Source organism: Halorientalis brevis, from assembly GCF_023077655.1.
The window spans coordinates 554,372-879,272 of the sequence record NZ_JALLGV010000001.1 but is presented as its reverse complement, the minus strand read 5'-3'; the positions used below and the strand labels follow the sequence as shown (position 1 = coordinate 879,272).

The 324,901-nt window shown below is 65.5% G+C and carries 324 protein-coding genes and 1 tRNA gene (1 of these 325 only partly in view); 170 read left to right on the top strand and 155 right to left on the bottom strand.

Going from position 1 to position 324,901, the window contains the following annotated elements:
* Nucleotides 1-687 precede the first annotated feature (687 nt).
* The 10 genes from MU553_RS04510 to MU553_RS04465 all read left to right on the top strand — a co-directional run bounded on the left by MU553_RS04510 (nucleotide 688) and on the right by MU553_RS04465 (nucleotide 11,439).
* Nucleotides 688-1,560 carry a hypothetical protein gene (locus MU553_RS04510; RefSeq protein ID WP_247376103.1) on the top strand — a complete coding sequence of 291 codons (873 nt, stop codon included), beginning with the start codon at nucleotides 688-690 and terminating at the stop codon, nucleotides 1,558-1,560.
* 34 nt (nucleotides 1,561-1,594) lie between these two features.
* Nucleotides 1,595-2,368, top strand: a complete 774-nt coding sequence (locus tag MU553_RS04505) for a DUF8168 family protein (RefSeq protein WP_345893350.1) — start codon at nucleotides 1,595-1,597, stop codon at nucleotides 2,366-2,368.
* Nucleotides 2,365-3,297: a hypothetical protein gene (locus tag MU553_RS04500; protein ID WP_247376098.1), complete on the top strand. Its 933-nt coding sequence runs from the start codon at nucleotides 2,365-2,367 to the stop codon at nucleotides 3,295-3,297. Before MU553_RS04505 ends, MU553_RS04500 begins: the two co-directional genes overlap by 4 nt.
* 177 nt (nucleotides 3,298-3,474) lie before the next feature.
* A complete protein-coding gene (locus MU553_RS04495) occupies nucleotides 3,475-4,131 on the top strand; it encodes a DUF6735 family protein (protein WP_247376097.1) in 657 nt (218 codons plus the stop codon).
* A 376-nt stretch (nucleotides 4,132-4,507) separates the two neighbouring features.
* Nucleotides 4,508-4,726, top strand: coding sequence for a hypothetical protein (locus tag MU553_RS04490; RefSeq protein ID WP_247376095.1), 219 nt, complete (start codon nucleotides 4,508-4,510; stop codon nucleotides 4,724-4,726).
* Nucleotides 4,723-5,481: a PD-(D/E)XK nuclease family protein gene (locus MU553_RS04485; protein ID WP_247376093.1), complete on the top strand. Its 759-nt coding sequence runs from the start codon at nucleotides 4,723-4,725 to the stop codon at nucleotides 5,479-5,481. The genes MU553_RS04490 and MU553_RS04485 overlap by 4 nt, the downstream gene beginning before the upstream one ends.
* A gap of 161 nt (nucleotides 5,482-5,642) precedes the next feature.
* Nucleotides 5,643-7,781 carry an NERD domain-containing protein gene (locus MU553_RS04480; protein ID WP_247376090.1) on the top strand — a complete coding sequence of 713 codons (2,139 nt, stop codon included), beginning with the start codon at nucleotides 5,643-5,645 and terminating at the stop codon, nucleotides 7,779-7,781.
* Nucleotides 7,782-7,964: 183 nt separating this feature from the next.
* The gene (locus MU553_RS04475; RefSeq protein WP_247376087.1) at nucleotides 7,965-8,849 is read left to right on the top strand and encodes a hypothetical protein; all 885 of its coding nucleotides are present in this window, start codon (nucleotides 7,965-7,967) and stop codon (nucleotides 8,847-8,849) included.
* Nucleotides 8,850-8,953: 104 nt separating this feature from the next.
* Nucleotides 8,954-10,321, top strand: coding sequence for a GIY-YIG nuclease family protein (locus MU553_RS04470; protein WP_247376084.1), 1,368 nt, complete (start codon nucleotides 8,954-8,956; stop codon nucleotides 10,319-10,321).
* Between the two features lie 182 nt (nucleotides 10,322-10,503).
* A complete protein-coding gene (locus MU553_RS04465) occupies nucleotides 10,504-11,439 on the top strand; it encodes an ArdC-like ssDNA-binding domain-containing protein (RefSeq protein ID WP_247376082.1) in 936 nt (311 codons plus the stop codon).
* 101 nt (nucleotides 11,440-11,540) lie between these two features.
* On the opposite strand, the gene MU553_RS04460 is transcribed toward MU553_RS04465, so the two are convergent.
* A complete protein-coding gene (locus MU553_RS04460) occupies nucleotides 11,541-11,963 on the bottom strand; it encodes an HVO_A0114 family putative DNA-binding protein (protein ID WP_247376079.1) in 423 nt (140 codons plus the stop codon).
* Nucleotides 11,947-12,258, bottom strand: coding sequence for a toxin-antitoxin system TumE family protein (locus MU553_RS04455; protein WP_247376076.1), 312 nt, complete (start codon nucleotides 12,256-12,258; stop codon nucleotides 11,947-11,949). The genes MU553_RS04460 and MU553_RS04455 overlap by 17 nt, the downstream gene beginning before the upstream one ends.
* A gap of 171 nt (nucleotides 12,259-12,429) precedes the next feature.
* Between MU553_RS04455 and MU553_RS04450 the strand changes: the two genes are divergently transcribed.
* The 10 genes from MU553_RS04450 (at nucleotide 12,430) to MU553_RS04405 (ending at nucleotide 22,740) form a co-directional block, all read left to right on the top strand.
* Complete coding sequence (locus MU553_RS04450; RefSeq protein WP_247376074.1) at nucleotides 12,430-13,371, top strand: transcription initiation factor IIB; 942 nt, start codon at nucleotides 12,430-12,432, stop codon at nucleotides 13,369-13,371.
* A complete protein-coding gene (locus MU553_RS04445) occupies nucleotides 13,368-13,532 on the top strand; it encodes a hypothetical protein (protein ID WP_247376071.1) in 165 nt (54 codons plus the stop codon). The genes MU553_RS04450 and MU553_RS04445 overlap by 4 nt, the downstream gene beginning before the upstream one ends.
* 92 nt (nucleotides 13,533-13,624) lie before the next feature.
* Entirely contained in the window at nucleotides 13,625-14,032 is a 408-nt protein-coding gene (locus tag MU553_RS04440) for an SWIM zinc finger family protein (RefSeq protein ID WP_247376070.1), read from the top strand.
* Between the two features lie 427 nt (nucleotides 14,033-14,459).
* Nucleotides 14,460-15,800: an RNA-guided endonuclease InsQ/TnpB family protein gene (locus MU553_RS04435; RefSeq protein ID WP_247376067.1), complete on the top strand. Its 1,341-nt coding sequence runs from the start codon at nucleotides 14,460-14,462 to the stop codon at nucleotides 15,798-15,800.
* Between the two features lie 253 nt (nucleotides 15,801-16,053).
* The gene (locus tag MU553_RS04430; RefSeq protein ID WP_247376064.1) at nucleotides 16,054-16,641 is read left to right on the top strand and encodes a DUF7978 family protein; all 588 of its coding nucleotides are present in this window, start codon (nucleotides 16,054-16,056) and stop codon (nucleotides 16,639-16,641) included.
* 129 nt (nucleotides 16,642-16,770) lie between these two features.
* Nucleotides 16,771-17,148, top strand: coding sequence for a response regulator (locus MU553_RS04425; RefSeq protein WP_247376062.1), 378 nt, complete (start codon nucleotides 16,771-16,773; stop codon nucleotides 17,146-17,148).
* A gap of 706 nt (nucleotides 17,149-17,854) precedes the next feature.
* Entirely contained in the window at nucleotides 17,855-20,023 is a 2,169-nt protein-coding gene (locus MU553_RS04420; RefSeq protein ID WP_247376060.1) for a hybrid sensor histidine kinase/response regulator, read from the top strand.
* A 10-nt stretch (nucleotides 20,024-20,033) separates the two neighbouring features.
* Nucleotides 20,034-21,146 carry a PAS domain-containing sensor histidine kinase gene (locus tag MU553_RS04415; protein WP_247376059.1) on the top strand — a complete coding sequence of 371 codons (1,113 nt, stop codon included), beginning with the start codon at nucleotides 20,034-20,036 and terminating at the stop codon, nucleotides 21,144-21,146.
* A 111-nt stretch (nucleotides 21,147-21,257) separates the two neighbouring features.
* Nucleotides 21,258-22,355, top strand: coding sequence for a nitrous oxide reductase accessory protein NosL (locus MU553_RS04410; protein WP_247376056.1), 1,098 nt, complete (start codon nucleotides 21,258-21,260; stop codon nucleotides 22,353-22,355).
* A gap of 19 nt (nucleotides 22,356-22,374) precedes the next feature.
* On the top strand, nucleotides 22,375-22,740 hold the full coding sequence (locus MU553_RS04405; protein ID WP_247376053.1) for a rhodanese-like domain-containing protein: 366 nt from the start codon (nucleotides 22,375-22,377) through the stop codon (nucleotides 22,738-22,740).
* 3 nt (nucleotides 22,741-22,743) lie between these two features.
* Here MU553_RS04405 and MU553_RS04400 read toward each other — a convergent pair whose 3' ends face one another.
* On the bottom strand, nucleotides 22,744-23,493 hold the full coding sequence (locus tag MU553_RS04400; RefSeq protein WP_247376051.1) for a helix-turn-helix domain-containing protein: 750 nt from the start codon (nucleotides 23,491-23,493) through the stop codon (nucleotides 22,744-22,746).
* Between the two features lie 161 nt (nucleotides 23,494-23,654).
* On the opposite strand from MU553_RS04400, the gene MU553_RS04395 reads away from it, so the two are divergent.
* The 4 genes from MU553_RS04395 to tsaA all read left to right on the top strand — a co-directional run bounded on the left by MU553_RS04395 (nucleotide 23,655) and on the right by tsaA (nucleotide 26,116).
* Nucleotides 23,655-24,032 carry a RidA family protein gene (locus tag MU553_RS04395; RefSeq protein ID WP_247376048.1) on the top strand — a complete coding sequence of 126 codons (378 nt, stop codon included), beginning with the start codon at nucleotides 23,655-23,657 and terminating at the stop codon, nucleotides 24,030-24,032.
* 137 nt (nucleotides 24,033-24,169) lie between these two features.
* Nucleotides 24,170-24,319 carry a DUF7563 family protein gene (locus tag MU553_RS04390; RefSeq protein ID WP_247376046.1) on the top strand — a complete coding sequence of 50 codons (150 nt, stop codon included), beginning with the start codon at nucleotides 24,170-24,172 and terminating at the stop codon, nucleotides 24,317-24,319.
* 127 nt (nucleotides 24,320-24,446) lie between these two features.
* Complete coding sequence (locus tag MU553_RS04385) at nucleotides 24,447-25,682, top strand: MFS transporter (RefSeq protein WP_247376044.1); 1,236 nt, start codon at nucleotides 24,447-24,449, stop codon at nucleotides 25,680-25,682.
* A complete protein-coding gene (gene tsaA, locus MU553_RS04380) occupies nucleotides 25,679-26,116 on the top strand; it encodes a tRNA (N6-threonylcarbamoyladenosine(37)-N6)-methyltransferase TrmO (RefSeq protein ID WP_247376042.1) in 438 nt (145 codons plus the stop codon). The genes MU553_RS04385 and tsaA overlap by 4 nt, the downstream gene beginning before the upstream one ends.
* Before the next feature lie 84 nt (nucleotides 26,117-26,200).
* Here tsaA and MU553_RS04375 read toward each other — a convergent pair whose 3' ends face one another.
* Together MU553_RS04375 and MU553_RS04370 are read right to left on the bottom strand one after the other, a co-directional pair.
* Nucleotides 26,201-26,614 carry a DUF7475 family protein gene (locus MU553_RS04375; protein ID WP_345893348.1) on the bottom strand — a complete coding sequence of 138 codons (414 nt, stop codon included), beginning with the start codon at nucleotides 26,612-26,614 and terminating at the stop codon, nucleotides 26,201-26,203.
* Nucleotides 26,615-26,717: 103 nt separating this feature from the next.
* Nucleotides 26,718-27,389 (bottom strand): DsbA family protein, encoded by a 672-nt coding sequence (locus MU553_RS04370; protein ID WP_247376036.1) that lies wholly within the window; start codon nucleotides 27,387-27,389, stop codon nucleotides 26,718-26,720.
* A 330-nt stretch (nucleotides 27,390-27,719) separates the two neighbouring features.
* Here MU553_RS04370 and MU553_RS04365 point away from each other — a divergent pair, with 330 nt between their 5' ends.
* Nucleotides 27,720-28,295 (top strand): hypothetical protein, encoded by a 576-nt coding sequence (locus MU553_RS04365; protein ID WP_247376034.1) that lies wholly within the window; start codon nucleotides 27,720-27,722, stop codon nucleotides 28,293-28,295.
* 36 nt (nucleotides 28,296-28,331) lie between these two features.
* On the opposite strand, the gene MU553_RS04360 is transcribed toward MU553_RS04365, so the two are convergent.
* Complete coding sequence (locus MU553_RS04360; protein WP_247376032.1) at nucleotides 28,332-28,727, bottom strand: hypothetical protein; 396 nt, start codon at nucleotides 28,725-28,727, stop codon at nucleotides 28,332-28,334.
* Nucleotides 28,728-28,923: 196 nt separating this feature from the next.
* Here MU553_RS04360 and MU553_RS04355 point away from each other — a divergent pair, with 196 nt between their 5' ends.
* The 5 genes from MU553_RS04355 (at nucleotide 28,924) to MU553_RS04335 (ending at nucleotide 33,383) form a co-directional block, all read left to right on the top strand.
* The gene (locus MU553_RS04355) at nucleotides 28,924-30,351 is read left to right on the top strand and encodes a helix-turn-helix transcriptional regulator (protein ID WP_247376029.1); all 1,428 of its coding nucleotides are present in this window, start codon (nucleotides 28,924-28,926) and stop codon (nucleotides 30,349-30,351) included.
* A gap of 267 nt (nucleotides 30,352-30,618) precedes the next feature.
* Entirely contained in the window at nucleotides 30,619-31,659 is a 1,041-nt protein-coding gene (locus MU553_RS04350) for a zinc-binding dehydrogenase (protein WP_247376026.1), read from the top strand.
* 136 nt (nucleotides 31,660-31,795) lie between these two features.
* On the top strand, nucleotides 31,796-32,488 hold the full coding sequence (locus MU553_RS04345; RefSeq protein ID WP_247376024.1) for a YkgJ family cysteine cluster protein: 693 nt from the start codon (nucleotides 31,796-31,798) through the stop codon (nucleotides 32,486-32,488).
* 95 nt (nucleotides 32,489-32,583) lie between these two features.
* A complete protein-coding gene (locus tag MU553_RS04340; RefSeq protein ID WP_247376023.1) occupies nucleotides 32,584-32,982 on the top strand; it encodes a TRAM domain-containing protein in 399 nt (132 codons plus the stop codon).
* A 146-nt stretch (nucleotides 32,983-33,128) separates the two neighbouring features.
* Complete coding sequence (locus tag MU553_RS04335; RefSeq protein ID WP_247376021.1) at nucleotides 33,129-33,383, top strand: DUF7123 family protein; 255 nt, start codon at nucleotides 33,129-33,131, stop codon at nucleotides 33,381-33,383.
* A gap of 72 nt (nucleotides 33,384-33,455) precedes the next feature.
* Here MU553_RS04335 and MU553_RS04330 read toward each other — a convergent pair whose 3' ends face one another.
* The 5 genes from MU553_RS04330 to metG all read right to left on the bottom strand — a co-directional run bounded on the left by MU553_RS04330 (nucleotide 33,456) and on the right by metG (nucleotide 38,909).
* Entirely contained in the window at nucleotides 33,456-34,067 is a 612-nt protein-coding gene (locus MU553_RS04330; protein ID WP_247376018.1) for a winged helix-turn-helix transcriptional regulator, read from the bottom strand.
* A gap of 55 nt (nucleotides 34,068-34,122) precedes the next feature.
* Nucleotides 34,123-35,295, bottom strand: coding sequence for an SPFH domain-containing protein (locus MU553_RS04325; protein WP_247376016.1), 1,173 nt, complete (start codon nucleotides 35,293-35,295; stop codon nucleotides 34,123-34,125).
* Nucleotides 35,296-35,847: 552 nt separating this feature from the next.
* The gene (locus MU553_RS04320) at nucleotides 35,848-36,423 is read right to left on the bottom strand and encodes an NfeD family protein (protein ID WP_247376014.1); all 576 of its coding nucleotides are present in this window, start codon (nucleotides 36,421-36,423) and stop codon (nucleotides 35,848-35,850) included.
* A gap of 70 nt (nucleotides 36,424-36,493) precedes the next feature.
* Nucleotides 36,494-36,766, bottom strand: coding sequence for a DUF7312 domain-containing protein (locus tag MU553_RS04315; protein WP_247376011.1), 273 nt, complete (start codon nucleotides 36,764-36,766; stop codon nucleotides 36,494-36,496).
* 46 nt (nucleotides 36,767-36,812) lie between these two features.
* Nucleotides 36,813-38,909 carry a methionine--tRNA ligase gene (gene metG, locus MU553_RS04310; RefSeq protein WP_247376009.1) on the bottom strand — a complete coding sequence of 699 codons (2,097 nt, stop codon included), beginning with the start codon at nucleotides 38,907-38,909 and terminating at the stop codon, nucleotides 36,813-36,815.
* Nucleotides 38,910-39,008: 99 nt separating this feature from the next.
* Here metG and MU553_RS04305 point away from each other — a divergent pair, with 99 nt between their 5' ends.
* Complete coding sequence (locus tag MU553_RS04305) at nucleotides 39,009-39,608, top strand: TetR/AcrR family transcriptional regulator (protein WP_247376008.1); 600 nt, start codon at nucleotides 39,009-39,011, stop codon at nucleotides 39,606-39,608.
* A 16-nt stretch (nucleotides 39,609-39,624) separates the two neighbouring features.
* Here the strand turns inward: MU553_RS04305 and MU553_RS04300 are convergent, their stop codons facing one another.
* The 10 genes from MU553_RS04300 to MU553_RS04255 all read right to left on the bottom strand — a co-directional run bounded on the left by MU553_RS04300 (nucleotide 39,625) and on the right by MU553_RS04255 (nucleotide 51,895).
* The gene (locus MU553_RS04300; protein WP_247376005.1) at nucleotides 39,625-40,212 is read right to left on the bottom strand and encodes a DUF835 domain-containing protein; all 588 of its coding nucleotides are present in this window, start codon (nucleotides 40,210-40,212) and stop codon (nucleotides 39,625-39,627) included.
* Between the two features lie 74 nt (nucleotides 40,213-40,286).
* Complete coding sequence (locus tag MU553_RS04295) at nucleotides 40,287-40,805, bottom strand: YqaA family protein (protein ID WP_247376140.1); 519 nt, start codon at nucleotides 40,803-40,805, stop codon at nucleotides 40,287-40,289.
* Between the two features lie 116 nt (nucleotides 40,806-40,921).
* A complete protein-coding gene (gene mfnA / locus MU553_RS04290) occupies nucleotides 40,922-41,974 on the bottom strand; it encodes a tyrosine decarboxylase MfnA (RefSeq protein ID WP_247376003.1) in 1,053 nt (350 codons plus the stop codon).
* Between the two features lie 96 nt (nucleotides 41,975-42,070).
* Nucleotides 42,071-42,643: a response regulator gene (locus tag MU553_RS04285; protein WP_247376001.1), complete on the bottom strand. Its 573-nt coding sequence runs from the start codon at nucleotides 42,641-42,643 to the stop codon at nucleotides 42,071-42,073.
* A gap of 68 nt (nucleotides 42,644-42,711) precedes the next feature.
* Nucleotides 42,712-44,988 carry a phosphoenolpyruvate synthase gene (gene ppsA, locus MU553_RS04280; RefSeq protein WP_247375998.1) on the bottom strand — a complete coding sequence of 759 codons (2,277 nt, stop codon included), beginning with the start codon at nucleotides 44,986-44,988 and terminating at the stop codon, nucleotides 42,712-42,714.
* 241 nt (nucleotides 44,989-45,229) lie between these two features.
* On the bottom strand, nucleotides 45,230-46,132 hold the full coding sequence (locus tag MU553_RS04275) for a PhzF family phenazine biosynthesis protein (RefSeq protein ID WP_247375996.1): 903 nt from the start codon (nucleotides 46,130-46,132) through the stop codon (nucleotides 45,230-45,232).
* Between the two features lie 346 nt (nucleotides 46,133-46,478).
* Nucleotides 46,479-46,700: a hypothetical protein gene (locus MU553_RS04270; RefSeq protein ID WP_247375993.1), complete on the bottom strand. Its 222-nt coding sequence runs from the start codon at nucleotides 46,698-46,700 to the stop codon at nucleotides 46,479-46,481.
* Nucleotides 46,701-46,788: 88 nt separating this feature from the next.
* Nucleotides 46,789-47,973 (bottom strand): segregation and condensation protein A, encoded by a 1,185-nt coding sequence (locus MU553_RS04265; protein WP_247375990.1) that lies wholly within the window; start codon nucleotides 47,971-47,973, stop codon nucleotides 46,789-46,791.
* Nucleotides 47,966-51,550, bottom strand: coding sequence for a chromosome segregation protein SMC (gene smc, locus MU553_RS04260; protein ID WP_247375988.1), 3,585 nt, complete (start codon nucleotides 51,548-51,550; stop codon nucleotides 47,966-47,968). Before smc ends, MU553_RS04265 begins: the two co-directional genes overlap by 8 nt.
* A gap of 24 nt (nucleotides 51,551-51,574) precedes the next feature.
* Nucleotides 51,575-51,895 (bottom strand): DUF7518 family protein, encoded by a 321-nt coding sequence (locus tag MU553_RS04255; protein WP_247375985.1) that lies wholly within the window; start codon nucleotides 51,893-51,895, stop codon nucleotides 51,575-51,577.
* 311 nt (nucleotides 51,896-52,206) lie between these two features.
* Here MU553_RS04255 and MU553_RS04250 point away from each other — a divergent pair, with 311 nt between their 5' ends.
* The gene (locus tag MU553_RS04250) at nucleotides 52,207-52,812 is read left to right on the top strand and encodes an OsmC family protein (protein WP_247375983.1); all 606 of its coding nucleotides are present in this window, start codon (nucleotides 52,207-52,209) and stop codon (nucleotides 52,810-52,812) included.
* A 12-nt stretch (nucleotides 52,813-52,824) separates the two neighbouring features.
* Here the strand turns inward: MU553_RS04250 and MU553_RS04245 are convergent, their stop codons facing one another.
* Nucleotides 52,825-53,487 (bottom strand): RNA ligase partner protein, encoded by a 663-nt coding sequence (locus MU553_RS04245; RefSeq protein ID WP_247375981.1) that lies wholly within the window; start codon nucleotides 53,485-53,487, stop codon nucleotides 52,825-52,827.
* Nucleotides 53,488-53,626: 139 nt separating this feature from the next.
* Here MU553_RS04245 and MU553_RS04240 point away from each other — a divergent pair, with 139 nt between their 5' ends.
* The 5 genes from MU553_RS04240 to MU553_RS04220 all read left to right on the top strand — a co-directional run bounded on the left by MU553_RS04240 (nucleotide 53,627) and on the right by MU553_RS04220 (nucleotide 58,327).
* On the top strand, nucleotides 53,627-55,054 hold the full coding sequence (locus tag MU553_RS04240; RefSeq protein WP_247375978.1) for an APC family permease: 1,428 nt from the start codon (nucleotides 53,627-53,629) through the stop codon (nucleotides 55,052-55,054).
* Nucleotides 55,054-55,776, top strand: a complete 723-nt coding sequence (locus MU553_RS04235; protein ID WP_247375977.1) for a universal stress protein — start codon at nucleotides 55,054-55,056, stop codon at nucleotides 55,774-55,776. The genes MU553_RS04240 and MU553_RS04235 overlap by 1 nt, the downstream gene beginning before the upstream one ends.
* Nucleotides 55,777-55,840: 64 nt before the next feature.
* Nucleotides 55,841-56,962 carry an RNA ligase gene (locus MU553_RS04230; protein WP_247375974.1) on the top strand — a complete coding sequence of 374 codons (1,122 nt, stop codon included), beginning with the start codon at nucleotides 55,841-55,843 and terminating at the stop codon, nucleotides 56,960-56,962.
* Nucleotides 56,963-57,061: 99 nt separating this feature from the next.
* Nucleotides 57,062-57,517: a ferritin-like domain-containing protein gene (locus MU553_RS04225; RefSeq protein ID WP_247375971.1), complete on the top strand. Its 456-nt coding sequence runs from the start codon at nucleotides 57,062-57,064 to the stop codon at nucleotides 57,515-57,517.
* Between the two features lie 84 nt (nucleotides 57,518-57,601).
* Entirely contained in the window at nucleotides 57,602-58,327 is a 726-nt protein-coding gene (locus MU553_RS04220; RefSeq protein ID WP_247375970.1) for a type 1 glutamine amidotransferase, read from the top strand.
* 10 nt (nucleotides 58,328-58,337) lie between these two features.
* On the opposite strand, the gene MU553_RS04215 is transcribed toward MU553_RS04220, so the two are convergent.
* Entirely contained in the window at nucleotides 58,338-58,616 is a 279-nt protein-coding gene (locus tag MU553_RS04215) for a DUF6199 family natural product biosynthesis protein (protein ID WP_247375968.1), read from the bottom strand.
* Nucleotides 58,617-58,944: 328 nt separating this feature from the next.
* On the opposite strand from MU553_RS04215, the gene gatB reads away from it, so the two are divergent.
* The 4 genes from gatB (at nucleotide 58,945) to MU553_RS04195 (ending at nucleotide 64,965) form a co-directional block, all read left to right on the top strand.
* Nucleotides 58,945-60,459 carry an Asp-tRNA(Asn)/Glu-tRNA(Gln) amidotransferase subunit GatB gene (gene gatB, locus MU553_RS04210; protein ID WP_247375966.1) on the top strand — a complete coding sequence of 505 codons (1,515 nt, stop codon included), beginning with the start codon at nucleotides 58,945-58,947 and terminating at the stop codon, nucleotides 60,457-60,459.
* A gap of 279 nt (nucleotides 60,460-60,738) precedes the next feature.
* Entirely contained in the window at nucleotides 60,739-61,587 is an 849-nt protein-coding gene (locus MU553_RS04205) for a hypothetical protein (protein WP_247375963.1), read from the top strand.
* 135 nt (nucleotides 61,588-61,722) lie between these two features.
* The gene (locus tag MU553_RS04200) at nucleotides 61,723-64,212 is read left to right on the top strand and encodes a DNA topoisomerase I (protein WP_247375962.1); all 2,490 of its coding nucleotides are present in this window, start codon (nucleotides 61,723-61,725) and stop codon (nucleotides 64,210-64,212) included.
* Nucleotides 64,213-64,263: 51 nt separating this feature from the next.
* Nucleotides 64,264-64,965 carry a phosphoglycerol geranylgeranyltransferase gene (locus MU553_RS04195; RefSeq protein ID WP_247375960.1) on the top strand — a complete coding sequence of 234 codons (702 nt, stop codon included), beginning with the start codon at nucleotides 64,264-64,266 and terminating at the stop codon, nucleotides 64,963-64,965.
* On the opposite strand, the gene MU553_RS04190 is transcribed toward MU553_RS04195, so the two are convergent.
* From MU553_RS04190 to MU553_RS04180, 3 genes are all read right to left on the bottom strand, one after another.
* On the bottom strand, nucleotides 64,962-67,157 hold the full coding sequence (locus MU553_RS04190; protein ID WP_247375958.1) for a universal stress protein: 2,196 nt from the start codon (nucleotides 67,155-67,157) through the stop codon (nucleotides 64,962-64,964). The genes MU553_RS04195 and MU553_RS04190 overlap by 4 nt on opposite strands.
* Before the next feature lie 27 nt (nucleotides 67,158-67,184).
* Nucleotides 67,185-67,637, bottom strand: a complete 453-nt coding sequence (locus tag MU553_RS04185; protein ID WP_247375955.1) for an NAD-binding protein — start codon at nucleotides 67,635-67,637, stop codon at nucleotides 67,185-67,187.
* A gap of 185 nt (nucleotides 67,638-67,822) precedes the next feature.
* Entirely contained in the window at nucleotides 67,823-68,302 is a 480-nt protein-coding gene (locus MU553_RS04180) for an Lrp/AsnC family transcriptional regulator (protein ID WP_247375954.1), read from the bottom strand.
* A 171-nt stretch (nucleotides 68,303-68,473) separates the two neighbouring features.
* Here MU553_RS04180 and aspS point away from each other — a divergent pair, with 171 nt between their 5' ends.
* Complete coding sequence (gene aspS, locus MU553_RS04175) at nucleotides 68,474-69,778, top strand: aspartate--tRNA(Asn) ligase (protein WP_247375952.1); 1,305 nt, start codon at nucleotides 68,474-68,476, stop codon at nucleotides 69,776-69,778.
* Nucleotides 69,779-69,942: 164 nt separating this feature from the next.
* Here aspS and MU553_RS04170 read toward each other — a convergent pair whose 3' ends face one another.
* Nucleotides 69,943-70,473, bottom strand: coding sequence for a PIN domain-containing protein (locus MU553_RS04170; RefSeq protein ID WP_247375949.1), 531 nt, complete (start codon nucleotides 70,471-70,473; stop codon nucleotides 69,943-69,945).
* Entirely contained in the window at nucleotides 70,470-70,772 is a 303-nt protein-coding gene (locus MU553_RS04165; protein WP_247375948.1) for a UPF0175 family protein, read from the bottom strand. Before MU553_RS04165 ends, MU553_RS04170 begins: the two co-directional genes overlap by 4 nt.
* Before the next feature lie 112 nt (nucleotides 70,773-70,884).
* Between MU553_RS04165 and MU553_RS04160 the strand changes: the two genes are divergently transcribed.
* Entirely contained in the window at nucleotides 70,885-71,403 is a 519-nt protein-coding gene (locus MU553_RS04160) for a PH domain-containing protein (protein ID WP_247375946.1), read from the top strand.
* A 37-nt stretch (nucleotides 71,404-71,440) separates the two neighbouring features.
* Here MU553_RS04160 and MU553_RS04155 read toward each other — a convergent pair whose 3' ends face one another.
* Nucleotides 71,441-72,745 (bottom strand): acyl-CoA thioester hydrolase/BAAT C-terminal domain-containing protein, encoded by a 1,305-nt coding sequence (locus tag MU553_RS04155; protein ID WP_247375942.1) that lies wholly within the window; start codon nucleotides 72,743-72,745, stop codon nucleotides 71,441-71,443.
* A gap of 132 nt (nucleotides 72,746-72,877) precedes the next feature.
* Between MU553_RS04155 and MU553_RS04150 the strand changes: the two genes are divergently transcribed.
* The 3 genes from MU553_RS04150 (at nucleotide 72,878) to MU553_RS04140 (ending at nucleotide 77,484) form a co-directional block, all read left to right on the top strand.
* A complete protein-coding gene (locus tag MU553_RS04150) occupies nucleotides 72,878-73,705 on the top strand; it encodes a pantoate kinase (RefSeq protein ID WP_247375940.1) in 828 nt (275 codons plus the stop codon).
* A gap of 72 nt (nucleotides 73,706-73,777) precedes the next feature.
* On the top strand, nucleotides 73,778-76,660 hold the full coding sequence (locus tag MU553_RS04145; protein WP_247375937.1) for a DUF1508 domain-containing protein: 2,883 nt from the start codon (nucleotides 73,778-73,780) through the stop codon (nucleotides 76,658-76,660).
* A 74-nt stretch (nucleotides 76,661-76,734) separates the two neighbouring features.
* Nucleotides 76,735-77,484, top strand: a complete 750-nt coding sequence (locus MU553_RS04140; RefSeq protein ID WP_247375936.1) for a 4-phosphopantoate--beta-alanine ligase — start codon at nucleotides 76,735-76,737, stop codon at nucleotides 77,482-77,484.
* A 56-nt stretch (nucleotides 77,485-77,540) separates the two neighbouring features.
* Here MU553_RS04140 and MU553_RS04135 read toward each other — a convergent pair whose 3' ends face one another.
* On the bottom strand, nucleotides 77,541-79,283 hold the full coding sequence (locus tag MU553_RS04135; RefSeq protein WP_247375934.1) for an Hvo_1808 family surface protein: 1,743 nt from the start codon (nucleotides 79,281-79,283) through the stop codon (nucleotides 77,541-77,543).
* A gap of 178 nt (nucleotides 79,284-79,461) precedes the next feature.
* Between MU553_RS04135 and MU553_RS04130 the strand changes: the two genes are divergently transcribed.
* Together MU553_RS04130 and MU553_RS04125 are read left to right on the top strand one after the other, a co-directional pair.
* Nucleotides 79,462-80,208, top strand: coding sequence for a DsbA family protein (locus MU553_RS04130; protein WP_247375933.1), 747 nt, complete (start codon nucleotides 79,462-79,464; stop codon nucleotides 80,206-80,208).
* Nucleotides 80,205-80,747, top strand: coding sequence for a hypothetical protein (locus MU553_RS04125; RefSeq protein WP_247375931.1), 543 nt, complete (start codon nucleotides 80,205-80,207; stop codon nucleotides 80,745-80,747). Before MU553_RS04130 ends, MU553_RS04125 begins: the two co-directional genes overlap by 4 nt.
* Nucleotides 80,748-80,765: 18 nt before the next feature.
* Here the strand turns inward: MU553_RS04125 and MU553_RS04120 are convergent, their stop codons facing one another.
* Nucleotides 80,766-82,568, bottom strand: a complete 1,803-nt coding sequence (locus MU553_RS04120) for a sensor histidine kinase (protein WP_247375929.1) — start codon at nucleotides 82,566-82,568, stop codon at nucleotides 80,766-80,768.
* A 152-nt stretch (nucleotides 82,569-82,720) separates the two neighbouring features.
* On the opposite strand from MU553_RS04120, the gene MU553_RS04115 reads away from it, so the two are divergent.
* The 3 genes from MU553_RS04115 (at nucleotide 82,721) to MU553_RS04105 (ending at nucleotide 86,625) form a co-directional block, all read left to right on the top strand.
* On the top strand, nucleotides 82,721-83,647 hold the full coding sequence (locus MU553_RS04115) for a sulfide-dependent adenosine diphosphate thiazole synthase (RefSeq protein ID WP_247375927.1): 927 nt from the start codon (nucleotides 82,721-82,723) through the stop codon (nucleotides 83,645-83,647).
* 125 nt (nucleotides 83,648-83,772) lie between these two features.
* Nucleotides 83,773-85,779 (top strand): M61 metallopeptidase family protein, encoded by a 2,007-nt coding sequence (locus MU553_RS04110; RefSeq protein ID WP_247375925.1) that lies wholly within the window; start codon nucleotides 83,773-83,775, stop codon nucleotides 85,777-85,779.
* A gap of 81 nt (nucleotides 85,780-85,860) precedes the next feature.
* Entirely contained in the window at nucleotides 85,861-86,625 is a 765-nt protein-coding gene (locus tag MU553_RS04105) for a DUF7001 family protein (RefSeq protein WP_247375923.1), read from the top strand.
* An 8-nt stretch (nucleotides 86,626-86,633) separates the two neighbouring features.
* Here the strand turns inward: MU553_RS04105 and MU553_RS04100 are convergent, their stop codons facing one another.
* From MU553_RS04100 to dcd, 4 genes are read right to left on the bottom strand one after another with little or no spacing between them, the layout of a single operon-like run.
* Nucleotides 86,634-87,890, bottom strand: a complete 1,257-nt coding sequence (locus tag MU553_RS04100) for a hypothetical protein (RefSeq protein ID WP_247375921.1) — start codon at nucleotides 87,888-87,890, stop codon at nucleotides 86,634-86,636.
* Nucleotides 87,891-87,933: 43 nt separating this feature from the next.
* Nucleotides 87,934-88,605, bottom strand: a complete 672-nt coding sequence (locus MU553_RS04095; protein WP_247375918.1) for a class I SAM-dependent methyltransferase — start codon at nucleotides 88,603-88,605, stop codon at nucleotides 87,934-87,936.
* A 1-nt stretch (nucleotide 88,606) separates the two neighbouring features.
* Nucleotides 88,607-89,503, bottom strand: coding sequence for a thiamine-phosphate synthase family protein (locus tag MU553_RS04090; protein ID WP_247375915.1), 897 nt, complete (start codon nucleotides 89,501-89,503; stop codon nucleotides 88,607-88,609).
* Nucleotides 89,500-90,090 carry a dCTP deaminase gene (gene dcd / locus MU553_RS04085; protein ID WP_247375913.1) on the bottom strand — a complete coding sequence of 197 codons (591 nt, stop codon included), beginning with the start codon at nucleotides 90,088-90,090 and terminating at the stop codon, nucleotides 89,500-89,502. The genes MU553_RS04090 and dcd overlap by 4 nt, the downstream gene beginning before the upstream one ends.
* Nucleotides 90,091-90,186: 96 nt before the next feature.
* Between dcd and pth2 the strand changes: the two genes are divergently transcribed.
* Nucleotides 90,187-90,525, top strand: a complete 339-nt coding sequence (gene pth2, locus MU553_RS04080) for a peptidyl-tRNA hydrolase Pth2 (RefSeq protein WP_247375910.1) — start codon at nucleotides 90,187-90,189, stop codon at nucleotides 90,523-90,525.
* Here pth2 and MU553_RS04075 read toward each other — a convergent pair.
* Nucleotides 90,514-96,429: a S8 family serine peptidase gene (locus MU553_RS04075; protein WP_247375908.1), complete on the bottom strand. Its 5,916-nt coding sequence runs from the start codon at nucleotides 96,427-96,429 to the stop codon at nucleotides 90,514-90,516. The genes pth2 and MU553_RS04075 overlap by 12 nt on opposite strands.
* 344 nt (nucleotides 96,430-96,773) lie before the next feature.
* On the opposite strand from MU553_RS04075, the gene MU553_RS04070 reads away from it, so the two are divergent.
* Nucleotides 96,774-97,217, top strand: a complete 444-nt coding sequence (locus MU553_RS04070) for a universal stress protein (protein ID WP_282594158.1) — start codon at nucleotides 96,774-96,776, stop codon at nucleotides 97,215-97,217.
* Between the two features lie 4 nt (nucleotides 97,218-97,221).
* On the opposite strand, the gene MU553_RS04065 is transcribed toward MU553_RS04070, so the two are convergent.
* The 3 genes from MU553_RS04065 to MU553_RS04055 all read right to left on the bottom strand — a co-directional run bounded on the left by MU553_RS04065 (nucleotide 97,222) and on the right by MU553_RS04055 (nucleotide 100,655).
* The gene (locus tag MU553_RS04065) at nucleotides 97,222-98,523 is read right to left on the bottom strand and encodes an acyl-CoA dehydrogenase family protein (RefSeq protein ID WP_247375903.1); all 1,302 of its coding nucleotides are present in this window, start codon (nucleotides 98,521-98,523) and stop codon (nucleotides 97,222-97,224) included.
* Complete coding sequence (locus MU553_RS04060) at nucleotides 98,520-99,314, bottom strand: acetoacetate decarboxylase family protein (protein WP_247375901.1); 795 nt, start codon at nucleotides 99,312-99,314, stop codon at nucleotides 98,520-98,522. Before MU553_RS04060 ends, MU553_RS04065 begins: the two co-directional genes overlap by 4 nt.
* An 87-nt stretch (nucleotides 99,315-99,401) precedes the next feature.
* Nucleotides 99,402-100,655 (bottom strand): CBS domain-containing protein, encoded by a 1,254-nt coding sequence (locus MU553_RS04055; protein ID WP_247375899.1) that lies wholly within the window; start codon nucleotides 100,653-100,655, stop codon nucleotides 99,402-99,404.
* A 247-nt stretch (nucleotides 100,656-100,902) separates the two neighbouring features.
* On the opposite strand from MU553_RS04055, the gene truD reads away from it, so the two are divergent.
* The 8 genes from truD (at nucleotide 100,903) to MU553_RS04015 (ending at nucleotide 108,065) form a co-directional block, all read left to right on the top strand.
* On the top strand, nucleotides 100,903-102,252 hold the full coding sequence (gene truD, locus MU553_RS04050) for a tRNA pseudouridine(13) synthase TruD (RefSeq protein ID WP_247376138.1): 1,350 nt from the start codon (nucleotides 100,903-100,905) through the stop codon (nucleotides 102,250-102,252).
* A 41-nt stretch (nucleotides 102,253-102,293) separates the two neighbouring features.
* A complete protein-coding gene (locus MU553_RS04045; protein WP_247375896.1) occupies nucleotides 102,294-103,019 on the top strand; it encodes a DUF2103 domain-containing protein in 726 nt (241 codons plus the stop codon).
* A gap of 99 nt (nucleotides 103,020-103,118) precedes the next feature.
* Entirely contained in the window at nucleotides 103,119-103,454 is a 336-nt protein-coding gene (locus MU553_RS04040; RefSeq protein WP_247375893.1) for a DsrE family protein, read from the top strand.
* 123 nt (nucleotides 103,455-103,577) lie between these two features.
* Nucleotides 103,578-103,853 carry a 50S ribosomal protein L37ae gene (locus tag MU553_RS04035; protein WP_247375891.1) on the top strand — a complete coding sequence of 92 codons (276 nt, stop codon included), beginning with the start codon at nucleotides 103,578-103,580 and terminating at the stop codon, nucleotides 103,851-103,853.
* Between the two features lie 26 nt (nucleotides 103,854-103,879).
* On the top strand, nucleotides 103,880-104,014 hold the full coding sequence (locus MU553_RS04030) for a DNA-directed RNA polymerase subunit P (protein WP_247375889.1): 135 nt from the start codon (nucleotides 103,880-103,882) through the stop codon (nucleotides 104,012-104,014).
* A gap of 4 nt (nucleotides 104,015-104,018) precedes the next feature.
* Complete coding sequence (locus tag MU553_RS04025; RefSeq protein ID WP_247375887.1) at nucleotides 104,019-104,273, top strand: KEOPS complex subunit Pcc1; 255 nt, start codon at nucleotides 104,019-104,021, stop codon at nucleotides 104,271-104,273.
* A 76-nt stretch (nucleotides 104,274-104,349) separates the two neighbouring features.
* Nucleotides 104,350-107,598, top strand: coding sequence for a PAS domain S-box protein (locus MU553_RS04020; RefSeq protein ID WP_247375885.1), 3,249 nt, complete (start codon nucleotides 104,350-104,352; stop codon nucleotides 107,596-107,598).
* A gap of 173 nt (nucleotides 107,599-107,771) precedes the next feature.
* Nucleotides 107,772-108,065, top strand: coding sequence for a DUF7344 domain-containing protein (locus tag MU553_RS04015; protein ID WP_428222012.1), 294 nt, complete (start codon nucleotides 107,772-107,774; stop codon nucleotides 108,063-108,065).
* A gap of 84 nt (nucleotides 108,066-108,149) precedes the next feature.
* On the opposite strand, the gene MU553_RS04010 is transcribed toward MU553_RS04015, so the two are convergent.
* Nucleotides 108,150-108,389 carry a hypothetical protein gene (locus tag MU553_RS04010; protein WP_247375881.1) on the bottom strand — a complete coding sequence of 80 codons (240 nt, stop codon included), beginning with the start codon at nucleotides 108,387-108,389 and terminating at the stop codon, nucleotides 108,150-108,152.
* 159 nt (nucleotides 108,390-108,548) lie between these two features.
* Here MU553_RS04010 and MU553_RS04005 point away from each other — a divergent pair, with 159 nt between their 5' ends.
* Nucleotides 108,549-108,944 (top strand): prefoldin subunit beta, encoded by a 396-nt coding sequence (locus MU553_RS04005; protein ID WP_247375880.1) that lies wholly within the window; start codon nucleotides 108,549-108,551, stop codon nucleotides 108,942-108,944.
* Between the two features lie 6 nt (nucleotides 108,945-108,950).
* The gene (locus MU553_RS04000) at nucleotides 108,951-109,193 is read left to right on the top strand and encodes a DUF3194 domain-containing protein (RefSeq protein ID WP_247375878.1); all 243 of its coding nucleotides are present in this window, start codon (nucleotides 108,951-108,953) and stop codon (nucleotides 109,191-109,193) included.
* A gap of 12 nt (nucleotides 109,194-109,205) precedes the next feature.
* Here MU553_RS04000 and MU553_RS03995 read toward each other — a convergent pair whose 3' ends face one another.
* Nucleotides 109,206-111,227 carry a BGTF surface domain-containing protein gene (locus MU553_RS03995; protein ID WP_247375877.1) on the bottom strand — a complete coding sequence of 674 codons (2,022 nt, stop codon included), beginning with the start codon at nucleotides 111,225-111,227 and terminating at the stop codon, nucleotides 109,206-109,208.
* 304 nt (nucleotides 111,228-111,531) lie between these two features.
* Here MU553_RS03995 and MU553_RS03990 point away from each other — a divergent pair, with 304 nt between their 5' ends.
* Complete coding sequence (locus MU553_RS03990) at nucleotides 111,532-111,939, top strand: zinc-ribbon domain-containing protein (protein WP_247375875.1); 408 nt, start codon at nucleotides 111,532-111,534, stop codon at nucleotides 111,937-111,939.
* Here the strand turns inward: MU553_RS03990 and MU553_RS03985 are convergent.
* The 5 genes from MU553_RS03985 to MU553_RS03965 form a co-directional block, all read right to left on the bottom strand.
* Nucleotides 111,936-113,705: a hypothetical protein gene (locus MU553_RS03985; RefSeq protein WP_247375873.1), complete on the bottom strand. Its 1,770-nt coding sequence runs from the start codon at nucleotides 113,703-113,705 to the stop codon at nucleotides 111,936-111,938. The two genes, MU553_RS03990 and MU553_RS03985, sit on opposite strands and share 4 nt — an antisense overlap.
* A gap of 114 nt (nucleotides 113,706-113,819) precedes the next feature.
* A complete protein-coding gene (locus tag MU553_RS03980) occupies nucleotides 113,820-115,685 on the bottom strand; it encodes a DUF2070 family protein (protein WP_247375871.1) in 1,866 nt (621 codons plus the stop codon).
* 162 nt (nucleotides 115,686-115,847) lie between these two features.
* Complete coding sequence (locus MU553_RS03975; protein WP_247375869.1) at nucleotides 115,848-116,396, bottom strand: GMP synthase subunit A; 549 nt, start codon at nucleotides 116,394-116,396, stop codon at nucleotides 115,848-115,850.
* Between the two features lie 63 nt (nucleotides 116,397-116,459).
* Nucleotides 116,460-117,521: a sensor histidine kinase gene (locus tag MU553_RS03970; RefSeq protein WP_247375866.1), complete on the bottom strand. Its 1,062-nt coding sequence runs from the start codon at nucleotides 117,519-117,521 to the stop codon at nucleotides 116,460-116,462.
* A 114-nt stretch (nucleotides 117,522-117,635) separates the two neighbouring features.
* Nucleotides 117,636-118,196 carry a DUF7097 family protein gene (locus MU553_RS03965; RefSeq protein ID WP_247375864.1) on the bottom strand — a complete coding sequence of 187 codons (561 nt, stop codon included), beginning with the start codon at nucleotides 118,194-118,196 and terminating at the stop codon, nucleotides 117,636-117,638.
* A gap of 192 nt (nucleotides 118,197-118,388) precedes the next feature.
* Here MU553_RS03965 and MU553_RS03960 point away from each other — a divergent pair, with 192 nt between their 5' ends.
* The 4 genes from MU553_RS03960 to MU553_RS03945 all read left to right on the top strand — a co-directional run bounded on the left by MU553_RS03960 (nucleotide 118,389) and on the right by MU553_RS03945 (nucleotide 123,143).
* Nucleotides 118,389-120,089, top strand: coding sequence for a methyl-accepting chemotaxis protein (locus MU553_RS03960; protein WP_247375861.1), 1,701 nt, complete (start codon nucleotides 118,389-118,391; stop codon nucleotides 120,087-120,089).
* 41 nt (nucleotides 120,090-120,130) lie between these two features.
* Nucleotides 120,131-120,565: a DUF192 domain-containing protein gene (locus MU553_RS03955; RefSeq protein ID WP_247375858.1), complete on the top strand. Its 435-nt coding sequence runs from the start codon at nucleotides 120,131-120,133 to the stop codon at nucleotides 120,563-120,565.
* Nucleotides 120,566-120,746: 181 nt separating this feature from the next.
* Nucleotides 120,747-122,291: a (R)-citramalate synthase gene (locus MU553_RS03950; RefSeq protein ID WP_247375856.1), complete on the top strand. Its 1,545-nt coding sequence runs from the start codon at nucleotides 120,747-120,749 to the stop codon at nucleotides 122,289-122,291.
* A 345-nt stretch (nucleotides 122,292-122,636) separates the two neighbouring features.
* Entirely contained in the window at nucleotides 122,637-123,143 is a 507-nt protein-coding gene (locus tag MU553_RS03945) for a hypothetical protein (RefSeq protein ID WP_247375854.1), read from the top strand.
* Between the two features lie 35 nt (nucleotides 123,144-123,178).
* Here the strand turns inward: MU553_RS03945 and MU553_RS03940 are convergent, their stop codons facing one another.
* A complete protein-coding gene (locus MU553_RS03940) occupies nucleotides 123,179-124,195 on the bottom strand; it encodes a DUF7972 family membrane protein (RefSeq protein ID WP_247375851.1) in 1,017 nt (338 codons plus the stop codon).
* Between the two features lie 255 nt (nucleotides 124,196-124,450).
* Here MU553_RS03940 and MU553_RS03935 point away from each other — a divergent pair, with 255 nt between their 5' ends.
* Nucleotides 124,451-124,720, top strand: coding sequence for a YbjQ family protein (locus MU553_RS03935; protein ID WP_247375849.1), 270 nt, complete (start codon nucleotides 124,451-124,453; stop codon nucleotides 124,718-124,720).
* Here MU553_RS03935 and MU553_RS03930 read toward each other — a convergent pair.
* Both MU553_RS03930 and MU553_RS03925 read right to left on the bottom strand, forming a co-directional pair.
* Complete coding sequence (locus MU553_RS03930) at nucleotides 124,651-127,104, bottom strand: efflux RND transporter permease subunit (protein WP_247375847.1); 2,454 nt, start codon at nucleotides 127,102-127,104, stop codon at nucleotides 124,651-124,653. The two genes, MU553_RS03935 and MU553_RS03930, sit on opposite strands and share 70 nt — an antisense overlap.
* Before the next feature lie 4 nt (nucleotides 127,105-127,108).
* A complete protein-coding gene (locus MU553_RS03925) occupies nucleotides 127,109-130,168 on the bottom strand; it encodes a hypothetical protein (protein ID WP_247375844.1) in 3,060 nt (1,019 codons plus the stop codon).
* Between the two features lie 366 nt (nucleotides 130,169-130,534).
* Between MU553_RS03925 and MU553_RS03920 the strand changes: the two genes are divergently transcribed.
* On the top strand, nucleotides 130,535-131,005 hold the full coding sequence (locus MU553_RS03920) for a phosphopantetheine adenylyltransferase (RefSeq protein WP_247375842.1): 471 nt from the start codon (nucleotides 130,535-130,537) through the stop codon (nucleotides 131,003-131,005).
* A gap of 1 nt (nucleotide 131,006) precedes the next feature.
* Here the strand turns inward: MU553_RS03920 and MU553_RS03915 are convergent, their stop codons facing one another.
* A complete protein-coding gene (locus MU553_RS03915) occupies nucleotides 131,007-131,447 on the bottom strand; it encodes a bifunctional nuclease family protein (RefSeq protein WP_247375841.1) in 441 nt (146 codons plus the stop codon).
* A gap of 75 nt (nucleotides 131,448-131,522) precedes the next feature.
* Between MU553_RS03915 and MU553_RS03910 the strand changes: the two genes are divergently transcribed.
* The gene (locus tag MU553_RS03910; protein WP_247375839.1) at nucleotides 131,523-131,831 is read left to right on the top strand and encodes a DUF8081 domain-containing protein; all 309 of its coding nucleotides are present in this window, start codon (nucleotides 131,523-131,525) and stop codon (nucleotides 131,829-131,831) included.
* 74 nt (nucleotides 131,832-131,905) lie between these two features.
* Complete coding sequence (locus MU553_RS03905) at nucleotides 131,906-132,052, top strand: rubrerythrin-like domain-containing protein (protein WP_247375838.1); 147 nt, start codon at nucleotides 131,906-131,908, stop codon at nucleotides 132,050-132,052.
* Nucleotides 132,053-132,064: 12 nt separating this feature from the next.
* Here the strand turns inward: MU553_RS03905 and MU553_RS03900 are convergent, their stop codons facing one another.
* Nucleotides 132,065-134,398, bottom strand: coding sequence for a heavy metal translocating P-type ATPase (locus MU553_RS03900; RefSeq protein WP_247375836.1), 2,334 nt, complete (start codon nucleotides 134,396-134,398; stop codon nucleotides 132,065-132,067).
* A gap of 202 nt (nucleotides 134,399-134,600) precedes the next feature.
* Between MU553_RS03900 and MU553_RS03895 the strand changes: the two genes are divergently transcribed.
* A complete protein-coding gene (locus MU553_RS03895; RefSeq protein WP_247375834.1) occupies nucleotides 134,601-134,846 on the top strand; it encodes a DUF8142 family protein in 246 nt (81 codons plus the stop codon).
* A gap of 571 nt (nucleotides 134,847-135,417) precedes the next feature.
* Here MU553_RS03895 and MU553_RS03890 read toward each other — a convergent pair.
* Nucleotides 135,418-135,502: transfer RNA gene (locus MU553_RS03890), tRNA-Ser, on the bottom strand.
* A 109-nt stretch (nucleotides 135,503-135,611) separates the two neighbouring features.
* Between MU553_RS03890 and MU553_RS03885 the strand changes: the two genes are divergently transcribed.
* Nucleotides 135,612-136,559 carry an AAA family ATPase gene (locus MU553_RS03885; RefSeq protein WP_247375832.1) on the top strand — a complete coding sequence of 316 codons (948 nt, stop codon included), beginning with the start codon at nucleotides 135,612-135,614 and terminating at the stop codon, nucleotides 136,557-136,559.
* A 16-nt stretch (nucleotides 136,560-136,575) separates the two neighbouring features.
* On the opposite strand, the gene MU553_RS03880 is transcribed toward MU553_RS03885, so the two are convergent.
* Together MU553_RS03880 and MU553_RS03875 are read right to left on the bottom strand one after the other, a co-directional pair.
* The gene (locus MU553_RS03880) at nucleotides 136,576-137,352 is read right to left on the bottom strand and encodes an MBL fold metallo-hydrolase (protein ID WP_247375829.1); all 777 of its coding nucleotides are present in this window, start codon (nucleotides 137,350-137,352) and stop codon (nucleotides 136,576-136,578) included.
* 67 nt (nucleotides 137,353-137,419) lie between these two features.
* Nucleotides 137,420-137,707, bottom strand: coding sequence for a MarR family transcriptional regulator (locus MU553_RS03875; RefSeq protein ID WP_247375827.1), 288 nt, complete (start codon nucleotides 137,705-137,707; stop codon nucleotides 137,420-137,422).
* Nucleotides 137,708-137,858: 151 nt separating this feature from the next.
* Between MU553_RS03875 and MU553_RS03870 the strand changes: the two genes are divergently transcribed.
* From MU553_RS03870 to MU553_RS03860, 3 genes are all read left to right on the top strand, one after another.
* The gene (locus MU553_RS03870) at nucleotides 137,859-138,257 is read left to right on the top strand and encodes a PPOX class F420-dependent oxidoreductase (protein ID WP_247375825.1); all 399 of its coding nucleotides are present in this window, start codon (nucleotides 137,859-137,861) and stop codon (nucleotides 138,255-138,257) included.
* Between the two features lie 272 nt (nucleotides 138,258-138,529).
* Entirely contained in the window at nucleotides 138,530-139,237 is a 708-nt protein-coding gene (locus tag MU553_RS03865) for a class I SAM-dependent methyltransferase (protein WP_247375823.1), read from the top strand.
* Between the two features lie 76 nt (nucleotides 139,238-139,313).
* A complete protein-coding gene (locus MU553_RS03860) occupies nucleotides 139,314-140,216 on the top strand; it encodes a glycosyltransferase family 2 protein (RefSeq protein ID WP_247375820.1) in 903 nt (300 codons plus the stop codon).
* Here MU553_RS03860 and MU553_RS03855 read toward each other — a convergent pair.
* On the bottom strand, nucleotides 140,213-141,676 hold the full coding sequence (locus MU553_RS03855) for a glycosyltransferase family 39 protein (RefSeq protein ID WP_247375818.1): 1,464 nt from the start codon (nucleotides 141,674-141,676) through the stop codon (nucleotides 140,213-140,215). The genes MU553_RS03860 and MU553_RS03855 overlap by 4 nt on opposite strands.
* 51 nt (nucleotides 141,677-141,727) lie before the next feature.
* Nucleotides 141,728-142,549 carry an amidohydrolase family protein gene (locus MU553_RS03850; protein ID WP_247375815.1) on the bottom strand — a complete coding sequence of 274 codons (822 nt, stop codon included), beginning with the start codon at nucleotides 142,547-142,549 and terminating at the stop codon, nucleotides 141,728-141,730.
* Nucleotides 142,550-142,744: 195 nt separating this feature from the next.
* On the opposite strand from MU553_RS03850, the gene thsA reads away from it, so the two are divergent.
* From thsA to MU553_RS03835, 3 genes are all read left to right on the top strand, one after another.
* Nucleotides 142,745-144,304, top strand: coding sequence for a thermosome subunit alpha (thsA, locus tag MU553_RS03845; RefSeq protein ID WP_247376136.1), 1,560 nt, complete (start codon nucleotides 142,745-142,747; stop codon nucleotides 144,302-144,304).
* A gap of 111 nt (nucleotides 144,305-144,415) precedes the next feature.
* A complete protein-coding gene (locus MU553_RS03840; RefSeq protein ID WP_247375812.1) occupies nucleotides 144,416-144,751 on the top strand; it encodes a DUF7344 domain-containing protein in 336 nt (111 codons plus the stop codon).
* 86 nt (nucleotides 144,752-144,837) lie between these two features.
* Entirely contained in the window at nucleotides 144,838-145,188 is a 351-nt protein-coding gene (locus tag MU553_RS03835) for a DUF7344 domain-containing protein (protein ID WP_247375810.1), read from the top strand.
* A 36-nt stretch (nucleotides 145,189-145,224) separates the two neighbouring features.
* Here the strand turns inward: MU553_RS03835 and MU553_RS03830 are convergent, their stop codons facing one another.
* A complete protein-coding gene (locus tag MU553_RS03830) occupies nucleotides 145,225-147,699 on the bottom strand; it encodes a DUF5059 domain-containing protein (protein ID WP_247375809.1) in 2,475 nt (824 codons plus the stop codon).
* Nucleotides 147,700-147,849: 150 nt separating this feature from the next.
* Here MU553_RS03830 and MU553_RS03825 point away from each other — a divergent pair, with 150 nt between their 5' ends.
* A complete protein-coding gene (locus MU553_RS03825) occupies nucleotides 147,850-148,368 on the top strand; it encodes a CinA family protein (protein WP_247375807.1) in 519 nt (172 codons plus the stop codon).
* A 5-nt stretch (nucleotides 148,369-148,373) separates the two neighbouring features.
* Here MU553_RS03825 and MU553_RS03820 read toward each other — a convergent pair whose 3' ends face one another.
* Both MU553_RS03820 and MU553_RS03815 read right to left on the bottom strand, forming a co-directional pair.
* Nucleotides 148,374-149,141 carry an SAM hydrolase/SAM-dependent halogenase family protein gene (locus MU553_RS03820; RefSeq protein ID WP_247375805.1) on the bottom strand — a complete coding sequence of 256 codons (768 nt, stop codon included), beginning with the start codon at nucleotides 149,139-149,141 and terminating at the stop codon, nucleotides 148,374-148,376.
* On the bottom strand, nucleotides 149,138-149,659 hold the full coding sequence (locus MU553_RS03815; protein WP_247375803.1) for a nicotinamide-nucleotide adenylyltransferase: 522 nt from the start codon (nucleotides 149,657-149,659) through the stop codon (nucleotides 149,138-149,140). Before MU553_RS03815 ends, MU553_RS03820 begins: the two co-directional genes overlap by 4 nt.
* 163 nt (nucleotides 149,660-149,822) lie before the next feature.
* On the opposite strand from MU553_RS03815, the gene lonB reads away from it, so the two are divergent.
* The 4 genes from lonB to MU553_RS03795 all read left to right on the top strand — a co-directional run bounded on the left by lonB (nucleotide 149,823) and on the right by MU553_RS03795 (nucleotide 154,331).
* A complete protein-coding gene (gene lonB, locus MU553_RS03810) occupies nucleotides 149,823-151,931 on the top strand; it encodes an ATP-dependent protease LonB (protein ID WP_247375801.1) in 2,109 nt (702 codons plus the stop codon).
* A 3-nt stretch (nucleotides 151,932-151,934) separates the two neighbouring features.
* The gene (locus MU553_RS03805) at nucleotides 151,935-152,867 is read left to right on the top strand and encodes a CPBP family intramembrane glutamic endopeptidase (protein ID WP_247375799.1); all 933 of its coding nucleotides are present in this window, start codon (nucleotides 151,935-151,937) and stop codon (nucleotides 152,865-152,867) included.
* 186 nt (nucleotides 152,868-153,053) lie between these two features.
* On the top strand, nucleotides 153,054-153,713 hold the full coding sequence (locus tag MU553_RS03800; RefSeq protein WP_247375797.1) for an HAD family hydrolase: 660 nt from the start codon (nucleotides 153,054-153,056) through the stop codon (nucleotides 153,711-153,713).
* A gap of 213 nt (nucleotides 153,714-153,926) precedes the next feature.
* Complete coding sequence (locus tag MU553_RS03795) at nucleotides 153,927-154,331, top strand: hypothetical protein (RefSeq protein ID WP_247375795.1); 405 nt, start codon at nucleotides 153,927-153,929, stop codon at nucleotides 154,329-154,331.
* Between the two features lie 9 nt (nucleotides 154,332-154,340).
* Here the strand turns inward: MU553_RS03795 and MU553_RS03790 are convergent, their stop codons facing one another.
* Genes MU553_RS03790 through MU553_RS03780 form a run of 3 tightly spaced genes read right to left on the bottom strand, consistent with a single transcriptional unit; the run spans nucleotide 154,341 to nucleotide 155,820 of the window.
* Nucleotides 154,341-154,565, bottom strand: a complete 225-nt coding sequence (locus MU553_RS03790; RefSeq protein WP_247375793.1) for a hypothetical protein — start codon at nucleotides 154,563-154,565, stop codon at nucleotides 154,341-154,343.
* A 41-nt stretch (nucleotides 154,566-154,606) separates the two neighbouring features.
* Nucleotides 154,607-155,068 carry an MGMT family protein gene (locus MU553_RS03785; protein WP_247375791.1) on the bottom strand — a complete coding sequence of 154 codons (462 nt, stop codon included), beginning with the start codon at nucleotides 155,066-155,068 and terminating at the stop codon, nucleotides 154,607-154,609.
* A gap of 41 nt (nucleotides 155,069-155,109) precedes the next feature.
* Nucleotides 155,110-155,820, bottom strand: coding sequence for a hypothetical protein (locus tag MU553_RS03780; RefSeq protein ID WP_247375789.1), 711 nt, complete (start codon nucleotides 155,818-155,820; stop codon nucleotides 155,110-155,112).
* A gap of 217 nt (nucleotides 155,821-156,037) precedes the next feature.
* Between MU553_RS03780 and trpC the strand changes: the two genes are divergently transcribed.
* Genes trpC through trpA form a run of 3 tightly spaced genes read left to right on the top strand, consistent with a single transcriptional unit; the run spans nucleotide 156,038 to nucleotide 158,955 of the window.
* Nucleotides 156,038-156,814 carry an indole-3-glycerol phosphate synthase gene (gene trpC / locus MU553_RS03775; protein WP_247375787.1) on the top strand — a complete coding sequence of 259 codons (777 nt, stop codon included), beginning with the start codon at nucleotides 156,038-156,040 and terminating at the stop codon, nucleotides 156,812-156,814.
* Nucleotides 156,811-158,109 (top strand): tryptophan synthase subunit beta, encoded by a 1,299-nt coding sequence (gene trpB, locus MU553_RS03770; protein WP_247375785.1) that lies wholly within the window; start codon nucleotides 156,811-156,813, stop codon nucleotides 158,107-158,109. The genes trpC and trpB overlap by 4 nt, the downstream gene beginning before the upstream one ends.
* Nucleotides 158,110-158,955 (top strand): tryptophan synthase subunit alpha, encoded by an 846-nt coding sequence (gene trpA / locus MU553_RS03765; RefSeq protein ID WP_247375783.1) that lies wholly within the window; start codon nucleotides 158,110-158,112, stop codon nucleotides 158,953-158,955. It begins immediately after the preceding gene.
* A gap of 6 nt (nucleotides 158,956-158,961) precedes the next feature.
* On the opposite strand, the gene MU553_RS03760 is transcribed toward trpA, so the two are convergent.
* The gene (locus tag MU553_RS03760) at nucleotides 158,962-160,026 is read right to left on the bottom strand and encodes a glycosyltransferase family 2 protein (RefSeq protein WP_247375781.1); all 1,065 of its coding nucleotides are present in this window, start codon (nucleotides 160,024-160,026) and stop codon (nucleotides 158,962-158,964) included.
* A 123-nt stretch (nucleotides 160,027-160,149) separates the two neighbouring features.
* On the opposite strand from MU553_RS03760, the gene MU553_RS03755 reads away from it, so the two are divergent.
* Entirely contained in the window at nucleotides 160,150-161,001 is an 852-nt protein-coding gene (locus MU553_RS03755) for a polysaccharide deacetylase family protein (RefSeq protein ID WP_247375780.1), read from the top strand.
* 23 nt (nucleotides 161,002-161,024) lie between these two features.
* A complete protein-coding gene (locus tag MU553_RS03750; protein WP_247375778.1) occupies nucleotides 161,025-162,569 on the top strand; it encodes an alkaline phosphatase family protein in 1,545 nt (514 codons plus the stop codon).
* Nucleotides 162,570-162,573: 4 nt separating this feature from the next.
* On the opposite strand, the gene MU553_RS03745 is transcribed toward MU553_RS03750, so the two are convergent.
* Entirely contained in the window at nucleotides 162,574-163,599 is a 1,026-nt protein-coding gene (locus MU553_RS03745; RefSeq protein ID WP_247375776.1) for a lysylphosphatidylglycerol synthase transmembrane domain-containing protein, read from the bottom strand.
* A gap of 128 nt (nucleotides 163,600-163,727) precedes the next feature.
* On the opposite strand from MU553_RS03745, the gene MU553_RS03740 reads away from it, so the two are divergent.
* Entirely contained in the window at nucleotides 163,728-164,879 is a 1,152-nt protein-coding gene (locus tag MU553_RS03740; RefSeq protein WP_247375774.1) for a sulfatase-like hydrolase/transferase, read from the top strand.
* Entirely contained in the window at nucleotides 164,879-166,108 is a 1,230-nt protein-coding gene (locus MU553_RS03735; RefSeq protein ID WP_247375772.1) for a sulfatase family protein, read from the top strand. The genes MU553_RS03740 and MU553_RS03735 overlap by 1 nt, the downstream gene beginning before the upstream one ends.
* On the opposite strand, the gene MU553_RS03730 is transcribed toward MU553_RS03735, so the two are convergent.
* Nucleotides 166,109-167,917 carry an ArnT family glycosyltransferase gene (locus tag MU553_RS03730; RefSeq protein ID WP_247375771.1) on the bottom strand — a complete coding sequence of 603 codons (1,809 nt, stop codon included), beginning with the start codon at nucleotides 167,915-167,917 and terminating at the stop codon, nucleotides 166,109-166,111.
* 127 nt (nucleotides 167,918-168,044) lie between these two features.
* Between MU553_RS03730 and MU553_RS03725 the strand changes: the two genes are divergently transcribed.
* From MU553_RS03725 to MU553_RS03710, 4 genes are all read left to right on the top strand, one after another.
* Complete coding sequence (locus tag MU553_RS03725) at nucleotides 168,045-168,848, top strand: 2-amino-3,7-dideoxy-D-threo-hept-6-ulosonate synthase (RefSeq protein WP_247375769.1); 804 nt, start codon at nucleotides 168,045-168,047, stop codon at nucleotides 168,846-168,848.
* A 207-nt stretch (nucleotides 168,849-169,055) separates the two neighbouring features.
* Nucleotides 169,056-170,063, top strand: a complete 1,008-nt coding sequence (locus tag MU553_RS03720) for a DHH family phosphoesterase (protein WP_247375767.1) — start codon at nucleotides 169,056-169,058, stop codon at nucleotides 170,061-170,063.
* A 1,049-nt stretch (nucleotides 170,064-171,112) separates the two neighbouring features.
* Nucleotides 171,113-172,279, top strand: a complete 1,167-nt coding sequence (locus MU553_RS03715; RefSeq protein WP_247375765.1) for a 3-dehydroquinate synthase II — start codon at nucleotides 171,113-171,115, stop codon at nucleotides 172,277-172,279.
* Between the two features lie 99 nt (nucleotides 172,280-172,378).
* Nucleotides 172,379-173,878, top strand: a complete 1,500-nt coding sequence (locus MU553_RS03710; RefSeq protein WP_247375763.1) for an aldehyde dehydrogenase family protein — start codon at nucleotides 172,379-172,381, stop codon at nucleotides 173,876-173,878.
* Nucleotides 173,879-174,485: 607 nt separating this feature from the next.
* Here MU553_RS03710 and MU553_RS03705 read toward each other — a convergent pair.
* From MU553_RS03705 to MU553_RS03685, 5 genes are all read right to left on the bottom strand, one after another.
* Nucleotides 174,486-174,917: a DUF6677 family protein gene (locus tag MU553_RS03705; protein WP_247375762.1), complete on the bottom strand. Its 432-nt coding sequence runs from the start codon at nucleotides 174,915-174,917 to the stop codon at nucleotides 174,486-174,488.
* Nucleotides 174,918-175,010: 93 nt separating this feature from the next.
* Nucleotides 175,011-175,706 (bottom strand): type I 3-dehydroquinate dehydratase, encoded by a 696-nt coding sequence (locus MU553_RS03700; protein ID WP_247375760.1) that lies wholly within the window; start codon nucleotides 175,704-175,706, stop codon nucleotides 175,011-175,013.
* A gap of 66 nt (nucleotides 175,707-175,772) precedes the next feature.
* Complete coding sequence (locus MU553_RS03695; protein WP_247375758.1) at nucleotides 175,773-176,837, bottom strand: DNA-methyltransferase; 1,065 nt, start codon at nucleotides 176,835-176,837, stop codon at nucleotides 175,773-175,775.
* A 73-nt stretch (nucleotides 176,838-176,910) separates the two neighbouring features.
* On the bottom strand, nucleotides 176,911-177,813 hold the full coding sequence (locus MU553_RS03690; RefSeq protein ID WP_247375756.1) for a methyl-accepting chemotaxis protein: 903 nt from the start codon (nucleotides 177,811-177,813) through the stop codon (nucleotides 176,911-176,913).
* A gap of 172 nt (nucleotides 177,814-177,985) precedes the next feature.
* Nucleotides 177,986-178,960, bottom strand: coding sequence for a transcription initiation factor IIB (locus MU553_RS03685; protein ID WP_247375754.1), 975 nt, complete (start codon nucleotides 178,958-178,960; stop codon nucleotides 177,986-177,988).
* A gap of 221 nt (nucleotides 178,961-179,181) precedes the next feature.
* Between MU553_RS03685 and MU553_RS03680 the strand changes: the two genes are divergently transcribed.
* The gene (locus MU553_RS03680) at nucleotides 179,182-179,748 is read left to right on the top strand and encodes a DUF84 family protein (protein ID WP_247375752.1); all 567 of its coding nucleotides are present in this window, start codon (nucleotides 179,182-179,184) and stop codon (nucleotides 179,746-179,748) included.
* Here MU553_RS03680 and MU553_RS03675 read toward each other — a convergent pair.
* Both MU553_RS03675 and MU553_RS03670 read right to left on the bottom strand, forming a co-directional pair.
* Nucleotides 179,745-181,571, bottom strand: coding sequence for a flippase-like domain-containing protein (locus MU553_RS03675; RefSeq protein ID WP_247375750.1), 1,827 nt, complete (start codon nucleotides 181,569-181,571; stop codon nucleotides 179,745-179,747). The genes MU553_RS03680 and MU553_RS03675 overlap by 4 nt on opposite strands.
* Nucleotides 181,572-181,678: 107 nt before the next feature.
* The gene (locus MU553_RS03670) at nucleotides 181,679-182,116 is read right to left on the bottom strand and encodes a universal stress protein (protein WP_247375748.1); all 438 of its coding nucleotides are present in this window, start codon (nucleotides 182,114-182,116) and stop codon (nucleotides 181,679-181,681) included.
* Between the two features lie 109 nt (nucleotides 182,117-182,225).
* Between MU553_RS03670 and MU553_RS03665 the strand changes: the two genes are divergently transcribed.
* Nucleotides 182,226-182,408 carry a DUF7836 family putative zinc-binding protein gene (locus MU553_RS03665; protein WP_247375746.1) on the top strand — a complete coding sequence of 61 codons (183 nt, stop codon included), beginning with the start codon at nucleotides 182,226-182,228 and terminating at the stop codon, nucleotides 182,406-182,408.
* Here MU553_RS03665 and MU553_RS03660 read toward each other — a convergent pair.
* Nucleotides 182,405-184,123: a radical SAM protein gene (locus MU553_RS03660; RefSeq protein WP_247375744.1), complete on the bottom strand. Its 1,719-nt coding sequence runs from the start codon at nucleotides 184,121-184,123 to the stop codon at nucleotides 182,405-182,407. The two genes, MU553_RS03665 and MU553_RS03660, sit on opposite strands and share 4 nt — an antisense overlap.
* 120 nt (nucleotides 184,124-184,243) lie before the next feature.
* Between MU553_RS03660 and MU553_RS03655 the strand changes: the two genes are divergently transcribed.
* The gene (locus MU553_RS03655) at nucleotides 184,244-184,888 is read left to right on the top strand and encodes a MaoC/PaaZ C-terminal domain-containing protein (RefSeq protein WP_247375742.1); all 645 of its coding nucleotides are present in this window, start codon (nucleotides 184,244-184,246) and stop codon (nucleotides 184,886-184,888) included.
* Here MU553_RS03655 and MU553_RS03650 read toward each other — a convergent pair whose 3' ends face one another.
* Entirely contained in the window at nucleotides 184,889-185,701 is an 813-nt protein-coding gene (locus MU553_RS03650) for a DUF429 domain-containing protein (RefSeq protein ID WP_247375740.1), read from the bottom strand.
* A gap of 69 nt (nucleotides 185,702-185,770) precedes the next feature.
* Here MU553_RS03650 and MU553_RS03645 point away from each other — a divergent pair, with 69 nt between their 5' ends.
* Both MU553_RS03645 and MU553_RS03640 read left to right on the top strand, forming a co-directional pair.
* Nucleotides 185,771-185,929: a DUF7559 family protein gene (locus MU553_RS03645; protein WP_247375738.1), complete on the top strand. Its 159-nt coding sequence runs from the start codon at nucleotides 185,771-185,773 to the stop codon at nucleotides 185,927-185,929.
* A complete protein-coding gene (locus MU553_RS03640) occupies nucleotides 185,926-186,372 on the top strand; it encodes an Hsp20/alpha crystallin family protein (protein WP_247375736.1) in 447 nt (148 codons plus the stop codon). Before MU553_RS03645 ends, MU553_RS03640 begins: the two co-directional genes overlap by 4 nt.
* Here the strand turns inward: MU553_RS03640 and MU553_RS03635 are convergent, their stop codons facing one another.
* From MU553_RS03635 to MU553_RS03610, 6 genes are all read right to left on the bottom strand, one after another.
* Nucleotides 186,373-187,533, bottom strand: a complete 1,161-nt coding sequence (locus MU553_RS03635; protein ID WP_247375734.1) for an NAD(P)/FAD-dependent oxidoreductase — start codon at nucleotides 187,531-187,533, stop codon at nucleotides 186,373-186,375.
* Between the two features lie 10 nt (nucleotides 187,534-187,543).
* Nucleotides 187,544-188,323 (bottom strand): DUF7388 family protein, encoded by a 780-nt coding sequence (locus MU553_RS03630; RefSeq protein ID WP_247375732.1) that lies wholly within the window; start codon nucleotides 188,321-188,323, stop codon nucleotides 187,544-187,546.
* 181 nt (nucleotides 188,324-188,504) lie between these two features.
* A complete protein-coding gene (locus tag MU553_RS03625) occupies nucleotides 188,505-189,104 on the bottom strand; it encodes an NUDIX hydrolase (RefSeq protein ID WP_247375730.1) in 600 nt (199 codons plus the stop codon).
* 49 nt (nucleotides 189,105-189,153) lie between these two features.
* Nucleotides 189,154-189,624, bottom strand: a complete 471-nt coding sequence (locus MU553_RS03620) for a DUF7109 family protein (RefSeq protein WP_247375728.1) — start codon at nucleotides 189,622-189,624, stop codon at nucleotides 189,154-189,156.
* 56 nt (nucleotides 189,625-189,680) lie between these two features.
* Nucleotides 189,681-190,778, bottom strand: coding sequence for a glycosyltransferase family protein (locus MU553_RS03615; protein WP_247375727.1), 1,098 nt, complete (start codon nucleotides 190,776-190,778; stop codon nucleotides 189,681-189,683).
* Nucleotides 190,779-190,823: 45 nt separating this feature from the next.
* Nucleotides 190,824-191,999 carry an MFS transporter gene (locus MU553_RS03610; RefSeq protein ID WP_247375725.1) on the bottom strand — a complete coding sequence of 392 codons (1,176 nt, stop codon included), beginning with the start codon at nucleotides 191,997-191,999 and terminating at the stop codon, nucleotides 190,824-190,826.
* Nucleotides 192,000-192,116: 117 nt separating this feature from the next.
* Here MU553_RS03610 and MU553_RS03605 point away from each other — a divergent pair, with 117 nt between their 5' ends.
* Nucleotides 192,117-192,287 carry an HVO_0758 family zinc finger protein gene (locus tag MU553_RS03605; RefSeq protein ID WP_247375723.1) on the top strand — a complete coding sequence of 57 codons (171 nt, stop codon included), beginning with the start codon at nucleotides 192,117-192,119 and terminating at the stop codon, nucleotides 192,285-192,287.
* Between the two features lie 2 nt (nucleotides 192,288-192,289).
* Here MU553_RS03605 and MU553_RS03600 read toward each other — a convergent pair whose 3' ends face one another.
* Nucleotides 192,290-193,378 carry an aldo/keto reductase gene (locus MU553_RS03600; protein WP_247375721.1) on the bottom strand — a complete coding sequence of 363 codons (1,089 nt, stop codon included), beginning with the start codon at nucleotides 193,376-193,378 and terminating at the stop codon, nucleotides 192,290-192,292.
* Nucleotides 193,379-193,524: 146 nt separating this feature from the next.
* Between MU553_RS03600 and MU553_RS03595 the strand changes: the two genes are divergently transcribed.
* Nucleotides 193,525-194,322: a DUF8127 domain-containing protein gene (locus MU553_RS03595; protein WP_247375719.1), complete on the top strand. Its 798-nt coding sequence runs from the start codon at nucleotides 193,525-193,527 to the stop codon at nucleotides 194,320-194,322.
* A gap of 252 nt (nucleotides 194,323-194,574) precedes the next feature.
* Complete coding sequence (locus MU553_RS03590) at nucleotides 194,575-195,018, top strand: GlcG/HbpS family heme-binding protein (RefSeq protein WP_247375717.1); 444 nt, start codon at nucleotides 194,575-194,577, stop codon at nucleotides 195,016-195,018.
* Between the two features lie 109 nt (nucleotides 195,019-195,127).
* Here MU553_RS03590 and MU553_RS03585 read toward each other — a convergent pair whose 3' ends face one another.
* The 11 genes from MU553_RS03585 to MU553_RS03535 form a co-directional block, all read right to left on the bottom strand.
* Nucleotides 195,128-196,303, bottom strand: coding sequence for a DHH family phosphoesterase (locus tag MU553_RS03585; protein ID WP_247375715.1), 1,176 nt, complete (start codon nucleotides 196,301-196,303; stop codon nucleotides 195,128-195,130).
* Between the two features lie 101 nt (nucleotides 196,304-196,404).
* Nucleotides 196,405-197,301 carry an SDR family oxidoreductase gene (locus MU553_RS03580; protein ID WP_247375713.1) on the bottom strand — a complete coding sequence of 299 codons (897 nt, stop codon included), beginning with the start codon at nucleotides 197,299-197,301 and terminating at the stop codon, nucleotides 196,405-196,407.
* Nucleotides 197,302-197,303: 2 nt separating this feature from the next.
* A complete protein-coding gene (locus MU553_RS03575) occupies nucleotides 197,304-197,732 on the bottom strand; it encodes a DUF5791 family protein (protein ID WP_247375712.1) in 429 nt (142 codons plus the stop codon).
* Nucleotides 197,733-197,766: 34 nt separating this feature from the next.
* Nucleotides 197,767-200,877 (bottom strand): DUF7286 family protein, encoded by a 3,111-nt coding sequence (locus MU553_RS03570; RefSeq protein WP_247375710.1) that lies wholly within the window; start codon nucleotides 200,875-200,877, stop codon nucleotides 197,767-197,769.
* Entirely contained in the window at nucleotides 200,874-201,773 is a 900-nt protein-coding gene (locus tag MU553_RS03565; protein WP_247375708.1) for a DUF7284 family protein, read from the bottom strand. Before MU553_RS03565 ends, MU553_RS03570 begins: the two co-directional genes overlap by 4 nt.
* On the bottom strand, nucleotides 201,770-202,162 hold the full coding sequence (locus MU553_RS03560; protein WP_247375706.1) for a DUF7285 family protein: 393 nt from the start codon (nucleotides 202,160-202,162) through the stop codon (nucleotides 201,770-201,772). The genes MU553_RS03565 and MU553_RS03560 overlap by 4 nt, the downstream gene beginning before the upstream one ends.
* Nucleotides 202,140-202,610 (bottom strand): DUF7283 family protein, encoded by a 471-nt coding sequence (locus tag MU553_RS03555; RefSeq protein ID WP_247375705.1) that lies wholly within the window; start codon nucleotides 202,608-202,610, stop codon nucleotides 202,140-202,142. The genes MU553_RS03560 and MU553_RS03555 overlap by 23 nt, the downstream gene beginning before the upstream one ends.
* Before the next feature lie 32 nt (nucleotides 202,611-202,642).
* A complete protein-coding gene (locus tag MU553_RS03550) occupies nucleotides 202,643-204,355 on the bottom strand; it encodes a type II secretion system protein (RefSeq protein WP_247375703.1) in 1,713 nt (570 codons plus the stop codon).
* A complete protein-coding gene (locus tag MU553_RS03545; protein WP_247375701.1) occupies nucleotides 204,355-206,253 on the bottom strand; it encodes an ATPase, T2SS/T4P/T4SS family in 1,899 nt (632 codons plus the stop codon). Before MU553_RS03545 ends, MU553_RS03550 begins: the two co-directional genes overlap by 1 nt.
* A gap of 33 nt (nucleotides 206,254-206,286) precedes the next feature.
* Nucleotides 206,287-206,775 (bottom strand): DUF7311 family protein, encoded by a 489-nt coding sequence (locus tag MU553_RS03540; protein WP_247375700.1) that lies wholly within the window; start codon nucleotides 206,773-206,775, stop codon nucleotides 206,287-206,289.
* Nucleotides 206,776-207,360, bottom strand: coding sequence for a DUF7310 family coiled-coil domain-containing protein (locus MU553_RS03535; RefSeq protein WP_247375698.1), 585 nt, complete (start codon nucleotides 207,358-207,360; stop codon nucleotides 206,776-206,778).
* A gap of 79 nt (nucleotides 207,361-207,439) precedes the next feature.
* On the opposite strand from MU553_RS03535, the gene MU553_RS03530 reads away from it, so the two are divergent.
* The 4 genes from MU553_RS03530 (at nucleotide 207,440) to MU553_RS03515 (ending at nucleotide 209,945) form a co-directional block, all read left to right on the top strand.
* Complete coding sequence (locus tag MU553_RS03530) at nucleotides 207,440-208,519, top strand: tubulin/FtsZ family protein (protein WP_247375697.1); 1,080 nt, start codon at nucleotides 207,440-207,442, stop codon at nucleotides 208,517-208,519.
* A 192-nt stretch (nucleotides 208,520-208,711) separates the two neighbouring features.
* Entirely contained in the window at nucleotides 208,712-209,065 is a 354-nt protein-coding gene (locus MU553_RS03525; RefSeq protein WP_247375695.1) for a cupin domain-containing protein, read from the top strand.
* A gap of 51 nt (nucleotides 209,066-209,116) precedes the next feature.
* The gene (locus tag MU553_RS03520) at nucleotides 209,117-209,410 is read left to right on the top strand and encodes a DUF5789 family protein (RefSeq protein WP_247375694.1); all 294 of its coding nucleotides are present in this window, start codon (nucleotides 209,117-209,119) and stop codon (nucleotides 209,408-209,410) included.
* A 67-nt stretch (nucleotides 209,411-209,477) separates the two neighbouring features.
* The gene (locus MU553_RS03515; protein ID WP_247375692.1) at nucleotides 209,478-209,945 is read left to right on the top strand and encodes a DUF302 domain-containing protein; all 468 of its coding nucleotides are present in this window, start codon (nucleotides 209,478-209,480) and stop codon (nucleotides 209,943-209,945) included.
* Here MU553_RS03515 and MU553_RS03510 read toward each other — a convergent pair.
* The 3 genes from MU553_RS03510 to MU553_RS03500 all read right to left on the bottom strand — a co-directional run bounded on the left by MU553_RS03510 (nucleotide 209,921) and on the right by MU553_RS03500 (nucleotide 212,558).
* Entirely contained in the window at nucleotides 209,921-210,157 is a 237-nt protein-coding gene (locus MU553_RS03510; RefSeq protein WP_247375690.1) for a hypothetical protein, read from the bottom strand. The two genes, MU553_RS03515 and MU553_RS03510, sit on opposite strands and share 25 nt — an antisense overlap.
* Before the next feature lie 86 nt (nucleotides 210,158-210,243).
* The gene (nreA, locus tag MU553_RS03505) at nucleotides 210,244-211,503 is read right to left on the bottom strand and encodes a DNA repair protein NreA (protein ID WP_247375689.1); all 1,260 of its coding nucleotides are present in this window, start codon (nucleotides 211,501-211,503) and stop codon (nucleotides 210,244-210,246) included.
* Nucleotides 211,504-211,589: 86 nt separating this feature from the next.
* Complete coding sequence (locus MU553_RS03500) at nucleotides 211,590-212,558, bottom strand: transcription initiation factor IIB (protein WP_247375687.1); 969 nt, start codon at nucleotides 212,556-212,558, stop codon at nucleotides 211,590-211,592.
* 194 nt (nucleotides 212,559-212,752) lie between these two features.
* On the opposite strand from MU553_RS03500, the gene rnhA reads away from it, so the two are divergent.
* A complete protein-coding gene (gene rnhA, locus MU553_RS03495; protein ID WP_247375685.1) occupies nucleotides 212,753-213,346 on the top strand; it encodes a ribonuclease HI in 594 nt (197 codons plus the stop codon).
* Complete coding sequence (locus MU553_RS03490; RefSeq protein ID WP_247375683.1) at nucleotides 213,339-213,974, top strand: DUF7108 family protein; 636 nt, start codon at nucleotides 213,339-213,341, stop codon at nucleotides 213,972-213,974. The genes rnhA and MU553_RS03490 overlap by 8 nt, the downstream gene beginning before the upstream one ends.
* On the opposite strand, the gene MU553_RS03485 is transcribed toward MU553_RS03490, so the two are convergent.
* Entirely contained in the window at nucleotides 213,955-214,314 is a 360-nt protein-coding gene (locus MU553_RS03485) for a PadR family transcriptional regulator (protein ID WP_247375681.1), read from the bottom strand. The two genes, MU553_RS03490 and MU553_RS03485, sit on opposite strands and share 20 nt — an antisense overlap.
* A gap of 321 nt (nucleotides 214,315-214,635) precedes the next feature.
* Here MU553_RS03485 and MU553_RS03480 point away from each other — a divergent pair, with 321 nt between their 5' ends.
* The gene (locus MU553_RS03480; RefSeq protein WP_247376134.1) at nucleotides 214,636-215,166 is read left to right on the top strand and encodes an inorganic diphosphatase; all 531 of its coding nucleotides are present in this window, start codon (nucleotides 214,636-214,638) and stop codon (nucleotides 215,164-215,166) included.
* A gap of 60 nt (nucleotides 215,167-215,226) precedes the next feature.
* Here the strand turns inward: MU553_RS03480 and MU553_RS03475 are convergent, their stop codons facing one another.
* Complete coding sequence (locus MU553_RS03475; protein WP_247375673.1) at nucleotides 215,227-216,435, bottom strand: carboxylate--amine ligase; 1,209 nt, start codon at nucleotides 216,433-216,435, stop codon at nucleotides 215,227-215,229.
* Nucleotides 216,436-217,059: 624 nt separating this feature from the next.
* Here MU553_RS03475 and MU553_RS03470 point away from each other — a divergent pair.
* Nucleotides 217,060-218,409 (top strand): alkaline phosphatase family protein, encoded by a 1,350-nt coding sequence (locus MU553_RS03470; protein ID WP_247375662.1) that lies wholly within the window; start codon nucleotides 217,060-217,062, stop codon nucleotides 218,407-218,409.
* A 25-nt stretch (nucleotides 218,410-218,434) separates the two neighbouring features.
* Here MU553_RS03470 and MU553_RS03465 read toward each other — a convergent pair whose 3' ends face one another.
* On the bottom strand, nucleotides 218,435-218,854 hold the full coding sequence (locus tag MU553_RS03465) for a universal stress protein (RefSeq protein WP_247375656.1): 420 nt from the start codon (nucleotides 218,852-218,854) through the stop codon (nucleotides 218,435-218,437).
* Nucleotides 218,855-218,897: 43 nt separating this feature from the next.
* A complete protein-coding gene (locus MU553_RS03460) occupies nucleotides 218,898-220,151 on the bottom strand; it encodes an inorganic phosphate transporter (RefSeq protein WP_247375654.1) in 1,254 nt (417 codons plus the stop codon).
* A gap of 429 nt (nucleotides 220,152-220,580) precedes the next feature.
* Here MU553_RS03460 and MU553_RS03455 point away from each other — a divergent pair, with 429 nt between their 5' ends.
* The 3 genes from MU553_RS03455 (at nucleotide 220,581) to MU553_RS03445 (ending at nucleotide 222,747) form a co-directional block, all read left to right on the top strand.
* Nucleotides 220,581-220,820, top strand: a complete 240-nt coding sequence (locus MU553_RS03455; protein WP_247375653.1) for a hypothetical protein — start codon at nucleotides 220,581-220,583, stop codon at nucleotides 220,818-220,820.
* A complete protein-coding gene (locus MU553_RS03450; RefSeq protein WP_247375651.1) occupies nucleotides 220,817-221,752 on the top strand; it encodes a hypothetical protein in 936 nt (311 codons plus the stop codon). Before MU553_RS03455 ends, MU553_RS03450 begins: the two co-directional genes overlap by 4 nt.
* 116 nt (nucleotides 221,753-221,868) lie before the next feature.
* Nucleotides 221,869-222,747: a cell division protein CdpA domain-containing protein gene (locus tag MU553_RS03445; RefSeq protein ID WP_247375649.1), complete on the top strand. Its 879-nt coding sequence runs from the start codon at nucleotides 221,869-221,871 to the stop codon at nucleotides 222,745-222,747.
* Nucleotides 222,748-222,775: 28 nt separating this feature from the next.
* On the opposite strand, the gene MU553_RS03440 is transcribed toward MU553_RS03445, so the two are convergent.
* Complete coding sequence (locus MU553_RS03440) at nucleotides 222,776-224,077, bottom strand: MFS transporter (protein ID WP_247375647.1); 1,302 nt, start codon at nucleotides 224,075-224,077, stop codon at nucleotides 222,776-222,778.
* 120 nt (nucleotides 224,078-224,197) lie between these two features.
* Here MU553_RS03440 and MU553_RS03435 point away from each other — a divergent pair, with 120 nt between their 5' ends.
* Entirely contained in the window at nucleotides 224,198-224,521 is a 324-nt protein-coding gene (locus MU553_RS03435; RefSeq protein ID WP_247375645.1) for a transcription factor S, read from the top strand.
* Between the two features lie 6 nt (nucleotides 224,522-224,527).
* A complete protein-coding gene (locus MU553_RS03430; RefSeq protein WP_247375643.1) occupies nucleotides 224,528-225,151 on the top strand; it encodes a DUF6517 family protein in 624 nt (207 codons plus the stop codon).
* 1 nt (nucleotide 225,152) lies between these two features.
* Here MU553_RS03430 and MU553_RS03425 read toward each other — a convergent pair whose 3' ends face one another.
* The 5 genes from MU553_RS03425 to MU553_RS03405 form a co-directional block, all read right to left on the bottom strand.
* Entirely contained in the window at nucleotides 225,153-225,611 is a 459-nt protein-coding gene (locus MU553_RS03425; RefSeq protein WP_247375642.1) for a hypothetical protein, read from the bottom strand.
* Between the two features lie 30 nt (nucleotides 225,612-225,641).
* The gene (locus MU553_RS03420) at nucleotides 225,642-226,370 is read right to left on the bottom strand and encodes a methyltransferase domain-containing protein (RefSeq protein WP_247375641.1); all 729 of its coding nucleotides are present in this window, start codon (nucleotides 226,368-226,370) and stop codon (nucleotides 225,642-225,644) included.
* A 1-nt stretch (nucleotide 226,371) separates the two neighbouring features.
* Entirely contained in the window at nucleotides 226,372-226,755 is a 384-nt protein-coding gene (locus MU553_RS03415; RefSeq protein WP_247375640.1) for a nascent polypeptide-associated complex protein, read from the bottom strand.
* Nucleotides 226,756-226,818: 63 nt separating this feature from the next.
* Complete coding sequence (locus tag MU553_RS03410) at nucleotides 226,819-228,078, bottom strand: aryl-sulfate sulfotransferase (protein WP_247375637.1); 1,260 nt, start codon at nucleotides 228,076-228,078, stop codon at nucleotides 226,819-226,821.
* A gap of 60 nt (nucleotides 228,079-228,138) precedes the next feature.
* Complete coding sequence (locus MU553_RS03405; RefSeq protein ID WP_247375628.1) at nucleotides 228,139-228,642, bottom strand: PUA domain-containing protein; 504 nt, start codon at nucleotides 228,640-228,642, stop codon at nucleotides 228,139-228,141.
* A 160-nt stretch (nucleotides 228,643-228,802) separates the two neighbouring features.
* Here MU553_RS03405 and MU553_RS03400 point away from each other — a divergent pair, with 160 nt between their 5' ends.
* Nucleotides 228,803-228,985, top strand: coding sequence for a DUF8178 family membrane protein (locus MU553_RS03400; protein WP_247375626.1), 183 nt, complete (start codon nucleotides 228,803-228,805; stop codon nucleotides 228,983-228,985).
* A 149-nt stretch (nucleotides 228,986-229,134) separates the two neighbouring features.
* Here the strand turns inward: MU553_RS03400 and MU553_RS03395 are convergent, their stop codons facing one another.
* Nucleotides 229,135-229,632, bottom strand: coding sequence for a LabA-like NYN domain-containing protein (locus MU553_RS03395; RefSeq protein WP_247375624.1), 498 nt, complete (start codon nucleotides 229,630-229,632; stop codon nucleotides 229,135-229,137).
* Between the two features lie 311 nt (nucleotides 229,633-229,943).
* Here MU553_RS03395 and dapA point away from each other — a divergent pair, with 311 nt between their 5' ends.
* From dapA to MU553_RS03365, 6 genes are read left to right on the top strand one after another with little or no spacing between them, the layout of a single operon-like run.
* A complete protein-coding gene (dapA, locus tag MU553_RS03390) occupies nucleotides 229,944-230,864 on the top strand; it encodes a 4-hydroxy-tetrahydrodipicolinate synthase (protein WP_247375622.1) in 921 nt (306 codons plus the stop codon).
* Entirely contained in the window at nucleotides 230,861-231,622 is a 762-nt protein-coding gene (gene dapB / locus MU553_RS03385; protein WP_247375620.1) for a 4-hydroxy-tetrahydrodipicolinate reductase, read from the top strand. The genes dapA and dapB overlap by 4 nt, the downstream gene beginning before the upstream one ends.
* A gap of 15 nt (nucleotides 231,623-231,637) precedes the next feature.
* Nucleotides 231,638-232,468: a 2,3,4,5-tetrahydropyridine-2,6-dicarboxylate N-succinyltransferase gene (locus tag MU553_RS03380; RefSeq protein ID WP_247375608.1), complete on the top strand. Its 831-nt coding sequence runs from the start codon at nucleotides 231,638-231,640 to the stop codon at nucleotides 232,466-232,468.
* Nucleotides 232,465-233,715, top strand: a complete 1,251-nt coding sequence (gene lysA / locus MU553_RS03375; RefSeq protein WP_247375607.1) for a diaminopimelate decarboxylase — start codon at nucleotides 232,465-232,467, stop codon at nucleotides 233,713-233,715. Before MU553_RS03380 ends, lysA begins: the two co-directional genes overlap by 4 nt.
* The gene (gene dapF, locus MU553_RS03370; RefSeq protein ID WP_247375605.1) at nucleotides 233,703-234,596 is read left to right on the top strand and encodes a diaminopimelate epimerase; all 894 of its coding nucleotides are present in this window, start codon (nucleotides 233,703-233,705) and stop codon (nucleotides 234,594-234,596) included. The genes lysA and dapF overlap by 13 nt, the downstream gene beginning before the upstream one ends.
* Nucleotides 234,596-235,669, top strand: a complete 1,074-nt coding sequence (locus MU553_RS03365; RefSeq protein ID WP_247375596.1) for a M20 family metallopeptidase — start codon at nucleotides 234,596-234,598, stop codon at nucleotides 235,667-235,669. Before dapF ends, MU553_RS03365 begins: the two co-directional genes overlap by 1 nt.
* Before the next feature lie 53 nt (nucleotides 235,670-235,722).
* Here the strand turns inward: MU553_RS03365 and MU553_RS03360 are convergent, their stop codons facing one another.
* From MU553_RS03360 to MU553_RS03340, 5 genes are all read right to left on the bottom strand, one after another.
* A complete protein-coding gene (locus MU553_RS03360) occupies nucleotides 235,723-236,373 on the bottom strand; it encodes a helix-turn-helix domain-containing protein (RefSeq protein WP_247375595.1) in 651 nt (216 codons plus the stop codon).
* Nucleotides 236,374-236,599: 226 nt separating this feature from the next.
* Nucleotides 236,600-237,775 carry a carboxylate--amine ligase gene (locus tag MU553_RS03355; RefSeq protein ID WP_247375592.1) on the bottom strand — a complete coding sequence of 392 codons (1,176 nt, stop codon included), beginning with the start codon at nucleotides 237,773-237,775 and terminating at the stop codon, nucleotides 236,600-236,602.
* Nucleotides 237,776-238,150: 375 nt separating this feature from the next.
* Nucleotides 238,151-239,542 (bottom strand): adenylosuccinate lyase, encoded by a 1,392-nt coding sequence (gene purB, locus MU553_RS03350; RefSeq protein ID WP_247375584.1) that lies wholly within the window; start codon nucleotides 239,540-239,542, stop codon nucleotides 238,151-238,153.
* A 73-nt stretch (nucleotides 239,543-239,615) separates the two neighbouring features.
* Complete coding sequence (locus MU553_RS03345; RefSeq protein ID WP_247375576.1) at nucleotides 239,616-239,990, bottom strand: helix-turn-helix domain-containing protein; 375 nt, start codon at nucleotides 239,988-239,990, stop codon at nucleotides 239,616-239,618.
* Nucleotides 239,991-240,098: 108 nt separating this feature from the next.
* Nucleotides 240,099-240,293: a hypothetical protein gene (locus MU553_RS03340; RefSeq protein WP_247375575.1), complete on the bottom strand. Its 195-nt coding sequence runs from the start codon at nucleotides 240,291-240,293 to the stop codon at nucleotides 240,099-240,101.
* Nucleotides 240,294-240,669: 376 nt separating this feature from the next.
* On the opposite strand from MU553_RS03340, the gene purH reads away from it, so the two are divergent.
* From purH to MU553_RS03320, 4 genes are all read left to right on the top strand, one after another.
* On the top strand, nucleotides 240,670-242,283 hold the full coding sequence (gene purH / locus MU553_RS03335; protein WP_247375573.1) for a bifunctional phosphoribosylaminoimidazolecarboxamide formyltransferase/IMP cyclohydrolase: 1,614 nt from the start codon (nucleotides 240,670-240,672) through the stop codon (nucleotides 242,281-242,283).
* A gap of 67 nt (nucleotides 242,284-242,350) precedes the next feature.
* Nucleotides 242,351-242,575 (top strand): hypothetical protein, encoded by a 225-nt coding sequence (locus MU553_RS03330; protein ID WP_247375563.1) that lies wholly within the window; start codon nucleotides 242,351-242,353, stop codon nucleotides 242,573-242,575.
* A gap of 64 nt (nucleotides 242,576-242,639) precedes the next feature.
* Nucleotides 242,640-243,170 (top strand): hypothetical protein, encoded by a 531-nt coding sequence (locus MU553_RS03325; protein ID WP_247375561.1) that lies wholly within the window; start codon nucleotides 242,640-242,642, stop codon nucleotides 243,168-243,170.
* Nucleotides 243,171-243,235: 65 nt separating this feature from the next.
* Nucleotides 243,236-243,832 (top strand): hypothetical protein, encoded by a 597-nt coding sequence (locus MU553_RS03320; protein ID WP_247375559.1) that lies wholly within the window; start codon nucleotides 243,236-243,238, stop codon nucleotides 243,830-243,832.
* Here MU553_RS03320 and MU553_RS03315 read toward each other — a convergent pair whose 3' ends face one another.
* The 3 genes from MU553_RS03315 to MU553_RS03305 all read right to left on the bottom strand — a co-directional run bounded on the left by MU553_RS03315 (nucleotide 243,833) and on the right by MU553_RS03305 (nucleotide 245,889).
* Nucleotides 243,833-243,988: a DUF7557 family protein gene (locus tag MU553_RS03315; protein WP_247375557.1), complete on the bottom strand. Its 156-nt coding sequence runs from the start codon at nucleotides 243,986-243,988 to the stop codon at nucleotides 243,833-243,835.
* A 130-nt stretch (nucleotides 243,989-244,118) separates the two neighbouring features.
* Nucleotides 244,119-245,324 (bottom strand): acyl-CoA dehydrogenase family protein, encoded by a 1,206-nt coding sequence (locus MU553_RS03310; RefSeq protein WP_247375555.1) that lies wholly within the window; start codon nucleotides 245,322-245,324, stop codon nucleotides 244,119-244,121.
* Nucleotides 245,311-245,889, bottom strand: a complete 579-nt coding sequence (locus MU553_RS03305) for an SCP2 sterol-binding domain-containing protein (RefSeq protein ID WP_247375553.1) — start codon at nucleotides 245,887-245,889, stop codon at nucleotides 245,311-245,313. The genes MU553_RS03310 and MU553_RS03305 overlap by 14 nt, the downstream gene beginning before the upstream one ends.
* Before the next feature lie 304 nt (nucleotides 245,890-246,193).
* Here MU553_RS03305 and MU553_RS03300 point away from each other — a divergent pair, with 304 nt between their 5' ends.
* Nucleotides 246,194-246,451 carry a hypothetical protein gene (locus tag MU553_RS03300; RefSeq protein ID WP_247375551.1) on the top strand — a complete coding sequence of 86 codons (258 nt, stop codon included), beginning with the start codon at nucleotides 246,194-246,196 and terminating at the stop codon, nucleotides 246,449-246,451.
* A 26-nt stretch (nucleotides 246,452-246,477) separates the two neighbouring features.
* Here the strand turns inward: MU553_RS03300 and MU553_RS03295 are convergent, their stop codons facing one another.
* From MU553_RS03295 to MU553_RS03270, 6 genes are all read right to left on the bottom strand, one after another.
* On the bottom strand, nucleotides 246,478-246,921 hold the full coding sequence (locus MU553_RS03295; RefSeq protein WP_247375549.1) for an SPW repeat protein: 444 nt from the start codon (nucleotides 246,919-246,921) through the stop codon (nucleotides 246,478-246,480).
* A 179-nt stretch (nucleotides 246,922-247,100) separates the two neighbouring features.
* Entirely contained in the window at nucleotides 247,101-247,268 is a 168-nt protein-coding gene (locus MU553_RS03290) for a zinc ribbon domain-containing protein (RefSeq protein WP_247375547.1), read from the bottom strand.
* A gap of 114 nt (nucleotides 247,269-247,382) precedes the next feature.
* The gene (locus MU553_RS03285; protein WP_247375545.1) at nucleotides 247,383-248,120 is read right to left on the bottom strand and encodes an SCP2 sterol-binding domain-containing protein; all 738 of its coding nucleotides are present in this window, start codon (nucleotides 248,118-248,120) and stop codon (nucleotides 247,383-247,385) included.
* A gap of 271 nt (nucleotides 248,121-248,391) precedes the next feature.
* Complete coding sequence (locus MU553_RS03280) at nucleotides 248,392-248,742, bottom strand: 2Fe-2S iron-sulfur cluster-binding protein (protein ID WP_247375536.1); 351 nt, start codon at nucleotides 248,740-248,742, stop codon at nucleotides 248,392-248,394.
* Entirely contained in the window at nucleotides 248,739-248,999 is a 261-nt protein-coding gene (locus MU553_RS03275) for a hypothetical protein (protein WP_247375534.1), read from the bottom strand. The genes MU553_RS03280 and MU553_RS03275 overlap by 4 nt, the downstream gene beginning before the upstream one ends.
* Nucleotides 249,000-249,001: 2 nt before the next feature.
* A complete protein-coding gene (locus MU553_RS03270; RefSeq protein WP_247375532.1) occupies nucleotides 249,002-250,042 on the bottom strand; it encodes a ribonucleotide-diphosphate reductase subunit beta in 1,041 nt (346 codons plus the stop codon).
* A gap of 151 nt (nucleotides 250,043-250,193) precedes the next feature.
* Between MU553_RS03270 and MU553_RS03265 the strand changes: the two genes are divergently transcribed.
* From MU553_RS03265 to folP, 3 genes are all read left to right on the top strand, one after another.
* Nucleotides 250,194-250,850 carry a helix-turn-helix domain-containing protein gene (locus tag MU553_RS03265; protein ID WP_247375530.1) on the top strand — a complete coding sequence of 219 codons (657 nt, stop codon included), beginning with the start codon at nucleotides 250,194-250,196 and terminating at the stop codon, nucleotides 250,848-250,850.
* A gap of 91 nt (nucleotides 250,851-250,941) precedes the next feature.
* On the top strand, nucleotides 250,942-251,598 hold the full coding sequence (locus MU553_RS03260; RefSeq protein ID WP_247375528.1) for a helix-turn-helix domain-containing protein: 657 nt from the start codon (nucleotides 250,942-250,944) through the stop codon (nucleotides 251,596-251,598).
* Between the two features lie 60 nt (nucleotides 251,599-251,658).
* Complete coding sequence (folP, locus tag MU553_RS03255) at nucleotides 251,659-254,106, top strand: dihydropteroate synthase (RefSeq protein WP_247375526.1); 2,448 nt, start codon at nucleotides 251,659-251,661, stop codon at nucleotides 254,104-254,106.
* 24 nt (nucleotides 254,107-254,130) lie between these two features.
* On the opposite strand, the gene MU553_RS03250 is transcribed toward folP, so the two are convergent.
* Together MU553_RS03250 and MU553_RS03245 are read right to left on the bottom strand one after the other, a co-directional pair.
* Nucleotides 254,131-255,192 carry a glycosyltransferase gene (locus MU553_RS03250; RefSeq protein ID WP_247375525.1) on the bottom strand — a complete coding sequence of 354 codons (1,062 nt, stop codon included), beginning with the start codon at nucleotides 255,190-255,192 and terminating at the stop codon, nucleotides 254,131-254,133.
* 102 nt (nucleotides 255,193-255,294) lie between these two features.
* Nucleotides 255,295-255,630 carry a DUF5789 family protein gene (locus MU553_RS03245; RefSeq protein WP_247375523.1) on the bottom strand — a complete coding sequence of 112 codons (336 nt, stop codon included), beginning with the start codon at nucleotides 255,628-255,630 and terminating at the stop codon, nucleotides 255,295-255,297.
* A gap of 126 nt (nucleotides 255,631-255,756) precedes the next feature.
* Here MU553_RS03245 and MU553_RS03240 point away from each other — a divergent pair, with 126 nt between their 5' ends.
* Together MU553_RS03240 and MU553_RS03235 are read left to right on the top strand one after the other, a co-directional pair.
* Complete coding sequence (locus tag MU553_RS03240) at nucleotides 255,757-257,553, top strand: S9 family peptidase (RefSeq protein ID WP_247375522.1); 1,797 nt, start codon at nucleotides 255,757-255,759, stop codon at nucleotides 257,551-257,553.
* 162 nt (nucleotides 257,554-257,715) lie between these two features.
* Complete coding sequence (locus MU553_RS03235) at nucleotides 257,716-258,195, top strand: hypothetical protein (protein WP_247375520.1); 480 nt, start codon at nucleotides 257,716-257,718, stop codon at nucleotides 258,193-258,195.
* Here MU553_RS03235 and MU553_RS03230 read toward each other — a convergent pair.
* Nucleotides 258,188-259,246, bottom strand: a complete 1,059-nt coding sequence (locus tag MU553_RS03230) for an NAD(P)-dependent glycerol-1-phosphate dehydrogenase (protein ID WP_247375518.1) — start codon at nucleotides 259,244-259,246, stop codon at nucleotides 258,188-258,190. The genes MU553_RS03235 and MU553_RS03230 overlap by 8 nt on opposite strands.
* A gap of 69 nt (nucleotides 259,247-259,315) precedes the next feature.
* Nucleotides 259,316-260,302: an NAD-dependent epimerase/dehydratase family protein gene (locus MU553_RS03225; protein ID WP_247375509.1), complete on the bottom strand. Its 987-nt coding sequence runs from the start codon at nucleotides 260,300-260,302 to the stop codon at nucleotides 259,316-259,318.
* 89 nt (nucleotides 260,303-260,391) lie between these two features.
* Here MU553_RS03225 and MU553_RS03220 point away from each other — a divergent pair, with 89 nt between their 5' ends.
* From MU553_RS03220 to fer, 3 genes are all read left to right on the top strand, one after another.
* On the top strand, nucleotides 260,392-260,607 hold the full coding sequence (locus MU553_RS03220; RefSeq protein WP_247375508.1) for a zinc ribbon domain-containing protein: 216 nt from the start codon (nucleotides 260,392-260,394) through the stop codon (nucleotides 260,605-260,607).
* Nucleotides 260,608-260,610: 3 nt separating this feature from the next.
* The gene (locus MU553_RS03215; protein WP_247375506.1) at nucleotides 260,611-260,811 is read left to right on the top strand and encodes a DUF8143 family protein; all 201 of its coding nucleotides are present in this window, start codon (nucleotides 260,611-260,613) and stop codon (nucleotides 260,809-260,811) included.
* A gap of 72 nt (nucleotides 260,812-260,883) precedes the next feature.
* Nucleotides 260,884-261,537, top strand: a complete 654-nt coding sequence (fer, locus tag MU553_RS03210) for a ferredoxin Fer (RefSeq protein WP_247375504.1) — start codon at nucleotides 260,884-260,886, stop codon at nucleotides 261,535-261,537.
* A 200-nt stretch (nucleotides 261,538-261,737) separates the two neighbouring features.
* On the opposite strand, the gene gltB is transcribed toward fer, so the two are convergent.
* On the bottom strand, nucleotides 261,738-266,288 hold the full coding sequence (gltB, locus tag MU553_RS03205; protein ID WP_247375496.1) for a glutamate synthase large subunit: 4,551 nt from the start codon (nucleotides 266,286-266,288) through the stop codon (nucleotides 261,738-261,740).
* A 234-nt stretch (nucleotides 266,289-266,522) separates the two neighbouring features.
* On the opposite strand from gltB, the gene MU553_RS03200 reads away from it, so the two are divergent.
* Entirely contained in the window at nucleotides 266,523-267,038 is a 516-nt protein-coding gene (locus tag MU553_RS03200; RefSeq protein ID WP_247375494.1) for a DUF4330 domain-containing protein, read from the top strand.
* A 24-nt stretch (nucleotides 267,039-267,062) separates the two neighbouring features.
* On the opposite strand, the gene proS is transcribed toward MU553_RS03200, so the two are convergent.
* Nucleotides 267,063-268,514: a proline--tRNA ligase gene (gene proS / locus MU553_RS03195; protein WP_247375492.1), complete on the bottom strand. Its 1,452-nt coding sequence runs from the start codon at nucleotides 268,512-268,514 to the stop codon at nucleotides 267,063-267,065.
* 156 nt (nucleotides 268,515-268,670) lie between these two features.
* Here proS and MU553_RS03190 point away from each other — a divergent pair, with 156 nt between their 5' ends.
* The gene (locus tag MU553_RS03190) at nucleotides 268,671-269,072 is read left to right on the top strand and encodes a DUF7344 domain-containing protein (protein WP_247375490.1); all 402 of its coding nucleotides are present in this window, start codon (nucleotides 268,671-268,673) and stop codon (nucleotides 269,070-269,072) included.
* A 2-nt stretch (nucleotides 269,073-269,074) separates the two neighbouring features.
* Nucleotides 269,075-269,791 carry a DICT sensory domain-containing protein gene (locus tag MU553_RS03185; RefSeq protein ID WP_247375488.1) on the top strand — a complete coding sequence of 239 codons (717 nt, stop codon included), beginning with the start codon at nucleotides 269,075-269,077 and terminating at the stop codon, nucleotides 269,789-269,791.
* A 297-nt stretch (nucleotides 269,792-270,088) separates the two neighbouring features.
* Here MU553_RS03185 and MU553_RS03180 read toward each other — a convergent pair whose 3' ends face one another.
* Nucleotides 270,089-270,574: a DUF7984 family protein gene (locus MU553_RS03180; protein WP_247375486.1), complete on the bottom strand. Its 486-nt coding sequence runs from the start codon at nucleotides 270,572-270,574 to the stop codon at nucleotides 270,089-270,091.
* 231 nt (nucleotides 270,575-270,805) lie between these two features.
* Between MU553_RS03180 and MU553_RS03175 the strand changes: the two genes are divergently transcribed.
* The gene (locus tag MU553_RS03175; protein WP_247375484.1) at nucleotides 270,806-272,731 is read left to right on the top strand and encodes a beta-CASP ribonuclease aCPSF1; all 1,926 of its coding nucleotides are present in this window, start codon (nucleotides 270,806-270,808) and stop codon (nucleotides 272,729-272,731) included.
* Nucleotides 272,732-272,972: 241 nt separating this feature from the next.
* Here the strand turns inward: MU553_RS03175 and MU553_RS03170 are convergent, their stop codons facing one another.
* Nucleotides 272,973-273,467: a GNAT family N-acetyltransferase gene (locus MU553_RS03170; RefSeq protein ID WP_247375476.1), complete on the bottom strand. Its 495-nt coding sequence runs from the start codon at nucleotides 273,465-273,467 to the stop codon at nucleotides 272,973-272,975.
* Between the two features lie 127 nt (nucleotides 273,468-273,594).
* On the opposite strand from MU553_RS03170, the gene MU553_RS03165 reads away from it, so the two are divergent.
* Nucleotides 273,595-274,623 (top strand): aldo/keto reductase, encoded by a 1,029-nt coding sequence (locus MU553_RS03165; protein WP_247375474.1) that lies wholly within the window; start codon nucleotides 273,595-273,597, stop codon nucleotides 274,621-274,623.
* Nucleotides 274,624-274,625: 2 nt separating this feature from the next.
* Here the strand turns inward: MU553_RS03165 and MU553_RS03160 are convergent, their stop codons facing one another.
* The 6 genes from MU553_RS03160 to MU553_RS03135 form a co-directional block, all read right to left on the bottom strand.
* Nucleotides 274,626-275,429, bottom strand: a complete 804-nt coding sequence (locus MU553_RS03160) for an endonuclease III domain-containing protein (RefSeq protein WP_247375473.1) — start codon at nucleotides 275,427-275,429, stop codon at nucleotides 274,626-274,628.
* 48 nt (nucleotides 275,430-275,477) lie between these two features.
* Nucleotides 275,478-276,161, bottom strand: coding sequence for a metallophosphoesterase family protein (locus tag MU553_RS03155; RefSeq protein WP_345893353.1), 684 nt, complete (start codon nucleotides 276,159-276,161; stop codon nucleotides 275,478-275,480).
* 162 nt (nucleotides 276,162-276,323) lie between these two features.
* On the bottom strand, nucleotides 276,324-278,432 hold the full coding sequence (ppk1, locus tag MU553_RS03150; protein WP_247375469.1) for a polyphosphate kinase 1: 2,109 nt from the start codon (nucleotides 278,430-278,432) through the stop codon (nucleotides 276,324-276,326).
* A 236-nt stretch (nucleotides 278,433-278,668) separates the two neighbouring features.
* Nucleotides 278,669-279,985, bottom strand: coding sequence for a hydroxylamine reductase (hcp, locus tag MU553_RS03145; RefSeq protein WP_247375460.1), 1,317 nt, complete (start codon nucleotides 279,983-279,985; stop codon nucleotides 278,669-278,671).
* Nucleotides 279,986-280,182: 197 nt separating this feature from the next.
* Complete coding sequence (locus MU553_RS03140; protein WP_247375448.1) at nucleotides 280,183-280,596, bottom strand: DUF371 domain-containing protein; 414 nt, start codon at nucleotides 280,594-280,596, stop codon at nucleotides 280,183-280,185.
* Nucleotides 280,597-280,645: 49 nt separating this feature from the next.
* Nucleotides 280,646-280,792: a hypothetical protein gene (locus MU553_RS03135; protein WP_247375446.1), complete on the bottom strand. Its 147-nt coding sequence runs from the start codon at nucleotides 280,790-280,792 to the stop codon at nucleotides 280,646-280,648.
* A 290-nt stretch (nucleotides 280,793-281,082) separates the two neighbouring features.
* Here MU553_RS03135 and MU553_RS03130 point away from each other — a divergent pair, with 290 nt between their 5' ends.
* The 4 genes from MU553_RS03130 (at nucleotide 281,083) to MU553_RS03115 (ending at nucleotide 286,468) form a co-directional block, all read left to right on the top strand.
* Nucleotides 281,083-282,966, top strand: a complete 1,884-nt coding sequence (locus MU553_RS03130) for a glycoside hydrolase family 2 protein (RefSeq protein ID WP_247375444.1) — start codon at nucleotides 281,083-281,085, stop codon at nucleotides 282,964-282,966.
* Nucleotides 282,967-283,228: 262 nt separating this feature from the next.
* The gene (locus MU553_RS03125; RefSeq protein WP_247375443.1) at nucleotides 283,229-284,119 is read left to right on the top strand and encodes a coiled-coil protein; all 891 of its coding nucleotides are present in this window, start codon (nucleotides 283,229-283,231) and stop codon (nucleotides 284,117-284,119) included.
* Between the two features lie 117 nt (nucleotides 284,120-284,236).
* Nucleotides 284,237-285,244, top strand: a complete 1,008-nt coding sequence (sppA, locus tag MU553_RS03120) for a signal peptide peptidase SppA (RefSeq protein ID WP_379814143.1) — start codon at nucleotides 284,237-284,239, stop codon at nucleotides 285,242-285,244.
* An 81-nt stretch (nucleotides 285,245-285,325) separates the two neighbouring features.
* Nucleotides 285,326-286,468, top strand: coding sequence for a DUF373 family protein (locus tag MU553_RS03115; RefSeq protein WP_247375441.1), 1,143 nt, complete (start codon nucleotides 285,326-285,328; stop codon nucleotides 286,466-286,468).
* Between the two features lie 6 nt (nucleotides 286,469-286,474).
* Here MU553_RS03115 and MU553_RS03110 read toward each other — a convergent pair whose 3' ends face one another.
* Nucleotides 286,475-287,320 carry a hypothetical protein gene (locus tag MU553_RS03110; RefSeq protein ID WP_247375439.1) on the bottom strand — a complete coding sequence of 282 codons (846 nt, stop codon included), beginning with the start codon at nucleotides 287,318-287,320 and terminating at the stop codon, nucleotides 286,475-286,477.
* A gap of 99 nt (nucleotides 287,321-287,419) precedes the next feature.
* On the opposite strand from MU553_RS03110, the gene MU553_RS03105 reads away from it, so the two are divergent.
* Nucleotides 287,420-288,139: a diphthine--ammonia ligase gene (locus MU553_RS03105; protein WP_247375437.1), complete on the top strand. Its 720-nt coding sequence runs from the start codon at nucleotides 287,420-287,422 to the stop codon at nucleotides 288,137-288,139.
* Between the two features lie 142 nt (nucleotides 288,140-288,281).
* Here the strand turns inward: MU553_RS03105 and MU553_RS03100 are convergent, their stop codons facing one another.
* The gene (locus tag MU553_RS03100; protein WP_247375435.1) at nucleotides 288,282-289,247 is read right to left on the bottom strand and encodes a nucleotidyltransferase family protein; all 966 of its coding nucleotides are present in this window, start codon (nucleotides 289,245-289,247) and stop codon (nucleotides 288,282-288,284) included.
* 193 nt (nucleotides 289,248-289,440) lie between these two features.
* On the opposite strand from MU553_RS03100, the gene MU553_RS03095 reads away from it, so the two are divergent.
* The 3 genes from MU553_RS03095 (at nucleotide 289,441) to MU553_RS03085 (ending at nucleotide 291,150) form a co-directional block, all read left to right on the top strand.
* Complete coding sequence (locus tag MU553_RS03095) at nucleotides 289,441-290,139, top strand: hypothetical protein (RefSeq protein WP_247375434.1); 699 nt, start codon at nucleotides 289,441-289,443, stop codon at nucleotides 290,137-290,139.
* Between the two features lie 103 nt (nucleotides 290,140-290,242).
* Nucleotides 290,243-290,539 carry a transcriptional regulator gene (locus MU553_RS03090; RefSeq protein WP_247375432.1) on the top strand — a complete coding sequence of 99 codons (297 nt, stop codon included), beginning with the start codon at nucleotides 290,243-290,245 and terminating at the stop codon, nucleotides 290,537-290,539.
* A 116-nt stretch (nucleotides 290,540-290,655) separates the two neighbouring features.
* On the top strand, nucleotides 290,656-291,150 hold the full coding sequence (locus MU553_RS03085) for a hypothetical protein (protein WP_247375430.1): 495 nt from the start codon (nucleotides 290,656-290,658) through the stop codon (nucleotides 291,148-291,150).
* Here MU553_RS03085 and MU553_RS03080 read toward each other — a convergent pair.
* A complete protein-coding gene (locus tag MU553_RS03080; RefSeq protein ID WP_247375428.1) occupies nucleotides 291,138-291,590 on the bottom strand; it encodes a Rieske (2Fe-2S) protein in 453 nt (150 codons plus the stop codon). The genes MU553_RS03085 and MU553_RS03080 overlap by 13 nt on opposite strands.
* A 132-nt stretch (nucleotides 291,591-291,722) precedes the next feature.
* Here MU553_RS03080 and MU553_RS03075 point away from each other — a divergent pair, with 132 nt between their 5' ends.
* On the top strand, nucleotides 291,723-292,772 hold the full coding sequence (locus tag MU553_RS03075; protein ID WP_247375427.1) for a saccharopine dehydrogenase family protein: 1,050 nt from the start codon (nucleotides 291,723-291,725) through the stop codon (nucleotides 292,770-292,772).
* Nucleotides 292,772-292,966, top strand: coding sequence for a hypothetical protein (locus MU553_RS03070; RefSeq protein WP_247375418.1), 195 nt, complete (start codon nucleotides 292,772-292,774; stop codon nucleotides 292,964-292,966). Before MU553_RS03075 ends, MU553_RS03070 begins: the two co-directional genes overlap by 1 nt.
* Before the next feature lies 1 nt (nucleotide 292,967).
* Here the strand turns inward: MU553_RS03070 and MU553_RS03065 are convergent, their stop codons facing one another.
* Genes MU553_RS03065 through aroE form a run of 5 tightly spaced genes read right to left on the bottom strand, consistent with a single transcriptional unit; the run spans nucleotide 292,968 to nucleotide 297,438 of the window.
* Nucleotides 292,968-293,864: an aminotransferase class IV gene (locus MU553_RS03065; protein WP_247375417.1), complete on the bottom strand. Its 897-nt coding sequence runs from the start codon at nucleotides 293,862-293,864 to the stop codon at nucleotides 292,968-292,970.
* A complete protein-coding gene (locus MU553_RS03060) occupies nucleotides 293,834-294,490 on the bottom strand; it encodes an anthranilate synthase component II (protein WP_247375415.1) in 657 nt (218 codons plus the stop codon). Before MU553_RS03060 ends, MU553_RS03065 begins: the two co-directional genes overlap by 31 nt.
* Complete coding sequence (gene pabB, locus MU553_RS03055; protein WP_247375414.1) at nucleotides 294,487-295,986, bottom strand: aminodeoxychorismate synthase, component I; 1,500 nt, start codon at nucleotides 295,984-295,986, stop codon at nucleotides 294,487-294,489. Before pabB ends, MU553_RS03060 begins: the two co-directional genes overlap by 4 nt.
* Before the next feature lie 41 nt (nucleotides 295,987-296,027).
* On the bottom strand, nucleotides 296,028-296,615 hold the full coding sequence (locus MU553_RS03050; protein WP_247375413.1) for a helix-hairpin-helix domain-containing protein: 588 nt from the start codon (nucleotides 296,613-296,615) through the stop codon (nucleotides 296,028-296,030).
* 25 nt (nucleotides 296,616-296,640) lie between these two features.
* On the bottom strand, nucleotides 296,641-297,438 hold the full coding sequence (aroE, locus tag MU553_RS03045) for a shikimate dehydrogenase (protein WP_247375412.1): 798 nt from the start codon (nucleotides 297,436-297,438) through the stop codon (nucleotides 296,641-296,643).
* 130 nt (nucleotides 297,439-297,568) lie between these two features.
* Between aroE and MU553_RS03040 the strand changes: the two genes are divergently transcribed.
* The 6 genes from MU553_RS03040 (at nucleotide 297,569) to MU553_RS03015 (ending at nucleotide 303,286) form a co-directional block, all read left to right on the top strand.
* Nucleotides 297,569-298,906 (top strand): sodium:calcium antiporter, encoded by a 1,338-nt coding sequence (locus MU553_RS03040; RefSeq protein ID WP_247375410.1) that lies wholly within the window; start codon nucleotides 297,569-297,571, stop codon nucleotides 298,904-298,906.
* Complete coding sequence (locus tag MU553_RS03035; RefSeq protein WP_247375408.1) at nucleotides 298,906-300,264, top strand: D-aminoacyl-tRNA deacylase; 1,359 nt, start codon at nucleotides 298,906-298,908, stop codon at nucleotides 300,262-300,264. The genes MU553_RS03040 and MU553_RS03035 overlap by 1 nt, the downstream gene beginning before the upstream one ends.
* A 96-nt stretch (nucleotides 300,265-300,360) precedes the next feature.
* The gene (gene ftsZ / locus MU553_RS03030) at nucleotides 300,361-301,530 is read left to right on the top strand and encodes a cell division protein FtsZ (RefSeq protein ID WP_247375401.1); all 1,170 of its coding nucleotides are present in this window, start codon (nucleotides 300,361-300,363) and stop codon (nucleotides 301,528-301,530) included.
* A 128-nt stretch (nucleotides 301,531-301,658) separates the two neighbouring features.
* Nucleotides 301,659-301,826 (top strand): protein translocase SEC61 complex subunit gamma, encoded by a 168-nt coding sequence (locus MU553_RS03025; protein ID WP_247375398.1) that lies wholly within the window; start codon nucleotides 301,659-301,661, stop codon nucleotides 301,824-301,826.
* Between the two features lie 2 nt (nucleotides 301,827-301,828).
* Entirely contained in the window at nucleotides 301,829-302,266 is a 438-nt protein-coding gene (locus MU553_RS03020) for a transcription elongation factor Spt5 (protein ID WP_247375395.1), read from the top strand.
* Between the two features lie 282 nt (nucleotides 302,267-302,548).
* Entirely contained in the window at nucleotides 302,549-303,286 is a 738-nt protein-coding gene (locus MU553_RS03015) for a potassium channel family protein (RefSeq protein WP_247375377.1), read from the top strand.
* 6 nt (nucleotides 303,287-303,292) lie between these two features.
* Here the strand turns inward: MU553_RS03015 and MU553_RS03010 are convergent, their stop codons facing one another.
* On the bottom strand, nucleotides 303,293-304,054 hold the full coding sequence (locus MU553_RS03010) for a CPBP family intramembrane glutamic endopeptidase (RefSeq protein WP_247375358.1): 762 nt from the start codon (nucleotides 304,052-304,054) through the stop codon (nucleotides 303,293-303,295).
* A complete protein-coding gene (locus MU553_RS03005) occupies nucleotides 304,054-304,356 on the bottom strand; it encodes a DUF7565 family protein (protein ID WP_247375355.1) in 303 nt (100 codons plus the stop codon). Before MU553_RS03005 ends, MU553_RS03010 begins: the two co-directional genes overlap by 1 nt.
* Nucleotides 304,357-304,552: 196 nt before the next feature.
* Here MU553_RS03005 and MU553_RS03000 point away from each other — a divergent pair, with 196 nt between their 5' ends.
* Nucleotides 304,553-305,287 (top strand): PHP domain-containing protein, encoded by a 735-nt coding sequence (locus tag MU553_RS03000; protein ID WP_345893352.1) that lies wholly within the window; start codon nucleotides 304,553-304,555, stop codon nucleotides 305,285-305,287.
* On the opposite strand, the gene MU553_RS02995 is transcribed toward MU553_RS03000, so the two are convergent.
* Together MU553_RS02995 and MU553_RS02990 are read right to left on the bottom strand one after the other, a co-directional pair.
* A complete protein-coding gene (locus tag MU553_RS02995) occupies nucleotides 305,284-305,775 on the bottom strand; it encodes a metal-dependent hydrolase (protein WP_247375350.1) in 492 nt (163 codons plus the stop codon). The two genes, MU553_RS03000 and MU553_RS02995, sit on opposite strands and share 4 nt — an antisense overlap.
* 96 nt (nucleotides 305,776-305,871) lie before the next feature.
* On the bottom strand, nucleotides 305,872-306,312 hold the full coding sequence (locus MU553_RS02990) for a hypothetical protein (RefSeq protein WP_247375347.1): 441 nt from the start codon (nucleotides 306,310-306,312) through the stop codon (nucleotides 305,872-305,874).
* A gap of 117 nt (nucleotides 306,313-306,429) precedes the next feature.
* Between MU553_RS02990 and MU553_RS02985 the strand changes: the two genes are divergently transcribed.
* Nucleotides 306,430-307,530: a pyridoxal phosphate-dependent aminotransferase gene (locus MU553_RS02985; RefSeq protein WP_247375344.1), complete on the top strand. Its 1,101-nt coding sequence runs from the start codon at nucleotides 306,430-306,432 to the stop codon at nucleotides 307,528-307,530.
* 72 nt (nucleotides 307,531-307,602) lie between these two features.
* Here MU553_RS02985 and MU553_RS02980 read toward each other — a convergent pair whose 3' ends face one another.
* Complete coding sequence (locus MU553_RS02980; protein ID WP_247375340.1) at nucleotides 307,603-308,982, bottom strand: aryl-sulfate sulfotransferase; 1,380 nt, start codon at nucleotides 308,980-308,982, stop codon at nucleotides 307,603-307,605.
* A gap of 100 nt (nucleotides 308,983-309,082) precedes the next feature.
* Here MU553_RS02980 and MU553_RS02975 point away from each other — a divergent pair, with 100 nt between their 5' ends.
* From MU553_RS02975 to MU553_RS02970, 3 genes are all read left to right on the top strand, one after another.
* On the top strand, nucleotides 309,083-311,581 hold the full coding sequence (locus MU553_RS02975) for an ATP-dependent DNA helicase (protein ID WP_247375337.1): 2,499 nt from the start codon (nucleotides 309,083-309,085) through the stop codon (nucleotides 311,579-311,581).
* 48 nt (nucleotides 311,582-311,629) lie between these two features.
* Nucleotides 311,630-311,785 (top strand): DUF7563 family protein, encoded by a 156-nt coding sequence (locus MU553_RS23850; RefSeq protein WP_428222011.1) that lies wholly within the window; start codon nucleotides 311,630-311,632, stop codon nucleotides 311,783-311,785.
* Nucleotides 311,786-311,848: 63 nt separating this feature from the next.
* The gene (locus tag MU553_RS02970) at nucleotides 311,849-312,934 is read left to right on the top strand and encodes an ArsA family ATPase (RefSeq protein ID WP_247375334.1); all 1,086 of its coding nucleotides are present in this window, start codon (nucleotides 311,849-311,851) and stop codon (nucleotides 312,932-312,934) included.
* Between the two features lie 3 nt (nucleotides 312,935-312,937).
* On the opposite strand, the gene MU553_RS02965 is transcribed toward MU553_RS02970, so the two are convergent.
* The 4 genes from MU553_RS02965 to MU553_RS02950 form a co-directional block, all read right to left on the bottom strand.
* Nucleotides 312,938-313,129: a hypothetical protein gene (locus tag MU553_RS02965; protein ID WP_247375332.1), complete on the bottom strand. Its 192-nt coding sequence runs from the start codon at nucleotides 313,127-313,129 to the stop codon at nucleotides 312,938-312,940.
* Between the two features lie 86 nt (nucleotides 313,130-313,215).
* Nucleotides 313,216-313,662 carry a carboxymuconolactone decarboxylase family protein gene (locus MU553_RS02960; protein ID WP_247375329.1) on the bottom strand — a complete coding sequence of 149 codons (447 nt, stop codon included), beginning with the start codon at nucleotides 313,660-313,662 and terminating at the stop codon, nucleotides 313,216-313,218.
* 356 nt (nucleotides 313,663-314,018) lie between these two features.
* Nucleotides 314,019-315,344, bottom strand: coding sequence for a glycerate kinase type-2 family protein (locus MU553_RS02955; RefSeq protein ID WP_247375326.1), 1,326 nt, complete (start codon nucleotides 315,342-315,344; stop codon nucleotides 314,019-314,021).
* Nucleotides 315,345-316,172 carry an SDR family oxidoreductase gene (locus MU553_RS02950; protein WP_247375323.1) on the bottom strand — a complete coding sequence of 276 codons (828 nt, stop codon included), beginning with the start codon at nucleotides 316,170-316,172 and terminating at the stop codon, nucleotides 315,345-315,347. It lies immediately after the preceding gene.
* Between the two features lie 282 nt (nucleotides 316,173-316,454).
* Between MU553_RS02950 and MU553_RS02945 the strand changes: the two genes are divergently transcribed.
* Nucleotides 316,455-316,763: a DUF7344 domain-containing protein gene (locus MU553_RS02945; protein ID WP_247375320.1), complete on the top strand. Its 309-nt coding sequence runs from the start codon at nucleotides 316,455-316,457 to the stop codon at nucleotides 316,761-316,763.
* A 77-nt stretch (nucleotides 316,764-316,840) separates the two neighbouring features.
* Entirely contained in the window at nucleotides 316,841-317,074 is a 234-nt protein-coding gene (locus tag MU553_RS02940) for a HalOD1 output domain-containing protein (protein ID WP_247375317.1), read from the top strand.
* A gap of 80 nt (nucleotides 317,075-317,154) precedes the next feature.
* Here the strand turns inward: MU553_RS02940 and MU553_RS02935 are convergent, their stop codons facing one another.
* From MU553_RS02935 to MU553_RS02925, 3 genes are all read right to left on the bottom strand, one after another.
* Nucleotides 317,155-317,391: a hypothetical protein gene (locus tag MU553_RS02935; RefSeq protein ID WP_247375313.1), complete on the bottom strand. Its 237-nt coding sequence runs from the start codon at nucleotides 317,389-317,391 to the stop codon at nucleotides 317,155-317,157.
* 100 nt (nucleotides 317,392-317,491) lie between these two features.
* Nucleotides 317,492-318,292, bottom strand: a complete 801-nt coding sequence (locus MU553_RS02930; protein ID WP_247375309.1) for an endonuclease V — start codon at nucleotides 318,290-318,292, stop codon at nucleotides 317,492-317,494.
* Nucleotides 318,292-319,239 (bottom strand): rhomboid family intramembrane serine protease, encoded by a 948-nt coding sequence (locus MU553_RS02925; RefSeq protein ID WP_247375304.1) that lies wholly within the window; start codon nucleotides 319,237-319,239, stop codon nucleotides 318,292-318,294. The genes MU553_RS02930 and MU553_RS02925 overlap by 1 nt, the downstream gene beginning before the upstream one ends.
* A gap of 835 nt (nucleotides 319,240-320,074) precedes the next feature.
* On the opposite strand from MU553_RS02925, the gene MU553_RS02920 reads away from it, so the two are divergent.
* The 4 genes from MU553_RS02920 to MU553_RS02905 all read left to right on the top strand — a co-directional run bounded on the left by MU553_RS02920 (nucleotide 320,075) and on the right by MU553_RS02905 (nucleotide 323,603).
* Entirely contained in the window at nucleotides 320,075-320,482 is a 408-nt protein-coding gene (locus tag MU553_RS02920) for a hypothetical protein (RefSeq protein WP_247375285.1), read from the top strand.
* 376 nt (nucleotides 320,483-320,858) lie between these two features.
* On the top strand, nucleotides 320,859-321,308 hold the full coding sequence (locus MU553_RS02915; RefSeq protein ID WP_247375281.1) for a DUF5788 family protein: 450 nt from the start codon (nucleotides 320,859-320,861) through the stop codon (nucleotides 321,306-321,308).
* A 64-nt stretch (nucleotides 321,309-321,372) separates the two neighbouring features.
* Nucleotides 321,373-323,112 (top strand): DNA polymerase/3'-5' exonuclease PolX, encoded by a 1,740-nt coding sequence (polX, locus tag MU553_RS02910; protein WP_247375279.1) that lies wholly within the window; start codon nucleotides 321,373-321,375, stop codon nucleotides 323,110-323,112.
* Nucleotides 323,112-323,603: a Mut7-C RNAse domain-containing protein gene (locus MU553_RS02905; protein WP_247375276.1), complete on the top strand. Its 492-nt coding sequence runs from the start codon at nucleotides 323,112-323,114 to the stop codon at nucleotides 323,601-323,603. Before polX ends, MU553_RS02905 begins: the two co-directional genes overlap by 1 nt.
* Before the next feature lie 65 nt (nucleotides 323,604-323,668).
* Here the strand turns inward: MU553_RS02905 and MU553_RS02900 are convergent, their stop codons facing one another.
* Complete coding sequence (locus MU553_RS02900; RefSeq protein WP_247375272.1) at nucleotides 323,669-324,442, bottom strand: enoyl-CoA hydratase/isomerase family protein; 774 nt, start codon at nucleotides 324,440-324,442, stop codon at nucleotides 323,669-323,671.
* 168 nt (nucleotides 324,443-324,610) lie between these two features.
* On the opposite strand from MU553_RS02900, the gene MU553_RS02895 reads away from it, so the two are divergent.
* Nucleotides 324,611-324,901: the 5' portion of a DUF5797 family protein gene (locus MU553_RS02895; RefSeq protein ID WP_247375257.1), read on the top strand. It continues 192 nt past the right edge of the window; 291 of the gene's 483 nt are visible here — the first part of the coding sequence; its start codon is at nucleotides 324,611-324,613; its stop codon lies beyond the right edge, outside the window.

The following is a 324,901-nucleotide window of genomic DNA, read 5'->3' as shown; positions in this document are numbered from 1 at the left end:
TTTTTAGCTAACTGAACGACTTTGCTCGTGAAGCGGGAGATCTTCGACATGGACATCGGCGGTTTCCCGCTTCTTACTCCTAGTTCTGACGGTCGAAGCCGACGCTGTCCAGCGATTCACCAGAGCCCAATTTCCCAATTACACGACCCGTAGATCCACTCATTATCTGAGAATGGTAAGAGTATTTGATAAAAGTATCTGACGCTATCTAAGACGCTCAAACCGACGGCACCTGAGTGGGCGGTAAAATCCTCTTTTATACACTGGACTCGGAATATAGATTTGAACCTTTTTCGCCAAACCGGTGGGAAAGAATCCTTCGAGATACGCGCCCTGTATTCAGCAGTCGAATTATGACAATTATCTGATAACCAAAGCTGGAACTGCCGACTTCGCCACTACGCACTCGGTTGTAGGGTAAGACACCGGACTGCACAGCACGGTTTTTCTGTCGCCCCTGAAGGGTGCGGGGCGACGTACAGAGTCCCGCAGACTCGATGGAATCTATCAGCACTTCCAGTCGGTGGATCGTGAGGATTGACCAATAAAGAAATAAAATGTTGATAATGGAACAACTCTTCGAAGGATATCCACTCGCCACCAGCGACCGCACCTTCTGTGCAGGCTGTCGCCACGAGGTTGAGCCGGTCGCGTACAGTCCCATGGTCGAAGGGGGTGAACCGTAGCATGGCCGATGCGGCCCTGCTGGACTCTGTCGGCCCGGACGTGTACGTACGCATCCAGACCGACCTGCTGGTCATCGGCGACTCGATCATCACGGACCGCCACCACGCGAGCAGTGGCAACTACGACCCCGACGACCCCCAGAATCAGATCGGCGGCATCATCCCGTCGTTCTCCCTGTCGGGCTGGCTCCGCCACGGCATGGAACGTGTCGTTCAGCAACACGGCGGGACGGCCTGCCACCCCGGCGAGTCGAACGCCAACTTCCGAAAGGACGACGTCTACGAACGCGACCTGGACGCCGGGTACCACCCGAAGGGTGACTGCGTGGAGGACCCGACAGCCGACGACGGCTGTCTAGTGTTCGACCTCTTCGGCGGCTTCGGCGGCGTTCCAGGGAAGGTGATGCGGCGGCCGATCCAGTTCTCGCCCGTCCGGTCGAGCGTCGACTACACCCGCGGCCAGGCGGAGGGCCATTACCGGCGGCTGAATCGCAACGTCGTGTCGCGGAACGAAGCGGACAATCGGGAACCGCTCCGGAACGTTGAGGTCGATGCCGTGGCCAACCTGGACGGGGCCTGGCACCTCTCCTTCCGCGAGCTGAAACCCGAGTTCCTCGGACTCCTCGATGCAGCAATCAGGTACCTCAACGAGAACTGCACGGACTTCATGCACCAGTTAGGTGGGGCCAGGAACTTCGGTGCCGGGATCGTCGAGTGTGCCCTCGTGAATCCCCTCTACGAGGAGCGGGAACTCGCCCGAGTGTTCGACCGGGGACGGGGGAAGACGCAGACGATGGAGGAGAAAGACCAGACGTGGGAGGACAAACACCTCTCCGAGTTCGAATCAGCCCTCGAAGACCGTGTTGAGGGGTAAGATCGAGAATCGAGTAGTCAAATGACAATAAATAATGGTTGATGATATGCTGGCGGCATTCCGTCACGACGCGCACAAGTTCACCGGCGAGAGCCATGATAACGCTCGCGAGGAGTTCGCTGGCGTAGCCGTGAACCAGCCGGTTCCCAAGGGGGCAGACGGCGATGCAGCGGCGCTCTCGCGGGCTCAACAGACGCAAGAGCGGACCGTTCCGACACACGACAATCACTACCGACTGTCACTGCTCACTGGCGAGACTGCCTACGACCCCGGGGAGTTCTCACGGGCGACCATCCAGAGCGAGGTCCACGACCTGATCGCTGTTGCGAATGCCGAGATCGCCCACGAGCGATGGCTGGGGTCCGACGTGGCAGCGGCGTTCAACGAGTCGGTGTATCACCCGTACACGAGCCTGAAGTACCACACGTTGCTCGTTGCGGCCTTGCTCGACAACTACCAGGCTGGACATGAGTTCACTGACCTTCGGCTCATCGTCGACTCGGCGGGTACGGTCGTCCCGTTCCGCACTATCTTCGACGGTGAACGCTTTGCGTTCCGTATCGATGGCAAGGCCGATGGAATGCCCAGCGCCCGGCTTGGCAGTCGTCCGTGGCGGTCGTGGGCATCGGTGTGGACGCGACTGACAGCCCACCCACTCGACACGGACAGCGAGAAGTGGGACATGGCGCTCGATGCGAACCTCCGACGGATCCAGTCGTGGAGTACAGCACTCCAGTACATCGAGGACTTCGAGCACTGGGACTACGGGCCAACTGATCTAGCTGACGAAACTGCAGTATCACTATGAAGATTCAGCAAGTTTTGTGGAAGCTCCGGATGGACTACATTGGCCATCCGTACTACGTCTCGGGTAACGCTATCCTCCACGCCCTTGGACAACAACTTCCGCCGGAGACACACAGAGAACTGTCAGCAAGTCATGGCGTGTTCGTTCCTGGCCAGTTTGGCACGTTTCCTGACGAACACACACAGAGTGGTGTTCGTCCGTACCTCGGGAGCGGGCTGCCGGACGTGGAGGCCTATGACGATCTGTTTCTCCAGCGGGAGGCCGTCCACCCGTGGCTCCTCGATAGTCGGGCTCGGGCTGCGCTGAACACGCACGATCTGCGGGTTCAGGCTGGCCATCCAACGCTGGCCCACGAGACGATTATGGGTCGCCGGCCAGACCAGCGAAAGCAATATCAGACGACGGAGTGGCACATTCACAGCTACCTGTACGCCGATGACCCCGATACGCTACCACTGGGTGAGGAGGTGCTTGATGGTCTCCAGTTCGGCGGGAAGCGCAACTACGGCTACGGTGAAGTCGCGCTGCAGGACACACAGATGGTTTCCCTCGATGCGCTGGATTACTCCCGATTGGAGGGCAGTGAAGCATGGCTTATCGAGTTAGTGACGCCGTTCGTGTTGGGGTCGGACTACCCGAACGCCGACGACGTGCCGGTGCCGTGGTGGTGGGCCGAAGATCGTGAGGATCTCCGGGAACGAGAAGAGAAGGTGCTGGAACAGTGCGAGGTGTACCGCCTCCAGACGGTTGACCACGGGCAGGTCGTGAAGTACACCGGTGACCGTCCAGTGGAGACGGCGAAAAACGGCCTCCAGCGAATCGGTTCCCATTCCCGATACGGCTTCGGAGAGATTCGCGTTAAGCCGATCGCTGCACTATCTCAAGAACGAAAGAGGACTAGGGACACTCGTATGTCACCCCACGAATGACAGTGGATCGTCCGAGATAAACTCACTGGACCTTGAATAAAGAAATCGTATTGTGTCAAGATTTAACTTCGAAGCAGGTGTGTCCGTGGCAGGCGGATCTCACACTATCTCGACCATGGTGTTGGTTTGTTGCCCCCGACGGGGTGCGGGGCGACACACCGTCCCCGCGTGACTCCAATGGGACATCGAGCACTCATTGCGTACGAACGACCGGATAGTCTCTACAACCTCCACTACAGCCACTGGGGAGCAGCGGACCTCAGACTGAAACACGCCATCACCCCGGTGACACCCTTCGGTGGTGACGAGCCAGGCGATGATACTCCACGCATTCTGTTCGATGCCCTCGTCGAAGCCTATGACGAGGAGACGGCGTCGACACACGTCACTGCGGCGGACATGCTCGCCGGACAGGTCGATCACGACCCGTTGGCGATCGCTATCACCAAAGAGGAGATCCTCACCGAGTACCTAGATTTCCTGCACCACGAGGCGTTCTACGTCGTCGATCCCGACTTTCAGGTGACAGCGTACAGAACCCACTGGTTCGGGTTGCAGTACGACTGCGAGACGATCACTGAGTCGCCAACGGTCGGCAATGGGGCGCTCCGGACTGTGCGGTGGTCCGACGGCGAACCCGTCGGTGACGGCTACGCACGCGGGGAGTTTCAGGCACTGAAAGACATCTGTGGTGACCTGATCGATCGCGATGTGTTCTCACCTGAGCACGCGCTCGAGTACATGCAGGCAAAGCTGGTGGAGACGGTTGCTTCCCGTAACGAGCTCATCATTCGGACACCGTGTGGCAGCAGGAATTCCTCTTGGCAATTGTAATTTCTCACTCACGGACCTGCCGTCTCGTACACTTTCTTCGAGATCTGCAACGTGCAAGCGTGGCCGCACGTTTTCTTATTGAGCTATCTTTGTCACCTGTTCCTAGCTGTCTCCTTCGCACTCGCTGAGTCAGGCCGCAGAAAGCATTAGCAACTGGTGCTAGCCAGGTTCACCAAGAGGTAACGCAGTCCTCGTCTGGCGGACAACTCCAAGCTCACACCAAGACGTGAGACTGCCACTCACGTGAGTGGTGAATGCGACCAGTACTGGAATTGGTTGAAAGATGTGCTTGATGGTGAACAATGTGGGTGAATCACTGAGTAAAGTATACAAACGTACAGAATATTTTTATTACATCCCTTCTTTGGTATGTATGATGCCACGAACACAACCCTGTCCGGAGTGTGGCACAGGAATGGAGTACCAAGGCAACGAGCGTCGCATCTTCGAGCCGGATCCTGAGACGATGACTGACGGCCAACTCGCCGAACAACTCGCTGCCAAGATGGGTGCTCATTACGAAGAAGGAATGCATGGCGTGACGATCGAGTACTATCACTGTCCGAAGTGCAACGAACAGGTGGAAGTACGATGATCGAGGACGTCCGTGCCAGGTACGAGAAGTTATTCACTGCCCTGCAGGAGTCCGAGCGGCTTCCCCTTGCCCCGAGCACAATTGCGCGCCAGTTCTTCTGTGAGAAGAAGGTCGCCCTCGAACGGGAAGTCGGTGATATCGAGACGCTAGCCACAGCCCGTGGATCAGAGATACACGAGACGGTAGCCGACGATGCTGAACCGAGCGACGAGGACGAGTTCTGGGCGGCCCTGGAACGTGGCGAACGACAGGTCGTCCTCGAAAGTCCGTTCCTCGGTGAAGTGGACGAGTTCCTCCTCGGTGGGTCCCCCGATGCCGTGCTGTTTGAGGACCAACGCCCGCAGCTCGTGGTCGAGCACAAAACGACCTCCCGTCTTGATTACCTGTTTAAAGACCAGCGCGTTCAGGCATGGCTCTACGGGTATATTCTGGACAGTTTAGGGTTAGAGACGGATTCCCTGACCATTGCGATTCTTCGCCATGAGCAGTCGCTTGATCCGATAGCTGCGAAGAATCTGCAACGGGAGGTGATTCGCGAATACGACGCGTGGGATCTGGGGTACACCGAATTGCACGCTGAGCCCGAAGCCGGTCTGCATCTCTCGGAGTACGCGACGGCTGATTTCATCGACGATCTGGAGTGGGCACTTGGCTACTGGCGAAACGAGCGTGACCCGAAACCAACGATGAAACCAGCGAAATGCCGATCCTGCGAATATTCGGAAGTCTGCTCTGCTTCGCAAACAGAGCCCTGATTCACTATTCACGCATCCGATCTGCGGCTTGCAGTACCATTTGCGTGATTGGAATTTGTATCAGTCTGAGAGGAATATCCAGACTGCCAGATAACAACCGCGTATCGAAACTGATTGTCGATCGATAAGACATATCATGTAGCCTTGTTTACGGCTCCGGTATGGAGTTTATCGCGTCGGAGTTTGACGACTCTAACTCGGGAACCGACGCAGAGCGGGACGTCTGGGACCGTCTCAAACGCTGTTTTGGGCCGGCTGACGTCGGCGTCGCCTACTATCGGTTTCCAATCATCGACGAACACAACGAGGATCTCGATCGCGAAGCGGATTTTCTCCTCCTCCACAAAGACTACGGCCTGATCGTCATCGAGTGCAAGGGCTATCGGATCGAGCATCTCGATCGGATCGAAGGCGCGACGTGGATCCTCCAGAACATGGGACAGGACCGAGCAGCTCCGTACTCCCAGGCACGTGATCAGGGCTTTCGCGTGCGCTCGCAGATGATGCGCGAAACCGAGCTGATGGACGACCAGGGCCAGTGTTCGGTCGTCCTGACCCCGATCGTCGCCCTACCAAATATTACGCGTGACGAGTGGGAAGCCCACGGGTTTGCTGACCTGCCCTCCAGTCCACGGGTGCTCTGCCAGGACGATCTGACGCCCCAATCACTGCGTGAGCGCCTGGCGGATGTCCTGGGGGAGACGGAGCTGAGCGTCGACGAGTATCTCAGTGCACGGGCGGTTCTCAGCGGTGGCCAGGCCATCAGCGGGGAGCGCGGCCCCATCCTCGCGGATGCAGCGACGAAAGCCGCTCACTACGAGCAGATCGAAAAGGGTCTCCAGACGCTCGATGAGAAACAGGAGCGGATCGGCCTCGAAATCCCCGATGGTCCACAGCAGATCCGTGGCATCGCCGGGTCGGGCAAGACGGTGCTGATCGCACGGAAAGCCGCGGCGATGCACGCAAAGCACCCGGACTGGACGATCGCCGTGACCTTCTACACGCGGAGTCTCTACGAGACGATCCGGTCACACGTGCGGCGGTTCTATGCCGATTTCGGCGGTGACGATCCCGACTGGGGGCGGCTTGAAGTGCTCCACGGCTGGGGCGGCAAACGCGAACACGGCATTTATTATAAAATCGCCCAACAGGCGGGACTCACGCCCAAAACCTACGACGAGGCCAAGGCGGCGTTTGGCGATCGTGACGACGTGTTCGCGGCCTGCTGTGAGGAAGTCCTCGAAGACGGGAATATCCAGCAGGAGTTCGATGCGATCCTGATCGACGAGGCCCAGGACATGCAGCCGGCGTTCTACCAGATGTGTTACGCCGCCCTCACAGAGCCAAAGCGGCTCATCTGGGCCTACGACGAGGCACAAAATCTGACGAGCCTGCAGGCACCCAGCCCGAAGAACGTCTTCGGGACTGATGAGAACGGTGACCCCCGCGTCGACCTGCGCGGCACGTACCAGGGTGGGATCCAGAAAAGCCGCATCATGCGCAAGTCCTACCGCACGCCTCGGGAGGTGCTGATGGTTGCCCACGTGCTGGGAATGGGGCTGAAGAGTGCGGATGGCCCCGTTCAGGCGATTACCACCCAGAAGGGCTGGGAAGACATCGGCTACGAGGTGCTCGACGGTGATTTCAGGACGCCTGGCGATCCCGTTCGGATCACGCGCCCGCCGGAGTACTCACCACACCCACTGCAGGATGAACCGGAGGCCGCCCCCTTCCTGGGGTTCATGTCCTTCGAGGGGAAAGAGGCCGAGCTCGAGTACGTCGCCGAACGCATCAAAGGTGACATCGAGCGGCAGGGCCTGGCGCCGGAGGAAGTCATGGTCATTCCGTTCGGTGGCTACGACACCGGGCGGTCAGCAGGCGAGTTCATCGCAGACCAGCTCGCCGCGGACGGGATCGATGCCAACCTCGTCTGGAACGGTGACCGAAGCGTGTTCAAAGAGGACGGGAAAGTGACGATCTCCCGAATCAGACGGGCCAAGGGGAACGAAGCGGCCTCCGTCTATCTGGTGAACGCCGAACGGATCGCACGTGCAGACTGGCGTGACTCACGCGTCCAGGCACGCAACGCCGCGTTCGTCGGCGTCACCCGATCACGTGCCTGGTGTGAGATCACCGGCACCGGGGCCGATCTGCCGCTGTTCGATGAACTCTCCTCGCTCATCGAGAGCGTCAATCAACCCGACCCGGTCGTCGAGTTCCCGGCGCCGAACCCACACGATCTGGAAAAGGAGATCGCGTCGGACGACTCGATGGCCACCACGTTAGAGCAGTTCGAGTGAGATGGCCTTGTTGCAATCTTTTAGTAGTGGTATAGATGGCGACCATGCTGCATAGCTGGTATGTCTGGGTCACTCGAACCGCCTGTGAATTCAACCGACATCATCTAACTCTGAATTTGTATTAACCGCATACAGAATGCACTTTTGCAAAATGATTAATTGCTGATTTGGTAATAATATAATATGTCGAGTCCCTGGATCACAGAGCAGGGGAAGGTTGGGACAGTTACCGTCAGCTACACGGATGATAACTGGCAGCTCAAAGAGCCAGCTGTGGATGACAATGTCGTCTGTCTATTTTTAGGAGATAATGAGATTCCAGCGTCAAATAGTCCGATTCAAATTAAGGGAGAAGTCTCGAGATACACGATCAGTGGGGGAGATGATCCAAATTATCTGATGTTCACTCCGATCGATTACGAACCGGCGAGTGAGGACTCGTCATCCCATGAATCCAAAGAAACCCACCATTCTACGTCAAGCCAGTCTAGTTCTGAAGATACACTCCCCCGACGCACCCTCTCCGAACTGAGCGGAACTGGTGAGTATGTTTCGGTTGAGGCCGTTGTCAATAACGTTTCTTGGGTTATGAAGTCATCTACGGGTCCGGATGTCAAAGGATCACTCACGACCGAAGATGGATCCGAGAAAGTCGTGTTTATTGTGGAGAACGGGGTGTCTCATCCATATCTTGAGGTCGGGAAAATGTTCGAGTTTCGCCGGGTGAGGGACCATTATTATCGGAAGGATGATCAAATACAAGTACAGATCACGAAACAAACGGACTTCATTGAGAAAGGAACTGCGTGGCCTTCAGCAAGGGACGGTCGTTCCTCCTCTGATACTCGCCTGTCTAGTAGTCAGCGGTCGTACCGAAATTGGGCTTCCTCATCGTCTGAGAACCTTCACGAAATTGCTGCAGAAATGATCGGAGATAAGGAATTCACGGTACAGGAAGAGGAGCAAGACTCTGCGGTCGGAAATGCGAAAAAGATGGCTCGATCTCAGAACCGTGACCCAGCAATTGACCCTCGGTTTCAGGCGTCTGAGGAGGATGATGAGAATTGAGTAATCCGCTTGCTTTTCGGAGCTACATCCTCTCATTTCTCCTCTGTTGACCGTAATTTAACCGAAATTTGTTCCCAGTGGGAATTTATACTCAGTAATAACTGATGGCTAGGAAAGCCGAGCTGTGGGACGACTGGATCGCGCAGACGCTCCTCGCCGATGTCCAGGCGTCTGGAACGCCGGATCCAGTTCCGATGATCGATGCGGGCGGGACGGAGCGCGACACGACCGACGCGTTCGACAGCTATCGCTACGGCCGTGGCGACGGGGCGTATCTGTACCTCCTCTATCTGCTGGACGAGCCAGCGACCGACGCCGGCGATATCACGCCCGTCTACATCGGGGAGACGAACAGCATCACGTCCCGCCTCCACCAGCATTTCAAGAAAATCCGGGACGCGCTGCCGGTCGACGAGTGGGCAGACGACGGCTCGTGGGGCAGCTGGTCGAAATACGATCACATGGCCAGCGTCTCCGAGCAGGCTGCGGGGCCGCTGTACGCCTGGATCTGTGACGTCGACACGCTCGATCAGGGGCCGTACGGCTATCCGACCTACCGGCAGGAACTGGAGGCGAAACTCGTCGGCCTGGTTCACTCGATGCCACGGTTCGAGCGGGTGTTCGCCAACCGCGAGTTCGTACCGAATCGCGTGATCCACGAGATCGGGAAAGTTGGTCCGGACTGGCTCACCGGGGCCGACGAGTACGACCCGACGACGCTCCCACACACTGGCGAGCCACCGGCTGACGATCGGACGAAGGCCGAACTCTGGCACGCGTGGGTCGAGCAGACGATCCTGCAGGATATCCAGGACACACCGACTGATCCGATCCCACTGTTCGCGACGACCGACGATGGGCAGGTCCAGCTCACAGAAAATGATCGGCTCAAACGCAGTGCGGCGATCGACGAACGCATTCGCCAGGAGGGACGGACGTGCGTCCACGAGACCGGCGTCCGATCAGAGAGCCCGGACGGGCTGTTGTACGTCATGTATCAGATCGCCGAAGACGGCACGCCATCAAAGTCGACCGACATTATCCCACGGTACATCGGGAAGGCGGAAGCGTACGGGAAGAAAAACGAGTTGAGTGCGAACTTCACCGAGATCGCCAAGGACCGGAACGCGACCCGGAGCTTTGCCCGCTGGGGCGATGGCGATTACTGGCACGTGGGCGAACTCACGAACACGGTGTTCGGTGAGAGCCAGAAGAAACGCGCCTGGGCGAACGCCCTCTTCGAGCAGGGGACGCGGACCCTATCAGACGACGTCTATCTCTGGATTCGGGCCTGGGATCCTGCGGCGTACCCCGGTCCTTACGGGTACGACGCCTACTTGGCGGAGGCGGAACCGCTGCTCATCGGCCTGGCCAACGCTGCCTATCCGGAGGACCTCCTCAACCACGAGGGCGTCCCCGACGACGCCCCGGTCAAGCGCGACGCTCGCGAGTTCACGCCACTCTCAGAGTAACCCCACCAGTCGGTTCGTACCCAGCACTCACTGCTTCTCGTGCGTCACCGAATCCCTTCGCAGTGACCGTCCGGTGAGTAACCACCACTGCTCGCAGAGACTGCGTTGGCTACTGGGCCGAACGGCGTTTTTTCTGCCCCGACAGGGGTGCGGGGCACACTGCAGTGGCCCGTGTGAACCCAATGTCACAGAGCGATAGCACGCACGTCTCCTTCGGCGACCGGGAGACGCGCGACGACGAGATGCGCAGTACGATCACCGACTGGATCGAGGATCTCACGCAACTCACCGACGAGGCAGTGGCCAGCGCGGAGTTCCAGGAATGGCTCGACGTTCAGAGTCGGTTCCACGACTACTCCCACCGGAATACGCTACTGATCAAAGAGCAGTGTCCGGAAGCGACGAAGGTTGCTGGCTACCGAACGTGGCAAGAAGAGTTCGACAGGCACGTCACAGAGGGCGAGTCGGCCATCTGGATCTGGGCACCGATCATCACGACGCGCTGCCCGGAGTGCGAGAACTCGCTGTCGTACCATGAGGAGAGCGACTGCGAGTACGACGAGACGCCGCCAGAGGAGTGGTCGGAAGGCCTGGTCGGCTTCAAACCCGCGCCGGTGTTCGACATCTCCCAGACTGAGGGTGAGCCGCTGCCGGACCTCGACACGGCGGCACAGGGTGAGGGTGAGGACCTCGTCCCGGCACTCCGGTCGACGGCCGACACCTTCGATATCGAAGCCCGGATCATCCCACCGAGTCGATGGACCCACGGTGACGCCCGGGGCATCTGCAAACAGTCACCGAGTGCTGATCGGCCACGCGTCGAAGCCGTCGACCGGTCGAACCGGGCCGACCTTGCACGAACGCTCGTCCACGAGTACGCCCATGCACTGTTGCACGTCGGCGTCGACGACGACACCGAACGGGCCAAGCGAGAGGTTGAGGCGGAGGCCGTCGCGTACGTCGTCGGGCGATACTTCGGGCTGGACACGAGCAACTCGGCGTTCTACCTTGCGACGTGGGCAGGTGACGACACGGACACGATCGCGGAGCGACTCGGGCGGATCAGCACGACGGCTGCATCAATTATCGACACGGTCGAAAACACGGTGGCTTGGTGAGGGTTCTCCTGCCACCTGCGCTTCTGCGGTGATTTCCCTCACCGATGCTACGACATCCCTAGCCTTTCTCCTCGAATGTCAGTGAACAGCGAGGCGGGACGTCATGCCGTTGCTTCGTCGGAATCGACCACCGGAGTGACGAGTGGCAGATCGATATCGATGGCCGTGTACCAGACATCTGGTCGTTTCGCGTGCCCGTCGTCGACGAGGTTGATCAGATGTAACTCCTCGAGTTCGGTCAGGTTACGATGGACCTGACTGACATCCCTGTCGACGAGCCGTGCCGTCTCCCGGATGCTCGCCGGTTTATGTTGGACGATCGCTCGCAGTAACTCCAGTGACTTCGGTCGTGTGACGCGATGGACATCGGCTGGATCGTGGTAGACCACCTCGAGATGTGGCTCCGGCGTCTCCCCGCGATCCAGCGCAGCGAGCGTTTCTTCCAGTTTCTCGTCGTCTCCCTCACGGAAGCGAACGTGCAGCGTGCGATCAGCCGTGTCGTCAGTATCACCAGTCGTGTCCATGCTCGATCACCTCGGATTTGAACCGCTGGAAGAGGGCCTGCAATCCGTCGAAGTCGACGTCCTCGACGCTGCCATCAGCCCGGTGTTTGTGATGGTGGGCTGCATCTGGATGGTCGGGAAAGTTATCGTAGCGGATGATGGTCTCTCCTGCTGCGTTCCCGTACTGCATCGAGTACTTGATGCCCTCGGGATAGCGGTCAGATGTGGGGACGCGAAAGGCACTGATCTCGGCGTAGTGATCGCCAAAGTCCTTCGTGACGTTGATGACCTGCTGTGCCTCATCATCCCCGCCCATGGGTGTTGGTATCGGCCACAACGTCATAAGCGTTGTTGCGAACTCCAACACCAACGCGGAGTTTGTGATGCAGCGATCCCACGCTCTCCCGCAGAGACCCTCTCTCGATATTCATCATTATATGCCCCCCGAAGGGGTGCGGGGCCATCCTCGGCCTCGCGCTGATTCGACATGGCATCGAGCGACGTCTACGCCCATGGCTTCGACGAACAGACCGACAAACGGCCGCCGACGGACGACTGCCCCGAGTGCGATGGCACCCTCCGAACGGAGGCCGGGGAGACGACCTGCACTGAGTGTGGCTTGATCCTCGACGAGTATCGCTTCGACCACAGGGGACCACGCACGTTCCCGGAGGACGAGGCCCAGCGAGAACGCACTGGCGCGCCTCTCACAGCAACGCGGCACGACCGCGGGCTGTCGACGGAGATCGGCGCGGGGACGGACGCGAACGGCAACACACTCTCGCAGTCGAAGCGCCGCCAGCTAGCGCGACTCCGGCGGGAACACAGCCGCGGGAAATGGGGTTCGAAGGCCGAACGCAACCTCGGCCACGGCTGTACGGAGATCAGACGCATCACTGCAGCACTCGGCCTTGCGCGCGACGCACGCGAACAAGCATGTACCCTCTTCCGGACGGCCCAGACCGAGGGGCTCCTGCCGGGGCGCGCGATCGAGTCGGTGGCGGCGGCCTGCGTGTACGCGACCTGCCGGGTCACGGAGCGACCGATGACGCTCGACGACGTCGCCCCGGTGGCACGGTGTTCACGCAGTCGCGTGGCGAACGCCTACACCGTCTGCAACCGAGAATTGGACCTGCCTGTGCCGCCGCGCCGTCCCCGAGCGTTCATTCCGGCTCTGGCGTCGGCGGTCGACCTTCCCGTGGAAACGGAGCGATTCGCCCGGACACTCGCGGAACGAGCACACCAGGCCACGCTCAGTATCGGTGCACACCCGGCGGGGTTCGCGGCGGCGTGTCTGGAAGTCGCGGCAGCAGAGCAGGAGGTGGACGTGCGACAGGCCGATCTCGCGGACGCCGCTGCCGTCACGCCCGTGACGGTGCGGGCACACCGCGACGCGTTGCGGAGGTCCGAGGTGGCGTGCTCGCGATGATCCGCTCGCGGCTGCTCCCGTTCCTCCCACGCCGGTCGCTCACGGTCGTCCACGAGTGTCGGGTCTGTGGCGTGACCGTCGAGCCGGCCGTCGACGTCTGTCCGTGCTGTGACCGTCGGAGTATCGCCCGGTACGAGATTCCTCGTGGGGACTCGCGGTAGGGGCGGGCCGTCCTTCCTTTCGAGTCGCTCTCGCAGGTCGTTTTGTTGCGCGCTGATGGGCGAGCGCTCACGCGCGGGCGCTCGATCTACGTATGCATCCACTGGACCGACTCGACTTCCCGACCCGCGTCGCAAAGCGTGCCCAGTACGAAGCCTTCGAGTTCGCAGTGATCGACGACGGTGTCCGCGTGCGCAACTGCAGTCACGCGGACCCTGCAGACCACGAGTACACGGTGACTGTCCAGGACGGCCTGCCGACGGCCTGCACCTGTCCGGCTGACGAGCGATTCGACGGCGCCTGCAAGCATCGGGTGGCGGTGGCGATCCGTAGCCCAGTGCTGGACGCAGCCCGGACGACCCCGGTGGCGGCTGACGGTGGCCAGGCGAGCGATGGATCCGAAAATGCCGGCCCGGAGATCGACTGTGACTGTGGGGAGCTGCCGGGCGAGTTCCCCTGCTGGGAGTGCGTCCGCACCGGCCGAAAGGCGATGCCGGAGTAGACGGCGGCTGGCCGGCGAAGCGCTGCTCCACCCCTTTTTCGCTTCACCGAGCCACCAACCCACCCCACGTCCCCACCCTCCGCTCCCGGCCGCAAGCGGCCGGCAGCCACGACCTATCTCTGACTTATACTGCACAGTCGTTACACTCGCTGATGGCCGGCAGCGCACCGGCACAACAGAGGACCTCCTTATTCGTCTCCCGTTGGAGGTTCACCTGCGTGCTCGGGGTATTAGCGTTGAGTTCGGAGCCAACCGCCAGTTAGCCCCCACTGGATTCAGATGGGGATTTATATCAGCCGTCAATGGGCGCCGGCTGTCAGTAGAACTCCAGTAAATGGATGAAATCGAATGTGTCGGGAGTTAGCGGCTGATCCTTATCAGTGAAGACGGCACCATCCAGTCCTGCGACGGTCGGCACCTCCAAGAGATGATTCGCACGAATACCTTCGAGGTCGTCCCACGGACTGATCGCGACGCGGAGATACTCCGCCGGATGCTCGACGCGTCGGCGAGTCTTTGGAACGAAGTGAATTACGCCCGTCGCCAACGGTTCTTCGACGACGAGAACATCTGGGAGACCGAGAAGTTCTACGACAGGTACGTCGGCGTCCTCGGTGGTGCATCCGCCCAGACGGTCATCCGACGGAATAGCGAAGCCTGGAAGTCGTTCTTCGCGCTCTGTGAGAATCCCGACGAGAGTCCGTCCCCGCCGGGATACTGGGGGAACGAGGACGACGGCCGTGAGCTGCGCACGTACGTGCGAAACGATGCCTACGACATCCAGTGGGGAGACCGCTCCCGGCTGGAGATCAGAATCGGTCAAGACCTCAAAGACGAGTACGGACTGGGGTACTACGAGCGGCTGTCACTCGAAGTCCGTGGCGAGCCACACTGGGAAGGCGACCCCGGCCGATTGGTGATCGAATACGACGAACTCTCCGAGACGTTCAGGGCATCACAGCCTGTGACGGTCCCCGACGACCGACAGGATTCACCACTAGCCCACCAGACGGCTGCCCTGGACCTCGGTGTCAACACGCTCGTCGCCTGTACGACCAGCGGCGGACAGCAGTACCGATACAACGGCAAACCGTTGTTCGAGCGGTTTCGCGAGACGACCGAACACATCGCCGACCTGCGAGCCAAACTACCGGACGACCAGCCGACGAGCCGGCGTATTCGACGACTGTATCGGAAGCGAACCCGACGGCGGGATCACGCTGTCAAGGCACTCGTTCGTGATCTCGTTTCCAGATTACATCAGCAGGGGGTTGCTACGGTGATCGTTGGCGACCTCTCCGGTGGCTTCGAGGCTAAATGGACTGCCGAGGTGAACGAGATGGTTCACAACTTCTGGACGTACCGGAAGTTCACCAACCAGTTGCAAGCTGTCTGTGAAGAGTACGGCATGGAGGTGGTCGTCCACTCCGAAGCGGGGACGTCACAGTCGTGTCCCGACTGTGGCCGGATTGAAACGACGACGCGTCATCAGCGGACGCTCACGTGTGCCTGCGGCTTCGATGGCCACGCTGACCTCGCTGCATCACGGAACCTCCTGACTCAAGCGACCGAGAACTCGATAGCAGGGCCGACGGCACGGCCCATGCGGTTCAAGTGGGACAATCACGAGTGGCGTCCACACGAACCCGCGAGCGCGGGTTCGACGGACTCCGCTCAACGGCGTTCGGCCAGAGACGCCCCGGAAAATCCCAACGAACAGCGCATGAACCCGCAAGATGCCGCTACAGCCAGCGGTGACGGCTGGTAGCGGATGCCCATCTCGGGTGGATGTCGATTCGTCGTGAACGGATCTCCCTTTTCAAAAGACGAACCGACCGGTATGTGTGCGCGCCGAACTCAGTACCGACTTAGTGACTCCCTAGAACGCCAATTTCCCCGCTGATACCCTCGTCTCGGGGGCTCGAAATCCGTTCGACGGCCAAAATCTGGCGTAATCTGGTGAAAATCGGCTTCACCGACGGGGGCTTTCAATAGACGCCCGGATGAGGAGTCACTCGACTATGTCTATACAACGTGACACGCTGCCGGTCGTTCGCGGTGCAGCAACGGGGGCCGCCGCCTGGGTGCTCGGCTATCTCCTCACGTACGTGCTCGTGGCGCCGGATCTCCGCAACTCTTCACTCAACCGCATCATCGAGGCGTTCGACGGGGCGCCGGCGACCTACGAGATGGTCGGCTGGGTGTTCTATAACGCCCACTTCGTGAGCACCGTGTTCCAGGACATCCCCTTCGTCGGTGGCGGGTCGGTATCCTACGTCGGCGGCGAGGGCGGGTTCACGGCGCTCCTCTACGGACTCCCGATCGCGCTGCTGTTCGCTGCGGGGCTGGCCCTCGCACGCGCCGACGGAACGGCGGACACGACCCGCGGCGCGCTCGTGGGCGCGACGGCCCTGCCGGGGTATCTGGCGCTCTCGATCGCCGGGGTGTTCCTCTTCGCGGTGAGCGTCGGCAGCGCGACCGGCGCGCCCGATCGGCTGGCCGGCGTCTTCCTCGCTGGCATCGTCTATCCAGCGCTGTGTGCCGCCGCCGGGGGCGTCTCCGGTGCCGTCCTCGAAGGCCGCGGACAGGCGTCGTCAGCAGGTCGATGACTCCCCTTCGCGACGCGGCGTCCGGCGATCAGTATTTTCGAGAGCCGAACTGACGGCTCCAAATCTCTACATATTAGTATAGTAAAACATTAGTAAGTTTTACTTGGGAATGGTTCACACTCCAAAATGATGGCTGAGCGAACGGTTATCCTCTGTGAGGACAATCCCAAACTGGGCGAGATCTACACGACGTGGTTGGGCGACACCTACGCGGTCGAGCACGTCGACACCGGTGACGGACTCCTGGCGTCGCTGGATCAGGCGACGGATGCGATCGTGACTGACTGGCGGACCCCGGGAACACAGCGACACGACCTGCTGTCGCAGATCGCCGAGTCGCAGTTCGATCCCGCGCTCGTGGTCATCTCCGGCATCGAACCGCGGATCGACCTCTCGGACCACGGCGTCGACGCGTTCCTGGAGAAACCGTTCCGGCGAGACGCGCTCCTCGGAACGCTGGACTCGCTGCTGCAGCCCTCAGCCCAGGGTGACCGAACCGCCGTCTAAAGCGGTAGTGGGTTTGCTCACGGATACTAGCTGTCTCTGTCAGCTCCTGCACTGACCGGTACGCGAACCAGCAGACCGCAGACTGGGCGTGTCTTTGTGGTGAAAAAGGATCCACGTGGGGGGAAGGGAGCTTCGTGATGGACCCTGGATCACGGGACAGCGGCAATCCCGAACAGACACAAGCCCTGCACGCGCCCCGTGACAAATCCGTGTTCGATAAGGTGGGGTGAATGCGTGGTGGACGTTCTCAACATGTGAAAACAGCCGCTGCTGTTTCGACAGGACAGTTCGACATCGGCCGGCTCTCACACTGCAGTCGGATTTAATCCTCTTTGGTATGGTTGGACGTTTTACACCAACCATTCTCAAACTCTGGGAATCCCGTTCGTAGTTTATTATCCTTATGGCCACTCTTCTGATAAGATGGTCGAACATGCTAGTGAGCTTGTAAATGAAGGTGATACTTATGCTATCAATAGTGACAGCCTCGTAAGAAGACGCTCGCTCACCCGTCCCGAGTCGTCGCGGCAGCGATCGCTCGGCGGCCGCCTGTCGAGTGCGTTCGGTCGTCTGCAGCGAACTGTGCGACTGCGCCGGGACCAACCCGCGACTCGCCGCGGTCGTCTGTGTGGTGGCTCCAAATGATTGCTCACATGTCATGTTCGCCGTTCTCAGAAATCACGGATTCTAAACAGGAGGTGTGCCGATGACGTCGTCGTTCTCACAGCTGTCACAGTCGTGGCAACCGTCGGGAGACGGGCTGGAGAACGCGGCGCCGTCCGTCCTCCTCGTCGACGACGACGACCGGTTCGGCTCGGTCGTCGGGGAGTATCTCGAGGCGGAACACGGCTACGACGTCGCCACCGAGTCGAGCGCCGAGGACGCGCTCGATCGCCTCGAAACGGCGCCCCAGATCAGCTGCGTCGTCAGTGACTACGCGATGCCCGGCATGGACGGGCTGGAGCTCCTCCAGGAGGTCGACGAGCGGTTCCCGAACCTGCCGTTCATCATGTTCGCCGGCCAGGGGTCCGAACGCGTCGCGAGCAGGGCGATCCAGCTCGGCGCCGACGACTACCTCGAAAAGGACACCGGGGAGACGCGCTACGAGCTGCTCGCGACCCGGATCGACAGCTGCGTGACGATCTCGCGCCAACAGCAGAAACTCCGGGACCTGTACGCAGCCATCGAGGACGCGGGCCACGCGATGCTCGTCACGGACACCGACGGGACGATCACGTACGTCAACCCGTCGATGGAAGCCATCTCCGGCTACACGAGCGAGGAGTTGGTGGGCGAGACGCCGGCGCTGCTCAAGTCCGGCGAACACGACCGGGCGTTCTACCAGGAGCTCTGGGGCACGATCCTCGACGGCGAGGTCTGGGAGGGCGAGGTCGTCAACGAACGCAAGACCGGCGAGCGCTACGTCATCGACCAGACGATCTCGCCGATCACCAGCGAGGGGGCGATCACGGGCTTCGTCGCCATCAACCGGGACATCACTGAACAGAAGGCCCACGAGCGGGAACTCGAGTTCTTCGCGCAGGCGTTCGACCAGGTCGGCACGGGGATCGCCGCCTACGACGAGGACGGAACAGTTCAGTACGCCAACGAGGCCTACGCCGACATGCTTGGCACGACCATCGAGGAGCTGATGGGCCGCCCCATCGTGGACGTGAATCCGGATCTCGACGCCGACCGCTTCGCGGCGTACTGGGACTCGTTCGACGTCGGCGAGACGCGCCGCGCTGAATCCATCCATCAACGACTCGACACGGACGAGACGTTCCCCGTCGACACGGTTACGACGAACATCACCGTCGACGGCGAGGAGTTACACGTCGGCACGATCCAGGACATCACCGAGCGCAAGGAGCGCGAACAGGCGCTCCAGATGTTCCGCGAGGCCGTCGAGCAGGCAGGACACGCTGTCGTCGTCACGGACACGGACGGGACCATCGAATACGTCAATCCCGCTTTCGAGGAGATCACCGGCTACGATCGCGAGGAAGCCCTCGGCGAGACGCCGGAGCTGCTCAAGTCCGGCGAACACGATCAGGAGTTCTACCAGGACCTCTGGGCGACGATCCTCGACGGCGAGGTCTGGAAGGGCGAGATCGTCGACGAGCGCAAGAACGGGGACGAACTCGTCATCGAGCAGACGATCTCGCCCATCACGGAAGACGGTGAGATCGCCCACTTCGTCGCGATCAATCACGACGTCACCGAGCGCAAACGACAGAAACGCGAGCTCAAACGGCAGAACGACCGCCTCGAAACGTTCGGGCGGACGGTCGCCCACGACCTCCGGAACCCGCTGAGCGTCATGGAGGGGTATCTGGACGTCGCCCGACAGGCGGACGATCCGTGTGCGGCGCTCGACGAGATCCAGACCGCCGTCGATCGCATGGAGGAACTGATCGAGGAACTCCTCGCGCTGGCCGAACAGGGCAAGACCGTGCTCGATCCCGCGCCCGCGTCGCTGGAAGACGTCGCCGTGACCGCGTGGGCACACGTCGACACGGCCCGAATGCAACTGGACGTCGTCGACGACGACCAACTCATGATGGACGACGGCCGCGTCGTCCAGCTGTTCGAGAATCTCTTCCGGAACGCCAGGGAACACGGCGGTGCGGACGCGACCGTTCGCGTCGGCACCCTCCCCGACGGGTTCTACGTCGAGGACACCGGTCCGGGGATCCCGCCGGACAAGCGCGACGCCGTCCTCAAATCCGGGTTCACGACCTCGAAAGACGGCACCGGATTCGGGCTGGCGATCGTCACCCAGATCGCCGACGCCCACGACTGGACGGTCTCGATCACTGACGGGAGCGACGGCGGCGCGCGCTTCGAGTTCCGGGACGTCGATCGCCCGTGAGCACCGAACCATGACGGGCCACTCCAACGAACGACGCCATCCGGACCGCTCCGAGCAGCGCGACCCCGACCGCGGAAGCGACGACCGCGGCCCGCCGCGTGAGCCGGACGCAGCGGTGTTCGAGCACGCACCGATCCCGATCGTCGTGCAGTCGGCCGGTCCCGAGCCGACCGTCGACGCGGTCAATCCAGCCTTCGAGGAGCTGTTCGGCTACACTGCCGACGAACTGCCCGCCCAGCCGATCGAGGACGTGCTCGCGCCGGCCGACGAGGACGCCGACGCCGGGCCCAGCGTGGTCGACCAGGCGAGCACGCTAGACGGTGACCCGACCTCAGTCACGCTGGACACCCGGTTCGGGCAGCGGGAGTTCTACCGCTTCGATCGGGGAGCCGGTGCCGACCACACCGTCGTGTACCTCGTCGACAGGACCACGGAGCACCACCAGCGGGAGCGACTGGCGGTCGTCTCGCGCGTCCTCCGACACGACAGTCGCAATCAGTTGAACGTCGTCACGGGGATGGCGTCGATGCTGGCCGACTCGGTCGACGAGGAGACGCGGGCACAGGCCGAGCAGGCCGTGACGGCGGCCGCGGAGTTCCGTGACACCTGTGAGCAGATCCGTCGCGTCGAAGAGGTGATCGCGACCGACACTGCACGTCGACCCATCGACGTGACGCGACTGGTCGCGGACGTGGTCTCGGACCTCCAGGACGCCTATCCGGACTGTTCGTTCACCACCGAGCCGTCCGAGCCGGTCTGGGTGACGGGGTCGGCAGCGCTCGGAATCGCCCTGGAGAACGTCGTCGAGAACGCCGTCGCCCACAACGACAGGCCGGAGCCGTCCGTGGAGATCACGGCGGTCGAGAGCCTCGACGGCCGGTACGTCGACGTGCGGGTCGCCGACGACGGGCCGGGGATTCCGCCCGCCGAATATGAGATTCTCACCGGCGAGCGCGACCGCTCGCAGGTCGAACACCTGAGCGGCCTCGGCCTCTACGTGAGTCACTGGATCGTCACGGCCCTCGGCGGGACGCTGGGGTTCGACGCCAACGCGCCGCGGGGGTCGATCGTCACGCTTCGCGTCCCGAGCGCCGTCTCCCCGTCCGAATCGAACCCACGCTGAGTCCGGCCGATCTCCCCCTGTGCCTGCGCCGATCCAGTCGGTCGCACTGGCTTCCTGCTTTCGAGAATCGTGCCAGGCGTTATTTGTCTCGGCGGTGCGTCAGGTTCTGGTATGACCCGACACGCGGACGACGACACCGGACGGCCGCTGACGCGACGGGCGCTCCTGGCGAGCGGTGCCAGCGTGACTGCCCTGGCGCTCGCTGGCTGTTCCGAGAGCGGTGACGGCACCGCGACCAGTCCCGCCGAGACGGACGCTGGAACGGCGACAGACGCACCGACGACGGCGGGGCAACAGGACCTCGCGTCGCCCGTCGAGCCGGTCCCCGAGGAGGCGCGCTGTGCGGTGTGCAACATGTACGCCGCGAAGTTCCCGGAGTGGAACGCCCAGTTGACCCACGAGAACGGCGACCGCAAGCACTTCTGCTCGCCGGGGTGTCTAACGGCGTACCACGCGGTGCCGTCCCACTTCGACGAGGCCCACTCGCAGGACGACGTGGCCCACGCCTGGGTCCGCGACTACACCTCGAAAGAGTACACCGACGCGACGACGGCCCAGTACGTCCTGGAGGAAACTGAAGCCCACATCGAGGCGCCGATGGGGAAGAACCCGGTGCCGTTCGCGGACGCCGCGGACGTCCAGAGCTACGTCGACCAGTACGACTCGCTCACGAGCAACGACGCCGTCCCGCTGTCGGCGTTCGACGTGGCGCTGGCGCGACGCTTCCGACCGTCTTTCCTCCCCGACACCGACGAGACGGCGATCGTCGAACCGGTCTCCGTGCCGGACGACGAGGAGTGCGCCGTCTGTAACATGATGCCCGCGAAGTTCCCGGACTGGAACGCCCAGCTCTCCCACGAGGACGGCGAGCGGGCCCATTTCTGCTCGCCGGGCTGTCTGGCGGCCTACAGCGCCGACCCCGGCCACTTCTCGTCGGGACAGACGCAGGACAGCATCGTGGGCGTCTGGGCACACTGCGTGAAATCGAAAGCACAGATCGACGGGACGACCGCCTACTACGTGTTGGAGACGAACGCCGACCGGAGCAAAGGGCCGATGGCGATGATGGGCAACCCGCTCCCCTACGCGAGCGAGGCCGACGCCCAGGCGTACGTCGACCAGTACGACGACCTCTCGAGCGACGACGTGATCCGCTACCAGGCGTTCACGCGCGACGTCGCGACGCAGTATCGCAAGAAGTTCCTGTAGGGTCTCGAAGAGGGACCTGATGAGTACGATCCGTCCCGACGAACTGGCGGCGCGGCTCGGCGACGACGGGCCGTTTCTGCTCGACATTCGACCCCGGAAGAGCTACGACGACCGTCGTATCGAGGGCAGTACCAACGTCCCCGTGTACGGTGACCTCCGGTCAGGCGACGAGGCCGCCCTCCGGGACCGACTCGACGAGATTCCCGACGATCGGGAGGTCGTGACTGTCTGCAAGCAGGGCGTCGTCGCCAAGCGGGCGACGAAGATCCTCGACGACGAAGGCTACGACGCAACGACGCTCAAAGGCGGTATGGGCGGCTGGCACGGCTACCAGCACGACACGCTCGGCTACAAGCTCCGATCGCTGCTCTGGCGGCTTCTGTAGGGTTCAAAGCGCCGATTCGACGAACTGCGAGACGATGCAGTCCTCGGCCGTGCGGAGCCGATACTGCACCGTCGAGCGCGGCTCGTCGAGAATCGTCGCCAGATCGGACACCGACACCGCTCGCGGCCGCTCGTAGTAGCCGTGCGCAACGGCAGCCTCCAGTGTCGTCCAGTGTGCCGGCGAGAGGTCGGCGTTGATGCTCGCCGTGGCCTGCCAGTTGCCGGCACTGGTGAGGTGCGAGATCGACAGCGAGACGCCGTCGCGGAGGTGCGTTTCGATGGTGTCGAACAGTTCCCCGATCGGCTGCGTCCCGGGATAGAGGACGCGCCAGCGGTACTCGGTGCCGGTCCGCCGCGACTCGAACAGGACGCCTTCGCGCACGTGGTCCAGCACGAAATACGGGATCGAGTGACAGCGGCTGACCTCGTGCCGGAGCGTGTAGATCGTCCGCGCCGTGGCCCGCCGATCCAGAACGTGATACGACCGCGCCGTGTCGCAACTCGGCACGTCCAGACACTCGTTACACCGGGTCTCGTCCAGAAACACGGCGTCGAACGCGTCGAGCGCCTCGCTCGTCCCCTTCGCGTGGTCGAGGCGCCACATCGTCTGCTCGGTCGTGAAGACGGCCGACGACCAGACTGAGAGACTGTCGTACTGCTGGAAGACGTCCATCAGGTCGTCGACGCCGTGCTCGAACTCCACGACGAACTCGAACTCGCGCATCTCGTCCGCGAAACTGGGTGACGCAGTCATTTGGCTACTGCCAATCAGATATGAAGGGATGGAATAAAGCTGTTTCTACAGCCGGATTCGCGTCCGAAAGGCGAGTTAGCTAATGCTAAAGAAACTGTGATGCAGTCGTCGCGTCAACGTCGAGATACGAGCGACCACCCGAGAACTCGCGACTCAAAACCATGAGCCAGAACGTAACACGATACGAAAGCGATCGACTGTCAGCGCTCGCCGGGTACGGCGTCCGGAAACGCTCGCTGCAACTCGTCTTCTTCGACGGGCAAGTCCCGGACGAAAAGACGGCGGTGCAGCGCGGCGTGAAAGAACAGACCCTCGACGCCCTGAGTCACGTCACCGACGTCGCCGCGGAGTCCGGGGTCGAGGCCGACGACCTCATGCGAACGACCGTGTATCTCACGGAGATGGAGCGACAGCCGGAGGTGCAGTCGGCCTACGACGAGTTCTTCGACGACCGCCGGCCGACGATGACCGTCGTCGGCGTCGAGGCGCTGCCGAACGACGCCGCCGTGCAGATCGAAGCGACGGGGGTCGACCGATGAGCGCCCGCGACCGAGCGGGGACGCGTTCGCTCACCGGGGGCGCCCGCGAGACGGCCGGCGCGCTCGCAGTGAATGGACGACAGACCCGGGGAATCGCGCGGTAACACCACCGACGACGCGACCCACTCTCGACACTCATGCCACGATGTAACAATTGCGGGGAACACGTTTCGGAACAGTTCAGCCGCGTGTTCGGCGACAGCGCGGGCGACGTGTACGCCTGCCCCGCCTGTTCGGCGAACGCCGGTATCGGCGAAGTCACGCGCGAGCGGAAGGCGAGCGACTGAGTGCGGCACCGACAGCGGTAGCGGAGAAAACCGCGTCAACCGGGCGCGGCTAGCGACCTTCTCGCCGATAACGAAGCATATATTCGCGGCTCGGACTGGGGTTATATTGTACACGACCACCAATACTATGGCCACTACGCACGCGATACGCGACTTTCTCCAACGGCGCGGTGTCCCGGCGACTGACCAGCGATTGATCGGGTACACGATGGGGGCGCACGCGCTCGACCACCTCGTGGTGCTGTCGATCCCGCTCTTCATCCCCATCTGGCTCGAGGAGTTCGCGGTCACGACCTACGAACTGGGACTGCTCGTGACGCTGATGACCGGTCTCTACGGCGTTATGTCGCTCCCGTCAGGAATTTTGAGCGATCGGTACGGCGCAGACACCGTCATCACTGGCTTCCTGTTGCTGACGGGCGCCGTCTTCCTCGTCGCGCCGTTCGTCCGCTCGTTCTTCGCGTTAGCGCTCGTCGTGGCGCTCGCTGGGATCGGTGCCGGCTTCTACCACGCGCCGGCGCTCGCGTTCATCAGCCGTGAGGCGAGCGCGCCGAGTGCGGGATTCGCCTATCACGGCATCGGCGCGAACCTCGGGATCGGTATCGGCCCGCTGCTCATCACGGCTGGGCTCGCTGTCACCGACTGGCGAACCGTTCTCGGACTGCTCGCGGTCCCGCTACTCGGATTCGGCGTACTCTTCGCCGTTCGCGGCCCGACCGACGCGAACGACCACTCGGCCGCTGACCACTCGCTCGCCGACGTCGTCGGCCAACTCCGGGGACTTGCCGTGCCCGTCTTCGCCGCGATCGTCGGCATGTACGTGTTTGCCGGCATCTACTACCGCGGGACGCTCACCTTCCTCCCGCAGTTCATCGATACGATCGGGGATCTCCCGACGCTGTCGATCGCCGGGTCGTCGGTCGGAGCCGGCCAGTGGCTCTACTCGGTGATCCTCCTTATGGGATCGGTCGGCCAGATCGTCGGCGGCCAGCTCGGCGAACGCTTCGAGGTCGAACGCGTCCTGCTCGGCGTGTTCGTCACGACGAGCGTCGCGCTCGTTGCGCTGGGGATGCTCTCCGGCACGGCCGTGATCGCCGCGGGCCTCGCGTTCGGGGCGCTCCTGTTCACGCTCGCGCCGCTGCAGTCCGCGCTCGTCGCCAAACACACGCCCGACGCCGGTCAGGGGATCGGCTTCGGCATCGTCTTCACCGTCAACTTCGGGATCGGTGCTCTGGGCGCCTCCCTGGCGGGCTGGATCCTCTCCAGCAACACCTACCCGCTGCTCTTCGGCGTCCTCGCGCTCTTTCCCCTGTTCGCAGCGACCGCAGTAATCGCAGTGTCCCGACTCGGAACCCACCAATGACAATCACCTACACACCAATCGGACACGTTCGTTCACCGTTCGAATCGCCCGACGAAGTCGTCCACGACGCGGTCAGCGAGACCGAGGGCCGGATCGTCCTCGACGACGAATACAGCCGGGGACTGACCGACCTCGACGAGTTCTCTCACGTCGTCGTCCTGGCGCACCTCGACGACATCGACGACACCCGCCTTCGAGCGCACCCGCCGCACGCGGACGACCTGGAAGTCGGCCTGTTCGCCACTCGAAGCCCACATCGCCCGAATCCGATCGCACAGACGACCGTGGAGCTGGTCGACCGGGAGGGCACGACGCTCCGCGTCCGCGGCCTCGACCTCGTCGACGGGACGCCCGTGTTGGACGTCAAACCGTACGTCCGATCGGTCCCGGCGTCGGCCGACGCCGCGTTCGGGTGGCTCGACGACGTGCGCTAGCTCCGCTCGATACTGTCACACCGGCGGCTGGCTGTCCTCGGAAGGCTGGAAAAATTGAGTCCGCGCGACGGCGTCGCGTCTCGACTACGCGTCGGCGTTGCCGTAAAGGACCACGGCGACGACTGCCAGGACGAGCTCTGCCACTTTCGTGATGACGGCCATCGGGTTGATGCTCCCTTGCATGTAGAACGCTTCGACGCTGAAGCCCTGGAAGACGAACAGCGCGAGGATCGTCGCGACGGAGTAGACGGCAGCGACGAGATACAGCGGGCGTCGCCAGTACCGGGTCAGGTACACGAGGAGCCCACCGAGGAACCCGAGCCCGTTCAGGACGAAGAGAATTCCCATCGTTTGACTGAATCCCATCACGCGAGGCGCGAGCGCGAGGTGGAGAACACCCGTCACGAGCGCCGCGAGCACTGCGACGTATCCCAGTGCGCTCGATGGCATAGTTACTAGCGACTGCTGACTCTGACCAGGTGTCGTTTGTGCACCCATAGTGGGGTAAACGTACAAAATCGTAATCAACCTACGTTCCGTTCTCACAGTGCGGGAATCGTCGGCCCCCTTTTGAGTGCTGTGCGTTGGCCGGTCGGCTGGCTCAGGCCAGTTCGCCGTCGATCGCCGAGCTGATGTCGGACACGGTCGGGCGGACGACCTGCCGGTTGACGGCGACGGTCGGCGTCCCGGTGACGCCGGCCTGCTGGCCCAGTTGCCGGTCGGCACGGACCGTCGGCTCGTGCGTCCGTTGCAGCGCGGCGGTTCTGATCGCGCTCCCGTCGAACCCGGCGTCGTTCGCGAGTCGCTCGTAGGTGTCCGCACCGAGGTCGGACTGGGCCTCGAAGAGCGCCTTCGAGAACTCGAAGAACGCGTCCTGTCCCTCGGTGGCCTGGACGGCGCGCGCGGCGCAGGCGGCTTCCCACGAGGCCGTCGCGTCGACCGGAATGGGGAAGTCGTGGAACTCGTAGCGGATGTCCCCCGGCTCGGCGTACTTCGAGATGATCTCCGGCGCGACGTTCAGCGAGTAGTCACGGCAGTGCGAGCAGGCGTAGTCCTCGAAGACGATGACCGTCACGTCCGCGTTCGGATCGCCGCGGACCGGCGTCGGCAGCAGGTCACCCGTCGTCGTGTCGGTCCCGGTCGCGGGCGTCTCGAGCGTCTGCTGTTCCTGGCCGCCGCCGCCGAGACAGCCAGCGGTCGCGAGCGAGGCGGCCGCGGCCGAGCCGGCGAGGAACGCGCGTCGTCGAAGGCGAGGCGTGGTCTGGTCACTCATTGGGAAATGTATCCGGGCGCGACGGTTAATTACCTCTCCGTTCCCGGCCCGTGGGAACGAACTTTGGCATCGGCGTGGAACAGCGCCTCTGGAACTCCTGGTGACCGGCGGCACGGATTCATCGGGCGCGAGGGGTGTCGGCTGGTCGGTGCGGACGGACACGACGTGACCGTCCGATCCGTGCCACGTGGTAGTTAAAACACCACTAATGCGATGAGGTAGTTTCAGGTGGGTCGCCAGTTACTCACAGAGTAAGAACGCGCGGATCGCAGCCGGCGACCCGGACGTGCGGCGGAGACTGGCGGTCGCGATCCCGTTCGATTCCCGACCATGACAGACGTGAACTTCGACAGACTCGCGACGGTGCTCGAACAGGACGACGACGACCTCAAAAACGACCTCCCGGACGTGCTCGCTGGCACCGAGCAGGAACTCGATACGCTCCTCCTGGAGCACCCGGACTGCTTCGAGGATCTTTCCCGGCGGCTGAGCACGCTCGACGGGATCGCCGAATACGCCGGGAACGAGCCCGAGACGGTCGATCGCTTCTTGACGGTGCTGTGGGGCGGCCTCGAACTCATCTCGGAGAACGTCCCCGAGGTACAGGAGGAGGTGACCGACGAGTTCTCGGTCGACTGGGAGGCCGTCGACTCGGCCGTGACCTTCCACATGACGTCGCACCCGGACCCGGGCACTGTGTCCGGTGGACCGGGCCTGCTGGAGAACTCGACGCTGTCGTTCAAGGGGGAGACCGACGTCCTGTTCAGCATGCTCAACGACCCCGATTTCAACCCTGTGACGGCGTTCATGGGCGGCAGCTTCGAACTCCAGGGGCCCGTCGACGAGGCGATGACGTTCGCCCAGATGATGGAGACCGTGACGACGAACGTCGAGAACCTGAACTGACGAGCCGAGAAAAAAGCGAGCGAGTGCGACGGAACGTTATTCCAGGAGGCCGCCGCCGTCGGTTTCGTTGCCGGCCGTCGTCTCGTTGCCGGTCATCGTTTCGTTGCCGGTCATGTTTCCGTCCATCGTCTCAGTGCCCGTCATGTTCCCCGTCTCGTTACCCATGGGACTCTCTTCCGGCGATCCCATCGGGCTTTCCTCGGGCGAACCCATCGGACTCTCCTCGGGTGAGTCCATCGGGCTTTCTCCCTCGCCACCCGCGGGTGACTCGGCCGGACTTTCGCCGTCGGCCGGACTTTCGCCGTCGGCCGGGCTTTCTCCCTCGCCGGGGCTCGTTTCGTTCCCGCCTGGGCTTCCACAGCCGGCGATCGCGGCAGCACTGGCAGCGGCGAGACCTGTGATGACACGTCGTCTCGAGAGCCTGTCGTGCATAATGCACCCAGGCGTACCACGAACGCAGGGATAAACCGGCCCGGTCGTTGCTGGCCGCCCCCGGCGGTAACAACTGTTTCGAACTGTTTCAAGGCGAGTTGGCTGCGCTTACTCAACTGGCCTCAACCCCGCAAGGACCACTAAGGGCACACGCGTGGCCTGCCATACACGGACGATGTGCCCTCTCCGCGTCGGTTTGATCCTCGCAACTGTCGCGCTCGTGGGAACTGCTCCGGCGGCCAGCGGAAGTGTCGTCGACGCTGGCCCGAACGTGACGCTCTCCGGGGCCGGCGTCATCGCGGCCGACGGCAACCAGACCCTGATCGCGACGTGGCAGCCGACGACCGTCGAGCTCTCGGTCGACGTGCCATCTACGCCCACCACCGTCTGCCTCCGCGTGAACACGTCTTCTCGGTCGCGGTTCCTCTCCTGCCAACGGCTGGTGAGCCCCGGCGTGAACCAGTCGGTCGCGTTCTCCGTGTCCGAGTGGCCAGCGAACCGCTCCGGGCGTGCGACCCTCGTCGCCACCCGCTCGCGGAACGGAACCGTCCAGTCCCGGACCACCAGCTCCGTGTTCCTGTTTTCCCCTGACGGCGATTGGGACGACGACGGCCTCGACAACCGCCGGGAACGCGAGCTCGGGACGAAACTGTTCGTCGCGGACACCGACCGGGACGGGCTCGCTGACGGGCGAGAACAGCGCACCTACAGAACGGACCCGAACGCGACCGACACGGACGGCGACGGCCTCGCCGACGGGGTGGAAGTGAACCGCTACGGGACGAACCCGAAGCAAGCCGATACCGACGGCGACGGCCTCGCCGACGGCACCGAAGTGACTACTTACGGGACAGATCCGACGGACCCCGACACGGACGACGACGGCGTGGGTGACAGCGTCGAGGTGAACCGCTACGGCACGAACCCGACCAAGGCAGACACGGACGAGGACGGCCTGGCGGACGGACCGGAAGTGAACGTCCACAACACGGATCCGCTCCGACGCGACACCGACGGGGACGGCCTCGACGACGGGCCGGAGGTCAACGAGTACGGCACGGACCCCACCGCGGCGGACACGGACGGCGACGGGTTCGCCGACGGTCCGGAAGTGAACCGCTACGGGACGAATCCGACGCGACCGAACGCGGCCGTCGACGGCCGGCCGGAGCCACGCTCCCAGACGCCGGCCGAGAACGCGCTCCCGACGGAACTGCTCCCGGCCTGGGTACCGGTGTCCGGACTGACGCTGTTCGCCGGCCTCCTCGTCGTGGGCTTCCTCGCGGGCGTCGGCGCCGTCCTCTGGCGAGCACGTCACGCGTCGCCCGCGGTGGCCCCACGATCACGGCAAGCTAACGGCGAGGCCGTCCCGACGGACCCCGCTGGCGAGTCGCTCGGCCATCCCGACGCGTGGCGCGTCATCCGCCTCCTCGAGGCACACGGCGGACGGCTCCCCCAATCCGAGATCGTCGCCCGCACCGACTGGTCGAAATCGAAGGTCAGTCGCGTGCTCTCTGCCATGGCCGAGGCCGATCAGATCCGCAAGATTCGCCTCGGCCGGGAGAACCTGGTCGCCAGACCCGGCGACGAACCCGACAGCGCCCGCGGCCCGTTCGAGGAGTGAGGCGAACCGGACCTGTCACCGCTCGACGGCGGCGTCCCGGAGTCGGCAGGGACGACCGTGCACCTGCCGGTCGTCGGTCGGGGTGTTCGGCAATCGTATACACCGGTGGTATGTCCCGCTCCAGGCAATCTCCGGGTCTGACGTCCCCTACTGTCGGCGGCGAGCCCTCCGTTCGAGACGTGTGGGACCATTGATCGTTTCACCCCTCTCTAGTTCGTCAAGTGTCGAGACCGAGTTTTATTATCGTCGAGGGAGTCGGCATGCACGATGAAAGCCGTTCAATTCAAGTCGCACGGAGACCGCGACGTTCTCGAATACAGTGAGTTTTCCGACCCAGACGTCGATCGAGACGAAGTACTGGTCGACGTGAAGGCCGGCGCGCTGAACCACCTGGATATCTGGACTCGCCGAGGGCTGCCGGGGATCGACCTCGACATGCCCCACATCCCGGGGAGTGACGCCGCCGGGGTCGTCGAGGAAGTCGGCGAGGACGTCACGCGATTCGAACCCGGCGATCGGGTGTGCGTGATTGCCGGGAAGAGCAGCGGGAACGACGAGTTCAGCCGGAAAGGCGACCCGACGCTGGCGCCGGATTTCCACATCATCGGCGAACACGTCCGCGGCGTTCACAGCGAGTACGCTGCACTGCCGGAAGCGAACCTCGCGCCCGTTCCCGAGGGCGTCGACTGGGAGACGGCCGCGGCCGCGCCGCTCGTGTTCCAGACTGCCTGGCGCATGCTCCGAGACCGCGGCGACCTGAAGGCCGGCGAGTCCGTCCTCGTCCTCGGGGCGTCCGGCGGCGTCGGCCACGCTGCCGTCCAGGTCGCCGACCACGCCGGGGCGGAGGTGTTCGCGACCGCGAGCTCCGAGGAGAAGCTCAGCTACGCGGAGGAACTCGGCGCAGACCACACCATCAACTACGAGGAGGAGGACTTCGCGAGCGAGATCCGCGACCTGACTGACGGCCGCGGCGTCGACATGGTCGTCGACCACGTCGGCGCACAGACCTGGCAGTCCTCGCTCAAGAGCCTCGCCAAAGGCGGACGCGTCGTCACGTGCGGCGCGACGACGGGCGGCAACCCCGAAACGGACATCAACCGCATCTTCTGGAACCAGCTCTCGGTCATCGGGTCGACGATGGCGACGCCCGGCCAGGCCGAGGAAGCGCTCGAACTCGTCTGGGACGGCACGTTCGAGCCGCGCATCCGCGAGACGCTTCCGATGAGCGAGGCATCCCGCGCCCACGAACTGCTCGAAAACCGCGAGGGCTTCGGTAAGGTCGTCGTTATTCCGGACAGCGAACAGTAGGTACCTCCTTCTCCTCGTTCGGAGCGGGGTCGGTGCGCGAGGACCGCCTGTCGGGGGTCGCGCTGTCAGCCGCGCCGACGATCCCGCGTGGGTTCCGAGACGTGCCGCTTTTCTCGCTCCCGTTCCTGCGTTCGGTATGAAGAGTCTCGAAGCCGAACTCGCCGACGCGCGCGACCTCGACGTGACGGCGATCGCGGACGCCATCGAGTCGATCGGCTTCGAGTGCACGCGCTGTGGGGCGTGCTGCAAGGCCATCGAGTGCGGCGACGAAGACGCCGGGGACGGAGCGGCGGACGAACACACAGCCACGGTGTTCCCCGACGAAATCCGCCGTCTCCAGGGAGCCGACGACGAGTACGACTTCCGCGACGTCGCCCGGCCGATGCCTTACGGTCTCTCCGAGGGCGCGGACGGGCCGGAGGGCGAGACGTTCGAGTGGTCACTCCAGACCGACGACTGCGGCGACTGCACGTTCTACACCGAAGACGAAGACGGGATGGGCGCCTGCTCGGTCCACGGTGATCGCCCGCTCATCTGCCGGACCTATCCGTTCAGCGTCGCCCTCGGCGGGACGAGCCAGCCGATGGGAGAGGCCGTCGACCGGGAAGGGATGGTCCGCGCCCACGAGTGCGAGGGGCTCGGGCGGGAGATCGACCGCGCCGAAGCGGAGTCGCTCGCCGAAGCGCTCAAAGAGCGAGCCGTCCGCGAACTCGAAGAAGCGATCGCGGTCAGGGACAACTACGACCCCGTCGAACCGGAACCGGGCGAGGTGGTCGTCCACGACTCGGAGGGGCAGAAGCGACCCGACGGGACGCCGCTGGACCGCTGAACCGGGGCGAACCCGCCGAGTTCGACTTCGAACGGCCGAGGGACGGGCAAGTTCTTTAATAGCGGGGTTCTATGACGCCGAATGGAGGTCTAACCTTGGAAATCTCTGAGAAACTGCTGTGTCTGTTCAGTGCTGAGGTCGACGACGCGGACGACACGTACACGATCGAGGTCCCGCAACGGGAGATCGAAACGGGGTCCATCGACCCCGGCGAGACCTATCGGGTCGCGCTCATCGCCAGCGAACGGGAGGAACCCACCGAGACGGCCGAGACGGAGGAGCCGTCCGGTGAGCCACAGCCGCCCGTCGAAGCCGGTGAGATCCGCTACGTCGAGATCGAAGACATCGGCAAACAGGGCGACGGCATCGCTCGGGTCGAACGGGGCTACGTCATCATCGTCCCCGGCGCCGACATCGGCGAACGCGTCAAGGTCGAAATCACCGAGGTCAAGTCGAACTTCGCCGTCGGCGAAATCATCGAAGAGGACATCTGATCTCGTTATCCGCACGTACCAACAGCGGCCCGACACCGTCGTCCGTCCCCGATCTGGACTGACTTTGATCCGCAAAACCGCACGACGGCAGCCGATTAACTCACTCTACCAAACCCGCTAAGGAACAGGTCGTGGTACGGGAATATATGAGCACGACAGTAGCGACGACCGGCGCACAGTCGGACGCGGCCCTCTCGGAGAAACAACAGCGCATCCTCGAGTACCTCAGAGCGAACGCCGACACGCAGACCTACTTCAAATCTCGTCTCATCGGCGACGAACTCGACATGTCGGCCAAAGAGGTCGGCACCAACATGCCTGCCCTCCAGAACGGCGAGTTCGACGTCGACGTCGAGAAGTGGGGCTACTCCTCCTCGACGACCTGGAAAGTCACGACGTGATCGCGGTCCTCCGCCAGCGCTGACCAACCAGCGGCCGGCTCTACTCGTGTTCGAGGGTGTGAACTGGGGACGTTAGGGGTCGTACTGGACTAACTCGGCGGCGTTCGCGGCCAACGCCGTGGCGTCTTCGTCGAACGAGTCCGCGTAGCGAACCAGCAGGAGCAAGACGACTTCGGGGTTCTGGACCGCGTACCCGTCCTCGCGCGAGAGGAGGCCGGAGTTTTCGAGTTCGTTCGCGTATTTGCTGATCGTCGGCGCAGAGACGCCGATCTCGTCGGCCAGTTCGCCGGCCGTCGCGTCCGGATTCGCCAACAGCGTCGTGAGCATCCCGCGCGGCGTCTCGCGCCGGAGATAGCCCAGCGCGACCTGCTCGAACTCGGAGAAGCGGTCGGCCGGGAAAAAGCGGCTGTAGTCCCCGTCCTTCCGGCTCTCGACCGCACCGGCGCGTTTGAGCCGGCGCAAGTGATGCTGCGTTTCGCCGGTTCCCAGCTGGAGATCGTCCCGGATCTTCGAGAAGTGTGCGCCGGGGGTCGCGGCGACGTACCCCGCGAGTGCGTCCCGAGCGTCGCTGCTGCCCTCGCTGTCGCTCTCTGCGCGGAACTTCGCGAGTGGACTCGCTGCACCAAGGGCGGCGAAGCGACGGAGGGTCGCTCGCTTGGACTCGTCCACCCCCTCCTTTACCATATCCAACAATAGAATAGAGACGCGTAAAACCGCTTCGGCTACGGGTAGCTACCCGCTACTTGCCACTCGATTGTCCGTCGGATCCACCGGCGCCGTCCGACCCGGTGTCGTCCGGGGACTCCATCTCCGCGTCCATCTCGTCGATCACGTCGTCGGGATCTTTGATGTCCGCCGGGTCCTCGCCGGCTTTGATCGCCTGGGCCTGTTCCTCCATGGCTTCGACGTCGACTTCGGCTTCCTCGTCGATCTGGCCGAGGATCTCCTCGATGTCGTCGAGGCCGAGCATCTCGCGGGTCGACTCGTCGAAGTCCAGGCTGTCGAGCGATTCGCCGTTGGCCTTCACGTCGCTGCCGGTGAGGTGCTTGCCGTAGCGACCCACCAGCGAGGACAGTTCCTGCGGGAGGACGAACGTCGTGGACTCGCCCTGGCCGATCTCCGAGAGCGTCTCCATCCCTTTCTCGATGACTGCGCGTTCGCCCATCGACTCGGCGGACTTCGCGCGTAGGACCGTGGAGATGGCGTCACCCTGCGCTTCGAGGATCTGGCTCTGCTTTTCACCCTGGGCGCGGATGATGTTGGACTGCTTGTCACCCTCCGCGGTCTCGACGGCGGAGCGGCGTTCACCCTGGGCTTCCAGGATCATCGCGCGGCGGCGACGCTCGGCGGAGGTCTGCTGTTCCATCGCCTGCTGGACGTCCTGGGAGGGGTTGACCTCGCGGACCTCGACGCTCTCGACGCGGACGCCCCACTCGTCGGTGGGCTCGTCCAGTTCCTTGCGGATGCGCGCGTTGATCTCCTGGCGCTTGTTGAGCGTGTCGTCGAGTTCCATGTCGCCCAGCACGGCGCGGAGCGTGGTCTGCGCGAGGTTCGAGACGGCGCGCTTGTAGTCGTCGACTTCGAGGAACGCCTTCCGGGCGTCCATGACCTTGATGTAGACGACGGCGTCCGCGGTGACGGGGGAGTTGTCCCGGGTGATCGCTTCCTGGCGCGGGACGTCGAGCGTCTGTGTGCGCATGTCGAACGCGTAGGTGCGCGAGACGAACGGTGGGACGAAGTTGATCCCGGGTTCGAGCAGTTTGCGGTACTCGCCGAAGACCGTCAGCGCCCGCTTCTCGTAGGCGTTGACGATCTCGACCATCTTGTAGACGGTGACGACGGCGATCAGGAGCAGGATGATGACGACCAGTCCGATCGGGCCGCCAGTCTGCAGTGGTATCACGGGGTGCATTGTTTCGAGATTAGCGCGACCGACAGAAAAGCATTCGGTAGGGAGTGTCCCTCGTCGTGATGGTTGGGACGAGAGTGCAAGGAAAGTCGACGGGCCGGACACACTAACCGGCCCGTCAGGTTGTGGACAACGAACTGGGCTTGACACCAGTGGTGAACAGCCACGTTCACGCCAGCATTCGCTGACCCGGAGCCGATGATTCGTCTGTGGGCTGTCGTCTTACCACCTCTCCCGGGCAGGGCCTTCGCCCGCTCGTTTCAGTTCTGGTTTCCCGCCCGAGACGCCCATTACTGGACGATCATCGCGGAAAGTCCCTCGAACACTGTACGACCATCGCCTGTTGTACATTACATCTACACGTATGGCCAGGGATGGTGATAAGTGTTGGGTATAAGGGAAGTAATATAAGATATTACCATGGGTCTGTGTTCTGAATCGGGCCCGATCTGGTCGATTGTGGTGTGTTTCTCGGATCGCGTGGACGATCGAAAAGAATATCGGTGGCTGTCGGACGGGGACTGTGACGTCTGACGGAAAATCGGCGCAGCGAAATCAGGCGGCGTCGGCGTCCGGGTCGCGTTCGGTCGCGCTCTCGGTGTCTGCGGCTTTCGCGCTCTCGCGGGCGAGTTCGCGGTCGATGTCGTCTTCGATGTCGTCGATGGCTTCGACGGTTACGACGTTGCCGCCGCCGGGGTCGATGACGATGACCTCGACGCCTTCGGCGATCTCGCCGTCGACGCAGCGAGCGCGGTAGTGGGGATTGAAGCCGCCACTGTCGAGTTTCACCTCGCCGCTGGTCTCGGTGACGCGCTCGGTGACGCGACCGGTCTTGCCACGCAGGGAGTCCGAGTCGCTGGTCTGGCCGGTGCCTTTGCCGCCGTAGAAGTCGAACTGGCGGTAGCCGTAGAGGGTGATCCCGCCCACGACGATGACGAGGGCTGCGAGGATCAGCGGGGCGAAAATGCCCAGGCCCGGAGGCAAGAGCAGCCCGGCCAGCCCCGCCACCAGCAACGCCACGCCGAGGACGATGAAGTGCGCGCCCGGTGCGAGGGCCTCGCCGATGACGAGAAGCGCCCCCGCGACCACGAGCAGCAGTGAGAGACTCTCTCCAAGGACGGGCTCTGCCATGCTCTCTGGTAAGTGCGCCCCGGGGTTAAGCTTCGGGGTTGGGGTCTGCTCGCCCCGAAATCGCCGCTCGTCAGATGAGGCCTGCGACCACCATGAAGAAGACGACCGTCGTCGTCGCCCCCAGGACGACGAACACCGCGTTTTCCATCGTGGGCGAGCCCGGTTCCAGTTCGTCGTCGAGGCCACCGATCTGGCCGGCGACGTTGCCACTCGACTCCTGTTCCGGCGCGTCGTCGTCGGTACCGGTCACGTCACCTTCGCCGTTGCCCCTGCGCTCGGCCGTTCCCGGGCCGTCGTCAGGGAACTCGTCGACCGAGTAGCGCCACTGTTCGTCGTCGGACATGCGTCAGTGTAGGAGCCTCACGACCAAAAGCCCACGGCCCGCGGTCCTACTGGATCTTCGAGCCGAGCGGGGCGTCCTCGTGGGTCGTCAGCAGGTCCGCCTCGTCGCCGGCGGCCAGGATCATGCCGTTGGATTCGACACCGAACAGCTCCGCTTTCTCCATGTTCGCCAGCAAGACCACGCGCGTGCCTGGCAGTTCGTCCAGGTCGTGCAGCTGTTTGATGCCGGCGACGACCTGGCGGGTCTCGACGCCGATGTCGACTTCGAGGCGGGCGAGCTTGTCCGAGTCCTCGATCGGTTCTGCCGTCTCGATCTCCCCGACGCGCATGTCGAGGTCGCCGAAGTCGTCGAAGCTGATCCGTTCCTCAGTCAGTGATTCGGGTTCGAAGTCCATGGATTCTGTGTCGTCTTCTTCGTCCTCGTCTTCAGTCGCTTCCGCGACGCGCTCCTGGAGTTTCTCGTTCAGTTCCGCGATACGTTCGTCCTCGATCTTGCCGAACAGCTCCTCGGGCTCGTCGAAGGTCGCGGGCGGCGTCGCGAGCGCCTCGTCCAGTTCCGCTGTGGCGACGGCGCCGTCCTCGCCGAGCTGGTCCCAGAGGGCTTCGGCCTTCTCGGGCATGACCGGCTGCATCAGTACGGCGATGGCCTTCGCGAGCTGGACGCAGTCGCGGATGACCTGGGCTGCCTTTTCGGGCTCGTCGTCGGTGAGCTTCCAGGGCTCGTTGCGCTGGATGTACTCGTTGCCGTAGTCGGCCAGGTCGATCGCGACCGCACCGACGTCACGGATGCGGTACTCGTTGAGCGCGTCCTCGAACTCCGCGATGGACTCCTCGATGCGCTCGCGGACCTCGTCGCTCACCTCCGCGTCCGGTGTGCCCTCGTAGTTGCGCACGGCGAACAGCAGCGAGCGGTAACAGAAGTTCCCGAGGTTGCCCACGAGTTCGCCGTTGACGCGCTCGGCGAAGCGGTCCCAGGAGAAGTCCACGTCCGTCTCCAGGCCGCTGCCGTTGACCATGTAGTACCGGAACAGGTCCGGGTGGAACCCTTCCTCGAGGTACTCGTCTGCCCACACCGCCCGATTTCGGGAGGTCGAGAGGGCCTTCCCGTCGATGCCGACGAAGCCCGTCGCCAGAATCGCGCGCGGTTCGTTGTAGCCTGCCCCGCGGAGCATCGCGGGCCAGAACACGGCGTGGTGCTGGATGATGTCCCGACCGATGACGTGGACGATCTCCCCGCTCTCTGCACTCGCGAGTTCGTCCTCGCTGTCGACCGTCCAGACCTCCTCCCAGTCGTACTCCTCGGGACCCACGCGGTCGGTGTACTTCTTGGTCGAGGAGACGTACTCGATGGGCGCGTCGACCCACACGTACAGGACGAGGTCCTCGGCTTCGTCGTCGTCACCTGGGTAGTCGATCCCCCAGTCCATGTCGCGGGTGATACAGAGGTCCTGCAGCTCTCCTTCGATCCACTCGCGGGGCTGGTTCTTGGCGTTGTCAGTCCCCTCGACGCGGTCGATGAACTCCTGAAGGTAGTCCTGGAAGTCAGCGAGCCGGAGGAACTTGTGCTCGCGCTCGCGGTACTCGGCGTCGTTTCCGGTGAGCGTCGAGACGGGGTCTTCGACCTCGCCGGGTTCGAGGTGGCGCTGACACCCCTCGTCGCACTCGTCGCCGCGGGCGTGCTCGCCGCAGTACGGGCAGGTGCCCTCGACGAGGCGGTCGGGCAGCCACTGGTCGGCCTCGGGGTCGTAGGCGACCTGGATCTCTTTCTCGATGACGTGGTCGCCGTCGATCCACTCCCGGACGAACTCCTGGGTCGTTTCGACGTTGGTCTCGTCGTGGGTGTGGCCGTAGTTGTCGAACTCGACGTTGAACTGCGGGAAGGTTCGCTCGTACTGTTCGTGGTACTCGAGGGCGAACTCCTCGGGGGAGACGCCCTCCTTGGCGGCGTTGACGGCGATGGGCGTCCCGTGCATGTCGGACCCGCAGACGAAGGCAGTCTGCTGGCCGACGCGCCGGAGCGCGCGGGCGATGGTGTCGCCGGTCACGTATCCTCGCAGGTGACCGACGTGGAGATCGCCGTTGGCGTAGGGCAACCCCACCGTCACGACGGCGGGAGTGTCCGTCGGAAATGGCTCGTGGCTCATGTGTGTCTCCGTACCGCCATACAGACCTAAAATCCGCTGGTTCGACACCGGGGCCGGGCCGAGCGAAAGACCGATACGAGTGACCGCTCACTCGCCGGTATGAGCGACGAGACGGTGCCGCCCGACGCCAAGGCGGAGATCGCCGCGGCCGTGCGCCAGGCCCTCGCCGACCACGGCTACGCCCGGCTCACGACGCAGAAGATCGCCGCCCAGAGCGAGAAGAGCGAGGCGGGACTGTACTACTACTACGACTCGAAAGACGAGATGATCGCCGCGTTCCTCGAGACCACGACGGCGTACCTCGCCGAGGCGCTGGCGGCCGATGACGCCGCCGATCCGGAGACGCAACTCCGCGCGGCCTGCGACCGCCTCTTCGTCAGCCGGGAGAACGAGGAAGCCAGCGGCGTCAACATCGCCGTCATGGAACTGCTCTCGCACGCCCCGTACAACGAGACCCTCCGTGAGCCGCTGCTGGAACTCGAGGGGAACACCCTCGACCATCTCGAAGGCATCATCTCCGCAGGCGTCGACCAGGGCGTCTTCCGCGAGGTCGATCCCCGCGGGACGGCCGCGTTCATCCTCGCCGCCGCGAACGGGTCGACCGGATTCTACCTGGCGCTCGGCATGGACGACGCCGGCAATCGGCTCCGCGACCGCGTCGACGCCTACGTCGACTCGCTACTGGCTGCCGACCACTGAGCGGACCGGCCACCAGTCAGCTCTGTCTAACCAGCCACTCGTCCCCGTCCCGCTCGACGACCGCGTCAAACAGGGTCGTCAGCGTCGCGATGGTCTGGTCGTCATGGGCCCTCGGGTCGAGGTGGACGTGCGCGCTCGCCCCGGCGGCCATGAATCGTCCGGTGAGCGTGTGCAGGAAGCGGAACACTCGATCCGTCTCCGTGTACTGTAACAGTACTGTCAGCGAGTCCAGACAGGCCGTGATCGGCGCGTCGTCGTCCGCCCAGCGGTCGAGATAGCGCGAGACGGCGATGCCGACTCCGGTCAGATCACCGGCAGCGACGTGGGTCTCGTGGACGCCCTCGGGGAGCGTCTCGTCCGGCGTCGCCTGACTCTCCGGGCAGATGATCGCCAGTGACGCCGGGAGAGCGTCGTTGTGATCGCGCCACCCCTCGACGATGTCCCTCGGTCGTCGCTTGTACGCGATCGTCAGGGCGTGTTGTTGTGCTGGCGTCGCTGTCGACAGCGTGTCGAAACAGAGTCCACTCCGCTCGATTTCGGTCGGCGATGCGAGAAGCAGCACCCGCGACTGCTCGCGCAACGCTCGTGTTGCGTGTGTTTCCATCCCCCAACCTCTGTGTCGACGTTAGTTGTTGGCTCAGGAATAGGTTTCGGTGTGTCAGGTCCGACTGGTCGGCCTCAGACGATCGCAACCGCACCGAGGCCGAACAGGAACAGCGTGACGATGAGTCGGCCGACGCTGCCGACGAACGTCGCCAGTCCGAACAACACGTGATCCTCTTCCAGGACGGTGAACGCGTAGATCGAGAGCGTGTCCGGGAAGCCAGGGACGCAGAGCGCCAGGGCGAGGCCGACGTAGCCGTACTGCTGTGCCAACTGCACGGTCTTGCGCTCGGACCAGGCCACGACGTCGATGCGCGAGCTGCGGAGGGCGCTGATGATCGGCCCGGACTGTTTGGCCTTCTGGCCGAGATGGAACGCCATGACGCTGCCGGCCGCTTTCGCCGCCCCGCTGATGAGGATCACCAGCACGAGATTCACTTCGTGGGGCAGTCCCAGCTGGAGGTGGGTGACAGGGAGGAGGACGACTTCACTGGGCAGCGGGAGGACGGCAGCGATGAGAAACGAGTAGACGGCGATAATTCCCAGTCCTGCCGGTCCAGTCGCGGTTCGGACTGCTGCTTCCAGGGTGTGCATCGTCCCCTGGAGGACGCCGTCGAGTGCGAGGACCAACGCTGACGCCACGTACCCAGTTTTCTTCACCCGGTGGTGTAAGCGTTAATATTTTCTCTCTATAGGAACAAATTGACAGGTCAGAACCAGTCCAGGTCCGCGACGAACGACCGGAGCATCGACTTCGTCACGTGGGGCATACAGACCACGCGCATCTCGTCGGCGCCGGTCTTGGAGATCCGCCAGCCGCGGCGACGCAGGTCCTCCGTGACCGGCATCGTCATGTCGGCGGCGACGATCGGGAGTTCCGGTTCGACGACGTCGTGCCCGCGCGCGGCCAGTTGCTCGGCCAGCCACTCGGCGTTCTCCATCGACTCGTAGTACTGCCTGCGGTAGCCCATGGGCCACAGTTCCTCCATCGCGGCGACGGCGCTGGCGACGCCCGCGCCGCTCCGGGTGCCCGTCAGCGTCGCCTGTGATTTCGACTCCAGATACGGCGTGTCGACGGCGAGTTCGTCGAGCAACGCCTGCGAGTGGGTGAGCAGCCCGCCAGCCGGGACGGCAGCCTGCCCCATCTTGTGCGGGTCGATGGTGATGGTGTCGACGTCGGCGTGGCCGAAGTGCCACCGCTTCTCGGTGAACGGCAGCACGAACCCGCCCCAGGCGGCGTCGACGTGACAGAGCGCGTCGTTGTCCCGCGCGAGGTCGGCGATCGCCGGGATGGGATCGACGCGGCCGTACTCGGTCGAGCCGGCGACGCCGATGACGACCACGGTGTCGTCGTCGACGAGTTCCGCCATCGCTTCCATGTCGGCGCGGTGGTCGGCGTCGGTCGGCGCCGTCCGCAACTCGACGTTGAGCAGGTCGGCCGCCTTGTTGAAACTGAAGTGGGCGCTCTCGGGCGCGACCATGTTCGGCCGGTCGGTGTCGGCCCGGTTGCGCGCGATCCGAACCGCCTGAATGTTCGCTTCGGTGCCCCCACTGGCGATGTACCCCTCGGGATTCGGGAGGCCGGTGATCGTCCCCAACATCTCGACGGCCTCGGTCTCTAGCTCGGAGACGGCTTCGTACGTGCCAGGGTCACCAGGATTCGTCGCGAGGAACCGCTCTGCGGCCTCGCGTGCCCTGGGGTGTGGCCTGGTACACATCGAAGAAAGAACCCGACTGAAATCCTGCGGTTCGACCCGCTGCATATGTCAGACAGCATGTGCCACAGTGGTTTAGCCGTTGCGTTCGCTCTGTGGACTGCTGGCACAGCACCCGGTCGCCGTACTGCGGGCCTGTCACCGTCAGCCGGCGTGGTGCGCCTCGCGGAACACGGCCGCCATCTCCTCGTCGAGCCCGTCGATGACGTCGTTGATCTGCCCGCGGAGGGCCTCTTTGCGCTGTTCGAGTTCGTCGACTTCCTGCGTCTCCTCGAGTCCGTGCTGGCTGAGCTGAGACTTGAGCGTCGCGTACGTCTTGACGACCGCGTTGTACTCAGACAGCAACTCCTCGTACTCGTCCAGTAACAGCAGTTCCTCAACGGTGTCGGCGAGCGCCTCCTGTGACACTGGTTTGGTGAGGTAATCGTCGAAGGGCATTTCGACGATCTCTCCCGCCGGGTCGACTGCGGTCACCATCACGACCCGGCAGTCGTACTCCATGTCCTGGATGTGCTCGAGCACCTCGTCGCCCGACAGCCCGGGCATGCGACGGTCGAGCAACACGACGTCGATGCTCGAATCGAGCGTGACGAGCGCTTCACCACCGCTCGAAGCGAGCAGGATCTCGTAGTCCGAATCCAGATAGAGTTGATACGACTCGGCGACGTTCTCCTCGTCTTCGACGATGAGAATCGTGGGTCGCTCCCCGGTCGGCATTACTCGCCGTCTTTCCCGTATACGTCAAAAAGGATTGGCGTGAGTTCGACGGACGAAATCGTCCGTAGTCAGCGCACCGAATCGAGGATGAGCTTCTGCTCGATGCGCTTGACCTCGTGCTGGACGTCGCGGACGGCGTCGATGTTCGCCGAGATGGACGTGGCACCCTCGTTGACGAGGTGGTTGACCATCCGCGGCTTCGAGCCGGCCTGGCCGCAGATCGACGTGTCGACGTCGTACTCGCGGCAGGTCTGTATGGTCTGGCTGATGAGTTCGAGCACACCCGGATGGAGTTCGTCGAAGCGGCCGGCGACGTTCTCGTTGTTGCGGTCGACCGCGAGCGTGTACTGCGTGAGGTCGTTCGTCCCGAAGGAGGCGAAGTCGATGCCGGTCTGGGCCATCTTCTCGACTCCGAGCGCGGCGGCGGGGGTCTCGATCATCACGCCCCAGCGGCGCTTCGCGGGGTCGATGCCGACCTCTTTCATCAGCGCTTTCGCGCGCGTGACGTCTTCGACGTCGTTGACCAGCGGCAGCATGAGCTCGACGTTGTCGTAGCCCATCTCCCACAGCTGGCGGAACGCCTCCAGTTCGTGTTTGAACAGTTCCGGCCGGTCGAGGCTGCGACGGATGCCACGGTACCCCAGCATGGGGTTGTGTTCGTGTGGCTCGTCCTCGCCGCCTTCCAGCTGACGGAACTCGTCCGTCGGCGCGTCCAGCGTTCGCACGCGCACCGGGCGCGGGTAGAACTCGTCGGCGACGTTTCGGACGCCGTCGATGATCTCCTGGACGTAGGCTTCCTCGCCGTGATCCTCGATGTAGCGCTCGGGCGTCTTGTTCGTCGAGAGGATCATGTGCTCGATGCGGAGCAGTCCGACCCCGTCGGCACCCGTCGCGGCCGCGCGCTCTGCGGCCTCCGGGATAGAGACGTTGACCTTGACCTCGGTCGCGGTCATGGGCTTGACCGGCGTCTTCGGTCGGGCTTCCTCGATGGGCTCGGTCTCCTCGCTGGTCTCGACGCCCTCGCGGATGGTTCCCTTGTCGCCGTCGAGCGTGACCATCTGGTCGTCGCTGAGCGTCTCGGTCGCACCGCCCGTCCCGACGACGGCGGGGGCGCCGAGTTCGCGTGCGACGATCGCGGCGTGGGACGTCATTCCGCCTTCGCTCGTGACGATGCCGGCGGCGCGTTTCATCGCCGGCACCATGTCCGGCGTCGTCATCTCGGTGACGATGATGTCGCCCTCGCCGACCTTGTCGAGCTGGTCGAGCTTGTCGACGATGCGCACGGCGCCGGAGGCGATGCCCGGGCTCGCGCCCAGGCCCGAGAGGAGGACGTCGCCGTCCTCGTCGGACTTGCTCGCCTGTTTGGCACCGCTGCCGTCGGCGGTCGCGGCCTCGCCGTCGCTGTCGGCGATGGTGGTGATCGGTCGGGACTGGAGCATGTAGACCTCGCCCTCGAAGATCGCCCACTCGACGTCCTGTGGCGTGTCGTAGTGGTCCTCGACCTGCTCGCCGAGTTCACAGAGCCGGTCGATCTCGGCCTCCGAGAGGACGCGCTCGGTGCGCTTGTCCTCGGGAACCTCGATCTCGTCGGTCTCCCCGGTTTCGGGGTCCTTGTCGTACATCGTCTTCTTGTCCGCGACCTCGACGTCTGTGACCTCGCCGCTCGCACGGTCGATGACGTAGTTGTCGGGGGTCACGGAGCCGGAGACGACGCCCTCGCCGAGGCCCCACGCGGCCTCGATGATGATCTTGGGTTCACCGGTCGAGGGGTGACTGGTGAACATGACGCCGGATTTCTCGGCGGCGACCATCTGCTGGACGACCACGGCGATGTCGACGACGTCGTGGTCGAACCCCTGCTGCTCTCGGTAGTAGGTCGCCCGCTGGGTGAACAGGGAGGCCCAGCAGCGTTTCACGCGGTCGAGCAGGTCTTCGCCGGTGACGTTCAGGAACGTCTCCTGCTGTCCCGCGAACGATGCGTCGGGCAGGTCCTCGGCGGTCGCGGAGGAACGCACGGCGACGAACGCCTCGTCGCCGACCTCCTCGTAGGAGGCGAGGATCTCCTCTTTGAGATCCTCGGGTATCTCCGTCTCGAGAATGAGTTCCTTTGCGCGCGCTTCCGCTTCCGCGAGCGCCTTGGAGTCATCGGCGTCGACGTCGACAGCCTCGAACAACTCCTCGTCGATGCCCGTGTCCTCGATGAATCGTCGGTAGGTCCCCGCCGTGACGACGAACCCCGGGGGAACCGGCAGGCCTGCGGCCGTCAGTTCCCCTAACGAGGCCGCCTTCCCGCCAACTGATTCGAGGTCGTCTGCCCCGATTTCGTCCAGCCAGAGTACAGCCATGTCCTCACCTGTAGGGTGCAGAACCCTGATAAAAAGGGTTCCGAACCGCGTCAATCGTGCTGCGTTTGCCGACACGACGCAGACCAAACCGCGTGGCCTCGCCCGAATCGTGGGTGTGTCTTCCCATGCGAAACCCCACTGCCGGGTGGTGGATTGTTATACAGGCGTTACCCCGCCGCTCCCACCGATCTCCGTCTCGCTGCCGGCCGTCCGGCAAACTGCCTCTGGGAGGGAAATCATGTCACGCTTCGATGATGTCGTCTTCGTCGCTCTCGGGGACGACCAGGTTGCCGTCCAGTGCGGTCACCGCGCGCCCGCCGACTTCGATCTCGGCGCCGACCCGGACGCGAACCCTGCCCGGCCGGTCGACGAAATGGCCCTGCTCGAACACCATCTCCTCGGGGACCGAATCGAAGGCGTCGTACTCGCGGACGTACGCGCCCGCGGCACCGCTTGCCGTCCCCGTCACCGGGTCCTCGGGCACGCCCTCTTTCGGGGCGAACATGCGCCCGTGCAGCGTCGAGTCGGCGTCGAGCGCGTCGAAGGTGAACGCGTAGACGCCCGCCGCGTCGACCTCGCGACTCACCTCCTCGATAGCGCCCAGCTGCGGGTTCATGTTCGAGACGTGTTCGAGGAAGTTCACCGGCACCATCAGGAACGGGAGCCCGGTCGAACTCACGGCCAGGGGCAGGTCCGCGCCCACGTCTTCCAGCGCGGCCACGTCCACGCCGAGCGCGTCCGCGACGGTCTCGTACTCCACGTCGACGCGCCGGATCTCGGGCTGGTTCTGGGTCATCCACACCGTCCCGTCGTCCTCGATCGTGACGTCCAGGACGCCCGTGTTCGTCTCGAACGTGTGCTCGCCGGCGTCGATGTGGTCGCGCTCGACCAGCCATGCGTGGCTAGCGACCGTCGCGTGGCCGCAGAGATCGACTTCGTTCGTCGGCGTGAAATACCGGAGTCGACGGTCCGCGTCGTCCGAGGAGCGCAGGAAGACGGTCTCGCTGGCGCCCAGCTCCGAGGCGATGGCCTGCATCTGTGTCTCGTCGAGATCGTCGGCCTCGGGAACCACGCCTGCGGGGTTCCCCGACAGCGGCTCGTCGGTGAACGCGTCCACGAGGTAGACCTGGCGGGTGTCGTGCATACCGTCGGCATCGCCCGACCCGCTGTTAAACGTTCTCACTGCTCGGGGGCGATCCCGTCACGGCAGTCGTGAGTTGGTAGTAATTTCATAGACGTCGCTACTCGGACGCGCTCGTCGCCACGAAAAAGTCGCGTCAGCGACGGCCGTCGTCGCGGACGTACATCAGGGCGTCGACGATCTGCTCGGTGTCGACCCGGCCTTCCATCTCGGTCATTCGCTCCTGGAGTTTGGTGGGGGTCATGTATATTGTTAACATGCGCCTTGGCATACATAGCTCTTTCGCCGCGTTTCGGTCCGCGTACTGGGCGGTCGGGTCAGCGCGCCGCTGAAAAATGGGGTCGCCTCGTCAGTCTGTTCGGGTCGCCCGGTGCGGCTCGGAGCTCGTCGGGTCGTTCCCGGCCCACAACAGCGCGGCACCGATGCCGGCCAGGATCGCGATCGCGCCGGTGACCGTTGCGGACACTGGCCACTCCGCGATTCCCTGCACGTCGACGACGTACAACAGACTCAGGACCACGAAACCTGCGGCCGAGAACCAACCGAACGGACCGATGCTGTTGTCTGTCATCCCGTTTGTCCCATGGCATTGGACGTGGGTAAGCACCCATTCTTGGGCGCGTGAGATGACGAGCCCCTAATTTGACTCCGCTAGAAAATCAGTCCGCGGCGACTTCTTCCGACCCGGTCGCGGCGTTGGGGTCCTGCACCCAGAGGTCGCCGAACAGGTCGTCCTGTTGGAGTCGCACCTGCCCGCGGTGGGCGAGAAACAGCAGCCCGAGGAACGTCTCGACGCGCGAGCCGCCGGCGTCGACGATCTCGGAGAACAGCACCTCCTCGCGGCCGGTGTCCCAGCGTTCGAGACACGCGCCGTACACGTCGTCGATGACGGCGTCGATGTCCTCGCCGTGGGCCGTGTCGGTCACGTCTGCCTCGGTCGGCTCGTCGTCCATCCGGAAGTCGTCGCCGCTCCGGTAGTCGAGTTCCTGCGTCCCGCGCTGATAGCTGCTTGGCGAGCCGCTGGTGTCGTACTCGCGGGACTCTTTCCACCAGGAGTCCCGCTCTGCGTCCCGGAGGTCCCGGACGAGTTCGTCCAGGGTCTGTGGCATTCCGCGGGCGCGTTTGCGCTCGAGCCGTCGGTCCATCTCCTGTTCCAGCGTCGCGAACGGGTCGGCCTCGGGATCGATCGGCGTCTCCTCGCCCATCGCCGCGGCCTCCCACGGCTCGGGCTCGGGCTCTTCGTCCTCGTCCTCCGAGAGCATCGCGTCGCTTTTCATCCGCAGGAGCACCGACGCGTAGAACAGCGCACGCCCGGAGGTCCGGAGGTCAGCCTCGTCCAGGCGGTCGAGGAACTTGTCCGTGACCGTTACGATGTCGATGTCCCACGGCTCGATCTCGCCGTCCTTGGCGAGTTGCACCAGCACCTCGACGGGCTGGACCTCGTCGTCGTCGTCTCCCTCGCCAGGAAGTTCGGGCCCGTAGTGGTTGCGGTACTCAACTTCCTGGACGTCTTCTTCGTCGTCGTCCGGCTCTGCGTCGGCTTCGTCGCTTGCCCCCTCGCTCTCGCCGGACCCGAGCATCGACTTCGCGCCGTTCGGGCGCTCGCGGTCCTCGTGGCCCGAGATATTGAGTGGGATGTCGTCGTCTCGCGGGTCGTCGCTTCGCTCCTCCCCGCTCGACTGTTCCGAGGACTCCCTGCGGTCACGGCTCACTTCGTTCGCCGTTCCCGATTCCGAAGACTCCCTTCGGTCGTCCTCGCCGTCCTCGCCGTCCTCGCTCTGCTCACGGGTCGCTTCGCTCCCCGCTCGCATTTCGGAGTCGCTCCGCGACTCCCCATCAGTCATCGGCCGGCACCTCCTCGTCGGCGTCGTCTGAACTCAGATCGATACCGGTCACGGCGGAGATGTTGTTCTCCTGCATGGTTACACCGATCGCTCGTTCCGAACGGTCCAGCAGCGCCGAGCGGTGGGAGACGACGACGAACTGCGCGTCGCCCGCGAGTTCGTCGACCATCTCGCCGACTAGTTCGGCGTTCTTCGCGTCGAGGAACGCGTCGACCTCGTCCAGCGCGTAGAACGGGGCGGGGTTGTACCGCTGGATGGCGAAGATAAAGGCCAGCGCCGTCAGCGACTTCTCGCCGCCGGACATCGCCGCCAGGCGTTGGATCGGCTTGTCCTTCGGCTGGGCCTTCATCGTCAGGCCGCCCTCGAAGGGGTCGTCTTCGTCTTCGAGGTGAAGAGTACCGGAGCCGTTCGAGAGCCGCTCGAAGATGTCCTCGAACTGCTCGTTGATGGCCGTGTAGGCGTCCATGAACGTGGCCTTCTTCTTGGCCTCGTAGGACTCGATGCGGTCCCGGATGCCGTCGGCCTCCTCGACCAGCGTCGCCTTCTTGTCCTCTAAGTCTTCGAGGTCGTCGGCGACGTCGTCGTACTCCTTGATGGCCAGCATGTTGACCGGTTCGAGCTTCTCCATCTCCGTTTCGAGCCGGTCGATCTCGCGCTCGACCTCGTCGTGGTCGGGCACGTCTTCGGGGTCGTAGTCGCCGACCTCGCTCTCGAGTTCGTCGACCTCCCATTCGAGGCGGTCGCGCTCCTCGCGGAGTTCGTCGAGTTCCTCCTCGACGTCCGTGACCTCCCGCTCTTGTTCGTCGCGCGCCTCCTTGGCCTCCTTGAGTTCGGCCTGGAGGTCGCTCCGTTCGTCTTTGAGGTCCGCGAGTTCGTCTTCCAGGTCCGCGACGGCCTCCTCTTTCGCTTCGAGCAGGTCCTCCTGCTCGGCGACGTTCTCTTCGAGGTCGGCGATCTTCTCTTCCTGTTCGGCCTTGCGGTTCTGTGCCTGCTCGATGTCGTCGTGGAGGTCCTCGATGGCCTCCTCCGCGTACTGCTTTTCGAGCTGGAGTTCGTTCAGGTCCGCGTCGAAGTCGTCGAGCTGGTCTTCCAGTTCGTCGATCTCTGCGCGGATCTCGTCGGCCTCGCTCGTGAGCCGCGGAATCTCCGAGTCTTCGATCTCCGTTTCGAGCTCGTCGATGTCGGCCTCGACGGCCTCGATGCGCTGGGTCTGCTCGGCGATCTCGCCTTCGAGGTCGTCCATCCGGTCGGAGACCTCCTCGCGCTCCGCTTCGATCTCTTCGAGTTCGTCCTCGAGGCGGTCGACGCGGTCGTCGATCTCCTCGCGTTCGGCTTCGAGTTTCTCGATGTCCGACTCGATCTCGCGGACCTGGTCCGTGGCGTCGGACTTCCGGTCGCGGGCGTCGTCGAGTCGGTCCTCGACGTCGCGCAGATCAGATCGGATCGACTGGCGCTCGTCTTCGAGTTCGTTGATGCGCTGAGCGACCCGTTCGAGCTGGCCTTTGCCGCCCGAGAACGAGTAGCGGGTCCCCTTGGAGGACCCGCCGGTCATCGCGCCGGACTTCTCGACGAGGTCGCCGTCGAGCGTGACCATCCGGAAGTCGCCCATCAGGTCACGGGCGGTGTTCATGTCCTCGACGATGAGCGTGTCGCCGAGTACGTACGAAAAGATGCCGCGGTACTGCGAGTCGAAGTCAACGAGGTTGTAGGCGAAGTCGATCACGCCGTCGTGGCTCGGCAGCGAAGGGAGCGACCGTGACTGCATCTTCGTGATCGGCAGGAAGGTCGCTCGCCCGGCTTGCCGAGATTTGAGGTACTCGATACAGTGCTGACCGATGCTGTCGTCGTCGACGACGACGTGGGCCAGGCGGCCGCCGGCGGCGGTCTCACAGGCCGTCGCGTACTCGGCGCTGACGCCGCCGAGCTGGCCGACGGTGCCGTGGACGCCCTCGATACCGCCGTTGAGGATCGTCGTCACCGCGCGCCCGTACGAGGAGTCGCCGTCCTGGCCCGCCTTCGCTTCGAGTTCGGCGTACTCCTGCTGTTTCGCCGAAATCGTGTCCTCGATGTCGTCGAGGTCGGACTGCAACTGCCGCTTCTCGCGTTTGAGGTCCTCGACGACGCCGGAGATGGTCTCGCGGTTCTGTTCGGCCTTCTCCAGTTCGGCTTCGAGGTCGTCGATCTCGGCCTGGATTTCGGGAACGCGCTCTTTGGCCTCCTCGATGGCCTCCTCTTTCTCGCGTTGCTGGTTCGAGCGCCGACGCGCCTCGTCGAGCAGGCGGTCCTGCTCGCGCTGGAGGTCGTTTTTCTCTGATTTGGCTTCCTCCAGGGTGGCGCGTTTCTCGTCGAGTTCGGCCTTGACTTCCTCGAACTCCTCGCCGATCTCGTCGATGCGCGCTTCCAGGTCTTCGAGGTCGCTCTCTTTGCCCTGGATGTCGGCCTTGATGGAGGACTTGGCGACCTTCTTTTCGCGGATGTCGTCCTCCAGGTCGTCGATCTGCTCCTGCTTGCGGTCGATCTGGACGAACGCCTGCCGGCGCTCGTTCTCCGCGTCTTCGATCTTCGCTTCCGCGCTCTCGACGGCGTCTTCGAGCCGAGAGATCTCGCCTTTGACCTCCTCGATCTCGCGTTTGATGCGGAGCTGCTCGTCCTCGCCTTTGCGCTCGATCTCGGCGTTTAAGTCTTCGAGGTCCTCTTCGAGCCTGACGACTTTCCCCTGGCGCTCGTCGAGTTCGCGCTGGAGGTCCTGCAGTTCGTCGTCCAGCTCCTCGATCTCCTCGTCGAGGCCGTCGAGCGCGGCGCGTTTGTCCTCCAACTCCGCGGCTTTCCGGAAGGACTCGTACTCCTCTTTCTCGTCGCGGAGGTCCTGATACTGCAGGGCCGTCTCCCGCTCGTCTTCGAGCTGGTCGAGTCGGTCCTGTTTCTCCTCGATGCGGAGTTGCGCTTCCTCGATGCGTTCCTCGACGACCTCTAACTCCTCGAAGGCGTCCTCTTTCTTGGCGTCGAACTGCGCGACGCCGGCGATCTCGTCGATGATCTGCCGGCGCGCGTGCGGGGTCATGTTGATGATCTCGGTCACGTCGCCCTGCATGACGACGTTGTACCCCTCGGGGGTGATCCCGGCCTGCGCGAGCAGGTCCTGGATGTCGCCGAGGTTGACCGAGCGACCGTTGATGTAGTAGTAGGAGTAGTAGTTGTCCTCGGTCTCTTTGACCCGGCGTCGAATGCTGATCTCCTCGACGTCGCCGACGTCCTCGGTGCCGGCGGCGTTGATGACCGCCGACCGCTCTAACGTGTGGTCGGAGTTGTCGAGGATGACCTCGACGCTGGCTTCGCGTTCCTCGTCGCTCTCGCCGTCGCCGTCCTGGTGACCGGGGTTGTAGATGAGGTCGGTCAGTTTCTCGGCGCGGATGCCGGAGGTCCGGGCGAGACCGAGCGCGAAGAGGACGCTGTCGATGATGTTCGATTTGCCGGAGCCGTTCGGGCCGGTGACGACGGTGAAGTCCTCGAAAAACGGAATCCGCGTCTTGCGGCCGAAGCTCTTGAAGTTGTCAAGGACGAGCTCTTTTATATGCATGGGGGTGCTCGTGACCGGAGCCCGTTACGCGATGATGATGTCGCTCGATTCGGACTCCGTCTCGTCCGCATCGTCGGGTGCCTCCGATTTAGTCGTGTCGGCTGGTTCCTCCGTCTCGGCGTCTGCCGTGGTGGTTTCTGCCGTCTGCTCGGGTTCGGGCTGGGTCGCCGAGTCGCCCTCGGCCATGCCTTCGATGGCGTCCAGTCCGCCGGCAGCGTCGACGACGTTCTCCAGTTCGCGGATGCGAACCTTGCACTCGACGAGTTCGTCCGTCAACCCGTCGACCGTCGCCTCCAGTTCTTTGACCCTCGATTCGAGTTCTTCGACTCGATTGCCGCTCGCCATATCAATACAGGTCTTCTCTGCCATCATAAACTTACGTCAGACATTCACATTGTTTCTGATAGGTATCCCGACGGGATTATCACGGCCGACCCGGCGGTCTCGGCGTGGTCGTGTTGTGTCGCCGAACATTCTCCTCACGCGCTGACCCTACCGCCAGCGCGGTCGGGCTTACCGGACCACCAGTGCGCACTCCTGCGATCCCCGGTCGTCTCGGTTGCCACTCAGAACCACCTTCTGCGGGGGTATCCTACCAGATTGGGATATCTGGTGGCCAGTTCATAACTAACCGGTCCGGTGGCCTCCTCTCTTGCATGGGAGCAGAAGTAACCACACCTGAAACCAAACACGGCGTCAACGTCCAAGACCACCTGGAATTCATCGACTGGGTCGCCGAGAACCCCGAAGACGCCATAGTAGAGTTCAGGGCTGCTGGGGTCGCCGAGGACGTCGCGAACCGCACGACAGCCACCATACGCGGTTTCGGACTCGGCGGCGAGGAGATGGCCGAGGACCGCGAGCACACGCTGGAATTCGGTCTCGCGCCGGAACTCGAAGAGGCGATGGGCTACGAGGACACGATGGACCGCTACGAGGCTATCGAGGGCGCGCTCGCGGCGCTGACGGCGTGTGTCAACGGGACAATCGTCTGCAACGCCATCCGCGAGGGCATCGACGTCGAGGACGTCACCACCCACGCCAGTATCCCGACGGACCTGCGAGTGTTCCTCGGCATCCACGACGTAGACAGGGCCGACGAGATGTACGAGGCACCGCGCATCGAGGTCGAGGTGACGGGCGAGAGCCTGAGCGACGAGGACAAAGCGAAGATCGCCGAGTACCCGCAGCGCTCGCCGGTGTACCGCCTCATCACCGACGCACAGCCCAACGATCCCGACGTGACCGTTCACTCGGCCTGAGCACTCGTTTTTTCACCACCCTTCGTGATCCGAGGCGGCCAGATACTCCTCCAGGAGCGTCGGGAAGTCCCGTCCCTTCAGATAGCGCAGGCCGAAGTCTTCGGCCCAGTTGATGATGCCCTGGTCTTCGGTGACGACGCCGGCGTCGAGTTCCCGCGCGAGCACGAGTAGGTCGAAGTCCTCCCGGGAGTCGAGGACGCCCTGGCGGAGCGTCTTCCGGTACTCGTCGCGCAGGTCGGAGATGACGGCGTCGACTTCGGTCATGTACTCGTGTTCCTCGACGTCCTTGGCGCGGGACTCCTCGGCTTTGCGGACGGCCTTTTCGGAGACGCGGAGGCCCCGATCCACGCGATCGGACATCTCGTCGATGAAGCCGTACACGATCTCGGCGGGGATCATCACCTCGAAGCGGGCGGGGTTTTTCTTGATGACCCAGGTGTTCAGTTTCGAGTACACTTCGTCGTCGACGTCGCGGTTTTCGAGCATCAGCCGCAACTCCTCGTAGATCGAGGGCGGCATGTAACAGGAGATGTTGAGCCCGAGTTTCGCCTCCGCGATCAGGTCGAACAGCCGGTTGGCGGCCTCGTTGAGTTCTTCGTCTCCCCGTCGGATCTCTTCGGTGAGGACCGCGGAGGTGTCGATGACGAACCGCTGCTTGAGCGGATGATCGGGCATACTGGGTGCTACGGCCGCCCAGGATGAAATAGGTACCAGCCGTTCGCGCCCGGTGCGTCGCGGAACGGACGGGACGCGGCGTGCCGATCTCGACCTGTCTCCCACACTACTATGAGCACGCCGGGTGCACCCTTTGGCAATGCCCACGAGCCCACCGGACGCGTCGGGGGTCAATCGTGACGGTGAACGGCCGGAAGGGACCGACGGGGTCGTCGAGGCGGAGGCGACCGTCGACGAGGTCTCCGGCGTCGAACTGGAGCGGACGCTCTCGCTCTCCGGTGGGCTCTCGATCGGGATCGGGACGATGATCGGCGCCGGCATCTTCGTGTTTCCGGGGATCGCTGCCGGTCGCGCCGGCCCGGCCGCGGCCCTCTCGTTCGCGATCGGCGCGGTCGTGGCGTTACTGGTCGCGCTCCCCGCCTCCGAACTCGCGACGGCGATGCCCCGGAGCGGCGGGGGCTACTACTTCATCTCCCGCGGGCTCGGGACGCTCGCGGGGACCGTCGTCGGGATCAGCCTCTGGCTCGGCCTGGTGTTCGCGTCCGCGTTCTACCTCGTCGGTTTCGGCAGTTACGCCGCGGCGGTGCTGTCGGAACTCGGGCTCTCGCTCGGGTTCGACCCCGTGCTCGCGTTCGGCCTCGCGTTCGGCGTCTTTCTCACGGCCCTCTCGATGACCGGGACCGAGAACGCCGCGAAGCTCCAGAACGGCGTCGTCGGCCTCCTTCTGGTGATCCTGACGGTGTTCCTCTCCTACGGCGGCCTCGACGCGCTCGGCGTCTTCGGCGGTCGCCAGACGCCCGAGACGTTCATGCCGTTCGGGACGATGCCGGTGTTCACGACGGCCGCGCTCGTCTTTACGTCGTATCTGGGCTTCGCACAGGTCGCGACCGTCGCCGGCGAGATCAAAGACCCCGGCCGAAACCTGCCGCTGGCGATGGTCGGGTCGGTGCTCGTCGTCGGCGTCTTCTACGTCCTGACGATCTTCGTCGCGACGAGCGCGTTCCCCAGCGAGCAGTTGGCCGGCTTCGGCGAGACGGCGATGGTCGAAGTGGCCCGGTCGTTCGTCGGGCCGCTCGGCGCAGTTGCGATCCTCGTCGCCGGCCTGCTGGCGACGGTGTCGTCCGCGAACGCGTCGATTCTCAGTTCTTCCCGGGCGCTGTTCGCGCTCTCGCGTGACGCGCTCTTTCCCAAGCGCGCCGGCGTCGTCAACCTCCGATACGGAACGCCGCACGTCGCGCTCCTGCTAGCGGGCGTGCCGGTGATCCTGCTGGTCGCGAGCGGTGCCGTCGAGGTGCTGGCCGAGGTCGCGTCGTTCCTCCATCTGGTCATGTACGGACTGCTCTGCGTCGCGCTGCTGGCGCTGCGCCGCGACGAACCCGACTGGTACGACCCGACCTTTCGCGTCCCGGGGTACCCGGTCGTGCCCGTCCTGGGTGCGCTCGCGAGTTTCGCGCTCATCGGCTTCATGCAGGTCCTCTCGCAGGTCGTCGGTCTGGCGCTGATGGTCGCGGCGGCCGGGTGGTATTATTACTATGCCCGCGACGTCTCTCTCAAAGGTGAGATCTGATGGTCCGCGCACTCGTCCCCGTCGAAGTCCTCGAAGGTGAGACGGTCCCGCCGGGCGTTCTGGACCTGCTCGGGGCCGCCGAGGTGGTCGTCCTCGGCTATCACGTCATCCCAGAGCAGACGACGCCCAACCAGGCGCGACTGTCCTTCGAGGAGCAGGGGGCCGCCAAACTCGACGCCATCGCGGAGGCGTTCGCGGACGCCGGTGCGACGGTCGAGACGAGGCTCGTGTTCACGCACGACGAGGCCCAGACGTTCGATCGCGTCGCCGGCGAGACCGAGGCGGACCTCATCGTCCACCTCAACCCGGCGATGGCGGCCGACGATCTGCTCGTCGCGCTCCACGGCGCCGTCGCCGCCGAACGGATCGGTACCGTCGTCGCGGACCTCCTCAGCACCACGGACACGACGATCCACCTGCTGGAGGTGGCCGGGCCGGACGCCGACACGCTGAACCTGCTGGACCGCGCCGAGCGAGCGTTGGACGACGCGGAGATCGATCCAGCCCGGATCAGGACCGATCGCGTCCAGTCTGACAGCCCGGTGCAGGCGATCGCCGAGGCGGCGCGTGACGTGGACGCCATCGCGCTCGGCGAACGCGCGCCCGACTGGCGGGAACTCGTCTTCGGCGACTTCGAGGAACGCGTCGCCGAGGCGGCGCTGGGTGCCGTCCTGGTCGTCCGTCCCGATCCTGCGGGGACTGCCGACGGCGACGAGGCGTGACGTCGGTCCCGGGCGCTGGGAACGGGGTCGTGCTTTCTTGTCCCGTCGCGCCGTTGCCCCTGTCATGGAGTACCACGAGCGCCTCGGACTTTCGGCGTCGCGGTTCGCGGAGTTACGCGAGCACTTCGAGACTCGCACCTTTCGCGGCCGGGAGTACGAGTACCTCCCCGACTACCGGAGCGACCTCAATCGTGGCGTCGTCCTCATGGAAGACACCGTCGTCGACGGGTTCCCGAAAGTCCCGCGCACGCTCGTCGTCGAGGAGGGCGTGCCCCGCCACTTCGAGGACGAGATCGCGATCGAGGAGAAACTCGACGGGTTCAACGTTCGGGTCGCTCGCGTCGCCGGCGACCCCGCAGCGGAACCGCTGGCGTTCACGCGCAGCGGCATCGTCTGTCCGTTCACGACCTACAAAGCCAGAGAGTTACTGCCCGTCGAGTCGTTCTTCGCCGACCATCCGGATCTGATGCTCTGTGGTGAGATGGTCGGGCCGGAGAACCCCTATACGACCCACGACTACTCCGGCGTCGAGTCGCTCGCCTTCCGCGTGTTCGACGTCCGCGAGCGCGAGACCGGCGAGTCGGTCCCCGTCCCGGAGCGCCGCGACCTCTGTGAGCAGTACGACATCCCGCAGGTTCCGTTCCACGGCGTCTACGTGCCCGAGGAGGCGGTCGAGACCCTGCCAGCGCTCGTCGATGACCTCGACGACGCCGGCGGCGAGGGCGTCGTGATGAAGTCACTCGACGTGACCCAGCAGCTCAAGTACACCACGTCGGCGGCGAACCAGGACGACCTCGCGTACGCTTTCTCGCTGCCGTTCGACTACGGCCAACCGTTCATGTTCCGGCGGATCATCCGCGAGGCGTTCCAGTCGGTCGAGTTCGCCGAGGACGAGCAGGAGCGTCGCGATCGCGCACACGACCTCGGGGAGTCCGTTCTGTCGCCGATGATCGAGACGATCGAACGGATCGACGACGGAGAGACCGTCGGGGAGGAACACACAGTACGGGCGCCGCCACGGGTCGTCGAGCAGTTGTTCGACCACTTCGACGACATGGGACTGAAACTCGACGTCGTCGAGGACCGACGCGAAGACGGCGACCGCGTCGTGACCTTTCGGAAGATCACCCAGTCGACGAACGACAAAATCAGGGCGTATCTCGACGGCCAGATCGTCACGGAGTGAGCGGTCGACCCTAGCTGGGACTCATCGACCGGCCAATCGTGACACGACGTCTCACGTTCGGCAGAAAACCCATTGTCTCGGAACGCGTACACTCAGGCGATGTCTTCTGACCGCGTCATCGAAATCCTCGAAAAGGCGTACATCGACGAGATGGAGACCGTGATGAACTACCAGACGAACGCGATCGTGCTCGACGGCGTGCGCGCCGAAGAGATCAAGGAGAGTCTGCAGCAGGACATTCAGGAAGAGTTGAATCACGCCAATCAGCTCGGACAGCGACTCAAGCAACTCGACGCTCGGCCGCCCGGTTCCGCGGAGTTCTCGTCCCGGCAGGACTCGCTCCAGCCGCCCGAGGACTCGACGGACGTCATCTCGGTGATTCGGGGCGTCCTCGACGCCGAAGAGGACGCCATCGAGACGTACCGCAACCTCGTCGACGCCGCGGAGGACGCGAACGATCCCGTGACCGAGGACCTCGCCGTCACCATCCTCGCGGACGAAGAGGCACACCGAACCGAGTTCCGCGGGTTCGAGAAGGAATACCAGAACGAGTAACTGGCCCCACACGACAGTCGTCGTCACACGACTCGATCCGGGCCGACCACATAGTATTTCATAGTTGTGTGCCTAGCATACAATATGGTCGGCAAACTCGCGTTGCTCGACGCATCTCTCGGTGACACGCCGGCGGAGCGGAACTTCCGGCGGGAGTTCGACGTAGAACTAGACGTGTTCAAGGTGAGCGAGGGGGCGTTTCCGGACGTTTCGGCCGCCGGTGGCTACAGGGATTTTCCGTACGACGGCGCTGTCATCTCGGGCTCGCAGACCTCCGTCTACTGGGACGAGCCGTGGATCGACGACGTCGAAGGCTGGGTGCAGGACGCCGTCGACTGTGGCGTGCCAGTCCTGGGCGTCTGCTGGGGGCACCAGCTTCTGGCTGCCGCACTCGGCGGAACAGTGTCGGCCATGGACGACTACGAACTCGGCTACCGGACGGTTCGCCAGTGTGCCGACTCCGACCTGTTCGCGGGAATCAGTGAGGAGTTCGTCGCGTTCGAGACCCACTCGGACGTGGTGTCCGAGCTCCCGCCCGGGGCGACCAGACTCGCCGAGAACGACTGTTGCGTCCAGGCGTTCCGCGTTAGGAACGCCGTCGGCGTCCAGTTCCACCCCGAGTACGACAGAGACACCGCCCGCTGGGTGACTGAGAACAAACGCGGGGAGGTCGACGACGAGCGCGTCGACGCCGTGCTCTCGGCCGCGACTGCGTCCCGCCACGCCGAGACGGCACAGGTCACCCGCCTCTTCGAGAACTTCCAGCGGTTCGCCCGTGACCGCGCGTCCCTGTCGCCAGAGCACCAGTAGTCCGACCTGTTCAGTCCTGCTCGCGGCCTGCGTCGTCCTCCTCGACGCCTGCGTTGCGCTCGAACAGCAGGCCCGTGATTCCGGCGGCGATCATGCCGACGCCGGCCGCCCGGACGCTTCTGACGTACCAGTCCTTCGGTTCGAGGGCACCGACGTTCTCGACGCCCGCTCCCCACAGTTTGAATTTCACGTCGATGCTCCGTTCGGGCGCAATCGCGGCCAGCAGACCCTGCACGACGAGCCACCCGTAGCCGACGCGGCGAAGTCGATCAGTGAGCACGGCTGCCATACGACGTGGACGAGTATCAAACACGGGGCGTGGCTGTTCGACGACGCCCATTCTTTTCGATGGGGGTGAGAACGGTTGAATCCGTGGGGAGACGGGGGGATTCGGGGAACGCTCCTGGCCGTCGAAGAGAGTGGGACTGCCGCGGGAGCGCCTCCAGTACGAACCAGACGAGTCACGGGGGAATGATTTTCTCTGCTATGTATGGGCTTTTAAGTAACCGATGCGGCAGATCCGCTCACTGTTGCGAGGCGGTCGCCGTCGGCGGGTCTGACCGTACCGTCCGTGTCGGGTCGTTAGTCTTTAGCCGGCGGGTCGCAAACTCCGGGTAATGACTGCACAGGCTGCCGAAACGGGGGATCTCGTCGCCGTCATCGGACTGGAGGTACACGTCCAGCTCGAGACGGCGACGAAGATCTTCTGTGGCTGTTCGACCGAGCAGGCAGCGGAGCCGAACACCCACACCTGCCCGGTCTGTCTCGGGCTGCCCGGCGCGCTCCCGGTGCTCAACGAGGGCGCCGTCGAGGCCGCCGTCAAGGTCGGGAAAGCCATCGACGCCGAGATCCCCGAAGAGACGACGTTCCACCGGAAGAACTACTACTACCCGGACCTGCCGAAGAACTTCCAGATCACCCAGTACGACGCGCCCATCTGCCAGGACGGGACCCTGGAGTTCGCCGTCGCGGGCGATCGTCGACAGGTGACGATCCGTCGCGCGCACCTCGAAGAGGACCCGGGGAGCATCCGCCACGTCCGCGAGGGGACCGAGGACATCGAGACGCGGACCTGCTCCATCGAGCGCGCCGACTACACGCTCGTCGACTACAACCGCGCCGGCACGCCGCTGATGGAGATCGTCACGGAACCGGACTTCCGCGACCCCAGCGAGGTGCGCGCGTTCCTCGAAAAGCTCGAAGAGGTGCTGGAGTACCTGGGCATCTTCGACCCGACGCGCGACGGGTCGCTCCGGATCGACGCCAACCTCTCGATGGTGCCCGCCGAGGAGGTCGCCGACGACGGCTCCATCGACGATGCGGTCCTCGAAGACGCTAACCGCACGGAGGTCAAGAACATCTCCAGCCACAAGGGCGCCGAGAAGGCGCTGGCCTTCGAGAAGTCCCGCCAGAAGAAGCTCATCGAGTCCGGTCGCGCCGTCGAGCAGGAGACCCGCCACTTCAACGAGACGCACGGCAACACGGTCTCGATGCGCTCGAAAGAGGAGGAGAAGGACTACCGCTACTTCCGCGAGGCGGACCTGCCGGCGCTGCAGGTGTCGGACTGGAAGGAGACGATCCCCATCCCGGAACTCCCGGACGCCCGCCGCGAGCGCTTCCGCGAGGAGTACGGCCTGAGCGAGGAGGCGGCCTCGAAGCTCACCTCCACGAAGCAGGTCGCGGACTTCTTCGAGGACGTCGCGGGCGAGTACGACCCGGACCTGGCGGCCACGTGGGTCGCGGACAACCTCCTCGGCGAGCTGAACTACCGCGACATGGAGATCACGGCGATCGCGGACCGCCTCGACGAGGTCATGCGCCTGGTCGAACTCGTCGCCACCGACGAGATCACCGCGAAGAACGCCCGCGAGACGGTCCTGCGCTCGATGCTCGACGACGGCGCTGACCCCGATACCATCGTCGACCAGGAGGGACTGGGTAAGACCGACGAGGACGAGGTGGCGGCGGCCGTCACCGAAGCGATCGAGGAGAACCCCGACGCCGTCGAGGACTACTACGACGGCGAGGGCGGGGCGATCAACTTCCTCGTCGGCCAGGTGATGCAGAAGACCGGCGGGAGTGCAGATCCCGGCGACGTCAATCAATTGCTGCGAGCGGAACTGGACGACTAACTCGCGCGCGGGATGCGAGACACGACCGGGACGTGTCTCGGCAAACGAGGACGGCGTCAGCCGTGAGCGACGACAGGAACGAGCGGCTTTTTCGCCCACGTTTTTGCACGAGCGGTTCGCGAGGAACGTGAGCGAACCCGAGTGGAAAAAGGTGGTCGTGGACCAGCTGTTGCGAGCGGAACTGGACGAGTAGCCACTGTCGCGGGTCGCTTCTGAGAATCGGTTTCGGTCTGTTCGATGAGCGAATTTTATACTCTCAACTGTTGATAGCTCCTGGCAATGGGGGCAGACGGTCGCGTCTCTCGGGGGGCGATAGTCAGGACGCTGGTGAGCCTGCTCGCGGTCGCGGCCTACGTCGGGACCGGCTACGTCACCTATCGCGCGTACTCGATCCTCCAGGACGCGCCGCCGTTGACGACGGACCCCCTGGAGCTACTCAATTTGCCGACGGAAGCGATCGTCGGACCGGCCTTTCTCGTGGCTGCTGTCCTGGCCGGTCATTTCGCGAGCGGCCTCCTCTGTCTCGCGGTGAGCGTCGGCGGGCGGACCTCGTTGCCGCTCGTCCCGCGTCCGTCCTTCTCGGCTGCGGAGCGCAGTAATCTTCGCTTCGCCGGCGGCGTGTTCGCGGGGATTTCCCTCCTCGCCGGCGGGTTCGCGGCCGCGCCGCTCGTCGTCAGTCTCGAACTCGCCGGGTTACTCGGAGTGGTCGGCGTGGTCGTCCTCCTCGTGTTGTACGTGCTCGGGGCCGGTTACGTCGTGTCGGTGCTCGTCCCGCCGCTGTCCTCGATGGGGGTCTTCGCTGCAGCGCTGAGTGCCCTGCCGGGGGTACTCGTCGTGGACTTCGCCGTCCGCTGGCTCCTCACTGCGCCGGTCCTGCAGACGACGGCGGTGGCACTGGTCGTCGATCTGGTCGTCCTCGTGGTCGCACTCGTGGCGCTCTCGGCGACGCAGCCCGCGATCAGGGAGGCCACGCGCGAGTGGATCGTGTTTCTGGTGGCAGTGTACCTGGTCGTCGCGAGTTGGTCGCTGGCGGGCGTCTTCGCCCCCGCGCTCCCGACGCTCTTTGCGATACTGGCGGTCGTCGCGCTCGTGCCGCTGCTGGTGGCCGTTCGGGGGTACGCTGGGTAGTCGAGCGCGCCCGCGGGGGCGCCCTGCGCGGGCGCGCATCCGCGCAGTACGGCGGTTTTCGCCGGCGAAACCTTTAGAAACTGGGTCCGCCTACGAACTGGCAATGACCACCCGCGTACCGGGAGGTGGGCCGCCGTGGAGTTGATCATCACCGAGAAGGACAACGCCGCGCGGCGCATCGCCGAGATTCTGAGCGAAGGGAGCGCCGAGGCCGAGCGACGCAACGGCGTCAACGTCTATCGCTGGGGCGACAAGCGCGTCGTCGGGCTCTCCGGCCACGTCGTCGGCGTCGACTTTCCCCCCGAGTACAACGACTGGCGCGACGTCCAGCCCGTCGAACTCATCGACGCGGACATCACGAAATCGCCCACGAAGGAAAACATCGTCCAGACGCTGCGTGAACTCTCGCGCCGGGCCGACGAGGCGGTCATCGCGACCGACTACGACCGCGAGGGCGAACTCATCGGGAAGGAGGCCTACGAGATCATCGACGACGAGACGGACGTCCCGATCAAGCGCGTCCGTTTCTCCTCGATCACCGAACGCGAGGTTCGCGACGCGTTCGCCAATCCCGACGATCTGGACTTCGACCTCGCCGCCGCGGGGGAGGCCCGGCAAGTCATCGACCTCATCTGGGGCGCGGCGCTGACGCGCTTCCTCTCGCTGTCTGCGCGTCAGCTCGGTGACGACTTCATCTCCGTCGGGCGCGTCCAGTCGCCGACGCTGAAGCTCATCGTCGACCGCGAGCGCGAGATCGAAGCGTTCGATCCCGAGGACTACTGGGAGCTGTTCGCCGACCTCCTGAAGGACGGGGACGGCTTCGAAGCCCAGTACTTCTACGACGACGACGGTAGCGAGGCCGAGCGCGTCTGGGACGAGGAGGCTGCCAACGAGGCGTTCGAGCGGCTGCAGGAAGCGTCCGCCGCGACGGTCACGCAGGTCCGTCGCCGGACGCGCACTGACAACCCGCCGGACCCGTTCAACACGACGGCCTTCATCAGCGCCGCCGGCTCGCTGGGGTATTCGGCCCAGCGCGCGATGTCCATCGCCGAGGAGCTGTACACCGCCGGCTACATGACCTATCCGCGGACGGACAACACGGTGTACCCCGACGATCTCGATCCCGAGGAACTCCTGGACGCGTTCACCGGGACGACGTTCGACGAGGAGGCGGCGTCCCTGCTCGAACAGGACGATATCGAACCCACGGAGGGCGACGACGAGACGACCGACCACCCGCCGATCCATCCGACGGGCGAACTCCCGAACCGGAGCGAACTCGACGAGGACGAGTGGGAGATCTTCGAACTCGTCGTTCGGCGCTTCTTCGCGACCGTCGCGGAGCCAGCGACCTGGGAACACCTGCGCGTCGTCGCAGAGGCCAACGACTGCCAGCTGAAGGCAAACGGCAAGCGTCTGGTCGAACCCGGGTACCACGACGTGTATCCCTACTCCAGCGCCAGCGAGAACCACGTCCCCGACGTCGAGGAGGGCGAGGACCTAGTCATCGACGACGTCGAACTCGAAGCCAAGCAGACCCAGCCGCCGCGGCGCTACGGCCAGTCGCGACTCATCGAGAAGATGGAGTCGCTGGGCCTGGGGACGAAGGCGACGCGTCACAACACTATCGAGAAACTGTACGACCGAGGCTACATCGAGCAGGATCCGCCGCGGCCGACGACGCTCGCGAAAGCCGTCGTCGAGGCCGCCGAAGAGTTCGCGGACCTCATCGTCAGCGAGGAGATGACGGCCGAACTGGAGGAAGACATGGCCGCGATCGCCAGCGGCGAGGCGACGCTTGACGACGTGACCGACGAGTCCCGTGAGATGTTAGAGAAGGTGTTCGACGCGCTCCACGAGTCGCGCGAGGAAGTGGGCGACCACCTCCAGGAGTCACTGAAGGCCGACCGGACGCTCGGTCCGTGTCCGGAGTGCGGCGAAGACCTGCTCATCAGGAAGAGCCGGCACGGCTCGCACTTCGTGGGCTGTGACGGCTTCCCCGATTGCCGGTACACGCTGCCGCTGCCGAGCAAGGGCGAACCGACGGTCATCGACGAGAAATGCGAGGAGCACGACCTCAAACACGTCAAACTGCTCGCCGGGCGGGACACGTTCACCCACGGCTGCCCGCAGTGCCGGGCCGACGAGGCAGACGAGAGCGAGGACGAGGTCATCGGTGACTGCCCGGAGTGCGGCGAGGAGGATGGCGGCGAACTCGCCATCAAGCAACTCCGCAGCGGGTCGCGCCTCGTCGGCTGCACGCGCTATCCGGACTGCGAGTACTCGCTGCCGCTGCCGCGCCGGGGCGACATCGAGATCGAAGACGAGCGGTGTGCGGAACACGACCTGCCGGAACTGACGGTGCACAACGGCGACGAGCCGTGGGAACTGGGCTGTCCGATCTGCAACTACGAGGAGTACCAGGCGCGCCAGTCGGTGGACGACCTCGTGGACCTCGACGGACTGGGCGAACGGACCGCAGAGAAACTGGCCGACGTGGAAGTCGAGACGCTGCAGGACCTCCAGCGGGTCGACGCCGACGAGGTAGCGACTGACGTCCAGGGCGTCAGCGCAGACCAGATCCGCGAGTGGCAGGCCCAACTCGGCGCGGAAGCGGCGGACTGAGGGGCAGTGTCGTTTCCGAAGTGTTTTCACTGTCGGTAGGAATCACCGCGTATGAGCGGCCCCTGGACGGAGTGGGACCACCTGTTGAAGGTGGACCCGGACAAGACCCTGGTCGACGGCGAGACCTTCGAGGACGTCTGTCAGACCGGGACCGACGCGATCGCCGTCGGTGGGACGACCGGTATGACCGAGGAGAAAATGGCCACCGTCGTCGAGGCCTGCGGCAAGTACGACGTCGATCTCTACATCGAGCCGAGCCACTCGAACGCCGTGGTGCACGACGACTCGCTCGACGGCTATCTCATTCCGATCGTGTTCAACGCCGGCGACATCTCCTGGGTGACCGGCGCACACAAGGAGTGGGCGCGACTCGACGACGACATCGACTGGGCGCGGACCTTCACCGAAGGCTACATCGTCCTCAACCCGGACTCGTCGGTGGCGGAGTACACGCAGGCCGACTGCGACCTGGACGCCGAAGAGGTCGCGGCCTACGCCGAGGTCGCCGAGCAGATGTTCGGGCAGGACATCGTCTACATCGAGTACTCCGGGATGCTCGGCGACCCCGAGAAGGTCGCTGCGGCACAGAACGAACTCGACGACGCGACGCTGTTCTACGGCGGCGGCATCCACGACTACGATTCGGCCCACCAGATGGCCCAGGACGCCGACGTGGTGGTCGTCGGCGACCTCGTCCACGACGAGGGCGTCGACGCCGTTCGCAGGACGGTCGAGGGCGCGAAAGACGCCTAGAACGCGACGCGCTCGAACAGCCGACCGATCAGACCGGACTGGTTCTCACGTTTGGGGCGGACGATCACGGTTGGTGACTCGACGGCGTCGAGCAGTCGCTCTCGGCGGCGGGCGGTCGTCGGCGAGCCGCTCGTTTGAACGACGACCAGGTCGGCACTGTCGGCGCACGACGCCAGGTCGGCCGGACTCTGGCTCTCGACGACGCGCGAATCCACGGGTCCGTCACACAGCTCACACAACTTCTCGTGATACGTCCGAACCGCGGTTCGTTGTTCGTCCGTCGCATCTGCAGGGATCCCCTGAATCAGTGCGAGGCTGGCACCCGTCGCGCTCGCGAGCGCGTCGGCGAGTTCGACCTTGACCGGTTCGAAAGGCCCCTCGTCGGTGACGAGTGCGACCTCGCCGTCGGCGGTCACGTCGTCGGCGTCTACGAGCAGGACGTCACAGGGCGTGTGCTGGAGCATCCAGTCGGTGTCGCTGCCAAACAGCCGGGACCAGAGACCGCGCGAGGCCTCGCCGACCACGAGCAGGTCCGCGTCGTGGTGGTCGGCGAAGTTGACGACCGCGTGTCGGGGGTCGTGGCTGACGATCTCGCCGTATTCGACGGGGACCGATGTCGCCGCGGCGACGGATTCCATGCGGTTCTCGAACGCCTCGTCGCTGGGCGATTGCATGTCCGTCACGGAAGCCAGCGGTAACTGCTGGGGAACCTCATCGAACCGGACGACCGTGACGCTCCCGTCTCGTTGCGCAGCGACGTCAGTCGCGAGTCCCGTGAGTGCTGCTTCCTGTTTCCGGCAGGTCTCCTCGGTGACGGCGACGAGGACGTCGTACTCCGGACTCGCCTCGAACGTCGAGCGGGTCCGTTCGACGGCGCGCTTGCCGATCCGCCGGCGCAGTGCGTCGCGAGCGACGCCTTCCCGGCGCACGCGCGGTCGCACGTACCCGAGGTACCAGAGCGTGCTGCCGCCGATGATGAAGACTGCGCCAACCACGGGCAGCCAGCCCATCTGCGTGAGCAAGACGACTCCGCCGACGATGCCGAACGCCTGCGTCCAGGGGTACAGCGGGTCGGTGAAGTCTGGGTCGTATCCGTCGACACCGCTTTCCCGGAATGCGACCAGCGCGACGTTGACCAGGATGAACACCAGAATCTGGAATGCACTGCCGAGCTTGGCGATCTCCATGATCGGGACGCCGACGATGAGCAGGATCGTGACGATACCGGTCAGCGTGATCGCGACTGTCGGCGTGTCGAACCGGTCGCTGACGTGCGCGAGCCGCGGCGGGGCGAGCTCGTCGCGGCTCATCGCGAAGGGATACCGCGACGAGGACAGGATGCCCGCGTTCGCCGTGCTGACGAGCGCCAGCACCGCCGCGACGACGACCGCGATGACGCCCGGTTCGGCGAGCGTGAGTTGTGCTACGTCGGCGATCGGCGTCGCAGACCCCGCGAGGTCCAGCGACGGCGTGACGCCGACCAGGACGAACACGACCAGCACGTAGAGCAGCGTGGTGAACGCCAGCGACCCGAGCATTCCCAGCGGGATGTTCCGGCTGGGGTTTTCGATCTCCTCGGCGACGCTGGCGACCTTGGTCACGCCGGCGTAGGAGACGAACACGAACCCCGCAGCAGCCAGGAGGCCGCCGGTTCCATTGGCGTAGAACCCGTCGAAGCCCGCGCTCTCGACGGTCCCCACCGACCCGGCGAGGAACCACCCCATCGCAGCGAGCATGATCGCCACGATGGCGACCTGCATCCGCCCGGTCTGTTTCGCACCGAACAGATTGATGGCGACGAGGGCGCTGGCGAGGCCGACGGCGACGGGCAACACGGGTAGATCGAGCAGCAAGACGATGTACGGCGCGCCACCGACCAGGGCGAGCGCCCCTTTGAACGTCAGCGAGAACCAGGTTCCGACGCCCGCGATCGTCCCGAGGAGCGGCCCCATACTGCGTTCGATGTAGACGTACGTGCCGCCCGCTTCCGGCATGGCTGTCGCCATCTCGGCTTTGCTCAGTGCGGCAGGCAGCACGATCAGTGCGGCCAGGAAGTACGCGAGGACGACGGCTGGGCCCGCTAATTTCAGCGCCAGAGCCGGGAGGATGAAGATGCCGCTGCCGACCATGGCGCCGACGCTGATCGCGAACACCGATGCAAGTCCGAGGTCGCGTTCGAGTTCTTTTGGCATATGTGAGAGAAAGCGGGAGCCGCCTCGTCAGGCATCGACCGCCGAGAGCGCGAGTTCTTCGCGCACGATCCCGGCGAGCCACGACTGCGTATCGAGAAGTCGAATTCCGGTACCTTCGAAGGCATCTACGTGTGCCGGTTCGGTGACGGTGGCGAACACGTCCTCGACGTTACAACAGACGCGGAGCAACTGTGCAGTCAGCAGTGTCGATCGGTTGGAATCGAAGACCACGACTGCTGCGTCGGCGTGTTCGGTCACGGGACAGAGGCTACCGGCATCGGTCTCGTCGACGCAACCGGCGTCGAGGCCGGCGTTCGTCGCTTGCCGAACTAACTGCTGGTCACTGCTGGCGTATCGGACCGTTGTGGTTTCGTCGAGGTGGACCGCGAGTGCTTTGGCTGCCCTCCTACCGACGACCACGACGGTCGGGCTGTCTCCCGAACAACCGAGGGACGGACGGCCTTTTTTTACGAGCGTCATTGGTTGGTCCTGTACGATACACCCGCCGCTATCGGACGGGCCTCACGTCCGGTGGCAGGGGTTTTCGTCCGCTACGTGATCGCTAGTCGATGCTGATTCCGCATAAAACAACCGGTTATTTTGTTGGAACCGCAGAATTTCTACATTTCTCGCGTGATCCGACGTTCGTTTTCGACAGCGTCTCGTCACTCGTTCGGGGCGAATCCCTCGTAGGGATGGACGTACTCGTTCCGGATGAGGTCCTCGTCGAGGACGTCGAGGCCGAGCGCGTCGAGTTCGCGACCGATGCGACTGAGATCGTCGCCGTCGCGGCCGACCACTTCGACGTGAACGTTCTCACTCCCAGTCATCACCTCCCGGACCGCGACGACGCCCTCGATGTCGAGCGCCGCTCTGGACAACTCCTCTCTGTCGGGAATCTCGGCGTTGCAGATGATGAGCGTGTGTAACTGGAACCCGGTCCGTTCGTAATCGACGTCGAGATAGTAGCCGTTGATGACGCCCGCGTCCTCCAACCGATTGATGCGGTTGCGAACGGTGCTGGCGGCGACGTCCATCTCTTCGGCGATGGTGCTCGCCGAGGTGTTGCGGGCGTCGTGCTGCAGTCGGTAGATGATGTGCCGGTCGAGCTCGTCCAGTTCGATGGTGTCGTCGCGGTCGCTCATAGCGGGCCAACTGCGTACCCATTAAAAAGTGTACCGTCGCGACCGGCCGGTCCCCGTTGCTGTGCCCGGGGTCGGCACTGATCGCCCGGGCGCAGACGCCGGTTCGTCCAGGGCTGCTGACACCGATGGCAAACGACTGTGCTTAAGTCCCGGGCATCAATACCTGGCTCCATGGACGACCGCACCTACACAGCGGATGCCGAGCCAGGTGACCACGTCACGGTCGCCGGCTGGGTCCACGAGATTCGCGACCTCGGGGGGATCGCTTTCATCATCATTCGAGACACGACCGGCAAGATCCAGGTCAAGTTCGAGAAAGACGAGATGGACGACGACCTCGTCGACACAGGATTAAGCGTCCACCGCGAGAGCGTGGTCGCCGTCACCGGCGAAGTCGACGAAGAAGAGCGCGCTCCGACGGGCGTCGAGATCGTCCCCGAGTCGATCGACGTCGTCGCCGAGGCCGACCCGGAACTGCCGCTCGACCCCTCCGGAAAGGTCGACGCAGAACTCCCGACGCGCCTGGACAACCGGACGCTCGACCTCCGCAAGGACGAGGTCAAGGCCATCTTCGAGATCCGCGCCGAGGCGCTGCGCGCAGTCCGCGAGAAGTTCCGCGAACTCGGCAGCACCGAGATCAACACGCCGAAGATCGTCGCCACGGGGACCGAGGGCGGAACGGAGCTGTTCCCGATCACGTACTTCGGTCAGGAAGCGTTCATGAACCAGAGCCCGCAGCTGTTCAAGCAGCTGATGGTCGGCTCCGGCCTGGAGCGCGTCTTCGAGATCGGCCCGATCTTCCGCGCCGAGGAACACAACACGCCGCGCCACCTCAACGAGGCGACCTCCATCGACTTCGAGTCGGCCTTCTACGACCACACCGAGGCGATGGACGCCTGCGAGGCCGTCGTGAAAGCCGCCTACGAGGGCGTCGCCGAGAACTGCCAGGAGCAGCTCGAAGCCCTGGACCTGCAGGACGAGTTCGAGCCGCCGGAGGGCGACTTCCCGCGCATCAGCTACGAGGACGCCATCGAGCGCATCAACGCGACGGGCGAACTCGACGAGCCGCTCGTGTTCGGCGACGACCTCTCGACGGAGGCCGAACACGCGCTCGGCCAGGACGTCGGCGAGCACTACTTCATCACCGACTGGCCCAGCGAGATCAAGCCGTTCTACATCAAGGACCACGACGACGACGAGGAGATCTCGACGGGCTTCGACATGATGCACCCGTCGATGGAACTGGTCTCGGGCGGCCAGCGTGAACACCGCTACGACCGCCTGGTCGAAGGCTTCGAACAGCAGGGCCTCGACCCCGAGGCGTTCGAGTACTACACGAAGATGTTCAAGTACGGCATGCCGCCCCACGCCGGCTGGGGCCTCGGTGGCGAGCGCCTCATCATGACGATGCTCGGGCTGGGCAACATCCGTGAAGCCGTTCTGTTCCCGCGGGATCGCCAACGTCTGAGTCCCTGACGAAGACGTTGGGAGCTAACGAGACGAGCGAAGCGAGTCTCGTCAGACCGGCAGCGTCTGAGCCCATAGGGCGACCGTCGGACAGGAAGGCCGATCGCACGATTACGAAGAGGATTTTCTTTCGCCGGACCGAGACTGAGAGTATGGCGTCCAGCGGTGAGAACTTAGTCGGTCGCGCCGACGGCCTGTTCGCGCAACTCGCCGGTGAGGTGGAGGCCGTGGCTGTCGATGCGACGGACGATGCGCTTTGCCTGACTGGTCGTGAGGTACTTATCGTCCGTGGCGGCCCGGACGACGACGCCGAAGGTCCCGGTCACGGTCGCGCCGAACCCCTCCGCGACGGTCCGGAGCCGGCGATCGTCCGACACCAGTCCAGCCGCTGGCTCCGCGTCAGGCTCGTCGCGTCCCTCGTCGGTCGCTTCGAGGATGCCCTCGACGACGCGCACGTCGCTCGTGGGCGCTTCGGCGCCGAGCACGCTCATCGCCTGGTCGGTCCACTCCGTCTCGACCGTCTCGGTGACGGCCGGCTTCTCGTCGAGGAACCGGTCTAAGTTCGTGCGCGAGGGGTCCGTCGTCACCTCCGCGCGGACGGCGTCCGGGACGACGACTGTGCCTTCGAAGGCATCCAGGAGTTCGAGCTCACCGACCTGCCCCAGGCCTACGAGTGCCGTCGCGTCGACGTAGATGCGCGTCATAGCTCCTGGGCGTTGTCGGCGTCGCGCCGGAGGTCGGCGGCGCTCAGTTGCGTGGTGAGGTTGCGTTCTCGGGCCACGTCCAGCCACTCGGCCACCGAGAGGCCGGCGAGTCGGGCGGCCTCGTTGACGGCGACGTCGCCCTGCTGGTAGCGGCCGACGGCTTCCCGAATCCGTAACTCCTGCAGTCCCTCCTCCAGCGCCTTCCTGATCGTCGTGCTCCGGTCGTCTTCGAGCAGGTCGGCGACCGTCTCCAGTTCCTCGAGTTCCGCCTCGGAGAGGCGCGCGCTGATGGTCGGCATGTTTGCAGGATATTAAGCCGCATACATTGAACGTGTCGGCTGTTTCGAGACGCGTCGCGGATCGCCGAACCGGGAGCGAGGCGTTTTTTGCACTCGCTGTTCCAGCGTACCTATGGTCGAGCGACCGGGCTGGGCGTCACTGGAGGCGGAGGAGACGATCCAGTGGACCGGCCGACCAGTCGTCTACCCCGCGCTCTCGACGGTCGCGAAAGCGCTCGCCGTGGCTGCGATCGGACTCGGCGTCTGGCTCGCCGGCGAAGGGTACGTCGCGGTCGGGCCGTCGATGCCGGCGAGTGCTCCTGCGACGCTCATTGGATCCCTCCTCGCGGGGATCGGCGTGATGGGTGCCGTCACACCGCTGCTCGGCTGGGCCGGCGTCGGGTACCTGGTGACTGACGAGGCGGTGTACCGGAAACGCGGCCTCCTCTTCGGCTCTGTCGAGTCCTGTAACACCGACCGCGTCCGAAGCGTGACGGTAGCTCAGCCGATGCCCGGTGATCTGTTCTCGTACGGACGCGTGCACCTGGCGTCGCCGGACGGCGAGTTCGTCTTGCGGCACGTCTCCGACCCGGCGGACGTCGCGGCGACGATCTCGGCGCAGTGCGACGGCGCGTCACCACCGACGAACTGACCCATCCTGTGGTCGCGGAACGTTCCACAACTGCTCGTCACTGTGCTGCGTCGAGCCCAGTTCGGAGCGTCTCGAGCATGGCGTTCCAGGCCTGCTCGTCGGCGCTAGCGTAGCCGGCCGGCGTTCCGCCCATGTCGAGTCCGAGCGAGCGGCCCGGGAACCGCATCGGTCGGGTGGCTCGCTCGCTCGTGGGATGGAAGGGCACCTTGACGTCGTGGCCGGCGCCCGGTAACTGGAGGTGGGTGTAGTCGTGGGGATACTCGTGGGCGTCCAGCCTGGCCATCGCCCGCGTGGCGAGTCGGTCGGCCGGCCAGACCCGGTCGTCGTCGCCGGTGACCAGCAGGATCGGCCCGCCGGTCTCCTCGATCGGGATCGTCGCGGCCGCGAGTCGGGCCGCCGGTGCCGCGTCGAGTCCGCGCTCGAACAGCGGCCGCACGGAGAGCGGCCGACCGCGGAGCCAGCGGAGTGCCGCCCGCGTTCTGAACCCCGGCGGCTGCTCCAGCGGAACGTATGGGTGCCCCTCACCGTTCACGGTCCAGGCACTGCCGGGATCACCGGTCAGCGCGTTCCCCTGGAACACGACGGTACTGGGGACGTAGGCGACGACCGTCTGGACGGGGTCACGTCGCGCGCCCGTCAGCAGCGCGAGTTCGCCGCCGCGTGACCAGCCGACGACGCCCAGCGGCAGGTCCCGCACGCGCTCGTCGGCGACCAGCCAGTCGACGGCGCGGTCGACGTACTCCAGCGGGAGACCCAATAGGTTTCGCGGGCGACTCGACACGCCGAAGTACGCCAGCGCGAGGACGGCGAACCCACGCGAGGCCAGCAGCGACGCCGCCCGCCGCGAGGGGAAGCCGCCGCTCGATCCGCCGAGCAGGAGAACGCCCGGATGCGGGCCGTCGCCCGGCGGCTGGTACAATTCGGCGACGAGTTCCGGATCGGCGACGGACTCGCTGGTGACGCCGTCAGCGGCGAACCGACGCTCGACCGTGGCCGTTGCGACGACGGTGCCTTCGAGGGCAGCGGTGATGGAGACGTTCCCGTCGGTCTTCGTCCGGTTCGCGGCGGTCGGCCGGTCGCCGGTGCGGCGTGCGGCCCAGACCAGCCCCATCGCGTCGGCCCGGTCGTAGGTCCCGTCGAGCGGCGTCTGTTCGTCCAGGTCGGTGCGCCCCTCGTCGTCGGTCCTGACGACGGCGCGGGACTCCCAGACGGCGCCGTCGAGCGGCATCCGCGCCCGAACGGTCACGCGACGGTTCGGGGGGAATCCCGCCAGTCGAACGGTGAATCGCTCGTCGACGAGCGGCGTGGTAGGGTCGACGACGAGACGGGACGGCCGAGCCATTACCCGAGGTGTCACGCGCGACGTAGAAAAGTGCTGGCGGACGTGGCTCGCAGCGTTCGGCTGCGACGTTGATCGCCCGCGCCTGTCGGCGGGACAACAACCATTTATCCGACAGGCGATAGAGTGCACGATATGACTGAAGTGGCGGCGTTCGTTCCGGGTCACGTAACTGGCTTTTTCACGATCCACCGGGACGACGATCCGACGAAGACCGGGTCGCGCGGCGGTGGACTGGCGCTCTCCGACGGTGTGACGGTCACCGTCCGCCCCGCCGAGGAGACGTCCGTTCGCCTCAACGACGTGCCGATCGAGATGGACGCCGTCGAGACCGTCCTCTCGACGCTCCAGGCGACCGCCCGCGTCGACGCCGAGACGCCGCTGCCCGTCGGCTCCGGGTTCGGCGTCTCGGGCGGCATGGCGCTCGGGACTGCGCTGGCAGCCAACCAGGCGTTCGACCGCCGCCTCTCGGAGAACGAACTGCTTACCATCGCTCACGGCGCGGAGGTCCAGGCCGACACCGGACTCGGCGACGTGGTCGCACAGGCCCGCGGCGGCGTCCCGATCAGGCTCGAACCCGGCGGCCCACAGGACAACCTGCTCGACGGCATCCCCGCCCGCCCGCGCATCGAGTATCACACGCTCGGTGAACTCTCGACCGAGGACGTCATCTCCGGTGACACGGACCTCCTCACGCAGGCCGGCAAGCGGAGCCTCTCGCGAGTCGTCAAGGAGCCGACGATGGACTCGTTCATGCGCGCCTCCCGGCAGTTCGCTCGCGAGGCCGAGCTGTTGACCCCCGAAATCAGGGACGTCATCCTCGACGTAACCGAAGCCGACGGCCAGGCCTCGATGGCGATGCTGGGCAAGACCGTGTTCGCGCTCGGCACGGGTCTGTCCGACGCCGGCTACGACCCCGTGGTCTGTGAAATCGACGCGGCCGGTGCGCGCCTCGACAGGTAAGCAACCTCTCATATCGCTTAACGTTCACCACGTTTAACATGCGAAGGTAGCCTATCGACGGACAGTGATACTATGGCAACCGGGTCTCAACCGGACAGCATCTTCTACGGGGTTTACGACAAGTACGTGGGGGAAGCGCGCACGAAACCCGAGGTCTACGGCTACTGGATACTCGTTCTCGGACTGCTCGCGGTGGTCGGCGGGGTCGGCCTCTTCCTGACCGGACGCGCGGTCGACGTCGGCGTCTCGGCGGCCGCGCTCCGCAAATGGGCAATCGGGCTCGGTGCGAGCGGTGGCGTGGGGCTGTTGCTGGGTTCGGTCCTGCAGTTACCGCTCAGGCGACAGGCAATCACCGTTGCCGTGGCGGGGGCTGTCTGTTCGCTCGTCGCGACGCTCGTGTTCGTCCAGATCTATCCGGAAGCGTGGGCGTTCGGGACGACGACCGAGAGCGTCGCCGTGGTCGTCGCCTACGTCGGTGGCCTGGGCGTCGTCGCGCTCGTCGCAGCCCTCGTTCCGGTCGTCACCGGGCGCCGAAGCCTGCTGCTGGCCGAGGAGCCGATCGAGACCCTGGCCTGGACCGCCGAGGACGACACCGACCCGAACGTCTCGGCAGTCCTGCACGGGGAGGAGACGCGTGACGGCGTGTTCGCCGTGTTTCGGGGTGAGACCGGCTGGCGCTGGTGGTTCGTCGAACAGACCGCTGTCGCGGACGGGCAGTGTCAGTTCGAGACGCCGCGGGCCGCCGAGACGGCCCTCGAAGACGTCAGGGCCACCGTCCAGACGGCGGGATTGCTCGAAGTCACACACGCTGCTATTCGCCTCTACACGGACGGCGACGCCGTCCGGTGGTCCCTGGTCGACGACGACGGCGTCGTCCTGGCCGAGAGCGCCGACGCCACCGACGGCGAACGCGCCGAGGAGGCGGTCAACCTGCTGAAAGAGCACGGCCCGGGTGCGGCGTTACTCGACGCCGACGACGGAGCCTTCGAGGTGTACGGGAACGGCTCGGCCTGGCAGTGGCGGTTAGTCGACGAGACCCGCGGCGTGCTCGGCACCGGCGCCACCGAGTACGAGGACCGGGCGACGGCCGAGTCGGCGGTCGTCGCCGTTCGCGAGGCGATCCAGTCGGCCCCGGTGATGGACGTCGAGCAGGTCGGGTTCGAACGCGTCGAGCGCGAGGACGGCTGGACGTGGCGGCTGCTCGACGCGGCCGACACGACCGTCGCGGAGGCGACCGGCAGCTATCAGAGCCGGGCGTCGGTGACGGACGCGATCAGTCGGGTCGTCGAAGGCGCCATCGACGTGCCGTTCGTCACCGCCACGGCCCCGGGCTACGAGATCGTCCAGACCGAGAACGGGGGCTGGACCTGGCGGCTGGTCGACGACACAGACGAGGTCGTCGCTCGCAGCGAGCAGGCCGTTCCCTCCGAGGAGAGCGGCCGCTCCGTGGTGAGCCGGGTGAAAGACATCGTCGCGGACCCGACGGTGGCGGTCCTCGACGACGCCGAGTACGAACTGTTCCAGGAGGGAGACGGCTGGGCCTGGCGGCTGGTCACCGAGGACCGACGGGCGCTGGCTCGCAGCCCGCCGAGCGACCACTTCGAGACGCCGGAGGCCGCGAGCGCGGCCGTCGACCGCGTCAGCGAGGAGATCGAACGGGCCGAACGCGTGACGTTCGACAGTTCCGCCTTCCACCTCTACGAGGCCGACGGGGGCGCCTGGAACTGGCGATTAGTCGACGCCGACGGGCGGGTCGTCTCCGACAGCGGCCAGCAACACGCCTCCCGGGAGGACGCCGCGTCTGCGATGAACACGATGAAAGAGCACGCGCCGGAGGCGGACATGGTAGAGATCGACAGTCCGGTCCTGGAGTGTTACGAGGCCGCGTCGGAGTGGCACTGGCGACTCGTCGACGCGACGGGCGACACGCTGGCGACGAGTCCGGGTCGTCACGACAGCAACGAGGCGGTCCACGAGGTCGTGGACGCGCTGGCACTGCTCGCGCCGGACGCGCCGGTCCGGACGATGGACGCCGGCCTGTTCCACGTGTACGTCAGCGACACGGAGCCACGCCGGTGGCGCTGGCAACTCGTCCACCCGGACGGCACCGTCGTCGCGCGGAGCGTCGAGGGGTACCCGAGCCAGGAGGCGGCCACCGACGCCGCCGACGCCGTCGCCGAGTACGCGGCCGACGCGACCGTCCACACGATCGCCGACCTGGCGATCCGGTTCGACACGACGGCGAGCGAGTCCGAGGGCGCTGCCGCTCCCCCGGACGAGCGCTGGTACTGGGACCTCATCGACAGCGACCGCGAGCGACTGGCGGTCGGCACCGAGCAGTTTCCGTCGCGAGACGCCGTCGCTGCGACCGCGCGCCTGGTCCGCGACCACGCCAGCGCCGCGAGCGTGTTCGAGATCGACCCCGCGGCGTTCCGGCTGGACGGCGTCGACGACGAGGACGGCAACTGGCGCTGGCGACTGATCGACGCCGACCGGACGACGCTGGCCGTCGGTGACCGGACGCACGACACCCGCGAGAGCGCCAGGGCGGAACTCGACCGCGTCCGCGACCTCGCCAGCGGGGCGGGCTTGCTCGGGTTCGACCTGGCCGGGTTCGAGTTCGTCCAGCGCGAGGGCGGCTGGGAGTGGCAGTTCGTCGATACTGCCGGGACCGTCCTCGGCGTCAGCGGCCCGTCGTTCGATACCCGACCAGCGGCAGAGCGAGCCCTGGCCGAGGTCCGTGACCGCCTGACCGACGCGAGCGTCATCGAAATCGAGTCGCCCGCGTTCGAACTCCACGCCGAGGACGGGGACTGGCGCTGGCGCCTCGTCGACACGGACGGGTCGACCATCGCCGAGAGCATGCGCCAGTATCCGACGCGTCGAGAGGTCCGTGACGCGCTCGACAGCCTCCGTGAGTACGGACCCGACGCCGCGACCGAACTCGCGCCGTAAGGCGTGCCGGCGGCTGGCCCCGTTGTCCGCCCGGCGACAGCGGGATTTTTCAGGGCGCACCGTTCTGTCCCTATATGGACGACATCGAGATTCCGGAGAGTCACCCGCGCTACGAGTCGCTCCTGACTCGTCACCGGATCGAGGCGGGCGTCGAGAAGGGCATCACGTCCCAGCAGGGGCTCATCGCCCAGGGCCGGGGCGAGGCGTACGACTACCTTCTCGGCGAGGAGACGATCGACACCGCCGACGAAGCCGCTCGGGCCGCGGCCGCACACCTTCTGCTGGCCGACCACGCGGTGCTGTCGGTCAACGGCAACGCCGCCGCGCTCGTGCCGGGCGAACTCGTCGAGTTGGCGGAAGCCACTGGGGCAGACGTCGAGGTCAACCTGTTCAACCGCACGGAAGAGCGGATGGAAGCCATCGCCGAGCACCTCCGCGAGCACGGCGCCGAGGACGTCCTGGGGCTGGAAGCCGACGGCCGCATTCCGGGCCTGGACCACGAGCGCGCGAAAGTCGACGCCGACGGCATCGGCGACGCCGACGTGGTCCTCGTCCCGCTGGAGGACGGCGACCGGGCGGAGGCGCTCGCGGCGATGGGCAAAACCGAGCTGGTGATCGACCTGAACCCGCTGTCGCGGTCGGCGCAAACGGCGACGGTCCCGATCGTCGACAACATCATCCGCGCGGTGCCGACGATCACGGCCCACGCACGCGAGTTGCAGGACGCCTCGCGCGACGAACTGGAGGGGATCACCGACTCGTTCGACAGGGAGGCAGCGCTCGCCGCGGCCGAAGACGCAATCAGGGGCGGTCGACTCGACTGAGACGAATTTCTGTCGTCTACACCGAGGTGAATTTTCCCTCGAAAGAAACTACTGCATTACCGGCGCGACCGGCCGAACCGGCCGCCGATCAACACGGCAAGCGCGACGAGCGCGCTCCCGAGGCCGAATCCGGGGCCGGACTCGCTCGTCGTTGTGTCGGGGTCCTCCGTTCCGTTTGCCGTCGCGTTCGATTCGTTCTCGGTTGCGGTCGGCCTCGACGAGTCGACCGACGACCCGGTCGTGGCGTCGTCGCTCGGCTTTCGCACGTCAGAGAGCGCGTCGACGGTCGGCGCGTTCACGATGGTCACCTCCGTTCCGTGCTGGACGACGCGGAAGGCGTCGGCGAACTCCGACCCTTCGGGAATCCGGTAGGTGTTGGCGCGGCCCTCGACCGCGTTCGCGTCGTGGTACTCGAGGAGTTGGACGTAGCCGTCGCGGAACTCGCGTGCGTCGGCTGCCGAGTCCCACGCCGTCTCGTAGACGTAGCCCGTCTCGTTCGATCCGGGCGAGACGTACGGGACGAGTTTGTCGTCGTCCCAGCCCGCGGTGACCGGATGGTCGTAGTTGTACGTGACCGGCCGCTTGGGTTCGCCGGTGACCGGGTTGACCCTGAGGTGCGTCCGGAAGGGGATGATGGTCTCCTGGTCTGTCCTCGCTTGCATTCGGCTCTCGAAACTGGGCAGCCACAGCGAGACGAACAGGCCGGCCTCGCCGACGGAGCCGGTGATGCGCTCACCGTTCTCGCGCAGCGGCTCCCAGCTATCGCTGCTGCGGTCCGGCACGGTCAGGTTCGTCGGTTCGTCCGTGGGGTACTTGTCAGGGTGGATGGTCTGTTCGGTGCTGTTCGGAGGCTGGTCGTAGACGTCGGTCACGCTCTCCCAGCCGCCGGTCTGCTGGCGTTCGCGCACGAAGGCCACGCCCGAGTGGTACGGCTGAAGGTACAGTTGCACCATCCCGATGCTGAGGTTCGCCGGCGGTTCCTGAGCCTGCTGTTGGTCACTCCCGTTGTACCCCAGGCAGGTTCCGTTCCACTCGTTTTGACACCGCTGTTCGTACAGGTACTGGACGTAGTTGGCGTCGCCTTCGACGATACCGTTCCGTGCGTTCCGCTCCTCGATCGTCGAAATGTTCGTCGAGAGGTTGAAATACTGGTCTTGCTGGGCGTGGAACAGCTCCTGGGCGAGCACCGGTTCCTGGAGTTGCAGTGTCCCGTTGGCCGGCGAGACCAAGGTGATGTTCCGTCCGCTCGTGTTGTAGTAGCCGCTGACGCCGCCGCCGAACAGCGCCTGTTGCGATTCGACGGCGTTCGTCGATTCGTTGATCAACAGCAGCGCTTCGTACTGGGTGTTCAGTGCGATCCGGCTCGTTCTGTTGACGTCCGTGAACTGTTCTTGCGTCTCGGTGCGCTGCTGGCCCTGCGAGATCAGTCTGACTGGTGGCGTTCGCTCGAATTCGAGCCCGCGGACCTGCTCGATACGAGCCATCGTCCGGGCGACGACGGCGTCCAGTTCGCTGTCGTTGTACCCGTCGGACCGCGTGATATCGAGACTCTCGTTGTACCAGACGCCGTTCTCCCAGCCGAGTCGGTCGCTCGGCGGGTCCGGGGGAACCGTCGCCGTCACGTCGTGCCGGCCCGTTTCGACTGCGGACTGGTTCGAGACTGTCCCTGCTGCAGCCGGGACGACGCTCGCGGTGATCCCGAGGAGACAGAGGAAGACGACGGCGACCGCCCGCCCGACCTCGCGCGGTGACGGCGTTCCGGCCTGTTTCCCTGATCGCTCGCTGCGGTTCGGTTTCACGTTGGGCGCACTGACGGCCGGCAGGTTATAGAAACCACGTGGCGAGTTGGCTGGTCTCTAACTGTGGAATAGATGTATCCGTGATCGCTCCCGTACCAGTGCCCGCACTTCAGCCTGTCCGTCGGTGGCGATCCAGTGACCAACGTTTAACTTCCGTGTCTCTCGTATACAAGACCGAATGGAGACCCCTGATTCAGTAACCCGACGCCGTGCCCTCGTTGGTGGGCTCGCTGCCCTCGGTGCCGGCGGCGGTGTCGTGTACGGCGCTTCCACACTCAGCGGTTCCGAGCCGGCTGCAGGTAACGAGACGCAGGCGCCCCCGTTCCATCAGAGCACGGAGACGCAACTCGACGTCGACCTGTCCGGGACCCCCATCATGGGCAAGCCCGATGCGACGTTCACCATGTTCTACTGGAGCGAGTACCAGTGTCCCTTCTGCAGGCAGTTCGAGGCGGAGACGCTGCCGAAACTCATCGAGAACGACGTGCGTCCCGGGCGACTCCGCGTCGCCTTCCTAGAGTTCCCGTACATGGGCGAGGCGTCGACGACGGCAGCGGTGATGGATCGCTGCGTCTGGCGACAGGTTCGCGACGCCGAGCCGGGCCGCTACTGGCAGTGGCGGAAGACGATCTTCGAGAACCAGGGAGACAAGAACTCGGGCTGGGCCTCGAAGGAGAACCTCCTCTCGCTGACCGACACGGTCGACGGGGTCGACAGCAGCGCCGTCGAGTCGTGCATGAGCGACCATCGGTCGGAGATCGAGTCGAAGATCGACGCCGAAGCGCGCCGGGCACAGCGATTCCGCTTCCAGGGGACGCCGTCGTTCGTCATCGCAGACCTCGAAGCGGGCCGGGCGGGGAAACTCGTCGGCGCACAGCCGTACGAGAACTTCCAGAAGGGAATGGAACAGCTCGCGAACCAATGACCGACGAGTTGCTGACGCGCCACGCCGAGCGGTTCCTGGCAGCGCTCGTGTATCCGCTCACGACGGGTCGGCGGGCAGCGGTCGCGACCGTCGGCGCCGTCCTGACCTACGTGGTGCTCGTGTTGAGCGCGTTTCCGGGATACACGGTGCAGATGCTCGAAACGAGCCTCGCCTACGCGGACGACGCGGTGCTGGCGTTGACGGCGAACACCTACGCGTCGACGGGCTGGGTGGGCGTCGGGCTGATGGTCGCGTACTCGATGCTGACCGGCGTCGCGCTCGTCGTCGCCGGGACCCAGCTCCGAACGCAGCGGCGGGCCGGCGCGGGCGGACTGACGAGCCTCGTTCCGGCGCTCGTCGCGTCCGGCTGTGCCAGTTGCGGCACCGGGGTGCTCGGTCTCCTCGGATTCGCGGGCGCAGTCGCGATTCTTCCCTTCGAAGGAAACTTACTTCGACTCGGCGGGATACTGCTGCTCGTGGGCTATCTCGCGCGGACTGGTGACCCCCGGACCTGTGCCGTCCCGTCCGCGGACGGCTGAGCGCCGGGTCGCGTCGACTCAGCCGAACTCGAACCCCTGGTCGCCGAGTTCGAACTCGCTCTCACCGGACCCGAACGGGCTGTCGTCCGTGCCGAAGGAGAAACTGCGGGCGGTCGTGACGCCGGTGATCTCGAAGCGGGCGCCGCCGTACTCGATTCCCTCGCCGTCCCGGGAACTGCGCGCCATGTCGCCGTTCATGACGCGAACGTCCCAGCCGTGGGCTTCGACGATCTCCTTGACGATCGCCAGTCCGAACCCGGTCCCGTCGTCCTCGGTGGTGTGGCCGTACTCGAACACCTGGTCCTGCTCTTCGACGGGGATGCCGGGGCCGTCGTCCTCGACGGCGAAGCCGTCTTCGAGCGGCTCGACCAGGAGCGAAACGTCCTCGCCGACGTGGTCGGTCGCGTTCCGGAAGAGGTTCTCCAGCGCCTGTTGGAGCCGGTCGCGGTCGGCCTCGACGGCCATCTCCCCTTCGACCGTGAGGCTGGCCTCGGGGGCTTCGACGAGGCTCCAGGCTTCCTCGGCGACGATCCGGAGGTCTACCTGGGTGGTCTCGCTGACTGTCTGGCCCTGTCGGGCGAGCTGGAGGAGGTCGTCGATGAGCTGGTCCATCCTGTCGCTGGCGCGGTCCAGCGCGTCGAAGTGTTCGTCGTCGCCGGTCTCGCGGGCGAGCTGCGACCGGGCGCTGATGACGTTCAGCGGATTGCGCAGGTCGTGGGAGACGACGCTGGCGAACTCCTCTAACTGTTCGTTCTGCTGGCGGAGGCGCTTCTCGCGGCGGTAGCGCTCGGTGATGTCCTGGAGGACGACGAGCTGGCCCATCAGGACGCCGTCGTCGTCGGTCAGCGGCGTGCCGATGCGCTGGTAGTACCGGCCGGTGTCCGGATCCGTGACGACCTCGCGGTCGCTCTCGGTCCGGTTCTCGTTCGGTCCCGGTGGGACCGCGAACGGTCGCAGGACGTCCTCGACGGACTGCCCGACGGCGTGCTCGACGTTCGTCGTGAGGAAGGGCGTACTCTGTGGGTTGACGTTGACCACGAGACCGCGGACGTCGATGACGATGACCGCGTCGTCCATCTGCTCGACGGCGGCCTGACTCGCGATGGGAACGAGCGTGAACAGCCCGTGCCGGGCGACGCCCCAGGAGAAGGCGAGCCCCGTCACGGCGAGCGAGACGATCGTCACGTCCAGTTTCGGGTACGGGTTGAGGTCGGTGAGGTAGAGGCTGCCGGCCAGAATCGGAACCACCGACCCCGCGATGAGCAAGAGCGCCTGTCGGCGATAGATCCCTGCCGAATCGAGGGCGCGACCGACGAGGAGGACGACGCTAATGCCCACGACCAGGTACGCGTAGCCCGCGAAAACGTACATGGCGGGGCCGGGCTCGGTGACGAGCGCCGCGAAGCCCCCGCTCGCATCTATCGTTACGTCCGTCCAGAGCAGCGAATGGGTGCTGTGGGTGAACACGAGAGCGATCATCGCGATGGGCGCGAGAAACGCTAGCGAGACGCTCCACCAGGAGAGGTATCGCTCGTTCCCGGTGTACCTGAGCGTGAATATCAAAAGTAATGCTGGAACCGGCATCGCCCAGACGAGCTGGAGCTGGTTCCAGTTGAGCTTCGCCGCCCGCTCGACGTGCGCGAGCTGCGTCGCGTAGCCGAACAGCGTCAGCGAAATCGCGATCGAGAGAACCACAGCGACGTATCCCCCGGGCACTGGCGCGTACGCCCGCTGCTGACGCACCACGTAGAAGGCGGCGAGCGCGACTGCCCCGGCGGCGACGACTACCGGGGTGGTTAACGGCGTGTACTGCCAGGGCATGTAGTCTGTCTGGCATCTCTTCTCACTGGGGTGCCTTATCACTTTTTGATATTTGCACATTCGATTTTGATATTCGGCATTTCGAGCGCGTTTTCCCCGCGGCACGAACGACCGGAAGTTCTTTCAATAACTGGGTAATATTACCGACTACTATGTCCGGATTCGAGCAGTTCAGCGAGGTCGGCGAGGCGGAAGTCACCCGCGCCATCGGCCAGGAGTGGACCGAGGAGTTCATGGATTTCTCCGACAGCGACGTCATCGTCGTCGGTGGCGGTCCCTCCGGGCTGATGGCGGCGAAGGAACTGTCCGAGCGCGGCGTCCAGACGATGGTCGTCGAGAAGAACAACTACCTCGGCGGCGGGTTCTGGCTCGGCGGCTTCCTGATGAACAAAGTCACCGTGCGCGGCCCGGCCCACCACGTGCTGGACGACCTCGACGTCGATTACAAGCAATCCCAGGACAGCGAGGGGCTCTTCGTGGCGAACGGCCCCGAGGCATGTTCCGGGCTCATCAAGGCCGCCTGCGACGCGGGCGCGAAGATGCAGAACATGACGGAGTTCACCGACATCGTCATTCGCGAGGACCACCGCGTCGGCGGCATCGTGATGAACTGGACGCCGGTCCACGCGCTGCCCCGCGAGATTACCTGCGTCGACCCGATCGCCGTCGAAGCCGACCTGGTGATCGACGCGACCGGCCACGACGCGATGGCCGTCAAGAAACTCGACGAGCGGGGCGTGCTCGACGCGCCCGGCATCGAGGACGCGAAGGAGAACGCCGGGATGGACCAGACCGGCGACGACTCCTACGGTGCGCCCGGCCACGACTCGCCCGGCCACGACTCGATGTGGGTCGGCAAGAGCGAGGACGCGGTCGTCGAGCACACCGGACTCGCCCACGACGGGCTCGTCGTCACCGGGATGGCGACGGCGACGACCTACGGCCTGCCGCGGATGGGACCGACCTTCGGCGCGATGTTGCTCTCCGGGAAGCGCGCAGCGCAGGCCGCTATCGATGAACTCGGCGTCGACGCCGAGGACGTGGAGATGACGAGCCGCGCGAGCCCGGCTGACGACTAGCGCTCGACAGGTTTCGGCGGACCCTGCTCTGCCGGCCGTTCCGTGCCGCTGTGCCACTGGAACTAAGAGCGACGCATCCGTGACATATCGCGATGAGAAGACGACGCTGTTCCGTCGGAGTCGCGGTGCTCCTCGTTTGGCTGCTCCCGCTGACTGCGACCGGCGGGGCCGTCGGCGCGGCCGTGACGGCTGGCAGTCCGGGTGCGACCGTCGAAACGGCGCACGCGGTCAGTGGGCCGACCGAGACGACTCCGACGCGCGAGCTGGTGCTGACGAAGGAAGTGCGGCTGACGCCGGACCGACCGGGCGAGATCACGGTCACGCTTCGCTACGAGACGCCCACCGATCTGACTGGACTTCGGGTCGAACTCCCCGAATCGGGGACGGCGATGGCCGGCCGGGGATTCTCCGAGGGTGACGGGCGATACGTCTGGGACGGACGGACGAGGACGCCGACGCTGACCTACCGCCTGTCGGTCAACGAGACGAGCGAGTCGGCCGGCCCGATCGCGAGAGACGGCGACTATCTCTTCGCCGACGCCGGGCCGTGGGCGCTCGTCAGGACGCCGCAGGTGGGAATGAGCTGGACCGGCCGCAGCGAGATCTCCCTGTCGCGGTCGACCACTGTCGCGGGGCCGGGCGCAGTCGGCGACGGGATCATGTACCTCGGCGAGGCCAGGGAGTACCAGCGGACGGCCCACGGCCAGACGTTCCGGCTCGTCGTCCCGGCGTCGGCCTCGTTGGCGGAGCGACCGGCCGACGTGTTCGACGCTCTGGCGGCGTCGGCGGACGCGCTCCGCGTGGGCGATCGCGATCCAGAGGTGTTCATGGTCGCAGCACCGACCGGGAGCGTCGAGTGGGCGGTCGACGGGCTCCAGAGCGGCGAGTCGGCCTTCTGGGTGCGCGACCGGTCGCGGCTCGACGCGGCGAACAACGTCTGGATCCACGAGTACGTCCACACCCGACAGGATCACGAACTGACGCCCGAAACCCGCTGGTTCACGGAAGCCAGCGCCACCTACTACGCGGCGCTGTTCGCGCTCGAACAGGGCTCGATCGACTACGAGACGTTCCGCTCACGGCTGGCGCTCGGCGAACGCGCCACCGACGCCGAGGCGATCCTGACGACCCCGTCGACCTGGAACGGCGTCGCTCCCTACACGAAAGGCGCCCTGGTGGCCGGCGAACTCGACCGCGCGACGCGGCTCGCGACGACGGACGCCTCCCTGCAAACCGTGTTCAGGCGAATGAACGCCCACGACGGGCCGGTCACGCGCGCCGACCTGCGCGCGATGATCCGGGCCACCGCTGGCTCCCGGGTGGCGGCCCTGTCGGACGAGTACACGGCGTCCGCAGCGACCCCGTCGATGTGGGGCCGGGCCGAACACCAGCGGACGTTCGACACTCCCCTCCCGAACGTCGGGTACGCGTTCGCGGATCCTGGCACCGATTCGGCGTTCAGCGTGAGCGGCCCCTATCGAACGGGGGCGATCGGTGCGACCGGGCCGATACGGCTCGCGACGGGAGAGACGCTCACGGCGACCATCCTCGTCTCGAACACCGGGGCTGGGACCGGGGAGTACGAGGCCCGCGCGCGAGTCAACGGAGCGACGGTCGCTCGTGACGAGGGGACCCTCGCTGCCAACGAGACGAAGCGCTGGCAGGTGCAGCACGCGTTCACCAGCCCCGGTGAGTACGCGCTCCAGGTCGGCGAATCGATGGTCGACGTGGTCGTCAGTCCCCCCGCGACGCCGACCGTCTCGCGGTTCTCGTCCGACACGGCAGACCCGATCGTCGGGGACCGACTCGTGCTGACTGCGACGGTCCGGAACGCCGACGCGGTGCCGGCCGCGTCGAACCTCACGCTCTTCGAGGACGGGTCACCGGTCGAGACGCGTCGAGTCGTGCTCGGGCCGGGCGAGAACCGAACCCTGGCGTTCGAGCGGACCCCTGACACCGCGGGCACCTCCCGTTACCGGCTCGGCGACCGGAATCTGACGGTGACGGTCCGGCAGCCACCGACGGCGAGCGACGCCACCCAGGGGTCGACGGCCGGTAGTGGCCCCGGCTTCGGCGCGGGCGTGGCGGCCCTGGTCGTACTGGCGTCCCTGGCCGCCCGTGTGAGGGGGTAAGCACTACCGGCCGTCGTCCGCGACCGGCCCCGCTCGGTCGACGACCGCAAGCAGTTTCACTGGGCGGTACCACTGGAGAATATGGTCGAACGGGTCACGCTCTATCGCGCGCCGACCGCGGCGGCCGACGCCTCCGCCATCGCCGACTGGCTCCGCGACCGCGTCGACGCCGACGTCGAGGTTCGCGACCGGTTTCTCCAGCGCGTCGCCGACGAGGAACTCCCGACGGCGTTCGCGGAGGCGCGCGTGCTCAGTCCGTACGAGCGTGAGACCGGCAACGCGATGCTCGGGATCGTCCGCTACGAGGAGCGAGCGATGGAGCACCCCGAGCGCGCCGGCGGCGTCATCTACGACGGACTGCAGGTCCAGGAGGCGCTTCGAGACCGGCTCCCCGACGACGAGCGCACGCTCGACCACCTGCACGTGCCGATTCTGGATCGCGTTCTCGGAACCTGGGGCGACCACGATGGGCGGTGGCACAAACGCGTGACGGTCCTCGGCCAGCCGGCGCTCGTGTCGGTGCCGGGCCTCTACGAGGCGCCGGCCAAACCCGAGCAGTACTACGAGGAACAGCAGAAACACGCGCTGCTCTCGGGCGACGCGCCGCCACGCGAGGTCCTCGAATCTGCGGTCGAGGGGGAGTTCCTCGTCGAGGGCGATCCGCGGACGACCGAGGCGCTGTGTGGCTACGTGTTGCAGGCCTACCACTATCTCGACACCGGCGAGGCGTTCTGCGACGACGCGTCCTGTCGGCTGGCGAATCCACACCGCCAGCCGGGCGTCGTCGAGGCACAGCTCAGGGAGCCCGAGTTCTGCGAGGTGCACGAAGAACTGTACGGCACGTAGCCGGGACGTCAGGCGCCGACGGCGACAGAAACGTTGCTGGTCGTTCCGGTCACGGTCGCGTTGGCCACGAAGGCATCGTCGCCGAACACGAGCGCGGTCGTGCCGTCGCTGACGCGAGTGACCGCGAACTCGTACGTCGAGGCGTCGTTGCGTCGCTCGGCGAAGGTTCGGAGCGCGCTCGCGGCCTCGTCGGCTTCGCTCGCGTCGTCCCACCGGTGGACCCAGGCCCAGCCGTAGCGCTCGTCACCGCCGGTGTGCCGGAAGATCGCGATCTCGTCTCTCCCCCAGCCGGCGGCTGCCTCTGCGGCTCTGGACTGGGTCAACTCGGTGCCGAGCGCGCCCCGCGTCGTCATCTCGCCGAGCGTGTTGTTCCCGAGGTACTGCCACTGGGAGGCCGAGACGGTCGATTCGACGGCGAGGTCCGCCGGCGGTTCCTCGCGTCGCGTCTCGTTGTGCAGGATCTGCTCGGTGGTGTTGGGTCGGTTGTCGTAGACGTTCGAGAGTTGCTGCGGCGAGTCGATTCGGGAGGCGACGTACTGGCTGCCGAAGTAGTAGGGGGCCAGCGCGCTCCAGTGCGTGGGGCTTTTCGACATGTACTCCCGGGCGAACGCCGAGTTGCGCTGCACGTCGAGATACTGCTGTGTGTACGCGTCAGTCACGTAGACGGCGCCGCCTTCCTGGAGTGCCCGGAGCGTCTTGGCCTCGTCCGTGGTCACGCGCCCGGTTCGCAGTTCGTCGAGCCAGGGGAACATGTTCGCCTGGAACTGGATGCTGTGCGTGAACTCGTGGGCGAGCACGCGTTCGACCTCCTGGGGCGAACCCTCGCCCGGATGGACGTACACGTACCCAGTGAACTTCGTGACGCCGGTGGGTTCGCTCCAGTTCGCGGAGACGTTCTCGAACCCGAGCGCGTCGTTGATCGGCGCGGCCGCGACCCTGGGGAGTGAACTGCGCCACTCGCTGAGATTTCTGAGTTCGACTGGTCGCGGGTCCACGTCAGTCCCCATGAGCGACTGAACTCGTGCAAAGGTCCTGGTTGCGTTGACCCGGAGCGTCCCGTTCTCGACCGCGACAGCGCCGTCCTGTGACGCTCGCTCCGGCGTGACAGTCCCGGACGCGTCGCCAGTCGTCGTCGCTGTTCCGTTCGCGGTCGGCGTTCCCGCCGCGTCGTTCGTCGCCGTTCCATTCCCAGGAGCGCCCCCACAGCCTGCAAGGACGATCAGGAGGGCGAGCGCCACTGGCGCCAAGCGGTTAGCGGCCAACATAGGTTGTGGTGCCGTCATGACTGCAAAAAACGTTCCTGTTCGGTCAGTGGCCGCGCTCGACCTGCCCGGCGATCAAACCGAGATAGCCACCCGAGAACTCCTCGTAGCGCCGGTCGACGGTTCGCTCGGTCAGCGCGTCACGGGCGGCGGCGACGCGGCGCTGGAACGCGGCGGCCGGGGGTTCGTCCGGCAGTCGCCAGCCGGGGGCCGACGCCCAGACGAACGCCTCGAAGGCGAGGTTCAGCGGCTGGGCCAGCAGCCGGTCGCTGCGCTGGAAGTTGAGCAGGGCGACGCGGCCGCCCGGACAGAGCGCACACCAGTCCGCGACGGCCGACGCTGGGTCCGGAAACATCCCGACGACGAACGTCCCCAGAACGGCGTCGACCGGCCCGTCGATGGGCGGTTGTGTCGCGTCCGCCTGGACGAGGTGGACGTTCTGCCACCCCTCGCGGTCGACGCGCTCGCGGGCGCGATCCAGTAGTTCGGGCGTCACGTCGAGGCCCACGACGGCGCCGTCTGGGCCGACGCGCTCGCGGAGGTGCGGGAGGTTGGCGCCCGTGCCACAGCCCATATCGACGACGGTGTCGCCGGAGGTAAGTTCGAGTGCGTCTGCGGCCCGCCGGCGCCACGAGGTCACGCCGGGCGCCCTCGCGAGCGCGTCGTAGAGGCTGGCCCAGCGACCGTAGAACGACTGTGTCGCGGTGACCGAATCCATCTCAGAGCGCGTCCCGGACTGCTCCGGCGACGGTCGGCGCGTCGGGACCGAGGACGTAGATGATGGGTTCGAGGCCGAACCCACCGGTCTGATAGATCACGCCGGCGTTCGGTTCTGCGTCCAGTGCGGCGGCGACCCCGTCCTCGACACCCTGGTCGGCGTCGAACTCCACGGTGTCGTACCCGCTGGCTTCGAGCGCCTCCAGCAGGCTCGAATCGTAACTCACGTTCAGCGCGGCGCGGGCGTCGCTGCCGTTGGCGCGCGCGGTCAACAGGACGTTCGCGACGTACTCGCTGACGCCGAACTCGGGTTCCGCCGGGACCTCGGGGCGTCCCTTCAGGTCGATGATGCGGCCCGGCACCGCGACGACGTCCTCGATGCTGTCGGCGTCGGGCAGCGCCTCGACGAGGTTAGTGCCGACGGCCGGGATGTGCCTGGCGAACTCGGTCGTGTTCTCGACGATCGCGAGGCCGCGGCGGACCGACGCGAGCGCCTGCTCTGCGATGCGGACGTCGCTGTCGGGATCGTGAACCGCGAACGCGCCGCCGTATTCGGCGAGTTCCGGGACGGCCTCCTGGTGGAGCTGTGCCAGCACGTCACCCTGTTCGAGTTGGCGGATGACGACCTCGGCTTCGACGAGGGCCTGGACTGGACTCATCTCCCCGCCCGTGAGGCCGTCGGCGAGGCGCTCGACGAGTTCGACCACGCGCTCGTCGTCTTCGAGCCGTTCGTTGACCGTCACCTCGCTGTGGACGTACTTCGAGACGGCGCTCTGGCTGATTCCCAGGAGGTCCGCCACCTCGCTCTGAGTCAGTTCGCGTTCGCGGAGCGCTTCTGCGAGCATCGACCGGAACGTCGGCAGGAACTCGTCGACGACGACCTCCTCGATGAACCTCATTTCTGGGTCCCGTGGAACTCGTGGTCGCCCTGGATCTTCGAGGCCTGCGGGCCGGTCTGGCCCTGGTATTTCGAGCCGCGTTCCTCACCGTAGGGCCGTTCGGCGGGCGTCTTGAGTTCGGTGAAGGTGAGCTGTGAGATGCGCATGCCAGGGGTCAGCGCCACCGGGGCGGTCCCGAGGTTCGACAGTTCGAGCGTGATCTGGCCCTCGTAGCCCGGATCACAGAGGCCCGCCGTGGCGTGGACGACGATGGCCAGTCGACCCAGCGACGAGCGACCCTCGACGTGCGCGATGAGGTCGGCGGGAATCTCGACGCGCTCGACGGTCGTGCCGAGCACGAAGTCGCCGGGGTGGAGGATGTACTCGTCGCCCTCCTCGACGTACGTTTCGTCGACGTACTCTTCGACTTCCTGTTCGCTGTTGGGGTGGATACAGGGGATGTTGGCGTGCTGGAACTCCAGGAACTCACGCCCCAGTCTGAGGTCGACGCTGGCCGGCTGGACCTGGATCTCGGGGTCCTCCAGGGGATCGATGACGAGGTCCCCTTCTTCCAGCCGCGCGAGAATGTCCGCGTCCGAGAGTATCATACCAGAATCACCGGGGCCACCGGATTAAAAGGAACCGGGTCGGCTCGAGCGACGGTAACGGGCAGACCTATAATCGCCGGTTCGTTCCGTTTGGATATGAAACAGGCAATCGTCGCGCGCACCGACATCGGGATGGGGAAGGGAAAACTCGCCGCCCAGGTCGCCCACGCGTCGCTGTCGGCCTACGAAGACACCTCGACGAAGACCAAACGCGCCTGGAAGGGCGAGGGCCAGAAGAAAGTCGTCCTGAAAGGCGAGAGCGAACAGCAGCTCTTCGAACTCGCCGACAAGGCCGAACGCGAGGGGCTGCCCAACGCGATCATCCGCGACGCGGGCCACACGCAACTGGACCCAGGGACCGTCACGGCCCTGGCCGTCGGCCCCGGCGACGAGGGCGCGATCGATCGCGTGACCGGCGAACTTTCACTGTTCTAACTCTCTCTGCCGCCGCCGGGCGAACAGCGCGCTCGCGAGGAGTGCTGCGACGGGCGCGGAGACGGTGAATCCGGGGCCGCTCCCGTCGGTCGTCGTGGCCGTGCCGGACGCGGTCGCGTTCCGCGGCCTCGCGGCTCTGGTTCCGCTGCCGTCCGGTGACGCTCCGCCGACGGTCGCTGGCACCTGAACGCTGAGCGTACCGGCGATCGTGCCGTTCATCGAGACCTCGTGCTGGCCGCGCGGGAATCTGTGCGAGAGCGCAACGGTGGCCGACTCTCCGCCGGCGAACGTCACCGACGCGGTTTCGACGACCTCACCGTCGGCTCGCAGCCCGAGCGTCCGGGTCGCCGTCGTCTCACCGCGGTTCTCCACGGTCACGGTGACCGTCGAAGTCGCACCGAGGTCGACCGTCTTCGCGTCGAGTCGGGCGTCCGTGACCACGATTCCCGAATCGCTGCTGCCGATCGCGAACGTGGACAGGCCGGGCGAGGTCGCTGCGAAGATCGTCTCCGAACCGTCTCGTCCGACGACGTTGGTCGGCAACGTCTGCCAGTCGCCGTCGTGATACCGGCGGAGCACCACCTCGTCTGGCGCCACGTCACGCGCTTTGAGCCTCTCGGTGTCGACCCGGAAGCGAAACGTCACGTTTCGGACGTTCTGGTCGGGCGTGTCGTGGTCGACCGTGATGTACCCGAACGAGTCCTTGCGTGCCTGCTCTCCGGCAGGCGGTGCCGTCGAACTCTGTGTCTTGAGCGAGTAGTCGCCGCTGCGCTCGAAGGCGACGCTGAGTCGGTCCACGTCGACGGGGCCGGTGTCTCGGTCGAGGTCGATCTTGACCGGTTCGCCGGCTGCCGCGTTGTTGACGGTGACGCTCGTCGCCTTCCCCTCCGGCGTGGTCCGCGTGTAGGGCGCCGGATCGCTGGGCGTGCCCGGCCCCTCGCTTACGGTGAACGGCTCGGACAACCTGTCGCCGAACTCGATCAGGTACTCCCCGGGCGTGTCGAACGTCTGATTGTACGTCAGCGTCCGGGACGCTTTCGCCGGGACGGTGACTGACTCTCGACCCATGATGTTGCCGCCGATCTTCATGGCGCCCCTGTAGCTCCCGCTCGCGTCGCCGTAGTTGGTGACCGTGATCCTGAACGTGGCTGGCTCGCCGACGGCGACCGGCTGGTCCGACACCGACGCCGTGAACACCAGGGCAGCGGAGGCACCACCACCGCCGGCACTGCCGCCGCCACCGCCACCACCGCCGCCACCACCGCCAGAGTTCTGTTCAGTGTCGATCGTCACGCGATCCGTGTCACCGCTCTGGACGTTCTCGTATGCGTCTGTGGCGGCGTCGAGAGTGGCCGTGTAGGTGCCGTCGCTTCCGGCGTCGTAGCTCGCCGTGTAGGTCGTCCCGGTGCGGCTGAAATCGGACAGGACGAGCGTCCTGCCGTCCGGACCGTCGACGGGGACGGTCAGCGCGGCGAGCCGCTCGCTGAACTCGGCGGTGAGTTGGAGGGTCTGTCCGCTGGGGTTCGTGAGGTCGAACCGGGTGACGGCCGGCTCCGTCGCGTCCTTGGTGACCCCGGTCGCAGCGGGGACGAACCCGCTGGGATTGCGATGCCCTGCCTCGTCGACGAGCGACGCTGCGGCTGTCACCTCACCGTCGGCGAGCGAACTGGCGTCGACCGAGACGGTCTGGCTCGTCGCGTCGGCTGCGGCGGCCGTCGCAGTCGCCGTCGCCCCGTTCGAATCGGTGAGCCGGACCTCGACGGTCGCGGCCTCGGGCACCGCAGAATAGGTGACCGTCACGTCGACGCTGGTTTCGTTCGCCCCGCCGATCGCCGGCACTGCGAACACCGTCCCAGACGGGTCGGCAGGCGGCGTGGTGTCGAGTTCGAGCGTCGAGGTGGTCCCGCTCGCCGAGTGAGACGCCGCGTCGGTGGCCGTAACCGTCGCGGCGTAGCTTCCGTCGGTCGTGCCGGACGCGCTGACCGCCGTGGTTTGCTCGTAGGTCCCGTCGCCGTCGGCGTCACTGAGCTCGACGGTGCCAGCCCCGAACTGTGAGAGGTCCGCCGTTACGGCGTCGACGCTGCTGGCCTGATCAGTCACGTCCGCGCTGACCGTGACTTCGTCGCCGTCAGCGACAACGCCGTCGCCGTCGTCGTCGGTGAGCGAGAGCGACGAAACGGTGGGCGCCGTCGTGTCGAGCGTGAGCGGTCCCGTCGTCTCGCTCGCCGCGTTGTCGCCCTCGTCGGTCGCCGTGACTGATACGGCATACGCACCGTCGGTCGTCCCGGACGCACTGACACCGGGGGTCGCCTCGTATGTCTCGTCGCCGTCGGCGTCACTGAGCGTCACAGTGCCGGCGCCGAAGTTCGAGAGGTCGGCCGTGACGGTGACGCTCGTCGTCTGGTCGCTCGCGTCGGCAGTGACGGTGACGTCGTCCCCGCCGACGACGATGCCGTCCGAGTCGTCGTCGGTGAACGAGACCGCCGAGACAGCGGGCGCCGTCGTATCGACCGTGACTGTCCCCGTGTTGACAGTCCGTGACGCCGACGTGTCGTCGGTGGCCGTCACGGTCGCGTCGTGCGGTCCGTCCGTCGTCTCGCTGGCCTGGACGGTGACGGTCGCCTGATACGTGTCGTCGCCGTCCGCATCTTCCAGCGTCACCGTCCCGTTCCCGAACGCCGAAAGGTCCGCCTCCACGGCGGTGATCGTATCGGCGTCCGTCACGTCAGCGCTGACGGTCAGATCCGTGGACCCAGCGACTACGCCGTCGTCGTCGGCGTCAGTGAGTGCGACGTTCGACACCGTTGGCGCACTGGTGTCGACCGTCGCGTCGTCGGACGGCGACGACGTGATGTCGTTGCCAGCGGCGTCCGTGGCCGTCGTGGCCGTCGCGGTGTACGTTCCTTCGGTGTTCAGGTCGGTCGTCGCTTCGTACCCCGTCGCGGTCGACGAGAAGTCCCCCGTCGAGAGCGTCGCGTCCACCGGACCCGTGACGTCCACCGAAATCTCCGACAGCGACTCCGAACTGTCGAACGCGACGCGGAGCGTGGTTCCCGAGGGATTCGTCAACGCGAAGTTCGAGATCGTCGGTGTGCTCGTATCGAGCGTGAGCGTGCCAGTCGTTTCGCTCGCGGTGTTGCCCCCGTCGTCCGTGGCCGTAACCGTCGCGGCGTAGCTCCCGTCGGTCGTCTCGGAGTCGCTGGCAGTCCCGGTGCCGTCGTAGCTCCCGTCGCCGTCGTCGTCTGTCAGCGTGATCGTGCCGGCACCGAACTGTGAGAGGTCAGCCGTCACGGTGACGCCGCTCGTCTGGTCGGACGCGTCGGCGGAGACGGTGAGGCTCTCACCGTCGCTCACGACGCCGTTCCCGTCGTTGTCAGTCACGGTGGCCGACGAGACGGTCGGCGCCGTCGTATCGAGCGTCACCGTCCCCGTGGTGTCGGTCGCCGCGTTGCCCCCTCGATCAGTGGCAGTGACTGTCACGTCGTGTCCACCGTCGGACGCGGCCGCCGACCCGTCGACGGTGGCCGTTTTCTCGTATGTCCCGTCGCCGTCGGTGTCGGTGAGCGTCACGGTGTCGGCGCCGAACGCCGAGAGGTCCGCCGTGACGGTGACGGCGCTGCCTGCGTCGGACGCGTCAGCGGAAACAGTAAGGCTCTCGCCGTCGCCGACCGCGCCGTCGCCGTCGGCCGAGAGCGTGGCCGCCGAGACGGTCGGTGCGGTCGTATCGAGCGTGAGCGATCCCGTCGTCGCACTCGCGGTGTTGCCGCTCTCGTCGGTGGCCGTGACCGAAACGGCGTACCCGCCGTCTGTCGCTGCCGTCGAAGCGTCGACGGTAGCCGTTTTCTCGTAGGTCCCGTCGCCGTCGGTGTCGGTGAGCGTCACGGTGCCGGCGCCGAAGTTCGAGAGGTCCGCTGTCACGGAGGTGATTTCCGCGCTGTCCGTCACGTCCGCGCTCACGGTGACCGCGTCGCCGTCGCCGACGACGCGGTTGCCGTCCCCGTCGGTGACCGTCGGCGTCTCTATCGTCGGTGCATCGGTGTCGACGGTGATGGAGTTGCTCGTGGCCGTGTCGGTGTTGCCGGCGACGTCCTCGCCGGTGACAGTTACTGACTGATCGCCCGCCGGTGCGCTCGCGGCGACGGTCACTTCGGCGTCGTAGGTGCCGTCGTCGTTCCCGTCGGTCAGCGTCACGATGCTGGCGTCGAACGCCGACGCGTCCGCCGTGACGGTCGAGACGGCCACGTTGTCCGAGACCGACGCCGAAATCGCGACGGCGTCTCCGTCCGTGACGGTCCCGTCGCCGTCGGTGAGGTCCGTGACCGTCGCGCTCGTGGTGGACGGGGGATCGCTCTCGACCTGTGCGATCATCCCCGTCGCGTTGATGAGGCCCCAGCCGGTCTGGTTGTTGGGTTCCGTCCCGCGCAGCGAGGTCGCCTCCGAGTGGGCGAGACCCTTGAGTTCGCCGTTGGTGAGCGCGTCGTCGGCTTCAAACGTGAGTGCGGCCACACCGGCGGCGTGTGGCGCCGCGGCCGACGTGCCGTAGAAGTACGTGTACGAGAGCTGATCGCTCTCGACGGTGACGCCGTCGGGTGCTGTCACGTCCGGCTTGCGTCGCCCGTCGATGGTCGGCCCCTGTGACGAGAACGGTTCGAGACTGTTGTCTCTGTGGTAGGTCGCGCCGACGGTCGTGACCGACTTGCCGACGGCGGGGATCAAGAGACTCTGGGTTTTCGTCGACGGACTGAGTTTCGGGTTGTCGAACGAGAAGACGTTGAATTTCGTCGGCGCCTCGCCACTGACGTTTTTGATACGGATCGAGTGGCCCGCGTCGACGGTGATAATCTCGTACGGGTCGTACGTGTTGCCGTCTTGGGTGTACGAGGACGTGTCGACGACGTTCCCGTTCTCGTCGAGTTCCTGGACGTCGTAGTCCTCGTCGGAGCCGCCGGCGTCCCAGTCGTTCCACGTGACGTACAGCTCTGATCGCTCGTTCGTGACGTCGATCCGCTCGCTACTGTCGGTCACGTCGAGGAACCCGTCGTCGTCACTGTCCTCCCAGGTCCCGTTCCAGTGCTGGCCGTCGCCGGAGTTCCCCGCGGAGTTGACCCACACCCGACCTTTCGAAGTAAATGTGTCGATACGCTGGTTGATGCCAGCCGTGCCGTCGAGCGGGCCGGCGATGTTCGCCCAGCCGACGGACATCGAGACGACATCCGTTTGTGTCGAACTGTCGAGATAATCGATCGCGTTGTGAAGGTCAGTTAGGGTACTGACGCGGACGAGGACGAGGTTCGCGTCGGGGGCCGTCTCGGCGACCAGTTCCGCGGTCTTGCTCCCGTGCTCGTCTGACGATCCTTCGATCTCCTTGCCGGAGAAGTCTTTCGTCTGGACGACCTGATCGGAGATCGACGGGTTCGACGTGTCGAACCCCTGCAGATCGATGACGGCGACCGTGACGCCGTCACCGGTGTAGCCCGCGTCGTGCATGGCCGTCGCGTTCACGTTCGATAGTCCCTCGCTCGTCGTCTCGGTCACCGCAGCCGCGACTGGCGGGCGGACGACCCGAACCGCCGGCGACGACGCGACACTCGACAACGCAGGTTGTGGCAGCGTCGTTTCGATCATCGTCCCGGCCTGCCCGGTGATCCGGCCGCCAGCGTTCGTCACTGCCGCCGCACCCTCGTCACGTCGCCCCTCGCGGACGACGACGATCGCCTGAACCAGCTCGACGCCGCTCGTCGTCACTCCCCGACTGCTCTCCGGCTCGTCTTCCAACAGTCGTGGATCGACGGCCGGATGTGGGCGCTCTGCGCTCGATCCGGTGCTTTCGTTCGTGTCGACTGCGTCTCCCCGGACTGCAGGCGTGGCCGTCGATCCCACGGGATGCGCGATTCCCACTGTCACCAGTGAAGATAGAACCAGGAGAACCGCCAGCGTTACAGTTCCGAATGTCTGGAATAGATTTTTTGGTGACATGTATGGGGAAGCGCTGGTTCCTCATGCAGACCTAGTCCCAGGTTTCTAGGCTTATGATAGCTCTAGCATTCGATTAAATACGGATATATCTTCTTACTATACGTGTTTGTATTCGTGATAGAAGCGTTGACGCCTGCTAGTTGCGGGAGCCGACGCACACCAGTCGATTCTGTCGGCACGACGGGGCAGCGGCGTCCCGACTATCGCCCGTCGAGTGTGACGTGAAACATAAATCATCGACCGCCATTCGAGAGACCGAGGAGCTCGCTGGAATGTACGATGCCGTGTTCGCCCCCACTGACGGGTCCGACGACTCTGCTATCGCTCTCGACCACGCGATCGAACTCGCGGAACGGTACGACGCGACCTTGCACACGCAGTACGTGATCGAGTCGGTCCAGGTGGCCGACGCGATCGAGGATTTCACCGAGTCGGACGTCTACGCTCGACTCGAGGACGCTGGGCGCCAGGCGGTCGACGACGTCGTCGAAAGAGCACAGCGTGCTGACATCGACCGCATCGAGTCGTCGATCGTCAGGGGCGTCCCACACGAGGCCATCCTCGACTATCTCGACGAGAACGACGTCGACATCGTGGTCATGGCCACGGCTGGCCGAGAAGGGGCCGAACGGGAGATCATCGGCAGCGTCACGGAGAAAGTGATTCGGTCGTCGCCGGTCCCGGTGGTGGCGGTCAACGTCGGCGACGTTGCGTAGCTACCTACTCGATCTCGTAGTTCTCGACGACGTCCTCGGCGGCTTCGAGACTCAGCACCTCGGTCGTGCCGTCCTCGATGAGCTTGACGCGGGCGTCGCGGAACAGTTTCTCGACGAGGTAGTCGTGCGTGATGCCGTTGCCGCCGTGGATCTGGACGGCCGTGTTGGCGACTTCGAACGCCGCTCGCTTGCAGTAAACCTGTGCGGCCAGCGCGTGCTGGCTGGAAGCGTCGAACTCGAAGGTCTCCAGGTTGCGCTCCCAGACGTGTTCGACGACGGCCCGCGAGTAGGTGCGCATCGTCTCGACGGTCTCGAACAGTTCGTACAGCTGGAGTTTCACCGACTGGTGTTCACAGATCGGTTTCCCACCCTGCGCTCGCTCGCGGGCGTACGCGAGCGCTTCCTCGAAGGCGGCCCGGGCCAGCCCGGTACAGGCCGCGGCCATGCCCGCGCTGGTGATACAGAGGATCTGATCCATCGAGACGTACCCCGTGTCGGGGTGGAGCATCTCCGGCGTGAGGATCACGTTCTCGGGGGGGATCTCCACGTCGTCGAAGACCAGGTTCCCCTGGGGGCAGCCGCGCTGGCCGAGTTTGCCGATGGGGTCGCCCTGCTCGACGCCCGGCTGGTCGAGCTCGACCAGACAGAGCAGGCCCGGACTCCCGCCGTCGGGGTCCATGTTGACGTGGAGGGCGCAGTGGGTCGCCATCGGGCCGGCCGAGAGCCAGCGGGCCTTCTCCCCGTTGAGAATCCAGGTGTCGCCGTCCTGCTCGGCGCGGGCCTGGGTCCGGGCGATCGACCCGCCGTCGGTGACGCCCTCGCTGAGCAGGCTGTTGGGCATGACCAGTTCCGAGCCGTGGTCGGGTTCGGTGACGCCCCAACAGCCCTGGACGGCGGCGTCCTCGTCCTCGAGATACGGCTGGAGATACGTCTCGTCGAGCCCGTTCTGGAAGGGGAGCGAGGCGAAGATCGCGGGGATCAGATCGACGCCGAAGGCCATCGCCAGGCCGGGGTCGCCCCAGGCCAGTTCCTCCAGGAGGACGTGGAACTCCCGACCGGAGAACTGCCCGCCGCCGCCGACCGCCTCGGGGATGATCGCGCGGTGATAACCGTGTGACTTCAGCGTCCGCATGACGTCCCAGTACGGGGAGTCGTCGGCTGCGATCCGCTGATACTCGTCGTCGCTCATCCGGTCGATCTCCCGTCCCACCGGCCGGAGTTCCTCGCGGGCGATCTCGTGGACTTCTTTCCGCAACCGCTCGACGTCGCCGCTCTCGTACTCCGTATCGAGGTTCAGGTAGCTCATCGCTCGACGGTGAGGTCGCGTTCGACGCCGGTGACGCCCAGTTTCATGTCGAAGTTCGCGGAGAAGCCGGTCAGTACCTCGTCGACCGACAGCGAGTGGACGGGATCGATCACCGACTCGGCGTCGTAGGTCACGTCCGTCGGGCCGACCCACATCTCCCGGCCGTCGTCGTCCTCGTGGAACTCCATCTCGGCGTACCACTTGACCAGTTGCGTGAGCCCGTCACCGCCCTCGATGGGCGGGACGTGCCGGACCGAGAGCAGCGGCGTCGGCGTCGGGAGGATCGCGTCGACGATCCCGCCCTGCGCGCGCTTCTCGGGCTTGTGGGACACCGAGAGCAGCCGGGTGTCTTCCGGGCGGCTGAGCGTCCCCTGGATCGTGTCGGCCCGGGACTGGAGGTCGACGTCGGCGATCTTCTTCGGCGCGCCGATGAGTTCGCGGCCGGCGGCCATCGCCGCGTCGTTGGTGACGTAGATGTAGGGGATGTAGTAGGCCATGTTCCCCGCGTCGTCGGCCACCTGGACGATCGAAATCTCCTCGTGATACGCCCCCAGGTTACTGAACGGATACCTGGCGACGAGGACGCCGCCCTTCGCCGGCTCCGAGAACGGCTCGATCCCCTCGGGCAACAGGTGGTCGACCGACCCGTCGATGGTGAAGAAGGCAGCGACCGCCTCGCAGTCCTTGTACTCGATCTCGTACTCCACTCCCCGTGTGCGCGGTGACTCTGACACCCCGTACAGCGACGCGTCGAAGGGCGGTGCGAACCCCTCCTTTCCTTGCAAGACCATGTCACGCATACTGACCGTGGCGGTCAGCTTAGGTCTTGCCCACGCAAAACAACGAAAGAAGAGTTGTCGCCCGCCGGTTCGCCCCGATCACTCTTCGAGCATCCAGCCGAAGCGTTTCTGCCAGAAGGCTTCGTCCGGGTGCTTTTTCGACTGACCGTAGGTCTTGTTGTCGCGGATGCGACGATCGAGCGCTTCGCGGGCCTCGCTGATCGCGGCTTTCGCACCGTAGCCTTCGCCGGTGGCCATGAACAGGCCGTCGTCGGTGTACAGCCGGATGCGAGCCTGCAGCAGGGGCGTTCCCCGCAACTTCTCGTCGTGCTGGTGGAGCGCGACCTTCGCGTCGAGGACGGAGAGGTCGCTGTCGCGGCCTTCGAGACCGTCGATCACGTCCTTGACGTCCTCGAAGGTCATGTCGTCGAGGTAGTCCGCACCGTAGATCTCGACGGCGCGGGACCCTTCGGCACCCCAGGTTAGCGACTCCAGTACGTCCGTCTTCGTGAGGATGCCCGTGGGCGTGTCGTCCCCGTCGGTCACGACCAGCGCGGAGCCGTTGACGTTGTCCATCTCCTCGACGGCCGCCTGGAGCGTCTCGTCGGACGTGATGGTGCGCACGGGCGAGACCATCACGTCACGGACCGGGAGGTCGAGCATCCGCTGGCTCTCGCCCTCGCGGGCGCCGAAGCCGCCGTGGGTCGTCCCCATGCCCTGTTCCGGACCGTTGGCGTTGCCTCCCTGGCTCTTCGTCATCGCTCGGGCGGCGAGGCCGATGACGTCGTACAGGCTGAGGATGCCCACGACCTCGCTGTCTCGCGGGTCGCTTCGCTCCCCGCTCGAACGTTCCGAGTCACTTCGTGACTCGCTCTCCACCACTGGGAGGTGCGTGATGCGCTGTTCGCGCATGTCGTGGATGGCCTCGCCGAAGGTCGCCTCCGGGCCGACCGTGACGAGGTCGTCGCTGGACGCCTGGCCGACGGTCGCTTCCGAGAGGTTGGGCTGGACCTTCCCGATGATGCTGTCGGCCGTGACGACGCCGCGCAGGTTGTCCCCCTCGAACACCGGGAGCACCTTCGCGTTGCTGTCGATCATCAGGCGCGCGGCCTCGCGGATGTCCTCGCCCGGTGCCAATCGGGGCACCGACCACACCAGCGACCGGACTTTCTCTTCGGGATTGTGGTGAGAGGCGGCGAGTTGGCGGCGCGTGACGACGCCCTCGAACTCTCCGTCGTCGGCGACGACGACGCCTTTGACGTCCGGGTCCTCGAAGGCGCCGACGAGTTTCGAGACGCGCTGGTCGGCCTGAAATTCTACGTAGTCAGTTGAGACGATATCTGTGATGTCCATCGTTGGAAGGGTGGAAACTGCTGTTCGAACGCCGATACGTCGAATCGGTCTGTGTGGCCCCTACATCTGAACAGTCGACGGGCACACCCAAAAAGGACGTTCGTTGTTCTCACTCTTCAAGATTGAGTGTCGATAGCGGCAGCGCCTTCCGCTGGTCTGTCGACGGCGGACCACCTGCCGATGTCCAGCCTTTTACGTGCCCGCCCCGAACGCCGGAGCGATGACCGACGAGGGGCCGGACGGCGAGATGCGCGAGGCACACCCCATCGAGCGGGCCGTGGGGATGGAGTACTACGTCAGCGACACCGACGGGATCGGCGGACAGCTCCGGACCGATCCCGCCGATTTCCGCGTCGAGGAACTCGAAGCCTTCGACCCGGAGCCGGTCGACGCCGACCCGGGCGCGTACCCCCACGTGCTCTTTCGCGCGACGCTCCACGGCTGGGACACCAACGACTTCGCCAGCGCCCTCTCGGACGACCTGGGAATCAGCCGCGAGCGCGTCTCCTGGGCCGGCACGAAAGACAAACACGCCGTCACGACCCAACTGTTCTCCGTCAAGAGCGCCGACCCCGACGCGGTCGCCGACGTCGACCTCTCGGACGCGGACGTCGACGTCCTCGGCCGGACCGGCCGGCCGATCCTCTTCGGCGACCTCGCCGGCAACGCCTTCGAGGTGGTCGTCCGCGATCCGGCTCACCCCGACAACGTCGACGCGATCACCGCCGACCTGTGCGCGTTCGGCGGCCACGACCCCGACGCCGACGAGGTGACCGTCGCGGTCCCGAACTTCTTCGGCCAGCAGCGCTTCGGCAGCAAACGCCCGGTCACCCACGAGGTCGGCCTGGAAATCCTCCGCGGGAACTGGAAGGGCGCGGTCCTCGCCTACGTGGGCAGTCCGTCGGAGCGCGAGCCCGAGGAGACCCGCGAGGCACGCGCGTACGCCGACGAGACCGAGGACTGGGAAGGCACGCTCGACCGGTTGCCCGGCTGGCTGCGCTACGAGCGGTCGATGTGTCACCGCCTGGCCGAGGACGGGGCCGACGAGCCCGCGGACTTCCGCGCGGCGCTGGAGCGACTGCCGACGAACCTCCAGCAGTTGTTCGTCAACGCCGCCCAGTCGTACGTGTTCAACCGGATTCTCTCCGAGCGGCTGGCCCGCGGGCTGCCCTTCGACCGCCCCGTGGCGGGCGACGTGGTCTGTTTCGCCGACCGGGACGCGCCGAAGGAACTGCCGTTGCCTGACACCGATCGCACGCAGCGCGTCGACGCGGACCGGGTAGACACCGTCACGCGTCACTGCGAACGCGGCCGCGCGTTCGTCACCGCGCCGCTCGTCGGGACCGAGACGGAGCTGGGCGACGGCGAACCGGGCGAGATCGAGCGAGCAGTACTGGACGACGTGGGGATCGAGCCGGCGGACTTCGACCTGCCGGGCGAGTTCCACTCGGCGGGGACGCGGCGGGCCGTGGCGGTGCGGACCGCACTGGACGTCGAGCGCGACCCGCTCACCTTCGCGTTCCGGTTGCCCAAGGGGAGCTACGCCACGGTGCTGTTGCGGGAGTATCTGAAGCGAGATCCCGAGGCGCTCAGCTAAAAACCGTCTCGCTTATCCGACAGACGTTCCGAGGGGGAGACATGGACTGTCGGCAGTGCGCGTCCGCGCTCGAACGACCGGGAGACTACTGCCTGGTCTGCCGGTCCGCCAACGCCGACACTGTGGTCTTGGACCTCGCCCGCGACCGCGCGACCATCACGACACTGTACGAGGACGAGGTGGTCGGCGCGCGGACGGAGACGACGACGCCGGAGGAGCCCGACGGCGAGTCGGACGTCGTCGAACTGCGCAACTTCGCCGGCCTCGTCGCCGACGAGGTCCGCCGCAAGCGGCCCGAGGAGGTGTACGCGACAGGCGATCGCGAGGTGCTCCGGGCGGTCAGGGGCCAACTGCACTACGAGTTCTACCGCGTCTCCGCCGACGATCCCGTGACGGCGGTCATCGAGCGGCGCGGTCGCCCGGCGCTGGAGGTCGTCGAGGGGTCGATGGCCGAGAAACTGGGCGGGTCACACACGACGCTCATCGGCGAGCGAGCGGGCAAGCGCGCACTGGAGACCGTGGCGAGCCACCCCCACGTCAAGAAGATCATTCCGGGACCGATCGACGCCGGCGGGTCGGGGTCGCGGACGGGCGTTCGCGCGAAAGCGACCCGGGCCGACGCCAACGGGAACGTCCGGTTGCTCATCCGCGACGGGTCGAGCGTCCAGGAGAATCGCGTGGTGACGACGGCGGGCGATCGCGAACTCGGCGAGCAGGTGCGTGAAGACATCAACCAGGCGCTCGTCGAGGCCGAACTGAAGGACTGACCCAGAGCGTCAGTTCGGACGAGGTCACACACGTCTCCCCGGCGCCTGCTGGAACGTGCAGGCAGCTAGTATTCCTCGTGGGATTCCGTACAGCGTGGCATGGACGTTGTCGTGCACCTGATCTCGGGCATCGGCGGGGAACAGGACACGTCGTTCGCCATCGTCGAGAACCTGCTGGACGCCGACGCTGACATCGACGAGCTGGTGGTCGTCGCCCAGTCGCAGGGAATCGAGGCCGTAACCGCGGGCGGGGAGACGGAACACAAGGTGCGGTCACTGCTCGACGCCGGCGTCTCGTTCGTGGCGTGCCGGAACACGCTCGACACGATGGATCTGGACGAATCGGACCTGGTGGACGGCGTGGACGTCGTTCCGGAGGGCGCCGTCGAGGTGATCCGGCTCCAGACCGAGGGGTACGCGTACCTGCGACCCTGATCTCGTTGCGCTAGGGGAGCAAGACAGTACCCTGGCGAAACGCGGGTGAGCGACCGTGACGGCGTCACAGCGGGGCTGTAGTTCGTAGCGCTTATGTGTGGGGTGTGCCGATGGTACGGTACTATGGCTAAAGATGCACGCACGGGGAGCGCGGGTCGATTCGGCGCTCGCTACGGTCGCGTCGCGCGACGCCGCGTCGCGGAGATCGAGAAGGACATGCGGGACGAGCACGAGTGTCCCGAGTGCGGTGAAGACGGTGTCGAGCGCCAGGGCACTGGCATCTGGCAGTGTGGCAACTGCGGCTACAAGTTCGCCGGCGGGACCTACCGCCCGGAGACGCCCGGTGGCAAGACCGTCACTCGGTCGATCCGCGCCGCACTCGCCGAGGACGAAGACTAAGTGCACACCGTCGCTATTTCACAGCTATGAGCTACAAGTGTTCCCGATGTAAGCGCGACGTCGAACTGGACAGTTACGGCGGCGTCCGCTGTCCGTACTGTGGACATCGCGTGCTCCTGAAAGAGCGGAGTCGCGACGTCAAAGAAGTCGACGTGAACTAGAGCGGTGCCGGAGTCAGCGGTTCACGACGCTGTTCTCGAGTTCGAGTACGAAGACGTCCGACGCGCGCGGATCGTCGAGCGAAGCGTCAGCCGGGAAGTCGGCGAGATCTCCGGCGACAGGACCCGAGCGACGATCGCGCGCGACGGGGCGGTCGTTGCAGTGACCGTGCTGGCCGACGATCTCGTGGCCCTCCGCGCGGGGCTGAACACCTGGGTGACCCTGATTTCGGTGGCAGAACGGTGTAGTGTCGCCGAGTGACGGCAGCAGTACGCTTATTCCGGTCAAGCGCGACCCGTTTACGCAGTAACAGGCCAGATGGTGGTGAACGGTTTTCATGAGTAACACGACAGAGTGGTTCCTCGACGGCGACAGCCGCGATGAGTGGCCGGAGAGCGACGACGTGATGCGAACGAAGACGATCCTCGATTCGATTTCGGACGCCCTCTACGTCGTCGACAGGCGGGGACAGTTCCTGGACTGGAACGAGCGGTTCTGCGAGGTGACCGGATACACTGACGAAGAAGTGTCCGAGTTACACGAGTTCGATATCATCCCCGATTCGTACGAAGCCGAGGCCCGCAGACTGCTCGCGTCGGTCGCAGAGGGCGAGGAAGCCACGCTGCGGGCGCCGCTCGTGACCAAGGGCGGCGAAGAAGTATACCACGAGTTCACCGCGTCACCACTCACCGACGAGGCCGGCGACGTGTGGGGAATGGTCGGTACAGCGCGGGACATCTCCGAGCTGTTGCAGACGCAGGACGAACTGCGAGAGCGCGAACGGCGGTTCTCGACGCTCGTGAGTAACCTCCCCGGGATCGTGTATCGCTCTCGGAACGAACCCAGCTGGCCGATGGAGTTCGTCAGCGACGGCTGCGCCGAGTTGACGGGGTATGACTCCCGCCAGCTCGAAGCCGGGGAGATCTCCTGGGGCGAGGACGTGCTGCATCCGGACGACCGCGAGCGAGTGTTAGACGCCGTCCAGACGGCGGTCGACGACGGGGAGCCGTTCACAGTCAGATATCGCATCACCACCGCCGACGGCACCGAGCGATGGTGCTGGGAGCAGGGGCGCTGCGTCGAAGCCCCCGACGGCGGCCCAGTGGTGTTGGAGGGATTCGTCACGGACATCACCGAGCGCAAGCGTCGTCAGCGGAACCTCGAACGGTACGAAGAGCTCGTCGATGCCGTCGGTGACGGCGTGGTCGTCATCGACGACGATCGGCGGCTGGTCAGGTGTAACGACGCGTTCGCGTCGATGCTCGGCTACGAGCGATCGGAACTCGAAGGAACGCCCGTCTCGGCACTCGTGGCTGGCGATCTCGACGAGATGAGTCGGGAAGTACGCGAATCCCTCCACGAGCGGGAGTCGACGGTCGTCTCGATCGAAGCCGACGTCGTCCGACAGGACGGTGAACCGATTCCGGTCGAGGGGCGGTACTCGCTGCTGTCGCCCGACGACGACGGGAAGACGATCGGCCTGGTGCGCGATCTCAGGACCCGCAAGGAACGCGCAACGCTGTTCGAGAGCCTCCACGAGGGAATGCGCGACCTGATGGACGCCGAGACGGTGACGGAGGTCGCGGTGCGGGCCGCCGACGTCATCGGTGACCACTTCGACTCCGTCTCGACGGCGGTGCGACTGCTTCGGAACGACACGCTGGAGCTCGTCGCCATGGAGACCGACGAGGAGCGACTCGCCGATCGGTTGCCGGGATACGAGGTCGGCGAGGGGTTCGTCGGCGAGGCCTACGAGCGAGGAGAGCCGATCCGCTACGACGACCTGGACGAGATCGAAACGCCGGTCGAGTACGATCCCGTTCGGAGTGCAATGCTGTTGCCGATCGACGGGTACGGGATGATAAACGTCGCGGCCACCGAACCGGACGCGTTCGACGAGACCGACCTCGAACTCGGACGACTGTTCGTCGCTGACTTAGAGGCGGCCTTCGAGCAGGCGGACCGCGAAGAGCAACTGCGAACTCGCAAACGCGACCTCGAAAAGTACGAGACGCTCGTCGAGACCATGAGCGACGGCGTCTACATCACCGACGAGACCCATACCATCACGATGGTCAACGACGCGCTGCAGGAGTTGACCGGCTACGCCCGCGAGGAACTGCTCGGGATGGAGATCAGCGACCCGTGGGACGAGGCGGTCGCCGAGCGCGGCCGTCGCGAGCGCGAGCGACTCCTCGCCGGCGAGGTGTCGGTCGGCAAGTTCGCCGGGGATCTCAGGACCGCCGACGGCGAGCCCGTCCCGGTCGAGACGCGGTTCGCGGCGCTCCCGAGCGATGGAGACTTTCAGGGGACGGTCGGCGTCATCCGGGACATCACCGAGCAGCGGGCGCGCGAAGACCGGTTGAAAAGACAGCGCGACGAACTCGAACGACTCAATCGCATCAACAAGCTCGTCCAGGAGACAATCGGCGCGCTGGCGTCCGCAGCGACCCGCGAGGAGATCGAGCGAACGGTCCGCGAACGGCTGGCGAAGTCCTCGCTGTACCGATTCGTTCTCACTGGGAAACACCACCCGGGGACCGAGTCCTTCGAGTGTGAAGCCGCTCCCGACGAGGGCGCCGCGTACGTCGACGCCGTCCGGATCTCGGCAAACGCGGGAGACGACGACGCCGGTCCCGCGGCCACAGCGCTCGAAACGGGGGAGATTACCGTCGCGGACGACGTGCTGACCGATCCCCTGTTCGAGCCGTATCGCGACGCAGCGCGCGACCACGGCTTCCGGTCGGTCGCTGCCGTTCCGTTCACTTACGGTGGCGTCACCCACGGTATACTCGCAGTGTACGCCGACAGGCCGGGCGCGTTCAGCCAGCGGGAGATCCAGGCGTTCGACGTGCTCGGCGACATGGTCGGGTTCGCGATCAGCGCGACCCAGAACCGTCGGTTCATCGAGTCCGATCGCCACCTGGAGGTGACCTTCAGTCTCACAGGCACCGACACGCTGGCGGCCGATCTCTCGACGAAGGCGGGCTGTACCTGTCGCTTGCTCGGGACCGCGGAGGCCTCCGACGACGGGCTCCTCCACTACGTGTCTGTCACGAACAGTGACCCCGAGGAGTTCGAGGCGGCCGCGAGAGACAGCGCGTTCTCGACGGGGGAGATCCGGACCGTCCGGGCCGACGAGGAGGAGATGGTCATGGAGGTTCGACACGACGAGTCGATCCCGCTGGTCCTCCTCAACTCGGGCGTCAAACCGCTCGACATCGTGGCCGAGGACGGCGAGGTGCGGATCGTCGCGGAAGCGCCACAGGACACCGACCTCCGGACGGTTACCGACCGCCTCGAGACCTACGGTGACGTCACGCTCGTCTCGAAACGGGAGATTCACGGGTGGGACGACTCGTCCGGAACCATTCGTGACGAACTCCGGAACGACCTCACCGACCGCCAGCAGGCCGTCCTCGATGCGGCGTACTTCGGTGGGTACTTCGACTGGCCACGGGAAAGCACCGCCGAAGAGATCGCTGCCTCGCTCGATATCTCCTCGGCCACGCTTCACCAGCACCTCCGGCACGCCGAGCGGAAACTCATCGGAGCGTACGTCGCCGACGAGCCGAGCCGATCCTGACCAACCTATGTATCTAGGCATGACGCTCATGGGGGCGGGCCGTCGACTGTGTGTAGTGAGTTTCAATGAACGACGATCACCAGCCCCATCGCGGCAGCGCTCCGCCAGCGGCTGACAATCCGCTGGGAACGCGGCGCGCGCCAGTGACCCCGGAGATCGATACGGTGTTCTAGCTGCTCGCAGACGTCGACCGCCGGCGCATCTGCCTGTATCTGATGCGCTCGGACCAGACCGTCGTCACCGTCGACGATCTCGTCGAGATTCTGGCCGACGAGGACGACGACCAGGAACGGCTCGCGATCGACCTCCACCACCGCCATCTCCCGAAGCTCGCGGACGCGGGGATCGTCGAATACGACGCCCGGTCGAACACGACTCGGTACTGGGGGCAACCGACGGTCGAGAAGTGGGCGGAACACGTCCAATCGATCGACGAGCAGAACCGGAGTTCCCGGTCCGCCCCCTGACTGCCGAGTCGCCTCTGAGGCTGGTACCTGATCTCTGCGAGCCGTGCCGAGGTGTTCTTTTTCCGTGCTCCCCGCAAACGACGCTCAGCCGGCCATGCGGAGGCGTTCGAGGATGTCGTCCAGCCAGTCCGGGATTTCGAGGTCGGCCAGTTCGCCGTCTCGCCAGCTGGTCACGAGTTCGGTGTCGCCCTCCCGGGTGAGGTCGACGCGCCACTTCCGTCCGTCCTCGCTTTCGATGTCGAAGCGTGCGCCGCCGTTCGCGAGTGGCTTTACGTGCTCGACCTCGACTGTCGTGCCGTCGTAGGCGGTCACCCTCTCTGCCATACAGGCTGAGCCACGGGCGGCGCGTTCTTAAACGGTGCACCCTGGCGTACTCCGCCGACGGCGGGACCGGCTCGGTCGCCCTGGTGCGATCGTGGCCGTCTGGTCCGGTCGGCTCCCCAGATGCGTGGGTTTTTCACTCCGGATGCCGAGGGTCCGGGTATGCAGGGTAATCTGCCGCCGGAAGCACAGGAGAAAATCGAGGAACTGCAGGACCTTCAGGAGACGGCCCAGCAGGTCGCGGCCCAGAAACAGCAGGCCGAGACCCAGCTCACCGAGTCCGAGACGGCCCTCGAAGAGCTCGAGGACGTCGACGAGGACGCGACGATGTACCGCGAAGTCGGCGAACTGCTCGTCAAGACCGAGTACGCGGAAGCCAAAGAGGACCTCGAAGAGAAAGTCGAGAACCTCGGCGTTCGCGTCGACACCCTCGAAAAGCAGGAAGAGCGCGTCCAGGAGCAGTTCGAGGAACTCCAGCAGGAGCTCCAGCAGCTGCTCGGCGGCGGACCTGGCGGCGCAGGCGGCGGGCCGATGGGGCCGGGCGCTGGCGGTGCCTGAGCAGGGATGGCCGAACCGACCGACGAAGAAGTCGTTCAGACCGCGGCGCAGGCAGCTGAAGGCCTCGTCTTCTCGCGGTACAAGCAATCCGAGGTCACCGACCTCGACGTGACGGTCACCTTCGAGGACGGCGTCCTCGACGTCGACGTCTACCTGAACGCACCCGACGACACCCGCGATCCCGAACAGGTCGCTGACGACGCGGCGCTCACCGCGCGCAGTGCGGTCGACGACCTGTTCGACGACTAATTTTTTCGGCAGTCAGGAGAGAGCGCCGAGAACGTAGACGCCACCGACGAGAGCTCCTGCGCCGAGCGCTTCGCGGGTGGTGACGCCGAGTGCGAGGACGTTCCCACCGAGTCCGTTTACCCCGCCGGAATCGTCCGGTGCCGGCGTCCGCTCGGGGGTCGGCGTCGATGACGACTCGGTCGGCGTGGCCGTCGGTGGGGTCGATTGGGTCACCGTCGGCGTCGTCGGTATCGGCGTCAGATCGGGCGGCGTCGCCGTCGTCGGCGTCGTGGCGTTTTCGACCGTGATCGTGCCGGTGACGCTGTCGTCGTCGGACGAAAGCGTGTACGTGTACTCACCCGCCGGGTACTGGACCGTCGTTCCGTCGAACCTGATCGTGTCCTCCTGGCCCGGCTCGAGGTGGATCGATTGCTCGCTCTCGACCGTTCCCGCGATACTGAGTTCCAGCGCCTGGGTGTCGGCCAGGGACCCGCTGTTGACGACGGTGGCTCTGAGATCGCCCAGCGAGTCACCGACCGAGACCGTGACGTTGTTGTGTTTGGTGATCTGGAACCGCTTCGGGTCTTCCGGATTGCCGACGAACACGGAGTCTTTCGTGTGCACGACCCGTTCCCAGACGTAGAGCTCGGCTTCGACGTTCGCACCCTCGTCGAACACGGCGGTGTCCGCGGTCGTACTGAAGGTTCCGTCGTCGTTGATCTCGACGTCCTCGATGGTCACCGTCTCTGGTGGCGACGCCGTCTGTGACACCAGCTGCAACTCGATTGGCGTCCCGGGTGCGAGGTTCGTGGTTCCCGAGATCGTCGTCGTTCCGTCGTTTTTCAGCAGGAGCGCGCCGTTGTTGGTGACTCGGTCGTACTGGATTTTCGGGCGTTTGAGTTTGAACGTCGTCGAGACCGTGTGGTTCGTGTCACCCTTGTCGAAGTACGGGTACTGGTCGTCCGACTTGATCTCGAACGGTCCCGGCATTCCACCACTGTCGCTGAAGTGGAACCACCGGCCGTCGTCCGACTCGTAGGTGTACTCCACCCGGAACTTGTCACCGGGTGCGAAGTCGTCTCGTAAGGACTCGTGTCCGGTGTTGATGACGAGATCGAACTCTCCGTTGTCGTACTGGAAGAACATCGCCTTCTCGGGGTTCTCATCGGCGGCTACGTCGGCGGTTACATCGTCGTACGTGATTCGTTTCGGCTCTTTGTTCGCCTTGGGGTTCGTCTGCTCGATAGTAATGGAGACGCCTTCCGATTCGTCGATCAGTCGTTCGAATAATTCCGGTGACGTCCCTGAACCATCGCCGAACAGTGACGTGTCGCTGGCTTGTCGGTCGTTCAGGTGCCACAGCGCGCCTCTGATGCCGGTCGTATCGAACCCGTCGACGATGACTCGATCGCCGATTCTGTAACTGTCGTCGTTTAGTTTCCCCCACGCGACGGTGTTGCGCTCGGTCCACTCGCCTTGCCCACTGTCCTTGTCTGCGCGGTCTGCAGGGGCGATGTACGTCGTGAGATCTCCGGGTTTGCCCGGTCGACTGAGCCTGAGGTTCTGCCGGTCGCGTGGGTTCTCGAAACTGGGCGCGCCGTCTCGCAACACGACCGTCTCGTTGTGTCCGGCGACCAACTGATACCGCCCGGGCTGTACTGGCCGCGGGAGTTGGGTGACGCCGATTTTGTCGCGGAGGTCCGCGAGCGTGTTCACGCCATCAACGTCGAAATTGACTCTGTTTGATGGACTGTCAAGCCCATTGTCGTACGCGTAACTCCACTGGACACCGCCGCCGTACACTTGCGCTTTCGGAGCGTCAGTCCCGAGGAGCCGCGTGTTGATTCGGAAATTCCCCGTCACGTAGAGGATGTCGAGGTAGTTCTGGTTCGATGACGTCCGCTGCATCTCGTCCCCGCCGATGATGACGTACCCCTCGCATGTCTGCGTCACTTCGACGATGTCACTTGCGTTCCCCTCGAACGGTCCTCCCTCCGGGTAGCAATCGTCCCCTTCGACGGGGGCTGCTGTGGCGCCCGCGCTTGCCAGTGTCACCAGACTCAGAAAAACGAGAACCGCTAGCCCAACGCTGTACAGAGCGCGAGTCAGTTGCTGGCCGTCCGTCGCGTTTTCGACTTCAGTCGAGATGCCAGCCATTGTCATTGTTAGGGGTTGTGAGAGTCACCAGCCGCCTTTGATGTCACTTACGGCGTCACTGGTTCTGATACGTATACGAATTGGTGGCTAGACAATAAACGTATCCCACGTATTATTAATATCTGGAATGAGGCCGACTGTCCGTTCTCGACAGCCCTGACAATGGACTAAATTTTATATCTCCGTACATTTTGGTTGCGGTATGGGCCGCTGTCGACGGTGTGACACTGAGATCGACGATTCATCTCGCTTCTGTCCGTTCTGCGGTGCGCCACAGACCGAAAAAGCGGCCGAGCAGTTGGAACGGTACGTCAAACGGCAACTCGAGTCGGCCGAGTTGCAGGATCGAACTGGCAGCGGACAGTCCAGCGGTCGTCGCGAGCTGTGGGACCGTATCAGCTACGTCGTCGGCTACCTCACCGTCGTCGTCGGGCTGTCGTTGCGTGCGACCCTCGAAGGGAAACTGTTGCTGTTCAGTGGCATTCTCGTCTTGCCCCCGACTCGCCGGCTGTTGGGTCGTCCCCTCGGTCGGCCGTTCGCCCGAGAGTTCATGATCGGCGTGTATCTGTTTTTCACGGCCCTCGCCGTCGTCTCACTGCAGTTCCTTTAAGCAGCGTCTTCGCTGCCCTGGACCTGCTGGAGGGCGAAATACGAGACGGTGACGAAGACGATGCCCCCGATGACGAAGGGGATGATCGCCCCAGCGAATCCGAGTACGCCACCGAGTACGCCACCCAGTAGACCACCTGAACTGTCCGGGGCGACGGTGGTATTGGTGGCTGCCGTCGGTCTCTCGGTCGTCGCTGGCTGCGGGGCTGTCGTTACTGTGGGCGGTGCTGTCGTGGTCTGCGGTGGGGCACTTGTCCTGGGTGGCGTCGACTGAGGCGGGATCGCGTCGGCGTCGTCCCCGTCTAGCCGATACTTGTCAATCGCTCGTCCGCCGTTCTCATCACGCACGCGAACGGTGACGATCACCGGTTTCTCGGACGCCTGCAGCGACGTGTTGAACGACAACGTCTGGAGACTACTCAGGTTAGTGAAACGTTTGTACCCGGTGACGCTGCCAGCCCCGGTCTCGGATTCGATTTCGATAACGTCGATGTCACGGTCCGAATCGGAGGCCGTCGCCACGACTTGGACGTGGCCGTCGTCTCGGAGATGCGTCCGCCGTTCACTGATTCGGACAGCGGGCGGCGAGTTGCGGCGGACGGTGGTTGGGGCAGGGCCAGGGAGGCGAGTGACGTTGATCGTCTGATTTATCACTTGCCCGGAATAGTCCTGGGCGCGAACGTATATGAGATTGATTCCCGTCCTGTTTTTCTTGTCCCTGTCGGCGAGTCGAAGCGGGAGCCGTTCGCTGAACGTGATCGAACGGCCGGACCGCTGGTGCTCGTACGGCGTCCACTCGCGAATCTGGCGAGTGTAACTCGTTCGACCGGTCTTGCTGTTCGCGTTGACGTGTTTGACCAGAATCGACGCGTTGTGGACCCAGACGTTGTCTGTAATCGTGCCCGAGAGCGTGATTTCGCTCGTCGGTGCCGAGTCTTTGATCGGGATGGGCTCGGCGGTCGGCGGTGGCACGTCCCCGTACTTGTTCGGCGTCACTCCGATCTTCGCTCCCGTCGTGTCTTCGAGTGTGAGGTTGAAGTCCCACGTTCGGGTGTTCCCGGCCACGTCTGTGAGCGAGACTCGCATGTCGTTGGTTCCCGGGCCGAGAAGGAACGACTGGTTAAATTGCGTTCCGGGGTCCTCCAGGGAGACCGTTTCCAGGGTTCCGTTGTAGGTGTGCCAGACTTCCCCCGAGACGATCCTGTTGAAATCAGCCGCCAAAAACGAGAGCGTAACATCGGCGTCACTGACGTTGCCGTCCGGGATCGGGCCGTTGAGGTCAGATTCGTACGGTGACGTGAGTCCGACCCACGGTGGTATGGTATCCTTGCTGATCCTGAACGTCCGTGAGTTGATGCTCTCGTCGCTGTCCGTCGCGATGACGGTGATAGTGTTGTTCCCGCGATTGAGCGGCAGGTCCATCGTCACGTTCGCCTGCGCTTTCTCGGGACTGGAACTCCGAATCGTCTGCCCGTCTCTCCTGACGACGACTTCCTGTACTGTCGTGTCGACGCCAGCGTACGGTCCGACTGCAACGTCGATGGCCAACTTCGGGTTGTTCTGGACTACCTCCCAGCCGCCGTCGACGGAGTGGCCGTTCAGGGACAGATCGATCTGTGGCGAGGCAGTCGCGTTCGTCCCATTCGCTGCTGCTCGGTCCGCGGCAGCAACCGACGGCGTGAGAGCCAGAAAAACCACGACGAAACAGAGCGCCAAGACGGGCGTCGACAGACGGAGGACGTGCGACCAGTGGGCGTTGGATGACATGTCGGGAAAGAGATTACGTTCGCAGGAGGTTGCCGGGCCAGCTATCTATATCTATCGGGGATTTTATCTGCCCTAACTGTGCAACTAACTGTGACTGAATTTTATACGAGATCGTCAGGTGAGGAAAAATAGGAGTGCGGAGACAGTGAAGACGGCGAGGATGAACACGACTGCCAGGGCGCCACCCATCGACACCATCGCGTTGGCGTGCGAGGCGAGCGTCTCCGTGCGGTCGTTACCGAAGACGGTGACCTCGGCGCGTTCGCTCGCCATGCCGGCCTCGACGGGTTCGAGGTCGTCGATCGCGCGGTCGACGAGGTCGTCGACGAGGCTCACGAGGTCAGCGTCGGGGATGGCTGCCCCGACCTGGTTGTCCGCCTCGATGGTGTTGACGATGTGGGTGTCGGTCGTCATCACCTCTGTTTCGTCGACGTCGTCGTCCGCGCGGACGGTGCTGACGAGCTGCTCGCGGAGCCCCGGTTCCATGTTGTTGCCGTCGACGAGCACGTAGGCGGTGCGGTGGCCCTCGACGTCGAGGACGGCGACGCGAATTCCCAGCGGACCGATTCCCTCCTGCGGTTCCCAGGGGGTCTCGTCCCAGGCGACGCCGAGCTTCGGCTGGCCTCGTCGGGCTTCGACGACGGACGCGCCGAGTTCGCTCGCACCGTGGATCATGTCGAACGACCGCTTGCTTCCCGGGGTGACGTGGCCCAGGTCCTCGCCCTGGAGTCCGTTGTTGCAGTTGTGCGCGTCGACGAGCATCACGTCGTCCAGGCCGGCCGAGCGAGCCTCTGCGGCGGCCGAGAGGCCGACGGCGTACTCCACGTCGTCGGCGAATCCCGGTGCGTAGGTCGTGACGACGAGTGCGTCGTCACCGAAGGCCTGGCCGACGAGACTGGCTTCCCCCTCGTCTGTGCGGACGCTGACGGTCGCTTCGTCCTGGAAGTCGATCTCGGCGGCGGCGCGTTCGGCGGCGTCGATGATCGTGTCGACCTCGCGCTCGGTGACGAGGTTGAAGTCGTGACCAGCGGTCGCGTGCGGTGGGAACGCCAATCCTTCGGCGCTCTTGGCGACTCGCTCGGGGAGGTTCCCCCCGCCGATCTCGCCCATCGGGCCGGGGTGTATCATCGGCAGGACGAAGCGCGCTTTCTCCGTTCCCCCGGGCGTGCGGAAGATGAGGACGGTCACGGGGACGACAGCCTCCTCGCCGATCTCCTCGAAGAAGTCCTCCAGTTCGCGGGTGCCCTCGGCGATGTGGCCGATGAACCCGCGGATGAAATCCAGCACGGAGACGTCGAGACTGCGGCGCCACGGCTGGTCGATCGCGAGCAGGAACAGCCAGACGGCAGTCGCGTAGAGCGCACAGACGACGACGAGCATGACGAAGTCCTCTGGGGTGACGACGAGCAACTCCGCCGGGGCCTCCTCCGGGCGCGAGAGGTACGATCGGGTGAGCGGGCCGCCGATCTCGAAGTAGCGCAGCGTTCCGCTGTAGATGAACAACAGCAGCGCTGCTGCGGCGGTCTGGAGGCTCGCGGGGATTGCCGCGACAGGCAGCGAGTGCCGAGAGACGGCCATGACGACGAACAGCCTGAGCGCGAAGATCGCGCCCAGCGCGGCGATGAGCACGTCGAAGACGAACTCCTGGCCGAAGCCGGTGACCACCGCGATGACGCCCGCCACGGTCAGGAACCCGATGGTGACGAGTTCACAGGTGAGCGCCAGCAGCGACGCGCGGTTCGGCGTCAACTGGCCGCCCAGTCGGCCGTCGACGTACGGCGTCAGCGCGCTCGCCGCGATCGTCGGGAGTCCGATGAAGAACACGCCCTCCCAGGCGTCACCGAGGACGAACGTGGAGTCGAACGCCGCGACACCGCTGACCGCAGCGATACAGAGCGCAAAGGCGAGACTGGAATACCAACTGGGCGCGCGAAAGATGAACCGAGAGAGGCTAGCCAGGTCACCCTGTGTGGCTGTCATCGTACCGTTCTTTCCCCTGCCCCGGTCTATAACTTTTGACAATTTTGCGACGTGAGGGGAACGTAGCCACACGTTGCGCTCGGGAGACCGCGCGGTCGCTCCGCTCGCGAACTGATGGCTTGGTGAAACCGCACCGCCGCGAGAAACCGCTGGGAGAGATCGCTACTCGCAGATGGCCAGGAAGTTCTCGAACACTTCTTCGCCTTCGGCGGTGTGTGAGACCTCGGGGTGCCACTGGACGCCGTAGAGATCGCGGTCGGTGTCGCTCATCGCTTCGACGCCGCAGACGTCGCTCGTTCCGGTGCGGGTGAACCCCTCGGGGACTTCCTTGACCTCGTCGGCGTGACTGGCCCACACGCGCGTTTCGGGCGCCAGCGACCCGACGAGCGGGTCGTCCTCGTCGGTGATCTCGACGGTCACGTCCGCATAGCCCCCGTAGTCGCCGGAGCCGACGCGGCCGCCGAGTTCCGCCGCGATGAGTTGCATGCCGAGACAGATGCCGAACACCGGAACGTCGAGGTCGAGGTAGTCCGGACAGCGACCGATGTCGTCCATGTCCGGGCCGCCGGAGAGGACGAGGCCGTCGGCCGTGACGTCCTCCGGTGGGGTGGTGTTGTCGATGAGTTCAACGTCGACGCCCATGTCCCGCAGGGCCCGCTGTTCCAGGTGGGTGAACTGGCCGTGGTTGTCAACCACGTCGATACGAGTCATTTGGTCACTTGCAGTTGGCGGGCGTGTATATATCCGCTGAAACGGAGCGGCGTTCGACGCGCGTCAAAATCCGAGACGGCTGTGCGTGCCGGCACGTGGGAGCCTGATGTCGATGACGCTGCGGCTGTCGTCGGCGTCGTCGATGGTGAGTTCGCCGTCGTACTTCTCGACGAGCCAGTCGACGAGCCAGAGCTCGATGCCACAGCCGTGGTCCAGTTTCGTCTCCTCGCCGGCCGAAACCACCGCGAGGTCCGCCGTGGGGAGCGTGTGACTGGCGTCTTCGATCCGCAGCTCGACCCATCGGGTGCTCGTCGTCACCTCGACCTCTAACGTGGGGGCACCGTTGCCGTGGTCGACGGCGCTCATGACGATGTTGTCCAGCAACATCCCGAGCATCCCGTCCGCGACCACCCACGCTTCCGCCGGGCAGTCGGTCTGAATCGTGACGTCGGTGTGTGTGGTCGTCAGCTCGTCGACCTGGCGGTCGATGACGGCGACCACGTTGACCGGACGGTGCGTCTGGCGGCCCCGGTCCAGGGCGGTATCGACGGCGCGAACCTGTTCTGTCAACTCGATCAGGCCGTCGAGTTTCCGCAGCGTGATGTCGATCTGTGCCTGCTGGGGATCGTCGACCTTGGCGCGGACGTTCTCCAGATGACCGAAGACGACGGTCATGTCGTTGCGGAGGTTGTGCCGGAGGACGCGGTTGAGGACGTCAGTCCGAACCCCCATTCGCTCGTTCGCGTTGTGCACCGCCCAGAGCGCGCCGCCCAACACGCCCACGATCGCACCCGCCGCGACGTTGTTCGCGGCGACGCCGACCTGGATCGCTGTCGATCCGAGTACCAGCTTTGAGAACAGAAGGTGTCCGACGACGAACGCCGTCGTGATCTCTAGACCGAGTGCCCCGCACTGGGCGACCCACCAGATCTGTTCGTCGTCGAGGTTGATCCGTGGCAACCAGTACACTGCCGAGCCGAGCGCGACCGCCGGAACGAGGCCAGTGACCGACCAGAGCCAGTCACGAGGCGGACTGAGCGCCAGTTTGCTCAACAGTAGTCCGCTCAGAACGAGCCCAGTTCCGGCTACGTAGTTGACGCCCAGGCTCCGCTTCGTCACGCGCATGCTCACGAACTGGAATCGTTTTCGGATCGACCGCTTGCCCACTTAGTACCGACCATTCTATTATCATGTATGATACTAAAACACGTCGAGCAGCGGTTCCCGTCTTTGCTGCGCTCACTCGCCGTCGCGGTCGAACCGATCGGCGGCCGACTGGAATCCCAGTTCGTCCTGCTCGCGGGATCGGCGTGCTTCCTGCTCGGCGAGCGCTTCCGGGTCGGGCGCGGCGTCGTCGTCGACGCGCGCCCAGGAATCGTGCACCTTGGCGTGACACCACCGACAGAGGTACACCGTGATCTCGTGACTCGGATCTCCGTCCCCGTGCGTCGACTGCGAACGGTACGAGAGGTGATGTTCTTCCAGCAGCGGTCGTTCGTCGGAGTGGGCCATCCGCCGTTCTTCGAGTCCACACCGGACGCACTCCCGGTCGCGGTTCCGACACCGGAAGTGGGGACAGTCGTCCCACTCCCAGGGTCCCGTCGGGTCGGGTTCGTCGGGATCGCCGGCGACTGGACACCGGAACTCGTCGGCGCTCCGGGCGTCGGCGAACGCCGGGTCACGGTCACCGTGCTCGACCGCGAACCGACAGCGCCCCTCGTCTGTGAGGTGGTCACACCGACCGACGAACCCGTAGGGATCGTCGACGCCGACCGACGTGCCCGAGGGGGTCTTCTCCATGCCGCCCCGTTTGGGAGCGTCCCTCTCAAACCTCACGGTCACTCGGAGACGGCGGGGGTGTGCCCGTTCTGTTCTCCCGTGTGAAAATTTAACCCGGCTGCATCGTGTGTAATTTCCGTTTATTTGGCATTTCTTTTCAGTATTTGAGAATCTGACAGTCGATTTATTGGGGGATACTCGATAAGTGGGAGTATGCACCTACTGGTTCGTCGATACGAATCGCTGCTCCGGGGGATGATGTCGGCCCTCGGCGTCGACAAGTCTGTCGAGCGAAAAATCCTGGTCGCCGTCGGGATTCAGTTCGCGGTCTCGCTCGGACAGGCAGTCCTTCCGTTTCTCTTCTCGGGAACGCTCCGATTGGTCCTCCTCGGGGCGCTGCTCCTCGGCGCTGTGGTCGCGTTCGCGAACACGCTGTTGATCACGCGCCAGGACTTCATCGATCCGATCAAGAAGCTCGAACGAAACGCGACGGCCATCGCGGGGGGAAACCTCGACGTCGCCATCCAGCGACTGGACCAGCACGACGAGATCGGCCGGCTGGTCGACGCGTTCGCTGACATGGGCGAGTACCTGAACGTCGTCGACCGACAGGCCGCTGCGCTCTCTCGCCAGGAGTTCGACGACCCGGTGCTCGACGAGGACGTCCCCGGCGAGTTCGGCGAGTCCCTGGACCGGATGGCCGACAACCTGGCCGAGTACACCGAGGAACTGGAGTCGATGACGACCGAGCTGGAACAGCGATCCCAGAACCTGGAGGCGATGGCCGCCTCGTTCGGCGAGGCGACCGAAAAGGCGCGCGACGGCGATCTGACCGCGACGCTCGACATCGACGCCGAGAACGACCGCCACGACGCCGTCGTCGAGAACTACAACGACCTGCTCGCGACGCTGGGATCGACCATCGGCGACGTGGCCGAGTTCGCTCACTCGGTCGCTGACGCGAGCGGGGACCTCCGGATCTCGATGGACGAGATCGACTCTGCCAGTCAGGAAGTCGCCGGCTCGACCAACGAGATCTCCGACGGGGCGGCCCAACAGAGCGAGCAGCTTCAGGCCATCGCCACGGAGATGAACACCCTCTCCGCGACGGTCGAACAGATCGCCGCCTCCGCCGACGAGGTGGCCACGACTGCGGAGGAGGCCGCCGAACGCGGGCGGTCCGGCCGCGACGCCGCCGTTGACGCCATCGACGAACTCGACGACGTGGAGAGCCGGATCGACCAGACCGCAGACGAGGTCGAGGCGCTCGTGGGTCGGATCGACGAGATCGACGGGATCGTCTCCTTTATCGAGGAGATCGCCGAGGAGACGAACCTGCTCGCGCTGAACGCCTCGATCGAGGCCGCCCGGGCGGCCGACGGCAGCGACGGGTTCGCCGTCGTCGCCGACGAGGTGAAGAACCTGGCCGACGAGACCCGCGCGTCGGCCGACGAGGTGTCCGACCTCATCACCGAGATCCAGTCCGAGTCCCGCGAGGCCGTCGACGAGGTCCGGGCGATGAACGAGCAGGTCTCCGGTAGCATCGCGACGATCGAGGACACGCTCCGTGACTTCGAGGACATCGTCGACGTGGTCGGTGATCTCAACACGAGCGTCCAGGAAATCTCGACGGCGACCGACGAACAGGCCGAAACGACCCAGCAGGTCGTCGGAATGGTCGACGAGGTCGCCACCATCAGCGAGGAAACGGCCGCCGAGGCCGACAACGTCGCCGCCGCCGCCGAAGAACAGACCGCGTCGGTCTCGACCGCGACTGACCAGGTCCACGCGCTCGCCGGCGAAGCCGACGAGTTGCAGGCGCTCGTCGAACGGTTCCAGTTGCCGGGCACCGACGTGGCCGAGAAGACCGCCGTCACCGGCCCCGGGCAGGCGAGCCCACCAACTGACGACTAATCGACCAAATGTTTTTGACAGGTCGGGTCGACGACCGAGGTATGCGCGTCGTGCACGACCCGGACGGTGACCGCCGGGCGCTCGCGACGGACGTCGAGATCGCCGACACGTTCGTCACCAAGACGCTCGGATTGATGGGGAAGTCGTCGATTCCCGACGAGTACGCGCTGGTGTTCACCTTCGGCGAACCGGACTTCCTCCACAGGCTGTTCGACACCATTCCCCGGCAGTACATCCACATGTTGTTCGTGCGGACGCCGCTGGACGTGCTCTGGCTCCGCGAGGACGAGGTGGTCAAGACGGAGACGCTCTCACCGTGGGTCGGGCTGGGTGCCGCCAGAGCCGACACCATCGTCGAACTCCCCGCGGGTGCCGCCGAGGGCGTCGAGGTTGGCGATACCGTCGTCATCGAGGACGGACCCAGCGGGGACGACCGGGCCACCGCTGGCGCCGAGTCCGGCGAGACTGAGGCGTGACGACCCCGAACTGACGACTGCTCGAGTAGTCAGCTCGTCACTGCCAAAGAGATAGATTAATCAGGACGCATTGCCCTATTCCCAGCTACCATGTCGGAATACGACACGGAGGATAGAGGAAGTCGCCGCAAGGCGGCTGGCCGTGAAATTCTCGGTTGTAACTGATGGAAGTGGACTAACGGTGACAGAGAACAGTTTCTTCGGTAGGCATCCCGATACGACGGACCTCGCAGAGGTCGACGACGTACAGTTCTTGGACACGACGCTGCGCGACGGCGAGCAAGCCCCGGGCGTCTCGCTGACGCCCGACGAGAAGGCGCGCATCGCCCGCAAGCTCGACGAGGCCGAGATCGACTTCATCGAGGCCGGCAGCGCCTGCACCGGGCCCGGTGAGCGCGACACGATCAAGCGCGTCACCGACCTGGACCTGGACGCGACGATCACGAGTTTCTCTCGTGGCATCCAGAACGACATCGACCTCGCACTCGACTGTGACGTCGACGGCGTGACCATCGTCGTCCCTGGCAGCGACAAACACATCGAGGAGAAGGTCGGGACCACTCACGAAGACAACGTCCAGAACACGCAGGAACTGGTCGAGTACGCCAAGGACCACGACCTGTGGGTCGAAGTCATCGGCGAGGACGGCTCCCGTGCGGACCCGGACTACCTTACGGAGCTGATGGCCGCGTCGATGGATGCCGGCGCGGACCGCATCTGCTACGCCGACACCGTCGGCCACGCGACGCCCGACGACACGCTCGAACGCATCAAACCGATGACCGAACTCGGGCCGACGAGCACCCACACCCACGACGACCTGGGGATGGCGGTCACGAACGCCCTCGTCAGCGTCGCCGCGGGTGCGGACCTCGTCCACGGCACGATCAACGGCATCGGCGAACGCGCGGGCAACGTCGCGCTCGAAGAGGTCGCCATCGCGCTCGACCACGGGTACGACGTCCAGCCGATGGACCTCACCGAAGTGTACCCCCTCGCCGAACTCATCTCGAACACGACCGGCGTGCCGCTGGCCCCGAACAAGGCCGTCATCGGCGAGAACGCCTTCACCCACGAGTCGGGCATCCACACCGACGGCACGCTCAAGGACGACACGATGTACGAGCCGTACCCGCCCGAGAAGGTCGGCCGTGAACGTCGCCTCGCCCTGGGCAAGCACGCTGGCCGCGCCGGCGTGGAGGCCGCACTCGACGAACACGGCTTCGACGCCGACGACGACGAGATTCACGAGATCGTCCAGCGCGTCAAGGCTATCGGCGACCGCGGCAAGCGCGTCACCGACGCCGACCTCCTGACGATCGCCGAGGAGGTCATCGGCCAGGACCGCGACCGCCGCGTCGAACTCGTCGAGATGACCGCTGCCAGCGGCTCTGGCACCCCGACTGCCAGCGTTCGCATCGAGATCGACGGCGAGGAACGCGTCGCCTCCGGCACCGGCTCCGGCCCGGTCGACGCCGCCGTCCAGGCGGTCCAGGAGGCGCTCGGCCACGCTGCCGACGCCTCGCTGGACTCCTACCACGTCGACGCGATCACTGGTGGGACGGACGCAGTCGTCACCGTCGAGGTCGTGATGTCCCGCGGCGACAACTCCGTGACCGTCGCTATCTCCGACGCCGACATCACGCGCGCCTCCGTCGAGGCGATGGTCGACGCCATCGACCGCCTGATCGCCAACGAACCCGATCAGGTCCTCGCCGATGATTGATCGGTGAGGGCGTCGGCTCGAACCGCGATCATCGGCGAGCAGCCGACGACTGAACCCCACTCTTTTACTTCCAGGGGTGTCCTCGGCCGCGAAGCGGCCTGCGGGAATCCCCTGTTGCAAAAACCTGGACTAAAAACTGCTCCAGACTCGCTGGCTCACGGCTACGCCGTTCGCCCTTCCGAGGCGTTCACTTCGTTCACGCCTCGCGACGCTCGTCTGGAGTGAACCGCGCCGCTTCGCGGCGCGGACGCTCGTCTTCTTCCGCATTACACTGCCCCTTCACGCTCACCGAGCGACAGAACGGCCGAAATACATATCTCGCCGTATCTGTAATGTCACCATCACATGGGCCCGGGGCTCCGCTCGCGAGTGCGCGCTCGGCTTCGCGAGAATCCCGTCCTCATCGCGTTTGCAATCGCCGTCGTCGCCCTGGTGCTCGTCGTGCCACTGTTTTTCGCGTACGTCTACTACCCCACTGGCTGTGCGCCGGTGTACGAACGCCCAATGGCGTCCTACGCCGTCAATTCCACGCCGACGCCCGACGGCGTCCGGGTGACCGTGACCCAGACCGGCGGCGACTCGATTCCCGCGGACGACCTCTACGTCGAGGCACCGGGGACGAACACGTCGTTCGCGTCCTACAACACTCAGGACGTCCGGGATTCGTCCGTCGACATCGGTGATTCGGTCGTCCTCTCGGGTCTTCCGAACGGGAGTCGCGTGGAGGTGGTCTGGCGAAATCAGAGCTTCGAGTACGACCACGAGTGTTCGAAGGGGCCGACGCCGTACCGGTACGTCCTCGCGGCGTTCGTCGTCGAGAACGAGAGTGCCCAACTGACGCCGTCCCGGTGACACGCTGCCGGCAGGGGTGGCTGGCCGACCGTCGCTCAGGAACTGACGGTGAACGGCCCGGCAGCGGCGGTTCGGTGGGCGACCGTGGCGACCCGGAGCATGTACGAGGTGAGGACGAGGAACGGGGCGAGCGAGATCGTGAACGTCAGGGAGACGAACGTCAGCAACGGGGGCAGTCCGAACATCCAGACGTCGGGCAGGAGCTGTGCGTTGATTGCGAGGATCGTCGTCGCAGTGATCAGGATGGCCGGGAGGGAGATGAGCAGGAGCGTCCGTGACAACTGGGAAATCTCGCGGCTGTAGTACAGCGTCTTGAAGTACTGCCGTCCGGTCGCAAATAGCTCGAACGCCTGTCTGAGCTCTTCAAACAGCTCTTCGGTGCTCTCTCCAAACCCGTTGCCGTGTGTCGATCTGAGCAGGCGTGAGCGGTCGATGAGTTCGTCGTAATCCAACTCCAGCCCCAGCCAGAGGACGCCGAATTCGGCGCCACCGACGCGTTCGAGTGACTGTTCGAGGTGTTCGGCTGTGTTCGTGGTTGATTCGATGTGTTCCTGGATGTCCTGGGCGAACTCCTCGTCGGCACCTTCGGCGACTTCTTCGAGGTCACGAGCGCGCTGTCTGATGACCTCCGCCATCACCGTCAGGAAGCCGCTCGGATTCGTCGGGGTCTGCTCGACGTCGGACAGGCGGCCCACTTCGCGGCGGAACCGCAGCGCGCTCTCGATGCGATCCTCCTGCTCCCCGACGGACGTGATGTCGTAGGAGAGGATGATCGAGTTGATCGAAACGACGATGGACACGAGCAGGATGATCCCGCTGAGAAGGCTGTTGAGTAACGTCTGGACGGCCTCGGTCTCGGTGAGCAGCACCTGCATCTCGAAGGTCCAGACGGACCCGACCGAGAGAATCGTCCCGAACGTGACGAGGAGGAGCGCGAGTGTGACGGCGTACCTGTTCCCTTCTAACAGGAGCCACCGACCAGGTTTGAACCCTCTCCGCGTCGGGATCGGTGCCCACCCTCGCAACCGACGGAGATACTTGAACAGTGCCATCGGTCACCGGACGTGATGCGTCGATGGCGTTGCGGACTGTTTGGGCGCCGTCGAATCGGCTGCGATCATGGCACCTGTTCCGCTATCCGGACACTTCAGCGTCTCGCCCGTGTCGTCGATTTGCGGCCTTTTAGCGTCTCGCTGTCGGACGTGTGCGCGGTCTTTGCGGCCAGCGAAGCGTCCCGCGTGGCCGACGTTCTGTCGCTGTAACTCTGCCTGCCTTTTTACGCTCACGTCGGCGGAAGGGAAACTCGCATGGACGACGTCACGATCACGACGACAGACGGTCTGAAAGGGGAATCAGTCACGGAGTACCTCGGCATCGTCTCCGGGGAAGCGGTCATCGGCGCGAACGTGGTCAGCGACTTCGCGGCCGGTATCCGCGACATCGTGGGCGGCCGGAGCGGGTCCTACGAGAAGAAGATCGAACGCGGTTGCGAGTCGGCCCGGTCGTTTCAGCCCGTGAGACGGGCCCAGACAACGACGACAGAGGGTGTGACGAGCATGGCGGCCACGTACGAGTAGAACACGCTCAGTGCAGTAATCAGTCCGAACTGGCCGAGCACAGGCGTGAACGCCAGGACCAACACGCCGATGCCGCTGGTCGTCGTGAGCATGCTCCCGGTCACCGCGCCCCCGGTCCCGCGCACTGTCCGTTCCAGGGCCGGGATCACGTCCCCCTGGCCGCTCGGGTCGTACTCGTCAGTGAACCGGTGGACGATGTGCGCCGAGTAGTCGATGCCCAGGCCGATGGTGATCGAGAGGATCGTCGCGGTCAGCGCGTTGAACGGGACGCCGAACAGTCGCATCGACCCGGCGATGAACGTCACGGCCACGAGGATCGGGACGAGGTTGACGAGACCGAGCGTCGCGTCGTCGACGAGGAGCTTGTACACCGCGAGGAGAAAGAGCGCGGTCAACAGCAGCGCCACGGCGAGGCTCTGGATGGCAGAGCGGAAGATGATGTCCGAGATGGACTGAAAGACGACGGTCTCGCCGGTCGCGGTCGCCTCGAACCGGTAGCGGTCGGCCACGCGTCTCGCGTCGGCCGTCACGTCGGACTGCGCCGCGTCGGCCTCCGTGGTGTAGACGACGCGGGCGCTCCGGCGGTCGTCGGTGATGTAGCGGAGCGCCCGGTCGCGAACTGGCGAGGTGAGCAGCGCGTCGTACACCGTCGCCAGGTTGTCTTCGGGAACGCCGTCGGCGTCGGGGTCGTTCCGGGCGACGAGCCGCGCGAACGAGTTCGACTGGTCGGCGTACTGGCGGATGACGGTGACGACGCTCTCGGTCTGGGCCGTGCGGTTCGCGGCGACGATGGCGTCCGGTGGGTCGCGCTGCGCTCGCTGGAACGACTCGAGCGCGAAGTCCTGCTCGAGGGGGCCTTCGACGTAGATCGTCACTCTGTCCTCGGCTGCGAAGTCGAAGTTTTCTTCCAGGAAATCGATGGTTCCCGTCACCGTGTACTCCGACGGCGCGAACGGTTCCGGCAGCGAGTCGTAGACCGCTGGCGTCTCCGCCGGCGGCAGGAAGTCCTCGTCGGAGAAGGAGGTGTCGACGCCGGTGGCGTAGGCGGCCACGCCGGTCGAAACGACCGCCAGCACTAGCAGGAACGCGACCGGCTGGCGTTTCGCGATCGCGACGCCACCGGTGAGCACGCGAGCGAGGCGCGACCCCTCCTGGCCGAGCGGTTCGTCGCTGAACGCCGGGAGCGACCGTCGCTCCCGCGCTCGGTCGGCGAGCGCCTTCAGCGCGGGCAGAAAGAGCCCGAAGATCAGGAACGTGAAGACGATGCTGACGGCTGCGACCAGGCCGAAGTCGCGGATCGGCGCGAGGGCGCTGGTGAGGTTGGCGCTGAACCCGACGACGGTGGTGCCGGTGACGATCGCGAAGGCCATGAGCAACTGCTCGAAGGCAGTCCGCAGCGCGCGTGCGGCGTCCACGCCGGCCACTCGCTCTTCCCGGTAGCGGTTGATCGTGTGGATGCCGAAGTCGATCCCGACCGCGAGGATGAGCGGCGGCACAGCGATGAGCAACTGCGTGAACGGGACGCTGGCCAGACCCATGAAACCGAACGTCCACACCAGCGCCATCGCGAGCGCCAGGACCGACAACAGGAGGTCGATCGGGTCGCGAAACGAGAGGACGAGAAAGAGGAGAATGAGGGCTAGCGCGGCGGGCACGACGAGCAGCAGCGAGTCCCCGACGACGGTCGAGAACTCCTCGGCGACGATTCCCGACCCGAACACCGTGATGGCCGCGTCGACCGGGGCGACGGCGGTCCGCGCACGCACCTGGATCGGCTGCAACGGGTCGGTCTCGCTGGCGCCCGACGACGCGTCGGTGCTCACCGGGAGTTCGTGAGTGACAACCGCGATGGTCGCCGACGCGCTCGCGGATCGGGGATTGAAGTCGTCGCTCAGTCGGCTCCGAAAGGCCGGATCGGTCGCAGCCGCCGTCCGGACTGCGGCCCTGATCTCGGCCGCGGTCGCGTTCTCGATGACGTCGATCTCGTCCTCGGTCGTCCGCGCCGTGGGGTCGATCGTAGTCGCGACCGTCCCGGCAGCACTCCCCGTCGAGGCGACGCGGAGCGACTCCTCTCGCTCCAGGCGGTCGATCGCCCGGAGCATCGCCAGCAGCTCCGCTTTCGTGAGGACGTTCCGGCCGCGCTGGACGAGTTGCGTCGTCTCGTTCCCGGAACTGAACGCGGGCTCGAAGTTCTCGGTCACGGCGTCGAACGCCTCCTGTGCGGGGGTCGCCTGGGTGAACTGGCTGGTGCCCGCTTCGGTCGAGACCGCCCCGAGGCCGAGCGCGAACACGACCGTCACGACGAGGAACGCAGCGACGACGGTGCGAGAGCGCTCGACGACCCAGGTTGCGACCCGGTCCAGGGATTGACTGCCGTCCGCCATGGCGCTACTGCTGGCGGTGCCAGAGGTATCCGCCGGCGATCGGGAGGAGGACGCCCATCACTGCGGCGGTCACCGACAGCACGTCGCCGAGCAGTCCCCCGTCGGACTCGGTCACGTTCACGCCGACCTGGTAGGTGTCGGAGAGCTTCGTCTCGCCGTCCGGTTCCTCGTACTGGAAGTCGATCTTGAGCGGGAAGGTCTTGGGACTCGCGTCGCCGCTGGCGCTGACGTCGAACGACAGCCGAACTGTCTCGTTCGGGCCGAGCCTGGAGACGAACGCCTGGTCGTCGTCGCTGCTCAGCGGCTCCGTGACGAACACCTTCGCGTTGACGTTCCGAAGCGTGTAGTCGCGGTTGTTGCTGATCACGAGCGTCACGGTCCCGGTCGATCCGGCTCGGACAGTCGCGCTGGCCGGTGCGACGTCGAACTCGTCGGTTTCGGGGCCGACCACCACCCGAACCGGGATCGTGTCGCTCTGTCGGCGATCGTCGTCGGCGTCGCGGTAGCTGACCCGAAACGCCAGCTGCCTGGGTCCGGGCTCGGCGTTCTCGCGAACGTCGATGGGGAAGGAAAACCGGGTCGAACTGCCGGCGGCCAGCCCGTCGACGGCGAACTCCGCCTCACGCGGATCGACGTTCTGGGAGCCGTTTTGCAGTCTGAGGACGCCGTTCGTGACGTTCCGGGGGCCGACGTTCGTCAGTCGGCCGCGGACGACGCCCTCTTCGCTGACGCTGAGGGTGCTCGTCACGTTTCCGATGCGGAACTCCTGCTCTTGGGCCGGTGTGACGCCGAACCGTATCGGGTCAGAGCGGTTCGTGTCGCCGTCCTCGTCGGTGTAGCCGACGGTGGCGACCAGCGGGTAGGAGTCGGCGGTCGCGTCGGCGCCGAGTTCGGCGGGGACCGTGACGGTTTCGTCGTCGCCGTCGTCCCAGTCGCCGACGAACCGGGAGGCGTTCTCGCCATCGCCGATCGTCAGGTCCTCGTTCGGCGATCGGATCGAGACGCGCGCGTCCGTGAGGTCCTCGTCGAGTTCGTTGGTCAGAGTGAGGTCGATCGTGCCGTCCATGCCGACCTGCAGGGTCTGCTCGACGTCGTCGAAGTCGAACGCGGCGTCCTCGTCCTCGACGTCGACAGACGCCAGGAGCGTCTCGCTCCCCCGCGGGTCGCCGTTCTCGTCGAGATACTGGACGACGAACTCGAACTGCCGCGCGCCCGGCTCGGCGTTCTCGGCGACGCGCACGGGGAAGGTAAACTCCTCGTCGTCGCCGTCGTCGAGGTCGCCCAGGACGAACTCGTCCCGCTGGGGGACGACGTCGTCGTCCGGCGATTCGATGCGCAGGACGGCGTCGGTCGCGGCCTCGGGTCCCTCGTTCGAGAGTTCGCCGGTGATCGTCCCCGTCTCGCCGACGCTGAGCGGCCCCTCCACGTCGTCGAGTTCGAACTCCTGCTCGTCGTCCGGCGTCACGCCGAACGCGAACCGCTGGGAGCGCCGACGGTTCCCGTCGTCGTCCGTGTAGCGAACGACCGCGGTGATCGCGTAGTCTTGAGGGACTGAGCCGTTCCTCGCCGTCACCTGGAAGGAGACCTCCTCCTCGTCGCCGGCGTCCCAGTCGCCCACGTAGCGGACGGTCCGGTTTGAGCTGTCGACGCGGAGCTTCCTGTTGCGGGAGATGAACCGGACTGCCGCGTCGGTCACGTCCTCGTCGCCGACGTTTTCGATGTCAACCTCGACGGTGTCCGTCTCGCCGGGCTGGACGTCTGCGTCGACCGAGTCCACTTCGAATCTGGCTTCCTCGGTGACCACCAGCTCGACCGTTTCGGAGATCGTCTCGGTCTCCGTGTCGGCGGCGTCATCGCCGGATTCGTCGACGTACTCGTACTCGACCTCGACGTCCAGATCGTACGTGTCCGCGTCTGCGTCGCCCGGCACGACGATCTCGAAACCCGCCTGGGCTGTGTCGCCGCTCTGGAGGGCACCCAGTCCGACCGTTCCCCCGCGAACCTCGATCGGTGACCCGCCGTCTTCGAGCGTCACCTGCACGTTACTGGCGGTTCTGACGCGGTCTTCGTCCGCGGGGTCGGCGTTCGCGTCGGTGACGTCTAACTCGCCCGAATTGACGACCTGCACCGCGAACTGCCGTCGGTCGCCCGGGGCTGCCGTCCGGTTGGGAGCGAACACCGAGATGTCCGGCTCACCCTCGACGACCGTCGGTTCCTCCCCTTCTTCGTCAGTTTCGCCGTTGTCGTCTCCCCCGTCATCTCCCGCGTCGCCGTTGCCATTGTCGTCCTCCCTGCCATCCCCCGCGGCGCCATTGCCGTTGTCGTCCGCAGCGTCGCCGTTGCCGTTGTCATCTCCCGCGTCGCCGTTGCCGTTGTCATCTCCCGCGTCGCCGTTGCCGTTGTCGTCCGCAGCGTAGCCGTTGCCGTTGTCGTCCGCAGCGTAGCCGTTGCCGTTGTCATCTCCCGCGTCGCCGTTCCCATCCGCTGTTTCTTCTTCAGCCGCGTCTCCGGTCCCGTTTCCGTCGGCTGCCCCGTCGTCGCCGGTGTCTCCGTTGCCGTTCTCGGCATCACCAGTCCCGTCGTCACCTCCCCGGTCGCCAGTGGTTCCGCCGTCGTCGGTCCGAGTCGCAGTCGTGGTCTGAGCGCTGTCAGGAGCACCTGTCGACGGCGTTGCCGCGTCCGTTCCTCGTCCTGGCGTTCGCTCGTCTGCCGTCGCTGTCGATGGTGCCCCTTGCGTCGTCGTTCCCTGGCTGTCTTCGGGTGTTCTCTCGTCTCCAACTCCTGTCGTCGGCTTCTCGCCGTTTCCGGTTTCTCGGTCGTCGCCAGCGTGCTCGCTCGTCCCTGTCGTCGCTCCTGTCTCGATGGTGGTCGAGACCGGACCGTCGGTTCCCGGTTTCCCGCTCTCGACGCTGGTGGTGGCGTGTTCCTCGGTGTGTTCGGTGCCGTGTTTCTCGCCGTGACCCTCGTCGCCGCCGAACACGTTAGTCTGGGTCGCTGTGACGGCGAGGCCGACCGCGTTAGCCACGATCACCAGCAGGACGACGAACGTGGGGATGCGGTCCATCCTGGTGGCCGTCACCCACGCCCGCCGTTTGCGGCGGGGTGTGGCGGCACCCGAATGGCAGTGTCTGGTACGCACTGGCGATTCGACACGATCGCTCGGAGCCTCGACCGACGGGGAGGGCACCGGCCGTCACGGTGGACGGAGTCGACTCCGAGGACTGTGCCTGAAACCATTGATTGCGTGGGACCTGTCTCAGGACGCCCGTTAGTATGCGCTCGCTTCGCTCCGGTTAGCGACACGGTACCCGGGTCATGCGCGCCGTTCCGCACAGAAGAGAGACGCTAGTCACCCGTCTCCGTCAGGCTGGGAGGGGGACGCCCCGTTGGAAGACCCCTGTTGAAGTGAGTGGCCGGCCCATCGTCTGCCATGACCGAGACGCGTGTCGCGGTTGCGGGAACCTTCGGCCCGCTTCACGATGGACACCGAACGCTCCTGCGGACGGCACTGAAATACGGTGACGGGGGACTCGTCGTCGGCGTGACCAGCGACGAGTTCGCGCGGTCGTCCCGAACGCGTGCGGTCCCGGCATTCGAGGACCGGACGACCGCCGTCGAGACGGCGCTCCGGGAACAGGACGAGTGGGGCCGGGAGTGGGAGATCCGGGAGCTGACGAGCGAACACGGGATCGTCACGGAGGAACCGGCCGTCGACGCGCTGGTCGTCTCGCCGGAGACGGCCGTAGAGCTCGCAGCGATCAACGAACGGCGGCGAGCCAGAGGATTCGAACCGCTGGAGGGCATCGTGGCACCGTACGTCCTTGCCGCGGACGGCGAACGCATCTCCTCGACGCGAATCGTCAACGGCGAGATCGACGAACACGGGAACCTGCGTCAGTGACTCACTCGGCGCCCTCGACGTCGAACTCCTCGGGGGACCGTCCGGCGTCGTCGAGCACCTCGTCCGAGACGAGGATCGGGCAGTCGACCCGGAGGGCGAGGGCGATGCCGTCGCTCGGGCGGCCGTCGAAGACCAGTTCCTTGCGCTCGCCGCCGTGATACTGCTCGGCGTCGATCTTCGCGTAGAAGGTGCCGTCGGCGAGGTCGTCGATCCGGACGCGGTCGATGGCACCGCCGAACTCTGCGACCATCTGGACGAACAGGTCGTGGGTGAGCGGGCGGTCGAACGGCTCGCCGTCGAGCGCCAGTTGCATCGACTGTGCCTGGTCGCTGCTGACGAAGATCGGAAGCAGTTCGTCGCGAGCGCGCAGGACGACGACCGGCGCACCCGATCCCTCCTCGCCGACGCCAACACCGACACCCTCGACGGTGGCCTCGTTCATGGAACACAGTACGTCGGGAAGGTATGAAAAGATACCCCGCGCCCCTCCGGGCGTGTCACCGAGCGTCCGAAGTATGTGGAGTTCGTAGCGACGCTCGTGACTGGCTCGGGGTACGTCGTCGAGATCAAGCCTTCCGCGCGGCGGAGTTGCCCCGCGGTGGGGACGTGGGTCAACACGCAGGGGTCAGTGCGCCGCTTCGAGACGAAACCCCTCGCACGAGCGTGGGCGCGGACGGTCAGCGGTCCCCACGCGACCGTCTGGATTCAGGACGCCGCCCCGACCGACGACCGCGACGTCGACGGCTATCTCGTGGGCGGTGACCGCCGCGGACGCCCACGCGCAGGAGGCGACACCGCAGCACAGGCGGAACTCGCTCGGTACTGACGGCTCTGTCTGGTCGTGTTGTCAGTCCCGTGACCCACGCGCGATTAAAACGCGTCCACCGTGAAGTGCTAGCGATGCACGTTCCAGACCCCTACCATCCCGAGCCACCCTACGTCTACGAGTGTACGGCCTGTGCGATCCGGCTCCGTGCCGAGCACCAACCGGAGTTCTGCCCGGACTGCGGCGGGCAGATGGCCGACCTCAGCGTCCCGCGCGAGTGATCTCGTCGGGCCTCACTCCAGCACGTCGTCGGGTTCCAGTCGGGCGAGCCGCATCGCGTTGCCCGTGATCGCGGTGGTCATTCCCACGTCGCCGATGAGGACGGCGTGGATGACGCCGACCAGGCCGACCGGAATGCCGAGCGCGAGCAACGCCTTCACGCCGAGCGACCCCCAGATGTTCTGGCGGATGACGCCGTTGCCGGTCTGGGAGAGGTCGGCCAGATACGGGAGTCGCGAGAGGTCGTCGCCCAGCAGTCCGACGTCGGCCGTCTCGATGGCCGTGTCCGAGCCGGCCGCGCCCATCGCGACGCCCACGTCGGCCGTCGCCAGCGCCGGAGCGTCGTTGATCCCGTCGCCGACCATCGCGACCGTGCCGTACGCCGCCTGGAGTTCCTCGATCGCGTCGACTTTCTGCTCGGGGAGCAGCCCGGCCTTGAACTCCGAGACGCCGACCTCCTCGGCGACGGCGCGAGCAGTCCCCTCGTTGTCGCCGGTGAGCATGACGGTGGTCAGCCCGCGCTCTTCGAGCGCCTCGACCGCTCGGGTGGCGTCCGGCCGGACCGTGTCGCCGACGGCGATGAGCCCCTCGACCTCGTCTTCGGTACCCACCACGACGACGGTCTTCCCTTCGGCCTGGAGCCGCGGGATTGTGTCCTCGACGAGGTCCAGACAGCCCTCGCGGTCGCACAGCCGTCGCGCGTCTTCCGGCAACTCGCCCGCACTCGTGGTGAAGTGGACGTGGCTCAGATCGAAGCCCAACTCGTCGAACAGCGCGGGCTTCCCCGCGTAGTGGGTGTGGCCGCCCAGCTCCGCGCGCACGCCCTGACCGGTGAGGCTCTCGAAGCCGTCCACGTCGCGGTCCCCGTCGGAAACGCCCTCGGCGTCGGCGTGGCCGACGATGGCCTCGGCGATGGGATGTTCGCTCCGGGTTTCGAGGCCGCGCGCGCACTGGAGCACGTCGCCTTGGTCGTTGCCGTTCAGCGGGACCACGTCGGTCACGCGAAGCTCCCCCGTGGTCAGAGTCCCCGTCTTGTCCAGCGCGACGGCGTCGACCTCGCCCATCCGTTCGAGGTGGTCGCCGCCCTTGATGAGCACGCCGTTGCGGGCCGCGCTCGTGATGCCAGACACCACCGTGACGGGCGTGCTGATGACGAACGCGCAGGGACAGGCGATGACGAGGAACGTAATGCCCCGCACGAACCACTCGACGGCCGAGAGGCCAAAGAGGAGCGGCGGGACTGCGGCGGTCAGGATCGCCGCGGCGACCACGACCGGCGTGTAGTAGCTCGCGAACCGGTCGACGAACTGCTCGCGTTTGGTCTTGCGCTCCTGGGCGCCCTCGACGAGTTCGATGACGCGCGCGAGCGTGCTGTCGTCCGCGGCCGCAGTCACCTCGATCTCCAGGTAGCCGTTCTCGTTGATGCTGCCGGCGTACACCTCGTCGCCCACCGCCTTGTCCACCGGAACGCTCTCGCCGGTGATCGGGGCCTCGTTGACCGCGCTCTCGCCCTCGATCACGTCGCCGTCGAGCGGCACCTTCTCGCCTGGTTCGACGACGACGGTTTCGCCCACCGCGACGTCGTCGGCCGGGACCTCGGTGAGGTCGCCCTCGCGCCTGACCAGCGCGGTCTCGGGCGAGAGTTCCAGCAGTTCACCCAGTGAGTTGCGCGCCCGGTCGACGGCGTAGCGTTCCAGCAGTTCGGCGACGTTGAACAGCACCGCGAGCGACGCCGCCTCGATGAACAACTGCTCTGCGGTGAACAGCGAGACGCCCGTGGCGCCCAGCACTGCCACGCTCATCAGGAAGTCGATGTCGAGACTCAGGTTCTTCGCGGAGTAGTAGCCGTTCCGGAGGATGACCTGTGCACCGACGGCGATCGCGACCAGCAGGACCCCGTCGGCGACCGTCAGCCCCTGGCCGAACGGACTCGCGACTACCTCGTTGAGGCCCGGGACCAGGAACCGAACGACGAGCGCGACCACGAGCAACACGGCGCTGACGGCCGTCTTGATCGCTCTCGGCGTTCGCCAGACTGGTTCCGCCGGCGCGGGGCCGGCAGCCATCTCCTCGTCGTCTGCCGTCACACCCGTCACGTCGTAGCCAGCGTTCTCGACGGCGTCGACGGCCGCCGTGCGCACCTCGTCGCTCCCGTCGTAGCCGACTGTGACCCGACCGGTCGCGGGACTGAGATCCGTCTCCTGCGCCCCTTCGACCCCGTCGAGGGCGTTCTCCACTTTCCCGGCGCACGAGGGACAGTCCATGCTCGGGACCTGGAGCTGGAGCTCTGCCCCGTCCGGCGGCTCGGGGCTGTCGTCCGACTCCGCACGTCCATCTTCGGCGCTCATTATCCCACTCTACCAACTCCCGAGTTATTAATATCGCTGTTACAATCGCGGGATTTGATGTCTGTCGCTAGCATCGGCTGACTCGTGAGTTAATAACTCGGCGCGGTCTCTGTCGGGACGGTTCGCGATGGTCGGTTCTCGAAGGCGGATGTCGCGAGTGCGACAACGCGGTGTTTTTCTATGCGGACGCCGAATCCGTGGTATGACCGAATCGGTGACAGCGGACGAGGAACTCAACCGGAAGCAGGCCGTGCTCGCGGTGCTGCCGTTCCTGTTCATCGGACTCTCATGTCTCGGGCTCATCCTCGCCTGGGGACTGGACGCGCTCTGGGGATTCCTCATCCTCCCGCCGATCCTCTTCATCTGCGTCCTGGCGTACATCGCCTTCCGGTCCGGGTTCGCCCGGGACCGGACGGGCGACGTGAACCCCGAGGCGAACCAGCGATAGGCGCGCACCGCCTTTCCGGAACCGCCTCAACCGGCTCGGCCGACCGGTGCGGGATTCGAACCACGCGGAGACGGTCACTCGCTACGCTCGTGCTGTGGCTCCGCTCGTTCGTATCTCTCGACGGAGTCTCCACTCGACAGGTGGTTCGCTGAGAAGCGCCGAGGAGGAGATTATGAACTACGCGGAGACGATCGTGCTCGCTCCGTTCGCACGCTGCGACTCCTCTCATTCAAATCTCTTGCTGTCGCACACAGCTCACCGAACGAGCGACACGCAGAGCGGTCGCTCGTAATGTAGTTCGCTGAGAAGCGCCGAGGAGGAGATTGTGAACTACGCCCAGACGTGCTCGTTTCACTGCGCGCGTCTGGTCTCATTCAAATCTCTTGCTGTCGCTCACAGTTCACCGAACGAGCGACACGCAGAGCGGTCGCTCGGACTCTGGTTCGCTGAGAAGCGCCGAGGAGGAGATTTGAACTACGCGAACATGCTCTCTCCCTTCGGTCGAGCGTGCGTGTTCTCTCGTTCAAATCTCTCGACTGCGTTTCCACTTGCCGGGTGGCTTGTGGAAAAACGCCGAGGAGGAGATTTGAACTCCTGAGTCCGTGAGGACAGTTGCTTTCGAGGCAACCGCCTTGGCCAGGCTAGGCTACCTCGGCTCATCAAATCGTACGACGGTGGGTGGTTTGTAGGTTACGGTTCCGACCGACAGGTACGCAAAATGCCCCTAGTCGAATCCCATATACGGCTGGTCGTGGACAAGCGGGTATGGAAGTCGCAGATGCGAGTTCCGCCCTCGAATCGGTCCTCGACGAAGTCGGGTCGGCCGTCGTCGCCGACCGCGAGTTCCTCGAAACCGTCCTCCTCGGAATCACCAGCCGCGGGCACGTCCTCCTCGAGGACGTTCCCGGTACCGGAAAGACTCTCACCGCCCGGAGCGTCGCCGCCGCGCTCGGGCTGTCCTTCTCGCGCATCCAGTTCACGCCGGACCTCCTCCCGGCCGACGTGACCGGGACGAACATCTACAACGAACGCGACGGCACCTTCCAGTTCTCGGAAGGGCCGATCTTCGCCAACGTCGTGCTGGCCGACGAGATCAACCGCGCCCCGCCCAAGACCCAGAGCGCCCTCCTCGAAGCCATGGGCGAAGGCCAGGTCACCGTCGACGGCGAGACCCACGAGCTGCCGCGGCCCTTCTTCGTGATGGCCACGCAGAACCCCGTCGAGATGGAGGGCACCTTCGAGTTGCCCGAGGCACAGGTCGACCGCTTTGCGGTGAAGACGGCGATCGGCTACCCCGACGAGGACGGCGAGGTCGAACTCCTCCGGCGTCGCCGCAGCCGGGAGTCGAAAAGTCCCTCCGTGAACGCCGTGCTCAGCCCCGAGGAGGTGCGCGCGCTCCGGACGACGCCGGAGGACGTCCACGTCGAAGACGACCTGCTGGAGTACATGGCGGCGATCGCCCGCGGTACGCGAGAGGATCGCCGCGTCGACGTGGGCGTCTCCCCGCGCGGGACCCAGCGGCTGTTCGAGGCGTCGCGCGCCCGTGCGGTGATCGTCGGCCGGGACTTCGTGACGCCGGACGACGTCAAGGTGGTCGTCGGGTCGGTGTTGGCGCACCGGCTAGTGCTCACGCCCGACGCACGCGTGGACAACGTCGATCCGACCGCGATCATCGCCGATGTGCTCGACGAGATTCCGGTCCCCACCGTCTGATCGCGGCGACCGCCGGCTACGCGAGAGCGGCCCGATCGCCGTCCCACACCAGGTCGCCCTCGACTGCCAGCTTCTGGAGGTGACACCGGACGGTCGCCCGTGCCAGGTCACGGACGCCGCCGAGGTCCTTGTCGTAGGCCGCGTCCAGGATCTCGTCGATCGTTTCGGCGCCGCTCTCGACGGCGGCCAGGATGCGCGCCTCGCGCTCGATCCGATGAACGACGAGCCGTTCGAGCGTTCCCCGGGCGTCCTCGATGGTCGGCCCGTGGCCGGGATAGAGCGCCTCGGGGTTCTGGGCGTGCACTCGCCGGAGGCTAGTCAGGTAGGCGCGCATGTCGGCGTCCGGCCCACCCACGACGACGCTGCCGGCGGCGACGGCCAGATCGCCGACGACCGCGCCGGCGTCGCACTCGAAGGTGACGTGCTCGGGTGCGTGGCCGGGCGTGCCACGGACGCGCACCGCTCCCTGGTCGGTGTCGATCGTGGTGCCGTGTCGGAAGGTCCGGTCGGGACTGACGCCCGTTGTCGATTCGAACCGGTCGGCGTGGGCCGCGTGTGCCCAGACGGTCGCGTCGCAGCGGTCGGCGTAGGTCGCGACGGCGCCGACGTGGTCCGGGTGGTGGTGCGTGACCGCGACGTGGGTCACAGCGCAGTCGCTGACGGCGTCGTCGAGGGGGTCCGTGCTGTCGGCAGGATCGACCAGCAGCGCGCTGTCGCTGCCGAGGAGATACGCGTTCGTCCGGCCGCCGGGACCGCGCGTCGTGGTCTCGACGGGTACCCGGGTGACGTCCATACCCACCCCCATGGGTGCGCCGGGCAAATGTCCGGCGGTCAGGTCACCGTCCGCGTGAGTGAGCCGGTCAGCTGTTCAGGTAGTAGACCTGCTTGCGCGCGTCGTGGAAGCTGTAGCGCGACCCGACGAGGTCCGACTCTTCGAGCCGGTTCAGCGCGTACCGGACTGTGCGGTCCGGGAGCAGGGACTCCTCGGCGAGCTGCCCCTGCGACAGCGGCGAACTCCCTTCGAGCACCTTCGCGACGAGCTTCGCGCTCGGCGGTAGTTCGCGGAGCTGATTTCTGAAGTCCGGGTCCGCGAGCGGACTGTCTTCACCCTTCCCCTGATTCGAGCCATCCTCTGGCGTCGTGCTCATATTCCCACATTTCACCCCGGTACTGGTAAATCTTGGCTACATGTGTGACAAAACAATACGAATAAATAAGTGCATATTATGCCTCCTTATACAAACATGGGTGACATAATTTGCCGGAACCGATAACCCGCTGGCTTCCGTTGGTTCCGGTATGCAGGTCCCTGACTCGTTCCGTGACCTGTTCGATAAGCAAACATTCGCCCACGTCTCGACGATCCTGCCGGACGGGTCGCCACACGTCACGCCAGTGTGGATCGACTACGACGAGGACGCCGGGCACCTGCTGTTCAACACGACGCGCGGGCGGCGCAAGGAGCGCAACCTCCGGGCGAACCCGGACGTCGCCGTCAGCATGACCGATCCGGACGATCCGTACCGGTTCCTCTCAGTCCTGGGCGAGGCCGTCGAGTTGACCGAGGACGGTGCCGTCGATCACATCAACGACCTCGCCCGGCGGTACATGGACGTCGATGAGTATCCGAACCTGGACACCGAAGAGGGGGCTCGGGTCATCGTCCGCATCGAGCCCGAGCGGGTCGTGACGAGCTAATCGGTCCTCGCAGACGGTTCTCGCTGTCCGTGGCGGCGATAACTTCCCAGCGGGGACTCACACTCCGGACAGTGAACCAGCAGCAGGCGGTCGGTTTCGTGGCGGACGAGCTCCGCGGGACTGAACTCACAGCCGCAGTGCTTGCAGGTCGGCATTCCATTCCTACAGACGGGCCAGGTCCGCAAACCAGTTCTTGGCAGTGACTCCCGAAGTGGTCACCAGTTCGTTTCAGTATCGTTTTATTCCCCCGGGGTCGGAACTACCATAAGAGCGTGAAGGGCCAGGAGTGGTATCAGGAAGACGACATCGCCGAGGAGTACGAGGAGAAGCGGTTCTCCCGGGGCGGCCGGTTGATCGACCGGCGTGAAAAACAGGCCGTGCTCGACGCGATCGGGCCGGTCCAGGACAAGGACGTACTGGAGATTGCCTGCGGGACCGGTCGGTTCACGGTCATGCTGGCCGAGCGCGGTGCCGACGTGGTCGGCCTGGACATCTCCGGACCGATGCTCCAGCAGGGGCGACAGAAGGCACGCCACGCCGGCGTGGCCGACCATCTGGAGTTCATGCGCGGTGACGCCGGGCGACTGCCGTTCCCGGACGACAGCTTCGACACCGTCATGGCGATGCGGTTTTTCCACCTGGCAGACCAGCCGGCGTCGTTCCTCTCTGAGATGCGCCGCGTCTCCCGTGACCAGGTGTTCTTCGACACGTTCAACCGGTTCACGACGCGGTCGCTGTACAACTGGGCGCTCCCGATGGGATCGCGCCTCTACTCGCGGTGGGAAGTGTCCCGGCTGCTCGACAGCGCGGGCCTGTCGCTGAAGGAGGCCGATCACGACTTCGCCTTCCCGTACGGGCTGTACCGTCAGATCCCGAACCAGCTCGCGAGTACGTTCCGCGACATCGACAGGACGCTCATCAAATCGCCGCTCGGCAAGCGGCTCGCATCCGTGTCGTACTGGAACGCGCAGGTTCCGTGACCGACCGGTACGTATGCTATCGTTTCGCGCGAGCACGTCGCGAGTTTTTTAGGGTTCCGGAGGGGTATCGAGGGGTATGAAGCTCTCGGTGGTCGTCCCGACGCTCAACGGCAGGGACCAGTTAGCGGGCTGTCTGGACGCGCTCGCCGAGCACGCGCCGGACGCCGAAGTGGTCGTCGTCAACGGACCGTCGGCCGACGGCACCACGGGCATGGTCCGCGACCGTGACGACGTGGACGTCCTCGTCGAGATCGCCGACCGCGGACTCAACGTGGCTCGCAACGCCGGGATCGACCGCGCCACCGGCGACGTCGTCGCGCTGCTCAATCACGGCCTCTCCGTCGAGGAGGGCTGGACGGACGCCCTCGTCTCCGCCATCGCGGAGGCCGACGTCGTTTCGGGACCGACCCACCGCGAACTCAAAACCGGACTGACTACCGAGAGCGTCGAGACGCGGACGATCAAGGGGCGAACGGTCACGTACTTCAACGGCGACAACGCTGCGTTCTCCCGGGCGGCGCTCGACGCGCTCGACGGGTTCGACGAGTACCTTCAGACCGGCGGCTCCAGAGACGCCGCACATCGGCTGGCAGGGATAGACTACGAGGTGGTCTGGGAGAGCGACATGTGCGTCCGAAGCGAGTACGGGACCGACGGCGGCGTCGCCGAGACCGACTGGAACTGGAAGTACCGAGCGCTGGCGTATCGGCTCGCGAAGAACTACGGACTGCGACCGACTGTCGTCGCCCGGATGATCGGTCACGGCGTGCGTGACGCCGGCAGCACGCTCCGTGACGTAGCCAAGGGGAACGCGACTCCGTCCTCGTGGTTCGGAAACGGTCGCGACGTGCTGACTGGCATGGGGACGGGTCTGAAGGACGGCCTCGTCGCGCGGTTCACGGACCGGTCGTCGCGACGCAACCCGCGCGGGCGCTCACGCCGGTCGGATCGAGCGGTGACCGTCTACGACTGGCGCTAACTTCTGTCGTCCGACTCGTTGGCGAACAGGTACAGTTCGACGCCGAAGTAGTCGCGGTGCCGGACCACGTCTCGACCGTCGTCCACGGCGTCGAGTACGCGCTGTTTCTCGCCGGGATGGAACCAGATGTGGGTGAGGACGAGCCAGACGCGGTCGCTGCCGTGTGTCAGCCGCTGGAACTCCGTCGCGTTCGTAACCGGCCCACCGCCCGGCGCGGGGCCGGCCACCGCGTCCTCGACTGTGACGTCTGACCGCGACCAGTAGTGATCGAACGCCTGACGGCCGACGTCGTCTGTCACGATGACGACGTCGCCGGGCTCGGCGTGTGTCTCGATCTCGGCGGTCACCGCGTCCCACTCCTCTTTCTGCGGGGTCGTGTAGTAGTGGCCGACTGCCGGCACCATCGCGGCGATCAGCAGTCCGGCGAGGGCGTATCGCGCGTGCCGGCGTTCGAGGCTCGTAATTCCGAGCGCGACGGCGAGGAACCACGCGGGCGAGGCCGCGATCGTGTAGCGGTCCCAGAACAGCGGCGTCAGGAGGTACGAGACCGCCACGAGCGCGAGGACGGGCACGAGCATCCAGGCCACGAGGAGGACGCGGTCGCGGTCCAGCGTCCGGAACGCGAGCAGGACGGCGACGACCACGAGGACGCCGACGAGCATCGCGGCGGGCGTGGCGGTCGTCGAGAAGTACTCGTGGACCGTCCAGACGACGTCCGCCGGCGTCGGCGGGGCGATGAAGTCGAAGCCGTCGACGGCGCTCCGGGCTTTCAGGACGCCGAGCGCGAGGACCGGCGTGAGCAGGCCCCAGCACGCGAGATGGGTCCGCTCCAGCGTCGAGAACTCCCCGGGACGCCAGCCACCGCCGGACCGCCAGCGGTCAGCCACGAGAGCGAGCCCCTGGGCGACGACGACCAGAAACCCGAAGGGGTGGAGCGCCACCGTCAGCATCGTTCCCGTGACGTACCCGGCGACGTTGGCACGGGAGGGCGTCTCGCGGAGGCGGAGCAGAAACAGGAACGACAGCAACGTCGTCGCGGTCAGGAAACTGTACATCCGCGTCTCCTGAGCGTAGTAGAGGTGGAACGGCGAGACGGCGAGCACGACCGTCGCCACCAGGCCGGTCTCCCGGTCGAACATGTGCCGTCCCACGAGATAGATGAGCGGCAGCGAGATGATGCCGAAGACGGCCGAGGGTGCGCGGAGGGCCGTCTCGGACGTGCCGGCGACGGCCGTCCAGCCGTGGAGAAGGACGTAGTACAGCGGGAGGTGTGGTTGTTTCGCCGGAATGACCCACAGCAACTCGGGAAACCCGTACGTCGTGGCGAACCGGAGGGTGATGATCTCGTCCACCCACAGGCTCTCGGCACCCAGGGCGTACAACCGTAACAGCGAGCCGACCAGCACGACTGCCGCAACCGCGAGCAGGTGCCGGTCGATCCGAGCCGTGTCGTCGCGCACGAATTGTCGGTCTGCCAGTCACCGTGATGTCAGTTCCGAAATCACTCGGTGCTACTCGCCGCCGGACGGCCCGAGCTCCTCGATGACGCGGGACGGGTTCTTCGAGAAGACCTTGCGCATGGAGTCCTCGGGTACGTCCAGGGTCAGGATCTCCATCACGGCGACGTCGGGGTGCGTGTTGGGCGCGCCGCTGCCGAAGAGGACGCGGTCGGGGTGTTCCATGATAGCTCGTTCCATCGGGTCGCGAAACCTGACGAAACTCGTGTCGAGATAGCAGGCCTCGTGGTCGTCGAGCAGGTCGATGGCGCGTTCGGCCAGGTCGCGATTCAGCGGATAGCTGCCGAAGTGTTCGATGACGACCGGGAAGTCGTAGCCCAGCAGGTGGTCGGCGACGGCACTGGGCGGGAACCGCTCGCCGCCGTGAACCAGCACCGGTAGGCCGACCGCTGCCAGTTCTTCGAGGACCGTCTCGTCCGGGAGGCCGTCGGCGGCCGGGTGCAGTTTGAACCCGGCGAACCGGTCGTCGTACGCGTACTGCTCGATGTCCGCGGGAGAGGTGTGTTCCTCGTCGCGCGAGGACGCGAGGTTTCGGAGGCGTGCGCCGGGGCTCGACCCCGGGTCGCGGACGCCGTTGATGCGTGCGAAGGCGACGAACGGCCGGCCGACGCTCATTCTGGCGACGGCGTTGTTTGCCTTGAGATAACTCCCCTCGCGCGGGCCGGGGAACACCACGGACCGGACGACGCCGGCCTGGTGCATCTCCCGTTCGATGGTTTCGGGGTCGCCGGTCTGGCGGTCCGGCCGCCTGGTCTCGTCCGGTTCCAGGCGGGTGTGGACGTCGACGACGCGAAACCCGTGCTCCAGTTCGAGCATCCACCCGTGGCATGGAGTGGTCCTGTAATAACGGTTGCTTCACCGCTGTCACCTGGCTCTGGCCGACCCCAAGCCTGAAACGGCGCCCTCCCGAACTCTGTCGTATCCCGTCGCCGTCTCTCAGTTTCAGTGGGTTAGTAACTTTTATATAGAACCGCTTACCATCATCTTATGACTATGTCCCAACAGCGACGGATGGGCGGCCAGCCCATGTTCATTCTCAACGAGGATTCCCAGCGGACCGAGGGGAAGGACGCACAGACATCGAACATCGCAGCCGGCAAGGCGGTCTCGGAGTCCGTACGGACGACGCTCGGGCCGCGCGGGATGGACAAGATGCTCGTCTCCGACGCTGGCGACGTCGTCATCACGAACGACGGCGCCACGATTCTCGACGAGATGGAGATCGAGCACCCCGCGGCCCAGATGATCGTCGAGGTCGCCCAGACCCAGGAAGACGAGGTCGGTGACGGGACCACGACGGCCTCGGTCCTGGCGGGCGAACTCCTCAAGCAGGCCGAGGACCTGCTCGACGACGACGTCCACCCGACGACTATCGTCGAGGGGTATCACGAAGCCGCACAGCTGGCCCAGGACTCCATCGACGAGGGAGTCCTCGACGCCGACGTCGACGAGGAGACGCTCCTGAAAGTCGCCGAAACCTCCATGACCGGCAAAGGGACCGGCGACGTCGCCGCCGAGGACCTCGCCAAGACCGTCGTCGGCGCCGTTCAGCACGTCGAAGCCGACTCCGGCGTCGTCCGCGACAACATCACCGTCCGGACCCAGACCGGCGGCTCCTCCTCCGCGACGGAGCTCGTCGAGGGCGTCATCGTCGACGAGGAGCCCGCTCACGAGAACATGCCCCGCTCGGTCGAAGACGCGACCATCGCGGTCGTCGACAACGACATCGACCTGAAGGAGTCCTCGATCGACGCCGAGTACAACATCACCGACGTCGACCAGCTCGACCAGGCCATCTCGGCCGAGGAAGAGGAACTGCGCGGCTACGCGGACGCGCTCGCCGACCTCGACGTCGACGTCGTGTTCGTCACCGGTGACATCGAGGACCGCGCGGCGGCCTACCTCGCGAAAGAGGGCATCCTCGCGTTCGAGAGCGTCGGCGACGACGACGCCAAATCCATCGCCAGCGCGACCGGTGCGTCCCGCGCCGGCTCCGTCGAGGATCTCGACGAGGACGACCTCGGCGAGGCAGACGAAGCGCACGTCGAGAAGTTCGGCGACGACGAACTCGCCTTCATCGAGGGCGGCACGGCCGCTGAGTCCGTCACTGTCTTCGCTCGCGGTGGCACCGAACACGTCACCGACGAACTGGAGCGCGCTCTCAACGACTCGCTGGACGTCGTCACCGCCGCCCTGGACATGGGCGGCGTCGTCCCCGGCGCCGGCGCGACCGAGATCGCCATCGCCGATCAGATCCGCAACAGGGCGGCCAGCATCGAGGGTCGCAAGCAGCTCGCCGTCGAGGCCTTCGCCGACGCCGTCGACGTGCTCCCGCGCACGCTCGCCGCGAACACGGGTATGGACCCCATCGACGCGCTGGTCGACCTCCGCTCCGAGTACGAGAGTGAAGGCATCGCCGGCCTCATCTCCGAGGGTCAGACCGGTGTCGTCGGGAACCCGATCGAGCACGGCATCCTCGACCCCGCCGCCGTCAAGCAGGAAGCCGTCGAGTCCGCGACCGAAGCGGCGACGATGATCGTCCGCATCGACGACGTCATCTCCGCGGAGTAACCGGCCGAAGTCCACTTCGTTTTTTGCAGTTACTGGTTTCTGAGCGTTGTCGCCGCGAGCCTGCATAGGCAGGCACGCTGCCTACACGTGCCGCGAGCGATAGCGACGGGGATGGCGAAGATCGATTCCTTCATCGAAGCTGTCGCAGCGTGGCCGCGACGCACGATCTGTGCGTACCTGCTGAACAGTTCGGAGGACCTGTTTACGTTCGAGGAACTTCTCACGCATCTCGTGACCGAAGCTCGGACAGCGCCCGCCGACGTGCGGCCCCCGTCGACGAGACGCGCCGACCTGGCGCGTCGATTGCGCAGCGAGTACCTCCCGCGACTCGCCAGCGAAGACGTCATCGAGTACGATCGGAACGCGAATCTCGTCAGGCCCGGGCCTGCACTCGCAACCATCGAGACGGTTTTCCCCACCCTGGAGTCCGAGTTCCCTCGACCCTGACGACCGCGATGTCTCGCCGGCCCATCGGCTCGGCCCAAACTAGTCAGGCATGGGGCCTACTTGTACTGACGGCCAACACTCTCTCGATGTCGAACTTCGATGCTGCCCTCGAAGCACTCGCCGACTGGCAGCGCCGAACCCTCTGTGAGTACCTCCTGAACAGGTCGGACGAGCTGTACACTTACGAAGAGGCCCTGACGCATCTGGAGACGGAGGCCCGGGACGCCGTGGACGACGTCGGATCGCCGTCTGTTCGGACCGGCGATATCGAACACCGATTACATCACGTTCACCTGCCGAAACTCGCTGATGCGAACGTCATCAAGTACGATACGGAAGAGCGGCTGATCCGACCTGATCGGATGCTCTCGACCGTCGAGCAGATCATGGACGCCCTCGACGACGACGGCGGCGTTCTGCAGGAACCCTGCCCGTAAAATCGATCCAAACCAGCAGGAAAGGAAACCGAACGGTTACGCTTCGACGACGATGGTGCCTTTCATCCCCATTCCCTCGTGAGGGATGCAGAAGTACTCGTGCGTGCCCGTCGTCTCGAAGGTGTGGACGTAGGACTGTCCGGTCGAAATCGCGCCCTTCACCGTACCGCTGTCCTCGTCCCACCCCTCGCGGGCTGCCGACTCCGAGTCGAAGCCGCCCGAGGCCCAGTACTCGGCGCCCGACGGGATCTCGTCCTCGTAGGCGGTGACCGAGTGCGGTTCGCCGCCGGCAAACTCGAAGGCGACCGTGTCGCCCTTCTCGACGGTGAGTTCCTTCGGCTCGAAGGAGATCGGCTTGGATTTGACGACGTGGTCGGCGTCGCTCGGTACGCCTTTCTGGACGTTCGGACCACCCTCGTAGGTCGTCTCGTGGCCGCTCCTCTCGCCGCTCTCGCTGATCGGCGACTTCCCGAGCGCTCCGACGACGGCGAACTGCCCGCGCTGCGTGGCGTTCGCGAAGGCGCTGGCGGTCCCGCGAACGTCACCGTTCTCGCCGAGAGCGGTCGAGAACGCATCGAGCTTGCTCTCGAAGGTCTCGTATGCGCCCTTGTCGGCTTCTTCGAGCGTCTCGTGGATACCACCGTCGTTGGCTTCGAAGCTCTTGAACACGTCGTCGACGACCGTCGCGGCCGCGCCGCCGAACGAGCCGCCGGCTGCGTTCACGACGGCGTACGCGGCAGCGACCGCGTCGCCGTAGAACGTCGTCGCGGCCCCGTACGCGTCACCGCCGCTCTGGGCGGCAGAGCCGACCGCGCTCAGGTCGGACTCGAAGCTCTCGTAGGTCGCGCGGTCTGCTTCTTCGAGCGCCTCGTGGAAGCCGCCGGCGCCCCCCTCGAAGTACTGGAGTGCCGACTGGGTGATCGCCTTCCCGCGGCTTCCCTCGTCGAGGGCGGCCAGCGCGGCCGCGTCGAACCCGCGAGCGGCCATGTAGCTGGATTCCGCGGCACCGACCTGTGCGGCCGACCCCGCGGTCGTCATGTAGCCGAGGAGTTCGTCCATGACCTTCGTCGCGTTGGTCTCGACGGCGCCGTCGTTGCCGTTCGACATGGCCGTCTGCAGCGAAGAGATCGCCGACTCGAAGGACTCGTAGATCTCCTCGTCGGTCGACTCGACGGCCTCGTGGAGGCCGGCCTCGTCGGCCTCGAACCGCTCGAAGACGTCGCCGACGACGCCGGCGGCGGCATCGGTGGCCCCGAGCCGGTAGAGTTCCCGAGCGTCGCCGATGCGCGACCGGAAGAACGACGCCTGGAGGAGGGTCGCGCCGGTCGCGCCCGCGAGCGCCTCGATCCCGGTCACGAGGTTGTCGTCGACGGTCTCGATCGCCGAGTCGACGCCCGAGGCGTTGCCGTTGCCGACGGCCGTCGACGTGGAGCTCAGACCGCTCTCGAACCCTTCGTAGGCCTCGGCGTTCGCCTCTTCGAGCGCTTCGTGGTAGCCCCGCTCGTCCGTCTCGAAGTGCTCGAAGACGTCGTCGACCATCGTCTGCGCAGTGTCGGCCGCGCCGCGCGCGGCGAGCCAGTGGGCGTCGTAGACTCGCGTCCGGTAGCTGTTGAGGACGGCCGCGTGCGCGTAGTTCGTCGACGGACCGCCGAGCGACGCGAGCGCCGCGGCGTCCCAGCCCTGTGCCTGGTAGGCAGCCAGGTGGCCGGCGCTCGCCAGTTTCTCGTTCGCGATGGCCGCCGCGCCGGACACGGTCGCGTTGACAGCGGCGTCGCTCGCACTCCGGACGCCGGCCAGATCGCCGTTCTGGGCCGCGCTCCGTGCCGCCGCCATCGCCTCTTCGAGGTTCCCGTAGGCCTCGTGATCGGCCGCTTCGATCGCGTCGTGCTCGGGGACGTCGTGCCACCACGCCGTGATTTCGCCTGCAACCGTGGCTGCTGCCTCGGACTCCCCGGCAGCCGCCAGCAGTTCGACGTTGTTCACGGCAGCGCCGAAGCGGAGGACGCCGAGCGCGTTCGCACCGGACTCGCCGACGGCGGCGATCTGCGCTTCCCGGAGGTGCTGGTGAGCGCTGCGCCACCCCTCGGCGGCACCCTCCGCGTCGCCCTCGGAGAGCGACTCCTGCAGGTCGACGATAGCGGTCTCGAAGCCCTCGTAGTTGGCAGTGCTCGTGTGCTCGAGATATTCGTGAGCGCCGTACTCGCCGCTGGCGTTCTCGAAGCGCTCGAACGTGCGGCCGGCGACGCTCGCTCCCTCGCCGCCCAGTCCTGCCAGACCGAGCGCGTACGCGTCGTCCAGGCGACTCCGCATCGCGGTCCACTCGGCCGCGACTGCCGCATCGACGGAGACGGACGCGCTCTCGGACGAATCGTCGTCGGTCGTCGTCCCCGAGGGGGTGTCGGTCCCCGGCGACGTACTCTCGTTCCCAGTCGTGCTGTTACACCCCGCGAGTCCCACCGCGGCGGCCGCGAGACCCGCCGAGCGGAGGAGTTGACGTCGATTTGGTCGCATCAGGTTTTAGGCTCGCCTAAAAATACAAAAACCCGTCGATTTTTGGGTGGCCTAAAACTCGACCTCTATGAAACGGGTGCAGAAACGTGTATATCTCTGCTGGTTCACTGCGACCGTCGCTTTGATTGTCGAGACGCGCGCACGGGAGGTATGCGCGAGTTCGCTTCGAGTCCACCGATCGAAGAGCAGGTCGGGGACCCGCTCCGGAAGACGGACGCGACGGTCGCCGTCGCCGAGTCCTGTACCGGCGGTCTCATCGGGTCGCTGCTGACCGACGTGCCAGGATCGTCCGACTACTTCGACCGCTCGCTGACGACGTACTCGTACGACGCCAAACTGCAACTACTGGCAGTGAACCGTGAAGTCCTCGACGAGGATGGCGCCGTCTCGGCACCGGTCGCCCGGCAGATGGCTCGGGGCGTCAGGGATTCCGCAGGCACGACCTGGGGCGTCTCGACGACCGGCATCGCGGGGCCGGAGGGCGGAACCGAGGCGAAACCGGTCGGGACGGTGTTCATCGGCGTGTCCTTCGCCGGCGAGTGGGGCACCCAGTCCTCGACGACGTCGGTCGAACGCTACGAGTTCGACGGCACTCGGACCGAGATCAAAGAACAGATCGCACGCCAGGCGCTCGAAGACCTGCTCGCTGCGGTCGAAGAGCAGGCCTGACCCCGTTACGTATCCGGCGACAGCACGACTTCGTCTCCGGCGGCGAGGCCGAACGCTTCGTCCCCACGGCCCTGGTTGACGGCAAGTTCGACGTTGCCGTGACTGCCCACGGTGGCCAGACGGTCGCCCGGGTCGACGGCCGCGTACGTCCGACGTGCCGGGACCGACTCGTCGTTTACCGTGACCCGAGTGCCGAAGTGGTCGGTCAGGGCGTTCCCGGGGACGTTCGTGATCGCGTTGCCGAAGCCGTCGACGACCAACACCTCGCCGCTCGCCGCGTCCGCGGTGACGCTGGGGGCCGGGAACGCGAGGTCGACGACCTCGTCGGTCGCTTCGAAGCCGTCCAGGCCGTCGAACGATTCGACGCCCGCCTCGTGGACCGTCGCGGCCGCGGGCGCGAAGACGTCCCGTCCGTGGAACGTCGCACTCGCGGGGTCATCTACCGCGATAGTGAACGCCTCGAACGATTCGTCCGGGCCCAGTTCTCGGGCGACCGGGACCAGGACGCCGTTGTCGGGGCCGACGAGAGCGTGGTCGCCGCTCCGAACCACGAGGGCGTCGCGGTCCGTGCCGACGCCGGGGTCGACGACGACGAGGTGGACGGCGGGCGGAAAGTGCGGGAGGACTTCCCGGAGCCAGAACGCGCTCGCTCGAACGTCCTGTCGGGGGAAATCGTGGGCAACGTCCACGAGGCGGGCGTCGCTCTCCTGGAGGATGACGCCTTTCATCGCGGCGGGATACGGCGTCCCGAAGTCGGAACTGAGCGTGATCATTCCGTGGGGGCGTCGTCGACGCTGTTGACGCGCTGGATGCGTTCGACGCCGTCGACCTCGTGGATGACGTCGACGACGGCGTCCGGAACGTACGGCTCCCAGGCGTCGCCGGCGATCATCCGTTCGCGAATCTCGCTGCCCTTGAGCTCCTCCCGGTTGAACATCTTCGACTGTCTGACCTCGACGCCGGCCTCCTCGAAGAGCTGGATGACGAGCGGGTTGTTCGAGTAGGCGACGTCGAACCGTGGGGACATGCTCTGGACGTGGCTCACCCAGACAGAGTTGCGGTTCAGGTCCTCGATGGGCACGACGTAGGACGTGAGATCGAGCGCCTCCAGCGCTTTCGTAATCATCATCACGCGCTCGCCGGCCGTGAACGGGTCGCGCGCAGTGTGTGAGTCGCCCGCGCTGCCGATCCCGACGACGACTTCGTCTACTTCTTCGGCGATCTGTTCGACGAGCGCGTGGTGGCCGCTGTGATACGGTTGGAAGCGGCCGATGTAGAACCCCCGAGTCATACTGGATAGTAAACGAGCAGTTTCATAAAGGCGACGAGTTGACACCGACCTGCCAGTCGATCGTCGGGCCGCTGTCTTGCGGTTCTCTGGCCACTTCTGGTCCCTGGAGGGGAGAAAGTATATCAGTCGACAGCCCTTCGGTTTTGGCAACAGCAACGGTTCTATGAGCAACGATACGGACACTGACGACGACCCCCAGGACGGGGTGAGTGACTCCACCGAGGACGTCGCCGACGACGTCGACGACCACGCCTCTGAGCTGGTCGACGACACTGGCGACGAGACAGACGAGGAGGCGGGCGTCCCCGCGGACGACCGTGGAACGCTCGACGATCTCGGTAGTGACGTCGAGATCGAGGCCGAGGTCAACGAGGAGGTCGCCGAAGAGGACCTCCTGGGCGGGCTCGAGGTCGAGTCCACCAAGGACATCAAGGTCCCCGACCGTCTGGTCGATCAGGTGATCGGCCAGGATCACGCCCGGGACATCGTCAAGAAGGCGGCAAAGCAGCGCCGCCACGTGATGATGATCGGTTCGCCCGGGACCGGGAAGTCCATGCTGGCCAAAGCGATGAGCCAGCTCCTCCCGAAAGAGGAGCTGCAAGACGTTCTCGTCTATCACAACCCCGACGACGGCAACGAGCCGAAAGTGCGGACGGTCCCCGCCGGCAAAGGTGACCAGATCGTCGACGCCCACAAGGAGGAAGCCCGCAAGCGCAACCAGATGCGCAGTTTCCTGATGTGGATCATCATCGCGATCGTCATCGGGTACGCCCTGTTGATCGTCCAGCAACCGCTGCTGGGCATCCTGGCGGCCGGCGTCATCTACCTCGCGTTCCGCTACGGTTCGCGGGGCAACGACGCGATGATCCCGAACCTGCTCGTCAACAACGCCGAGCAGAAGACCGCTCCGTTCGAGGACGCCACCGGCGCCCACGCCGGTGCGCTGCTGGGCGACGTTCGCCACGACCCGTTCCAGTCCGGTGGGATGGAGACGCCGAGCCACGACCGCGTCGAGCCCGGCGCGATCCACAAGGCCAACAAGGGCGTCCTGTTCGTCGACGAGATCAACACCCTGGACATCCGCTCACAGCAGAAGCTGATGACGGCCATCCAGGAAGGGAAGTTCTCCATCACGGGCCAGTCCGAGCGCTCCTCGGGCGCGATGGTCCAGACCGAACCCGTCCCCTGTGACTTCATCTTCATCGCGGCCGGGAACCTGGACGCGATGGAGAACATGCACCCCGCGCTCCGCTCCCGCATCAAGGGGTACGGGTACGAGGTGTACATGGACGACACCATCGAGGACGAACCCGAGATGCGCCGGAAGTACGCCCGGTTCGTCGCCCAGGAAGTCGAGAAAGACGGCCGCCTCCCGCACTTCACCGAGGAGGCCGTCGAAGAGGTCATCCTCGAAGCCCGGCGCCGCGCCGGCCGGAAGGGTCACCTCACCCTCAAACTGCGTGACCTGGGCGGGCTCGTCCGCGTCGCTGGCGACATCGCCCGCGCCGAGGACAAGCAGTTCACCGACCGCGAGGACGTGCTGCAGGCAAAGCGCCGCTCGCGCTCCATCGAGCAGCAACTCGCGGACAACTACATCGAGCGCCGGAAGGACTACGAACTCACCGTCGCCCAGGGCGACGTCGTGGGTCGAGTCAACGGCCTGGCGGTCATGGGCGAGGACTCCGGTATCGTCCTGCCCGTGATGGCCGAGGTCACGCCCTCTCAGGGGCCGGGCGAGGTCATCGCCACCGGCCAGCTGAAGGAGATGGCCCAGGAAGCAGTCCAGAACGTCTCCGCCATCATCAAGAAGTTCTCCGACGAGGACATCACCGAACGGGACGTGCACATCCAGTTCGTCCAGGCCGGTGAGGGCGGCGTCGACGGCGACTCCGCCTCCATCACCGTCGCGACGGCCGTCATCTCCGCGCTGGAGGACGTGCCCGTCGAACAGAACATCGCCATGACCGGTTCGCTGTCGGTCCGCGGCGACGTGCTGCCCGTCGGCGGTGTGACTCACAAGATCGAGGCGGCCGCGAAGGCCGGCCTCGACAAGGTCATCATCCCGAAGGCCAACGAGCAGGACGTCATGATCGAAGAGGAGTACGAGGAGATGATCGAGATCATCCCCGTCTCCCACATCAGCGAAGTGCTGGAGGTCTCCCTCTCGGGCGAACCGGAGAAGGACTCGCTGGTCGATCGCCTCAAGAACATCACCGGCTCGGCGCTGGAGCGCCAGGTCGGCGCGGGCAGCGGCAGCCCGAGCCCGCAGTAACCCGTGTCGGAGTGGACGACGTCCGCGCTTCGCGTCGCGGACGCGGGCTCGTCCGCCCCCGACTGGGCGACGTTCGTCGGCTTGACGGGCGTCGTTCTCACCCTTTTACTCGCGCTCGCTCGACTCTCCCAGTCTGCCGTCCGCGACGACGTCGACCCGCCGGGTCGACTGGCGTCGGTCGCCGACGAGGACTCGTTCGAGTGTCCCCTCGATACCGACGCCGAGTACACGCTCTCCGAGCCGGTGGTCACGGGCGACGCCGAGGGCCACCACGTCTCGGCCGGCGCTGACGGCGGGACGCAGGCCGCTCCCGTCGGCGCCGACGAGCGCAGTCTCTCGACGGGGGCGCTGCTGGTCAACGTCGCGTTCACCCAGGGACTGTTCGGTGGTCTTCTGCTCGCGGCGGCCTGGTACACGGAGATTCCGGCGTGGGCGTTCGGCATCACCGGCGAACAGATGAGTACTGGCCTGCCCGCGCTACTCGTCGGGACCGCCCTCGGCGTGGGGCTGTACGTCGCCAACGAACTCGGCGCGGCCAGCGCGGACGCCATGGGCGTCGAGTACGACGAGCGGCTCCGGAGCATGCTCGCGCCGGACACGGCGCTGGGCTGGCTGACGCTGTTCGGACTCGTCTTGCCGATCATCGCCGGGGTCGAGGAGTTCATCTTCCGGGCGGCGATCATCGGCGCGACGACGGCTGGCTTTGGCACCTCACCGTGGGTGCTGGCGGTCGTCTCCTCGCTCGCGTTCGCACTCGGGCATGGCGCTCAGGGCCGACTGGGAATCGTCGTCACCGGCGGCCTCGGATTCGTGCTCGCCGGGGCGTTCATCGTCACCGGGAGTTTCCTGGTCGTGTTCGTCGCTCACTACCTCGTGAACGCCCTGGAGTTCGCCGTCCACGAACTGCTGGGGATCGACTGGGCGAGGACGGACTGACCAGTCACGGTTCGGTCCGGTTGTTGCTCAGTAGCGATCGCCAATGTCGCACGATCGGTTTCCTCCCTGTCTGTCATCCGTGTTGAACGACGTGCGAGATCACAGGATGCGTGCAGCGTAGAATCCGTTTTTCGCTGAATATGTCCCGACTGAAAACCTTATTACACTGACCTCACAATCACAAATATGACTTATGATACCGTCGTTTTCGACAACGACGGTGTCCTCGTCGGTCGAACGCGCTTCGACGTCCTTCGGGAGGCTACTGAAGAGACGTTCGCGCAGTTCGGTGTGACCGATCCGGACCCCGACCACGTCGAGGATATGACCATTGGAGCAACGCCCAGCGAGGTCGCCACCGTCAGTGACGTCTACGATTTCGAACCGGAGCAGTTCTGGCGCACTCGTGATCGGACGGTGTCCGTGGCACAGCAGGAAGAAGCTCGCGCCGGCCGGAAAACCCCGTACGGGGATCTCGACTCGCTCGCCGACCTCGACGTCCCGATGGGGATCGTGAGTTCGAACCAGCAGGAGACGGTCGATTTCCTCCTGGATCACTTCGAGATCTCGGGTCTGTTCGACACTGCGTACGGTCGTGAGGCGACCATCGAAAGCCTCACCCTTCGAAAGCCGAATCCCCACTACCTCGAGCGTGCGCTGGCCGACCTCGATGCGGAGTCTGCACTGTACGTCGGCGACAACGAGTCTGACATCAGGGCTGCCGAGAACGCCGGTATCGACTCGGCATTCATTCGTCGTCCACACCGCAGCGACTGGGATCTCAATGTGTGGCCCACCTGGGACATCGACTCCCTCGACGACCTCCACGACATCTGTAGCGCCTGAGGACAGACGCAAAACCTCGTGTTCCTCGTTCTGGTTTTGCGACTAATGCGAACGAGCCTTCCGCCCGTGAGCAGAGAGTGGTTCCCGCAACGAGCGCCGAAGTCGCGAGTGAGGTTCACTCCAGTTTGCGACGCTCGTCTGGCGCAGTTCTCAGTCTCCGTTTTCAACGGTGAGTAACGAACGTCTTTAGCCCGCTGGCCGTCAGGCACGGATATGGACGTTCACGCTGCGGTCACGAGTCGGCGCACGCGAGTCGGGTTTCTGGTGCTCGCGCTGCTCGCGTACGCCGGACTCATGGGGTACGGGGCGATCGCTGGAAGCGCGGCCGCGTTCGCACTTGCGCAGGTCCTCGTCGGCGCGGTACTGCTCGTCGCCGTCGGGTTCGCCGTCGCCGTCACGGGGACGGGTACGGAACTGCTCAGAGTTGCGGCGGCGGGCTACCTGCTCGCCGGACTGGCGATCGGGTACAGCGGGCTCGCGGCGCTGCGCGTCGTGCCGTCGTTCGAACTGCTGGAGCCAGCGGGCGACGTGGCGCTGTTGATCGCGCTCGGGGCGTATCTCTACCAGCGGGAAGTCGCCGGCAGAGACAACTCGTCTCCGGAGCGATCGTCCGAGTGAACCGCGGCGTCAGTCGCCGAGCAGTCTTCTGAGGCCGTCGCAGAGTTCGTCGACCTGCGCTGGCGACAGGCTCGCTTCGATCGCGTCCGGTCGGTCGTCGGACGCGGCTTCGAGTTTCACTATCGGATCGCCCCCACGGTCGGCCCCAACGAGGACGAGCACGTCCGTCTCTGTGGGACCTGACTCGTCGGTCACTGCACCGCTCGCCTGTTCGACGACTTTCAGAGAGGGCATACGCCTAATTGACGAACGAGTAACAAATAGCCACGGGGTGGTCAGAGGCCTTCCACGGACCGGAGCTTCTGGGCGACGTCGGCCGGCGCGGCGCTCGGCCCGTCGCGAACGCGGTGGTCCGGGATGAGGAGCGGGGTCGGGTTCGCCTGGAGCGCCTCCCGGACGAGCCGTCGGTCTCCGTCGTCTTCGGGGTCGAGTCCGGCCGCCATCTGGGCGATCTTCTCGACGCCGATCTGTGACCCGTAGGGGATGCCGCGGACCGTCTCTAACACGTTCCGCTGGTCGGTCGGAACCGTCAGTGCGACCGTGATGTCGGTGAAGTCCTCTTCGACGCCCTCCAGGTAGGCGTCGATGCGGTCGAGGAGTTCGTGTTCCTCGTCGGCGTCTCCGTCGGGCGCGTCCGGAAAGGAGACGGAGATGACGCGACCCTGGGCGATGCCGAGTTGGACGTAGCGGTCGAGAAAGGGGACCTCGCGCGCGTAGATGCCGGCGGTGTCGTCCATACCGATGAGTCCGTCGATGCGGCCTTTATGGTTTCGGCGGGTTACAGTCGAACGGCCGTCGTACCGCTCAGCGATTCCGGAACGACGAGCTGGACCGTCGAAGCCGTCCCGGACGCAGTCGTGATGCGAATCGACGCCGTCTCTCCTTCCGCGAGCCCGCCCTTGCCCTCGCGAATGGTCGCGGGTGCGCGTCCCGACGTGTCGTACGCGCCAGCGATCTGGTTGCCGTCAGCCGGCTCCGCAGCGCCGATGTCGATCACGATCATGACCCGGTCGTCGCTACTGGTTATCGTCGGCGTCGCCTCGCCGGAGAGCGAGTCGTCTTCGTCCGTGAGCGCCTCGTGTGCGAACGCGCCGTCGGCGCGCTCGTCGTAGACTGCTTCGTGAACGACGTCGTAGGCGCCGGTGTCGTCGACCCACTGAAACGTCATGCCGGTCAGGTCGATGTCTTCGGCACCCGGTGCCTTCGTTGCGATCAGCATCACGCCGCCGACTTCCCTTGCGCCGTCCGCGGCCGTCTTCACCCCCCTGGCCTGGAGCACCTGCAGTTGCTTCATCACTCGTTCGCCCCGCTGTTCGCCGACGCTCTCGTGGTCCTCGTTCTCGTCACTCTCCGTTTCGTCGTCGGTGTCCGTTTCCTCCTCTACGACGTCCTCGTCGTCCTCTCGGCCGAGTGTGAGCGCGTTGCATCCTGCGATCCCCAGTGTCGTCGCTGCCAGTGCCGTCCGGAGTACGGTGCGCCGACGTGCCATGTCTGGGAAGTATCAGTTAGAAATATATTACTGTCGGTGTGACCGAACTGCAGAACTCCCGTGGGTGACCGACCCGCACCAGCCGGCGGCTTCGGGAACGGTCAGCGTCGTCTCCTTGTCGGTCGGTGAGACAGATCGGTCCCGGTGGTGGCTCTTCCTGTCGGCTCGGCCGCGTGACGCAAGTCTTATGTGCAAATCAGTCAGTTAATGTACATCAATGGACGCTAGTGAGGAAGTCGCACCAGCGGTACAGTCGATTCTGTCGGCTGCGCGGGAGCGCGGTGGCGGCGACGAGCGCGTCGCAGTCGACGCGGAGTCGCTGCCTGCGGCGTTCGCAGACGCCGAAGCCGACGGTCGCGTGCCGGTCATCGCGGAAGTCAAACCGACGAGTCCGACGACCGAGGGCGAACGGACCGACGACCCGGTCGCGCTCGCCGAACAGATGGTCGAGGGCGGCGCGGCGGCGCTGTCCGTGCTGACCGAACCCGAGCACTTCGGTGGTTCGCCGGAGAACCTGACGAAGATCCGAGAAGCCGTGGACGTGCCCGTGCTCCGGAAGGACTTCGTCCTGCGCGAGGAACAGCTCGACACCGTCGAAGCGGACGTCGTCCTGCTGATCGCGCGCTTCGTCGGCGACGACCTGGCGGACCTGCTCGCCGCTGCACGCGACCGCGGCTTTCAGGTGCTCGTCGAGGTTCACGACCGCGACGAACTGACCCGCGCGCTCGACGCCGGCGCGGCCGTCGTCGGCGTGAACAACCGCGACCTCACGAAACTGGAGGTCGATCTCGCGACGTTCGAGGAGGTCGCGCCCGCGGTGCCCGAGGACGTGACGCTGATCGCCGAGAGCGGCATCTCGACGCCCGACGACGTGGTTCGCATGCGCGAGGCGGGCGCCGACGGCCTGCTCGTCGGGAGCGCGATCATGGACGGGTCAGTGCGAGAGAATACGGAAAGCCTGACACGCGCGGGGTCCCAGGTGGAAGACACATGAGTGACGCGCACGCGGGGAAGTTCGGGCGGTACGGCGGTCAGTACGTGCCCGAGGCGTTGATGCCGGCGATCGAGGAGCTGACAGACGCCTACGAGCGATACGTGCTGGAAAACGAGGACGGCTTCATGAACGAGTTCCAGGACCGTCTTCGGGACTTCGGTGGTCGAACCACGCCGCTGCAGTACGCCGAGCAACTCTCGGATCGGTACGACACCGACGTGTACCTCAAGCGCGAGGACCTGGTTCACGGCGGCGCACACAAGCTGAACAACGCGCTCGGGCAGGTGCTGCTCGCGAAGTACATGGGCAAAGAGCGCATCATCGCTGAGACCGGGGCCGGCCAGCACGGCACCGCGACGGCGATGGCGGCCGCCCACCTCGACATGCCCTGCGAGATCTACATGGGCAAGACCGACATCAACCGGCAGCGGCCCAACGTGTTCCGGATGCGCCTCAACGGCGCGGAGGTCAATCCCGTCACCGTCGGCCGCGGCACGCTCAAAGAGGCCATCAGCGAGACGATGCGCGACTGGGCGACGACCGTCGAGGACACCCACTACGTCATCGGTTCCGTCGTCGGCCCTGACCCGTTCCCCCGGATGGTCCGTGACTTCCAGTCGGTGATTTCCGAGGAGGCCCGTCAGCAGATACAGGACCGGGCTGGCCGACTGCCGGATTCGGTCGTCGCCTGCGCGGGCGGCGGCTCGAACACCATGGGCGCGTTCGCGAACTTCGTGGACGACGAGGAAACGGACCTCATCGCCGTCGAAGCTGGCGGTTCCTCGCTCTCGGTGGACGAGGAGCAAGGCGTCGCGCCAAACTCGGCGACGCTGTCGACCGGGAACGAGGGCGTCCTCCACGGTGCGCGGACGAAACTCCTGCAGGACTCGGACGGCCAGATCATGGAGTCTCACAGCGTCTCGGCGGGACTTGACTACGCCGGCGTCGGGCCGGAACTCGCCCACCTCGTCGACGAGGGCCGCGTCACGCCCGCGAACGTCGACGACGCCGCTGCACTGGAGGCGTTCCACCGCCTCTCCCAGGACGAGGGCATCATCCCGGCGCTGGAGACGGCCCACGCCTTCGGCTACCTCCACGAGCACCCCGACGAGGTCGGCGACGTGACCATCGTGAACGTCTCCGGCCGCGGCGACAAGGACCTCGAAACCGTCATCGAGGAGACCGAACAGCGCGATCTGGACGTGGACGTCGATATGTCGGTATTCGAGGGGGCGGCCCCTCGGGCCGCCGAAAAGTCGAGCGGCGATGAGCCGCGAGACGAGGGGGCGATGTAGATGGCCGAGAACGAGCAGCTTCAGGCGGTCTTCGAGCGGGACGAACCGGCCTTCATCCCCTATCTCGCGGCGGGCGACCCGAACTACGAGGCCTCCAAGGAGTACGTCGAGGCGCTGGCCCGCGGCGGCGCGGACGTCATCGAACTCGGCCTGCCCTTTTCCGAACCCATCGCGGAGGGGCCGACGATCCAGAACGCCATCGTTCGCGCGCTGGAGAGCGGGATGACGCCCGACCGCTTTTTCGAGTTCGTCGAGGACCTCGATGTGGGCGTCCCCCTCGTCTGTATGACCTACTACAACCTCATCTACCAGTACGGATCGGAGGAGGGACCGCGGCCGTTCGTCGAGAAGGCTGCCGAGGTCGGACTGACGGGGTTCGTCGTCCCCGATCTCCCGGCCGAAGAGTCCGGGCCACTGCGAGCGGCCTGTGACGAGTTCGGCCTGGACCTCGTCTTCATCGTCGCGCCGACGACTCGGGGCGACCGCCTCGAACGCATGCAGGAACAGGTGTCCGGGTACGTCTACGTGCAGGCACGCCTCGGCACGACGGGCGCGCGTGACGACGTGAGCGATCAGACCGACGAGAGCCTGGCGCGGATCGACGACTGGGACGTGCCCAAGGCCGTCGGCTTCGGGATCAAAGAAGGCGACCACGCGGCGCGGATCGTCCGGGCGGGGGCGGACGGCATCATCGTCGGCTCGGCACTCGTCGACATCGTCGCCGAGGGGACGGCGAACGACGAGCCCGTCGCGGACGTGGCCGACCGACTCGAAGCGAAGGCGCGGGAACTCAAAGACGGTGCGCTGCGCGGCGCCAGCGAGCCCGCAGAAGCTGACGGGGCCTGAGCCCGGTCACCGGATCCAGGTGACGAAGATCGTTCGCGCGAGGCCGATCGCGTACCCGAGCTGGGGTTTCTTCGTTTCGCCTTCCTGGCGCTGAGTGATCGTGACCGGAATTTCGAGGATCCGGAGCTGGTTCTTCCGGGCTTCGATGAGCATCTCGGGGGCGCTGAAGCGTTCTTCGACGAGGGTCATGTCGTCGAGCCGCGAGCCGCGGATCGCCCGGAACCCGTTGGTGCAGTCGGTGATGTCGGTATCGGCGATGAGGTTAATGAGCGCCGTGAACACGCGAATGCCGGCGCCACGGACGGCGCTGTTGTTCGACTGGTCGGTCCCGAGATACCGCGAGCCGACGACGTAGTCGGCCTCGCCGCCGATGATCGGCGAGACGAGGTCGTCGAGTTGGTCGATCGGGTGTTGACCGTCGGCGTCGATCGTCACGACGACGTCGGCGCCGTTCCGTCGGGCGATCTCGAAGCCGGTTTTCAGTGCGCCGCCCTGCCCCTGGTTGATCGGGTGCTCGACGACCGTTGCGCCGGCAGCCTCGGCTCGCTGCGCGGTCGCGTCGGCGGAGCCGTCGGACACGACGAGCGGCTCGATCGCGTGGTCGCAGACCGTCGCTGGGAGCGATTCGACGACGTCACCGACGTTCTCTGCTTCGTTGTACGCCGGAATGACGACGGTGATCGTCGGTTCGTTCGCGTCGGCTTCGGTCGGCGCCTGTTCGAGCGTGAGATTCCGGGTGAGTCTGGTGAGCGCCATCGCCTGATCGCGCGTTCGCCCGAGCGTATACAGGAACAGCGCGGCCAGGGCGACGTTCGCGATCAGCGCGATCACCAGCGGCCGACGCTCGATGTGGAGCACCGTGCCGAGGGCCGCGAACAGGTCCGGGACCACGGCGACGAGCAAGATCCCGATCGACAGCGCCGTCGCCAGTCCGAACTCGGTCTTCGAGAACCCCGTTCGATAGCGCTTGAAACCCCACAGGAACGTCAGCACCGACAGCGCCACGAGCACGCCCGTGAGCGTCGTGCTGTCGAGTCCCGTCGCCTGCAACGTCCACCCGGTGAGCTGCATTCAGGCCATCGGTTTCAAGACAACAACTATATGCGTTGTGCCTTCTCCCCAGTCACAACTACCGACTGTCTCGCCAGCCCGCGAACCGCACTCGCTGGGCGGTGACACTCCTCTGTAAGACACATGACCTCGCCACAGGCCGTCCTCTCCGTCGATTTCGAGTCGTTCGCCCAGACCCCGGCCTACCGGAACGCAGCGGGGTCCCACCCCGACAGCCAGGACCTCGGAAGTGACGTCGTCGGGCGACTGCTCGACCGGTTCGACGCTCACGACGCCGATACGACGTTTTTCGTCGTCGCAGACCTCGCGGAGCGCCACCCCGACCGGGTTCGGCGCGTCGCCGACGCCGGCCACGAGATCGCTTCCCACACGCAGACTCATCCCCACCTCACGGACCTCTCGGCGGGCGAGCGCCGCGAGGAACTCGAAACCTCGCGCAAAACGCTCGAAGAGGTCACCGGCGCGACGGTCTCGGGATTCCGTGCGCCGTCGTTCGACGTTCCCGACGGGCACTTCGCGGAACTCGCCGCCGCCGGCTACAGCTACGATTCCAGCGTCGTCTCCTGTCGGTCGATCCCTGGCTGGTACGGCGGCGAGTGGTCGGTCCACCGGCCCTGTCGGGCCAGCGACGTCGTCGCGGGTGCCCCGGACGCGATCGGCGAGCTACCGGTGGCCGTCATGCCGGGGCTGGGGCTGCCGCTGACCGGGACGTGGTTGCGGTTCTTCGGCGTCCACTACACGCTTTTGGGCATGCGACTGCTCGCGCGCCGAGGAATCACGCCCGTCCTCTACGTCCACCCCTGGGAGTTCTGTGACCTGCCAGCCATCGAGGGGGTGCCGCGACGGATCTATTTCCGGTCGGGCGAGTGGATGTGGCGGGCGCTCGACCGCCTGCTTTCGGCCGACTTCGCGTTCGTCACCGCGCAGTCGGTCGTCGAGGGGACCGCCGAGTCGCCGAAGTCGAAGGACTATTGAGACCCACGGCGAACCCTGGAGACGTGAGCCGAACGTTCGTCGTCGGGCTGGACGGAGCGAGCTGGCGGTTGCTCGATCCCTGGATCGAGGACGGCACGCTGCCGAACCTGGCCGAGCTCCGCGAGCGCGGGACGTGGGCCGAGAGTCAGAGCTGTCTCCCCCCGGTGACGTTTCCCAACTGGAAGTGTTACTCGTCGGGGAAGGACCCGGGCGGGTTCGGCGTCTTCTGGTTCGAGTCCGTCGACCTCGCCGAGGAACGGATCGACGTCGTCGACAGCAGCGACTTTCACACCGCCGAACTCTGGGACTACCTCGGCGACGAAGGACGGGACGTGGGGGTCGTCAACATGCCGACGATGTACCCGCCCCGGGAGATCGACGGGTTCGTCGTCTCCGGCGGCCCGGGGGCCGTGGAGGGCGAGTACCGCTCGCTCGATTCGGGCTACACCTGGCCGCCCGACCTGGAAGCGGAACTCGAAGACCGCTTCGACTACCGCGTCCACCCGGACCCGCTCCTCTCCTCGAACGACGAGCGCGGCGCGGAAGTCGACGCCATCGTCGACCTGTTCGACACCAGGTTCGAGGCCGCGCTCTCGCTGTTCGAGGAGCGCGACCTGGACTTCGTCCACCTGACGCTGTTCTATCTCAACGTGTTGCACCACTTCTTCTGGGACGAGGAGCCGACCCGTCGCGGCTGGCAGTGCGTCGACAAGTGGCTCGGCCGCATTCAGGACCTAGAGGACACGAATCTCGTGCTCATGTCCGACCACGGGAGCGCCGCGACGACGACGGAATTCTACGTCAACGAGTGGCTGGCCGAGAACGGCTACCAGACCCGGGAGCGAACCGTCGAGGACTACCTCCGGCCGCTCGGCCTCACGCGCGAGAACGCCCTCGGGGTCGCCAAACGTCTCGGCGTCGTCGACCTCCTCGCCGAGACGATCCCCGAGCGCCTCCAGCAACTCGTTCCCCAGCAGGCCGGCCTCAAACGCGGACGGAAACTCGAAGCGCTCGACCTCGACCGGACGAAAGCCGTCGCGAGTTCGCAGGGACCGATCTACCTCAATCCCGACTTCGATACCGACGCAGTCCGGGAGGAACTGATCGCCGACCTCGAGTCGGCGACCGACGAGCACGGGCCGGTCTTCACGGGTGTCCACCGCGGCGAGGACGTGTACGCCGGCCCGTTCGTCGATGAGGGTCCCGAGGTGGTCGTCGACCAGCGCCCGGGCGTCCACGTCAACGACGGCATCGGCGGCGGCGAGGTGACGACTGCGCCCGACCGCTGGGCCGCCGAGAACACCCGGAGCGGGATGTTCCTGGCCACCGGCCCCGACTTCGAGTCCCAGGGCGAGATCGATCGCATCTCGATCACCGACATCGCCCCGACGCTGCTGGCCGCCGCCGGGTGTGACGTGCCGACCGACATGCACGGCGACGTGCTGCCGATCCTCGCGGGCGACCGCGACTGGGAGGAGCGTGACCCGATCACCATCGACGAGGCCGTCGGGCGGGAGACCGCCGACGCGGTGTCGGATCGCCTCCAGCAACTCGGCTACATGGAGTAATCCGTCACTCGTCAGTTAACAGCCCGGCGAGGTCGACTCTGGCGGCGGGGAGCCAGCCCAGCAGCGCGGGGAGATAGACCCCGAGCGACCGGTCGAGCAGAATGACCACCACTGCAGTTTCTTCCGGGACGCCGAGCGCGACGAACACGAGCGTCGCCGACACTTCGGTGATCCCCACGCCGCCAGGTGTGATGGGGAGGATCGTGACGCTGTAGGCCACCACCAGCGCGAACGGGACGACCCACAGCGGCGCGACCGTCCCACCGACGGCAGTGAGCAACAGGATCGTTCGGAGTCCGGGAACGACGACTATCGTTCCGGACCACGCGATTGCGTACGGGACGACGGCGGAGGGGCGACCGGTCACGGCCCGAAAGAGGCTCGCCGACTCCGTCGTGAACGACGGCGCTGCGGAGAGGAGGCCAGCGATGCGGTCACCGACGACCGGCAGTCGGCCTATCACCGACTCCAGCCGGCCGATGGGACCCGTCGTCCGTTCGAGGTTCCGGCCGGTGAGGAGGATCAGGGTGCCCGCGACGAGATAGACCGCGATGGACGGGACCAGGACGACCAGCAGGGCGTGTGGGAGAGCACCCGCGATCAGTGCGAGGCCCGCGGCCGCGACCGTCCCGTAGAGGAATCCATACAGACCGGTATTGAGGCCGGCGATCGTGGCGGCTTCCGTCCACGAGAGCGACGTGTAGTAGCGCAACACTACCGGCGCGACTGAGTGCCCAGCTGCCTTCGAAGGTATGACGTGATTGATGAACTTGATGACGAGGTCGACGCGCGCGACGGTTCCGAACGACGTGTGCCAGCGCTCGCGGAGCAGCGCGTACCACATGCCGAACCGGGACGCGAACTCCGCGGCGGTCAGGCCGCCGATGGCCGCGAGAACGAGCGGGTCGAGCGAGAGCAGGGCTCGCCCGGCGCTCCGGAGATCGAATTCGTGAGCGAGCCACGCCAGCGCGCCCAGGGCGAGGAGGTACTGTCCGATCCGAACGGCGGTCGCTCGTTTTCCGTCGGCCATTCAGGCTGTCCCTCGCATCGGTTCGGTGGCGGCTTTGGTAAGCGAATCGGTAAGACTATCGGAATCCGGGCGGCGTCGGTATCGAAGTTATTGTATGTGAGTACGCGAAACCGCCGTCCAAGACCTGTATGCGGGACATCGTTCTCGTCACTGCCGACTCGGTTCGGCGCGACTTCGTCGACGCGATGCCGTTCGTCAGCGACCACGACGTGTTGACCGGCGTGGCGGCTGGCCACTACACGCGGCCGAGCCTGGCGACCCTCCAGTCCTCGCGACTCCGTGCGTCCGTCGAGTCGAAAGCCCTCCGACCGACGCTCGCGGACGTGCTCGCGGACGCCGGCTATACGACGATCGGGCTCGTGCCGACCGCCCAGGCCGATCCCACGTTCGACTTCGACGCCGGCTTCGACCACTACGACAACTACATGACCGGCGGCGGGGACAACCCGGCCCGGAACCGGCGCAGCCGCTTCCGCGAGTATCTCGGCTCCTTCGACATCGTCAGGCAGGTGTACCGCCGCCTGTATCCGATGGAGGCGAACATGGCGGACCTGCCCGACGACGGCACCGTCGTCGACGAGGCGATCGAGCGGTTCAACGCCGCCGAGTCGCCGCGATTCCTGTGGATCCACCAGATGGGAAGCCACCGTCCGTACGGCACCGGCGACGAGGCCATTCCCAAGCCGCTCGACCGGAAAGCCGAGGCCGCAGGCGGGCGTCACTGGTTCGGTTCTTCGGAGGTCACCGAGCGCGAGCGCGAGCGCATCACGGACGCGTATCGCGACGCGCTCGGCCGCGTCGACGACCGGACGCGACGCTTGCTCGCCGAGATCGACGCCGACGACCCGGTCTTCGCCTTCACCGCCGACCACGGCGAGGAGTTCGGCGAGGACGGCTACTACTACCACCAGGGGTACCGCCGCCGGGTCGCCGACACGCTCGTTCGCGTCCCGGTCGTTCTGCGCGGCGTCGAACCGGTCGGCGACCGCTGTAGCCTGCTGGACCTCGCGCCCACGCTCGCGGGCGCGGTCGACGTCGACGCGCCCGAGGAGTGGCAGGGCAACGACCTCCGGACGACGACGACTGACGAAGCGCTCACCGTCGCACCGTGGCACGACACCGCGACCGTCGCCTGGCAGGACTTCGAGCGCAAGCTCGTTGCCCGCGACGCCGACGTGACCATGACCGAGGGCGATCAGTCCGCGTCCGTCGAGAGCGCGGACGTCTCCGACGACGTGCAGAAACAGCTCCGAGACCTCGGCTACACGGACGCAGGATGATGGGACCGAACCTCCTGTTCGTCTGCGTCGACTGCCTGCGCGAGGATTTCGTGGGGTCCGAGCACGCCGACACGCCGTTTCTCGACGGTCTCGTCGACGACGGGATCGCGTACACGGACATGTACGCGACCGCGACGACGACCACGCCCTGCGTGGCGAGCCTCATGACCGGGCGCTACTCCGAGCACAACGGCGTGTACTCGCTCGAAGAGGCCAAACTCGACGAGTCGGTGCCCACGCTGGCCGAACACCTCTCGGCGGCTGGCTACGAGACGACGGCGCTCGTCACCGGCCCGCTCGTCGCCGACACGGATCTCGACCGCGGGTTCGACACCTACGCGTACCGGGACCGCCGCGAGGAACTCGTCGGCGACTGGTTCGACGACGCCGTGGCGCACCTCGACGGCCTCGACGACCCGTTCTTCTGTTACCTCCACCTCTGGGAGATTCACGACCCGGTGCGCGTTCCCGACGAATACGACGACCCGGAATACGGGCAGTATCCGTACGCCCGCACGCTCTCGGCGCTGGATCGGTCCCTCGAACGCCTCTGTGATCGGCTGCCCGAGGACACGATCGTGGCGCTCCACGGCGACCACGGGGAAGCGATCGCCTACCGCGACAGCTCCCTCCATTGGGTTACGAAACTCTTCCGAACCGGACTGCGGTACGGCCTGGGCGTGGACACGCGACCGCTCGAACGCCGTCTCAAGCGTCGGTTCGACCGCGAGCCGCCGATCCCCGACCACTTCATGGAAGACGGACACGGTGAGAACGTCTTCGACTTCACGTCGAACGTCCCCTTCGTGCTCGCGGGTCCCGGCGTCGACGCCGCGACCGTCGACGCGCAGGTCAGACAGATCGACGTCATGCCGACGCTGCTGGACCTGCTGGACGTGGACCCCGAAGCGTCGGTCGACGGTGAGTCGCTCCTCCCGCCCGGGCGGGTCGAAGACCGGGACGCGTACGTCCGCGCCTGCGGGAAGTCGCTCCTGCGCGAGGCGAACTGGCAGCGAGCGATCCGACGTGGCGGATACAAGTACGTCGAGTATCCCAACCGCGAGTGGGACGACGAACTGTACGACCTGGACGCGGATCCGCTGGAACTCGATCCGATCGAGGACGACCGGATCGCGACCCGGCTCCGGGCACGACTGCCCGAGGAAGGCGAACGAGACGGCGAGAAGCTAGAGATCGACGGCCTGCTCAAAGACCTCGGCTACAAGTGATCACTCCGAGGTGCCGCTTGACGTGGACTTCTCACACGCGCCGCTCCGTTCGAGGACGATCGTGTACTGATCGACGCCCATGTCCTGTGGGTCGCCGTACTGGATGGTTCGAGGCTGCACGCCGACGCGCAGCAGTCGCCACCACGGGTCCCGCGGTGGCTTCCCGTCAAGGAACCGGGGGCGCCGACCGAATTTCCCGGCAGTTTCGTAGGGGTACTCGTCCTCATCGAGGAGGTCGCGCACGTACTCTTTGCCGGTCGGGTCCGAGAGGGACCCGGCGCGCATGCCGTAGCTCTCGGGTGCGAGGAACAGCAGCGAGCGGTGATAGTTGAGCACGACGTAGTCGGGACACCTGGAGGTGAGAGCGGGCAACTCCTCCGGGACGGGCGGCTTGACGACCGTGCGGTCGTGAGGCACTGCTGCGTCCTGCGGGTCCCTGGCGTAGGTTTCGATGGTTGCGTTCGGCGGCGCGTGGTTGTCCAGCCACTGGGTCGCCTGGTCACGGCCCTGCGCCGCGTAGCCTAGGTCGCCGCCGATCGCGTAGGCACCCGTCGAGACGAGCAGTAGACCGACGAGCACCGTCGCAACTCTCGGCCGGCGGTCCTGCAGGCGCCGACTCCCGACGGCGACCAGCAGCGCGAGCAACGGGAAGGTGAGCAGCAGGTGGTGCGTGCGGACGTACGCCCACCGGGAATACACGAGGAGCGTCACTCCCAGCGCGATCAGCGACAATCGGCTGAGATCGCCGACGCGGGAGGACTCGCGGGCCCAGGCGAGGCTCCCCAGTACGCCGCCGACCGACGCGACCGCGAAGGGGAGTCCGAGCCCGTTGAGATAGCCGCGGACGAGCCACCACCAGCTCGGCTGGACGAGCCAGCCGTGCGGGTCGCCTTTCGAGGCGACGCCGCGGCTGAGACGGCCCCCGATGTACTCGGGTGCGAAGACGAGCAGCTGGGGGTAGCTGAGACCGATGGTGACGGCGCCGATGGCGGCCCCCGTCACGAGAAACCGCGGCTGGACGAGCGTTTCGCGCCACGACGCGTCGGTCTGGCGGGCGTGCGATAGGTACGCCACGCCGAGCACCAGCGCGCTGACGCCCGCGTTGAACTTGAGCCCGGTCGCGAATCCCCCGAAGAGACAGCCCCAGAAGAACGTTCGGCGCGAACCGGTCTCGACGTACTCGACCGCGAGGTACACCGCGAGCAGGAAGAAAAACAGCGCTGGGACGTCCTCGCCGGCCTCGTGCGCCAGGACGAGCAGACCCCAGGTCAGGCTCAACAGGAGCGCCGCGAGGCGCCCGGTCGCGCGGTCGCGGACCGTCGTCCCGAGCCGGTAGATCACGTAGACGGAGCCGACGGCGAACAGGACGTTGACGACTCGTGCGGCCAGGACCGTCGCCGTCCAGACCCAGCCCGGAACGGCCTGCCAGTCGCCCCAGAGGTCGCCGATGGCGTAGTTGCCCATCTCGACGAGAACCGACGAGTCGCCGGTGCCGATCAGGAACGCGACGATCGGCACGAACACGAGGCCGTAGAGGTAGAACGTGCCGCCGTAGCTGCGCCAGTAGGTGACGCCGTCCCGTATCGACTCGATTCGGAAGTCTTCGAGCAGGAAGCCGACGGGCTGGATCGGGTCGAGGACCCGCCACCGCTCGTCGCGCGTCGCGAAGTTCGGGAGGCGGTGCCAGAGCCAGAAGCCCGCCAGCACCGCGGCGAACAGGAGGAGGTAACGGAGCTGGGGGTCGGCCCGCAGGTCGTCGAGCACCTGCGACTTCGCTCGATCGACGGGGGCCCAGAGCGATCGGAGCACGTAGGACAGTCCTGTGAGCGGTATGAAAAACGCTACGAGATGGGCGGACGTCTGGTCCGGCGCGGTCGCCGAACCCGGGCCGGGACCGGAACGCACATAACCGTTACTTGCTACAGGATTTCATACCATGAGTACCGGGAAAGCTGCACGCCTGGACCGGATCGGGACAGAGGGACGGTATCTCGTCGTCCCGATGGACCACGGCATCACACTGGGGGCTGTCAAGGGCCTCAAGGACATCGAATCGACGATCGACGCGATCACGCGGGGCGGCGCTGATTCTATTCTGACCCAGAAGGGCATCGCGGGTCGCGTTCACGGCAACAAAAACGACGCGGGGTACATCGTCCACCTCAACGGCTCGACGGCCATCGGCCCGGACGAGAACGACAAGCGCATGACTGGCACCGTCGAGGACGCCATCCGCGTCGGTGCCGACGCCGTCTCTTTCCACATCAACGTCGGCTCCACGTACGAACCCAAGCAGATCGAAGACCTCGCCGAGGTGACGACCGAGGCCGACCGCTACGGGATGCCCGTCCTGGCGATGGCCTACGCGCGCGGGCCGGACATCGACCCGGACGACCCCGACTACAACGAGGCTGCCGGTCACGCCGTCCGCCTGGCCGAGGAACTCGGTGCGGACGTCGTCAAGACCGGCTACACCGGCGACGCAGAGACCTTCCAGCACGTCGTCGAGTCGACGAGCCTGCCGGTCGTCATCGCCGGCGGTAGCAAAGGAACGGACCAGGAGACCCTGGAGATGGTCCGCGGCGCGATGGACGCGGGTGCGGCCGGCGTCTCGATGGGTCGCTCGATCTTCCAGCACGACGATCCCGAAGCGATCACCCAGGGCGTCGCAGCTGTCATCCACGACGACGCCTCCGCTGAGGAGGCTGCTCGTGAGGCCGGTCTCGCCGTCGAGGCCTGAGACTCCCGTCCTCCACGGACGGCCCTGCGGCCGTCTGACGGCCCTGCCTGGGCAGGGAAGGAGAACGTCGTAAGCGAGCGGTAGTTATCCTGCGAAGACGCTTTTACCGCTGAGACTGCCGTGTGATACCATGGCACTCTCGCCACCCGGGACGGCCGGGACGCGTGTCCAGGCGCAGACGAGTCGAGCGACCGGCGGCGTCCAGCGATGACGCGGCTCGAGGAGTTGACGGACATTCTCTCGGAGACGGACTCGCTGGGGATCGTCTGCCACGACAACCCGGACCCGGATTCGATCGCGAGCGCGCTCGCCCTGGAACTGCTCGCGTCGGCCTGGGACGTCTCCGAGGTCGAGATCGTCTACGGCGGCTCGATCACCCACCAACAGAACCGGGCGTTCGTCAACCTGCTCGACCTGGACCTGCAACATCTCGACGACGTCGATCTCGACGCCTTCGAGCGGATCGCCTTCGTCGATCATTCGGTGCCCGGCGTCAACAACAGCGTCCCCGTCGGGACGAGGGTCGACATCGTCATCGACCACCACGACTATCCGGACCCGCTCGATGCGGACTACGAGGACGTTCGCGTGAACTGCGGCGCGACGTCGTCGATCCTCGTCGGCTACCTCGAAGAGAGCAACGTGGAGATCTCGGACTCGGTGGCGTCGGCGCTCCTGTTCGCGCTCCATCGCGAGCGGCTGGACTACGTCCGCCATCCGACCATCGACGAGTACCAGGCGGCGCTGACGGTCTTCCAGCGGGCCGACGTGCCGCTCGTCGAGGAGATGTACGGCTCGTCGTTCACGCCAGCGATGCTCGACGCCATCGGGACGGCGATCCAGAGCCGCAACGTCCGCGGGTCGAGCCTCGTCGCGACGGTCGGGCGGACGGGCGAGAGCGGGGCCATCCCCCAGGCGGCCGATTACCTCCTCAATCTGGAAGGGATCACGACGGTGCTGGTGTTCGGTCTCGTTTCCGACACCGTTCGGTTGAGCGCGCGGTCGATCGACACCCGCGTCGACATCGCAGACTCGCTCAGGGAGGCGTTCCAGGACGTCGGCCAGGTCGGCGGCCACAACGACATGGCCGGCGGCCAGATCCCGCTCGGACTGTTCGGGGACCGCGGCGAGGACGAACCGGAACTCCTGCCGCTGGTCTCTCGGCGCGTCACGAGCCGGTTCTTCGACGCGATGCACCTCGACGACGGGGAGTAGCGCGCCGCCTGGAGTCGTTGATCGCCAGTTGTCGTATCGTCCGCTGCCTGTCGTCAACTCCGTGGAACTGGTGGTCCGCTGGCAGCCATTCTGAACCTACTCGCTTCAGTCTCGTTTTCGATCACCACTGACCAGGCTCGTCCCACTCCCGTACTTCGTTCCCAGGCACTACACAGTCGTTCTCTCAGTGTCTTTATTGGTACAGAACGCGGTAGGCGAGGATATGAAAGCCACTCAACAACTTTGTCCTGCCCTCCTTTTCGCTCTCATTATCTCTGTGAGTTTCGCAGGGTGCCTCCACACTCCCGAAACCAATTTGACAATCTCTGACAGTGACACAACGGCAAGTCCGGTAGCGGATTCGACGCCTCATATACCGAACGCGACGGGACGGGCGCCCGCTGCGGAAAAACAGTACATCGTCGAGCGGCTACAGAACGCCTCGTGTCTCGACAGCTGGGGTGCATGGGGAGGGACGTACTCTAAATCGGCGACGATCACCGGCGGCACCGCCGATGGCGTCTACGTGAACGTTTCCCACCCATATTGGTACGGATTTGAGGAGGATTCGGTCGATGGCGGGACGGACGCACGGTACTTCGTTACGAACGAACGCGTACGACGAGTCCACGGTGATACTGTCTCCGCCCCTTGTTGATCTCTCCCACGGGACAAACAATCTGGGTCAAAAAAGCGCGGTTCACGCGACTGGGTGGAGCGAGGGTAACTCGACGATAAAAATGGTGGCTGTACTGACCACCTGCATCCGCGCGAACGGAGCGGGATCGAGGTCCCGCAGGCAGTCGGACGTAGTCCGACGACGCAGTGAGCGCGGTTCTCCGGACGCGAGGCAAAGCCGAGCGTCCGGCTTTTTTAGCGTAGATTTTTTGGACGGGGGTTGCGGGCCAGCGGCCCGCAACATTATAACGTGGCGGCGAAGCCGCCACGCGGTTCCCGCAGCGCGCCTGCGGCGCGCGAGGAAACCCCCGTCGAAAAAAGGTACTGACGAATCCGCCATGTTCAAGCACGGCGGCCGCGACGCCTGACACATGACACGCTCCGTGTGGTTGAAGGCCGACGACGAGGTCGGCGACTGGGAGGCTCGCAAACGCCGCATCACCGCCGGCCTGGAAGCCGGCGTCGACTGGGTGCTGGTCGACGACGACGACGTCGAGCGGGTCCGAGAGCTCGGTCAGGTCGACGTCGCCGCCTTCTCGAACGGCGACGTCCACGTCATGGAAGCCGAAGAAGACGAGATCGACGCCGACGCCATCATCGTCGGGAAGGACGGCGAGGGCGACGGGACCGTCGATCTCCCCACCGACTTCTCTGGCTCTGCGGATCTCTCGACGCTCCGGACCGACGGCGACGGCCTCCAGGGTGGGTACGTTCACATCCGCGACAAGGACTACGAGTCCTTCGCCGAAGAAGTCGCCGAGGAAGCCGACTTCACCATCGTCATCGGCGAGGACTGGAAGATCATTCCGCTGGAGAACCTGATCGCCCGCATCGGTACCGAGACCGACCTCATCGCTGGCGTCCAGGACGCCACCGAGGCGCGCACGGCCTTCGAGACGCTGGAACTCGGCGCCGACGGCGTCCTGCTCGACACGGACGACCCCGACGAGATCCGCAAAACCGTCGACGTGCGCGACGAGGTCCAGCGCGAGTCGCTTGATCTCCAGTGGGCCGAGGTCACGGACGTCGAACAGACCGGCTCGGCCGACCGCGTCTGCATCGACACGGGCAACCTGATGGAACACGAGGAGGGCATGCTCATCGGCTCGATGGCCCGCGGTCTCTTCTTCGTCCACGCCGAGACCGCCGAGTCGCCGTACGTCGCCTCGCGTCCCTTCCGCGTGAACGCCGGTGCCGTCCACGCGTACGTCCGGACGCCCGGCGGCGAGACGAAGTACCTCTCGGAACTCAAGAGCGGCGACGAGGTCCAGGTCGTCGATCTGGAGGGCAACACCCGCGAAGCCATCGTCGGCCGCGTCAAGATCGAAAAGCGCCCGATGTTCCGCGTGCAGGCCGAAACCGAGAACGGCGACCGCATCGAGACGCTCCTCCAGAACGCAGAAACCATCAAAGTCCCGACCAGCGAGGGTCGCAAAGCCGTCACCGACCTCGAAGCGGGCGATGAAGTGAAGATCTACTACGAGGACACGGCCCGGCACTTCGGCGAAGCCGTCGAAGAGTCGATCATCGAAAAGTAACCCCTCGCGGTTACGAGCGGACGGCCTTCACGACGCGAACAATTCTTTTCGGTTACCGCCACCCCTGAGTTTTTCCGCCTTCTCTTCCATTGGTAAGGTATGTCGGAACAGACTGAACGGTCGAAGCGCTCGGCACCGGACATCGCGGTGGATGCGGACTGGAACGCCCTTCTCCTGGGTGGGAACTGGGAATCGGCGGGGAATCGGGACACGATCTCGGTCAGCGATCCCTCCAAACGAGAACAGTGGGCAGAGGTACCCGCCGGGACCGTCGACGACGTGGACGCCGCCTTCGAGGCAGCGACACGCAGCCAGCCGGGCTGGGCCGAGAAGGACCCGAAACAGAAGGCGCTGGTCATCGACAAGGTGCTCGACGCCATCGACGAGCACGAGGACGCAATCATGGAGCTGCTCAAGACGGAATCGGGCAGCGGCCACATGAAAGCCCAGATGGAGATCAACACGGCCGAGGGCATCGTCTCCGAAGCGCGGAGCTTCCCGAACCGGATGTCCGGGGAGATCAAGGACTCGTTCATCGAGGGCAAGGAGAACCTCGTCAAGCAGGAACCGGCGGGCGTCGTGTCCGTCATCCCGCCGTGGAACTTCCCGTTCCACCTCTCGATCCGCGCCGTCGCGCCGGCCATCGCGACGGGTAACGCCGTCGTGCTCAAACCGGCCTCGGACACGCCGGTCACCAGCGGACTGCTCGTCGCCCGCCTGTTCGAGGAAGCCGGCCTCCCGCCGGGCCTCATCAACGTCGTCCCCGGCCACGGCTCGGAGATCGGCGACCGCGTCGCCGGCCACCCCGACACCGACGTGGTGGCCTTCACGGGCTCGACGGAGGTCGGTCGCCACGTCGCGAAACAAGCGGTCGACTCGCTCGCGTTCCCGGCGCTCGAACTCGGCGGGAACGGCCCGCAGGTCGTCCTCGAAGACGCGGACGTGGACAACGCCGCCTCCGCCGGCGCCTTCGGCACGTTCGCCCACCAGGGTCAGGTGTGTATCTCGATCAACCGCCACCTCGTCCACGAGTCGGTCTACGACGAGTACGTCGAGCAGTTGGTCCAGAAAGCCGAGATGGTCCCCACGGGCAGCGCCCACGACATGAGCACCCTCGTCGGCCCGATCATCAACGAGTCCCAGCGCGACCAGATTCTCGACTACATCGAGGAGACCGTCGAGCAGGGCGCGACGCTGGAAACCGGCGGCGATCACGACGGGCTCGTCGTCGAGCCGACGGTGCTCTCGGACGCGACGAACGACATGACTGCCTCCTGTAACGAGCACTTCGGCCCCGTCGCGCCCGTGATTCCGTTCTCGAACGACGAGGAAGCCATCGAGATGGCCAACGCGACCGAGTTCGGTCTCGCGGCGTCGGTGTTCTCTTCGGACCGGAACCGCGCGGAGGACGTCGCCGACGCCATCGAGGCGGGGATGGTCCACATCAACGACCAGCCGATCAACGACGAGGGCCACGTGCCGTTCGGCGGCATGAAATCGTCGGGAATGGGGCGCTACAACGGGGAGTACATCATGCGAGAGATGACAGAAACGAAGTGGATCTCCGTCCAGCGCGAACCGCGAAGCTTCCCGTTGTAATCCCACTTTTTTACGTCGGGGGTGTCCTCGGCCTTCGGCCTGCGGGCACCCCACGAAGCAAAAACCTGGACTAAAAAGGCGCGAGCGGCAAGCCGCTCGCGTGAACCGCCTCGCGCTTCGCGCTCGGCAGATACTAGATACTACAGCACCGGTACTGAGCAGTTGATTTCAATCCGTGCCGAAGGTCTGCGGACGGAATACAGAGCGATAGAATACAGCCAATCCCGCGACGACGGCTCCGAGCAGATAGACGAGTCCGAGAGCAGCAAAGAACGAGAATGTCCACTCATTGCACCCGTCATACCAAACGAGAACCCAATCCGAAACCCGAATTCCACGAAACGCTGGAGAACCGTACGTCTGGCAGAGTGCCAATTCTCGCGACCCTACCCATGGAGTGGTGATGAAACCGAGGACAAGAAATAATACACCCAGACCAGCGGATGCCTTACCGACACGTCTGATGTTCACAGACGAACACTCATTCCTTGCCGCAATGTCAGTTGCCCTTCTTTTCAGCGACGTCCAATAGTCTATCATCTACCGCTGACAGAAGTCCGGTGCTCACTACAGCCGGATACTAATTGATCACGTTCCAGTAACGCACTCACACCCGACTGGGTTCGTCCGATCCCTCGCTGTCGGCCGCGTCGAGTTCCGTCGTACACCAGTGGCAGAAATCGAGGTCGTCGTCGACGTCGCGACCGCAGTTGGGACAGCGCGCTCCGGCCTCGGTTCGTTCGCGCTGCTGGTTGCGCTGCGTGGCCATCCAGTAGGCGTCGACCATGCTCATGATCGTGATGGACGCGAGCGCCAGCACCGATTCCACCGGCAGCGCCCGAGACATCTGCATGAGCGAGTCCACGGTCACCGTCTCGGGGACGATCCCTTCGGGGACCATGAACGACGCCGTCGTCAGCACGAGCCCGAACCACAGCAGTGCTCGCAGCCACTCCCGCAGGTAGACGTGTCCGAGTCCCGGGTGGATGAACGCGAGCAGCGCAGCCAGCCATGGTCGCTTGCGTGCAGTCCCTTGCACTATGCGCGAAATCAGGAACGAGCCGTTGTTAAGCTTCCGTCTTCGTGACAGTCGCTGTCGAGACGCCGACGGTCTCGGTCCGACTGTGACGGATTACTCGCCGGGGCCGCCCTCGCCGGAGGCGAGGTCGGTGACCAGCCGGCGCAGCGTCGCCAGGTCGTACTGGCCGGGCGCGGTCGCGCTCTCGGGTTTCACCGGCGCGTAGCCGATCTTCGACCCGTACAGCGGTGCCACGGCGCGCGAGTGTCGGCCCGCCTCTCCCATGGCCATCGTCGCGACGCGGTCGCCACCAGCGTCGGAAGCGCGCGTCGCGGCGAGCAGTTCGAGCACGTCGTCGATCGTCTCGGCGGTTACCGCGAGCTTGCCGACGTCGCCGTGTTTGGCGGCCCGGTCGAGCAACTGCCGGAGCTTCGGCGGTTCCGGCGTTTTCTCGAAGTCGTGCGTCGAGACGATGACGTCGGCACCGTTGTCGTGGGCGTAGTTGACGACGTAGGCGGCGTCACCCTCCAGGATCGCCTCGAGTTCGACGTCGATCGCCTCGACGGCGTCGTGTTCGGCGGCGGTACACAGCGCCTCCGTCCGCGCCTCCTCGTCGGGGGCGTTACCGCCCTCCCACTCGACGCGGTTGGTCGCGATGATCGGTAACTCGCCGTCGTACTCCTCCAAGGCCGTCAGCGGCTCCTCGGCCATGTCCATGCGAAATTCGACGGCGTCGGCGTGGTCGCGTGCGGCTGGTTCGTCGCGCAGGTCGGCCGTCGCGGCGGCCAACACGAACGACTCGAAGTCCATATTGCCGCTTCCTTCGTGTATTATAAAAGAATATCTCTCTCGGTGGGACGGTTCGATCGCGCCCGATCAGTCCAGGACGGGTTCGTGCGTGACCTCGTACGTGGCGTCGACCGGCGAGTCGCCGTCGGTGACCGTCCGCTCCTGAACGTCCGCGACGGTGTAGAGGCGGATCTGCCGTTCCTGTTTGGTGACGACGGGCACGTCGTAGTGTGCGGCCTCGTAACTCGGTGGATTCCCTGCCTCCCGTCGCTCGGCGACGAACTCGCGGTGGCGGTCGAGACGGTCCTCGGTCTGTTCGTCGGCGAGCGTCGGCACGGTCTCGACGAGGTCGTCGAACGCGTCGCGGAAGCCGGGGTCGGTCTCGTAGCCGACGGAATCGCGGCCGGCGACCATCGCCGCGAGCGTCGTGGTGCCGGTGCCCCAGAACGGGTCGAGCACGGTCTCGCCGTACGCCGAGAACATGCGGATCAGCCGGAGCGGAATCTCCAGCGGGAAGGCCCCGGAGCGCTCCCGAGCATCGACGCCGTCGAGGTGCTGGTCCTCGCCGGGGACGTCCCAGAGGTCGGAGAACCACTCGTTGCGCTCCTCCCAGAAGTACGCGCTCTCGTAGCGCTGGTCGTCTCCGGGCGGAAAGCCGCGGGTGGACCCGTTGCGGAAGACCAGCACGTGCTCGTGTTCGAGCGTCGGATAGGCGTTCGGGGGGAGCATGCCCGAGCCCAGGAACTTGTTGGGGCTGTTGGTCGGCTTCCGCCAGAGGATGTCGGGGAGCGACCGCAGGCCCCGGTCGGTGAGCCGGTTCGTGATTTCGGCGTGGTTGGGGAACAGGCGGAACTCCCCGTCGACCGTCCGCGTAGCGTCACCGACGTTGAGACAGAGGACGCCACCGGGGGCGAGGACGCGGACGACTTCGGCCCAGACCTCGTCCAGCACGTCGTGCATCAACTCGAAGGCGCGATCGCCGTCGCCGGCGTCCAGCGCGTCACCGATGGCAGGGTCCAGGTCGGCGAAGGTGTCATCCCACATCTCGATGAGGGGGTAGGGCGGCGAGGTGACGACGAGTTCCACCGCGTCGTCGTCGATCGCACCCATCGACCGCGCGTCCCCGACGACGACCCTGTGTTCGGTCTCCATGCCCGTCCCCACGGACGGCCCCCTTTCGACTCTTGTGGTCGGACGCGGGACGAACAGAGAGAAACAGCCCGGCTCAAACGGTGTCGGCGCGGAGTTCCTCGACGATGCGCTTGAGTTCCTCGACGCGCTCGACCTGCTCGTCGTTGGTGTCGGAGATGTTGTCGATCTCGGTGGCGACGCGGTCCGCGCTCTCGGCGACCTCGTCGATCATGCTGGCGACTTCCTCCGTCGAGGCGGCCTGTTCGTCGGTCGCGTCGGCGACTTCCTGTGCGCCCTGGGCGGCCTCCTGGACGGCGTCGTCGATGAGCTTGAGCGTGTTGACTGCGCCTTCGACCTGCTCGATCCCGGTATCGACCTGATCGTTGGCCTCGTCGATGCTCTCGACCGTGTTCTCGGTGTCGGCTTTGATCTCGGCGACCATCTCCTCGATCTCGGCGGCGTTCTCCCTGGACTCTTCGGCCAGCGCTTTGACTTCGTCGGCGACGACGGCGAACCCTTCGCCGGCTTCCCCGGCGCGAGCGGCCTCGATCGAGGCGTTCAGCGCGAGCAGGTTCGTCTGGTCGGCGATCTCGTTAATGACCTCGACGATCTCGTCGATCTCGTCGATCCGGCCTCGTAGCTGGTCGACGTCCCCGGCGACATCCGTGGTGGCCTGGTCGACGTTCTCCATGGCCTGGATGGCGTCGTCTGCCGACTCGCGACCCTCGTCGGCGAGCTCTCGGGCCTGGTCGCTGACGGCCTTGACCTCGCTGGCGCTAGACGCGACTTCCTCGACGGTCGCAGAGAGGTTCGACACTTCGCTAGATACGTCTCGCATCCGCTCGGACTGTTCGTTGGCGAGCGAACTGATCTCGTCAGAACTGCCGGAGACCTCCTCGGTCGCCGCCAGCAACTCGTCGATGGCAGCGCCGAGTTCCTCGGCGGTGTACTCGCCGGCCGACTCGGCGAGCCCCGTGTTACCCGTTCCTGAAGTCATTGGTATCGCCACAGGCGACTGCCCGTAAATTAAGACTACCCCCGCAATTCTCAAAAGCGATTCTCGACCGGGTGTGGCCCCCGTATTCGGGCGATGCGACTCGTTACCAATCGGGGGCGTTCCGCGACGTTGGCGTCGCGTTCGAGCGCCGTTCGCAGAAACAGTCGACCGGTCAGGCCATCGGGAGGTCCTGCTCCGCTTCGAGCAGTTCGTGATAGCGGTTGCGGATGGTGACCTCACTGATGTCTGCGACTTCGCTGACAGCGGCCTGCGTGGTCTTCTCGTTGGTCAGCAGTGCGGCGGCGTAGACGGCGGCGGCCGCGAGGCCGACGGGTGACTTGCCGCTGTGGACGCCCTGCTTTTTCGCGTTCTGGAGGAGCTGGCGAGCGCGGTGTTCCGCCTCGTCGGAGAGTTCGAGCGAGGAGGCGAATCGCGGGACGTAGCTCTCGGGGTCGGCCGGCTTCACTTCGAGGCCGAGTTCGCGGACGACGTAGCGGTACGTGCGGGCGATCTCGCTTTTCTCGACGCGGGAAACGTCGGTGATCTCGTCGAGGCTCCGGGGGACGCCTGCCTGCCGTGCAGCCGCGTACACCGAGGACGTGGCGACGCCCTCGATCGACCGTCCGGGGAGCAGGTCCTCGTCGAGTGCTCGTCGATAGATGACGGAGGCGGTTTCTCGAACGTTCTCGGGGAGACCGAGCGCTGAGGCCATGCGGTCGATCTCGCCGAGGGCCTGCTTGAGGTTGCGTTCTTTGGAGTCGCGGGTGCGGAAGCGCTCGTTCCACTTCCGAAGGCGCTGCATCTTCTGGCGCTGTCGGGAGCCCAGCGAGTTGCCGTAGGCGTCCTTGTCGCGCCAGTCGATGTTGGTCGAGAGCCCCTTGTCGTGCATCATGTTGGTGGTCGGGGCACCGACCCGGGACTTCTCGTCTTTCTCACTGGCGTCGAACGCACGCCACTCCGGCCCGCGGTCGATCTCGTTTTCGTCGACGACGAGCCCGCAGTCTTCACAGACCGTCTCGCCGTGCTCGTTGTCCATGACGAGGCTTCCCCCACACTCCGGACAGTCGAGCTGCTCGCTTTCGTCCTCTTCTTCTCGTTCACTGCTCTCTACCGCCGTACGCGTGCGTGTTCTCTGGTTCTCGCTCATTGTGGCAAGGCGAATGCTATCCGGGCAGGAAACGTCCTGAAAAACCCCGGACGGTTGTCGGTAAAAAACTGATTAGAGCGAAAGTTATTTAAATATTTCGGCTCGCTGCTGCGGGGGACGCGCACACCCGCTATACCGCCCGTTTCTGCGAACGGTGGTTAATGATTAATATAGTGTGAATCGATGGCAAGCCACAAGTCTAGTTCAGACAATGGTCCGGTATGCACGTTGCGGTAGGGAGCGAGAATCCGGTGAAGGTCGCGGCGACCGAACGGGCGCTGGCCGACTACGACGCCGTCGTCGATCCGGTCGCCGTCGACTCGGACGTGCCCGAACAGCCGCGCGGCCACGCTCAGACGATCGCAGGAGCCCAGAACCGCGCCGAGAGCGCGCTGGCGTTCGGCCCCGAAGTCGACCTCGGAATCGGCATCGAGGGTGGCGTGGCGGAACTCCGCCGCGAAGGCACCGGCGACCGCGAGTGGGCGTCCGACATCGCCCCAATCGCTGACTCGTCGGACCTGTATCTCGTCATGTGGGCTGCCGTCTCCGACGGGACGCGGACGACGCGCGGAAGCGGTCCCAGCATTCGACTCCCCGAGACCGTCGCCGCCCGCGTCCGTGACGGGGAGGAACTCGGGCCCGTGTTCGACGACTTGCTCGGCACCGACGACCTCGGTGAGAAGCAGGGCGCGGCCGGCGTACTCTCGGACGGCATCATCGACCGGGAATCGTCCCTGGTCCACGCGGTCGCGGCCGCGCTCGGCCCGTTCGTCACCGACCTCTACTAATTCGAATCGACGGCTGCGTCGGCTTCGCCGTCGACCTCCCGACTCTCTTCTACAGCGGTGGTGAGCGAGACGTTGAGCCAGCCCATCGAGGCGACGCCGCCGGCGATCGTGACGACGTTCTTGACGGCGTGATCGACGATCGCCGCACCGATGGCGACGCTCCACGTGACCGGCGTCAGTGCGACGACCAGCAGGGAAAACGCCCCCTCGTAGAGGCCGATACCGCCCGGGGACAGCGGCAGGACCTTCGCGAGGTTGCCCACGCTCACGGCGAAGAAGCCGACTGCCAGGAGCGTGCCTAGCGAGAGGTTCACCTCGAACGCGGCGAACACCAGGACGGCGGTGATGACGTCCAGCGTCCAGATGAGGAGACTACTCGCCCCGACTCGGGCGAACGCTGCGGGCCGGCTCGCCACGCGCTGGATGTCGCCGGTGAAGGTTTCGAGGACGCTTGCCACGTAATCGGCGTACGAATCGTTCGAGAGTCGCTGGACGGCGCTCCTGACGAAGTTGCGGTCGCTCCGAGCGCTCGCCACGATGACTGCCGTGACGGCGAGCGCCGCTGCCCCGACCGCCATGGCCACGTACACGGCGACACGGCCGCTCTCACGAGCGCCGGTCAACTCGGCCGCAAGCGTCGAGAGACTCGCTGGATCGAAGATCGCGTACCCGACGAGCACGGCCCCTGCCAGGGCAGTGATCGTCAACAGGTCGAACACGCGTTCGACGGCCAGTGACGCGAATCCGGAGGGATACGGGATGCCACGGCGAGCCTTTACGACGTACGCACGGACCGCGTCACCGGCCCGTGCCGGGAACACGAGGTTCCCCGTCTGGCTAATGAACACCGCCCCCGTGAGGAAACCGACGCGCTCTGTATACCCTAACTCCGCCAGGATGTCCCGGTAGCGGGCCCCGCGGAGCGGCCACGAAACGACGTACACCAGTGCGGCGGCGACGACGAGCGCGGGATTCGAGCTCCAGGCTGCGCCCATCTCGTCGATGACCGCCGTCGGGTCGAGATACACCGTCATCAGCGCCAGCGCGACCACCACCAGCAGCGTCCCGGCGGTCAGGGTCACCCGGCGGGTGATGAGCGGGCTGACGATCAGTTGCCACCAGGTCCGGAGGATCTGGCTCCCCATCCCGAACACGTCCCGGACCAGGTCGACCTTCGAGTCGCCCTTGGGCGTCCACTCGACGGGGAACTCCTTGACGCGGTAGCCGTCCTTCTGCGCGCGGACGAGGACTTCCGTGTCCCAGAACCAGTGTTCGTCTTCGACGTCCCCGATGAGGGCGAAGAGCGCCTCGCGGTCGAACGCCTTGAACCCACACTGGTGGTCGAGCAGTTCCGAGCGCAGGAACAGTCGAACGAGGCCGTTGTAGCCACGGCTCGGAATCCCGCGTTTCGCGGGGCGGTCGGCCTGCTGGCCGGGCACCCAGCGGGAGCCGGTGGCGAAGTCGTACCCGTCGGAGCGGATGCTCTCGACGAGTTCTTCGAGGTGTTTCATGTCCGTCGCGAGGTCGGTGTCGAAGTACACCAGCGTCTCGCCGTCGGCGGCGCGGAAGGCGTACTCAAGTGCGCCGCCGCGGCCCAGACGCTCGTCGCTGTGGACGTGCCTGATGCGGTCGTCGTCGTCGGCGAGTCGGCTGGCGATCGCCGGCGTTCGGTCTTCGCAGCCGTCCTCGGCGACGATGACCTCGTAGCTGTGTGCGGGGAGGAACTCGGCGAGCGTCTCGAGGGTGACCGTCACGGTCTCCTCGATGGTGTCGGCCTCGTTGTAGGCCGGGAGGACGACGCTCACCTCGACGCCCTGGGTCATTGCCCGACTGTTTCGGTAGGGTGCAAAAGTACCTTCTGTTCGCTACAGCGTCGACTGTTCCCTTCCCGACGTGTTTCTGATCGGGCGAACAGTGGCTGCGGTGACGACTACTCGCGGTCGCCGATGTTCTTGACCAGCACCGACTGGTCGGACTCGCGCAGCACGTTTTCGGTGACGCTGCCGAGCAACACCTTGTCGATCCCCGTCTGGCCGTGGGTCCCCATGACGACGAGGTCGACGTCGTTGGTCTCGGCGTAGTCGAGGATCTCCTTGTGCGGCGTCCCGGTCTCGACGGCGGTGACGGCGTCGAGGCCGGCGTCGGCTGCCCGGTCGGCGATCGCGTCGACTGCTCGCTTGCCTTCGCCTTCGAGCGCCTCCTCGACGGTGGCCCACTTTCCGTCCGGCAGCGTCGGGTAGTTCGTCGTGTCCACCACGTAGAGCGCGTGAACGGTCGCGTCGGTCAGCGCTGCCAGTTCGATGGCTTCGCTGATGGCTTCCTCGGCTCCGGGGCTGGCGTCTGTCGGGATGAGAATGTCGTCGTACATGGGTCGTTCACCTGCCGTGTTTGCAAGCCACGCACTTGACCTGTCGGGTCGCTCCCACCGGACGAGAACCGCCGAAGGTTTTTCACATGCGGGCAGCGCATTCTGGAGTATGAACGAGGCGTTCGTTCAGTTGCGCTGTCCCGAGTGTACCAAAGACTGGGAGGCAAAACCCATGGACTTGCCGGCGCGGAGCGAGTCGTTCACGTGCCCGGACTGTGGCGAACAGCGCCCCACCGCCGAGTTCATGCGAACCGACCGCGACCTCGAAGTCCTCAAAGAGTTCCAGAGCTAGTCCGCCCGTTCGGACTGGCTGACGGTTGCGAACTCACTCACGTCGATTTCTCCGACCTCGCTGACTGCCTCGTAGGGCCGATTGACGACGATGTTCCCCGCCGTCTGCTTCCCGATCCCCGGAATCGCCTGGAGTTCGTCCATCGACGCCGCGTTGATGTCGAGCGGATAGGGAACCCCCGACACGGAGCGATAGCCGTGGTCGGTGACCGCCACGTCCAGCGTCTGGCCGAGTTCGTGCTCGCCGGGAATGCCCACCAGCAGCGGATACGTCCCGAGTTGCCGACCGAAGGTCGTCCCGTCCTGGTGGTATTCGAGGTGGACGTTCGGGAGGACCGTCCCCGGGGGCGCGACTCGCTGGAGCATCGGGTTGTCGATGGTCTCGCGAATCTCGCGCTTGTAGGCCTTGAACTGGTTTTTGTGCTCCTTGGCGATGTCCGCGCCGGTGTCCGACATGTCCGTCCCGGCGAAGGCCATGACCTGGCGGATGTTCACCCGCCGGAGCATCAGCCCCTCGTCGTACACCCGCTGGAGGAACTGCTTGTTGTGCTCGTAGGTTTCCGGCCGCTCGCCCATCAGCCCGTGGACGAGGTTGATCCCCGGCAGGATCTTCGGCAGCCGCCGGGCTGCGTCCTCGCCGTGATTCGGCGCGGTGTCCTTGTCACCGCCGGGTCGCCAGCCGCCCTCCTCGTTGACGATCTTGACCGCCTGGAAACACTCCTCGGCGGAGACGTTGAGGTTGTTCTCCTCCTGGACGAGGGGATCGGCCGACTCGAGGCCGAACGCGGCCGTGTCGCCGGGCGTGTTGTGCTCGGCGATGACCCGGATGCCCTCCCGGGAGAGCTCCGGCCACTCGACGATGGTGATGGGATTCATGTTGTCGAGGTGGAGCGTCTCCAGGTCGGGCGCCACCTCGCGGATGCCGCCGTAGAGGTCCCGCAACGCGTCGGGGTTCGGTTTCTCGCCGTCGCCGCCGTAGGCGAGGATGTCGGCCTGGCGACCGAGGCGGAAGTGCCGCGCACCGCGCTCGTAGAGGGCTTCGACCTCGCCGACGACGGTGTCGGTGGGGCGGAAGGAGGGGTCGCCGTACAGCGGCTCCGTGCAGAACGAACACCGGTACGGACAGCCCCGCGAGGTCTCCATCTCGCAGATGAGGTAGTCGGGGTGGTTGGGGTGCTGTTCGATGATGAACGCGCCCTCACGAGCCCACCGGGCGATCTCCTCGTTGTCGCGCATCCGGTTGCCGAACCCTTCCATGCCGCCGTGGACCAGGTCGTAGGCGGCGGCTTCCACGTCGCCTTTCGCGACGAAGTCGTAGTCCAGGTCGTCGCGTTCCATGTCCTGCGCGCCGGCGTTCTCCTCGCCGACGCCGAAGCGGACGGGGCCGCCCATCAACGACGTGCCTTCGGCGGTCCAGGCCATCCGGCGGACCTCGTCGGGCTCGGCCGGGGTGCCCCCGACGTAGTTCCCGGGGACGGTCATGCCGCCGACGTAGACGAACAGGTCGGCCTCTTCGACGTCCTGCCAGCGGCTGCTGTCGTCGCGGAGCGCGTCGATGGTGTGGTAGGTGATCTGTTCTGGCGGGACGCCCGCATCGACCAGCGCACCGGCGGTGTAGCGAGGGTAGGTGGAGACGTAGGGAGGAACGCCGAAGTGAGCCGGCTCGTCGACGTAGCCGTCCACGATGGTCACGTCGAGGGTTGCCGGGTCTGTCATGGACGCCGCTTGTCTCTCGACGAGTAAAACGATGTGGATGTGCGGGCTCGGCGGCCGAGATACCATCTCGCACACAGTCCGGAACCACCACTACGGGACTCAGCGCCGTCCCTAGAGACGATGGCAATCGACATCGCGTGCGGGATGGAGGTCGACCCCGAGGATCCCGGCGCCGTCACTGAGATCGACGGCGTGGAGTACTACTTCTGCTCGGAAGGTTGTAAGGAGCAGTTCCAGGCCGACCCGCAGAAGTTCCTGGCCGCGGCGTTCCCGTTTCTCAACGAAATCGAGGACATGCAGACCCCGCGGCTGCCCTACGGCGGGGTCCGGGGCGAGTTCGAACTCTCGGTCGCCGACGAGGAACAGTTGGGCGTCGGCGACGAAGTCTCCCTGACGCGATCGCTCACCGACGACGAGGTCCGTCAGTTCGCCCGCATCACGAGCGACACCAACGCGCTCCACCTCAACGACGAGTTCGCCGAGCGCACGCGGTTCGGCCGGCGCATCGCCCACGGGACGCTCGTTTCCGGTCTCATCAGCGCGGCGCTGGCGGCGTTCCCTGGAATGACGATCTACCTCAGCCAGGAACTGGAGTTCGTCGCGCCCGCGGACGTCGGCGACACGTTCACCGCCCGGTGTCGGATCGTCGATCGACTCGCTAACGACCGGTTCCGCGTCGCGACCCACGTCGAGAACCAGGACGACGACATCGTCATTCAGGGGACGGCGACCATCCTCATCGACGACCTGCCGCACCTCCACTGACTACACGTAGATGTGACCCTCGACGGGATCGTACGCCCGGTCCGGCTCGAAGTCGGCTTCACGGGCGCGATGGGTCGCGAGCGCCGCCACGACCGCATCGAGCGCGTCGCCGCCCGCGTCGTCGATCAGTTGGCCGCGGACGTCGGCGGCGAACTCGATCGCAGTCGCCGCTTCGAGGCCGTCGACGATCTCTTCGCGACGTTCCCGCGCTGGCCCGTCGTCGTCCTTGTACTCGCGGGCGGGGAGCGAACAGGTCGCGAGGGTGGCTGCCGGATACACCTCACAGAGCTGGGTCGCGTCGGGCGTCGCGTCCGCCGGGGACTGCATCGGCCGAACGCAGACGTCGTCGGTCCGGGCCAATGGTGCGAGAACGTCCCGGATGCCGTGGAACGTCTGGCTGGCCACGAGCCAGTGGTACGGCGACTGCGCCCCCACGGGGCCGTCGGTTTCCCGGAGCAGGTACGTCCGGTCGCTCCCCGTCTGCTCGGCACGGGAGACGCACGCCTCCTCGAAGCCGTCGACGTCTGTCGCGGCGGTCGCGACCCACTCCAGGGAGTCCTCCCAGGTGTCGCGGCCGTGGACCGGTGCCGGGACGCCGAACGAGACGTCCAGTCCGACGACCGAGGCGTCGCGGAGGAACGCACACAGGCGGCCGAGACATGGCGCGCGCTCGGCGACGCCGAAGCGGTCGGCGGCCGACGCGCAACTCTCCACGCGAAGGCTGTCGCCGTCGACGGTCGCCTCGGCGAGCCAGATGCCGTGGCCGGCCTGGCGAGCGCCGCTGAAGTCGATGCCGTGGAGGGTCGCTGTCACGGTCGAGGAGAGGGCAGCGAGAGAGAAAAAGCCGGGGCATTCTTGGTGTCCGCGGGCGTACCTGAACGTATGCCGAAGACTGAGGAGATCAAGTGTACCTCCCCGGACTGTGAACTCGACATGTTCGAGAATCACTATACGTACGACGTCCCCGACGATCTCAGCGTCTCGGACCTCAACTGCCCGATGTGCGGTGGCACCGACTGCCTCGAAGCGATCGAACTATGATCCGCGAACTCGGCCGCTCGATCGGTAACGCCGTGATGGAGACCGTCGGCCGTGCGGCAAGCACGGTCCAGGAACGCCGTCCCCTGCCCGTCGATCTCCTGGAGAGCGAGGACGCCTACCTCGCCGTCTTCGACGCGCCGGGCACGACCAGTAGCGACGTTCAGGTCCGGTTCGAGGACAACACCGTCGAGGTTCGCGTCGACCGCTTCCGCGACTTCCACGAGGGCTACGACATGCTCCTGCCCGGCCGCGGCCTCGCACTCGACGGACAGATCACGCTGCCCGCCGACGCCGACGTCGACCCGAAAGAGGCGGACGCGACCCTCCGACAGAACGGCACGCTCGAAGTTCGCGTGCCCAAGGAAGACACCGCCAGCGAGATGCCCGTCACGGAGGAAACCGACACCACCGAGGGCGAAGACGCGACCGACGACGGGGCCTGATCACTCGACGGTCATCCCCTCGACGACCGCGAACTCCTCGTCACCGTCGAACCGGGTCGGATCGAACGCGTCGAGCGCGTCGCCGATCCACCCGTCACTATCCCCCTCCACGTCTTTCTCTAGCAGCATCCGTGCGACCGCGTCGCCCAGCGCGGGCGCTCGCATGAACCCGTGGCCGTGCCAGCCGACTGCGACGAACAGGTCGGGAGCGACTTCCCCCACGAGCGGGTCGCGGTCGGGCGTCGCCGTACAGAGGCCTGCCCAGGACCGGTCGACTGCCGGCACGTCGACTTCCCGAGCGAGCGCGTCTCCGAACCGGTCACACGCCGAGGTCACGAACGCCTCGTCGGCCGTTCGGTCCCAGTCGTCCGGATCGAAGTCCCGTTCTTCAGTCCCGTCGCCCACCAGGAATCCCCCGTCGCGCGGTCGGCAGTAGAACCCTGCCGTCGCGTCGTAGAGGATGGGTGCGTCGCTGCTGGCCGGAGACGGCTCGGTCACGAGCGCCTGCACGCGGTAGGCCTTGACCGGAACGGGAACGTCGACCGCGGCGAGGAGCTTGCGGGTGTGGGCCCCGGCCGCGACGAGGACTGCGTCGAACTCCCGAACGCGGTCGGGCGTCGTGACGGCTGGTCCCTCCGCCAGGGCCACCTCGGTGTCCGTCTCGATGGTCGCGCCGGCAGCCCGCGCCTGCGCTGCCACGACCTCGGTGTAGGTCGCCGGGTCAGTTGTGGCGGCGTCGTGGGCGATGGCGGCCACCGCGACGTCGTCGGTCCGGAGCGCGGGGAACCGATCCGCGAGAGCTGCTGGCTCGACGAACGCCACGTCACGGCCCCGTTTTCGCATCCGCGGGACCTGTTTTTCGATCGCCTCGGCGCGACCCTCGTCGCCGTCGCGCGCCAGCCAGACGTAGGGGCGTTCCGTGAACGAAAAGCGCGTTTCGGCTGCGAGCGAGCGGAAGCGGTCCATCGCCGCCGCGGCCACGGCCGCGTCGATGCGGTCCGCGACGGCGTCGTAGCAGATGCCGGCGGCCCGGCCGGAACTCCCGGCGGCGACCGATCCCCGCTCGAAGAGCGTCACCGCTGCCCCGGCGTCCGCGAGTTCCCGCGCTGCGGTCACGCCCACCGCGCCGCCACCGACGACTGCAACCCGTTTGGATGCCATCGGTCTCGTATCAGTCCGCGACCGCGTCGATCCCGCGAGCAGGGTAGCCGACGACGGTGTCGACGCCAGCGTCTCGGAGCCGGTCCGTCTGCGTTCGGACGCTGTCCTCGTCGCCGACGAGCGCGTAGTCCCGGACGGCCTTCGAGAGGACCGACCGCGCTCGGCCAGTTGCGGTCGCGTCCGTCGCGGCGTCGGCCGGCAGTGCCTCTCGGACGGGTTTCCGGCGTGCGGCGTAGGCACCGACGGCGTCGAGGATGGCGTCCTCGTCGTCGCTCACGACCAGCGGCGCGTAGACGGCGATTTCGCCGTCGAAGCCTGCCGCCCGGAGCGCGCGGAGATCGCGCTCGGTCGACCGCGAGAGCAACTCGAACTGGGTGCCGCCGACCGCGAGCGCGATCCGCTCGACGCTCTCGGTCCCGACCCATGCGTCCGGAGCGCGGTCCCTGGCAGCCCCGAGTCGCGGGGCGACGGCCCGCTGTTTCTCCTCGTCGGTCAGATACGCCGGGTGGCCCGCGACGAGAACCCGTCCGACGGAGTCGGGGAGCCGTTCCCAGCGCTCGTCGTCGCCGAGCGGGTCGAACCCGTCGGCTCGGACTGGCGTCGTTACTCGGACCGTCTTGTCGTCGGCGAGGTCCGTCAGCGTCTCGGCGTCCGGGAGGTGTTCGCGGCCCTCGTAGTCGATCGTCACCGTTTCGACCGCGAGGTCTCCCGCACGCGAGACGTCACACTCCGTCGGTTTCACCGCGATCGCGTCGATACCCGCCGTCGCCAGTACGCCCTCGGTTAACATTCGTGTCTCCTCCAGTAGCGCGTGGCCGCGACCGCCGTCGGCCACGCTCGCGAGTTATCTGAATCCCGATCCCTCGCGGCAAAACGCTGTCGTTTACCGCCCCTCTCCGTTCGCCGATGAACCAGCTATACTGGGAGATCAGCGTCTTCCGGACGCTGCTCTCGGTTCACCGATGAAACGGTTACACTGGGAGATCAGCATCCGGATCGACCTCTCGATCGACTTCCTCGGGCATCTGCCAGTCGGTCGCCAGTTGCAGCAACTGGACGAGGATGCGCGCCGTCGCGCCCCAGACGGTGTAGCCGTCGACGGTGAAAAAGTGGAGGCGGATGTCGCCGTAGTGGGGATGGTCGCGGCGTTCGGACTCGTAGTTGTCGAGGTCGATCAGGTCTTCGACGGCGAGGATGGCGATCTCTGCGACCTCCCGCTCGTCGGGCGTGTACTCCGCGTCGGGAACGCGAGCGACGTACGGCCGCACCGAGTATCTGGTGACGGTCCGGATGTCGTCGAGTCGGCCGACGATGTCGGCAGCCGCCGGGTCGAGACTGATCTCCTCGTTGGCTTCCCGGAGCGCGGTCGCCTGGAGACCGTCGTCGCTGGGCTCGCGGCCGCCGCCGGGGAAACTCATCTGGCCGGGGTGTTCGCCGAGGTGGTCTGCACGCTTGGTGAAGAGGAGATAGTGGTCTCCGTCGCGGGTGATGACCGGCGCGAGCACGGCTGCCTCGCGCTCCTCGTCGGAAATACCGACAGCGTCGTGCGCGACCACCCGCTCCAGGTCCATACACTACATGTCGAACCGGGCGCTCTTAATTTGCCCGGGGTCCCCTGATTTATGAGAGGGCCTCGTCGAGCCGGTCGCGTGCGGCCGCGAGATCGACCGGCGCCCACACTTCGAGTTCGTAACTCACGTCGAGCAGTTGCTCGATGCGCTCGGTGTCGCCGGCCGCGACGGCCGCGTCCGTGTCACGCTGGAACTGCGCTTTGCCGGCCTCGCCCAGCCGCTCCCGGTCGATCGACCGCTGCTCGATGGCCATGATGTGTGGCAGGTCCGTCGCGCCCTCGAGCAACTCCGGGAACGCGACGGGACCCGGGAACAGCCACTCTTCGTCGGTGTCGTCGGCGTCGACGGACACGAGGTGGTACGTCCCGATTGCGTCGTCGACGTCCGGATCGAACGCCGAGGGGTCACAGTCCTCGCCCTGTTTGTACGCCAGTTCGACGAGCGCCTGCCCGAGTTCCTCGCGAGTGAGCGCGCCGAAGAGGTCGACGACGCCCGCCAGCTCGTCGCCGGTCACGTCCATGTCCCGTCGGGCGACTGGCTCCCTCTTTACGCTTCTGCCCGCTCCCCGTGCGGCCGTCAGCGGCTCCCCGTTCGATCAAGCCCTTCGTCGGAGGCGTCCCTGACCGCCGCCGGGTCGAGGTCGGTGTCCCGCCAGGCGGGGAGCCGAGTGTCCTCGGCCGGCGGCTGGACGGCATCGGCGTAGGTCTCGACCTGCTCGCGCTCGCCGGCGGCGTCGAATTCGAGGCCGTTGAACGCCGCGTCGGTCTCGTACTGCCGGACGAGGCGGTCGGCTTCCGCTCGGTATCGCTCGCGGAGCCGGTCGTACGCCGGCTGCAGGCCCGCGTCTTCGACGACCTGGAACAGCGCCGTGGCGACCTCGCTGCACATGTCGCCCAGGCCCTGCGGCCCGCCGACGGCGCGGTGGTCGTGTTCGTGCTGGCCGAGGTCGACCTGTGCGGAGCCGTCGAAGCCGGCGCCCTCGAAGGCGTCCCCCAGGGTCCCGATCTCCAGGCCCCAGCCGCGTTGGGCCCGCAAGCTCCGGACGAGCTCGCTCGTCGCGGCGAACTCGCCGGCCAGGGCGTACCGGAAGCTCGCCAGGTAATCGACGACGTCGTCCTCGTGGCCTTCGTCGAGCGCACGCACCAGCGGCGTGTAGAAGAGCCGAAAGAGGCGGCCGTAGAGGCGGTCGTTCTCGACGCGGGCGTAGTAGCCCTTCGAGAAGTCGTAGCCCTCTGCGAGCGGGAAGAGCAGCCGCGGGACGTGGGCGCGAGAGTACGTCGTCGCGTCGGCGTCGTGGACGACGACGTACTCCTCCTGGGCTGCCAGCCCGAGCGCGAGCCAGACGTCGCGGCCCTTCCCGGCGGGGCCGTTCAGGCCGACCTCGCCGAGTCGCTCTCGGACTTCGGGAGCGTTGCACCACAGCACGTCGGGGGCGAGCTCGAAGGAGTCGAGCCACCGGGTGACGGTGGCGACGTGGTCCTCGCTGGCTCGCAGGGCGACGATGACGCGGGCCGGGTCCACCCGTTCGAGCGTGGTGAGAACGCGCTCGGCGGCGAGGCTGGCGTGTTCGCGCTCGGTGAGCGGCACGACGACGGCGGCGCTCTCCGTGGGCGCGTCGGGAACCCGGTCGGAGAACGCGTGGAGCGTCGCCACGCGCTCCTGGACGTATTCCATCGCCAGCACCTACGGATGCTCCCCGAAAAAGTCCGCCGTTCTCGGTTATGCTCTGGCTCCCGTCGGGAACCGCCCGAGTCGGTGGACGACGACGAGAACGGCCACGAGACAGAAGAGCGCGGCGACGAGCGCGCGGAAGACGAAATCGAAGGCGAGGCCGGCGTCGGTGAGTGCGCCGACCGCGGAGCTCCCGGTCGCCTGGACGATCATCATGCTCCCGCTGTAGGCGGCGTAGGCGCTGGCGCGGTGCCGATCGGGCAGCGACCCGAGCAAGAGCGTGTCGACCGCCGGGAAGAGGCTGTGAACGACGTACCCCAACAGCGCACTCACGAGTGCCAGCGTGACCAGTCCCGACGAGACGGTCACCAGGAGGACCGCGCCACCGAAGCCGACGAGAACGGCGAAGAGATAGGACACCAACGGCAGGCGGTCGGCGAGGTGGCCGGAGACGAAGAAAGCGGGGACGCCGGCGGCGAACACGACCGTCAGCAGGTTTCGGGCCATCGTTCCGGAGACGGCTTTCGTCGTGGTGAGGTAGGTGACGTAGAAGTTGAACAGCCCGTTCCAGACGAAGCCGGCGAACCCGAGGATGGCGACGCCGGCGAGGACGATCGGGTACTGCTGCCGGACCGCGCCCAGCAGGTCGCGGTCGTGGACGCCCGCGTTCGGCAGGTCGGTCTGCCTGCTGGCGAGGACGAAGCCGGCGGTGGCCAGCGCGGCGACGACGGCGATGCCCTGGAAGGTGGTTCGCCAGTCACCGACGAGCAACGCGGCGGTGACCAACAGTGGGGCACCGGCGGCGGCCAGTTGCGAGGCCATTCCGTGAATCCCCAGCGCCCGGCCGACTCGCTCGGGGTAGAGTTCGGTGACGAGCGGGTTGGCCGCGATGAAGTACGCGCCGCTGGCCATCCCCATCAGGAAGGCCCCGAGCATGAGCGCCGGAATCGACGGTGCAGCGGCGGTAAACAACGCCGCGGCCGTCAGGACGCCCCCGGTCGCGAGGACGACGTACTGCCGCGGGACGTGCGTCAGCAGATAGCCCGTCGGAATGCGCGGGAGCGCGCTGCCGAGCCAGGCGAGCGTCGCGAGCAGCCCCAACGTCGTCCCGCTGGCGCCGAACGCGGTCCGGAGCGGCTCCAACAGCGGGGCGAAGACGACGCGACCGAGGTTGACGAGGAAGACGAGCGAACAGAGCGACCCAAACACCTCTCGTCGTGCCACGGCGGCCCTTCCGCCGCCGCCGAGTCAAACCTTCCGGGAGCCGCCGCGACGCGCTCGTCGAACACGTGTCAGACGACCGGCATGGTATTTATACCGTCGCCGTGTTTAGCGTCTGATATGGAATCCGTTCGCAAGGGGCTGCGGTCCGGGGCGATCGAGAAAGACACCTACGAGCGGCTCACCTGCGCGGAGTGCGGTGAGGAACTCGGGACGCGAAACGACCCGGACGCACTGGGAACCGTCCGGTTCTGTCCCGAGTGCGACCGAGAGTGGCAGCGGATCGGGTAGCGCTACTCGAAGACGGCGTCGAAGGCCCCGGCACCGAGCGGCTCGAACGTTCCCGCATCGACGTTTTCCTGAACGTGGGCAGGCGATCCCATCCCGACCAGCGACGTGGTCACCCCGGGCGCGCTCCGCGCGAAGTTGATCGCGCGCTGGGCGCGGGTCTCCCCGTCGAGTTCCGCTTCGACCTCGTCCGGCATCTCGGCGGCGAGTTTCCCTTGCATGATCGACGCGCTCGTGAACACGTCCAGCCCCGCGTCGTTGGCGAACCAGAGCGCGCTCTGCGGACCGTCGGCCCCCTCGTGGGATTCGACGGTGAACGCGTCGGCCATGTAGACGTTGAACGGGAGCTGAATGGCTCTGAGATGCGTCGCGTCGGTCCCGGCCGCGTCCGAGGCTGCCCGCGCCCGCGAGACGACCTCCGGGAGCGAGAGATAGCTCTCGTGGTCAGGCCCGACGCGGAAGGCCTCCCAGGTCGCTACCCCGTAGTGGCGGACGTCGCCGGCCTGGGCGCGCTCCTCCAGCCTCGTGAACGTCGCCTCGAGCTGATCGTAGACGTCTTCGCGGCTCTTGGTCTCCAGCTGGGTTTCGGGATTGTGGATGTAGTAGAGGTCGATGGCGTCGAGACCGAGGTTGTCGAGCGAGCGATCGAGCTGGTCGTCGACGTAATCCGGGGCGATGCAGTGCTGACCCAGCGCGAGGTCGTCGGGGTCGACGATGCCGGAATCGAGGTACTCCTCGCGGATGTACTGGCCGGGATCGGCCGGCCGGTCGCCGTCGAAGCCCACGAAGCCGCCCTTCGTCGCGACGAGGACGGCCTCGCGGTCGACGTCGGCGTCGTCGATGGCGTCGCCGACGACCCGCTCGCTGCGCTGACAGCGGTAGTTGATGGCGGTGTCGACGACGTTCACGCCAGACTCCAGTGCCTGGACGATGGCGTCGTGGTACCCCTCGTCGGCGGCGTCGGTGGGTTCGCCGAGGTAGGTGCCGACGCCGATCGAGGAGACGACGCAGTCGGAGAACGCCCGATAGTACGTGCGAGCGAATCGCTCGTGATGGTCGTCACGGTAGTCCCAGGTCGCCTCTCGTGTGGCCATGTCGCTGGGTTGGAGAGCCGGCGGTAAAACCGGGGCGGTCGCGGTGGTCCGTGGCATCGCCGACTGGTGGCTGTCGATACAACTGGCGTCCGAATAGTTCAACTGTGGAGAAAGTTTGACCACGGCCCCGGTCGAAGCCGAATTACATGCCCTCCGGTCGATCGGTGCTGTATCGCGATGTGTTTCTCGCGCTCCTCTGCGTCGGACTGTTGACGGCGCCGCTGTGGTTCGCTGCACTCCATATCGGTGATTCGACCTACCGGTACGAGCGCGTCCGTGTCACAGCGGATGCCTCCGGGATCGCGTATGCTACCGACGACGTCACGGAATCCAGGCTGCCGATCAGCCACGAGGTCGGGTGTTCGAGCGGCTCGGAGATTCGTATCTGTTCGCTCGAACAATTGGTGCTCGATCGGGGACGGATTCCCAGTTCGTTCTCCCACAGTACCCCCAACAACACGCTCGAACCGGGAGCACTCGGCGCGCGATACCGCTACGTATTGCTGAACGACACCGTCTACGAGGCAGCCTACGTGACGAACACGTCTGCGCCACGAGACGACGGCATGTACCCGGTGGCTCTCACCCTTGAACCCGTTTCGCCGGAGCGAGCGCTGCGGGACGTTTCTGTTCCGGTCGAGTCCGCGTCCCCAGTCGTCGCGAGGGCTGCACGAGAAGGGAGCGCGACCTCACATCGCAACGTACCAGTCCCGGAGACGCCGATCCGACTCGAAGACGGGCGGATACGACCCGAGGACGGGCGGTATTACCGGGTGTATCTCGAAGGATCTGACGACCCCTCGTCGTTCACACGGTTCATGCTGCCGTTTTTCGCTTTCTTGACAGGGACGGTGTTTCTCCACCATCTGAGCCGACGTGTCGAACTGATCTACGTCGGCACGTCTCCTCATACCGAGCGCGACGAGAACGACGGCGAAGAGTAGCGTCCCCTCGTTTCGGCGAAACACAGACGACCGTCGATCTCACGTGCACGCTCGTGCCGTCTCGGACTCGATATGTCGGGCGATGCCACCGACGGGGAAGTTAAGGAACTGGTCGCCGTACCTTATTCCGTCTCGCTGCTCTCTGTTTGTGATTCGCCTGCTGGAGACCGGTCACGTCGTCCGTCTGATGTGGCTGCAGTCTGTGCTCCCCTGCTCTCGGCCAGCGTTCGTCTGCCGAGCACTCGACACACAATGACTCCGAATCCCGAACTCCGCACGACTGAACAGGTACCCCTGGAGATGGCGAAAGAGATCCTGGACGCGATGGAAGAGCAGTCCGAAACCATCGGTTTACAGAGCGTGATGGCCGTGACGGACGCCGAAGGGAATTTCATCGCCCAGCGCCGGATGGACAACGCCTGGTTACCGAGCGTGAACATCTCCCTGAACAAGGCTTACACCGCTGCCGGATTCGAGATGGCCACCGAGGACCTCGCTGAGGTCACGATCCCCGGCGAATCACTGTGGGGCCTCCAGGTGACCGACGAAAGCCGTCTCGTCGTGTTCGGCGGCGGCATTCCGCTGGAGCACGACGGCGCCGTGGTGGGTGCCGTCGGTTCGAGCGGCGGCGAGGTCAGCCAGGACGTCGAAGTCGCTGAGGCCGGCGTCGAGCGATTCGACGAACTCGTCGAGTAACTCGCTCAGCGACCCTTTTTCTCACGCCAGGCTGGTCATCGCGATCAGGCCTGATCTGTGGGATGAACTCACGGTCCGTGGTGGCCTCCCGGAGTCCGAGAACCCTCGACTATATGTCGCCGGACATCGCGTCGAACAGCCGATCGGTCAGCTCGGGCATGGTCATCCCGGTCGAGGGACCGATGCCCTCCATGTGGTCGATGGAGATCTGGCCGCCGCCCATGCGAGCGTGGCCGCCGGCCTCGGCCATCGGGATGTCGTCGACGGCCGAGCGTAGCGTCTTGCCCATGTGGACGCGGTCGTCCCGAGAGCGTCCGGAGAGGTGGATGGTGCCGTCTTTCTCGCCGGCGACGACGACGGCGGTCACGCCCTCGAGCCGGAGGAGTTCGTCGGCGGCCTGCGGGATCGCGTCGGCGTTGTTCACGTCGCCGACGTTGGAGAAAGCGAAGGCGGTGCGGACGTCGCGGTTGGTGATGGCGCGCGCTTTCACCTCCAGTACTTCGGCGTCGACCTCGGGGTTGGCGATGCGGTCGAGCGCGTCCTGGTCGACGCCGCTGTAGAGGTACGCTGCGGCCCGGAATTCGGCGGGCGAACAGCCCTTCGTGAGGCTCTTCGTGTCGGACTGGATGCCGTGGATGAGACCCGTGGCCACGTCGGTCGGGAGTTCGTCGGGACCGGCCTCCTCGTCGGGATCGATGGGCGTCCAGCCCATCGACTGGCAGTACTCGGCGAAGATCGTGGCACAGGCCCCGTTGTCGGTTCGCACGTCGGTGAACTCCGTGCCGGTGCCGCCGCCGGGGTGGTGGTCGATGACGGCGAACGGGTCGATGCTGTCGGCGCCGGAGAAGCCGCGGGGCGTGTTGTGGTCGACCAGGACGACGTCGTCGGCGGCCAGTTCGCTCGCGTCGACGACGCGGTCGAAGTTCAGGTCGAGGACCGTCTCGAACGCACGATTTTCCTGGTGGCGAATCTGGCCCGCGTAGTGCATCGTCGCGTCGGTGTCGACTGCCGACGCGATCGCGTCGACGGCCATCGCACACGACATCGCGTCCGGGTCCGGGTTGGGGTGCATCAGAATGGCGATCTCGTCGCGTTTGGCCAGGGCGCGTCTGAACCGGTGACCCTTCGAACGTCGGAGTCGCTGGACGCCCCAGCTCGCGCTGACGGCGGCCACAGCCAGGGCGACGACGGCCAGGATCGCGAGTTCGGGATTCTCCAGGGCGAATGCCGCGGTGGTGTCGACGGCGTTTTGCACGCCACCACCACCTGCGGCTGCAAGTGGCATACTCGGCTGCTGTCGTCCCGGAGAAATAAGAATGTACCCCATCTCTCCGATATCTGTCAATCTTGGGAGACTGGCCGTTTCAGATCCGCTACGACGTAGTGTTACTCGCCCGACCCCGAACGATAGGCCTCGATCGCCGCCCGATACCCCTGTTTGTAGGTCGGATAGCGCAACTCGTATCCGAGGTCCCGGAGCCGCTCGTTCGAGCAGCGTTTGCTCGTCTGGATGCGCCGACGGGCTGGTTCCGAGAGGTCGTCGTCGGCCAGTCGCTCGGCTTTCGTCCGCTTCGGCGGCTCCGGGGCACCACACTCGTCGGCGAGCCAGTCGGCGAACGCCCACTTCGAGACCGGCTCGTCGTCGACGACGAGGACGGTCTCGTCGCGCGCGAGGTCTGCTTCCAACAGGAAGCGCACGGCCCCTGCGGCGTCGTCGCGGTGGACCATGTTCAGGTATCCCTCCGTGACCGGGCCCTCGACGTAGCGGGTCAGCCGATAGCGATCGGGGCCGTACAGGCCGGCAAAGCGGGCGACAGTTCCGTCGATGCCGTGGTCGGCAGCGACTTCGCGGGCGACGCGTTCGGCTTCAGCCAGCACCTTCGTTTTCTCCGTCGTCGGATCGATAGCCGTCCCCTCGTCGACCCAGTTACCGTCGTGATCCCCGTAGACCCCGGTACTGGAGGTGTAGACAAGTCGTTCCGGCGGGTCGGCCCGACTGCCGAACTGCTCGATGGCAGTGCGCAGTCCCTCGACGTAGACCTCGCGGGCCGCGTCCGCGCCGCGACCGCCTGAGCTGGCCGCGAAGACGACGGCGTCGGCGTCCGGGACCGACTGGAGGTCGTCCGGATCGGTGACGTCCGCCTGTACTGCCTCGAACCCGGCGGCTTCGATGGCCGCGATGCCGTCTGCTGAGCGGCGGACGCCCACGACCTCGTGGTCGTCGTTCAGCTGTCGCCCGAGTTCGAGGCCGACGTATCCACAGCCGAGGATGACGACTCGCATGGCTATCGCTTCTCGCTCTCGATGAACTGGTGGAGCACGGCGTACTCGCCCAGTGTGATCGGATAGCGGCCTTCGACCTTCTGCTGGATCTCCTTGGCTTCCAGCTGGCCGTCGATGCCCGACTGGATGGCTTCGACGTCGAGGACGGCGGTACTCATCCCCATCAACAGGATGTCGCGCGCGTCGGCGAGGATGAAATCTGCGTCCGGCCGGTCGGGGTCCGTCGCGAGGATCCCAGCTGCGTCCTCCAGCGTGAGTTCGGGCGACTCTCCGTCGACGAGAGCTTCGAGCGTCGACTCGTCGACGCCCGTCGCCTCGGCCACGGCGTCGATTCCCTGCGTCTCGACCGTCTCGGCGAGTTCCTGTTCGTACGCCGTCTGCAACTCCTCTGGGTCGCGCTCGCCCGGCGTCTCGAACTCGTCTCTGAGCATGCTCGCCGATATGGTATCCCGGTACTAATCTCTGTTACTCTGACTCTCGGGTCGGCCATCCGTCCGGGACTGGTCGACCAGTGTCGTCTGGTTGCTCTGTGGTGACACTCTCCCAGTCGGCCCACCCCGCTGATCGCTCGTCCATGTTGCCGCCTTTGTCGCCGACGCCCTGTGACCCGGGTGGGACGAGAATGGCGACCGCCGTCCGAGCGGTAAAGGAGAGTCGCTCGGCGCGACCGAACGGCTCGCTGGTCCCGTCCTCGTCGTAATCGAGTCGCACACTCGACCCGTCCCTGACGTAGGTGACCGAGTGTCCGGGGCTGTCGGCACCGCCGGTGCGCGCTCGGACTGCGAACCGGTCGTAGCCGCCCTTGATTTCGACGTACCAGACGTTCGTCGTCGCCCACCACGCCGGCCCGACGGGCGCGATCGCCATGCCGGCCGGGACTCTGTTTACCGAACGGCCGATTCGATTCTCGATGCGGTCGGCTACCTGATTCGCCTTCGCGTCCAGTTGCGCTCTGAGACGTTCGCTCAGATTCGCCGCGATCTCCTGTTGCAACAGCGAAGAAGCTTTGTTCACTTTCTCGCGTGGCACTCGGGTGTCTCTCGCCGCGCCCGCCTGCCGCAACTGCGTCTGCAGGGCTGCACTGACGAACGCGCGCTTGGTCGCGTTGCCGTCGACCGCAGCGTCCGTGATCCTGGCAACTGCCGACCCGTTGGTCACGGCGAGTGCCCGCGCCCCTGTCGCGTCCCACGTCGACAGTCCCTCTTCGATGACGGCCAGCCGGTCTGCCCGGTCAGTGCCGACGTTTGCGCGCTCGAGCGCTTTGCTGAGGTACGTTCGCTCGATGTGCCGCAACTTCCGCCTGACTGTCGGCCGCAGCCTCGATTGCTGCGTCGACAGGTTGTGATCGAGTTTCTCGTCGTCGATCACCGTCCGGGTCGCTTCGAGACCTGCGAGCGTTCGCGCGGCAACTCTGAACCGAACGTCCGTGCCGAGGCCGAGGTTGCTGAGGAAGGCGTCCGTCGCGTCGCCGTGCGGAATCGTGAAGACGTTCCAGTTCCGGGCGGCTGCCGGATGGATCTTTCTCCCCTCGGGCAGGGATTCGACGTACGTCGATCCGACCGACTTCGTCGTCAGGTACGGCGGTGACCCGTCGACGGCAGTGACTCGAAGCCCGTCGGCCGCTCGTGTCCCGTGCTGCACGCCGCGTCGGTGGGCGAGCGCTTTCGTCAGTACGTCGTTTACTCCGCTCACCGTCTGCAGAAGTGATTCGAGGTTGCGTCCGCGCTGGGCTCGCTGCTCCCGTCGGTTTTCGAGCAGCTGTCTCACTTCCCAGAGGTACGCACGTCGGGCGGCGACGCGCGCTTTCCCTCCGACGGTCTGGTACTCGCTCGGCACGTCGAGCAGTGTGCCTCGCTCTCTGCGAAGTTTCCGCCGGAGCTTCCCCGCCGGATTCGCCTGGTAGACGCCGGCGCGACCCCGCTCGACGGTTACCGAGACGTTCCTGAGCTCGTTTCTGAGGGCAACGAGGTCGGCCAGCGCCCGCTGTCGCAGTCCGTCGGGGAGGTCAGCGTCGACGGACCGCGTCACGTCGAGGTCCCCGGTCGCAGCCCGTTTCGCCAGCGTCTCCCAGCCGCCGTTGTTCTCGACGGCCTGTGTTTCGGCCTGGCCGTGGAGCTGTCCGAGATTCAGCCCCTCGAACCGACCGCCTTTCTCGTAGGAGACGGTGGGCCGGTCCGGAGCGTACCAACTGTGTCCGTGGCGACCCACCAGCGAGAGTTCGACGCGGTAGCGGTCGGTCTCCGTGTTCGTCCTGGTCTCGATCGTCCGGCCGTCCCGCCAGGTGCAGGTGCGCGTCACCGTCAGCGTGAACGCTCGGCCGGCCGCCTCGATGGGGTGCCAACTCGATCCCGGCGTCGGGGGATCGACCGGCTCGAACGAATCCGTCTCGTTGATCCTCGCCGTGGTCGAATTACTCACCAGGTAGTAGCCGCCGCTCGGTCTGGCCGAGCGACAGGACGCGAGCCGTCGCTCGCCGCGGTCGATCTCCGCGACGACCTTCGCTTCGGCGTTGTACACGGACTGGAGCACCTGGGTGAGATTCGAGCTGTCGGCGGCGTTGGCGAACGCCCGGTCTGCGGTTCCGTCGACGCTGACGCGCAACGGCTCGTCCGGTCGCGGTGCGCTGCTCGACCGGGAGTACCGCGCGATTCGCTGGGGGACGTTCGCGCCCGGCGGCGTCGGCGGAAACACTGCGTCGACCCACCGCGTTTCCACCGGCGACTCCGCGAGCAGGTCCCTGAAGCTCACTGACGCCATGGCGTCGCGTACGGCTCGGCGGCCCGCGGCGTCGCTCCGATTGAACAGCGCCCGCTGCTCACGGAGGATCGCACCGTTGGTCAGCAGTTCGACGTGGCGGTTCGCCAGGACGTTCGTGATCGCCTGCCCACCGCTGGCGTACTGTGCGTACCCCCGCGCCCAGGTCAGCGCCCAGAGCCGACCGGTCAGTCGCTGGGCGAGTCCCGGTTCGTCGACCTCTCGATCGAGTCGCGCCTCGAACTGTCTAACCTGCTCGCGGAGTGCCAGCACCGGCGTCCGGACCGTGACCGTCGGACTGACGCGCTTTCGCCCGACGGTCCGGTTCCCGCGTCGAGCGGTGATGGTGACGTTCTCGATGCGGACCCGCAGTTTCGTCGCGTTGCCACCGACCGTCTCGACGTGGACGCGTCGTTTGGCCGCCCGGAGCGCACTCGCGTTCGGCGTCGACGGCAGCGAGGCGGTCGCGGTAACGCCGTGTTGTTCGATCCGGTGATTGGTGAGTCGCTCGCGCGCTCGGAGGTACACGCGGATTCGAAGCCAGTCCCGGAACGTGTCGTCCTCGTCGAGAACGCGACCTGCAGCCGCGTTCGAGCGGGTGAGGACTGGCTGTCTGGCGGCTTCCGCACTAGCCGTCACGACGGCCGTCCGTAGTTCCGTGCTCGTGGCCGCCGTCGCCCGGTCCATCACCACGTCGACGGCTGGTTCCGGAGTCGGTTGCTCGGGCTGGAATCCGACAGTCAGCGTCGCGCTGGCGAGCAGGAGGACCACCCCGACGAGTGCGAACGGCACCCGGCCACGCTCGTCGTCGCACAGTCTCACGGTGACCACGTCCTGACGGTGAGGCGAACGGTGTCGACGCTGACGTTCGCGGCTGCGGCGTCGGCTGACTCGAAGCGAGACCGCATGTCGGCCGTCAGTTTGCGGCCGAGACTGTCGGCCAGCCGCTCGTTCGCGCCGGTGGCGTCGTTCGCCCGCGCGCGGGTCGTCACGTTGGTCCCGACGAGTCGACCAACCCGCTCGTACCGATACGTGACGAGTTGTGCGACGGGGTAGTCGCCGAGCAGTGCCGCTCGCGTCGCGTCCGGCGGGAACAGCCCCGTGACGACGTTCTTCGCGACCACGTCTCCCACGGCACTCATGTTACCACTGGTGTTCGCTGCCGCCCGCGCCTCGGACCGGGTGGCGGGCAGCCCGCTCGCCACGGTCAGAGTGGCTGCGTGCACAGCGGCCGACGCTGGCGGTGTAGGCCCGACGCTCACCTCGCCACTGAGTGGCGCGTCGTCGTACGGCTTCCAGACTGCCCGAACGTGGGTCAGGTGAACGCGCCGTCGCGTCGCGTTCCGGGTCGCGTTCGCGACTGCGCGTTCGTAGTCGTCCCTGGTATGAGTTACCTGCACCCCGTCGACGGTGAGATTGCCGAGGGCAGCCGACGCCAGATGGCCAGCGAGGGTCCCGTGAGCGGTCCGCTCGAACTGCGGGCCGCTGGTTCGGGGAAACGCGAGGACTGCCGACGTGGCGCACCGAGCGCCCGGTGCCAGCGAGTAGCGAACGTCGGCCGTACTGGTCGCCAGCACGTCGGCCATCTCGTCGGCTGCGTCCGCGTCTGCACTCGGGAGCGATCCCGTCGGGACCGTCAGCGTCGCGACGGCTGCGCCGACGAGCAGGAGGAACAGTGCCGCGTCCAGAACCGTACTCGTCGCTCTGGATCCGGTCATCGCCACACCCGTACGGTGAGTCGGCCGGGCCGGACCCGCCCCGGTGCAACGCGGACGCTCACCTGTTCGCGCGCAGTCTGTGCCCGTGCCGGCGGCGTCGGGCCGGCGTGCCAGCGGGACGTTGCCGTACTCACCGTCGCGTTCAGCGTGTACCCGTCAGGAGCCGCCGTGGAACGACGTGACAGCCTCCCCGGCTCGACGACGCCGCCGTGCTGGATCGCTGCCGTCAGTCGGTCGGCGGTCGGGCCGGCGACGTGCTGCCGGTCCTGCCCGGGAAGTTCGTCGTCGAGCACGCCCGCATAGATGGTGAGGCCGGCACCAACCGCGAACACCGCGACGATGGCCGCCAGCGGCTCGACCTGGGCCCTACGCTCCGACGAGTGTGACATCGACGTCCCCCCAGGTGACGCGGCGAACGAGCAGGCTCCTCTCGACCCGTTCCCACCGCTGGGACTGGTTGCGAGCGCGTCTCGCCGCTTTCCGGAACCCCGATTGGTTCGTAAACGTACGCTCGGGCGGCGTTCCGGTGAGGACGGACGCCAGCGGCGATCCCTCACGAACCGGAGTGACGGGTCCGTACGCGACGTCTGCGTGTGCGGTCCCGGCGTCGTTGCGGAGGGCAACCCTGTGCGGGCCGAGTTTGAACTGTCGTGCGTCCAGTGCGTGCTCGCCGGTCGCTTCGTGTGGGCTCGTCGCGACGGCGTCGATCGTGTTCGCGGCCGCCGTCGCATCCGGTGGTGGCGTCGACGGAAGGGCGACTGCGACCCCGAGCGCCAGGACGCTCGTCGTCGCGACGCCGAGCCAGAGATACCATGTGTCTGCCGGTGCGTCGAACATGGGCGGGCCTGGCTGCGTTTCCGGATTTAAACTTAGAGGAGCAAACCGGTCGCGGAGAACGACGCGAGATACGTTGCCGTCGCAGCGAGGACCGCCCAGCCGACGCGATACCCGACGAGTGCGCGGTCGAGTCCCCGCGAGAGTCCGGTGGCGAGCGTCGTGAGCAAAGCGGCGAGCACGAGCACGTAGATCCCGACCGACAGCCCGAGACCTGCCGTTCCGGGGCCGCTGGCCGCCATCGTCCCCGCGCCGTCCATCGTCATACCGTCGGCCAGCGCCACGGTCGCGCCGGCGACCAGCGGGGCGAAGATCGCTGCCGTATTCGCGAGCGTGCTCGTCACCTGTCCGATGCGATGGCGCGCGTCGCGCTCGACTGTAGCCAACTCTTCGAGATGGTCGGCCATCGCGACGATCGCACCGCCAGCGGGTTTCCCTTCACGGGCAGCGAGTGCGAGGAGTGTCGCTGTGCTCCGTCCGCGGGTGCTCGGGAGCGTGGCCAGTGCGCCGAACTCGCCGAGGAACGCCTCGCGGACGCTGACCTTCAACTGCCGTTGTCGGTGTGCAGCGTCGGCGAACACCTCCCCGGTCGCGTCGCTCACCTCCTCGGCGGCTGCTGCGATGGCGGTCTCGACGGCCTGTCCCTCCTCGACGCGACGACCGACGTGATACAGCGCGTCGGCCAGACCGTCCTCGACGGCCGTCACCCGGTCGCGGATCGCTTTGACGGGTCGATAGTGGCCGATCAGCGTCACGCTCACGCCACAGCCGACGGCTGCGAGCGGCCCGGTCCAGTCGCCGAGCACAGTCGGTACGAGCGAACCGCTCGCGGCTGCAGCCGCTATGCCAGCGACGACGGGCGGCCACCGGCGGTCCGGGAGGGCCGGATGTGACCGACTGATGCGCGGCGGCGGAAACGTCACGGGTCGTCGGACGAGCAACCAGGCGCTCGCTGCGAGCAGGACGCCCGGCAACAGGAGGTCGTAGACGAGCACGATCGCAGCGACGGGCACCGAGACGCCAGTCATTCCGACAGCGGGGAGGAGCGCGACGAGCGCGAGCGGGAGGAGGACGCCGAACGCGTACAGCGCGGCCGCCGGCCCCTGGAGACTGGCGGCGAACGCGCCCATCTCGTCGCGAGCACCGTCGAGCACCGCGTCGATCCCCCGATCGAGCGTTCGCTCGCGCTCTCCGGCCGGTGCCGTCCCAGCGGCCTCGACCAGCAGGAGCGCCCGCCGGAGTGCGGGAAACCACTCGTTCCACTCCGTCGTGAAATCAGCGAGTCCAGAACTTGGCGTGCCAGCCGCACGGCGGACGTGCTCGCGGAGACTCGCTGCGAGCGGCCCCTGACCGGTCTCGGCAGCGAAGCCCGCCGCTGCCTCCGTGGCCGGCGTGATCCGCATCCGAAGGACGGCCCGACTGACCAGCGCGGGTGCCTCGCCGAGTGCCCGCGTGCGCCGCGCCGTCGCCAGTATTTTCGGGACCGTGTGTACGACGTGGATCAGTCCGACCAGCGTCGCTAGGCCAGCCACTCCCGCGAGCGGGCGGAGCCACGCCGGAGACAGGACGACGCCGACGACGACGAGCGGAATGCAGAGCACGGCTGTTCCGTATCCGGCACGAACCACGGTCGCTGGTGTCACTGTCGTCCCGAGAAATCCCAGCGCACGGTCCAGTTCCTCGCTCGTTTCGACCGGCCACGGGTAGAGCCGTGCCAGGCCTGCGACAGCCCGCTCGACGGGATGCATCAAGGTCCCTCCCGACGCCGCGCGTGGGCGGTACAGACCGCTTCCGGCTCGGTCCGGTCTGCCGTGGCGAGCGTCGACAGCCACGACGCCCGCTCGTCGAGGTGCTCGCGGACCGCCGCGTACTGCTCGCCGGAGTGAGCGAAGCGCTCGACCAGGCGGCTGTTCCCGCGGGCGATCCGTCCGGTCGGAACGAGTTCGCCGTCGTCGAGTTCGAACAGCGAGTGAAAGCGAATCTCCCCGGCCCCGAACGTGACTTCCTCGATGGCTTTCACCCGACGGGCACGACCCTCGGGCGACGGGTACGGCTCACAGGTCACCAGCAGGTCCGTCGCGGCGAACGACGAGGCCGGCACGTCCAGGTCCGAGACCACGCGCTCCCGGACGTCTTGGCCACCGTCGCCGTGGATGGTCCCGAGGACGGCGCTCCCGCTCGCCCCGACGCGCATCGCCTCGTAGAGGACGGCGGCCTCCTCGCCCCGAACCTCGCCGAGGGCGAGCGCACCCTCTCCCAATCGCAGTGCCGTTCTGAGTGCGTCGGTCGGCGAGATGCCGGTGCCATCGTCGGCGCTCGCAGTCTGCAGACGTTGCACGTCTCGGTCGACCGCCTGGAGGTGTTCGACGGGCAGTTCCGGCGTGTCCTCGATGACTACCGTTCGCGTCTGGGCCGGGAGTTCCCAGAGAAGCGCCCCCAGTAACGTCGTCTTTCCGGCTCCGCGGGTTCCAGCCAGCAGCGTCGCCGCGTCGCGCTCGACCGCCAGCGACAGGAACGCTGCGGCTGCGGCCGGGAGCGTGCCGTTGGCGACGAGCGCCGGGAGCGTCCAGGCGTCCCGGTCGTGGGCTCGGAACGCGAAGGCGATCCCCTCGCTGACCGGATCGGTCACGCCGGCGACCCGGACGCGGCGGTCGTCGACCGTCGCCGTCGCGTCCAAGACGGGACTCGCCCGCGAGAACGCGCGGCCGTTCTCGCGCCGGAACCGGGAGGCCAGCGCTTCGACGCCGTCGGTCGTCAGCCGGACGTTCGTCCGCATCATCTCGCTGTCGACCCGTGCCCGCAGCCGATTCGTCGCCGTCGGTGCCGTCGCGAACACGTCCGAGACGCGCTCGTCCGCGAACAGATCCGCCAGAATCCCGTAGCCGCGGGTGTGCTTCCGCAGCACACGCTCTAGCGTCCGGACCTGCTCGCCGTCGCCCGCGACCCGACGGACGGCTCGCGCCGGCGCCCGCGTCCCACCGGTAACTGCCCCGCTGGCGAGTCGGTCGTAGGCCGCCGACAGCGTCCGGGTGTCCGTCGCATCCAGGTCGTGCTCGACCGGTTCGAGGTGGTAGAGTCGCCGCTCTCTGTCTGGCTGCTCGTAGATGCGGACGACGGCGCCGGTATCGAGTTCACGTCGGGACTCGAACCGGGCGTCAGTCGGTGGTCTGACGTCGATCCGCGCCCGGCTGATGACAGGGCCGACGGACGGCGACAGCGCAGTTTCGTACTCCGCTGCACGGGCGGCCAGTTCGGCGAATCCGGTCTCGGCGGCCACGTCTGCGATGGGACCGGCACGCCCCGTGGCTTCCCTCGCGGCTCCGAGTGGGTCACGGCCGGCGCGGGCCGCGAGCGCCTCGTCGCGGAACGCAACTGCGTCCGCGAACCGACCCGCAGCGACCAGCAGTGCGGCTGCGTCGCGTTCGTACGCCCGCTCCATACCTGCCGACCGTGTGGTAACCGTCTCCACGTCCCGCTCTCGCAGCCGTTCGATGACCGTCGCTCGACAGTCTGGAGCCGTTGCCAGGTGACCGTCGCCGGGACAGTCCGTGGCGTCGACCACCAGGCGGTCTCCCTCGAAGGTGGGTTCACACCGGCAGTCGGCGGCGGTTTCACTCCCCCTGACGCGCTCGAAGAGTGCTCGCATGGGCGTGGCTCGTCCCGTACTCCGATTTAAAATTCAGTCCACCCGCCGGACGACGACGGTTCGCTGCCCGTCTCGGACGACCAGCGAGAGCGCCAGCCGGTGGCGTCCGGGCTCCCGGATGACCAGCGGTGAGTCACCGTCGCCCGGTGTCGCGGCTTCCACCGGCACGTCCGCGAGTCGCCGGGTCCGCGACCGGGCGCCGCTGACCTGCCAGCCGAACGTCGTCTCGTTGCGCTCGTCGACCTCCGCGCGCTCCGGATGGGCACCGATGGCGACGTACTCGACCGCCGCGCCGGTCCAGGACCGCGTCGGGATTCGAACTGCGACGATGCGCTGTGCGCCCGTCGCGTCGGGACTGACGGCAGCCTCGCGTGCGTAGACGTCCTGGATCGCAGCTGCGAGTCTGTCGAGTTCCGCAGTGACGCGTCGGTCACTGCGGTCGCGTCTCGCCGTTTCCAGCGCAGGGAGGGTGACTGTCAACAGCGCGACCGAGAGCGTGACGGCCACGACGACCCGGAGCATTCACAGCGACCCGGTCAGTCCCGACAGGAAGCCGCCGTCGTCGCCGTCCGCGTCCGTGTCCGCGTCCGTGTCCGCGTCAGTACCGTCCCGTCGCCCGGTCGGTTGCTGCCGCGATACTCGGGATTCCCGTGGTTCCGTCTCTGCAGCGTCGCAGGTGCGTTCGGTCGTCCACCGTGGCGCGTCGTTCGACCCACGTCGGCCGCCGACAGACTGTTCGGCGCCGTGCTGGCGATTCCGTTGGTCCGGCTTCAAACGATCGGCCTGGGTCTGGTCTGTCGCGGTTCTCGCACCCGTCTCCTCGTCGAGTCGCCGTTCGAGTCGTTCGACTTTCGCGAGCGCGGCGTCGGCGCGCTGTTCGACGTCCTGTTCGACCGCACGGACGTTCCCGACGTACCCGCGGACGGCCTGCATGCTGGCTTCCAGCTCGGTGAGTTGGGACTCGACGTCGTCGAGACGTGCCTCGCAGTTCTCGAGGCGGGTTGCGAGGTCGGCGGCGTCGGCCAGCCCAGCGAGGTCGTGGTCCGAACCCGTCAGTGTTCGTTCAACTGCCTGGAGTCGTTCGTCCAGTGTCTCCGTATCCGGCATACGGGGCGCTGGCCGCGGTTTCGGATAAGAAGGTTCGGTCCACCCAACGTTAAATAGTCGGTACTACCACTATCCCGGTATGAAAGTCGTCCTGATTGGTGTCGGTCAAGCAGGTGGGAAGATTACGCAGGCACTGGCGGAGTTCGACTACGAACGCGGCTTCGAGGCGGTCAAAGGCGCGTTCGCGGTCAACACCGCCCGTACTGACCTGCAGAGTCTCGACATCGACACGATGCTCATCGGACAGGACCGGGTGAAGGGTCACGGCGTCGGCGGCGACAACGAACTCGGCGCGGAGATCATGCAAGACGAGGCCACCGAGGTGATGGACGAACTCGACGGCCGCGTCACCAGCAAGGCCGACGCCATCTTCGTCGTCGCCGGTCTCGGCGGCGGTACGGGCAGCGGAGGTGCGCCCATGCTCACCCGGAAACTCCAGCGCATCTACGAGATCCCCGTCTACGGCATCGGCGTCCTCCCGGGCCGTGACGAGGGAGGTATCTACCAGGCGAACGCCGGCCGCTCGCTCAAGACGTTCTCCCGCGAGTCCGACTCCGTCCTCCTCATCGACAACGACGCCTGGAAGTCCTCCGGCGAGAGCTTAGAGGAGGGATTCGACCAGATCAACGAGCGGATCGCCGAGCGCATCGGCCTCCTGCTCGCGGCCGGCGAGGTCATCGACGGCGTCGGCGAGTCCGTCGTCGACTCCAGCGAGATCATCAACACGCTCAAAGGCGGCGGCGTCGCCTCACTGGGCTACGCCTCCGCGAAGGCTGACGAGGACCCAGAGGAGAACATCAACGTCATCACCTCCGCGACCCGCAAAGCCCTCCTGACCGGCACCAGCCTTCCCCAGGCCGTCGAGGCCGACAAAGCCCTCCTCATCGTCGCCGGCCACCCCGACCGCATCGCGCGCAAAGGCGTCGAGCGCGCCCGCAAGTGGCTCGAAGAGGAGACCGGCAGTCTGGAAGTCCGCGGCGGCGACTTCCCGCTCAACAGCGGCCGCATCGCCACGCTCGTTCTGCTGGGTGGCGTCGAGCGCTCCCAGCGCATCACCGAGTTCATGGATCGCGCCCGGGAAGCAGAGGAGCAGCGCCAGCAGTCCGGCGAGGACGCCGCCACTGCCTTCGAGAACGACGACCTGGACGATCTCTTCTAAACCACTTTTTTACGTCGGGGGGTATCCTCGCTCGCTCCGCTCGCTGCGGGTACCCCCCGACGCAAAAACCTGGGCTAAAAACTGCTCGGCCCTCGTTACACTCGCGCCGAGTGAACCGCGCTCGGCTTCGCCTCGCGCGGATGCTCGTGGTAGAGCGAACATTCAAACGCCTCGTCCGGGAACCCATTCGTGATGAAACAGCCGGACCCCTCGGACTGGAAAGAACGGGACAGTTACCGCAAACAGATCCTCGCGACGGAGGAGGACATCGGATTCGACGGCGGAAACCTCCTGCAAGTGGTCGAGATTCCGCCGGGCGAACACGTCGAACCGCACTTTCACCGTGAGACCGAAGAAGTGTTCTACGTCCTCCAGGCGGGCGGCTCGCTCACGATCGACGAGACAGATGTCACGCCGGCGGAGGGCGACGTCATCATCTGCGAGCCGGGCGACGTCCACGAGGTCCGCAACGACTCGGACCAGGCGTTCCGGATTCTGGTGTTCAAAGTCAACCTGACCGACGACGACACGGTCTGGGAGCAGTAGTGGCTCTCCCGCTTCGAAACAACTAATCAGCGGCCCCGAGAACGCTCGCGTATGGCTGACGACGAGGAATCCGATGAGGAGGAAGGACCTGCCGTCGAACTCGGTGACGGCGAACCCGTCGAGGGCGCACCCCTCGCGCGAGTGTCCGCCCGCCTGATGTGGGGCATCGAGAAAAGCGACGTGCGCCGCCGCGAGGGCGAGACCGTCATCCGGACGCCCGAGGGCCCGCGGAAACTCAAAGACGTCCTCGAGGAGGTCGACCTGACGTACTTCGAGAAGCGCCAGGAGTTCGAGGACGCCGTCGAGGACGTCATCGGCACCGGTCCGATCCCGACGAACGAGTAGGGGTATTGTAGCCAGCAGACACTTCTGTAGCAGGCTTTTTCTCCCCGGGTGGAGTAACGACTCCTGAATGACGCTTCCAATCGACCCCGCGGAACTCGATCCCGACGATTACGGTGAGAATCAGGCAATTCTGGAGATGGACCACGAGGAGGCCATCGAACACACGCGCGAAGTGTTCAAAGACGCCGGCTTCGGCGTGGCCGTCGAGTTCTCGGTTTCGGACATGCTCGCCGAGAAGATCGACGCCGACCGCGACCCTTACTACGTGCTCGGTGCGTGCAATCCCGAGGTCGCCAATCGAGCGCTCGACCAGTGCATCGGAATCGGCGGGCTGATGCCGTGTAACGTCGTCGTCTGGGAAGAAGAACCCGGCCGCCAGCGCGTGTACCACGTCTCGATCATGAAGATCGCCCGTCTGCTCGGGATGGCCGAGGACGACGAGGAGTGGCAGGACATCATCGACACGACTGGCGAGTACGTCGAAGAAGCGTTCGCGAACCTCGACTCGGCTTACTCTCGTTCGTCGTCTTCGTAACGCTGCGCGTTCTTTTCCGCGATCTGGGCTTCCAACTCGGCGACGCGGCGCTGTAGTTCCTCGATTTCTTCCTCGTCAGCGCCGAGCAGCGAGAGCCCGCTCGCAACCCCCAGGAGCACCAGCAGCGGGACGCCGAGGAGGATCACGGCGACGAGTAAGATGACGAGGAGCTCTGGACCACCCAGCACGCCGAGTTGGAGGGGGACTATCATAGCAGTGAATGAGGGAGGTCGGGGATAAATGCCCGCCGACCCGACATCGGGATGCGAGTTCTCCACCTAGTCCGCTTTTGCCGCGTTTAGAAGTCGCCGAGTTGCGCCTGAATCCCGGACACCATATTGGATTTCCGGCGGAGCGTGGCCAGCGACACCGGGAGGTGCGGGGCGAGTTCGCGGACGGCGTCGTGGAACGTTTCGGCCTCGCCCATCTCGTCCTGCTCGAAGGCGGCGCGGATGCCCTCGCGGATCTGCCAGACGCCGACCGGTGCCCAGTACTCGGGGGAGGCATAGCGGACGACCAGACACTTGGCCTGCCGCCCTCGGTCCTGGAGGTGTTCGAGGACGCCCAGGCGCGAGGCGTAGTACGCGCCGGAGGTCTCGTCGACGTACTCGGTGCGACCTTCGTACCCCTCGCTGTCGGCGGCCATGTACATCTCGCCGTCGGGGTCGGGGTTCCAGATGCTCCCCGGCGCTTTCAGTTCGACCAGCTCGAACTCCCAGTTGCCCGGGGCCATGATGACCCAGTAGGTGTTGCCCATGTACTCGTTGACCCGGACTTCGGTCTGGTCGATGCTGGGGGCGTTTCGGATGGTCCCGCGGAGGTACTGGCCGACGGTGTCGTCGACGGCGGTGATCGACCAGCGTGTCGGGACGAGCCGGCGGTTCTCACCCTGTCCCAGTGCACCTGCCGAGAGGATGGTGTTAATCTCGTAGACGTCGAAGCCACGGCGGTAGAGGTACGTCATCGCGCCCTGGGCCTGCCAGTCGTCGTCTTCGAGCGTCTTCTCGACGGCCCGGGGGACAGAGGGGTTCTCCGCGAGCATCGCGTTGTTCGCACGAGCGCGCGGGCCGCGCGGCGCCCCGATGTCGTCGAGGTCGACGTCCAGATCGGGCGTGTCGGTGAGCCCGATCTCCACGTCGACCGGTTCGTCGGCGATGGCCACTTCCCGCTGGACGCCGACGAAGCCGTCCCAGACGTCGTTGACGTCGACGCTCGCCGACCGCGTGGAGTTGAGCAGGCCGGTGCGACGCTGGAACACGTCGTCGATGGAGTACCCCTGCTGGTACCACTCGCCGCTGGTGACGTAGTCCGTCGGATCGGTGTCGGGGCCGCCGACGGGCGAGAGCAGGCCGGTCGACACCTCTGGATAGTTCGACCGGCCGACGAAGATCGAGGGCGCGGTCGACCCGAAGATGGCGTCGCCCTGGACGCGCTCGTCGAGCTGTTGCTCGACGTCGTCCAGGTACTCCGTGATGGCGTAGGACTTCTCCTCGGCCAACCGCCGGAGGTCGGCGGCCTCGTCGCGCTGGAAGTCCTCGATGAAGTCGTCGAGCCGCATCTATCCCGTTCTGGGAGGTCCCGACCTATGAACCTGCCGCTGGCGGCGTCCTGTCGGATGGAGAACCGAGGGGCGAAAACCAGTAGTTAACTGTGGATGCCCATCGCTTCGATCTGTTCCTGATAGCGGTTCCGGATGGTGACTTCCGTCACCTGGGCGACGTCGGCGACTTCCCGCTGGGTCTTTTTCTCGTTACAGAGCAACGACGCGGCGTAAATAGCGGCTGCAGCGTAACCGGTCGGCGATTTTCCGGAAAGGAGGCCTTTCTCGGCGGTGGTATCGATAATCTCGTTGGCTTTGGTCTGTACTTCCTCGCTCAAATCGAGTTCTGAACAGAAGCGGGGGACGTACTTCTTGGGATCGACCGGTTCCATCTCCAGACCCAGTTCCTGGGAGATGTACCGGTAGGTTCGGCCGATTTCCTTGCGCTCGACGCGCGAGACATCTGAAATCTCTTCTAAACTGCGGGGAATGCCTTCCTTTCGGCAGGCGGCGTACAGAGCGCTGGTGGCGACGCCCTCGATGGAGCGACCGCGGATGAGGTCGTCGCTGAGCGCGCGGCGGTAGATGACCGACGCGACCTCACGAACGGCGCGGGGAACGCCGAGGGCCGAGGCCATGCGGTCGATCTCCGAGAGCGCGAACTGGAGGTTGCGCTCGCCGGCGTCTTTGGTGCGGATGCGCTCTTGCCACTTCCGGAGCCGATGCATCTGACTGCGCTTTTTCGAGGAGATCGACCGCCCGTAGGCGTCTTTGTCCTTCCAGTCGATGGTGGTCGTCAGTCCCTTGTCGTGCATCGTCTGGGTCGTCGGCGCCCCGACGCGGGACTTCTCCTGGCGCTCGCTGTGATTGAACGCGCGCCACTCCGGCCCTGGATCGATGTTCTCCTCCTCGACGACGAGCCCACAGTCGTCACAGATCAACTCGCCGCGGTCGGCGTCCTTGACCAGATTGTCCGAGTTACACTCCGGACAGACGCGAACCCCCTCCTGATCCTGGTCTCGTTCGGTCTCAGCCTCGTGCTCACGTTCCCGCTGACGGGTGGACCGTGTCATCGCATTTTTATAGTAGTCCCACGCCTGACCTTAAACTCTTGGACAAATACTTTATGGTTCGGGCAAAACCGTGTGGTGTGTTACCACGGTGGTCCGGGTGGGACTGAGTCCGGTTCGCCGTTCCCTCACGTCGGACAGCGGGCGTCTGCGGCGTGACCGAAAGAATAAGCGGGTTCGTCGGCCAACCCCAGCCAATGCCTGTCATCGAGTGCGACGTTGCAGCAGCCCGCGAGCGGTTAGCGGACGCCGGCGTAGACATCCAGGACGGGAACACGGACCACGAACGCTGGCGGGCGACCCACGGGGGTGCGACCGCCGTGGCCTACGACGACAAAGTCGTCGTCCAGGGCGAGTCCCCCGAAGCCATCGAAGCCATCCTCAGTGACGCCGGTGGCCGGGCCCACGTCTACTTCGACGGTGCGTCTCGCGGGAACCCGGGGCCAGCGGCTATCGGCTGGGTCATCGTCACCAGTGACGGCATCGTCACCGAGGGGAACAAGACGATCGGGCGGACGACCAACAACCAGGCCGAGTACGAAGCGCTCGTCCAGGCGCTCCGGGTCGCCCGTGACTACGGGTTCGACACACTCGAACTGCGCGGCGACTCCGAACTGATCGTCAAGCAGGTCCGCGGCGAGTACGACACGAACGACCCCGACCTTCGCGAGTATCGCGTGACCGTCCACGAACTCCTCAGGGATTTCGACGACTGGTCGCTTACGCACGTACCGCGAGAGATAAACGAACGCGCCGACGAACTTGCAAACGACGCACTTGACGATGCCTGAAGCCAACAGCGACCCCGCAGACGAACGTGCGGACGACCACCGAGCGGACGAGGAAACGGGTGACGAGGAGACCGGCGACCTGCCTCCGGATGTCGTCGAGGAGGCCGAGCGGCTGACCCGACTGGCGCGGGACGCCGTCGACGACAGCGAGGCCGACGCCTACCGCGACCGTCGGGCGTCGTTGCTCGACGACCACGACTACCGCGCTCGCGTCCGCGAAGACGATTCCCGCGACGTGCTCGTGTTACACCCCGACGAGTGGCTCGAAGACGGACTCGTTCGGATGGATCGCGTCGAGGACGTCGATCGGGGGATCGAACGGCCGCTCTCGGGCCCGGGCGAGGCGGACGACTGGCAGACCGTCGACGAACACAACCGCGCGGTCGTCGACCGGGTCGAAGCGACCCACGGTGACGTTCACGGCCAGAACGCGGCGGCCTTCGCCGAGTTCATGAGCAACCACTACGCTCGCGCGATCGAGTCGGCGACAGACGAAGAGAAAGAAGAGTTCCTGACGGAGTACTTTCCGCGGAACGCGTGGCCGTCCGAGGACCAGCGAGCGGTCGTCGAACAGTCAGTGCAACTCGCGATAGAAACTGGCGAGTCGATTACCGGCTCTGCTCGATGAGCGCTTCGAGCTCGTCGGCTCGCTCGTCTTCCGTGACGAACTTGTTGAACACCCACGCGAGCTGATCGAGGACGGCCTCTTTGCCCTTCTCGGTGAGGGCGTACTGGTTGGTCCGCTTGTCGAGTTCGCTCTTCTCGACGAGCCCCATCTCGACGAGGTCGTCGAGGTTGGGGTAGAGCCGGCCGTGGTTGACCTCCGAGTCGTAGTAGGATTCGAGCTCTCGCTTGATCGCGAGCCCGTACCGGGGCTCCTCGCTCAGGATGACGAGGATGTTCTGCTGGAACGCGGTAAGTTCACGTGCAACGTCCAGATTGGCTTCTACAGTTTGTGTCTCTGACATAGTTAGCTAAATGTCATCAGGATATTTAACCCTTGTTAACTCAGATCGAGTTTCCGACGATAGTGCCCGATAAATCAGGGAATACAATCTTTCCCGTGTTCTCGGAACTAATACAATTCGCTGCGTCGTTTCGCAACACCTGGGCTTAAGTATATGATATTTTATGTATGTTTCGGACGGCGGATCGGTGGGCGTCGAAGCGGACGTTCGGTGGGCAGACGACGGTGTTTTCACCCAGCGAACTGAGCGGTTTTCTGATCTTCTCCGTACTCAGGACGGATTACGAAAGTACTTTTTGGCATGCAATCGCAGACGCGGGTGATGGCGAACCTCTGGGAAGACCTCGAGACTGGCCCGAACCCGCCTGAAGAGATCTACGCAGTCGTCGAGTGTCTCAAAGGCGAGCGAAACAAGTACGAATACGACAAGGACATCCCCGGCGTGGTGCTGGACCGGGTGCTTCACTCGAACGTTCACTATCCGTCCGACTACGGGTTCATCCCGCAGTCGTACTACGACGACGAGGACCCCTTCGACGTGCTGGTGCTCGTCGAGGATCAGACGTTCCCGGGCTGTGTCATCGAGGCTCGTCCGGTCGCGCTGATGAAGATGGACGACGACGGCGAGCAGGACGACAAGGTCATCGCCGTTCCCGTCGAAGACCCGCGCTACGACCACATCCAGGACCTCGAAGACATTCCGCAGCAGCAACTCGACGAGATCGACGAGTTCTTCGCCACCTACAAGAACTTAGAAGAGGGCAAGGAAGTCGAGACGCTGGGCTGGGAGGACAAGGCCGCCGCGAAGGACGCCATCGAGCACGCGATGGACCTCTACGAAGAGAACTTCTGATCCCCCACGCCTGATTTTTTCGCGGGCGGTCGCTCCGACTGTCTTACGGCTCTGGTTCCATCACGGCTGCGAGAGCTTTCGGATCGCGCTGAGCGCCTCGGCTGGCATCTGCGACAGCGCCCAGGCGGTCGGCAGCGGGTCCGACAGTGAGACGAACGTGTGATCCACCCGCGGAAAGTCCACAAGGAACTGGCTCGCGGCTCGGAGGTTCCCCGCAGCGAGTTGTTGACGGAACCACTTGATGTCCTGGGCGGATCGTCGTTGGATTACGTCAGTTCGGTAGTTGCCGTCGTGACGTACCGTCTCACCGCGGAGTTGCCGGTAGTGGAGCCACGGGAAATCCACGCCGCAGTTGATCGCGAAGGGGAGCGACCCCCAGTAGCGGCCGTTTACTTCGATGAGGACGTACTCGCCGTCCGGCCGTTCCATGAACTCCACCTGGGCCGGCCCGGTCCAGTCGAACGTCTCGATCACCCGCTCTGCGTACCTCAACATCTCCGGATCGTCGACGACGCTGAGGAGTGCTGAACTCCCGCCCGACGGCGGAACCGTTCGCAACCGGCGCTCCTGGAAGTGGGCGCGAACCGTTCCGTCGTCCGCGAGGACGACCGTCGTCGTCGTCTGCCCGGGGACGTACTCCTGGACGAGCGGCGCCCACTCGTCGCCGTCCGGGGTCTCTTCGAGGACCGTCCGGTACGTGTCGATGAGTTCAGTCGGTGTGTCCGCGTAGTTCTGGTCCTCGACGAGCACTGTCTGGCACTGACCCTGGTCGCTCCAGCAGGTCTTGCTCCGTGGTTTCACGACGGCGGGATACGAAATTTCGGACGCCACCGCCTCGACCTCGTCCAGACTCGACGGTGCGTGGGTCTCTGGACAGGGGACGTCAGTGTCGGCGAGGCGCTCGAACAGGCGGGCCTTGTCGAACACCTCCCGGAACGTGTCCCAGTCTTCGACTGCGACCTGGGTCCCGGTCCGTTCGATCTCGTCGCCGTGTTTCGAGAGGAGATACGTCATCCAGTCGGTCGGACCGAACACGAAGTCGTGGTCCTCGTCGCGGAGATACGAGAGCAGGTGGTCGAGGAAGGCCTCGCGATCCGTTCGCGGGTCGGGATGAACGTACTGTCCGTCGCTGAAGCGCGAGAGCATTCCGAGGGTGGGGTGTGAGGGCCCACCTGCGACGACCGAGAGACCACGCTGTCCGAGCGATCGGACGACGGCGAGCCCGGATTGTTGCTGCGTTGTCAATACGAGGACACTACCGGTGGCCATACCCAGTCCCGCACGGCAACCCGGATTAGTATTAGTCGCCTGTGAGTGAGATGACAACCGCTCGTTCGAACGCTCGCCTGAGAGGACTGGTTTACGACACCTCTTCACGGGCCGAACCCTGTCCGCCCGCGGGGTGTGGGTCGTTGGATCGGATCTGCCAGTATCGGTCCCGAAACGGTAACTTAGTAGCTACCTTCCGTTCGAGTAACTGGTTGCATGGCCACCAAACTAACGATATTCCGCTCGAAGCCGGTACTTTCGCTCGAAGGCAGGAACTCTTCAGCGGGTACGCGTGCGCCGAGAACGACCCTCCTCAACAGCTCCTCTCCGTCGTATGTTCCCCAGTTATTACCGCCCGTCAGTCCCATGTATTATGATTATGGGTAATTATTTGGGTGCCAGGACCGTACGTAGAGACACGATGGCGACCGAACGATCCACCACCGGCCTGTACCACGTGACAGTGGTCCCCGAGAACTTCGAACCGGAGCGAGCACGCAGCGGGGACGACGAGGACGGTGGCTGCGGGTCCGATTAGGGGCGTTTGTTGCTGGTTTCTGGGACGAAGACGCGTTATCCACCGCGAAAAGAAGGTTCTTGTGCCCGGTCCCGGTAACGGGGGATATGGGTCTATTCGATCGGATACGTGGCGACGATGGTCCACGCGTCGCGTTCGTGGGTATCGACGGGGTACCGTACAGCATGCTCGCAGAGCACTTCGACGAGTTCGAGAACCTCGCGGCACTCGCCGAGGAGGGGAGTGCCGGGGCGATCGACAGCATCGTTCCGCCGGAATCGTCCGCCTGTTGGCCGGCCTTGACGACCGGCGTCAACCCCGGCGAAACCGGAGTCTACGGCTTCCAGGATCGAGAAGTCGGTTCCTACGAAACGTACGTGCCGATGGGCCGAGACGTTCAGGCGACGCGTATCTGGAACCGCGTCCACGACGCCGACCGTCGCGCGACCGTCATGAACGTACCCGTGACCTTCCCGCCGCAGCGCGACGTCCAGCGCATGGTGTCCGGGTTCCTCTCCCCGGGCATCGACAAGGCGGCCTATCCCGACGAGTTCGCGGAGTACCTCGACGGCATCGACTACAAGATCGACGTCAACGCGAAGCTCGGCCACGACGACGACAAGTCGGCGTTCATCGAGGACGCGCACGAGACGCTCGACCGCCGTCACGAGGCGTTCAAACAGTACATCGAACAGGACGACTGGGACCTGTTTTTCGGCGTCTTCATGACGACCGACCGAGTTAACCACTTCCTGTTCAAGGACTACGAGCAGGACGGCGAGTACAAAGAGGAGTTCCTCGACTTCTACCGCAAGGTCGACCGGTACCTGGGCGAGATCCGCGAGCTGCTCCCCGACGACGTAACCCTGGTTGTCGCGTCCGATCATGGCTTCACCTCCCTGGACTACGAGGTCCACTTCAACGAGTGGCTCGAACAGAACGGGTGGCTCTCCTACGAGGACGACGACCACGAGGAACTGGGCGACATCGCCGACGACACGAAGGCGTACTCGCTCATCCCCGGTCGCTTCTACGTCAACCTCGAAGGCCGCGAGCCCCGCGGCTCGGTCCCCGAGGACGAGTACGAGGCGGTCCGCGACGAACTCAAAGCCGAACTCGAAGCCCTCGAAGGGCCGAACGGCAACAAGGTCGCAGACCGCGTGGTCACCCACGAAGACGCCTTCCGCGGCGACCACGACGACATCGCGCCCGACCTCGTCGTGATCCCGAACCACGGTTTCGACCTGAAGGCCGGCTTCAAGGGCAGCGACGACGTGTTCGGCGTCGGCCCGCGCAACGGCATGCACAGTTTCGATAACGCCTGCCTGTTCGTCGACGACGCCGACGCCCGCATCGAGGACGCTGACCTGTTCGACATCGCGCCCACGATGCTCGACCTGCTGGAAGTCGACTACGACCGGACGGAGTTCGACGGCTCCAGCCTGCTGACGTCCTGACTCGGTTTCTGGCTCGCTCCAGCCGTCACCGCACGACCGTCACCGGGACGGGCGACCGCCGGAACACCTTCTCTGCGACGTTACCGATGACTAGGGTGTCGCTCAAATTGCCGCCGTGGCTGCCGATGACGACCGTATCGAAGTCTTCGGCCCGATTGATGATCGCTCGGATCGGATTCCCCAGCTGTACGTCCGTATCGATCTCGGTGTCGTAGTCGGCAGCGAGCTCTCGCGCACGCTCGAACACGGTCGCGGCGTGTTCCTCGGCGGCTTCTTCGACGTCGTCTGCCAGGGCGATCGACGTCGCTTGGCCGAACATCGGTGACGGCTCGCCGACGACTGTGAAGGCCGTAACCGACGCGTCCGGGAACGCTTCGAGGGCGTACCTGAGCGCCTGTTCTGCCATCTCGGAGTCGTCCATCGCCACCAGAACGCGGGAAATCATAGCGACCTCTACGGTTGACGGTCGGATAAAACCCGGAGTGACTCTACAGGACCAGCGAGAACAGGAGGTACGATCCGATGACGGCGAGGATGGGTGTGAAGACCCACAGGAAGACGATTCGCGCCGTGGCTGCGGGATCGAACAGGCTCTCGGCCGTGAGTTCCTCGAACTCCTCCTCGCCGATCTGCGGAACGGAGACGTCGCTCTCGGTGCGAGCCTCCTGTTGTTCGGTCTCACCGCTCGCCAACTCGCCGACGGTCGGACCCGGGGGAACCTCTTCTTCGGCTGCCGGCGTCGCGAGCGCGCCGGTCGTGGGGGTCGCCTCGGGTCGCGGTTCGACGCTCGGCGTGGCGAGTTCAGCGAGCGTCGCCGCTCGACTCGCCCGCCCCCAGCCGAGGCCGATGATACAGCAGGTCGTGCTCACTGCGAGACTCGCCGGGATTCCTAACTGCGAGAGAACGGTGATGATCGTCGCCCCGATGGACGAGACGATGAGCGCTGCCAGGATGGGCAGGTCCGTGATGTCGTCCCCGACCGTCGCGAGCGTTCGCCGTGCGATCGTGAATCCGCCGAGGCCGATCGAGACGACCGCGAGCAGGATCCCCTGCTCGATCGTGATCGACCCGTTCCCGACGAGCGGTGCCACCGCGTTCGCGGCGTTCGAAGCCCCGGCACTGAATCCCATGTAACAGGCGATCGCGAGCACCAGCACCGACCCGAAGAGGTCCCGCCTCGACGCGTTCTCGTTGAGCCGCGGGCGCGGGACGGCCCCCGACCGATCGACCTGGACGAGTTGCGTTTGCAGGCGCCCGAACGTGAGACGCGCGTCGAGATGGGGATACAGGTATCGCCCGATGATGGCTCCCGAGAAGAACCCGATCAGTGGTGCGACGATCCACGCCGAGACGATCGTGAACATCAGGGCCGCGTTGAGCGTCCCGGTCGCGAGTCCGAGGCCGACGATGGCACCGACGGCCGTCATGGACGTCGAGGCGGGAACGCCGTAGAGGTTCGACAGCAAGAGCCCGAACCCGGCGAAAAACAACACGCCGACGGCGGCCGTCGGCGTGTACTGGGCTGCCGGGACGATCCCGTCGCTCATCGTGTCGATGACGTTCCGACCGACGGTCCAGGCCCCCCAGAACGCGAACGCGGTGAAAAGCGCCGCTGCAGTCGCTTTCCGCACGATTCGACTACCGACTGCTGGCCCGAACGCGACACCGGTCGAGGACCCGCCGATGTTGTACCCGACGAACGCCGCAACCAGAATGCCGACGACGACTAATGCCGATACCATGTTCGAATGAAACCTGTAACGGGTTGGGACGTAGATTCATCCCCGTGGTCCTTCGGTCTGTCGCCGGTCACTACGTCGCGAGTGAATTCACTTCTCGGGAGTGCAGCCACCGCTGGCTGACCGGTGACGTTCCAGGCGCCCGGGATTCGCCGTCGGCGGCAACCGGGTCGCTACACCGCCACGCTGGTTTCTGCGCCAGCGACCGCCTGGCCGCATCACGACCTGCAGAACGCGAATAGTAAAACATTTTAGTATAACTACCCGTGGGTCAAACGTCCTCTCTTCGTTAACGGGAATGTCGCCTTTTGGGGGAACATGGCGCTTCTATCCTGGATATAAAAACATCTCAGAGTGTAGTTGGTGATATATACTCGGCAACTTATGTCAGACAACAGAGTTAATGCGTTCGGAGGCCTCTAGAGGTCTGTTATGCTCGAGGAGATACGACGCGTGAATCGAGAGACGCGCGTCCAATACGCCCTCATGTTCATCTTCGGGGCGCTGTGTATCGGCGTCGCGTTCGCCCCGCTCGAAGAAACCATCCGCATCACGACCGTCGGAACGCTGTTCGGGTTCACTGCGGGCCTTTGGGTTTCGCACCTCGTCCAGGTACTCCGGCGTGCCGCTGAGCTGAAGAACGCCGACGTCACGGGGGTGACTGGCCAATGAGCCAGCAAGAACCACCCGGAGACCAGGCTGATTCCACCCCAGAAACGAAGGCCGACTCGACGTTCTTCGACGGCATCGAGTTCCTCACGGGGAAGGACCCCAATTTCGGCTCGTTCCTCCTCGTCGTCGGGATCGTGACCTGCGTGTTCATCGCGCTGTTCCAGTTCACGCTCCCGACCCCGATCTCGCACCTGCTCACGGCCGGCGTGATCTTCGTCACCGTCCTCAGCGCCATCTTCGGGTCGCTTCTCGACAGCCTGGGCTACTTCGAGCGGATCAGCGCGACCGCCCCGGAGGAGTCAGTCGACCGTCGGCCGGCCGCCAGGCCGTGGGTTCCCGCCGAGGAACGATCTGCTCCCCTGCCGCCGTTGATAAACTTCGACGCCGAACTCCGGGCCTACGCCGACATGTACGAGGGCGACCTCCCGAGCGAGTTCGACCCGTTCGTCAGCGACTATCTCCGTCTGAAGACCAACACGGACAACCGCGCAACCATCGCCAGCGATCTGCGTGCCGACCTCAATCCGATCGGCACCCTCTTCGAAGACGGCTCGGAAGGTGACAGGATCTACGAGGACATCTCCGACCGACTCTTCCGATATATCAGCGCAAAGAGCGATCCGCTCACGCTGGACCGCGTCACGTTCTACGACGGGGACGGCAACGAGGCCGATGTCACGGCACTCAAAAACCAACTCGCACACGTCGAACTCGAGGTCTCCAACGAGGGTGAAGCAGCCGAAGTCGAGGCCACCGTCACGTTGCGCGACGCCGACGACGCTGCGATCATCAGCCGAACCTGTGACGTGGGCCTCGTCAGACCTGGCGCCACGAAAGCCGTCGACGCCGACGTCTTCGTCCCCTCGGACGCCGAACGCGCCAGCGCGACCGTCCGCATCTCGGGCCCTGGACGGACCGTTGCGGGGGCCTGAGCGTGCTGGGCTGCCGGATGCAGTCCGGTCAGTACTGCCCGCCTGGCGAGGGAGCAAACGTTCGTCTGCCAGGCGTCTGACGGGTTGTTTTGTGGACTGGTAACGTAGGTTCGTACATGACCAGTCTGACGGACGTGTACGAACACGGCGTCGGCGCGGTTGCCAGCCGTCGACGACGGTACTTCGGGCTGGCACTGTTCGGCGTCGGTGCGGTCATGGTCGTCGCGGGCATCGTCCTCGCGACGACGGGTGTGGGTGAACAGTTCGGCCTCGCCGTCTACGAGGCTCGTGAACTCGCTGGCGTGCTCGCCGGGCTCGGCGTCCCGGCTGCGTTCCTGGGGAGTTTCGCACTGCTGCCGTCCAGCCGGCGGACCCAGGCTGCGGCGGTGATCGGCGGAAGCCTCGCGGTCTTCGGCGTCGTCCTCTTCCGGGAAGCCTACCCGTACCAGTGGGTCGGTGCAGCCGGCAGCACGGACTTTACGCTCCCGGTGGTCGTGGTGTACTTCCTCGGCGCCATCACGACGGTCTGGTGTCTGTTCCTGGCCGCCGCCAACGTCAAACGCCGTAACGACCCCGGCGGCACGGTCAAGATGGAAGTCACCGAGGAAGGCACCACGCGCATCCTCGAAGTCTCCGGGTCCGTGCCCGGCTTTGGCGGCGTCGGCCTGTTCGGGACCAATCCCGAGGGCGAGGTCGAGACCCAGACCAACGTCGACGAGGAGAACGTGCTGTACGACCGCGGCGACCAGAACGGAACGGCGGCCAGTGACGGCGGTGCGGCGGCCCAGTCGGTCGACGGGGACGCGACGGTCGAAACCCTCCCCGACGAGGTGGTCGAGGCCGTCAACACGCGCGGGCAGCCGGATCAGTACTGCGGCAACTGTGAGCACTTCAAGTACGTCCGCGTCAACGGCAACATTCGGCCGGGCTGTACCCTCCACAAGGAGGTCATGGACGACATGGAACCGTGCGACGACTGGGCGGCCAACAACTGAGCGGTACGGTCTCTTCTCGCGCTCCGATTCAATCCTGCGGAACTGATCGCTCGGTCGCTGTCTCCGGCTCGGACAGCGTCTCTTCGATCTGCGTGGCGATCAGAACGAGTCCGATCACGGCCAGGATCGCGCCGAACGCGAACGGAACGACAAATCCGAAGCGAACGAGATAGCCCGACGCGAGCGGCCCGAGCGCGGTCCCGAGCCCGAACGCCATCGTCAACAGCGAGAGTTGCGTGCCGGACTGGCCCGTGCCGACGATGTCGCCCGCCAGCGCGAGGCCTGGTGCGAACACCATCGCGACGGCGATCCCCTGGACCGTCCGCGCCACCAGCATCGTGGCCGGGGTCGTCACGAGTCCCTGGGCGAGCACCGACGGACCGAGGATCAGAAAGCCGACGAGAAGGAACGGTCGCCGCCCGTACTGGTCGCTCGCGCGGCCGATGGGGATCTGGAAGACGACGTTCGCGAGGACGACCGCGGCGAACTCCGCGCCGAACAACGCCGGCTGCTGGTTCAGTCTGGCGTTGATGGTCTCCTGCAGCGTGGCGAACAGCGCGATGCCGATGGCCATACACAGCGTCGCGACCGCGAGCGTGAAGACAGGGTCGAGCAGGTGGTCGCCGTCCCGATCGCGAACCGCGATCGAGAGGTCCTCACCGGCGCTGTCCCGGGTTTCGTCGGGGTCACTGATGAGCAGCGCCACGAGCCCGAGGCTGAGCAACGCGCCGACGACGGCCACGAAGAAGGCAGCGTCGAACCCAGAGAGCTCGGTTCCGCCCGCGATCGGGAGCGCGTACGGGCCGGCCGCGACCACGGTGCCGGCGACGATGGGCCCCATTCCGAAGCCGAGCAGGCGGAACGCGTTGAACACCCCGAAGTTTCCACCACGGCTGCCCTTCGTCGCGAGTTCGTTCACCAGCGCGATCGTACAGGGGATGGTGAACGCCGCACCAAGCCCCTGAAGTCCTCTGAAGAAGACGACGGCGAGGTAGCTGTCCGCGACGACGTACGCCGCGCTCGCGACGGCGAGCAGTGCCAGGCCGAACACGATGTACACCTTGCGCCGATCGGTGCGGTCGGAGAGGCGGCCGGTGAACGGCTGGGAGAGGCTGTTCAGGAACCCGAACAGCGAGAGGACGACGCCGATGAGCAGTTCCTCGGTGACGGCGAGTCCGAGGAGTGGCACCCGGGTGCCGACCAGTGCGTCCAGCGAGATCGCGCCGCTCGCGATGTACAGCGGGAGGACGACGATGAGAAAGGAGTTCGCGACTGCGTCGGCCATCCGCGCGAGCGCCAACACGAGGACCCGTCGGTCTGTCCCGAGCATCTATCCAGTCCACCTGCGCGGCGACCATGTCAGTTTCCATCTCGAATCTGGGAGGCGCTGTCACATCCTGGCCGCATCCGACGGGATTTTATTGGGCCTTCCGTAAGGGTACCTAACACAATGCAGTTCTGTGACGAATGCGGCTCGATGATGAAAACCGAAGACGGGATGTGGGTCTGTGGCAGCTGTGGCTACGAGACGCCGCGGGACGAACAGAAGGAGGCTGCGATGACGTCCACACAGTCCCAGGAAGAAAGCGAGGTCATCGACACCTCCGACGTCGACGCCGAGGACATGGGCCCGACGACCGAGGCCCGCTGTCCGGAGTGTGGCAACGACCGCGCCTTCTGGGAGATGAAGCAGATCCGCGCTGCTGACGAGAGCGAGACGCGATTTTTCACCTGCACCGAGTGCGAGCACAAGTGGCGCGAAGACGACCACTGACCACGGATGCCCGACGAGCGCGGGCAGGGGATGCCGGACGTTCCGGCCTCTCTCCTCGAGGGCTGGACGCAGACGGAGGCGACGGCTGAAACAGTCTTCCGCCTCCCGACCGCGAAAGTCGTCGGTCACACGCTCGTCTACGAAGACAGCGATCTCCGAGAAGCCGTGCGAGCCGCGACCGACGGCGACCTCGACCGGATGTGGCGCTTTTTCTTCGCCACTCGCCTGTCCTTTACCCCGCCGCTGCCTCCGGCCATCGGCCCGGCGGCGGTCTTCTCGACGGTCCGTTCCAGGGCCGAGTCGGAGTTCGTCGACATCCTCCGCGAACGCGGGTTCCGTGACGTCTCTCCGGGGAACAGCCAGCGCGTCCGCGTCGACACCGGCGACCGGGCCAGGCTCCGGGCGTTCAGCGCGACGCTCGACGCACTGCTTCCGGGTGGCGGGACGCGAGCACTCCCGATCGACGGCTGGCTCGCGGTCTGGACGACCGACGGTGAGTTCCGACTCGCGGGCGGTGCGTATCCGGCCCGGCCGCTCGACGCGTTCCTCGGGATCGATCTCCCGACCGTGTCGACTGATCCGGGAACCTGCCGACGCGAGCTGATCGCGCTGCTCCGGGGCGTCGAGTGAGCTATCTCCGCAAGCGCGATTCGAGACCGGATTCGGACCAGCGAGCCTGAATCCGACGTTTACACCGCAGCGGTCTGAGCCGCGTAGCGCGTCGCCGCAGGCCTCGAAGGGCCGTTTTGACGACGCCCCAGCCGTCGACTTCGGTCCGCCCGTCGGCGATCCGGCGACTCAGCCAGCCGGGCTCGGCGTGGGCGCCGAGCAAGGCGATCCGCGTCCCCGCAACGTAGACCGGCGCAGTGATTCCGCTCGCGGAGAGTGCCTGGTCGAGTTTCAGAAGCGTTTGCTGCTCCGTCCGGACGATCCGGATCGCCGCGCGGAGCGACTCGACGACGATCCGGACTTTCCCGGTGATCGACGTGAGTTTGAGCTGTGCCCCGTCGAGAGCGACGACGAGATTTGCCACCGTCTCCATGGGACCGGATGCGACGCCCGTGAGCAGCGTGTCGATGGTCTTGAACATCGTCGTGGTCGTGCCCGAGCAGTGCGCGGGTTATTCCAATCGCGCGAACGTCAGATAGCCGGTGTGGCCGACGCCCGCCGTCGACGGGCGGGACCCGCGGTCGTCGAAGTCCATCTCGCGCTGGATGGTCTCCAGCGATTCGACGTCCGAGAGCCCGGCCTCCCGTGCTGCCGCGACGATCTCCCGCGTCTGTTCGACGAACGGAGAGTAGACCGCGACGAAGCCGCCCTTCGCGAGCAGGTCGGGCGCCCTCGCGACGACGGTCGCGGCGTCTTCGGTGTCGAGCGTGAGCACGTCGAACGCTTCCTCGGTGAGGTCGTCGATCTCGTCGGTGATGTCACCGACGCGGACGTCGACGCGGTCGTCGACCCCGGCCAGTGCCATGTTCTCGCGGGCGACCTCGGCGAAGTCGGCGTCGCGCTCGTAGGTCACGACGTTCGCGCCGGCCCGGCCGAGGTACGCCGAGAGGACGCCCGTGCCGGTTCCGGCGTCTAAGACCCGGTCACCGCCGGACGCCCCGGTGTGGCCCATCACCAGCCCGATGTCTCTGGGCATCATCGGCGCGCCGGTGCGTTCGAAGTGTGCGAAACAGTCGGGGCCGCGCAGCTCGCGGACGGTGAACGCCTCGTCGAGATGGGTCGTCACCACCTCGCCCGCCTGGGCGTCCTCGGGGACCTCCAGGATGCCCAGATCGGTCTCTAAGGTTTCACCCCGCTGTAGGAGGTACTCGCGGTCGTCGCGAACCAGGAGAACTGCCACGTTACTCCAGGTCGGCGATGGCCGCTGCGAGGTCGCCGTCGTTCGCTTCGAGTGCCTCGCGGGCGTCGTCCTCCGAGACGCCGGCGCGCTCGGCGACGATCTCGACGTCCGAGTCGGGGATGCCGCTCGAACCGCTGTCGCCGCTCTCGACTGCGCCGGCGGCGTCGCCCTCGCCGCGGTCGCGGCTCTCGGGCGAGCCGATGATCTGGTAGGTCGCCTGGCCCTGTGCGTCCATCTTCTGGACTTCAGCGTCTGTGAAGACGAGTTCCTCGTCGGGCGTCCGAATGACGACCTCTTCGGCGTCGAGTTCGGTCAGGTCGATACCGAACTGGTCCATCATCTGTTGCATCTTCCGTGGGTCGAAACCGCCGCCTCCTCCGAACATACCCGTTCGGTCGCGGTCCGGACAAAAAACCCCACCGGTTCCCCGCGTTTTGGCCGCTCGACGCTAGCCGTTGGCGTCGGCTTCGTCCTCGTCGGCCCGCCGGTCGGACAGGACCAGCCCGCTGCCACCGACGAGCATCCCGAGTCCCACGAGCACCGCGAGCAGATGGAGTTCGCTCACCCAGAAGGGAATCGGATAGCCGGCGCGGACGAGGGACAAAAGCGACGTGAGGACGGGAATGCCACCCGCGGAATCGAGTTGCACGTTCCCGGCTGCCGGGTTGTACACCTGTCCGCCGACTGTCTCGCCCTCCGGGAGCCGTTCGGCCTCGTACGGGATGTACTCGAAGGTCGTGCTCCAGACGACGCTGCCGTTTTCCGTGACCTCGACGACGCGTTTGTTCCGCGAATCGGTGATGAGCGTGTTCCCGTTGTCGAGGCGGTCGGCGTCGCGGGGCCACTCGAACTCGAGGCCGTTTGCTGCTTGGAGTCCCCAGGCGACGAACCACTCGCCGTCGGACCCGTTCCGGTGGAGTTCGACGATGCGGTCGTTCTCGCTGTCGGCGACCAGGATGGCGTTCTCGGCGAGCCACTGCGGGTTGTGCTGTTTGTCGAGGAGGTCGGGGTCGCGGTCCTCGTTGACCACGTCGACGACGCCCTCGCCGCGTTCCACGATGACGAGCTGGTTGGCGTTCCGGACGCTGACCAGGAAGCGATCCGACCCCAGGTAGTCGACGTCGTTGACGTGGAGCCAGTCAGTTTTGGTCGGGTCTTCGGGAGCGTCGTAGTAGGAACTGGCCTTCCACTGCCAGGTGATCGTACCGTTCCGTGTGACGGTGTAGATCCGCTCGTGATCCATGTCGGAGACGAGGAACTCCCCGGAGGACAGCTGCTCGACGTCGTGCGTTTCGCTGTTGGTCATGGTCCGAACCGGGTAGCTGTACTCGAAGACGACCGGATCGGTCGCGTTCGGGTCGAGGATGCGGAACCCGGTGTGCGTACACGGCGACTCGTAGGGGCCGCAGTCGGTGTAGCCGCTGTCCATGAACCCGGCCATGACGGTCCCGTTGTCCAGTCCGGTGACGTCGAAGTAGCTGTCCGCGTTCGCGATTCCCCAGACGCGCTGTCCGCTCTCGTCGACGAGCTGGACGCTGCCGTAGTCGTGATACCCCAGTCCTCCCCCCTGGATCCCCACCAGCGTCGCCGTGGTGTTTTCCTTGGCGACTTCCTGGGAGGGCGCCGTCGCTGCGCTCGCGGCCACGACGAGTGCGAGGCCCGCGATCGCGGCGACGATCAGGGCGTATCCGAGTCTGTCACGCTCCATCTGAGCGTTCCGAGCAGTCGCAGGCAGTAAAAATCTCCTATCCGACTTCTCAGACCGCGATCAGCTGTCAGCGGGTTCTGCGGTCGAGTCTCCTTCGGCGGGGCCGGCTCCGTCTCGCACGAACACTGCCATCCCGCTCTCGAAATCGCGCATGCCGGCGCCCGAGAGTTCGGCGCGACCGACGCCCAGCAGCGGACCGTCCGCGTGAACGACCAGCACCTCGTCGCCCGGTCGGATACCTTCGTCTGCCGCCTGGACGAACTTCGCGAAGGCGTTGCGCCCCTTTCGCACGAACGGTTCGCTCTCGTCGCCCAGCACGACTCGGTGGGTCGGGGCGTCGAGCCCCGCCTGGAGGCGTTTCCCGCCGGTCACGCCGAGTCTGAAGCGGCCGTCGACGCCGTACGTGATGAGCCGGCCGGCGTCGGCGACGACCTGGTTCGGTCGTCCCGACGTGGTTCGATACACCGTCAGCTCCTCGCCGTCGGGAAAGAGTGCTGTGCCAGCCCCTGCGCCGAACTGGTAGTCGGCCACCCGCCGGAGCATCCGGCGCTCGTCGGTCTGCATGGCTACACCGAGCGGAGCCACGGACAAAACACCTTCCAACCGTCGTGCGCTGCTGTGCAATGGTATCGCATCCCGATAGTCATGCATGGTGTGATTCGTCATGCCAAGGTCGGGTGGTTTGGGTGGATTTATACTGGGTTAGGGCAAAGATGGCCCCAATATGGGAACAAACTCAACCAAGATCGGCGTCGGTTTGGTGCTGCTGCTCGTCAGCAGCGCCCTGATTCTGGGGGCGGGCCTGCAGGAGATTCCGCTGCCGGCCGTGGCCGGGAGCATCGCTGCGCTCGGTCTCGCTGCGGGCTCGCTGCTCGTGGGGACGTCTGAAGAAGGTCGGCCGGTCTAAACCCACTTTTTACTCACTCGGGTTTCCTCGGGCCGCTTCGCGGCCCTGCGGGAACCCTCCTCGCAAAAACCTGGACTAAAAAGGCGCGAGCGGCAAAGCCGCTCGCGTGAACCGCCTCGCCCTGCTCGGCGGATGCTCCCTCCTACAATCTACAGCAAGAAGGTCTCTTGTTGCGCGCTCATGTCGACGAACTCGTCAGCTGCTTCGATGAGTTCCTCGGCGGTGGACTCCTTGAACGCCATCACTTCGACGCGGCATCCCTCGTGTTTCAGGTGCCGGCAGAGCCGCGAGAAGTCGCCGTCTCCCGTACAGAGGACGATGGTGTCTACGTGGTTGGCCAGCGAGACCGCGTCGAGGCTCATCCCGACGTCCCAGTCGGCCTTCTTCGAGCCGTCGCCGAAGGTTTTGATCTCCTTGGTTTTCGCCTCGAAGCCGATGTCGACGAGTGCCTCGAAGAAGCTCTCCTCGTCTTCGGCGTTGGCGCGAATCACGTAGGCGATGGCACGGGTCAGTGTGCGACCGCGGACCCCCTCTTCAAGGAGCGAGCTGTAGTCGATGTTGCGGGTGTAGAGACTCCGGGCCGTGTGATAGAGGTTCTGCGCGTCGGCGAGCATCGCCACGCGCTGCCCCGGATGGACGTTCGTCATGCTCGCTCTTTGCGGACGGTCCGCCATATGGTTTTGCGTCTCGCACTCCCGACTGGTTTCGGTGCCGACCTGTTGTCGCAAACCCTAAGTTATCTCGTGTTGGTGTGTTTCGTATGCACCGCACCACAGGTCGGCGTGCGCTACGGTTGGAGCGCCGCCACTGTGGTGCAGGTCGTTTTCTCGAGCGTGCGAAACCGAAACGCAAACGCGAGTAGGGGCTCCCGGCGGGCGTAGCACCCTCGTCGCGGGCCGGTTTCGGTTGGACCGCCAGACCACCACGCTCAAATCAGTGCCACACGCACACCACAGCAATGACACACGACACCTACACCGGCGTGTTCCCCGCGATGACCACGCCGTTCCACGACGACGAAAGCATCGACTTCGAAACCCTCCAGGACCACGCGCAGTATCTCGAAGCGGCCGGCGTCGACGGCGTCGTCCCGATGGGGACGACCGGCGAGAGCGCAACGCTCTCCCACGACGAACACATCGAGGTCATCGAGGCAGTCGTCGAGGCCGTCGACGACGTCCCGGTGATCGCCGGCTCGGGCAGCAACAACACGCGCGAAGCGCTCGAACTCTCCCGCCGCTCGGCCGACGCCGGCGCCGACGGTCTCCTCCTGATCTCCCCGTACTACAACAAGCCCGAACCGGAAGGGATGGAAGCGCACTTCCGGGCGATCGCAGACGAGATCGACCTCCCGCAGATCATCTACAACGTCCCGTCCCGGACGGGCCGCAACATCGCCATCGAAACCGCGGTCAACCTCGCCGACCACGAGAACATCGTCGGTTACAAGGCCGCCAGCGGCGACATGAACCGAATCACCGAGGTCATCGAGCGCACCCGCAACGAGAACTTCTCCGTCCTCTCGGGCGACGACGCGATGACCCTGCCCATCATCGCCACGGGCGGCACCGGGACCATCAGCGTCTCCGCAAACATCGAACCCGAGCGGACCTGTGCACTGGTCGGTGCCGCCGTGTCGGGCGACTTCGAGCGCGCACGCGAGTACCACCACGAACTCGGCCCGCTGTTCCGCGCGCTGTTCATGGTCTCGAACCCGATCCCGATCAAGGAAGCCATGGAGATCCGCGGCCACTACGACTCCGGTCGGATGCGCTCGCCGCTCAACCGGATGAACGAGAAGGACCTCGATCACCTCCGCGAAGTGCTGGCAGACCTCGAGGACGGTGAGATCCCACAGGTCGCGGAGGCCGAGGAATGACCAGAATCGCTGTCAACGGTGCCGCAGGGCGGATGGGCCAGACCGTCATCGAGACGGCGGACGACCGCGACGACGTCGAGGCCGTCGTCGGCTTCGACGTCGACGACGTCGACCAAGTGCAGGACGTCCCCGTCGTCCACGCGGACGACGTGACCGAGGGCCTCGCCGAGTACGAACCCGACGTCGTCGTCGATTTCACGATACCCGAGTCGACGGTCGCGCTGGCAGACGCCTGCGTGGAGACTGGGACCGGGATGGTCATCGGCACCACCGGCTTCGACGACGAGGGGTTCGAGGCGCTTGAGGCAGCCAGCGAGTCCGTTCCGGTCCTCAAGGCGACGAACTTCTCGCGCGGCATCCAGGCGCTCCTGCGAGCGATCGGTGAGGCACTGCAGGCCGTGCCCGACTACGACCTGGAACTGATGGAAACGCATCACAACCAGAAGATCGACGCGCCGTCGGGGACCGCCAAGACCATTCTGGAGACCGTCCAGGAACACCGCGACGTCGAACCGGTGTACGGGCGCGAGGGGCACGCTCCCCGCGACGACGACGAGATCGGCGTGTTCGCGCGCCGCGCCGGCGACGTCCGCGGCGAACACGAACTCATCGCGGCGGGCAACGACGAAGTGCTCTCGCTGTCGCACCACGCCGAGGACCGCAGCGTGTTCGCGGCCGGCGCCCTCGACGCGGCGGCCTGGCTCGCCGGACAGAACGCCGACTGGTACGAATTCGGAGACGTTATCGACGCGCAGTAAGGAGACGGGAACACCATGAGCCTTCAATACGAGATCGAGTCACTGTGGAATCGCTACGACGAGGGACTGACCGCCGACGAGGCCACCGCCGACGACCTGGGCGTCCTCGACGCCTTCCTCGAAGCCCTCGAACAGGGAATCGTCCGCGCCGCCGAACCGGACGGGGACGACTGGCAGGTCAACGCGTGGGTCAAGCAGGGCATCCTGCTCAACTTCGGCCTGCGCGACATCGAGGCCCGTACCCACGGCGGCGTCGACTACCACGACGTGCTGCCGCTCCGCGAGACCGCCGACATCGGCGAGCGCGGCTCCCGGAACACGCCGGACGGCACGGTCATCCGACGCGGTGCCTACGTAGGCAGCGACGCGATCATGATGAGCCCGTCGTTCGTGAACATCGGCGCGTACATCGGCGACGGGACGCTCGTCGACTCCTGTGACACGGTCGGGTCGTGCGCCCAGATCGGCGAGAACGTCAAGATCGGTGCGAACACGCTCATCGGCGGCGTCCTCGAACCCGTCGAGAACGACCCGGTCATCGTCGAGGACGGCGTCTCGCTCGGGGCCGGCACCCGCGTCACCTCCGGGTTCAAAGTCGGCGAGAACAGCGTCGTCGGCGAAAACACGCTGCTGACGCCGCGCATTCCGGTGTACGACCTCGTCGAGGATCAGGTGCTGTACGGCGAACTGCCGCCGGAACGCCGGGCCTTCGCGCGCTACGTCGAATCCTCGGTCAGTGACGACGACCTGATCCCGGGCGCGGCCTACAAGCCGGCGGTCGTCGCGACGGACATCGAGACCGAGACCCTCGAAGGCACCGAGCGCGAGGACGCGCTCCGAGAATGAGCACCGGACCCGCAGTCCGCAGGCTGTCCGACTGGGACGCCGAGCGACTGCGCGGCCTCGCCGCGGCGTACGAGACGCCGCTGTACGTGATCGACGTAGAGCGCGTCCGCGAGAACTCGCGCCGGCTGCAGGACGCCTTTTCGGAAGAGGAGATCAGCTACGCGGTCAAGGCCAACACGACGCGCCCGGTACTCGAAACCGTCCGTGACACGGGCGTCGGCGCCGAGTGTGCCTCCGCTGGCGAGCTGCAGCGCGCTCTCGACGCGGGCTTCGATCCGGAAGCCGTGCGGTACACGGCAGTCAACCCGCCGGACCGCGACCTCGATCACGTCGTGGAGGTCGCCGACGAGCACGACGTCGTGGTCACGATCGATTCAGCGGACACGCTGGAACGCGTCGCCGACCGCGGTTTCGACGGACGGCTTTGCATCCGCGTCCTGCCGGGCGTCGGTGCCGGGCACCACGAGAAGGTTTCGACCGGCGCAGCACCGAAGTTCGGCGTCCCGTACGACCGGGTCGCCGATCTCGCGGCCGACGCCGTCGAGCGCGAGATGGAACTGGTCGGCCTCCACGCCCACGCCGGGAGCGGCATCTCCGGCGACGACCTGGACGCCCATCGTGAACTCGTGTCGCGGATGGGCGACCTCGCGCGGGACGTCATCGCGGACGTGACCGCGTTGGAATTCGTCAACGTCGGGGGCGGTCTCGGCGTGCCGTACCGCGAGGAGGAACCGCCGCTCGATCTGGACGCAGTGGCCGAGGCGACCCGGACGGCGCTCGGTGAGCTCGACGCCACGCTGGGAATCGAACCGGGACGGTACTTCGTGGCCGACGCGGGCGTGTTGCTCGCGACGGTCAACACGGTCAAGGAGACGGCCGAGACGACGGTCGTCGGCGTCGACGCGGGGATGACGACACTTATCCGTCCTGCGATGTACGACTCGTATCACGAACTGCGCTCGCTCGCGCCCGACGCGGCCGACAGGGACGTGGTCTCGGTGATGGTCGCCGGGCCGATCTGTGAGACGGCGGACGTGCTCGGCAGGGATCGATCGCTGCCGGCTCCCGAACGGAACGACGTCCTGGCGGTCGGGAACGCGGGTGCGTACGGCTACGAGATGAGTAGCCAGTACAACTCCCGGCCGCGGCCGGCGGTCGTGGCCATCGACGGACAGGAGGCGACCCTCGCTGTCCGGCGCGAGCGGCTTGCTGACGTAACTACACTGGAGGAACAATGGTCGGAGTAGAGAAGTACCACGGGACAGGAAACGACTTCATCATCGTCGACGCGGACGAGGAGGTACCGGACCGGCGGGCGTTCGCCGCGGACCTCTGTGACCGCGAGACGGGATTGACACATCCGGACGCGCTCAAGACGGGCGCCGACGGCATTCTCTTCCTCGCGCTGGAAGACGAGTACTCGCCGCCGCGAGTCGTCATGACGCTGGTCCAGCCGGACGGCAGCGTCGCGGCCATGTGCGGCAACGGCGCGCGCTGTGCGGCCAAGTGGGTCGCAGAGCGAACCGGCGCAGACGTCGTCATGATCGACACGCAAGCAGGCACCCGTCGCGCCGAGATCGGCGACCAGGGCGTCACCATCGAGATGGGCGAACCGACGTTCGACCCCGACAGAGTGCCCGTCGACAGCGACGAACCGCTCGTCGAGGAGACGGTCGAAGGGCTGTCGGTCACGGTGGTCAACACCGGCGTGCCGCACGCGGTCGCCTTCGTCGACGACGTGACGACGGTCGACGTCGACGGCATCGCGCCGGCCGTTCGCAACGCCGACGTCTTCCCCGAGGGCGCGAACGTCAACTTCGCGGCTCGACGGCCGGACGGTGGATTCGATCAGCGGACCTTCGAGCGCGGCGTCGAGGCCGAAACAGACTCCTGTGGCACCGGCGCGGTCGCCATCACCGCGGCTGCCGAGCGCCTCGGGAAAGTCGAGAAGGGCGAGCGCATTCCCGTCCATCCGCCGGGCGGCCGCCTCGTCGTCCAGTTGACCGAGGACGACGCGCTGCTCCAGGGACCGGTCGAGCGCGAGTTCGCCGGGCAGGCCGCACTCCCGGACTCGCAGCCGATCGACACCGACCAGGACACCGACGCCGACGCGATCGGTGACGACTGATGGACTTCGATCCGCTCTCTTTCCACGAAACCGCCGTTCAGACCGCGTCTCACGAAGACGTGTCCGAGATGCGCGACCTGCTGGTCGAGACGCTCGACGCACAGGGCGCCGATCCCGAGGTCGACGACGCCGGCAACACGCTCGCGACCCGCGAGGGCGACGCCGACGGCCCGCATCTCGTCTTGAACACGCACATCGACACGGTACCGCCACACGTCCCGTTTGAACGTGACGGCGACGTCGTCCGCGGTCGGGGGTCCTGCGACGCGAAGGGGCCGCTGGCCGCGCTGCTGACCGCGTTCTTCGGTGCTGACGTCGAGACGGGGACACTGACGCTGGCGATCACGCCCGACGAGGAAGTCTACTCGACGGGGGCGGCGGCCCTCGATTTAGGGGCCGACGGGTACATCGTCGGCGAGCCGACGGGACTCGACGTCTGTAACGCGGCGAAGGGACGCTTCGAGGGGACCGTGACCGTCGAGGGAATCGCGGCGCACGCTGCGGAACCGGCCAGCGGGGCGAACGCCATTCGGGCCGCATCGCCGGTGTTGCAGGCCATCGAGTCCTACGACGAGACCGTCGGACCGCCGGAACACGACTCGCTCGGGCGCCCGACGCTCGAACCGACGATCATCGAGGGCGGTGAAGCGACCAACCAGATTCCGGCCGAGTGTCGGATCACCGTCGATCGCCGGAGCGTCCCGCCGGAAACGCAGCAGGGCTTCCGCGAGCAACTGGAGGCGCACCTCCAGTCCTGGCTGCCGGAGTCGCTGTCGATCTCGTTCGAGTACACGGACCGCGAGACGCCGTTCCTCGAAGCCTTCGCGACGCCGGCCGACAGCGACGTCGTCGCGGCGATGCAGGACGCCGGGGCCGGCGAGGTTCGCCCGTTCGGGGCGGCGACCGAGGCGTCCTACTTCGCGCAGGACGCGCCGACGGTCGTGTTCGGGCCGGGCGTCCTGGCCGACGACGAGGGTGCCGTCGCCCACGCAGAACGTGAATATGTTCGTCGCTCTGACGTCGAGCGGGCGGGCGAGATCGTCACTGCCGCCGTCGAGCAGTTGCTCGGTTAGCGGGTCGTTCCCCCGGACAGAGCGTCGCGTTTTGTCGTCGACTGCCCGTTTCGTCAGCCCAGCAGCGCGTTCAGGAGCCGCGATTCGACCTTCCGGAGGATTTCGCCGACGGTGCCGGGTGCGACGTTCACTTCGTCGGCGATGTCGTCGTACGTGACCTTCCGCGGCGTGTCGTAGTACCCCATCTCGACGGCGATCTGGGCGACCTCGCGCTGGCGGTCGGTGAGTCGCGTCAGCAGTCGCTCGTTCTCGGGCGCGTAGTCGCCGAGTTTCTCGAGTTCGACCGTGATCCCGTCCGGGACGGCAGCCATCGCCTCGCGAATCTGCGCTTCGTCGCCGACGGTCGTCAGGCGGATGCTCCCGTCGCCGACGAACTCGATTGGGAAGTCCGGGACGACCTCGAACTTCTGGGGAATCTCGAGCAGTCCCTGCAGCATCTCGTTTGCCTCGACGTGGGCGTAGGTGATGATGCGGTCCTGCATCGGCGAGATCTGGTACGTGATGAGCTCCGGCATGTGTTCGGCGGCGAACTCGATGACTTCGCGGTCGCCGCTGAGTTCGTACATCGTCGTCACCGTCCCGTCGTCGAGCAGTTGCATCTGGAGGATGCGCTCGTTCTCGATGCCCGGTGCCTGCTGGATCCGCCGTTCGATCGGATGGAACCACCCCCGGTCCGGCGTCAGTTGCCCCTCCACGTATCGCATGTACTCACAAATGAATTTCAAACTGCTTAGATGTTGGGGCCACCCAGTTTGCCGCGACAGGTTTCCTGACTCGCCAGCGCTGGATGCGGAACCTCCCCAGACAAAACGTGGCTGAAGTGTGCTTCTACGCACTCGCGACAGCCATGGCCGTGCCACGACACTGCTCAGCGCTCGTCTCGGTCGTGCCACGTTCGATAACTCGCGTCAGAAACCGGACAAACTGTTCTCACCCACGCACTTCGTCGGCGACGCGCGAGACGAACGGCAGAGGGTCGTCCAAATCCAGAAGATCGAAGCGGTGATCCCCGATAATTGACCTGGTTATTTCCCATCCCGAAGATGACACCGAGGGAGGGTCACACAACGGGTGGTCCTCCGTCAGCACACTCTGGATATACGACAGTTCGCCCGGTAAATAGTGCGACGCAATCCCGGGCTCTGGCGATGGAATCGACTGTCGTGAGTCGTTCTGTGTCATCCGCCAATAATAGAGGGGAAAATCAAAGCCTGCGTGAATCTCCATTTGGATGGTGGCCCAGAAACGGGGATTGATCTCCAGAAGTTTGTACTCTCCAGAATTGTCGTCCCGGATGATATCGATATCGGCAGGGCCGTGCCAATCGAGCTGTGTGAGTAATCGGCGTCCGAGCTCTTCGAGTTCGCGGATATCTACTGATTCGTGATAGACACTTGGGCCGCAGTAGTATTTCTTTCCGCGGATGATCCGTTTCTGGGTTTCGACGACCGGTTCGCCGTCGTCGTACAACACACCGAGCGAAAACTCGGTTCCATCCACGAACTGCTGAACGTGGGGGTTGTGTTTGAATTCAGATCGGAGCCGCTCCTTATCCGGTCGCTCGTCCGGTTTGAGAAACGTCGCACTTCTCGGTTCGATGATCCCTTCGGCCGCGCTATCCGAGAGGTAATCGCCCGTCAAGAGTGCGTATCGGGACTTGACAACGAGCCGTCGTCCCCAGTCGTCGACATCGTCGAGCGTGTTCGTTTCTGGGACGGGGACGCTGGCCTTTCGAGCTGCATCGAACAACTTCTCTCGGTCGTGGACAGTCCGTAACGTCTCGAACGACGGCCAAGGAGTCGCAATGTGCTCTGCAAACTCTTGCCGGTATTTCGAGAGCACGTAGATGTCCTCTTCCCGGAGTGGCACAATCGTCTCGACGTCGGGACGCATTGCGAGGGCTAACAGCGCCTCTTTGTAGCCGGTGATGTCTTCCTTGGGATCGCTCACCAATACGGTTTCATCACAGTAGCGAGATCGGAACGAGGGGGCAGTCTCGGTCTCCGAGACGGCGATCGTTCGTATGCCGCGGCGACCGAGCGAGCGATGAAACGCAACCGAACTCGCCGCCGACGCCGCCGGAACTACTATCGAAGCTTTCTCCATGTTTATTCGCCCTTCGATAGACTCGCTCTCTCTTTGGTAATTACAGCTTATCCAGGGTTCGTTGAAAAAATACGTCTCGTAGCGTGGTTTGCATACTTGTCCACGTGTTCGGCCGCAGCTGCTCCTGTAGTGCCAAAATCAGTTCTTACACCAGTCGTTTGACCCGACCCGAATCTCGGATAATGGGGAACGTATTCTTCGGTCCCTCTAGATCAGGAGTGGCCCCGCTTCGACGCGCTGATTCTGCGTGACGGCCCCACTATTGCCGTGATGGTATCTGCTGCCTATGTGCCCTCTATGTCGCAGATGAGATGAGAAGTGATTCGTGCACAGGGAAACGCCCTCTTCAGATTATACTTGCGGCACGACTGGTTGTCACTCCTCGGTCGACTCGTCGACGAGGTCGCTCGCCACGCCGACGTATCCGGCTGGCGTCAACGCGTGGAGTTCCTCGCGCACGTCCTCGCGCACGTCGAGGTCGTCGAACAGATCGCGGAAGTCCTCGATGGTGACGCGCTGGCCGCGCGTCAGCGCCTTCACCCGCTCGTAGGCGTCGTCGTGCCCCTCCCGTCGGAGGATGGTCTGGACCGCCTCGCCGATGATCTCGGGCGTGTCCTCCAGTTCGTCGCGCATGACGTGCTCGTTGGGGACGACCTTCCCGAGGCCCTTCTGGCACTTCTGGTAGCCGATGAGACAGTGCGAGAGGGCTGCGCCGATATTGCGCTTGACCGTCGAGTCCGAGAGGTCGCGCTGGAGACGGGACGTCGTCACGTAGTCGCCGAGGAAGACGAGATCGGAGTTGGCCTTCGAGAGGTTCCCTTCGCTGTTCTCGAAGTCGATGGGGTTGACCTTGTGGGGCATCGTCGAGGAGCCGGTCTCGCCCTCGACGGTCTCCTGGCCGAGGTAGCGGTCGGAGACGTACAGCCACATGTCCAGGTCCAGGTCGAGCAGGACGTTGTTCGCCCCGCGGAGCGCGTCGAACAGCTCCGCCAGGTCGTCACAGGGATTGACCTGCGTCGTGACTGAGGCGTGTTCGAGGCCGAGACGGTCGACGAACTCGGCGGCGAACGCTTGCCAGTCCACGTCGGGATAGGCGGCGTGGTGAGCGGCGTAGGTACCGCTCGCACCGGCGAGTTTGCCTTCGATGCCGTCGATGGCGTCCTGCACCCGACCGAGGGCCCGGCCCAGACGCGCAGCGTAGACGGCCAGTTCCTTCCCGAAGGTCGTGGGGGTCGCCGGCTGGCCGTGCGTGCGGGCGAGCATCGGGAGGTCCCGGTGTGCCTGTGCCATCTCGGTGAGCGTGTCGCGCAGGTCCCGGAGTTCGGGGACGACGACTTCCGCGGCCGCGGGCTTGACGAGCAGCCGGTAGGCGAGGTTGTTGACGTCCTCGCTGGTGAGGCCGAAGTGAATCCACTGGCTCGCGTCAAGTCCGTCGGGGAGGTGCTCGCGGACGAAGTACTCGATGGCCTTGACGTCGTGGTTGGTCGCCGAGTAGTCCTTCCAGCCCTGAGTTTCGAGCTGTTTGACGATCTCGGCGTCTTCGACGTCGAACGACTCGTAGAGCCCCCGGAGGTGGTCGCGCTGGGCGTCGTCGATCTGTAGCGGCGTGGCGTCGAGGTCGGCGAGCGCGATGAGGTACTCGACTTCGACCTGCGTGCGTGCGCGCATGAGCGCCCGCTCGCTGGCGTAGGGAACGAGTGGTTCCGTGTACCGGGCGTAGCGCCCGTCCAGTGGCGAGACTGCGTCGAGCGAACTCCGATCAGTCATACGTCTCGATGGGCACAGGAGGCGAAAAAGAGTATCGAAGGGCCGGACGCGTTGGTTCGCTCGCGCGACCCTCTCAGCCGTCGGGTGAGTGCGTCGCCGTCGGGTCGAGGAAGGTGTCGACCGCGGATCTGACGGTCTCGCGCTCGCTCGTCGCGATGACGAGATCGTTCTCCTGATCGTACGAGACGAGGTCTGCCTCCTCTAACTGCGGGATGTGTTGGTGATACAGCGAGAGGTAGGTCCGCGTCACGGTCTCGGGTTCGATGTTCTGAATGGACGTCTCGGTCTGCTGGGCAGTCACCTCCTCGGCGACGTCGGCCAGCGTGAGCTCGGTTCCGTGTTCCCACAGGCACTGGAGGACGCGCCGACGATGCACGTGCGAGAGCGCGAGAAACAACGCTCCGAGATCCGTCTCGTCTGACTGTGGGGGATCGTCGTCACGATGCATTGGTTTAGATCTATCCTCCACAAGGAAGAGACCACTCTTTCGTCGTCGAGACGGGCGACGCCTGCGCGTCGCCCCGAGCGACCCGTTTCATGTTCTGTGGCGGGCGTCCTATCGGAGGCGCCGGTACACGCGCAGCAGTGCCGAGACGGCGACGCCGAGGCCCGGAACGCGGCTCGAGAGTGCTGCAGCACCGAGCAGCATCGCCCCGCTTTTCGGTCGTCCGCGTGCGAACTCCATCGCCGCGTCGACGATTGTCGAGACGATTCCGACGTCCGTGAGCGTGTTCTGATTGAGATGAACCACGCTCGGTGTTGGACGCCACGGGTGAATAACAGACGGCCTGCACCTGCAGGGGACTCTCCCTGGCGAAACGCATCGGTTTCGCCCCACGTATGTCTGCGAGAGTGCATTACAGGGCTTGCGATCTGCCACTCTCGCACAACGCTGTTAAGACTGCCAGCATAAATGGAAACAATGATAAGGAAGCAACCACGAATTCCCGTCGGGGCGACCACACACCCCCAATCGAGCACTTTCCCTCTCACACCCGTCCCTCTCCCCACACCGCTTTTGACGCGACGTTGTTTCGAGAGCTGCTGCGCTGTCGTGGTCGTCGCGTGGGTACTGCATTCCTAGGCGATTCGCAACGCATTTGCGCCCGGCACGCTCCCCTCCGGGTATGAAGGTAGCGGGACTGGCCAGTAACCGCGGTCGCAATCTCATGAACGTTCACGACCTGGCACCCGGCGGGGCCGAACTCGCCGTCGTCCTCACGAACTCGGAGGACGCCCCGGTCGTCGAGAAAGCCGAGAAGCGGGGGATTCCCACCGAAACCGTCGTCCAGGGCGACGACGAGAGTCGCCGCGACCACGAACAGCGCGTCGTCGACGCGCTCGACGCGTACGACTTCGATCTCGTCTGTCTCGACGGGTACATGCGCGTCCTCTCGGAGACGTTCCTCGACCCGATGCCGACGACGCTGAACGTCCACCCGTCGCTGCTCCCGTCGTTCCCCGGGATGGACGCCTGGGGCGACGCCCTGGAGTACGGCGTCGACGTAGTGGGGTGTACCGTCCACGCAGTCACGAACGCCGTCGACGACGACGGCTCGCTCATCGAGGACGAGGTCGACGGCGGCCCCGTCGTCACGCAGGAGCCGATCCCGGTGTACGAGGGCGACACCACGGAGGACCTCCAGGACCGCGTGCTGTACCAGGGCGAAATGAAGGCCTACCCGCGAGCCGTTCGCTGGTTCGCGGAGGGCCGCGTCGACGTCGACTGGGAGAACAACGACGTTTCCGTCGAGGGCGACGAGGGCGGCGACCTCCCGCAGCGTCGCATCACGAGCGAGGACCGCCACGCCGACCTGCGCTACGGGGAGAACCCACACCAGGACGCCGCACTGTACGCGGACGTGACCTGTGACGAAGCCAGCGTCGTCCACGCCGACCAGCTGAACGAGGGCGCGAAGGCGCTGTCGTACAACAACTACAACGACGCGAACGGTGCGCTCAATCTCATCAAGGAGTTCGACGAGCCGGCCGCAGCCGTCATCAAACACACCAACCCGGCGGGCTGTGCGACGGCCGACTCCCTGGCCGAGGCCTACGAGCGCGCGCTCTCGACCGACGCCAAGAGCGCGTTCGGTGGCATCGTCGCGCTGAACCGCGAGTGCGACCAGGCCACCGCCGAGCAGATCGTCGACTCGTTCAAGGAGGTCGTCGTCGCGCCGGGCTACACCGACGACGCCCTCGACACGCTGTTCGAGAAGGAGAATCTCCGCGTGCTGGACGTGGACGGCTCCTTCGAGCCCACCGAACCGATGACCGAGAAGGACCTCGTCGGCGGAACGCTCGTCCAGGAACGCGACGACCAGGCCCCGACCACGGAGGACCTGGAAGTCGTCACCGAGCGCGAGCCGACGGACGAACAGCTCGAGGCGATGCAGTTCGCCTGGCAGACCATCAAGCACGTCAAGTCCAACGCGATCCTGTTCGCGAAAGGAACTGAAACGGTGGGCGTGGGCGCCGGGCAGGTCTCCCGCGTCGACGCCGTCGAGATCGCGAAGATGAAAGCGGAGAAAGACGCCGAGGGCAAGTCCGCCGAGGGCGCGGTCATGGCGTCCGACGCGTTCTTCCCGTTCCCGGACGGCATCGAGGCCGCTGCCGAGGCCGGCATCGAGGCGGTCATCCAGCCCGGCGGCTCGGTCAACGACGAGGACGTCATCGAGGCCGCGAACGAACACGACATGGCCATGATGTTCACGGGCAGTCGCTCGTTCCGCCACGACTGAGCGCCGCACCGCCGCTCCGGCGGCGTCATTACGTTTTTCAGACAGGACGTGCAATTAACTGGTAGCCATGGACGAAGCGCTCGAAGTGCTCGAAGTCGCCGAACAGTTCGGGCTCGACGGCGTCGTCTCCTGGGTGCTTCGCGCCGTCGGCTTCCTGCTCGTGCTGGCCGGTCTCGGTCTCTGGTTGTTCACCGACGCCGGCCTGCTCGTGGTGCCGGCAGCCCTGCTAGTCGTCGGCGTCCTGTTGCTGGTCGCCACGGAAGCGCTGTTCGTGCTGGTGGAACTCGTGTAGGTCGTCGGACGAGTTCGACCGTTGAACCGCAGTCTCAAGTATCGGACAGACGTATCAGTGACCGATGGGACTGCTCGGAGAGCTCAAGGGGCCGATTCTCGGCGTCGTTCTATCGACCCTCGCGTTCGCGATCGTCGCGCTGGTCGGCGTGTTCGACGTGCTCGGCGCCCTCGTGAGTCCGGACGCGACGCTCGTGGGGCTCTTGTCGACCGCGATCCCGTACGTGCTGGCCCTGGTCGTCGCCGGCGTCGCAGGACTGGCGGCGGTCGCCTGGGGGCTGTACCGGATCGCGACCGGCGCGGTCGACACCGACAGCCGTCTCGTGCGCAACGAGACGGTCGCGTCCGTCGCGCGACTGCTCGAACGCCAGAACGAGTGGGCGCGACGTCTGCACCTCGCGGAGAAGGTGACGCCGACCGACCGCGAGCGGGCCGAACGGGACGTGGAGCGCCTCAAAGACGACTACGCCGCCGGCCGAATCAGCGAGCCCGAGTTCGAGCGGGAACTCGAACGACGCATCGAGCAGGGACGACTCGACGAGACGCAGGCCTCCCGCGAACGCGACCGCGGTTCGTACGAGTACGACCGGTCGTGAGTCGGCCGCGGTGATCTGGGTGTGCGTGGCCAAGAGATATGAGTGCGACTGGCATATCGTTGCGCATGGGTCTCTCGACACTCACGAGCCGTTTCCCGGCCGCACTCCGCGATCGCCTGCCCGGCCGTCTCGGGGGGCGACAGGACGCACCACCGGAGACGACGCCCGACGTTCCGCCGGACGAGCAGGTCGGGACGCCGGACACCGGGTCCGAACCGACCGCTGATGGGGACGAGACGGAGTCCTCGACGGGTGAGAAACTCCGCAAGGCGACGACGCTGCTCACCTTCGCGGGGCTCGGAGTGGCCGCGCTGGGCGCTCTCGGACGGGTACTCGTCGACCGCCGGAGCAGTGACGATGCGGACGAAGCGCAGGAAACAGAGACTGAACCGGAGCAAGCGATCGACGTGGACGCGGCGACGATCGAAGCCGACGAGGTGACCGTCGAGACCGAGACGGAACTGGACGCCACCGTCGAACGCGATACCGACACTGACGCGTCCGGAGCCGGCGCGGCCTCGACGGAGGAACCGAGCCGGTTGTCCCGCGCGCGGGCGACGACGGCGGAGTATCCCCGGATCGCACCGCTCGTCGGAATGGTTGCGCTCGTCGGGATGAAGCTGTTCGTCGACCGGCTCGACGGTGACGTCGTCAGGTCGTAGCTACGGCGGGCCGCCGTACCCCTCCCAGAGGCTGGTCCCTTCCGACTCGTAGTGGTGGACGAGCTCTCTGAGGAACGTTTCGCGCGATTCGTCCTCCGAGAGGTGGCGATCGACCTCTTCGAGGAACTCCTCGCTCACCTCGATGGTGGGACTCATGCGCAGGGATTGGATTCCCACAGGCAAAAGCGACTGGGCGAAACAGATCGTGTCTCTTTCTGCTGGGTGCTGTGACGACGACGGTGACGAACGACGAGAGTGAGTTCGCTGTGGTGTTGGGAAGTCGGGGTCACTTGTACGCCGAGTGGCCGGTGAGTTCCTTGCCGACGATGAGCTTCTGGATCTCTGTGGTGCCGTCGGGGATGGGCATTACGCGCGCGTCTCGGAAGTACCGCTCCAGGCGGTTCTCGGTCTTGAGCCCTTCGCCGCCGTGGATCTGGATCGCGTCGGAGGTCGCTTCGACGGCTTTCTCGGCGGTGTACCCCTTCGCCATCGAGGACACGAGGCGAGCGTCTTCGGACCCGCGTTCGAGCGCTTCGAGCGCGCGGCGCGAGAGCTGTCGTGACGTTTCGAGATTCACGCGGATGTCGTACAGTTTCTCCTGGACGAGCTGGTGTTCGGCGATGGGTTTGCCGAACGTCGAGCGCTCGGTGACGTAGTCGACGGTCTCGTCGAAGGCGGCCTGCATGATGCCGACCGACATGTACGCCATCCCGGTGCGCATGAACGAGAACGTCGCGTTGAGCGCCTTCTGCTCGAAGAACAACTCGGCGACGGATTCGGGGAACGGCACCACGTCGGTCAGGTGATTGCCGTCGCGGAGCGCCGACCCGATGATCGCCGAGAGCTTGTTCTCTGCGGGCACGCGCACGCCGTCTAAGTACATCCGGCCGTTGTTGACCGCTTTCCAGCCGAGCTTGTCGAGGGTCTCGGCCTCGTAGTCGGAGTACGCGCGGTCGACCAGGAACATGTCCTGGGCGCCGCTCTCCTCGTCTTCGGCGACGACCAGCGAGACGTCGGCGATGGGTGCGTTGCCGACCCAGGTCTTCTGGCCTTCCAGCACGTACTCGTCGCCCTCTCTCCGGGCGGTCGTCCGCGGGCGGGCGGTGTCGGAGCCGCCCTCGGGTTCGGTGACCGCGAGCGAGCCGATGCACTCGCCGGTCTGGAGTTTCGAGAGCTGGTTCTCCTGAGTCACCTCGGCGGCGTACTCGACGAACACGGCCGGGAAGCTCATCAGGAGGCCGACGTTGAGACTGGGCCAGACGTAGCTGATCTCCTCGGAGACGATGGCGAAGCGGCGCAGGTCGCCGAAGAACTGCTGGGCGGTCTCGGGGTCGAAGCCGACGCCGAGTTCCCGGAGGTCCTTGACGTACGTCACCATCTCCTCGCGCGTGAACGGCTCCTGGTCAGCCTCGTCGACGACCGGCTCGACCTCGCGTTCGAGATAGCTGCGCAGCTCGTCCCGGAACGCCGTCTGGGACTCAGTCAGCTGCATGCTGGTTCGGGACCGAGTCAGTGATTTCTCCCATTACGGACGCCAGTTGCGTGCCCTTCTGGACGGACCCGTCGAGTTCGTACTCCTGGGTCATGAACCCCTGAATGGGGTCGGTGCCGCCGGTGATGAGCGCCGTCAGCGTGTCGGCGGGACCCGTCAGGACCAGGTCCGGGTCGTCTGCCAGCCCGGCGCCTCCGGTGACCGTCTCCTCGCTGGCGTCGACCTGCAGGTGGCCCGCCATCGGGCAGTCGTCGGCCTCGAAGTTCGCCACGATGTCGGTCGTGATCTGTTCCTGGATGCTGGGTTCGTTCTCGACGAGGAGGTTCACACCGGTCCACAGGAGGTCCTGGAACTGGTCGGCCGCCTCGGGTTCGTCGGCGTAGAAGCTCTCGATGTCGATCGCCTCCATCCGGCCGACGACGCGCGAGAACACCTCCGGGTTGTCGGCGATCAAGCTGCGTTCCTGGCCTGCGATCTCGTCGAGCAGTCCGGGAAGGTCCTCCTTCAACTGGGCTTCGTCCTTCTCGAGCGATGCGTCGATCCGGTTTACGAGTTCGTCCGTCATCGTTGTCCCATTCCCCACCGAGCCACCCCGCTGGTGGCCGATGGCTACCAGTTCGTTGTACGGGAACGGCCCTGAGCGTACTCCGTCGGATGTGAGGTGGTTTTATATACAACATCGAGACCCCGTAGAAAAGGAGGGCACCGGTTGATTTCGTGTCTGTCTGGCGGTTTCAGTAGCGACCGCTGACCGACCGGGAAGACTGGCCATGATTTCTGGGTGTGGGACAGACCCCCGTCCAGTCGGTTTCGAAGCGCCTATACGCGCTTCATCGAAGGAGGAAGCGAGCATCCTTCCGAGGACAACCATGGACGACGAGTTACCCGACGACACGACAGCGTTCTTCCAGATGGCCCGGGATTTCCCGGTCAGGACTGGCATCTTTACGTTCGGCCTTCCCGTGTTCGCGCTCTTGCAGTTGGTCAACGGGTACGTGCATCAGGGATCGCTCGCCCTTATCGGCGCGTTCGTCGTGCTGATGGTGCTCTTTTCTGCCCAGCTTACCAGGTACCAACTCGCCACGTACCGGCGACGGCAACTCGGCGAGCGGTGGTTCGGAAAATAAACGTCGGTGGACCGTGGCAGGCGGTGTCAGCCGGCGACTTCGCGGACTTCCTCACGCTGGTCGCGCACCTCGTAGGCGCTGTAGGCGCCGAGGACGAACGCGATCAGGCCGACGACGATGTCGTTCCAGAACCCGAGCGGGTTCGCCGTCTCGGTGAGTCCGAAATCGGCACCGAAGATGAACGGTGCTGCGATGAGCCACAGCCCGACTAACGCCGCGAGCACTGCTGCGGACATGCTGCCCACTCGCTCGCTCGCCCGCCGGGAGTAGTTGTATCCGCCGACGATCAACAGGAGCGCGCCGACGATGATGTCGTTCCAGAACTGTGACGCGACGAGGTCGAACAGGAACGCCTCGACGATCAGCCAGGCCCCGAGCAGGGCGATGACCGCCGACAGCCACTTGCCGCTCTCGGACGGATTCGGGTTGTACTCGGTGTCTACCTCGTGTTCTCTGGTTTCTCCTGCCATGTGCGGCAGTACGTTCGTGGGTCCGAAGTGGTCACTGCCTCCACTTGCAAGGCCGATCCGACTGGCGCGCTGCTCACCGTCACACCACCCTGCGTCTGCGTGCACTAACGCGGCGTCCGGCCGACCAAGCCGCGGAGTCAGTCCGCCATCATCCGACGCAGGCCGAGACACCAGCAGCCCTACCGTTCGACGACGGCGTCCCTGCCGCATTCGTCGCACTCCTCGCGTGCGGCGAAGTACAGGTGGTCACACGCCGTGCACTGGTGTGTGGCTTCGTCCGCCTTCGCGCTGTCCACGTCCCGTTTGAACTCCTCGACCTTCCGCCCGAGATTATTGAAAAACCCCATCGGTGGAAAGAACGTCGCGACCCTGGATAAAGATTGACCGTCTCCGGGCCGCCGCTGCGCGGACGCGACGGTTGGGTCAGACAGCGACCAGTCCGGGAAACGGCCGCTTCCCGGTTAGAAGAGGAATCGCTTGTCCGTCTCGGAGGCGATGTCGGTCATCAGCAGAGCGGCGTCGGAGTACTGTAGGATCTTCTGCATGTCGCCGTCGAGTTCGAGTTCGCCGGACATGATCCCCTCGACGACGTCCAGTTCGCCCGTGACCAGACGGACCCACTGCTCGTACTCGCCGGTGAGGACGAAGCCCTTGTCCCGCTCGTCGAGTTCCATCAGCGTGTCCGTCCCGGTGCAGTCACCGTCTTCGAGGCCGATCCAGGCGTAGACGTGGCCCTCGTCGGTGACGTTCTCTTCGAGTTCCTCGAGCAACCCATCGAGAATCTCGGGCATGACGCGGCGCAGACCCGGCCACACTTTGTCGGGCGCGTTCTCGATGCGCGTCTCGAGGAGTTCGTTGGCTGCACGTTCTGCCAGCGGTCCCTCGCGCTCTTCGATGCCGTTCTGGACCTCTTCAGGGGCGTCCTCGAGCACGGTATCGAGGACTGAATCGGGCAGTTGGCGGATTCCAGTGTCCAGTGCCGACCAGACTTCCTCGGGCAGGTCACCGACCGTGTTCTCTTCGATGGGCAGGTTGTTGATCTCGAAGACGAAGTCGCCGTTGAATCCCTGTCCCCACCCGGACATCTTCTCGGAGAGCTCCTCGCTCGCGGTCAGGTCCTCCTGGTAGACGTCGAGCCAGGCGGTCGTCGGCCAGTACTCTTCGAGTTCGTACGTTTCCTCTTCCTGTTGTGCACTCATGGTAAATCTCCCCCGTTGTGGCACGCGCGACGGTGTCGAGTCCCCCCAGCCACACGTTCGCGTCGCAACGGGTGTACGAACATAATTTCTCCCACTCGGTTAAGAAATTATCCCTGTGATCTGAGGGTGTTTATATGTGTATTTTATAAGTATCCGTGTTATTCCGGTCTCCTTCTTGAGGCGCCGGCGTATTCGGCCACGATCTCGGCGGCCGTTGTCGTTTCCTACGTGAGAAAGTGCTGGATGGCGCGCTGCTCAAGCGGTGGTTCGGTCAGAAGACGTCCAGATCACCGCCGAACATGTCGCCTTGCGCCTCGGTCTCGATTCGGCAGTCAGACGTCGGATAGGAGACACAGAGCAGCGCGTAGCCGTCGTCTTGCTGCATCGGATCGAGTGCGGTGCCTTCGCTCTGGTCGACCGCGCCCTCCAGGACCTTGCCGACGCAGGACGTACACTGCCCCTGGCGGCAGGAGTACGGGAGGTCGAACCCTGCGTCCTCTGCGGCGTCGAGGATGTACTCGTCGCCTGAGACGGACAGCGAGACCGTCTCGCCGTCGTGGACGAGTTCCACCTCGTGTTCGGCGTCTTCGCCGGTTCCGTCGTCGAACGTTGCACCGCTCATAGTTCCTGGCGGAGTTTGAACACGTCCAGTGCTTCGAGTCGCGGATCGTCGGCCGTGTCGGCGTTCGATCCGACGGCCGCGCCCGCGACGCCCTCGTTGTTCACCCTGCCGGACCCCGAATCGAGGATGTAGGCGACCTCCTCTGAGACGGTTTCCGGGTCCATCCCGAGTTCCTGGGCTGTCTCCTCGACGGCCGCTTCGATCTCCTCGTCCGATGCAGTGAAGTCCGCGCCGTCGATCTCTGTGAGTTTCGTCATGGTCAGTCACCTGCCGCCTGTTTTTTCTCGTAGATGTGGTCGTACTTCTCGATCACTGCGCCGTAGTCGCTGTCTCGCGCCTCCTCCATGGCGTCCGCGGCCGCCTGCATGTAATCGCGCGGCTCCGCGTTGTCCAGGTCGAGCGTGTCGAACAGCATGTCGCCGGCCAGTCGCGCACCGCGGTTGACGAGGTCGTCGAAGTCCACGTCGAGCGGATCGCCCACGTCGCCGGTGATGAAATACCCCGTGTCGGTGATGTAGCCGATGTCCTCGACGGACTGCTCCCAGATGGCGTTCTGGACGCCCTGGTACTCCGGAATCCCCTCGCGCTCTTTCTCGATCAGTTCCTGAAGCAACTCCAGTCCGAATGTGATGTGCCGCCCCTCGTCCGTGCTGATGAACTGAAAGCCCTTGTTCAACAGCGGCAGCGGAGTCTCCTGCATCATGCGGTTCTTCGCGAAGTAGCCGCCGCGGGCGAGGATGCCTTCGACGCCGATGTGATAGTTCGTCGCCGCGCGGGCGATGTCGACGGGATCGCCGCCGTGGGCGGCCTGGGCCTGGAGCGTTCCCTGTCGTTCGAACATCTTCCCGGCACCGCAGGCCTCCGTCCGCGGGATCTGGATGCCTCCGCGACGCGTGTCGAGCTCGTACTGCGGGAACTTGTCGACCATCACGTTCGAGAGGTACAGGTCGAAAAACTGCGTGTGCTTGGCTTCCTCCAGCGCGAGCGCCGAGGCGAACATCTCTTTCTCGATGGACCGGTCGAACCACGGCGAGGACACCGTCGCCATGATGCGGCGGGCGTCCTGTGCGACCGCGTGTTCCCCGTCGATGAAATAAGAGATGATCCGCGCCCACTGCTCTTTCTCGTCGTCTTCCAGCGACTCCCAGACTTCGCGGTCCTCCTCGAATCCGACCTTCTGGACGAGTTTCTCGGCGTCCCAGGTCCCCAACTCGACGGACTTCTGGTACAACTCGTAGTACGTACTCTCCCTGTCGATTCGCCCCGCCCCTAGTTCGGCAGTGCTCTCACTGGCGTCCATGCCTGAACATTGTTACAACGTGCTTCCCATTACAAATAGCTCCCTGCATGTGAGGGAATTTTAATACCCCGTGGCCGCGAGCGGGCAGCTGTTGTCCTTTGTTTCCCGATTCATAACGAATATTTAGGTCTGTTCGAATGGAGACAGTAGTATGCGCTATTTCCAGTTGCTCCTGACGCCGAAGGAGCAAGAGGGGTTCCACGAACTCGATACGCTGACGGCCCAGCACGCAGCGATCGAGCGGGAGGCGATCCTCCACCTGAACCTCCTCAACGACGGGACGGGCGTGGCGCTGTTTCTCATGCAGGGGGAGTCGGCAGCACTGGAGGGGATATACGAAGAACACGAGTCGGTGCTCTCGTACGACGTGTTCGACAGCGAGGAGTCGGGCTTTCACGCGCACGTTCATTTCGAACCCGACAACCCGGCGACGGAACTGCTCCAGATCGTCGACCGACACAAACTGTACATCGATCCGCCCCTGGAGTACACCGACGAGGGCGCGCTGCGATTGACGGCTGCCGGGCCACAGGAACTGGTCAGACGGGCCGCCATCGACATTCCGGACACCGTGGACGCGTATCTGGAACTCATCGGTGAGTACGAGCCCCAGCGGGACAGTCTCGTAACCATGCTCACCGACAGGCAACAGGAGGTGCTCCAGACGGCCGTCGAGATGGGGTACTACTCGATTCCGCGACAGGCCACCCACGAGGACCTCGCTGCCCACCTGGACTGCTCGGCGGGGACGGTCGGTGAACACCTCCGGAAGATCGAGGCACGAGTGCTGTCAGAACTGATTCCGTAGAACCGTACCGTGCTGCCCGGTGCTCTCGGGTGTCGTTGTCCCTCAGTATACTGGCGAACGGTTTTTGTTCTTTCATTGAGAATCGAAGGACATGCGGGAGTTCGACATCGTCGTCCGGACGGAGGACGGCACGTATAACCCCATCGACGAAGCCATTATCGAGAGTCCTGCGCTCACTCGGCATGGCGTTCAGTACTTTGATATGATGTCCGATGGGACGACTGTCCTGCTGTATCACATCACTGGAGACGCGGCCGAACTCGAAGCACTGTTGGACGCCGAAGAGAGCGCGCTCTCCTACGACGTCTTCGAGATCGAAGACGACGGGCTTCGGGCGCACGTTCACCTCACGCCGGACACGATGGTGACGGCGCTCATCATGCTCAAGAACAACTACGATCTCATTATCAATCCCCCGCTGAAGATCGACGAGGACGGCGGACTCCACATGAGCGTCGCCGGCGACCCGGACAAGATACGGAAGGCAGCGATGAACAGGCCGGGGAGCATCGACATTCAGCTCGAAGAGGCCGACAGCGAGGGCGTCGACATGGTCGACATCACGACGCTGTTGACGGACCGTCAGCAGGAGGTGCTCGAAGTCGCCACCGAGAAGGGCTACTACGAGATTCCCCGCCAGGCGACGAACGAAGACATCGCAGAGAACATGGACTGTTCGACCAGTACCGTCGGCGAACACCTCCGCAAGATCGAATCGCGCATCATCTCCGAAGTCGGGCCGTCGTGAGCCACTGGTTGCTGCTGCCCAGTTCGACACTCTAAAGCGCGCCGCCACGGATGACGGGGTATGGAGTTCCACGACGCGGCGAACTTCCTGTTCGACCTTCGTCGGTATCCGCCGCGACCTGGAACCGCGGCCACGCGGGACCTCCTCGCGCATCTCGGTGACCCACACGAGGACTACCGGTGTGTGCAGGTCGCCGGCTCGAACGGGAAGGGAAGCACCGCGCGGATGACAGAGCGTGTCCTCCGAGAAGCCGGCCTCGACGTCGGGCTCTACACCTCGCCGCACCTCGACGACGTTCGCGAGCGGGTTCGGATCAACGGTCGGAAACTCACCGAACGCGCGCTCGTCGAGTACGTCGACGCGGTCCGGGGCTACGTGACGGACTGTGCCGCAGACGGCGGCGCCCCGACGTTCTTCGAGACGATCACCGGCCTCGCCCTCTGGGCGTTCCGGCGTGCAGACGTCGACGTGGCGATCCTCGAGGTCGGCATCGGCGGCAAACACGACGCGACGAGCGTCGTCGATCCGGTGGCCAGCGCCGTCACCACCGTCACGCTCGAACACACGGCACTGCTCGGCGACACGATCGAAGAGATCGCCACCGACAAAGCACACGTCGCGCCGGCCGACGCACCGCTGGTCACCGGTGCGACCGACGAGGCGCTGACGGCGATTCGGTCGGTCGCTGGCGATCTCGTTACCGTCGCCGACACTGGGGACTGCGACGTGCAGGTCGAATACGGCGGCATCGACGGACTGGAATCTGATATTTCGCTCGAAGGTAACGGGTGGAGCGTGGACACGAAACTCCCGCTGCTCGGTGATCATCAGGCACGGAACGCCGGGATCGCGGCGGCACTCGCACGCCAGGTGACCGACGTGTCTCGGGCCGATCTGGAACGCGGACTGCGTAACGCTCACTGGCCCGGGCGGTTCGAGGTGATGGGCCAGGACCCGCTGGTCGTGCTCGACGGCGCACACAATCCGGGCGGCGCCGCCGAACTCGCGAAGACGCTCTCGTCGTTCGAGTACGACGATCTTCACGTCGTCGCCGGGGCGATGAGCGACAAGGATCACCGGGGGATCGCCGCGGCGCTGCCGGACCCGGCGCACGTGATCGCCTGCGAGCCCGACCTCGACCGAGCCGAGGAAGAGTCGGTGGTCGCCCGTGCGTTCGAGTCCACTTATCCGGACGCGACTGTCGAGACCCGGAGCGACGTCGCGGGCGCCTTCGAGATGGCGCTCGACGCCGCCTCACCGGACGACTGCGTCCTCGTGACTGGATCGCTGTACTGCGTCACCGAGGCGCGGACTCGCTGGACGCGCACCGAGATCCCGAAACGCGTCGACACCGTCCCCGAAGCGCGAGCGACGATCGAGGGCGCACACGTCACTGAAGCTGGCGCGTGGCGGATGCGCGGGAAGGCCGTTCACCGCGTGCTCAAGACGCGGGTGCAACCTCGACAGGCCCAGTACCTCAAAGAAGAGATGCTCTCGCTCGGTGGCGAGTGCGCCATCTCGGGCCTGAACGACCAGGACCAGGAGAACCTCGACGTGGTCCTGATGGGGACGCTCGCCCAGTACAAGCGACTGGCCGGCAAACTCGACGGCCAGCCGTACGGCCTCTCCCCGTTCGCCGACGAACTGCGCGCCGCGCTCGGCATCGAAGGCCACGGTCGCGACCAGCGGGGCTACCCCTGGGAGGACGGCACCGCCGTGATGGGCATCCTCAACGTCACGCCAGATAGCTTCCACGACGGCGGGGAGTTCGACGCCGTCGAGGACGCTGTCGCGCGTGCCGAAGAGATGGTCGATGCGGGCGTCGACATCATCGACGTCGGCGGCGAGTCGACGCGGCCCGGTGCCGACCCGGTCCCCGTCGACGAAGAACGCGACCGCGTCGTTCCGGTCGTCGAACGGATCAGCGAGCTCGACGCGATGATCTCGGTTGACACGCGACGGGCCGCGGTCGCCGCCGCCGCACTGGACGCTGGCGCGGACGTCCTGAACGACGTGTCGGGGCTGGAGGACCCCGAGATGCGACTCGTCGCTGCCGAGTACGACGTCCCCGTCGTCGTCATGCACAGCATCGAGACGCCGGTCGACCCGGACACCGACGTCGAGTACGACGACGTGGTCGAAGACGTCGTCGACGACCTCACCGAACGAGTGTTGCTCGCCGAGAAGGCCGGCCTCGACCGCGAGCAGATCATCGTCGATCCAGGGCTGGGATTCGGGAAGTCCAAAGCCGAAAACTTCGAGATGCTGGGACGGATCGGCGAGTTCCAGGCGTTCGGCTGCCCGGTTCTGGTCGGTCACTCGCACAAATCGATGTTCGATCTCATCGATCGCGCGCCCGACGAGCGACTGCACGCGACGGTCGCGGCCACGACGCTGGCGGCCGAGCGCGGTGCCGACATCGTCCGCGTTCACGACGTGGACGCGAACGTCGCCGCCGTCCGGACAGTAGCCGCCGCCGACGATCCGCCGACGCACGCCGAAGACTGAGGGATTATTTCTTCGAAGGAACGATTAGAAGACCCCGTGTTCCTCGCGGAGGTCCTGATAGATGTCGAGGTACCGTTCGAGTACCTCGTTGTGATCGTACGCGACGGCGACGTCAGAATCCATGTCCAGCCGCTCGTATTTCGTGGCGTCTTCGATGGCTTCGGTGATCCCTTCGTCGTCGCTGACGCGGAAACTCCGGGGGTACTGCTCGATCAGTTCGTGGGCGCTGGATTCGGCCTGGTACTCGACGATGCCGACGCAGCCACAGGCGAGCGCCCAGAGCAGTTCCGTCGCGAAGTTCTCGCGGTACGCGGTCTGGACGAACGTGTGTGCACCCTTGTAGGTGGCCACGCGCTCCTCCCGTGAGATATCGCCCACGAAGGAAACTCTATCGTCGACGCGCAAGTCGGCCGCCTGTTCTTCGAACTCCTCTCGCTTCGGGCCGTCACCGATGATCGTCGCAGACCAGTCTCGCTGTCTGAGTTCTGCGAGCCCGAGCAGTAACGTCTCGACGTTCGCGTCCGCGTCGAGTTCGCGCGCGTACACGATGTCGGCGTCCTGGTTCGGCTCGGTGGTTTCCACGAGCGAGGCGTCGATGCTCTCGGGGACGACCTGCGTGGTGTCCGTGGTCGCACCGAGTTCGCGGACGACGGTGCGGACGAGTTCCGACGGCGTGATGACCGTCGCCGGTTTGCGCGCCGCGTACCGCGTCCAGCGGGACTCATCGACGTCCTCGTCGCCGAACCACTCCACCACGAGCGGCGCACGCGCCAGCGTGCCGCCCAGGTTCGCCGCGGCGACCAGTTTCGGCGGTTCTGGCGTCGCGTGAACGACGTCCGGGCGATACTGCGCCAGCAGGACGGGGAGTCGCGTGAGAAACGACGGGGTCGCTTCCGACACCGTGACGGCGCGATACGTGACGCCATCGTATTCCCGGGACTCGTCGTAGCCGGCCCACCACTGCGTGCAAAACACCGTCACGTCGTGGCCGCGGGCGGCCAGTCCGCTCGCGATCCGCTGGAGTCGCTCGCGACCGTCGGTCGCGTCGTCGAAAACCGTCCGTTCTGTCACGAAAGCGACCCGCATACCCCTGCGGACGAGTGGGTCGCTCAAAAATCCCTGCCCTTCTGCCCCCGGCGGCCTCTCGGTTCCGCGGGCACGCCATGACCGGCCGCGTCGTGCCGGTTGCTACAGCGACTCGTTGTTCGCCCCCTCGGTGAGTTCCGGGCCTTCTTCGGGAATCGCGCCGCCGCGATCGGAGTATCGCTGTCGGCCGACTGACTCTCTGGGCATGAGGTTGAGCACGCTCTGTCTGATTTCCGTCGGCGACTCGAAGGTGTCCTCGCCGGTCCCGTCGAACAGTTCGTGGACCGAGATCGGATCGGCGTTCGTCCGCGCTATCGACTGGTCTCCGTACTCGCTGACGAACTCGTCTTTCGTCGTCGGATAGGCGAGCTCCGAGAGGATCGGATCGATGTCGGTGAAGTCCACGCCTTCCTCGCGGTCTGTCTCACGACCGGACATACCTCCACACGGCTCGGCAGGTGAAAAACGACTTTCCTTGCGAGTGAAAGCCGTCGGGGCCGAGCTTTCGTTCCGCCATCGCGGTGTGCGCACAACGCCTATGGTTCCGCCGGCCGTCCGCCCGCCATGCACGACTTAGAGCGCTACCTCAACATTCGGAGCGCCTACGGCGCATCCGTCGGCCCGGTGGGCACGCTCGCGTTCCTGATGGACACGACCGGCACGCCACAGATCTGGACGCTCGACGAACCGGGCGCCTGGCCCGAGCAACGGACCTTCGACGACGAACGCGTCACGTTCTGCTCGTGGTCGCCCGAGCGCCGAGAGCTCGCCTTTGGCATGGACGAGGGCGGCGACGAGTTCACACAACTGTTCCGACTCGACGCCGACGACGGAACCATCCACCCGCTGACCGACGTGCCCGACGCGATCCACTACTGGGGCGGCTGGTCCCACGACGGCGAGCAGTTTGCCTTCGCCGCCAACCGCCGCGACGAGTCCGTCTTCGACGTGTACGTGCAGGATCGCGACGAGTGCGGCGACGAGGCCGACCTGATCTACGAGGGTGACGGCTGGCTCGCGGTCGCCGGCTGGAGCCCTGACGACGATCGACTCATCGTTTCAGAACATCACTCCAGCTTCGACAAGGACCTCTACGTTCTCGACGTCAAGTCCGGCGAGCGCACGCACATTACGCCACACGACGGGGACGTCCGATACAACAGCCCCTCGTGGGGACCGGACGGCGATGCCGTCTACTGCTGTACCGATCGCGACACCGACACGCTCTATTTAGGTCGCATCGATCTGGACTCTCACGAGATCGAGACGGTCGAATCGGGGGACGAGTGGAACGTCGACGGCATCGCGCTGGACGACGAAACGGGTCGGTTCGCCTACTCCCGGAACGTCGACGGCTACACGGAACTGACGATCGGCGAACTCACTGGCCCGACCGAGTACGAGACCAGGCCGACACCGGACCTCCCCGACGGGACCGCCGGCGGCGTGAGCTTCGACCCCGACGCCGAGACGTTCGCGCTCTCGGCGTCCAGTCGGACCACGAACACCAACGTTCACGTGGTCGACTTCGAGACGGGCGAGACGACTCGGTGGACGCGCGCCTCGACCGCGGGGATTCCCCCGTCCTCGTTCCGCGGCCCGGAACTGGTCCACGTCGAGTCCTTCGACGGCCGCGAGATTCCCGCGTACTTCACCCTCCCGGCCGACGCACCCGCGGGAGAGACGCCGGTCATCGTCGACGTCCACGGCGGCCCGGAGAGTCAGCGGCGACCCTCCTTTTCGGGACTCACGCAGTACCTGCTCTCACGCGGCTACGCTGTCTTCGAGCCGAACGTCCGCGGGTCCACGGGCTACGGGAAGGCCTACACGCACCTCGACGACGTGCGACAGCGGATGGACTCCGTGAAAGACCTCAAAGCGGGCGTGGACTGGCTCCACGACCACCCCCGCGTCGACCCCGACCGCATCGTCGCCAAGGGTGGCTCCTACGGTGGCTTCATGGTGCTCGCCGCGCTCACGGAGTACCCCGATCTCTGGGCGGCCGGCGTCGACGTGGTCGGCATCGCCAACTTCGTCACCTTCCTGGAGAACACCGGTGCCTGGCGCCGCGAGCACCGCGAAGCGGAGTACGGCTCGCTCGAGGACGACCGTGAGTTCCTCGAATCGATCAGCCCGCTCACCCACGCCGACGAGATTGAGGCGCCGCTGTTCGTCCTTCACGGCGCCAACGACCCGCGCGTCCCGGTCGGCGAAGCGGAACAGATCGCCGAGGAGGTCGAGGCACAGGGCATTCCCGTCGAGAAACTGATCTTCGAGGACGAAGGCCACGGCATCTCCAAGCGCGAGAACCAGATCGACGCCTACACCGCCGTCGTGGACTTCCTCGACGAGCACGTCTGAATCGCGGCGCGGCTGTACTGTCGGCTTTTCCTCCCGAGTTTCGGTCGACTCACCGCTCGATACGACGTCCTCGCCGTCGTTCGTTCAACCAGGGGTTGTGTCCTCGGGCAGAGGACAAAAATGTCTCATCCCTTTTTATCTGGTCAGTTCCTGGGACGCAACATGGGTGTTGCTGGGCGGTCGCGAGACCACGTCGAGGCACTGCTAGGCGACCTCGAATCAGCGTACGAATCGTTTCCGGTGAATCAGACGACGGTCTCTGTCTCCGGAGAGTACTACGAGCAGGTCGTCGAGCAGGCTCAACAGGGGGTTGCCAGGGCAGACGTCCACGTCCACAACGACGACGGCGACGTGCTGCTGGTCGAAACCGGTGACGGGCTCGTCGCACCCGGTGAGATCATCAGTGCCGAGGACTCCCTCGAACAGCGGGCCAAACGCGCCGTTCGGCAGGCTGCGGGCGTCGAGTGCCGGATCGAGACCATCGAGGAGGCGACGATCGCTGGCGTCCACAGCAAGAGCGATCCGGACGCAGAGCCGGTGTATCGTCTCGTCGTGCTCCTGTCCGGCCGTCTCGTCTCCGGCACGCCAGGCCCCGAGGGCCAGTGGCAAGCAGACCCCCCGGAGAGCGAACTCGTTATATGACGCCGGTCGCCCGTGCGACCTCGCGCGCTGCCGGTTCGTTCACGCCGTCCCCCAGGATCGTGTAGCGGTCTCGGATCTCGTGCGCCGTCGTCAGCGCCTGGATGATCGTTTCGTCCTCGATACCCAGTTCTTCGGCCGTCGTCGGCGCACCGATACTGGCGAGCGCGTTCCGCACGGAGCGCCACTCACCCTTCGCACCGCTGTGGAGGTACTCGGTCATGATCGAGCCGACTCCGACCTGGTGACCGTGGAGCGCCGTCCCGGGGACGAGCCGGTCGAGCTGGTGTGAGAAGAGGTGCTCAGCGCCGCTGGCCGGCCGCGACGAGCCCGCGATCGACATCGCGACGCCCGACGACACCAGTGCCTTCACGACGATCCACGCCGATTCTTCCAGGTTCTTCTTGATCGAGTCGGAGTTCTCGACGAGCATCTCTGCGGTCATCCGCGACAGTGCGCCGGCGTACTCGGAGTACTCGACGTTTTTCAGTCGCTTCGCGAGTTCCCAGTCTTTGACCGCGGTGTAGTTGCTGATGATGTCGGCACAGCCGGCCGTCGTCAGTCGCCACGGTGCGTCGGCCAGAATCTCGGTGTCTGCGACGACTGCCAGCGGCGGCTCCGCGGCGACGCTGTGTCGAGTGTTGCCGTCAGGAACCGACCCGCGCCCGCTCACGATGCCGTCGTGACTCGCCGCCGTCGGGACCGACACGAACCCCAGACCCAGCTCGTCGGCCGCCATCTTCGTGATGTCGATGACCTTGCCGCCGCCGACGCCGACGAGAAAGCCGGCCTCTGCGGCGTCCGCTTCCCGGATGACGCGCTGGACGGCCTCGAAACTGGCCTCCTCGACCAGTACGGTTTCCGGATCGGTCCCTTCGGCGGCGAACCCCTCGACGACCCGAGTGCCGGCGACTTCCCGGGGCGTCGGACTCGTGACGACGAGCGGTCGCCCCGTGAGGTGCAACTCCGCGACCGCGTCGACGGTCTCGTCCAACACGCCGTGCCCCACCACCACGTTCCGGGGCAGGCGAATCCACGTCGACTTCTCGAACATAATCACCCCTCTCGTGCGATGGAGTAAGGGTTTATCCCTCCGCCGGTCGCCCGTGGTCGCCGCGGTCGCTTATCTGCTCGTCACCCGCTGGCGCAGCCTGTTGGCTGCCTGTCGGTCCGGCCCGTGATCGCTCCCGTCTCGCTCGCTCTCCCGGTACTCTGCGATCGTCGCTTCGAGCGCGTCGCGCAGTGGCGTCGACTCCCAGCCGAGGGCGGCGAGCTTCTCCGTCGCCAACAGATGCGGTTCGTCTCGATAGTAGGGGAACTCCCCGGGATCGACGTCCACTGCGTCGAGTTCGTATGGGCCGGCGTACACTCGTTCGATCTCAGTTCCGACCGCGGCGGCCACCTGTTCGACGAGTCGGCCGAGCGTCGTCGCTCGTCGATCAGCGACGTTGTACGCCTCGCCTGGGGCGCCACGTTCGGCGACGATCCGCAGCGCGCTGGCCACGTCCTCGACGTAGGCACGGTGCCAGATGTTCGTGCCGTCGCCGGGGACCAGCACGCGGTCGCAGTGCTCGACGCGGTCGATCCAGTAGTCCAGGTAGCCGCTGTAGTCGTGCGGGCCGTACACGTTCGACGGCCGGACGCTCATGGCCCTGACGCCCTCGTCGGCTGCGTCGAACACGGCCCGGTCCCCCGCCGCCTTCCGCGGCCCGTACGTCGCCGCCGAGGCGTTGCGCGCCTCCTCGGCTGCGCAGTCGTGGAGGGACGTCTCGCCTTCCCGCTTCGGTATCTCCTCCTCGGCGTAGGCCGCACCGCTGGAGACGTAGACGTAGGCGTCCGCGTCCGCGAACAGCCGCGTTGCCGTCCGCACCTCGCCCGGGTGGAACGCTGCGCAGTCGACGACCACGTCCGGGTCCGCGGCCTGTGCCGCGTCCGCCAACTCGCGCTCGTCAGTGCGGTCGCCGCGGAGGTGTGTAACGGCCTCGTCAGTGAACGGGACCTCGCTTTGCCCACGGCTGAACGCGGTGACCTCGTAGCCGTGCTCGCGGAGTTCTGCGACCGCGTGCCGGCCGACGAACCCGGTTCCCCCGATGACGAGCGCGTGCACCATGTGAGTGTCAACGACTCCCTGGGGGAAAAAGCTCGGCCGCCGCGTTTCGGGGGAAAACTGATAGGTCTCCTGGTACGACACACGGGTGTATGCCCCCTGAAACCCCTGCCGACAATGGCTGTCCCAAGTGCGGCCACACTGACGCGGAAGTCGACAAGATCGCCACCTCTGGTGGCGGGTTAAGTAAACTGTTCGACATTCAGAACCGCGGGTTCGAGACGGTCTCCTGTACCAACTGCGGCTACACCGAACTCTACAAGTCCGACGCCGGCACCAGCAACCTCCTCGACGTGTTCTTCGGGTGAGCCATGGCGGAGGGTGCCGTCTTGATCTTGGTACTACTGCTCGCGGTGGCCGGGCCGTTCGTGCTGTACGCGCTGATCCAGTCCGAAACCGACGACGTGCCGACGATGGACCGGACAGAAGCGGAGCGGACGGCACGACGTGATTCTGACGAGGGGCGGGACGGCGACGTTGGCTGGGACGACCGAAACGGCCGTCGTCGCTGAGCTAGCCACTCGCTGTCCCGCAGTTTGCCGGAGGGAGGAGGGACTTTATGCTTCAGCTACCTAGTGGCGAGCGTGGACTCCCCCTTCGACGTCCTCGGGCTCGATCCGGACGCAGACGAGTCGGAGATCGTGCGCGCCTATCGGGAACGGGTGAAGGAAGTCCATCCGGACCAGGGTGGCACCGTCAGTGAATTTCGGGCCGTTCAGACCGCCTACGAACGACTCCAGGACGGGTACGATCCGGACGACCCGAGCAGCGTGCACGAGGACTTCGACCAGCAGGCGGACGACCCTCCCCAGTACGACGAGCACTTCGTCGAGTATCTCAACTACGAGGTGCTCGACGACTTCGGGTGGGAGCTCACTGACGACGACCTGTTCGAGAAGGCAGCCCGCGCGGACCTCGACCGGGTCGACTACGGGGAGATCCTCGTCGAGCCCCACGAATCGATCCTGGAAGCCGCGGAGAAACACGGCTTCGCCTGGCCCTTTGCCTGCCGCGGCGGCGCCTGCTCGAACTGTGCGATCGCGCTCATCGACGGCGAGGTCCCGCCGCCGAACAGCCACGTCCTCCCACCGGAACTGATCGACAGCGGGATTCGGCTCTCCTGTATCACCACGCCGGTGACCAAGGACGCGCAGATCGTCTACAACGTCAAACACCTCCCGGGCGTCAACGAACTCCTCTTGCCGGCGAGTCGGTTCAAACAGGCGAAGTCCGACTGACTCCCATTCAAGAAACTAGCATCCGCCGAGCGCAGCGAGGCGGTTCACTCGACGCGAGCGTAGCGAGCGTCGAGCAGTTTTCCGCCCACGTTTTTACGAGCAGGGTTGTGGATCAACCCTGCGAAGCAGAAAGGTGGTTAGTCGTCGGCCTTCCAGGCCGAGACTGCGGTTTGGACACGCCGAGTGGCGTTCCTCACCCGTCAGTCATCGGCCTGGCCCTGCACCGCGTCGCTGGCCGTCGCGCTCGGGGTCGCCGAGGCCGGCGGGTTCTCTCGCACGTCGGCGTCTTCGCGCTCCTCGATGATCTCCGCGTAGGCGTCGGGCAGCACCTTCACGAAGTTGTCCAGTTCCTCGTCCCAGTTGTCGAGGACGTACTGGCCGCGGTCGCTGTCGGTGTAGGCGACGTGGTTCTCGACGAGACGACGCAGCATCTGGCGGTCCTTCTCGTCTAAGGTGTCGAACGTCGAGACCATGCCGCGATTGACCTTCTGCTCGAAGTCGCCCTCGCGGTCGAGGACGTAGGCGACGCCGCCGGACATCCCGGCCGCGAAGTTTTTGCCCGTGTCGCCCAGCACCGCGACGGCACCGCCGGTCATGTACTCACAGCCGTGGTCACCGACCGACTCGACGACGGCCTTCACGCCGGAGTTCCGGACGGCGAAGCGCTCGCCGGCCTGCCCGTTGACGTACAGTTCGCCCTGGGTCGCGCCGTAGAGGGCGACGTTTCCGATGAGCGTGTTCTCTTCGGGCTCGATGGGGGCTGCGTCGGGCGTGTTGACGACGAGCTTCCCGCCAGAGAGCCCCTTGCCGACGTAGTCGTTTGCCGTCCCGGTCAGCTCGAAGGTCGCGCCGTCCTGCAGGAAGGCGCCGAAGCTCTGGCCGGCCGTGCCGTCGAAGTCCACGCGGATCGTGTCGGCCGGGAGGCCGGGCGTGCCGTGTTCCTGGGAGATACGGTTCGAGAGCGTGGCTCCGACCGCGCGGTTGACGCTCTGGATGTCCATGTCCAGCGAGACCGGCTCGCCGCCGTCGATGGCGGCCTCGGCTTCCTCCAGAATCGCCCAGTCGAGCTGTTCGTCGACTTCGTGATCCTGTTCGCGGGTCTTGTAGCGGTCGTCGTCGCCCGCGGGGTCGACCAGGATCGAGGAGAGGTCGAGCTTCTTGGCCTTCGGGTGGGTGACGTCGTCGCGCTGTCTGAGCGCGTCGACCCGGCCGATCATCTCGTCGACGGTCCCGAAGCCGAGCTCGGCCATGATCTCCCGGAGTTCCTGAGCGATGAACGTCATGTAGTTGATGACGTGCTGCGGCTGGCCGGGGAAGCGACTGCGCAGATCCTCGTTCTGCGTAGCGACGCCGACCGGACAGGTGTTCTCGTGACACTGACGCGCCATCACGCAGCCGGACGTGACCATCGACGCCGTCCCGAACGCGAACGATTCCGCGCCGAGCAGTGCGCCGACCGCAACGTCGCGACCGGTTTTCATCCCGCCGTCGGTGGTCACGCGGATGCGGGAACGCAGGCCGGTCGCCCGGAGCATCTGGTTGGCCTCGGCGACGCCGAGTTCCCAGGGCAGGCCCGCGTTCTTGATCGAGGTCTTCGGCGACGCACCGGTTCCGCCGGAGTGGCCCGAGATGTGGACCACGTCGGCGTTGGCCTTCGCGACGCCCGCCGCGATGGTACCGATGCCGTCTTCGGCCACGAGCTTGACGTTGATGTCCGCGTCGGGATTCGCGGCTTTCAGGTCGTGGATCAACTGCTTCAAGTCCTCGATGGAGTAGATGTCGTGCAGCGGCGGCGGCGAGATCAGGCCCACGCCCGGCGTCGCGTACCGGACGTGTGCGATCATCTCGTTGACTTTCTTCCCGGGCAGGTGGCCACCTTCGCCGGGCTTCGAGCCCTGGGCCATCTTGATCTGGATCTCCTCGGCCGAGGTGAGGTAATCGGAGGTCACCCCGAAGCGACCGGAGGCGACTTGCTTGATCTTGCACTCTTTCTCGGTGCCGAACCGCTCTGGCGGTTCGCCGCCCTCTCCGGTGTTGGCCTTCGAGCCCAGACGGTTCATCGCGATGGCGTTGTTCTCGTGCATCTCCGGGGAGAGGCTCCCCAGACTCATCGCGGCCGTCTCGAACCGCTCGACGACGTCCTCGATGGGCTCGACGTCTTCGATCGGGATGGACTCGCGGTCCTCGTCGTCGAACTCGAGCAGCCCGCGGAGGGTGTGGAGTTCCTCGGACTGGTCGTTGAGCATCTCGGCGAACTCCTGGTACTTCTCGTAGTCGCCGGTCCGAACTGCCTGCTGGAGCGTCCCGACCGTCTCGGGGTTCCACTCGTGTTTGATGCCGTCGGAGCGGTGTTCGTACTCGCCCTGGCGCTCCATCTCCGGGTCCTCGTCGCTGAACGCCACCGAGTAGCGTTTGCGGAGGTCGGCCTCGATGTCCTCGATGCCGATCCCCTCGGTGCGGCAGGTCGTCCCCTCGAAGTACTCCGCGATGAAATCCGAAGAGAGGCCGACCGCCTCGAAGATCTGGGCGCCCTGGTAGCTCTCGACGGTGGAGATGCCCATCTTGGCCATCGTCTTCAGGAGGCCGTCCTCGACGGCGCCGATGTAGGCCTCGATGGCCGTATCGAGGTTCGCGCCGTCCGGACCGGCCACGAGGTCCTCGATGGTCTGGTAGGCCAGGTACGGGTTGACCGCGCCTGCACCGTACCCGATGAGCGTCGCGAAGTGGTGGACCGCACGCGGGTCGCCCGATTCGAGGACGAGCCCGACGTGGTTGCGAAGGCCGTTGCGGACGAGGTGGTGGTGAACGCCGCCGACGGCGAGCAGGCTCGGGATCGGGATCGCGTCTTCGCCAGCGCCGCGGTCCGAGAGGACGAGAATGTCGTGTTCGGTCGCGGCCTGGTCGGCTTTCTGACGTACTTCCTCGACGGCTTCCCGGAGGTCGTCGTCGGGGTCGTACGTGATGTCGATGACCTTCGTGGACATCCCGTTCTCGTCGATCCCTTTGATCGCCTCCGTCTCCTCGTCGGTGAGGATCGGCGATTCGAGAACGAGCTGTCGCGCGTGCGCCTGACTCTCGTCGAGGAGGTTGCGCTGGAAGCCAAGCCGCGACTCCAGGGAGGTGACCAGTTCCTCGCGGATGTAGTCCAGCGGCGGGTTCGTGACCTGTGCGAACAGCTGCTTGAAGTAGGAAAACAGCGGGCGGTTGAACTGCGAGAGCACCGACAGCGGCGTGTCGTCGCCCATCGAGCCGATCGGGTCTTTCCCTTTCTCGGCCATCGGCTGGATGAGGTGGTCGACCTCGTCGTAGGTGTATCCGTACAGCGCCTGCTGGGAGCGGAGCTCCTCGATCTCGCTCCGCGGTTCGGGGTCGTGCTCGGCGATGTCTTCGAGGCTGACCTGCTCGTGAGCGACCCACTCGGCGTACTTCTCGTCGGTCAGTTGCTGGAAGACCTCGTCGTCGGGGATGACGCGGCCCTCGTTGGGGTCCGCCAGGAACAGCTGGCCGGGCTGGAGCCGACCGCGCTCTTCGAGGTCCGCGGGATCGTGGTCCAGCGCGCCGGCCTCGCTCGACATCACGAGCCGACCGTTCTGGAGGATGTCGTAGCGGCAGGGACGCAGGCCGTTGCGGTCCAGCACTGCACCGACGCGTTCGCCGTCGGTCGCGGCGACGAGCGCGGGGCCGTCCCACGGTTCGACGAGCGAGGCGTGGTAGTCGTACCAGTCCCGTCGTTCCTCGGAGATCATGTTCGCCTCGCCGCGCCAGGCCTCGGGAATGAGCATCCGGAGCGCGTGCGGGAGGTCACGGCCCGTCTCCAGCAGGAGTTCCAGTCCGTTGTCGACGCTGGCAGTGTCGGACTGCTCGGGATCGTCGATGATCGGTTTGACCTTCTCGATGTCGTCGCCGTACTGCTCGGACGCGAGGTCGGTCTCGCGTGCGCGCATCCAGTTGATATTGCCCTGGATCGTGTTGAACTCCCCGTTGTGGATGATGTTCCGGTAGGGGTGTGCGAGATGCCACGCGCCGAGCGTGTTCGTCGAGAACCGCGCGTGAACCATCGCGAACGTGGAAGCCATCCGCTCGTCGGTGAGCTCCGGGTAGTACTCCGGCAGTTGCTCGGCCAGCAGGAGCCCCTTGTAGACGACCGTGTCCTGATCGAGCGAGACGACGTAGAACCGCTCCGACCCGGCGGGCTGTTCGTCCTCCACCGTGTTCTCGACGACGCGCCGGCCGACGTAGAGGCGCTTGTCGAACTCCTCGTCGTCGACTTCGTCGGTCGGCCGCACGAACGCCTGTTCGACGCGTGGTTCGGATTCGACCGCAGTCGCACCCAGGCTCTCGTTGTTCGTCGGGACGGTCCGCCAGTGGAACACGTCGAGCCCTTCGGCTTCGAGTTCCGTCTCGACGAGATCTTTGAGGCCTTCGGCGGCTTCGTCGTCGTCCTTCGGGAGGAAGAATGAGCCGACAGCGTAGTCGCCCTGAGATGGGAGATCGACGGCGAGTTCCGACGAGAAGAATTCGTGGGGCATCTGGAAGAGAATCCCGGCACCGTCACCGGTGTTCGATTCGGCTCCAGTCGTCCCGCGATGTTCGAGGTTTTCTAGCAGTTCGAGTCCGTCTGCGACGATATCGTGGTTCGAACCCCCGTCGAGGTCCATTACGACGCCGACGCCGCAGTTCGACCGTTCGTCAGTCGGATCTGCGAGCCCGGCGACGCTCGCAGACTCATCAGTAGTCCGTTGCCCAACCATGTCTTGCTCCAACAACCGGATCAATAAGAGGTTGACCCTGAAGGGCTAAGGGTCTGTTAAACTCAAATAAGGGGATATAATCGTCTGCTGTAGTATACTGATATACAATCACAAACAACTGGGTAGAATGCGGAGTCGCGACGTCTGGTATTTGGCCGAGAGCTGGTTCGGTCAGCGAGAGAAAGGGGATACGCTCATTATCCACGGCTGAACAGGTACTGCACACGCTGGACAATGGTTGATCTCATCGACGAGAACGGACGGCTGTTCGGGCTCGTGAATATTATCGACTTGCTCGTGGTGTTGCTCGTCGTCGCGATGGTAGCCGCCGGCTTTGCGCTCGTTTCTGGCTCCAGTCCTGATTCGGATGCTGAAGACGCCCAACCCACGACCACTGTCGTCTTCGAATCACAGTCAGTCGAACCCTACGTCGCCGCGGCAATTCAGAACGGGTCGGTCGGTGGGCCGGAAGTTATGGCCGTCCGGTCGAAGACAGTCGAACCTGCAACGGTCGTTGTTCCGGATCAGAACGGTCAGCTACACGTTCGGCAGCATCCGCGACTGAAAGACGTCACTCTCACGCTCGAACTCAACACGACGCGAAAGTCGACTGACATGCTTTTCAGTGACGTTATTCACTCCGGGAGTGGCCCTACCGTTCGGAAACGCCCACTCCGAATCGGACAACAGCTCCGACTCGACGTCGGGAACGTCACGCTCACGGGTAACGTGACGAGTATCGGCGGCTAACGGGACTCGAAAACGCAGCGGCAGTCAGTACGACTTCGCGAAGTACGCCGTTTCCTCGGCGTCCGCACCGCAGATGGCGCACTCGTCACCGATCGGTTCGGCGTCACGGTCGAGTGGGACCATGACGATCTCGGCGGCCATCGCGTCCTTGATCGGCTCCTCGCACGCTTCGTCGCCGCACCACGGCGCTTTCACGTAGCCTTTGTGCTGGCCCAGCGTGCCCAGGATCTCTTCGCGACTCTCCGCCTCGCGGACGTTCTCCTCTAGATTCTCCTCGGCGCGTGCCTTGAGCTTCGCGAAGATCGCGTCGAGGTGGTCGTCGACCGTCTCGACCAGTCCCTCTCGGTCGACGGTCTCGGACTCGCCGTCGGGCCGGTGGTTGAGCGTGACCTCCTCGTCTTCGACCTCGTTGGGGCCGACTTCGACGCGGAGCGGGACGCCCTTGAGTTCCCACTCGTTGAACTTGAAGCCGGGGTTGCGCTCGTCGCGATCGTCCAGTTTGACCCGGTAGCGGTCGCCGAGTTCGGCTTCCAGGTCCTGGGCGTATTCGAGCACGTCGTCTTTGGTGTCTTCCTGCCAGATGGGGACGATCACGACCTGCGTGGGGGCCATCGCAGGCGGGACCACGAGTCCCTGGTCGTCCGAGTGAGTCATGATGAGCGCACCGAGTGCGCGCCAGGAGAGTCCCCAGGAGGTCGTGTGTGCGGTCTGTTCTTCTTCGTCTTCGTCGACGTAGGTGACGTCGTACGCCTCGGCGAAGGACGTACCGAGGTAGTGAGAGGTGCCGCCCTGGACGGATTTGCCGTCGGGCATCAGCGCCTCGACGGTCGTCGTGGTGTGAGCACCGGGGAACTTGTCGTGTGCGGGTTTGCGACCTTTCAGGACCGGAATCGCGAGCACGTCCTCGTAAAGCCGTTCGTACTGACTGAGGCGGGTCATCGTCTCGTCCCAGGCGCCGTCCTCGTCCTCGTGGGCTGTGTGGCCTTCCTGCCAGAGGAACTCCTTGGTGCGGAAGAACGGCTTGGTCTCGGTGGCCTCCCAGCGGACGACCGAGCACCACTGGTTCACGCGGTGGGGCAGGTCACGATGGCTGCGCGTCCACTGCGCGAGGAAGGGCGTGATGATGCTCTCGCTCGTGGGCCGAACGGCCAGGGGCTCTTCGAGTTCGTCGTAGCCGCCTTTGGTGACCCACGCGACCTCGGGGTCGAACCCCTCGACGATGTCTTTCTCCTTTTCGAGGTAGCTCTCGGGGATGAAAACCGGGAAATACGCGTTCGTGACGCCGGTGTCTTTGAACCAGGAGTCGAGGTGCGACTGCAGGTTCTCCCAGAGCGCGTACCCTCTGGGTCTCGTGACGATGAATCCCCCCATCGGCGCGTAATCGGCCAACTCTGCCTTCTGGATCACTTCGGCGTACCACTCGCCCGTCGCGTACTCCTTGCTCTCGGTGATCCCGAGTTCCTGCTGTTCGCTCATATCGAGGTTGTCCGGGACGGGAGTATTAAAGCCGCCGTGTCGTCGGTCGCGACCCCGCGACCGCCTCCGTCTCGCTCGCCAGTACCGGGCGCCTGGGCGACGTACCTGTAAGAAAACGGCAACAATACCTAAATCGGCTCCTGTGGGAATGCCAGTATGGAGCAGGCCGGGCCACAGGGAGTCGCACAACTGGACGCGCTCTTCGAGACCATCGCTACTCGGGAGCGCCGACGGCTGCTCTACTATCTCCGGGAACACGGCTCGGCCACGAAAGACGAACTCGTCGACGTCCTGACGGGATGGGCTGCGACCGACCGGGCGGAACAGGTCACGACCCGTGCTGACTGGACCAGGACGAAAACTCGCCTTCACCACGTCCATCTCCCCAAGCTTCAGGACAACGCCCTGGTCGAATACGACCCCCAGACTGACGTCGTTCGGCTGACCGACCTGCAGCCGTGGGCCGAACGCTGCCTCGACGCGGCGCTCGAGAGCGAGCAGGCTCTGGCCTCTCCTCGTGGACAGCCCGCGAAATTTATCGCCGATGACACCGAGTGATCGTGTCCCTTCGAGAACACATCGCCGAGATGGGGGCGGCACGCCGGACTGTAACCGTCTATAGCGACGATCCTCATCCGGAACTGGCCGACCGACTCGCGGACTGGAACGTGGAACTCCGCTTCGACCGGCTTCCGGAGGGGACCCAGGAGGGGTTCGTCACTATCCGCCAGGGCGGCGAGTTCATGGGAGGTATCGACGTGGGCGTACTCGCCGGTTTCTTCGAGCCGTCACTCACGCTTCCGGGCGAGGCCCGTGACGACCCTGCGTTGGCGACGTTCCTCGACTCCCTCGACGAGACGCTGTTCCACGGGACCGATCGCCGGCAACTCCTCGCGGCCAGCAGGGAGTTCGAAGATCGCGCCTGGCGCGTCGGGACGGGCCGGCTGACGGCCGGATTCCAGCGTCCGGCAGCACTCGAAGCCCAGCGGTCGGTGTACGAGCGACTCGCCGACCGCGGCCTCGACGTCCACGTGTACTTCGACGGCGACTGGAACACACCAACGATCCCCGGCGTCAGGATGCACGCGGTCCGCAACGACGAAATCGGTCAGTTCTGGTTCGTCGCCTTCGACGGCGGCAACGGGGCCGGGCGGTCGTCACAGGCGTGTGCGCTTCTCGCCGAAGAGACCGTATCAAGTAGCTACAGCGGGTTCTGGACGTACGATCCGTCCCGCGTCGAATCGCTGCTTGCGTATCTCGAAACGACGTATCAATAGGGGTCGCCGCCGGTGTCGAGATACCGTCGTACACGCTTTGTAATAAACGACCCTCTATATCCGGCAGAGGGTTCTCCCCAGAAGCCCCGCTCATTACAGATAGCCCGGTGGCTATGGGGGCCATCGGGGGTTAGACGATGCGTGGATGGCGAATCCACGCTGTTCCGTGGTGAGTCTGGGGGGACTCACCGTACCGGACTCCGGGGGTGGGGTCCAGTGGGGTGGCACTGCACGCGCCACCTTCGTTTTGCTGACGGTTTTCGAGTCTGGCAGCCACTGTCTCACCAGTACAACTGACTAGCGGCTGCTTCGGAACGGACTGTCGCGTTCAGTCCACTCCCACCCCGGGAGCCGCGTCTGGAAGCCGGCCGCCAGGGCTGCGTCGAGGTCGTCAGCACCGGCGGCATCGCCCGGGCCGCCGTGAGTCAGGACGTCGGCGTAGTGGAAGGTCGCCTCCCCGAGCAGGCGGAGCGGTTGCGTGCCGGCGATCATCCCCGCCAGTTCTCTGCCGAGCAGTTCGTCCACGACGAACCCGGGGTAGTCCCCCGACACGTCGAGATCGCGGAGCAGCGCGACGAGTGCGGCGACGTTGACCGCGAGGTCACCGTCCGCGAAGACGGCGTCGACGGCGTCGTGGTACTGCTCTGTGGTTATCTCGTCGACGTCAGTGCCGAAGTGCGCCCCGAGTTCGGCACGCGTCCTGTTGACGAGGGCGACGATCGTCGGAGCCCGCTCGCGGACCCACTGGTGCTCATCGGCGACGGTCGCGGCTGAGACGTTCATACTGACCGCTCGTGGCGAAATACCTACTGTTTTGCGAAGGCTTTTATAATGGTGAGGCAATAGGAGCCACTACAGGCCGGTTTTCCGGATTCATCAGTTAGTGTCCGGACCGTGACTTCACGGTGTAGCAATCGGCACCATCGGAATCATCGGAACCATCATGACGCTTACAGGAGACAGCCTGCGTTCCGCCGCCCGAACGCAGGTGCGTTTTTTCACCATTGTTGAGCTATGAGCAAGGTAGAAACTCAATTAGAGGATTTGAAGGCAGAGATCGTTAACGAAGTCCCGAACGACATTTCCATTTCGGACGTCCAGTACGAGGGACCAGAACTCGTCGTGTACACGCGCGACCCCAAGAAGTTCGCCAAGAACGGCGACCTCATTCGGAAGTTGGCGAGCCAACTTCGCAAGCGGATCACGGTCCGCCCCGACCCGGACGTGCTCTCGGTGCCGGACCGCGCCCGCGAGACGATCATGGACGTGATCCCGGAGGAAGCCGGCGTGACTGATCTGGATTTCCACGCCGACACCGGCGAGGTCGTCATCGAGGCCCAGAAACCGGGGATGGTCATCGGCCGACACGGGTCGACGCTGCGTGAGATCACCCAGCAGGTGGGGTGGACGCCCGAGGTCGTCAGGACGCCGCCGATCGAGTCGTCGACGGTCTCGAACGTTCGGAACTTCCTGAAGCAAGAGCGCGACGACCGTCGGGACATTCTCGAACGCATCGGTCGGCAGATCCACCGCGAGGAGATGTCCGACGACGAGTGGGTGCGCATCACCACGCTGGGCTGTTGTCGCGAGGTCGGCCGCGCCTCGTTTATCATCTCGACGCCGGAGACGCGCGTACTCATCGACTGTGGGGACAAACCGGGGGCTGAAGGTGAAGTGCCGTATCTCCAGGTTCCCGAAGCGCTTGGGTCGGGTGCGCAATCGCTCGACGCCGTCGTACTCACGCACGCCCACCTCGACCACTCGGCGCTGATCCCGCTGCTGTTCAAGTACGGCTACGACGGCCCGATTTACTGCACGGAGCCGACGCGCGACCTGATGGGGCTGCTCACGCTGGACTACCTCGACGTCGCGGCGAAGGAAGGCCGCGCGCCACCGTACGAGTCCGAGATGGTTCGCGAGGCCATCAAACACTGCATCCCGCTGGAGTACGGCGACGTGACGGACATCTCGCCGGACATCAAACTCACGCTGCACAACGCGGGCCACATTCTCGGCTCGTCCATCGCGCACTTCCACGTCGGCGACGGACTGTACAACGTCGCGTTCTCGGGCGACATTCACTACACGGACACGCGCCTGTTCAACGGCGCGGTCAACGAGTTCCCGCGCGTGGAGACGCTGGTCCTCGAATCGACCTACGGCGGTCGTAACGACTACCAGACCGACCAGGAAGACTCCGAACGGAACCTCATCGAGGTCATCAACGAGACCCACGACAAGGGCGGGAAGGTGCTCATCCCCGCGTTCGCGGTCGGTCGCTCCCAGGAGATCATGCTCGTCCTGGAGGAGGCCATGCGGGAAGGCAAGATCCCCTCCATGCCCGTCCACCTCGACGGCATGATCTGGGAGGCCACGGCCATCCACACCACCTACCCCGAGTACCTGCGCGACGACCTCCGGGACCGCATCTTCCACGACGACGAGAACCCGTTCCTCGCCGACGAGTTCAACCACATCGACGGCGGCGAAGAGGAACGCCAGCAGGTCGCCGACGAAGGCCCGGCGATCATCCTCTCGACCTCGGGGATGGTCACCGGCGGTCCCATCATGTCCTGGCTCGAACACGTCGGGCCGGACCCCGAGACCACGATGGTGTTCGTCGGCTACCAGGCGCAGGGAACGCTCGGCCGCCGCATTCAGAACGGCTGGGACGAGATCCCGATGGGCAACGGCAACGGCCGCGGCCGCGGCGACACGCTGACGCTGAAGTGTGACGTCGAGACCGTCGACGGGTTCTCCGGCCACGCCGACCGGCAGGGACTGGAGAACTTCGTGAAGACGATGAACCCGCGCCCGGAGAAAGTGCTCTGTGTCCACGGCGACGAGAAGTCCACGCAGGACCTGTCTTCGGCGCTGTACCACGAGTTCAACATGCGGACGTTCGCGCCGAAGAACCTGGAGACCTTCAGGTTCCTCTAAGCCCTCGGCGGGCCTGGCGACCCGCCTCGCCCTTAGTATTCCGCCAGGTACCGCATTGCGCGCACGCCAGCGGTAACTGGCGAGCGCGCTTGCGTCTGCACCGCGGCGGTCGCCATGACGCGCGACCGCGACGGTGCAGCACTGCTGCTTGCTGGTTTGCCTGCCTTTCCCCGAGTCGTGCGGCCCGCGCTGTCGCGCGGGCACGCACTCCTGGCCACCGCTCTAGGTGACTGCGCAGCACTCAGGTCATGGGCTTGAGGACGAACGTGCTCTCTCGATAGGCGTTCCCGCCGATGGTCGTCTCGCTCTCGCCGGTTTTCTCGAAGCCCAGCGACTGGTAGAACGCTTCCCCGAGGTCGTTGTCCGCGAGCACCATTGCGTAGAGCTGGTCGACGCCGTGGTCGGTCAGGTCCGTGTGAACTCGCTCGAAGAGCTGTCGTCCGAGGCCCTGCTTTCGATGGTCTGGGTGGACGTACAGGCGCAGGATGTGTCCCTCGTCCTCGTTGCTCAGGATACCGTGGACGAACCCCACGACTCCCTCGTCCTCGTCGGCGACGAACAGCCGCGTTCGAGAGTCCCTGACTGCCTCGCGGAGGTTGTCTGTGTCGTACCACTCCTTGACCCCCTCTTCGACGGTCTCCCGGCTCAGGATGTCCGGGTAGTCTGTCTCCCAGGACGCCTGCGCCACGTCGTGAATCCCGTCCACGTCGCTCTCGGACGCCTCCCGTATCGTCATACGTGTCCATTCCACAGTCGGTGAGTTAGCCACTTTGTCGGAGATGCTGACGTGTCTGTCGTGATACGATGCTGCGATCCTGACGGGCCAGCGAGAATCTTATCCCGGTTCGCCCGGAGAGCCAGATATGGAGTACGTCAGGCTCGGCTCGACCGGGACGAAGGTGTCGCAACTCTGTTTCGGGACGTGGCGATTCGGCCGCGAGACCGGTGGCGTCGTCGAGACCGGGAAGGACGAAGCCCACGACCTGCTTGACGCGGCGTGGGACCGGGGCATCAACTTCATCGACACGGCGAACGTCTACGGGACGCCCAACGGCCTGAGCGAGGAGTACATCGGCGACTGGCTGGCCCACCACGACCGCTCGGATTTCGTCCTCGCCTCGAAGGTGTACTTCCCCTTCGACGGCCGGGGCGAGCCGGGCCCGAACGACAGCGGGCTCGGCCGCAAGCACATCCGCCGCCAGATCGAGGGAACGCTCGACCGACTCGGAACGGACTACCTCGACCTCTACTACATCCACCGCTGGGACGAGGACGCGCCCATCGAAGAGACACTGCGCACGCTCACCGACCTCGTCCGCGAGGGCAAGATCCACTACCTCGGCGCCTCGACGATGGCGGCCTGGCAACTGACGAAAGCGCTCTGGAAAGCCGACGTGAACGGGTTGGAGCGGTTCGAGGTGACCCAGCCGCTGTTCCACGCCGCCTATCGCGACGACGTGAAAGACTACCTCGACGTGTGTGCCGACCAGGACCTGGCAGTGTGTCCGTACTCCCCGCTGGCCGGCGGCTTCCTCACCGGGAAGTACGAGCGCGTCGCGGACGATCCGTACACGGTGAAAGCCCCCGACGACTCCCGCGCGTCGCTGTCGGACCGGTTCGACGACTTCTACGTCTCCGCGCGGGGCTGGCACGTCCTCGACGCGATCCGAGCGGTCGCCGACGAACGCGACGCGACGCCGGCACAGGTCGCGCTCCGCTGGCTCATCGAACACGACGAGTTCACTTGCGTGCCCATCGTCGGTGCCCGGACCGTCGATCAACTCGACGAGAACGTCGGCGCGGTCGACGTCGAACTCAGCGACGACCAGTTCGATCGGATTCTGGACGCCCGATACGACGACGAAGGGCGTCGGTGGGGCCACCGCGACTGACGTCAGGTCTCTGCGGGGTCGACGACTTCACCCGATTCGGGGTCGACGCCCACCCGGTCACACTGGGCTGCCAGCGGACAGGCCTCGGGGTCGTCCAGACAGGCCGGCTTTCGCGCAGTGCAGTACTCGCGACCGAACTGGATCATCGCGGTGTGACCGAAGCCACACTTCTCGGCTGGTACGTCCCGTTCGATGTGCTCTCTGACCTCCTCGTGGTCGGCGTCGGCGGGCGCCAGTCCCATCCGGCGAGCGATCCGGTGGACGTGGGTGTCGACGGGGAAGACGCCGCCGCGGCCGCCGGCGAACAGCAGCACGCAGTCGGCCGTCTTCGGCCCGACGCCCTTCATGTCGAGCAGCGCGTCGCGGACGTCGGCGGGGTCGGCGGTCCTGACGAACTCGTCGAAGCCGTCCTCTCCGCCGTACTCCTCGCAGATACGGCCGGCGAGGCGGATGATCGTCTCTGACTTCTGATTATAGAGTCCGGCGCTGCTGATGGTTTCGGCCAGTCGCTGCTGGTCCGCGTTCGCCAGGGTTTCGGCCAGGTCCCCACGGTCTGCGTATCGGTCCATCAGCGCGTCGTGGGCGGGCTGGCTGGCCCTGTCGCTCGTGTTCTGACTGAGTATCGTCCGGACGAGACACTCGAACCCGTCGCGTCCGCCGTAGGTCTTCTGCCAGTACAGCTCTCCCAGCCGGTCGACGACGGCTTCAGCTCTGGTGGCCGCGTCGCCGGGCTCGAAGGCGGCGGTGAAGCCGCCGCCGTCTCGGCCGCCGCTGATGTTCATCTCCGGTTCGGGGTCCTCGGGCATGCTGGCAGTCGGTACGAACCGAACGACAAAACACTCCGCGACTTCGTTTCAGACGTCCAGGATCTTGTCGTCGCTGCGGTCCCGGTAGGTCTCCTCGGCCGGGACGCTGACGAACTCGTCTGACCGGTAGTCGTAGGCCGTGAGGTCGCCGCCGTAGACGCAGCCGGTGTCGAGGCCGATGGCCCACTCGCGGACGACCGGGTCTTCGAGGACGGTGTGGCCGAAAAACACGCGCGGCGGTCCCTGGTAGGAATCGAACCAGTAGGGGCCGTCGTAGCTGTTCCCGACGGGGACGCCACGCATCTCCTGGAAGTCGACGATGTCGTGGTCGGCGAGCGCCCACTCCGGGTGGACGCCGCCGTGGACGATCATCGCGTCGTCCCAGGAGATGACGACCGGCAGCTCTTCGAGGCCGTCCTCGAACGCGGCGAACGGACCAGTGTCGATCCGGTCGTTGATGACCTTCGCCTCGTTGTTGCCACGGACGCTCAGCGCGTTCGGCCGCGACTGGACGAACTCGACGACCGCCTCGCTGTCCGGCCCCTTCCGGATGAGGTCACCGACGAACAGGACAACGTCGTCGCCCGAGGGGTCGACCCGGTCCCACAGCGTCCGCAGTTCGTCGATACAGCCGTGGACGTCCCCCACGACGTAGATGTCGTCGTACTGTGCTGCGTCGAATCGCAGGTGTCGGTCCGCCACCTCGTCTGCGAAGTCCGTGTCGGTAAGCATCAGATCTCGGTCGGTGTTTCCCGTCAGTCGCTCGCCATCGGTCGTCGCCTGGCTGTGCGCCGTCAGTCCGTCGGTCCCCTCGCTCGTCATGCTGGTACTGACGGCGACGGACTGTAAGAAATTGCTAATTGCTCTCTATGCTGGTGCTAGATGGTACGTACTCTATATATTCGCGTCTGGGATGGCGTCTTCGGCCTGGTCCATGAACGTCTCCTGTGCGGTTCTCACGGGCTCGTCTTCGTCCGGGGTCCGCTGGACGTAGCTCCCGTCGGCCTGCATCTCCCAGCAGTTTCGGTTGTCCGCGAGACAGACGTCGAGGACGTACTGGAGTCGCTGCTGGAGGGCCGGGTCGTGGATCGGTGCCACGGCCTCGACGCGGTTGTCGAGATTCCGCTCCATCCAGTCGGCCGACCCGATGTAATAGTGTTCGTTCCCGTCGTCGCGGAAGTAGAGGATTCGCGAGTGTTCGAGGAACCGGCCGACGATGCTGACGACGTCGACGTTCTCGCTGACGCCTTCCAGCCCGGGGCGGAGCCGACAGATGTCCCGGACGATGAGGTCGATGTCCACGCCTGCGCGAGACGCCCGATACAGTTCCTCGACGATCTCGGGGTCTTCCAGACGGTTGAGCTTCGCGACGATCTTCGCGTCGGTTCCGTCGCGTGCGTGGCCTGCCTCCTGTCGAATCAGATCGATCAGTCGCTGGCGCATGTTGCCGGGCGCGATGAGCAACTCGCGGTACTCCTTGTGGAGCGAGTGGCCGGTGAAGTAGTTGAACAGTTTCACGAGGTCCTGGCCGATGTCCCTGCTGGCGGTCAACAGCCCGAGGTCCTCGTACCGCTTGGCCGTCTCGGAGTGGTAGTTGCCGGTGCCCACGTGTGAATACAGCTGGACGCCGTCGGACTCCTCGCGGACGACGAGCGACGTCTTCGTGTGTGTCTTGTAGCCGATGGTCCCGTAAGCGACGTGGATGCCCTCTTCTTCGAGCTTCTTGGCCCACTCTAAGTTGTCTTTCTCGTCGAAACGCGCTTTCAGCTCGACCATCACCGCGACCTGCTTGCCGTTCTGGGCGGCGTCGATGAGGCTCTGAATGATCTTCGAGTCGCTTGCCGTCCGGTAGATAGCAGCCTTGATCGCCAGCACGTCGGGGTCGTGGGCGGCCTCGTCGATGAACCGCTGGACGGTGTCAGTAAACGCGTGGTAGGGGTGGTGGACGAGGATGTCGCCGCGCTTGATTTCGGCGAAGATGTCCCTGGGCTCGTCGCCGCGACGCGTCGTCAGCCGCGGATGGGATTGTGGCGTCCACTCGGGCAGTTTCAGATCCGGGCGGTCGAGGCCCGTCAGCCGCATGAACTCCCTGTAATCGAGCGGCGCCGGCAGCCTGAACACTTCGCGGTCCTCCACGTCGAGGTGCTCCAACAGCAGATCGAGCACCCGGTCGGACATGTCCGACTCGACTTCCAGGCGGACCATCGTCGCGAACCGCCGCTCTTCGAGGACCTCTTCGATCATCTCGATGAGGTCTTCGGCGACCTCCTCGTTGCGTCGGACCTCGGCGTTGCGCGTCACGCGGAACGTCGCGTGTTCGACGATTTCGACGTTAGGGAACAGGTGTTCGAGGTTCGCGGCGATGATCTCCTCGAGCAGGACGTATCTGGTGTCGTCATCGATCTGGACCAGTCGCGGGCGATTCTGGGGAATCTTCACCCGAGAGAACGTCGGGTCGCTCTCGCCGTCCTGTCTGGTCAACACGGCCAGCGAGAGCGAGAGGTTCGAGATGTGCGGGAACGGGTGAGCGGGGTCGAACGTCAGCGGCGTCAGCGTCGGGAGCACGGAGTTCTCGAAGTAGGCGTCCAGTTCGGTCTGCTCCCCGTAGTCGAGGTCGTCGTAGTCGACGATCTCGACGCCGGCCGTCGAGAGCGCTGGCCTGATCATCTCGTGATAGCACTCGGCCTGCCGCTCGAACAGCGGGGCTGCCTTCTCGAGCACTGCCTCCCACTGCTCGCGCGGCGTGCGCCCGTCGGGCGTCGTGTCCGTGACGTTCGCGACGATCTGTTGTTTCAGCCCCCCGACCCGCTTCATGAAGAACTCGTCCATGTTCTGGGTGAAAATCGAGAGGAACTTCACCCGCTCGAGCAGCGGATTCCGCTCGTCGAGGGCTTCGTGGAGCACGCGCTCGTTGAACTCGAGCTTGCTCAACTCGCGGTTCAGATAGTACTCTGGATCTGACAGGTCGACTGTCCGTTCGGTGGATGCTGCGTTGTCCGACATTGGTTGTTCTGGGTGGGTTTGACGACTGGTCCGAAGGTAGACTGCCGTCACGTGACTGACAGCTGATGGGTCGGCCAGCGTTTACGTCACAAAGGGACCCCCTCAGGTAACCGGTTGCTATGTGGGGTATATACCCTACTATCAGCAATTACGAGTATATAGCAGACAATTCCCCCGTTCGAGACCGGCGACTATCCGAACGAGCAGCGACCGCTTCGAACGGTCTGTCCGATCGATCAGTCCGCGCTGGCGGCAGACGACGTGCCGGTGCCGAGCATCGCTTCGAGGTCCGAACGAGCGTCACCGATGGGCTGCAGGCCGAACTCGGCCTGTAAGGTTTCGGCGACCTCGGGTGTGACGAACTCGGGGAGGCTCGGACCGAGGCGCACGTCCTCGATGCCGAGGGAGAACAGACCGAGGAGGATGGCGACGGCTTTCTGCTCGAACCAGGAGAGCGCGATGCTCACCGGGAGGTCGCCGACCGCGCAGTCGAACTCCTCGGCGAGCGCGCTGGCGATCTTGACCGTCGAGATGGAGTCGTTGCACTGACCGAGGTCGATGTACCGCGGGATGTCGGTCCCGGGAACGGTCCCGAAGTCGAGGTCGTTGAACCGGAACTTCCCGCAGGAGGTCGTCATGATGACGCAGTCCTCGGGGACTTCCTGGGCGAGTTCTCGGTAGTACGACCGGCCGGGCGTCGGCGCGTCACACCCGCCGATGACGAAGAAGTGAGACAGGTCGCCGTCCTCGACGGCGTCGACGATCTGGGGCGCCATGTCGACGACGTTCTGGTGGTGGTAGCCGGTCGTGATCCGTTCGTCCGAGTTCCAGTCCGCTGCGGGCGTTTCCAGCGCGTGCTCGATGGCCGGCGTGAAATCGCCCTCGGGCAGGTCGTCGGTGCCGTCGAGGCCCGCGACGCCGTGCGTGTACATCCGGTCGGCGTACTCGTCTTTTGGCGGCTGGACGCAGTTCGAGGTCCCGACGACGACGCCCGGGAACTCGTCGAAGAGGGTGCGCTGGTCGTACCACGCACCGCCGATGTTACCGCGCAACTGATCGTCGTTCGCGAAACGGGGATAGCCGTGCGCCGGCAGCATCTCGGAGTGCGTGTAGACGGTCACGTCCTCGCCATCGGCCTGGTCGAGGAGTTGGTCGAGCGCGTGGAGGTCGTGCCCCGTCACGAGGATCGCGTGGCCGTCGACGTCGTTCTGGGGCACTTCCGCCGGTTCCGGAAGCCCGAATGCCTCTGTGTGTGCTCGGTCGAGTTGCTCCATCACTTCGATGGCGGCTTCCCCGACGTCCATCGCGAGGTCGAGGTGCTGTTCCGGGTCGAAGTTGACGTTCGTCAGCGTGGTGTAGAGGGCCTCTGAGATCGTTTCGTTCACCAGTTCCGAGCTGTAGCCGAAGTTCCGCGCTTCGGTGTCGTAGGCGGCGACGCCTTTGAGCGCGTACAGAATCAACTCCTGCATCGAGTTGATGTCGTCTTCTTTGCCACACACGCCACGAACCGTACAGCCGCCGTCAGGGGTCTGCTCACATTGATTGCACAGCATACTCCGGCCTTCACCGATCGCCTGCATAAAGTGACGACGGCGTTTTCACAGTCCGGTACCCCTCCCGAACACGTTCGGCGGGACGTTTAGGGTGATACCAGGCCCAGCGTCCTAGTTGCCCAGAACCGTTGGTGCCCCAGCGTCCGTGAAGGCTCGGTCTCCTGTGTTCGCGTTCGACCCGCGGTCAGGCGCGCTGGTTACTCGACGCGGAGCGTCAGCGTCGCTTCGGCCCCCTCGGACAGCGCGGTCACGAGGTCACGGTCCAGGTCGCCGGCTGCGCCGTCAGCGCCGACCATGACGGTGCGATCGTCGACGTAGTCGCTGGTGCGGCCGACGATGCTCCGTTCGTTCTCGAAGGAGAGATCCGGGTGGCCGCTCCCCGTGACGGTTTCGGCGTAGCCCCCTGCCTCGATCGTCGCCGTGATCGTCGCCTCGGCGTCCTGGCAGGCGGCGACGAACTCGGGATCGAAGTCGGCGGGGACCCGATCCGCCTCGATGGCGAGGATGCAGTCGCCCGCCGGCGTCAGGTAGTCGTCGCTCGTGAACTCGAACGTGCTCGCGTGCTCGGCCGACACGTGCTCGTGTCCGTGTGCGCGGACCACTTCTTCCATGACCGTCCGTTCCCGACGACTGCACTTCAGGCAGTCGTTTCACGGGCGATCACGCGGTGACAGTGACCGTCACGGCACCACAGGCACACTCGTAGGCGCGGCGCGCTCCCGCGTCGGTCCGGTAGACGAGTTGCAGCGCAGCGTCGCCCAGTTCACGCTCGCAACTGTCACAGGTACAGGCCAACTCCTCGAACATGTTTGCAGAGACGGACGTCAGTGGTATCAAGGCGAGCCGTCCGCGGAGTGAAAGTGAAAGTAAACGGGGGCGACGCAGTCGCCGTTCCGCCGCCGTTCGTGCCCGCAATCTGGCGGCCTCTGTGCCTGCTGTCTCCCACGGTGCTCTCGCTCGCGAGACGAACTGGCAGGCGCGTTCCGGATCGGCTGGGGTCGATCGGGTCCTGCAACTTGTATTACTCACGTGACCAGTCAGGAATTTAGGAACAGTCGCGTAAAGGATATGACCCAGGCGGACGCGCGGGCATACATATGCTGGGTCAGTGGACTGGTGCGTCGGTCGAGTCGGACGACGGGAAACCGGATCCGGAGATGTGGACGCCGGTGGACGTTCCCGGGCGACCGTCGGCGTTCAAAGGCGCCGACGCCGTCGCCTACCGAACCGAATTCGAAGATCCCCGACCGGAAGATCACACACGCGCCGTCCTCGAACTCTACGGACTGTTCGCTCACGCGCGCATCTGGTTGAACGACGATCTCGTCGGGACGCACGACGCCTACTTTCGTCCGTTCCGTCACTCGTTCGAACCGGCCGAGACAAACGAACTCGTCGTCGAGTGTCGGGCGCCACAGGATCGGTTCGGCGGCGTGTACGCGACCGACGCCATGCCGGAGATCCACCGCGTCCCGGGGATCTGGTGGGACGCGTCCATCGAGACCTACCCAGAGCCGTTCATCTCGGAGCTGGACGTGCGGCCCCGCGCCGTCGACGACGAACAGGCGGCGATCGACGTCCGCGCCGTCGTCGAGACTGCCGAGCCCATCGACGATCGAATGACGTTCTCGCTCCGGCCGGAAGGCGAGTTCCAGAGTCGCGGGATGATGGACCGCGCCCAGGTGCAGGCCGGTGCCGGTGAGCGCACGGTCGTGACGCACACCATCGACGTCCACGACCCGTCACTGTGGTACCCGCGCGGGCACGGTCCCCAGCACCGCTACTCGGTGCGAGCGAAACTGGACGGCTTCACGACGAGCGTGACGACCGGACTCTGCTCGATCGAACGCGGCGACGATAGCCTGCTCGTCAACGGGGAACGCGTCCCCGGGCGCGGGTTCAACCTTCAGACGGCGACGCCGGCCGACGTCAAACGCGCCGTCGACGCCAACGCGACCGTCGTCAGACTGCACGCCCACGCGCCGCGCCAGGCCGTCTACGAGGCGGCCGACGAGGCGGGACTGCTGGTCTGGCAGGACCTTCCGCTGACCGGTCCCGGCGGGTTCAGCGTCAGTCGCGGGCAGGAGGTCGCAAAGCATCTCCTCTGGACGTTCGACAAGCATCCGTCCCTGGCGGCGTTCAGCGTCCACGACGACCCCGTCGATCTCTTCCCGTCCGCGCTCGGATCGGGCTTTCTCGACCGGCTACGCATGCGGTGGCGGACCCACCGGGCGAGCTACGACCGCGGTCCTGCCGAGACGCTGGCCGAGTCACTCCCCGACGACCGGCCGGTGTTCCCCGTCGTCGGATCCGTCGGCATCGATCCCGACGCGGCCGCAATCTATCCCGGCTGGGATTACGGGACCGTCGACAGCACGGACTGGGTCCTGGATCACTACGATGTCGGCGACGTCGTCGCCGAGTTCGGGGCCGGCGCACTGGGGCTCGGCGAACTGACGAACACGTCGGGATTTGACCAGGGGAAACACGCGAGCCACGTCGCTGACGCCGACGACACGCAGGCCTCCCAGCGATACCAGGCCAGAGTCGTCTCGGAGATCGCGGAAACGCTCCGCTTGCGCGACACGGCTCTGTTCACCGCGTTCGCACTCCGGGATACCGGTGACGCGGGGATGGGCGTCATGGAACGCAACGGAACAGAGAAAGACGCCTACCAGGCACTTACGGACGCGTTCGAACCGGTGCAGGCGTTCCTCGCGGAGCCGACGCCCGGTGCGACGAGCGAACTCACCGTCGTCAACGACACTCCCGAACCGGTCGAGGGGATCGTCAAGTGGGTCGCCGGCGACCTGGAGGGAGACACGGAGATGGCGCTCGACGCCCACAGCCGGGAGACGCTCGGAACGCTGACGATTCCCGACGACGCCAACGGCATCTCGCTGATGGTCGCCCTCTACGAGGAAAACGAGGAAGGCGACATGGTCGAGCAACGGGCCGTTGGTAACGATTACTATATATAAGTACATCGACCACTATTCGACGACTGTGCGAAACCGTCCCGTGGCGCCTTCAGGCGTTTGCTAGCGGGTTACATGCTCCTCAGCGACCGGAATATTTAAACCATCAAAGACGGTACTATGAATCACCAGAACGCCTCCGGCGTTCCGGCAGTATCGTGCGACGCCCATAGATGACAGGGAATCTTCCTTATCAGGCGCCAGCCACCAACAAAGAGCGTACGCTGTCGACCGTCGGAGCGGTAATGGCATAGAGGTACCAACAATGGCAGAGTCAATCGACGATTCCAAAAACATCGAAGTAACAGACGACGACATCGAAAACAAATCCAAAGGCGAACTCATCAAGCTCGCCGGCCAACTGCGCGACCGACGAAACGAGCTGAACCAGCTCGCGTCGGAGCGCGCTTCCAATCGGGACGACCTGAACGCGAAGACTCGCGAGAAGGTCGACGAAGCACAGGAACACCGCGAGAAGCGCGACGAGCTCAACTCTCAGGTTCAAGAGCACAAGGAAAAGCGCAACGAGCTCAACGCCGAGGCCAACGAGCTGTTCGACGAGGTCGAGGAGAAGAAATCGGACCTCGAACTGGATGAAGGGGCGTCCATCGAGAAGCTCAAAGAGGAGATCGAAGATCTCGAGTTCAAACAGCAGACCGAGGTCCTCAACCCGGAAGAAGAGCGCGAGCTCATCGAGAAGATCGAGAACAAGCGCGAGGAGCTCCAGGAGAAAAAGGAGAAACTCGATCAGACTGACGACGTCGAGGGGATCAAAGAGGAAGCAGAGGAGATCCGCTCCGAGGCGTCCCAGCACCACCAGAAGGTGACGGAGCTCGCCGACGAGGCCCAGAAGCACCACAACGAGATGATCGAGGCCTATCGCGAGGCCGACGAGATCCGCGACGAGGCCGACGAGATGCACGAGCAGTTCGTCGAGGCCCAGGAAGCCGCGGACCAGCACCACGAGGACTTCGTCCGCGTCCAGAAGCGCCTGCGCGAACTCGACAAGAAGGAAGAAGAAGAGGAGCGCTCCCAGCGCGAGGAAAAGCAGGAGGCCGCCCGCGAAGAGGCCGAAGAGATCTACCAGAAGTTCAAGGAAGGCGAAACCCTCGACACCGAGGACCTGATGAAGCTCCAGAAGACGGGGCTGCTCTAATTCCGATCTAACTGAATTCGTTCGCGACGCGAGCAGTGATTTCTCGTTTTCTCGCCATCCCTAGCGACGCGGTTCTCGATATACGGATTTTTCAGCGCTCAGACCCGAGACGGAAGCATGGCTCTTCGTGGACAGGGACGGATGCAGTCCGCCGTTCGCGGCGCCGTCGCACTCGGGACTGCACTCGTCGTCGCACTCCTCGCCTGGGAACTGTTCGTCGATCTCCCGGACGATCTGACGCACTTGCTCGGGATCGTGCTGTTCGTCCTGGTGATCCCGCTGGCACTGCGCGTCGGAGGGAACGTCGCATCGTCGGTCGTGCCGGGCTACAACGTCGCCGAGGTCGCAGTCGAGGGACCGATCACCAGGTCGGCGGGCGGCGGCGTCACGTCGCCGACCGGTGCACACGCCGACGACGTCGTCGACCAGATCGAACGAGCCGACGATGACGACAACGCCGAGGCGCTCATCGTGAAACTGAACACGCCGGGCGGGGAGATCGTCCCCAGCGAGGACATCCGGCTGGCGGCCGAGCGATTCGACGGGCCGACGATCGCCTACGCGACGGACGTGTGTGCCAGCGGCGGCTACGACATCGCCAGCGGCTGTGACGAACTCTGGGCACGAAACGGGAGTATCGTCGGTTCCATCGGCGTCATCGGGTCGCGCGTGAACGTCAGCGACCTCGCCGACGACCTGGGCGTCAGTTACGAGCAGTTCACGGCGGGGGAGTACAAGGACGCCGGCGTCCCGTTGAAGGACCTCGACGAGGACGAACGGGCCTACCTCCAGGGAATCGTCGACGACTACTACGACTCGTTCGTCGAGACCGTCGCCGAGGGCCGCGGCCTGGACCCCGAGACCGTCAGGGACACGGAGGCGCGGATCTACCTCGGCGAGGACGCCGCCGAACTCGGGCTGGTCGACGAACTCGGGACGCGACGCGACGTCGAGGAGCGACTCGAAGACGAACTCGGGACGGCAGTGACCGTCGAGGAGTTCGAACCGGCGGGCACCATCCGCGAGCGGTTGCGAGGCGGCGTACAGTCGGTGGCGTACGCCTTCGGCGCCGGGGTCGCCAGCACGTTCGACGCGACTGACGGCTTCGACTTCCGCCTGAAGTAGGGGTATCGAGGGCCGATCGGATGCAGTCTGGCGATGAACGGCTGCAACCTTTTTTAATGGTTGGCGCTCCAACCACCGACAGTGACAACGTTGGTGGTGTGTATCGACCGGAGCGGGCACCTCGGCATCGACCCGCCGGTCGTCGGCTGGGAGGCAGTCCAATCGCTGGTGACTGACGCGGGCGTCGCGGACCCCGAAGACAGTCGCGTCAACTGTATGCTCGAAGCGCTGCGTATCACCCGCGACCTCCACGACGAAGACGAAGGTGCCGTCGTCGCGGTCGTCTCCGCGAGCGGCGACTCCGTCTCCAGCGACCGGGCCGTCGCGCGCCAGACCGACGACCTGGTGGCCGAGTACGACCCCGATTCTGCCATCGTCGTCGTCGACAGCGCCGAGGACGAACGGCTGGTCCCCATCGTCGAGAGCCGCATCCGCGTCGACGCCGTCGACCGCGTCGTCGTCCGCCAGGCCCGCGACATCGAGTCGACCTACTACCTCCTCAAACAGTTCCTCGCAGACGAGGAACTGCGAAAGACCGTCCTGGTGCCGGTCGGCGTCGCGCTGCTTGCCTTCCCCGCGTTGCTCTTGCTGGCTGAGAGCCCCGCCGTGGCGACTGCCGCCATCGCCGCCGTCATCGGGGCCTTCTTCCTCTACAAGGGGCTCGGCATCGACACGTTCCTGGCGCGGTTGCCCGGGGAGATCCGCGACGCGTTCTACTCCGGGCAGGTGTCGCTGGTCACGTACGTGGTCGCCAGCGGGCTGGGACTCATCGGCGTGTTCGCGGGCGCGATCGGCGTCTCCTCGACGGGCGGCCAGCCGCCCTTCATCCTCGCGATGCGGTTCGCGTTCGACAGCATTCCCTGGCTGACGGCCGCAGCGCTGGCGGCCAGTACCGGCCGGCTGCTCGACGAGATCATCCGCGAGGAGCGCGTCCGGGGCGCCTACGTCAACCTCCCCTTCGGCGCGGTCGCGGTCGGACTGGTCATCCGCGGCTTCTCGGCGTACTTCCTCGAACGAGCCCGCGTGTTCGACCCCTTCACCGTCCAGCCGGTCGACGTGGGACCGATCGCCGTCGAGGGACTCACGCTGGAGCCGCGCGTCCGGCTGGCGGTGTTCATCTTCACCGGCATCCTCGTCAGTCTCGTCGGCGTCAGGTTCTCCTCGTATTTCAACGGTGCCGAGGTCGAGGAGGACGTCGACGACGAGGTGGCCGAACAGCAGTAACACTGCTCACTCGATGCGGGGCTCGTTGCGACCTCTGAGGACTCGATCCGGCGTAATCCGCAGGTCCTCGCCCCTCTGGCCGGTCGCATGGAGGAAGATCGCCGTCCGCGACACGCCTTCGAGGAGACAGCAGAGAGTGATCGTGAGGAACGGAACGAGCAGGAAGCCGAGAAACGGCGTGAAGAACCCGAGCGGGTCGATTCGAACCCCGAAGAGAGTCGAGCCGATGCCGAACCCTGCACCCGCGTACAGGCTGATCGTTGCGAGGCCCTGAATGACCTCTGTGGTGACGATCGACTCGACCGCCGTCTCGGAGACGGCATCGACGACTGGGTCGGCGATCTCAGAGAGTGACCTGTTCTCAACCATTACGATCACGATTGCGAACATGCTGCCGCTGCCCTGCAGTGCCGTCAGCACATCTACGGGGAGGTCGCCGAGAACTCGTTCGAGGAGCGTTCGGCCATACCAAGACAGCATACCGCCCGTACCGAGGACGAGCCCCAACGCTGTGAGCGTTCGTCGGTTTCGCCAGACGGCGGTGACTCCCGAGAACGGAACGGCCGGCTGTCCGCGGAAGAGCTGGTTCGTTTCGTAGACCATCGCCCCGAACAAGACGGTACACAGGACGCCACCGCCGAGGAAGTAGGCCGCCACGCTCGACAGCCAGACCGCGAGGCGAACGATACCGCCCTCAGTGAGTACGATCGGGACGGCGACCGCCGGAATCAACAGGAAGAGTGAGAGCGTCAGTACCACTGGATACACGAGGACCGTCGGCCGCCGAACGACGACGCGTCCCGTCTTTGCGAGCGCACGAACGGCGATCCTGATTCGGGCGACGGAATTCATTCTCGTGGCACGGGCTGGACCCGTTTCCGGATAAAAACGTTCGTCTCCCCCGGTCGGCAACCGGAGTGGATTTAGGCACTCGTCCGCTACCCGACGGGTATGACAACCGGTGCGTGGGTTTCGCTCTTCTCAGGCGGCAAGGACTCGTCGTGGGCGCTCTACCAGGCGCTCGAACGCGGCCTCCCGGTCGAACGGCTCGTCACCGTCCACCCGGAAGAGGATTCGTACATGTACCACGTGCCGGCGACCGACCTCGCGGGCCTCGCCGCCGAGAGCATCGGCATCGATCTCGTGGACGTCGAACCCGACGACCTCGCGGCCGCCGAGGCGACGCATTCGGGCGACCAGGGCGACGCCGAACTCGCAGTGTTGGAGACGGCCCTTCAGGACCTGGCCGCCGACCTCGACGGCGGCATCGCGGGCGTGACCGCCGGCGCAGTCGAGAGCGAGTACCAGACCTCCCGCATCGAGGCGATGTGCGACCGCCTGGACGCCGACCTGTTCGCACCGCTCTGGCAGGAAGACCCGCGCGACCTGGCCGACGCGATGCTCGACGCCGACTTCGAGATCAAAATCATTCAGGTGGCCGCCCACGGCTTGGACGAGTCGTGGCTCGGTCGTACCCTCGACGCCGACGCCATCGCCGACCTCGAAGCGCTCCACGAGGAGTACGGCGTGCACATCCTCGGGGAGGGCGGCGAGTTCGAGACGCTCGTGACCGACGGCCCCCACATGGAGCGAGCGATCCGACTGGAGTACGATTCCGTCTGGGAAGGGATGCGAGGCCACGTCGAGATTACCGACGCCTGGCTGGAGTGAGCATCCGGTGAGTGACCATCGGGAACGAGCCGGTTCACCGTGACCGAACGAAGTGAGGTCACGGCTCTTTTTGGTCCAGCTTTTTCGAGGAGTGGTCGCGGGTTCGCTGCGACCCGACGATGAAAAAGGTGGCTGGGAGTGACTACTGCCCGTTCGTGATCTGCGTGTGGGCGCCGATGAGAGCGCCAGCCAGGTCGAGGTTGGCGACGTGCGTGTCCTTGTCGATGATCGACTCGCGGATCTCGCAGTCCTCGACGGTCGTGTCGGAGAAGATGACTGCCTCCTCGATGGTCGAATCGACGACCTCGGCGTCGGGCAGGACGTGGACGTTCTCGCCGATCTCGGACCCTTCGACGGTCGCGCTCTCGGCGATGAGACTGCCGCCGTCCAGTTCCCAGGCGACGGCTTCGAGATAGCTCTCGGGCGTGCCGATGTCGTACCAGGCGTCGTCGAACGTGAAGGCGTGAACGGCTTCCTGTGACTGAAGCCACTGGATGAACCAGCCCGGTTCGTCCGGATTGTTGTCGCCGTCCAGGTACTCCTGGAAGCGGATGCTCTCTTCCGGGAACGCGTAGCAGGCGATCGACACCAGCGTGCTGTTGGGTTCCTCGGGCTTTTCCTGGAAATCGACGACGCGTTCGTCCTCCAACTCGACGAGACCGTAGGATTTCGCCTTCTCGCGGGTCCCGACGTCGTAGGCTGCCAGCGTCGGCGTGCCCTTCTCCGCGAAGTAGTCGATGAAGTCGCTCACGTCGAAGCCGATGAGGTTGTCACCGGCGATCACGAGCAGGTCGTCGTCGATCCCTTCGCGGGCGACGAGCTGGCCGAGCGCCCCCACGACGCCGAACTTCTCGTCTTCCGCGCTGGTCTCCTCGATCGAGAGTTGGGGCTTCTCGTAGCCTTCCTCTTCCACGTGCGCTTCGAACTCGGCGGCGAAGCGCTCGTTGGTACTGACGTAGACGTTCTCGATACGGTCGTCCGTCTCTAACTCGGTCAGAATGCGATCGATTACCGTCGTTTCCCCCACCGGCAGCAGCATCTTCGGTCTGTGTTTCGTGACTGGCCACAGTCGCGTCGCGTATCCCCCGGCGAGAACCACAGCGTCCATATTCCGACCCTCAATCCACGGGGGTAAGTTCTTTTTGGACCGCCGTCATCCGAACGCACTCCGGATAGCCGTCGAGGCCGATCGCGAACGCCACTACCGTTATCATCGTCGCTGCCGTACGGAACAGACAGCATCGTCCCTCGAAACCCCCATCGCGCTTATAGCTGTGTCATGATAACACGGAGCTGGTACTATGGCGTTGTATCCGAGTGAAGAGTGGCTGGACGAGTACTGCCGAGCGCTCAACGAGAGCAGCGAGCTGCAGGACTTCGGGTTCAGCGAAAACATTCTCCTGGTCATCACCGATCTCGGCCTGGACGACCTGACGATCGGGGACCTCAGCGACGACGTTCTCAGTGAGATGCCTGCGAACGTCCGTGACGGCCTCGCCGACACGTCGCTGACGGAGGCCCTCTCGCTGATCGACGAGCGCGTCCGCTCTTCACTCCCGGAATCGGTCGAACACCTGCTCAACCAGACCGAGCGAGACGTCGTCAACGACACTATCTTCGTGCACATCGAGTTAGAGGGCGGCAACTGTCACGGGCTCTCGCTCGTGACTGACCTGTCCGATCTGGAGGTCGACTCGATCTTCCAGGCCGCTGCGCGCACCTGGCAGTCGATCGTCGCCGGGCGGCCGGCGATGGCCGCGGCGCTGTGTGGCGATCTCGAAGTGATCGGCAACCAGTGGCTGCGACTCAAGTACCTCGCCGAACTGCAGTTGCTCTGTGACATCGCGGCCGACGACGTCGAAACGGAGTTCCTCTTCGAGTACACCGACCGCTCGTTCGCCGAGTTCGTGGTCGACGAGTCCCTCCGCGGGCCGATCACCGTCCAGAAGTGGCTCACCCGGGAGACCGCCCTCGCCGTTCGCCCGTTCGTCCCGTTCTGAGCGGCAGGTCGCGAGTTCGAGGCGGGCCGACCCGCTCCACTGGGCTGTGGCTCTCGGGTGCCCGGTCCAGAAAGCGTATGGTACTCCACCGCAAATCACCGACATGCGCGAGGCGAAGGCGACACAGACGACCCGCCAGCGCGTCGCGGACCGACTCCGTGAGGAGGCGCTGTCCGCGGGGGCGATTGCTCGTGACTTCGAGATCCAGGCCAGTACAGCCGTGAGTCACGTCGAGCACATCGCCCAGTCGCTGGATCACACCGACGAACAACTCCTGGTCGCGCCGCCGACGTGTCGGGACTGCGGGTTCGACGACTTCGACGACCTGCTCAACCGTCCCGGTCGCTGCCCGGAGTGCAAGAGCGAATCCGTCGAGGAACCGGCCTTCCGAATCGAGTAACCGACAGCCGTCGCGCCGTGTGGACCGTCGAGGTTTTAACGTGGCGCCCATCGCTTGATTTTTCGACTGGATTCGATGTAGCAAACTATAGGGTGGAGCACGTTAACAACTGGACTGTGCGTGGAACGCTCGGAGCCGTCGTTCGGACGGTGCTGGTGATCGGGGGGTTCGCCATGCTGCTCGGTGGGATCGTCACGCTGGCGTACCCACCGGCGTTGAGTGGCCTCGCTGGCGGCGACGACGCCGGGACGGCTTCGGCGCGCGGTGCGGGTCCGCAGGCGACTGGACTCGGACCGTCACTGCTGGTCTCGCTCGGCGGGATCGTCTGGGGCATGACGATCGTCGCTGCGGGTCTCGCGATGCCGGGCCGCAGTCCGTACCGGTTGATCGCGGAACAGCAGTTCACCGGCCGCCAACGCGCGTTCACCCTGTTGGGTGCGTTTCTCGTCGTCGGACTGCCACTCGTCGTCTGGAGTGCCGCGCAGACGGGACTGCGCTCGTCGACGGCGATTCTCGGCTCCGGCCTCCTCTCGATCGTCGGCGCGCTCCTCGTTCTCTTCGGAACTGCTGGCGGCCTCAAGTACCAACCGCGCAAGCGTCAGAACTCGTAGTTCGACTTCGAGGACAGATCGAGGTCGTCGGTTTCCATCGGGCCGGTGTCCACGAATTCGTAGTCGTCGTCGGTCAGATACACAGTCCCGTCTTCGACCACCACGTCGAGTTCAGTGAGGTACGCGCCTTCACAGGGTCCGTAGGTACAGCGACCCGAGTCGGACTCGAAGTACGCGCCGTGGTTGGCACAGACCAGTTCGCCGTCGCGCATCGGGGCGCCCGATCCCTTGTCGAGTTTGATGTGGGTGAAGTGCTGGCAGTAGTTCAGCCAGCCGGTGATCGCGGCCGACTCGCTCCCGCCGTCGGTGACGGCTTCCTCATCCAGTTTGACCAGTATCGCTTCTTTCTGTTCGTCCTCGTCGAGGTCACGAACGGTGAACAGGAACGTCGACTCGTCGGGGACGTCCGCGACGGACGTAATCGACCCGTCCTCGGCCATATTTCCGCTTGTTGGGCCGCTGGTTTCAAGCATGCGGTTGTCTACGAGCCGGCCTCGCGTCGACGCGCACTCGGCAGCACAAAATTGTCCCTTCTCGTCAGGTTGACGGCTGTTCGGTCCCGTGTCACACACATGGCCGACTTGCTCATCTACGGCTCCTACGGGTACACGGGGGAACTCATCGCCGAGGCCGCCGTCGAGCGAGGGATCACGCCGATCCTCGCAGGCCGCTCCGAACGGAAACTGGCTCGCCAGGCCGACGAGTTGGACTGTCCGACGCGACCGCTCGATCTCGCCGCCGACGACGTCCCAGCCGCACTCGCGGACGTGGACGTCGTCCTGAACTGCGCCGGGCCGTTCGTCGACACGTACGAACCGCTCGTCGAAGCGTGTATCGAGTCTTCCACTCACTACCTCGACATCACCGGCGAGATCGACGTGTTCCAGGGCGTGGCCGCCCACGACGAGGCCGCCCGGGACGCCGGCGTCATGCTCATGTCCGGCGTCGGGTTCGACGTCGTCCCGACGGACTGTCTGGCCGCGCATCTCGCGGACCGACTGCCCGACGCGACGCATCTCGCGCTCGGGTTCGAGGCGCTCTCCAGCGTCTCGGCGGGCACGGCCAAGACTGCCATCGAGTTCGTGGGCGACGGCGGCGTCGTCCGCCGCGACGGCCTGCTCGAACCGGTGGCGCCGGCACACAAGACCCGTCGGATCGACTTCGGCCGGGGCGAACGCACCGCCGCGACCATCCCGTGGGGTGATCTCGTGACGGCGGCCCACACGACGGGGATTCCGAACGTCGAGGTGTACGCCGCGATGCCCGAACCGATCATCTGGAGCATGCGCGGAACGCGGCTGTTCGCGCCGCTCCTCGGCTGCGGGCCGGTCAAATCCACGCTGCAGGAACTCGTCGATGCGACCGTCGACGGCCCGAGCGAGCGCCAGCGCGAGGGTGGGCGGAGCTACCTCTGGGGCGAGGCGACGAACGACGACGGCGACCGCGTCGTCTCGCGGTTGGAGACGCCGGAGACGTACGCCCTGACCGTCGAGACGGCGCTGGCGACGGCGACGCGCGCACTCGACGGCGACGCGCCCGCCGGTTACCAGACGCCCGCGGGCGCTTACGGCGCCGATCTGATCCTCGACGTTGAAGCGACTGCGCGTGAAGACGTCGAATAATGACAGCAAACGTCGACCTCGACCGGCGCCAGCAGGCCGTCCTCGTCGGCGTCGTCGGGGTCGTCGCCGCCGGCATCGGCCTGCTGTTGCCGACTCTTCCGCTCAGACTGGGGTGGCGCGAGAGCGTCGTGTTCGCCGGTGTGTTGTTCGTCCTGGCCGTCGTCGAGTTCGTCCTCGACGACACCTCGTTCTGACCTACTCGTCGACGTAATGGCGTTGCTCGACGCGCTCGTCGAACAGCCGGGAGAGGAGTTTCGTCATCGGGCCGGTCCCGACCTCGATCCCGTCGACCGAGGCGATGGGGCGGATCTCCCAGGTCGTGTTCGTCAGGAAGGCCTCGTCGGCGTCCCGGAGGTCGCCGACCTCGTAGCGGCCGGCTTCGACCTGGAAGTCCTCGTTCTGAGCTAACTCGACGACCGCGTCGCGGGTGACGCCCGGCAGGATGTCGCAGTCGTCGCTGGGGGTCTTGAGGACGCCGCCGTCGACGAAGAAGACGTTGCTCGTCGCGCCTTCGGCGATCGCGCCGTCGGTCGTGCGGATGAGCGCCTCGTCGGCGGCGAACTCGTCGGTCGCCGCCCGTCGGAGTTCCAGCCGCGCGCGAATCCCGTTCAGGTAGTTGTGCGTCTTCGCGTCGGCCGGCACTGCCTCGCTTGGCGTCCGTCGCGTCTTGACGGTCTGGACGACGGCGTGGTCGTCCCACGGCGTCGTCCCCTGTACGCCGCCCCGCGGGAGTTCTTTCACGATGACGACGACCGTCGGGTCGACGTCGGGGTCCGGGGTCAGTTTGCCTGGCTGGACGCCCCTGGAGACAGACAGGCGGACGTACGCGTCTTCGAGATCGTTCGCCCGCAACGTTTCCTGTACGCGGTCGCGGAGGTCGCCGGGGACGGCCTCGGCGAACCCCAGCGTCTCGCACGTCCGTCGGAGCCGTGCTTCGTGGGCCGGCCACCGGAAGACAGTGCCGCCGTAGGCCCGAAGCGTCTCGAAGGCTGCGTCGCCGTACATGAACCCGCGGTCGCGGACGCTGACGGTCGCGTCGGCCGCCGGGACGAGGTCGCCGTCTACGTGGTACTGGTACTCTCGGTCTGACATGTGTGGCAGAAAGCCGCGATCAGTCGTTTGCCGACGTCGGTCAGGATGCTCTCGGGGTGGAACTGCACGCCGTAGTGTGGTCGCTCCCGGTGCCGGACGCCCATGACGACGCTCGGTTCGTCTTTCCCGTCGCCGTCGTCGACGGTCCAGGCGGTTTCGTCGAGCACGTCCGGCAAGTCGTCGCGCTCGACGGCCAGCGAGTGGTACCGACCCACCTCGACCCGCTCGGGCAGGTCCGCGAACAGGCCCCGGCCGTCGTGTTCGACGGGCGAGGGCTTGCCGTGGACGACCGCCTCGGCGTGGCTGACGGGCGCGCCGTTGGCCGCACACAGCGCCTGATGGCCCAGACAGACGCCGAGCGTCGGATAGTTCAACTCGGCGAAGACGGCCATCGAGACGCCGGCGTCCGCGGGCGTCCCCGGACCTGGCGAGACGACGACGCCGTCCGGATCGAGGTCGCGGATCTCTTCGACGGTGACCTCGTCGTTCCGGCGGACGAGCACCTCGCTGGTCGTCCCGTCGTCGACGACTCCCCACGCGGGATCGGTCATCACCTCCCCCACGTACTGGACGAGATTGTAGGCGAACGAGTCGTAGTTGTCGACGACGAGGATGCGGGGCGTCATCGTGAGTTCTCCTCCACCGCGAGGTCGCCGCGGCGACCGAGCGCCTCGTCGACGGCGGTCACCAGCGCGCGGGCTTTGTCGAGCGTCTCGTCGTACTCCCCCTCCGGGTCCGAATCGTGGACGATCCCCGCGCCGACCCGGAGGTGGTACTCCTCGGCGTATCGAACGAGCGTCCGGATGACGATGTTCAGCGTCGCCCGGCCGTCGAAGCCGAAGATGCCGATGGACCCCGTGTAGGGTCCGCGACGGGTCGCTTCGACCTCGTCGATGATCGCCATCGTCCGCGGTTTCGGGGCGCCGGTGATCGTTCCGCCCGGGAACACCGCCGCGATCGCGTCGGCCAGGTCCGCGCCGGCTCGCAGTCGCCCCTCGACTTTCGAGACGAGGTGCATCACCTCGCTGTAGCGGTCGACGCGCCGGTACTCGGTGACGTCGACGCTGCCGAACTCGCTGACCTTCCCCAGGTCGTTGCGTTCCAGGTCGACCAACATCGCGTGTTCGGCGCGCTCTTTCTCGTCGGTCCGGAGGTCGGCTTCGAGTGCATCGTCCTCGTCGGACGTTTCCCCGCGCGGCCGCGTGCCCGCGATGGGTTCCGTCACGAGGTGGTCGCCGTCGCGGTGGAGAAGGAGTTCCGGACTGGCGCTCACCAGATCCACGTCCGGGAACTCCACGAGTGCGGAGTAGGGAGCCGGGTTGACCGCCCGGAGCGCATCGAACGCCTCGACTGGGTGAACCGCCGCTGGGGCAGTGAGTCGTTGTGAGACGTTCGCCTGGAACGTGTCGCCGTCACGGACGTACTCCTTGACGCGAGCGACCCGGTCGGCGAACTCCGCCCGGGTGTACTCGCTCTCGAAGCGCGCGGTCGAGCGGTCGGGAACTGGCGGCGGGCCGACGGTCGGATCGCCGTCCGTGGCTCGGTCGATCAGCCAGTGTGCCCGGTCGAGTCCCGCCTCGTAGGCAGCGTCTACTGGCACGCCCTGCTCGCCGTCGGGATCGACGCGCGGACAGGCAGTGACGCGGAGCGTCGTCGGCCCGTCGCGCGGTTCCTCCCAGGCCGCCAGACAGTCGTACACTGCCAGTTGCAGGCGCGGGAGGTCCCGATCGCGGACGGCATCTGTCGGCAGGACTTCGAGGTCGCGGACCACGTCGTACGAGAGCCACCCGACCGCACCGCACGGATACGGAACGGAACAGTCACCTCGCGCGAGGTCACTGGCAGCGAGCCTGTCGACGAGCGCCTGTAACGCCGGTCCGTCGTCGGGGCCGACCGAGAACTGCTCGATCGGGTCGACGCCGAAGTAGCACCAGCCTGACTGGCCCCCGGTCGTCTCCAGATAGACGCCGCCCCGGCCGTCTCCTTCGCGGGCGCGCCGATAGGCGACGAACGGGTCCGTGACCGTCACCTGCACCTCGACGGGGACGCGGGTGCCGGGAGCGACGCCCTCAGCGCCCGCTCGAAAGGCGTCCCTGTCAGTCACGACCGTCGGCTGGGTCATCACGGGAAGAGAGGAGAAGGGAAAGTAACCGTTTTGCGGTTCTATTCGTCGCCGCGTGCGGTGTCGATCCAGCGCTGGACGCGCTTCTCGGAGAGGTCGGTTTCGGCGGCGACGTCCGTGGCCTCGACTGCGACGAGGTCCCCTACCGTCTCGATGCCGGCGTCACTGAGTCGGTCGGCGTAGGCCGGTCCGATCCCGCTGATCGTATCGACCGGCTCGTCGGCGCCGTCGACTGCCGGTTCGCTCTCGTCGTCGGCAGCCGCGTCCGTTTCTGCGTCGCCCTCGTCGTCGGATTCCGCAGCCGGTTCCGGCTCGGCGTCCGGTTCGCTCTCGGGTTCCGGCTCCGGTTCGGAGTCGGTGGCGGTCTCAGTGACGGCGTCGTCCACGACGTCCGGTTCCGCGTCGGTCTCGACGGTGGGGTCCGAGGATGGCTCGGCCGCTCCCGTCTCGTCGCTGATCTCGACGTCGGTGGTTCCCTTTACTGCACCTTCACTTTCCGTCGCAGGTTCGGGTTCGTGTTCGACGGTGACGTCGACGTCCTTTCCGCCGGAGTCACCAGCGCTCGAATGCGCGCTGGACCCGGTGCCATTGAGTCCCATAACCGCTTTTATAAGCTTGAGTAGCCCCATGATCGAATATAGTCAATGCGCCTACTTAAAGCCGCTCCTGTAGCGCCGCGTTCATGCGATCGACTGGAGCGTCTTGCCCCGTCCAGCGCTCGAACGCCTCGACGCCCTGGAAGAGCAACATCCACGTCCCTTCGACTGTCGTCGCACCGACAGCGGCCGCGTCCCGGAGGAGTCGCGTTTCGATGGGATCGTAGACGGCGTCTAACACGGCGAGGTCAGCGTGCAGCGCGTCGGCCGGGACCGGCGAGCGGTCCTCTTTCATGCCGACGCTGGTGGCGTTGATCAGGACGTCCGCGTCCGCGAGCAGTTCCGGCACGGCGTCGAGTCCGTGACCGGTCGCGCCGTCGACGTCGGCGGCCAGTTCGTGTGCGGTCTCGACTGTCCGGTTGGCGACGTCGACGGTCATTCCCTCGTCTGCGAGCCCGAAAGCGGCCGCCCGCCCGGCACCGCCGGCACCGACGACCAGTGCACGACCGTCGAGTGCCACGTCGTGCTCTCGGAGTGCGCGCGTCACGCCGACGGCGTCCGTGTTGTACCCGGTGGGTGGCGACGTCGAGAAGTCGATCGTGTTCACTGCGCCGATGCGCCGCGCCAGGTCGTCGGGCTCGACCGCGTCCATGACGTCCTGCTTGAACGGGATCGTGACGTTGAGGCCGGACACGCCGAGGGTGGCGGCCGATTCGACGGCGTCGGCCCCTGCGTCTGTCGGCGGTTCGAAAGTGACGTAGCGGGCGTCTATGTCGAGCGCCTCGTAGCCCGCCTCGTGCATGGGCGGCGACAACGAGTGCCCGACGGGATTCCCGATGAGTCCGTACACGTCCATACTCGGGGCCACTGAGGGAACGGACATAACCACACCGCTCTCTCCCATTTTTGCGGCGTGTGCGGCGGTCGCTATCGGGACCGTTCGAGTTCCGCAAGACATTCATTCCGATGTTGTCTGGGTCTCGGTAGTGACCTCTCTCCGCCATCCACTCGCTGCAGTCGCCGTCGCCGTCGTGCTGACGGTTCCATGGGTCGGCGTCGAACTCTCTGGCAGCCACTTCGGTCCGGGAGCTACTGTCCTGGTCAGCGGGCTGGCGGTTCTCGGTGCGTCGTTCCTGCTGGCGTGGGGCGCTGAAACTGCTGAAGAGGACGTCCCGCGTGCGTTCGCGCTGGCCGTGCTGGCCGTGCTCGCGGTCGCTCCCGAGTACGCCGTCGACGCGCTCTACGCCTGGACTGCGGGCGCACAGGCCGGCACGGCGCGGGGCGTCGAAGCCGGCAACCTCGCCGTCGCGAACATGACCGGTGCGAACCGCATCTTGATCGGTCTGGGGTGGTCGGGCATCGCGCTCTTTACGATCTTCCGAGCACGGGGTGCCGGCGACACGCCCGTGACGCATACCGACGGCTTCCTCACTGATTTCGTCACCCTCGACCGGGGGATCGCCACCGAGATCACGTTCCTCGCGGCTGCGACGGTGTGGGCGTTTTTCGTGCCGCTGGGTGGCGGAATCGACGCTCTGGACACGGCGATCCTCGTCGGCCTGTACGTCGCCTACATCGGCATCATCATCCGCGCCGGGGCCGAAGCCGAAGAGGAACACATCGGCGTCCCCGCGTACTTCCAGTCGTTCTCGCAGCTTCCCCGAATCTCGGTCGTCCTCTCGCTGTTCGCGTACTCGGGCCTGCTGATTCTCACTGCCGTCGAGCCGTTCGCACACGGCCTCGAGGAGTTGGGTATCCAGTTCGGTATTCCCGAGTTCTTCATGATCCAGTGGATCGCGCCGCTGGCCAGCGAGTCGCCGGAGCTCATCGTCGTGACCGTCCTCGTGATGAAAGCCCGTGCGACGGCCGGGTTCAACGCGCTCATCTCCTCGAAGCTGAACCAGTGGACGCTGCTCATCGGGACGCTCGCAGTCGTCTACTCCGTCGCGCTCGGTCAGTACGGCGCGCTCCCCTTCGACTTCAAACAGCAACTGGAGATCTGGCTGACCGCCGCGCAGTCCTTCTTCGCGATGGCCATCCTGGTCGATTTCACCATCTCGCTGCGCGAGGCGGTGACGCTCCTCGTCTTATTCCTCTCGCAGGTCCTCATCGAGTTCTACATCCTCAAGGGGATGGCCCTCTCGCCGGCAGCAGCGGCAGAGCTCAGTCACACCGTCCTGCTGGCGTTCACGGCGATCTACGTCGTCCTCGGCGTTGGGCTGTTCGTCCGCCGCCGCCGGGCGGTCGTCGAACTGCTCGGGCTGGCCGGTGACACCGCGCGGGAAGCGATGGGCCGGACGGCCAAACCGGAACGGGCCGACTGATGCTCGGTATCGTCGTCTCCCGGGCTGACAGCGCTTCCGAACACGTCGGCGAACACCTCCTCGACCTCGCAGACTGGTCGCTCGAAGCTGACGAAACCCGCACCGACGCCGACGGTGGCGGGACCGTCTACCGCACGGACGGCATCGAACTCCGCGAGTTCGACGACCTGCATCTCCACCTCGACGACGTGGGATCGGTCTTCGACGCGGACCTCGATCTGCTCGTGTTCGCCTCGCGCCACAGCGGCGACACCGGTCCGCTGTTGACTGCTCACCACACCGGGAACTTCGGGCCGGCCGACCACGGCGGCGCCGACGACGACCTGGCGCGAGCCTGCCCACACGCACACAGCGAGGTGCTGGCTGCGCTCGCCGCGCACGCGCCCGACGGGTACGAAGTCGGCATGGAGTGCACCCACCACGGGCCGAGCGAAGTCGGCGTTCCGTCGATGTTCGTCGAGGTCGGCAGCGACGAACCACAGTGGGAGGATCCCGCGGCGGCCCGTGCCGTCGCTCGCGCGATACTCGAACTCCGTGGCGTTGCACCAGACGCCGAATCGGAGAACGGAACGTCGACACGTCGACACGTAGTCGGCTTCGGCGGCGGGCACTACGCCCCGCGGTTCACGCGCATCGTCCGAGAGACGGACTGGGCCGTCGGCCACCTGGCGGCGGACTGGGGACTCGACGCGCTGGGCGACCCGAGCGACCACCGCGACCTTCTCACCCAGGCGTTCGCCGAAAGCGCGGCCGAGATCGCGGTGATAGACGGTGACCATCCCGACCTCCGTGCGGAGCTCGAGGCGTTGGGGTATCGGACCGTCAGCGAGACCTGGCTCCGAGAAGTCGACGGCGTCCCCCTCGCACTCGTAGAGCGGCTCGAAGACGACCTGGTTCCGGTCGACGGCGGACTTCGATTCGGGGAGCCAGCGAGTACTGCCGAGCCGGGATGTTCGTTCGAGAGACGGGACCTTCCCGAGAAACTGCTAGGGGAAGCGCAGGGAATCGACCAGGCCGCGACTAGGGAGACGGTCGGGGCACACGCGCTCGCTTACGAGACGACGGAGAACGGGAATCGCGTCGCGGGCCGCGCCGCGCTCGCGTCGCCGGCCGATTACGACGACCTTATCGACGGTATACTCGACCTACTCCACAATACGTACGAGTCAGTCGAGCGAGAAGGCGACACAGTCGTCGCGAAAAAATCGGCGTTCGATCCCGAGACGGCACGCGAACTGGGCGTCCCGGAGGGTCCCCAGTTCGGTCGACTCGCCGACGGTGATTCCGTCGCCGTCGAGGGTGAAACCATCCGCCCTGAACAGGTACGTACCGAACGGGTCGATCGCTTTCCCGTGTAGTTTAATTGCTTCCTAACGAGACATAATTAACGTCTGACGAGAGTCTGACACTAGGGGAAAGATAATTAATGCTTGTACCCAATCCCACATTTAAATATGGACTCGATTATTAACGACGCGATGGAAGACGCCGAAGCGGAGCAGGAGCAACCACAGAACGACGAGCCGTCGAATACCGGTTCGTCGCCGTCCCCTGACGACGTTTCCACGTCGGGGACGATGACCGACGAGGAACTGGCCAGCGTCGTCACGGACCTGGAGACGAAGATCACGGTGGTCGGCTGCGGCGGTGCGGGCGGGAACACCGTCACGCGGATGATGGAAGAGGGCATTCACGGTGCAAAACTCGTCGCCGCCAACACGGACGCCCAACACCTCGCGGACGAGGTACAGGCCGACACCAAGATTCTCATCGGGAAGAAACGGACGGGGGGACGCGGTGCCGGGTCGGTCCCGAAGATCGGCGAGGAGGCCGCCCAGGAGAACATCGAGGACATCCAGCAATCTATCGACGGTTCTGATATGGTCTTCGTCACCGCCGGTCTCGGCGGTGGCACCGGGACGGGCGCGGCCCCAGTCGTCGCACAGGCCGCACAGGAAGCGGGCGCGCTCACGATCGCCATCGTCACGATCCCGTTCACCGCGGAGGGTGAGCGCCGTCGAGCCAACGCCGACGCCGGGCTCGAACGCCTGCGCGCGGTCTCGGACACGGTCATCGTGGTCCCGAACGACCGGCTGCTCGACTACGCGCCCTCGATGCCGCTGCAGGACGCGTTCAAGATCTGTGACCGCGTGCTGATGCGCTCGGTCAAGGGCATGACCGAACTGATCACCAAGCCCGGACTGGTCAACGTGGACTTCGCCGACGTTCGCACCATCATGGAGAACGGTGGCGTCGCGATGATCGGGCTGGGCGAGTCCGACTCCGAGAACAAGGCCCAGGATTCGATCCGTTCTGCGCTCCGGTCGCCACTGCTCGACGTCGAGTTCGACGGCGCGAACAGCGCGCTCGTCAACGTCGTGGGTGGGCCGGACATGAGCATCGAAGAAGCGGAGGGCGTCGTCGAAGAGATCTACGACCGGATCGATCCCGACGCGCGTATCATCTGGGGCGCCTCGGTCAACAACGAGTTCGAGGGCAAGATGGAGACGATGATCGTCGTCACGGGCGTCGAGAGCCCGCAGATCTACGGGAAAAACGAGGGCGAGGCCGCGGAAGCCGCAAAGAACCTCGGTGGCGGCGACGACATCGACTACGTCGAATAACTCTGCCTCCGCGAGAGTCTCGTTTTTTGGTGTGTTGATCCGGTGTGAGCGATTGTATCTCGTCAGTTCTGTCTGTTGCTTTGGGCCTCATCAATAGATAGAAAAAGGGGGAGCGGCTAAGCCCCGGTATGCAAGTTCCGTTCGACCTCACCTCCTACGTCCGCGTGCTGAAGTTAGCCAGCACGCCGTCGTGGAACGAGTTCTCCCAGATCGCGAAGATCGCGGGAGCCGGCATCGTCCTCGTTGGACTGCTCGGATTCATCATCTTCATCTTCATGAGCTTCATTCCCTCGTAATCATGGGCATCTACGCAGTCAAAACCACGGCCAGCCAGGAACGTACCGTCGCGGACATGATCATGAACCGCGAGGAAGAGAGCATCCACGCCGCGCTGGCGCCGGACTCGCTGACCAGCTACGTGATGGTCGAAGCCGACGATCACAGCGTGTTCGAGCGCATCTTGGACGAGGTTCCCCACGCCCGGGGCGTCGTCGAGGGCGAGAGTTCCATCGCCGAAGTCGAGCACTTCCTCTCGCCGAAACCCGACGTCGAGGGGATCGCCGAAGGGGACATCGTCGAACTCATCGCCGGGCCGTTCAAAGGCGAGAAGGCGCAGGTCCAGCGGATCGACGAGGCCAAAGATCAGGTGACGGTCGAACTGTACGAAGCGACGGTTCCGATCCCGGTCACCGTGCGTGGTGACCAGATTCGGGTGCTCGATTCGGAAGAGCGGTAAGGTAGCGCCCGCGACGAACGACGTGAGTCGCGGCTTTTTGGCCCACCTTTTTCTTCGTCGGGTTGCCGCCGGCAACCACCCCTCGAAAAAGCTGGCCGCGTGACCGTGCGGGGTGGCTAGATTCGGGCGTCACGTCGTCCTGACAGCCGAGGCCGCGTCTGCTACCCAATCCGCCACTCCTCAGACGGCGGGACCCAGTGGTGTGGTTCTGCTGCCCCCATTGCACCACTGTCACCGCATTCAGCATATTCTTTAATGACGTTCTCGCTGTAGTATCTGACCGTGTCTCCAACGGCCGGATCGGTTCGGAGTCGAATTCGTGCAGCCCTCCTGCCGGTCTCGCTGTTCGTGCTGATCGTACTGGGGGCTGTGACCGGGTTCACACTCCTGACCGGGATCGGCCTCGTGGATGCGGCCTTCTGGCTGCTCGACCCGACCAGCATCGAACTGTACTTCGAGAGCCACGGCGGTCCGGAAACGGCGACGAAAGCGTTCGCACTGGTCGTGTTCTCGGGTCTGATTCTCACGGGACTGTGGATCGGGGAAACGGTACTGAACGCGGTATTCGGCGGCCAGTTCGGGGAGGAACTACGACGCATGCAAACTCAGAAAGCGATCGACAGCCTGTCAGACCACACGATCATCTGCGGGCACGGGATGTTCGGACGCACGGTCGCACAACAACTGCAAAGCCGGGGTGACGACGTGGTGGTCATCGAAACAGACGAGTCGAAAATCGCCCGCATCGGGGACGAAATCCTGGCGGTGGAAGGCGACGCTCGACGAGAGGAGGCCCTTCGCAGAGCGGGAGTGACTCGTGCCCGGGCGGTGATCGCTGGCATCGACGATTCGAACGTCAACATCCAGATCGGGGTCGTCACGAGTCAGCTCGCTCCGGAGGCGCGGCTCGTGGTCCGCGTCGGTGACGAGATGTACGAGTCGGTGGCTCGCCGAGCCGGTGCTGATACGGTGATCATCCCAGAGGTCGTCAGCGGTTCCGACGTGGTCGCAGGTCTGTGAGCGCAGTCACAGTGACGGGACGAGTCCGGCGGTGAGCGTCTGGTCCGCCGAGACGAACAGATAGAACAGTCCGATCTGGACGGCGTTGTAGACGCCGTGGACGACGCTCGGGACGACGACGTTGTCCGTTTTGGCGTAGACGGCGCCGAAGACGAGCGACGCGACGGTGACCAAACCGAGCGAGACGGCCGTCGCGCGCAGGTCCGGGTTGTAGTACGACGGGAGGTGGACGACGCCGAAGATGACGCTGGCCAGGACGACCGCGCTCGGCGTGCTGAAACTCTCGGCGAGTCGCTTCTGGACGACGTTCCGGAAGACCAACTCTTCGACCGGCGCGTTCACGAACAGGACGAGCGGGATGAGGACGAGGAGAATCTGGGGGTTCATCCCCGGTTCGAAGAGGTTGTGGGGCGTACTGGGGGTGTCGAGCAGCGAGATGAGAACGCCGAGCGCGATGACTGCGGCGAAGACGCCGACGATCCCGACGACCACGTACAGGAGGTCGCGCACGTCGGGAATCTCGACGTCGAGGTATCCGAAGCCGCGGTCGCTCCAGGCGAGGTAGGCGACGCCGGCGAGCGCGTAGCCGACGTAGGAGGCGACGAACAGGGCGGCGAACCCGGCGGGCGACGCCGAGAGGTCCGAGCCGGGTTGGAGCACCAGGACGACGGGGACCGCCGTGAGAATCGAGAGAATACTGCCGGCGACGGCGACGCCGCTAGTGACGAGCGTGGCACCGAGTTTACTTCGACTGGCCGTCTCGGCCATCAGACCGAGCCGTTGTTCTCCAGTCGTTTGACGACTGCTTTGAGGTCGGCGGTCTCTTCGACTGCCTCCTTGATCTTCTCGCGACGGCGGACCTCGTCACTCGTGGCGTCGTACGCGCGGACGTACTCGGCGCGCGAGTGCTCGTCGAAGGCGTGTCGAATCGCGAAGTAGCCGTCCGGGAGCACGGCGCCACACACTTTGCACTCGATACGTTCGTGCTCCGTCGCCTGGTGGATGATGAGGTGCTCGACGCTGTCGTAGACGTTCGAGTCTCCCTCGATCGCACACTCCCATTGGGGCATTGTGCTGAACGTTACCCCCGACGAGTATAAACGTTCGGCAGTAACGGCGCCGAACTGGCCTCCCCGTCCGTGATCGGGCAGCGTGGCGTCGAGGGCTGCTGGTGAGTCACTGAATCAAAATCTCTATGTCTCGACCGTCGAAACCCTCGGCCGAATTATGTCCGGGGCCGGTGACGAGGCGACGTTTCGCGTCGACATGCACGTGAAGGTACTCAACGAGGCGGTGGTGCGCCGGGCGAAAGCACGCGGGATCGACGCGCTCGTGTACGCGCCACACTTCGAGCGGCTCCCGGACATTCGCGAGCGAGCGGCTCAGTTCTCGGACGACGACCTGCTCGTGATCCCGGCACGGGAACTGTTTACCGGCGACTGGAAGAGCCGCAAACACGTCCTGGCGCTGGGTCTCTCCGAGCCGGTGCCAGACTTCCTCACGCTCTCCGGGGCGATGGCGGAACTGGAGCGGCAGGACGCCGTCGTGTTGATCCCGCATCCCGAGTTCCTCTCGGTCAGTCTCGACATCGGCGACATCCGGCAGTACCGCAAACTCATCGACGGCGTGGAGGTGTACAACCCGAAACACTGGTGGATGCACAACGAGCGCGCCCGCGAGATCGCCAGCGAAACGGAGCTCCCGGCCTTCGGTTCCTCGTACGCGCACCTCCCGCGGACGGTGGGCGAGGCCTGGACGACATTCGAGGGGTCGTGTGCCGAGGAAGCAGACGTGCTCGACGTCCTTCGGTCGGGCGCCTCGCGGCGCGTCTTCCACCGGGACGGCGTCGGGCACGAACTGGGGTGTAAACTCGAATTCTCACACCTGTTCTGGGAGAACACCTGGAAGAAGTTCGACCGGCTCTACCTGCAGGGGACCGAGCCGACCCACCCGTCACACATCGCCTACGACAACCGGTTCGACGACGTTCGCGTGTACTAACCCAGCACGGTCGCCGCGCCCTCGACGACGGGTTGCGGGAGGTACAGTGGCGCGTAGTACACCACCACTGCTGCGATCACGAGTTCGAAGAGGGTGATCGCCAGCGTCGCGGCGTTGGCGTAGTTACTGCTCGTGGACACGCCGAACGGGACGCTGTACTCCTTTTCGTAGGGATACAACAGCGCCAGGCCGCGCTTGCTCCCGAGCAGGTCCAACACGTAGTGGGTGAGCACGCCGATCCAGACGAACCTGAGATTGCCGAAGACGATGGGGTAGGCGAGAAAGATGCCGAGGACGCCGAGATTGTGCAGCGTCTTGCGGTGACGGCCGAAGGCGGTGTCCACGTCCGGGAACAGCGCGCCGAGCGTCACCGGAATGGTGACCTCCGCGATGGTCTGGAACGTGGTGAAGTCACCGGCAGGTTCGAGCACGTACCCCAGCCCGATGCTCAGTAACACCGCGTTCAACACGTGACCGTCCTTGTTCATTCCACCGGAGACTCGACCGGGTGACGCATATGCCTTCCGTCAGAAACGTTCACGCGACGAGGTGGAATCGTCCGAGGTCCACGCCTCGATCGTCGGTCAAGGTGTCAGGTCTGCCACATCCACCCGGAGCCGGGTGTCACCGTCAGTGGCTTCGATCAGGAGTTTGGTCCCGTCGTGCCAGAGCTGTTTGACGTCGATGATGCGATCGGTCGACCAGCCCTGCACCCGCATGACGCCCTCCTCGTCGATCTCGACGAACGTTCGCGGCGTCTTCTCGGCCGCGATCGACCACTCTTCGCCGTTTATCTCGATGGATTCGGTGCGGTCTTTCTGATAGCTGAACACGCACTGGTACTGCGTCCGCGACTCGTCGGCCCGCTTGTGATCGACCCTGCTGTACTGTTCGAAATCGAACCCGAAGTGCCGACACCACTTCCGTAGATACTGCTCGTCGAATCGTTTTACGTCCGTTTTCGGATCTGGTGTCCACACGATGTGCTTGCTCGATGGTTTGCTTCCTATCGAGGGACGCTCCATTGCTCGGTACCAGGTACGTACCAGTAATAAATCACACTCTCAGTTTCTCCAACTAATCGCCCGACTCCTGTCGGTCGAGTGGGAAAGACACACGGTCCGGGCTGTCGGAGTGGTCGTATGGACTACGAGACGCCGCAGTTCTTTCGGGTGATGCAGTACGCGAACGCGGCGACGGGCGACGTCATCGACATGGTCAGCGGGAACCCCGACTGGCAGCCGCCCGCCTCGCTCCGCGATGGATTGCACGACTACGCCGACGCCGACCCGCCGGAGTTCCAGTATCCGGCCAGCGAAGGGTTAGCCCCGCTCCGAGAGGAGATCGCCGCCCGTCGCGGCGTGCCCGTCGACCAGGTCGTCGTCACGTGCGGCGCCGGGGAGGCGAACCACCTCGCGATGACTGAAGGCCTCGCCCAACACTCCGGGAACGAGGTGATCCTCGCCGATCCAGTGTACCCCTACTACGCCGGCCGAACGAATCTCCTCGGTGGCGAGGCACAGTACGTGCCTGTAGACGACGCCGGGCGACTCGACCCGGAGGCCGTTCGAGCGGTCGCCAGCGAGGACACCGCGCTCATCGTCGTCAACAGTCCGAACAACCCGACGGGCGCGGTCTATCCCGGCGACACGATCCGGGAACTCGTCGCGATCGCCGAGGAACACGACGCGCTACTGGTCAGCGACGAGGTGTACGACCACTTCGACTACACCGGCGAGTTCGAGAGCGCGCTCTCGGTCGAGTCCGAGCACCGCGTCGTCACCAACTCCTTCTCGAAGTCGATGGCGATCACCGGGTTCCGGGTCGGGTACGGCATCTATCCGGACCGCCTCGTCGACCGCGTTCGCACTCGACACATGCTGACGAATCTGACCGTCAGCCGCCCCGCTCAGCAGGCCGTCTACCGGGCGCTCCGCGAGACGCCGCCGGACTACTACGCCGAGAACCGCCGCCACCTCGAGGCGCGGATCGACGCGTTCACGACCGCACTGGACGCGGCCGGTGCGGAGTACTCCATGCCCGAGGGCGGGTTCTACGTCATGGCGCGCTTCGAGGGCTTCCCCGGGACGATGGCGAACGTCGAACGCCTCATTGACGAGGCCGGCGTCGCCGGGATGCCCGGCGAGGCCTTCGGCGAGCGCCGCGCGGACTGGTTCCGGTTCGCGCTCGTGACGCCCCGCGCCGAAGAAGCGGCCGAACGACTCGCCGACTACTTCGCGTAGCGATCACTCGGCGGTTGCCTCCTGGTCCCGTAGTTCGAGATCGAAAGTGTCCGGAGAACGCAGTGGGCGCTTTCAGCTCCTGACGCGAACGACGACGCCAGCACCGATCAGGAGCAGTGAGACGACGCTGATCCCGAGCTGGAGTTCACCGAACCAGATCGGCAGTCGGGGGAACAGCGCCTGGAGCCCGACGAGCGCCAGCGAGAGGACGGGGACGTCACCGCCGGCGTCGACGCTCCCGTTCTCGCCGTATGCGAGGTCGCCTTTGTTCTGTGATGCCGTCGAGTCGTTTGCGGACCCGTTCAGCGGGTCGTACGTCGTGACTTCGCCGCCGGGGAGCGGGTCGGCCTCGTACGGGATCAGCGGCGTCGAGTAGCTCCAGACGACCTCGCCCGTGGTGTTCACCTCGAACACGCGGCGGTTGAGCGAGTCGGTCACGAGCGTGTTGCCGTTGTCGAGGCGGTCGGCGTCGCGGGGCCACGACAGTCGCATTCCCTGTGCGCTGTCGAGTGCCCACACGGGTTCCCAGCGGCCCTGCTCGGTGCGGTGAAGTTCGACGACGCGGTCGTTGTCGCTGTCGGCGACCAGCACCGCATCCTCACCGAGCCACTGGGGATTGTGCTGGTGGTTGAGGACGTCTGGGTTCCCACACCTGACGTCGCCGTCGCCGTCGAAGTCCGAGAGCTGTCTATGTTTCGTGCAGCTGTCGTCGTTGTCGTCCGAGCGGTCCTGGTTGATGACGTCGACGACGCCTTCGCCCCGTTCGACGATCACGAGCTGGTTCGCGTTCCGAACCGACACGAGGTATCGCCCCTCGCCGATGGCGTCGACGTCGTTGATGTGGAGCCAGTCTCGCTTCGTCGGGTCTGCGGGGGCGTCGTAGAAGCCGGTCTCCGCGGGGCGCCACTCCCAGGCGACCGAGCCGTTCGCGACGATCGCGATGCGCTCGTGTTCCATGTCGGCGACGAGGAAACGGCCGTTCCCGAGCGGTTCGACGTCGTGAACCTCGCTGTGGGTCGCCGTCCGGACGGGAAACGACCACTCGTTGACCACGGACGGCTCGGGGCCCGACGGGTCGATGATCCGGAAGCCGGTCTTCGTACACGGCGGCTCGTACGGCTCACAGCCCTTCTCGTAGCCGTTGTGCAGGAACCCGGCGACGACGCTCCCGTTGGGGAGCCGCGTCACGTCGAAGTAACTGTCGCGGTCGTTGATCTTCCACTGGACGTCGTGCCCGTCGAGTCGGTACACGCTGCCTTTCTTCTGCCAGTTCTGTCCGCCGCCCTGCGAGCCGACCAGGACTCCCGCTGTCCCATCGGCGCTCGAGCCGTTGGCGGCGGGGGCTGCTCGCTGCACGTCGCGGGAGGGGGCAGTGGCGGCACTGACGAACAAGGTCGCCGACACCAACACGATACCAGCGACGACGAGTGCGGTGCTCCGGGCGGTGTCCATCTCTCTGCGAGATGTTCCTGCTCGATTGCAAATCTCTTCCGGTTCGGGACGAATCCGGAGGTTCAAACCCGAGGAGGTCACCAGTACGAGTAGACACCGCATGAGTGATCGAGTGGGCTCCGACGAACAGGCCGAGACGGCCGACAGCGGTGCGACCGGCGAGGACGGCGAGCCGGCCTGGCGGCAGTACTTCGGTTTCGCGGAGCCCTACGAGAACCAACCCGACGCCATCGAGGCAGCACTCGACGCCGGGCGTCGGCAGGGCTACCTGGCGATGGAGGGACCCTGCGGGACTGGCAAGACGATGGCGGCGCTCACCGCCGCGACGACGCTCGCCCGGGACGGCGACTACGAGAACGTGGTCGTCGTCACGCCGGTCAAACAGCAACTCCAGCAGTTCGTCGACGACCTCCGGACGATCAACGGCGGCCTCGACGATCCGCTGTCGGGGATTGCCCTCGTGGGCAAGCGCGATCTCTGTCCGTACGAACGCGAGGACGTGTTCCCGCGGGACGCGAGCGTTCACGACCGCTGTGAGGACCTCCGCGATGCGACGGCAAGCCTCGTCGAAGCCGACGGGGCCGGGGCCGAGACCCACATGACGCCCGCTGCGACTGCAGCCGTCGGGGGCGACGACGAGGACGAGCAGTGGTGGGACCCCAAACGCGCGAGCGATCTCGCGAAGGCGGCCCGCCGCGATCCAGAACAGTTCAACACGGTCACCGACGACCACCTTGCGACCGCCGGCGCGGAATCGCCGTACCGACGCGAGCAGCCGAGCGCTCCCGACGAACTCCACGACGGCAACAACCCGCCGCTGTACTGCCCGTTCGAGGCCGACTGGTACGCCCGGAACAAGGGTTCGCCGGTCGACTTCACGGCCGGCGAGGACAACGTGCTCACCGTCGAGGAGTTCCTTCCCGAGGCGGTCGAGCGCGGGACCTGCCCGCACCGTGCGATGGGCGTCCTGCTCGGCGAGGCTGACGTCGTCGTCGGCAACTACAACCACCTGTTCGACCCCAAATCTCGACCGCTGCTCTCGGACGTGCTCGGCGAGGACACGTTCGTCATCGTCGACGAGGCTCACCGCCTCGAAGACCGGGTCCGGGACCTCCTCTCCGATCGCGTGGGGCAGCACACGCTCGTCCGCGCTCGCAACGACTGCAACTACCTGCTCCAGCAGACCAGACAGAGCCGGGAACACGAACAGGAAATCTCGAACCTCCTGGCGACCCACGAGGTGCCGCTGGACGCCGTCGAACGAGCCGCGGAGTTCTACGACGACCTCGACCGGTGGCTCACCGACCGCGTCGAGTCGTACCTGACCGAGGAGTTCGGACGGGGCTGGGAGGCCGACCTCAGGTCGCTCCCGGAAGAGGACCTGGAGATTCCGCTTCGGAACCCCGAGCGCGAGGAACGGGACGACCTGACCGAGTGGGCCGAACGGGAAGGCTACACCGGCGAGTTCTGGCGGTCGCTGTCGGCCGTCGGCGCCGCCGTCGAGACTGTCCTCTCGGAGATCGGCGAAGACCGCCAGACTGTGGCCGCCGCCGTCGGCGCGATCATGGGCAACTGGTGGGAGCGCGACCACGTCACCTACTTCCGGGAGATCGAACTCGACCACGCGCCAGCCGAGGAGAGCGCGACCAGCAACCCCTGGCAGGAGATGTACACCGCGGGACTGCTGCTGTACGACTGCATGCCCGCCGAGGCCCTGCGAACGATCTTCGACGAACTCGGCGGCGGCGTCCTGATGAGCGCCACGCTCGAACCGATCGACGTGTTCACGCGCGTGTCCGGCCTGGACGCCCTCGCAGCGACGGGGACTGGTGGACTGGTCGCCGACGAGGACGACCCCGGTCGGCCCGTCACGACGCGGAGCTACGGCCTCTCGTTCCCCGCGGAGAACCGAGCGAGCTGGCTGGTCGACGCGACGGCCTACACGGCGCGCAATCGGGGCGACCCGGTCCGCGACCACGGCAACTCCGTCCGCGACGAGTACGAGCAGGTCCTCCGGACGGTGGCACGCAGCCCCGGCAACGTGATGATAACCATGCCGAACTACCGGGAGGCGGCATGGGCCGGCAGCTACCTCCGCGACGTGGTGGACAAGCCGGTGCTCGTCGACGAGAGTTCCAGTAACGAGGCGACCGAGGAGTTGAAACGCGACTTCGTCGCCGGTGGCGGGAAGGTCCTCGTCACGAGCACCCGCGGGACGCTCACGGAGGGCGTCGACTACGACGGCGACAAACTCCACACCTGCGCCGTCGTTGGCATCCCGTTGGTCAACATCGGGTCGCCGCGCGTCCGGGCGGTCCGGGAGGCGTACGGCCGGGCCTTCGGTGAGGACGTCGCGTTCGAGTACGCGCTGACGGTGCCGGCGGTGCGGCGCGCTCGCCAGGCGATCGGCCGGGTCATCCGCGGCACGGACGAGGTCGGCGTCCGGTTGCTGGTCGGCAACCGGTTCACGCCGGACGCCGTCCACTCGGTTCACGAGTACCTCTCGCCGGCTGAACGGCGCGAGTTCAAGCGCATGACGCCGGAGTTCCTGTCGTCGCAGTTCGACGCGTTCTGGCGCGACCGGGACCCACCAGTCTGAGGAACAATTCAGAAAGCATATGTCCGGTGATTCCAGCGTTTCAACTGGATGCCAGAGTGCCAGAACTGCGGATCCTTTGTGACTGAGGCGTATGTGCGGGTATTCACACCCGAGATACACGACGGTCCGCGTGTATGTCCCAACTGTGAGGACAAGATACGGGACGGGAACGACGTCCGTGAGGCGCGTTCCTCGCGGTCCTAATTGCGGATTCTCCTTTCTGCTCGAGACCGACGAGTACACAAGCCTGCCGCCGAACCACCAGACATGGATATCGAGGTCGAGGCCGTCGAGGACATCGAGGACGAGGCCGTCCCCGAAGGTGTCGACGCGGCCGACTACGTGCTCTACGGTGGGAAAGGCGGCGTCGGCAAGACGACCATGGCAGCAGCGACCGCGCTCGCCAGCGCTCGCGACGGCACGTCGACGCTGGTCGTCTCCACTGACCCCGCCCACTCGCTCTCCGACACGTTGGAAACGGACATCCCCGCCGAACCCGCGCGCATCGACGAGGAGATCCCGCTCTACGCCGCAGAGATCGACCCGGACGCCGCCGTCGGCGACGGGCCGTTCGACGCCGAAGGCGGCATGGGCGGACTCGGCGGCCTGGGCCAACTCCTCGGTGGCGGCCAGGGACCGATGGCGGGCGAAGAGGGACCGCTCGGCGGCGAGGAGGCCGATCCCCTGTCGGGACCGATGCCGGGGATGGACGAGGCCGCTGCGATGCGCATGTTGCTGCAGTACATGGACGACGAGCGCTTCGAGCGCGTCGTCATCGACACCGCACCGACCGGGCACACGCTCCGACTGCTCGAACTCCCGGAACTGATGGACTCGATGCTCGGGCGCATCCTGACGCTGCGCCAGCGCCTCAGCGGGATGTTCGAGAACCTGGGCGGCATGTTCGGCGGTGACGACGAGATGGACCAGGCCGCCGAACCCGACCTGGAAGACCTGGACGTGCTCCGCGAGCGCATCGAGCGGCTGCGGGCAGTCCTCCGTGACCCCGCCAAGACCGACTTCCGGATCGTGATGGTGCCCGAGGAACTGAGCGTCTGGGAGTCCCAGCGGTTGCTGAGTCGGTTAGAGGGGTTCGGCATTCCCGTCGGGACCGTCGTGGTCAACCGCGTCATGCAGGACCTCGCCGACGTGGCCGACGTGGACGCCGACTGGTTCGTCATGCCCGACCTCGACCACTGCGAGTTCTGTCAGCGTCGCTGGCAGGTTCAGCAGAACGCGCTCGGGGAAGCACAGGACCTCTTCCGCGGCCACGACGTCAAGCGCGTGCCGCTGTTCGCCGACGAGGTCCGTGGCGAAAAACTCCTGCGCGTCGTCGCAGCCTGTCTGGAGTAGCCGTCAGTTCGTCTCGGGGCTGCCGACCAGTCGCGAGGCACCGACGCCCAGTCCGATGATCAGCACTCCCATGAATCCTTGCAGCACGAGGCCGAGCGGCCGGCCTGCGAGCAGGTTCTGGACGCCGAGTCCGATGAACAGTGCACCGACGAACACGTGGAGCGCCAGGAGGCCGGTCGAGAGATCGAAGTCCATGCGTCTGGTCGTGGCTCGCACTGTAAAACTGTCCGTGGCAGGCGCGTGACAGTCACAGGGTCCCTGAACTCGGCTCGCCGTCCGCGTCAGACTGGACAGCGTTCCCGTACGCGTTCTATGGCCTGCCCGACGCTCGCTGCTGCGTTCCGGAGGCAACGGCGACCGTCTCGTGCGCGCCGTCGTGCGGCGAACCTGGCCGCGTCGTAGGTGTTCCCGACGAGATTGCCGAAGTAAATCGCGCGGACGAAGGCCTGGACGTCGCTGGCTTTCGCGGGCCCGTACGCCTCGCGCAGTTCCCCGACGGCCTCCGGGCTGGGGTCCTCGTCGGCCTCGGCGTACGCCTGCGCGAACAGCAGTGCGGGTCGCTCTCCGTCCTCCACCGCCGCGTCGATGTCGCTTTCGAGGAGTCGGTCGATCGTCGCCTGGTCCATCCCGGTCTCGCGCGCTAACTCCGAGTGATACCGGGTGCAGTACTGACACTCGTTGACTGCCGTGACTGCCAGCATGATCTTCTCCGCGAACTGATCGCTCACTCTGTCGGCCCGCTTCGCCCGTACTAGTCGTGGGATGTTTTGTACGAACTGAGCAGTCCCGAGAAGGAACGAGCGAGGGGTGTATCGCTTCTTTCGGAACCCGCTTTCGGACGCTCCCGTGTCCTCTGTCATGTGGTGCGTCTTTTGCACCCGCATTACATTGCGGTTACGATGCCTTTCGACGCCCGGGCCGCCCCTCTCTCGGGTCGACCCCGACCGTCCGGTAATCCGGCGTCACGACGAACCCATCGCTAGATATTGTGGAAAATCAGCAATAGTGTGGCGTGGTTCACTGGTTCCGTCCGTTGAATCGCCGCCGCGGGCGATGACGCCACCGGACCGCTCAGGGGCCGTCGCTAGTCGCCACGAACGACTAGCACCCGCAGATCGTTGACGTTCGTCCCCGTCTGTCCCGTCCGAACGAGTGCGTCGCGCTCGGCGAGATAACTCCCAGCGTCGTTGTCGGCCAGCGCCGCCGTCGCCCGCGACGTGTCAGTAGCCGTGTCACCGTCGACCAGGCCGCCGGCAGCGCCGCTTTTCCCGTCTTCACCGTCGGTGTCGACGCTTGCCAGCACCGCCTCGTCGGGAAGCGTCCGGGCTGCGCTCAGTGCGAACTCGCAGTTCGGGCCGCCGCGCCCGTCACCGCTGACCGTCACCGTCGTTTCGCCGCCAGAGAGCACGACTGCGGGCGGGTCGACGGGGTTCCCCGTCTCGACGATTTCGATCGCGACGGCGGCGTGGGTCCGTGCGACTTCGCGAGCTTCACCTTCGACCCGCGAGGAGAGTACCAGCGGCTCGTAGCCAGCCGCGCTGGCGGTTTCCCGAGCCGCTTCGAGGGCGGTCCAGCCGCTGGCGAGGACGTGCGTGCTGGCCCGGTCGAAAAGCGGGTCGTCGGCCGTGGGAGTGTCTCGTCGGGCGCCGTCGGCCCCGGCTTCGAGGTGGTTCCGAACCGAATCTGGTGCGTCGACGCCGTGCTCTTCCAGGACCGTCAGCGCGTCCGCGAAGGTCGTCGGGTCCGGTGCCGTCGGGCCGCTGGCGATGACCGCCGGGTCGTCGCCGACCACGTCGGAAAAGAGGAGCGTGACGACGCGAGCGGGAGCGGCCGCCCGAGCGAGTTGCCCGCCTTTCAGCGCCGAGCAGTGCTTGCGGACGGCGTTGATCGCGTCGATCGGTGCCCCGCTTTGGAGCAGTCGATCGGTGACGCCTCGGAGGTCGGCCAGCGTGAGCCCGTCCGCGGGGCTGGGCAGGAGCGCGCTACCGCCGCCCGTGAAGACGGCGAGCAAGAGGGTGTCTTCGTCGGCCTGATCGGCCGTCTCGTGGACTGCGTTGGCTCCCTCGACGCCCTGCTCGTCCGGTACGGGGTGACTCGCCTCGACGACGTCGACCGCGTCGGTCGAGACCGGGTCGTTCGTCACGACGACGCCCCCCGTGAGCCGGTCACCGAGGGCGGTTTCCAGCGCCGCAGCGACGTGTGCCGCGGCTTTCCCACCGCCGACGAGCACGACGTCGCCGTATTCGTCGAGTGGGTACGCCGACTCACCGATCCGTAGCCGTCCGTCGGCGACGGTGACCCGCTCGCGGACGACTTGCTCGGGATGGGCGGCTGCGATGCCCGTCTCGACGCAGTCGAGTGCGACCTCGTGAGCGGCCGTGCGAGCGAGCGCGTCGCGGTCGCGAATCATTTACACGAGTTTGTTCATCAGGCGGAACACCCCGTCGCGGATGCGGTCCGGGGCGTACCGAGCCAGCAGGGTGAGCTTCGCGACCCGACCGACCGGATACCGCGGGTCGGGGTCGGGCGAGCAGGCCGCTTCGAGAACGACGTTCGCGACCTTCTCGGGGTCGATCGCGAGTGCCGACGCCCCGCCGAAGGTCTCCTGTTCCTCGTAGAACTCGTAGAGGGAGTCGTACGCACCCGTGCGTTCCGGGCCGTCGTCGAGTTCGTCGCTGGCGCGGTCGTCGAAGTTCGTCGAGACCGGGCCAGGTTCGACCAGTACCACGTCGACGTCGTGCGTGTCGACCTCGGCGCGCAGCGCGTCGCTCATCCCCTCCAGGGCGAACTTCGAGCCGCAGTAGGCGCCCATACCCGGCGTCGCGACGCGGCCGGCGACGCTCGACAGGTTGACGATCGTCCCCTCGCCCTGCTCGCGCATGTGCGGGAGTGCGGCGCGAGCCAGCCGATGTGGCCCGTAGACGTTCACGTCGAACTGTGCGTGGAGGTCCTCGACGGGCACCTCCTCCAGCGGGCCGAACTGGCCGTAGCCCGCGTTGTTGACGAGACAGTCGATGCGACTCTCTTCCTCGACGACGCGGTCGACGGCGGCTTCGACGTCGTCGGCGTCGGTGACGTCGAGTTCCTGGGTCTCACAGCCCGCGTCAGCCAGGGCTTCGATGTCCTCGGTGTCGCGAGCCGTCGCGTACACCGTCCAGTCCTCGTCGAGAAACGCTTCCGCCGTCGCGCGTCCGATCCCCGATGACGACCCCGTAATCAACACCGTCTTGTCTCTCATAACAAATCAGTCGGTCGCCGGAACGTAAGTTCCGACGGTTTGACTCGATACCGGGACCGACACCGACTCCGCTGTCGTGGCGGTCACAACGGTCGTGCGCTTGGACGGGCGGTCTCATCGGTGGAACACTGCCTCGGTCCCGCCGAGGACGTCCGGGCCGCGACGAATCGAAGCGCGACTGCGAAAATCGCAACGAGTCGGTTACTGGACACGCAACACTAATTGTTTCACGTGGGAAATCGTTGATTGTAGGTGGCACACCGCCAGCGCCTAGTCACAACCATGCCAGACGAGTATTTCAGGATCTTGGCGGATTCGCAGCGGCGACGCGTACTGCTGGAACTTCTCGAGCAGAACGCACAAAACGAGCAGTTACAGCTCCCGGTCGACGACGAGAACGCGCCGGTCGCCATCGATCGCCAGCAGATCGAACTCTACCACACGCACCTGCCGAAGTTAGAGGACGAGGGTCTGATCCGCTGGGACAGGGACGATCACGAGGTCACGACGGGCCCACAGTACGAGGAGATCCGACCGCTGGTCGAACTGCTGGACGACAACGCCGACGAGCTGCCGTTCGGATGGCCCTGAGCGGATCGGAACCGAGCGGCTGCATCCGTTGTGAGATTTAAGTAGCTCCGTGGTGGACTACTCTGTGACACACAACAATGGTGAGAGACGTGGACTCGGGGGAGGCACTCAGTTCGAGGGTCGTTCGCTCGGTTGCGGCGCGCGAAGGGATCGGTCCGGCGTCCCTCTCTCCCCGACTCTTCGACGTCATCGACCCGGACGCGCTCGACTCGCTGTTCACGACGACTGACGGCCACGTCACGTTTCCTTACTGTGGGTACACCGTAACTGTGTACGCCGACGGGCAGGTCACCGTCGACGAGACCGCCTGACTTCCGACCTGGCCCATCACGGCGGACGGTTTCCACGAAGTTCGGTGTGCCCTGCCCCGTGTAGCACGGGCGGCGAACTCTCAGGCGATGTCCGTGATGAGTTCCGTGAACTGTCCGCCCGGTGACTCGATCGCTTTGATCTCCTGATCGACGGATTCGCCGTCGACGCCGGCGACGTTCGAGAGCGGGATGACCGTCTCCTGATCGCCGCTCTCGGGAGTCGCCCAGACGATCTCCCCGATGATCTTGACCTCCTCGCAGTCGATCTGGGTTCTGTCGTCGCCGAGCGGATCTTTGAGGAACACTGTTGCGCTCATCGCGCCTTGCCTTTCCACGCGACGAGGTATAACCGATTGGCTCCAGCAGACTGGTCGCCGCTCGAATCCCAACGTGGCCTGACACTCTGCCGAGTCCTGCTTACGTCACAGTCGCTTTCGCCTCGTCGGCGTATTTGTCGGCCAGCCGCGTCGGCTCCGGGAGCTTGTAGCCTGCTGAACAGGCCAGCACAAGGTCGGCCGCCGTCTCGGCGCTCACGCGATGGCCGGCGCTCACGATGAGGGGGTTGACGTGCCGGTTCGGCGAGTCGTACTGGCGCGTCTGGACGGCGTAGCCGATGACAGTCCCGTCCGGTGCCGTCACCTTTTGATTCGATTCGATCGGAACGCGGTCGCCTTCGACCAGGCCGTCCGTGGGTGCGCGCGGCGTCCCACAGAGCAGGTTCTTCGCCACGCCGACGCTCGGGAGGTCGAGCGTGACGCCGACGTGCGTCGCGAGGCCGGCCTCGCGGAAGTGGATGCGCCCGCTCCCGTCGAAGAAGGCGAGGTCCGGCTCGACGGTGAGTTCGCGAAAACCCGCGAGGATCGCGCCGCCCTCCCGAAAGGAGAGCAGCCCGGGAATGTAAGGGATCTCCGTCGGTGCCACGGCGTGGACGCGTTCGACGACCTCGCCGCCTCGCATCGCGACGAGGGCGCTGACGGCGCGATCGTCGTCGAGAAACGCCTGGTCGACGCCGACGACGGTGGGCGGCTCGTCGCTCCCGGTCGACTCGGTCTCGTCGAGTCGCTGCTGGCCGGCGTCGCGGGTGTGACACACAGACTCCGGATCGACGGGGAGATCGTCTGTAAAGACCGCCTGCTCGGCGATGTCGCGCTGGAGCGCCTCCATCTCCTCGCGGGAGAGCGAGGCGTCGGGGACGAACTCGGGGTGGACGGGCTCCATCAGAAGGGACCGCGACCGCCCGGTCCACCGGGGCCGCCGGGACCGCCGGGGCCGCGACCGGCGCCGAGTTGGATCTGCGACGGCCGGCGGAGCTTGTCTTTGACGCGCTGGCCGTACACCAGGCCGATGACGAGCCCCGAGAGGTGGGCTGCGTGAGCCACGTTGCCGCCCATGATCGAGGTGGGCGTGAGGAAGCCGAACAGGTCGAGCGCCGCGAACCCGAAGGTGAGCACCCACAGCGGCACCGGCAGGAGGAACCAGAGGTACACCTTGAGGTTCGGGGCCAGGATGGTAAGCACGCCGAGGATGCCCATGATGGCACCGCTGGCGCCGAGGACGCCCGCCCCGCCGGTTCCGAGCGCCATCCCTGTCGCCACCTGTGCGACGCCGGCGGCGGCACCGGTGACGAGGAACAGCGCCGCGAACTTCTTCGAGCCGATCTGGCGCTCCAGCACGGGGCCGAAGAAGTACAGCACGATGCTGTTCCCGGCGATGTGGAACAGGCCGGTCGGCGAGTGCGAGAACACTGAGGTAAACCACGGATAGACGTACAGGATGTTCTCCTGACTGAGAACGAACAGCGACCCGAACAGGCCCGGCGCCTGCAGGACGTAGAGGACGACCATCTCCAGCAGGAAGAAGATCCACATCACGCCGAGGAAGACGTAGCTCATGTTCCCCCGGAAGTAGCCGAAGAAACTCCCTGGGCCGGTGTCGATGCCGAGTTTCCGGGCGACACGTTCGCTCGTCGACCCGCTCGTCCGACCGCCGCTGTTCACCGAATCGTCGAAGCCGCTGTCGAAGACAGCTTTGGGGTCGTTCCAGTTATCGAGGCCCGGACAGCTGTGATTCTCCGGGAGCCGGTGGTCCCCACAGAACGTCCCACCGCAGTGTCGACACTGGTACGGCATGTTTTCCGTTTTGCCGCACTCGTCACACTTCGCCATTAGAAGGCGGTAAGGGACCGGCCCAGAAATGTCTTCCCCACCACCTTTTTACTCGTCGGGTGCGCTTCGCGCACCGCTCCTCGCAAAAACGTGGGCGAAAAAGGCCGAGCGCGGCCGGCGGCCGCGCTCGGTGTCTACACGAGTGACCGCAGGGAACGAGTGTAGGCTCGTCAGAGCTCCGCTCTGACGGCGAACCGCGCTCACTGCGTCGTCGGACTACGTTCGACTGCCTGCGGGACCTTCGGTCCCGCTCCGTTCGCGCGGATGCTGGTGGTCAGTACAGTTTGTCAAGAGAGCAATCTCGTATAGTAAGTTCGGAGGCCCAGGCCTCGTGGTCATGATTGGTCTTAGCCTACGGGGTCCGCGAGCGTCCGATCACACCCGGCGTGGTTCATCAACCGCGAGATGGCTATCACCTGGCTGCGGGCGAATCGGTCGGCTCGTCACACCCGGAACGGACGCCGATTTCTCCCTTGACGTCCGTCCCGTGTCCTTTTGGCCGGCGTAACTGAAAGTGAGTCCCCTCACCTGTAATGTCGACAGAAATAATTTATATCTCGGTTATACTTTAGGGAGTATGTCCCCTCCACTTTCACGACGAAGATTTTTCATTGGAATTCCTCTGGTAGGACTGGGTCTTTCGGGCTGTCAACGACCGGATCAATCTAATAATAACACAAACCGTACTGTGTCTGAGACGCATAATACACCGACAATGACCCCGGTTCCACGTTCCAAGTTTTCATTCGACTGGAGTGCGGCCCTTCTTCACCGAGCGGACGAATCACACCCTGCTCGAATCAGACTCAAATTGGGCAATTCAGCCGATTTCCCAGTGGAGCTTGAGTTTGGGCCGACACCTCCGTTCTCGTCGGCATTGTCTGATAGCTCAGGGTCTTCCGATCAACTGTTCCTCTATCATCCAGAGATGGGGTCAAATACTCCGCCATCAACCCCGGTTGATGGCTGTTGGCAACTGGAATCTACCCGGGAAAGAATAAAGATTGACTCTATTGCCACACCGTCGAACCTTGGGCCAGGCGATGCTGTCAGTAACAAATACGATATCTACAATATGCCCGAGAACGGGGCGTGTTTCCCAGATGGGAAATACGTCTTCGAGAGTTGGGCGTTACTCCCCCAATCAGACTATCCGTATCTGAAGCTCCGGCTCGTAGTAACTATAGAACGAAACAAGCTAGAGTCAATATCGACAAAGGAACCGGTAATCGAGGGAAGGTAATTCAACAGCTGAATATCATAACTTCGGCTACCTAAACCCGGTCGACGTCGGGAGCGCTGGACAGCCGGCCGGGGGAACTGCTCGGTATGCACGCACAATGAGCACCGGGTCTGCTGCCCGCTCGGTCAGTGCAGGTGAGCTATTAAGCGGCAAGCATTCGCGCGAACAGCGAGGGACCGAAGGTCCCTCTGGAAGCCGGCCTATGGCCGGCGACGCAGTGAACGCGATTCCCTGAACGCGTGGCGAAGCCGAGCGTTCAGCCTTTTTAGCGTAGCTTTTTGCGGCGAGTGGTGCCCGCAGGCCGGAGGCCGAGGACACCCGAGCCGGAAAAAGGTACAGCGAGGGAATTTTGCTCCTGGGACGCTCACGGTGATGTGTGAAGGAGTACGAGCGCAAACAGCTCATCGAGCGCATCGATAAGGAGGGTGCGACGGTGGGCGCGGACATCCCGGAGTCCATCGACGTGCAGGGCGAGGAGATCGACCTCCGGGAGTTCGTCTTCGAGATCAAGCGACGCGACACCGTGCCGTCCGGCGAACGCGACCGCGTCGAACAGGCCAAGAAGAACCTCCGACGCGAGCGCCTGCAGCGCCGCCAGCGGATCGAGGACGGCGACATCACCTTTGCGGAAGGTGAGGAGGTCGCGACGGCGATCATCGGCATCGATCGCGCGCTGAACGCGCTGAACAATCTCGGTCCGACCGACCTGGAGCGCGAACAGCAGGCCCAGCAGGCCGCCGACCGCAAGCGCTGGATGAAGTTCCTCAAGAAGGCGCTCGGGAACGAGGACAGCGAGAAAGGCATCGGAACCGGCCGGGGTCGCTGACAGCGAGAGCCAGACAGATGACTGCACGCTATGTCCACCGCCGAACGGCGAGCACAGGTGTACCATGAGTCGTAACGAGGAGATCGCCGGCCTGCTCGAAGAGTTCGCCGACCTCCTCGAGGCCCAGGACGTCGAGTACAAACCCCGTGCCTACCGGCGGGCAGCGGAGAACATTCGTGGCTCCCCTGCGGACGTCGAAGGCCTCGCTATGGACGGCGAAGCCGCCGTCAAGGACGTCGAGGGCGTCGGCGACGCCATCGCCTCGAAGGTCGTCGAGTACGTCGAGACCGGCGAGATCGAGGAACTGGAAGAACTCCGAGCGGAGCTCCCCGTCGACATGGGCGCCCTGACCAGCGTCGAGGGCGTCGGTCCCAAGACCGTCGGAACGCTCTACTACGAGCTCGGCGTCGAGACGCTCGAAGACCTCGAGACGGCCGCACGAGCGGGCGAGATTCAGGAGGTCAAGGGATTCGGCCCCAAGACCGAACAGAACATCCTCGACAACATCGCGTTCGCCCGCCAGGCGCACGACCGGGAACTGCTCGGTGAAGCCCGTCCGTACGGCGACCGTGTCCGCGACTACCTGGCGGACGTGCCGGCGGCCGAGGAGGTCGAACTCGCCGGCTCGATCCGGCGCTGGCGGCCGACCATCGGCGACGTGGACGTGCTGGTCGGGACGAACGACGCCGAGGCCGTGATCGACGCGTTCACGGACTGGCCACAGGCCGATACGATCATCGAGGCCGGGACGAGCAAAGCCAGCCTCCGTGCCGACGGCTTTCAGGTCGACCTCCGCGTGGTCGTCCCCGAGGAGTTCGGGGCCGCCCTCCAGTATTTCACCGGGAGCAAGGATCACAACGTCACGTTGCGCAACCGCGCTATCGACCGCGATCTGAAGGTCAACGAGTACGGGGTGTTTGACGTGAGCGAGGTCGACGCGGACGACGACCAGCGAGCGGGTGAGCGCATCGCCGGCGAAACCGAGGAAGGAATGTACGACGCCGTCGGCCTCCCGTGGATTCCGCCCGAAATGCGCGAGGATCGCGGGGAGATCGACGCCGCTGCCGCCGGCGACCTGCCGGCCCTCGTCGAGGAGGACGACGTTCGCGGCGACCTCCACACCCACACGGAGTGGTCGGACGGCCAGAACACGATCCGGGAGATGGCCGCGGGCGCCGTCGAGAGAGGGTACGACTACCTCGCCGTGACGGACCACGCCACCGGTCCCGGGATGGTCGGCGGCGTGGGCCTCTCGGACGCGGAACTGTCCGACCAGATCGACGAGGTCCGCGCCGTGGACGAGGACGTCGAGATCGACCTGCTGGCGGGCGTCGAGGCAAACATCGGCGCGGACGGCTCGGTGTCGGTCGGCGACGACGTGCTCGAAGCGCTCGACGTGGTCGTCGCGTCGCCCCACGTCAGTCTGGACGGCGACGGCACGGACCGACTGGTGACCGCGATCGAACACCCCGAGGTGGACGTCATCGGGCATCCGACGGGACGGCTGCTGAACCAGCGGAGCGGGATCGACGTCGACGTCCAGCGGGTCGCCGAGGCTGCAGCAGACCACGGCGTCGCACTGGAAATCAACAGCGATCCGCGGCGACTGGACCTCGACGGCGGCGCCGTCAAAGTCGCCCTCGAAGCGGGTGCGACGATCGCCGTCGACACCGACGCCCACCAGCCGGGCACGCTCTCGTACGTCAGGTATGGGGTCCACACTGCTCGACGTGGCTGGGCAGCAGCTGACGACGTACTCAACGCGAGCGAAACGGCCGAACTCCGCGACTTCCTCGATTCGTGATGGGCCACGAGCAGACGGACGAGGCCGACACGCCGGTCCGAGCGACCGACCGACTCTTACTCGACGTGATGCTCGGGAAACTGGCGCGGTATCTGCGGATGTGCGGGTACGACGCCGCGTACGCGCTGGATCGGGACGAAGAGGCAGACGACCGCTTGCTGGCGATGGCCCGAAGTGAGGGGCGCACGCTGGTGACTCGCGACCGGGGACTGGCGAACAGGACCAGCGACTCAGTGCTGCTGACGGCGCGCGACGTCGACGATCAGTTGCGCGAACTCAGCGACGCCGGGTACCGTCTGGCACTCGCTGACCGGCCGGCGCGCTGTGGTCAGTGTAACGGGATCGTCGAACGCGTCGACGATTCGGAGGCGACGCCGGGGTACGCGCCAGACACCTCGGAGACCGCCGTCTGGCGCTGCGTCGACTGCGGGCAGTACTTCTGGAAAGGCAGTCACTGGGACGACGTCGGAGAGACCCTCAGGACGTTGTAAATTCCCCGGTCGTCACCACCGACGCTCCCGACGCGTTCTGTGACTCACGGGCCGTCCAGCGTGTGTTACTCGAACTCCGGTTCGCGGTCCTCGACGAACGCTGCCATCCCCTCTCGCTGGTCGTGAGTGCCGAAGAGACCGCTCCACAGGCGCTGTTCGTACTGGAGCCCGTCATCGAGGTTCATCCGCTGGGTCTGGTTGAGCGCTTCCTTCGCGGCCTGGAGGGCGAAGGCGGGTTTCTCGGCGAGGTCTTCGGCCATCTCCTGGACGAACGCGTCCAGTTGGTCGTGGGCGACCACGTCGCCGACGAGCCCGTACTGGTCGGCGTCCTGCGCGTCGATTCGCTCGGCGAAGAAGATGAGCCGGCGCGCGAGTTCGTCGCCGACCAGGCGGGCGAGTCGCTGGGTGCCGCCCCAGCCGGGGACGATGCCCAGGTCGACCTCCGTCTGGCCGATGACCGCCCGTTCGCTCGCGACCCGGAGGTCGGCCGCCAGCGCGAGTTCACAGCCGCCGCCGAACGCGTAGCCGTTGACCGCCGCGATGACCGGCGCGGGGAACGTCTCGACGCGGTCCATCACCTCGTGCCCGAGCCGGGCGTACTCCTGGGCCTCGGGTACGGTGAGGTCCTGCATGTGTTCGATGTCTGCCCCGGCGACGAACGCGTCGTCACCGGCTCCCGTTACGACGAGCACACGCGTGTCCCGCTCGGCGGCTTCGTCGAGTGCCTCGTCGAGTGCCACGAGTGTCTCCCGATTCAGGGCGTTCAGCCGGTCCGGACGGTCGACGGTGATCGTGGTGATACCCGCGTCGTGATCGAAGGAGACTGTGTCCCAGTCCATGTCGGTGACTGCGACGAGCGAGGGGATAAACGCTGGCCTGGGTGTCGGTACCCTCATGGGAGGTCCCGGTCGTCTCTGTCGGTGTTCCCCTGACGTGACCGCGGGGCCGACTGTCACCCCTGGTGAGATTCAGAACACCGAAATACGTGCTTGTTGTACCCCGGACCGATGACCCTCTCGGATGAGGCCCGTGAGCGGCTCGAGGACATCGTCGCTCTCCAGCCGACGAAAAACGCGGAGCTACAGGACCGGTGGGAACTCGACAGCGGGAGCGAGGTCCACCAGTACCTTGAATCGGAACTCAAGGAGTACTACTACCGCAACGAGAACAGCCTCATCTGCGCCACGGAGGAGGCTGCCGCGCTCGTCGGCGCGGAGACAGAAACCGAGGAGGGCAAGCGCATCGTCCGCCTGCCGGAACTCCAGGCGGCGATCCTCGACGCGATCGCCGGGCCGGAC

What these genes read in the sequence shown, in the direction of transcription:
- MU553_RS04510 (WP_247376103.1), top strand. Translation starts at nt 688, where the DNA reads ATGGCCGATGCGGCCCTGCTGGACTCTGTCGGCCCGGACGTGTACGTA.
- MU553_RS04505 (WP_345893350.1), top strand. Translation starts at nt 1,595, where the DNA reads ATGGTTGATGATATGCTGGCGGCATTCCGTCACGACGCGCACAAGTTC.
- MU553_RS04500 (WP_247376098.1), top strand. Translation starts at nt 2,365, where the DNA reads ATGAAGATTCAGCAAGTTTTGTGGAAGCTCCGGATGGACTACATTGGC.
- MU553_RS04495 (WP_247376097.1), top strand. Translation starts at nt 3,475, where the DNA reads ATGGGACATCGAGCACTCATTGCGTACGAACGACCGGATAGTCTCTAC.
- MU553_RS04490 (WP_247376095.1), top strand. Translation starts at nt 4,508, where the DNA reads ATGCCACGAACACAACCCTGTCCGGAGTGTGGCACAGGAATGGAGTAC.
- MU553_RS04485 (WP_247376093.1), top strand. Translation starts at nt 4,723, where the DNA reads ATGATCGAGGACGTCCGTGCCAGGTACGAGAAGTTATTCACTGCCCTG.
- MU553_RS04480 (WP_247376090.1), top strand. Translation starts at nt 5,643, where the DNA reads ATGGAGTTTATCGCGTCGGAGTTTGACGACTCTAACTCGGGAACCGAC.
- MU553_RS04475 (WP_247376087.1), top strand. Translation starts at nt 7,965, where the DNA reads ATGTCGAGTCCCTGGATCACAGAGCAGGGGAAGGTTGGGACAGTTACC.
- MU553_RS04470 (WP_247376084.1), top strand. Translation starts at nt 8,954, where the DNA reads ATGGCTAGGAAAGCCGAGCTGTGGGACGACTGGATCGCGCAGACGCTC.
- MU553_RS04465 (WP_247376082.1), top strand. Translation starts at nt 10,504, where the DNA reads ATGTCACAGAGCGATAGCACGCACGTCTCCTTCGGCGACCGGGAGACG.
- MU553_RS04460 (WP_247376079.1), bottom strand. Translation starts at nt 11,963, where the DNA reads ATGGACACGACTGGTGATACTGACGACACGGCTGATCGCACGCTGCAC.
- MU553_RS04455 (WP_247376076.1), bottom strand. Translation starts at nt 12,258, where the DNA reads ATGGGCGGGGATGATGAGGCACAGCAGGTCATCAACGTCACGAAGGAC.
- MU553_RS04450 (WP_247376074.1), top strand. Translation starts at nt 12,430, where the DNA reads ATGGCATCGAGCGACGTCTACGCCCATGGCTTCGACGAACAGACCGAC.
- MU553_RS04445 (WP_247376071.1), top strand. Translation starts at nt 13,368, where the DNA reads ATGATCCGCTCGCGGCTGCTCCCGTTCCTCCCACGCCGGTCGCTCACG.
- MU553_RS04440 (WP_247376070.1), top strand. Translation starts at nt 13,625, where the DNA reads ATGCATCCACTGGACCGACTCGACTTCCCGACCCGCGTCGCAAAGCGT.
- MU553_RS04435 (WP_247376067.1), top strand. Translation starts at nt 14,460, where the DNA reads ATGATTCGCACGAATACCTTCGAGGTCGTCCCACGGACTGATCGCGAC.
- MU553_RS04430 (WP_247376064.1), top strand. Translation starts at nt 16,054, where the DNA reads ATGTCTATACAACGTGACACGCTGCCGGTCGTTCGCGGTGCAGCAACG.
- MU553_RS04425 (WP_247376062.1), top strand. Translation starts at nt 16,771, where the DNA reads ATGGCTGAGCGAACGGTTATCCTCTGTGAGGACAATCCCAAACTGGGC.
- MU553_RS04420 (WP_247376060.1), top strand. Translation starts at nt 17,855, where the DNA reads ATGACGTCGTCGTTCTCACAGCTGTCACAGTCGTGGCAACCGTCGGGA.
- MU553_RS04415 (WP_247376059.1), top strand. Translation starts at nt 20,034, where the DNA reads ATGACGGGCCACTCCAACGAACGACGCCATCCGGACCGCTCCGAGCAG.
- MU553_RS04410 (WP_247376056.1), top strand. Translation starts at nt 21,258, where the DNA reads ATGACCCGACACGCGGACGACGACACCGGACGGCCGCTGACGCGACGG.
- MU553_RS04405 (WP_247376053.1), top strand. Translation starts at nt 22,375, where the DNA reads ATGAGTACGATCCGTCCCGACGAACTGGCGGCGCGGCTCGGCGACGAC.
- MU553_RS04400 (WP_247376051.1), bottom strand. Translation starts at nt 23,493, where the DNA reads ATGACTGCGTCACCCAGTTTCGCGGACGAGATGCGCGAGTTCGAGTTC.
- MU553_RS04395 (WP_247376048.1), top strand. Translation starts at nt 23,655, where the DNA reads ATGAGCCAGAACGTAACACGATACGAAAGCGATCGACTGTCAGCGCTC.
- MU553_RS04390 (WP_247376046.1), top strand. Translation starts at nt 24,170, where the DNA reads ATGCCACGATGTAACAATTGCGGGGAACACGTTTCGGAACAGTTCAGC.
- MU553_RS04385 (WP_247376044.1), top strand. Translation starts at nt 24,447, where the DNA reads ATGGCCACTACGCACGCGATACGCGACTTTCTCCAACGGCGCGGTGTC.
- tsaA (WP_247376042.1), top strand. Translation starts at nt 25,679, where the DNA reads ATGACAATCACCTACACACCAATCGGACACGTTCGTTCACCGTTCGAA.
- MU553_RS04375 (WP_345893348.1), bottom strand. Translation starts at nt 26,614, where the DNA reads ATGGGTGCACAAACGACACCTGGTCAGAGTCAGCAGTCGCTAGTAACT.
- MU553_RS04370 (WP_247376036.1), bottom strand. Translation starts at nt 27,389, where the DNA reads ATGAGTGACCAGACCACGCCTCGCCTTCGACGACGCGCGTTCCTCGCC.
- MU553_RS04365 (WP_247376034.1), top strand. Translation starts at nt 27,720, where the DNA reads ATGACAGACGTGAACTTCGACAGACTCGCGACGGTGCTCGAACAGGAC.
- MU553_RS04360 (WP_247376032.1), bottom strand. Translation starts at nt 28,727, where the DNA reads ATGCACGACAGGCTCTCGAGACGACGTGTCATCACAGGTCTCGCCGCT.
- MU553_RS04350 (WP_247376026.1), top strand. Translation starts at nt 30,619, where the DNA reads ATGAAAGCCGTTCAATTCAAGTCGCACGGAGACCGCGACGTTCTCGAA.
- MU553_RS04345 (WP_247376024.1), top strand. Translation starts at nt 31,796, where the DNA reads ATGAAGAGTCTCGAAGCCGAACTCGCCGACGCGCGCGACCTCGACGTG.
- MU553_RS04335 (WP_247376021.1), top strand. Translation starts at nt 33,129, where the DNA reads ATGAGCACGACAGTAGCGACGACCGGCGCACAGTCGGACGCGGCCCTC.
- MU553_RS04330 (WP_247376018.1), bottom strand. Translation starts at nt 34,067, where the DNA reads ATGGTAAAGGAGGGGGTGGACGAGTCCAAGCGAGCGACCCTCCGTCGC.
- MU553_RS04325 (WP_247376016.1), bottom strand. Translation starts at nt 35,295, where the DNA reads ATGCACCCCGTGATACCACTGCAGACTGGCGGCCCGATCGGACTGGTC.
- MU553_RS04320 (WP_247376014.1), bottom strand. Translation starts at nt 36,423, where the DNA reads ATGGCAGAGCCCGTCCTTGGAGAGAGTCTCTCACTGCTGCTCGTGGTC.
- MU553_RS04315 (WP_247376011.1), bottom strand. Translation starts at nt 36,766, where the DNA reads ATGTCCGACGACGAACAGTGGCGCTACTCGGTCGACGAGTTCCCTGAC.
- metG (WP_247376009.1), bottom strand. Translation starts at nt 38,909, where the DNA reads ATGAGCCACGAGCCATTTCCGACGGACACTCCCGCCGTCGTGACGGTG.
- MU553_RS04305 (WP_247376008.1), top strand. Translation starts at nt 39,009, where the DNA reads ATGAGCGACGAGACGGTGCCGCCCGACGCCAAGGCGGAGATCGCCGCG.
- MU553_RS04300 (WP_247376005.1), bottom strand. Translation starts at nt 40,212, where the DNA reads ATGGAAACACACGCAACACGAGCGTTGCGCGAGCAGTCGCGGGTGCTG.
- MU553_RS04295 (WP_247376140.1), bottom strand. Translation starts at nt 40,805, where the DNA reads ATGCACACCCTGGAAGCAGCAGTCCGAACCGCGACTGGACCGGCAGGA.
- mfnA (WP_247376003.1), bottom strand. Translation starts at nt 41,974, where the DNA reads ATGCAGCGGGTCGAACCGCAGGATTTCAGTCGGGTTCTTTCTTCGATG.
- MU553_RS04285 (WP_247376001.1), bottom strand. Translation starts at nt 42,643, where the DNA reads ATGCCGACCGGGGAGCGACCCACGATTCTCATCGTCGAAGACGAGGAG.
- ppsA (WP_247375998.1), bottom strand. Translation starts at nt 44,988, where the DNA reads ATGGCTGTACTCTGGCTGGACGAAATCGGGGCAGACGACCTCGAATCA.
- MU553_RS04275 (WP_247375996.1), bottom strand. Translation starts at nt 46,132, where the DNA reads ATGCACGACACCCGCCAGGTCTACCTCGTGGACGCGTTCACCGACGAG.
- MU553_RS04270 (WP_247375993.1), bottom strand. Translation starts at nt 46,700, where the DNA reads ATGACAGACAACAGCATCGGTCCGTTCGGTTGGTTCTCGGCCGCAGGT.
- MU553_RS04265 (WP_247375990.1), bottom strand. Translation starts at nt 47,973, where the DNA reads ATGACTGATGGGGAGTCGCGGAGCGACTCCGAAATGCGAGCGGGGAGC.
- smc (WP_247375988.1), bottom strand. Translation starts at nt 51,550, where the DNA reads ATGCATATAAAAGAGCTCGTCCTTGACAACTTCAAGAGCTTCGGCCGC.
- MU553_RS04255 (WP_247375985.1), bottom strand. Translation starts at nt 51,895, where the DNA reads ATGGCGAGCGGCAATCGAGTCGAAGAACTCGAATCGAGGGTCAAAGAA.
- MU553_RS04250 (WP_247375983.1), top strand. Translation starts at nt 52,207, where the DNA reads ATGGGAGCAGAAGTAACCACACCTGAAACCAAACACGGCGTCAACGTC.
- MU553_RS04245 (WP_247375981.1), bottom strand. Translation starts at nt 53,487, where the DNA reads ATGCCCGATCATCCGCTCAAGCAGCGGTTCGTCATCGACACCTCCGCG.
- MU553_RS04240 (WP_247375978.1), top strand. Translation starts at nt 53,627, where the DNA reads ATGCCCACGAGCCCACCGGACGCGTCGGGGGTCAATCGTGACGGTGAA.
- MU553_RS04235 (WP_247375977.1), top strand. Translation starts at nt 55,054, where the DNA reads ATGGTCCGCGCACTCGTCCCCGTCGAAGTCCTCGAAGGTGAGACGGTC.
- MU553_RS04230 (WP_247375974.1), top strand. Translation starts at nt 55,841, where the DNA reads ATGGAGTACCACGAGCGCCTCGGACTTTCGGCGTCGCGGTTCGCGGAG.
- MU553_RS04225 (WP_247375971.1), top strand. Translation starts at nt 57,062, where the DNA reads ATGTCTTCTGACCGCGTCATCGAAATCCTCGAAAAGGCGTACATCGAC.
- MU553_RS04220 (WP_247375970.1), top strand. Translation starts at nt 57,602, where the DNA reads ATGGTCGGCAAACTCGCGTTGCTCGACGCATCTCTCGGTGACACGCCG.
- MU553_RS04215 (WP_247375968.1), bottom strand. Translation starts at nt 58,616, where the DNA reads ATGGCAGCCGTGCTCACTGATCGACTTCGCCGCGTCGGCTACGGGTGG.
- gatB (WP_247375966.1), top strand. Translation starts at nt 58,945, where the DNA reads ATGACTGCACAGGCTGCCGAAACGGGGGATCTCGTCGCCGTCATCGGA.
- MU553_RS04205 (WP_247375963.1), top strand. Translation starts at nt 60,739, where the DNA reads ATGGGGGCAGACGGTCGCGTCTCTCGGGGGGCGATAGTCAGGACGCTG.
- MU553_RS04195 (WP_247375960.1), top strand. Translation starts at nt 64,264, where the DNA reads ATGAGCGGCCCCTGGACGGAGTGGGACCACCTGTTGAAGGTGGACCCG.
- MU553_RS04190 (WP_247375958.1), bottom strand. Translation starts at nt 67,157, where the DNA reads ATGCCAAAAGAACTCGAACGCGACCTCGGACTTGCATCGGTGTTCGCG.
- MU553_RS04185 (WP_247375955.1), bottom strand. Translation starts at nt 67,637, where the DNA reads ATGACGCTCGTAAAAAAAGGCCGTCCGTCCCTCGGTTGTTCGGGAGAC.
- MU553_RS04180 (WP_247375954.1), bottom strand. Translation starts at nt 68,302, where the DNA reads ATGAGCGACCGCGACGACACCATCGAACTGGACGAGCTCGACCGGCAC.
- aspS (WP_247375952.1), top strand. Translation starts at nt 68,474, where the DNA reads ATGGACGACCGCACCTACACAGCGGATGCCGAGCCAGGTGACCACGTC.
- MU553_RS04170 (WP_247375949.1), bottom strand. Translation starts at nt 70,473, where the DNA reads ATGACGCGCATCTACGTCGACGCGACGGCACTCGTAGGCCTGGGGCAG.
- MU553_RS04165 (WP_247375948.1), bottom strand. Translation starts at nt 70,772, where the DNA reads ATGCCGACCATCAGCGCGCGCCTCTCCGAGGCGGAACTCGAGGAACTG.
- MU553_RS04160 (WP_247375946.1), top strand. Translation starts at nt 70,885, where the DNA reads ATGGTCGAGCGACCGGGCTGGGCGTCACTGGAGGCGGAGGAGACGATC.
- MU553_RS04155 (WP_247375942.1), bottom strand. Translation starts at nt 72,745, where the DNA reads ATGGCTCGGCCGTCCCGTCTCGTCGTCGACCCTACCACGCCGCTCGTC.
- MU553_RS04150 (WP_247375940.1), top strand. Translation starts at nt 72,878, where the DNA reads ATGACTGAAGTGGCGGCGTTCGTTCCGGGTCACGTAACTGGCTTTTTC.
- MU553_RS04145 (WP_247375937.1), top strand. Translation starts at nt 73,778, where the DNA reads ATGGCAACCGGGTCTCAACCGGACAGCATCTTCTACGGGGTTTACGAC.
- MU553_RS04140 (WP_247375936.1), top strand. Translation starts at nt 76,735, where the DNA reads ATGGACGACATCGAGATTCCGGAGAGTCACCCGCGCTACGAGTCGCTC.
- MU553_RS04130 (WP_247375933.1), top strand. Translation starts at nt 79,462, where the DNA reads ATGGAGACCCCTGATTCAGTAACCCGACGCCGTGCCCTCGTTGGTGGG.
- MU553_RS04125 (WP_247375931.1), top strand. Translation starts at nt 80,205, where the DNA reads ATGACCGACGAGTTGCTGACGCGCCACGCCGAGCGGTTCCTGGCAGCG.
- MU553_RS04120 (WP_247375929.1), bottom strand. Translation starts at nt 82,568, where the DNA reads ATGCCCTGGCAGTACACGCCGTTAACCACCCCGGTAGTCGTCGCCGCC.
- MU553_RS04115 (WP_247375927.1), top strand. Translation starts at nt 82,721, where the DNA reads ATGTCCGGATTCGAGCAGTTCAGCGAGGTCGGCGAGGCGGAAGTCACC.
- MU553_RS04105 (WP_247375923.1), top strand. Translation starts at nt 85,861, where the DNA reads ATGGTCGAACGGGTCACGCTCTATCGCGCGCCGACCGCGGCGGCCGAC.
- MU553_RS04100 (WP_247375921.1), bottom strand. Translation starts at nt 87,890, where the DNA reads ATGTTGGCCGCTAACCGCTTGGCGCCAGTGGCGCTCGCCCTCCTGATC.
- MU553_RS04095 (WP_247375918.1), bottom strand. Translation starts at nt 88,605, where the DNA reads ATGGATTCGGTCACCGCGACACAGTCGTTCTACGGTCGCTGGGCCAGC.
- MU553_RS04090 (WP_247375915.1), bottom strand. Translation starts at nt 89,503, where the DNA reads ATGAGGTTCATCGAGGAGGTCGTCGTCGACGAGTTCCTGCCGACGTTC.
- dcd (WP_247375913.1), bottom strand. Translation starts at nt 90,090, where the DNA reads ATGATACTCTCGGACGCGGACATTCTCGCGCGGCTGGAAGAAGGGGAC.
- pth2 (WP_247375910.1), top strand. Translation starts at nt 90,187, where the DNA reads ATGAAACAGGCAATCGTCGCGCGCACCGACATCGGGATGGGGAAGGGA.
- MU553_RS04070 (WP_282594158.1), top strand. Translation starts at nt 96,774, where the DNA reads ATGTACGATGCCGTGTTCGCCCCCACTGACGGGTCCGACGACTCTGCT.
- MU553_RS04065 (WP_247375903.1), bottom strand. Translation starts at nt 98,523, where the DNA reads ATGAGCTACCTGAACCTCGATACGGAGTACGAGAGCGGCGACGTCGAG.
- MU553_RS04060 (WP_247375901.1), bottom strand. Translation starts at nt 99,314, where the DNA reads ATGGTCTTGCAAGGAAAGGAGGGGTTCGCACCGCCCTTCGACGCGTCG.
- MU553_RS04055 (WP_247375899.1), bottom strand. Translation starts at nt 100,655, where the DNA reads ATGGACATCACAGATATCGTCTCAACTGACTACGTAGAATTTCAGGCC.
- truD (WP_247376138.1), top strand. Translation starts at nt 100,903, where the DNA reads ATGCGCGAGGCACACCCCATCGAGCGGGCCGTGGGGATGGAGTACTAC.
- MU553_RS04045 (WP_247375896.1), top strand. Translation starts at nt 102,294, where the DNA reads ATGGACTGTCGGCAGTGCGCGTCCGCGCTCGAACGACCGGGAGACTAC.
- MU553_RS04040 (WP_247375893.1), top strand. Translation starts at nt 103,119, where the DNA reads ATGGACGTTGTCGTGCACCTGATCTCGGGCATCGGCGGGGAACAGGAC.
- MU553_RS04035 (WP_247375891.1), top strand. Translation starts at nt 103,578, where the DNA reads ATGGCTAAAGATGCACGCACGGGGAGCGCGGGTCGATTCGGCGCTCGC.
- MU553_RS04030 (WP_247375889.1), top strand. Translation starts at nt 103,880, where the DNA reads ATGAGCTACAAGTGTTCCCGATGTAAGCGCGACGTCGAACTGGACAGT.
- MU553_RS04020 (WP_247375885.1), top strand. Translation starts at nt 104,350, where the DNA reads ATGAGTAACACGACAGAGTGGTTCCTCGACGGCGACAGCCGCGATGAG.
- MU553_RS04010 (WP_247375881.1), bottom strand. Translation starts at nt 108,389, where the DNA reads ATGGCAGAGAGGGTGACCGCCTACGACGGCACGACAGTCGAGGTCGAG.
- MU553_RS04005 (WP_247375880.1), top strand. Translation starts at nt 108,549, where the DNA reads ATGCAGGGTAATCTGCCGCCGGAAGCACAGGAGAAAATCGAGGAACTG.
- MU553_RS04000 (WP_247375878.1), top strand. Translation starts at nt 108,951, where the DNA reads ATGGCCGAACCGACCGACGAAGAAGTCGTTCAGACCGCGGCGCAGGCA.
- MU553_RS03990 (WP_247375875.1), top strand. Translation starts at nt 111,532, where the DNA reads ATGGGCCGCTGTCGACGGTGTGACACTGAGATCGACGATTCATCTCGC.
- MU553_RS03985 (WP_247375873.1), bottom strand. Translation starts at nt 113,705, where the DNA reads ATGTCATCCAACGCCCACTGGTCGCACGTCCTCCGTCTGTCGACGCCC.
- MU553_RS03980 (WP_247375871.1), bottom strand. Translation starts at nt 115,685, where the DNA reads ATGACAGCCACACAGGGTGACCTGGCTAGCCTCTCTCGGTTCATCTTT.
- MU553_RS03975 (WP_247375869.1), bottom strand. Translation starts at nt 116,396, where the DNA reads ATGACTCGTATCGACGTGGTTGACAACCACGGCCAGTTCACCCACCTG.
- MU553_RS03970 (WP_247375866.1), bottom strand. Translation starts at nt 117,521, where the DNA reads ATGCGCGTGACGAAGCGGAGCCTGGGCGTCAACTACGTAGCCGGAACT.
- MU553_RS03965 (WP_247375864.1), bottom strand. Translation starts at nt 118,196, where the DNA reads ATGGAGAAGACCCCCTCGGGCACGTCGGTCGGCGTCGACGATCCCTAC.
- MU553_RS03960 (WP_247375861.1), top strand. Translation starts at nt 118,389, where the DNA reads ATGCACCTACTGGTTCGTCGATACGAATCGCTGCTCCGGGGGATGATG.
- MU553_RS03955 (WP_247375858.1), top strand. Translation starts at nt 120,131, where the DNA reads ATGCGCGTCGTGCACGACCCGGACGGTGACCGCCGGGCGCTCGCGACG.
- MU553_RS03945 (WP_247375854.1), top strand. Translation starts at nt 122,637, where the DNA reads ATGGGCCCGGGGCTCCGCTCGCGAGTGCGCGCTCGGCTTCGCGAGAAT.
- MU553_RS03940 (WP_247375851.1), bottom strand. Translation starts at nt 124,195, where the DNA reads ATGGCACTGTTCAAGTATCTCCGTCGGTTGCGAGGGTGGGCACCGATC.
- MU553_RS03935 (WP_247375849.1), top strand. Translation starts at nt 124,451, where the DNA reads ATGGACGACGTCACGATCACGACGACAGACGGTCTGAAAGGGGAATCA.
- MU553_RS03930 (WP_247375847.1), bottom strand. Translation starts at nt 127,104, where the DNA reads ATGGCGGACGGCAGTCAATCCCTGGACCGGGTCGCAACCTGGGTCGTC.
- MU553_RS03925 (WP_247375844.1), bottom strand. Translation starts at nt 130,168, where the DNA reads ATGGACCGCATCCCCACGTTCGTCGTCCTGCTGGTGATCGTGGCTAAC.
- MU553_RS03920 (WP_247375842.1), top strand. Translation starts at nt 130,535, where the DNA reads ATGACCGAGACGCGTGTCGCGGTTGCGGGAACCTTCGGCCCGCTTCAC.
- MU553_RS03915 (WP_247375841.1), bottom strand. Translation starts at nt 131,447, where the DNA reads ATGAACGAGGCCACCGTCGAGGGTGTCGGTGTTGGCGTCGGCGAGGAG.
- MU553_RS03905 (WP_247375838.1), top strand. Translation starts at nt 131,906, where the DNA reads ATGCACGTTCCAGACCCCTACCATCCCGAGCCACCCTACGTCTACGAG.
- MU553_RS03900 (WP_247375836.1), bottom strand. Translation starts at nt 134,398, where the DNA reads ATGAGCGCCGAAGATGGACGTGCGGAGTCGGACGACAGCCCCGAGCCG.
- MU553_RS03895 (WP_247375834.1), top strand. Translation starts at nt 134,601, where the DNA reads ATGACCGAATCGGTGACAGCGGACGAGGAACTCAACCGGAAGCAGGCC.
- MU553_RS03885 (WP_247375832.1), top strand. Translation starts at nt 135,612, where the DNA reads ATGGAAGTCGCAGATGCGAGTTCCGCCCTCGAATCGGTCCTCGACGAA.
- MU553_RS03880 (WP_247375829.1), bottom strand. Translation starts at nt 137,352, where the DNA reads ATGGACGTCACCCGGGTACCCGTCGAGACCACGACGCGCGGTCCCGGC.
- MU553_RS03875 (WP_247375827.1), bottom strand. Translation starts at nt 137,707, where the DNA reads ATGAGCACGACGCCAGAGGATGGCTCGAATCAGGGGAAGGGTGAAGAC.
- MU553_RS03870 (WP_247375825.1), top strand. Translation starts at nt 137,859, where the DNA reads ATGCAGGTCCCTGACTCGTTCCGTGACCTGTTCGATAAGCAAACATTC.
- MU553_RS03860 (WP_247375820.1), top strand. Translation starts at nt 139,314, where the DNA reads ATGAAGCTCTCGGTGGTCGTCCCGACGCTCAACGGCAGGGACCAGTTA.
- MU553_RS03850 (WP_247375815.1), bottom strand. Translation starts at nt 142,549, where the DNA reads ATGCTCGAACTGGAGCACGGGTTTCGCGTCGTCGACGTCCACACCCGC.
- thsA (WP_247376136.1), top strand. Translation starts at nt 142,745, where the DNA reads ATGGGCGGCCAGCCCATGTTCATTCTCAACGAGGATTCCCAGCGGACC.
- MU553_RS03840 (WP_247375812.1), top strand. Translation starts at nt 144,416, where the DNA reads ATGGCGAAGATCGATTCCTTCATCGAAGCTGTCGCAGCGTGGCCGCGA.
- MU553_RS03835 (WP_247375810.1), top strand. Translation starts at nt 144,838, where the DNA reads ATGTCGAACTTCGATGCTGCCCTCGAAGCACTCGCCGACTGGCAGCGC.
- MU553_RS03830 (WP_247375809.1), bottom strand. Translation starts at nt 147,699, where the DNA reads ATGCGACCAAATCGACGTCAACTCCTCCGCTCGGCGGGTCTCGCGGCC.
- MU553_RS03825 (WP_247375807.1), top strand. Translation starts at nt 147,850, where the DNA reads ATGCGCGAGTTCGCTTCGAGTCCACCGATCGAAGAGCAGGTCGGGGAC.
- MU553_RS03820 (WP_247375805.1), bottom strand. Translation starts at nt 149,141, where the DNA reads ATGATCACGCTCAGTTCCGACTTCGGGACGCCGTATCCCGCCGCGATG.
- MU553_RS03815 (WP_247375803.1), bottom strand. Translation starts at nt 149,659, where the DNA reads ATGACTCGGGGGTTCTACATCGGCCGCTTCCAACCGTATCACAGCGGC.
- lonB (WP_247375801.1), top strand. Translation starts at nt 149,823, where the DNA reads ATGAGCAACGATACGGACACTGACGACGACCCCCAGGACGGGGTGAGT.
- MU553_RS03800 (WP_247375797.1), top strand. Translation starts at nt 153,054, where the DNA reads ATGACTTATGATACCGTCGTTTTCGACAACGACGGTGTCCTCGTCGGT.
- MU553_RS03795 (WP_247375795.1), top strand. Translation starts at nt 153,927, where the DNA reads ATGGACGTTCACGCTGCGGTCACGAGTCGGCGCACGCGAGTCGGGTTT.
- MU553_RS03790 (WP_247375793.1), bottom strand. Translation starts at nt 154,565, where the DNA reads ATGCCCTCTCTGAAAGTCGTCGAACAGGCGAGCGGTGCAGTGACCGAC.
- MU553_RS03785 (WP_247375791.1), bottom strand. Translation starts at nt 155,068, where the DNA reads ATGGACGACACCGCCGGCATCTACGCGCGCGAGGTCCCCTTTCTCGAC.
- MU553_RS03780 (WP_247375789.1), bottom strand. Translation starts at nt 155,820, where the DNA reads ATGGCACGTCGGCGCACCGTACTCCGGACGGCACTGGCAGCGACGACA.
- trpC (WP_247375787.1), top strand. Translation starts at nt 156,038, where the DNA reads ATGGACGCTAGTGAGGAAGTCGCACCAGCGGTACAGTCGATTCTGTCG.
- trpB (WP_247375785.1), top strand. Translation starts at nt 156,811, where the DNA reads ATGAGTGACGCGCACGCGGGGAAGTTCGGGCGGTACGGCGGTCAGTAC.
- trpA (WP_247375783.1), top strand. Translation starts at nt 158,110, where the DNA reads ATGGCCGAGAACGAGCAGCTTCAGGCGGTCTTCGAGCGGGACGAACCG.
- MU553_RS03760 (WP_247375781.1), bottom strand. Translation starts at nt 160,026, where the DNA reads ATGCAGCTCACCGGGTGGACGTTGCAGGCGACGGGACTCGACAGCACG.
- MU553_RS03755 (WP_247375780.1), top strand. Translation starts at nt 160,150, where the DNA reads ATGACCTCGCCACAGGCCGTCCTCTCCGTCGATTTCGAGTCGTTCGCC.
- MU553_RS03745 (WP_247375776.1), bottom strand. Translation starts at nt 163,599, where the DNA reads ATGGCCGACGGAAAACGAGCGACCGCCGTTCGGATCGGACAGTACCTC.
- MU553_RS03740 (WP_247375774.1), top strand. Translation starts at nt 163,728, where the DNA reads ATGCGGGACATCGTTCTCGTCACTGCCGACTCGGTTCGGCGCGACTTC.
- MU553_RS03735 (WP_247375772.1), top strand. Translation starts at nt 164,879, where the DNA reads ATGGGACCGAACCTCCTGTTCGTCTGCGTCGACTGCCTGCGCGAGGAT.
- MU553_RS03725 (WP_247375769.1), top strand. Translation starts at nt 168,045, where the DNA reads ATGAGTACCGGGAAAGCTGCACGCCTGGACCGGATCGGGACAGAGGGA.
- MU553_RS03720 (WP_247375767.1), top strand. Translation starts at nt 169,056, where the DNA reads ATGACGCGGCTCGAGGAGTTGACGGACATTCTCTCGGAGACGGACTCG.
- MU553_RS03715 (WP_247375765.1), top strand. Translation starts at nt 171,113, where the DNA reads ATGACACGCTCCGTGTGGTTGAAGGCCGACGACGAGGTCGGCGACTGG.
- MU553_RS03710 (WP_247375763.1), top strand. Translation starts at nt 172,379, where the DNA reads ATGTCGGAACAGACTGAACGGTCGAAGCGCTCGGCACCGGACATCGCG.
- MU553_RS03700 (WP_247375760.1), bottom strand. Translation starts at nt 175,706, where the DNA reads ATGGACTTCGAGTCGTTCGTGTTGGCCGCCGCGACGGCCGACCTGCGC.
- MU553_RS03695 (WP_247375758.1), bottom strand. Translation starts at nt 176,837, where the DNA reads ATGGAGACCGAACACAGGGTCGTCGTCGGGGACGCGCGGTCGATGGGT.
- MU553_RS03690 (WP_247375756.1), bottom strand. Translation starts at nt 177,813, where the DNA reads ATGACTTCAGGAACGGGTAACACGGGGCTCGCCGAGTCGGCCGGCGAG.
- MU553_RS03685 (WP_247375754.1), bottom strand. Translation starts at nt 178,960, where the DNA reads ATGAGCGAGAACCAGAGAACACGCACGCGTACGGCGGTAGAGAGCAGT.
- MU553_RS03680 (WP_247375752.1), top strand. Translation starts at nt 179,182, where the DNA reads ATGCACGTTGCGGTAGGGAGCGAGAATCCGGTGAAGGTCGCGGCGACC.
- MU553_RS03675 (WP_247375750.1), bottom strand. Translation starts at nt 181,571, where the DNA reads ATGACCCAGGGCGTCGAGGTGAGCGTCGTCCTCCCGGCCTACAACGAG.
- MU553_RS03670 (WP_247375748.1), bottom strand. Translation starts at nt 182,116, where the DNA reads ATGTACGACGACATTCTCATCCCGACAGACGCCAGCCCCGGAGCCGAG.
- MU553_RS03665 (WP_247375746.1), top strand. Translation starts at nt 182,226, where the DNA reads ATGAACGAGGCGTTCGTTCAGTTGCGCTGTCCCGAGTGTACCAAAGAC.
- MU553_RS03660 (WP_247375744.1), bottom strand. Translation starts at nt 184,123, where the DNA reads ATGACAGACCCGGCAACCCTCGACGTGACCATCGTGGACGGCTACGTC.
- MU553_RS03655 (WP_247375742.1), top strand. Translation starts at nt 184,244, where the DNA reads ATGGCAATCGACATCGCGTGCGGGATGGAGGTCGACCCCGAGGATCCC.
- MU553_RS03645 (WP_247375738.1), top strand. Translation starts at nt 185,771, where the DNA reads ATGCCGAAGACTGAGGAGATCAAGTGTACCTCCCCGGACTGTGAACTC.
- MU553_RS03640 (WP_247375736.1), top strand. Translation starts at nt 185,926, where the DNA reads ATGATCCGCGAACTCGGCCGCTCGATCGGTAACGCCGTGATGGAGACC.
- MU553_RS03635 (WP_247375734.1), bottom strand. Translation starts at nt 187,533, where the DNA reads ATGGCATCCAAACGGGTTGCAGTCGTCGGTGGCGGCGCGGTGGGCGTG.
- MU553_RS03630 (WP_247375732.1), bottom strand. Translation starts at nt 188,323, where the DNA reads ATGTTAACCGAGGGCGTACTGGCGACGGCGGGTATCGACGCGATCGCG.
- MU553_RS03625 (WP_247375730.1), bottom strand. Translation starts at nt 189,104, where the DNA reads ATGGACCTGGAGCGGGTGGTCGCGCACGACGCTGTCGGTATTTCCGAC.
- MU553_RS03620 (WP_247375728.1), bottom strand. Translation starts at nt 189,624, where the DNA reads ATGGACGTGACCGGCGACGAGCTGGCGGGCGTCGTCGACCTCTTCGGC.
- MU553_RS03615 (WP_247375727.1), bottom strand. Translation starts at nt 190,778, where the DNA reads ATGGAATACGTCCAGGAGCGCGTGGCGACGCTCCACGCGTTCTCCGAC.
- MU553_RS03605 (WP_247375723.1), top strand. Translation starts at nt 192,117, where the DNA reads ATGGAATCCGTTCGCAAGGGGCTGCGGTCCGGGGCGATCGAGAAAGAC.
- MU553_RS03600 (WP_247375721.1), bottom strand. Translation starts at nt 193,378, where the DNA reads ATGGCCACACGAGAGGCGACCTGGGACTACCGTGACGACCATCACGAG.
- MU553_RS03595 (WP_247375719.1), top strand. Translation starts at nt 193,525, where the DNA reads ATGCCCTCCGGTCGATCGGTGCTGTATCGCGATGTGTTTCTCGCGCTC.
- MU553_RS03590 (WP_247375717.1), top strand. Translation starts at nt 194,575, where the DNA reads ATGACTCCGAATCCCGAACTCCGCACGACTGAACAGGTACCCCTGGAG.
- MU553_RS03585 (WP_247375715.1), bottom strand. Translation starts at nt 196,303, where the DNA reads ATGCCACTTGCAGCCGCAGGTGGTGGTGGCGTGCAAAACGCCGTCGAC.
- MU553_RS03580 (WP_247375713.1), bottom strand. Translation starts at nt 197,301, where the DNA reads ATGCGAGTCGTCATCCTCGGCTGTGGATACGTCGGCCTCGAACTCGGG.
- MU553_RS03575 (WP_247375712.1), bottom strand. Translation starts at nt 197,732, where the DNA reads ATGCTCAGAGACGAGTTCGAGACGCCGGGCGAGCGCGACCCAGAGGAG.
- MU553_RS03565 (WP_247375708.1), bottom strand. Translation starts at nt 201,773, where the DNA reads ATGACCGGATCCAGAGCGACGAGTACGGTTCTGGACGCGGCACTGTTC.
- MU553_RS03560 (WP_247375706.1), bottom strand. Translation starts at nt 202,162, where the DNA reads ATGTCACACTCGTCGGAGCGTAGGGCCCAGGTCGAGCCGCTGGCGGCC.
- MU553_RS03555 (WP_247375705.1), bottom strand. Translation starts at nt 202,610, where the DNA reads ATGTTCGACGCACCGGCAGACACATGGTATCTCTGGCTCGGCGTCGCG.
- MU553_RS03550 (WP_247375703.1), bottom strand. Translation starts at nt 204,355, where the DNA reads ATGCATCCCGTCGAGCGGGCTGTCGCAGGCCTGGCACGGCTCTACCCG.
- MU553_RS03545 (WP_247375701.1), bottom strand. Translation starts at nt 206,253, where the DNA reads ATGCGAGCACTCTTCGAGCGCGTCAGGGGGAGTGAAACCGCCGCCGAC.
- MU553_RS03540 (WP_247375700.1), bottom strand. Translation starts at nt 206,775, where the DNA reads ATGCTCCGGGTCGTCGTGGCCGTCACGCTCTCGGTCGCGCTGTTGACA.
- MU553_RS03535 (WP_247375698.1), bottom strand. Translation starts at nt 207,360, where the DNA reads ATGCCGGATACGGAGACACTGGACGAACGACTCCAGGCAGTTGAACGA.
- MU553_RS03530 (WP_247375697.1), top strand. Translation starts at nt 207,440, where the DNA reads ATGAAAGTCGTCCTGATTGGTGTCGGTCAAGCAGGTGGGAAGATTACG.
- MU553_RS03525 (WP_247375695.1), top strand. Translation starts at nt 208,712, where the DNA reads ATGAAACAGCCGGACCCCTCGGACTGGAAAGAACGGGACAGTTACCGC.
- MU553_RS03520 (WP_247375694.1), top strand. Translation starts at nt 209,117, where the DNA reads ATGGCTGACGACGAGGAATCCGATGAGGAGGAAGGACCTGCCGTCGAA.
- MU553_RS03515 (WP_247375692.1), top strand. Translation starts at nt 209,478, where the DNA reads ATGACGCTTCCAATCGACCCCGCGGAACTCGATCCCGACGATTACGGT.
- MU553_RS03510 (WP_247375690.1), bottom strand. Translation starts at nt 210,157, where the DNA reads ATGATAGTCCCCCTCCAACTCGGCGTGCTGGGTGGTCCAGAGCTCCTC.
- nreA (WP_247375689.1), bottom strand. Translation starts at nt 211,503, where the DNA reads ATGCGGCTCGACGACTTCATCGAGGACTTCCAGCGCGACGAGGCCGCC.
- MU553_RS03500 (WP_247375687.1), bottom strand. Translation starts at nt 212,558, where the DNA reads ATGACACGGTCCACCCGTCAGCGGGAACGTGAGCACGAGGCTGAGACC.
- rnhA (WP_247375685.1), top strand. Translation starts at nt 212,753, where the DNA reads ATGCCTGTCATCGAGTGCGACGTTGCAGCAGCCCGCGAGCGGTTAGCG.
- MU553_RS03490 (WP_247375683.1), top strand. Translation starts at nt 213,339, where the DNA reads ATGCCTGAAGCCAACAGCGACCCCGCAGACGAACGTGCGGACGACCAC.
- MU553_RS03485 (WP_247375681.1), bottom strand. Translation starts at nt 214,314, where the DNA reads ATGTCAGAGACACAAACTGTAGAAGCCAATCTGGACGTTGCACGTGAA.
- MU553_RS03480 (WP_247376134.1), top strand. Translation starts at nt 214,636, where the DNA reads ATGGCGAACCTCTGGGAAGACCTCGAGACTGGCCCGAACCCGCCTGAA.
- MU553_RS03475 (WP_247375673.1), bottom strand. Translation starts at nt 216,435, where the DNA reads ATGGCCACCGGTAGTGTCCTCGTATTGACAACGCAGCAACAATCCGGG.
- MU553_RS03470 (WP_247375662.1), top strand. Translation starts at nt 217,060, where the DNA reads ATGGGTCTATTCGATCGGATACGTGGCGACGATGGTCCACGCGTCGCG.
- MU553_RS03465 (WP_247375656.1), bottom strand. Translation starts at nt 218,854, where the DNA reads ATGATTTCCCGCGTTCTGGTGGCGATGGACGACTCCGAGATGGCAGAA.
- MU553_RS03460 (WP_247375654.1), bottom strand. Translation starts at nt 220,151, where the DNA reads ATGGTATCGGCATTAGTCGTCGTCGGCATTCTGGTTGCGGCGTTCGTC.
- MU553_RS03455 (WP_247375653.1), top strand. Translation starts at nt 220,581, where the DNA reads ATGCTCGAGGAGATACGACGCGTGAATCGAGAGACGCGCGTCCAATAC.
- MU553_RS03450 (WP_247375651.1), top strand. Translation starts at nt 220,817, where the DNA reads ATGAGCCAGCAAGAACCACCCGGAGACCAGGCTGATTCCACCCCAGAA.
- MU553_RS03445 (WP_247375649.1), top strand. Translation starts at nt 221,869, where the DNA reads ATGACCAGTCTGACGGACGTGTACGAACACGGCGTCGGCGCGGTTGCC.
- MU553_RS03440 (WP_247375647.1), bottom strand. Translation starts at nt 224,077, where the DNA reads ATGCTCGGGACAGACCGACGGGTCCTCGTGTTGGCGCTCGCGCGGATG.
- MU553_RS03435 (WP_247375645.1), top strand. Translation starts at nt 224,198, where the DNA reads ATGCAGTTCTGTGACGAATGCGGCTCGATGATGAAAACCGAAGACGGG.
- MU553_RS03430 (WP_247375643.1), top strand. Translation starts at nt 224,528, where the DNA reads ATGCCCGACGAGCGCGGGCAGGGGATGCCGGACGTTCCGGCCTCTCTC.
- MU553_RS03425 (WP_247375642.1), bottom strand. Translation starts at nt 225,611, where the DNA reads ATGTTCAAGACCATCGACACGCTGCTCACGGGCGTCGCATCCGGTCCC.
- MU553_RS03415 (WP_247375640.1), bottom strand. Translation starts at nt 226,755, where the DNA reads ATGTTCGGAGGAGGCGGCGGTTTCGACCCACGGAAGATGCAACAGATG.
- MU553_RS03410 (WP_247375637.1), bottom strand. Translation starts at nt 228,078, where the DNA reads ATGGAGCGTGACAGACTCGGATACGCCCTGATCGTCGCCGCGATCGCG.
- MU553_RS03405 (WP_247375628.1), bottom strand. Translation starts at nt 228,642, where the DNA reads ATGCAGACCGACGAGCGCCGGATGCTCCGGCGGGTGGCCGACTACCAG.
- MU553_RS03400 (WP_247375626.1), top strand. Translation starts at nt 228,803, where the DNA reads ATGGGAACAAACTCAACCAAGATCGGCGTCGGTTTGGTGCTGCTGCTC.
- MU553_RS03395 (WP_247375624.1), bottom strand. Translation starts at nt 229,632, where the DNA reads ATGACGAACGTCCATCCGGGGCAGCGCGTGGCGATGCTCGCCGACGCG.
- dapA (WP_247375622.1), top strand. Translation starts at nt 229,944, where the DNA reads ATGACACACGACACCTACACCGGCGTGTTCCCCGCGATGACCACGCCG.
- dapB (WP_247375620.1), top strand. Translation starts at nt 230,861, where the DNA reads ATGACCAGAATCGCTGTCAACGGTGCCGCAGGGCGGATGGGCCAGACC.
- MU553_RS03380 (WP_247375608.1), top strand. Translation starts at nt 231,638, where the DNA reads ATGAGCCTTCAATACGAGATCGAGTCACTGTGGAATCGCTACGACGAG.
- lysA (WP_247375607.1), top strand. Translation starts at nt 232,465, where the DNA reads ATGAGCACCGGACCCGCAGTCCGCAGGCTGTCCGACTGGGACGCCGAG.
- dapF (WP_247375605.1), top strand. Translation starts at nt 233,703, where the DNA reads ATGGTCGGAGTAGAGAAGTACCACGGGACAGGAAACGACTTCATCATC.
- MU553_RS03365 (WP_247375596.1), top strand. Translation starts at nt 234,596, where the DNA reads ATGGACTTCGATCCGCTCTCTTTCCACGAAACCGCCGTTCAGACCGCG.
- MU553_RS03360 (WP_247375595.1), bottom strand. Translation starts at nt 236,373, where the DNA reads ATGCGATACGTGGAGGGGCAACTGACGCCGGACCGGGGGTGGTTCCAT.
- MU553_RS03355 (WP_247375592.1), bottom strand. Translation starts at nt 237,775, where the DNA reads ATGGAGAAAGCTTCGATAGTAGTTCCGGCGGCGTCGGCGGCGAGTTCG.
- purB (WP_247375584.1), bottom strand. Translation starts at nt 239,542, where the DNA reads ATGACTGATCGGAGTTCGCTCGACGCAGTCTCGCCACTGGACGGGCGC.
- MU553_RS03345 (WP_247375576.1), bottom strand. Translation starts at nt 239,990, where the DNA reads ATGCATCGTGACGACGATCCCCCACAGTCAGACGAGACGGATCTCGGA.
- purH (WP_247375573.1), top strand. Translation starts at nt 240,670, where the DNA reads ATGAAGGTAGCGGGACTGGCCAGTAACCGCGGTCGCAATCTCATGAAC.
- MU553_RS03330 (WP_247375563.1), top strand. Translation starts at nt 242,351, where the DNA reads ATGGACGAAGCGCTCGAAGTGCTCGAAGTCGCCGAACAGTTCGGGCTC.
- MU553_RS03325 (WP_247375561.1), top strand. Translation starts at nt 242,640, where the DNA reads ATGGGACTGCTCGGAGAGCTCAAGGGGCCGATTCTCGGCGTCGTTCTA.
- MU553_RS03320 (WP_247375559.1), top strand. Translation starts at nt 243,236, where the DNA reads ATGGGTCTCTCGACACTCACGAGCCGTTTCCCGGCCGCACTCCGCGAT.
- MU553_RS03315 (WP_247375557.1), bottom strand. Translation starts at nt 243,988, where the DNA reads ATGAGTCCCACCATCGAGGTGAGCGAGGAGTTCCTCGAAGAGGTCGAT.
- MU553_RS03310 (WP_247375555.1), bottom strand. Translation starts at nt 245,324, where the DNA reads ATGCAGCTGACTGAGTCCCAGACGGCGTTCCGGGACGAGCTGCGCAGC.
- MU553_RS03305 (WP_247375553.1), bottom strand. Translation starts at nt 245,889, where the DNA reads ATGACGGACGAACTCGTAAACCGGATCGACGCATCGCTCGAGAAGGAC.
- MU553_RS03300 (WP_247375551.1), top strand. Translation starts at nt 246,194, where the DNA reads ATGGACGACGAGTTACCCGACGACACGACAGCGTTCTTCCAGATGGCC.
- MU553_RS03295 (WP_247375549.1), bottom strand. Translation starts at nt 246,921, where the DNA reads ATGGCAGGAGAAACCAGAGAACACGAGGTAGACACCGAGTACAACCCG.
- MU553_RS03290 (WP_247375547.1), bottom strand. Translation starts at nt 247,268, where the DNA reads ATGGGGTTTTTCAATAATCTCGGGCGGAAGGTCGAGGAGTTCAAACGG.
- MU553_RS03285 (WP_247375545.1), bottom strand. Translation starts at nt 248,120, where the DNA reads ATGAGTGCACAACAGGAAGAGGAAACGTACGAACTCGAAGAGTACTGG.
- MU553_RS03280 (WP_247375536.1), bottom strand. Translation starts at nt 248,742, where the DNA reads ATGAGCGGTGCAACGTTCGACGACGGAACCGGCGAAGACGCCGAACAC.
- MU553_RS03275 (WP_247375534.1), bottom strand. Translation starts at nt 248,999, where the DNA reads ATGACGAAACTCACAGAGATCGACGGCGCGGACTTCACTGCATCGGAC.
- MU553_RS03270 (WP_247375532.1), bottom strand. Translation starts at nt 250,042, where the DNA reads ATGGACGCCAGTGAGAGCACTGCCGAACTAGGGGCGGGGCGAATCGAC.
- MU553_RS03265 (WP_247375530.1), top strand. Translation starts at nt 250,194, where the DNA reads ATGCGCTATTTCCAGTTGCTCCTGACGCCGAAGGAGCAAGAGGGGTTC.
- MU553_RS03260 (WP_247375528.1), top strand. Translation starts at nt 250,942, where the DNA reads ATGCGGGAGTTCGACATCGTCGTCCGGACGGAGGACGGCACGTATAAC.
- folP (WP_247375526.1), top strand. Translation starts at nt 251,659, where the DNA reads ATGGAGTTCCACGACGCGGCGAACTTCCTGTTCGACCTTCGTCGGTAT.
- MU553_RS03250 (WP_247375525.1), bottom strand. Translation starts at nt 255,192, where the DNA reads ATGCGGGTCGCTTTCGTGACAGAACGGACGGTTTTCGACGACGCGACC.
- MU553_RS03245 (WP_247375523.1), bottom strand. Translation starts at nt 255,630, where the DNA reads ATGTCCGGTCGTGAGACAGACCGCGAGGAAGGCGTGGACTTCACCGAC.
- MU553_RS03240 (WP_247375522.1), top strand. Translation starts at nt 255,757, where the DNA reads ATGCACGACTTAGAGCGCTACCTCAACATTCGGAGCGCCTACGGCGCA.
- MU553_RS03235 (WP_247375520.1), top strand. Translation starts at nt 257,716, where the DNA reads ATGGGTGTTGCTGGGCGGTCGCGAGACCACGTCGAGGCACTGCTAGGC.
- MU553_RS03230 (WP_247375518.1), bottom strand. Translation starts at nt 259,246, where the DNA reads ATGTTCGAGAAGTCGACGTGGATTCGCCTGCCCCGGAACGTGGTGGTG.
- MU553_RS03225 (WP_247375509.1), bottom strand. Translation starts at nt 260,302, where the DNA reads ATGGTGCACGCGCTCGTCATCGGGGGAACCGGGTTCGTCGGCCGGCAC.
- MU553_RS03220 (WP_247375508.1), top strand. Translation starts at nt 260,392, where the DNA reads ATGCCCCCTGAAACCCCTGCCGACAATGGCTGTCCCAAGTGCGGCCAC.
- MU553_RS03215 (WP_247375506.1), top strand. Translation starts at nt 260,611, where the DNA reads ATGGCGGAGGGTGCCGTCTTGATCTTGGTACTACTGCTCGCGGTGGCC.
- gltB (WP_247375496.1), bottom strand. Translation starts at nt 266,288, where the DNA reads ATGGTTGGGCAACGGACTACTGATGAGTCTGCGAGCGTCGCCGGGCTC.
- MU553_RS03200 (WP_247375494.1), top strand. Translation starts at nt 266,523, where the DNA reads ATGGTTGATCTCATCGACGAGAACGGACGGCTGTTCGGGCTCGTGAAT.
- proS (WP_247375492.1), bottom strand. Translation starts at nt 268,514, where the DNA reads ATGAGCGAACAGCAGGAACTCGGGATCACCGAGAGCAAGGAGTACGCG.
- MU553_RS03190 (WP_247375490.1), top strand. Translation starts at nt 268,671, where the DNA reads ATGGAGCAGGCCGGGCCACAGGGAGTCGCACAACTGGACGCGCTCTTC.
- MU553_RS03180 (WP_247375486.1), bottom strand. Translation starts at nt 270,574, where the DNA reads ATGAACGTCTCAGCCGCGACCGTCGCCGATGAGCACCAGTGGGTCCGC.
- MU553_RS03175 (WP_247375484.1), top strand. Translation starts at nt 270,806, where the DNA reads ATGAGCAAGGTAGAAACTCAATTAGAGGATTTGAAGGCAGAGATCGTT.
- MU553_RS03170 (WP_247375476.1), bottom strand. Translation starts at nt 273,467, where the DNA reads ATGACGATACGGGAGGCGTCCGAGAGCGACGTGGACGGGATTCACGAC.
- MU553_RS03165 (WP_247375474.1), top strand. Translation starts at nt 273,595, where the DNA reads ATGGAGTACGTCAGGCTCGGCTCGACCGGGACGAAGGTGTCGCAACTC.
- MU553_RS03160 (WP_247375473.1), bottom strand. Translation starts at nt 275,429, where the DNA reads ATGCCCGAGGACCCCGAACCGGAGATGAACATCAGCGGCGGCCGAGAC.
- MU553_RS03155 (WP_345893353.1), bottom strand. Translation starts at nt 276,161, where the DNA reads ATGCTTACCGACACGGACTTCGCAGACGAGGTGGCGGACCGACACCTG.
- ppk1 (WP_247375469.1), bottom strand. Translation starts at nt 278,432, where the DNA reads ATGTCGGACAACGCAGCATCCACCGAACGGACAGTCGACCTGTCAGAT.
- hcp (WP_247375460.1), bottom strand. Translation starts at nt 279,985, where the DNA reads ATGCTGTGCAATCAATGTGAGCAGACCCCTGACGGCGGCTGTACGGTT.
- MU553_RS03140 (WP_247375448.1), bottom strand. Translation starts at nt 280,596, where the DNA reads ATGGAAGAAGTGGTCCGCGCACACGGACACGAGCACGTGTCGGCCGAG.
- MU553_RS03135 (WP_247375446.1), bottom strand. Translation starts at nt 280,792, where the DNA reads ATGTTCGAGGAGTTGGCCTGTACCTGTGACAGTTGCGAGCGTGAACTG.
- MU553_RS03130 (WP_247375444.1), top strand. Translation starts at nt 281,083, where the DNA reads ATGCTGGGTCAGTGGACTGGTGCGTCGGTCGAGTCGGACGACGGGAAA.
- MU553_RS03125 (WP_247375443.1), top strand. Translation starts at nt 283,229, where the DNA reads ATGGCAGAGTCAATCGACGATTCCAAAAACATCGAAGTAACAGACGAC.
- sppA (WP_379814143.1), top strand. Translation starts at nt 284,237, where the DNA reads ATGGCTCTTCGTGGACAGGGACGGATGCAGTCCGCCGTTCGCGGCGCC.
- MU553_RS03110 (WP_247375439.1), bottom strand. Translation starts at nt 287,320, where the DNA reads ATGAATTCCGTCGCCCGAATCAGGATCGCCGTTCGTGCGCTCGCAAAG.
- MU553_RS03105 (WP_247375437.1), top strand. Translation starts at nt 287,420, where the DNA reads ATGACAACCGGTGCGTGGGTTTCGCTCTTCTCAGGCGGCAAGGACTCG.
- MU553_RS03100 (WP_247375435.1), bottom strand. Translation starts at nt 289,247, where the DNA reads ATGGACGCTGTGGTTCTCGCCGGGGGATACGCGACGCGACTGTGGCCA.
- MU553_RS03095 (WP_247375434.1), top strand. Translation starts at nt 289,441, where the DNA reads ATGGCGTTGTATCCGAGTGAAGAGTGGCTGGACGAGTACTGCCGAGCG.
- MU553_RS03090 (WP_247375432.1), top strand. Translation starts at nt 290,243, where the DNA reads ATGCGCGAGGCGAAGGCGACACAGACGACCCGCCAGCGCGTCGCGGAC.
- MU553_RS03080 (WP_247375428.1), bottom strand. Translation starts at nt 291,590, where the DNA reads ATGGCCGAGGACGGGTCGATTACGTCCGTCGCGGACGTCCCCGACGAG.
- MU553_RS03075 (WP_247375427.1), top strand. Translation starts at nt 291,723, where the DNA reads ATGGCCGACTTGCTCATCTACGGCTCCTACGGGTACACGGGGGAACTC.
- MU553_RS03070 (WP_247375418.1), top strand. Translation starts at nt 292,772, where the DNA reads ATGACAGCAAACGTCGACCTCGACCGGCGCCAGCAGGCCGTCCTCGTC.
- MU553_RS03065 (WP_247375417.1), bottom strand. Translation starts at nt 293,864, where the DNA reads ATGTCAGACCGAGAGTACCAGTACCACGTAGACGGCGACCTCGTCCCG.
- MU553_RS03060 (WP_247375415.1), bottom strand. Translation starts at nt 294,490, where the DNA reads ATGACGCCCCGCATCCTCGTCGTCGACAACTACGACTCGTTCGCCTAC.
- pabB (WP_247375414.1), bottom strand. Translation starts at nt 295,986, where the DNA reads ATGACCCAGCCGACGGTCGTGACTGACAGGGACGCCTTTCGAGCGGGC.
- MU553_RS03050 (WP_247375413.1), bottom strand. Translation starts at nt 296,615, where the DNA reads ATGGGGCTACTCAAGCTTATAAAAGCGGTTATGGGACTCAATGGCACC.
- aroE (WP_247375412.1), bottom strand. Translation starts at nt 297,438, where the DNA reads ATGGACGTGTACGGACTCATCGGGAATCCCGTCGGGCACTCGTTGTCG.
- MU553_RS03035 (WP_247375408.1), top strand. Translation starts at nt 298,906, where the DNA reads ATGCTCGGTATCGTCGTCTCCCGGGCTGACAGCGCTTCCGAACACGTC.
- ftsZ (WP_247375401.1), top strand. Translation starts at nt 300,361, where the DNA reads ATGGACTCGATTATTAACGACGCGATGGAAGACGCCGAAGCGGAGCAG.
- MU553_RS03025 (WP_247375398.1), top strand. Translation starts at nt 301,659, where the DNA reads ATGCAAGTTCCGTTCGACCTCACCTCCTACGTCCGCGTGCTGAAGTTA.
- MU553_RS03020 (WP_247375395.1), top strand. Translation starts at nt 301,829, where the DNA reads ATGGGCATCTACGCAGTCAAAACCACGGCCAGCCAGGAACGTACCGTC.
- MU553_RS03010 (WP_247375358.1), bottom strand. Translation starts at nt 304,054, where the DNA reads ATGGCCGAGACGGCCAGTCGAAGTAAACTCGGTGCCACGCTCGTCACT.
- MU553_RS03005 (WP_247375355.1), bottom strand. Translation starts at nt 304,356, where the DNA reads ATGCCCCAATGGGAGTGTGCGATCGAGGGAGACTCGAACGTCTACGAC.
- MU553_RS03000 (WP_345893352.1), top strand. Translation starts at nt 304,553, where the DNA reads ATGCACGTGAAGGTACTCAACGAGGCGGTGGTGCGCCGGGCGAAAGCA.
- MU553_RS02995 (WP_247375350.1), bottom strand. Translation starts at nt 305,775, where the DNA reads ATGAACAAGGACGGTCACGTGTTGAACGCGGTGTTACTGAGCATCGGG.
- MU553_RS02990 (WP_247375347.1), bottom strand. Translation starts at nt 306,312, where the DNA reads ATGGAGCGTCCCTCGATAGGAAGCAAACCATCGAGCAAGCACATCGTG.
- MU553_RS02985 (WP_247375344.1), top strand. Translation starts at nt 306,430, where the DNA reads ATGGACTACGAGACGCCGCAGTTCTTTCGGGTGATGCAGTACGCGAAC.
- MU553_RS02980 (WP_247375340.1), bottom strand. Translation starts at nt 308,982, where the DNA reads ATGGACACCGCCCGGAGCACCGCACTCGTCGTCGCTGGTATCGTGTTG.
- MU553_RS02975 (WP_247375337.1), top strand. Translation starts at nt 309,083, where the DNA reads ATGAGTGATCGAGTGGGCTCCGACGAACAGGCCGAGACGGCCGACAGC.
- MU553_RS23850 (WP_428222011.1), top strand. Translation starts at nt 311,630, where the DNA reads ATGCCAGAGTGCCAGAACTGCGGATCCTTTGTGACTGAGGCGTATGTG.
- MU553_RS02970 (WP_247375334.1), top strand. Translation starts at nt 311,849, where the DNA reads ATGGATATCGAGGTCGAGGCCGTCGAGGACATCGAGGACGAGGCCGTC.
- MU553_RS02965 (WP_247375332.1), bottom strand. Translation starts at nt 313,129, where the DNA reads ATGGACTTCGATCTCTCGACCGGCCTCCTGGCGCTCCACGTGTTCGTC.
- MU553_RS02955 (WP_247375326.1), bottom strand. Translation starts at nt 315,344, where the DNA reads ATGATTCGCGACCGCGACGCGCTCGCTCGCACGGCCGCTCACGAGGTC.
- MU553_RS02950 (WP_247375323.1), bottom strand. Translation starts at nt 316,172, where the DNA reads ATGAGAGACAAGACGGTGTTGATTACGGGGTCGTCATCGGGGATCGGA.
- MU553_RS02945 (WP_247375320.1), top strand. Translation starts at nt 316,455, where the DNA reads ATGCCAGACGAGTATTTCAGGATCTTGGCGGATTCGCAGCGGCGACGC.
- MU553_RS02940 (WP_247375317.1), top strand. Translation starts at nt 316,841, where the DNA reads ATGGTGAGAGACGTGGACTCGGGGGAGGCACTCAGTTCGAGGGTCGTT.
- MU553_RS02935 (WP_247375313.1), bottom strand. Translation starts at nt 317,391, where the DNA reads ATGAGCGCAACAGTGTTCCTCAAAGATCCGCTCGGCGACGACAGAACC.
- MU553_RS02930 (WP_247375309.1), bottom strand. Translation starts at nt 318,292, where the DNA reads ATGGAGCCCGTCCACCCCGAGTTCGTCCCCGACGCCTCGCTCTCCCGC.
- MU553_RS02925 (WP_247375304.1), bottom strand. Translation starts at nt 319,239, where the DNA reads ATGGCGAAGTGTGACGAGTGCGGCAAAACGGAAAACATGCCGTACCAG.
- polX (WP_247375279.1), top strand. Translation starts at nt 321,373, where the DNA reads ATGAGTCGTAACGAGGAGATCGCCGGCCTGCTCGAAGAGTTCGCCGAC.
- MU553_RS02905 (WP_247375276.1), top strand. Translation starts at nt 323,112, where the DNA reads ATGGGCCACGAGCAGACGGACGAGGCCGACACGCCGGTCCGAGCGACC.
- MU553_RS02900 (WP_247375272.1), bottom strand. Translation starts at nt 324,442, where the DNA reads ATGGACTGGGACACAGTCTCCTTCGATCACGACGCGGGTATCACCACG.